The 461,373-nt window shown below is 33.6% G+C and carries 411 protein-coding genes, 37 pseudogenes and 2 other annotated features (2 of these 450 running past the window's edge); of the genes and pseudogenes, 119 read left to right on the top strand and 329 right to left on the bottom strand.

Going from position 1 to position 461,373, the window contains the following annotated elements; genetic code table 11:
* From glpO to VSF34_RS02670, 5 genes are all read right to left on the bottom strand, one after another.
* Nucleotides 1-1,552 carry the 5' portion of a type 1 glycerol-3-phosphate oxidase gene (glpO, locus tag VSF34_RS02690; protein WP_326717557.1) on the bottom strand. 275 nt of this gene lie to the left of the window's left edge, so the window shows 1,552 of its 1,827 coding nt (coding positions 1-1,552); its start codon is at nucleotides 1,550-1,552; its stop codon lies off the left edge, out of view.
* Between the two features lie 19 nt (nucleotides 1,553-1,571).
* Nucleotides 1,572-3,077 carry a glycerol kinase GlpK gene (gene glpK / locus VSF34_RS02685; RefSeq protein ID WP_326717556.1) on the bottom strand — a complete coding sequence of 502 codons (1,506 nt, stop codon included), beginning with the start codon at nucleotides 3,075-3,077 and terminating at the stop codon, nucleotides 1,572-1,574.
* 160 nt (nucleotides 3,078-3,237) lie between these two features.
* Nucleotides 3,238-4,686, bottom strand: coding sequence for an AcpB/EbpR/MafR family transcriptional regulator (locus VSF34_RS02680; RefSeq protein ID WP_326717555.1), 1,449 nt, complete (start codon nucleotides 4,684-4,686; stop codon nucleotides 3,238-3,240).
* Entirely contained in the window at nucleotides 4,676-5,986 is a 1,311-nt protein-coding gene (locus VSF34_RS02675) for an NAD(P)/FAD-dependent oxidoreductase (protein WP_326717554.1), read from the bottom strand. Before VSF34_RS02675 ends, VSF34_RS02680 begins: the two co-directional genes overlap by 11 nt.
* Before the next feature lie 89 nt (nucleotides 5,987-6,075).
* Nucleotides 6,076-6,921, bottom strand: coding sequence for an AEC family transporter (locus VSF34_RS02670; RefSeq protein ID WP_326717553.1), 846 nt, complete (start codon nucleotides 6,919-6,921; stop codon nucleotides 6,076-6,078).
* 339 nt (nucleotides 6,922-7,260) lie between these two features.
* Here VSF34_RS02670 and VSF34_RS02665 point away from each other — a divergent pair, with 339 nt between their 5' ends.
* Nucleotides 7,261-7,854: a YncE family protein gene (locus tag VSF34_RS02665; RefSeq protein WP_326717552.1), complete on the top strand. Its 594-nt coding sequence runs from the start codon at nucleotides 7,261-7,263 to the stop codon at nucleotides 7,852-7,854.
* 98 nt (nucleotides 7,855-7,952) lie between these two features.
* Nucleotides 7,953-8,354, top strand: a complete 402-nt coding sequence (locus VSF34_RS02660; RefSeq protein WP_326717551.1) for a hypothetical protein — start codon at nucleotides 7,953-7,955, stop codon at nucleotides 8,352-8,354.
* Between the two features lie 59 nt (nucleotides 8,355-8,413).
* Here VSF34_RS02660 and floT read toward each other — a convergent pair whose 3' ends face one another.
* From floT to VSF34_RS02640, 4 genes are all read right to left on the bottom strand, one after another.
* Complete coding sequence (gene floT, locus VSF34_RS02655) at nucleotides 8,414-9,853, bottom strand: flotillin lipid rafts scaffold protein FloT (RefSeq protein ID WP_326717550.1); 1,440 nt, start codon at nucleotides 9,851-9,853, stop codon at nucleotides 8,414-8,416.
* A 12-nt stretch (nucleotides 9,854-9,865) separates the two neighbouring features.
* The gene (locus tag VSF34_RS02650; protein ID WP_326717549.1) at nucleotides 9,866-10,387 is read right to left on the bottom strand and encodes an NfeD family membrane protein; all 522 of its coding nucleotides are present in this window, start codon (nucleotides 10,385-10,387) and stop codon (nucleotides 9,866-9,868) included.
* A gap of 158 nt (nucleotides 10,388-10,545) precedes the next feature.
* A complete protein-coding gene (locus VSF34_RS02645) occupies nucleotides 10,546-13,290 on the bottom strand; it encodes an FtsX-like permease family protein (protein WP_326717548.1) in 2,745 nt (914 codons plus the stop codon).
* Between the two features lie 11 nt (nucleotides 13,291-13,301).
* Complete coding sequence (locus VSF34_RS02640; protein WP_326717547.1) at nucleotides 13,302-14,003, bottom strand: ABC transporter ATP-binding protein; 702 nt, start codon at nucleotides 14,001-14,003, stop codon at nucleotides 13,302-13,304.
* 158 nt (nucleotides 14,004-14,161) lie between these two features.
* Here VSF34_RS02640 and VSF34_RS02635 point away from each other — a divergent pair, with 158 nt between their 5' ends.
* Both VSF34_RS02635 and VSF34_RS02630 read left to right on the top strand, forming a co-directional pair.
* Nucleotides 14,162-14,827, top strand: coding sequence for a DNA/RNA non-specific endonuclease (locus VSF34_RS02635; protein ID WP_326717546.1), 666 nt, complete (start codon nucleotides 14,162-14,164; stop codon nucleotides 14,825-14,827).
* Nucleotides 14,828-14,839: 12 nt separating this feature from the next.
* Nucleotides 14,840-15,220: a hypothetical protein gene (locus VSF34_RS02630; protein WP_326717545.1), complete on the top strand. Its 381-nt coding sequence runs from the start codon at nucleotides 14,840-14,842 to the stop codon at nucleotides 15,218-15,220.
* A gap of 47 nt (nucleotides 15,221-15,267) precedes the next feature.
* Here VSF34_RS02630 and VSF34_RS02625 read toward each other — a convergent pair whose 3' ends face one another.
* Both VSF34_RS02625 and nagA (VSF34_RS02620) read right to left on the bottom strand, forming a co-directional pair.
* Entirely contained in the window at nucleotides 15,268-16,359 is a 1,092-nt protein-coding gene (locus VSF34_RS02625; protein WP_326717544.1) for a M24 family metallopeptidase, read from the bottom strand.
* A 69-nt stretch (nucleotides 16,360-16,428) separates the two neighbouring features.
* Complete coding sequence (nagA, locus tag VSF34_RS02620) at nucleotides 16,429-17,580, bottom strand: N-acetylglucosamine-6-phosphate deacetylase (RefSeq protein ID WP_326717543.1); 1,152 nt, start codon at nucleotides 17,578-17,580, stop codon at nucleotides 16,429-16,431.
* A 231-nt stretch (nucleotides 17,581-17,811) separates the two neighbouring features.
* Here nagA (VSF34_RS02620) and VSF34_RS02615 point away from each other — a divergent pair, with 231 nt between their 5' ends.
* Nucleotides 17,812-17,988 carry a DUF2187 domain-containing protein gene (locus VSF34_RS02615; RefSeq protein WP_326717542.1) on the top strand — a complete coding sequence of 59 codons (177 nt, stop codon included), beginning with the start codon at nucleotides 17,812-17,814 and terminating at the stop codon, nucleotides 17,986-17,988.
* Nucleotides 17,989-18,004: 16 nt separating this feature from the next.
* On the opposite strand, the gene VSF34_RS02610 is transcribed toward VSF34_RS02615, so the two are convergent.
* Entirely contained in the window at nucleotides 18,005-19,222 is a 1,218-nt protein-coding gene (locus tag VSF34_RS02610) for a pyridoxal phosphate-dependent aminotransferase (RefSeq protein WP_326717541.1), read from the bottom strand.
* Nucleotides 19,223-19,337: 115 nt separating this feature from the next.
* Nucleotides 19,338-20,105, bottom strand: a complete 768-nt coding sequence (locus VSF34_RS02605; RefSeq protein ID WP_326717540.1) for an acyl-[acyl-carrier-protein] thioesterase — start codon at nucleotides 20,103-20,105, stop codon at nucleotides 19,338-19,340.
* 149 nt (nucleotides 20,106-20,254) lie between these two features.
* On the opposite strand from VSF34_RS02605, the gene zwf reads away from it, so the two are divergent.
* Both zwf and VSF34_RS02595 read left to right on the top strand, forming a co-directional pair.
* Nucleotides 20,255-21,772, top strand: a complete 1,518-nt coding sequence (gene zwf, locus VSF34_RS02600) for a glucose-6-phosphate dehydrogenase (protein ID WP_326718003.1) — start codon at nucleotides 20,255-20,257, stop codon at nucleotides 21,770-21,772.
* A 168-nt stretch (nucleotides 21,773-21,940) separates the two neighbouring features.
* Nucleotides 21,941-22,960: an aliphatic amidase gene (locus VSF34_RS02595; protein WP_326717539.1), complete on the top strand. Its 1,020-nt coding sequence runs from the start codon at nucleotides 21,941-21,943 to the stop codon at nucleotides 22,958-22,960.
* Between the two features lie 187 nt (nucleotides 22,961-23,147).
* On the opposite strand, the gene VSF34_RS02590 is transcribed toward VSF34_RS02595, so the two are convergent.
* The gene (locus VSF34_RS02590; RefSeq protein WP_326717538.1) at nucleotides 23,148-24,206 is read right to left on the bottom strand and encodes an IS30 family transposase; all 1,059 of its coding nucleotides are present in this window, start codon (nucleotides 24,204-24,206) and stop codon (nucleotides 23,148-23,150) included.
* A 318-nt stretch (nucleotides 24,207-24,524) separates the two neighbouring features.
* Here VSF34_RS02590 and VSF34_RS02585 point away from each other — a divergent pair.
* Nucleotides 24,525-25,654: pseudogene (locus VSF34_RS02585) on the top strand (IS3 family transposase).
* Between the two features lie 241 nt (nucleotides 25,655-25,895).
* On the opposite strand, the gene VSF34_RS02580 reads toward VSF34_RS02585, so the two are convergent.
* The 27 genes and pseudogenes from VSF34_RS02580 to VSF34_RS02450 form a co-directional block, all read right to left on the bottom strand.
* Nucleotides 25,896-26,510 (bottom strand): ABC transporter ATP-binding protein, encoded by a 615-nt coding sequence (locus tag VSF34_RS02580; RefSeq protein WP_326717537.1) that lies wholly within the window; start codon nucleotides 26,508-26,510, stop codon nucleotides 25,896-25,898.
* A gap of 23 nt (nucleotides 26,511-26,533) precedes the next feature.
* The gene (locus tag VSF34_RS02575; RefSeq protein ID WP_326717536.1) at nucleotides 26,534-27,319 is read right to left on the bottom strand and encodes an ATP-binding cassette domain-containing protein; all 786 of its coding nucleotides are present in this window, start codon (nucleotides 27,317-27,319) and stop codon (nucleotides 26,534-26,536) included.
* 22 nt (nucleotides 27,320-27,341) lie between these two features.
* Nucleotides 27,342-28,220, bottom strand: coding sequence for an ABC transporter permease (locus tag VSF34_RS02570; protein ID WP_326717535.1), 879 nt, complete (start codon nucleotides 28,218-28,220; stop codon nucleotides 27,342-27,344).
* A 3-nt stretch (nucleotides 28,221-28,223) separates the two neighbouring features.
* Nucleotides 28,224-29,192, bottom strand: coding sequence for an ABC transporter permease (locus VSF34_RS02565; RefSeq protein WP_326717534.1), 969 nt, complete (start codon nucleotides 29,190-29,192; stop codon nucleotides 28,224-28,226).
* Nucleotides 29,185-30,795, bottom strand: a complete 1,611-nt coding sequence (locus VSF34_RS02560) for an ABC transporter substrate-binding protein (RefSeq protein WP_326717533.1) — start codon at nucleotides 30,793-30,795, stop codon at nucleotides 29,185-29,187. The genes VSF34_RS02565 and VSF34_RS02560 overlap by 8 nt, the downstream gene beginning before the upstream one ends.
* Before the next feature lie 96 nt (nucleotides 30,796-30,891).
* The gene (locus tag VSF34_RS02555; protein WP_326717532.1) at nucleotides 30,892-32,109 is read right to left on the bottom strand and encodes an ammonium transporter; all 1,218 of its coding nucleotides are present in this window, start codon (nucleotides 32,107-32,109) and stop codon (nucleotides 30,892-30,894) included.
* Between the two features lie 16 nt (nucleotides 32,110-32,125).
* On the bottom strand, nucleotides 32,126-32,965 hold the full coding sequence (locus VSF34_RS02550) for an urease accessory protein UreD (protein ID WP_326717531.1): 840 nt from the start codon (nucleotides 32,963-32,965) through the stop codon (nucleotides 32,126-32,128).
* Nucleotides 32,958-33,578 (bottom strand): urease accessory protein UreG, encoded by a 621-nt coding sequence (ureG, locus tag VSF34_RS02545; RefSeq protein WP_326717530.1) that lies wholly within the window; start codon nucleotides 33,576-33,578, stop codon nucleotides 32,958-32,960. Before ureG ends, VSF34_RS02550 begins: the two co-directional genes overlap by 8 nt.
* Before the next feature lie 20 nt (nucleotides 33,579-33,598).
* Nucleotides 33,599-34,285, bottom strand: a complete 687-nt coding sequence (locus tag VSF34_RS02540; protein ID WP_326717529.1) for an urease accessory protein UreF — start codon at nucleotides 34,283-34,285, stop codon at nucleotides 33,599-33,601.
* Complete coding sequence (locus tag VSF34_RS02535) at nucleotides 34,275-34,739, bottom strand: urease accessory protein UreE (RefSeq protein ID WP_326717528.1); 465 nt, start codon at nucleotides 34,737-34,739, stop codon at nucleotides 34,275-34,277. The genes VSF34_RS02540 and VSF34_RS02535 overlap by 11 nt, the downstream gene beginning before the upstream one ends.
* A gap of 23 nt (nucleotides 34,740-34,762) precedes the next feature.
* A complete protein-coding gene (gene ureC / locus VSF34_RS02530) occupies nucleotides 34,763-36,484 on the bottom strand; it encodes an urease subunit alpha (RefSeq protein WP_326717527.1) in 1,722 nt (573 codons plus the stop codon).
* A gap of 43 nt (nucleotides 36,485-36,527) precedes the next feature.
* Nucleotides 36,528-36,872 carry an urease subunit beta gene (gene ureB / locus VSF34_RS02525; RefSeq protein ID WP_326717526.1) on the bottom strand — a complete coding sequence of 115 codons (345 nt, stop codon included), beginning with the start codon at nucleotides 36,870-36,872 and terminating at the stop codon, nucleotides 36,528-36,530.
* Between the two features lie 24 nt (nucleotides 36,873-36,896).
* Nucleotides 36,897-37,199, bottom strand: coding sequence for an urease subunit gamma (locus VSF34_RS02520; protein WP_326717525.1), 303 nt, complete (start codon nucleotides 37,197-37,199; stop codon nucleotides 36,897-36,899).
* A 27-nt stretch (nucleotides 37,200-37,226) separates the two neighbouring features.
* On the bottom strand, nucleotides 37,227-37,745 hold the full coding sequence (locus VSF34_RS02515; RefSeq protein ID WP_326717524.1) for an AmiS/UreI family transporter: 519 nt from the start codon (nucleotides 37,743-37,745) through the stop codon (nucleotides 37,227-37,229).
* Between the two features lie 227 nt (nucleotides 37,746-37,972).
* A pseudogene (locus tag VSF34_RS02510) lies at nucleotides 37,973-38,931 on the bottom strand (IS30 family transposase).
* Between the two features lie 318 nt (nucleotides 38,932-39,249).
* Nucleotides 39,250-39,555, bottom strand: a complete 306-nt coding sequence (locus VSF34_RS02505) for a hypothetical protein (RefSeq protein WP_326717523.1) — start codon at nucleotides 39,553-39,555, stop codon at nucleotides 39,250-39,252.
* 84 nt (nucleotides 39,556-39,639) lie between these two features.
* A complete protein-coding gene (locus VSF34_RS02500; protein WP_326717522.1) occupies nucleotides 39,640-40,347 on the bottom strand; it encodes an MgtC/SapB family protein in 708 nt (235 codons plus the stop codon).
* A gap of 19 nt (nucleotides 40,348-40,366) precedes the next feature.
* A complete protein-coding gene (crcB, locus tag VSF34_RS02495) occupies nucleotides 40,367-40,720 on the bottom strand; it encodes a fluoride efflux transporter CrcB (RefSeq protein WP_326717521.1) in 354 nt (117 codons plus the stop codon).
* A 2-nt stretch (nucleotides 40,721-40,722) separates the two neighbouring features.
* Nucleotides 40,723-41,106 (bottom strand): fluoride efflux transporter CrcB, encoded by a 384-nt coding sequence (gene crcB, locus VSF34_RS02490; RefSeq protein WP_326717520.1) that lies wholly within the window; start codon nucleotides 41,104-41,106, stop codon nucleotides 40,723-40,725.
* Between the two features lie 271 nt (nucleotides 41,107-41,377).
* On the bottom strand, nucleotides 41,378-42,436 hold the full coding sequence (locus VSF34_RS02485) for an IS30 family transposase (protein WP_326717519.1): 1,059 nt from the start codon (nucleotides 42,434-42,436) through the stop codon (nucleotides 41,378-41,380).
* 356 nt (nucleotides 42,437-42,792) lie between these two features.
* Nucleotides 42,793-44,105 (bottom strand): annotated as a pseudogene (locus tag VSF34_RS02480) (IS3 family transposase).
* A 114-nt stretch (nucleotides 44,106-44,219) separates the two neighbouring features.
* Nucleotides 44,220-45,692 (bottom strand): DEAD/DEAH box helicase, encoded by a 1,473-nt coding sequence (locus VSF34_RS02475; RefSeq protein WP_326717518.1) that lies wholly within the window; start codon nucleotides 45,690-45,692, stop codon nucleotides 44,220-44,222.
* Between the two features lie 111 nt (nucleotides 45,693-45,803).
* Nucleotides 45,804-45,944, bottom strand: coding sequence for a hypothetical protein (locus VSF34_RS02470; protein WP_326717517.1), 141 nt, complete (start codon nucleotides 45,942-45,944; stop codon nucleotides 45,804-45,806).
* A gap of 55 nt (nucleotides 45,945-45,999) precedes the next feature.
* Entirely contained in the window at nucleotides 46,000-46,320 is a 321-nt protein-coding gene (locus VSF34_RS02465; RefSeq protein WP_326717516.1) for a GNAT family N-acetyltransferase, read from the bottom strand.
* Nucleotides 46,321-46,795: 475 nt separating this feature from the next.
* Nucleotides 46,796-46,999, bottom strand: coding sequence for a DUF2975 domain-containing protein (locus VSF34_RS02460; RefSeq protein ID WP_326717515.1), 204 nt, complete (start codon nucleotides 46,997-46,999; stop codon nucleotides 46,796-46,798).
* A gap of 37 nt (nucleotides 47,000-47,036) precedes the next feature.
* Nucleotides 47,037-47,168: a hypothetical protein gene (locus VSF34_RS02455; RefSeq protein WP_326717514.1), complete on the bottom strand. Its 132-nt coding sequence runs from the start codon at nucleotides 47,166-47,168 to the stop codon at nucleotides 47,037-47,039.
* 149 nt (nucleotides 47,169-47,317) lie between these two features.
* Nucleotides 47,318-47,443, bottom strand: a complete 126-nt coding sequence (locus VSF34_RS02450) for a DUF3955 domain-containing protein (protein WP_326718002.1) — start codon at nucleotides 47,441-47,443, stop codon at nucleotides 47,318-47,320.
* Between the two features lie 170 nt (nucleotides 47,444-47,613).
* Here VSF34_RS02450 and VSF34_RS02445 point away from each other — a divergent pair, with 170 nt between their 5' ends.
* Nucleotides 47,614-48,783 carry an IS256 family transposase gene (locus VSF34_RS02445; RefSeq protein ID WP_326716337.1) on the top strand — a complete coding sequence of 390 codons (1,170 nt, stop codon included), beginning with the start codon at nucleotides 47,614-47,616 and terminating at the stop codon, nucleotides 48,781-48,783.
* A gap of 157 nt (nucleotides 48,784-48,940) precedes the next feature.
* On the opposite strand, the gene VSF34_RS02440 is transcribed toward VSF34_RS02445, so the two are convergent.
* Nucleotides 48,941-49,900: an IS30 family transposase gene (locus tag VSF34_RS02440; RefSeq protein ID WP_326717513.1), complete on the bottom strand. Its 960-nt coding sequence runs from the start codon at nucleotides 49,898-49,900 to the stop codon at nucleotides 48,941-48,943.
* 237 nt (nucleotides 49,901-50,137) lie between these two features.
* Nucleotides 50,138-50,710 (bottom strand): TVP38/TMEM64 family protein, encoded by a 573-nt coding sequence (locus VSF34_RS02435; protein WP_326717512.1) that lies wholly within the window; start codon nucleotides 50,708-50,710, stop codon nucleotides 50,138-50,140.
* A 190-nt stretch (nucleotides 50,711-50,900) separates the two neighbouring features.
* On the opposite strand from VSF34_RS02435, the pseudogene VSF34_RS02425 reads away from it, so the two are divergent.
* Nucleotides 50,901-51,945, top strand: a pseudogene (locus tag VSF34_RS02425) (IS30 family transposase).
* Between the two features lie 270 nt (nucleotides 51,946-52,215).
* Nucleotides 52,216-52,455: pseudogene (locus VSF34_RS02420) on the top strand (IS3 family transposase); the annotation flags it as partial.
* 31 nt (nucleotides 52,456-52,486) lie between these two features.
* Here VSF34_RS02420 and VSF34_RS02415 read toward each other — a convergent pair.
* The 10 genes and pseudogenes from VSF34_RS02415 to VSF34_RS02370 form a co-directional block, all read right to left on the bottom strand.
* Nucleotides 52,487-52,864: a RidA family protein gene (locus VSF34_RS02415; RefSeq protein WP_326717509.1), complete on the bottom strand. Its 378-nt coding sequence runs from the start codon at nucleotides 52,862-52,864 to the stop codon at nucleotides 52,487-52,489.
* A gap of 93 nt (nucleotides 52,865-52,957) precedes the next feature.
* Nucleotides 52,958-54,142, bottom strand: coding sequence for a MalY/PatB family protein (locus VSF34_RS02410; protein ID WP_326717508.1), 1,185 nt, complete (start codon nucleotides 54,140-54,142; stop codon nucleotides 52,958-52,960).
* Nucleotides 54,139-55,725 (bottom strand): maltose/glucose-specific PTS transporter subunit IIBC, encoded by a 1,587-nt coding sequence (gene malX, locus VSF34_RS02405; RefSeq protein WP_326717507.1) that lies wholly within the window; start codon nucleotides 55,723-55,725, stop codon nucleotides 54,139-54,141. The genes VSF34_RS02410 and malX overlap by 4 nt, the downstream gene beginning before the upstream one ends.
* 102 nt (nucleotides 55,726-55,827) lie before the next feature.
* Nucleotides 55,828-56,595: a MurR/RpiR family transcriptional regulator gene (locus VSF34_RS02400; RefSeq protein WP_326717506.1), complete on the bottom strand. Its 768-nt coding sequence runs from the start codon at nucleotides 56,593-56,595 to the stop codon at nucleotides 55,828-55,830.
* Nucleotides 56,596-56,697: 102 nt separating this feature from the next.
* Nucleotides 56,698-57,408, bottom strand: a pseudogene (locus VSF34_RS02395) (ABC transporter ATP-binding protein); the annotation flags it as partial.
* A gap of 438 nt (nucleotides 57,409-57,846) precedes the next feature.
* The gene (locus VSF34_RS02390) at nucleotides 57,847-58,557 is read right to left on the bottom strand and encodes a DsbA family oxidoreductase (protein ID WP_326717505.1); all 711 of its coding nucleotides are present in this window, start codon (nucleotides 58,555-58,557) and stop codon (nucleotides 57,847-57,849) included.
* A gap of 296 nt (nucleotides 58,558-58,853) precedes the next feature.
* A complete protein-coding gene (locus VSF34_RS02385) occupies nucleotides 58,854-59,426 on the bottom strand; it encodes a hypothetical protein (protein ID WP_326717504.1) in 573 nt (190 codons plus the stop codon).
* Between the two features lie 9 nt (nucleotides 59,427-59,435).
* A complete protein-coding gene (locus VSF34_RS02380) occupies nucleotides 59,436-60,431 on the bottom strand; it encodes an RluA family pseudouridine synthase (RefSeq protein ID WP_326717503.1) in 996 nt (331 codons plus the stop codon).
* A gap of 314 nt (nucleotides 60,432-60,745) precedes the next feature.
* Nucleotides 60,746-61,309 (bottom strand): helix-turn-helix domain-containing protein, encoded by a 564-nt coding sequence (locus tag VSF34_RS02375; RefSeq protein WP_326717502.1) that lies wholly within the window; start codon nucleotides 61,307-61,309, stop codon nucleotides 60,746-60,748.
* 103 nt (nucleotides 61,310-61,412) lie between these two features.
* Nucleotides 61,413-62,099 (bottom strand): metal-dependent hydrolase, encoded by a 687-nt coding sequence (locus VSF34_RS02370; protein ID WP_326717501.1) that lies wholly within the window; start codon nucleotides 62,097-62,099, stop codon nucleotides 61,413-61,415.
* A gap of 136 nt (nucleotides 62,100-62,235) precedes the next feature.
* On the opposite strand from VSF34_RS02370, the gene VSF34_RS09940 reads away from it, so the two are divergent.
* On the top strand, nucleotides 62,236-62,676 hold the full coding sequence (locus VSF34_RS09940; RefSeq protein ID WP_370659267.1) for an integrase core domain-containing protein: 441 nt from the start codon (nucleotides 62,236-62,238) through the stop codon (nucleotides 62,674-62,676).
* Between the two features lie 198 nt (nucleotides 62,677-62,874).
* On the opposite strand, the gene VSF34_RS02355 is transcribed toward VSF34_RS09940, so the two are convergent.
* From VSF34_RS02355 to VSF34_RS02345, 3 genes are all read right to left on the bottom strand, one after another.
* Nucleotides 62,875-64,152: an ISL3 family transposase gene (locus VSF34_RS02355; protein ID WP_326716709.1), complete on the bottom strand. Its 1,278-nt coding sequence runs from the start codon at nucleotides 64,150-64,152 to the stop codon at nucleotides 62,875-62,877.
* 384 nt (nucleotides 64,153-64,536) lie between these two features.
* Nucleotides 64,537-64,830, bottom strand: a complete 294-nt coding sequence (locus tag VSF34_RS02350; protein ID WP_326717500.1) for a bacteriocin immunity family protein — start codon at nucleotides 64,828-64,830, stop codon at nucleotides 64,537-64,539.
* 95 nt (nucleotides 64,831-64,925) lie between these two features.
* Complete coding sequence (locus tag VSF34_RS02345; RefSeq protein ID WP_326717499.1) at nucleotides 64,926-66,107, bottom strand: class I SAM-dependent methyltransferase; 1,182 nt, start codon at nucleotides 66,105-66,107, stop codon at nucleotides 64,926-64,928.
* A 259-nt stretch (nucleotides 66,108-66,366) separates the two neighbouring features.
* On the opposite strand from VSF34_RS02345, the gene VSF34_RS02340 reads away from it, so the two are divergent.
* The gene (locus VSF34_RS02340; RefSeq protein ID WP_326717498.1) at nucleotides 66,367-66,957 is read left to right on the top strand and encodes a hypothetical protein; all 591 of its coding nucleotides are present in this window, start codon (nucleotides 66,367-66,369) and stop codon (nucleotides 66,955-66,957) included.
* A gap of 159 nt (nucleotides 66,958-67,116) precedes the next feature.
* Here the strand turns inward: VSF34_RS02340 and truA (VSF34_RS02335) are convergent, their stop codons facing one another.
* Complete coding sequence (gene truA, locus VSF34_RS02335) at nucleotides 67,117-67,857, bottom strand: tRNA pseudouridine(38-40) synthase TruA (protein WP_326718001.1); 741 nt, start codon at nucleotides 67,855-67,857, stop codon at nucleotides 67,117-67,119.
* Nucleotides 67,858-67,948: 91 nt separating this feature from the next.
* On the opposite strand from truA (VSF34_RS02335), the gene VSF34_RS02330 reads away from it, so the two are divergent.
* A complete protein-coding gene (locus VSF34_RS02330; protein WP_326717497.1) occupies nucleotides 67,949-69,343 on the top strand; it encodes an aldehyde dehydrogenase in 1,395 nt (464 codons plus the stop codon).
* 92 nt (nucleotides 69,344-69,435) lie between these two features.
* Here the strand turns inward: VSF34_RS02330 and nhaC are convergent, their stop codons facing one another.
* The 5 genes from nhaC to rpmG form a co-directional block, all read right to left on the bottom strand.
* Nucleotides 69,436-70,842 carry a Na+/H+ antiporter NhaC gene (nhaC, locus tag VSF34_RS02325; RefSeq protein ID WP_326717496.1) on the bottom strand — a complete coding sequence of 469 codons (1,407 nt, stop codon included), beginning with the start codon at nucleotides 70,840-70,842 and terminating at the stop codon, nucleotides 69,436-69,438.
* Nucleotides 70,843-71,185: 343 nt separating this feature from the next.
* A complete protein-coding gene (locus tag VSF34_RS02320) occupies nucleotides 71,186-71,638 on the bottom strand; it encodes an alpha/beta hydrolase (protein ID WP_326717495.1) in 453 nt (150 codons plus the stop codon).
* A 53-nt stretch (nucleotides 71,639-71,691) separates the two neighbouring features.
* On the bottom strand, nucleotides 71,692-72,234 hold the full coding sequence (gene nusG, locus VSF34_RS02315; protein WP_326717494.1) for a transcription termination/antitermination protein NusG: 543 nt from the start codon (nucleotides 72,232-72,234) through the stop codon (nucleotides 71,692-71,694).
* Nucleotides 72,235-72,339: 105 nt separating this feature from the next.
* Entirely contained in the window at nucleotides 72,340-72,516 is a 177-nt protein-coding gene (gene secE / locus VSF34_RS02310) for a preprotein translocase subunit SecE (RefSeq protein ID WP_326717493.1), read from the bottom strand.
* A gap of 18 nt (nucleotides 72,517-72,534) precedes the next feature.
* Entirely contained in the window at nucleotides 72,535-72,687 is a 153-nt protein-coding gene (gene rpmG, locus VSF34_RS02305) for a 50S ribosomal protein L33 (protein WP_326717492.1), read from the bottom strand.
* A gap of 164 nt (nucleotides 72,688-72,851) precedes the next feature.
* Between rpmG and cbpA the strand changes: the two genes are divergently transcribed.
* Entirely contained in the window at nucleotides 72,852-73,499 is a 648-nt protein-coding gene (cbpA, locus tag VSF34_RS02300) for a cyclic di-AMP binding protein CbpA (RefSeq protein WP_326717491.1), read from the top strand.
* A 93-nt stretch (nucleotides 73,500-73,592) separates the two neighbouring features.
* Here the strand turns inward: cbpA and VSF34_RS02295 are convergent, their stop codons facing one another.
* A complete protein-coding gene (locus tag VSF34_RS02295; protein WP_326717490.1) occupies nucleotides 73,593-74,111 on the bottom strand; it encodes a QueT transporter family protein in 519 nt (172 codons plus the stop codon).
* Between the two features lie 157 nt (nucleotides 74,112-74,268).
* Here VSF34_RS02295 and VSF34_RS02290 point away from each other — a divergent pair, with 157 nt between their 5' ends.
* The 3 genes from VSF34_RS02290 to VSF34_RS02280 all read left to right on the top strand — a co-directional run bounded on the left by VSF34_RS02290 (nucleotide 74,269) and on the right by VSF34_RS02280 (nucleotide 77,307).
* Entirely contained in the window at nucleotides 74,269-74,736 is a 468-nt protein-coding gene (locus tag VSF34_RS02290) for a GNAT family N-acetyltransferase (protein WP_326717489.1), read from the top strand.
* Nucleotides 74,737-74,816: 80 nt separating this feature from the next.
* Nucleotides 74,817-75,764: a diacylglycerol/lipid kinase family protein gene (locus tag VSF34_RS02285; RefSeq protein WP_326717488.1), complete on the top strand. Its 948-nt coding sequence runs from the start codon at nucleotides 74,817-74,819 to the stop codon at nucleotides 75,762-75,764.
* Between the two features lie 223 nt (nucleotides 75,765-75,987).
* Complete coding sequence (locus VSF34_RS02280) at nucleotides 75,988-77,307, top strand: ISL3 family transposase (RefSeq protein ID WP_311873860.1); 1,320 nt, start codon at nucleotides 75,988-75,990, stop codon at nucleotides 77,305-77,307.
* A 53-nt stretch (nucleotides 77,308-77,360) separates the two neighbouring features.
* On the opposite strand, the gene recD2 is transcribed toward VSF34_RS02280, so the two are convergent.
* The 3 genes from recD2 to VSF34_RS02265 all read right to left on the bottom strand — a co-directional run bounded on the left by recD2 (nucleotide 77,361) and on the right by VSF34_RS02265 (nucleotide 81,607).
* Nucleotides 77,361-79,889, bottom strand: a complete 2,529-nt coding sequence (gene recD2 / locus VSF34_RS02275) for an SF1B family DNA helicase RecD2 (RefSeq protein ID WP_326718000.1) — start codon at nucleotides 79,887-79,889, stop codon at nucleotides 77,361-77,363.
* Nucleotides 79,890-80,038: 149 nt separating this feature from the next.
* Nucleotides 80,039-80,545, bottom strand: coding sequence for a tRNA (uridine(34)/cytosine(34)/5-carboxymethylaminomethyluridine(34)-2'-O)-methyltransferase TrmL (gene trmL / locus VSF34_RS02270; RefSeq protein WP_326717487.1), 507 nt, complete (start codon nucleotides 80,543-80,545; stop codon nucleotides 80,039-80,041).
* A 198-nt stretch (nucleotides 80,546-80,743) separates the two neighbouring features.
* Nucleotides 80,744-81,607 (bottom strand): methyltransferase domain-containing protein, encoded by an 864-nt coding sequence (locus VSF34_RS02265; protein WP_326717486.1) that lies wholly within the window; start codon nucleotides 81,605-81,607, stop codon nucleotides 80,744-80,746.
* Nucleotides 81,608-81,722: 115 nt separating this feature from the next.
* Here VSF34_RS02265 and VSF34_RS02260 point away from each other — a divergent pair, with 115 nt between their 5' ends.
* A complete protein-coding gene (locus VSF34_RS02260) occupies nucleotides 81,723-82,367 on the top strand; it encodes a copper homeostasis protein CutC (protein WP_326717485.1) in 645 nt (214 codons plus the stop codon).
* An 84-nt stretch (nucleotides 82,368-82,451) separates the two neighbouring features.
* Here VSF34_RS02260 and VSF34_RS02255 read toward each other — a convergent pair whose 3' ends face one another.
* Genes VSF34_RS02255 through yjbM form a run of 4 tightly spaced genes read right to left on the bottom strand, consistent with a single transcriptional unit; the run spans nucleotide 82,452 to nucleotide 85,764 of the window.
* The gene (locus tag VSF34_RS02255; protein WP_326717484.1) at nucleotides 82,452-83,354 is read right to left on the bottom strand and encodes a magnesium transporter CorA family protein; all 903 of its coding nucleotides are present in this window, start codon (nucleotides 83,352-83,354) and stop codon (nucleotides 82,452-82,454) included.
* A gap of 33 nt (nucleotides 83,355-83,387) precedes the next feature.
* On the bottom strand, nucleotides 83,388-84,275 hold the full coding sequence (locus VSF34_RS02250) for an RluA family pseudouridine synthase (protein ID WP_326717483.1): 888 nt from the start codon (nucleotides 84,273-84,275) through the stop codon (nucleotides 83,388-83,390).
* A gap of 27 nt (nucleotides 84,276-84,302) precedes the next feature.
* The gene (locus VSF34_RS02245) at nucleotides 84,303-85,091 is read right to left on the bottom strand and encodes an NAD kinase (protein ID WP_326717482.1); all 789 of its coding nucleotides are present in this window, start codon (nucleotides 85,089-85,091) and stop codon (nucleotides 84,303-84,305) included.
* Nucleotides 85,081-85,764: a GTP diphosphokinase gene (gene yjbM / locus VSF34_RS02240; RefSeq protein ID WP_326717481.1), complete on the bottom strand. Its 684-nt coding sequence runs from the start codon at nucleotides 85,762-85,764 to the stop codon at nucleotides 85,081-85,083. The genes VSF34_RS02245 and yjbM overlap by 11 nt, the downstream gene beginning before the upstream one ends.
* A gap of 132 nt (nucleotides 85,765-85,896) precedes the next feature.
* Here yjbM and VSF34_RS02235 point away from each other — a divergent pair, with 132 nt between their 5' ends.
* Both VSF34_RS02235 and VSF34_RS02230 read left to right on the top strand, forming a co-directional pair.
* Nucleotides 85,897-86,496 (top strand): CYTH domain-containing protein, encoded by a 600-nt coding sequence (locus VSF34_RS02235; RefSeq protein ID WP_326717480.1) that lies wholly within the window; start codon nucleotides 85,897-85,899, stop codon nucleotides 86,494-86,496.
* Between the two features lie 89 nt (nucleotides 86,497-86,585).
* Nucleotides 86,586-87,197 carry a DsbA family protein gene (locus VSF34_RS02230; protein ID WP_326717479.1) on the top strand — a complete coding sequence of 204 codons (612 nt, stop codon included), beginning with the start codon at nucleotides 86,586-86,588 and terminating at the stop codon, nucleotides 87,195-87,197.
* Nucleotides 87,198-87,252: 55 nt separating this feature from the next.
* Here VSF34_RS02230 and pepF read toward each other — a convergent pair whose 3' ends face one another.
* Both pepF and VSF34_RS02220 read right to left on the bottom strand, forming a co-directional pair.
* The gene (gene pepF, locus VSF34_RS02225; protein ID WP_326717478.1) at nucleotides 87,253-89,064 is read right to left on the bottom strand and encodes an oligoendopeptidase F; all 1,812 of its coding nucleotides are present in this window, start codon (nucleotides 89,062-89,064) and stop codon (nucleotides 87,253-87,255) included.
* A gap of 25 nt (nucleotides 89,065-89,089) precedes the next feature.
* Nucleotides 89,090-90,238 carry a competence protein CoiA gene (locus VSF34_RS02220; RefSeq protein WP_326717477.1) on the bottom strand — a complete coding sequence of 383 codons (1,149 nt, stop codon included), beginning with the start codon at nucleotides 90,236-90,238 and terminating at the stop codon, nucleotides 89,090-89,092.
* A 110-nt stretch (nucleotides 90,239-90,348) separates the two neighbouring features.
* On the opposite strand from VSF34_RS02220, the gene queG reads away from it, so the two are divergent.
* Entirely contained in the window at nucleotides 90,349-91,494 is a 1,146-nt protein-coding gene (queG, locus tag VSF34_RS02215; RefSeq protein ID WP_326717476.1) for a tRNA epoxyqueuosine(34) reductase QueG, read from the top strand.
* 187 nt (nucleotides 91,495-91,681) lie between these two features.
* Complete coding sequence (yjeM, locus tag VSF34_RS02210) at nucleotides 91,682-93,193, top strand: glutamate/gamma-aminobutyrate family transporter YjeM (protein WP_326717475.1); 1,512 nt, start codon at nucleotides 91,682-91,684, stop codon at nucleotides 93,191-93,193.
* Between the two features lie 149 nt (nucleotides 93,194-93,342).
* Here the strand turns inward: yjeM and VSF34_RS02205 are convergent, their stop codons facing one another.
* The 5 genes from VSF34_RS02205 to VSF34_RS02185 all read right to left on the bottom strand — a co-directional run bounded on the left by VSF34_RS02205 (nucleotide 93,343) and on the right by VSF34_RS02185 (nucleotide 101,274).
* On the bottom strand, nucleotides 93,343-94,620 hold the full coding sequence (locus VSF34_RS02205) for an ISL3 family transposase (protein WP_326716709.1): 1,278 nt from the start codon (nucleotides 94,618-94,620) through the stop codon (nucleotides 93,343-93,345).
* Between the two features lie 155 nt (nucleotides 94,621-94,775).
* Nucleotides 94,776-96,716 (bottom strand): ABC-F family ATP-binding cassette domain-containing protein, encoded by a 1,941-nt coding sequence (locus tag VSF34_RS02200; protein ID WP_326717474.1) that lies wholly within the window; start codon nucleotides 96,714-96,716, stop codon nucleotides 94,776-94,778.
* Between the two features lie 129 nt (nucleotides 96,717-96,845).
* On the bottom strand, nucleotides 96,846-97,694 hold the full coding sequence (gene licT / locus VSF34_RS02195) for a BglG family transcription antiterminator LicT (RefSeq protein WP_326717473.1): 849 nt from the start codon (nucleotides 97,692-97,694) through the stop codon (nucleotides 96,846-96,848).
* Between the two features lie 78 nt (nucleotides 97,695-97,772).
* A complete protein-coding gene (locus VSF34_RS02190; RefSeq protein WP_326717472.1) occupies nucleotides 97,773-99,662 on the bottom strand; it encodes a beta-glucoside-specific PTS transporter subunit IIABC in 1,890 nt (629 codons plus the stop codon).
* A gap of 295 nt (nucleotides 99,663-99,957) precedes the next feature.
* Nucleotides 99,958-101,274, bottom strand: a complete 1,317-nt coding sequence (locus tag VSF34_RS02185; RefSeq protein WP_326717471.1) for an APC family permease — start codon at nucleotides 101,272-101,274, stop codon at nucleotides 99,958-99,960.
* A 140-nt stretch (nucleotides 101,275-101,414) separates the two neighbouring features.
* Here VSF34_RS02185 and VSF34_RS02180 point away from each other — a divergent pair.
* The 3 genes and pseudogenes from VSF34_RS02180 (at nucleotide 101,415) to VSF34_RS02170 (ending at nucleotide 105,001) form a co-directional block, all read left to right on the top strand.
* Nucleotides 101,415-102,286: pseudogene (locus tag VSF34_RS02180) on the top strand (IS256 family transposase).
* Nucleotides 102,287-102,797: 511 nt separating this feature from the next.
* Nucleotides 102,798-103,514: a YebC/PmpR family DNA-binding transcriptional regulator gene (locus VSF34_RS02175; protein ID WP_326717470.1), complete on the top strand. Its 717-nt coding sequence runs from the start codon at nucleotides 102,798-102,800 to the stop codon at nucleotides 103,512-103,514.
* Between the two features lie 209 nt (nucleotides 103,515-103,723).
* The gene (locus VSF34_RS02170) at nucleotides 103,724-105,001 is read left to right on the top strand and encodes an ISL3 family transposase (protein WP_326716709.1); all 1,278 of its coding nucleotides are present in this window, start codon (nucleotides 103,724-103,726) and stop codon (nucleotides 104,999-105,001) included.
* Nucleotides 105,002-105,116: 115 nt separating this feature from the next.
* Here VSF34_RS02170 and VSF34_RS02165 read toward each other — a convergent pair whose 3' ends face one another.
* The 7 genes from VSF34_RS02165 to VSF34_RS02135 form a co-directional block, all read right to left on the bottom strand.
* Nucleotides 105,117-105,809, bottom strand: coding sequence for an N-acetylmannosamine-6-phosphate 2-epimerase (locus VSF34_RS02165; protein ID WP_326717469.1), 693 nt, complete (start codon nucleotides 105,807-105,809; stop codon nucleotides 105,117-105,119).
* Nucleotides 105,810-105,878: 69 nt separating this feature from the next.
* Nucleotides 105,879-106,838, bottom strand: coding sequence for an IS30 family transposase (locus tag VSF34_RS02160; RefSeq protein WP_326717468.1), 960 nt, complete (start codon nucleotides 106,836-106,838; stop codon nucleotides 105,879-105,881).
* A gap of 275 nt (nucleotides 106,839-107,113) precedes the next feature.
* Nucleotides 107,114-108,355: an IS256 family transposase gene (locus VSF34_RS02155; protein WP_326717467.1), complete on the bottom strand. Its 1,242-nt coding sequence runs from the start codon at nucleotides 108,353-108,355 to the stop codon at nucleotides 107,114-107,116.
* A gap of 211 nt (nucleotides 108,356-108,566) precedes the next feature.
* Complete coding sequence (locus tag VSF34_RS02150) at nucleotides 108,567-109,712, bottom strand: mannitol-1-phosphate 5-dehydrogenase (protein WP_326717466.1); 1,146 nt, start codon at nucleotides 109,710-109,712, stop codon at nucleotides 108,567-108,569.
* Nucleotides 109,713-109,714: 2 nt separating this feature from the next.
* Complete coding sequence (locus VSF34_RS02145) at nucleotides 109,715-110,152, bottom strand: PTS mannitol transporter subunit IIA (protein WP_326717465.1); 438 nt, start codon at nucleotides 110,150-110,152, stop codon at nucleotides 109,715-109,717.
* A gap of 14 nt (nucleotides 110,153-110,166) precedes the next feature.
* Nucleotides 110,167-112,224, bottom strand: a complete 2,058-nt coding sequence (locus tag VSF34_RS02140) for a BglG family transcription antiterminator (RefSeq protein ID WP_326717464.1) — start codon at nucleotides 112,222-112,224, stop codon at nucleotides 110,167-110,169.
* Between the two features lie 54 nt (nucleotides 112,225-112,278).
* Nucleotides 112,279-114,045, bottom strand: coding sequence for a PTS mannitol transporter subunit IIBC (locus VSF34_RS02135; protein WP_326717463.1), 1,767 nt, complete (start codon nucleotides 114,043-114,045; stop codon nucleotides 112,279-112,281).
* A 247-nt stretch (nucleotides 114,046-114,292) separates the two neighbouring features.
* Between VSF34_RS02135 and glmS the strand changes: the two are divergent.
* The 4 genes and pseudogenes from glmS to pcp all read left to right on the top strand — a co-directional run bounded on the left by glmS (nucleotide 114,293) and on the right by pcp (nucleotide 119,015).
* Nucleotides 114,293-116,088 (top strand): annotated as a pseudogene (glmS, locus tag VSF34_RS02130) (glutamine--fructose-6-phosphate transaminase (isomerizing)).
* Between the two features lie 623 nt (nucleotides 116,089-116,711).
* Nucleotides 116,712-117,407, top strand: coding sequence for a 5-oxoproline transporter, DUF969 family subunit (locus tag VSF34_RS02125; RefSeq protein ID WP_326717999.1), 696 nt, complete (start codon nucleotides 116,712-116,714; stop codon nucleotides 117,405-117,407).
* Nucleotide 117,408: 1 nt separating this feature from the next.
* Nucleotides 117,409-118,353 (top strand): DUF979 domain-containing protein, encoded by a 945-nt coding sequence (locus tag VSF34_RS02120; RefSeq protein ID WP_326717462.1) that lies wholly within the window; start codon nucleotides 117,409-117,411, stop codon nucleotides 118,351-118,353.
* Between the two features lie 17 nt (nucleotides 118,354-118,370).
* Nucleotides 118,371-119,015, top strand: coding sequence for a pyroglutamyl-peptidase I (pcp, locus tag VSF34_RS02115; RefSeq protein ID WP_326717998.1), 645 nt, complete (start codon nucleotides 118,371-118,373; stop codon nucleotides 119,013-119,015).
* 60 nt (nucleotides 119,016-119,075) lie between these two features.
* On the opposite strand, the gene msrA is transcribed toward pcp, so the two are convergent.
* The 10 genes from msrA to rlmH form a co-directional block, all read right to left on the bottom strand.
* Complete coding sequence (gene msrA, locus VSF34_RS02110; RefSeq protein ID WP_326717461.1) at nucleotides 119,076-119,603, bottom strand: peptide-methionine (S)-S-oxide reductase MsrA; 528 nt, start codon at nucleotides 119,601-119,603, stop codon at nucleotides 119,076-119,078.
* 191 nt (nucleotides 119,604-119,794) lie between these two features.
* Nucleotides 119,795-120,871 (bottom strand): RNA-guided endonuclease InsQ/TnpB family protein, encoded by a 1,077-nt coding sequence (locus tag VSF34_RS02105; RefSeq protein WP_326717460.1) that lies wholly within the window; start codon nucleotides 120,869-120,871, stop codon nucleotides 119,795-119,797.
* A 5-nt stretch (nucleotides 120,872-120,876) separates the two neighbouring features.
* Nucleotides 120,877-121,272, bottom strand: coding sequence for an IS200/IS605 family transposase (gene tnpA / locus VSF34_RS02100; protein WP_326717459.1), 396 nt, complete (start codon nucleotides 121,270-121,272; stop codon nucleotides 120,877-120,879).
* Nucleotides 121,273-121,750: 478 nt separating this feature from the next.
* A complete protein-coding gene (locus VSF34_RS02095) occupies nucleotides 121,751-123,742 on the bottom strand; it encodes a DUF262 domain-containing protein (protein WP_326717458.1) in 1,992 nt (663 codons plus the stop codon).
* A 63-nt stretch (nucleotides 123,743-123,805) separates the two neighbouring features.
* A complete protein-coding gene (locus VSF34_RS02090) occupies nucleotides 123,806-124,831 on the bottom strand; it encodes an Eco57I restriction-modification methylase domain-containing protein (protein ID WP_326717457.1) in 1,026 nt (341 codons plus the stop codon).
* The gene (locus tag VSF34_RS02085; RefSeq protein WP_326717456.1) at nucleotides 124,828-128,100 is read right to left on the bottom strand and encodes a DEAD/DEAH box helicase family protein; all 3,273 of its coding nucleotides are present in this window, start codon (nucleotides 128,098-128,100) and stop codon (nucleotides 124,828-124,830) included. The genes VSF34_RS02090 and VSF34_RS02085 overlap by 4 nt, the downstream gene beginning before the upstream one ends.
* 2 nt (nucleotides 128,101-128,102) lie before the next feature.
* Nucleotides 128,103-129,017: a restriction endonuclease gene (locus VSF34_RS02080; RefSeq protein ID WP_326717455.1), complete on the bottom strand. Its 915-nt coding sequence runs from the start codon at nucleotides 129,015-129,017 to the stop codon at nucleotides 128,103-128,105.
* Nucleotides 129,018-129,593: 576 nt separating this feature from the next.
* Nucleotides 129,594-129,755 (bottom strand): hypothetical protein, encoded by a 162-nt coding sequence (locus VSF34_RS02075; protein ID WP_326717454.1) that lies wholly within the window; start codon nucleotides 129,753-129,755, stop codon nucleotides 129,594-129,596.
* Nucleotides 129,748-130,422, bottom strand: coding sequence for a zeta toxin family protein (locus VSF34_RS02070; protein ID WP_326717453.1), 675 nt, complete (start codon nucleotides 130,420-130,422; stop codon nucleotides 129,748-129,750). Before VSF34_RS02070 ends, VSF34_RS02075 begins: the two co-directional genes overlap by 8 nt.
* A gap of 294 nt (nucleotides 130,423-130,716) precedes the next feature.
* Nucleotides 130,717-131,196, bottom strand: coding sequence for a 23S rRNA (pseudouridine(1915)-N(3))-methyltransferase RlmH (gene rlmH / locus VSF34_RS02065; RefSeq protein ID WP_326717452.1), 480 nt, complete (start codon nucleotides 131,194-131,196; stop codon nucleotides 130,717-130,719).
* Between the two features lie 331 nt (nucleotides 131,197-131,527).
* Between rlmH and VSF34_RS02060 the strand changes: the two genes are divergently transcribed.
* The gene (locus VSF34_RS02060; RefSeq protein ID WP_326717451.1) at nucleotides 131,528-132,892 is read left to right on the top strand and encodes a S1C family serine protease; all 1,365 of its coding nucleotides are present in this window, start codon (nucleotides 131,528-131,530) and stop codon (nucleotides 132,890-132,892) included.
* A gap of 63 nt (nucleotides 132,893-132,955) precedes the next feature.
* On the opposite strand, the gene VSF34_RS02055 is transcribed toward VSF34_RS02060, so the two are convergent.
* From VSF34_RS02055 to VSF34_RS02020, 8 genes are all read right to left on the bottom strand, one after another.
* Nucleotides 132,956-133,756, bottom strand: a complete 801-nt coding sequence (locus tag VSF34_RS02055; RefSeq protein ID WP_326717450.1) for an MBL fold metallo-hydrolase — start codon at nucleotides 133,754-133,756, stop codon at nucleotides 132,956-132,958.
* A gap of 29 nt (nucleotides 133,757-133,785) precedes the next feature.
* Entirely contained in the window at nucleotides 133,786-134,616 is an 831-nt protein-coding gene (locus VSF34_RS02050; protein WP_326717449.1) for a two-component system regulatory protein YycI, read from the bottom strand.
* Nucleotides 134,616-135,905, bottom strand: a complete 1,290-nt coding sequence (locus VSF34_RS02045; RefSeq protein WP_326717448.1) for a YycH family regulatory protein — start codon at nucleotides 135,903-135,905, stop codon at nucleotides 134,616-134,618. The genes VSF34_RS02050 and VSF34_RS02045 overlap by 1 nt, the downstream gene beginning before the upstream one ends.
* Complete coding sequence (gene walK / locus VSF34_RS02040; protein WP_326717447.1) at nucleotides 135,902-137,728, bottom strand: cell wall metabolism sensor histidine kinase WalK; 1,827 nt, start codon at nucleotides 137,726-137,728, stop codon at nucleotides 135,902-135,904. Before walK ends, VSF34_RS02045 begins: the two co-directional genes overlap by 4 nt.
* 10 nt (nucleotides 137,729-137,738) lie before the next feature.
* Nucleotides 137,739-138,443, bottom strand: coding sequence for a response regulator YycF (gene yycF, locus VSF34_RS02035; RefSeq protein ID WP_326717446.1), 705 nt, complete (start codon nucleotides 138,441-138,443; stop codon nucleotides 137,739-137,741).
* Nucleotides 138,444-138,961: 518 nt separating this feature from the next.
* Nucleotides 138,962-139,267, bottom strand: coding sequence for a hypothetical protein (locus VSF34_RS02030; RefSeq protein ID WP_326717445.1), 306 nt, complete (start codon nucleotides 139,265-139,267; stop codon nucleotides 138,962-138,964).
* 95 nt (nucleotides 139,268-139,362) lie between these two features.
* Nucleotides 139,363-139,590 carry a hypothetical protein gene (locus VSF34_RS02025; RefSeq protein WP_326717444.1) on the bottom strand — a complete coding sequence of 76 codons (228 nt, stop codon included), beginning with the start codon at nucleotides 139,588-139,590 and terminating at the stop codon, nucleotides 139,363-139,365.
* Nucleotides 139,580-139,936, bottom strand: coding sequence for a hypothetical protein (locus tag VSF34_RS02020; RefSeq protein ID WP_326717443.1), 357 nt, complete (start codon nucleotides 139,934-139,936; stop codon nucleotides 139,580-139,582). The genes VSF34_RS02025 and VSF34_RS02020 overlap by 11 nt, the downstream gene beginning before the upstream one ends.
* Before the next feature lie 488 nt (nucleotides 139,937-140,424).
* On the opposite strand from VSF34_RS02020, the gene nrdH reads away from it, so the two are divergent.
* Genes nrdH through nrdF form a run of 4 tightly spaced genes read left to right on the top strand, consistent with a single transcriptional unit; the run spans nucleotide 140,425 to nucleotide 144,162 of the window.
* Nucleotides 140,425-140,658 (top strand): glutaredoxin-like protein NrdH, encoded by a 234-nt coding sequence (nrdH, locus tag VSF34_RS02015; RefSeq protein WP_326717442.1) that lies wholly within the window; start codon nucleotides 140,425-140,427, stop codon nucleotides 140,656-140,658.
* Between the two features lie 2 nt (nucleotides 140,659-140,660).
* Nucleotides 140,661-141,041 (top strand): class Ib ribonucleoside-diphosphate reductase assembly flavoprotein NrdI, encoded by a 381-nt coding sequence (gene nrdI / locus VSF34_RS02010; RefSeq protein WP_326717441.1) that lies wholly within the window; start codon nucleotides 140,661-140,663, stop codon nucleotides 141,039-141,041.
* Entirely contained in the window at nucleotides 141,019-143,181 is a 2,163-nt protein-coding gene (gene nrdE / locus VSF34_RS02005; protein ID WP_326717440.1) for a class 1b ribonucleoside-diphosphate reductase subunit alpha, read from the top strand. Before nrdI ends, nrdE begins: the two co-directional genes overlap by 23 nt.
* A 15-nt stretch (nucleotides 143,182-143,196) precedes the next feature.
* On the top strand, nucleotides 143,197-144,162 hold the full coding sequence (gene nrdF / locus VSF34_RS02000; protein ID WP_326717997.1) for a class 1b ribonucleoside-diphosphate reductase subunit beta: 966 nt from the start codon (nucleotides 143,197-143,199) through the stop codon (nucleotides 144,160-144,162).
* 9 nt (nucleotides 144,163-144,171) lie between these two features.
* On the opposite strand, the gene VSF34_RS01995 is transcribed toward nrdF, so the two are convergent.
* The 3 genes from VSF34_RS01995 to spxA form a co-directional block, all read right to left on the bottom strand.
* A complete protein-coding gene (locus VSF34_RS01995) occupies nucleotides 144,172-144,690 on the bottom strand; it encodes a GtrA family protein (protein ID WP_326717439.1) in 519 nt (172 codons plus the stop codon).
* Nucleotides 144,691-144,744: 54 nt separating this feature from the next.
* Nucleotides 144,745-145,443, bottom strand: coding sequence for an adaptor protein MecA (locus VSF34_RS01990; protein WP_326717438.1), 699 nt, complete (start codon nucleotides 145,441-145,443; stop codon nucleotides 144,745-144,747).
* A gap of 114 nt (nucleotides 145,444-145,557) precedes the next feature.
* Nucleotides 145,558-145,956: a transcriptional regulator SpxA gene (spxA, locus tag VSF34_RS01985; RefSeq protein WP_326717437.1), complete on the bottom strand. Its 399-nt coding sequence runs from the start codon at nucleotides 145,954-145,956 to the stop codon at nucleotides 145,558-145,560.
* Between the two features lie 325 nt (nucleotides 145,957-146,281).
* Between spxA and trpS the strand changes: the two genes are divergently transcribed.
* Together trpS and VSF34_RS01975 are read left to right on the top strand one after the other, a co-directional pair.
* On the top strand, nucleotides 146,282-147,298 hold the full coding sequence (gene trpS / locus VSF34_RS01980) for a tryptophan--tRNA ligase (protein WP_326717436.1): 1,017 nt from the start codon (nucleotides 146,282-146,284) through the stop codon (nucleotides 147,296-147,298).
* Nucleotides 147,299-147,363: 65 nt separating this feature from the next.
* Nucleotides 147,364-147,930 (top strand): ATP-dependent Clp protease proteolytic subunit, encoded by a 567-nt coding sequence (locus VSF34_RS01975; RefSeq protein ID WP_326717435.1) that lies wholly within the window; start codon nucleotides 147,364-147,366, stop codon nucleotides 147,928-147,930.
* Between the two features lie 48 nt (nucleotides 147,931-147,978).
* Here VSF34_RS01975 and VSF34_RS01970 read toward each other — a convergent pair whose 3' ends face one another.
* The 16 genes from VSF34_RS01970 to nrdD all read right to left on the bottom strand — a co-directional run bounded on the left by VSF34_RS01970 (nucleotide 147,979) and on the right by nrdD (nucleotide 162,516).
* On the bottom strand, nucleotides 147,979-148,188 hold the full coding sequence (locus tag VSF34_RS01970) for a hypothetical protein (RefSeq protein WP_326717434.1): 210 nt from the start codon (nucleotides 148,186-148,188) through the stop codon (nucleotides 147,979-147,981).
* A gap of 27 nt (nucleotides 148,189-148,215) precedes the next feature.
* Nucleotides 148,216-148,563: a DUF6176 family protein gene (locus VSF34_RS01965; RefSeq protein ID WP_326717433.1), complete on the bottom strand. Its 348-nt coding sequence runs from the start codon at nucleotides 148,561-148,563 to the stop codon at nucleotides 148,216-148,218.
* Nucleotides 148,564-148,631: 68 nt separating this feature from the next.
* Entirely contained in the window at nucleotides 148,632-149,639 is a 1,008-nt protein-coding gene (lplA, locus tag VSF34_RS01960) for a lipoate--protein ligase (protein WP_326717432.1), read from the bottom strand.
* Nucleotides 149,640-149,817: 178 nt separating this feature from the next.
* Complete coding sequence (locus VSF34_RS01955; RefSeq protein WP_326717431.1) at nucleotides 149,818-150,903, bottom strand: M42 family metallopeptidase; 1,086 nt, start codon at nucleotides 150,901-150,903, stop codon at nucleotides 149,818-149,820.
* A gap of 353 nt (nucleotides 150,904-151,256) precedes the next feature.
* Nucleotides 151,257-152,195 carry a hexose kinase gene (locus VSF34_RS01950; RefSeq protein WP_326717430.1) on the bottom strand — a complete coding sequence of 313 codons (939 nt, stop codon included), beginning with the start codon at nucleotides 152,193-152,195 and terminating at the stop codon, nucleotides 151,257-151,259.
* Between the two features lie 11 nt (nucleotides 152,196-152,206).
* Entirely contained in the window at nucleotides 152,207-153,190 is a 984-nt protein-coding gene (gene lacD / locus VSF34_RS01945; protein ID WP_326717996.1) for a tagatose-bisphosphate aldolase, read from the bottom strand.
* A 19-nt stretch (nucleotides 153,191-153,209) separates the two neighbouring features.
* On the bottom strand, nucleotides 153,210-154,358 hold the full coding sequence (nagA, locus tag VSF34_RS01940) for an N-acetylglucosamine-6-phosphate deacetylase (protein ID WP_326717429.1): 1,149 nt from the start codon (nucleotides 154,356-154,358) through the stop codon (nucleotides 153,210-153,212).
* A 17-nt stretch (nucleotides 154,359-154,375) separates the two neighbouring features.
* Nucleotides 154,376-155,533 (bottom strand): SIS domain-containing protein, encoded by a 1,158-nt coding sequence (locus tag VSF34_RS01935; protein WP_326717428.1) that lies wholly within the window; start codon nucleotides 155,531-155,533, stop codon nucleotides 154,376-154,378.
* Nucleotides 155,534-155,543: 10 nt separating this feature from the next.
* The gene (locus VSF34_RS01930; RefSeq protein ID WP_326717427.1) at nucleotides 155,544-156,272 is read right to left on the bottom strand and encodes a GntR family transcriptional regulator; all 729 of its coding nucleotides are present in this window, start codon (nucleotides 156,270-156,272) and stop codon (nucleotides 155,544-155,546) included.
* Nucleotides 156,273-156,359: 87 nt separating this feature from the next.
* Nucleotides 156,360-157,388 carry a PTS system mannose/fructose/sorbose family transporter subunit IID gene (locus tag VSF34_RS01925; protein WP_326717426.1) on the bottom strand — a complete coding sequence of 343 codons (1,029 nt, stop codon included), beginning with the start codon at nucleotides 157,386-157,388 and terminating at the stop codon, nucleotides 156,360-156,362.
* Nucleotides 157,378-158,181, bottom strand: coding sequence for a PTS mannose/fructose/sorbose/N-acetylgalactosamine transporter subunit IIC (locus VSF34_RS01920; RefSeq protein WP_326717425.1), 804 nt, complete (start codon nucleotides 158,179-158,181; stop codon nucleotides 157,378-157,380). The genes VSF34_RS01925 and VSF34_RS01920 overlap by 11 nt, the downstream gene beginning before the upstream one ends.
* 14 nt (nucleotides 158,182-158,195) lie before the next feature.
* Nucleotides 158,196-158,672, bottom strand: a complete 477-nt coding sequence (gene agaV, locus VSF34_RS01915) for a PTS N-acetylgalactosamine transporter subunit IIB (RefSeq protein ID WP_326717424.1) — start codon at nucleotides 158,670-158,672, stop codon at nucleotides 158,196-158,198.
* A gap of 19 nt (nucleotides 158,673-158,691) precedes the next feature.
* Nucleotides 158,692-158,967 (bottom strand): preprotein translocase subunit YajC, encoded by a 276-nt coding sequence (gene yajC / locus VSF34_RS01910; RefSeq protein WP_326717423.1) that lies wholly within the window; start codon nucleotides 158,965-158,967, stop codon nucleotides 158,692-158,694.
* A gap of 1 nt (nucleotide 158,968) precedes the next feature.
* Nucleotides 158,969-159,400, bottom strand: coding sequence for a PTS sugar transporter subunit IIA (locus tag VSF34_RS01905; RefSeq protein WP_326717422.1), 432 nt, complete (start codon nucleotides 159,398-159,400; stop codon nucleotides 158,969-158,971).
* Nucleotides 159,401-159,664: 264 nt separating this feature from the next.
* Nucleotides 159,665-160,243, bottom strand: a complete 579-nt coding sequence (gene nrdG, locus VSF34_RS01900; RefSeq protein WP_326717421.1) for an anaerobic ribonucleoside-triphosphate reductase activating protein — start codon at nucleotides 160,241-160,243, stop codon at nucleotides 159,665-159,667.
* An 80-nt stretch (nucleotides 160,244-160,323) separates the two neighbouring features.
* Nucleotides 160,324-162,516: an anaerobic ribonucleoside-triphosphate reductase gene (gene nrdD / locus VSF34_RS01895; RefSeq protein WP_326717420.1), complete on the bottom strand. Its 2,193-nt coding sequence runs from the start codon at nucleotides 162,514-162,516 to the stop codon at nucleotides 160,324-160,326.
* Nucleotides 162,517-163,123: 607 nt separating this feature from the next.
* On the opposite strand from nrdD, the pseudogene VSF34_RS01890 reads away from it, so the two are divergent.
* Nucleotides 163,124-164,292: pseudogene (locus VSF34_RS01890) on the top strand (IS256 family transposase).
* A 292-nt stretch (nucleotides 164,293-164,584) separates the two neighbouring features.
* Here VSF34_RS01890 and rplT read toward each other — a convergent pair.
* The 3 genes from rplT to infC form a co-directional block, all read right to left on the bottom strand.
* Nucleotides 164,585-164,944 (bottom strand): 50S ribosomal protein L20, encoded by a 360-nt coding sequence (gene rplT, locus VSF34_RS01885; RefSeq protein WP_326717419.1) that lies wholly within the window; start codon nucleotides 164,942-164,944, stop codon nucleotides 164,585-164,587.
* 70 nt (nucleotides 164,945-165,014) lie between these two features.
* Complete coding sequence (rpmI, locus tag VSF34_RS01880) at nucleotides 165,015-165,215, bottom strand: 50S ribosomal protein L35 (protein ID WP_326717418.1); 201 nt, start codon at nucleotides 165,213-165,215, stop codon at nucleotides 165,015-165,017.
* Between the two features lie 25 nt (nucleotides 165,216-165,240).
* On the bottom strand, nucleotides 165,241-165,762 hold the full coding sequence (infC, locus tag VSF34_RS01875) for a translation initiation factor IF-3 (RefSeq protein ID WP_326717417.1): 522 nt from the start codon (nucleotides 165,760-165,762) through the stop codon (nucleotides 165,241-165,243).
* Nucleotides 165,763-165,787: 25 nt separating this feature from the next.
* Nucleotides 165,788-165,925: a sequence feature (ribosomal protein L20 leader region), on the bottom strand.
* A gap of 158 nt (nucleotides 165,926-166,083) precedes the next feature.
* Here infC and VSF34_RS01870 point away from each other — a divergent pair.
* A pseudogene (locus tag VSF34_RS01870) lies at nucleotides 166,084-167,469 on the top strand (ISNCY family transposase).
* Between the two features lie 195 nt (nucleotides 167,470-167,664).
* On the opposite strand, the gene VSF34_RS01865 reads toward VSF34_RS01870, so the two are convergent.
* From VSF34_RS01865 to dhaK, 7 genes are all read right to left on the bottom strand, one after another.
* Nucleotides 167,665-169,431 carry an ABC transporter ATP-binding protein gene (locus VSF34_RS01865; RefSeq protein WP_326717416.1) on the bottom strand — a complete coding sequence of 589 codons (1,767 nt, stop codon included), beginning with the start codon at nucleotides 169,429-169,431 and terminating at the stop codon, nucleotides 167,665-167,667.
* Entirely contained in the window at nucleotides 169,432-170,040 is a 609-nt protein-coding gene (locus tag VSF34_RS01860; protein ID WP_326717415.1) for a MarR family winged helix-turn-helix transcriptional regulator, read from the bottom strand.
* Nucleotides 170,041-170,200: 160 nt separating this feature from the next.
* Nucleotides 170,201-170,401 carry a cold-shock protein gene (locus VSF34_RS01855; RefSeq protein WP_326717414.1) on the bottom strand — a complete coding sequence of 67 codons (201 nt, stop codon included), beginning with the start codon at nucleotides 170,399-170,401 and terminating at the stop codon, nucleotides 170,201-170,203.
* 183 nt (nucleotides 170,402-170,584) lie between these two features.
* Nucleotides 170,585-171,577: a dihydroxyacetone kinase subunit DhaK gene (locus tag VSF34_RS01850; protein ID WP_326717413.1), complete on the bottom strand. Its 993-nt coding sequence runs from the start codon at nucleotides 171,575-171,577 to the stop codon at nucleotides 170,585-170,587.
* 170 nt (nucleotides 171,578-171,747) lie between these two features.
* Nucleotides 171,748-172,116, bottom strand: coding sequence for a dihydroxyacetone kinase phosphoryl donor subunit DhaM (gene dhaM / locus VSF34_RS01845; RefSeq protein WP_326717412.1), 369 nt, complete (start codon nucleotides 172,114-172,116; stop codon nucleotides 171,748-171,750).
* Nucleotides 172,113-172,694, bottom strand: a complete 582-nt coding sequence (dhaL, locus tag VSF34_RS01840; protein ID WP_326717411.1) for a dihydroxyacetone kinase subunit DhaL — start codon at nucleotides 172,692-172,694, stop codon at nucleotides 172,113-172,115. The genes dhaM and dhaL overlap by 4 nt, the downstream gene beginning before the upstream one ends.
* A 13-nt stretch (nucleotides 172,695-172,707) precedes the next feature.
* Nucleotides 172,708-173,694: a dihydroxyacetone kinase subunit DhaK gene (gene dhaK / locus VSF34_RS01835; protein ID WP_326717410.1), complete on the bottom strand. Its 987-nt coding sequence runs from the start codon at nucleotides 173,692-173,694 to the stop codon at nucleotides 172,708-172,710.
* 161 nt (nucleotides 173,695-173,855) lie between these two features.
* Here dhaK and dhaS point away from each other — a divergent pair, with 161 nt between their 5' ends.
* Nucleotides 173,856-174,401 (top strand): dihydroxyacetone kinase transcriptional activator DhaS, encoded by a 546-nt coding sequence (gene dhaS, locus VSF34_RS01830; protein WP_326717409.1) that lies wholly within the window; start codon nucleotides 173,856-173,858, stop codon nucleotides 174,399-174,401.
* A 21-nt stretch (nucleotides 174,402-174,422) separates the two neighbouring features.
* Here dhaS and VSF34_RS01825 read toward each other — a convergent pair whose 3' ends face one another.
* From VSF34_RS01825 to VSF34_RS01795, 7 genes and pseudogenes are all read right to left on the bottom strand, one after another.
* The gene (locus VSF34_RS01825; RefSeq protein WP_326717408.1) at nucleotides 174,423-177,125 is read right to left on the bottom strand and encodes a YhgE/Pip domain-containing protein; all 2,703 of its coding nucleotides are present in this window, start codon (nucleotides 177,123-177,125) and stop codon (nucleotides 174,423-174,425) included.
* An 8-nt stretch (nucleotides 177,126-177,133) separates the two neighbouring features.
* A complete protein-coding gene (locus tag VSF34_RS01820) occupies nucleotides 177,134-177,664 on the bottom strand; it encodes an RrF2 family transcriptional regulator (RefSeq protein ID WP_326717407.1) in 531 nt (176 codons plus the stop codon).
* Nucleotides 177,665-177,755: 91 nt separating this feature from the next.
* A complete protein-coding gene (gene pnp / locus VSF34_RS01815; RefSeq protein WP_326717406.1) occupies nucleotides 177,756-179,909 on the bottom strand; it encodes a polyribonucleotide nucleotidyltransferase in 2,154 nt (717 codons plus the stop codon).
* Between the two features lie 174 nt (nucleotides 179,910-180,083).
* A complete protein-coding gene (rpsO, locus tag VSF34_RS01810; RefSeq protein ID WP_326717405.1) occupies nucleotides 180,084-180,353 on the bottom strand; it encodes a 30S ribosomal protein S15 in 270 nt (89 codons plus the stop codon).
* Between the two features lie 172 nt (nucleotides 180,354-180,525).
* Nucleotides 180,526-181,209 (bottom strand): annotated as a pseudogene (locus tag VSF34_RS01805) (NADP(+)-dependent, decarboxylating phosphogluconate dehydrogenase); the annotation flags it as partial.
* 47 nt (nucleotides 181,210-181,256) lie between these two features.
* Nucleotides 181,257-182,426 carry an IS256 family transposase gene (locus tag VSF34_RS01800; RefSeq protein WP_326716914.1) on the bottom strand — a complete coding sequence of 390 codons (1,170 nt, stop codon included), beginning with the start codon at nucleotides 182,424-182,426 and terminating at the stop codon, nucleotides 181,257-181,259.
* Nucleotides 182,427-182,524: 98 nt separating this feature from the next.
* Nucleotides 182,525-183,240 (bottom strand): annotated as a pseudogene (locus tag VSF34_RS01795) (NAD(P)-binding domain-containing protein); the annotation flags it as partial.
* Nucleotides 183,241-183,491: 251 nt separating this feature from the next.
* Between VSF34_RS01795 and def (VSF34_RS01790) the strand changes: the two are divergent.
* Nucleotides 183,492-184,055: a peptide deformylase gene (gene def / locus VSF34_RS01790; RefSeq protein WP_326717404.1), complete on the top strand. Its 564-nt coding sequence runs from the start codon at nucleotides 183,492-183,494 to the stop codon at nucleotides 184,053-184,055.
* Nucleotides 184,056-184,111: 56 nt separating this feature from the next.
* Here the strand turns inward: def (VSF34_RS01790) and VSF34_RS01785 are convergent, their stop codons facing one another.
* Together VSF34_RS01785 and VSF34_RS01780 are read right to left on the bottom strand one after the other, a co-directional pair.
* A complete protein-coding gene (locus VSF34_RS01785) occupies nucleotides 184,112-184,903 on the bottom strand; it encodes a formate/nitrite transporter family protein (RefSeq protein WP_326717403.1) in 792 nt (263 codons plus the stop codon).
* 138 nt (nucleotides 184,904-185,041) lie between these two features.
* On the bottom strand, nucleotides 185,042-185,173 hold the full coding sequence (locus VSF34_RS01780; RefSeq protein ID WP_326717402.1) for a hypothetical protein: 132 nt from the start codon (nucleotides 185,171-185,173) through the stop codon (nucleotides 185,042-185,044).
* A gap of 175 nt (nucleotides 185,174-185,348) precedes the next feature.
* On the opposite strand from VSF34_RS01780, the gene VSF34_RS01775 reads away from it, so the two are divergent.
* Together VSF34_RS01775 and VSF34_RS01770 are read left to right on the top strand one after the other, a co-directional pair.
* On the top strand, nucleotides 185,349-185,513 hold the full coding sequence (locus VSF34_RS01775) for a hypothetical protein (RefSeq protein WP_326717401.1): 165 nt from the start codon (nucleotides 185,349-185,351) through the stop codon (nucleotides 185,511-185,513).
* A 178-nt stretch (nucleotides 185,514-185,691) separates the two neighbouring features.
* Nucleotides 185,692-186,207, top strand: coding sequence for a GNAT family N-acetyltransferase (locus VSF34_RS01770; RefSeq protein WP_326717400.1), 516 nt, complete (start codon nucleotides 185,692-185,694; stop codon nucleotides 186,205-186,207).
* Between the two features lie 48 nt (nucleotides 186,208-186,255).
* Here VSF34_RS01770 and VSF34_RS01765 read toward each other — a convergent pair.
* Nucleotides 186,256-187,728 (bottom strand): annotated as a pseudogene (locus VSF34_RS01765) (ABC transporter ATP-binding protein); the annotation flags it as partial.
* A 129-nt stretch (nucleotides 187,729-187,857) separates the two neighbouring features.
* Between VSF34_RS01765 and VSF34_RS01760 the strand changes: the two are divergent.
* Nucleotides 187,858-189,135 carry an ISL3 family transposase gene (locus VSF34_RS01760; protein ID WP_326716709.1) on the top strand — a complete coding sequence of 426 codons (1,278 nt, stop codon included), beginning with the start codon at nucleotides 187,858-187,860 and terminating at the stop codon, nucleotides 189,133-189,135.
* 47 nt (nucleotides 189,136-189,182) lie between these two features.
* Here the strand turns inward: VSF34_RS01760 and VSF34_RS01755 are convergent, their stop codons facing one another.
* The gene (locus VSF34_RS01755) at nucleotides 189,183-189,536 is read right to left on the bottom strand and encodes a 6TM ABC transporter family protein (RefSeq protein ID WP_326717399.1); all 354 of its coding nucleotides are present in this window, start codon (nucleotides 189,534-189,536) and stop codon (nucleotides 189,183-189,185) included.
* A 16-nt stretch (nucleotides 189,537-189,552) separates the two neighbouring features.
* Nucleotides 189,553-191,280 (bottom strand): ABC transporter ATP-binding protein, encoded by a 1,728-nt coding sequence (locus tag VSF34_RS01750; RefSeq protein ID WP_326717398.1) that lies wholly within the window; start codon nucleotides 191,278-191,280, stop codon nucleotides 189,553-189,555.
* A gap of 116 nt (nucleotides 191,281-191,396) precedes the next feature.
* Between VSF34_RS01750 and VSF34_RS01745 the strand changes: the two genes are divergently transcribed.
* Nucleotides 191,397-192,227, top strand: a complete 831-nt coding sequence (locus VSF34_RS01745; RefSeq protein ID WP_326717397.1) for a helix-turn-helix transcriptional regulator — start codon at nucleotides 191,397-191,399, stop codon at nucleotides 192,225-192,227.
* 33 nt (nucleotides 192,228-192,260) lie between these two features.
* On the opposite strand, the gene VSF34_RS01740 is transcribed toward VSF34_RS01745, so the two are convergent.
* The 14 genes and pseudogenes from VSF34_RS01740 to VSF34_RS01670 all read right to left on the bottom strand — a co-directional run bounded on the left by VSF34_RS01740 (nucleotide 192,261) and on the right by VSF34_RS01670 (nucleotide 211,470).
* Nucleotides 192,261-193,214: a DHH family phosphoesterase gene (locus tag VSF34_RS01740; protein ID WP_326717396.1), complete on the bottom strand. Its 954-nt coding sequence runs from the start codon at nucleotides 193,212-193,214 to the stop codon at nucleotides 192,261-192,263.
* A gap of 12 nt (nucleotides 193,215-193,226) precedes the next feature.
* Nucleotides 193,227-194,549, bottom strand: coding sequence for a DRTGG domain-containing protein (locus VSF34_RS01735; RefSeq protein ID WP_441351072.1), 1,323 nt, complete (start codon nucleotides 194,547-194,549; stop codon nucleotides 193,227-193,229).
* Between the two features lie 126 nt (nucleotides 194,550-194,675).
* Nucleotides 194,676-196,100 carry an MFS transporter gene (locus tag VSF34_RS01730; protein ID WP_326717395.1) on the bottom strand — a complete coding sequence of 475 codons (1,425 nt, stop codon included), beginning with the start codon at nucleotides 196,098-196,100 and terminating at the stop codon, nucleotides 194,676-194,678.
* Nucleotides 196,101-196,176: 76 nt separating this feature from the next.
* Complete coding sequence (locus VSF34_RS01725; protein WP_326717394.1) at nucleotides 196,177-197,850, bottom strand: ribonuclease J; 1,674 nt, start codon at nucleotides 197,848-197,850, stop codon at nucleotides 196,177-196,179.
* Nucleotides 197,851-198,077: 227 nt separating this feature from the next.
* A complete protein-coding gene (locus VSF34_RS01720) occupies nucleotides 198,078-198,569 on the bottom strand; it encodes an ECF transporter S component (RefSeq protein WP_326717393.1) in 492 nt (163 codons plus the stop codon).
* A 137-nt stretch (nucleotides 198,570-198,706) separates the two neighbouring features.
* Nucleotides 198,707-199,745 (bottom strand): annotated as a pseudogene (locus VSF34_RS09935) (IS30 family transposase).
* A gap of 153 nt (nucleotides 199,746-199,898) precedes the next feature.
* Nucleotides 199,899-200,576: pseudogene (locus tag VSF34_RS01705) on the bottom strand (ABC transporter ATP-binding protein); the annotation flags it as partial.
* Between the two features lie 75 nt (nucleotides 200,577-200,651).
* Nucleotides 200,652-201,781: pseudogene (locus tag VSF34_RS01700) on the bottom strand (IS3 family transposase).
* Nucleotides 201,782-201,857: 76 nt separating this feature from the next.
* Nucleotides 201,858-202,892 (bottom strand): annotated as a pseudogene (locus VSF34_RS01695) (ABC transporter ATP-binding protein); the annotation flags it as partial.
* Between the two features lie 114 nt (nucleotides 202,893-203,006).
* Entirely contained in the window at nucleotides 203,007-206,243 is a 3,237-nt protein-coding gene (locus tag VSF34_RS01690) for an SNF2 helicase associated domain-containing protein (protein WP_326717390.1), read from the bottom strand.
* 11 nt (nucleotides 206,244-206,254) lie between these two features.
* Nucleotides 206,255-209,404 carry an AAA family ATPase gene (locus VSF34_RS01685; RefSeq protein WP_326717389.1) on the bottom strand — a complete coding sequence of 1,050 codons (3,150 nt, stop codon included), beginning with the start codon at nucleotides 209,402-209,404 and terminating at the stop codon, nucleotides 206,255-206,257.
* A 10-nt stretch (nucleotides 209,405-209,414) separates the two neighbouring features.
* The gene (locus VSF34_RS01680) at nucleotides 209,415-210,551 is read right to left on the bottom strand and encodes an exonuclease SbcCD subunit D (protein ID WP_326717388.1); all 1,137 of its coding nucleotides are present in this window, start codon (nucleotides 210,549-210,551) and stop codon (nucleotides 209,415-209,417) included.
* 177 nt (nucleotides 210,552-210,728) lie between these two features.
* Nucleotides 210,729-211,349 carry a lysophospholipid acyltransferase family protein gene (locus tag VSF34_RS01675; protein ID WP_326717387.1) on the bottom strand — a complete coding sequence of 207 codons (621 nt, stop codon included), beginning with the start codon at nucleotides 211,347-211,349 and terminating at the stop codon, nucleotides 210,729-210,731.
* Nucleotides 211,318-211,470 carry a hypothetical protein gene (locus VSF34_RS01670; protein ID WP_326717386.1) on the bottom strand — a complete coding sequence of 51 codons (153 nt, stop codon included), beginning with the start codon at nucleotides 211,468-211,470 and terminating at the stop codon, nucleotides 211,318-211,320. The genes VSF34_RS01675 and VSF34_RS01670 overlap by 32 nt, the downstream gene beginning before the upstream one ends.
* On the opposite strand from VSF34_RS01670, the gene VSF34_RS01665 reads away from it, so the two are divergent.
* On the top strand, nucleotides 211,462-212,208 hold the full coding sequence (locus VSF34_RS01665; RefSeq protein WP_326717385.1) for a tRNA1(Val) (adenine(37)-N6)-methyltransferase: 747 nt from the start codon (nucleotides 211,462-211,464) through the stop codon (nucleotides 212,206-212,208). The genes VSF34_RS01670 and VSF34_RS01665 overlap by 9 nt on opposite strands.
* Complete coding sequence (locus VSF34_RS01660) at nucleotides 212,195-212,473, top strand: GIY-YIG nuclease family protein (protein WP_326717384.1); 279 nt, start codon at nucleotides 212,195-212,197, stop codon at nucleotides 212,471-212,473. Before VSF34_RS01665 ends, VSF34_RS01660 begins: the two co-directional genes overlap by 14 nt.
* Before the next feature lie 18 nt (nucleotides 212,474-212,491).
* On the opposite strand, the gene VSF34_RS01655 is transcribed toward VSF34_RS01660, so the two are convergent.
* The gene (locus VSF34_RS01655) at nucleotides 212,492-213,376 is read right to left on the bottom strand and encodes a YitT family protein (protein WP_326717383.1); all 885 of its coding nucleotides are present in this window, start codon (nucleotides 213,374-213,376) and stop codon (nucleotides 212,492-212,494) included.
* A gap of 31 nt (nucleotides 213,377-213,407) precedes the next feature.
* Nucleotides 213,408-215,177, bottom strand: a complete 1,770-nt coding sequence (aspS, locus tag VSF34_RS01650) for an aspartate--tRNA ligase (protein ID WP_326717382.1) — start codon at nucleotides 215,175-215,177, stop codon at nucleotides 213,408-213,410.
* A gap of 412 nt (nucleotides 215,178-215,589) precedes the next feature.
* Here aspS and VSF34_RS01645 point away from each other — a divergent pair, with 412 nt between their 5' ends.
* Nucleotides 215,590-216,975, top strand: coding sequence for an ISNCY family transposase (locus tag VSF34_RS01645; RefSeq protein ID WP_326716316.1), 1,386 nt, complete (start codon nucleotides 215,590-215,592; stop codon nucleotides 216,973-216,975).
* A 284-nt stretch (nucleotides 216,976-217,259) separates the two neighbouring features.
* Nucleotides 217,260-218,486, top strand: coding sequence for an N-acetylmuramoyl-L-alanine amidase (locus VSF34_RS01640; protein WP_326717381.1), 1,227 nt, complete (start codon nucleotides 217,260-217,262; stop codon nucleotides 218,484-218,486).
* A 40-nt stretch (nucleotides 218,487-218,526) separates the two neighbouring features.
* Here VSF34_RS01640 and VSF34_RS01635 read toward each other — a convergent pair whose 3' ends face one another.
* From VSF34_RS01635 to zapA, 7 genes are all read right to left on the bottom strand, one after another.
* Nucleotides 218,527-219,735, bottom strand: a complete 1,209-nt coding sequence (locus VSF34_RS01635; RefSeq protein ID WP_326717380.1) for an NAD(P)/FAD-dependent oxidoreductase — start codon at nucleotides 219,733-219,735, stop codon at nucleotides 218,527-218,529.
* 89 nt (nucleotides 219,736-219,824) lie between these two features.
* On the bottom strand, nucleotides 219,825-220,121 hold the full coding sequence (locus tag VSF34_RS01630; RefSeq protein ID WP_326717379.1) for a hypothetical protein: 297 nt from the start codon (nucleotides 220,119-220,121) through the stop codon (nucleotides 219,825-219,827).
* A 73-nt stretch (nucleotides 220,122-220,194) separates the two neighbouring features.
* Complete coding sequence (gene uvrC / locus VSF34_RS01625) at nucleotides 220,195-221,970, bottom strand: excinuclease ABC subunit UvrC (RefSeq protein WP_326717378.1); 1,776 nt, start codon at nucleotides 221,968-221,970, stop codon at nucleotides 220,195-220,197.
* 97 nt (nucleotides 221,971-222,067) lie between these two features.
* Nucleotides 222,068-222,379 carry a thioredoxin gene (gene trxA / locus VSF34_RS01620; RefSeq protein ID WP_326717994.1) on the bottom strand — a complete coding sequence of 104 codons (312 nt, stop codon included), beginning with the start codon at nucleotides 222,377-222,379 and terminating at the stop codon, nucleotides 222,068-222,070.
* Between the two features lie 93 nt (nucleotides 222,380-222,472).
* Nucleotides 222,473-224,845 (bottom strand): endonuclease MutS2, encoded by a 2,373-nt coding sequence (locus tag VSF34_RS01615; RefSeq protein ID WP_326717377.1) that lies wholly within the window; start codon nucleotides 224,843-224,845, stop codon nucleotides 222,473-222,475.
* 55 nt (nucleotides 224,846-224,900) lie between these two features.
* A complete protein-coding gene (locus tag VSF34_RS01610; protein WP_326717376.1) occupies nucleotides 224,901-225,449 on the bottom strand; it encodes a CvpA family protein in 549 nt (182 codons plus the stop codon).
* Nucleotides 225,450-225,464: 15 nt separating this feature from the next.
* The gene (gene zapA, locus VSF34_RS01605; protein ID WP_326717375.1) at nucleotides 225,465-225,941 is read right to left on the bottom strand and encodes a cell division protein ZapA; all 477 of its coding nucleotides are present in this window, start codon (nucleotides 225,939-225,941) and stop codon (nucleotides 225,465-225,467) included.
* Nucleotides 225,942-226,090: 149 nt separating this feature from the next.
* Between zapA and rnhC the strand changes: the two genes are divergently transcribed.
* Complete coding sequence (gene rnhC / locus VSF34_RS01600) at nucleotides 226,091-227,011, top strand: ribonuclease HIII (RefSeq protein ID WP_326717374.1); 921 nt, start codon at nucleotides 226,091-226,093, stop codon at nucleotides 227,009-227,011.
* 103 nt (nucleotides 227,012-227,114) lie between these two features.
* Here the strand turns inward: rnhC and VSF34_RS01595 are convergent, their stop codons facing one another.
* The 15 genes and pseudogenes from VSF34_RS01595 to pepA form a co-directional block, all read right to left on the bottom strand.
* The gene (locus VSF34_RS01595; RefSeq protein ID WP_326717993.1) at nucleotides 227,115-228,011 is read right to left on the bottom strand and encodes a D-ribose ABC transporter substrate-binding protein; all 897 of its coding nucleotides are present in this window, start codon (nucleotides 228,009-228,011) and stop codon (nucleotides 227,115-227,117) included.
* A 50-nt stretch (nucleotides 228,012-228,061) separates the two neighbouring features.
* Nucleotides 228,062-229,012, bottom strand: a complete 951-nt coding sequence (locus VSF34_RS01590; RefSeq protein ID WP_326717373.1) for an ABC transporter permease — start codon at nucleotides 229,010-229,012, stop codon at nucleotides 228,062-228,064.
* Nucleotides 229,012-230,160, bottom strand: a pseudogene (locus VSF34_RS01585) (sugar ABC transporter ATP-binding protein); the annotation flags it as partial. The pseudogene VSF34_RS01585 and the gene VSF34_RS01590, both read right to left, overlap by 1 nt.
* A gap of 7 nt (nucleotides 230,161-230,167) precedes the next feature.
* Nucleotides 230,168-231,127 carry an IS30 family transposase gene (locus VSF34_RS01580; protein ID WP_326716323.1) on the bottom strand — a complete coding sequence of 320 codons (960 nt, stop codon included), beginning with the start codon at nucleotides 231,125-231,127 and terminating at the stop codon, nucleotides 230,168-230,170.
* Between the two features lie 107 nt (nucleotides 231,128-231,234).
* A pseudogene (locus VSF34_RS01575) lies at nucleotides 231,235-231,570 on the bottom strand (ATP-binding cassette domain-containing protein); the annotation flags it as partial.
* A 20-nt stretch (nucleotides 231,571-231,590) separates the two neighbouring features.
* The gene (gene rbsD / locus VSF34_RS01570; RefSeq protein ID WP_326717372.1) at nucleotides 231,591-231,983 is read right to left on the bottom strand and encodes a D-ribose pyranase; all 393 of its coding nucleotides are present in this window, start codon (nucleotides 231,981-231,983) and stop codon (nucleotides 231,591-231,593) included.
* Nucleotides 231,984-231,986: 3 nt separating this feature from the next.
* The gene (gene rbsK, locus VSF34_RS01565; RefSeq protein ID WP_326717371.1) at nucleotides 231,987-232,856 is read right to left on the bottom strand and encodes a ribokinase; all 870 of its coding nucleotides are present in this window, start codon (nucleotides 232,854-232,856) and stop codon (nucleotides 231,987-231,989) included.
* Between the two features lie 108 nt (nucleotides 232,857-232,964).
* Nucleotides 232,965-233,924 (bottom strand): LacI family DNA-binding transcriptional regulator, encoded by a 960-nt coding sequence (locus tag VSF34_RS01560; protein ID WP_326717370.1) that lies wholly within the window; start codon nucleotides 233,922-233,924, stop codon nucleotides 232,965-232,967.
* 78 nt (nucleotides 233,925-234,002) lie between these two features.
* Nucleotides 234,003-234,311: a DUF1292 domain-containing protein gene (locus VSF34_RS01555; protein ID WP_326717369.1), complete on the bottom strand. Its 309-nt coding sequence runs from the start codon at nucleotides 234,309-234,311 to the stop codon at nucleotides 234,003-234,005.
* Nucleotides 234,312-234,381: 70 nt separating this feature from the next.
* The gene (gene ruvX / locus VSF34_RS01550; RefSeq protein WP_326717368.1) at nucleotides 234,382-234,801 is read right to left on the bottom strand and encodes a Holliday junction resolvase RuvX; all 420 of its coding nucleotides are present in this window, start codon (nucleotides 234,799-234,801) and stop codon (nucleotides 234,382-234,384) included.
* Complete coding sequence (locus tag VSF34_RS01545; protein ID WP_326717367.1) at nucleotides 234,798-235,067, bottom strand: IreB family regulatory phosphoprotein; 270 nt, start codon at nucleotides 235,065-235,067, stop codon at nucleotides 234,798-234,800. Before VSF34_RS01545 ends, ruvX begins: the two co-directional genes overlap by 4 nt.
* A gap of 93 nt (nucleotides 235,068-235,160) precedes the next feature.
* Nucleotides 235,161-235,781 carry a YtpR family tRNA-binding protein gene (gene ytpR, locus VSF34_RS01540; protein WP_326717366.1) on the bottom strand — a complete coding sequence of 207 codons (621 nt, stop codon included), beginning with the start codon at nucleotides 235,779-235,781 and terminating at the stop codon, nucleotides 235,161-235,163.
* A 24-nt stretch (nucleotides 235,782-235,805) separates the two neighbouring features.
* Nucleotides 235,806-236,261 carry a universal stress protein gene (locus VSF34_RS01535; RefSeq protein ID WP_326717365.1) on the bottom strand — a complete coding sequence of 152 codons (456 nt, stop codon included), beginning with the start codon at nucleotides 236,259-236,261 and terminating at the stop codon, nucleotides 235,806-235,808.
* 15 nt (nucleotides 236,262-236,276) lie between these two features.
* Nucleotides 236,277-236,588 (bottom strand): thioredoxin family protein, encoded by a 312-nt coding sequence (locus VSF34_RS01530; RefSeq protein WP_326717364.1) that lies wholly within the window; start codon nucleotides 236,586-236,588, stop codon nucleotides 236,277-236,279.
* 8 nt (nucleotides 236,589-236,596) lie between these two features.
* Entirely contained in the window at nucleotides 236,597-237,673 is a 1,077-nt protein-coding gene (gene pepA, locus VSF34_RS01525) for a glutamyl aminopeptidase (protein ID WP_326717363.1), read from the bottom strand.
* Nucleotides 237,674-237,854: 181 nt separating this feature from the next.
* Here pepA and VSF34_RS01520 point away from each other — a divergent pair, with 181 nt between their 5' ends.
* Both VSF34_RS01520 and VSF34_RS01515 read left to right on the top strand, forming a co-directional pair.
* Nucleotides 237,855-238,211, top strand: coding sequence for a PepSY domain-containing protein (locus VSF34_RS01520; RefSeq protein WP_326717362.1), 357 nt, complete (start codon nucleotides 237,855-237,857; stop codon nucleotides 238,209-238,211).
* Between the two features lie 98 nt (nucleotides 238,212-238,309).
* Entirely contained in the window at nucleotides 238,310-238,855 is a 546-nt protein-coding gene (locus VSF34_RS01515) for an LOG family protein (protein WP_326717361.1), read from the top strand.
* Nucleotides 238,856-238,912: 57 nt separating this feature from the next.
* Here VSF34_RS01515 and VSF34_RS01510 read toward each other — a convergent pair whose 3' ends face one another.
* From VSF34_RS01510 to VSF34_RS01490, 5 genes are all read right to left on the bottom strand, one after another.
* A complete protein-coding gene (locus VSF34_RS01510; RefSeq protein ID WP_326717360.1) occupies nucleotides 238,913-239,839 on the bottom strand; it encodes a serine hydrolase in 927 nt (308 codons plus the stop codon).
* A 35-nt stretch (nucleotides 239,840-239,874) separates the two neighbouring features.
* Nucleotides 239,875-240,519, bottom strand: coding sequence for a tRNA (guanosine(46)-N7)-methyltransferase TrmB (gene trmB, locus VSF34_RS01505; protein ID WP_326717359.1), 645 nt, complete (start codon nucleotides 240,517-240,519; stop codon nucleotides 239,875-239,877).
* A gap of 48 nt (nucleotides 240,520-240,567) precedes the next feature.
* Nucleotides 240,568-241,350 carry a phosphotransferase family protein gene (locus VSF34_RS01500; RefSeq protein WP_326717358.1) on the bottom strand — a complete coding sequence of 261 codons (783 nt, stop codon included), beginning with the start codon at nucleotides 241,348-241,350 and terminating at the stop codon, nucleotides 240,568-240,570.
* Between the two features lie 114 nt (nucleotides 241,351-241,464).
* Nucleotides 241,465-242,685 carry an ABC transporter permease gene (locus VSF34_RS01495; RefSeq protein ID WP_326717357.1) on the bottom strand — a complete coding sequence of 407 codons (1,221 nt, stop codon included), beginning with the start codon at nucleotides 242,683-242,685 and terminating at the stop codon, nucleotides 241,465-241,467.
* Nucleotides 242,682-243,422: an ABC transporter ATP-binding protein gene (locus tag VSF34_RS01490; protein ID WP_326717356.1), complete on the bottom strand. Its 741-nt coding sequence runs from the start codon at nucleotides 243,420-243,422 to the stop codon at nucleotides 242,682-242,684. Before VSF34_RS01490 ends, VSF34_RS01495 begins: the two co-directional genes overlap by 4 nt.
* A 149-nt stretch (nucleotides 243,423-243,571) precedes the next feature.
* Here VSF34_RS01490 and VSF34_RS01485 point away from each other — a divergent pair, with 149 nt between their 5' ends.
* The 5 genes from VSF34_RS01485 (at nucleotide 243,572) to VSF34_RS01465 (ending at nucleotide 248,312) form a co-directional block, all read left to right on the top strand.
* On the top strand, nucleotides 243,572-243,997 hold the full coding sequence (locus VSF34_RS01485; RefSeq protein WP_326717355.1) for an HIT family protein: 426 nt from the start codon (nucleotides 243,572-243,574) through the stop codon (nucleotides 243,995-243,997).
* On the top strand, nucleotides 243,997-244,365 hold the full coding sequence (locus VSF34_RS01480) for a YtxH domain-containing protein (RefSeq protein WP_326717354.1): 369 nt from the start codon (nucleotides 243,997-243,999) through the stop codon (nucleotides 244,363-244,365). Before VSF34_RS01485 ends, VSF34_RS01480 begins: the two co-directional genes overlap by 1 nt.
* A gap of 145 nt (nucleotides 244,366-244,510) precedes the next feature.
* Nucleotides 244,511-245,563 (top strand): peptidylprolyl isomerase, encoded by a 1,053-nt coding sequence (locus VSF34_RS01475; RefSeq protein WP_326717353.1) that lies wholly within the window; start codon nucleotides 244,511-244,513, stop codon nucleotides 245,561-245,563.
* 189 nt (nucleotides 245,564-245,752) lie between these two features.
* Complete coding sequence (locus VSF34_RS01470) at nucleotides 245,753-247,072, top strand: ISL3 family transposase (RefSeq protein ID WP_326717352.1); 1,320 nt, start codon at nucleotides 245,753-245,755, stop codon at nucleotides 247,070-247,072.
* 181 nt (nucleotides 247,073-247,253) lie between these two features.
* A complete protein-coding gene (locus VSF34_RS01465; RefSeq protein WP_326716671.1) occupies nucleotides 247,254-248,312 on the top strand; it encodes an IS30 family transposase in 1,059 nt (352 codons plus the stop codon).
* Here VSF34_RS01465 and VSF34_RS01460 read toward each other — a convergent pair.
* The 3 genes from VSF34_RS01460 to VSF34_RS01450 all read right to left on the bottom strand — a co-directional run bounded on the left by VSF34_RS01460 (nucleotide 248,282) and on the right by VSF34_RS01450 (nucleotide 249,834).
* A complete protein-coding gene (locus tag VSF34_RS01460) occupies nucleotides 248,282-248,836 on the bottom strand; it encodes a low molecular weight protein-tyrosine-phosphatase (RefSeq protein ID WP_326717351.1) in 555 nt (184 codons plus the stop codon). The two genes, VSF34_RS01465 and VSF34_RS01460, sit on opposite strands and share 31 nt — an antisense overlap.
* A gap of 58 nt (nucleotides 248,837-248,894) precedes the next feature.
* Nucleotides 248,895-249,152 carry a Veg family protein gene (locus VSF34_RS01455; protein ID WP_326717350.1) on the bottom strand — a complete coding sequence of 86 codons (258 nt, stop codon included), beginning with the start codon at nucleotides 249,150-249,152 and terminating at the stop codon, nucleotides 248,895-248,897.
* A gap of 139 nt (nucleotides 249,153-249,291) precedes the next feature.
* The gene (locus tag VSF34_RS01450; RefSeq protein ID WP_326717349.1) at nucleotides 249,292-249,834 is read right to left on the bottom strand and encodes a sigma factor; all 543 of its coding nucleotides are present in this window, start codon (nucleotides 249,832-249,834) and stop codon (nucleotides 249,292-249,294) included.
* 208 nt (nucleotides 249,835-250,042) lie between these two features.
* On the opposite strand from VSF34_RS01450, the pseudogene VSF34_RS01445 reads away from it, so the two are divergent.
* Nucleotides 250,043-251,001 (top strand): annotated as a pseudogene (locus VSF34_RS01445) (IS30 family transposase).
* A gap of 40 nt (nucleotides 251,002-251,041) precedes the next feature.
* Here the strand turns inward: VSF34_RS01445 and VSF34_RS01440 are convergent.
* From VSF34_RS01440 to VSF34_RS01395, 10 genes and pseudogenes are all read right to left on the bottom strand, one after another.
* Nucleotides 251,042-251,566, bottom strand: a complete 525-nt coding sequence (locus VSF34_RS01440) for an NYN domain-containing protein (protein ID WP_326717348.1) — start codon at nucleotides 251,564-251,566, stop codon at nucleotides 251,042-251,044.
* 18 nt (nucleotides 251,567-251,584) lie between these two features.
* Nucleotides 251,585-252,433, bottom strand: a complete 849-nt coding sequence (gene rlmB, locus VSF34_RS01435; protein WP_326717347.1) for a 23S rRNA (guanosine(2251)-2'-O)-methyltransferase RlmB — start codon at nucleotides 252,431-252,433, stop codon at nucleotides 251,585-251,587.
* Nucleotides 252,426-252,833 carry a Mini-ribonuclease 3 gene (locus VSF34_RS01430; RefSeq protein WP_326717346.1) on the bottom strand — a complete coding sequence of 136 codons (408 nt, stop codon included), beginning with the start codon at nucleotides 252,831-252,833 and terminating at the stop codon, nucleotides 252,426-252,428. Before VSF34_RS01430 ends, rlmB begins: the two co-directional genes overlap by 8 nt.
* A complete protein-coding gene (cysS, locus tag VSF34_RS01425) occupies nucleotides 252,830-254,248 on the bottom strand; it encodes a cysteine--tRNA ligase (protein WP_326717345.1) in 1,419 nt (472 codons plus the stop codon). The genes VSF34_RS01430 and cysS overlap by 4 nt, the downstream gene beginning before the upstream one ends.
* A gap of 53 nt (nucleotides 254,249-254,301) precedes the next feature.
* Nucleotides 254,302-254,510 (bottom strand) — a binding site (T-box leader).
* The gene (gltX, locus tag VSF34_RS01420) at nucleotides 254,495-255,970 is read right to left on the bottom strand and encodes a glutamate--tRNA ligase (RefSeq protein WP_326717344.1); all 1,476 of its coding nucleotides are present in this window, start codon (nucleotides 255,968-255,970) and stop codon (nucleotides 254,495-254,497) included. (Overlaps the previous feature by 16 nt.)
* Before the next feature lie 109 nt (nucleotides 255,971-256,079).
* The gene (locus tag VSF34_RS01415) at nucleotides 256,080-257,168 is read right to left on the bottom strand and encodes a PIN/TRAM domain-containing protein (RefSeq protein WP_326717343.1); all 1,089 of its coding nucleotides are present in this window, start codon (nucleotides 257,166-257,168) and stop codon (nucleotides 256,080-256,082) included.
* A 17-nt stretch (nucleotides 257,169-257,185) separates the two neighbouring features.
* Nucleotides 257,186-258,553 carry a DNA repair protein RadA gene (gene radA, locus VSF34_RS01410; protein ID WP_326717342.1) on the bottom strand — a complete coding sequence of 456 codons (1,368 nt, stop codon included), beginning with the start codon at nucleotides 258,551-258,553 and terminating at the stop codon, nucleotides 257,186-257,188.
* An 87-nt stretch (nucleotides 258,554-258,640) separates the two neighbouring features.
* Complete coding sequence (locus tag VSF34_RS01405; protein ID WP_326717341.1) at nucleotides 258,641-259,168, bottom strand: dCTP deaminase/dUTPase family protein; 528 nt, start codon at nucleotides 259,166-259,168, stop codon at nucleotides 258,641-258,643.
* Nucleotides 259,169-259,267: 99 nt separating this feature from the next.
* Nucleotides 259,268-259,420 (bottom strand): hypothetical protein, encoded by a 153-nt coding sequence (locus tag VSF34_RS01400; protein WP_326717340.1) that lies wholly within the window; start codon nucleotides 259,418-259,420, stop codon nucleotides 259,268-259,270.
* Between the two features lie 43 nt (nucleotides 259,421-259,463).
* A pseudogene (locus tag VSF34_RS01395) lies at nucleotides 259,464-259,649 on the bottom strand (KUP/HAK/KT family potassium transporter); the annotation flags it as partial.
* A 330-nt stretch (nucleotides 259,650-259,979) separates the two neighbouring features.
* Between VSF34_RS01395 and proB the strand changes: the two are divergent.
* Genes proB through VSF34_RS01380 form a run of 3 tightly spaced genes read left to right on the top strand, consistent with a single transcriptional unit; the run spans nucleotide 259,980 to nucleotide 264,609 of the window.
* Nucleotides 259,980-260,747, top strand: coding sequence for a glutamate 5-kinase (gene proB, locus VSF34_RS01390; RefSeq protein ID WP_326717992.1), 768 nt, complete (start codon nucleotides 259,980-259,982; stop codon nucleotides 260,745-260,747).
* The gene (locus VSF34_RS01385) at nucleotides 260,744-261,991 is read left to right on the top strand and encodes a glutamate-5-semialdehyde dehydrogenase (protein WP_326717339.1); all 1,248 of its coding nucleotides are present in this window, start codon (nucleotides 260,744-260,746) and stop codon (nucleotides 261,989-261,991) included. The genes proB and VSF34_RS01385 overlap by 4 nt, the downstream gene beginning before the upstream one ends.
* Complete coding sequence (locus tag VSF34_RS01380) at nucleotides 261,988-264,609, top strand: YfhO family protein (protein WP_326717338.1); 2,622 nt, start codon at nucleotides 261,988-261,990, stop codon at nucleotides 264,607-264,609. Before VSF34_RS01385 ends, VSF34_RS01380 begins: the two co-directional genes overlap by 4 nt.
* Before the next feature lie 22 nt (nucleotides 264,610-264,631).
* Here VSF34_RS01380 and VSF34_RS01375 read toward each other — a convergent pair whose 3' ends face one another.
* Both VSF34_RS01375 and VSF34_RS01370 read right to left on the bottom strand, forming a co-directional pair.
* On the bottom strand, nucleotides 264,632-265,093 hold the full coding sequence (locus VSF34_RS01375; RefSeq protein ID WP_326717337.1) for a Dps family protein: 462 nt from the start codon (nucleotides 265,091-265,093) through the stop codon (nucleotides 264,632-264,634).
* Nucleotides 265,094-265,168: 75 nt separating this feature from the next.
* Nucleotides 265,169-265,882: a hypothetical protein gene (locus VSF34_RS01370; RefSeq protein ID WP_326717336.1), complete on the bottom strand. Its 714-nt coding sequence runs from the start codon at nucleotides 265,880-265,882 to the stop codon at nucleotides 265,169-265,171.
* Between the two features lie 109 nt (nucleotides 265,883-265,991).
* Between VSF34_RS01370 and VSF34_RS01365 the strand changes: the two genes are divergently transcribed.
* Nucleotides 265,992-266,438 (top strand): hypothetical protein, encoded by a 447-nt coding sequence (locus VSF34_RS01365; protein WP_326717335.1) that lies wholly within the window; start codon nucleotides 265,992-265,994, stop codon nucleotides 266,436-266,438.
* Nucleotides 266,439-266,489: 51 nt separating this feature from the next.
* Here VSF34_RS01365 and VSF34_RS01360 read toward each other — a convergent pair whose 3' ends face one another.
* A complete protein-coding gene (locus VSF34_RS01360) occupies nucleotides 266,490-267,650 on the bottom strand; it encodes an NAD(P)-dependent malic enzyme (protein WP_326717334.1) in 1,161 nt (386 codons plus the stop codon).
* A 23-nt stretch (nucleotides 267,651-267,673) separates the two neighbouring features.
* Nucleotides 267,674-268,990 carry a 2-hydroxycarboxylate transporter family protein gene (locus VSF34_RS01355; protein ID WP_326717991.1) on the bottom strand — a complete coding sequence of 439 codons (1,317 nt, stop codon included), beginning with the start codon at nucleotides 268,988-268,990 and terminating at the stop codon, nucleotides 267,674-267,676.
* Nucleotides 268,991-269,146: 156 nt separating this feature from the next.
* Between VSF34_RS01355 and VSF34_RS01350 the strand changes: the two genes are divergently transcribed.
* On the top strand, nucleotides 269,147-270,673 hold the full coding sequence (locus VSF34_RS01350; RefSeq protein WP_326717333.1) for a Spo0B domain-containing protein: 1,527 nt from the start codon (nucleotides 269,147-269,149) through the stop codon (nucleotides 270,671-270,673).
* A gap of 4 nt (nucleotides 270,674-270,677) precedes the next feature.
* The gene (locus VSF34_RS01345) at nucleotides 270,678-271,349 is read left to right on the top strand and encodes a response regulator (protein WP_326717332.1); all 672 of its coding nucleotides are present in this window, start codon (nucleotides 270,678-270,680) and stop codon (nucleotides 271,347-271,349) included.
* Nucleotides 271,350-271,445: 96 nt separating this feature from the next.
* Here the strand turns inward: VSF34_RS01345 and rpoC are convergent, their stop codons facing one another.
* Both rpoC and rpoB read right to left on the bottom strand, forming a co-directional pair.
* Nucleotides 271,446-275,096, bottom strand: coding sequence for a DNA-directed RNA polymerase subunit beta' (gene rpoC / locus VSF34_RS01340; protein WP_326717331.1), 3,651 nt, complete (start codon nucleotides 275,094-275,096; stop codon nucleotides 271,446-271,448).
* Between the two features lie 54 nt (nucleotides 275,097-275,150).
* A complete protein-coding gene (gene rpoB / locus VSF34_RS01335) occupies nucleotides 275,151-278,726 on the bottom strand; it encodes a DNA-directed RNA polymerase subunit beta (protein WP_326717330.1) in 3,576 nt (1,191 codons plus the stop codon).
* A gap of 375 nt (nucleotides 278,727-279,101) precedes the next feature.
* Between rpoB and VSF34_RS01330 the strand changes: the two genes are divergently transcribed.
* Nucleotides 279,102-280,487 (top strand): ISNCY family transposase, encoded by a 1,386-nt coding sequence (locus VSF34_RS01330; RefSeq protein ID WP_326716316.1) that lies wholly within the window; start codon nucleotides 279,102-279,104, stop codon nucleotides 280,485-280,487.
* A gap of 532 nt (nucleotides 280,488-281,019) precedes the next feature.
* Nucleotides 281,020-281,163 (top strand): hypothetical protein, encoded by a 144-nt coding sequence (locus VSF34_RS01325; RefSeq protein ID WP_326717329.1) that lies wholly within the window; start codon nucleotides 281,020-281,022, stop codon nucleotides 281,161-281,163.
* 56 nt (nucleotides 281,164-281,219) lie between these two features.
* Here VSF34_RS01325 and VSF34_RS01320 read toward each other — a convergent pair whose 3' ends face one another.
* Both VSF34_RS01320 and VSF34_RS01315 read right to left on the bottom strand, forming a co-directional pair.
* Nucleotides 281,220-281,828 carry a class I SAM-dependent methyltransferase gene (locus VSF34_RS01320; RefSeq protein ID WP_326717328.1) on the bottom strand — a complete coding sequence of 203 codons (609 nt, stop codon included), beginning with the start codon at nucleotides 281,826-281,828 and terminating at the stop codon, nucleotides 281,220-281,222.
* Between the two features lie 2 nt (nucleotides 281,829-281,830).
* Nucleotides 281,831-282,394: an SGNH/GDSL hydrolase family protein gene (locus tag VSF34_RS01315; protein WP_326717327.1), complete on the bottom strand. Its 564-nt coding sequence runs from the start codon at nucleotides 282,392-282,394 to the stop codon at nucleotides 281,831-281,833.
* Nucleotides 282,395-282,487: 93 nt separating this feature from the next.
* On the opposite strand from VSF34_RS01315, the gene VSF34_RS01310 reads away from it, so the two are divergent.
* The 3 genes from VSF34_RS01310 to guaA all read left to right on the top strand — a co-directional run bounded on the left by VSF34_RS01310 (nucleotide 282,488) and on the right by guaA (nucleotide 285,551).
* On the top strand, nucleotides 282,488-283,021 hold the full coding sequence (locus VSF34_RS01310; protein ID WP_326717326.1) for an acyl-CoA thioesterase: 534 nt from the start codon (nucleotides 282,488-282,490) through the stop codon (nucleotides 283,019-283,021).
* Between the two features lie 14 nt (nucleotides 283,022-283,035).
* Complete coding sequence (gene coaA, locus VSF34_RS01305) at nucleotides 283,036-283,959, top strand: type I pantothenate kinase (RefSeq protein ID WP_326717325.1); 924 nt, start codon at nucleotides 283,036-283,038, stop codon at nucleotides 283,957-283,959.
* A gap of 62 nt (nucleotides 283,960-284,021) precedes the next feature.
* A complete protein-coding gene (gene guaA, locus VSF34_RS01300; protein ID WP_370659275.1) occupies nucleotides 284,022-285,551 on the top strand; it encodes a glutamine-hydrolyzing GMP synthase in 1,530 nt (509 codons plus the stop codon).
* Between the two features lie 423 nt (nucleotides 285,552-285,974).
* Here the strand turns inward: guaA and VSF34_RS01295 are convergent, their stop codons facing one another.
* Nucleotides 285,975-287,144, bottom strand: coding sequence for an IS256 family transposase (locus VSF34_RS01295; protein ID WP_326716335.1), 1,170 nt, complete (start codon nucleotides 287,142-287,144; stop codon nucleotides 285,975-285,977).
* 125 nt (nucleotides 287,145-287,269) lie between these two features.
* Here VSF34_RS01295 and VSF34_RS01290 point away from each other — a divergent pair, with 125 nt between their 5' ends.
* Nucleotides 287,270-287,965: a tyrosine-type recombinase/integrase gene (locus tag VSF34_RS01290; RefSeq protein WP_326717323.1), complete on the top strand. Its 696-nt coding sequence runs from the start codon at nucleotides 287,270-287,272 to the stop codon at nucleotides 287,963-287,965.
* Between the two features lie 180 nt (nucleotides 287,966-288,145).
* Here VSF34_RS01290 and VSF34_RS01285 read toward each other — a convergent pair whose 3' ends face one another.
* Nucleotides 288,146-289,387: an IS256 family transposase gene (locus tag VSF34_RS01285; protein WP_227258472.1), complete on the bottom strand. Its 1,242-nt coding sequence runs from the start codon at nucleotides 289,385-289,387 to the stop codon at nucleotides 288,146-288,148.
* Nucleotides 289,388-289,559: 172 nt separating this feature from the next.
* Complete coding sequence (locus VSF34_RS01280) at nucleotides 289,560-291,566, bottom strand: DNA methyltransferase (RefSeq protein WP_326717322.1); 2,007 nt, start codon at nucleotides 291,564-291,566, stop codon at nucleotides 289,560-289,562.
* Between the two features lie 501 nt (nucleotides 291,567-292,067).
* On the opposite strand from VSF34_RS01280, the gene VSF34_RS01275 reads away from it, so the two are divergent.
* From VSF34_RS01275 to VSF34_RS01260, 4 genes are all read left to right on the top strand, one after another.
* On the top strand, nucleotides 292,068-292,412 hold the full coding sequence (locus VSF34_RS01275) for a helix-turn-helix transcriptional regulator (RefSeq protein ID WP_326717321.1): 345 nt from the start codon (nucleotides 292,068-292,070) through the stop codon (nucleotides 292,410-292,412).
* Between the two features lie 380 nt (nucleotides 292,413-292,792).
* The gene (locus VSF34_RS01270; RefSeq protein WP_326717320.1) at nucleotides 292,793-293,368 is read left to right on the top strand and encodes a hypothetical protein; all 576 of its coding nucleotides are present in this window, start codon (nucleotides 292,793-292,795) and stop codon (nucleotides 293,366-293,368) included.
* A gap of 156 nt (nucleotides 293,369-293,524) precedes the next feature.
* Complete coding sequence (locus VSF34_RS01265) at nucleotides 293,525-294,223, top strand: class D sortase (protein WP_326717319.1); 699 nt, start codon at nucleotides 293,525-293,527, stop codon at nucleotides 294,221-294,223.
* Between the two features lie 11 nt (nucleotides 294,224-294,234).
* Nucleotides 294,235-295,131 carry a hypothetical protein gene (locus tag VSF34_RS01260; protein ID WP_326717318.1) on the top strand — a complete coding sequence of 299 codons (897 nt, stop codon included), beginning with the start codon at nucleotides 294,235-294,237 and terminating at the stop codon, nucleotides 295,129-295,131.
* An 84-nt stretch (nucleotides 295,132-295,215) separates the two neighbouring features.
* Here VSF34_RS01260 and VSF34_RS01255 read toward each other — a convergent pair.
* The 5 genes and pseudogenes from VSF34_RS01255 to VSF34_RS01235 all read right to left on the bottom strand — a co-directional run.
* Nucleotides 295,216-295,341, bottom strand: a pseudogene (locus VSF34_RS01255) (helix-turn-helix domain-containing protein); the annotation flags it as partial.
* Nucleotides 295,342-295,476: 135 nt separating this feature from the next.
* On the bottom strand, nucleotides 295,477-296,427 hold the full coding sequence (locus VSF34_RS01250) for a siderophore ABC transporter substrate-binding protein (RefSeq protein ID WP_326717316.1): 951 nt from the start codon (nucleotides 296,425-296,427) through the stop codon (nucleotides 295,477-295,479).
* Between the two features lie 16 nt (nucleotides 296,428-296,443).
* The gene (locus VSF34_RS01245) at nucleotides 296,444-297,202 is read right to left on the bottom strand and encodes an iron ABC transporter ATP-binding protein (RefSeq protein WP_326717315.1); all 759 of its coding nucleotides are present in this window, start codon (nucleotides 297,200-297,202) and stop codon (nucleotides 296,444-296,446) included.
* Nucleotides 297,203-298,156: an iron chelate uptake ABC transporter family permease subunit gene (locus tag VSF34_RS01240; protein WP_370659266.1), complete on the bottom strand. Its 954-nt coding sequence runs from the start codon at nucleotides 298,154-298,156 to the stop codon at nucleotides 297,203-297,205.
* Complete coding sequence (locus VSF34_RS01235) at nucleotides 298,153-299,100, bottom strand: ABC transporter permease (protein ID WP_326717314.1); 948 nt, start codon at nucleotides 299,098-299,100, stop codon at nucleotides 298,153-298,155. Before VSF34_RS01235 ends, VSF34_RS01240 begins: the two co-directional genes overlap by 4 nt.
* Before the next feature lie 145 nt (nucleotides 299,101-299,245).
* Between VSF34_RS01235 and VSF34_RS01230 the strand changes: the two genes are divergently transcribed.
* On the top strand, nucleotides 299,246-299,722 hold the full coding sequence (locus VSF34_RS01230; RefSeq protein ID WP_326717313.1) for a DUF1694 domain-containing protein: 477 nt from the start codon (nucleotides 299,246-299,248) through the stop codon (nucleotides 299,720-299,722).
* 37 nt (nucleotides 299,723-299,759) lie between these two features.
* Here VSF34_RS01230 and VSF34_RS01225 read toward each other — a convergent pair whose 3' ends face one another.
* The 4 genes from VSF34_RS01225 to VSF34_RS01210 form a co-directional block, all read right to left on the bottom strand.
* Nucleotides 299,760-300,611, bottom strand: a complete 852-nt coding sequence (locus tag VSF34_RS01225; protein WP_326717312.1) for a Cof-type HAD-IIB family hydrolase — start codon at nucleotides 300,609-300,611, stop codon at nucleotides 299,760-299,762.
* A gap of 149 nt (nucleotides 300,612-300,760) precedes the next feature.
* On the bottom strand, nucleotides 300,761-302,230 hold the full coding sequence (locus VSF34_RS01220; protein ID WP_326717311.1) for a glycoside hydrolase family 1 protein: 1,470 nt from the start codon (nucleotides 302,228-302,230) through the stop codon (nucleotides 300,761-300,763).
* 46 nt (nucleotides 302,231-302,276) lie between these two features.
* Nucleotides 302,277-304,163 carry a beta-glucoside-specific PTS transporter subunit IIABC gene (locus tag VSF34_RS01215; protein ID WP_326717310.1) on the bottom strand — a complete coding sequence of 629 codons (1,887 nt, stop codon included), beginning with the start codon at nucleotides 304,161-304,163 and terminating at the stop codon, nucleotides 302,277-302,279.
* 121 nt (nucleotides 304,164-304,284) lie between these two features.
* Nucleotides 304,285-305,118, bottom strand: a complete 834-nt coding sequence (locus VSF34_RS01210; RefSeq protein ID WP_326717309.1) for a PRD domain-containing protein — start codon at nucleotides 305,116-305,118, stop codon at nucleotides 304,285-304,287.
* 287 nt (nucleotides 305,119-305,405) lie between these two features.
* On the opposite strand from VSF34_RS01210, the gene VSF34_RS01205 reads away from it, so the two are divergent.
* Nucleotides 305,406-305,969: a cadmium resistance transporter gene (locus VSF34_RS01205; protein WP_326717308.1), complete on the top strand. Its 564-nt coding sequence runs from the start codon at nucleotides 305,406-305,408 to the stop codon at nucleotides 305,967-305,969.
* A gap of 42 nt (nucleotides 305,970-306,011) precedes the next feature.
* Here VSF34_RS01205 and gshAB read toward each other — a convergent pair whose 3' ends face one another.
* The 22 genes from gshAB to VSF34_RS01095 form a co-directional block, all read right to left on the bottom strand.
* Nucleotides 306,012-308,297 (bottom strand): bifunctional glutamate--cysteine ligase GshA/glutathione synthetase GshB, encoded by a 2,286-nt coding sequence (gene gshAB, locus VSF34_RS01200; RefSeq protein WP_326717307.1) that lies wholly within the window; start codon nucleotides 308,295-308,297, stop codon nucleotides 306,012-306,014.
* Between the two features lie 130 nt (nucleotides 308,298-308,427).
* Complete coding sequence (locus tag VSF34_RS01195; RefSeq protein ID WP_326717306.1) at nucleotides 308,428-310,368, bottom strand: PTS fructose transporter subunit IIABC; 1,941 nt, start codon at nucleotides 310,366-310,368, stop codon at nucleotides 308,428-308,430.
* 10 nt (nucleotides 310,369-310,378) lie between these two features.
* Nucleotides 310,379-311,299, bottom strand: coding sequence for a 1-phosphofructokinase (gene pfkB / locus VSF34_RS01190; protein ID WP_326717305.1), 921 nt, complete (start codon nucleotides 311,297-311,299; stop codon nucleotides 310,379-310,381).
* Nucleotides 311,296-312,048 (bottom strand): DeoR/GlpR family DNA-binding transcription regulator, encoded by a 753-nt coding sequence (locus VSF34_RS01185; protein WP_326717304.1) that lies wholly within the window; start codon nucleotides 312,046-312,048, stop codon nucleotides 311,296-311,298. The genes pfkB and VSF34_RS01185 overlap by 4 nt, the downstream gene beginning before the upstream one ends.
* A 226-nt stretch (nucleotides 312,049-312,274) precedes the next feature.
* Nucleotides 312,275-312,748 carry an IS200/IS605 family transposase gene (gene tnpA, locus VSF34_RS01180; RefSeq protein ID WP_326717303.1) on the bottom strand — a complete coding sequence of 158 codons (474 nt, stop codon included), beginning with the start codon at nucleotides 312,746-312,748 and terminating at the stop codon, nucleotides 312,275-312,277.
* Nucleotides 312,749-312,919: 171 nt separating this feature from the next.
* Nucleotides 312,920-314,062 carry a signal recognition particle-docking protein FtsY gene (gene ftsY / locus VSF34_RS01175; RefSeq protein WP_441351075.1) on the bottom strand — a complete coding sequence of 381 codons (1,143 nt, stop codon included), beginning with the start codon at nucleotides 314,060-314,062 and terminating at the stop codon, nucleotides 312,920-312,922.
* Nucleotides 314,063-314,586: 524 nt separating this feature from the next.
* A complete protein-coding gene (locus VSF34_RS01170; RefSeq protein ID WP_326717301.1) occupies nucleotides 314,587-315,408 on the bottom strand; it encodes a Cof-type HAD-IIB family hydrolase in 822 nt (273 codons plus the stop codon).
* Nucleotides 315,409-315,422: 14 nt separating this feature from the next.
* Entirely contained in the window at nucleotides 315,423-318,995 is a 3,573-nt protein-coding gene (gene smc / locus VSF34_RS01165) for a chromosome segregation protein SMC (protein WP_326717300.1), read from the bottom strand.
* Nucleotides 318,996-319,013: 18 nt separating this feature from the next.
* Complete coding sequence (rnc, locus tag VSF34_RS01160) at nucleotides 319,014-319,712, bottom strand: ribonuclease III (RefSeq protein ID WP_326717299.1); 699 nt, start codon at nucleotides 319,710-319,712, stop codon at nucleotides 319,014-319,016.
* Between the two features lie 152 nt (nucleotides 319,713-319,864).
* A complete protein-coding gene (locus tag VSF34_RS01155) occupies nucleotides 319,865-320,038 on the bottom strand; it encodes a hypothetical protein (RefSeq protein ID WP_326717298.1) in 174 nt (57 codons plus the stop codon).
* An 83-nt stretch (nucleotides 320,039-320,121) separates the two neighbouring features.
* Entirely contained in the window at nucleotides 320,122-320,946 is an 825-nt protein-coding gene (locus VSF34_RS01150; protein ID WP_326717297.1) for a WxLIP family cell surface protein, read from the bottom strand.
* A gap of 36 nt (nucleotides 320,947-320,982) precedes the next feature.
* Complete coding sequence (locus VSF34_RS01145; protein WP_326717296.1) at nucleotides 320,983-321,417, bottom strand: WxL domain-containing protein; 435 nt, start codon at nucleotides 321,415-321,417, stop codon at nucleotides 320,983-320,985.
* A gap of 200 nt (nucleotides 321,418-321,617) precedes the next feature.
* Nucleotides 321,618-323,411, bottom strand: a complete 1,794-nt coding sequence (locus VSF34_RS01140; RefSeq protein WP_326717295.1) for an oligopeptide ABC transporter substrate-binding protein — start codon at nucleotides 323,409-323,411, stop codon at nucleotides 321,618-321,620.
* Nucleotides 323,412-323,432: 21 nt separating this feature from the next.
* Entirely contained in the window at nucleotides 323,433-324,332 is a 900-nt protein-coding gene (locus VSF34_RS01135; protein WP_370659265.1) for an ABC transporter permease, read from the bottom strand.
* A gap of 30 nt (nucleotides 324,333-324,362) precedes the next feature.
* Entirely contained in the window at nucleotides 324,363-325,325 is a 963-nt protein-coding gene (gene opp4B / locus VSF34_RS01130; RefSeq protein WP_326717293.1) for an oligopeptide ABC transporter permease, read from the bottom strand.
* Nucleotides 325,326-325,327: 2 nt separating this feature from the next.
* On the bottom strand, nucleotides 325,328-326,275 hold the full coding sequence (locus VSF34_RS01125; protein WP_370659264.1) for an ATP-binding cassette domain-containing protein: 948 nt from the start codon (nucleotides 326,273-326,275) through the stop codon (nucleotides 325,328-325,330).
* A complete protein-coding gene (locus VSF34_RS01120) occupies nucleotides 326,275-327,279 on the bottom strand; it encodes an ABC transporter ATP-binding protein (RefSeq protein ID WP_326717292.1) in 1,005 nt (334 codons plus the stop codon). Before VSF34_RS01120 ends, VSF34_RS01125 begins: the two co-directional genes overlap by 1 nt.
* Before the next feature lie 448 nt (nucleotides 327,280-327,727).
* A complete protein-coding gene (locus tag VSF34_RS01115; RefSeq protein WP_326717291.1) occupies nucleotides 327,728-327,967 on the bottom strand; it encodes an acyl carrier protein in 240 nt (79 codons plus the stop codon).
* A 68-nt stretch (nucleotides 327,968-328,035) separates the two neighbouring features.
* Entirely contained in the window at nucleotides 328,036-329,043 is a 1,008-nt protein-coding gene (gene plsX, locus VSF34_RS01110) for a phosphate acyltransferase PlsX (protein ID WP_326717290.1), read from the bottom strand.
* A gap of 54 nt (nucleotides 329,044-329,097) precedes the next feature.
* Entirely contained in the window at nucleotides 329,098-331,137 is a 2,040-nt protein-coding gene (gene recG / locus VSF34_RS01105; RefSeq protein ID WP_370659263.1) for an ATP-dependent DNA helicase RecG, read from the bottom strand.
* 77 nt (nucleotides 331,138-331,214) lie between these two features.
* Nucleotides 331,215-332,906, bottom strand: a complete 1,692-nt coding sequence (locus VSF34_RS01100; protein ID WP_326717289.1) for a DAK2 domain-containing protein — start codon at nucleotides 332,904-332,906, stop codon at nucleotides 331,215-331,217.
* 20 nt (nucleotides 332,907-332,926) lie between these two features.
* Nucleotides 332,927-333,289, bottom strand: a complete 363-nt coding sequence (locus tag VSF34_RS01095) for an Asp23/Gls24 family envelope stress response protein (protein WP_326717288.1) — start codon at nucleotides 333,287-333,289, stop codon at nucleotides 332,927-332,929.
* A 217-nt stretch (nucleotides 333,290-333,506) separates the two neighbouring features.
* Between VSF34_RS01095 and rpmB the strand changes: the two genes are divergently transcribed.
* Entirely contained in the window at nucleotides 333,507-333,695 is a 189-nt protein-coding gene (gene rpmB / locus VSF34_RS01090; RefSeq protein WP_326717287.1) for a 50S ribosomal protein L28, read from the top strand.
* A gap of 188 nt (nucleotides 333,696-333,883) precedes the next feature.
* On the opposite strand, the pseudogene VSF34_RS01085 reads toward rpmB, so the two are convergent.
* From VSF34_RS01085 to VSF34_RS01000, 18 genes and pseudogenes are all read right to left on the bottom strand, one after another.
* Nucleotides 333,884-334,357 (bottom strand): annotated as a pseudogene (locus VSF34_RS01085) (transposase); the annotation flags it as partial.
* Between the two features lie 216 nt (nucleotides 334,358-334,573).
* On the bottom strand, nucleotides 334,574-335,005 hold the full coding sequence (locus VSF34_RS01080) for a hypothetical protein (protein WP_326717286.1): 432 nt from the start codon (nucleotides 335,003-335,005) through the stop codon (nucleotides 334,574-334,576).
* Nucleotides 335,006-335,140: 135 nt separating this feature from the next.
* Nucleotides 335,141-335,416, bottom strand: a complete 276-nt coding sequence (locus tag VSF34_RS01075; RefSeq protein ID WP_326717285.1) for a hypothetical protein — start codon at nucleotides 335,414-335,416, stop codon at nucleotides 335,141-335,143.
* A complete protein-coding gene (locus tag VSF34_RS01070) occupies nucleotides 335,394-336,086 on the bottom strand; it encodes a response regulator transcription factor (protein WP_326717284.1) in 693 nt (230 codons plus the stop codon). Before VSF34_RS01070 ends, VSF34_RS01075 begins: the two co-directional genes overlap by 23 nt.
* 285 nt (nucleotides 336,087-336,371) lie before the next feature.
* Nucleotides 336,372-337,034 (bottom strand): thiamine diphosphokinase, encoded by a 663-nt coding sequence (locus VSF34_RS01065; RefSeq protein ID WP_326717283.1) that lies wholly within the window; start codon nucleotides 337,032-337,034, stop codon nucleotides 336,372-336,374.
* A complete protein-coding gene (gene rpe / locus VSF34_RS01060; RefSeq protein ID WP_326717282.1) occupies nucleotides 337,031-337,687 on the bottom strand; it encodes a ribulose-phosphate 3-epimerase in 657 nt (218 codons plus the stop codon). The genes VSF34_RS01065 and rpe overlap by 4 nt, the downstream gene beginning before the upstream one ends.
* A 14-nt stretch (nucleotides 337,688-337,701) precedes the next feature.
* On the bottom strand, nucleotides 337,702-338,586 hold the full coding sequence (rsgA, locus tag VSF34_RS01055) for a ribosome small subunit-dependent GTPase A (RefSeq protein WP_326717281.1): 885 nt from the start codon (nucleotides 338,584-338,586) through the stop codon (nucleotides 337,702-337,704).
* A 402-nt stretch (nucleotides 338,587-338,988) separates the two neighbouring features.
* Nucleotides 338,989-340,602, bottom strand: a pseudogene (gene pknB / locus VSF34_RS01050) (Stk1 family PASTA domain-containing Ser/Thr kinase); the annotation flags it as partial.
* The gene (locus VSF34_RS01045) at nucleotides 340,599-341,351 is read right to left on the bottom strand and encodes a Stp1/IreP family PP2C-type Ser/Thr phosphatase (RefSeq protein WP_326717279.1); all 753 of its coding nucleotides are present in this window, start codon (nucleotides 341,349-341,351) and stop codon (nucleotides 340,599-340,601) included. The pseudogene pknB and the gene VSF34_RS01045, both read right to left, overlap by 4 nt.
* 16 nt (nucleotides 341,352-341,367) lie before the next feature.
* Nucleotides 341,368-342,738: a 16S rRNA (cytosine(967)-C(5))-methyltransferase RsmB gene (gene rsmB / locus VSF34_RS01040; RefSeq protein ID WP_326717278.1), complete on the bottom strand. Its 1,371-nt coding sequence runs from the start codon at nucleotides 342,736-342,738 to the stop codon at nucleotides 341,368-341,370.
* A complete protein-coding gene (gene fmt, locus VSF34_RS01035; RefSeq protein WP_326717277.1) occupies nucleotides 342,731-343,675 on the bottom strand; it encodes a methionyl-tRNA formyltransferase in 945 nt (314 codons plus the stop codon). The genes rsmB and fmt overlap by 8 nt, the downstream gene beginning before the upstream one ends.
* The gene (def, locus tag VSF34_RS01030; protein ID WP_326717276.1) at nucleotides 343,668-344,159 is read right to left on the bottom strand and encodes a peptide deformylase; all 492 of its coding nucleotides are present in this window, start codon (nucleotides 344,157-344,159) and stop codon (nucleotides 343,668-343,670) included. Before def (VSF34_RS01030) ends, fmt begins: the two co-directional genes overlap by 8 nt.
* Before the next feature lie 18 nt (nucleotides 344,160-344,177).
* The gene (priA, locus tag VSF34_RS01025; RefSeq protein ID WP_326717275.1) at nucleotides 344,178-346,601 is read right to left on the bottom strand and encodes a primosomal protein N'; all 2,424 of its coding nucleotides are present in this window, start codon (nucleotides 346,599-346,601) and stop codon (nucleotides 344,178-344,180) included.
* Between the two features lie 167 nt (nucleotides 346,602-346,768).
* The gene (gene rpoZ, locus VSF34_RS01020) at nucleotides 346,769-347,077 is read right to left on the bottom strand and encodes a DNA-directed RNA polymerase subunit omega (protein ID WP_326717274.1); all 309 of its coding nucleotides are present in this window, start codon (nucleotides 347,075-347,077) and stop codon (nucleotides 346,769-346,771) included.
* 2 nt (nucleotides 347,078-347,079) lie between these two features.
* A complete protein-coding gene (gene gmk / locus VSF34_RS01015) occupies nucleotides 347,080-347,694 on the bottom strand; it encodes a guanylate kinase (protein WP_326717273.1) in 615 nt (204 codons plus the stop codon).
* A 103-nt stretch (nucleotides 347,695-347,797) separates the two neighbouring features.
* Nucleotides 347,798-348,682 (bottom strand): YicC/YloC family endoribonuclease, encoded by an 885-nt coding sequence (locus tag VSF34_RS01010; protein ID WP_326717272.1) that lies wholly within the window; start codon nucleotides 348,680-348,682, stop codon nucleotides 347,798-347,800.
* A 2-nt stretch (nucleotides 348,683-348,684) separates the two neighbouring features.
* Entirely contained in the window at nucleotides 348,685-348,903 is a 219-nt protein-coding gene (locus VSF34_RS01005; protein WP_326717271.1) for a YdbC family protein, read from the bottom strand.
* Complete coding sequence (locus tag VSF34_RS01000; RefSeq protein ID WP_326717270.1) at nucleotides 348,900-350,570, bottom strand: patatin-like phospholipase family protein; 1,671 nt, start codon at nucleotides 350,568-350,570, stop codon at nucleotides 348,900-348,902. The genes VSF34_RS01005 and VSF34_RS01000 overlap by 4 nt, the downstream gene beginning before the upstream one ends.
* Nucleotides 350,571-350,708: 138 nt before the next feature.
* Here VSF34_RS01000 and VSF34_RS00995 point away from each other — a divergent pair, with 138 nt between their 5' ends.
* Entirely contained in the window at nucleotides 350,709-351,089 is a 381-nt protein-coding gene (locus VSF34_RS00995) for a hypothetical protein (RefSeq protein ID WP_326717269.1), read from the top strand.
* 88 nt (nucleotides 351,090-351,177) lie between these two features.
* Here VSF34_RS00995 and acpS read toward each other — a convergent pair whose 3' ends face one another.
* The 5 genes from acpS to VSF34_RS00970 form a co-directional block, all read right to left on the bottom strand.
* Nucleotides 351,178-351,534 carry a holo-ACP synthase gene (gene acpS, locus VSF34_RS00990; protein ID WP_326717268.1) on the bottom strand — a complete coding sequence of 119 codons (357 nt, stop codon included), beginning with the start codon at nucleotides 351,532-351,534 and terminating at the stop codon, nucleotides 351,178-351,180.
* A 218-nt stretch (nucleotides 351,535-351,752) separates the two neighbouring features.
* Nucleotides 351,753-353,303 carry a degradosome RNA helicase CshA gene (gene cshA, locus VSF34_RS00985; protein WP_326717267.1) on the bottom strand — a complete coding sequence of 517 codons (1,551 nt, stop codon included), beginning with the start codon at nucleotides 353,301-353,303 and terminating at the stop codon, nucleotides 351,753-351,755.
* Nucleotides 353,304-353,425: 122 nt separating this feature from the next.
* The gene (locus tag VSF34_RS00980) at nucleotides 353,426-354,799 is read right to left on the bottom strand and encodes a UDP-N-acetylmuramoyl-tripeptide--D-alanyl-D-alanine ligase (protein ID WP_326717266.1); all 1,374 of its coding nucleotides are present in this window, start codon (nucleotides 354,797-354,799) and stop codon (nucleotides 353,426-353,428) included.
* A 114-nt stretch (nucleotides 354,800-354,913) separates the two neighbouring features.
* Nucleotides 354,914-355,954 carry a D-alanine--D-alanine ligase gene (locus tag VSF34_RS00975; protein ID WP_326717265.1) on the bottom strand — a complete coding sequence of 347 codons (1,041 nt, stop codon included), beginning with the start codon at nucleotides 355,952-355,954 and terminating at the stop codon, nucleotides 354,914-354,916.
* A gap of 95 nt (nucleotides 355,955-356,049) precedes the next feature.
* Nucleotides 356,050-356,823, bottom strand: coding sequence for a hypothetical protein (locus tag VSF34_RS00970; RefSeq protein WP_326717264.1), 774 nt, complete (start codon nucleotides 356,821-356,823; stop codon nucleotides 356,050-356,052).
* A 204-nt stretch (nucleotides 356,824-357,027) separates the two neighbouring features.
* Between VSF34_RS00970 and VSF34_RS00965 the strand changes: the two genes are divergently transcribed.
* Nucleotides 357,028-357,843 (top strand): class A sortase, encoded by an 816-nt coding sequence (locus VSF34_RS00965; protein ID WP_326717263.1) that lies wholly within the window; start codon nucleotides 357,028-357,030, stop codon nucleotides 357,841-357,843.
* An 85-nt stretch (nucleotides 357,844-357,928) separates the two neighbouring features.
* Here the strand turns inward: VSF34_RS00965 and VSF34_RS00960 are convergent, their stop codons facing one another.
* From VSF34_RS00960 to VSF34_RS00940, 5 genes are all read right to left on the bottom strand, one after another.
* Nucleotides 357,929-358,879, bottom strand: coding sequence for a 3'-5' exoribonuclease YhaM family protein (locus VSF34_RS00960; RefSeq protein WP_326717262.1), 951 nt, complete (start codon nucleotides 358,877-358,879; stop codon nucleotides 357,929-357,931).
* Nucleotides 358,876-361,647 (bottom strand): ATP-binding protein, encoded by a 2,772-nt coding sequence (locus VSF34_RS00955; protein WP_326717261.1) that lies wholly within the window; start codon nucleotides 361,645-361,647, stop codon nucleotides 358,876-358,878. Before VSF34_RS00955 ends, VSF34_RS00960 begins: the two co-directional genes overlap by 4 nt.
* Nucleotides 361,644-362,861 carry a metallophosphoesterase family protein gene (locus VSF34_RS00950; protein ID WP_326717260.1) on the bottom strand — a complete coding sequence of 406 codons (1,218 nt, stop codon included), beginning with the start codon at nucleotides 362,859-362,861 and terminating at the stop codon, nucleotides 361,644-361,646. Before VSF34_RS00950 ends, VSF34_RS00955 begins: the two co-directional genes overlap by 4 nt.
* 112 nt (nucleotides 362,862-362,973) lie before the next feature.
* Nucleotides 362,974-363,321, bottom strand: a complete 348-nt coding sequence (locus VSF34_RS00945; RefSeq protein WP_326717259.1) for a YlbF/YmcA family competence regulator — start codon at nucleotides 363,319-363,321, stop codon at nucleotides 362,974-362,976.
* A 71-nt stretch (nucleotides 363,322-363,392) separates the two neighbouring features.
* Entirely contained in the window at nucleotides 363,393-365,555 is a 2,163-nt protein-coding gene (locus VSF34_RS00940; RefSeq protein ID WP_326717258.1) for a PBP1A family penicillin-binding protein, read from the bottom strand.
* A 176-nt stretch (nucleotides 365,556-365,731) separates the two neighbouring features.
* Here VSF34_RS00940 and VSF34_RS00935 point away from each other — a divergent pair, with 176 nt between their 5' ends.
* The 4 genes and pseudogenes from VSF34_RS00935 to VSF34_RS00920 form a co-directional block, all read left to right on the top strand.
* Nucleotides 365,732-366,601: an RluA family pseudouridine synthase gene (locus tag VSF34_RS00935; RefSeq protein WP_326717257.1), complete on the top strand. Its 870-nt coding sequence runs from the start codon at nucleotides 365,732-365,734 to the stop codon at nucleotides 366,599-366,601.
* 233 nt (nucleotides 366,602-366,834) lie between these two features.
* Nucleotides 366,835-366,987, top strand: a complete 153-nt coding sequence (locus VSF34_RS00930; RefSeq protein WP_326717256.1) for a helix-turn-helix domain-containing protein — start codon at nucleotides 366,835-366,837, stop codon at nucleotides 366,985-366,987.
* 34 nt (nucleotides 366,988-367,021) lie between these two features.
* Nucleotides 367,022-367,156, top strand: a pseudogene (locus VSF34_RS00925) (IS30 family transposase); the annotation flags it as partial.
* Nucleotides 367,157-367,392: 236 nt separating this feature from the next.
* Nucleotides 367,393-367,710 (top strand): annotated as a pseudogene (locus tag VSF34_RS00920) (IS30 family transposase); the annotation flags it as partial.
* Nucleotides 367,711-367,777: 67 nt separating this feature from the next.
* Here VSF34_RS00920 and argS read toward each other — a convergent pair.
* The 7 genes from argS to VSF34_RS00885 form a co-directional block, all read right to left on the bottom strand.
* Nucleotides 367,778-369,472, bottom strand: coding sequence for an arginine--tRNA ligase (argS, locus tag VSF34_RS00915; protein ID WP_326717255.1), 1,695 nt, complete (start codon nucleotides 369,470-369,472; stop codon nucleotides 367,778-367,780).
* 265 nt (nucleotides 369,473-369,737) lie between these two features.
* A complete protein-coding gene (locus VSF34_RS00910; RefSeq protein ID WP_326717254.1) occupies nucleotides 369,738-371,195 on the bottom strand; it encodes a YfcC family protein in 1,458 nt (485 codons plus the stop codon).
* Nucleotides 371,196-371,249: 54 nt separating this feature from the next.
* Nucleotides 371,250-371,948, bottom strand: a complete 699-nt coding sequence (locus tag VSF34_RS00905; protein WP_326717253.1) for a Crp/Fnr family transcriptional regulator — start codon at nucleotides 371,946-371,948, stop codon at nucleotides 371,250-371,252.
* A 26-nt stretch (nucleotides 371,949-371,974) separates the two neighbouring features.
* Complete coding sequence (gene arcC, locus VSF34_RS00900) at nucleotides 371,975-372,910, bottom strand: carbamate kinase (protein ID WP_326717252.1); 936 nt, start codon at nucleotides 372,908-372,910, stop codon at nucleotides 371,975-371,977.
* Between the two features lie 76 nt (nucleotides 372,911-372,986).
* Nucleotides 372,987-374,009: an ornithine carbamoyltransferase gene (gene argF / locus VSF34_RS00895; protein ID WP_326717251.1), complete on the bottom strand. Its 1,023-nt coding sequence runs from the start codon at nucleotides 374,007-374,009 to the stop codon at nucleotides 372,987-372,989.
* A 25-nt stretch (nucleotides 374,010-374,034) separates the two neighbouring features.
* Nucleotides 374,035-375,261: an arginine deiminase gene (gene arcA / locus VSF34_RS00890; RefSeq protein WP_326717250.1), complete on the bottom strand. Its 1,227-nt coding sequence runs from the start codon at nucleotides 375,259-375,261 to the stop codon at nucleotides 374,035-374,037.
* Nucleotides 375,262-375,476: 215 nt separating this feature from the next.
* Complete coding sequence (locus VSF34_RS00885; RefSeq protein ID WP_326717249.1) at nucleotides 375,477-375,959, bottom strand: arginine repressor; 483 nt, start codon at nucleotides 375,957-375,959, stop codon at nucleotides 375,477-375,479.
* A gap of 203 nt (nucleotides 375,960-376,162) precedes the next feature.
* On the opposite strand from VSF34_RS00885, the gene VSF34_RS00880 reads away from it, so the two are divergent.
* Both VSF34_RS00880 and VSF34_RS00875 read left to right on the top strand, forming a co-directional pair.
* Nucleotides 376,163-377,332 carry an IS256 family transposase gene (locus VSF34_RS00880; protein WP_326716335.1) on the top strand — a complete coding sequence of 390 codons (1,170 nt, stop codon included), beginning with the start codon at nucleotides 376,163-376,165 and terminating at the stop codon, nucleotides 377,330-377,332.
* Between the two features lie 241 nt (nucleotides 377,333-377,573).
* Nucleotides 377,574-378,703, top strand: a pseudogene (locus VSF34_RS00875) (IS3 family transposase).
* Nucleotides 378,704-378,849: 146 nt separating this feature from the next.
* Here VSF34_RS00875 and VSF34_RS00870 read toward each other — a convergent pair.
* From VSF34_RS00870 to VSF34_RS00850, 5 genes are all read right to left on the bottom strand, one after another.
* Nucleotides 378,850-379,302, bottom strand: coding sequence for a MarR family winged helix-turn-helix transcriptional regulator (locus VSF34_RS00870; protein ID WP_326717248.1), 453 nt, complete (start codon nucleotides 379,300-379,302; stop codon nucleotides 378,850-378,852).
* A 7-nt stretch (nucleotides 379,303-379,309) separates the two neighbouring features.
* On the bottom strand, nucleotides 379,310-379,783 hold the full coding sequence (locus VSF34_RS00865; RefSeq protein WP_326717247.1) for a YbaK/EbsC family protein: 474 nt from the start codon (nucleotides 379,781-379,783) through the stop codon (nucleotides 379,310-379,312).
* A 378-nt stretch (nucleotides 379,784-380,161) separates the two neighbouring features.
* Nucleotides 380,162-381,607 carry a proline--tRNA ligase gene (gene proS, locus VSF34_RS00860; protein ID WP_326717246.1) on the bottom strand — a complete coding sequence of 482 codons (1,446 nt, stop codon included), beginning with the start codon at nucleotides 381,605-381,607 and terminating at the stop codon, nucleotides 380,162-380,164.
* Between the two features lie 297 nt (nucleotides 381,608-381,904).
* Complete coding sequence (locus VSF34_RS00855; RefSeq protein WP_326717245.1) at nucleotides 381,905-383,413, bottom strand: phosphohexomutase domain-containing protein; 1,509 nt, start codon at nucleotides 383,411-383,413, stop codon at nucleotides 381,905-381,907.
* A 13-nt stretch (nucleotides 383,414-383,426) separates the two neighbouring features.
* Complete coding sequence (locus VSF34_RS00850) at nucleotides 383,427-383,888, bottom strand: arginine repressor (protein WP_326717244.1); 462 nt, start codon at nucleotides 383,886-383,888, stop codon at nucleotides 383,427-383,429.
* Between the two features lie 175 nt (nucleotides 383,889-384,063).
* On the opposite strand from VSF34_RS00850, the gene VSF34_RS00845 reads away from it, so the two are divergent.
* Nucleotides 384,064-384,264 (top strand): thiamine pyrophosphate-binding protein, encoded by a 201-nt coding sequence (locus VSF34_RS00845; protein ID WP_326717243.1) that lies wholly within the window; start codon nucleotides 384,064-384,066, stop codon nucleotides 384,262-384,264.
* Entirely contained in the window at nucleotides 384,261-385,211 is a 951-nt protein-coding gene (locus VSF34_RS00840; protein WP_326717242.1) for a thiamine pyrophosphate-dependent enzyme, read from the top strand. Before VSF34_RS00845 ends, VSF34_RS00840 begins: the two co-directional genes overlap by 4 nt.
* Before the next feature lie 424 nt (nucleotides 385,212-385,635).
* Here VSF34_RS00840 and VSF34_RS00835 read toward each other — a convergent pair whose 3' ends face one another.
* The 13 genes and pseudogenes from VSF34_RS00835 to VSF34_RS00775 form a co-directional block, all read right to left on the bottom strand.
* A complete protein-coding gene (locus VSF34_RS00835) occupies nucleotides 385,636-386,247 on the bottom strand; it encodes a sugar O-acetyltransferase (RefSeq protein ID WP_326717241.1) in 612 nt (203 codons plus the stop codon).
* 19 nt (nucleotides 386,248-386,266) lie between these two features.
* Nucleotides 386,267-386,683 (bottom strand): PepSY domain-containing protein, encoded by a 417-nt coding sequence (locus tag VSF34_RS00830; RefSeq protein WP_326717240.1) that lies wholly within the window; start codon nucleotides 386,681-386,683, stop codon nucleotides 386,267-386,269.
* Entirely contained in the window at nucleotides 386,670-386,864 is a 195-nt protein-coding gene (locus tag VSF34_RS00825) for a hypothetical protein (protein ID WP_326717239.1), read from the bottom strand. Before VSF34_RS00825 ends, VSF34_RS00830 begins: the two co-directional genes overlap by 14 nt.
* Before the next feature lie 80 nt (nucleotides 386,865-386,944).
* Nucleotides 386,945-387,961: an adenosine deaminase gene (gene add, locus VSF34_RS00820; RefSeq protein ID WP_326717238.1), complete on the bottom strand. Its 1,017-nt coding sequence runs from the start codon at nucleotides 387,959-387,961 to the stop codon at nucleotides 386,945-386,947.
* Nucleotides 387,962-388,195: 234 nt separating this feature from the next.
* On the bottom strand, nucleotides 388,196-388,366 hold the full coding sequence (locus VSF34_RS00815) for a hypothetical protein (RefSeq protein WP_326717237.1): 171 nt from the start codon (nucleotides 388,364-388,366) through the stop codon (nucleotides 388,196-388,198).
* A 188-nt stretch (nucleotides 388,367-388,554) separates the two neighbouring features.
* Complete coding sequence (locus VSF34_RS00810) at nucleotides 388,555-388,992, bottom strand: DUF4430 domain-containing protein (protein ID WP_326717236.1); 438 nt, start codon at nucleotides 388,990-388,992, stop codon at nucleotides 388,555-388,557.
* Between the two features lie 23 nt (nucleotides 388,993-389,015).
* Nucleotides 389,016-389,441, bottom strand: a complete 426-nt coding sequence (locus VSF34_RS00805; protein ID WP_326717235.1) for a DUF4809 family protein — start codon at nucleotides 389,439-389,441, stop codon at nucleotides 389,016-389,018.
* Nucleotides 389,442-389,511: 70 nt separating this feature from the next.
* Nucleotides 389,512-390,036: an HdeD family acid-resistance protein gene (locus tag VSF34_RS00800; protein WP_326717234.1), complete on the bottom strand. Its 525-nt coding sequence runs from the start codon at nucleotides 390,034-390,036 to the stop codon at nucleotides 389,512-389,514.
* A 24-nt stretch (nucleotides 390,037-390,060) separates the two neighbouring features.
* Nucleotides 390,061-390,686 (bottom strand): annotated as a pseudogene (locus VSF34_RS00795) (MgtC/SapB family protein).
* Nucleotides 390,687-390,809: 123 nt separating this feature from the next.
* Nucleotides 390,810-391,601, bottom strand: a complete 792-nt coding sequence (locus tag VSF34_RS00790) for a DUF4396 domain-containing protein (RefSeq protein WP_326717233.1) — start codon at nucleotides 391,599-391,601, stop codon at nucleotides 390,810-390,812.
* A 109-nt stretch (nucleotides 391,602-391,710) separates the two neighbouring features.
* Nucleotides 391,711-392,718, bottom strand: coding sequence for a helix-turn-helix transcriptional regulator (locus VSF34_RS00785; protein WP_326717232.1), 1,008 nt, complete (start codon nucleotides 392,716-392,718; stop codon nucleotides 391,711-391,713).
* 569 nt (nucleotides 392,719-393,287) lie between these two features.
* Nucleotides 393,288-393,824, bottom strand: a complete 537-nt coding sequence (locus VSF34_RS00780; protein WP_326717231.1) for a hypothetical protein — start codon at nucleotides 393,822-393,824, stop codon at nucleotides 393,288-393,290.
* An 87-nt stretch (nucleotides 393,825-393,911) separates the two neighbouring features.
* Nucleotides 393,912-394,823, bottom strand: a complete 912-nt coding sequence (locus VSF34_RS00775) for a DUF7916 family protein (RefSeq protein ID WP_326717988.1) — start codon at nucleotides 394,821-394,823, stop codon at nucleotides 393,912-393,914.
* Nucleotides 394,824-395,145: 322 nt separating this feature from the next.
* Here VSF34_RS00775 and VSF34_RS00770 point away from each other — a divergent pair, with 322 nt between their 5' ends.
* The 3 genes from VSF34_RS00770 to VSF34_RS00760 are packed head-to-tail and all read left to right on the top strand — an operon-like array spanning nucleotide 395,146 to nucleotide 397,013.
* Nucleotides 395,146-395,298, top strand: coding sequence for a hypothetical protein (locus VSF34_RS00770; protein WP_326717230.1), 153 nt, complete (start codon nucleotides 395,146-395,148; stop codon nucleotides 395,296-395,298).
* Nucleotides 395,295-396,461, top strand: coding sequence for a C69 family dipeptidase (locus tag VSF34_RS00765; RefSeq protein ID WP_326717987.1), 1,167 nt, complete (start codon nucleotides 395,295-395,297; stop codon nucleotides 396,459-396,461). The genes VSF34_RS00770 and VSF34_RS00765 overlap by 4 nt, the downstream gene beginning before the upstream one ends.
* A gap of 27 nt (nucleotides 396,462-396,488) precedes the next feature.
* The gene (locus tag VSF34_RS00760; protein WP_326717229.1) at nucleotides 396,489-397,013 is read left to right on the top strand and encodes an HdeD family acid-resistance protein; all 525 of its coding nucleotides are present in this window, start codon (nucleotides 396,489-396,491) and stop codon (nucleotides 397,011-397,013) included.
* Nucleotides 397,014-397,061: 48 nt separating this feature from the next.
* Here VSF34_RS00760 and VSF34_RS00755 read toward each other — a convergent pair whose 3' ends face one another.
* Genes VSF34_RS00755 through VSF34_RS00735 form a run of 5 tightly spaced genes read right to left on the bottom strand, consistent with a single transcriptional unit; the run spans nucleotide 397,062 to nucleotide 403,117 of the window.
* Nucleotides 397,062-398,825 (bottom strand): glycoside hydrolase family 13 protein, encoded by a 1,764-nt coding sequence (locus tag VSF34_RS00755; RefSeq protein ID WP_326717228.1) that lies wholly within the window; start codon nucleotides 398,823-398,825, stop codon nucleotides 397,062-397,064.
* Nucleotides 398,826-398,829: 4 nt separating this feature from the next.
* The gene (locus VSF34_RS00750; RefSeq protein ID WP_326717227.1) at nucleotides 398,830-399,675 is read right to left on the bottom strand and encodes a hypothetical protein; all 846 of its coding nucleotides are present in this window, start codon (nucleotides 399,673-399,675) and stop codon (nucleotides 398,830-398,832) included.
* Between the two features lie 9 nt (nucleotides 399,676-399,684).
* Entirely contained in the window at nucleotides 399,685-400,533 is an 849-nt protein-coding gene (locus VSF34_RS00745; RefSeq protein WP_326717226.1) for a sugar ABC transporter permease, read from the bottom strand.
* A 1-nt stretch (nucleotide 400,534) separates the two neighbouring features.
* Complete coding sequence (locus VSF34_RS00740; protein ID WP_326717225.1) at nucleotides 400,535-401,836, bottom strand: carbohydrate ABC transporter permease; 1,302 nt, start codon at nucleotides 401,834-401,836, stop codon at nucleotides 400,535-400,537.
* Nucleotides 401,837-401,893: 57 nt separating this feature from the next.
* Nucleotides 401,894-403,117: an extracellular solute-binding protein gene (locus tag VSF34_RS00735; RefSeq protein ID WP_326717986.1), complete on the bottom strand. Its 1,224-nt coding sequence runs from the start codon at nucleotides 403,115-403,117 to the stop codon at nucleotides 401,894-401,896.
* A gap of 430 nt (nucleotides 403,118-403,547) precedes the next feature.
* Here VSF34_RS00735 and VSF34_RS00730 point away from each other — a divergent pair, with 430 nt between their 5' ends.
* Genes VSF34_RS00730 through VSF34_RS00715 form a run of 4 tightly spaced genes read left to right on the top strand, consistent with a single transcriptional unit; the run spans nucleotide 403,548 to nucleotide 408,402 of the window.
* Nucleotides 403,548-403,952 carry a (deoxy)nucleoside triphosphate pyrophosphohydrolase gene (locus tag VSF34_RS00730; protein ID WP_370659262.1) on the top strand — a complete coding sequence of 135 codons (405 nt, stop codon included), beginning with the start codon at nucleotides 403,548-403,550 and terminating at the stop codon, nucleotides 403,950-403,952.
* 2 nt (nucleotides 403,953-403,954) lie between these two features.
* On the top strand, nucleotides 403,955-406,786 hold the full coding sequence (locus tag VSF34_RS00725; protein WP_326717224.1) for a DEAD/DEAH box helicase: 2,832 nt from the start codon (nucleotides 403,955-403,957) through the stop codon (nucleotides 406,784-406,786).
* 46 nt (nucleotides 406,787-406,832) lie between these two features.
* Nucleotides 406,833-407,102, top strand: a complete 270-nt coding sequence (locus VSF34_RS00720) for a hypothetical protein (protein WP_326717223.1) — start codon at nucleotides 406,833-406,835, stop codon at nucleotides 407,100-407,102.
* A 58-nt stretch (nucleotides 407,103-407,160) separates the two neighbouring features.
* Nucleotides 407,161-408,402, top strand: a complete 1,242-nt coding sequence (locus tag VSF34_RS00715; RefSeq protein ID WP_227258472.1) for an IS256 family transposase — start codon at nucleotides 407,161-407,163, stop codon at nucleotides 408,400-408,402.
* A 292-nt stretch (nucleotides 408,403-408,694) separates the two neighbouring features.
* On the opposite strand, the gene VSF34_RS00710 is transcribed toward VSF34_RS00715, so the two are convergent.
* Nucleotides 408,695-409,159: a hypothetical protein gene (locus VSF34_RS00710; protein WP_326717222.1), complete on the bottom strand. Its 465-nt coding sequence runs from the start codon at nucleotides 409,157-409,159 to the stop codon at nucleotides 408,695-408,697.
* A 203-nt stretch (nucleotides 409,160-409,362) separates the two neighbouring features.
* Between VSF34_RS00710 and VSF34_RS00705 the strand changes: the two genes are divergently transcribed.
* The 3 genes from VSF34_RS00705 (at nucleotide 409,363) to VSF34_RS00695 (ending at nucleotide 411,423) form a co-directional block, all read left to right on the top strand.
* On the top strand, nucleotides 409,363-410,532 hold the full coding sequence (locus tag VSF34_RS00705) for an IS256 family transposase (protein ID WP_326717221.1): 1,170 nt from the start codon (nucleotides 409,363-409,365) through the stop codon (nucleotides 410,530-410,532).
* 9 nt (nucleotides 410,533-410,541) lie between these two features.
* Nucleotides 410,542-411,066, top strand: a complete 525-nt coding sequence (locus VSF34_RS00700) for a GNAT family N-acetyltransferase (protein WP_326717220.1) — start codon at nucleotides 410,542-410,544, stop codon at nucleotides 411,064-411,066.
* Between the two features lie 270 nt (nucleotides 411,067-411,336).
* A complete protein-coding gene (locus tag VSF34_RS00695) occupies nucleotides 411,337-411,423 on the top strand; it encodes a type I toxin-antitoxin system Fst family toxin (RefSeq protein WP_311873828.1) in 87 nt (28 codons plus the stop codon).
* Nucleotides 411,424-411,681: 258 nt separating this feature from the next.
* On the opposite strand, the gene VSF34_RS00690 is transcribed toward VSF34_RS00695, so the two are convergent.
* From VSF34_RS00690 to VSF34_RS00680, 3 genes are all read right to left on the bottom strand, one after another.
* Nucleotides 411,682-412,809: a relaxase/mobilization nuclease domain-containing protein gene (locus VSF34_RS00690; protein ID WP_326717219.1), complete on the bottom strand. Its 1,128-nt coding sequence runs from the start codon at nucleotides 412,807-412,809 to the stop codon at nucleotides 411,682-411,684.
* Nucleotides 412,810-413,717: 908 nt separating this feature from the next.
* Nucleotides 413,718-413,909: a hypothetical protein gene (locus tag VSF34_RS00685; RefSeq protein WP_326717218.1), complete on the bottom strand. Its 192-nt coding sequence runs from the start codon at nucleotides 413,907-413,909 to the stop codon at nucleotides 413,718-413,720.
* A gap of 76 nt (nucleotides 413,910-413,985) precedes the next feature.
* The gene (locus tag VSF34_RS00680) at nucleotides 413,986-414,603 is read right to left on the bottom strand and encodes a helix-turn-helix domain-containing protein (RefSeq protein WP_326717217.1); all 618 of its coding nucleotides are present in this window, start codon (nucleotides 414,601-414,603) and stop codon (nucleotides 413,986-413,988) included.
* A gap of 181 nt (nucleotides 414,604-414,784) precedes the next feature.
* On the opposite strand from VSF34_RS00680, the pseudogene VSF34_RS00675 reads away from it, so the two are divergent.
* Nucleotides 414,785-415,173: pseudogene (locus VSF34_RS00675) on the top strand (GNAT family N-acetyltransferase); the annotation flags it as partial.
* A 56-nt stretch (nucleotides 415,174-415,229) separates the two neighbouring features.
* On the opposite strand, the pseudogene VSF34_RS00670 reads toward VSF34_RS00675, so the two are convergent.
* Nucleotides 415,230-415,565, bottom strand: a pseudogene (locus VSF34_RS00670) (HAD-IC family P-type ATPase); the annotation flags it as partial.
* Between the two features lie 3 nt (nucleotides 415,566-415,568).
* Between VSF34_RS00670 and VSF34_RS00665 the strand changes: the two are divergent.
* Nucleotides 415,569-415,685, top strand: a pseudogene (locus VSF34_RS00665) (VOC family protein); the annotation flags it as partial.
* 100 nt (nucleotides 415,686-415,785) lie between these two features.
* Here VSF34_RS00665 and VSF34_RS00660 read toward each other — a convergent pair.
* The 5 genes from VSF34_RS00660 to VSF34_RS00640 are packed head-to-tail and all read right to left on the bottom strand — an operon-like array spanning nucleotide 415,786 to nucleotide 420,495.
* On the bottom strand, nucleotides 415,786-416,253 hold the full coding sequence (locus tag VSF34_RS00660; RefSeq protein WP_326717215.1) for a PTS sugar transporter subunit IIA: 468 nt from the start codon (nucleotides 416,251-416,253) through the stop codon (nucleotides 415,786-415,788).
* On the bottom strand, nucleotides 416,253-416,705 hold the full coding sequence (locus tag VSF34_RS00655) for a hypothetical protein (protein ID WP_326717214.1): 453 nt from the start codon (nucleotides 416,703-416,705) through the stop codon (nucleotides 416,253-416,255). Before VSF34_RS00655 ends, VSF34_RS00660 begins: the two co-directional genes overlap by 1 nt.
* Nucleotides 416,706-416,707: 2 nt before the next feature.
* Nucleotides 416,708-417,472: a MurR/RpiR family transcriptional regulator gene (locus VSF34_RS00650; protein ID WP_326717213.1), complete on the bottom strand. Its 765-nt coding sequence runs from the start codon at nucleotides 417,470-417,472 to the stop codon at nucleotides 416,708-416,710.
* 56 nt (nucleotides 417,473-417,528) lie between these two features.
* Nucleotides 417,529-418,866, bottom strand: a complete 1,338-nt coding sequence (locus VSF34_RS00645) for a 6-phospho-alpha-glucosidase (RefSeq protein ID WP_326717984.1) — start codon at nucleotides 418,864-418,866, stop codon at nucleotides 417,529-417,531.
* Nucleotides 418,867-418,899: 33 nt separating this feature from the next.
* Nucleotides 418,900-420,495 carry an alpha-glucoside-specific PTS transporter subunit IIBC gene (locus tag VSF34_RS00640; RefSeq protein ID WP_326717212.1) on the bottom strand — a complete coding sequence of 532 codons (1,596 nt, stop codon included), beginning with the start codon at nucleotides 420,493-420,495 and terminating at the stop codon, nucleotides 418,900-418,902.
* 242 nt (nucleotides 420,496-420,737) lie between these two features.
* Here VSF34_RS00640 and VSF34_RS00635 point away from each other — a divergent pair, with 242 nt between their 5' ends.
* A complete protein-coding gene (locus VSF34_RS00635) occupies nucleotides 420,738-421,514 on the top strand; it encodes a sulfite exporter TauE/SafE family protein (protein WP_326717211.1) in 777 nt (258 codons plus the stop codon).
* Nucleotides 421,515-421,650: 136 nt separating this feature from the next.
* Here VSF34_RS00635 and VSF34_RS00630 read toward each other — a convergent pair whose 3' ends face one another.
* Entirely contained in the window at nucleotides 421,651-421,995 is a 345-nt protein-coding gene (locus VSF34_RS00630; RefSeq protein WP_326717983.1) for a helix-turn-helix domain-containing protein, read from the bottom strand.
* 122 nt (nucleotides 421,996-422,117) lie between these two features.
* Here VSF34_RS00630 and VSF34_RS09930 point away from each other — a divergent pair.
* From VSF34_RS09930 to VSF34_RS00620, 3 genes and pseudogenes are all read left to right on the top strand, one after another.
* Nucleotides 422,118-422,399 (top strand): annotated as a pseudogene (locus VSF34_RS09930) (transposase); the annotation flags it as partial.
* Between the two features lie 44 nt (nucleotides 422,400-422,443).
* On the top strand, nucleotides 422,444-422,758 hold the full coding sequence (locus VSF34_RS09925; RefSeq protein WP_370659259.1) for an IS3 family transposase: 315 nt from the start codon (nucleotides 422,444-422,446) through the stop codon (nucleotides 422,756-422,758).
* 82 nt (nucleotides 422,759-422,840) lie between these two features.
* Nucleotides 422,841-423,970: pseudogene (locus VSF34_RS00620) on the top strand (IS3 family transposase).
* 233 nt (nucleotides 423,971-424,203) lie between these two features.
* Here the strand turns inward: VSF34_RS00620 and VSF34_RS00615 are convergent.
* Genes VSF34_RS00615 through VSF34_RS00600 form a run of 4 tightly spaced genes read right to left on the bottom strand, consistent with a single transcriptional unit; the run spans nucleotide 424,204 to nucleotide 430,913 of the window.
* Nucleotides 424,204-424,692 (bottom strand): hypothetical protein, encoded by a 489-nt coding sequence (locus VSF34_RS00615; protein ID WP_326717210.1) that lies wholly within the window; start codon nucleotides 424,690-424,692, stop codon nucleotides 424,204-424,206.
* The gene (locus VSF34_RS00610) at nucleotides 424,686-425,495 is read right to left on the bottom strand and encodes a DUF6270 domain-containing protein (RefSeq protein WP_326717209.1); all 810 of its coding nucleotides are present in this window, start codon (nucleotides 425,493-425,495) and stop codon (nucleotides 424,686-424,688) included. Before VSF34_RS00610 ends, VSF34_RS00615 begins: the two co-directional genes overlap by 7 nt.
* Before the next feature lie 14 nt (nucleotides 425,496-425,509).
* On the bottom strand, nucleotides 425,510-427,387 hold the full coding sequence (locus tag VSF34_RS00605) for a GW domain-containing glycosaminoglycan-binding protein (RefSeq protein ID WP_326717208.1): 1,878 nt from the start codon (nucleotides 427,385-427,387) through the stop codon (nucleotides 425,510-425,512).
* 1 nt (nucleotide 427,388) lies between these two features.
* Nucleotides 427,389-430,913 carry a bifunctional glycosyltransferase/CDP-glycerol:glycerophosphate glycerophosphotransferase gene (locus VSF34_RS00600; RefSeq protein ID WP_326717207.1) on the bottom strand — a complete coding sequence of 1,175 codons (3,525 nt, stop codon included), beginning with the start codon at nucleotides 430,911-430,913 and terminating at the stop codon, nucleotides 427,389-427,391.
* Nucleotides 430,914-431,202: 289 nt separating this feature from the next.
* Between VSF34_RS00600 and VSF34_RS00595 the strand changes: the two genes are divergently transcribed.
* Nucleotides 431,203-431,799: a nitroreductase family protein gene (locus VSF34_RS00595; RefSeq protein WP_326717206.1), complete on the top strand. Its 597-nt coding sequence runs from the start codon at nucleotides 431,203-431,205 to the stop codon at nucleotides 431,797-431,799.
* Between the two features lie 46 nt (nucleotides 431,800-431,845).
* Here the strand turns inward: VSF34_RS00595 and VSF34_RS00590 are convergent, their stop codons facing one another.
* Together VSF34_RS00590 and VSF34_RS00585 are read right to left on the bottom strand one after the other, a co-directional pair.
* The gene (locus VSF34_RS00590; RefSeq protein WP_326717205.1) at nucleotides 431,846-433,270 is read right to left on the bottom strand and encodes a glycoside hydrolase family 1 protein; all 1,425 of its coding nucleotides are present in this window, start codon (nucleotides 433,268-433,270) and stop codon (nucleotides 431,846-431,848) included.
* A 40-nt stretch (nucleotides 433,271-433,310) separates the two neighbouring features.
* The gene (locus tag VSF34_RS00585; protein WP_326717204.1) at nucleotides 433,311-434,048 is read right to left on the bottom strand and encodes a glucosamine-6-phosphate deaminase; all 738 of its coding nucleotides are present in this window, start codon (nucleotides 434,046-434,048) and stop codon (nucleotides 433,311-433,313) included.
* A 299-nt stretch (nucleotides 434,049-434,347) separates the two neighbouring features.
* Here VSF34_RS00585 and VSF34_RS00580 point away from each other — a divergent pair, with 299 nt between their 5' ends.
* Genes VSF34_RS00580 through VSF34_RS00555 form a run of 6 tightly spaced genes read left to right on the top strand, consistent with a single transcriptional unit; the run spans nucleotide 434,348 to nucleotide 439,107 of the window.
* On the top strand, nucleotides 434,348-435,625 hold the full coding sequence (locus VSF34_RS00580) for an ABC transporter substrate-binding protein (protein WP_326717203.1): 1,278 nt from the start codon (nucleotides 434,348-434,350) through the stop codon (nucleotides 435,623-435,625).
* A complete protein-coding gene (locus VSF34_RS00575; RefSeq protein ID WP_326717202.1) occupies nucleotides 435,618-436,499 on the top strand; it encodes a carbohydrate ABC transporter permease in 882 nt (293 codons plus the stop codon). Before VSF34_RS00580 ends, VSF34_RS00575 begins: the two co-directional genes overlap by 8 nt.
* Entirely contained in the window at nucleotides 436,496-437,323 is an 828-nt protein-coding gene (locus VSF34_RS00570) for a carbohydrate ABC transporter permease (RefSeq protein ID WP_326717201.1), read from the top strand. The genes VSF34_RS00575 and VSF34_RS00570 overlap by 4 nt, the downstream gene beginning before the upstream one ends.
* Nucleotides 437,323-437,772 (top strand): hypothetical protein, encoded by a 450-nt coding sequence (locus tag VSF34_RS00565; RefSeq protein WP_326717200.1) that lies wholly within the window; start codon nucleotides 437,323-437,325, stop codon nucleotides 437,770-437,772. The genes VSF34_RS00570 and VSF34_RS00565 overlap by 1 nt, the downstream gene beginning before the upstream one ends.
* 8 nt (nucleotides 437,773-437,780) lie before the next feature.
* The gene (locus VSF34_RS00560; protein WP_326717199.1) at nucleotides 437,781-438,266 is read left to right on the top strand and encodes a UbiA prenyltransferase family protein; all 486 of its coding nucleotides are present in this window, start codon (nucleotides 437,781-437,783) and stop codon (nucleotides 438,264-438,266) included.
* Between the two features lie 4 nt (nucleotides 438,267-438,270).
* Entirely contained in the window at nucleotides 438,271-439,107 is an 837-nt protein-coding gene (locus VSF34_RS00555; protein WP_326717198.1) for an ABC transporter substrate-binding protein, read from the top strand.
* Between the two features lie 50 nt (nucleotides 439,108-439,157).
* Here the strand turns inward: VSF34_RS00555 and VSF34_RS00550 are convergent, their stop codons facing one another.
* From VSF34_RS00550 to VSF34_RS00540, 3 genes are read right to left on the bottom strand one after another with little or no spacing between them, the layout of a single operon-like run.
* The gene (locus VSF34_RS00550; RefSeq protein ID WP_326717197.1) at nucleotides 439,158-440,975 is read right to left on the bottom strand and encodes a putative glycosyltransferase family protein; all 1,818 of its coding nucleotides are present in this window, start codon (nucleotides 440,973-440,975) and stop codon (nucleotides 439,158-439,160) included.
* Nucleotides 440,965-441,927, bottom strand: coding sequence for a glycosyltransferase family 2 protein (locus VSF34_RS00545; RefSeq protein WP_326717196.1), 963 nt, complete (start codon nucleotides 441,925-441,927; stop codon nucleotides 440,965-440,967). The genes VSF34_RS00550 and VSF34_RS00545 overlap by 11 nt, the downstream gene beginning before the upstream one ends.
* Before the next feature lie 58 nt (nucleotides 441,928-441,985).
* The gene (locus tag VSF34_RS00540; protein ID WP_326717195.1) at nucleotides 441,986-442,276 is read right to left on the bottom strand and encodes a nucleotide pyrophosphohydrolase; all 291 of its coding nucleotides are present in this window, start codon (nucleotides 442,274-442,276) and stop codon (nucleotides 441,986-441,988) included.
* Between the two features lie 412 nt (nucleotides 442,277-442,688).
* On the opposite strand from VSF34_RS00540, the gene VSF34_RS00535 reads away from it, so the two are divergent.
* The gene (locus tag VSF34_RS00535; RefSeq protein WP_326716709.1) at nucleotides 442,689-443,966 is read left to right on the top strand and encodes an ISL3 family transposase; all 1,278 of its coding nucleotides are present in this window, start codon (nucleotides 442,689-442,691) and stop codon (nucleotides 443,964-443,966) included.
* A gap of 642 nt (nucleotides 443,967-444,608) precedes the next feature.
* Here VSF34_RS00535 and VSF34_RS00530 read toward each other — a convergent pair.
* The 3 genes and pseudogenes from VSF34_RS00530 to VSF34_RS00520 form a co-directional block, all read right to left on the bottom strand.
* Nucleotides 444,609-445,565, bottom strand: coding sequence for a tRNA dihydrouridine synthase (locus VSF34_RS00530; RefSeq protein ID WP_326717982.1), 957 nt, complete (start codon nucleotides 445,563-445,565; stop codon nucleotides 444,609-444,611).
* A 251-nt stretch (nucleotides 445,566-445,816) separates the two neighbouring features.
* Nucleotides 445,817-446,169 (bottom strand): annotated as a pseudogene (locus tag VSF34_RS00525) (transposase); the annotation flags it as partial.
* A gap of 9 nt (nucleotides 446,170-446,178) precedes the next feature.
* On the bottom strand, nucleotides 446,179-447,348 hold the full coding sequence (locus VSF34_RS00520) for an IS256 family transposase (protein WP_326716335.1): 1,170 nt from the start codon (nucleotides 447,346-447,348) through the stop codon (nucleotides 446,179-446,181).
* Between the two features lie 474 nt (nucleotides 447,349-447,822).
* On the opposite strand from VSF34_RS00520, the gene VSF34_RS00515 reads away from it, so the two are divergent.
* From VSF34_RS00515 to VSF34_RS00500, 4 genes are all read left to right on the top strand, one after another.
* Nucleotides 447,823-448,668, top strand: a complete 846-nt coding sequence (locus VSF34_RS00515; RefSeq protein WP_326717194.1) for a PRD domain-containing protein — start codon at nucleotides 447,823-447,825, stop codon at nucleotides 448,666-448,668.
* Between the two features lies 1 nt (nucleotide 448,669).
* The gene (locus VSF34_RS00510; protein ID WP_326717193.1) at nucleotides 448,670-450,529 is read left to right on the top strand and encodes a beta-glucoside-specific PTS transporter subunit IIABC; all 1,860 of its coding nucleotides are present in this window, start codon (nucleotides 448,670-448,672) and stop codon (nucleotides 450,527-450,529) included.
* A gap of 13 nt (nucleotides 450,530-450,542) precedes the next feature.
* Entirely contained in the window at nucleotides 450,543-451,961 is a 1,419-nt protein-coding gene (locus tag VSF34_RS00505) for a glycoside hydrolase family 1 protein (RefSeq protein ID WP_370659258.1), read from the top strand.
* 138 nt (nucleotides 451,962-452,099) lie between these two features.
* Nucleotides 452,100-453,158, top strand: coding sequence for an IS30 family transposase (locus tag VSF34_RS00500; RefSeq protein ID WP_326717191.1), 1,059 nt, complete (start codon nucleotides 452,100-452,102; stop codon nucleotides 453,156-453,158).
* A 165-nt stretch (nucleotides 453,159-453,323) separates the two neighbouring features.
* Here VSF34_RS00500 and VSF34_RS00495 read toward each other — a convergent pair whose 3' ends face one another.
* Nucleotides 453,324-454,283: an IS30 family transposase gene (locus VSF34_RS00495; protein ID WP_326717190.1), complete on the bottom strand. Its 960-nt coding sequence runs from the start codon at nucleotides 454,281-454,283 to the stop codon at nucleotides 453,324-453,326.
* Between the two features lie 133 nt (nucleotides 454,284-454,416).
* Here VSF34_RS00495 and VSF34_RS09960 point away from each other — a divergent pair.
* The 3 pseudogenes from VSF34_RS09960 to VSF34_RS09920 all read left to right on the top strand — a co-directional run.
* Nucleotides 454,417-454,602: pseudogene (locus tag VSF34_RS09960) on the top strand (transposase); the annotation flags it as partial.
* Nucleotides 454,588-454,908: pseudogene (locus tag VSF34_RS00490) on the top strand (transposase); the annotation flags it as partial. The pseudogenes VSF34_RS09960 and VSF34_RS00490, both read left to right, overlap by 15 nt.
* Before the next feature lie 396 nt (nucleotides 454,909-455,304).
* A pseudogene (locus tag VSF34_RS09920) lies at nucleotides 455,305-455,499 on the top strand (transposase); the annotation flags it as partial.
* Between the two features lie 76 nt (nucleotides 455,500-455,575).
* Here VSF34_RS09920 and VSF34_RS00480 read toward each other — a convergent pair.
* Nucleotides 455,576-456,634 (bottom strand): IS30 family transposase, encoded by a 1,059-nt coding sequence (locus tag VSF34_RS00480; RefSeq protein ID WP_326717189.1) that lies wholly within the window; start codon nucleotides 456,632-456,634, stop codon nucleotides 455,576-455,578.
* A 369-nt stretch (nucleotides 456,635-457,003) separates the two neighbouring features.
* On the opposite strand from VSF34_RS00480, the gene VSF34_RS00475 reads away from it, so the two are divergent.
* Nucleotides 457,004-458,323 (top strand): ISL3 family transposase, encoded by a 1,320-nt coding sequence (locus tag VSF34_RS00475; RefSeq protein ID WP_326717188.1) that lies wholly within the window; start codon nucleotides 457,004-457,006, stop codon nucleotides 458,321-458,323.
* A gap of 247 nt (nucleotides 458,324-458,570) precedes the next feature.
* Here VSF34_RS00475 and rpsI read toward each other — a convergent pair whose 3' ends face one another.
* The 5 genes from rpsI to VSF34_RS00450 all read right to left on the bottom strand — a co-directional run.
* On the bottom strand, nucleotides 458,571-458,963 hold the full coding sequence (gene rpsI, locus VSF34_RS00470; RefSeq protein WP_326717187.1) for a 30S ribosomal protein S9: 393 nt from the start codon (nucleotides 458,961-458,963) through the stop codon (nucleotides 458,571-458,573).
* Between the two features lie 13 nt (nucleotides 458,964-458,976).
* Nucleotides 458,977-459,420, bottom strand: a complete 444-nt coding sequence (gene rplM, locus VSF34_RS00465; RefSeq protein WP_326717186.1) for a 50S ribosomal protein L13 — start codon at nucleotides 459,418-459,420, stop codon at nucleotides 458,977-458,979.
* A 130-nt stretch (nucleotides 459,421-459,550) separates the two neighbouring features.
* The gene (truA, locus tag VSF34_RS00460; protein ID WP_326717185.1) at nucleotides 459,551-460,312 is read right to left on the bottom strand and encodes a tRNA pseudouridine(38-40) synthase TruA; all 762 of its coding nucleotides are present in this window, start codon (nucleotides 460,310-460,312) and stop codon (nucleotides 459,551-459,553) included.
* Between the two features lie 83 nt (nucleotides 460,313-460,395).
* On the bottom strand, nucleotides 460,396-461,193 hold the full coding sequence (locus tag VSF34_RS00455; protein ID WP_326717184.1) for an energy-coupling factor transporter transmembrane component T family protein: 798 nt from the start codon (nucleotides 461,191-461,193) through the stop codon (nucleotides 460,396-460,398).
* On the bottom strand, nucleotides 461,183-461,373 hold the end of the coding sequence (locus VSF34_RS00450) for an energy-coupling factor ABC transporter ATP-binding protein (RefSeq protein ID WP_326717183.1). 688 nt of this gene lie beyond the right edge of the window; only the last 191 of its 879 coding nucleotides appear in the window; the start codon falls outside the window, past its right edge; the stop codon is at nucleotides 461,183-461,185. The genes VSF34_RS00455 and VSF34_RS00450 overlap by 11 nt, the downstream gene beginning before the upstream one ends.

Below are 461,373 nucleotides of genomic sequence, written 5' to 3'. Positions count from 1 at the left end.
CATATGATAAAACATCTTTTGTGTTTGAACCATATAAATGAGCTAGATATGTTGCTTCTTTTTCTGATAAACCTTTACTTACTCCAAGTTCAATATAATCTTTCATAGCACCTTCGACATTTGTTGCATCAAAGTGACCACCTGAAACTGGGTAATTAATTGAATCAATTAAAACAAAGTCATCTCCGTACTCCTTAGACAAAATACTATTAATCATATTAAGAGCACCTTCGGCCATTAAACGGTAATCAGTAATTTTACCACCAGCTAATGTAATTAACCCATCATCAGCTCTTGTTAAGCTACTTCCACGTGAGACACTAGATGGCGATTTAGTACCATCCCCTGCTTGGGTTTTAACACTATGAATTGATTTTTCTAAGCCTTCACGTGTTAGTGTTCCTATTTCATATTCATCTACTGATTGAATGACTTTCTCTAAACTCTCATCTGTGATATTCCCACTAGCTGCCCCGTTATAATCAGAACCACCATTACCTGAAATTAGTGGTCTTAAACCTGCCCAACTTGCTTCAATATCATCAATAGTTAAGTTTCTTTCAGGGAATTTATTATTGACAACTTTCAATAAGTAACTCACATCTTCACTTGTTACTGTTGGGTGGCTGAAATCTCCCTCGTAATCTGTATCTGTCGTTCCAAAATAAGTTTTGTCTTCTCTAGGTACCACAAAAACCATACGCCCATCATTTAAACCTGTATCAAAATAAGTCGGTTGAGATACATTTAATTTTTCACGATCAACAACTAAGTGAACACCTTTTGTAGGACGCATTTGGTCAATAACTTCTTTGTCTTTTGTCATATGACGAACAGTATCAGACCAAGGACCTGTTGTATTAATCACAACTTTGGCATGAATAACATATTCTTCACTTGTTATCATATCTTTAACCTTCACACCATTAATTTGATCTGAATCATCATAAACAAAACCAATCACTTTTGTACGAGATAACATATGCCCACCATCAGCTTGAGCTTGCTTAATATTTTCAATGACAAGCCTTGAATCATTATTTCTAAAATCTAGATAGATTCCCCCACCAAGCAAACCATCGGCATTTAAATGAGGACTTATCTCTAACACTTCTTCTTTTGTTAACACTCTATTTTCATAGTCTGTTCCTTTAACGTTTGCTAATTGATCATATAAATCCATCGCAATTTTTAAAGAAAACATTGAAAATGTAGAATTCGGATCATCATAAATTGGTAAAAGCATTGGGTCAGGTTTTGGGATATGTGGTGCTACTTTTTGGACATTAGCCCTCTCCCTTACTGTATCGGCTACTACTTCTACATCAAAAGATTTTAAATAACGAATACCACCATGAACAAGCTTTGTGGAACGTGAACTTGTTCCTTCAGAGAAATCTTGCATTTCAACAAGAGCAGTACTCATACCAGAAGCAGCAGCCTGCACTGCCACTCCTGCACCAGTAATACCTCCGCCAATAATCAAAACATCCACTGTATGATCTTTTAAAAATTTAATTGACTCTTCCCGTGTTTTTAGTGAAAAACTCATGTTTATCAATTCCTTTTTTTTATTTCTTACGTGTAAACGCTTGTGTTGCACTAACAGCTGCTTTCCATCCACTGTATAGCTCTTCTCTTTCATCTTCTTTCATAGTTGGAACAAATACTTTTCCATCTTGAACAAATTCTGTTAACTCCTCAACATCTTTCCAAAATCCAACAGCAAGACCTGCTAAGTAAGCTGCTCCTAGAGCTGTTGTTTCAAGGTTTGGTGCACGTTGAACATCGATATCAGAAATATCTGCTTGAAACTGTAGTAGAGTATCATTATGTGCGGCACCACCATCAACTTTAATGATAGGAATATTTATACCAGCATCTTTTTGCATAGTGTCAATAACATCTTTTGATTGATAAGCAATAGATTGTAATGTTGCTTTAACAAAATCTTCTCTTGTCGTGCCACGTGTTAGACCAAAAATAGCCCCTCTAGCATCTGAATCCCAGTACGGTGCACCAAGACCTGTGAAGGCAGGTACAACATAGACATTATTGTCTCCTGTCGATTCATTAGCCATTTGTTCTGACTCACCTGAGCTCTCAATCATTTTAAGTCCATCTCTTAACCACTGGATAGCAGAACCTGCCACAAAAATACTACCTTCCAAAGCATAATATACTTTGCCGTTAATACCATAACCTATCGTTGTTAGTAATTTATTTTCAGAAAACTGTGGTGTCTCACCTGTATTTAATACAATAAATGCACCTGTTCCATAAGTATTTTTAATTGAACCTACTTCAAAAGCAAGTTGTCCAAATAATGCTGCTTGTTGATCTCCTGCCATACCTGAAATAGGGACTTCACTACCATAGAAATGGTAACTTTGTGTGTAACCATAAACTTCTGAATTGCTTTTTACTTCTGGAAGTAGAGAATTTGGAATATTCAATAAGTCTAATATTTCTTGATCCCACTTTAATTCTGTGATGTTATACATCATTGTTCTTGAAGCATTTGAATAATCCGTCACATGAACTTCACCATCTGTTAACTTCCACAACAACCAAGTATCTATGGTTCCAAAGGCTAATTCTCCACGTTCTGCACGCTCTTGAGCACCTTCTACATGGTCTAAAATCCAACGAACTTTCGTTGCTGAGAAATAAGCATCAATTACTAAACCAGTTTTTTTATGGAACATCTCTTCATAGCCTTCTTCTTTCAACTTATCGGCTAGTGGAGCTGATTGTCTAGATTGCCATACAATAGCATTGTAAATTGGTTTTCCTGTTTTACGGTCCCAAATAACAGTTGTTTCACGCTGGTTTGTAATACCAATTCCCTTAACTTGTGATGGTTCAATACCTGATTCGATAAATGCTCCTGCAATTACTGATTGAACTGAGTTCCAAATCTCATTAGCGTTATGCTCAACCCAACCTGGTTCTGGAAAGATTTGTGTGAATTCTTTTTGTGAACTAGCAATGCTATTTCCTGCCTTATCAAAAATAATAGCTCTTGAACTTGTTGTTCCTTGATCAATGGACATAATGTACTCTTTTGTTGTCATAAAATTTCCTCCTAAGGTTTAAATAATAGCGTTTTCTTTCTATGGATTTATCATACACTAAAAAAGAGTTGTCAAACTGTCGTTTTTTGTGTTTTTTTTTTGTTTTTCCGACCGTTTACTTACTAAAGCTAATGATATCAACAATAAAGTAATATTATATTTATTTTACTAATGATATTTCTCTGATGACTTCAATAATATTATTTAAGTCATAAGTAGTTCCTAATTCTGTAATGACATAAACTCTACATTTGTACTTTAAATATTCTCGGTTACTAATAACCAAATCATAGTCTTTTTCAGGATAATATAATTGACAATTAACACCATTTAGTTTGTCAACAAAAGCTTTAATCCTTTGATAAGTCCCTTCTTTAAAAACATCCTCAAGATGTAGATCAATGCCAACTTTAATGTCCATATTTATTTCACCATCTATTATAGCCAAGATATTTAAATAGGTTAGCTTCGTTAAATCAGCTAGACTGTCTTTTTTATCATAAGGTAGTCTGTTAACCACTTCGTTAAATAAGCGCTCTACTTCAGGCTTTAATACACGAGCTGACCATGTTTTTTCACTCTCCCAAATAAATGGTAAGGATAAAATATCTATATTACCTTTGAAAAAGTATAACCGTGAATGAATTCTTGATAAATAATAATAAACTTGACTTTCAAGATCATGAGATAAAACTAGAGGTCTGTAGTCTAGGATAATGGTCTCTAAAATAAAAGTATCCACTATAGCTGTTGGGGTAAACCTAGATCTTAAGATATCATATTGGTAAAAATCACTAGGAGATAAAATATCAAAACTTACTAGAAAAGCAAAATGAATCATGCTCTCCTCTTCATTAATATCAATAGCATAATAGCCTAACACGCGGATTACCATACTGCTAATCAGCTTAAAATAAGGATCTCTTTCATAAGCTTTAAACTGTTTTCTAAACTGTTTAAACTGCTGATTAGGCACATTGATTCTCTTCTTAGCTATACTTAGCCATAATTCAATATGTTCTATACTAAGAGGTGATAAGGTAATGGATAAACCACTTTCAATGAGGCGAATAAAATCCATCCTATTTCTAGAAATCATATCTTTTGGGAGTATATTTAAAGAAGAAAAAAAACAATAATAAAAATAGCGAATCTGGCTTTCTTCTCCTACTAATTTTCCTTGCCATATCTCAATTTCAAATTCTTTTAATAGATGATTAAGCTCTTTGATTTTTCTAAAAACTGTTGATTCACTCATACCTAGTTCTTGTGTCAGTAAAACAACTGTATACTCTGTATGCTCATACAGATACATTAAAATTTGATATTTGATAGCTTGCTTATAAATTTTTTCCTCAATACAGCGAATTGAACACTCTGGCGCTAAAGTAAACATTACTATTTGCCCATCATAAAAAATAGTTATTTGATGTTGAAAAGTAGATAACGTGTCATTTAAGTCTTCAATGTAACCTTCAAGAGAGGCCTTACTGACGTTTAATTCTTTGGTTAACACTTGAATTCTTTCACTACCACCAACTTGTAGAACATATTTGATTAATTCAATTTGCTTGGCTTCTTTTTTTTCTAATAGATCCTCATATCTCATAGTCATCAGATACCCTTTTCTTATTGATATATAAATCTGGTTTTAAGTATGTGAACTCTGGATGGTATATTTTTTCTTGCCACTCAATATTTGATAGCACCATTTTTTGGTTAATCATTAATGCGTATTGATTAATTTTATCTGCAACAGGTTGAGATGATAAAAGCTGAACGCCTAGTAAAACAAAAGAATTAGCATCATATAGTATTTTTTTTCTGATAACATCTTTACTTGTAAAAGAGACATTCATCTCATATGTATAACTTGCCACATCACCTGGATAAACAAACGATTCTGCTTCAAGCAACCCACAACTACCAAGATAACTTCCAAATAAATGAGTTCCTACTGTTTGGCAAACAGGTTGAAGTGGTTTTATAGCTTTTTTTAAATTTTTAGCACAAGTTATTCCTGTTTGAACCGCTGTATTAATAAGTGGCACGTAGGTAGGCATAGGTAATACGCTAGATGGGACTTGAATTAAATCCCCAATGGCAAAAACATCTGGTTGTGATGTTCTTAAATATTTATCCACATAAATAGTTTGTTCTGTTGTGAGTTGCAATTGCTTTTTAAAAATAGCTAAATTAGGCCGTACACTAGTGGCTAATATCACAGGAACACCTTGGCCTTTATGCTTTTTAAGATTCGAAGCTATCACTTCTTGTTCACTAAGCGTGTTTATTGTTTCTTCAAAATATATCTTTAATGATGGCTCCTCTTTTAGCTCGTTAATAAATGGCTGTAGAAAATCTTTATCAAAATATTTGTACAAAGGATAATTCATCGTCTCAATAACCTCAACTACCTTACCTGCTTGAATTAAAGCATCACTCAGCTCTAGCCCTGCCTGACCTGCCCCAATCACAATGACATCTTTAGACTGCTGAATCTTATTTAACGTAACAGCACTAGTCTCCTTGTCTTTAAAAGTTAACCCTTCTTTATCAGACATGTCTAAATTTTTAGGTACCTGACTTGATCCAGTAGCAAGTACTAGCTTGTCAAATGTTACTTCACCATGATTTGTGATAAGCAAATGGTTAGCTAATTGAAACTCTGTGACACAAGTATCTAAGCATAAAGTAATTCCTATTTGTTCTAATTCCTTTTGATTTATAAAATAAGCATCTTCTAAAGAAGGAATAGCCCCCTTTAATACTAAACTCAAACCACTAGGAATATAGCCAATATCAGGTTGTTTATCAATTAATACAATCTCATCATTTGGAAAATTCTTCCTAGCTTCTACAGCACAAGATACCCCTGAAAAGGAAGCCCCTACAATGACTATTTTCATATATTCTCCTCCAATCAATTTACCTACATCTTACTATAAACAAAATAAAAAGAACAAAGCATTTACCTTTTGCTTTGTTCTTTTTGTATTTATATTAAACTCATAATAACTGGTAAAGTAAACATACTCGTCACTGTTGTTAGAGCAATGTATTGTGAAACTTTTGTTCCTTTTTGAGCGTATTCCTCAGCCAAAATAGCATTTAATGACCCTACTGGCATAGAGGCTAGTAAGACTAATACACCTAAAACAATCGGATTCACTACAAATAGTTTTAAGATTGGTACAAAAATTAAAGGAATAATAATAGCTCTAACAAATAAAAATTGTAAGTTATCTTTGTCCATTATTAACTCTTTAAACTTAACTTGAGCAAACAAACTACCATTAATAATCATAGATAAGGATGCTGTCATAATAGTTAGAGATGAATTAAAAGCCACAATAGGTACAGGTAATTCAATTTCAAACATAAATAAAGCAAACCCAACAATTGCTGCTAATATAGCAGGTGTCGTTAAAATTGTTCTAATACGCATTTCACGACTTTTTGAAAGTAACATAATACCAATTGTAAATAAAAACAAACTAGTCATCGTATTACATACAACTAATACAACAAGACCAACTTCTCCGTAAAGTTTACCAACAATTGGAATACCAATAAATAGAATATTAGAAAATGTTAAACAGACAATCCACAGCCGCTTAATCATATCTTTCTTTTTAAAAATCGTTGCTAGTAAGTAGCCAATTAATAAAGTAGCTACAATCATAATGACTGAATAAATAGCTGTTTGTTTCATCATATCAAGTAATTCAGGTGTCTTAGCTATCTGAAAACTATTAATAATAGCACCAGGTAGAGCAACTGTAATTAAAAAATAACCAATATAGACATTGGCTCCAGGTGAATACTTCCCTTTTTTTGTCAATAATACGCCCACCAACATGAAAAAAATCAAAACCAACGTTTCATTAAATACAATAATTCCCAATTCATAATCCCCCATTCATTGGGCATCAGTCATAAACGTGATGTCCTTACTCATTTTATAGCTGATAGTTTTGACTGTCAATCAAGGTTTTAATACTACCTCTAATGTAAGCCTTTTACCAAGAGTCTATATTATGTGACTAAAGCGAAGTATTTTATCATTAATAAAACATTAATAAATCTTTTTATTTTCACAAGCAAACTGGTGAAAAATTTGTTATGATAGGGGGAGAATAGAGATTAAGGTTTACGGAAAATAGAAAGGTTTTAACAAGAAATGAAGAAAATATATTTATTAAGTTTATTAGCACTTGTAACAATATTAGTAGGATGTGGTCACACCTCTTCTAACTATACACATTCAAAAGACACAGATAAGGGGCCAAATACTAGTCAAATTGAAGACAATATCACCTCAGTCAAACTCTCCTATCCTGATTTTTTTAATTTTACTCAGTTAGATGATGATAAAGATATATCAAAGTACACTTATCCAGTACCTGGGTTGATTCAAACTAAAACAATAGGAATGAAACATAATAAAACAGGATTAAGCCATGAAATGGATCCTCAAGGTGTTACCATTGCCGAAGATTACTTATTAATTAGTGCCTATAGTCACGGTCATGAGTATCACTCTGTTATTTATGTATTAGATAAGCACACTCATGAATACATTAAAACAGTCGTCTTAGACGGAGATCCTCATGTCGGTGGTATTACTTATGATACTAAGGCTAAAAATATTTGGATTTGTTCAGAAACACCTGTAGGCTCTGCTCAAATTTCTTCGATTCCTTTAGCTGAACTAGAAGCATATCATTTTAATAAACAAAAAAACCGATTGTCTATGATCAACAAATTAATTTAAAAGGAATAAAAAAAGCATCCTATATTACTTTCCACAATGATTCTATTTATGTCGGTTATTTTTCCGATAATCATGAAGCCACTTTAGAGACATACAATATGACTGAAAATGGAAAATTTATTAAAGAGATGAAAGAAAGAAAAATACTCACACAACATGAGGATACTGCCACACCTGATAGTAAAAAAATTGTAGCTCACGGTATTCAAGGTATCACTTTCTACAAGGATTACATCTTGTTATCACAATCTTATGGTGATCATCCTTCTAAAATCTTTGTTTATGATAATAAAAAAGATCATAACCTTAAACAAAAAGAAGCTCTAAAATCTATTGAAGCTCCTCCTTATATGGAACAAATCACAGCAGTAGATGATCAGCTTTATGTTATCTTTGAATCAGGTACAACCAGGTTCCGGGATGAGTTAAATATTGATCCAATTAACTATGTGATTTTAATGGACCTTAAGAAGATAACAAGTGGTTTAACTGATAACTAAAAAAAAGCGGTAAAATCTCTAATTTCAAGAGATTTTACCGCTTTTTAATTATCTTAACTTCACTCTGTCTTATCTATATTATTCTTTGTTATAAAACCTTCTAAGAGCTCTTTTACATCTATTCCTGTTGTTTCTTTCAATGTTTCCTGGGAAGAAGCTAACAGGTTAGTGGCATAATTTGTGACACGATTAGCACCGCTACCTTCCCCACCTTGTCCAGTATCTACAACAGTGATTTTCTCAATATTACCTAGAGGCTGAGCTGCTTCTTTCACTAAATCAGGCAACATCTCGATGACCATACTCATAACAGCTGCATCGCCGTATTGTTTAAAGGCTTCTGCCAATTTTTCTTTGGCCTGGGCTTCTGCAGTACCTTTGGCTGTAATGGCTTCGGCTTGAGCTTGTCCTTCAAGACGAACTTGGGCAGCGTTAGCCTCTGCCATGGCTTCAATTCTAAATTTCTCAGCTTCGGCTTCAGCCACTTCTGAAGCCTTATCAGCAAGAGCTTCTTGTTCTTTAGCATAACGGTCTGCATCAGCTTTTTTCTTCACTTCTGAATCATACTGACGCTCACGACGTTGAATTTCTTTTTCTTCTAATTCAATTTGTTTTTGACGCTCAATGACTTTTACTTCCATCTCTTGTTCGATAACGTGTTGTTGTGCTTTAGCAGTTTCAAGATTGTAAGCTTGATCGGCCTTAGCCTTAGCAATATCTTGTTCTTGTTTATATGTTGCCAGTTTCAATTCTTTTTCTTTTGTTGCTTCAGCAATCTCTGTTTGACGACGTAATTCTGCTTCTTGAGACTCTTTTTCTGCTTGGGCTTTTTTAATACGTGTTTCTTTACTTGCTTCAGCCTCTGCAATCTCAGCATCACGTTTTACTTGGGCAATACGTGGCTTACCTAATGAATCAAGATAGCCATTTTTATCTCTAACTTCTTTAATCGTAAATGACACAATAGTTAATCCCATTTTTGCTAAATCCACACTTGCTACCTCTTGAACACTTTGGGAAAACTTATCTCTATTTTGATAAATTTCCTCTACAGTCATTGAACCTAAAATTGAACGCAAATGACCTTCTAGAACTTCACGAGCTTCATTTTCAAGCTCTTCACGCGTTTTACCTAAAAACTGTTCTGCTGCTGTTGCGATTTCTTCAACAGATGAACCTATTTTAATAATAGAAGTACCATCTGCCATAACAGGGACACCTTGTTCGGTATAAACATCTGGTGTTGACACATCTAATTTACTAGATAATAAACTTAAGCGATTACTTCTTTGAAAAACAGGCAGTACAAATGCTCCACCACCTCTAACTATTTTAAGTTTATTTCCTTGATCATCAGCATGGACATTTTTTGTCCCTAAATAACTCCCGCTAATAATTAGAGCCTCATCTGGCTTAGCTGTTTGGTATTTGGAAACAAACACAATTAACAGCATTAATAGAATAAATACAACAATCCCAATCGGTACAAATATTGACATAAAAAACGCCCCCTAATTAAAATTTTCTTTATACGGTACGACATAACATATTCTGTTTTTAATTTCGATAATTAATACTTTAGAACCAGCAATGACCTCTTTTTCCTGTTCTGTATAAAAGGCTGCTGGACGACTGATTGTCCCAGTGACACTACTTATCACTATTTCCCCCATTCCTTCTATTGGTATTGGTGTGACAACAGTGGCAAACTGACCTTCATAGGTCTTTTCTGAAACCGAGATCGAGGCCTCTGAATTTTTCAGTGGGACAAGTATATAAAAATTTAAGAGAAACACAATGATAGATGACAAAATAATAGAAACTAAAACAACCCAGCCTGAACTGATAGTTGTTAATTTTTCTCCTAAGTAACCAAATAACGAGAAAAATGCTAACCATGGTACGATTAATATGGGATCAACAGGCCCATCAAAATCAAAAATATCACCAAATAAAAATAACAAGACTGATACAAATGCACAAACTATCAGAGTATAAAAATATATTTGTTCAATTGAGTGACCTAATAACACTCCAAACACCTCCTCCTCTTTAATTAGATTATACCAATAATGCACTTAAAATAACAAACTAATTTAGGTGATTAAAAAATCGATTTGCTTAAAGTAACTTGTTTTTAACTAAAAATATAAAAAAACTGACAATAACATCGCCAGTTTTTATCACTAGTTTATTCTGTTGATTTTAAAGCCTCAATCATATCCACATGCTTTAATTTCCTATGCATGAAAAACATAACAATACTAGAAAATAGAATCGTCAGCAGTGTTGAGTAAACATAACTAGATAAATGAATGGTAATCGGGAACATCACCATATCTACTTCAGCTGTTTTAAGAACAAACCTATGAAGTAACATACCCAGCCCGTAACCAAGTATAATACCCATGGCCGTTAAAATATTATTTTCACGGTACACATACATCGTAACCTCTCTATCATAAAACCCTAACACTTTAATTGTTGATAGCTCCCTAATACGCTCTGAAATATTAATATTTGTCAAATTATACAAGACAATAAATGCTAATAAGGCTGCTGAGACAATTAATACCCAAACGACAATATTCAAACTCCCCATAGTGTCATCCATCGCTTTTCCTATTTGACTTGTAAATGATACATTTGCTGCGTAATCACTAGCCATTAATTCACTAGCTAGTTGGTTTTCCTCATCCTCTGTCAAAACATCACCAAATTGAAGTAATTCCACATTATATTCAGGTTTTTCTTTAAATACTTTTTCATAGTATGAAGGTGTCATATAAACAAAATGCATAGCATAATTTTCAATAATATGACTCACTTTAACAACTACCTCTTGATTGTCACCATTACGAATAGCTAACTCATCTCCTTCTTTAAGATCAAAAAAGTTAGCTAATTTCTCATTGATAATAGCACCATCATCTGCTAATTCAAACGTCTCTCCTGATTTTCGGTCATTAAATAAAATAAATTCATTTATACGTTTTATCTCTTTTGGAACATCTACAGTCACATCACGACTAGTAAAACCATCTCTTACTACTGTCATAGTTGTTTGTGACAAGTCGATACTATTAACAATACGCTCATCATTTTCTTTTGTATCAGCATATTCTTTCTTATCTTCATCTGTTGCCTTATTATTAAATACCACAGTAGCATCATAATGCCAAATTTTATCGAACTGCAAACCTACAATGTCACCAATCGAATCTTTCAAGCCAAATCCTGTGACAATCATAGCCATACAACCAGCAATCCCTAAGACGGTCATTAACATGCGTTGTTTATATCTAAATAAGTTTCTAGCAGTCACCTTTTGATTGAAATTAAACTTAGACCAAAGCCATTTCCATCTCTCAAGTAAAATTCGTTTGCCTGGTTTTGGTGCTTTTGGTCTCATTAAAACAGATGGTGTGCTAAGTAAATCTACTCGTAATACCATAAGTGAGGCAAGTAACGTACATAAAAGTGCTACAATAATAGATTGAATCGTATAACTTGGGTAATAAGTGATGATAACTGAAGGCAAGTTATACAAACTACCATAAGCATCAAAAATAACAGTTGGGAACACATAATACCCAATAACTAAACCTAAAATACTTCCAATTATACTAGCTAATGTCGAGTAGACAATGTATTTTTGTGATATTTCTTTATTGGTATAACCTAATGCTTTTAGTGTTCCAATCTCTCCTCGTTTTTCATCTACCATTCTCGTCATAGTAGTTAACGAAATCAAGGCAGCGATTAAGAAAAAGAATACTGGAAATACTGTCGCAATTGAAGAGATACGATCAGCATTATCTTGGAATTCTGAATAAGCTGGGTTATCATCTCTTGAAAAATATAAAAATTCCGCCATTTCTAAATCATCTAATTCCTTTTGACTCTCACTTAGTTCTTTTTTGGCATCTACTAACTTCGTTTCTTCTTTTTTTATTTTATCTTTTTCAGAATTTATTGCATCTTGACCTTCAGAAAGAGCTGACTTTTGCTCATCAGATATAGGCATTCCTAATGATTCAGCTTGTTTTAACTGCTCTTGACTTTGAACTAATTCATCTTCCTTGTCTTTAATGAGTGCCCTAGCATCTCTTAATTCTTTTTCACCAGCCGTCACATCTTTTGTACCATCATCAATTTTTTCTTGAGCTTCTTTTCTAATAACGTCATACTTTTTAGCTGACTGGTTTTTCAACACATCTTTTAATTTTTTTTCATCTTTTTCATAATGGGTTGAATACGCCTTACTATAACTCTTTAAATTTGCTGTATCTTTATAGCGAATGTACGCTTCTGTATAAATATCCATTGTAAAATCTTTTTCTGGAATATAGGCAAAAAAATCTACTGAGCCTTTTCCAACAGACGTGTTTCCACGACTAACTTGATCGATAAACATCGGGCTATTCACAAAACCAACAATTTCAAATGATGCTGGTTTAATATTTTCTGACTCACTCTCATCAACATGAAGCTGATCGCCAATTTGATAAGTATCTAAATCCATTACACGACTATCTAAGACGACCTCACCACTTTTCTCAGGTAAGCGTCCTTCAATTACTTTAAGTTGATTTACTTGGCTATCTGAGTTAAAGGACATTAGACGAATCACTTCATTGGTTTTAGAGTCATCCATATCTAAACTATAAGCTGGATTAACTGTTAAAATCGACTTATCTTGCTTCATTAAGTCAATATCTTCCTCTTCAAGCCCGTAAGTTGAAACAACTTTTGTATCCATTAAATGATAGTCAGAATAATAAGTATCTGCAGTATTGAGCATGTCAGGACCAGTAGCCTTAATACCTGCGTAAAAACAAACACCTAATAAAATAATTAAAAGAATCGAGAAAAATCGGGCTTTAGATTGCTTGATTTCTCTAATGGTTGACTTCCATAGTGCTTTTTTCTTCATCTCATCCCTCCTTACCACTCCAACTCATCAGCTGAAATTGGAGATTCATTTAGTGTCACGCTTCTCACTTTGGCATCATTGATACGAATAACTCTATCTGCCATTTTAGCAATTTCTGAATTATGTGTGATAACAATTACTGTCGTTCCATGCGTGCGACATGTTTCTTCTAATATTTTTAGAATATGTTTTCCTGTTTCAAAATCAAGTGCACCTGTTGGCTCATCACAAAGTAGTAACTTTGGATTTTTAGCTAAAGCTCTTGCAATAGCCACTCGCTGCTGCTCCCCACCTGATAATTGTGCTGGAAAATTTTGAGTTCTATGAGTTAGTTGAACCATCTCTAACACATCATCTATATTAAGAGCTTTAGGAGAGACTTGAGAAGCTAATTCTACATTTTCTTTAGCCGTTAGGTTAGGTACTAGATTATAAAACTGAAAAACAAACCCCACTTCTAAACGTCTATAGGTTGTTAATTCTTTTGTATTAAACTTTGCAATATCTACTTCATCAACACAAACACTTCCCTCATCACAGCTATCCATTCCACCTAATATATTAAGGACTGTTGATTTACCGGCTCCACTAGGACCTAAAATCACAGCGAACTCCCCTTCTTCAATGGAAAAATCGATTCCATTATTAGCAACAATAACATTGTCACCCATTACATAACGTTTATAAACATCTTTTAGCTCGACATAACTCATTGCTTCCACCTCAACTTTATTTTTCTTACTTCATTATAACAAAGATTTGGGAACAAAGATTTGGGATTTTTTTCAATTAAGCTAATTATAAACGAACTATTGTTCTATCTTTATTTCTAACGTATAATATGCCTATACACTAAACAAAGGAGTTATTTATGGTAAAGAAAAAAAAATCACCCAAAAAAGGAGAAAAATCCTATTTACTGATTCTCTTAATTGCGTTTTTAGTATTTGCCTTTTTAGAAATTGATTTCCCAGACGAACTATTACATGACATCATTCCAAAACAGGAAGAAACTACAAAGCAGGAAGCTTCTAAAAAAGGAGACAATCCAGGTCCTATTGAGCACGGACCGGCCACATTTACTGATTATGAACTAAAAAATAGTACTAAAGGCTGGATTGAATACGGATTAAGAGATAAACAGGGGCGTCCGACTGAGGCAAATGCATTAATAAAACCTGATATGATAAATACAGGAACATCAGCTAACCAAGCCATTCGTCCTCCAGGGTTTATTTCAGGTAAAGCACCTAATAATCATTCAAGGGGGCATTTAATTGGTAAGCAACTTGGTGGTACAGGTGATGAGATGGAAAACTTAGTCACTCTTTATCAAAATCCCGTTAACACACCTTTTATGACAAAATATGAAAATATGGTACGAAAAGCTGCTGACAATGGTGAGACGATTCGCTACCGTGTGACACCTGTTTACAAAGAGGATGAACCTATGCCGATTGCTGTTGATATGGAAGCAAAAGGACTAGATAAAAATTCAACGATTGATTTTTACGTGACTATTGAAAATAAAAAATAAGGAGAATATAAAATGTCAACTTACTTTAAAGAAATAGCTAATGATTTGTTAGATAACACCCCAGAACATTTTTTAACAATAATCAAACGACTAAATATTATTGATAAAGAAGAGTTTTTTATCTTTCAAACACCAACTCTAGAAGATAATTTTTATCAATCTTTAATTTATTTAGCAGATGATGATATTTGGACAAAAGAAGAATTGGCTGACTTTGTCTTAGTTGCTCAAACGATTGATAATGACTATATTCTTGCTAACCAGACACAAACTTTAATTATTCCCTACTCCTTTTATAAAAGAGATAGTGAATATTATGAGTTACCAATTGGTGAGTTCTTTAAAGAATATGAAAACCATCAAATCCAATCCACTATTCTTCCTTCTAAGTAAAAAGCAGTTCATTGGAACTTTAATATCCGATGAACTACTTTTTTATTTTATGACACAATCAGTAATTCTTTTGGATAACTATTTAATACATCACAACCATCTTTTGTTACGACTACCAAATCTTCAATTCTAACACCTACTTCACCTGGTAAATAAATACCTGGCTCAATTGAGAAAATCATACCTGGTTCTACAGTATCATGATTAGAAGCTGATACATCTCCTGCTTCATGAACTTCTGTACCAATAAAGTGTCCAGTTCGGTGTGTAAAGTACTCTCCGTAGCCTTTTTCAGTGATATAATCTCTTGCCGCCCCGTCAATATCACTTAATTTAGCGCCTGGTTTAACTGCTTTAATCGCACGTTTATTCGCTTCAAGAACTGTTTCATAAACTTCACGACTTTTATCAGAAACTTCCTTATAAAAAACAGTACGAGTCATATCAGAACAATACCCATTTTTCAAGCCACCAATGTCTAAAATAACACTATCCCCTGGCTTAATCGTAGAGTCATCTGTTTCATGATGAGGGTCTGCCCCATTAGCACCATACGCTACAATTGGTTCAAAAGAAAAACCATCATTATCTAATTGGTGATAGATTAATTCTAAACGTTTAGTCATATCAATTTCAGTTAACTCTTCTGGTAGTAAATCTATCAACTCACCAATGGCTTGGTCGTTATCTTTTGACACATCTTTCATTTTTTCAATTTCATCTAAAGATTTAACTGCTCTGACCTTATCGATGACAAGAGAACTTAATGTGTACTGAGTGTAAGGAACATCTAAATGATTCATCACACCCAATAGAAAATGAGCTGCCCAATTTTTTTCAACAGCAATTGGTTTTGTTTTATCCAATAGTTCTGCTAAAATTTCAATTCCCATACCATTATCTGTATCATCTACTAACACAATCGGCATACCCAATTCTTTTTCTGAAATTGGAAATAAGCGATTCACAACAGCTGTGTGATCTTCGTTACTTCGAATAATTAAAGCAACTAGTCTTTCACCTGGATGAATTGTTTGTCCTGTTAAATAAGCAATAGATGCTGTATCTGACACAATTAACTGAGGTAGTCCTTGTTTTTGCATCTCCTTTAAAACTCGATTCATACGTTCTTGATACACATTTACCGACTCCTTTGAATTTAAGATATGAAAAAACGGCAGAAATCAGCCTGCCGTTACTTGTTATATCTATTGTACTTCAAAACGGCACTCACCGTCTAGAAATGTTGCTTCTAAATCTAAATCTTTATTGAATATGACAAAATCAGCTGCTCTGCCTGGTCTAATGCTACCACATACGTCATCAATTTGGCAGCTAACTGCTGGTACATATGATGCCATCATCAAAGCTTCAGCCGGTGTAGCTAAGCCCCAGTCCACAACATTTTTAACTGCTTCTTTTAATTTTAAAATACTACCAGCTAGATTACCCTCTTCAAGTCTTGCAGTACCATCTGCCACTGTTACTGGAAATTCTCCAAGCATGTAGTGACCATCTGGCATACCGCCAGCCATCATACAATCAGTAATAAGTGCAATGTGATCTTTTCCAGTAGCATCCATTAAAATATTGGCCGCATCTGGATGAACATGGTGACCATCACAAATCAATTCTGCAAAAACATGTTCTAAATTCATCACAGCACCTACCATACCAGGTTCACGGTGATTCAAGCCACGCATACCATTAAAAGCATGAACAAAGACACTAGCACCAGCCTCAACAGCACCTCTTGCCTCATCAAGTGTGGCATCACTATGTCCAAGTGCAACAACCACTCCATTTTTTGTTATCTCTTCAACAAATTCACTCACACCTTCACGCTCAGGCGCTAAGGCAATTTTTTTAATTAAGCCACCTGATGCTTCTTGCCACTCATTAAAAACCTCAATACTAGGATCAGAAAAATAACTTGGATTTTGTGCTCCCTTATATTTTTCAGTAAAAAATGGGCCTTCAAAATAAATACCTTGAATTTTTGCTCCATTAACATCTTGATACATCTCACCAATTGTAGTAGCAACGTCTTTTAATCTTTCTTTACTAGATGTTAGTGTTGTTGGTAAAAACGATGTTACACCACAAGATAGTAAAGCTTCTGACATCACTTTAATACCATCAGCATCATTATCCATAACGTCATGGTTTTTATAACCATGAATGTGTGTGTCTACTAAGCCAGGTGCGATCCATTTTCCTGAATAATCTAAAATTTTAGCCTCTTTTTCTGGTTTTTCATTTGAAAATTCTCCGAAAATACCATCAGTGATTTCTAAATATCCAGGTCCTACCTCGCCACTTGTTAAAAAAAATTTATCAGCATAAACGAACGTTGTCATGTTCAACACTTCTTTCTTTTAAAAATTATATGTTTAACCTATCACTATTTTTTTTAATAGTCAATAATTGGTCTAGATATTTAAAACTAGTTTTTTAAACTTTTATAGATAATATGAATAAAACATGTACTTTTAAAGTGTTTTTATTCCACTTTTTAGAATTTTAATGCTATAATACAAGGGCATTTATATTATTTGGTTATTGTAAAACGACTTAGGAGTGAATCATCTATGGAGACTAATAGCAATGTATTATTCGATTGGCAAGGTAATCAGTATCAAGGCATTATTTCGAAAGAGTATGATAATTCTGTTTTGATTGAAGTCAGCAACCCTGATGTTGAACTAAAAGACAAATATTTAGGCCGTATTATTATTAGTAAAAAAGATATAAAAAAACAAAAATAACTAGCGAATTTACTAGTTATTTTTGTTTGTATGTAGATAAAAATGATTCTAAACTATTAGCTGTATATTTTAAACTTTCTATTTCTGGTAAATAAACGATTCTAAAATGATCAGGTGTTGTCATATTGAAACCTCTACCATGAACCAGTAAAATTTTATGCTCATGTAAAAAGTCTAACACAAACTGCTCATCATCATGAATATTGAATTTAGCTGTATCAATTTTAGGAAAGATGTAAAAGGCAGCTTTTGGTTTTTTCACTTCAAGTCCTGGAATGGCGTTTAATGCATTAGTGATATATTCACGTTGCTCATAAATACGGCCTCCAGGTAAGAGTAGCTCATCTACACTTTGGTAACCACCTAGTGCTGTTTGAATGATTTGTTGCGATAAGACATTTGAACATAACCTCATAGAAGCTAACATGTTTATTCCCTCAATGTAGCCTTTAGCATGACGTTTATCCCCACTTAAAATCATCCAGCCACATCTAAAACCAGCTACTCTATGTGATTTTGATAAACCGTTAAAAGTCACCACTAATAAATCTGGTGCAAGAGGGGCAATTGATATATGTTCCTCCCCGTCCATGACTAATCTATCATAAATTTCATCAGAATAAATAATCAAACCATGCTCACGAGCAATCTCAACTATTTCTTCAAGTAACTCTCTAGAATATAAAGCTCCTGTTGGGTTATTTGGGTTAATTAAAACAATTCCTTTTGTCCGAGAAGTAATTTTACTTTTAATATCATCAATATCAGGATACCAATTAGCAGACTCATCACAAACATAATGAACAGCATGTCCCCCAGATAATGTCACAGCAGCTGTCCATAAAGGATAATCAGGCATCGGAATTAAAACCTCATCCCCATTATCAATTAAGGCTTGCATACTCATCATAATTAACTCACTAACACCATTACCTGTATAAATATCATCAATACTAACATTTGGAAATCCTTTTAACTGACAATATTGTTGAATAGCTTTTCTAGCTGAAAAGATTCCCTTAGAATCACAATATCCTTCTGAATCACGGACGTTAGTAATTAAATCATGGACAACTTCATTAGGTGCCTTAAAACCAAAAGCAGCAGGATTACCTGTATTTAATTTTAATATATTCATGCCCTTCTTTGACATTCGGTCAGCTTCTTCTAATACTGGACCTCTCACATCATAACTAACGTAATCTAGCTTTGATGATTTTTTAAATTCTCTCATACTGGTTCCTCCTACTAAAATTGTCTATATTTAAATTAAAATACACGTTTCTTAATGAAAAAACAAGTATAAAAAGGAATTTTTCATTCTTAATGATTAAATAACTATTTAAACATTACCGCTCTACCCATTCAATTTTTCCTTCAGCACACAACTCACTACCATGATCCACATGATAAAAAGTATTATCTTGATTTGTATCTACAAACACCATCACCTGTTCGTCATAACGAATTTCTTTATTATATTTGATCAATAAACGCTTTGGTCGATATTTAATTAAAAAATCAAATGAGTGACTATCAATCATCCAAGCACTATACACTGTATTATTCACATGGTAATTATTATCAATGTCCCAAAAACTAACATGGAACGCTTGTTTAGTAGCATCTTGTGTTCTTTCAGGAATCTTTTCACCATGTCTAATCTTTTTAATTTTCTCTGATTCAAATGGTGCCATAATCTCTAAAGGTGCCGCATTCACTGTCCGTTCTTTAATATTCATTAAAGCAAATGTAGATTCCATCACAGCTAGTTCTTCACCTGAAGCACTATGAATCCAATACTTTCTATAACTAAAAAATTTATTATAGCTTTCTGCCTCACTTGTGACACTCACCTCTTCTTCAGCAAGCGGTAGTCTGTTAATAATTAAATCATGTTCGGTAATTATCCAACTTAAACCAAACGAAGCAATAAATTCATTAGTTAAACCTAATGAGTCACACTGTGATCCAGAAGCTTTGATCATCATTTCTATTAATCTTGGGACCTTCAATTGACCTAATACATCACAGTCATAATAAGGTATAAGATGTTTTTCTGTAAATTTTTTTCCCATATTAAATCGGTACCTTTCCATATTTTTTACATTATCCATCATAATACGAATGAGACTGTTTTTAAAGTCAGAGGTTGTTTTTTAGTCAATATTTTAATTGATTGCTTTGTCCTAGCTTTCCAAGTAAAATAACAATGATAGAGCATAACTATGTCTCTTTAATTCTTTAGAAAGTAGGTCTAATCATGATACAAGAAAACAAAGCTCTCTTTATAATCTTTGGCGGAACAGGTGACTTAGCAAAAAGAAAACTCTACCCTTCTTTATTTAGATTATTTAGAAAAGGAGCCATCCAAAAGCACTTTGCTGTTATTGGGACAGCAAGACGTGAATGGTCTGATGATTACTTTAGAGAAATCATCACCCAGTCAATCTCTAGCCTAAATCCTACTCCAAAAGAAATTGAATTATTCACCCAACATTTTTACTATCAAACTCATAACGTGGATAACACTGAGGAATATGACACATTAGAAAAACTTGCCAACAAGCTTGATTACAAATACCAACTTGATGGTAACCGTATCTTTTACTTAGCAATGGCACCAAACTTTTTTGGGACAATTGCTAAACACATTAAATCACAACACATTTTATCAGATCATGGTTTTAACCGTCTCATTATCGAAAAGCCTTTTGGGACAGATTATGAGTCAGCTAAAAAACTAAATAATGATATCTCTGCTGCTTTTGATGAAGATCAAATTTTTAGAATTGATCACTACTTAGGAAAAGAGATGATTCAAAATATTTCTGCCGTGCGCTTTGGTAATAATATTTTTGAGTCACTTTGGAATCATCATTATATTGATAATGTTCAGGTTACCTTAGCTGAGAGTCTTGGTGTTGAAGAGCGCGGGGGCTATTATGATAAAAGTGGTGCACTAAAAGATATGGTACAAAATCATATTTTACAAGTTGTTGCCTTACTTGCTATGGAGCCACCAACAACTTTTACTGATCAAGCCATTCGTAAAGAAAAAATTAATGCCTTGCAATCAGTCCGTATTTACCAAGAAAATGAAGTCGCCCAAACCTTTGTCAGAGGACAGTACTCTCAAGGTGAGATCAATCATCGTGAATTAAAAGGTTATCTAGCAGAAGAAGGGGTTAATCCAGATTCGACAACAGAAACTTTTGTAGCAGGAAAATTAATGATTGATAACTTCAGATGGTCAGGTGTTCCCTTCTACATTCGCACTGGAAAGCGCATGACTGAGAAAGGGACAAGAATTAATGTTGTCTTTAAATCTACACCGATTAATATTTTTAGAAACAAAGAAGAAGATATTAAGGCAGTGCCAGACATGCCTAAAAATATTTTAACAATCTATATCCAGCCTACTGAAGGATTTTCTCTAACCCTAAATGGTAAAGAAATTGGTGAAGGATTTAATATTGAACCAGTTAGGCTTGATTATCGCCATTCTGCAGATATTATTGATAATTCTCCTGAAGCTTATGAAAAGCTAATTTTAGATTGCTTAAAAGGAGATGCTACTAACTTTACTCACTGGGATGAAGTTGCAACATCTTGGCAAATAGTTGATGGTATTCGTGACTATTGGGATAATGAAAACCCTAAATTACCTACCTATCCAGCTGGAAGTATGGGACCTATTGAATCTTTTGAATTAATTGAAAAAGACAACCGTCACTGGATATGGCAACCAGATGAGTGGTACAAAGAAAGAGGATTGTTATAATTAAATTTTTATAGAAAAATTAAATAAATACCAATATATAACGTTTTAAAATAAAAAATCATATATAAAAAATATTTTGTTTATAAAACGAAAAAAAACACAATTAAACCACTTATTATCATAGTATAATGAATCTATTAATTAATAAACATCTAGGAGGAATTTTTTATGAGACATGGAGATATTTCTAGTAGTCCAGATACTGTGGGTGTTTCTGTAGTAAGTTATCCTATAAAAACACATCATTCAAAAGAAGCTATCATTGAAAATTGTCACAATATTGCAGATGTCGTAAAAGGTACGAAACAGGGGATTCCAGGATTAAATTTAATCATATTCCCAGAATATAGTACACAAGGTGTTCTATATGATCATGACGAAATGATGAACCTTTCTACTACAGTTCCAGGCCCTGAAACAGAAATTTTTTCTCAGGCTTGTATTGATAATGATGTTTGGGGAGTATTTTCTTTAACGGGAGAAAAAAATGAAGATCCAGCAAAGAATCCTTATAACACATTAATTTTAATCAATAACAAAGGTGAAATCGTTCAAAAATACAGAAAAATTATGCCTTGGACACCAATCGAAGCATGGTACCCAGGTGAACGTACATACGTCTCTGAGGGACCAAAAGGATTAAAAATAAGTTTAATAATTTGTGATGATGGAAATTATCCTGAAATTTATCGTGATTGTGCAATGAAAGGTGCAGAATTAATTATTCGCTGTCAAGGATATATGAGTCCACCAAAAGAAGAAGAGATTCAATTAGTACGCTCTATGGCTTGGTGCAATAATTCATATATAGCTGTTGCAAACGGCTCGGGATATGACGGGGTATATTCTTTCTTTGCTAACAGTTCAATCATTGGATTTGATGGCCACTTAATGGGACAAACTGGCGCACAAGAGATGGGAATGCAGTATGCTCAATTATCTGTTAGTGCTATTCGTGATGCTAGAAAATATGATCAATCAGAAAACCACTTATATAAACTATTACATAGAGGGTATACTGGTACTATAGAATCAGGGGACAATCGTGTAGGTGTACCAGATTGTCCATTTGACTTCTATAAAACATGGGTAAACAACCCAGAAGTTGCTCAAGAAAAATCTGAGGAAATAACTAGAAAATATCCTGGCGTGGCATCTGCTCCAATCAAAGGTATTCCATTTGATTAATCTTATGGCTTGTATTGCTTTCTTTTTTAATTATTTTGTCCTATATAAAAAAGGTTTGGGTATTACCAACCAAACCATTTGAAGAGTAGAGAAGTCTACTCTTTTTTAATTCTCTAAATTGCAACATTAAGTTAGCCACTCTGGTAAAAATATCTAAATATCAGTGTTATTTTATTGAACCCCTTACTTACCAACATGTTTTGATCTTTAGATTTTGAATTTCTTCTAAAAATAATGTTGCTGGTTGTCTATAGTCTAAAATTTTACGCGGCAAAAGATTAACTTTTTCAGTAGCCAGTTGTATGAACTGCTTTGAGTAGTGACAGATAGGCGTTCCTTTCGGAACAAATTGCCGTAATAAACCATTATGTCTTTCGTTTGTTCCTCGTTCCCAAGATGAATAAGGGTGAGCAAAGTAGATATCAGTCATTTGTTGCAGAGTATCATCAAGTGAGCTAAATTCACTGCCATTATCAGCAGTAATCGATTGAAATATGCTACTAAATCGGGCTCTTCCAAACTCATATTTTAACTGTTTAATAGCGTAACTAACAGACTCTTCAGTATGATCATCTAGAACAACAGTAATCATGTAGCGAGTTTTTCTTTCAACAAGTGTAAGTAGAGCATTATCATCTTTAGATTTTGAACCAATGACACTGTCTATTTCCCAATGACCAAACTCTTGTCTAGAATCAATTTTGCTAGGTCGTTCATCAATTGATTTTCCAAGAGCTTTTTTATGCTGACGACTTCTTTTCTTTTTAGGTGATAGTCTAACTTTCATCTTGAGATGATGATTTCTGACTGGTAAAAAACCTTTATCAATATAGTTATAAAGTGTCTTAGTAGAAACAATAGGTTTATCCCAAGTGTCTAAGGACTTAATAAAACCAACAATTGCATCTGGTGACCAATTAAAGTCTATCATTTGTTTACAAGCATAATTAATAAAATCAACAGCACTAACTAGCTTAGATTTCGAACCACAGCGTTTCCTGTTTTCTATGTATTTAGCTTGCCCCGTATCAGCAAAATAGAGTTGTTTAGGTTTCTTATTTTCTTTGATTTGCGTGGTCGTTCCTCGTTTAAGCTCATTACTTATTGTTTGATGGTGTCGGCCTAATCGTCTACCAATTTCTCTATTAGAGTCTCCCATATTATGCCAAACTTCAATAAGCTGCCTTTCCTTTAAGGAAAGATGTTTATAACTAGATGTCTTTGTGTTATTCTTAATTTTCACCATGATAAAAATTCCTTTCGTTGTTGGGTAGTTACTTCAATGATACACGAATTTTTACCATGGTGTTTTTTTATTATTTTAGAGTGGCTAACTTGATTTTACAACTAAGCAAAACCATTTGAATAAGAATAATTTAAAGCATTGGTAACAACCTTGCCTGAAGGTTTGGAATGTTTTGAATTTGGCTTTAAATTCCTTAGGAAGCTCATTAGAGATAGAATGGGTTAATTCTAAAAATAAGTCTGTGAATAGGTTACACTTAGTTGAACAATAAAGATAAGGTGTCTATACTTAATAAAAAACAAAGTAGGAGCTTATTTCATGACAACTAACAGAAAACCAAGACGGACCTTCAAAGAATCATTTAAGAAACAAATGGTGGAACTGCATAAATCAGGAAAACCTAGAAAAGATATTTTAAGAGAATATGACCTGACACCATCAACCTTTGATAAATGGGTAAAACAATATAATCAGTCAGGATCATTCAAAGAGAAAGATAATTTGACACCAGAAGAAAAAGAGTTGCGTGAATGACGAAAACTAAATAAAGAACTGATGATGGAGAATGATATTTTAAAGCAAGCGGCGCTGATATTCGGACGAAAGTAGAAGTTGTTAGGGAAAACAAAAAGAAGTATAGTGTATCAGCGATGTGTCGAAAATTAGAAATTTCTCGTGGGGCTTATTATTATGAAGTCAAAAGAAAAAAATCAGAAGCTATTGTTGAAAAAGCAGTCATTGAGTCATTTACAGATAGCCGTAACTCCTACGGAGCAAGAAGAATTAAAGATGATTTAAACGATCAAGGATTAATTGTTTCAAGAAGAAGGATACGACGAATCATGAATAAGTTTAATTTCATTTCAAGCTACACAACACTGAAATTTAAACCTCAAGCAACGACTAAAAATGAACAGAAAATCGATAATGTTTTATCACGTCAATTTGATAAAATGCAACCTATGGAAGCTTTAGTGACAGATTTAACCTATGTTAAAGTAGGCAAAAAGTGGCATTATGTCTGCTTTATTCTCGATTTGTTCAACCTAGAAATAGTTGGGCATTCTAGTGGTCCTAACAAATCTGTGGACCTTGTGCTACAGGCAATCGGAACGATTGAACAGCCATTAGATGATGTTGAAATTTTTCATACAGACCGAGGAAAAGAATTTGATAACCAAAGTATTGATGAATTATTGGATGTGTTTCAGATAAAACGGTCTTTATCACGTCCTGGCTGCCCCTATGACAACGCTGTGGCAGAAGCAACCTATCGAGCTTTTAAAATTGAGTTTATTTACCAACAATCTTTTGACTCATTGTTTGAACTACAATATGAGTTAATGGATTATGTCAATTGGTGGAACAAGTTTAGAAAACATGGCAAGCTTGGCTATCAATCCCCGATTAATTACCGTTTAGATTGGGAGTTGAAACAGGTTATTTAGCAGAACATAGAATAACTATCTAAATAAAATAAAGACCTTATAATTTTTGTACAGAAAAGTGTTGCCAATTCACAGCTTTCTCCTGTGTGTCGTATTACCTATTATTTCTTATTAAGTCAAACAAATATCCCCCAAAAGTTAGAATCCTCGGTCTAACTTTTGGGGGATATCATGAGGGGTATTTTTTATTGATATGTAACTTTTTCCATTGATTTCCTATATAACATATTAGCTTTTACTCTTACTTATTCATTAATTCTTCTAAATCTATAACTCGAGTACATAATTTATCAATCAGGTATTGATTATGAGATATAATAATCAAACCTTTTTCCTTAGTAATATCATCTAATAAAAACTTCCATATTTTCGCCTGTGTTAGGGCATCTAACATAGTGCTAATTTCATCAGCTATAATAAACTTGGAATCTACTGTCAAAGCTCTTGCTACCATAAATCTCTGTAATTCTCCTCCTGAGAGTTCTGCCGGGTAGCGATCAAACCATTCCTCTTTTAACTCTAACTTTTTTTTATGTGAACTTGAAATTTTTTTGTCCATCTCATCTTCTAATTTACTCAATTTCCATTTAGGGTTGATTGCTTTTTCAGGATGTTGATAAATCAGTTGTACAGGATAGGGTGTTATCTCATCAATGGGACGACCATTATATAAAATTTCCCCTTTTACTTGTTTTTCAAATCCAGCTATAATCTGGGCTAGGGTTGATTTCCCAAAACCACTTGGGCCAACAATACCTAAGCGCTCTCCAGAAGTAACCTCAAAAGATACATCATTCAAAATATCTTGTCCTTCATTATAATAAAAAGATAGATTTTTAATTTTTAAAATATTCAATATATACCCTTCTCCTTTAAAAATTAGCTTATATCATGAAAACTATGTTGAGGTAATGAATGCCATAATTGTTTAGAAAAATGACTCCAGCTATCTTGTGGCCCTTCTTTAAAGGCTTGACTAGACATTAAATCTACAATTTGACCATCAGAAAAAACTGCTATCCTATCAGAAAAATCAACTGCTAAATCTATATCATGAGTGATTAAAATAATCGTCTTTGCTTCCTTTTTAGCTAGTTCTGCTAAAATTGATAATGATTCGATTGCTTGACTAACTTGCATTCCTGGAGTTGGTTCATCTGCGATAATAACATCAGCATCTGAAAGGATAGCTGTTAAAAATAAGACTCTTCTAGCCATGCCACCAGATAATTCATTTGGATACATATTTTTTACTGATTTATCTAGGCCTAGTCGATCCATATTATGATCTAATTCTTCCATTTTATCTTTATTCGTCAGTAAAAGTTGTTTGCCAATTTTTACTATTGGGTCTAAATAATTGATGGATTGAGGTATTAAAGCTATTTTTTTTCCTCTGATTTCTTTCATTTTTTTTTCATTGATAAGTTCATTTTTAAAATATATTTCTCCTTCAACTTTGGAGTTACCTGGTAAAATCCCAAGTATAGCATGCGCTAGTAAGCTTTTCCCTGAACCACTTGCACCAACAATTGATAATATCTCTCCTTTGTTTACTGTTAATGATAACTTGTTTATAGTCCCTATATTTTCTTGATCTAACAATGTATGATACCTATCAAAACTAATTGATAAATCATTTACTTTAATAACTTCTTCTATCATTTTGATACCTCCAACATTATATTTATGTCTCAAAAATGTTATTTAAATAACTTACCAATCGGTCTGTTAATAGGACTGTGATAACCAAAAATATACCAGGAAAAATAACTGCCCACCATACTCCAGAAGAGAGGTATTTCAAGCTATCTCCCAACATAACTCCTATTGAAGGCTTCTCTGGTGGTATACCTAGCCCCAAAAAAGATAACGCAGATTCGTGCATGATAGCATGGGGGAACATTAAAATTAAGCCTACTAAAAAGACAGGTAAAATGTGAGGTGTGATATGGTGAATCATAATCCACCATGTTGATTTTCCCAATCGTTTGGATACCTTGATATAATGCTGACCTTTTAATTTCTTTACCTCACCTCTTATTAGTCTAGCCAAACTAATCCAATGAGTTAGGATAAGTCCTATAACGACACCCTCAATACCTGCACCAACAGACACAGAAATTAAAATTAAGAGTAGCAATTGAGGTATACCTAGCATTAGATCGATAACCCAACTTAACATTTTATCTATTCTTTCTGAACCAAGAGCTGAAATAATTCCAAAGAAAACTGCAAGCAAAGAACTTACTAAAGAGGCTAATACTCCAATTGTCATTGAAAGATTAAATCCTTTTAATGTTCTATAAAAAACGTCTCTACCCATCCAATCAGTTCCAAAAAAGTGGATGAAACTAGGGGGTAAATTTTTATTAGAAAAATCAGGTTGCAAGAGATCATCACTAATAAAAAAACCAGCTGAATAAAAAGAGAGCAATAATAATATAATTAGAGTAGATTTATATATAGCTTTCTTTTTTAAATCCATATTTTTTATATTATTCAAATTAATTTTTTGAAAAAAATATAGCCTTTTTTCAAATTTTTCTTCTTTTTTTATTTCCATTTTTCACTCAATTCCCTTTTTACTGCTACTTTTGACACGAGGATCTAACTTTTGACTCAAAATATCTGCTAATAAATTTCCTAAAAAAACAAAAAGAATACTAAAAACAGTTATTCCCAATATTAGTGGTGCATCTGACTTAATGGAAGCAGTCGTAATAGTTGAGCCTAATCCTGGATAAGAAAAAACTGTTTCTACTAAAACAGAACCTCCAAATAATTCAGCAAAAGACATGAATTGTAAAATAAAAGCTGCTCCTAACGTACTTTTAACTCCATGAAACTTAAAAATCTCCCAACCTGTTAGTCCTCTAGCTTTTGAAAATAGGACATAATCACTGTTTAATATACCAATAAGATTTTCTCTAGTATGTAAGGCTATCGATGGAAAAGAAAAAATAATTAGAGTGATGGTTGGTAAAAAAAGATGGTGTAGTACTTGTAAAAAGGTGACATTATCACTTGTTGAACCAATAGGACTACTAAAACCAATAGGAAACCATGCTAGTTTAACTGAAAATATGATCAATAATAATAAAGCTACCCAGTAGGAAGGGATTGAACTTAAAATTAAACAGATGTTTTTTAATAGTTTATCAAGCATGCTATTACGCTTCATTGCCATTAAGCAACCCGTAATATATCCAATAATGCCAGATATCATCCAGGAGATAAACATGAGTAAAAAGGTATTACCAGCTCTTTCCATAATGACATTAATGACTGGTTGTCTATATACAATAGACGTTCCAAAATTCCCACGAATAGCCTGATGTAGCCAATTTAGGTATTGTTTTATGGGAGGTTCATTTAATCCCCACCTCTCGGCAATATTCAACCTTTGTTCTGCTGAAATACTCCCTTGGCCAATAACATATTGTTGAACAGGATCTATTGGTGAGAGATAAATTAGCATAAATGAAATAAATGTTGCTACTAAAATTAAAGAGAATAACCTCATCAATTTAGTCACTAGAGTCAGTCCATTTCCATTCTTTTAAATTTTGAATAACAGGGTATGATGCTCCGTGAATATGTGACGGTTGCTCCCCAATATCTAGTTTCTCATTTACATAATATAAGTGATCAATATTTAACAACCAAATCCAAGGTACTTCCCCTAACATCGATGTTCCTGTTTTTCCATCCCATTGTGCTTTTTTAAAATTTTCATACATTTCATCTTGTGTTGGTGCTGCTAGTGCTGCTTCTAAATACTGATCAACAACAGGATTATCATATCCCTCTACATTATAGAAATCTGTTTTAAGTTTATTATCACTGTGAAATAAAGAATAGCTTGTATAAGGGTTTGAACTTCCCCATCCCATCATGACTGCATTTGAAAACATTTTCGGAGTAATATCATCCCAGTTCGACCCTATTATATTAACCTTGATTCCTAACTCCTTAGCTTGGGTAACAACATCATTAGATATAGCCTCTCTAATAGAATCACCAGCTACATAATACATATCAAATTCAGCTTTCTTTCCATCTTTTTCTAAAATTCCATCTTTACCTTCTATCCAACCATCATCTTTTAGAATCTTTTTAGCCTTAGGTTTGTCAGTTTGAATAATCCCCTCTTTGTTATTCCATGCTGTTCCATCATTTTCAGAAAAAGCTGGGCTTGCATAACCTTCTACCGTATTTTCCGCCATTTCTTTACGATCAATACCATAAGCAAGTGCTTTTCGTATTGAAAGTTCTGATGTTACGTCATTTCCAATAGGATATCCGTCTTCTGTTTCACCACTATTAGCTGGTGACAATGGCATTGTAATCCCTCTATTATCTTGGGTTTTTAAAACCTTCAATTTCATACCTGTTACTTCTTTTGAGACATTAAATGGTGTGACCACAGCAACATCTACTTTACCAGCTTTGGCAGCAGTATATGCAGAGTCTTCATCCATAAATACAAATACAGCTTGTTTAATATCTGGTAAATCTCTGTAATAGTCCTCGTTACGTTCCAATATAATTTGTTCACCTTTTTTCCATTCAACAAATTTATATGGACCTGAACCAATCGGCTTTTCTCCGTAATGTTCGTCATAAGCATGTTCTGGTACAATCCCCAAAGTAGCTACTGCATTTAAAAAAGTTCTCTGAGGTTTTTTTAACTTAATCATCACTTTTTTATTTGATTCAATTGAAACATCTTTAACATTCGTCAAGTCAACTAAAGAATCACTTTGCATCGCTTGATCAAATGTAAATTTGACATCATCAACTGTAACAGGCTTTCCATCTGTAAATGTTGCATCGTCTCTAATAGTAAAATTCCATGTATACCCATCATCTATATTCTCATATGATGTTGCTAAATCATTTACAATATTAAATTTCGAATCAAACTCAACTAATGTACTTTGTATTAAGGGGTTTGTCCCTGTTCCCCACCCGTATATAGGATTTAATCCCTCTGCTGGTTCACTTCCTTGTTGTAGCGCTACGACAACTGAATCCGAGTTTTCACTTTTAGATACTTCTTTCTCAGAAGTTGATTCACCACAACCTACCAAAACAAAGACTAATAAACTTAATAACATTGTTTTTTTATTTCTCATTATTATAACTCTCCTCTAAATATCAACATTATTACCATTATTAAACGATAATCATTATTATTTGATAAACAAAAAATTAAGTAGTTAAAATACTCCTTAATTTTTTATAAATTCTTGCTCTTGAAGTAATGTTTTATCTAATCCTTCTAATTGTTGTTCAGGGCTCAATTCTACCGTCATAACTTTAGTTAAGATTTTTAATAATAAATAAGTAATCATAAAAGCATATGCTGCAACAAGAACAACACCAGCAATTTGAATCCATAATTGATGTGGACTAGCTGTAACCTTATTAACACTTTCATCTGCTAAAAATCCTATTAAAATAGTTCCAGTAAAACCACCTACCCCATGAACTCCCCAAACATCAAGGGCATCATCTAAATCTAGCTTTCTAGCAAACTCAACGCCTAAATTGCAAATTATTCCAGCAACAATACCAACAATAATGGCAGAAGCTGGCTTGATATATCCAGATGCTGGTGTTATTGTTGCTAAACCTGCCACAGATCCAGTTAAAACATCTGTAAATAAGATTTTACCGCGTCTTAATTTGGCATAAATCATCCAAACTACCATAGCAGTTGATAATCCAATTAGTGTATTAACAAATGAAGTAGCTGCAACCATATTGGCTGCTAGTGATCCACCTGAGTTAAACCCGAACCAACCAAACCAAAGTATGCCTGTTCCGATAGCTGTTGCCATCAAATTATTAGGTTGAGTATTGGCTCCTTTTTTCATGATACGTTTACCTAAAACCAATAAAGAAGCTAATACACCAAAACCAGCTGTCGTATGTATGACTGTCCCCCCAGCAAAATCAACAAATCCCCATTTTGCTAAAAAGCCATTTCCCCATATCCAGTGACAAACTGGAACATAAATTAATAAAGTCCAAAATATTAAGAATACTATATAACCTTTCATATTCATTCTTCCAACAAATGCTCCTGTCATTAAAGGGACAGTGATTACACAAAACATTAATTGAAAAGCAAAAAACATAATGAAAGGAATAGTAGAACCATACATAGCATGAGGTTCAACTCCAACATTACCTAATGCAAAAAAATCCGTAATACTACCTATAACACCACCATGATCACGTCCAAAAGCTAAACCAAAACCACCAAATATCCAGACCATAGTTACAATACCCATTGATATAAATGATTGCATCATTAGTGAAATAACACTTCTACTTCTAGCTAAACCTCCATAAAAAAATGCTAATCCTGGTGTCATAAACAAGACCATAGCGGTCGTTAATATCATAAATGCCGTATCACCCATATTGATTCCATCTGGCATAAATACTCCTCCCTCATTAATAAATATTTTTCCGTAAAGATAGATGAGATGAATTAAGCAACCTTTGACGTGAAAAGTTTGCAATCAGCATAATCATTTTTTGGACCATCTGATCACTATCTCCTAAAACACGAACTGATAAACCAGGGACTTCTAATAAAGATGCCCCCCATTCAATACCATCTTCTTTTAATTGATTGACATTTTTTCTTAGATCCTCTAAAAATACCTTATCAACATCTGGTGATATGATAAGCATTGAACCATAATTTGAAAAACCTTCAAAATATCCAATACTTGTCAAATCTGCTTCTACTGGATTTAATAAAATAAAGTCTGAACAAACTAATATATTATCCATATATACATTGGTTTTTATTTTCACTTGTTTATATTGGAATTTTTTTTGGTCAGGAGACCAACCACTAGTTATCCCATCACTATAAATCAAAACAGAACTCTCATCTAAATTTATATCAACTATTTGATGATATATTGAATCTTTATAGGGTATAACAGCATCCGAAATATATTCTAGAACACCATTTTTTTCAATATTAATATTTGTTTCTTGTTTTGTTGTCAGATTATTGTCACATTTATAAACATATGTTGGTGCTTGACTACTAACAATTCCTCGAGCATCTCTTCCTACCTTTATCTCTAAAAGATATTTCTCTCCTTCAACAAGCCCTCCTCCCATGCCAATTAGAAAATGACATGGGAGACGCTCGTGGTCTAAATCAATTAAGGAAGATACCTTAGAATTCCCAGAATTATATACTTTATCAGAGACTAAACACCCTTCTCGGTTCATAAACTCAATATGAGCAATACCTTGAAACTCTTTATCCATCTTTTAAATCCTCAAATAAACATTCTTTCTTAATCCAATCCTCTACTTCCTTAACACCCTCATCTGTTTTCAAATTAGTAAAAATAAAAGAATTTTCATCTCTAAATTTCTCAGTATCAATTCTCATAACATCTAAATCAGCTCCGACATAAGGCGCAAGATCTATCTTATTAATAATAAATAGATCACTTTTAATCATACCTTGACCAGCTTTTCGAGGAATCTTTTCTCCTTGTGCCACATCAATGATATAGATAGAAAAGTCAACTAAATCTGGACTAAACGTGGCTGCTAAATTATCACCACCACTTTCTAAAAAAATAATATCTAAATCATCAAATTCTTTTTTTAAATTTTCAATGGCTGAAAAATTCATTGAAGCATCTTCTCGAATAGCAGTATGAGGACACCCTCCTGTTTCCACTCCAATAATTCGATCTTCGTCTAGTACAGAATTTTGAGCCATAAATTTAGCATCTTCCAGTGTATAAATATCATTTGTAATAACACCAAATTCATACTCATCTGCCATAGCACGTGTTACACGCTCAATCAGTAATGTTTTCCCTGATCCAACAGGGCCTCCAACGCCAATAATAATAGGTTTTTTCATATGTAACTTCCTCTTCTTTCTTACGACATAAATAATCTAAATACTTGCGTCTCATGTTGTACTTGTGATAATTCAATCCCCGGTGAGTTTGCACCCAAAGTGCTATCATCTAAACTACTAATAATTTCTGCTATATTGTTTAAAGTATCAAATGAGCGCTTCACAATTAATTGACCATCAATTTGTCCAAGCGGTACTGCTCGAACTGCATTTTGTACCATTGTTGAAACTAAACTATATCCGTAAAAAACTATCATCTCATCAACAGAAAGGTCTTTTTCACGCATTGCGATGGCATAAACAATCGCTGGATTACCAAATACTTCTCCTGAATTAATTTTTTCTTGATATATTCTAAGTAGACTATCATCTTCTAATGCTAAAAGTAGTTCAATCATTCTAAAGCTTACTAACTTAGCAGCTTCTCTTGTTTCCTTAGATGTTGTAGATACTGTTATTAATCGGTCATATTTCCAAATGTCATCTTGCTGATTTTTTTTTAGAGCCTCAAATACAAGTTTGCATAATAGGCCTTCTCCATAAGTGTATTGTGTCTTTAAAAATGCATTCAACCATGCCTCGAAAGTTGGGGAATTATCAATTCGATTATCTCTTAGATAGCTTTCCATCCCGTAAGAATGATTAAATGTTCCTATAGGAAAAGTTGAATCACAAATTTGAAACACATCTAGATATTTAGTGTGCATGGGCAAAATTTGCATGTCTAAGAGCACGCTTTAAAGATCTTTTTTCAACAGCAAAATCAATCTTTAAATTTTTTAATATATCTACTATTACAGAATCATATTGAAGAATAATTTCCCCATCTTCCACTTCAATTGGTTTATGACTATTTCCTAAAAGATGAGCAATGATACCCATATCATTAATATCTTTTGGCACAATCACAATGACATCTTCTGGTATTGTCTCAAGAACTACTAATTTATCATTATCTTGATAAATGACCATTCCAGATTCTAACTCTTCATCAGAATTTGAAAAATCAATACCATATGTCGTTCCTTTTTCTGATTTGATTCTTAATATTTTTTTTGTTAAATGATCACTATTAATTTTTACAACATCAAGTATAGTGTCTTCTGACAAATCAAAATCTTTAATATATCCAGCTGATTGCTTTATAATCATCTTCTTCATCTCACCTTCATTCTAAATATTTTTTAATATAAGTAATAACGTTGAGCTAGTGCTACTTCTTTAGCTGGATCACATGTAATTAATTTCCCATCTATTGTTACATTATAAGTTTGAGGATCTACCTCAATTGTTTTTGGACTATAATCATTCAGTTTTAAATCTTTTTTAGTTAAATTACGTATATTTTTTACCGGTAGTACAATTTTTTCTAACCCTAACTTTTCTTTAATATCATTATCATAAGCATGTGTAGATACAAAAGTAATAGATGTCTCTTTATTAGCTTTACCAATAGCTCCAAACAAATCTCTCATTAATCTTGGTTGTGGAGTTGGTAAACTTGAACCCGCATCTCCCATAACCCCATAAGTAATCATGCCACTTTTTAAAACAATATTAGGTTTTGACCCAAAAAAGGCTGGGTCCCAAATAACTAAATCTGCATATTTTCCAACTTCAACAGAACCAACATAATCGTTAATTCCTTGAGTAATTGCTGGATTGATTGTATATTTTGCTACATATCGTTTAATACGATTATTGTCATTGTATTGTGAATCACCTTCTAGTGGACCTCTTTGTTGTTTCATCTTATTAGCCAATTGCCATGATCTCATAACAACTTCACCAGTACGCCCCATTGCCATAGCATCAGATGTCATAATACTTAAAGCACCTAAGTCATGTAAAACATCCTCAGCTGCAATTGTTTGACTTCTTACACGAGATTCTGCAAAAGCAACATCTTCAGGTACTTTAGGGTTTAGATTATGACAAACCATAACCATATCAAATAACTCTGAGATTTCATTAATAGTATATGGATTTGTTGGGTTCGTAGATGATGGTAAGACATTATCATGACCTGCTACCACCATAATATCAGGAGCATGACCTCCTCCAGCTCCTTCAGTATGGAATGTATGAATTGTTCTTCCTCCAAAAGCTGCGATAGTATGCTCAACAAATCCACCTTCATTCAATGAGTCTGTATGGACAGCTACTTGAACATCATAAGCATCAGCAACAGCTAATGAGCGGTCGATTCCTGAGCGAGTAGCACCCCAGTCTTCATGAACTTTAATTCCTGCTGCTCCAGCTTCTACTTGTTCTGATATAATTCTTGGATTTTCTCCAATTCCCTTAGCAAGAATCCCAACATTAACAGGCCAGTTTTCCACAGAACGTAACATATTTTCTATATACCATTTTCCTGGGGAAGCCGTTGCTGAATTAGTTCCATCAGCTGGTCCAGTCCCTCCACCAAATAATGTTGTAATACCATTATCTAGCGCAGCTTGTGCTAATTTTGGAGAAATCATATGGACATGGGTATCTAGACCACCAGCTGTCACAATTCTTCCCTCAGCTGAAACTGCTTCTGTACTTGCTCCTACTACAAAATCTATGTTATCCATATTATCAGGGTTCCCACCCTTTCCAATACCAATGATTTTGCCATCTCTGACACCAATATCTGCTTTAATAATACCTGTATAATCAATAATTACAGCATTAGTAATTATCAAATCTGCAACTAAGAGATTAGCTTCTCTAGTTTCTGTAGCACTAACTCCCATACCATCACGTAAAACCTTTCCACCACCAAAAACACTCTCTTGTCCTCTTACTGTGTAATCTTTCTCGATTGCAGCAAATAAGTCTGTATCACCTAATCTCACACTATCCCCCACTGTAGGACCATACATTTGTGAATAATCTTTTCTATTCATTTCAAAAGTCATTTTCATCTCTCCTTATTCAATTATATTTTCTCATCATGCTTCTTTATACTTGTGCCTCTTTAATTTGTTTTTGATCTGTATCTAAAAAGTTATCCACTGCATTATTAAATCCAAAAATGCGTCTTCTTCCACCATAATCTATAAGAGGAACTTCTTTTTCTTCGCCTGGTTCAAATCTCACAGATGTACCTGAAGGAATATCTAACTTTTTACCATATGCTGCATCTCTTGCAAATTGTAAACCTGTTTGATTGGCTTCATAAAAATGATATTGCGAACCCACTTGAATGGCTCTATCACCTATATTCTTCACTTTAATAGTAATAGACTCATATCCCTCATTACATACTATTTTATCTTCACCTAATTTATATTCTCCTGGTATCATTTTAATTCCTCACTTTCTCTATTTTTATTGAATTGGATCATGAACGGTTACTAACTTTGTACCATCTGGAAAAGTTGCCTCGACTTGAATCATGCTAATCATCTCAGGAACACCCTCCATAACATCATCACGAGTTAATATATTACGACTACTCTCCATTAAAGAAGAAACTGTTTTTCCCTCTCTAGCTCCTTCAATAACAGCATCAGTTATTAGAGCAACTGATTCTGGATGATTTAACTTAATATTTTTATCTTTTCTTTTTTGTGCCACCATAGCAGCAACTGTTATCAGCATTTTTTCTTGTTCACGCATCGTTAATCTCATAGTAATCTCTCCTTATTTTTCTATCTTTTACTTAGGCCACATATTTATTAGCATCAAAAAGCCAGGTATCCAAGCTGTAAAAATACCTTCAATAACACCTATCCACCCAACGACTGCTCCTAATTCCTGTTTTAAAACATTTTCGATAAAACCTGTTAGCCATAACACACCCCAACATAACCAAATAATGCCATAGAAAGTATTCCCACCATACCCATAGAAGCATAATATAGCAGCAGGTACAGCGTTGATAGCTACAAAAAGACTATACCAACCATATAACCTTTGATCTAAATTAAAAATAGTATTTATAGCAACATATAGATAAGTAAAAGCAAATAATAGCCCTGTACCACTTGCAAAGAAAAACTCTGTAGACTGATTTGATACTATGCCATAACCAATGGCTATAAGGTTTAAAACCAAACTAAGACCGCCAGTAAATAGATTCATCACAACAATCGATTTATCATTTATTTTATATAGCCTTGCTATCCCATTACTAATCAATACCATTCCTACATATAATAAAATAATACCTAACATTTATCTCACCTCCCCTCCATTCAATAAACATAAAAGAAACAATGACCATTAATACTTATCTAAAACCATGATATCATAAACAAAAAAATCTAAACACTTTAAATAACAGAAAAAAGCGAAAAATAACTAAACGAATTTTCAATAAACTAACGATTATTTCAAAAAATATAAATTTAAATACATTTTTATATATTATATTTTATTTTTTGTTCTATATATTTCATTTGTCAAATTAAGCTAGACAAAATGTCATTGTCTACATAGCTCAAAAATACTTCTAATGGTGTTTTATAGTTTAATGATTTTCTAGGAATATTATTTCTTTTGGATGCAACAGATTGAATGAAAGATTCATCAACTTCGTTGAAATCCATTTTCTTAGGCAATCCATCCTTACGCAATAGCCCATTAGAATTTTCATTTAAACCTCGTTGTGAAGGTGTACCAGGGTCAGCAAAGTAGATATCAATATCATTTAAGTTACTGATAGATTTCCAGTTAGAAAATTCTTTGCCACAATCAAATGTGATAGATTTAAACAAGTGATTAGGGCATTTGTTTAACCATTCATTTAAACTATTCTCAATATCTATAGCGTGTCTCCCTGTTGGCTTTAAGGTAATAATAACTTTTGATAACCTTTCAACTAATGTAATAACAGCACTTTTATGATTTTTCCCAACAATAGTGTCACCTTCTAGGTGACCAAATTCACTTTGAAACTCGTTACGCTCAGCGTCTCTCTGATGAATGGTTCGTTTAAATGCTTGTTTACCTCGTTTTTCTTTATGCCCATTAGGTTTTCTTTTACCTTTCATTGGTAAAGTTGTGGAATCAAAAGATTCACGCGAGAACAATCTATAAAGTGTCCGAACAGAACAAGAAATAGAAATCTCAGCACGACCGATAATCACGTCAGGAGTCCATCCTTGAGCCACTTTGTTTTGAATATATTTTGTTTCATTATCAGGTAAAGAAATAGGACGCCTTCCACATTTCTTTTTATTTTTTTGTATCTTTGATAGTAATCTAGAATAGATAATCCCTCATTTAAAGCGTTGTAAACATTATAAATAGCTTGTCTTGATCTTTTTAAAGTATCAGCAACATGTTTAACTTTTTTAGCTTGGTGATAATAAGATTCTATTAAAACAAGCTCGTCTGTAGTAAGATGTATATAGGTCATTTGTGATCACTCTCCTTGTTTTCTTTCGTCGGAAATACAATTTGGACAATTTGAGTGTATCACAAATGATTTTTTTATTTGTCTAGCTTAATTTTACAATCGGCGATAGCTATAATAAAAAACAAATATGAACTAAATAAAAAACAACAATATTACTCTCTAAATTTAATTTTTTTATTTAAGAAGCATATTCAAATCATTAACTTAATCATTTATTTCATTTCTTAAATACGATGATGTTTAAATATATCCATACTTCAGAACACAAAAAAACCGGGAATGATTTGTGTCATTCCCGGTTTTTTTGTGTTTATTTAATTACGCAAAATAATCTTTCATAAATGATGCTGTTTCTGCATCTAGTCCTAATTCCATGTAGTTTAAATCCATCGGTTCAACAGATTTTGGATCGTACCCATCATACTTGTCAATGTCTGCTAAAATATGTTTAATTTCGTGTGTTGCTCTTTTTTGAGCATACCAAGCTTTGATAGTATGATCTTTATCATTTTCATCTAATTGACCTAATTCATCAACATACTTGTCTAATTTATCAACGGTTTTTGCAATATTTTCTAAAATCTTATCTTGTTTTTTTTGTTTTTCTTCAATATTCTCTGTCATAAAAAAACCTCCAGTATTATTATATACCCAGTATAGCATAGTAACCGCTTCCTAGGTAGTTTTACACCTTTTACTCATATTTTTTTACAAAGTAATCAAATCAACTGAGACAATATCAGGATTCGTTGATAACTCTTCTAAAATAGATTCTGTATCTAAACCTTTGGGTATATCTATAGTATAGAGATAAGTATAAATACTTCCGTCAGGTGAAGAGTCCATATTAAAGTTCGTACTTTTTACCGTGATATTCATTTTCTCAAATAATTGATTTACTGCTTTTTTCGTTTCTTCTCTTTGATTAAATGTCACCTTGACTTGTTTAAGTGTTCTAATTCTAATAATCTTTAATAAAAATACCAATACAATATAGACAAAAATTGTACCAAAAATAGCTATTCGGTAAAATCCGTAACCAATGGCAATACCTATTCCTGCTACTGCCCAAATAGATGCTGCCGTACTAAGTCCTGTCACACTTCTTTTAGTTACAATAATGGTTCCTGCTCCTAAAAAGCCAATCCCACTAACAATTTGAGCAACAAGACGGGTTGGATCCATTCTAAGAACCACTCCACCATAACTATGAATGTCTTTTAACCAACCTGCATAAAAAGTAGCTTGAATTTGAATCATAGTTAAAATACAAGCACCTAAGCACACAATGATATGTGTTCTAATCCCTGATGGATGATCGTGAAATTCCCTATCATACCCAATGACTCCTGCTAAAATAACTGATAAAACTAATCTGATTAAAATATCAGACGTTGTCAAACCTAACTGTGGCATATTACTCTCTCCTTCTGACTTAAATAATGATCATTCCGAAATAAACACCTATCACTCCTAGTATAACTGAAAGACAAACATATAAAACACTTAATTTTATCTGATTATTAAGATATAATTTAACGGATTCAACACTGAAAGTAGAAAATGTTGTGTAAGCACCTAAGAAGCCTGTCCCCATCAATAACCAAACCCACTCACTAATCAGCATCTCTTGGTTCATCTGCCATAATAAGCCTAAACAAAACGCACCAGTTATATTAATAAGCAAAGTTGATAGTGGTAAACTTTTTTTATTTAATCGTATCAGCTTTTCTCCTAAAAATACTCTAAGTACAGCGCCACATATACCACCAATTCCAACTAATAACATCTTTATTTAGCACCTACCTTATTTTGATAAGTAGCTAACTTTAAACCTAAGTAAGCACATATCAACCCACCTATGATATTACTTAATAGAAAAACTACAGCCATCAATATGTCTTGTTGTTTCAAAAGTTGAACGAAATCCAAGGAAAAAGTGGAGAAAGTTGTAAAACCTCCTAAAAAACCTCCAGTTATACCTAATCTTACTTTACTACTTAGCTTAGTTGTGTATCTAAACCCCTCAACTAAATAGCCTAGTAAAAAACTTCCTAGTAGATTAATTATGACAATAGCTATAGGAAACCCACTTTGTAGAACAAATAGCTCTCCAAATAAATAGCGACCAACTGCTCCTAAAAATCCACCAATTCCAACATATATATATTTCATCACACAGTCCCCTAAAAAATTTAACCTTTGAATAACTTCCAAAGATTTGATTTACATTATAACAAAAAATACTATAAAATGGTCAATCAATCCATTTTATAGTATTTTGTATATTTATTTTGATAACTTTTTATCCCACAGAGTAGAAAGAATGCCACCAATCGGAAAAAAATCCAAGCAATGGCCCATAAATGAATCTAAATTGCAACATTAAGTTAGCCACTCTGGTAAAAATATCTAAATATCAGTGTTATTTTATTGAACCCCTTACTTACCAACATGTTTTGATCTTTAGATTTTGAATTTCTTCTAAAAATAATGTTGCTGGTTGTCTATAGTCTAAAATTTTACGCGGCAAAAGATTAACTTTTTCAGTAGCCAGTTGTATGAACTGCTTTGAGTAGTGACAGATAGGCGTTCCTTTCGGAACAAATTGCCGTAATAAACCATTATGTCTTTCGTTTGTTCCTCGTTCCCAAGATGAATAAGGGTGAGCAAAGTAGATATCAGTCATTTGTTGCAGAGTATCATCAAGTGAGCTAAACTCACTGCCATTATCAGCAGTAATCGATTGAAATATGCTACTAAATCGGACTCTTCCAAACTCATATTTTAACTGTTTAATAGCGTAACTAACAGACTTTTCAGTATGATCATCTAGAACAACAGTAATCATGTAGCGAGTTTTTCTTTCAACAAGTGTAAGTAGAGCATTATCATCTTTAGATTTTGAACCAATGACACTGTCTATTTCCCAATGACCAAACTCTTGTCTAGAATCAATTTTGCTAGGTCGTTCATCAATTGATTTTCCAAGAGCTTTTTTATGCTGACGACTTCTTTTCTTTTTAGGTGATAGTCTAACTTTCATCTTGAGATGATGATTTCTGACTGGTAAAAAACCTTTATCAATATAGTTATAAAGTGTCTTAGTAAAAACAATAGGTTTATCCCAAGTCCCTAAAGACTTGATAAAGCCAACAATTGCATCTGGTGACCAATTAAAGTCTATCATTTGTTTACAAGCATAATTAATAAAATCAACAGCACTAACTAGCTTAGATTTCGAACCACAGCGTTTCCTGTTTTCTATGTATTTAGCTTGCCCCGTATCAGCAAAATAGAGTTGTTTAGGTTTCTTATTTTCTTTGATTTGCGTGGTCGTTCCTCGTTTAAGCTCATTACTTATTGTTTGATGGTGTCGGCCTAATCGTCTACCAATTTCTCTATTAGAGTCTCCCATATTATGCCAAACTTCAATAAGCTGCCTTTCCTTTAAGGAAAGATGTTTATAACTAGATTTCTTTGTGTTATTCTTAATTTTCACCATGGTAAAAATTCCTTTCGTTGTTGGGTGGTTACTTCAATGATACACGAATTTTTACCATGGTGTTTTTTTATTATTTTAGGGTGACTAACTTGATTCTACAACTAAGCTATTTTAAAAATTTAAAAATCAGTCAATAAATCATATACCCCTACTTTTAAAAAGCACTCTCTTCACTTGCTTAGTTAAGCTACTTATTAAATGATGTCATAGACACTTATTTGATACACTAAATGAGATGGGTGAATCCAGATATAGAAAAAAGGAAGCTGACTATAAAATGTACCCTATGTCAAGGACATAATAAAAAAGAGTTCGTCTGTCATCAAGATGATTTCCTAAAGAGGAAGTCATCTTTTTTATGTGCATAACGATTCATAGTAGCTCTGCGGCGTCATTCTGTTTAGTGTCCACTGACCACGGTAATGATTGTAGTAATCCATGTAGTCGTCTACTTCTGTGACAACATCATCATAAGTCACACAGGCGTCAAGATTTAGTTCATCTTTCATATGACCATAAAAGGATTCTTGCGGTGCATTGTCCCAGCAGTTGCCCCTACGGGACATTGATTGAATTAAACCTAGTTCTTTCACTCGCGATTGAAATCCATTGGATGTATAGTGACATCCTTGATCAGAATGAATGAGAGCAGTTGACTCTTCTCTGTTCGTTAGATACGGAGTCAAATCTTCTAATGTTTCTAAAACAAAATCAAGTTTTAAGTTTGGTGAAACACGATAAGCTACAATTTCTTTTGTACAACTATCTTTAATTGTTGAAAGATAAGCATGCTTATTTTGATAATGTAGATAGGTGATATCTGTCAAAAATATCTTTCTAGGTTTTGGTGGATTGAATTGGCGATTAAGATGGTTTGGATGATGGTTACTAGTGCCGAGTGTTTTTGCCATTCGTCGATAAGGATTTGCTTTTCTGATAGGACAAACAAGATTAAATTTTTTCATTAAACGTCTAATCTTTTTTAGGTTCATGACTGTATTAAAGTATTTTTCTAATGTCATCTTGATTAAACGAGCACCTTTATTTCGGTTCTTGAATCGGTATGCTTCTAGAATCAAGGTATAGTCTGAGTAATCTTGGTGATTTTTAATAGAGGCCTCTAAGCATGTTTGGAGGTAATGATAGTAACCCGAACGAGACACTCCTGCTAGCTGGCACAGGTGCTTCACCTGTGTTACTTTCTGATGTTTCTCTCTGAGTCTTCTTATGACTTCGAATTTTTCGTGGACCGTGAGTTTGCTTTCCAAATCGCCTCTCTCTCTGCTTGTTCTAGCTTTTTTAAAAAATCATTTTCAGCTTTTAGATAAGCCACTTCTGCTTTTAAGCGTTTTAATTCTTCTTTTTCAGTTAACTCTTTGTGTCTTGGGCGACCACTATTGCCAAGTCGTAAATCTTCTAGATTTTCTCCTTGTTTTGCTTTTTCGCGCCACCTGTGGCTGGCAGTATTAATTCTACGCTGTTTCAACACAGTAATATCAAATCCAGCATCACTAAAAATTTGATGGGGTAACTGCCCTTCAGAGTGTTTGAGCACAAATAATTCTTTAAATTCTTTTGTGTAAGTTATCGAAGAACTGCTCACTCGTTTGACATATGGATTTTGTTTTAACTCTTCAATTTCTTCAGTGGTAAATTTATTAATACCCATTTTAGTCACGTCCTTTTTATTTATCATATAAAAATACCCCATAGAAGGCACGCTTTTTTTTCGTGTCCAATCTATAGGGTACATTTTACTAAGGCCAACTTCCTTTTTTTATATTTAACTTCTCAAATCTTGCTCATATTTTGTTTCATTAGAGCGGTTCACTTTTCTTAAACGACCTTTAACCGGCATTGTTTGTAGAGCTTTTAATACTTTTTGACCTTTACCATTTAAAATTTCCACAAAAGTCGAAATATCTAGTAACTCGATTACACCAATATCTTCTGCTGTCATGCCATCAATATTGCAAAGAGCTCCTACAATGTCACCTGCACGCATTTTTTGTTTTTTACCAGCATTAATATGAATTTTCATAATATCTTCATTAAAAGCTAGCCCTTTTTCTTTTCGCAGAGTGGGTTTAGTATCAAGTGACATGTTAAATGCTTCTCGGTAATTTTCAACTTGTTTTTTTGTTGGTAAGCTGATCTCTTCGATTTGACCATCTTGAGCCTCATAGATCTCTTCAAAATTTTCTCTATCATGACTATTTACAAGAGACAATGCTTTTCCGCTATTTTCAAAACGAGCTGTTCTACCGATTCTATGAACATATGTTTCAGGTTTTTCTGGAATGTCATAGTTAACAACAAGTTGAATGTCTGCCACATCAATACCACGAGCAGCAACATCTGTTGCAACTAAAAAGTTAAAATAGCCGCGCTTAAAGTCTTGAATAACACGAGTTCTATCACGCTGCTCCATACCACCATGAAGCATTTCACAGTGTATCCCTAGAAGTTTCATTTGTTTAGTCACTTCTTCTACCATGACTTTTGTATTACAAAATACAATACTACTCTTTGGTCTTTCAACAATTAAAATCCCTTTAAAATGATCCAATTTACGATCATCATCGACCATAGCAAATTCTTGTAAAATACGTTTTTTACTTTTTTCAGTTGGTGCAATTTCAATAGATATTGGATTGTGCATGTATTTTTTTGATAAATGCTTCACAGCTTCAGGCATTGTAGCAGAAAAAAGAGCTGTCACATGATTTTTAGGTAAATAATTTAAAATGCGCTCAATTTGCTCAATAAAGCCCATCTCAAACATCTCATCAGCTTCATCAATGATCACATATTTGATTTTACTTAAATCAATCGTTTTTCTCTCAATATGATCAAACAAACGACCTGGTGTTGCAACGACCACATGTGTCCGTTGTTTTAATTGTTTTTCTTGCATTTGAAATGAACTTTTACCAAAAACACTAACTACCTTGATACGTTTGTAGCGACCGATATTAAAAATCTCATCTCTAATTTGGGTTGCTAGCTCTCTTGTTGGTGTTAAAATAAGAGCTTGAGGTGCACGCTCCTCCCATTCAACTAAATCACAAATTGGAATACCAAAAGAAGCCGTTTTTCCACTTCCTGTTTGAGATTTTACTAAGACATCTTTGCCTTCAAGCATTAATGGTACCACTTGTTTTTGAACTTCTGTTGGCATGGTGTAACCTAATACATCTAGGGCACCGATAATCTGCTTATCAATACCAAAAACATTAAATTTATTTTGATTCATATTTAATCATCCTCTATAAAATAAACATTTACTGTTTATTTTCTTTATTTTAGCCTCACTAGTGTAACATGGTTTCTTAATTAACACAGTAAAAATAGGTTAAATCTTCCACTAAGCATGATTTAATAAAGGTATTTTAATGTTTTTCACATCAAATATGTCGCCTAAAACAAATAAAACATCCTCATCATTTACTTCTTTTTTTACTACTATTTCTGGATAAAGTCTGGTATTAATTGGAAAATGAAACACGACTTCACTTACTTCCTTTAAGGGTAAACTATTTACTAAATCAAGGAGATGAACATCATATATCCCTAACACATCGTAAATATGTAACATGATTGTCACTAAAATTAACTAATTGCCACTGATCTAGCTGACCTTTGTTATCTGATACATTTAGTAGATAACTATCTTCCATGACTCTACTAAAACCAAATTTAGGATAAAATTCTAAGACTGTCTCATTAGCAAATAAAAAAATCATATCTACTTTCCCTTGATAATCTTTCAATATCTCCTCGATTAACCTTCTAGATAACCCTTGATCTCTGTAAGTCTCTTTTGTCATAACTGTCCCTAATTGAAGGACTTGATGTTTTTTCTTATTTATGACAAAAGTCATTTTAGTTATAGAAGCGTTAGCTATAACATGTTCTTTATCTACAAAAACATAAGGTATATATGTTTCATCTCAGTAACCATAAGTCATCCAGTCAGAAAAATCTATCTCAAAGGTTTCTATAGCTAATTCATTAAAACTTACTACTAATTCTTTGTTTCCTCTAATATCTTTATTTAATACATAACTCATTTCTGTATCCTCCAAAATAATTGTTTTAAAAAATAAAAAAGCACCATAAGAGATATCTCTTATAGCGCTAAAGAGAGCCAGTCATATTAGTTGACTAACTCTTTTATATGTTAAGCGTTTGTGTGATGTGATACCCTATTATTGTTAAAATCCGTCACTAAATAAATGAGTGATTCTCGCTGTTTCGAATTTTTATTTAATTAGTTGGTTAACTAACTAGCAATAATAAGCTTCATCATGAACACAAACCCTCCTTTTATTTTTAAGTAGACTTAGTATAGCATACCTATATGTCTTTCTCATCTTTTAAGCGATTAGCTAGTTTAAATATGTAGGCTAAAAGAGCTGATAAAACAGCCACTGCATAAATCCCGCTTTCAATTAATCCTGCATAAGCTATCTTAGATAGACGCTTGATATTTTCTTTAGAAAAAACTGTCTCACTTGCTAAATGATTACTTAACTGCCATAAGACAGTCAAAATATACATATAAGGAATAGCTGTTACCCCATAATAACACCTGAATCTATGTACTAAAATAACCTAATTCCATATAATAACTAATCTTAGGTCCTAGAATAATTAAAAACAAGACACCTAAAAGTCCCATTGCTAAAATAATACCTCGAAATAAACCTTTGATTTTTTGAATTGCCATATGCCTTCTTCTTTAGTTAGTCCCTTCATTATATCATAGAGTTAATTTTTCCATAAATAAAGGAGTAGACTAATATACTTAGCCTACTCCCTACTTTTATAACTAAGCTTTTCTTGTTCCCTTAAGTTATTCATATAATTCAAATAACCTTATAAGTTAATTGCTTCTACTAAAATACCAACAAAAATTAAGGCAAAACCAATTGGTAATAAAAAAAACATAGGTTCAACTAAAATCCCTTGATTATCTACAACAGGTGGATAAAATCGTTTCATCACTAAACAAATACACCCTAAGATAATAAAAATGATAGATGTTACGGTTAGTTTTGCTTTTTTGATAGCGTAAAATATTTTGTGTAAATAGAAATTTAGGGTAGAAAAAAAGAAAGTCCATTCTGTAAAATTAAAGTTACCACACAAAAATTTTATAGGAGGACTTTCTCATGAATAATTTTACTACAGAAATTATGGAAACACTAATCAATAAAGGTGATTTGGATGATTTGTTTCGCCATCATCTAGAGCTAGCTATTAATTCATTATTAAAAGCTGAACTGACAGCATTTCTTGACTATGAAAAATATGATAGATCTGGATTTAATTCAGGTAATTCCCGAAATGGGAATTACTCACGTTCATTTAAAACGGAGTATGGAGAACTAAATTTAGTAATCCCTAGAGATAGGAATGGTGAGTTTTCTCAACAAACATTACCTGCTTATAAAAGAACCAATGACTCTTTAGAAACGACTATTATTCAGCTATTTCAAAAAGGAATAACGATGTCTGAAATCTCTGATTTAATTGAAAAGATGTATGGTCATTATTACACGCCACAAACTATTTCAAACATAAGTAAAATTGTATCTGAAGATGTTTTAGCTTTTAAAGAAAGAACTTTAGAGGCTAAATACTCAGTTATTTTTATGGATGCTACTCATATTCCAGTAAAAAGGAAAACCGTAGCAAAAGAAGCTATTTACATAGTAATTGGTATCCGGTTAGATGGAACCAAAGAAGTTCTAGGATTTACTATTGCTCCAACTGAATCTGCCTACATTTGGAAAGAGATACTTCAAGACCTAAAAGACCGTGGTTTAGAAGAGGTTTTATTAGTTGTAACTGATGGTTTAAACGGTATTCACGATAGCATCCATAGTGTCTATCCAAATGCTCAATTTCAACAATGTTGTGTCCATATCTCTAGAAATATTGCTCATAAGGTTCGTGTTAGTGATCGACAAGAAGTCTGTAATGATTTCAAATTGGTTTATCAAGCAGCTTCAAAAGAAGAAGCTATGAATCAAATAAGTTTTATGATAGATAAATGGAAAAAGCAGTATCCACGAGTAGTTAAATTACTCTTGAATCCTGCTATATTAACTTTCTATAACTTCCCACCATCAATCAGAAGAACTATCTACTCAACTAACTTGATTGAGGGATTTAATAAACAGTTAAAAAAATATACAAAGAGAAAAGAACAATTTCCTAATGAAGAATCTCTGGAGAGATTCCTTGTTTCTCAGTTCAATGAATATAACCAAAAATTTTTAGGCAGAGTACATAAAGGATTTAAGGAAATACAAGATACACTAGAATCAATGTTTTAACTTAAAAAAATGGAATGGATTTTCCATTTACACATAATTCTTGACGCAACCGCTTTTTTTTCTGATTCATATAACTTCCTCCTAACTATTTATTTATCTAAATATAGCTACATATATTGTTTGTCAATCTATTTTTATCGTAAAACAATTTCATTTGTCAAATTAAGCTAGACAAAATGTCATTGTCTACATATCTCAAAAATACTTCTAATGGTGTTTTATAGTTTAATGATTTTCTAGGAATATTATTTCTTTTGGATGCAACAGATTGAATGAAAGATTCATCAACTTCGTTGAAATCCATTTTCTTAGGCAATCCATCCTTACGCAATAGCCCATTAGAATTTTCATTTAAACCTCGTTGTGAAGGTGTACCAGGGTCAGCAAAGTAGATATCAATATCATTTAAGTTACTGATAGATTTCCAGTTAGAAAATTCTTTGCCACAATCAAATGTGATAGATTTAAACAAGTGATTAGGGCATTTTTTTAACCATTCATTTAAGCTATTCTCAATATCTATAGCGTGTCTCCCTGTTGGCTTTAAGGTAATAATAACTTTTGATAACCTTTCAACTAATGTAATAACAGCACTTTTATGATTTTTCCCAACAATAGTGTCACCTTCTAGGTGACCAAATTCACTTTGAAACTCGTTATGCTCAGCGTCTCTCTGATGAATGGTTCGTTTAAATGCTTGTTTACCTCGTTTTTCTTTATGCCCATTAGGTTTTCTTTTACCTTTCATTGGTAAAGTTGTGGAATCAAAAGATTCACGCGAGAACAATCTATAAAGTGTCCGAACAGAACAAGAAATAGAAATCTCAGCACGACCGATAATCACGTCAGGAGTCCATCCTTGAGCCACTTTGTTTTGAATATATTTTGTTTCATTATCAGGTAAAGAAATAGGACGCCTTCCACATTTCTTTTTATTTTTTTTGTATCTTTGATAGTAATCTAGAATAGATAATCCCTCATTTAAAGCGTTGTAAACATTATAAATAGTTTGTCTTGATCTTTTTAAAGTATCAGCAACATGTTTAACTTTTTTAGCTTGGTGATAATAAGATTCTATTAAAACAAGCTCGTCTGTAGTAAGATGTATATAGGTCATTTGTGATCACTCTCCTTGTTTTCTTTCGTCGGAAATACAATTTGAGTGTATCACAAATGATTTTTTTATTTGTCTAGCTTAATTTTACAATCGACGCAATAAAAAAGTATCGAAAAACAATCAAAAATAATTAAAAGCTATAGTTATTAAAGGAAGTAGGTATCAAAACAACTTCTTAAACAAAAAAATCATGCCACCTACTTATTTTAACTAGTAAGTCACATGATTTTTATAATATTATAGAACTTTAAAAATATGAATCATAATAAAACAATGAACACCTACTGAAATTGGTTTAAGTAAGGCTATCGTTGTTAAATACTTCTTAAATGAAATATCTGTAAATCCAGCAGCTAAACATACCAAATCATCAGGCCCAAAAGGCATTAAAAAAATAATAATAATATATTTCTGAATATGTTTATTTCCCTTTTGAACAATCAAATTTAACTCTTTTAAGCTGTTTTCAGATAAAATAACTTTAGCAAAACGCATGCCATATTTTCTAACTAGGAAAAATAGAATAACTTCACCTATGACTAAACCAATACAGACATAAAGCAATCCCAATACATTTCCATACATCAAAATTCCAGCAACATCACTTAAACCACCAGGAACAATGGGAACAATCGGCTGAATAATTTGTAGTAAAATAAAGACTAAAACACCATATGCTCCAAACTGGTCAATGAATTTCTGTAAAGCATGTGGATTTTGGAACAAATGAAGTTTAAAAGCATAATAAAAGAAAATAACTGCTAAGATGGCCCCAATCACTGTTGCCACTTTGATTAATTTTTTTGCCACGATAAATCTCCTAAAGTAATTTATTTTAGTTAAGTATAACTGAATTTTTGAATAATTCATATGACAACTAAATATTTTAATTAGCTTAGTTGTAAAATCAAGTTAGCCACTCTAAAATAATAAAAAAACACCATGGTAAAAATTCGTGTATCATTGAAGTAACTACCCAACAACGAAAGGAATTTTTATCATGGTGAAAATTAAGAATAACACAAAGACATCTAGTTATAAACATCTTTCCTTAAAGGAAAGGCAGCTTATTGAAGTTTGGCATAATATGGGAGACTCTAATAGAGAAATTGGTAGACCATCAAACAATAAGTAATGAGCTTAAACGAGGAACGACCACGCAAATCAAAGAAAATAAGAAACCTAAACAACTCTATTTTGCTGATACGGGGCAAGCTAAATACATAGAAAACAGGAAACGCTGTGGTTCGAAATCTAAGCTAGTTAGTGCTGTTGATTTTATTAATTATGCTTGTAAACAAATGATAGACTTTAATTGGTCACCAGATGCAATTGTTGGCTTTATCAAGTCTTTAGGGACTTGGGATAAACCTATTGTTTCTACTAAGACACTTTATAACTATATTGATAAAGGTTTTTTACCAGTCAGAAATCATCATCTCAAAATGAAAGTTAGACTATCACCTAAAAAGAAAAGAAGTCGTCAGCATAAAAAAGCTCTTGGAAAATCAATTGATGAACGACCTAGCAAAATTGATTCTAGACAAGAGTTTGGTCATTGGGAAATAGACAGTGTCATTGGTTCAAAATCTAAAGATGATAATGCTCTACTTACACTTGTTGAAAGAAAAACTCGCTACATGATTACTGTTGTTCTAGATGATCATACTGAAGAGTCTGTTAGTTACGCTATTAAACAGTTAAAATATGAGTTTGGAAGAGCCCGATTTAGTAGCATATTTCAATCGATTACTGCTGATAATGGCAGTGAATTTAGCTCACTTGATGATACTCTGCAACAAATGACTGATATCTACTTTGCTCACCCTTATTCATCTTGGGAACGAGGAACAAACGAAAGACATAATGGTTTATTACGGCAATTTGTTCCGAAAGGAACGCCTATCTGTCACTACTCAAAGCAGTTCATACAACTGGCTACTGAAAAAGTTAATCTTTTGCCGCGTAAAATTTTAGACTATAGACAACCAGCAACATTATTTTTAGAAGAAATTCAAAATCTAAAGATCAAAACATGTTGGTAAGTAAGGGGTTCAATAAAATAACACTGATATTTAGATATTTTTACCAGAGTGGCTAACTTAATGTTGCAATTTAGAAATATTTTAATTAAATAACCCTCTTTGATTCCATCTCTAGCTATTCATGATAAACTAACTATCATTCCCTTAAGGAGGAGACAAGACATATGAAAACACCAAATATTGACATCACACAATTATCACCTGGGTTCATCCAAGATATTTATGATGACGAAGATTATTCCCTATTTAATCTCATCATTGAAGGTGGCTCTTGTGTTACAGGCAATCGGAACGATTGAACAGCCATTAGATGATGTTGAATTTTTTCATACAGACCGAGGAAGAGAATTTGATAACCAAAGTATTGATGAATTATTGGATGTGTTTCAGATAAAACGGTCTTTATCACGTCCTGGTTGCCCCTATGACAACGCTGTGGCAGAAGCAACCTATCGAGCTTTTAAAATTGAGTTTATTTACCAACAATCTTTTGACTCATTGTTTGAACTACAATATGAGTTATCAGTAAAAAAATAATAGATTACTTGCCTGAAGCAATAATTTCAATTTCTACTAATCCATTAGCTGGTAAATTAGCTACTTCAAAAGCACTTCTTGATGGGTGGTTTTCTGTAAAATAGTCACCATAAACTTGATTCATTGCTTCAAAGTTGTTAATATCTGATAAAAGTACTGTTGTTTTTACAACATCATCTTTAGTCAAACCACACTCTGTTAGTAAGATATCAATGTTTTCTAATGAATTTTTTGTTTGTTCTTCAATGGTTTTACCCATCTCTTTTGTTTGGGCATTAATACCTAGCTGACCAGAAAAATAATAAAGTTTTCCTTCTGTAGCAACAGCATGTGAGTACGGTCCAAGCGCACTTAACTTGCTTGAGTTAATTGTTTGTTTCATTTGATAAGCCTCTTTCCTATTTATAGTTCTCAGTCAATTATACCTGTCTTTATGTCATTGGACAAATGACTTCTTCTTCATTACATCATGTCGTTACTCTAGATTCTTTAGAGCCCTATACATCCGGTTTAACCCATCTATTAATTTTTCTCTAGAGCAACCTATATTCAGACGTAAAAACTCTTTTCCATTACCACCGTAGATAGCACCATTCATAATGGCTACCTTGCCTTCTTTAATCAATTTATCTTGGATAATTGACATGTCTATGCCAAGCTCACTCACATCTAGCCACATTAAATAAGTCGCTTGAGAATGAACCACTTTGATATCAGGTAATTTTTTTTGTAAAAAATCACATGCAAATTCATAATTATCATCAATATAATCATTTAATTGATCGACCCAATCTGATCCGTTATTATAAGCTGCCATGGTTGCTTCCATTCCCATAATTGATACAGATGATAACCCATGTTTTTCTTTTAGAATAGTTAAGTAATCCTCTCTTAATTCTTGATTAGGTATTAACATAAATGAAAAAATCAACCCAGGAAAATTAAATGTTTTAGTACCAGAAGTCGCAATCGCAACATGTTGATAATCAAAATTTGTAATAGGTATATGTTGATTATCATATCTAGTGATGTCCATATGTATCTCATCAGATATGATAAAAACTTCATGCTTCTGACATAATAAAACAATTCTTTCTAGTTCCTCTTTACTCCAAACACGACCTGTTGGATTATGTGGTGAACATAACAGAAGCACTTTATTATGTGCCGCTGCAAGTTTGTTTTCTAAATCTTTAAAATCAATCGTATAAGCCTCATTTTGATAAATCAAAGAATTTTCTATCAGTTTTCTGCCAGATGCTTGAATAATTTTAAAAAAAGCATCATAAGCTGGTGTTTGAATAATCACACCGTCATTTTTATTAGTTAATAACTCAATCAATTGAGAAATACCGTACATAACACTAGGTGTGTAAACAATGTCTTCAGCATTGATGTACGTCTGAAACCGGGTATTATACCAAGAGGTAATACTTGATTTTAGATCTGTATGATTCCAGCGTGTGTAGCCAAAAACGCCATGATTCATTCTTTCTTTTAAAGCCTCCATAACTTCTACTGGAACCTCAAAATCTGTATCAGAAATCGTAAAAGGCAATAAATCACTCTCACCAAACCGGTCTTTTACATAATCCCACTGAGTACAATAGGTCCCCAGCCGGTCAACCTGTTTATCAAAATTTATTTTTTTGGGACTCATAATAATTCATCCAATCCATTTCTTACTGTTGTCACTTTTGTTCCAATAATAACCTGAACACTTTGATTATCTAAATGAACGACACCCAATGCACCTAATTTTTTCAGCTCATCATCATTCACTAAGTTTCCATCATTAACCACTAGACGCAAACGTGTAATACAATTATCTAAATCAATAATATTACTTGCTCCACCAAGTGCTGCTAAAATAGCCTCCATGTCATATTGACTATCTCCTGATTTGTGCTTTGTTTTGTCTCCTGTTAAGCTAACATGATGCCCATCTTTATACTCACTTTGCGGGTCAACTTTAATCCTACCTGGTGTTTCAAGGTTTTTCTTCGTAATAACAAATTTGAAAACATAGTAGTAAATAACAAACCAAATAGCACCAACAATTAAAACATACCACCATTTTGTATAGTTACCTTGCATCACACCAAAGATAATAAAATCAAGTATCCCACCATCTGTATTTCCAATAGTCACACCTAGTAAAGCCATGACCATAAAACCTAATCCTGTCATAAATACATGGAAAATAAATAAAATAGGGCTGATGAAAATGAATAAAAACTCGATTGGTTCAGTAATTCCTGTTACAAATGTCGCAATAACGCCCGATATCAAAAGACCTTTTATTTTAACTCTATTTTCTGGTCGAGCAGTTTGGTACATAGCTAAAGCTGCTGCTGGTAAACCAAACATAAATGTTGGCATCTTTCCTTGAGATAAAAAGGCAGTCGCACTTGGGCTAATTGGGACATTATTTTGTAGCTCAGCATAGTAAATATTAAGAGCACCAAACACTTCTTTCCCATCAACAATGGCTGTCCCACCAGCTTCAGTAAATCTGATCATCGACACTAATATGTGGTGCAACCCAAATGGAAGTAATAACCTCTCTCCTGCGCCAAATAAGAATGGACCAAAAATACCAGCTTTTTGAATACTTAAACCGATTCCTGTAATAATAAAAGCAAATATCGGCCAAATAACAGGAATTAATAAACCAACGATAGATAAGACAACTGATGTGACAATAGGCACAAATCTAGCACCTGAGAAAAAGGCAAAACTGTCTGGTAATTGCGTTTTATAAAATCTATTATGTAATTTATACACAACTAAACCTGAGATAATCCCACCTAAAACTCCCATCTCAATCGTTTGAATACCAAAGACAAACCCTTGACCTGCCTCTCTGACAAAGTCTAGATCTGCTAGTTGATTTGTTTGGACTAAATAAAAATTAATTGATAAGTTCATAATCGTGTAGCCAACAAATCCAGAGAAAGCTGCTATACCTTTTTCATTTCTAACTAAGCCAAGTGGAATAGCCATGGCAAATAATACAGGTAAATAACTGAATGCAAATCCTCCTATAGCAGACATAAACTGAAAGGTAACTTGCAGCCACTCATGATTTAAAAATGGAAAGGTTTCGATTGTTGAGGGACTAGAAAAAGCACTACCTATCCCTAAAAATAACCCCATAAATGCTAGTAGAGAAACTGGTAACATAAAGGTTTTCCCTAAACCTTGTAAAAACTCCCAAACGGATGATTTCTTTTTATTCATCTCTTACTACCTCCTTAATAAATATAGGAGTATCATATCAGAAGTTTTAAAAAAAGTAAGCGTTTTTCTATTTTATGTATATGTATTCACTCTTTTGTATGCCTATTCACCTACACTATCAATCAATTGAATAACTAGTACATCCATCAAAGAAGCTAGCCCAATACGAGAGCTTAAATCTGCTTGATTTGAGTATATTGGCACTGTTTTAGCGATAATAGACAGGTCAGAAAATGATTCTAATGGTGATCTCGTATTAGCAATAAATGAGACAACCCGTACTCCTTTTTCCTTCAAAATCCTGGCATAGTCTAAAAGTCTCACTGTCTCACCGCTCTGACTTATAAAGATAGCTAAATCAGTTATTAACATTTGTTGAGATGTCACTAAAAGGTCATCCCAATCAGGTTTAGCTGAACTCAGATGTCCTATATGTAATAATTTTTTTGACAACTCTAGTCCTAACGAAAAACTACCACCTATAGCAAAAATTTCAATATTACTAGCTTCGTTAATCAACTCAGCAACCTGATCTAGTTTCATATAATTATCTTCTACCAGGCTATCTTCAATACTTTTTATTAATTCTGATTTTAAAAGATTTTCTTTGGATTCCTGAGTATAATACTGTCTAAATGACCCTTCCAAGTACCGACTGAATTGATATTTTAATTCTTGGTATCCATTGAATCCAAGCTTTTGAGCTGTTCGTGTAATGGTTGCTGTTGAGACAAATAATTTATCTGATAACTCATTTACTTTGAGATCAACAATCAACTCAGGGTACTCCATCATAAAATCTAAAACTTGTGTTTCTAAATTACTCAGTGTATGTCTTTTTTTACTAAGTGAAGCTAACAATACATCCATATATTTTATTACTCCAATCTTGTAAGAGTCTTTTTTTACTTATTATAAACTATAGCTGACATAATATACATACACTGAATTATTTATTTATATCGTCATTGATTAAACAAGTATCACATTATCTTCCATCATGCTCATTCCACTATTTTTCTGAAATAAATCTAGTAAATCATTCACTGTTAGTCCCTGTTTTTCTTCTCCCTTAATATCAACAACAATTTGTTCATTATTTAACATAATCAACCGATTCCCATATTTAATAGCGTCATTCATGTTATGAGTAATCATAAAACTTATTAATTTTTTCTCAGTTATCATTTTGTCAGTCAACTCAAGTACAAGTTGACTTGTTTTAGGATCAAGAGCAGCTGTATGTTCATCTAATAAAAGTAATTTAGGAGAGACAATTGTCGCCATAAGTAAGGTTAGAGCTTGACGCTGACCACCTAATAGTAGCCCGACTTCCATTTTTAGCCTGTCTTCTAACCCTAAATCAAGTAACGTCAATTGCTCCTTAAACATCATTCTATCTTGCTCATTAACACCTTTTTTTAAACCACGCTTTTTTCCTCTGCTATAGGCAATACTCAAATTCTGCTCAATAGATAACCGAGTAGCACTTCCCATACCTGGATCCTGAAATACTCTACTAATATACTTTGCACGCTGACTTGTTTTTTCATCCGTCACATCTACACCATCAATGAAGATTTGGCCAGAGTCAATTGGAAAACTACCAGCAATACTATTTAGTAATGTCGATTTTCCTGCACCATTTCCACCAATAACGGTGACAAAATCTCCTTCTTCAATAAGTTAAATATACGCCAATTGCCATAATTGCCCAAATAACACCTTGGGACGTGCTTGATAATAATATATCCATGATTTTCACCTATTTTTCTTTATTTTAGTCATTCATTTTGATACTTTTTAGAAACAAAAAAGCGTCAACTTAGATTCTCTCATCTAAGTTGACGCTTTAAGAAAATAATAATACCTATCTCCAAAAAATAAAAAGCCACTTAGATTAAATAAATAATCTATGTGGCAAACGTTACGGTCTGTATCCATGTTAATCATGTCTACAAACACTATCTAAAGAAGCTAAAGAAAAAGTTATTCAGTTGTGTTGGTTTATATAAATTGCTCTTTATCATAGCAACCCCTCACAATCTAAAATTTGATTAAATTCGTTGTATGATTAATCTTATTAAAAGTCAATAATTTTTTAATGAAAAACTAATCTAACTATTTTTTAGGAATCTCACAGCCTGTATCATCACACATCATACCTGGTATTTCCTCAACTTTAATATGTTGTTGTTCCGCATAAAAATCAGTTAGAGCTTTTTTAAATAACTCTATAGGCTGAGCACCTTTAACGGCATATTTGTCATTAAAAACAAAATAAGGGACACTTGTAATACCATGTTGGCTAGCTTCATTCTCATCAGCACGAACTTCTTGTAGGTACTCTGACTGATTATTTAATACTCTCATCATATCTTCTTGATTTAACCCTACAGCTAATCCTAAATCCATTAATACATCATGATCACTAATCAAAGCCCCGTCTTCAAAATAAGCTCTATAAAGCAAGTTAACCATTTTATCTTCTAATCCTTTTGACTTAGCTAACTTAGTTAGACGGTGAGCATCTAAACTATTAGTTGGTTTCATGTTCTCAAAATCAAAGTTTAAACCAACTTCTTTAGCAGCTTGAACAATATTTTTATTATTAGCTTTAGCTTGTTCAACTGATACGCCGTATTTTTTAGCAATCGCCTCATCAATTGATACACCAGCATACATTGGTGCATTAGGGTCTAGCTCAAAACTTTTAAAATTTAGCTCAACTTCCTCTAAAAATGGTAATTCCTCAATGGCTAATTCTAATTTTCTTTTACCTATAAAACAAAATGGACATAAAAAATCTGACCAAACCTCTATCTTCATCATACATCAACTTCCTTCCTTAGTGTTAGTAACTTCATCATAACGATAAATTCTAAAAAAAGATATTAACTTGCTTTTAAAAAAGAGAACATCCAAAAGAAATAAAGTAAAGTCGATTAAAAAATGCACCTTGAAAATTAGATTTTTGGATCTAACTTTCAGGGTGCACTACAAAATTATCTTCTTCTAACGACTCTATTTTATCTGATTTTTAAATACCAACATGATTTCATACAAAGTACTAGTCAGAATAGTATTTAAATTAAGTGACTATCATTCTATCCTGTAAAATATAGTCATTAATTATTTTTTTCTTCTATTTCTTCAACTTTACCATCTAACATATCAATAAATACACTAGTGTTTTGATCTATATTATGATCAAATTCGCAATATTCCCTCAGACCTTGCTTTTCATGAATTTTTTTCAATGTTCTTGGCACCCCAAACAAGGTCATCAAACTATCTAAATACATTTTTTTTCCAACAGGAATAGTCTCAATTTTTTGTTTAATCTCTTTTTTAGTTGCAGGCTGTTCGTAAGGTTCAGTAAACGTCAGCATGGCTTGGCTTGGAACATCATCTTTATAATGAACTTCCAAAACTGCCATATCACGCTCATCATTGCCTATTAGCCATTTAGCATAACTACTACCGATATACTTATTAACAATTAAGGGCTCCCCTAATTCTTCAGTCAAAAATTCAATCGTATTACTTTCTTTTTGTTGATTTAAACTAATATCCTGATAAACTTTCAAAGAAAATTCTTCCATGCTCTCATTATCTGTCACAACCTCTTTTGGTTTTTCACACCCTACTAAAAATAAAACTGCTAGAAAAGTTAACACTATATATTTTATTCTTCCCATAGGCAGCCCTCACTTATTTTTTTGTTTTGTTGTATTTATAAAACTACGGGGAACAGTTGTTTTAAAGGTTAATTTTTCCTTAGTTGTTGGATGGGTGAAAGTAATTGTTGTTGCATGTAATCCTAGTCGTTTTAAAGGATTTGTTTTGGCACTATATTTTTTATCACCAACAATCGGATGACCGATATCTTCCATATGCACTCGTATTTGATTTTTACGCCCTGTATCAAGCCTAACTTCTAACATACTATACTGACCATTTGAACGTCTTTTTTTATAGTGAGTAATCGCTATTTTCCCGCCATTATCTGTTTCATTAGAATAAACTTTAAAGGATTTTGTTTCTTTCAACCATGATTTAATTGTCCCATGATCTTTTTTCAAGTCCCCTTCAACGACAGCCGTGTAAACACGCTCATCTACTAATTCTTTCCAATTATCTTGTAAAGCACGTTTCGTTTTTTCATTTTTTGCAAAAATCATCACACCTGATGTGTCTCTATCTAATCTATGAACGACGTAAATCCTATTTTTAGGATTCTCTTCTTTCACATAATGCATTAATTGTCTATGAGCAGTTGGCTCTATACCATTATCAGTGGCAACAGATAAAATACCAGCATCTTTATTAATAACAATTAAATCATCATCTTCAAATAAAATTTCAATGCCCATTAAGCCATCTTCTTGAATGGCTGCTTGATTACTTTGGATACTCACTACTTGATTAGGCGTTAACATATAATTATGTTTCGTTTCAACAACCCCATCTACCATAACTTGACCTCTTGATAAAATCGCTTTAATAGCATTTCGTCCTTTGCCTTTAATATTTTCTAATAAAAAAGGTAATAAGGTAGTACTTTCTAACACACTATATTTCTCTGCTTTTTGTAATTTATGTTCAAGCTGACTTGACGATTTTTGTACTGACTTATTTGAGTGTTTCTTGTGACTTTTTTTATTTCTTTCCTTACTCATTTGTATCCCAACTTTTCTTGTCATTTTAGTTTCCTCTTAACTTTACCATATTTTTAAGTAAAAACTAATGAATAACAAATGATTTTTCATAATTCATCACAAAAAAAGAAGATGACTCAAAAGCCAACCTCTACTTTGTCTACTTAAATAATTATTCATAGTCAGAATATAAAAAGTCGTATTTACTAAATTAATCTTAGTTAACAAATTCTTTAGACCCTGCTTTTAATCCTACAAAAATAATACCTACCAACAACAAACTATTTAACTTTTGTTTCATCTAAACATCCTTTCAAAGAAAAAAACATACAATATAATATCCATAATTGAACATTATATTATATGTTTTTATATTTAATAACAATATTCATCAAAACATCTTCTGATGAGCTATTAATGTAAGTGTGAGGAAGACCTGAATCAAAGTGAATCGTTTCATATTCCCCAACTTCATATTGCCTTGATCCTACTTCTAAAGTAACATGACCCTTCATAACAGTCAAAATTTCCATCGTCTCCTTAGATTGTTCAGCCTCTCGGTTAATGGATTCTTTTTTTAAACAAACACGGTAAACTTCCATATTATCATCTTGAAAAACTGGCTGTACTTGCCAACCTGTATCCAGATTACTTATCGGTCTTGTCATTGATTGACCAGATGCTTCTGATATATTATTTGAAAAACCAATCAATTTTGTTAATGTGACATCTAGTGCTTTTGATAATTTCCATAAAACATGAATGGTTGGGTTAGAACGACCATTTTCTATGTTACTAATTGTGATGGCACTAACATCTGATAATTCTGCTAATTGACCCATCGTTAAACGACGTGTTTTTCTAATTGTACGTAATGACTTCCCAATATCATCTACCAATTCTTTATTTTCTTTTTCTATCATTTGTATCCTCTTTCCTTCTGTATTTACTAAACTACATAACGGATATAAAAAAAAAACATGTTGGAGAGTGTCACATGATTTTTTCCTATAGCTATATTCTACATTACCACAGCTCCAATTCCTCACCTATTTCCATCACTTCACCAATGCCTTCTGTGACAAGTTCTACAAAAATTTGTGGATTTTGTCTCGTTTTTGGAAATGTATTAAATAGAATTGGAATAACAGCTTTAGCACGAATTAATTCATTAGCGTGAGCTGCCTCAAGTGGACCCATAATATGCCCATCACCAATTGGTAAAAAGGCAACATCAATATTAAACTCATCACCAATTAATTTCATCTCACTGAACTCAGACGTATCTCCTGCATGGTAAATCGTTTTACCTTCACATTCAACGATGTAACCTGATGGCGCTCCAATACAACCTGTACTAGTATCTAATTCATAACCAGAACGATGTTTAGCTGGAACCATCTTCACTCGACCAAAGGGGAAAACACATGAACTACCTTCTACCATAACTTGTGTGTTTTTAACGCCATGTTGTTTTACTAAACAGACTATCTCAGAATTAGAAATAACAGTAGCATCATTTTTTTTAGCAATCTCAATCATGTCGCTTAAACGATTGCCATAAGCATGCGTTATCAAAATATAATCAACAGTAACATCATCAATAATTAAATCTGTCAATTGATCATCAGTAATAAATGGGTCAAACAACAGACGAACATTCTGTCTAGTCTCTACGGATACACTTGAATGTCCATGATATGATATCCTCATCATAAACCCCCTGTATTTGTTTACTGTGGAATATATTTTACACTCTTTATAAACACTTGTCCATAGCTTGAGGCTCTTATAATAAGATTACGGACAAAGTGTTCGATGATATAATCTATTAAAGGAGCTTCTTATTATGACAACTAAAAGATATTCAGAAGAATTTAAACAATCAATGATTTCACTTAAACACAGTGGCCGTTCAGCCACCTCTTTATCAAAGGAATATCACGTTAGTGTCTCTACAATTTGTAAATGGATTCAACAAGATAATCCTAGTAATACTAACGTGTTAGCAGCGAGTGTTATTGACCCATCTAAAATAAAACAATTGGAAACCAAAATTATTCATAGTGATATGAGAAGTCAGTATACAAGCGAATTATTTGAAGAAACTCTCAATCAATTAAACTTAAAACATTCCTATTCTCGTAAAGGAGGTCCTGGTGATAACGCAAGAATAGAAAGTTTCCATTCAATTTTAAAACGTGAATACATTAATTTTCAATGTTTTCAATCCCTTGAAGAAGCGATTCTAGGAATTGATACTTATATTCGTTGGTATAATAAAGATTGAATCTCTTTAGTAGCTTAGTTTTTCAATTTATTATTGAAAGGCTTATTTGATTTTGCCCAAAAAACAGAATGATTCTTCATTTATCTAAATGAGGAATACTAACATCAATTTTAAGGCTCTTCGTCAAATCGTGTTGATATTTAAAAATTGATAAAATAAGGGCATTAGAAGAAGGGGGATTTTTCCTCCTTCTTCTTTTTAATTAAATTGAAATGATTGACCTTGAATAAGGAAAATCCGTCGCTTAAAAGTTAAGAAATTTCGGTAACCATAGGCTGTTCGTTTGATAGCTTTGATTCGGTTGTTAATTCCTTCTAAAAAACCATTTGAATAAGAATAATTTAAAGCATTGGTAACACCTTGCCTGAAGGTTTGGAATGTTTTGAATTTGGCTTTAAATTCCTTAGGAAGCTCATTAGAGATAGAATGAGTTAATTCTAAAAATAAGTCTGAATCCTTTGTTTCATAAGCATATTTTAACTCTTGTATATAATCATATGCGATTTTTATAGTTGAGTTATAGGAAAGAAGTTCTTCAATGACACCAACTTGTGTCATACTTTTATTGAAAAGAGGATAATTACTATATGTAGTGGCACTTAATTGACTAGAGTCTTTTAAAAATAGTTTCCAATATTTTTTTATTCTCCGGTATTGTTTTGCTTCTTCATTATCATAACGTTTTAATTGATTCATTTCTTTTATTCTTAGTTGATTAAAAGAACGATTGATATGCTGAATGATATGGAATCTATCTGTCACAATCTCTGCATGTGGAAATACAGTTTTAAGAAGGCCACCGTAGTTGGCATTCATATCCATGACGAGAAACTTCACTTTTAACCGCTCTTTTCTGGAGTATTTCAGGAAGTACTTAATAAGAGAGAAGAGACGTCTATCTGGTAAAATATCAATAATCTTTTTACTTTCAGCATCAGCACAAATAAAGCTCATACCAGATTGACATGACTTAGTTGATTTAAATTCATCGACACATAGTACTTTTGGTAGATGTTGAAAGTTGGTTAGACAGTGGTTGGTAAAGTCGTATAAAACACGTTGTACCGTGTTATCAGAAACATGATGGAATCTAGCGATCTCTTTTCTTGAACGATCTTCTTTCAAATCTAAGGCGATTTGATACTTTAATGTTTTCGATATATGACAATAGTCATCGACTAACGCAGTATCAGCACTGAATGTTGTATGACATTCTTTACATAGATATCGTTCTCTTTTAAGTTCTAAATAAGTTGTGACCCTATTAAACTCTGGTAGTTGTGTTTTAGTAGTATAAGTACCATTTTTAACACACGTATTCTGATGACAAGAGGGGCATATTCTGTCTGGAGACGTTAGTCTTCCCCTTATTATATTTGAGCGTCTACCTCTAATAGTAGCCTCAGTTAACCAATCTTTTTCAAAAATAATAGATTTGTCTGTTAAATTAAGTAATTTTCTAGTATGATTATCCATGGGAACATCCTCCTAATAATTTGGTTTTTGTCGACTTTATTTTATCATGTTTGGATGTTCCTTTTTGTATTTAAAAACAAAAAATCGTATTAATGGAAACTATCCATCAACACGATTTATTATAGACCCAATTTTAAATCGATTTGATTGTCAGGAATAATCGCTTGCACACCAAATTGGTCATCTCGCGTTTCTTTTGTTTAGTCTTTTTTTGCTAGTACATTGGTTGTTAGTGTTAAACACATACTAAGTATTACCCCAAGACTCCACAATAATCTTTGTCTTCTCACACCCATCACCTCTTCATATAATAAATTCTTAATATACATGAAATTAAAAAAAATAGATAAATGAACACCTCGCTCATTTATCTATTTTTTTGTATTAATATCCAAATCTTAAATTATTAATTGATAATAATTGCTTTAATTGGTCTGATACTTCATCTGATAAGGACAGTTGATAATCATCTAGACATGATGATATATCCATCGCCATACGACTGAGTATTGTAGGTGTTGCCTCTTTTGAAGTCGATAAGGTTGTATGATACTGCTGTAGAACACGCTTTAGGGGTGCTAGTTGCTTTGTGTTTAGTTCAGGTAAAATCAAACTAATTTGATTTAGAGCCTCTTGCTTTAAATCCCCACTTGATTGATACCATTTTCTTCCAGCCATAGTGTACGCCCTCCTTTAGTCTCATTTTTCACTATTATACTTTAAATCTAAAAAAAGAGTCAATGACACAGCTAATGTCAGTGGCTCTTTTTGAATTAAATCATATATTCACGAGTTAATGGTAAGTCGTTATTAGTACCCTTTGTCATTAAATATTGCATTAAATCAATATGACCTGAAGCAAATGAACCGGCTGATGCTTGTAAGTACAAGTCCCACATGCGAATAAATCGCTCGTCTTTTGTTTGGCGTATGACTGGCAACTGTTCATGGAAATTTTTTGTCCAGTGTTCTAATGTTTTTTGATAATGACGTCGTAAACTTTCTAAATCTACTAATTGTAAATTATTTTCAGTAATTGAGGTGACCATCTCAGGAAGCCCTGGCATATAACCTCCTGGGAAGATGTATTTTTCAAAGAATGAGTTAGTCCCGCCTTTTTTCTGACCTGTAATACCTTGAATTAAGGCCTCACCTTTTGGTACTAAAAGACGTTCAATAGTTTTAAAATAAATAGATAAATTTTCTTTTCCAACGTGTTCTACCATACCAACACTTGAAATTTTATCAAAAGCCTCACTAGGAAGATCACGATAATCCATTAAATGAACTGTCACTTTATCTTCTAGACCTTCTGCTTTAATTTTTTCTGATATATAGTCAAATTGCTCTTCACTTAGAGTAATACCTGTAGACGTTGCACCGTATTCTTTAGCAGCAGTAAAAATAAGCGTTCCCCAACCACAACCAATATCAAGGAATGTTTCACCGTTCTTCAAGTTTAGTTTATTTAAAATATGGTGAACCTTATCAATCTGAGCTTGCTCTAGGCTTGTATCTTCTGTTTTAAAATAAGCACCTGAGTAGGTCATAGATGGATCTAACCATAATTTGTAAAAGTCATTACCAATATCATAGTGAGCTTCAATATATTTTTTTGATTCTTTTTTAGAATGAGTTAATTTTTTAGGTAGGAAATTACCAAATTTGTGGTTTTTCATAAAGTATTGACTATGTTCAAAGGCTGTACAAATGACTCGCTCAAGTTCAAGCTCATCACCGCCTTCTAAATCAATTTTTTTATCCATATAAGCCTCACCTAAAATGATAGATGGATCAGACAAAACTTCTTTCACTGGTAATTCTTTATTAAACACTAGGGTGAAGTCTGGGGTGTTTTTCCCATAATTTTCTGTTGTTCCATCCCAGTATTTCACTGTAAACGACATACCAAACGCATTTTTAAAAACTGTTTTATAAAATTGTTTCGTTAACATAAATAACTCTCCCTGTTTATTTTTTGTGTGTTTTTAACCAATAACCATTGATTAACCTCTATAATAACCAGTTTACCCTCTTTTTATTCCAATACCAATTAAAAAGAATCATATAAAACGAATATATATTCAGTTTTTTTGAGAGATATGTCACATTAAGATTGTTATAAAATAAACATCATACTAACAACGGAGCACGTCTTTTCTGTATTAAATGGATCCAAGATGATATAATGAATAAAAAATAGGGGGAGATATTATGAAAAAATCGAAACTGCTTATGCTAACAAGTGCTGCGCTTCTTTTAACAACTCTTGCAGGCTGTTCTTCAACAAAAGATAAAGATGGTGCCAAAGACACAAGTGCTTCATCTAGTGTGGTAGCAAATACTGAAGATAGTAAAGAAGAAACAAAAGGGGATGCTAAAGGAGATACTTTTGATCAAACGACTCAAATGGCATCAACAAGTGTTGCTAATATTCAGTTTAAAGACAACTTTTCTGTGCCAGAAAAAGATGCAGATGGTCATGCTATGGGATTTGTTCTTGAAGTGACCAACTTAACAGGTGAGCCTGTCAAAGCTTATGATTTAATCGAGCAGTCTGTGACTTTCTTACAAGAAGACGGGGATACTCATAAACAATTGACGCCTGCTAAATTGACAGATGATAGTAAATTTAATAAAGATATCAAAAAAGAGGAAGATATGATGATTGATAAAGATAATACAGAGAGCATCATGTATATTGTCAATGTTGATGATAGCGAAGGATCTGTGATGATTTCACTTGGTGAAAATAACACAACAGACAAACCTGTTATCTCATTTGCCATTCCAAGTGCTGAATAAAATTAAAAAATGAATCTTTATGGCTACATGCCTTTTAAGATTCATTTTTATTTACCCTATTAAATTAATAATACTAAATATGATATACGACAAATTTAAAAATTTGTCGTATATCATATTCTTCGGATTAAAGGGTTAATGATTATTTATCTAAGTAGTTTAAGAATAATAAACCTCATCTAAAAATAATCCTTGTGCAGGAATCGTCTCTCCAGCATCTTGACGGACTTTTTGCTCAAATATCTCATCAATCGACTCTACAGGACGCTTGCCTGAACCAATCTCAAGAAGCGTTCCCATGATAATACGTACCATGTTATAAAGAAACCCATCTCCTGTAATAGACACTTCTAATAAATCACCTTTTTGATTAATCTTGATCTCCTCAATCGTACGAACAGTGGATTTCTTTGTCTTTTTAAGAGAAGAAAACCCTAGAAAATCATGTTTACCTACTAATTTCTCACAGGCTTGATTCATTTTATCTAAATCAAGTCTTGTCGGATAATGATAACTATATCCTCGCGCAAATGCTGAAGGAATTTTATTTGTCCAGACTTGGTAAGTATACGTTTTACCAGTGGCATTGTATCTTGCATGAAACCTATCGCTAACATCTTTCACTTCTTTAATGACAATATCTTGTGGCAGGTAGCGATTTAAAAACTCAATCATCTCACCTGTGCTTAATTCACTTTCCGTTTTAAAATTTGCCACTTGGCCTTTTGCATGAGCTCCTGAATCTGTCCGACCTGAGCCAATGATCTCAATTTTTTCACCTGTCATTTGATGGATGATATTTTCTATTTTCCCTTGAATGGTTTTATCGCTATCGCCTAGACGTTGCCAACCTAAATAACGCTTACCATCATACTCGATGGTTAATTTTATATTTCGCATGTTTTTCTCCTTAATATCTGTCTTACTGTCACTGTATGGTATCATAGAAATGCCCCTAAGAAAATCAAAAAAAGTAAAGTGAGGGATTTTGATGACGACATTAACCAAACAAGACATACAAACTTTATTAACTAGCCAACATAACTTTTTCAATACGAATCAAACTAAAAGCTATGATTTTCGTATGACTCAACTTGATTTACTAAAACAAGGGATTATACGTTTTGAGCCACAACTCCTCACAGCACTTGAGCAAGACTTAGGCAAAAGTGCTACTGAAGCCTTTGTAACAGAAATCGGAATTGTATTAAGTAGTATCAGTCATGTGATGAAGAACTTGCACAAATGGATGACACCTGAAGTCGTCAAAACAGAATTGTTTATGCAACCAGGAAAAAGTATCATTTACAAAGAACCACTAGGATCAGTTTTAATTATCGGACCATTTAATTATCCTATTCAAACGACACTAGAGCCTTTAATTGGTGCAATTGCTGCTGGAAATTGTGCAGTAATTAAGCCCTCAGAACTCACACCAAACGTCTCACAAGTCCTAAAAGAGATGTTAGCAAGTTTATTCCCTGATTTTTATATCAGTGTCATTTTAGGTGAAGTGAGAGAAACAACTTTATTGTTAGATGAAGCTTTTGATTTTATCTTTTTTACAGGTAGTCCAACTGTTGGCAAAATTGTCATGACAGCTGCTTCTAAGCACTTAACGCCAGTCTGTTTAGAGCTTGGTGGGAAAAGTCCAGTGATTGTGGATAAAACAGCAAATATCCCACTAACAGCCCAGAGAATTGTCTGGGGCAAATTTTTAAATACGGGTCAAACGTGTGTCGCTCCTGATTACTGCTTAGTTGATTCCAAGGTTAAAGATGAGTTAATCGCTGAAATGATTCATGTTATAGAAAACTTTTACGGTAAACATGCAGTAAATAGTCCTGATTATGGTCACATTGTGAATAGCAAACAATTTGATAGGCTAAACACATTATTGAATGATAATGAAGATAAGATTATTTTTGGTGGCAAAGTAGATAGAGATAAGCTTTTTATAGCCCCTACTATGATGGATCACGTGTCACTAGATGATACGGTTATGTCTGAAGAGATCTTTGGCCCAATTTTACCGATTATAGAAATAAATAACCTAGATGACGCCATTGATATCATTAAAGATGGTGAAAAACCACTAGCGCTTTATTTATTTACTAAAAGTAAAGAAAATGAAACCAGAGTGATACATGAGGTATCCTTTGGCTCTGGCGCTATTAACGCAACCGTCTTACAAGTCAGTAGTCGATTTTTACCATTTGGCGGAGTAGGTCAATCTGGTATGGGTCATTATCACGGGAAATACTCGTTTGATTTATTTTCTCACTCAAAAAGCATCTTAAAAAAATACCCATTTAAAGATTTAACATGTATTGTTAATCCACCGTTTAAAAACAAACTAAAGCTATTTAAACGTTACTTTAAATAAAATAATTTCACCAAAAAAGTCCCAATAGAAACCCCCTTCAAATTAGGTTTTGACGGGGGTTCTACTCTTTATATTCATTTAATACTAAAAAACTAGTTATGACTTACACTAGTTTCTCTCACCATAATCTCTGGTTCAACATGTTTCACACCAATCCCTGTGACAGCACTCACAATAGAGAAAACTGGAGACAATAAACTAAAGAAAACAAATGGTAGGTATTCTATAGTAGGAACTCCAAATGTCCCTGCAACAAAACTTCCTGCAATGCCCCATGGTATTAAGTAGTTAATCACTGTTCCACCGTCTTCAAGTGTACGACTTAAGACAACAGGAGCAAGACCTACTCGTTTAAATTCATTTTTAAACGCATCACCTGGTAAAATCACAGATAATAACTGTTCCCCTACAAAAATATTAATCCCAATACTTGAGAAAAGACTGACGATAATTAACTGTGCTGATGATGTTAATTTTCTTGCTACTGCATCAATAACTGTTGATACTAATCCTGCTTTCATGAGTAAACCACCAAGCGATAAGGTTAAAATAATAAGTAATACGGTAAACGTCATACTATTAATCCCGCCACGAGTCAGTAATAAATCCACTTGTTCATGCCCTGTGTGAGAGACAAAACCATTTTCAATGACTGAGGCCATCTCTACTGGATTAAACCCACCTTGTTGAATAATAATCATCACAACAGCAACAACTACGTTTAATAAGATAGTCACAATAGCAGGTACTTTTTTCCAAGCACAAACTAACATCAACACAATAGGAACCAGTGCCCATACTGAAATATTAAAATTAGCTTCTAACACATTAATCACTTCTTGTACGTCACCAAGTTGCGTCGCCTGGGTATTTGTTCCTAGAACTGCAAACAAGATAAGAGATACAACAAAGGCTGGAATGGTTGACCACATCATGTTTTTAATATGATCGAAAAGGTCAGCACCTACAACGGCTGAGGCTAAGTTAGTAGACTCTGATAGAGGTGACATCTTATCACCAAAAATCGAACCAGAAGCAATAGCACCAACGACTAGAGCTGGATTTAACCCTAATGTTGCTCCGATACCAAAAAAGGCGATTCCAACTGTTGACATCACAGTAAAGGCACTCCCTACTGCACTACCAACCACCGCACAAACAATAAAAACAGAAGGGACAAACCATTTCACACTAAGAAGTTTAAAGCCAACAACCATCAGTGTCGGAATAATACCAGCTTGAATCCAAACTGCAATCAAAGCTCCTACTAGTAAAAAAATAAATATCGGAATAATCCCAGGTTTTAACCCTCTGACAATCCCCTCATTAATCCGCTCCAGAGGCATACGCTTTATCGCCATGTACCCCATCGTAATCGCTATAGCAAACAACACCACCACATTAGGTGAAATCTTTAGGGCAATCACTCCAACTGAAATACTTAATAAAATAATAATCAACACAATACTTGCTTCTAACAAACTAATTTTCTTTTTCATTTATTTTTCCTCATTTCTTATAGTTAAATCTGGCTCACTATAAGAAACAATATCGTATCATCCCACCACAACTCATAACAATCTCTCCTTTTTATATAAAAAAAAGAAACTCCCCCTTAAATCATAAGGGCGAATTTCTTCACGGTACCACCTTAATTAAATACAATACGTATCTATCTCTAAAGTTATTTAAATGTTTTGAAAATTTAGTGTAATTCAGCAAATAAGCTGGACCGATTTGCAGCAACCACCGGATTTCTAAACGCAATACTTATTACCTACTGTCTAAATTCGTTTATCTTGTGACTCATCATAACCACTTGTTTTTTAAAAGTCAACTCTTTTATTTCGAGTATAAAAATTCACTAACTTTTTTATCTACTTCTGTGTTTTCATGTAAAGCACTATGTCCTGCACCTTGACCTTCTACAACCATGTATTGTGTTTCATTTCCGTTATTTTTTAGCATATGATGTACAGATAGCGCACTGCTTAAAGGGACAGTCCCATCACTTTGGTCATCCTCACTTAGAGCACCACCAATTAATAAGACTTCCGTTTCTTTTGACATATTAGGAATTTCAGCTTGGTACAAAATAAATCGTTCACTTTCTTCTGTTGGGCCATTTTTTAATAACTCATCCAAATTTTGGTCATCAAATGTATCTATGAAATCATTGAAAGGTGATCCTATAGCAACAAATTTTTTAATGACAGGTCGATCTGAGTTGATTGGTGTTTGAGTCAGTAACCTCAACCCACTAACACCACCCATAGAATGACCTACTATATTCACTTCTGATACACCGTTGTATATAAAAAAAGACGAGATTTCTCCCGCCTTCGCTATTATAGTTTGTCAACTTGATCAAAATCAAGCTCAGTACTTGTTTCACGACCAAACATATCGATATTTACTTTTAGTTTTTGTTTCTCTAAGTCGATTTCTGTAATCTCACCAGTTAAACCAGAGAAAGCTCCTTCTGTAATAGTTACTGTTTCACCCATTTCAACATCAAGCTCAACTAAACGTTTACTCATACCTAATTCACCTAAAATGTGTGTGACTTCCTCATCAAGTAACGGGGCAGGCTTACTACCAGCACCGTGAGAGCCTACAAATCCAGTAACGCCTGGTGTGTTACGTACCACGTACCATGAGTCATCTGTCATCGTCATCTCAACTAACACATAACCTGGAAATGTTTTTTTAGATGATACTTTTTCTTTTCCATTTTTTACTTCACGCTCTTCTTGTTCTGGCACAACTACTCTAAAAATAAAGTCTTCCATCCCCATGCTTTGAGCACGTGATTCGATATTTGTTTTTACTTTGTTTTCATAACCTGAATATGTATGTAAAACATACCAGTGTCTTTCAAATGATTCCATGGAATTTGACCATCCTTTTCATGATAAAATAAAAAAACTTCAGTCATCCGAAGTTTTTCCTGTTTTGCTTAGTATAACATCTTAGCTGATATCTTTCTAGTTATTCTAGAAACCTTTTAGAGCAATTGTTGAAATTTTTAGTAAGACATAATCTACAATGGCAAAGAAAATAGCATAAAGAATCGTTGTTTGAATAACAGTAATCACGTCTTTAACTAATTTTTTACGTGTTGGCCATGTCACTAATTTCATTTCTTGTGCGACACTTTTAAAAAATTTCATTTCACATTTCCTCCTGAACTACTTTGTTTCGTGATGTTTAGTATGTTTTTTGCAATATTTGCAAAACTTATTTACTTCTAGTCGCTCTGTACGATTACTATCATTAACTGCTTTTGAGTAATTTCTAGATCCACAAACAGAACAAGCTAGGGCTGATTTTTTTTGTGCCAAGAGTATAAACCTCCCACTCTATTAATAACCTCTTGAGTATACCTGTTAGCTAAGCTTCTGTCAATTAAGTAACCAAAAAAATAAGACTTAGATTGTGCTTTTATTTCTACTAAATATTATGGTATTATGAGAGTATCATCAAAGAATGAAGGGAGTTTATTTATATGCTAATCGAATCAGTTTGTATTCCAAAAAGACAACTAACAACAGTCAGCGAATCTTGTACGTTAGAGGATGCTCTTAATATTTTAGAAGAGTCAGGTTTTCGTTGTGTCCCTGTTTTAGATGAAACAGGAAAATTTTTCAGAGGTAACATTTATAAAATGCATATTTATCGTCACAAAGCTAATGGTGGTGACATGACTTTACCTGTGACTCACTTAATTAAAAATGCTACAAAATTTATCCATTTAAACTCATCTTTCTTTAAGGTTTTCTTCACAATCAAAGAATTACCTTATATTGCAGTTTTGGATAGCAACAATCAATTTTTCGGAATACTAACTCATAGTAGCTTGTTAAACATTCTATCTCAATCATGGAATGTCAACGAAGGACGCTTCGCATTAACAATTGCTTCTACTGGTAAAAAAGGTGATTTAGCTCTAATGACTAAGATCATCTCAAAACACTCTGAAATTGTTAGCTGTATCACACTGGATGTAGGTCGTGATGAGTACATTAGACGTACCATCATTACTTTACCTGCTAAAACAGATAAAGAAACCTGTGATGAAATTGTGGCTTCTCTGAACAAAAAAGATTTCCACGTTGCTGCAGTTGAGGATTTACAACAAGAATTTAAAAAATAACGTGAAAAGAAAAAAGGCTGACCTGTTAAGGTTAGCCTTTTTATGTTGATGGTACATAACGATTTAAAAATCACCTTTTAAAAATCACCTTGGTTAAAATCTATTAAAATGAACTGATTTATTAATGTAATACATTACTGGTGCTGATATAGCCATCATGATGAATTCACTTAAAAATAGCGTGCCATATGTCACCCAGAAAAAGTGTGACCCAACTGCAAAACCTGATAACATACAGATCATAATCGCAATTAGAACCATACTAATTGAGAAGACAAGGGTATTAATCGCTAAACGTATTTTCGCACTTTTAACATATTTTGCTGACCATGCTGTAATGCTTAAAGCAATCAGTGTTTGGCCTCCTCCAAATAGGACATCCATTAGTCCTCCTTGTGAGAAAAATAAGTTAAACATCACGACACCAGCCAACACGCCCCATAATAATTTTTTATTAAAGACGACTAAATGATTTAAACTCTCTGAGATTCTAAGTTGAATAGCTCCTTGAGAGAGTGGTGCTATCACTAAAGTTAAAACCACATAAAGAGCGGCAATCATGGCATTAACAATTAGTGTTGATGTTTTTGATGCTGTTTTTTGATTTTCCATGTATTTTTTTCTCCCTTCCTAGTTTTGATGTCGCAGGATGGTACGAACGAACTGCGGTTATGAACATAACGATATCATACTACTCTCTTAAAGATACTTTGTCAAAATTTTTTGGTATAATCAGAGATAGATAACTGTTTTTTTAGGAGGCTTAATCATGACGTTTCAAATAAAACCTGTCACAATTTGTGACACTACCCACTTAGATTTATTGCTTGAGGCAGACCCTAATATCCAGTTAATTGAAAGTTATTTAGAACATGGTTATCTGTTTGAAGCTATTTTAAATGATAAAATAGTAGGTATCATCTCACTTAGTCTAACAAATAAAACAACCCTTGAAGTGAATAACATCTCTGTTCACTCAACTTATCAAAATCAAGGGATTGGATTAAATTTACTAGCTTTTGCCGATGAATTCGCTAGAGAACATCATTGCAAGTGGCTAGATATCTTTACTGGATCAACTAGTATTGGGCAACTCTATTTGTACCAAAAACATGGTTTTAGAATCGTTTATGTGGATTCTGATTATTTTATTCGTCATTATTCTGAAAACATTTATGAAAATGGGATTCATTTACAAGATAGAATAGCTTTAAGAAAAGAACTATCTAACATTTAAGATTATGTATGATAGAAAAATCACGACTTTTTAGCTTTTTTTTGATATATTACTTGTATTGTTATTAAAGGAGTCACTACATGAAAAACATAACCTTACACCTTCTTGTAAATAGACAAGCCGGTGCTGGTAAGGGTGCTGATTATTATAAAGAGGTGACTCGTCACCTAAACAAAGAACACATTACTTACCAAACTTATTTTACTGAATATGCAGGACATGAGAAAGAAATTATTGCAAGTTTGCTTCCATTTACTTTAAAAGAATGGGATTCTTCTATTAAAAATTTCCCCTTGTTAGTTGTCATAGGTGGAGATGGCACTCTGCATGAAGTCGTCAACGCATTAGTTGATTATCCAAATATCCCTGTTGGTTACTTACCTGGAGGCTCTGGCAATGACTTTGCTCGTGGTATTGGTATGTCTAGGAAGATTAAGCACTCACTTAAGCAGTTATTACATGCCACACAACCTTCTCCTATTAATTTGATGAAGGCAACTGAGGTTCATACAAAACAGTCTAGACTTATTTTAAATAATGTAGGTCTTGGCTTAGATGCTAAAATTGTGGCAACAGCTAATCAATCAAAAGCAAAACATATTTTAAATAATTTAAAATTAGGATCTCTAGCTTACATAAGTGCTGCTTTTTCATCTGTTGTAAAACAACCTTCTTATCCATTGACCATTTCTACGGAAACTAGTGGGAAAACTTTTGAAGATGCCTATCTTTGTACCACAACAAACCATCCTTATTTTGGTGGAGGCGTGGCGATTGACCCAACAGCCTCACCTTTTACAGAAGATATTCATTTGATTGTAGTGGAAAAGATTCCACCTATGCAACTGCTTTGGTTGGTCATGCAATTATTTGCTAAGAATCATCTAAATTCAAAACATGTTCATCGTTTTATCGGCCCAAACCTATCTGTTCACTGCCAGACCCCCCAAGAAGGACAAGCAGATGGTGAAGTTTTAGGCCAACATGATTTTAACTTACAATTTGAAACAACCTCAAGACTCTTCTGACCATAACATGGTGAAGAAAAAGGCGATTTGCTCTTAGCAACTGGTCATTATAGACAAAAAAAACATGAAGCCGCTTATCAGCTTCATGTTTTTTTGGTTGTATAATTTTTGATGTGGATGAAGAAATTCATTCGCATCTATTTTTTTTCAAAATAATAGAAACATACGAACTTTCCCGTTAAAATTAAAGTGACCAAACCAAATTTTAGAAAGGAAGATTCGTATGTCCCATAACCATTGTATTCGACTATCGCTAGATTTAAAAGATAAAAATATTTATTTCGATTCTATTTTTTGTGAGGAACAGCTTATTAAAGGGATAAGATCCAAGATTTATAAAGGTATTCTTACTTACACTCCTTCGGCTTGTCCTTGTTGTGGCATTAAAAATGAACAATTTTCTATTGTGAAAAATGGGTTTATTTCTTCTCGAATAAAGTGGTTAAGTGTGGCTCACTACCCAACCTATCTTTTATTAAAGAAACAGAGATTCCTTTGTCGTCATTGTGACTCCTCTTTTCTAGCTGAATCTTCAGAAATTGAGAAACATTGTTTTATCGCTAAAAGAGTGAAGCAATCAATTCTTATTGAGTTAAGTGATGCTATCTCGTTTAAAGATTTAGCTAAAAGACATTTTGTTTCATCAACAACGATTAATAGAATTTTAGTATCTGGTGGTAAAGACTTATCTAATCAATTTTTATATTTACCTCAAAACCTTTGTTTTGATGAATTTACTTCGGTTAAAAACAATAGTGGCAAGTACAGTTTTATTTACTCTGATTCCTCTACACACCAAATTATCGATATTCTCATTGATAATAAAAAGCTAACACTAGAGAAACACTTTCTTAAGTACTCTCTAAAGGTTCGTCGCCAAGTAAAAACAATTGTCGTTGATATGAATGCAGCCTATTTTAAATTAGCCAAAAGGCTATTTCCTAATGCTGAGGTGATTATTGATCGCTTTCACTTAGTTCAACTTATCAGTCGCTCTTTAAACATAACTAGAATTAAGACGATGAATCGTTATCGCACATCGAATGTAACTGACATGAAAAATTATCGAAAACTAAAAAAATATTGGAAACTCTTTTTAAAAGATTCTAATGAATTGAATTATACAGATTATCGTTATCAGCGTTTATTTAAGAGTATTTTACCTGAAACAGATGTCATGGATTATTTACTTAGCTTAAACAAAGAGTTATCAGAAACTTATAAACTTTATCAAGAACTATTATACTGTAGTAAAAACAATGATTTTGACACTTTTTCTGATCTATTATTATTAGCTAACGAAGATATCTCTATTCCAATGAAAACCTCGATTCGAACACTAAAGAAGCATTTACCAAGAATTGAAAACACCTTTAAATACGCTTATTCAAATGGTTGTTTAGAAGGTTCCATAAACAAAATTAAATTAATCAAACGAATAGCTTACGGCTATAGAAATTTTCAGAACTATAAATACAGAATTTTACTTAGTTTTAAAGACAAACAAAAAAGCAGCAAAAACCATTCGGTTTCTGCTGCCTAAATTCACTTAATTTTACTCATCCACATCATTTGACGAAGAGCCGTTTTTTTATCTTATTTACACTGAAAATCATATGGTGATATATGAGCCATACCGATCATCGGGTCTATTTTTTGTGAAAAGACTAAGTCATTTGTTAGTCTACTATTGTTTAAAACAACAGGTTCTTCTTCCTCTTCTACAAATAAACTAATCATTTCTGTTTGATTATTAACTGTCATATCTGCTTTTTTATTAGGTAGTTGAGCTATGCTTTCTTCTACTTTAGAAACTAGTGCTTCCTTAGTTTCTTCTTGTTTTTCAAGAAGATAGCTGGTTTCGGCTTTTTCTTGGGCAACTAGATCCTCTTCATTTTGAACTAATCGCTCTGTTAGTGTGGTTTGCCGCTCAATTGATTCACTTTCTATCGCTCTTTTAAACGCATCTACTTCTCCAATTAAAATTAAAAAATCACGGCTTCGCGTCACTGCGGTATAAAGAAGTTTACGCTGTAGCATACGACTATATTGGTTAACAAGTGGCAAGACCACCATTTGAAATTCACTACCTTGAGATTTGTGAATTGAACAAGCATAGGCAAGCGTAAATTTATTCCACTCATTTCGCTTATAAATGACTTCGGTCTCATCAAATAATAGTGTCATCTCATCTACCTTATCATCAGTATCCTTACCATAAGTAATACCTACAACCTCACCCATATCCCCGTTAAATACATTTAACTCTGGGCTATTGACTAAATGAAGAATTTTGTCCCCTATTCGGTAAATTTTATCTAAAAATTTAACTTCTTTTCTTGAACCATCTTCATTATCATTAAGAATACGTTGCATCAACACATTTAACTGATCTATGCCAGCTTGACCTCTATACATTGGCGCTAAGACTTGCATTTCTTGATTTGAAAACCCCTTACCCTTAGCACGTGTTACTACTTGATTTACAACAGACTCAATTTGGCCCACTCGACACTGAATAAAGGAGCGATCTTGTTTATTCTCAGTCAAATCTGATGGGACTTCACCATTCTTTATGTGATGGGCAAGTGAGATTATTGAAGAGCCATCATCTTGACGATAAATATCTTTTAATTCTCTTTTAGGAATATCTGATACCAATAATAAATCAGTCAACACTTGTCCTGGTCCAACAGAGGGTAGTTGATCTTTATCCCCTACAAAAATAACTTGCATGTTATTAGGGACAGATTTTAGTAAGGTATTAGCAAGCCACGTATCCACCATAGACAACTCATCTACAATAAGTAAACCACCCTCTAATTCTCTAGCTTCCTCAGGTGTTTCTGTTTCTCTACCAGTTAAACCAAGCAACCGGTGAATGGTACTGGCAGGAAGATCCGTCATATCATTCATTCTCTTAGCAGCCCTACCTGTTGGAGCTGCTAGTAGAATTGGGAAGATCTCTTGGGTGTAATCTTCTAAGTTTAAAGACAAATTATTTAGTTCAGCATATATGGAAACAAGACCATTGATAACCGTGGTTTTCCCTGTTCCAGGCCCCCCTGTTAAAATAAAAAATGGTGACTTGATAGCTTCTTTCAACGCTTCTTTTTGACTATCTCCATAACTAATACCAGCCTGACTTTCAACCAAACTAATCGCTTCATCAATATCTTTTTCTTTATACGGCATATTTTTTTTCTTACTTAGTAGGCGCTTAATTGAAGAAGCTAAACCTATTTCAGAAAAATATAATGACTTCTCAAATAAACGTGTGCCTTCTTGAATGATCGCACCTTCTTCAGCCAAGTGAATAACCTCCTCAGCTGCTTTTTTAGGATCAATTTCAACTGGGCGACTATTTTCTAAAGTTTCAAGAGCTTTTACTAAAAGTTGCCTAGCCTCCATGTATGTATCACCTGTGCTTAAACAACTTTGAAATAACTCATGTAAAAGGGCTGCTCTTATTCTTGAAGGCGCATCTGCTTGAATACCAATTTGTTCAGCTAATATATCAGCCTTTTTAAACCCAACACCTTCAATGTCCTCAACTAATCGGTAAGGATCTTCTTCAATAATACTTAAAGTTTCCCCTTTATACTTATTATAAATAGCAAAAGCCAACTGATTACCAAATCCGTAACGATTTAAACCAATGACGATTTGTTCCATGCCATAATTTTGACGAAGGGATTCGATTAAGGTTTGACGTTTTTTTTCATTTAATCCAGGGACTTTCTCTAACACGTCTGGTTGATCTAATATTTCATCAATAGCATGTTCTCCAAGTACTCCAACAATATTTTCTGCTGTTTTTTTCCCAATGCCTGGAAACTTATCACTAGACAAATAATAAACCAATCCATCAACTGAGGTTGGTTTAGCTTGTTCGTAACGCTCAACCTTAAATTGATCTCCGTATCTTGGATGGTTCACAAGTGAGCCGTAAAATTGATACGGCTCACCTTCTTGAATTTGTCCAAAAGTACCTGTGACAACAATTTCATCCCCATCATAATTTGTCGTTGTATCCGTTACTTTAACTAGCATCACCTTGTAAAAGTTAGAGGAATTTTCAAAAAAGATGGCTTTTATCGTCCCTGTTAATGATTGCTCTTTCATCTCTTCCATACTTACCTCATCACTTCCCATCATTTATTTTATAAAAATTCTGTGTTATTCCACTCTTCAAGAGTAAATTTCCCATTATCATAATTTAAAATAGTCATACTATTATTATCTAAAATACTTCCTGTTCCTCGTACCTCAGATTAATGACTTAATTTATCATTGTCATAAATATGAACAGCTTCTAAATTTGGAAATGATTGTTGTCGCAAGGCTTCATAAACAACTAAAGCGGCTGTATTTGATAAATTTAGGGATCTAACGTGCTCGTCATTCATTGGAATACGAATACACTGCTCCTCATGGGCACGCATTAGCTCCTCTGGCAACCCAGTTGTTTCTTTTCCAAACATAAAGTAGTGGTCTTGGTTATCATTATAATTAACATCACTATAAGTATGTCGTGCAAACTTTGTCACAAAATGCAAAGGAGCATCCCCGATTGCAGTCATAAACTCCTCAACATTTTTATAATACCTAATGTCCACATCATGCCAGTAATCAAGGCCAGCACGTTTTAGCTGTTTATCATCAGTTGAAAATCCAAGAGGCTCAATTAAATGTAGTGGTGAATTAGTTGCCGCACAAGTTCGTGCAATATTACCAGTATTAGCTGGAATTTGTGGTTCAAATAATACAATATGATTCATGTGACTCTCTTCCTTCTCGTTTTCATTTTTGGACGTAAAAAAAACGTATCGCCTCGGTGTCTATTCACTGCGAGTCGCTACGTTGGTAGTGTCACTTCACCAACTTTTATCAGAACAGGAATCTGATAAAAATCGTTGAAAATGACTTGAAATCATTGTAGCACTTAACTATTTAAAAAACAACCTTAATTTCAGATTCTATTTCTTTTTACCAACTAAAATAAGAACATCTATCGTTAATCCCTCAAAATAGCTATCCTTAGCCTGTGCTAGCGCCTCTTTTGATGCTCCCCAGTGAATTGGTGACATTTTAAGAATACTCTCATAATCCTCTTGTAAAACAGGAAATTGATACGTAACACGCGTTTCTTTAATTAGTTCTAACTCTTTCACAAACTTGTCATAAACTTTGTTATTACTATAGGTTTGTTTGTCTTCTTTTTCAGCATAGAAAGCCTGGCGTAACTCTTTTAAATAATTCTCTTCAGGAATAACTTTTATAATCAAACCATCATCTGCTAGTACTCGCTTCATTTCTTCGTAATGACTAGGTGAAAAGATATTTAAAAGGGCAGAAACTGCGTGATCAGCAAAAGGCATATTGGTCACATCTGCAATAAACCAAAAAGCTTCTTTCGAAAAATCACTACTTAGTAACACACCATCTTTTGATAAATCAAACCCCATTTTTTGTGATGAAACGTGATACTCTCTATCTAAAAGCTCCACAAAACTTCCTTCACCTGATCCCATATCAACTAATAAATCTGTTTCTCTTAAGTGTGATAACTCTTTAGTTATTGACTCTAAAACAGGTGCATACAGCCCTTTTTGAATCATTTTCCTGCGATGGGTAAGCATATCTGTATCGTAATCACTAGTCATGTGATGATCTGGAAAGTGAATAATTCCTTTTTTTGACAAATTAAATGTGTGATGATTCGTACAAACCAAAGAGCCTGTTTCTTCTAAGGAAAAACCAGCTCCACATTTTGGACAAGCCATTTTATCTATGTTTGTTGCTAGGTGTTCCTTAGCATATTCTTTCTTCTTCTTTAACATGTTGTCTTCGCTCCTAGTGAAAAATTAATGATATCATAACATAAATTCTCTACACAAGTTATCCTTTATGCTATACTATTCCTAGATATTTATTAAGAAAATGGAGGAGTTTTTTGTGCTAATCAAAGAATTTTGTGCTGAAAATTTTACAAATATTCCTAAAGCAATCGCTTCTGGAGCTAATCGTATTGAATTATGTGACAACTTGGCTGTAGGCGGAACCACTGTGAGTAAAGGTGTCATGATGGAAACAGCCGCTTATTGTAGTGAAAAAGGCGTCCCTGTTATGGCTATTATTAGACCTCGAGGTGGTAATTTCGTCTACACAGATACGGAAATCAAAATCATGGAACAAGATATTTATGAAGCAAAATCACAAGGTATTGATGGTATTGTTGTTGGATGCTTAAACGAGAGTAATCAAATTGATGAAGAAGCTATGAAAATCTTATTAGATGCAGCTGATGGGATGCAAGTGACATTTCATATGGCTTTTGATGCTATGAACAAAGATGAACAATTTGCAGCGATTGACTGGTTAGCAAGTCACGGTGTGGACCGTATTCTAACTCACGGAGGACCTTCAAATATAGAGATTGAAAAACACTTAGAATACATCAATGATCTCATTTCCTATGCCAATAACCGCCTTATTATTTTACCCGGTGGGGGCATCACCTTTGAAAATGCTGATACAGTCGCATCATTTTTAAACGCTAAAGAAATACACGGCACAAAAATTGTAGATTTCCCATTCTAACCAAAGTATAAAAAAAGACGTCTTGCTCTTAGCAACTATTAAAAAAATGTATCCCAACAACTATCAAAGTCGTTGGGGCACATTTTATTTTCGCCTCTTGTTAAACATCACAATAAGCCAAATCATTAAAATAATGGATAGTACTACAACATAAACCCATTCGTACTTAGAAGCATTAACAGGTAAATCTATATTCATCCCGTAAAAGCCTGTAATGATGGTTGGAATAGCTAGAGCTAGTGACCAAAGTGTTAAAAATTGCATCGTATCATTTAAATTGTTATTCATCAGACTATCAAAAATTTGCGAAATTCTATCTACAATTCCTGACTCAATTTCTGTCATATGAGCTATCTGATTCGCTTCAATCATAGCATCTTCTAACCTTTCATTTGTCTCATCATCAAAACTTTTAGCCTGCTTAGACTGCTCAATCTGATTTAATACGTCTAAATTATTAGCTGTTGCACTTAATAAAAATGTCAATGTTTGTTGTAAATAAGACAATCTAACTAAATCCTTATTTCGTACTTTTTGCGTTAATAAATCATCTAATTGATGACGTTCTCTAGAAATAACTCTTAAAACTGGCAAATATGAATCCACTAATTCATTAACTGCTTCTAATAAAAAAATCATAGGTGTCTCTGCTTGGTTTCCAAGAGCAATCTTTTTCACTTTTTCGTAGTTTACCTTTGACTCCCCTTCATTGAAGTAAAATATTTGATTACCCCGGGTTAATAAACTGACTGGTCTAGAAACATAACGATTATCTTGATCTAGCTTGGTTGGAACATGAATGATGACTAAATCAATACCATTTTCCTCATCTGTAATGTAGTTACTTCGCTCATAAATATCTGTCACATAATCAATTGTCTCTGCTGGTAATTTGTAATCTGTTAATAAACTGATTTTTTCTTCATCAGTTAAACGATTTGTTTCTACCCAAGTTAAATGATTATTAATTTTGTGTTCTACTAACATTTACTTCTCCTTTTTTATGTTTCATTCTGACTATTAACTCAATAACTCTTGCATATCTTCTGGTAGTGGTGCTGTTAATACAATCTGCTCCCCAGTGAAGGGATGTAAAAATTCTAATCGTTTACAATGTAGGGCTTGTCTATTTATGCCCTTATCTATGTTCCCACCGTAAAGTTCATCTCCAATCAAAGGACACCCAATCCCTTGAAAATGAACTCTAATTTGATGAGTTCGCCCAGTATGTAGTTGAACATCAACTTGAGCTGTCTCATCTGTTTTTTCGATTAATTTATAATCAGTAATAGCATGCTGACCGCCTTCTTCTACAACTGTTCGTTTAATAATGGATGACTCATCTCGGCCAATTCTAAGATCAATGGTCTCTTCTTCTTTAAGTCTTGATAAATCACCACCAACAATAGCTGAATAATATTTCTTCATCTCACCTGATTGTAATTGCTTATCCATCATAGCATGAGAAAAACCGTGTTTAGCAAACATCATCAACCCTGTAGTGTCACGGTCAAGCCTTGTCACTACATGAATGATTCGGTTATCATAATCTTGCTGATTATAGTAGTGTTTCACATAATTTGCCATAGTTCCTGTCTTGTGATACTGCGAAGGAATTGAAGCCACTTCTGTTGGTTTATTGACTACTAAGAGATGTTCATCTTCATAGATAATATCCAAAGTCGACTCATAAGGTAACATCGTTTCATGCTCCCCCTCATCAGGGATAATAATTGTCACACTATCTCCCTCCTTCACTTCAAAAGTCGAATTTCTAACTTGTTTATTAACTAGAAGTGTTCCACCTTGATATTTGATTTTGGCCAGCAAACGTCTTGATACACCTTGCTTATTTAAAAATTTTTTTAATGTGGTATTTTCCACGTCCACAATCCAGGTAAATCTCATTTATTTTCACTGCTTTCTTCTAAGTTCTCAAATAAAGGCATCTCTCACTCGCTTCCAAAAATGGGTGTGCCTGTATGAAGCAAATTGGATACGTTTATCTGACAAGCAAAAACGTAACTGCTTTATATTTGGATTTTCTACTAAATAATTATCAATGGTTAATCGGTATTCTTCTTGCTCTTTCATATCAAAGGTAATCCACTCATCTGCTGCAATAATCATTGGTGAACCTAATGAACGGTATACACGGTTATTGATTGAAGCTATCTCATTTAATTGAATGGCATTCACTCTAGGATGAAGAACAGCACCACCTAAACTTTTACTATAGGCAGTTGAGCCAGTTGGAGTTGAAACAGATAACCCGTCTCCTCTGTAACACTCAAATAGCTCTGTTTTAATATAAACATTAGCAACCATCGTATGGTGAATGTTTTTTATACTAGCTTCATTTAAAGCAAGACGCAACTCACTATCACTACCATCAGAGTAGACAACTTCGATATCAAGTAAAGGGTAACTCACACTTTTTTGAGTTTCTTCTTTTAGACTTCTCACTAACTCATCAATATCATAATCACGCCAGTCCGTATAAAAACCTAAATGCCCAGTGTGGACCCCGATAAATCTCACTGTAGCTAGTTGATCTTGATAAGCATGAAAAGCACTAAGTAGTGTCCCATCACCGCCGATTGTAATCACTACATCTGGTGTCTTTTCATCGATAATAAACTGTTGTTCTTTTAATTTGTATTTTAATTCTTTTGCTACCTTTTGAGACTGCTTTTTTTCATTTGAAAAAATACTAATCTTCATGTGTTTCACCTACTTCAGATTCATTCATTTTTTCATCTTCCACTAAATGATGTGGGACACGGTATGAAAATAAATGCTGAGCTTCTTGAATTTCATCACGAATTTTGGACATTTCCTCATCAAGTAGTGAAGCAGCTTCTGCTGTTAATGCTAATCTGGTATTGATTTCTTCAGGAAATTCCCCGTCATATTTATAATTTAGCGAATGCTCAATCGTTGCCCAAAAGTTCATTGCAAGAGTTCTAATCTGGATTTCCATTAAAATGTTTTTTTCTCCAGTAATTAATTGCACGGGGTATTCAATTACCACATGATAAGACCGGTAACCGCTAGCCTTACTATTAGCAATATAATCTCGCTCTTGAATGATTTTAAAGTCTGTGCGTTGTCTAAGTAGATGAATCACTTCATAAATATCCTCAACAAACTGACACATAATTCTAAGCCCTGCAATATCTTGCATATCGTTTTCTAATCTATCTAGAGAAATACCACGGAGTTTTGCTTTTGTTAAAATACTATCTTTAGGTTTCACACGTCCCGTCACAAATTCAATTGGCGTATGTAGATTATTTTCTTGATATTGAGTTCTAATGCTTCTTAACTTTACTTTAAGTTCTGATACAGCTTGTTCATATGGTGCTAAAAATAACTTCCAATTTCTATCTTCCAATTTCCTCGCCACCTTTAATGTCAGCATACATGCTACATTTTACCATAATTTACTTAAAATGGTTAGTTTACAAAGAGGCTCATATTTGTTTTTTCCCCTAATATTCATTACACTGGATGGGAGGTGATTAATATGAGTCAAGAAGTTGAAATCGAATTCAAAAACATGTTGACAGAAAAAGAGTATCAACAGTTAAACAATAGTTTGTTTGCATCAAGTAAATCATTTACTCAAACGAATTATTACTTTGACACGCCAAGTGAAGCTTTGAAACAGGCAGGTATGGGACTTAGGTTAAGAAAATTAAAGGATAAAAATGAATGTACTTTAAAAGTGCCAACAGATAATCCACATTCTTATCTTGAGTTGACAGATAATCTAACTGATGAGCAAATGAAAGATTCATTAGAGAATTTATCTATACCAAGTGCTAGTGAGGCGGCAAAATATTTACGATCAAAAGATATTGATCCAACAGCTTTAGATTTTATTGGCGACATCACAACTATTAGAAAGGAAGTTAACTTACAAGATACACAACTGCTTGTTTTAGATGAGAGCCAGTTTCAAGATGGCATTGTTGATTACGAGTTAGAAATGGAAGTGTCTGATATCTCTAATAGTGAAGAATTATTCAACTCCTTATTACGTGAACATGGTATTACACACCGTCCTTCCAAGAAAAAAGTCGCTAGAATGATTGCATATAAACAAGATATATCACAAGGGTAAAAGGCCTTTCCCTTTTGTTTTTCAGTCTTTTTTGTTAAATTATAGTTAGGAATACGTATATAGGTTTGGTCAATAGGGGGTGTCGTAAGTTGATTGAAATTTATTTATTTGTTAACCCGTTAGATGAGCATTGTCTACAGTCTGAGCAACGCTTTTTAGATATCGTCAAGGAAGAAAAACAAAAAAACAGAAAAATCTGTTTGTGGTTCGTTCCTATTTTAAATCCATCAATTATCCAGCACTATTTAGTTGATCATGATTTGCCGGTGAATGACCTTTCTTTCAGAAATCAATTAGTCGAAACTTTCTATTCTGCCTGTTTAGATATTAAAGCTGCACAATTACAAGGAAAAAAAGTTGGACGAAAATTTTTATTTCACCTACAAGAAATGGTTGGACGTCAAAAAAGGCATTATTCTAAAGAATTAGTCGAAGAGATATTGGAAGAGATTCGTGCAGATAAGTCTCTTTTTAATAGTGACAGACAATCACATCTTGTTAATGAATTCTTCCAGCAAGACCAGAAAATCGCAAATGAGATGGGTGTTAACCGTTTTACTAAAGCTGTTATTTTTAATTATGGATTGGATCAAGATTTTGGTGTCTTAATAGATGGTCTAGCCTCTATCGATGATATCAAGTCTTTGATACAACCAAATTACTCACTGCAACACATCTCACATGCGGAGCTATTTAAGTAAACAAATAAGAGGTTGACCAAAATACGGTCAACCTCTTATTTGTATTTAAAAGCGTTTAAAATTTCGCAATCAAGGATTCTAATTCATTTAACCTATCTTCAAAGACTGTCATCGTTTCTTCAATGTAATCAGGTTTTGTCATATCAACACCAGCTTTTTTCATCACATCAATCGGATAATCACTACTTCCGGCTTTTAAGAAATTAATGTAGCGCTCTAGAGCTCCCTCTTCTTTTTTGATGATTTTATCAGCTAAAGCTGTGGCTGCTGAAAATCCAGTAGCATATTGATACACGTAATAGTTATAGTAGAAATGAGGAATACGACTCCACTCATAAGCAATCTCTGGGTCACGCTCCACTGCTTCCCCGTAATATTTCGCATTTAAATCAGCGTAATATTCACTTAGGTAATCACTTGTTAAAGGTGTTCCTTTAGCATCTTCAACATGAATAAAATGCTCAAATTCAGCAAATTGAGATTGTCTAAAGACAGTTCCTTTTACCCCGTCTAAATAGTGATTTAATACAAAGGCACGCACTTTAGGGTCTTTTTCTGTTTGAAGTAGATGCTCTGTTAACAAGTTTTCATTCGTTGTTGAGGCAATTTCTGCTAAGAAAATAGAATAGTCACCATAAACAAAAGGTTGTGTGCTTCTAGTGTAGTGGCTATGCACACTATGTCCCATTTCATGAACTAAGGTATATAAATGATTTAAGCTATCATGCCAGTTTAGTAAGATATACGGCTTTGTATCATAGCTTCCTGATGAGTATGCCCCACTTCTCTTACCTTTGTTTTCTACCACATCAATCCATCTATTACCATAAGCTTCTTTAACAATAGATAAATAATCTTCACCAAGTGGTGTTAGCCCTTCTAGTGATTTGTCTTTTGCTTCTTCATACGTATAACGAATAGGCGCATCCCCTAAAATCGGTGTATACATGTCATACATATGTAAGTCACTTACATTTAATAACTTTTTACGTAACTCAACATAACGGTGTAATAGTGGTAGGTTTTCATGAACCACATCTAACAATGTATCATAAACTGATTCAGGAATATGATTAGCACTTAAAGCTGCTTCACGGGCTGATGAGTAGTTTCTAATATTTGCGTTAAAGTTATGTTTTTTCACATGAGTTGACAAAGTACTTGCAAAGGTATTTCTGAATTGTTCATAAACAGAATATAAAGCTTCAAAGGCTTCTTTTCTCACTTCACGATTTGTACTTTCTAGTAATTGTCCGTATAGTCCTGATGATAATTGAACTTTGTCTCCCGCGTCATCTGTCACAACTGGGAAAACTAAATCTGCATTGTTTAAAACGGAGAATGTCTCACCAGAAGCTGACAAAATTTCACTAGCTCCAGCCAGTAATGCCTCTTCTTTTTCAGACAAAGTATGTTCCCTATTATCTGTAATTTGATGGATAAAATGTTTATAGATTTCTAAACCTTTTTCTTCTTCAAAATAGGCTTTAATAGTGTCATTTGACAAAGTTAAGACTTCTGGATCAAACCATGATATAGCTTCACTAGATTTTGCCGCTAAAGCACTTGCTCTAGCATATAATGCTTGATATGTTGTATTTCCTGTGTCTTGATCATTTTTTAAATGTGAGTACACATATAATTTTTCAGTTTGACGGTAAATAGATAAAATATACTCTATCGCCTCTAAAAATTCTTTTGATCCTCTATTTAATGTTCCCTGATAACTAGCTGCGTGAGTTAACTCATCACTTAGTTGATTAAAAGCCTCATCAAAGGCCTCATCAGATGGGAAAATCAAGGTTAAATCCCACGTTGTTGCCTCATTTAATTCTGAACGATTTGGTAATTGTTTTGTTTCACTCATGGTATAATAACTCCCTTCTCATTGTTTACTTATCAATCATATCATATTTTAATGGAAGTGATAAGGATTCCACTTTCATTTTCAAAGATTTTTCTATCATTTTTTGATCACTACTCTTTTTAACTTGCCAAATATAGGTGGAAGATTCTTTCCTAATAAAACCTATATGCTGCAAATAAACTAGATAAAGAGACAAACAATAATCAATTACTTGAAAATCTGGTAAACAAATAAATGAAAAAGGGTAGTCATCTACTAATGTTTCAAGGCATAAGTTGAATAACTCTTTATACGAAAGGGCTCCTGCTTTTTTTAAGGACTGGCTAATAACAAACCGTAAAACATATTCCCATTCTTCAATGAAAGGGTGGGTTAATCTAGGAAAATAGATATGAACCGGCAAACTTAATAAATTTGCTTGGTGATGATAAAAAAACTCTTGGATTTTTAACACACGTGCTTGTCTTAAATACAACTGTTTTTGCCACTTTAACTGTTGCTTAACTAACTCACTAATTGATACCTCACAACTAATTTGATAACTTATAAGCGGTATCTCCCTTTTTAGTATGCAAAAACAACTGTGTTCATTTAAAGAATATGATATAAATTGTTGTTTTACTTTATTATTAACCTTTGTCATGTAGCGCCTAATGCCTAACTGATTTTGTTTAACATCTAATTCCATGTGATAGTAACTGTCTACATCATTAAAATACAATAAATGCTTTTTCAACTCTGTCATAGTTCTAGTGCATCTTAGCGTACCTCCTAGTACCCAAAACACCTCATACCCAGATAACTGATATGCCCTAGTCCGCTCACGTAAACGCTCAATACTTAAAGGGCTACACTGAAATTCAATGACGAGATAATTTTCTACCAGTATATCTGCCCTTTGGTTAATCTTTGGAATATAAGCTTCTAACTCATAATGTAGACCAAACCTTTCACAGTTTTTTGCTAATAAGTATTTACCACTAAGATGTTCAGCTGATTCTGATTCGCTATAACTATCACAGGTTGTGATAGTTTTATGAGCAAAATGTGGTATTTTAATTTTCCCTTTTTTTAAAATAACTTCTTGATGACAAGTAGGACAAGTATAGGATTTACCCTTCATAGCCTGATCACTTGATATTTTCTTGCCATTTTTTTCTAAAGCAATTAACATATGGATCACCTCTTTAATGAAATATTCGTAAAAGAGGCTAAAAAGAGTTGAAAAAATAACTTAATTCAGGAATACTATACAGTGAGAAAAATAAAAGGATAGGTAAAGAGATGAATACGGCAGAATTAAAACGATATATTATTGAGCAAAGCCAGATGATAGGTATTGATAAGATAGGCTTCACCTCTGCTGCACCTTTTGATCATTTGAAAACAAGTCTAGTAGAACAAAAAAATAATGGACACACCACGGGTTTTGAGCATCCAGATATTGATGAGAGATTATATCCTGAGCTAATTTTTGATAAACCTCAATCCATTATTTCTATTGCACTAGCTTACCCATCACGAATGACTAACAGGCTTAAATCAGTACGGGGAGAAAAAAGAGGAAAATTCGCAAGAGCTTCTTGGGGTGTGGATTATCACGATATTTTAAAAGATAAAATGGCCCAACTCATCCAATCTATCCAAAGTGTTACTCCAGATATTGAGTTGACTTTTAAACCTCTTGTTGATACTGGTGAGCTGATTGATGTTGCTGTAGCACAACGGGCTGGCCTTGGTTTTATTGGAAAAAATGGTTTGTTAATCACAAAAGAGTTTGGTTCTTATGTTTATCTAGGGGAGATTATCACAAATATTCCATTTGAAGAAGATACACCCATGACCTCTTTATGCGGTGAGTGTACAAAGTGCATTGATCAGTGTCCCACGTCTGCTCTTTTAGGAGACGGGCGAATGAATGCTAAAAGATGTCTATCTTACCAAACTCAAACTAAAGGCTACATGCCTGAAGAGTTTCGTCCTAAAATTAGAAGTGTTATTTATGGCTGTGATATTTGCCAGGAAGTTTGTCCTTATAATAGAGGAATTGATGTGCATCGTCATCCTGAAATGGAGCCTGATCCAAATATCGTAACACCTCTACTTAAGCCGCTATTAACCATTTCAAACAAAGAATTTAAACACCAATTTGGCATATTAGCAGGCTCATGGCGTGGAAAAAAACCGATTCAAAGAAATGCTATCATTGCCTTAGCTAATGTAAAAGATAAAAGTAGTTTACCTAACCTCTTGCAGTGTATCGAAGAAGATCCTAGGCCTATGATTAGAGGAATAGCAGCTTGGGCTGTTAGTGTCATCGATCCAAACAATCAGTATATACTAAATTTTCTAATAGAGCATAAAAATAAAGAAACAGATGAAGAAACTCTCAATGCCTTTAGACAAGCGATTAAAACAATGGAAACATAATCATAACAATGATAAATTACTCATTTAATGTTAATTTGATTTGTTTCGTATGGCAATCACATGAGTTCTACTATAGAAGTAGTTAAGATATCTGACATTATTATCATTTCTTTTCCCTATTCAATCTATTGATTTGATAGGATATAGGTATGTCTACCTAGACAACTATTATTAGAGGAGCGTTTTTATGTCAAATCAAGCTAAAAAGATGAGCCTGATTGGGTTAATCTTAATGATTTTTACTTCGGTTTTTGGTTTTGGTAATGCACCTGTTGCCTTTTACAGAATGGGATATGGCGCCATTATTTGGTACATTTTAGCAGCACTTTTTTTCTTTATTCCTTATGCACTTATGATGGCCGAATACGGTTCAGCCTTTAAAACTGCAAAAGGTGGTATGTTTACTTGGATGGAGAAATCTGTTGGAGCAAAATATGCCTTTATCGGAACTTTTATGTGGTATACCTCATACATCATCTGGATGGTGAGTGTGGCACCTAAAATTTTTATTACTCTATCAACAACTGTATCTGGATCAGATCACACTGGTATGTGGTCACTTTTTGGAATGAATTCTACTGAAACTGTTGGATTATTAGCTATTATTTTTATTCTTATTGTGACATTCTTCTCATCTAAAGGTTTAGATAAGATTACAAAAATCACATCTGCCGGTGGTATTGCTGTCATGTCATTAAATGTGATTTTAATTGTTATCAGTTTAATTATTTTAGTTTTCAATGGCGGTGAGTTAGCTCAACCAATTGAGGGAGCAAAAAGTTTCATTGTCTCTCCCAATGCTGGATACACAACACCTCTTGCTACCATTTCATTTTTAGTGTTTGCTATTTTTGCTTATGGCGGGTTAGAAGCTGTTGGTGGTTTAGTCGATAAAACTGAAAATGCTGAGAAAAACTTTCCCAAAGGGATTATTTTATCAGCTTTAGTTATCTCGATTGGTTATGCTCTAACTATTTTCTTATGGGGAGTATCGACTAACTGGGATGCTATTTTAGGCGGAGAAAATGTTAACTTAGGTAACATCACTTATGTCCTGATGAACAACTTAGGATATAAATTTGGTACTGCTATTCATTTATCTGAAGCAACTGCTATTACAATTGGTAATTGTTTTGCTAGATTTACCGGTTTAACTATGTTTCTAGCTTACCTTGGAGCATTCTTTACTTTAAGTTATTCACCACTTAAAACAATTATCGAGGGAACACCAAAAGGATTATGGCCTGAAAAAATGGTTAAAACAAATGATAAAGGTATGCCAGAATTTTCAATGTGGGTTCAAGGATCTATCGTTGTATTAATTCTTTTACTTGTATCATTTGGTGGTAAAGAATCTCAATCATTCTATAATATTTTAACATTGATGACTAATGTATCTATGACAATTCCTTATATCTTCCTAGCAGGAGCATTTCCTGCCTTCAAGAAAAAAGATAGCATTGATCACTCATTTAGTATTTATAAAACAAAAACACAATATATGGTATCAACAATTATCGTTGTGGCTGTTATTGGCTTTGCTAATATCTTTACAATCATTGAGCCTTTATTTAGAGAAGGTGGGCCACAGTGGGGAGATACATTATGGCAAATTGCCGGACCTGTATTATTCTCAATCATTGCTCTAATCTTATTTAAACGCTATGAAAATAAAGTAAAAAACGGTAAAATCCATTAAAAACAAAGTAGATAAAAAACCGAAACTGACCTATCCGGGCTAGTCTCGGTTTTTTCTATTTGTTTGGCTCTTCGTCAAATCGTGTTGATATTTAAAAATTGATAAAATAAGGGCATTAGAAGAAGGGGGATTTTTCCTCCTTCTTCTTTTTAATTAAATTGAAATGATTGACCTTGAATAAGGAAAATCCGTCGCTTAAAAGTTAAGAAATTTCGGTAACCATAGGCTGTTCGTTTGATAGCTTTGATTCGGTTGTTAATTCCTTCTAAAAAACCATTTGAATAAGAATAATTTAAAGCATTGGTAACACCTTGCCTGAAGGTTTGGAATGTTTTGAATTTGGCTTTAAATTCCTTAGGAAGCTCATTAGAGATAGAATGAGTTAATTCTAAAAATAAGTCTGAATCCTTTGTTTCATAAGCATATTTTAACTCTTGTATATAATCATATGCGATTTTTATAGTTGAGTTATAGGAAAGAAGTTCTTCAATGACACCAACTTGTGTCATACTTTTATTGAAAAGAGGATAATTACTATATGTAGTGGCACTTAATTGACTAGAGTCTTTTAAAAATAGTTTCCAATATTTTTTTATTCTCCGGTATTGTTTTGCTTCTTCATTATCATAACGTTTTAATTGATTCATTTCTTTTATTCTTAGTTGATTAAAAGAACGATTGATATGCTGAATGATATGGAATCTATCTGTCACAATCTCTGCATGTGGAAATACAGTTTTAAGAAGGCCACCGTAGTTGGCATTCATATCCATGACGAGAAACTTCACTTTTAACCGCTCTTTTCTGGAGTATTTCAGGAAGTACTTAATAAGAGAGAAGAGACGTCTATCTGGTAAAATATCAATAATCTTTTTACTTTCAGCATCAGCACAAATAAAGCTCATACCAGATTGACATGACTTAGTTGATTTAAATTCATCGACACATAGTACTTTTGGTAGATGTTGAAAGTTGGTTAGACAGTGGTTGGTAAAGTCGTATAAAACACGTTGTACCGTGTTATCAGAAACATGATGGAATCTAGCGATCTCTTTTCTTGAACGATCTTCTTTCAAATCTAAGGCGATTTGATACTTTAATGTTTTCGATATATGACAATAGTCATCGACTAACGCAGTATCAGCACTGAATGTTGTATGACATTCTTTACATAGATATCGTTCTCTTTTAAGTTCTAAATAAGTTGTGACCCTATTAAACTCTGGTAGTTGTGTTTTAGTAGTATAAGTACCATTTTTAACACACGTATTCTGATGACAAGAGGGGCATATTCTGTCTGGAGACGTTAGTCTTCCCCTTATTATATTTGAGCGTCTACCTCTAATAGTAGCCTCAGTTAACCAATCTTTTTCAAAAATAATAGATTTGTCTGTTAAATTAAGTAATTTTCTAGTATGATTATCCATGGGAACATCCTCCTAATAATTTGGTTTTTGTCGACTTTATTTTATCATGTTTGGATGTTCCTTTTTGTATTTAAAAACAAAAAATCGTATTAATGGAAACTATCCATCAACACGATTTATTATAGACCCATTTGTTTTAACGATAAATTAATACCCTACTCTAATTCTTCAAGTTGTAGGGAAGCTTCTTCCCACTCCTCTAATACTTGTTCTTGTTTGTTATATAGACCTTGTAAAGTTTTGTCCAGTTCTTGCAGTAACACATGATCCTCTAAACTCTCAGGCTCACCCATCTTAGCTTGTACAGTATCAATCTCTGCTTCAACCTCATGTAAGAGTGCTTCTAGAGCTTCAACTTGTCTGTCTAATTTTCGTTTTTCTTTTTGTTTTTCTTTGGATGCCTCATAGCTTAATTTTGTTTCTGTCTCAACCACAACCACATCACTTGTCTCTGGATTTAGTAGGGCTTGACGTTCTTCTTCTTCAGCTTTTTTCTCCAAATAATAGTCATAATTACCGTGATAGAAGGTACTACCCTCATTAGATAATTCTAAAACTCCTGTAGCAATTCGGTTAATAAAATACCTATCGTGTGAAACAAATAATAGTGTCCCGTCATACTCGATTAAAGCATTTTCTAATACTTCTTTACTATCAATATCCAAATGGTTAGTAGGCTCATCTAATATCAGTAGATTATCATGTTTCATAGCTAGTTTGGCTAACGCCACACGGGCGCGCTCCCCACCACTTAGTAAATTAATTGTCTTTTTCACATCTTCTCCGGAAAATAGAAAACTACCTAGTAAAGTTCTAATATCTTTTTCAGGTACAGTCCTATGCTCACTCCAAATTTCTTCTAAAACAGTCTGATTTCCAGTCAAATGACTTTGTTCCTGATCATAATAACCAATGTTAACTTGGTGACCAAGCTGACACTCTCCTTTTAAGAAAGGAATATCTCCTGTAATACTTTTAAGTAAAGTAGATTTCCCCACACCATTTGGTCCTACTAAAGCAATAGCTTCTTGTTTTTTCATATCTAAATTAATAGGATAAGATAATACGTCGTTTCCGTAACCGACACCTACAGACTCTAAAAGTAATACGTCACGTCCAGAAGGTTGCTCTTGTCTAAAGAGAAAGTGAGCTGACTTTTCATCTCCCATTGGCCTATCAAGTTTATCCATTTTCTCTAATTGCTTACGTCTACTTTGAGCCCGTTTAGTCGTGGAGGCTCTGACAATATTTCTCGCAACAAAGTCTTCTAATTTAGAAATTTCTACTTGTTGCTTTTCATACTCCTTCCACTCAAGCTCTAGTCTTTCAGCTTTTCGATCAAGAAAGTTACTATAATTCCCTTTATAATGAATGACTTTTTGACGACTCACATCATAAACTTCTTGTATGATTTTATCTAGGAAATAACGGTCATGAGAAACCATTAAAATAGCACCACGGTACTGCTGTAAATACTGCTCTAACCAATCTAGTGTTTCAATATCTAAGTGGTTAGTTGGCTCATCTAGTATAAGTAAATTAGGCTTTTCAAGTAAGAGTCTAGCCAGAGCTAAACGTGTTTTTTGACCACCAGATAAATTCTGAATAGGTGTGTCATACCAAGCCTCATCAAAACGAAATCCATGTAAAACAGACTTAATCTCAGACTCATAACCATAGCCGTTTAAATCATTAAACTGTTGCTGCAATGCGTCATAATTTTTAAGTACTTGTTCGTATTCTTTAGGATTTGCTTGAATAGAAGGATCTGAGATGTCATGCTCAAGTCGTCTCAATTCTTTTTCCATATCACGAATATGATCAAAAACACCTAACATCTCTTCCCAAATAGTCTTATCTGAGTCAATACCAGTATGCTGATCCAGGTAACCAATTGTTAAGTTTTTTACTTTAGTTACCTGTCCTTTATCTGCTTCTTCAATACCTGCTAATATCTTAAGTAAGGTAGACTTGCCAGCACCGTTTCTTCCAACAAGAGCAATCCGGCTATTATCTTGTACTTCTAATTGTATGTTTTCAAATAATACTTCTTCACCAAAGAGTCTAGCAACTTGGTTTGCTTGTAATAAAATCATAATATCCTCCGCTTTTTCACTATTAAGGTAAGTGTATCATAAGTCAGTCTGTCTGACTTATAATTTAATCAAATATAAGTTCAAAAAAAGAGATGGCACCAGGCATCATCTCTTTTTTGTTAAAACTCTTTATTTTCTTTTTTTATGTTGCTCAATGACCCTGTGGATATGAATAACGAGATAGATCACTTCAGCATCTTGAACGGTAATAGATTTTGATGTTTCTAAGTATTCTCTAATCCTCAAGCTACAGTTAAAGGCAGCTGGGTACTTACCTTGGATTAGTGCATATAAAAACTCATCTGGCTCTTCCTGGATCTCATCTTTTAAGATACGCTGAGCAAAATACTGAATATGCGTCATCATTCGCTGATAACTTAGGGAGTCTTCATCAAAAACAATACCAAAATACCGGCTAATAATCCTTAAAATATCTCGCATGATTTCAGTACTTTCAATCGTTAACGTCATATTCTCCGTATTAGCTATATGATTAGCCAAATGAAGCGCAATAAACCCTGCTTCATCATCCTGAAAATCAATATTTAAGCGGTCTCTAACCATCTGACACCCAGTCACCCCAATAGCGTATTCTTGACTATAAAATTTCTTAATTTCAACAATTAAAGGGTTAGGTATTGAAATCCCTTCCTTCATTCGCTCAGTAGCATAAAACAGGTGATCTGTTAGGCTCAGATAAGCTTTTTCTGAATACTCGTGACCTATTCTTTCTTCTGCAAGTAAGATAATTTCTTTTGCTATTTCGATAATATCTGGCCCAGCTTGAGTAATTAATTTTTCTATTTCTAGTGTTTCTTTAGTCGAATCACTGACAAAAACCTTATCTATTAATTCTTCTAAAAGTAAGTCACCAATCTGTTTTTGAAAAGCAATGCCCCTACCCATAACAATCACTTCTTCAGAGTACTCATTTTCAGAAATAACAACATTATTATTTAGAATTTTCTTGATTTTCACGTGTTATTATCCCTTTCTTTAGTATTTCTTCTTGTTATGATTAGTTTAACATCTTCTCTTCGTTCTATAAAGTGATGATTATTTAACTAATACAAGGATATCTTCACCACTCACAACATCTGTCTGCTCTAAATCTAATACATCTAAGTAATCTGCTGAATTAGTCACGACAATAGGTGTGATAATCGATTTACCTGCTTTTTCTAAAGTATCAATATCAAAAGCAACAAGTAAGTCACCTTGTTTAACCTTATCACCTTGCTTAACTTTCACATCAAACCCCTTACCTTCCAGTTCAACTGTGTCCATTCCAATATGAATCAGTACTTCAGCACCCGTATCTGTTGTTAAACCAATAGCATGGCCTGTAGGAAATACTGATGTAACTTCTGCGTCTGAGGGAGCATAAACTTCTCCAACACTTGGTTCAATGGCTAACCCTTTTCCTAACGCTTCTGAGGCAAATACTTCATCTTTGACTTGACTTAATGGTAAAACTTTACCTGTTAAAGGAGATACTAATACATCACGTTTTTCTGATTTTTGGTTTGTTGTTGTCATTTCTTCAGTTGACACTTCCGCGTTTTCTTCAGCTGAGGCTTCTAAATCAAATCCTAACACTAACGTTAAAACAAATGAGATAACGATAGCCACAACTGAACCAATAATTCCCATGATTACATTAGATTCCACACCTTCAATTGTACTAATGAAACCTGGGATAGATAGCACACTAATTAACCCACCAGAAAACATTTTAACACCAGCACCTGCAATGATTGCACCACCTACAGCACCACCAATACAAGCTGAAATAAATGGTTTTTTAAGAGGTAACGTTACCCCGTATACTGTTGGTTCTGTGATACCAAAAACTGCAGTTAGCGTTCCAGATACTGCCAATGCTTTTCTTTTTTTACTCTTCGTTCTTAATGCCACAGCTAAGGCTGCTCCTGCTTGAGCAAGAACTGCTGCAAGTAGCATAGGAGTCATTGTATCAAAATTATTCATTGTTAAATTATTTAAAGCAATAGGAATGAATCCCCAGTGCATACCAAACATCACAAAAACTTGCCATAAACCACCCATAACAGCACCAGCAATGATCGGACTAAAGTTAAAGATAGCATCATATAAATTACCTAAACCTACACCGATAATCGTTCCTAAAGGTCCAATAACAATAAAAGTTAGAGGTACCATAACCAAGATAGTTAACATTGGAACTAAAATAATCTTCAAGAAATCAGGAACAATTTTTTTAGCCCCTTTTTCAATATACTTTTGCAACCAAACAAATAAAATAATTGGAATAACAGTTTGCATATAACCTGTTGGTCCGATAATGACTGGAATACCTAAAAAGTTAATTGCCACTTGTTCTGCCGCCATTTGAGTAATACTTGGGTATAAAAGTGCCCCAACAACTGCTACAGAGATAAACGGATCTGATTTAAATTTCTTAGCAGCTGTATAAGCGATTGCAAATGGTAAAAATTGCATAAAACCATCAGAAGCTGCAAATAAAATTTGGTAAACACCAGACTGCTCACTTACCCAACCAAATAAAACAAATAAAGTTAATAATCCTTTTAAAACCCCAGTTCCAGCTAATGCACCTAAGAAGGGAGTGAATACACCTGAAATGATATCAACAAATTGATTAAAAATGTTACCTTTTGGTGTATCTTCCTCACTAGATGAAGCCCCACTCAACCCTGATACTTCCAATAAGTCTTGATAAACATCTTTCACATGGCTACCAATAACAACCTGATACTGTCCACCACTTTGGACTACTGTAATAACACCTGAATGATTTTTGATTTTTTCAGTCTGAGCTTTTGACTCATCTTTTAATTTAAACCTTAACCTCGTGGCACAATGAACCACACTAATAACATTTTCCTTGCCCCCAACTAAAGTTAAAACATCTGTGGCTAATTCCTTATTACTTTGCTTTGACATATGTCTTCCTCCTAAGTATTTTTATGACAACAAAAAAACCTAAATTGAAAAAAATAGACATACAAAGTGCACCCTAAAAAGTGGGTAGTCCTCGTACATATGACTTTCTTTCAATTTAGGTTTTGCCTGCCTAACAGTCACAATCCTATAATCTACTTAAATACTAACATGCTTCTTTTTAATTGTAAACCTTTTCAGTTATAAAAAGATTATTTATTTTTTTAATAATTCTTATTTTCAAATAAAAAATAGAGGAGAATGAGCGTATCACCTCCTCTATTTTTTCTATTAAGCTTTATTTGGTCGCCCCTGTAACTTGTTGTTTAGATTTTGTTACAGCTGCTGGTTCATCTTTTTTTCTAATACTTGTAAAGTACATAATCAGTCCTCTACCAAAAACGACAAGAGCCACAATTAATACTTTTACTGTAAAGTTTGTTAATAAGTACATAGAAATAATTAATGCGATAATTGGGATTGTATACCCACCTTTTAGCTTAAATCCTTGGTTAGGAAACTGTCCATTGTGTTTAAATTTGATTACCGCTAAAATCGATGGTACGTACTGAATAAATGAGGCAAGTACGATACAAGCTACTAAGAAAATATAGCCAAACGACACTAAAATCACACTAATAACTGTTGTAAATAATATAGCTACCCAAGGAGCACCATGACTGTTTTCTTTGGTAAACATACTTGGTAATAAGTTATGCTCTTTAGCTAAAGACTTAGCTAAAACAGGTGTACTAAATGAAATAGCAAAGGCTACTCCAAAAATAGAAACCAGCATCCCAATAATAATTAACACATAGGCCCAGTGACCTACTGTCGAGTCAAGCGCATTAGCAATTGGAATATCATACTTCACAATACTACTACCTAAAATTCCAATAACAATCGCTTGGACTAGCACATAAAGCACCATAACAGTCATCATAACTGTAATCAAAGTCTTAGGAATATTCTTTTGTGGATTATCCATTTGCGCTGCAGCTACTGGAATAAATGAAAAGCCTGTGAACATGTAAAATACGACACTAAAAGCTTTACCAAAGTGCCCGGAAAAACTACTAAATCCAGTCACACTTGAAGGTACTAAAGGCTTAAAGTTAGCAAATTTAATAAAAAATACACCTAGAACAATAAAAAATACAATAGTTCCTATTTTAAAAACAGAGGATACATTATCAATCTTCTTAACAATAGTTGTACCAAATAAATTAATCACTGCTAATATCAATATCATGCCTACTGGGAAAGCATATTTCATAATTGGTCCACCCATTGCTGGAAATAAGTTTTTAAGAACTCGTAATAACGCCACTGACTCGGCAGCTAGAGTTAAGCATCCTAAAAACCATGAAAATAAGCCAATTTGAAAGCCTGTAAACTTACCAAAAGCATTATAAGAATATAACCATGCTGCTCCTGACCCTGAAAAACGACTAGATAAATCTGCGTAACACAGGGCGATCATACTAACAGTTAATGCTGCAACAAACAGTACTAAAATACTTGTTACACCAATATCTTTATAAATATCTTGCGGTAGTAAGAAAGCTCCTGATCCAATAATAGCGTTAATACCTAAAAAAACAGATAGATGCAAAGGACATCTTTTTTGGTGATGATGCTGCTGGTGGATAGCGTAAAATATTTTGTGTAAATAGAAATTTAGGGTAGAAAAAAAGAAAGTCCATTCTGTAAAATTAAAGTTACCACACAGAAATTTTAGAGGAGGACTTTCTCATGAATAATTTTACTACAGAAATTATGGAAACACTAATCAATAAAGGTGATTTGGATGATTTGTTTCGCCATCATCTAGAGCTAGCTATTAATTCATTATTAAAAGCTGAACTAACAGCATTTCTTGACTATGAAAAATATGATAGATCTGGATTTAAGAAAGAACTTTAGAGGCTAAATACTCAGTTGTTTTTATGGATGCTACTCATATTCCAGTAAAAAGGAAAACCGTAGCAAAAGAAGCTATTTACATAGTAATTTGTATCCGGTTAGATGGAACCAAAGAAGTTCTAGGATTTACTACTGCTCCAACTGAATCTGCCTACATTTGGAAAGAGATACTTCAAGACCGTGGTTTAGAAGAGGTTTTATTAGTTGTAACTGATGGTTTAAGCGGTATTCACGATAGTATCCATAGTGTCTATCCAAATGCTCAATTTCAACAATGTTGTGTTCATGTCTCTAGAAATATTGCTCATAAAGTTCGTGTTAAGAATAGAAAAGAAATCTGTGATGATTTTAAAACTGTCTATCAAGCTCTTTCAAAAGAGGAAGCAATTGAACAAGTAACTTTTATGACAGAAAAATGGAAAAAGCAGTATCCACGAGTTGTGAAGTTACTCATGAATCCTGCTATATTAACTTTCTATAACTTCTCGCCATCAATCAGAAGAACTATCTACTCAACTAACTTGATTGAAGGATTCAATAAACAGTTAAAAAAATATACAAAGAGAAAAGAACAATTTCCTAATGAAGAATCGCTGGAGAGATTCCTTGTTTCTCAGTTCAATGAATATAACCAAAAGTTTTTAGGTAGAGTGCATAAAGGATTTAAGGAAATTCAAGATACATTAGAATCAATGTTTTAACTTAAAATAATGGAATGGATTTTCCATTTACACATAATTCTTGACACAACCAGAGGTGTATCTAAATCAGCATTTTTCTCATTAATATTATAATCATTGGAAGCTAAAATATTATATATCTTTATTAGATACAGCTTTTAATAAGGTTCCTGGGGGATATGAAGTCATGGTTATCCCTCCTATTTTTTGAGTTTTAGTTTGGTTAATATTATTGAATGGTTCAGTCTTTTGATAACAACCTGAAAGTAAACTAGTGGAAAAAGTAGCAAATAAACATAGTTTTTAAAAACGTGTCACGTTTTCTCCTCCTTTTATCTATGATTAGTTTAGTATTTTTAAAATAAATAGTAAACTGCTATGCTTAAGAATAAGATTAAGAGCTCATGACATGTTGATTTTTATTAATTATTCATAAAAAAGCCTTTAATATTTAGCTATTTACAAGTATAATGAAACAGGAAATTTCATCAGAACAATTTGATAAACAAAAGAAAGAGAAGTGACAAATAAAATGGGACGTAAATGGGCTAATATTGTAGCTAAAAAAACAGCTAAAGATGCAAATAATAGCAAAATATATGCAAAATTTGGAATTGAAATCTATGCAGCAGCAAAATCAGGTGACCCTGATCCAGAAACGAACCAAAAATTACGCTTTGTTATTGATCGTGCTAAAACATATAATGTACCAAAACATATTATTGATCGTGCGATTGAAAAGGCAAAAGGCTCAGGAGATGAGACTTATTCAGAACTACGCTATGAAGGCTTTGGACCAAATGGCTCAATGGTGATTGTTGATACATTAACGAATAACGTTAACCGTACAGCAGCAGATGTGAGAGCTGCCTTTGGTAAAAATGGTGGTAATATGGGTGTATCAGGTGCTGTAGCATATATGTTTGATAATACAGCAATTTTTGGTTTTGAAAGTGAAGATGCTGAGGACATATTTGAGTATTTAATGGAAGAAGATATTGATGTACGTGATGTTTTTGATGAAGATGATCAAGTCATCGTTTACGGAGAAGTTGTAGATTTTCATGCTATTCAAGAAGCTTTAAAAGCAAAAGGTATTGAAGAATTTTCAATTGCTGAGATTCAAATGTTACCTCAAACAGAAGTGACTTTGTCAGATGAGGACGTGGCACAATTTGAAAAAATGATTGATGCCTTAGATGAGTTGGAAGATGTTCAAAGTATCTATCATAATGTTGAGTTAGATTAATTAAGTACAGGTTTAGGATATCATGTATATCTTAAGCCTGTTTTTTTATTCCACTGAGTGGCATGATGAATAGAAAAAAGGGGTCTATAATAAATCGTGTTGATGGATAGTTTCCATTAATACGATTTTTTGTTTTTAAATACAAAAAGGAACATCCAAACATGATAAAATAAAGTCGACAAAAACCAAATTATTAGGAGGATGTTCCCATGGATAATCATACTAGAAAATTACTTAATTTAACAGACAAATCTATTATTTTTGAAAAAGATTGGTTAACTGAGGCTACTATTAGAGGTAGACGCTCAAATATAATAAGGGGAAGACTAACGTCTCCAGACAGAATATGCCCCTCTTGTCATCAGAATACGTGTGTTAAAAATGGTACTTATACTACTAAAACACAACTACCAGAGTTTAATAGGGTCACAACTTATTTAGAACTTAAAAGAGAACGATATCTATGTAAAGAATGTCATACAACATTCAGTGCTGATACTGCGTTAGTCGATGACTATTGTCATATATCGAAAACATTAAAGTATCAAATCGCCTTAGATTTGAAAGAAGATCGTTCAAGAAAAGAGATCGCTAGATTCCATCATGTTTCTGATAACACGGTACAACGTGTTTTATACGACTTTACCAACCACTGTCTAACCAACTTTCAACATCTACCAAAAGTACTATGTGTCGATGAATTTAAATCAACTAAGTCATGTCAATCTGGTATGAGCTTTATTTGTGCTGATGCTGAAAGTAAAAAGATTATTGATATTTTACCAGATAGACGTCTCTTCTCTCTTATTAAGTACTTCCTGAAATACTCCAGAAAAGAGCGGTTAAAAGTGAAGTTTCTCGTCATGGATATGAATGCCAACTACGGTGGCCTTCTTAAAACTGTATTTCCACATGCAGAGATTGTGACAGATAGATTCCATATCATTCAGCATATCAATCGTTCTTTTAATCAACTAAGAATAAAAGAAATGAATCAATTAAAACGTTATGATAATGAAGAAGCAAAACAATACCGGAGAATAAAAAAATATTGGAAACTATTTTTAAAAGACTCTAGTCAATTAAGTGCCACTACATATAGTAATTATCCTCTTTTCAATAAAAGTATGACACAAGTTGGTGTCATTGAAGAACTTCTTTCCTATAACTCAACTATAAAAATCGCATATGATTATATACAAGAGTTAAAATATGCTTATGAAACAAAGGATTCAGACTTATTTTTAGAATTAACTCATTCTATCTCTAATGAGCTTCCTAAGGAATTTAAAGCCAAATTCAAAACATTCCAAACCTTCAGGCAAGGTGTTACCAATGCTTTAAATTATTCTTATTCAAATGGTTTTTTAGAAGGAATTAACAACCGAATCAAAGCTATCAAACGAACAGCCTATGGTTACCGAAATTTCTTAACTTTTAAGCGACGGATTTTCCTTATTCAAGGTCAATCATTTCAATTTAATTAAAAAGAAGAAGGAGGAAAAATCCCCCTTCTTCTAATGCCCTTATTTTATCAATTTTTAAATATCAACACGATTTGACGAAGAGCCGAAAAAAGACCAAACATCACCTAAGTAATGTTTAGTCTTTTAGAGCCTCAACAAATCGTGTTGCAATTTCTTTTGGTCTTGTAATGGCACCACCAACTACAATACTAATAACACCTAAGTCCATGATTTGTTTTGCTATTTCGGGGCTATGGATTCCTCCTTCTGCAATAACAGGTAAATGAGCTTCAACTAATTGTTGGATTAATTCAAGATTAGGAACCGGAGAATTAATGGTTTCTTCTGTGTATCCACAAAGAGTCGTTGCGACTATATCGACTCCAGCTTCATATGCTGTTACAGCTTCACTAAAAGTTGCAATATCTGCCATGAGTAGTTGTTTTGGATACTTATCTTTAATTTTTTTGATAAATTCAGGTACAGACAACCCATCATGACGAGCTCTACTTGTACAATCCAGCGCCACAACTTCGACACCAACTTCACACAATTCGTCCACCTCAGTCATAGTTGCTGTAATAAAAGGTAGCTCAGGAGGGTAATCACGCTTAATAATACCTATAATTGGTAAATCAATGACTTCTTTAATTTCTTTGATATCTCGGACAGAATTTGCCCTAATACCTACAGCTCCAGCTTCAAAGGCACTTAGTGCTAGTAGTGGCATGATGCCACCATTTTTTGTATAAAGTGGTTCACCAGGTAGTGCTTGACAGGAAACAATGAGTCCTTTGTTAACAGTTTTAAAAAAAGTGTTTTTTTCCATAATATCCATCCTTTGGAATTAAATGATACTACTATCTTAACACAAACTACTTTTAGAAATTTTCATTTGTCAAATTAAGCTAGACAAAATGTCATTGTCTACATAGCTCAAAAATACTTCTAATGGTGTTTTATAGTTTAATGATTTTCTAGGAATATTATTTCTTTTGGATGCAACAGATTGAATGAAAGATTCATCAACTTCGTTGAAATCCATTTTCTTAGGCAATCCATCCTTACGCAATAGCCCATTAGAATTTTCATTTAAACCTCGTTGTGAAGGTGTACCAGGGTCAGCAAAGTAGATATCAATATCATTTAAGTTACTGATAGATTTCCAGTTAGAAAATTCTTTGCCACAATCAAATGTGATAGATTTAAACAAGTGATTAGGGCATTTTTTTAACCATTCATTTAAGCTATTCTCAATATCTATAGCGTGTCTCCCTGTTGGCTTTAAGGTAATAATAACTTTTGATAACCTTTCAACTAATGTAATAACAGCACTTTTATGATTTTTCCCAACAATAGTGTCACCTTCTAGGTGACCAAATTCATTTTGAAACTCGTTATGCTCAGCGTCTCTCTGATGAATGGTTCGTTTAAATGCTTGTTTACCTCGTTTTTCTTTATGCCCATTAGGTTTTCTTTTACCTTTCATTGGTAAAGTTGTGGAATCAAAAGATTCACGCGAGAACAATCTATAAAGTGTCCGAACAGAACAAGAAATAGAAATCTCAGCACGACCGATAATCACGTCAGGAGTCCATCCTTGAGCCACTTTGTTTTGAATATATTTTGTTTCATTATCAGGTAAAGAAATAGGACGCCTTCCACATTTCTTTTTATTTTTTTTGTATCTTTGATAGTAATCTAGAATAGATAATCCCTCATTTAAAGCGTTGTAAACATTATAAATAGTTTGTCTTGATCTTTTTAAAGTATCAGCAACATGTTTAACTTTTTTAGCTTGGTGATAATAAGATTCTATTAAAACAAGCTCGTCTGTAGTAAGATGTATATAGGTCATTTGTGATCACTCTCCTTGTTTTCTTTCGTCGGGAATACAATTTGGACAATTTGAGTGTATCACAAATGATTTTTTTATTTGTCTAGCTTAATTTGGGTTTGTCAAGTTAAGTGTGTAAATTCCTTAAAAATAAAAATAGAAACTCAATTTGACAATGAGTCGTCCTGTGATAATCTCTAGGAATAAGAGGGTATTTTTAATAAACCTCTTGTCCCGATAAAAAATCGCAGGACGAGAGACTCGTTGTCAAATTTTATATGTCTCACTTATTTTGATTAGTAACGATTATATTTTTCGACACGTTTTGAAAAAGAGTCGTTGACCGTTAATTGGTTAAGCACCATAGCCCAATTATGAACATGCCCACCTTCCCATTTACTTTGAAGTTCTTTCACTCGAAGATATAATAGCTTAAGAAGGGCATTCTCATTAGGGAAAGCTCCTTTTTTAGTTACCTTGCGGAAACTAGAGTGAACACTTTCTACAGCATTTGTCGTGTACATTATTTTTCGAATAGCTGAGCCGTAATCAAATAATTGTTCGATATGGTGGAAATTTCTTTTCCAAACATCAATAGCTCCAGGATAGACTGCCCACTTTGTTTGAAAGGTATCAAAAGCTGTTTGAGCCGCTTTTAAAGAGGAGGCACTGTAAAAAGACTTCATATCCTTACAAACCTCTTTATAACTTTTACTTGGCACATAACGAAGGGCATTTCTAACTAAATGGACCAGACAACGTTGAACGACAACACCTGGGAAAATAGCTTTGGCTCCATTTTCAAGCCCTGATACACCATCCATTGAAATAAACAAAATATCTTCAACGCCACGCTCTTTAATCTCATCAAAAATCTGCATCCATCTATTTTTCGATTCTGTTTGATTTAGCCAAAGACCTAGAATTTCTTTATTTCCTTTTAAATCATAACCAAGAATTGTATACACCGCACATTCTTTCACTTCATAATTTTCTCTTAGAGTGACATACATACAATCGACAAACAAGAAGGCATAGCATTTGGCCAGAGGTCTGATTTGCCATTCCTCAAGTTCTGGTAATATTTGATCTGTGATATCCGACACCATATCATGAGAAATAGTAAAACCATAAATATCTTCAATTGTCGAGGCAATATCTCGTTGACTCATGCCTTTGGCATACATAGAAAGAACTTTTCCTTCAATACTTGAAACGTCTCTGCTTCTTTTAGGAATAATTTCTGGCTCAAAAGAAGCGTCTCTATCTCTAGGAACCTGAATGTCTAATTCACCAAAACTTGTTTTTAATTTTTTATTTCCATATCCATTCCGTCTGTTTTGAGTTTCTTTTTCTTGTCTTGACTGATTCTCATAACCTAAATGATTATCTAATTCTCCACGAAGCATTGCTTCAAACATCGGTCCAAAAACATCTTTTAGGGCTTCTTGCATGTCTTCAACCGATTCTGGTTGATAGGCATCAATAATTGATTGAGCTAACTTCGCTGATTTTTGATCTTTTTTCTTTTTTGTCATGACTTACCACTCCTTTAATCTATTGTAAAAAAAGAAAAACCGCGAAGCAACCCACTACCTAGGATGGTAGGTTACTTACACGGTTTATATTACACTCTCCAAATTTGAGAAAATTCTCAAATTCATCATCTTCAATATTTGCCTCATCAGTCCGATTTGACAAAGAGCCGATAAATGCAACATATCAAGATAGTATGATTTTCTTATTTATTTAATTTTTTTCATAAGTTACTTTAATTTGATTAATTAAATGTTCATCCTCTAGCCCAGTAACTCTTCTTATAACATCTTCAATTGTGTTATTTTTAATCATCTCTTGTAATTCAACACTTTGCTCATCGTCCTTGTCCTGATAATGCAGTACTTTAGAGACAGTATCAATTAAATAGTTATAAGCTAAACCTCTTTCTTTTAATTCTCTAGTGGGACATATAAAACGTTCATTATAGCCTAGTTTTCTAATTGGTGTTCTTGCCACTCGACTAATATCATCAGAAATATAGGGGTTTTCAAATCGTTTTATAATTTTTTCAATATATCGTTTGTGGTCATCTTTATCAAATCCCCACTTATCTACCAATAAATTTCCTGTTTCTGATAATACATGTTTCAGTTGCTCCAATACATCCATATCAGATATCGCCTCTAAAATTGTTTTATATCCCTTACTTGCCCCGGTATAAGCTACAGTTGCATGCCCAGTATTAACAGAAAATAATTTTCGCTCGATATAAGGTTCTAAATCCGAAACATATTCTACATCATCTAATTCAATCTTTTCATTTTTTAAAGTAGATTCATCAACTACCCATTCACAAAATGGTTCAACTGATACAAATAAAGGATCATCATGATGTTGTATTGGAACAATACGATCTACTGCGGCATTTGGAAATCCTATCATTTCATTAACATATTCTAAATCATCATCACCCAGATATTCTGATACTTTATCATATAAAAATTGACTTCCCCCAATCATATTTTCACATGCAATAACATCTAAACTATTTGTATTATTATTCACTCGGCGTTGTTTAATACCTTTAGCAATCAGTTCTGCTATATAAGGGAGTATATTTGGTCCTATAGCTGTTGTTACTATATCTGCTGCAGCAATATTATCAATCACATCCTGAGGGTGTGTAGAACTATTGATTCCATAAACATTCTCTATTTTTATTTTTTCTTGATTTTCATCAGCAATTTCAATTAGATATTCTTTTCTATTATTTAATTCATCTATAATGGTGTCATTAATATCAACAAACCCTATTTCAAATCCATTTTTAGATAGAATTTCACCAATGAATCCTCGACCAATATTACCTGCTCCAAAATGAACTGCTTTTAACATAATTACTCTACCTCCTCTAGATACTTAATAATTTCTTCACTTGATTTTGCATCTGCTAATTTTATAACATTCTCAATATTTGAACAGAAAATAGCAATTTTTTGTAAAATATCTAAGTGCTCATCTCCCACACCAGCGATGCCAAAGATAATCATAGCTACATCTTCCGTATCATCTTCTCCAAATTGAACACCTTGAGGAACTTGTAGAATAGAAATACCACTTTTTTTTACATATTTTTTAGATTCATCTGTCCCATGTGGAATGGCAATAAAGTTTCCCATGTAAACAGAAACCATTTCATTTCGCTCAATCATAGATTCTATGTATTCACTTTCTACACAACCATTTTCAACTAATAATCTACCACTGGCTCTTATTGCATCTTCTTTATTATCAAACTGCTGATTTAGTAGTATCATTTCTTTTTTTAATTCCATATCTACTCACCTCTTCAATTTTCTTTTATCTCTTTTACAAACAATGAACTTAATAATTCATATATCATCTTTTCGTTTCCGAATTTGTATATTTCAAGGTTTAAATCATTTTCTATAACAGAACTACTAATTTTACCTAATAACTTTTCTTCTGATTTTTTCATGGGATCAGGTGCTAGAAGTAACAATACTCTATTCATCTGAATGTTTTTTCTATTCATTCCTTCAATTTCAAAAGAAGTACTTAAATCATAAATGCCAAAAAGTGGTTTTTTTATATATTTATTAGCACTATGAAACAACGCAATATTACTATTTGGTATCCCTATTGGCGCGACCTTATATCGTTCAATAACATAATTTAATACCTCATCAACATTAACTAGAAAAGTATTATCTATTGTTAATAGAATATTCTTTATCGTATCTTCTATGGTAATTGAATCTGGAATTCTCCTTAAAACAAAAGATTGCAACAAATTATTCGCAACATAAACTTCTTCATATATTTCTTCAAACGTCATTGCTTCTTTATTAAATATTACTGGTGTTGCAATAGTTGTATCACTTGTCTCAATATTTCCAATAATTGTTTTTATTTCTTGTATCTCTTCATCTAATAAAAGAGGGGATATTACTTTGTAATCTAACGTAAAACCAGGCAAGAAAATAGTCGATAATATTAAATCATATGTTTTATATTCAATATTAGCCATTTCTGATATCTTAGAAATATAGATATTCTCAAATTCAGGTAAGTATTTTTTAATACGACTTTCTAAAATTTTTGATGTGCCTACACCACTAGAACAGATGACCAAAACAGATAGCGATGAACGATTTGGATTCCGTTCATAAGATGTTGCGAAATGAATAATAACATACCCTAGTTCATCATTTGAAAAAATATGTTCTGGAAAAACTACCATTAGTTTTTTTTCAATAACTACTGTTAGCTTTTGATACTTGTCACGAATTTTTTTTAATAAAGGTCTATCAGAATCTTGCATACTTGAAAAAATACGTTTCAATGCAGAAGTCATGTGTGCTAATAAATCATTAAATAATTTCTCATCTGTTTGAAAATTAATAGTCGTTTCATTAGATACTAATCTAATTAATTCTTTGACCTTATAAAATAGCTCTACATCAAAATTATCAATAAATATTGTCTGGTTTTTTTTATAGTTGATCCCTTCAAATTGACTAGCTAAAAATCTAACTTCCTGTGGAGGAATAGAAATTTTCCAAAGTTTTGCTACCTTCATAAGGATCTGACTCGAGATTTGCATGGTATCTGGTTTTACATGCCTCTCCTTAAATTCATTGTCAATAAATTGTTGAGTCTCAATCCTTTGAAGAGAGATACATAAAACGATAAGTAGATACTGGAGTTGGTTATCTGTTATCTTCTCACTATATGCATCATCAATCGAAAACAATAAATGTTTTGCTAAAAATAAATAGTCGTTATCAATCAATCCAAAAAAGAAATTGCCACTTATCCTAGAATGTTCTTCAGATTTATTATTTAGAAAGTTAAAAAAATCATATTCGTTAATTCCATTAAACAACAAATTTCCAAGCAGTTGTCTTCGGCCTTTTTCTAAACCTGATATCTTAACACCTATTCCTTTATTTCGTTGTAACTCTAAATAAAAGTCAGATAAACTTTTTTCAATCGATTTTAAATCCTTTTTAATCGTTGTAGAACTAACTTGAAAATCTAAGGCTAAACTATCTACTTTACACTCTTTATCCATCAGCAATAAAGTTGCTGCAATGGCACTTTGTCTATCTACATTATCTTCAAATACTTCTAACTTTTCATTCATCAAGTAAGCAGATAATTTTTCGATATTAATTTCCTCGCCAATCAATTGATAACCTTCACCCCTAGGCTTTTCAACCTGTATATCAAGAAACTTTAAGGACTTCTCCATACTAGAAATTTCTCGATACACTGTTCTTTTACTTATATTAAATAGGTCTTGAAATTTTTGTATTGTGACACCTTCTGGATAATCAATCATAACTTTCAAGAAATTTTGCTCTCTTGGTGAAAAATACATTTTCTCTCCTCCTTATATAAAACAAGTAAAAAAGAATATCATGTCTTTTATTATCTATTTTTTTAATTCTTGTATTATATAGTCATATTTTTCTGTTGTTACAAAGTTATCTACCAATAAAATATTCCCTTTATACGTTTCAACTAATTTTTTGTTATCTTCATTTACAATCAATAAACCTTCATCCTTATTTACTGCAACTGTAATAGGTAACACATCCACTAAGCATGATAAACCTTCATCTTTAATTAATTTCTTTAACATGGTTGCTCCCATATTCGCAGATCCTTCATTATCTTCATACGCAAATACTATACTTTTCTCATCACCAATACTACTTATTTTTGTTTGTTGATTGTCCAAAATAACATTAGACTTTGAATCATTTTCATTATCTTTCCCCAACAAAGTATCAACAATTTCATCATACCTAGGAGAATCCATAAAATTAGATACTGTGATAAAAGTTGCATTTGGTGCTTTGTTTCTTGCTCTTTCATATAATTCTTCTTGTGTTACAACTAAAGTGTCATGACTATCTACTAGATTATTAATGGCAGAATTTGTAACTGGTAATGATAAACCAGCCTTTTTAACTTTATTTCTTAAAACTGATGCTCCCATTGCACTTGAGCCCATACCGGCATCACAAGCAAATATAATATTCGTAATAGAATCATCAATATTTGAGATATTTCCTTTAGTTTTTGTTACTATTTGTCCTTTACTTTGAGCTTTTTCAGCTTTCATAGCTTTTTGACTTTCAGAAAATGTATTCTCATCACTACTTTTATCAGCTTTCAATATTATTGCAGCAATCAAGAAGGATACAACTGCCCCAACTACAATTCCTAAAATGTTTGCTAAGTATGTTCCTTTTGGTGTCATAGCTAAAATAGCAAATATAGAACCTGGAGAAGCTGCTGCCTGTAAACCTGCTCCTAACAATTGGAATGTAAATGTTCCTGAAACTCCACCAGCAATAACTGCTAATAACAATGCAGGTTTCATCATGACATAAGGGAAATAAATCTCATGGATTCCCCCTAAAAATTGAATAATTATTGCTCCAGGAGCTGATGATTTAGCCGATCCTTTACCAAAAAACGTAAATGCTAGAAGCACACCTAAACCAGGACCTGGATTAGCTTCTAGTAAAAATAGAATTGATTTCCCAGTAGAAGCTACCTGTTCTGCTCCTAGAGGTGTTAATATCCCATGATTTATAGCATTATTTAAAAATAATATTTTTGCAGGTTCAATTAAGATATTAGCTAATGGTAATAAATGCATTGAAATAATGGTCTCTACTCCTTGGGCCATCATATGTGTTAAGCCTGTTACAATTGGACCGATTCCAAAAAAACCTACTATTGCCAATGCAAAGCCAATTAACCCAGATGAGAAATTATTTACTAACATTTCAAATCCTGTTTTTATTTTAGATTGGAAGCTTTCATCAAATTTTTTGATACACCAGCCACCTAATGGTCCCATAATCATAGCTCCGATAAACATTGGTACATCTGAACCAACAATAACCCCCATGGTAGCAATTGCTCCAACGACTGCTCCACGTTGACCATGAACCATATTACCTCCTGTATACCCTATTAACAATGGTAATAAGTATGTTAACATCGGCGATACTAATGTTGCTAGCTGTTCATTTGGCAGCCATCCAGTATCTATAAAGAGTGCTGTAATAACTCCCCAGGCAATAAATGCTCCAATATTTGGCATTACCATTCCAGATAAATGACTACCAAAACGCTGAACCTTTACCTTTAGATTTTTCTTTTCACCCATCTCATTATTCATTTTTCTACCTCCTATTTTTTATAACCTATCTTCAAATCAATCATAACGTTTACATAAAAGGCTTTCAATAAATAGTAGAGGTAACTTTGGCACAAACTAATGTGCCAAAGTTAATAGCCATTTTTATACAGCTATACCAATTATTAATTTTAATTGACTTATAACTTTAAATGTTATAAAATCACTATTGTTAATAAAATCACAATTACTTTTATGTATAGACCAATTAAAGGAAAGCAGGGGTATTATGTGTGGAATTATTGGAGTAGTGGGAAATAATAATACAAAAAATATTTTAATTAAAAGTTTAGAGAAACTAGAATATAGAGGCTACGATTCTGCCGGAATCTTCATTACCGATGATGCTGATACTTTTCTAGTTAAATGTCCTGGTAGTGTAGAAGAACTAAAATCATTAGCTAAAAATATTCCTAATGGTAAAACTGGTATTGGGCAACACACGGAGAACCCAATAGAGAAAATGCTCATCCTCATCAATCTAAAAGTAAACTTTTTTGTCTCGTACATAATGGTGTAATTGAAAATTATATGGATTTAAAAGAGGAGTACTTATCAGATATTGAGTTAAGTGGTGAAACAGATAGTGAAATTTTAGTTGAGTTGATTGATCTATTTAGTAAAAATCATAAAAATACTTTAGAAACGTTAAATGAAACTTTAAAATTGGTTAAAGGATCCTATGCCATTGCTTTAATAAATGAAGCCGAACCTGATACGCTCTATCTTGCTAAAAATAAAAGTCCTCTTTTAATAGGTATCGGAAATAATTGCCATTATGTTGGTAGTGATGCTATGGCAATGATTCATGAAACAAATAAGTTTATTGAAATAATGGATGGAGAACGTATTATTGTTACTCCTAATTGTTTAAATATTTATGACCAAAATCTAGAGAAACAGTATAGACAACCTTATATAACTGAGTTAGATGCATCTGAAACAGAAAAAGGACTTTATCCTTTTTATATGTTAAAAGAGATAGATGAACAACCTGGTGTTATTCGCTCTCTCATTAAAGATTATACTGACAAAGATGGAAAAATAATTATCGATTCAAACATTATTCAAACAATCGAAGAGAGTGACCGTGTTTATATCGTAGGGTGTGGTACGAGTTGGCATGCTGGGCTCGCTGGAAAGTCAATTATTGAAAAACTAACTAATATTCCAGTCGAAGTTCATCTAGCAAGTGAGATGGGATATGACATGCCCGTCCTTTCTAAAAAACCTTTTTTTATTTTTCTAACCCAAAGTGGAGAAACAGCTGATAGTAGACAGGTTTTAGTTAAAGTCAATCAATTAAATCATCCCTCACTAACAATTACTAATGTGAAAGGATCGACCCTTTCTAGAGAAGCAAATTATACATTACTATTAAATGCTGGACCTGAGATTGCAGTTGCCTCTACTAAAGCATATACATCACAAATAGCAGTTATGGCATATCTTGCAAAAGGAGTAGGTGAATCAAAAGAAGTAGCCAAAGCAAAACAATTCGATATTATTCATGAGATGGGAATAGTTGCAGCTGCTATGGATTCCTTAATAAGTGAAAAAGAAATTATTTCTAATTTGAGTAAAGACTATCTCACAGAAACACCAAATGCTTTCTTTATTGGTAGAGAAATCGACTATGCCGTTTCTCTAGAGGGAGCTTTAAAATTAAAAGAAGTATCTTATATACAAGCTGAAGGCTTTGCTGCTGGAGAATTGAAGCATGGAACCATTGCTCTAATTGAGGAAGGAACACCTGTTATCGCCTTAATAACCAATGATACCACTGCTGCACATACAAGAGGAAATGCTAAAGAGGTCGAAAGTAGAGGAGCTAATGTCATTACCATCGTGTCAGATGAGTTAGGTAGAGAATCTGATAGTCTTATTTTACCAAATGTTAACGCTCTTCTCTCCCCACTTATCAGTGTTGTTCCTCTGCAACTCTTAGCATATTATGCTAGTTTACAAAAAGGGTTAGATGTTGATAAACCTAGAAATTTAGCTAAAAGTGTCACAGTTGAATAATTTTTAAACATCATTTTTACAAATTTATTTAGGCTCTTTATCTTATCAATGTGATTTGAGAAAGAGCCTAAATCATATGTTTCAAGCGATAGCTTAGAACAATAAAAATCCCCCCTCTCTTCTAACACTCTGATTTCTTGATTTGGTAAATTCACTCAAAATTTCTTTAATAACTGACAATAACGAAGTAACTAGATTTTTAATACTATGATATTCACCACTTATAGCGATAGCTTTTATATCCCACTGTATCTATCTTACTTCTTAAGCTACCTACGATACTAAACAATACTTAACCTAATTCTACTCCTTTGTAAGCTCTCTTCTTTAATGACTAATTGGCTATCTAATTATAATATAACGATTAACTTTTATATGAGAAAGAAATAAATACCATTACTATTTCACCAAAAAGTTAGTTTAATTCACTAATAAGTCATGATATTAGATACTTATAATTCAATTTTTGATGTCATTTTTCCGTCATTTTAAAAAATATAAAAATCTCATATGCTCTTTTAAAACCCAAAAAAACTATCAATAGACAAATGAAAAAATAATGATAAAATATTTATATGTGTTATTTTTTACATTATATTTTAGAAAGAATGAGGTTTAGTATTATGGATTCAAATGTACTTAGTCTAATTGGTCTATTAATCGTTATTGTCGGTTTTGCTCTTAAATTAGACTCCATTTTAATCGTTGTTGTGGCTATGATTGCAACAGCATTAGCTAGTGGCATGGGTTTTACGGCAATGTTAGATATATTAGGTTCTAGTTTTGTCGCTAACAGAGGGATGGCGATTTTCATTATCATCATGTTAGTGACTGGAACACTAGAGCGAAATGGTTTAAAAGAATCATCTGTTCGTATGATTCAAAAAGTCAAAAAAGTGAATGCTAGTGGGATTGTTTCTATTTATGGTGTCTTTAGAACGGTTTTTGCAGCATTTAACGTGAGTTTTGGTGGGGTAGCTGGGTTTGTTAGTCCGATTGTTTATCCAATGATGGACGGGACAACCGAATCACAAGGTTTTGAAAAAAACGATACTTATTCAGAAGAATTAAAAGGGATGGCTGCTGCCATGGAAAACATCACATGGTTCTTTGGTCAAAACTTATTTATCGGAGGGGCCGGCGCTTTACTGGTTCAATCTACTTTAGCTAGTTTAGGGTATGACGTGACTCTTGTCAGACTGATGATCGTTGAAATTCCAATTGCCTTGATTGCTCTTGTGGCAGCTTGTGTATACTTCCACTTTAAAAATAAACGACTAATCAAGCAATATTTCCAACAAGAAAAGGAAGTGAAATAACATGAATTTTTTTCTAAATAATGATATTTTACTAGGAGATAAACTTTTAGAAATAATCTATATGGTCATGGGGCTTGTTGCCATTGGAACAGGGATTTATAACTTTGCAGATAAAAGCAATAAAAATTCTCTAGGATCAGGAGTTTTTTGGACAACGATGGGGCTTGTCATTGGGTTTGGTAGATGGATTCCAAGTATGATAACTGGCATCATCATTTTAGTCATGACCTTACCTGCCATATTAGGTCGCGTGACAAAAGGAAAGAGTCATACTGCAACCAAAGAATACATGAAAAAAGCAGCAGATAATATTGGACTAAAAATATTTATCCCAGCACTTTCGATTGGTGGTGTGGCGATTATCGTGGCGCTCACAACGAAACTAGGTGCTTTAGTTGGGGTAGGGATTGGTGTTGTCTTATCCATTATTATCTTAATGATTTTATCCAAAGACAACAAGCCAAAAGTGTTCTTTTATGATGCTGTGGATATGCTTGGAACCATTGGACCTTTATCTATGTTACCTATGTTACTAGCCTCTCTAGGTGCCGTGTTTACTGCAGCCGGTGTCGGTGAGGTGATTTCAAGTGGTGTGAGCCGTGTTATACCTGCTGGAAACTTGACACTTGGAATCATCATTTATGCCATTGGTATGGTCTTGTTTACCATGATTATGGGTAACGCTTTTGCAGCCATTACAGTAATGACAGTTGGAATTGGTGGACCTTTTGTTTTAGCTTACGGAGCAGATCCAGCCTTGGTGGGAATGGTTGCTCTAACTTGCGGATTTTCTGGGACATTAATGACACCAATGGCAGCTAACTTTAACGTGGTTCCTGTGGCTATTTTAGATATGAAAGATAAATACGGTGTCATTAAAAACCAAATGGTCATCGCCTTATTTATGTTAGTTGTTCAAGTTATTTACATGATTATATTTAGTTAAAAAGGAGAGTATTAATGATGAAAGTATTAATAACAGGATTTGATCCATTCGGCGGGGAATCAGTTAACCCAGCTTATGAAGCAGTAAAATTATTACCTGATACTATTGCAGGAGCCCAGATTATTAAAATCGAAGTGCCTACTGTCTTTGGAGAAAGTAGTATCAAAGTGCAAGAAGCCATCGCAACACACAATCCAAATATCGTGATTTGCGTGGGACAAGCTGGAGGTCGCCCGTCAATCTCAGTTGAAGCTGTAGCTATTAATTTAATTGAAGCAAGAATTCCAGATAATAAAGGCAACCAACCACTAGGTACACCCGTCCAAGAAGATGGTCCTGCTGCTTACTTTAGCACATTACCAATTAAAGCTATGGTAAAACAGGTTCATGACAACAACTTACCAGCTTTTATTTCTTACTCAGCTGGCACTTTTGTTTGTAATGAAATCATGTATAACTTACTGTATCACTTGGCACACAAACACCCAGACATTAAAGGTGGATTCATCCACGTGCCATTTGAAACTGGACAAGTTATCAAACAATCTGCCACTACAGCATCTATGTCACTAGACACAATAGCTAAATCTTTAGAACACGCTATTGAAGCTGCTGTCACAACAGAAGATGATATTACATTAAACGTTGGGACCACTCATTAAAAAATAAAAGCTATCTGGAATTTGCTCCAGATAGCTTTTTATTTACATTTATCATTCAATCTAATCCCAATTTTCTTCAATAAAACCAGCTCGGCCTGACCCTTGATGATACGAGGTATAATGTGAGTTATTCTTTTTATAAAAGTCTTGGTGATACTCCTCAGCCGGATAAAAGACTTCAGCTGCTTCAATCGTCGTCACCACTGGATCTTGAAATCTACCACTTTCATTAAGTAATCGTTTTGATTCCTCAGCTATTTCTTTTTGCTCCTCATTTGAGTAGAAAATCACTGGACGATATGAGTCTCCCCTATCTGCAAATTGACCAAAAGCATCCGTTGGGTCTGTTTGTTGCCAGTAAATATCTACTAAATCTTTGTAAGATAAAATACTTGGGTCATAGACAATCTCCACGGCTTCCGTGTGACCAGTCATCCCAGTTTTGACTTGTTCATAAGTTGGATTTTCAACGTGACCTCCCGTGTAACCTGATGTGACAGAAACAACACCAGGATGCTCATCAAAAGGCTTCACCATACACCAAAAACACCCACCTGCAAATATCGCTTTTTCATTCGTTGTTGCCATCCTATCATCTCTCCTTTGATTATTAGTTAGATGAATTTTGACACTCCCACGACTAAAGTCGCAAGCCTAATCACGTGGTGATTGAGGTGGGATTCTCTAGTGTTATAACGTACGCAGTCCATTTCTGTTTTGTACTAACCTAAAGCTAAGGGTATGCCAATACCCCGTCCTAAATCAGAGTCTATAACTATTTAGGCTACTTGACTATTACCATCAAGTACAGGTGCATAAATGATATTTTTAGCACCGACAATATCACGGTGGCCAGTATATTGACAATTAGAACAATCATATTTACGGTCTTTTGCATGATTAATGTGTCCACAATTTGGACAACGTTGACTTGTATAGGCTGGATTAACATATTCCACTTTAATACCAACTAACTTAGCTTTATATTCAATATAAGAAGCTAACCGATAGAATGACCAATTACTTAATGAGCGGTTGTTTTTACGACTTTTTCTTGTCTGTTTACGGATATTAGCGAGTTTTTCTAATCGAATGATTCCAACATTTTTTTGAATAGCGAAATCAATAATATCTCGGCTAATTTTATGGTCTTGGTCTGCCATCCATCGTTGCTCTTTGTTATTTGATTTTTTTAAAGCGTTTATTTTTTTAGCCTTACCTAATTCTTTTCTTCTAGCGTTGTATTGACGTCTTACATATTTATTCATTCTACCATTGCCGATAAACTTTACTTCATTATCATTAGTACAGCATACAGCTGGTATTTTAATACCTAAGTCAACACCCATTGTTTTAACTGACGTATTAATTGGTTCTGGTATTTCAACAGCAATTTGGGCAATGTATTTATTACCTTTTTTAGTGATTCGAAGAGTTCCAACCTTACTAGCTCTATTCAATAATAAACGCTCATAATCAGAAATGATGGCTGATATTTCAATCTTTTCAGATTTTCCATTTACGATAAAAGGCATTTTGATACCATGTTCGCAGATGGTGAAATTTTGGTTATTCCATATGATAACTGGTTTCCTTAAAATAGGAACTTTTTTAAAGTTGTCCTTCTTTACTTTTTTAAAGACTGATTTAGCATCACGAATAGCTTGATTTTTAACAGAGCTATTTAATGGTGCTTTAATATCTTTAGATGATTTTTTAGTTGTTTCTTTGGACTTTACCATTTCGGAAACAAGCGAGTTTACAGTCTTTATGTACGTTAAAGAAGAAAGAGTGATTAACTCCTCTTCTAATTCATTTGGGTTTAATTTTATTTTGACGGTCATAGCTTGACTCATGTTAATCACCCCTTTCTTTGATTTTCAACGTATCGCTTAATTGTTTGACTAGATACATTCCCAGCTGTTGATACGAAATAACTACGTGTCCATAAACTAGGCATTGCCTTTAGTTCTGAAAATTCATCACGTAGTTGCCTTGATGTCCCTCCTTTAATTTTCGCCATTATATCAGCAGGGCTATAAGTAGGTAGTGCATTTATGAAAAGATGACAGTGGTCTTTATCAGTCTCTAACGCCACTATATTGAAATCATATTTTTCAGCAATCTGACCTACCAATTCTTTAAATCTAACATCTAAATGTTGATTTAAAAATATTTTACGTCTGTATCTGGGGCAAAACACAAAATGATAGTTGATTAAACTCACAGTTGTTTTAGTTCTTCTGTATTCTTCCATAAGCTAATATTAGCACGGAAATGTATGTTAATCAACAGGACATACATTAATTGTTAAAAAAAAGATAGAGAGGATTTGGTTCTTCGAGTCCTCTAAAAGAGAACCCACATCACCACCTCACTATCATCCCACGATTAAAACCATGGGCTTTCCCGTTCGGAAAATTCTGTAAAGTAATTCAGTAACTCGTTCCCCTTTTATTGCGAATCATACTTCTGTTTAATCTCTGACATCCACTTTGGAAGTTCTTTTTTTCAAAATCATATTATGACGTAATTTGTTACCTGCATCTTGATTCTTAGCTTTGTTAAACTCAACACTTCTAATCAGTTCTTCAATGTAAGGAGCCTCCGCATGATTCGATAGCGAATAGTTAGACAACGAGCGTTCTAGTATGTTATCGTCTATTCCCCACTCATCTGCAAATGCTTCTACGACTTTACGTTCTCTACTTTGTCGCCAGTTGGTATTAGTTCATCTAAATCACATAACTCACGTCATCATAAACTTCATACTCTTTTGCGATAATCTTTACAATAGACAGCATGCTTTCGGCACTAAAATTAGTCTCTACTGTCAAACCATTTGATAATTTCCCTGGACTTTTAGGATCTGATGAATTAAATAAGCGATTTAAGGATTGTTTCCTTTTTAGAACCTCAAAAGTCTGACTGTCCTTCTCCCAAGCAAAATCTAGGAAAATCATCAATACTTTTTTCCAACTATCCACTTTAAACTCTCGATTTAAAATAGATAGCGCTCTCGGTTTACTGCCTGTTATGTTGACTTCCTCATCTAAGTAGTGCTCTCCAGATAAAGAAACAATCTCTTTTGATTCACTTGTATGGGGTAAAACCCATATAGATGTTGCTAATGCACTTAATTTTTTAGCACGAGAAATGATAGATTGTTCATCCCATGTCGCATAATCTTGATATAGGTCTCGAGTCATTGAAATATTAGAGTCTTTATACGTCATTTTCTTCTCAGCAAACGTTTTGTTTGAAAGTTCTGAATTATATCCTGTTAAAGTCAAGTTACCTAGTGTATGTAAGTATTTCATTTGAATCATTTGAGCATTTTTTAACTCTACTTTCCATTCATTGCTTAATTCTTGAGGTAAAATATGTTCAATTTGGATAGAGTCATACTCGACATTTTCTTTGTTGTTTAGAGATTCTATACCCATTAAAGTTAATTTAGCTATGTTATTGCGGCGATTATACAAATCAGTACGTGACAGAGCTTCTATAAATTCATCATCTCTTGGAAACACCTGATTTCCAGATTTACTTAGAAGTTCATGAATTAAGCGTTCTGATTCATTTTGCTGTGAAACGTCTCGTGATAAAGCTGCAAAAACTTTGTTTAGTACATTCGTTTTTTTATCAGTAACAGACCGTCTAAACAAATAAGACTCAATGGTTTCAAAGATTAATTGTGTCTCATCCCAACTATAAAGACCATCATCTGTATATTTTAAAACTTTCATTAAATAAGGATAGACAACTGTCGCTTTCATCGCATTAATATGTTTTAAATGCGCATTAACGTTACCATTTGGAATTTGTTCTTCATTCAACCATTGATAGTATAACGAGTATAGAGTTAACTCTTGTATGGCTGTCTCAGAATCTAATTGATTCTCCTCAAAAAAACGCTTATATTCTTGGTACACTCGCCCCTCTGTGACAACATTTGATGTATTAAAGGTCAAAAAGAAGCGAATAAAAGTAGAAATTTGGTTGGTTGGAATTCTTGACTCAATCTTAACCCAATAATCATGATACAATCTTGTCTGAGCTTCGTAATCCATACCCATCAATAAAAAATTACGAATCAAATCCGATGAGGTCAATGATAGCCCTGTTGAATTGATACTTTCAAAAATAACTTGTGGATTTTCGCCTTTATCATTACCATTTAATTCGATATAGACAATTTGAACTTTGCTTAACGCATCAAAGAATTGCTGAGCAGTGTACTCTGACTCTGTAATATGTTTTTTGAAGAACTCATAATTTTCATACAGCTTAGACCCTTGACCTACTTGATCTTCCATAATTGCTTTAAACGCAATCCGATCTTTTTCAATTGACTTTAGCTTTAGGTGATCATTTTCTGAGTGTCTCAAGTTTTTTAAATAGTCTTCTATCACTTCATCTCTTAGCAACTGATCATCCGTCACAGATGCTATTGCTCTTAAAAAGAGCATAAAACTAGTAATACGTTGCTGACCATCAATGATATTATAATAATGACTCAACTGTGGACCCGTATCATTTACATATACAATAGTCCCTAAAAAATGAGTAATCATAAAATCACTCTCTATGATTTTTTCAATATCTTTGATTAATTGTTTGCATTGTTGTGTCGACCACTCATAGTTACGTTGATAGACAGGAATGTTAAAAATTGTATTCTTCTGTTCTAAAAATTTAAAAAAATGTACCGTATCAGCTTTCATTTTATTCTCCTCCAACCCTATACTTAAATAAACGCATCTCTCCAACCCATAACCTTTACTGATTTAATCCATAGATTTTACTTTTGATTCAATAAATTCAATCTCGTCTGGTTCTAACCCATATTTTTTGTACAACTGTTGGTCAATATCAGGAATAGACTGAGACCAATCTATGTCAGAATTATCTGTGAAGTCTTGCATTGGAACTTTAGCCCATTTGTCTTTTGGATTGTCTTGTGTTATTTTCAAAACACCAAGCATAGTTCTAGCAAATTTAGATTTTATATATTTTAAAACTTTATTTGCTTCACTATAACTATCAAAAGCACCTATTGAAATAAAAGTTTGTGTAAAACCAATCAGTGGTTCTCCAATCAGTGGTGTACTCAAAACCTCTCCGATTGCTCCTGATCCATTGGCTTTTGGTAAAATAACTTTGTATTTATCAAATCCTATTGGTTCATTTATATAATCTTTTCTTACCCAATGACATACACGCTCATTTTTATAGCGTCCTAAAATTTGAATATAATCAAATTCGTCGTTTGGTTTTGATTGGAAAAATATAATATTATCAAGTGTACCCAAAACACCTGTCCCCACATCGTTAGGATGACTTTTAGATAAGATATTTCGAACCTCAGGGTAATCATGATGCATCTTGTTAGTAAATTTATAAACTCCCTGTCCAGATATAATTGCATCAATTGTTTGATCGGATTTCATCTCAACTTTTTTAACAATAGAGTTAAGATTTTCAAAACTAGTAAATGTTCCAATTTCTCCAAAATCTTTTTGGTCATTTCTATAAATTACCGTAATACCACCCTTAATGTCAGTATTAGCAAATACTTCACTGGATTTTTGATTGTAATATACTACTTTTAAGTGAGGATCATTTAACATTTTTTTATTCCAATTTTTATCTGTACTACCTGCATTAAAAAGAAATCTAGCTGGTGAAATCAAACAATACTGATTAGATATTTCTTTAGATAAATCGTAAAAATAGTTATAGATTGCCTCATCACGAGTATCTTGTCTCGATTCCTGATAAGGGGGATTTCCCACTACTACATCAAATTTCATTCGTCATTACCTCCAAATAGTTGATCGCATTTTTCTTCTAGTGTCATACTTGTCTCACCTTTCGCATACGGTGTTGTATCTAATAAAACAATGTGTGAGTCATCAATATCTTTAATCTGTTCATTAAAACCAAAAATAAAGTTACGCGCAATATTATAAATGATTTCTGTGGGTGCAAACCCATAAATCTGATTCTCTAAAATATGTTTTAGTCGCTCATCTGAGTCGGGAATCTTCTCTTCTAACCCTACATACAATCGCTTTACAATTTCAGTTAAATACAACCCTGATTTTACATACAAATCCGCAAATGTTTTATCTGGATTTTCAAATAAACCAGGTGTTTCTTTCTCTAGTTGGTCCACCATCATTTTAACGACTTTTTTTGGTGTAAAGATTTGATTGGTTTTTTGTGGTGGAATGTAATCAAAGATATCTTCCGTTTGAGTCTCATCAAAATAATTTGCTAACTGTTTCTTTTTATTTAAAAATTCTTGTATGGATTCATTGAAAACAACTGGATCAAAAAAATGATACTGATCGCGTAATAACCGAAATTGTTCCAATGTAATCCCTGTGACTTCCTTAAACACATGGTCTTCAATCGTTTCATCAAAATTATCAAGCGTTGTTTCTGGAGTACCGTATGCCATTAAAAATGAAGGGATGGTTCTTGTAAAACCTCTTAGACGCGCACGAACATCATCTTCCACATCATTCTTTTTATTTGTTTCAGCTTGTTTGACAACCTCTTTAACAGATTTTTCAACCACTTCTTGTGTCTTTTCTTCAATCGTTTCTTTTAGTTGATGCTGAAACTGTTTTTCATTCTGTAATTTTTTTGTTTCATATTCAGATGTGTATTCAGCAAGAAGGCTAGCATCATCAGAAGCCTCTTTTAACTGCTCTTGGTACTCGCTAGCTAGTTCTTTAGATTTAATGGCTTCTTGTTGATAAATCATTTCTACAGCACGCTCAATCTCTTGCACATTTTTTTGCACCACTCTTGCGCCTGCTTTTTGGGTTAAACCTTGCTCTTTAGCCACTGCTGTCAAAGGAGTTTGAATCAGATTTGTAATCTCTTTAACTACAGTCTTAGAAATTTTAGGGTCTGGCACTTGTCCAGCTTTATCTGAAATTTTTTGGATGCTCTCTTCATACACTTTATTTCCAAAGATGACTTCAGTTTTCTCTTGAACATCAGATACGTTAATTTTAACCTCACCGACATCATCTAATTCTATTTCTTTGGTATCAATAGGCTCACTAGTTTGACGTGGTGTCACTTTGCCAGTATCGACTGGATTTAACTGTTCCAGTATCTCACGTGCACCAGTTGAAGCAAAAATACCTGATATATTTTGAAATAGTAAATTGGACATAAAGCCTCTTTTTACAACTTCTTGAGCTTTAATGGTCTTAGGTATTGTCAAGACTTGGTTCACATCTAGCTCTACCATTTTACCTTCACTATCTTCTGCGATAACTGGGAAAAAATTCAGTAATGTCCGGATGTTTTCAGAACGCATATCGGATGTACCGGCACCCTGTGCTGTACGTTTAGATAGACTATTGGCAAACTCATCATAAATAGTCAAAGTACGTTCTGGTGCAAAGTCGAATACATAAGCATTTTCTTTTTGTTTAAATGCGCCATTTAATTCATATTCCCAAGGGTTTTGTGCTCTAAAAGCAGCTTGCATATACAAACTTGGCGACTGAATATTAGATAGCATTAATACCGCTGTCCACTCAGGAATTGTTACCCCTGTTGTTAACTGTCCTACAGAAAGTGTTATTGTTTTTTCGTTATCTTTGATTGCTTTTTTAACACGTTCTAGCGCTTTCTCACTAATAACAGTATGATCATCGGATTTACCATCACCTGCTGCCAACACAATCGTATAGTTTTCAAAAACTGCATGCTTCTTTAGTAATTTTTCAAGTGCTTTGGCACTCGCTACACGATCTAACAACCAAAACGTATGCTTTAATTCATTTCTCAATTCAGATGTAGAAAACGGATATTTTTCATTTCGTGTCAATGAATCCAACCATTTTAAAACATCTGCCTCATGTACAAACTTACCTGAATCATTGGTTTCAAAAAATTCATTCAGATCAAACGCATAATCTGTGTCTTTACCATCAATGTTCGCACCTTTTTTAACCTCATCTACAATCATAGGACCCATTTGGTATGAGAACATATTTAATTTAGGCAATTTTTCATAAGGATTGTTCAATTCTGATGTTTCATCCCAATCTTGTTTTGCTTGCTGTTCATCAGCATATGTCCAATTATAGATTTGAGCTTCTGAAAACTTTCCAGATGCGACTTCTTTAAACGGCGTTCCTGATAAATGTAGAGTAAATCCTCTTTTTATTTCATTGAATGCTACGTCTGTTTTAAGTGTATCCACACCTTCATGACTTTCATCAATAACCAAAACATCCCATGATAAATCTTTGACCCACTTTAATTTTTCATGACTGCCCCCAAATGAGATAGAACCTTTTAAATCTTGCAACGATATAAAGGCGATTTGTTTAGCATCAGCATCATTTTCTACTTCTTCAATAAATTGTTCACGACTTAAAACAGGTCGGTTTTTTAAAGTATCTGAAGTTGACACAAAACGATATGATGTCTGTCCGGCAATAAATGTTTCAAAGTCATCAAACCATGAATGTGCAATAGCTGGACGATTGGTAACAATCAATACATTGGTTGCATCCATTTTACGGATAAAATCATACGTTGTTAAAGTTTTACCAAACCTTGGTTTAGCATTCCATAAAAATTCACCTTCTGGATGATTGGATGCATAATTCAATGTCTGCGTAACTGCTTGTTCTTGCTCCGCTCTTAATTGGTAGCTTCTTTTTTCTTTTGCTTGGTCTATTTTCCCAGATTTGAAATCTAAAAAATCAGATTTCGATTTCTCTGGTGTGCCGTTGTAAAAGAACCATTCACTACCTTTATCAGCATGTCGCTCAACTTGTTTGTATTTTGTTAAGTACGAATGAACAGCATAATCCTTAAAGTATTCCCCATTTTCATATTGCGCTGGCTCATGCCATAATACTTTATAAGATAAATTCATTGCTGCTGTTTTAACTTGTTGCTTAATTCGATCATGAACGTTTTCTTTTTCAGTGTAACCAATTTTGACCCAGCCTTTTTTTTCAGGTATTTCTGGTAACACATAGGCATATATTTGCGGATGAATGGTTTTAGTTGTTTTAATTTTTGTTGTAATATCCATAATTATTTGATCCCCTTATCAAAAAATTCCATTTTATTGGTCTCCCAATTCATAATTTTTACACGTTTACCTGGTTTTATAATCCACTCCTCTTCCAATGGTTCATCATCAAATAAAGAGAGCTGTGCTTTGATATTTTTTTCTCGTGTTTCACTCAGTGGTATAATATATTTTAATCCATCCATTTGAAACACATTATAGCTAATGGTTTCAGCAATTTGATGAATATTTTCCTTGGATGGAAATACGCTGAACTTGTCTTCGTAATAATCAATATAGGTTTCTAACAAATTTTCTCTAGCTAATAAAAGAGAGTCGCCACTCCACTCAAATCCGTAACTTGATTGATAAGCCAAAATAGCATATTTATGCCATTCGTCTTCACAAGCTATATTTTGACTAATTCTCTTTAGTTTTCGATCTACAAATCCCACACGTTTTTCTAAAGATATCGTTGCTCCTGTTTCCATGTCATACCTTGTAACCATATAAGGTGCCTCACCACATGTTATCTCTAGCCATTTTCGCTTTATATAGGTTTCAAAATCATCTTCCTGGTAACTTTTATCGACTTCATCGTTTTGTTTTTTTACAATCCAAGTAGGAGTAAAAACCTCAGCTTTTGTCTTAGTTCTATCTTTTTTGACATGTTCCGCTTTTAAAGCTCGAGGAACAATAATTTTACCCATGATACCTTTAACAAGATCAGGATGGATTGGAGAGGTTTCTGCATAGTCAGGGAGACCATACTGAATATAATGGTCCGTGGCCCATATAATATTTTTAGTTTTAGCTGCTGTTGATTTTGTTCTATCTATTAAAAGTATTTTTAATATTTCTGGCATTTTTTCGCGTATTGAGATAGGTTGCTCTGTATCGTTTTCATTTTTAGATGTAATATTTTTTTCGTTTAGCATCTTCTAATCATCCTCAAAATTTTTTCAGTCGTTACATTTGATTATTATCTTCTATTATAACTGATTGATAGCGTTTAGATAACTGTTTTACAATATTTTTGACAATAAAGAGACAATATATATAGATGATTGCAGACTATATTTAGGTCTATCTGTATTTCGTTGGTTGCGTCAAGAATTATGTGTAAATGGAATGGATTTTCCATTTACACATAATTCTTGACGCAACCCATAATTCTTGACGCAACCTATTTTCTTTAAAACAATTGCTTTTTTATAATTAAGGACATATCACTAAATTTATATTTTGTATACAATTTGTATAATTTTATAATCGGCGTTATCAAATTAAGCTCTGGATCGATAGCGTAAAATATCTAGTTGAATTTCAATCCTATTGCTATTTTTTACAATTAAAACTCCTCCTACATAACAATCCTATCAGTGATAAAAAATCACTAATGAGACATTATGACGCCTGAACCTAATGCTTCAATTATACTTCTGACTCAACTAAACTATTGTATAAAAAAAGAAACAAACACCAGTTTTACCCCATGTTGTTTCTCTTTTAATTTATTCTTCCAACCCTACTAATTTCCTTTGCTTACGATTAGATTCATCTGCTACATGTTTAAAGACAGTTTTAGCTTCTTTTATCGTTCCATTTTCAAGTAATTGAATAATGCTCTGATTATATTTATCGACAATTTGTTTCACTTCTTCTTTTTCACTCATGAATGTGCTCCTCCAATTCTTCTCTTGTGTATTTTAATGGTAGAAATAGTTCAATATTGTCTGCTGAAAAATGAGTCTCGGATATATTATTTTGATAATCCTTCACAATGATATTTAACATGATTTCAGGATACCGTTCCTTTACTTTTTCTATATTTTCTCTTGACTTAAAAAATGCATTGATAAAAGTTTCTTTTGGTACTAATCTACCTTCAACTTGTTCTCTCTTTTTCGTGAAGTTCCATGCTATTTCTGGTTGCTGATACACATAAAAAATTGAAATAGAATACTTACTCTTTAATGCTCGTTTTATATTTTTATCAGCACTGAGAACCGCAAATGTCGCATCCAAGATAAATGAGTAACCTTTTTCCAATACATATCGTAAAGTTTGTTCAACTAACCACGACGATCCTTTTTGAAATAGACTTGAATTTTTGCCATTATATTCTGGAAATTGAGTTCTAAAGTAATCGGCATCAATAACGACGTAATTCTTATAATTTTCTGTCAAACTTGATACAACTTCTGTTTTACCAGCACCTGGACTACCCGCCATAAAAATAGCTTCTTTATTTATTACTGGTTCTTTATCTTGTACAAGATTCAGTATAAATTTATCTTTATTTATTTTTGCAAATTCCAAATGTTTATCTACTTGCTCCAAAATTAAGTATCTCCTCCATGTTAAGTTCTTAGTTAACATTATACATGATTTTTCAACAATCATAAAAGGTCACACTCTTTTATGTAAGTTATTCACCCCTATACTAAATTGACAATGCGATGATATCCTTAAACACAATCAAAACCTCCAGTGTGAACTGGAGGTTTTGATTCATAATTCATAGTATAACTGAAACAATAAATTTTTCAACCCTAAAACACTATATACAGTGTATAACCAGTCTTTAACAAGCTAATTTAACACTATATATAGATAACCAACAAAAAAACCGCATCATTTATGATACGGTTCTCCGTTATTTATCCTAAAGGCTCTATAAATCTGCTCCACTAAAACTAACTTCATCAACTGGTGTGGATAAGTCAGCTTACCAAAGGACATCTCTTGATTACTTCTTTTTAATACCTTATCTGATAAACCCAGTGAGCCTCCAATCACAAAAGTAAATTGGCTTTTTCCTCTAGTTGTTAGAGTGTCTATCTCTTTAGCAAAGTCTTCTGAAGAAAATTGTTTACCATTAATAGCTAAGGCAAACACATAATCTTGATCACTGATTTTACTTAAGATACGCTCTCCTTCTTTGTCTTTGACTTGGATCATCTCAGCTTCACTTAAAGCTTCAGGAGCTTTCTCGTCAGGTACTTCAATTAATTGTAGTTGGCAATATCTACCTAGGCGTTTACTATATTCTTCAATTCCTTGTTTTAAATATTTTTCTTTTAACTTACCCACAGTTATGATTTTTATTTTCATATTTTTCTCCCTAAACCCCTTGATTTATCCACATTTATTAGTTTTCAACACTCATCCACAATGTTATTCACAGTGAAAAGGCTAAGTTATCCAAGATTATGGAAGTTATACACATTTTTGTGGATAACTCATGGGGATAACTTTTTTCTATACTCTATTTTCTCATGAATTGTCTAAAAATTCATTATTTTTCTTGCGAAAATTCTTTTTTCCCAATCCTTTTTCATCTATTTTTCAAAATTAAGTGTTATGATAGATAACATAAATAGAACTGATGCAATTGAGACTGCATTTTAATAGAAGGGGGAAAGGTGAGAAATCACCGTACAATATGAAAACTAATCCAACAAATAGAAAAGATGTCACACCAAAAAACACTAAAAATAAAACAAACAAAACAAAAAATAATTCTTTTGGTAAACGTTTTGGAGTATCTGTTCTTGGGGGTGTCCTAGGTGGTGTTTTAGTACTAGGTGGGTATGGTCTTGTTATTAGCGATTCTACTTCTCCTATAACTAATTCTCCTAAAGTAGAAAACGTAAAACCTGTTGAAGAGGGAAAAACAAAGGTTAGTAATGTCAATGTCAATGTTGAAAATGACACTACTAAGGCTGTTGAAAAAGTTCAAGGTGCCGTTGTTTCTGTAACAACTTTACAAAAGACACAAGCCCAACTCTCAGAACTTGAGCGAATTTTTGGCCCAGCTGATGGTAGTACAGAGCAAGATGGCGAGCTACAAGAAGCCGGTGAAGGTAGTGGGGTTATCTATAGAAAAGATAATGGTAAAGCTTATATTGCTACAAATAATCACGTTGTCGCAGGAGCTGATGCTGTGCAAATTATGTTAAATGATGGCAATACAGCTGAAGCGAAAATTATCGGTACTGACGTCTATAGTGATTTAGCTGTCTTAGAAATTCCAGATGAAGGCGTGACGACTGTTGCTGAATTTGGTAACTCAAATAATATTAAAGTAGGAGAGCCTGTTTTAGCTATCGGCTCACCTCTTGGTTCAGTGTTTGCTAATTCGGTATCAAAAGGAATTATTTCAGCAAAAGACAGAATGATTACTAATCAAACGGATGATGGCCAGTTAATTAATATTAAAGCCATTCAAACAGATGCTGCGATTAACCCAGGTAATTCAGGTGGGGCTTTAGTTAACACTGAAGGTCAAGTCATTGGTATCAACTCAAGTAAAATTGCTCAAGCTACAACTGGTGTTAGTGCTGAAGGAATGGGATTTGCTATTCCAAGTAATGAAGTTGTTAATATCATTAACCAACTAGAACAAGGAAAAAGTGTTGTTCGTCCAATGTTAGGTATACGCATGGTTAATTTAAATGTTATCAGCCCTGAAGATCAACAAAATGTCCTAAAATTAAATGGTGTGGATATCAATGGCGGCGTGGTTGTGGCTTCTGTTGAAAAAGGCTCTCCTGCTGAAAAAGCTGGTTTAAAACAATATGATGTGATCACTAAACTTGATGGTGAAGAAATCAATGACACTTCCGAATTACAATCTATTTTATATTCTAAAAAAATCGGTGATAATTTAGAAGTGACTTACTTTAGAAACGGAAAACAAGAAAAAACAACGGTTAAACTCGATCAAGATTCAAGTAAATTAATGGAAAACCAGCAAAAAGAAGAACAACAACCTCAAATAAAAGACAATAGTAATCCTTTTAACTAAATAATATAAAAATCCAGAGTAGTAATTGATACAAACATCAATTACTACTCTGGATTATTTTATTTAAATTGCAAATAAGTCACAAGCTTTTTCAGGATCAGTATCCATAATTTTCACTTGACGTGTGGTATCAATGTCGTGTTGATTTAATATCCCTGTCATTGTGATATGAGCTAACTCTTTCATATTGTTTTCCTTACTTAAATGCCCTAGATAGACCCGCTTAGTTTTATCACCGATAATTTCAGTGGCTACAAGAGCACCATCTTCATTTGATAAATGGCCCATATCACCTAGTATTCTTTGTTTTGTATTCCACGGGTAACTTCCCATTCGTAACATGTTAGGATCATGGTTACTTTCTAAAAGATAAGCATCTGCATTTTTTATGATACCTTTCACTTGATCACTACAATAGCCAGTGTCAGTCAAAATAACAAAGGATTTGTTGTCTTTATGAAATTGATAGAACTGAGGACAAGCGGCATCATGAGACACACCAAAACTTTCAATATCCATATCACCAAGCGTTAATATGCTACCTAAATTAAATATATTTTTTTGCTCAACAGCTACATCCCCAATAATTTTATCCATCCCTCGCCAAGTCGGCTCATTAGCAAAGATATCTAATTTATATTTCCTAGCTAAGACACCTACGCCACTTACATGATCACGATGCTCATGAGTGACCAAAATCGCATCCAAGTCTTCTGGTCTACGATCTATCTCAGCCAAAAGGTTTGTTATTTTCTTACCACTAAGCCCAGCATCTACTAATATTTTTTTCTCTTTTGTTTCAATAAACAATGAGTTTCCTGTACTACCACTAGCTAAGACGCTCACATTAAATGTTTCTTCCACTACTACGCATCCTCCTTCACTACTACCTGCTAATGCGTAACTTCTGAGACACCTGAGGAGATAACAGCACTTGTAAAAGCATTAACTCTTTCTGTTTGTCTCATCTCTTTACTTGTTTCTAATGTCACAAACCATGCTGGAATGTACACATTTTTTCCACGTACTGTAAATATTCTTGTATATCCTAAATCAATCCCTTTAATCGTTGTTCCTGGTTGCAAGCGGTTATTGGTATATAAACTAATAATTGCCTCTCTCTCAGAAATCAATGTTTGCTTCTCAAGTAAGGGATCAATATTACCAATCATGCGTTGTTCGTAACCAATAACAACTCCTGATTCAAAATCCTCAGATACCACTTCAATATCTAACCTAGAAGTCTCATCATTAAAAGGAATACCTTCCCAAAACTGATTATAAATATAGTGCTTCATAGCTTTTGTCTCAGTAGCATTTAAAATATACTCACTACCTTGAATCACCATTTTAGGATTATTAATAAAAGTCGTCACTTTTTCTAAATCATCAGCATTTGTCAAATAAACCTGACTTTGATTCATTAAGGTACTTTTTAATTGGTTATTGTTTACGTGCCACTCTTGATTTGTTAAAGTTTTCGTTGCTAAATCAACTAGGTCAACTTCCTCAGCAGAAATATAGTACCCTTCCTCTTTTTTTGAAGATAAGGGCTCTGATATTTTAATGGATTCTGAGTGAAGTCGCTCTTCTAAATTTTCTGTAATACTACCTCTTGAAATAGAGTCCTGATCTTGTTTTCCTTCAAAATAAATATAAAACAAAAACATATTTAGCAACAAGAAGACAACTAGGAAGATACCCTCAACTCGCCTAAAATCCATTATTGCCCTCCCCCTTTTGTAGCTACTTCAACTACTTCTGGTTGTGTGTACCATTCATTATTATATTCAATATACCACGCAGGAACCAAATCTACAGCTTGTTTGGTTTCTTTATTAGTCTGCCACTTATAACCTATTTGAATATCTTGAATACTATCTAGGTCAACTCCCTGATCTCTAAGCTGTTCAACTAACTTAGCTGTTGGTATTAACGTCACGTTTTCTTCAGATGGAATTGGAATTTGTAAGGTTTCTTGATTCGCTCTGACATAAATATTTTTATTTTGCACCGTTGCCTCTAAGCTTCCTTGCATATTCTCTCCAAAAACAGGAAATCCCTCGATATAATTTCGGTAAGTGACTTCTGTTTCTTTACTAGAAAAATAACGCATATTTCCTAAAGCTGTTCCCATATCCTCAACATACTGAAACGTATCAAAATAAAGCTTATTTCTCGCATAATCATGATTTTCTTGTAATTTACCAAAATAAGTCACTTCACCTGTTTTATTTTCAATCGTTAAGGATTCACCTTCACCATTAGATAAATTTAGATTTTCTCCCTCATTGGAATACAAATCACTTGATTGATTGAAAAAACCTTTAGAAAACGTTGTGAAAGACTGTGTCGCTACAATGTAGCTATAAATTTTAAGCTCTACTTCTTCAGTAAAATAATAAATATTTATCAAGCTATCTTCTGGTATGTTCACTTTAAAATAACCATTTTTCTTAGATTGTAATAAGCGTTCTAGACTTTTAAAATCACCTTTAACTGGAACTTCAATCGCTTCAGTTTTAGCATGATTAACAAAATAAAGTGTCTCATCTAATAATGACACAGTCACTCGACTAAATACCATATTTTTATGTTCTTCTGGTAACTCAAGATCTAAATGATGTAACTCAGTAAAAAGAGCAACTGGAATCTCACTAGGGAAAACTAGACTAAAAATTTGTTCTTTTTCTAATAAAGCTGCTGCCTCAGTACGAGTCAACTCTTTAATATCCCCAAACTCAAAGTTAACCACTCGCTCTTGCAGACTACTAATAACAGATTCCTTATTGGTATAAAAGAAATCCTCTCCTTTATTTTCATGATAAAATAATTTAGTAGGAACAAAGACATCTGTCATGGGTTTTTTTTGAACAACTTCACTTACTTTGTTACTTCGATCCTGAAATCCTCGGTTAGCAGGTTTTGTCCAGATTTTCCAAGATAAAAACAGACTAAGTAAAATCAAGACAATTAATATTACTTTCACAATTCGATTACCTAATTTTATCATTCCCACAACTCCTCCTCATAAGGCTCATAAGGAAGTGAAATAAAGAATGTTGACCCTTTACCTTCTTCACTTTCTACCCAAATATTACCACCATGGGCCTTAATAGCTTCTTTTGAAATAGCTAAACCTAAACCTGATCCTCCCATTTCTCTAGATCTGGCTTTATCCACACGATAAAAACGGTCAAATACTTTTCCTAATTGCTGTTTAGGAATCCCCAACCCCTCATCCGAGATGCTAAGAACCACATTTTTATGTGTTTCAAGTAAGCGACACGTAATATTACCTCCAGCTGGTGAATATTTCATAGCATTATTTAAAATATTATCTAGCACTTGAATCATTCTATCAGTATCAATGTCTACCCATATAGCCCGTTTTGTAAATTCACGTTTGATTTTATGTTGTTTGTCACTATCTTTAAGTAACATATCAAAACGGTCTAACACATAATTAAATAACTCATTTAAATTCACTAGTTCTGTGTTTAATGTAATTTTATTGGCATCCATTCGTGAGAGTTGAAGTAAATCATTAATCATACGAATCATCCGGTTAGTTTCTTCCTGAGTTACTCTTAAGAACATTGGTGCCACATCAGGGTCTTGCCATGCCCCGTCAATGAGTGCTTCAATGTAACTTCTCATACTTGTTAATGGTGTGCGTAATTCATGGGAAACATTAGATACAAATTGCCTACGCTCTTCTTCATCTTTTTCTTTTTCTGTCACATCATGAAGCACACACACAAGCCCACTAATAAACCCAGACTCCCGGCGGATCATAGAAAACTCAGCACGGATCAACATAGCTTCACCAAACTGTTCACTAAAATCAAGTAGTAACTCATTCTGCTCTTCTAAAAGCATTCTAAATGTATAATTTTCATCTAAGCGTAAGACCTCTAAAATAGAGCGATTCATCACATCTTGAGTAGATGTACGTAAGACGTTTGTTGCCATATCATTAATTAAAATAATATTACCCAGTCTATCTGTTCCAATGACTCCATCTGTCATATGGGTTAAGACACTATCTAACCGTCTTCTTTCTGCCTCCATTGTTTCTTGAGCTTCTTCAATTCTAAAAGATACTTCATTAAACGTTTCACCAAGTTGACCTAGCTCATCTTTCCCATAGACCTCAACATGACCAGAGTAATCACCATTAGCAACACGCTCAGCTTGTTGCTTCATCTCACCAATTGGTTTAGTAATAGTTCTTGCTACAAGAAGAGCAATAATGACACTAAATACTAAGGCAATCATAGAGGCATAGAAAAAGATCAAGGTAATGTCACTAACTTGTTGATACTTGCTTTCAATATCACTTTTTACATATAAAAAACCAATAACAGCATCACCAGTAGGGGAGTATATTTGCTCAATATTAACAAATACCCGCTTACCTGTCTGCTGATCTTTTCGCTCTTCTTTTTTTTGACTAAAGGCATTAAATAATTCATAGTCATTTTTCTTTCCAATATCTCCTTGTAAATTAGGGTCACTTGTTGCAATCACAATTCCCTTATCATCTACAAGTCTTGCTTCTAAGACATCACTTTTTGAAAACTCTGATAGTATTTGTTTAGTATTTTGCTCCTTTGGCTCATCATTTCGCTGACTCATCTCTGAACCTAAATTCGTCGCTAAAGTTTCTACTTGTGTTGTCATATTTGATTCAAACGTGTGAATAGTAGAAGCCTCTAATTCCCTAATAAAAATCGCTCCAATAATCTCCACTGAAATCATTAAAAGAAGCACAAAAACTAAAGCAATCTTGAAGTGAACAGAGAAGAAAAACCTAATTCTTTTTTCTTTCATCTATTGTCCTCTAATCTTGATCTGAGTTTCTTAAATAATAACCAACACCACGTCTAGTGATTAACCAGTTTGGGTGACTTGGATTATCTTCAATCTTCTCTCTTAAACGTCTCACAGTGACATCTACCGTTCTGACATCACCAAAATAATCATATCCCCAAACAGTTTGTAGTAAATGCTCTCTAGTCATCACTTGTCCTATATGTTTTGCTAAATAATATAATAATTCAAATTCACGATGTGTTAATTCAATGGTTTCACCCTTTTTAGATACCACATAAGCATCCGGATGAATTGTTAATGAACCAATCGTTAAATCCCCTGTTTCTTCCTCTTCTTCCTTGGAAACCCTATTATCATGACGACGTAAATTTGCTTTCACACGAGCCACTAATTCACGATTTGAAAATGGTTTGGTCACATAGTCATCTGCTCCTAGTTCTAAACCTAAGACCTTATCAATTTCTGAATCTTTAGCTGTTACCATAATAATCGGTGTATCATGATTTTTTCGTACCTCACGACAAACCTCTAAACCATCTTTTTTAGGAAGCATTAGATCCAGTAAAATTAAATCTGGTTCCACCTCTTCTACCTTCTCAATTGCCTCTTCACCATCAAAGGCTGTAAACACTTCATATCCTTCTTTTGTTAAATTAAATTTGACAATATCTGAAATTGGCTTTTCATCATCCACCACTAATATCTTTTTCATTTCAAAACCCCCTTAATCTTTGTGTCAAAAACACACTCACTTCATTATACATCATTTTTATGACTTAAAAAATCAAACAGCTATTATTCTAAAATGATTACGCTTAAAAAAAATAAAATAACAACTAATTCCCCAAAAATTGCATATCTATACGAAAAAAATGAAATACTGTTTTACCAGTCTCTATGTATCTTTTTTTGCTATTAGTCTATGAAATTAGATTTTTTTGATTGTTAGATTAATAATTTTGCATTAAACTAGGTGCATAAATTAATTTATTTAATTTATTCGGCTAATTTTTGAGTTGTGACTAGGTTTCCCCTTCCCTTACAAAGCCTAGTCATAACCAACCTTAAGGAATAACAATAAGATTGATAGATTAATAAAATATATCTATTAAGCTTTTTTTACGCTTTTTTATTCCAAATAACACATTTAATGTACCCCTCATAAATTCAAACATTAAAATAAGAGGATGCCCATTATTGTGGTCATCCTCTTTTGTTTACTCACACTCATTATTGTTTACCTGCAATTGCCGATGCGATTTTTGACTTAACTGCTGCACCAAAATGTTCTTCATGTTTGTTGTCATCTAAACGCTCTAAGACATCAATTAATACACGAATTTCATCATCTGCTAAATCATCTGCTAAATCTAAAAGACCTGGGTTATCATTTAATTTGTCACGAACTAACAATTTGAATTTTAACTTATTAATTGACTCTGTCGTTTTCTCGACACCTTTTTTAGTTATCTTAATCACTGCAACTGTACCTAAAATAGCTGCCGTTCCTAATGCATATTTCATTGTTTTTTTCATCATAAATACCCCCTTTCATAACCTCATTGTACCATTAAATCATTTTTTTTTAAAATCATATATCTTAATCAACTAGCCATTTAAAATCTGTGACCTCATGAAGAGATAATAATAGAGCTAGGTTGCGTTATCCTAAAATGACATTGACTAATATATTCAAACTCCTCTACAAAATGAAATAATTTCTCCGTATCTGGTAATAGACTTAAATCCAAACTCATCTCTTCACCTAGACTTAACAAATTACTAACAAAAGTATCTTCTTGTTGGTTTAATACTTCTCTCACTAATTCACCAGTCAACTGATTTATACTATGTGACAAATACAACCCTTGAGTATAGTTTTTCTGATAAATATAAATAATCAAAAAAATGTATCATAATAGGGGGAACTTGATTAAAATAATCTATACTGGTTATTACCTCATACGGAAATCTATTTAATATAACGTCTTTGAGGTTAGTGGAATCCCACTCAACTATTGTTTGAAAATGGTAATCAAACATATATTCGCTAAACAAAATAATAGTTGGTCGTGCATTGGTTTTTTCCTTTTCAGATAATCGTTTAAACCATAATGTCTCTTCAAAATCATCAATATGCCCTACAACGTTTAAATAGTTTTCTTCAAATATCTTTTGATCTGTATCCATTACTTTTCCTTTCATAATAACCTTCTTTCTTTTGTTCATTTTACGGATTATTAAAAAACTTAAGTTACATTAAAGAACGAGTGTTTTTTTAACCTTAAAAAAATATGGGTTAAGCATACAATGTTTTATTAAAAAAATATATCATTTATATTCTATTTAATGAAATTTTTAATTTTTCAAGTTAATTTTATGACTTTACCTATTTACTTTTGTTAAACACATGCCTATACTATATCTTGTGTGTTAACTTACGTAAGTCCATCTAGCTGACTAACTTCAGTCTGAAGTTTGATAAAAATAATATGGGCATCAGTTTGATTTTTAGCTTGCTCACAAAAAATATACTCTTAACTAGTATAAAAAAAAAGAATCACTTCTCTAACATACTATCAATAGTACTTACAGCCAAACAAGGACACAATATCTTGTGTTTTTCGTTTGACTTTTTTTATTTTCAAGCTATACTAATAGATATCAAGAAAACAATTTAAGGGGGTTGTCACATGACACCAATCACGTTATATACAAAAAATAATTGCCCACAATGCGTTATGACTAAAAAGTTTTTAACCGAAAAAAATGTTTCTTTTACAGAAATCAACCTAGATACTGACCCACAATATATAGATACATTAAAAGAACAAGGATTTCAAAGTGTTCCTGTTATTACTACTCAAGATGCACAAGTTACAATTGTAGGATTTAGACCTGATAAACTTCGTGCTTTGGCGGTCTAATTATGAAACTAGTCTATTTTTCTTTAACAGGACAAACCAGACGTTTTATTAACAAATTAGATTTAGCTACTTATGAAATTGATACAACCAACCCTTTTTATGAAATGGATGAAGACTACTTATTAATCGTTCCTACTTATGACCAAGAAGTCACAGAAGTAGTGAACGATTTTATTGAGTTCAAAGATAATGCCAATTACTTGAAAGGAGTCGCCGGTGGTGGTAATCTCAACTTCGGTGACCTTTTTATTTTTACAGCCAAAGATATCTCAAGGGACTATGACGTACCCCTTGTCTTTTCATTTGAATTTAGTGGAACAGACGAAGACGTTAAAAATTTTAAGAAAGTAGTGAATGATTTTGAGTCTAAAAGAATTGACTGATGTCACTTATTTTGAGTTAAATAATGAAATCAACCGCCCAGTGGATGATCAAATCCCATTGTTTAAAGATAAAGAAGCCCTAGATGCTTTTTTCAAAGAAAACGTAATTCCTTTTACGAAAACTTTTCCTTCTATAGAAGAAAAACTAGCTTATTTAGTTGAACATGATTATATGGAAGAAGAGTTTTTAAATCTGTACTCCCTAGCATTTATCGAGTCTTTATATAACTACTTAGATGAACAAGACTTTACATTTAAATCATTTATGGCTGCTTATAAATTTTATTCACAATATGCCTTAAAAACAAATGATGGTAATCAATATTTAGAAAGTTACGAAGACCGTGTAGCATTTAACGCGCTATATTTTGCTAATGGTGATGAAAAATTAGCTATGCAATTAGCTAACGAAATGATTCACCAACGTTATCAGCCTGCTACACCCTCCTTTTTAAACGCAGGAAGAAAACGCCGTGGTGAATTAGTATCTTGTTTCTTAGTTCAAGTAACTGATGATATGAATAGTATCGGTAGATCCATTAATAGCGCTCTCCAGTTATCACGAATTGGTGGCGGAGTTGGGATCAATTTATCTAACCTACGTGAAGCAGGAGCTCCAATTAAAGGGTTTGAAGGTGCAGCTAGTGGTGTGGTCCCTGTTATGAAGTTATTTGAAGATAGCTTTAGCTACAGTAATCAACTAGGCCAACGCCAAGGAGCTGGTGTGGTTTACTTAAATGTTTTCCATCCTGATATCGAAATGTTCTTATCAACGAAAAAAGAAAATGCTGATGAAAAAATTCGTGTTAAAACTTTATCACTTGGCTTGACTATTCCAGACAAGTTCTATGAATTAGCTCGCAAAAATGAAGACATGTACTTATTTAGCCCATATAGCGTTGAAAAAGAATACGGCGTGCCGTTTTCATACATTGATATTAGTGAGGAATATGACAATTTAGTCGCTAACCCTAATATCCGTAAACAAAAAATTAATGCTCGCTACTTAGAAAATGAAATCAGTAAACTACAACAAGAGTCAGGTTATCCGTATATTATTAATATCGACACAGCAAACCGTGCTAACCCTGTTGATGGGAAAATTGTTATGAGTAACTTGTGTTCTGAGATTTTACAAATTCAAAAACCATCAGTTATTAATGATCGTCAAGAGTATGAAGTTCTTGGGACAGACATTTCTTGTAACCTTGGTTCAACAAATATTGTAAACTTAATGGATGGACCTGATTTTGGAAAATCAGTACGTACTATGACTCGTGCACTAACGTTTATTACAGATGCTTCTGATATTGAAGTCGTGCCATCTATTCAAAATGGAAACCGTCTAAATCACACAATCGGCTTAGGTGCTATGGGACTGCATACTTATTTTGCTAAGAATCAAATGGCGTATGGTTCGAAAGAATCTATTGAATTTACGGATATTTACTTTATGTTACTTAACTACTGGACTTTAGTTGAGAGCAATAACATCGCAAAAGAACGCGGTGAAACTTTCGATAATTTTGAAAAATCTGATTATGCTAATGGTTCTTACTTTGATACGTATATTAATGACGTAATTGAGCCAAAATCTGACAAAGTAAAATCATTATTTGAAGGGATTTTTATTCCAACAGATAAAGATTGGAAAGATTTACAAGCTTCTGTTAAAGAACATGGCTTATATCATCAAAACCGTTTAGCAGTCGCTCCAAATGGTTCAATTTCTTATATTAATGATACAAGTGCTAGTATTCATCCTATTACTCGCTTGATTGAAGAGCGTCAAGAGAAAAAAATTGGGAAAATTTATTATCCAGCACCATATCTTTCAAATGAGACGATGCCTTATTACACATCTGCTTATGATATGGATATGCGAAAAGTCATTGATGTTTACGCAACAGCTCAAAAACATATCGATCAAGGTATGAGTTTAACTTTATTTATGCGCTCTGACATTCCTGAGGGCTTATATGAGTGGAAAACTGATACAAATAAACAAACGACTCGTGATTTAAATATTTTGCGCCACTATGCCTTCCATCAAGGAATCAAATCTATTTATTATATCAGAACATTTACTGATGATGATGAAGAGATTGGCAGTAATCAATGTGAGAGTTGTGTTATTTAAGGAGGACCTACAGTGATACAAGAAAATAGTTATTATCAAGCGATTAATTGGAACGAAGTTGAAGATATTATTGATAAATCTACTTGGGAAAAATTAACAGAACAATTTTGGTTAGATACGCGTATCCCTTTGTCTAATGACTTAGATGACTGGCGTGGTTTTTCAGATGATCAAAAAGAGAATATTGGTTTAGTATTTGGTGGCTTAACGCTTCTTGATACTATCCAGTCAGAAAATGGGATTGAAGCACTTAGAAAAGATATTAGAACACCTCACGAAGAGGCTGTTCTAAACAATATTCAATTTATGGAAAGTGTTCATGCTAAAAGTTATTCATCGATTTTTAGTACATTAAACACCAAAGCTGAAATTGAAGAGATTTTTGAATGGACAAATACAAATCCTTATTTACAAAAAAAAGCTAAAATTATTAATGAAATTTATCTAAATGGTTCTGCATTACAAAAGAAAGTGGCTAGTGTCTATGCCGAGACTTTCCTTTTCTATTCAGGATTCTATGCTCCCCTTTACTATTTGGGTAACAACAAACTAGCAAACGTTGCTGAAATCATCAAACTGATTATTCGCGATGAGTCAGTTCATGGTACTTATATTGGTTATAAATTCCAATTGGGATACAATGAGCTTCCTGAGGCTGAACAAGAAGAAATAAAAGCTTGGATGTATGATTTGTTATTTGAATTATATGAAAACGAGGAATTATATACTGATCTTTTATATGATAAATTAGGGTGGACTGAGGAAGTGAAAACTTTCTTACGCTATAATGCCAATAAAGCCTTAATGAACTTAGGTATGGATCCCCTATTTCCTGATACGGCAAATGATGTTAATCCAATTGTGATGAACGGATTATCAACAGGAACAAGTAACCATGACTTCTTCTCTCAAGTAGGTAATGGTTACCTACTTGGATCAGTTGAAGCTATGAAGGAAGACGATTATTTAATCGGAATGTAAAGAAAAAAACTATGAAGCACTTAATGTGGCCTCATAGTTTTTTTTAACGTTAAATACTATTCTCTTAGATACAACATAATTAATAATAGTTGCTAATACTTGAGAAATTACCGTAAAGATAAATTCATTTAGTAAATAAGCATTACCGATATAAGAAATCATGACTCCTGTAAAGATTGAGTGATTAGCATAATTAATCTTTTGAAGATGCATCGCTTGAATCATCGTTCTATGATATTTTTCAACAAAAAAATAGGCAATACCTAAATCAAGTAAAATAACGGCTAGTCTAGCAGCTAAAAATTCGCCAAACTGTTGTAAAGATTTTACAAATCCTAAATCTTTATTTTTAAACACGATAAATTTATTAGTAAAAAATGAAAAAAGAATAGCTACTGCTTGAGCAATCATCACAGAAACTAAGACACTACTCGTCCAATTTTTCGATGTAAATCGTGCAAAAAAGTAAAGAAAGGTGGCTGTCGTTCCAAAAACACTATACAGTATAAATTCATTATATTTTTTCATTCATTCACCTCTTTAATCTTCACTCTAAAAAAGAATGTGCAAGCACATTCTTTTTTATGGTTTAAAGTAGAAAGATAATAGATTTAGTGCATTATCCTCTATAATTGACTGGCCATACTCTTCTAAAATATCTTTAGTAACTGGAGTTTTCATCAAAAACTCATACAATTTTGAGATGTCATTTTTAACTTGTGATTTTGATATATCCTCTAAATAAAATGTAACAACTAAAAAATAGGCTGACTGGTACTGATAAAGATTAGTCGTAGCATGAGACATATTTATAACATTTGATAACTCGATTAAATCTTCAAAATCATTAGCTCTAAAAACCATATCTTTTGATACAGACTCATCTGCATATATGTCATTCTCATCTAACACTTCAACTGAGATATCTTGATCTTCTTCTTGAGAGACAATATGATTTTTTAGAAAATCAGTAAATTCATCAACTTGGTTTTCCATATATGAATTCATATCAGTTGGTGGATTAATGATGTTACTTTTACTAATAAACAACTCTAGCCCATCATAATTGGGTAGCACCTGGAACGTTATAGAGTCATTTTCTTGAAATTGATTATCAATATCTACCTCTTCTAAAATACTATAAAAGAAATTTTCAATTTCTTTTTGATTTCCCAATAAATCTAATACCCTAATACCACGTTCTTCTAAATCCTCATTAGCAATTGATACACGAATGGTATTTTCATTTATTCTCTCCATTTCCATTTCGCTACACCCCATTTCTCCATTATATTCTACCTTCATTGTAGCCTAAATTAGTAAAAAGTAAAGAAAATCAACTCAATATAACAAAAATCGACATACTAAAGTTAAGTATGCCGAGAAAATTTTATTTTAGATTCCAGCCATTAATTGAGCTTGTTTTAACTCAATTGCGCGTACTTCTCTTGGTAAGAAACGACGAATCTCATCTTCGTTGAATCCAACTTGAAGTCTTTTATCATCAATCATAATTGGTCGTCTTAGAAGACCTGGATTTTCTTGGACTAGATCTAATAATTCAGGAAGTGATAACTCATCTAAATCAATATCTAATTTTTGGAAAACCTTAGAACGAGTTGAGATAATCTCTTCTGTTCCATCTTCAGTCATTCTTAAAATTTCTTTTAGCTCATCTTGTGTTAACGGTTCAGAAAAAATGTTTCTTTCAACAAATTCTATTTGATTATCCTGTAACCAAGCACGAGCTTTTCGACAAGAAGTACAACTAGGTGAAGTGTATAATTTTAGCATCTATGTCACTCCTTTTCACAAGTTATATTAAAGGTCTTCGAACTTTTTGGAAAACCTTTACTATGTATTAAGTATACTATAAAATAATTGGAAATTCTAGGCCATTTTGTCTAGAAATGGCGTTTTAATCTGTTTTCTTTATACGTTTCAAACCTTTAAAAAATATTTTCTTCACAATATTCACAAAAAAATCATATTTGTACATTCGTTATTTTATTCATCTCTTTAGAATAATTGATTAAAATATGAGACTTTATTCGCCTTTTCACTCTTACTTCTTGTATAATGGATTTATTATTAAAAAGTGTGGGGGATATGTTATTATATGAAAACAATTTTTTCAGGAATTCAACCAAGTGGTATTCCAACAATTGGCAATTATATTGGAGCGATGAAGCAATTTGTACAACTACAAGAAGAATATGAGTGTTTCTTTTGTATTGTTGATGAGCACGCTATTACAGTACCACAAGATAGAATTAAACTTAGACAACAAATACTCCAACTAGCTTCTCTTTACTTAGCAGTTGGTATTGACCCAGACAAAGCGACTATTTTTATTCAATCAGAAGTCGCAGCTCATGCTGAAGCAGCTTGGATTGTTCAATGTAATACCTCTCTTGGTGAACTAGAGCGCATGACTCAATTTAAAGATAAGTCTCAAAAAACAGGAGCAGCTTCTGTAAGTGCTGGACTACTTACTTACCCACCATTAATGGTTGCAGATATTATTTTATATAATACAAACTTAGTACCTGTTGGGGATGACCAAAAACAACATTTAGAGCTTACACGTGATTTTGTAGAACGCTTCAACTCTCGTTATGCAGCTAAAAATCAGGAACTACTTGTATTACCAGAAGTTAAAATCCCTGAAAAAAATGCCGGTGGACGCATTATGAGCTTACAAGATCCAACTAAAAAAATGAGCAAATCTGATACAAATACTAAAGGATTTATCTCAATGCTTGATGAACCTAATATTATCCGTAAAAAAATCCGTTCAGCTGTCACAGATTCAAGCGGAAAAATCGAGTATGATGTAGAGAATAAACCTGGTGTTTCTAATCTTTTGGTCATCTATTCATCATTAACTGATTTAACTATTGATGAGATCGTGGCTAAATACAAAGACTCAGGTTATGCAGAATTTAAAAATGATTTAGCTGAAGTTGTTGTAGCAACACTTGAGCCGATTCAAGAACGTTACAAAGAGTTACTAACTTCTGAGGAACTACAATCAATTCTGGACCTAGGTGCTATGGAGGCAGCAAAAGTCGCTGATAAAACGCTTAGAAAAATGAAAAATGCTGTGGGACTTGGACGTAAACCAAGACGTTAAAGTCTTAGTAGCTTGTTAAGTATGTTACAATTATTTAGATGAAAAGATTATAGGAGGTCATATATATGGCTGAAAAACAAATGGATATTAACACATTATTAACACAAAAAATGATTGAAAATCGTACTATTTTAATTTATGGAGGCATCGACCAAGATTTAGCTAAAGAAGTGAGTGGACAATTACTACTACTGGCATCTTTAAGTGATGATCCCATTACCATCTTTATCAATAGTCAAGGTGGGCATGTTGAAGCAGGAGATACCATTCATGATATGATTAAGTTTGTTAAACCTGATGTTAAGGTTGTAGGAACTGGCTGGGTAGCAAGTGCTGGGATTACGATTTTCTTAGGTGCTAAAAAAGAGAACCGTTACTCACTACCAAATACACGCTACATGATTCATCAACCGGCTGGTGGTATACAAGGACAAAGTACTGAGATTCAAATCGAGGCTCGTGAAATTGTCAAAATGCGCGAACGTATTAATCTTTTGATCGCTGAAGCAACAGGGCAAACTTACGAAAAAGTGGCAGAAGACACTGATCGTAATCACTGGATGACACTAGATGAAGCCAAAGAATACGGTATTGTCACACACGTAGCTAAACACTCTGATGATATCAAATAATAGTTAATAAAAAGACGGTGTAGGGAAACAACCTACATCGCCTTTTTATTAACTATTTTTATGTCCTATATCTTCAATTGTTGCTTCCATTTTATCATTTGCCATAATATTGCCTGCCATACCACCGCTGGATGCCCCACCACCAAATGTTGTATTGACTAGTTTCCCCCATCCTGTATTAGGTTCTCTACCTTCTTTTCGAAGTTTATCATTCTTTTTACGAATTTCTTCTGCTTTGAGTAATTCTTTATCTGACATCTTTTTTGCTCCTTTCTTTTTTATTACTTACGTCATATGCTGTTTAATAGACTCTGGTATCATCACCACTTTTGTTTCTAAATCTACCGGTCTAAATTCTTTATCAATACACTCATCCCAGTATTGTAAATGTCGTTTGTCTATCCAAGAATTAGAATCCTCTATTTCTTGTCCATTTTCTCCTTGGACTGAATACCAATATAGATATTCCTCATCATTAAGTACTTCTCTAAAAATAGTCTCAACATACATCTTTCCTTTCTCCAAGGTCAATAACGTTTCTGTCATGTTTTTATTTAAAAATGCTAACCATTCGTCAACTTTACTAAACTTACCTTCTTTAACCTTAAATCGTGTCAATTCTACATGAATCATTCCCATCCCCTTTTCTATAGCAAAAAACCTCTCATCTCTTTGTAGATAAAAGGCCTTCCTTTGTGATTTTAATATAATAAATCTACTAAATCTTCTGCTTCAATATTTCCAAAATATTTCTTCACATCAATATGTCTCACAACCGCAGCAATCGCATCACGATCATACTTCACGCCTGTTAAGGTTTCCTCTACGTCTTTAATATCACCTAAGCCAAAGAAGTCACCGTAAATACGAATATCTCTGATTTCACCGTGAGTCACATTCATTTTAGCTTCGATAGAACCAATTGAAAAACGCTTACGACGAACAATATCAAATTCAGGTGACCGACCGTAATTCCAGTCCCAATTACGATACAGATCATCAGAAATATCATTAATCTCCTTCCAGTCCTCATCTGTTAATTTATAAACATTAATATCATCAATATTATCTGTTTCAAATATTTTAAGTAATATTTCTTGTCTAAAGTCTTTCGTTGACATATGTTGATGATCATCAGCTAAGTAAGGTTTGATATTTGTTACACGTGAGCGAATAGACTTGATTCCTTTTGATTCAATCTTGTCTTTTCTTACCTTAAGAGCATTCACTACTTCATTCACATCACTATCAAACATGAGTGTTCCATGAGCGAACATCCGGCCATTTGTCGCATACATAGCATTTCCTGAGAATTTTTTATCATCAATCACTAAGTCATTACGCCCCTTAAGCTCAGCCCCTTCAATTCCCATATCATGCAGGGCATCTACAATTGGTTGAGTGACTTTTTTAAAGTTTCTAAATGAATCACCATCATCAGGCGTAATGAAACTAAAATTTAAATTCCCTTCATCGTGGTACACAGCCCCACCACCACTTAAACGGCGAACAACGTGAATACCTTTTTCTTCAACATAGTCCTTATTAATTTCTTCAATGGTATTTTGGTTACGACCAATGATGATAGAAGGCTCATTAATATAAAATAGTAGAATTGGCTCTTCTAATGGCATTTTTTGAACTAGGTATGTTTCAATCGCTAAATTAATACGTGGGTCTGTGATTCCCTCATTGGATACAAAAATCATATCTGACACTCTCCTTAAAATATAAATATGTATAAACTCATGTTACAAGTTAGCGCTTAAATACACAACTAAAGTTACCTAATTTCTATTTTTTTATGAAATATCAAGATGTGTTGTCTTTTTAGCATACAATTTTGTATAAATAAAAGACTAACCATATTGGCTAGTCTTTACTTGATTAATAGCTCGTTAATTCTTGAACTTTTTTATCATCTAATCGTTTAACAACTTCTGTCACAAGCTTCACAGTATTCAAATAATCATCTTCATGAATAATTGATGTGTGAGAATGTAAGTAACGTGTTGGTACTGTAATCGCAAGTGAAGGGACGCCATCACGTGATACGTGTTGCATACCAGCATCTGTTCCACCACCAGTAATGACAGTATATTGGAAAGGAATCTCCATCTCCTCAGCAACTTCAACTACAAAATCACGTAACTTGCGGTGTGGAATCATTGAAGCATCAAAGATTAAAATTTGTGGTCCTTCACCTAAAACTGAATCAGCTTCTTTAGGTGTCATACCTGGAGTATCTCCTGCTGTTCCTGTATCAAGAGCAAAAGCAATATCTGGATTGATCATATGAGTACTTGTACGAGCTCCACGTAAACCTACTTCTTCTTGCACATTACTTCCAGCAAATAAAATATTAGGGTGACCTTCAGTCGCTAAGTTTTCTAAAACTTTAAGGGATACAGCTGTTCCGATACGGTTATCCCAGGCTTTAGCTAGCAAGTATTTTGAGCCATTCATGCGTTTAAAATCGATGAATGGTGTTACCATATCTCCTGGTTTCACTCCCCAATCACTAGCTTCTTCTTTACTTGTTGCACCAATATCAATGAACATATCTTTAATATCATAAGGCGCTTTACGAGCTTCTTGAGATAATACGTGAGGTGGTTTAGAACCAATAACACCGTGAATCTCTTTTCCAGTACTTGTTGTAATCGTTACTTGTTGAGCGAGCATGACTTGACCCCACCAACCACCAAGGGTTTGAAACTCCACAAAACCTTTATCAGTGACTTTTGTCACCATAAAGCCAACTTCATCCATGTGTCCTGCAATTAACACACGTGGGCCTTCTTTATCACCAATATGACGAGCATTAATACCACCTAAACCATCAATTAAATATTTATCAGCGTATGGGTCAGCATATTTTTTAAATACATCTCTAACTTGGTCTTCATTTCCTGGAACACCATTGGCATCTGTTAATTCTTTTAAAAATAATTCATCTTTTTCTTCTAACAATACATTCACCTCATTTAATTATTTCTTTTATATTATAACATCATTTCTAAAAAATGAAAAATACATTAAAAAGTTAAAGAAAACACCATTTTTTTATCATTTTATTTATTAAATTTTCAGATATCACTATTAGTTACTAGCATAAAGATGATATGATACTACTATAGCTGGACTAAGTTTGATAAACATTGAAGGAGAGGTTATTTATGAAAAATATTATAGAATTTATCACCATTGTCATACTTATCATCATTGCTTTATTTATACTCATTGTTTTAATGCCAAAGCTACTACATTGGTTAAGTATTTAAAAAACACACCTCTTTAATGACTTCAAGAGGTGTGTTTTTGTTTTAAGCAATTTTATCTACATTAATTTTTGAAAATAATTCATCAAAATGAGCTGGATTAACAAATCCTGTCTGCTCTTGCATGGCGTTTAAAATACCTAGAGTCATTCCTGTTTTGATCACATCTTCAATTGACTTATCTTGTAACAAACCAATGGCAAGTCCTGCTACAGTAGAATCCCCGCTACCTACAGGATTAATGGCTTTTACTTTTGGAATAGACACAACAAATAACTCATCATGATATTTCACCAAAGCCCCATCTGCTCCCTTTGATACTACAATTAAAGGAATACCTTCAAACAAAGAATCCTCCAATAATTCTACTACTGGAATATGTTCCATATCCTCAGCAGATACATTTAATAATTGTGCAATCTCAGTTTCATTAGGTTTGATGGCGTAAGGCTTACTCTTACCTAGTAAGGCTTGTTTTAAACTCTCACCTGAACTATCTAAAATAACTTTAGTCTCACCAGCAGTCAATTTTAATAAATCAGCATAAAACGTATTTGATACACCTTGTGGTAAACTTCCAGACATGGTGACTACTTCTGATTTTTTGATTAAATCACTATATAATGTTAAAAAATCTGCTTGCTCAACTTCTGAAACACTAGGACCTGATTCTAGAATTTCTGTTTGTTTTCCTTCATCATGTAATATGGCAATACAATTTCTTGTAGATCCTCTAATATGAGAAAATTTATGAGAAATCCCCTGCTTATCTAACTCTTCTTGAATAAATATACCTAGTGGACCACCGATTAGACCTGTAGCTATGACAGGCTGATCCATTTGTTGAATCACCCTTGTCACATTTAGTCCTTTTCCACCAGCCGTTTTTTGATAATCATTACAACGATTCACATCATCCGTGTGTAAAGTATTTAAACGGTAAAATATATCAACGGATGGATTCATAGTTATCGTTAAAATCATGAGCTATCTCCTTACTTGACTTTTGTTTCCCAAGAAGTTGCTGTGTCATTAATAACTTCATTTAGTTCTTCAATATTTTGGCGTCCTTGAGTACGTAACCATTCTACAGCAGCATCTGGACCATCTTTTACATATACAGCAACACCGTCTTTCCAAGTAGCACGACCGCATAAAACACCATTAAATGTTGAATCAGCTTCTTTAGCAAAGCGTAGTGTTTCTTGGAATAATTCAGCACTCACTCCTGCACTTAGGAAAATAAATGGCAAATCAGTGATATCACTTTGATCTTTAAAGTGAGCTAGAGCTTCCTCACGTGTATAAACCACGTCAGTATCATTTTCAGCAAATCCCTCCACATAATTCATGTTAACAGGTACTTCTACTTTTAATACATCTACATGATAACGATCTTTTGAAAATTCTTTCATCATCTCATTAACTTTACGTGGCTTTAATTTTGCAAATTCCTTACTACTATTATCATCATTTTTAGCATCATATGATAATAATTCTAGGTAAAACGGAATATCTTCTGCCACACATTCTGATCCAATACGCTCAACAAAAGCATGTTTACGTTCATTGATTTCTTTATCTTCATCTACATCATAGTATAGTAAGAATTTAACTGCATCAGCATTTTCTTCACGAATTCTAAGAACTGACAAATCCGTAATAAGATCTGGGAATCGTCCCACTTCTGTTGTATCATATCCTGTTTGCTCATAAGCAAGCAGTAATCCTGCATCAGCATCACGTACTTTCGAAGCCTGTAAGCCGTATTCTGGATCTAGTAAAATAGATGAAGAATACGGTGTTAATTCTTTTGAAACTAACTCTTTAAACTCAATAATTGCTTTAGTTTCATCTCCTGTAAATCCTTCTTTAGCAAGCATTTTTTTCAGTGCCCCGCGCTGATCAATAGCTAGCGCTGCAATAAACCCATCTTTTGTCGATAATTGTTTCATAGAACGTCTTTTTTTCTCTGTCATAGTCATTTGTCATAACTCCTTATTTTTTATAAACACTTTTGCCATCAATATATGTTTCTAATAATTTAATTTCAGGTGTTATTACTAAAAAATCAGCTGCTTTGCCTTGTCTAATACTTCCACATTTATCAAATATACCGACACTTTTTGCAGGAATCTCTGACCCCATTTTAATAGCTTCAGTAAGTGTAGTAATATCCCAATCCACTACATTTTTCACACCATCTATCAAATGTAGAACACTTCCTGCTAACGAGCCATTTGATTCAAGTCGTGCTGCCCCGTTTTCTACTTTTACCGGAAATTCACCTAAAAAATAGTGCCCATCTACCATACCGCCTGCACGCATACAATCTGTGATAAGAGCTATATTTTTAGTTGTTTTGGTATTAATTAAAATATCAGCAGCGACAGGATGTACATGATGCCCATCACAAATTAATTCACTGACTGTATTTTTGTTGTACATGGCACAACCAACCATACCAGGATCACGGTGATTTAAGCCACTCATCCCATTAAATGTGTGAACAAAAATAGTCGCTCCGGCATCTACTACAGATTGGGCCTGATCATAAGTAGCATCACTATGTGCTAAAGCCACAGCTACACCTTTTGAGACAAGATCTTGAGTAAATTCATTAGCTTGTTCACGCTCAGGAGCTATTGCTATTTTCTTGATTAGTCCATTAGCACTTGCTTGCCATTCATTAAATTCATTTAGAGATGGGTCTTTGAAATAACTTGGATTTTGGGCTCCTTTATGTTTTTCTGTAAAATAAGGACCTTCAAAAAATATGCCTTGGATTTTAGCCCCCTTAATAGTGGTAAGACATTGACTAATAGTCTTGGCAACATCATTAAGCTCATCAAATGAAGCTGTTAATGTCGTTGGTAAAAAGCTTGTCACACCACAGCTGAGTATTCCTTTTGATATTTCATTGATACTTTCAACAGAATTATCCATAACATCAAAATTATTAAACCCATGAATATGAGTATCTACTAATCCTGGAATAATATAATTATCACCATAATCGACTACTTGAGCATCAGGGCTAACTTCTTTAACAACTTTTCCAAAAAAACCATCCGTTATCTCTAAATAAGCATCTGTTACCTCACGGTTTTCTAAAAATATTTTTTTAGCTTTAATATAGTAGGTCATACACATACACCTCTTTTTTATAATTTATGTATTGTCACACCTTGAACTACTCTGTTCACTGTACCTGTTGGGGATGGTGTATCTGGTTTATTCCCTACTTTAACAGCTGTTAACAAACTAACTACTTGTGCTATCATCACATATGGAAGTGCCAAATAAGCATCGCTTAGTATGTAATCTTCATCTAGCAGTAAACTATCTCCTGTATAGCTTGTTTTGTTCTGAGCAATACCAACTACCGATTGAGCGATATCATTTCCTTTTATCTCTTCTAAAATATCAACATCATATTTAGACGTATATAAATCATTGCTAATAAATGTAAATACTAATGTCTGTTCATCAACAAATGATTTAGGCCCATGTCTGAAACCTAGAGATGTATCGTATGAAGTCGAGACTTTTCCAGCAGTCAGCTCAAGTAACTTTAATTGTGCTTCTCTAGTCAGTGCACCCAAACTAGCAGAACCTAAATAAACAACTCGGTTAAAATCTCCATTCAATATTAAATCAATGTTTTCTTCTAAATCACTCACTTGATTTCCCATACTAACCATAGCATCAACTATTTCTTTATGATCTTTATGCTTCTCATCAAAAATAAATAAAGATGTTAATGTCATACAGGTAAAACTACCCGTCATTGCAAACCCTTGGTCATTCGATAATTCTGGCATTAAAATAAGATACGAATGTGGATCGTCTTTAGTATTTTGAGCTAATTTACCTTCTGGGGCACAACTAATAATCAAGTGTCTGATTTCCCTAACAACTTCATTTGCTAACTCAATAGCAGCAACACTTTCTGGACTATTACCACTTCTAGCAAATGACACTAAAACTGTAGGAATATCTTCTTTTAAATAATTATATGGTGCAGAGACAATATCAGTTGTGGGAATAGCTTCAAATATATATTTATCAGTATCTCCATAACGAATTAAATGTGGTCTAACAACATCTCCAGCATAAGCTGATGTTCCAGCACCTGTAAAAATCACTCTAACTTTCTTACCAGTTTCTTCACTAAAATCATGTAAGAATTTATTAACTTTGTGCTCATTTTCCTTATAAATATCTAAAACTTCTTCCCATAACTTCGGCTGTTGTAAAATCTCTCTGGTTGTAATATCTGCATTGTTTTTTTCTAATTTATCTTGTGACCAACGTAGCATAATAATCCTCCTACTTATTACTCCTATTGTGAAGTACCTTATATTTAAATTGATCTGCTTTAGCAACACTTAAGGTATACTCAATAATTTCATTATTTTGATTGTATGTTTTTCTTGTTAAATTTAACACTGCTGAATTTTTTGGAACATCTATCAATTTCGAATCTTTTTGAGTAACTAAACTAGCATAAAACTCTTCCTCAGCATATTTTATATGTTGTTCGTAGTCATCCGGAAAAATATCATACATCGGTTTTTGTTCCAAACGTTCAGCAGTTAATGTTGGAAATTTTTTATATGGTAAATACGATCTTTCAACCATCATCGGTTCATCATCTGCAAGTCTTAGACGCTTCACTTTATAGATTTTTTCTCCGAAATGTATCCCTAAATGCTCGCTAAAATATCTATTACTTTCTAAAATTTCAAATTCTAAAATTTTAGATTCAGGTGTTTTCCCTATAGAACGCATCTGTTCTGTAAAGCTATAAGAACCTGATAAATTTGTAATACTGGTTGATATATTAGATACAAATGTTCCTTTACCAGGTTTTTTATAAATATATCCCAAGTTCTCTAATTCTTGTAAAGCTTGTCTAACTGTTGTTCGGCTAACATCATGAATTTCTGATAATTCTCGTTCTGATGGTAACAAATCATGAGGCGACATCTCTTGCTCTATTTGTTCTCTAATTTTATCTACCAATTGACCATATAAAGACTGTTTTTTATTTTCCATTAATTAAGTTCTCCTCAATATATTTACTAGATATTCAATAACATTGATTATATCACTTAATTTTATTGGGCAAAAATCTGTTAATCCTTACATCGGCCAAATAGAAGGCCAAATACCTAGTCCTGAACCTAATAAGCCTAGAATCAAGACTAATCCGATACATTTAAGTGGTGTCCAACCACGTTTTGCTAATAAAAAGTATAGTAATAATGAAATAGCTAGTGGTATTAACTGCGGTAGTATACCATCTAGTATTTCTTGAATATTAATTGATACATCTTTTTCTTCGTTTTGTGCAAAAACAACCTCATATTCACCATTTTCTAATGGTGTAATACTAGTTCCCTCTTGAAATGCTTCTGTTAAATTTCCACTCTCATCTGTCTCGTACAATTGGGATTCATAATTTTTTAACGCTTCTTCAGAAGGAACGACCGTTGTCACATGTCTAACTTCATTAGTCGTTCCATTAGGAATGTTTACTTCTATTTTTGTAGCACCATAAACAGAGATTAAAGAGCCAACAATAAAAATACCTAAAATACTAGCAGCTCTGGTAAACTCCTTAGCATTTGCAGTTAAAATTCCAATTGCATTAGTTCCCACTTTATAAGACCAATGCATTAGGAAAAATCTTAAAGCAAACTGAGCCCCATTAAAAATTAAAAGGAAAATAAAAGGTGCTGCGATATTACCACTTATAGCCATGTTAGCTGTAATACCTGCTGTAATTGGCACAAGAGTAAACCAGAATAGAGCATCTCCAATTCCCCCAAGTGGCCCCATAGCAGCCACACGAACAGCCCTAATTGTTGGTATATCTGCTTTGTTTTGTTCCATCGATAAAACAATCCCCATAACAAAGTTAACTAAGAAGGGATGTGTATTAAAAAACTCTAAGTTGTGACTCATTGAAGCTGATAAATCATCATCGTTGGTATGTATTTTTTTCAAACCAGGTAAGATTGAATATAACCACCCACCAGCTTGCATACGTTCATAGTTAAAAGATGCTTGTAAGAATAAAGAACGCCAAACCATTTTATTAAGTGTCTTTTTATCCAACTGCGCTGCTGGCTGAGTATCTTTGTAATTATCTGGAATATTATATGCCATCTTCTTCTCCTCCATCATAACTATTTGCACTTTGTGTTTTAAATTTTGTTTGGATTTGGAAATCCCAGAATGCAATAGCAAATCCAATGAACGCTAGGATAATAAGTGCCGGTCCACCCAAGCTTGGTACAGCCATAATGATTGTCGCTAAGGCAAAACCTGCAAATAAGAATCCCCATAGATCCTTAGATAACATAACTTTCATAAGTATTGCAAAACCAACATAACGCATCATACCTCCAGCAGCACTTAATCCTCCCATAAACCATTCAGGAATCATGTTTACCACTGTGTCTCCAAATGTTGCTCCACCAATAAAGAATAAAGTAACAATAACACCAAAGAATAAACCAACAGCCCCCATAGATAAATAGTTAATTCTATCAATACCTTTCGTATCAGCTTTTTCAGCATATTTATCTGCAACTGACATAACAGGTGACATTAACGAGAAGATCAACGTTACTGCATATTGCCCTAATAAAGAAAATGGTATTGCTGTTGCTACGGCAGCAGTCGAATCAAGTTTTAGTGTAATTGACAAGATACTTGCCATAATCCCTCCAATAACAGCATTAGGCGGTTGTGCTCCACCTACTGGCATATTACCAATTGTCATTAATTGATAAGTCCCTCCAACAATCAGACCTGTTTGAACATCTCCCAAAATTAATCCAATAACTGGACCAGTTACAATCGGTTGATACAATGATTCCAAAAAATTGAATTGATCAATGGCAACAATAAATGTAAAAATAAATATTAATAAAATCTGCATAAATGAGTAATCCATTATAAACTTCCTTTCTATTTATATAGTTTAGAAATATCTTCTACAGCTGTTGATGGAACTCGTTGAATCTCTAATTTAACACCCTCCTCTTCTAACTTACGAAATGCTTGTATATCTGCTTCATCAACTGCTACAGTTGTTGCAACTTGGCGTTTACCTTCTGCCATATGCATATTTCCAATATTAACTTTTTTAATATCTACCCCACCTTCAACTAGCTTCAAAGCATCTTCAGGTGTTTCGACTATAATAAAAATTTTTTGTCTATCAGCAGCCTTACCAATAACATCAATTGTTTTTTGAATTGAAAAATATCTTGTAGCGACCCCTGTTGGAGCTGCCATATCCATCAAACCTTGCCTAACCTTATCATTTGCCACTTTGTCATTTGCTACTAAGATTAAATTCGCCCCAATAGTGCCGCACCACTGAGTTGCTACTTGTCCGTGAATTAATCGATTATCTATTCTTGTTAATAGAATATTTGCCATTTGTAATTCCTCCAATTTATTATTTAATTATTTTTGTAATGCTATACCTTGATACCTCTATGATTGCACCTGATTTAACTTTTAAATCAATGGTATCTTCATTTATTTTGTCAACGCTACCATAAATACCATTTAAGACAATGACTTTATTACCAATTTTTAGGTTTTCATGAATCTCACGATAATGATTTTTCTGTTGCTTCATGTTTCTCATGTTTACTAAATACACAACTAAAATGATTAGTACGATAATAATGATCACTGCTATTGATGAATATAAAATATTTTGCCACATATCAGATACCATCTTCCTCTTCAACAATAATTTCCTTTGGTATGTCACCTAGCACTGTTCCTAATTTAGATGTTTCTATTAATTTAGTTAATACTTCTTTAGGTTCATCATCTGCCCAACGCTGTACAACGAACTCTAAAAGAATTGGTAAATTTGTCCCAGCAATCACAAAAATATTAGGCTTATCTGAGCTTAATAACATTGATGTGTTAAATGGTGTACCACCTAATAAATCAGTAAATACAATTAGCGTTTCCTCACCTTTAGTCAGTTCATCCATGTGATCTATTATCTTATTTTGATAATTTTCTAATGAATCGTCTTCTAAGAATGGAATGGCTTTCATTTTTTCTTGACTACCAGCAATCATCTCTAAAGCATTTAACATACCTATTGAAAATGTACCATGACCTGTAATTATGGCATTAAACATTTTTTCATCTCCTTAATTGTATTGTTACTACCAACTGGTAGTAACCACTTAAATAAAGTGTAAACCCTTTCTATAATATTGTCAACTTTTTTATAAAAATAAAAAAACATATCAACCAAATTCATTGATATGTTTTACTATTATTAGATTTAAAAATCCTTTTCATGCGTATTGAAGTCCCAATTAATATCTTCTATTTAAATAATAGAATTAAGCCTTTCAATGCTAAATTCTATTTTAATCATGTCCCATAAAATACCTTGCTCACCTCTCATACGCTTCCTGATCAATACATTTTTCCCAAATCACAGCACTGCCTTTTCTTAGAGATTTTTTCACATCAATTAAACGCTGATTACTGCTTCCTCTAAACTGCAGGGATAAATCACGCTTTTCAAGTTCAAATCTCCCGTCTACTAACACATCAACTAAAGAAAGCAACTCCAATTTATCCTCTGACTCTTGTAACAATTCCTCAAAAGTATAACCTGTCCACGACCAAATATCTTTAGTATCCCCTAACTCTTCTTTAACACGCTTTACTAATGATAGACAAACACCTGTATTTAAAAAAGGTTCTCCGCCAAGTAAGGTCAACCCTTGGACGTAATCTTGACTCAAATCTTCGATAATCTGATCTTCTAATTCTTTAGTATAAGGCGAGCCGTATTTAAAATTTTGAATGGCTTTATTAAAACAACCCTTGCAAGCAAACAAACAACCACTCACATAAATACTGCATCTGACTCCTTCACCATCAACAAACATAAAAGGTTTATAATCAGCAATATAGCTTTGGCTATACTGACTTGCCAGCCACTCTTTAGGCTTGGGATTTTTCATCTTTCTAATCCTCCTAAAAATAAGAGGGTTGACAACGCGTCACCCCACTTAATTTTGCGAATATTTAATTTATAAGCAAATCACTTCATATGTTTCACACGAGCTGAGATTTCTTTATGGCGACCTTGAACCATTGGACGAGCTTGTGGGTTACCCAAATAACCACATGTTCTTTTCACCACATCACAAGTTTTTGGATCTCTATTGTGACAATTTGGACATTCAAAACCACGTTCAGTCGGATTAAAATCTCCTTCAAACCCACACTCATAACAACGATCAATTGGGGTGTTGGTTCCAAGATAACCTACTTTGTCATAAGAATAATCCCAAACAGCTTCTAGAGCCTTCCTATTTTGTTGCAAAACAGGATATTCACAGTAATGAATAAAACCTCCTGAACAAAACTCTGGGTAATCTTTTTCAAAAGATAACTTCTCAAATGGTGTTGGATTTTTTCTCACATCATAATGAAAACTATTTGTATAATAGTCTTTATCAGTAATATTTTCGACTACACCAAATTTTTCCGTATCAATTCGGCAGAATCGATCTGTTAGACTCTCACTAGGTGTCGAATATACGCTAAAGTGATAATCATACTCATCACTCCAAGAGTCTGTTTGACGTTTTAAATATTTTAAGATATTAATAGTAAACTCTTTCGCTTCTGGGTTGTCTTCCCAGTCTCCTCCGTAAAAGGCTGAGGCCACTTCATAAAGTCCAATGTAACCAAGAGATACTGTTGCTCGTCTATGCTTAAACAGTTCATCGACCGATTGATTTTTTTTCAGTCTTTCACCAAATGCTCCGTACATATAAAGAATCGGTGCATTTTCTGGGATGGCTTCTTTACAGCGATTCACTCTAAACAACAACGCATCTTCAGCAATCTCTAAACGTTCATCTAAAATTGACCAAAATTTCTCCATATCACCACTTGCTTCAAGAGCTATTCTAGGTAAATTAAGTGTCACAACACCTAAGTTCATACGTCCAGCATTTACTTCTTCCCCTTGATCATTTTTCCAACCTTGTAAGAAAGACCTGCACCCCATCGGTACTTTAAAACTACCAGTCAGCTCAACTAGTTTGTCATAGTTTAAAATATCAGGGTACATTCTTTTAGTGGCACACTCTAAGGCTAATTCTTTAATATCATAATTAGGATCACTATCTTTAAGATTGACACCATCTTTAATAGTAAAGATTAATTTTGGGAAAATCGCTGTACGATGTTCTCCCCCCAGCCCTTTAATTCTATTTAGAAAAATCGCACGCTGAATTTCTCGCTCGAACCAATTTGTTCCAAGGCCAAATCCTAATGATGTAAAGGGAGTTTGCCCATTTGATGTGAATAGTGTATTAATCTCATATTCCAGACTTTGCATCGCATCATAAATATCTTTTTGTGTTTTTTCTTTGGCATAAGCATCATGCTTACTCGTATCTTCAATCCACTCTTTAGCATCACTTAGATGCTTGTCATAATTCTTCTTAGCAAATGGCGCTAAAAATTCATCAATTCTATCTGCTGAACATCCTCCGTATTGACTTGAAGCCACATTAGCAATAATTTGAGAAATTTGAGCTGTAGCCGTTTGAATCGATTTAGGTGATTCCACTTCAGCATTTCCAATTTTAAAGCCATTATTTAGCATGCCTTTAAAATCAATTAAGCAGCAATTTGTCATAGGTGAATACGGATGATAGTCTAAATCATGATAATGAATATCCCCTTTTTGATGAGCATTAGATACATGAGCTGGTAATAGTTTTAACCCAACTGATTTACCGACTATCCCGGCTGTTAGATCACGTTGTGTGTTAAATACATTACTATCTTTATTGGCATTTTCATTGACTAGTCTAGAGTCTTTATTAAGAAGCTTATCAATCGTCACGTTGATGTCAGTGGACTGACTTCTAGCAAAATCACGATTTGTTCGGTAGTTAATATACTCCTTGGCTAAATCATATTCTCTATTTTCTAGTAAAGTATGTTCCACAATATTTTGAATTTCATAAATTTTAATGTCTGTTTTAAATCTACTTTTTATCTCATTCACAATTTTAGTAACTAGCATCTCTATTTTTTGTAATGACAATGGGCTTATTTCACCATTAATTTTTGACTCTGCTTTTAGTAGCGCTGAAGTAATTTTCCCCTCTTCAAAACTAACTGTACGTCCATCGCGTTTAATCACCTGAATGGTTTCTGTTAGTTTTTCGTTACTTTTTTCACGTGTATTTAGTCGGTTTATTTCTATCATGCTCACCTAACTCCTTCTTTATTCTCAATACCTATCATATAGTATCCCCTCCTTTTTTTCAACTAGATAAATCTATATATAGTATTATATTTATATAAAAAAACCATTGACAACTATATATAGTTTCTTCTTGTAAATATTTAAAACACAAAAAAAAAGCTTACTCCCCTATCTAGTAAGCTTTTTTATATTATTTTGTGAAATTTTCATCTAATTAAAATCATTTATTTTTTGTACGGTTTCGTCTTTTTGATGCTAATGATTTTTTACCTTTTTTACTTTTTTTAGATTTATTTTGTTTAGCTGATTTTTCATGTAATTTCCGGTTTTTTCTTATGAGGTAAAAAGCAAGCAAGATAAAGGCTAATAGTATCGCAATTAAAGCCACAGTCATCCACGGGAAAGGGGCCGGTTTTTCATCAAGAGCAGCAGTATCATTTAATTCTTTGGCCTAATCTTTTTCAATGGTAAATTTTTTCTTTTCTTCCCACTTATTCTCAGATAGCATAAAATATTTTGTGTAAATAAAAATTTAGGGTAGAAAAAAAGAAAGTCCATTCTGTAAAATTAAAGTTACCACACAGAAATTTTACAGGAAGACTTTCTCATGAATAATTTTACTACAGAAATTATGGAAACACTAATCAATAAAGGTGATTTGGATGATTTGTTTCGCCATCATCTAGAGCTAGCTATTAATTCATTATTAAAAGCTGAACTGACAGCATTTCTTGACTATGAAAAATATGATAGATCTGGAGTTAATTCAGGTAATTCCCGAAATGGGAATGATTCACGTTCATTTAAAACGGAGTATGGAGAACTAAATTTAGTAATCCCTAGAGATAGGAATGGTGAGTTTTCTCAACAAACATTACCTGCTTATAAAAGAACCAATGACTCTTTAGAAACGACTATTATTCAGCTATTTCAAAAAGGAATAACGATGTCTGAAATCTCTGATTTAATTGAAAAGATGTATGGTCATTATTACACGCCACAAACTATTTCAAACATAAGTAAAATTGTATCTGAAGATGTTTTAGCTTTTAAAGAAAGAACTTTAGAGGCTAAATACTCAGTTATTTTTATGGATGCTACTCATATTCCAGTAAAAAGGAAAACCGTAGCAAAAGAAGCTATTTACATAGTAATTGGTATCCGGTTAGATGGAACCAAAGAAGTTCTAGGATTTACTACTACTCCAACTGAATCTGCCTACATTTGGAAAGAGATACTTCAAGACCTAAAAGACCGTGGTTTAGAAGAGGTTTTATTAGTTGTAACTGATGGTTTAAGCAGTATTCACGGATAGCATCCATAGTGTCTATCCAAATGCTCAATTTCAACAATGTTGTGTTCATGTCTCTAGAAATATTGCTCATAAAGTTCGTGTTAAGGATAGAAAAGAAATCTGTGATGATTTTAAAACTGTCTATCAAGCTCTTTCAAAAGAGGAAGCAATTGAACAAGTAACTTTTATGACAGAAAAATGGAAAAAGCAGTATCCACGAGTTGTGAAGTTACTCATGAATCCTGCTATATTAACTTTCTATAACTTCCCGCCATCAATCAGAAGAACTATCTACTCAACTAACTTGATTGAGGGATTCAATAAACAGTTAAAAAATATAAAAAGAGAAAAGAACAATTTCCTAATGAAGAATCTCTGGAGAGATTCCTTGTTTCTCAATTCAATGAATATAACCAAAAGTTTTTAGGTAGAGTCATAAAGGATTTAAGGAAATTCAAGATACATTAGAATCAATGTTTTAACTTAAAATAATGGAATGGATTTTCCATTTACACATAATTCTTGACGCAACCTTTCAAACTACATACATATTTAATTACGTATATATACACTAAAACAAACATAATAGTGAAAAATTAATATAATGAGTGAAAATATAGTTATAAACATAAATGATAGCCAAAAATAATCGTTATACGATGTATAACAAGCACTATATAGGATAAATCAAGCAGAATATATTTTACCTAGTTTAAGTAAATATCATAAAACAATAAAAAACCTCACCATCACTGGTAAGGTTTTTTCATTTCATTATTTAGCTAATTCTGCTTTAGCTGTTTCTGCTAAGCTTGCAAAAGCAGCTGGGTCAGAAATAGCGATGTCAGCTAACATTTTACGATTCATATCAATGTTTGCTAATTTTAATCCATGCATGAATTTAGAGTAGCTTAAACCGTTAATACGAGCTGCTGCGTTAATACGAGCAATCCATAATTTACGGAAGTTACGTTTTGTTTGACGACGATCTCTAAATGCATAAGTATGAGATTTCATCACTTGTTCTTTCGCTGTTCTATATAATCTATGTTTTGAGCCGTAATAGCCTTTAGCTAACTTAAGTACCTTTTTACGACGCTTACGTGATACTTTTCCACCTTTTACACGTGCCATGATAATTCCTCCTTGAGTTGTTCACTTTATAATTCTTTGAAGTTTTTAGTTATTATCAGCAACTAAAAAATTATTTCATACGAGTCAATTGTTGACGGATACGTTTGTAGTCTCCTGCTGAAACCATTGCTGGACGACGTAATTGACGACGTTGTTTTTTAGTTTTCCCGTGGAAACGGTGACTTGTAAACGCATGATGTCTCTTTAATTTTCCGCTACCAGTACGTTTAACACGTTTAGCTAGTCCGCGGTGAGTTTTCATTTTTGGCATGATATTTTCCTCCTCAAATCCTATACTACTTATCTGTTTTTGGTGCTAACATGATAAACATGCTACGACCATCCATTTTCGCTTTCTGTTCCACGTTAGAAATATCTTTCGTTTCTTCAGCTAAGCGTTCCAAGACTTTCTGACCAATTTCTTTATGAGTAATCGCACGACCTTTAAAACGGATTGAAGCTTTCACTTTATCGCCCTTTTCAAGGAATTTACGCGCATTACGCAATTTGGTATTAAAATCATTGATATCAATCGTTGGACTTAGTCGTACTTCTTTAACATTAATGACTTTTTGTTTTTTACGGGCTTCGCGTTCCTTTTTCTGTTGCTCAAAACGGAATTTTCCATAATCCATTACTTTTGCAACTGGGGGCTTAGCTGTTGGAGCCACTACTACTAAATCTAAATTTGCTTTGGCAGCAATATCTAGGGCTTCAGCTTTAGTTTTGACACCTAACTGCTCTCCGTCTGCTGCAATTAAACGTAGTTCTCTTGCACGAATGCCGTCGTTCACCATAATATCTTTTGCTATGGTCATTCACCTCCGAATTTTTTAGAGAAAAACACAGAAAAAAACGAGTTCTTTATTTGAATAAAGACCCCGCACCAACATAATTTTTGATAAAACTATCAAAATTCATCTATCTAGCCCAGTAATATCATATTACTCAGGCGAGAAGCGGGTGCTTCTGCTTCAATTTCTCAACTCCATTAGTATACGAAAGATATGATTGAAAGTCAACATATTTTTCATTATTTATTTCAAAGTATCATTCGAAAGTGATAATGTCCTAAGTAGGTCGAAAGACAAAATGTCCCAAAATGATAAAATAACTTTATGAAAAGGATAAATCTAACAATGAATGAAACCAAAAAGTATCAAGTTATTAAAGCTGTCGCTGAAAATAAAAAACAAAAAAAGAGAGCTAGTGTTGAACTTAATTTATCTATACGACAAATTAACCGTTTAGTGAAATCATACAGGGAAAATGGTAAATCAGCATTTGTCCATAAAAATCGAGGGAGAAAAAATAAGCACTCTGTGCCTGAAAAAGTAAAACAACAAATAATCACTAGTTATCAATCGTTTAGTATTAAACCAAATATTAGGCATTTTACTGAAATACTGAAAAACGACCATCATATCTGTTATACAGATACTACAATTAGAAGCATCCTGTACAAAGCAAAAATACTTTCACCAAAGGCTCAAAAAAAGACAAAAAGAAGACTCAAACAATTAATAAAGCAAGAAGGTCAATAAACCAAACAATCAGAGAACCTATTGGTTCCAAGAGCTGAAGACTACCTAGAACTCCCTGAAAAGACCCATCCTAGTCGACCTAGAAAAAAATACAAAGGAGAATTAATTCAATTAGATGCTAGTTCATATAATTGGTTTGGAAATCAAATAACTCATCTTCATTTAGCTATTGACGACGCATCAGGTAATATTGTTGGCGCTTATTTTGACCAACAGGAAACGCTCAATGGTTATTACCATGTTCTTCATCAAATTCTGACAAAACAAGGGATTCCTGCCACTTTTCTAACAGATAAACGAACCGTCTTTGAGTACAACAGAAAATCAACAAAAGCTGTAGAAGAAGATACGTTCACGCAGTTTGGGTTTGCTTGTCATCAATTAGGTATTGACATAAAAACATCCTCTATTCCTCAAGCGAAAGGTCGTGTAGAACGTTTAAATGGGACAGTGCAATCAAGATTGCCTGTTGATCTTGAGATAGCAAATATACATTCTATAGAGGAGGCTAATCAATTTCTATCTGTATGGATTCGAAAGTTTAATCGACAATTTGGTCACAAAACTGCAGAAAGTGTTTATGAAACTTCTCCTACAACAGCTGAAATTAATTTATTACTAGCTACTGTCTCTCATCGTATAGTCGATAATGGCCATCATATTAAGTATCAAAATAAATTTTATCTTCCAATGGAAGGTAGTAGCGACAAATATTTTACAAGAAAAACAAAAGCATTAATTATAAAAGCTTTTAACGGGGAGATTTATGTTAATATAGCAGAAAAAATTTATCCTACTAGACGATTAAAAACCCACGAGACCTATTCAAAAGAGTTTGATGGGGTTTCTTCAGATATAAAAAAAGAAAGACGCAAGTACATTCCACCACAGTCACATCCGTGGAAACTTGAGTCTTTCAAAAGGTATCTTCAAAGTATTGACCGTACTATCGAAGAATATGAGGCTGAAAAAACAGCCTGAAACAAAAAGTACCTTATTTTACCAATAATGGTCACATTAGTGCAAGTTTTACGCAGTAAAGATTGCGCTAATGTGAGCCCTCATTTTGGGACATTTTTATGTTCGATTGACACATATTTTTCATTATTTATTTCAAAGATAAAAAAACAGGAGATCAAAAGTCTTATTACAAGAGTAGACTTTAGCTCCTGAGATTTAATCTTGATTAAGTTTAAACTGCTCACTAACATACCTTGCGTACGTCTTATGCTCAGCTACTAAATTTTCGTGATTTCCACTACCTGTAATAGTACCTTTTTCAATAAAGTAAATCACATCACTATCTACAATCGTTGATAATCTATGTGCAATCACAAGCGTCGTTCTATTCTCCATTAAATTAGCAAGGGCTTTTTGAACCATCATCTCTGATTCGCTATCAAGACTTGCTGTTGCTTCATCTAACATCAATAACTTTGGATCTCTTAAAAAGGCTCTAGCAATCGCTAATCGTTGACGTTGACCTCCAGAAATTTTCACACCACGTTCACCAACTTCAGTATCTAACTGATTAGGCATCTCTTTTACAAAAACTTTAGCATAAGCCAGTTCCAACACTTGCCATAGTTTCTCATCTGAAAATTCACCTTCTAAACCAAAAATTAAATTATCACGAATAGTCCCTGACATAATAGAGCTATCTTGAGCAACATAGCCGATTTGACTACGGTAATCAAGTAAATTAATGTCTTTAATATTGGTGTTTCCAATCATAATCTCACCACTATCTGGCTCATAAAATCTTTCTATTAAACCAAAGAGAGTTGATTTTCCACCACCACTAGGACCAGCAAAAGCAATTACTTGATTGGGTTTTGCCTCAATAGAAATATTTTTTAGAATAGAATCACTGTCTTCATAAGAAAAATTAACATGATTCATTTTTAGTGTATCACCACTCAAATCGACATTAATACCAGATGTATAATCCTCAGATTCTTCATCTAAAATCCCTTGCACTCTTTCTGTAGAGCCAGATGCTTTAGCTAATTCACTAAATAATGTCGCAATGCTTGGTAAGGCTCCAATTAAATTAAACAAATACATTAAAAAACTTAGTAAAGTACCAATTTCCATTTCTCCCTTAGAAATACGATACATTCCATATGCAAGTAAACCAAAAATCATACTCATCATAATCATCATCATCATTGGTTGCATAATCGCATCAAAAATGGCTTCTTTTTTCCCAACACTAAATAAAGTATTGATTTCTTTTTGAGCTTTTTTTTCTGTTTGTTTTTCAGCATTTGATGTTTTAACTAATCTAATTTCACTAAAAGTCTCACTGGCAACACCATTAAATCCAGCTAAAGAATCTTGTCTTAAACGTCCTACTTTTGAACCAAATTTAAAAATAGGAATCATAATAATCACAACAATTGGTACAACTACCAACATAGCAACACTCATTCTCCAGTCCATACGAAACATCATATAAACTGATCCTATCACTAAAATTAAACTAGATAGAGTCTGAGGAAAAACAGTGGCTAATAAGTGTTTCACTTGTGCAGTATCATTAACTAAGCGACTTGAAGTCTCTCCTGCTTTTACTGTATCATAATAACTAACTTTTAAAGTAAGCAATTTATTCCATAGCATATTTCTTAATTTTTTAATCACATCTTCACCAAAGACACCTAAGATTGTACCTCCAATAGCTGATACTATTGCTGATAAAACAAATAAGATAACTACCTTAATCAATAAAGATTGATTAATCCCAGTTGCAAAGCCATCAACAAGAGTTGCAGCAAGTTTTGGTACATATACTTGTATACCTGATGACACCATAAGTAGTAGCATTCCTATGACTAATAGTAAATATTTAGGTTTTGTTTTTTGGATTAATTGTAAAAAAGCTTTTAGAGAAAAAGATTTCTCACTGCCCTCCACTCTGTAACCTCCACGTTCTTCCATTTACTTGCCCCTTTTCCATCCACCAAATCCTTTAGGACCTCTATTATCACGATCCATATGATGATGTTTTCTCATATCAAAATCTACCCCGTCCATCATTTGCCCTCTTGCTCTACCAAAACGAGAAGACATTTGTTCAAAATGTTGCCATCTCTCATCATTAGAGAAAAAATCACTCATTTCTTTGGTCAACTTCTCATTTGATAAATTATCTATTAACATACTTAAATAACAATCTAATTTTTCTAAATCTTCCTCACTAAATCCTTTAAATAATTCATCATATAAGCTGTCAGAAAAATCTTTTTTATCTTCTAACACTTGACTACCTTTTTCTGTTATTTCAACAAGCGTGACTCTAGCATCTTCTTTTGACTTCACTCGTTTAGCAGTTCCTGCTTCCTCTAATTTTTTTATAATCTGTGTGACACTAGAAGGCTTCACGTCTAAAAATTCTGAAATCATCCCTGCGGTTACTTGTTCTTTATTAGCTAAAAATTTCAAGGTTTTAAATGTATTATCTTGTTTACTTTCCATCTGATGAGTAAACATTAAAAACGGTTGACGTGATAGCAGTGCTAATTGATTTAAAATATGTGTTTCGTACATGTTTATTTCCTCTTTTCTATTTATTTAGTTTATTTCTCTTCTAACAAAACAAATAATACCACTTTATAGTTAGTTAGTTAGCACTTAAACTAACTATTTAAAAACAAAATAAAAAAACACTACTAAGAAAATTCCTAGTAGTGTTTGACTTTAGTTAGAATTAAGCTTTTTCGATGTTAACTGCTTGAAGTCCACGTTGTCCTTCTTCAATTTCAAAAGTAACTTCTTGACCTTCTTCTAAAGTTTTGAATCCGTCACCTTGGATTGCTGAGAAATGTGCGAACACATCTTCACCGTCTTCTTGAGTGATGAAACCGAAACCTTTTTCTGCGTTAAACCATTTTACTGTTCCTTGAGCCATTTGTATTTCCTCCTTATTAGTGCGTAACTTCGTACGCTTTATAGTGCAATAGATGTTGACGCTTAATAGGAGAAATCTACATAGAACTTTAATTTTCCTAAAACGTATCAAATATACTACAATAGATACTATATCATAAAATAATAAGAACTGCAAATAAATATGACATATTTTCTCATATAATTAACGCCATGCAAAAGCATCGGTATCAGCTTGTAAATAATCCAGCCAATATTCTTCCTTTAAACTTAATAAACTAAGGGATACCCCCTTCATGTCTGTTGACGTCATAAATTCACCACAAAGCTGAAAAGCCGATTCTTTTTGTTGGAGTTTAAGCAACCTATCCACATCATTAGCAAAAATATATTGCTCCATCAATGTACTTGATCCTGTACCATTGACTAATACAGCAAACCTATCATCATCTTGGTACTGATTCAACAATTTATTAATCAATTCATTTGCTAAGTGCTCAGATGAATAAAACACCTCTTCACGATACCCTTGTTCTCCGTGAATACCAATACCAAAAGAGACTACATGCTGATTCATATTAAATAAAGGTTCATTAGTTTCCATATCTGTACCACTGGAAAAAGCGACACCTAATGTATTTAATGATGAAACAACTTCCTTACCTAGTTTAACTAATTCTTCAAGATTTCTTCCTTCTTTAGCGGCTTGACCTAATATCTTATGAACAAAGACACTACCTGCTACACCACGTCGTCTTGGGGAGTACTCCCCTCTATCACTTACAACTGAACAATCATCATCTACAATTACATGATCAACTTTATAACCAAGTAATTTAGCTTGTTTTTGAGCTTCTAAAAAATTTGTTCTATCTGCCTCAAAATTTTTAATAATTAATAACGTACCACACCCTTGATCTGCTAATTGAATAGCTTCTAAAATTTCTTTAGCACTTGGTGGTGTAAAAACTGGACCACTAATTGTCCCATCTAACATACCATTACCTATATACCCAAAATGAGCAGGTTCATGACCACTACCACCACCACTAATTAAAGCGACTTTATTTTTCACCAATTTTTTTTTAAGAACTATTCCTGTTTTAGGTATCCTTGTTAAACGATCTTTATATATATAAGTCACACCATTTAAAACTTGTGACACTATGTCTTTTTGTTTATTGATCATACGTGTCATACTATACTCTCCTCTAATTCTTAGTAAAATAACCTATTAACTACTTAACCCTAGCTAGATTACCTTTAGACTAAAAATAAGGGCTGTTTGTATTATCAGCCCTTATGATAGATAGGAGTTAAACGTTTTCTCCTATAAAAAAAAACAATTTTCGATTCACTTTAATTTTATTATTTTACTACTAAGGGTGCTAGTTGTTCTTCAATCGCTTCCTTATCAGCACCTGCTTGAATAAGAGCTGCAGCTGTATAGGCACTCTCAACTAACGCTGTGTCATATAGATAAACCTCTTTATCTGACATCTCCATTACCATCTCTAAATTCATCTTTGCACTACCTAAATCATAAAAAGCTAATATAACATCTGCTTCATTCTCAGCGAATGCTCCCATTATCTTCTCAAAACTCGTCCCTACACCGTTGTCTTCTAGACCACCAGCCACTGTAACCGGCACATCTTTAGCCACCTCATCAATCAAACGCTGCACACCCACAACAATTTCTGATACGTGAGATACCATCACAATACCTAGACTCATGACACAACACCTGCCTCAATCATTGTTTCAAATAAGTAAGCACTAGAGACTGCTCCTGGGTCAAGGTGACCAATAGAGCGATCTCCTAAATAAGAAGCTCGTCCTTTTGTCGCTTTTATATTTTTTGTCGCTTCTGCAATCGTTTCAATTTTTTCAATCGATAAATCTCCAGCTTTTAAAGCATCAATAACAGGACCCCATATGTCTAGCATAGTTTTCTCACCAACGCTACTTTTTCCACGCTTTTCAATCTCAGCCATACCGCCTTCTAAGATAACAACTATATCATCTGAATTTTTGGCAACTTTTGCCATACCAAGAAAAGCTGAACCATACAAAGGACCAGATGCTCCGCCCACTTTACTAATCAAAGTCATCGCAGCTAATTTAAAAATATCTGCTGGCGTCTCTGGATTTTTAGCTAGAAGAGCTGCCATCATCTCTGTTGTACCTCGGGCCATATTAGCACCATGATCCCCGTCCCCAATAGCACTATCTAAATCACTTAGGTACACCTTATTTTCTACCACTTTATCAGTAAATAATTGTAACCACTTCATCACATTTTCAGTATTCATATCTGTTCTCCTTCTACCAAGCTATTGTATTCACACTTGCTTTTAATGCTTCCTCATACTCTTTATTTAAACGTATCATTGTTAGTGACAGACCTGCCATATCAATCGCTGTCATAATATCCCCAACTTTTTTGAAATCAATGACTAATCCTTCTGATTCAAGGATTTCTTTTACATCATTTGTAAAGATAAATTGCTCCATTAAAGGTGTGGCACCTAAACCGTTAACCATTATGCCAAAATGCTCACCTTTTTCCCACTTAAATTCTTTTTTAAGACGACCCACAATTTCTTTAGCTAACTCTTTAGATGGTTGTAATTTTTCTTTGCGGTAGCCTGGTTCTCCGTGAATCCCAACTCCAAATTCAATTTCATCTTCTTCTAAGACAAAACCAGGGTGACCTACAGCAGGTGTTGTAGCGCCTGTTAAAGCAACCCCTAAAGTTTTAATATTTGGTACTAAAGCATCAGCTAAAGCTTTGATCTCTTCAAGTGATTGACCTTTTTCTGCTGCATGACCTAAAATTTTATGTACCAGGATTGTACCAGCTACACCTCGTCGTCCTGCAGTATAGGTACTATCTTCTACAGCAATATCATCATCAACAATAACCATCTCAACTGGAATATCTTCCATTTCTGCTAAATCTTTTGCCATTTCAAAATTCATCACATCACCTGAGTAATTTTTAATGACTAAAAATACACCTTTACCTGAATCTGCTGCTTTAATTCCCTCAAGAACTTGATCTGGTGTTGGAGAGGTAAATACTTCACCACACACTGCAGCACTCAACATACCTCGCCCAACAAAACCTGCGTGGGATGGCTCATGACCACTTCCCCCACCACTTACAAGCCCAACTTTTCCATCTTCTTTGTCTACTTTAACTACTACATCAGTCTCTGGAACACGCTCCACAATATCAGCATAAGCAAAACTTAATCCATCTAACATGTCATTTAGTACATCTTCTGGTTGATTGATTACTTTTTTCATTTTGTTCCCTCCAATTTTTGTCTATTTATATTATATAATGAAAATACTTCCATTATAATGGACACTTCCTCTAATGTGTCCGCTTACAAAAATGGTGTATCTGTTGTCTTTTCTTCTCTTCCTTGATATTCTAAATAAAAGAGATAACTAAGGAGGTTATTATGGTAACAACAGGCTCATTAATCACTAAAAAAATCATCGCCTACTCCTTAAAAGACCTATTAAAAGATACCCCTTATGACAAAATTTCAATTAAACATATTATGGATCATGCCGATTATAGAAGACAAACCTTTTATGACCATTTCACTGACAAACAAGATTTACTAACTTGGATATACCAACAAGAACTACAAGAAGTAGTGGAACATTTTATAAATTATGAATCATGGGAGCAGATTTTCCACCGCCTGCTAGCTCATTTTGAAAAACAAGCTAACTTTTACCAAAAAACAATGAACAATGATAACGTCTTTAGTACTGTAGTAACCAAACAACTCAATCACTTTATTTTATACATCATTCAAGACCAAACGCACCCACATCAGGCTCAGGTTAAAGAAGATGCACTTTTCTTTGCTTATGGTATCACTCACATGACAAAAGACTGGTTATCTACACCTAAGCACGCCAACTCAGAAACATTAGCCACCTTATTTATCAGACAATTAAACCAATTAAAAAAAAGACAAGAAGGTATCTCTTAACTTACCTTCTTGTCTTTTGTATTAGTGAAGGATACGTCCTTCTTTTAAATTCTCATCTACTTTTTTAAATAATCTCTCAGCACGTGGATATAAGACATAGCCTACGATGAAAAATCCGATAGTCACACACACTAAAATCACAATTTCTTTCCAAGCAGTTGGCCAGTAAACCCCGCCCACAGACTCTCTAAGCAAATCAACGGCATGAGTAAATGGAATATAAGGATTAACCCATCTAAAGAATGGCCCTGACATCTCAATTGGGAAATTACCACCCCCAGCTGAAATGGAAAGCACAAGAATAATAATCGCTATCCCTTTACCTAGATTATCAAATAAAGCGACTAAAACATAAACCATTACCATGAAGGTTTGACCTATTAATAGAGCAAACAATACATTTAAAACCGGATTTTTTGTGTACGTTCCTAGTAAAAATTGATTCCCTAAAACCACAATTAGCGTTTGGAAGAATCCTACAACTAAAAAAGTACCCATTCTAGCTAGAAACTGTTGACGTTTAGAATATTTACCTTTTTGATCTTCTTCAAAATAAAATTTCGTAGACGCAATACTTGAGAATAATACAGCTCCTACCCATAAACAAAGCGCAGTATAAAATGGTGTGCTTGCTGAACCATAATTTGGTACAGGGTAGACATCAATTTGTTTTAGCTTAATCGGGCTAGAGATAAAGTCACTCTCAGCATTCACATCACGTTTTAAAAACTTGATCACATCCTCCAAGTCAACTGTCTCTTCACCCTTACGAATAGCATCTGAGGCTTTATGAATCCCATCTTTAATATTTGGCCAATCTTCCTTAATCATGGTTTCAGCAGCATCTAGCGCTTCATCTAACAATGGCATTTTATCATTGACTTTCCCCATGGTTTCTTTAATATCATCTTCAATTCCTGGTAAGTCTGATTTGATAAAATCAGTAGCTCGACCCATCTTATCTTGTACTTTAGGAAAATCATTTCTAAAGAAGCTAGCTCCATCATTAATTCCACCAATAATCAAATCCATATTACTATTTAACAATGTATTTGCTGCATGAACTTCCTCTTGAATAGCAGGCATTTCTTGTTGGTATTCTTTTAAAAATTGGATTGCTTCATTAATCGTTACTGTTGTATTTTTCAGTAATTGATCTAATGTACTCATCGTGCCATCAGCGATAATTGTTCCTGTGATATTTTTAGCAGAATTTAGCATGTCCTGAATATCACTAATCGTGTGACTCACAGAATTTTCAATTTCTTGCGGGTCAACATTCATCACAATCTCACCTAACTCACGACTCACCTCTTCAAGACGGGCTTGTAATTGACCTGGGGCTGCTGCGTAAGCTGGCCAGTTAGCTAATATGTCCTCTACTTGAGATTTCACTTGTAAGACTTGAGTTTTCATATACTCTAGACTCTGGATTGGCCCAGACATATCAGGTCCATTAGGTAAGTTAGCTATATCAGTTAGTGTTTGAATTAGCGTATCAATCATCTGTACTTGAGAAGCAAGTTGCGCATCTAATTTGACTAATTGATCTTGAACGTGAGCTGCTTGTTCTTCTGTATTTATCGAAGCAATATCAGCAGCAAGTCTAGCTGATGCTTTCGAGAGTGTATCTAATACTTTTAGACCTTCAATTAAACCTGCTGTAATTTGAGGTAAGGCATCTGAAACATCACTAATTTGTTGTTGTAACTCTGGGATCATATGATCTGTTGTATTGATTAGCTGAGTCACATCAGGTAACACTTCCTGTGCTGTTTGAATAACTTCAAGACCTTGAGTCGCCTCTGTGACTGCATCATCCATCATCTTAACAATTCTACCCATGTCTTGATCTGCTTTATTTAACTGAGCCCCTGCATTTTTAATATTTGGAATATTACCTTGTACGTCATAAACCACTTGACCATATTGTGCAATTTCTGGTAATCTCCCATTTAAATCAACCACTTTATCTGTCATTTTATTTAGTTCAGGGAAGTAATCAACAAACTCATTAGCCAAGTTTAGCTTATCTTTGTATTCAGGCATTTTTTTCTTTAGCTCTAAAACATCTTTTGTATAATCATCAATCACATCTAAATTATCATCAACCAATAGTAATTTACTTGTTACTTTTCTAATCGATGGCAGATTAGCATCTAAATTAAAACCTACTTCATTAAAGACTTCTAAAAGAGTCTTACTTGCAGTTTCAACAAACTCTGTCGTTATAGTCTCTTGCAGAGTACTAGCCCCTTTATCAGAAATTTTTGGTGCAATGGCATTGATTTTCTGATTGACTTGATAATCGATTTCAGGATACTTAATTTTACCATCCACAAAACTTAATAAATTATCAGAAAAATTAGAGGGAATATATATCCCGGCATAATAGTCCCCACTTTTAACCTTTTTATCTAATTCTTCTTTAGAAGTCACAAATTGCCAACCTAATGTGTCATTATTTTTTAAATTATCAACTAAATCATGACCAATGTTGATTTCTTTACCTTGCAGTTTCACTGTCTTATCGTCTGAATAGACCCCTATTTTGATATCTCCCGTATTTGAATAAGGATCCCACAATGCGGCAATATTAAACCAAGCATATAAAGATGGTATAACCATCAAAGCTAAAATAAGCAAAAAAGTCAGCTTATTTTTATAAATTCTTTTCCAGTCTAGGGCAAATAGCTCTAGAACTTTTTTTATACGTTTTTTCATCCTTAGCGTCACTCACCTTCTAAATAGTCATTCCAATTTCTTTTTGGAATCTCACCATATACTTGAAAGACATTAATCAAAACATCCTTAATACAAACACTTTCTAATTCTTCTGACCAATAATCATCAGCTCGATGAAAATAATCAGCTATTAGTTTATCACCATTTTGTGCAATCTCTGTAAAGTCACTAAACGCTCTCTCTAACACTCCAGAATGAGGAAAAGAATGAAAAGGTCCTTCGATTGCTTCTACAATATCTAACAATGTAATCTGAGATAAATCTTTTTTAATATAAAACCCACCACTTTTGCCAGATACACCTTCAATCACTTCTGCTACGACTAATTTTCTAAGTAATTTACTCATATAAGAAGACGAAACAGATAGTTTTTGATAAATGGCAACAGAAGACAAAGGAATAGCTTCTTCTTGAGTAGATAACATTGCCATGACAGCCAAAGCTTGTTCTGTTGCATTTGTCAATTTCACATTAGTCACCTCTTTAACTTTCAAAAAGTCATTATAGACTTTTTTCATCCATAATACAACCATTTTTTCATATCTTACAAGTAATTTACAAACCAATAAGAAAGACCAACCTTCATGATAAAGGCTGGTCTAAAACATATTATTTAGTTTCTTCTGTTTCTTTTTTATCTTCTACTGCTTTTTCTTCTTTTGGTTTTTCAATTAATGCTTTACGTGATGCATTAACACGACCTTGACGATCGATTTCAGTGATTTTAACATCAATTTCATCACCTAAGCTGACTACATCTTCCACTTTATTCACACGGTCATGTGAAATTTGAGAAATATGTACTAAGGCATCTTTACCTTTAAATAGGTTAACAAAAGCACCAAATTTTTCAATACGAACAACTTTAGCAGTGTAAACTTGGCCTACTTCAGCTTCTCTAACTAAGTCACTGATGATCTCAATCGCACGATCAATTTTTTCTTTATCAGAATGGGCAATACTAACATTACCTTCTTGATCAATATCAATTTTAACATCAGTTTCTTCGATAATCTTGTTGATAGTCTCCCCACCCTTACCAATCACGTCTTTGATTTTCTCAGGTTTAATTTGAATCATTTCAATTTTCGGAGCGTATTTACTTAATTCTGCTCTAGGCTCAGAAATAGTTGACGTTAATTCATCTAATAATTCCATACGAGCTTTTTTAGCTTGTGTTAGAGCTTCTGTTAAAATCGCTTCAGTAATACCTTCGATTTTAATGTCCATTTGAAGAGCTGTGATACCATCTTTTGTACCAGCTACTTTAAAGTCCATATCACCTAGGTGGTCTTCCATACCTTGGATATCTGTTAAGATAGTATAATCTTCCTCGTCCATCACAAGACCCATAGCAATCCCTGCAACAGGTGATTTAATCGGAACACCAGCATCCATTAAGGCTAAGATACCTGCACAAATACTTGCTTGAGAAGAAGATCCATTTGATTCTAACACCTCAGATACCACACGAATTGTGTACGGGAATTCTGATTCATCAGGAATGACTTGAGCCATAGCACGCTCACCTAAAGCACCGTGACCAATTTCACGACGTCCTGGCCCTCTTGTAGGTCCTGTTGAGCCTACAGAGTATTGTGGGAAGTTATAGTGGTGAATAAACCTCTTACTATCTTCCACGCCAAGACCATCAATAATTTGATGCTCCCCAAGTGGTGCTAGAGTACAAACTGATAATGCTTGTGTTTGTCCACGAGTAAATAATCCAGAACCGTGAACGCGAGGCAAGATCGCTACTTCTGAGGCAAGTGGTCTAATTTCATCGATTTGTCGACCATCTGGGCGAACTTTAGCAACTGTGATTAGACGACGTACTTCATTTTTTTCCATGTCTTCTAAAATTTGACGTACTTCTTTCATCATTTTAGCTGCGTCGTCACTATTAATTGATTTTTTTTCATATAAAGTTGTGATTTCTTCTTTTAAAGCTGAAATATTATCCTCACGAGCTAATTTTTCTTCTGTTTGAATCGCTTCAATCATACGGGCTTTGTAAGCATCGTTGATTTCTTTTTCTAAATCAGCATCAACTTTTAATAGCTCAACTTCCATTTTCTCTTTACCAATTTCCTTGGCAATCATTTCTTGGAATTCAACTAAACGTTTGATTTCAGCATGACCAAATAAAAGAGCTCCTAACATATCTTCTTCTGATACTTCTTTAGCACCACTTTCTACCATGTTAATCGCATCTTTTGTACCAGCAACTGTTAGTTCAATATCTGTTAATTCTGCTTGTTCAACAGTTGGGTTAATGATGTACTCACCATGAATGCGTCCTACTTCAACACCTGCAATAGGTCCGTTAAAAGGAACATCTGATACACATAAAGCAAGAGAAGAACCAAGCATTGCTGCCATATCTGGTGGACAGTCTTGATCCACACTCATCACTGTATTAGTAATTTGAACTTCATTACGGAATCCTTCAGCGAACATTGGACGTAGTGGACGGTCAATTAACCGGGCTGTTAGTGTCGCTTTCTCACTTGGACGACCTTCACGCTTGATAAATCCACCTGGTACTTTACCAACGGCATACATTTTTTCCTCATAATTGACTGTTAATGGGAAAAAGTCTACATCTTTGGCTTGTTTTGAAGCCACAGCTGCTGATAAAACAACAGTATCTCCGTATCTTACTAAAACAGCACCATTAGCTTGTTTTGCTAGTTGACCAATCTCAACTGATAGTGGGCGTCCGCCCCAAGTTGTCTCGAATACATGTTTTTCACTTTGCATGATTTGTTTCTCCTTTAATATAACCGAGGTAGCTCTACTACTAAACAAATATCAATTTTCTACATGAAAAAACTCATATTTGCATAGTAGACAACAGGGTTACTCCCGGTTTTTTTTAAAAGAAAAGTGAGATCCCTCGACCTCACTTATCCTCTTATTTTCAAAATAAACAGATTAACGACGTAATCCTAGACGTTGAATTAATTCACGGTAGCTTTGAACATCTGTCTTACGTAAGTAAGCTAATAAATTACGACGGTGTCCAATTTTTTTCATTAATCCACGGTATGAATGGTGGTCTTTTTTATGCATTTGAGCATGCTCATTAAGTGCATTAATCTCAGCTGTTAATACTGCGATTTGTACTTCTGAAGAACCTGTATCCCCTTCATGACGTGCGTATTCTTTGATGATTTCGTTTTTACGTTCTTTTGTAATTGCCATGTGTTTCACCTCTTCTTTTTATTTGCCTAAATCTTAGTAAACCGTTGGTGATTCGGTAAACCCAGAAATAGGTCGTATGACTTTGTCACACATGTTGTACTTTACATGATTTCAAGTGTAAAAGCAAGAATTAAAATGAGATTTTAATAGATAACTGACTATTTTTCACACTTTAGTTCTTGCTGTTATACCAGTCATAATGAAACATACCTTCTCTGTCTTTTCTCTGATAAGTATGTGCCCCGAAGTAATCTCTTTGAGCCTGAATAATATTTGCTGGTAAATCTTCACTTCGATATGAATCGTAATAAGCAATCGCTGAAGAAAACGTTGGTATAGCCACACCTGAATTTACTCCTAGACAGACAACTTCTCTAACTGACTCTTGATAATTCGAAGTAATTGTCAAAAAATACTCATCTAACATTAAATTTTTCAGAGATGATTTTTTGTTAAAAGCCTCCGTAATTTTTTGTAAAAACTGAGCCCTAATAATACAGCCACCACGGAAAATCTTAGCAATATTACCATAGTTTAACTCCCAACCATACTCTTCACTAGCCATTTTCATTTGAGCAAAACCTTGAGCATAACTCATGATTTTACTAAAATATAAAGCTTGTCTGATGGATTCTATTATTTGTGTTTTATCTCCCTCAAACACTTCAAATTTAGGTTCAGGAATTAAACGACTTGCAAGCTTGCGCTCATCTTTTAATGTAGAGATAAATCTAGCAAAGACTGCTTCTGTTACAAGAGGTAGTGGTGTGCCTAAATCAAGAGCATTTTGACTCGTCCACTTTCCAGTCCCTTTGTTTCCTGCGACATCTAAAATCACATCAACTATAGGTTGGTTGCGTCAAGAATTATGTGTAAATGGAAAATCCATTCCATTATTTTAAGTTAAAACATTGATTCTAATGTATCTTGAATTTCCTTAAATCCTTTATGCACTCTACCTAAAAACTTTTGGTTATATTCATTGAACTGAGAAACAAGGAATCTCTCCAGAGATTCTTCATTAGGAAATTGTTCTTTTCTCTTTGTATATTTTTTTAACTGTTTATTGAATCCCTCAATCAAGTTAGTTGAGTAGATAGTTCTTCTGATTGATGGCGGGAAGTTATAGAAAGTTAATATAGCAGGATTCATGAGTAACTTCACAACTCGTGGATACTGCTTTTTCCATTTTTCTGTCATAAAAGTTACTTGTTCAATTGCTTCCTCTTTTGAAAGAGCTTGATAGACAGTTTTAAAATCATCACAGATTTCTTTTCTATCCTTAACACGAACTTTATGAGCAATATTTCTAGAGACATGAACACAACATTGTTGAAATTGAGCATTTGGATAGACACTATGGATGCTATCGTGAATACCGTTTAAACCATCAGTTACAACTAATAAAACCTCTTCTAAACCACGGTCTTTTAGGTCTTGAAGTATCTCTTTCCAAATGTAGGCAGATTCAGTTGGAGCAATAGTAAATCCTAGAACTTCTTTGGTTCCATCTAACCGGATACCAATTACTATGTAAATAGCTTCTTTTGCTACGGTTTTCCTTTTTACTGGAATATGAGTAGCATCCATAAAAATAACTGAGTATTTAGCCTCTAAAGTTCTTTCTTTAAAAGCTAAAACATCTTCAGATACAATTTTACTTATGTTTGAAATAGTTTGTGGCGTGTAATAATGACCATACATCTTTTCAATTAAATCAGAGATTTCAGACATCGTTATTCCTTTTTGAAATAGCTGAATAATAGTCGTTTCTAAAGAGTCATTGGTTCTTTTATAAGCAGGTAATGTTTGTTGAGAAAACTCACCATTCCTATCTCTAGGGATTACTAAATTTAGTTCTCCATACTCCGTTTTAAATGAACGTGAATAATTCCCATTTCGGGAATTACCTGAATTAAATCCAGATCTATCATATTTTTCATAGTCAAGAAATGCTGTCAGTTCAGCTTTTAATAATGAATTAATAGCTAGCTCTAGATGATGGCGAAACAAATCATCCAAATCACCTTTATTGATTAGTGTTTCCATAATTTCTGTAGTAAAATTATTCATGAGAAAGTCCTCCTATAAAATTTTTGTGTGGTAACTTTAATTTTACAGAATGGACTTTCTTTTTTTCTACCCTAAATTTCTATTTACACAAAATATTTTACGCTATCTATAGGTTTGTCAGTTTCTAAATCATCTTTTCTTGTTAATATATCAGAAGTTATCTCCATTAAATAACTATTTAACTCGCCCTTGTTCCACTCTCTAAAAATATCAGCGACTTCCTTCACTGAAAGATGTAGTACTTTAGTCAACCAGTCATATGCTTCAGCAATCAACTGCATGTCCCCGTACTCGATTCCATTGTGTACCATCTTGACATAATGACCAGCACCGTCTTCTCCAACATACGTCACACAAGGTGTATCATCACTTGCTTTTGCTGCAATGCTTTCAAAGATTGGTTGAATCAACTCATAAGCTTCTTTTTGTCCTCCAGGCATAAGAGAAGGCCCGTTTAACGCACCTTCTTCACCACCTGACACACCAGTTCCAATAAAATGAATACCTTTTTCAGCTAATCTATCACTTCTAGTTAGTGTATCTTGAAAATATGTGTTACCTCCATCAATTAATATATCCCTTGGCTCCAAATAAGGCGTCAAGCAATCAATCACCTTATCTGTTACTTCTCCAGCTGTGACCATCATCATAATACACCTTTTAGCTTTTTTTGTGATTGATGAACTATAAATTTTTCTGTTTCCTCATTAAAATGGCTATAAACAGAAACACGGTATCCCTTATTTTCCATATTCAAGGCTAGGTTTCTCCCCATAACACCTAAACCTACCATTCCAACGTCTTGCTTTAACATCCCAAAATTCCCCCTAATTTATCAATGCCCTTGACACATAGCCTAGGCTTACAGTGATTTATCATAGCATAAGTTATTTGATAAAAACATGCTAAAATCCAATATTAATAATGTTTTTTTTACCTTTATTATTTTTTTGACTATTTAATTTAATAATCATTTAGTGACAATCTCTATGTATTTATCTTATGTATCTTTTATGCTAAAATAGTTGGAATAAAGAAACAGTTTCGAAAGGATGACCACATATAATGATTAAAATGGAAGATATTATTCGTGAAGGACACCCTACTTTACGACTTGTTGCTGAGGAAGTTCCCTTTCCACTAAGTGAAGAGGACTTAGCCTTAGGTGAGAAAATGCAAGAGTTTTTAAAAAACAGCCAAGATCCTGAAATGGCTGAAAAATACGGATTACGCGGTGGAGTTGGGATTGCCGCTCCTCAGTTAGACGCCTCAAAACGTATGATTGCCATTGAGGTCCCTAGTTTAGATGAAGATAGTGATGTGCCACATATTAGTACCGTCATGTATAACCCAAAAATTATTTCTCACTCCGTACAGCAAGCTTGTATCGAAGAAGGGGAAGGCTGTTTATCTGTTGATCGCCATGTACCTGGTTACGTGATTAGACATGCTCGTATAACCATTACTTACCAAGATAAAAACGGTGAGACACAAAAAATGCGCTTAAAAGGTTATGATGCTATTGTGATTCAGCATGAGATCGATCATTTAAACGGGATTATGTTTTATGATCATATTAATAAAGAAAACCCTCTGTACGCACCAGATGGTTTACAATTATTAAGCTGAAAATAAGTAAAAAACGAGGGAGACTAGCGTCTCCCTCGTTTTTTATAACTTCATTATTAATCTAAATACTCAAGTGATTCATCGTTATTTAACCAAGCATAAGTTAAACCAACAACTAATCCCCCACCTACAAAGTTCCCTAAGAAGGCCAAGATGATATTTTGTGTTAAAGCACCCATTGTCATTCCTGCAATAGCACCACCTGTTGAAAAGTAAGCTAGTGGGAAGTAAACAAAATTGGCGATAACATGCTCAAAACCTAAAAAAGTAAAAATGAAAATCACCAAAATCACACCAACAATTTTACCGATATCTTCTTTGATTCGCATCGACATTAACACAGCTAAGTTAACAATGATATTAGCAAACATCGCTTCAATAAAAGTTTGTACAGCACCTTTTTCAAATTTCCCTTCAACAATGTGAGTTAAAAAATTATCAGGCCCTAGATTACTAAACGCTCCTGTTAATGTTAATAGGTAAGCTACCAAAATAGCCCCAATGATATTAAACAACACACAAACCATTAAAATCTTAAAAGCACGAGAAGCTGATAATTTCTTACGATAAGTTGCCACTGTCATATACATCATGTTTGACGTACCAAGTTCTGCATTTAAAAATATAATTAAAACAAGTCCTAAACCAAATGCAAAAGCATACATCAACTTTCCTGGAGCTCCGTCAAATTTCAAACCTAAAGTAATCGCAATCGCTGATCCTAGTGCTAAATACAAAGTAGCTAAAATGGAACGTACTGCATACCTCTTAAAATCTTTTTGAATCAATTCATTTTTTTTCTCAATTGAGGCATCAATTTTTGCCATCAATTCTGAGTGTTGTGCCATAACACATCTTCATCCTCTCTTACTTATCCTTATTCATTAATGAACTCGTCCGTTTCACACTATGTTACTATATCTGAAAATATTCTTGAAAGCTACAATAATTTTCAATTATTCTAAAAAAATGAAATTTATTCACTGTCAATCGAACAGAAAAATGTCCCAAAATGAGGGCTCACATTTAGATAAATTAAGTTCAATACTAGCTCTCTTTTTTTGTTTTTTATTTTCAGCGACAGCTTTAATAACTTGATACTTTTTGGTTTCATTCATTGTTAGATTTATCCTTTTCATAAAGTTATTTTATCATTTTGGGACATTTTGTCTTTCGACCTACTTAGGACATTATCACTTTCGAATGATAGAAACAGCTACTCCTTAAAAATTTTCCTTTTCTTTATAGGTAGAATACGCTATTCTATTGGTATATGAAAAAGAGGTGTTATCTTTGGAAATAACATATCAATCTAGTAAAGATTTACTTGATCAAGACTTACGTTCTTTGTATCTCTCAGTAGGTTGGACATCATACACGGATGACTTTGATGATTTATCTAGATTGATAACACAAAGTGAACTTGTTATTAGTGCCTGGGACGGGGATTGGTACTAAACTACTTCTTCATGTCTTAAAAAAAATCTACCCATATTAGGCAATGTCTATTAATCACTGATGGACAAAAAGATAACCAACCAATCATTGTTTGGTATAAAAAACAACATATGACAGAGTTTAAGGATTTAGATCTTGTGGGACTCTATCACAATAAAAAGGAGATTACCGACTCGCTATGAAACAATTTAACCATGAAAACTTTCCATCAATTCATATTCAATTATTAGATGGAGCAAATACTGAGCAGATAGAGGCATTTAAACAATTACTAATCAACACGAATGACTATTTTACTGCTTATACAGATCACACACCTTCAACAGCAGAAGCTAAGAAATTTTTCACTTCTCTACCTACTAATACCTCTGCTTCTCAAAAATACATGTATGGTATTTTTGATGACAAGAAATTAATAGGGTTTATTGATTGGATTGAAGACACACCTGAAAAAGGAACTGGTATCATTGGTGAATTTGTCTTGGAAAAAGAATACCGTGGAACAGATCTAGCTAATCAACTCTATAAAGCTTTAGAAAAAACAGTTAGTGATACAGGTACAGATACTATTGAGTTATTATGTCCAGTACCAAATACTGTAGCCAGATACTTCTTTGAAAAAGAAGATTTTATGACTAAAGAGGTCACTAAAACAGATACTTATGAACAAATTTTGTTTGTAAAACATATTTAACAATAAAAAACTCAGCCAAAATCGGCTGAGTTTTTTATTGTTATGAGACTAAGACATAGAATCAAATTGCGCCTTATGTAACATAGCATAATGACCATCTTGTCTAAGCAAGTCTTCATGAGTTCCTACTTCTTTAATCTGACCTCTATCAATCACAAAAATGGAAGAACAATGCTTTATAGTCGACAAACGGTGTGCAATAATAAATGATGTCCTATTGCGTAATAATTGATTAATACCTGCTTGAAGTAATTCTTCAGTTTGTGTATCGATATTTGACGTGGCTTCATCTAATATTAGGATTTTTGGATCAGCTAATAACACTCTAGCAAATGAAATTAATTGACGCTGTCCAGATGATAATGTACTCCCACGCTCTTCGACTACTGTATCATAGCCCTTTGGTAACTTTTCAATGAAGTCATGAGCTCTAACAATTTTACTAGCTTCAATAATTTCCTCACGAGTAGCATCTAATTTCCCATAACCAATATTTTCTAAAATAGTACCTGAAAAAATAAACGGATCTTGTAACATCACGCCGACTTGGCTTCTTAAAGAATTAATCGTGACATCACGAATGTCATAACCATCAATGTTAACAGCCCCACTACTAACATCATAAAATCGGTTAATAAGATTCACAATTGTAGTTTTACCTGATCCTGTAGGCCCAACTAAGGCAATACTCTCACCAGGTGACACATGAAAAGTCACATCATCTAAAATATTAGGACCATCTTTTTCATAACGAAAATAAACATGATCAAAATCTACCTCACCTTTGACTGGTGGTAAAACAATAGCACCCTTTTTATCTTGAATATCTGGTACTTCATCTAATGTTTCAAAAATACGCTCTAGATAAGCTGTCGCTGTGACTAATTGATTATAAAAGTTACCAATATTAATAACTGGGTTCCAAAAATTAGAAATATAAGCCATAAAAGCAACTAAAGTCCCAACACTTACTTCAATTCCGATTTGTTTGATCCCCGCATAATATAGTAGACAGGTAGTTAAAATTGAAATTAACTCCACTGCTGGCCATAATAATCTCACAATATAAACAGCCTTCATCCATGACTTTTTATATTGGCCAGATAAATCTTCTAATACCTCTTGCTTTTGATATTCCTGAGTGAAAGATTGCGTCACCTTTACTCCAGCAATACTTTCATGAGTGTAGGCTGTTAGGTTTGATTGCTTATTACTTAATTCCTGATAAGCTTTTTTTTGTAGCTTTTGAATGCCCCATGTCACTAATCCTAGCACCGGTAAGAGAATTAAACTATACAGTGCTAGCTTTGCATTAATTAAAAACATCACACATAAAGTAATGAGCATATTAACGATATCAAAGAAAAAATTGTTTAAACTATTACTTAATAAATCACTTAAGCTATTAATATAATTCACTACTCGAATTAAAATCTTACCATGAGGTCTACTATCATAATAAGAAAAAGATAATGTTTGTAAATGTGAAAAAATATCTAAACGCATATCTTTTAAAATATCGGGTCTATAATAAATCGTGTTGATGGATAGTTTCCATTAATACGATTTTTTGTTTTTAAATACAAAAAGGAACATCCAAACATGATAAAATAAAGTCGACAAAAACCAAATTATTAGGAGGATGTTCCCATGGATAATCATACTAGAAAATTACTTAATTTAACAGACAAATCTATTATTTTTGAAAAAGATTGGTTAACTGAGGCTACTATTAGAGGTAGACGCTCAAATATAATAAGGGGAAGACTAACGTCTCCAGACAGAATATGCCCCTCTTGTCATCAGAATACGTGTGTTAAAAATGGTACTTATACTACTAAAACACAACTACCAGAGTTTAATAGGGTCACAACTTATTTAGAACTTAAAAGAGAACGATATCTATGTAAAGAATGTCATACAACATTCAGTGCTGATACTGCGTTAGTCGATGACTATTGTCATATATCGAAAACATTAAAGTATCAAATCGCCTTAGATTTGAAAGAAGATCGTTCAAGAAAAGAGATCGCTAGATTCCATCATGTTTCTGATAACACGGTACAACGTGTTTTATACGACTTTACCAACCACTGTCTAACCAACTTTCAACATCTACCAAAAGTACTATGTGTCGATGAATTTAAATCAACTAAGTCATGTCAATCTGGTATGAGCTTTATTTGTGCTGATGCTGAAAGTAAAAAGATTATTGATATTTTACCAGATAGACGTCTCTTCTCTCTTATTAAGTACTTCCTGAAATACTCCAGAAAAGAGCGGTTAAAAGTGAAGTTTCTCGTCATGGATATGAATGCCAACTACGGTGGCCTTCTTAAAACTGTATTTCCACATGCAGAGATTGTGACAGATAGATTCCATATCATTCAGCATATCAATCGTTCTTTTAATCAACTAAGAATAAAAGAAATGAATCAATTAAAACGTTATGATAATGAAGAAGCAAAACAATACCGGAGAATAAAAAAATATTGGAAACTATTTTTAAAAGACTCTAGTCAATTAAGTGCCACTACATATAGTAATTATCCTCTTTTCAATAAAAGTATGACACAAGTTGGTGTCATTGAAGAACTTCTTTCCTATAACTCAACTATAAAAATCGCATATGATTATATACAAGAGTTAAAATATGCTTATGAAACAAAGGATTCAGACTTATTTTTAGAATTAACTCATTCTATCTCTAATGAGCTTCCTAAGGAATTTAAAGCCAAATTCAAAACATTCCAAACCTTCAGGCAAGGTGTTACCAATGCTTTAAATTATTCTTATTCAAATGGTTTTTTAGAAGGAATTAACAACCGAATCAAAGCTATCAAACGAACAGCCTATGGTTACCGAAATTTCTTAACTTTTAAGCGACGGATTTTCCTTATTCAAGGTCAATCATTTCAATTTAATTAAAAAGAAGAAGGAGGAAAAATCCCCCTTCTTCTAATGCCCTTATTTTATCAATTTTTAAATATCAACACGATTTGACGAAGAGCCAAAATATCTTGACCAATTTTTGTCATATGCAGCGTTCTATACCTTAAACTCCAAGCAATAAACACCAGTGATATTGTATAAATAACCCCTGAGATGATCAGTTTATTAACATTAGCATCTGGAATAAACTGATCAATAGATAACTTCATCAAATACGGTCCAAGCATGGCAACAATATTTGTGATTACTATTAAACTTAAAATAGCCAACAGCCCTTTTTTATGAGGAGAAATGTAGACACCTAAGCGCTTAAAATGTCCCATATTAAAAGATTGAAGTAATTCTTCATCTGTTTGGTATGTATTTTTTTTAGCCATAATATCCCTCCTCTTTCTACTGGTGACCTACTTGTTTTTGGTACGTTTCATAGTATTGACCTTCTTTTGCTATTAATTCCTCATGAGTACCACGTTCAATAATTTTCCCATCATCTAATACTAAAATTAAGTCAGCGTCTTTGACTGAGCTAATTCTATGGGCAATAGTGAAGGTCGTGCTATCTTTGATAATATCTTTTAGTCCAGTTTGGATTTTATGTTCTGTTTCCATATCCACAGCTGACGTTGTGTCATCTAAAATCAAAATAGAAGGCTGCATCACTAAAGATCTAGCTAAAGAAATCCGCTGTTTTTGTCCACCAGAAAGCCCAACTCCACGCTCGCCAACTAATGTGTTATAACCATCTGGCATGCGTTCAATGAATTGATGAGCATCTGCAACTTGTGCTACTTGTTTCACATAATCTTGTTTGTAGTCACCTAAACCAAAACCAATATTTTCAATAATCGTATTTGAAAATAAGAATGGTTCTTGCATAACTATAGAGATATTTTCTCTTAATTGCCTCACTGACCAATCTTGAATTGGTTTACCACCCAAATAAATAACACCTTCTGTGGCATCATAAAATCTAGCAAGTAGGCTAACTAGTGTACTCTTCCCTGAACCTGTCTGACCTAATATCCCTACAACAGCTCCTTGCTTAACAGAAAATGAGATATCCTCTAAAATTAAGTTATCAGGATTATCTGGAAAGGCAAAACTAACATGATCAAACGTCACATCACCTTTAATTTTTTCGTGTGTATCTATTGCTGTTGATTCAATGTCTACTTTTTCATCTAATAGTTGGCGAATTTTAACACAACTTGCAAAAAATCGCTGAGTATCACTAACAATCCAACCACTATTACGTAATGGATTATTTAACATCCATAAATAATTACTAAAAGTTACTAAAGAGCCAATTGTCATGTTTCCTTGAATTGTAAAAATACCACCAAAAACTAAAGTTAATACAGATAAAAATCCAGATAAAAATTCTAAACCTGGTAAATATTTAGCAGAGACATCAACCGATTCCAAATTTTTATTCATATAAGCTTCATTGACATCATTAAACTTTTCTATTTCAAAATCCTCTCTAGCAAAAGCTTTAACAACCCTGTTACCACCAATATTCTCTTCTACTGTCGAATTTAATTTAGCAAAAGACTCTCTAATATCAAAAAATAAAGGATAGCTTTCCTTGGATAATTTTTTAGTTAATATATAAATAAATGGTGTCACAGCTAACATCATCAGTGTCAACCACACATCAATTTGAAACATCACAATAACAGCTAAAATAAACCACAAAACATTTTCTAAAAAACTAGGTGCTACCCATGACACAAAATGGCGAATAATATCCATATCCCCTGTCATTCTTGCTAATAAGTCTCCTACACGGTTATGGTTAAAGTAGTTAAAATCTAACTCGTGAATTTTTTGATATAAGTCATTTCTTAGATCATATAAAACGTTTTGGCCTACCTTTTCAAAAACATTTTGATAAATATAGCGCGTAATGATTCTAGCGATAGTTACAGCTATCATGATAAATAAATACCGCATTAGATGCTGGGTTGCGTCACCTTGAATCATTCGGTTAACCAATATACCAATAATAATAGGATTAATAATCTGTAAGGCTGAACTTAGAATTAAAAATATAAGAGCGATAACTTCTTTAAGCCAGTAAGGTTTCACATATTGGGCAATCCATTTTATTTGATTCATCTCTACTCCTCCTCTTTAAATTTATGACTATCTTACCACTCAAATAGAATAAAAACATGGCATATCCTATCCAATTCATGTAGTATATTAGACAAGATACCAAGGGAGTTGACTATATGTTAGATATTGGAACCACTAACTTTCAGCCTAATGTTTTATACGTGATTGACGGCTTTTTACAAGAAAATACTCACACAAAATATCACTATCATAAATTTTTAGAAATTAGCATTATTTTACAAGGTTCTACAACTTATAGCTTAGATAATACTCTCCATCACCTTGACACAGGAGACGTTATCTTTATTAATCCAGATATGATGCACAATGAAATACAAAATACAGATCACAGTCATCACTTACATATAGGCATTGACCATTTACAATTTACTGGCTACACCCCAAATACCTTCCCCTTAACTGATCCTATTATTCATTTAAGTGAGCACCCGGAATTCCAAAAAATTATCTTTGATATTTTAAAGGAAAAAGAAGAACAACAACCCTATCAAGAGCTAGCGTTCCAACAATTAGTCATGAAGTTATGGGTTTATTTATTACGTCAAATCACTCAACATAAATTATCTATCACCCCAGTGAGACCTATGATTTCTTCTAAAAAAGACATGGCAACATCCATTAAGTATTATTTAGAAACTCACCATTCAGAGGAAATCAGCTTAGATAGTCTCTCAAATTCTATGTACGTCAGCCCAACTTATATTTCAAAACTGTTTAAAGAAGAAACTGGGGAGAGTCCGATTAATTATCTGATTAGCGTTAGAATGAAAAGGGCTAAAGAATTATTAAGCCAACAACAATTAACGATCAAAGAAGTTTCTGAGGCTGTTGGTTATCAAGATGCTTACCATTTTAGTAAATTATTCAAAAAATACACAGGGATCTCACCTAGAGAATATAGTAAACAAAAAGAACTGAAATCATAATTTGATTTCAGTTCTTTTTGTTTACTATATGTTTTAAAAAATAGCTGCTTCTGTAGCAACTGTTATTAATTCTTGAAAAATAACCTCTATCTCTTCTTTATCTACTGCTTTAGCTCCACTTGCAAGAGGGTGCCCACCACCATGGTGACGCTTAGCAATCCCATTAATCACTGGGCCTTTAGAGCGTAAGCGAACTCGGTAACCTCCTAAAGGTTGCTCCACAAAAATACCCCAACTAATAATACCGTGAATTCTACCAGGAAGAGGAACTAGGGCATGTGTGTCACTGTCTTCAATATCATACTCCTGCATCAACTCGTTTGATAAAATAATCATCGCTGCACCACTATCATCAATAATTAAATTATCATAAACATAACCTGTTAAACGGGCAATTTTCTCATCTACCTCATCCATAAAACGACTTAACTTAGCAGCGTCAAAATCATATCGTCTTAATTTACTAGCTACTTCTAGAGTATGTGCTGTTGTGGCAGGATATAAAAACCTACCTGTATCTCCTACAATTCCCGCATAAAGTAGCCTGGCTGCTTCACTTGGCATCACTAACTCCTCTGAATTAGCTTCGTAAAGATCATAAATCATCTCACTAGTACTACTAGCTGATGGTTCAACCCATGAAATATCCCCGTACGGCTCATCGTCTGGATGATGATCTATTTTAATTAGTTTTTCTCCTAAAGAATATTGTTCCCCGCTAATTCTAGGAGCGTTGGCTGTATCTGTTACAATCACTAGCGCACCTTGATACATCTCATTTGTCACATTATCCATAGTATTAAGGTAACTTAAATCCCCAACCTCACCACCAACAGTATACACTTTTTTATCAGGATAAGTCCTGCGTATAATGTCAGCCAGTCCTCCTTGAGAGCCTAGTGCATCTGGATCTGGACTTTGATGTCTATGAATCATAATCGTTTGGTACTCTTTAATCACATCTATTATTTCTTGTTTAATTGGCATTATTTTTCCCCCCTATACTGGATCCATTAATTGAGTCACTACTATCGCTTTTGATGCCATCATATTATCTTTGGTAACACACACATCCAGTTTTGCTGAACGTCTTCCTACTTCAATAATTTGAGCATCTATCTCAATTTCACTATCCATTTGAATTAATTGAAAATAATACAAACTAATTTGCTCAATCACTGAATGATAATTATGTTTAGCTAAAATAGTTTGTCTAACAACATGAGAAATAATTTGGTTTAACACACCAAAAGATAGTGTCCCTAAATTATTAACCATTTGAGGTGATACTATAAAAGTAAACACAGGTTCTTCTTGTCCACTACGTTCTTTTTTTACAATCTGATTAGCAATTTGATCTGTTAATTTATGCGGCATTTGTGGTTGTTCCTGAGAGGATTGCATAGACTTCATCACATCTCGCCTTGAGATAATACCAATTAAATTTAAACTATCTTCAACCACTGGAACAATCTCTAAACCATCCCAAATCATCTGATGTCCAACACTTGCCACACTCATATGTGATTTGGCATAACGAGGTTCTTTGGTCATGACTGTTTCAATCGATTGTGAGTCTTGTTTTTTAGCAACATCTTTAGTAGTGACCATCCCTACTAAACGATGTGCTTTATTGACCACTGGAAATCTTGTGAAGTGAGTATTTTCAACCAACTGATGATAATCTGAAATAGTGTTTTTAGTAGTTAAATAATAAGTTCTAGATAAAGGTATTTGTAAATCTTCTACTAAAGTCATATCTTTTTTTATCATTTGATCACTAATCGCACGGTTAATCATCGTGGCAACTGTAAACGTGTCATAAGCTGTTCTTAAAATTGGTAACGCCAACTCATCAGCTAGTCCTTTAACACTATCTGACACATCAAATCCACCTGTCAATAACACTGCTGCTCCTTGCATCAAAGCAAGACGTTGGACCCCTTCTCTATCTCCTACAATCATTAAAGCACCGGGCGTAATATAGCGCTCCATACTTTTTTCTGTCATAGCCCCAATCACAAAACGATCTAAAATTTTATCCAAGCCTGTATGACCGGCTAAAACGTCCCCATCTATAATTTTAACTAGCTCATTAAAAGATAACCGCTCCAATTGATCTGTAGCTTTTTTTTCAATCCGAATCGTGCCGACACGTTCAATCGTTGAAACTAATCCGATTGCTTCTGCTTCCTTAATCGCTCTATATGCTGTCCCTTCGCTGACATCTAAGTTCTTTGCAATACCTCGAACAGAAATCTTTTCTCCTACTGGTAATAGTTCAATATGTTCAAGTATTTGCTCATGTTTTGTCATACTCATCTGCATCACCTAAATACTTTCTCTTTTATCTAATATTTAGTCTATCATCTATATGTTATTCTAGCATTCCATCGTATAAAAAACACCTTTAATTACTCCTTAGATTAACTGTGTCGTGATGGGTTATTAGCTATTAGTCCCTTTTTTAGATTTTTTTAATCTAAAAATAGTCAACAGCGTTGCAAATAAACAAATACAGACAGCCATTATATAAGTAACATGCATCCCATAAATGAAAACATCTGGTCTATCTGCTACATAACCTGTCACTTTTTCACTCATTTTATAACTCATAGATTGATATAAAACTGTTGTGGATAAAGTCACCCCTACTATCATACCAAAGTTTCTAGCTAAAGCATTCATACTCCCTGCCACACCTAAATCTTTTTTCTCAACACTCGACATAATAATTGTATTATTTGGCGCTCCAAACATAGCATTTCCAATACCTACTAAGACCATAATCATTCCAAATAGCCATAGAGTAGTTTGTTGGTTTAGTAATAAATAACTCATTTGAGCAATAGTAATAGTAATCAACCCTAAGAGAGTTACAATGTGTGGCCCTTTTTTATCTGTAAAGTAGCCACTAATAGGAGCTCCTATCACCATAATGACAGGATATATCATCATTAAAAGACCAGTCATACTTGGGTTTAATCCCCTTACTTCTTGTAAATAAAAAGGTGTCACGACATTTGAAAAGAAGTTAGTAACAAAAATAAGCATAGCTGTTATTAAACTAATAGTGAACAGTTGATTATGGAATAACTCAAATTGTACTAAAGGTACCTCTTGACGTTTTTCATAATAATAGAAACTTATAATCGACACAACAGATAATACTAACATCAACCAGACAACTATTGAATTAAAACCAATCTCTTGTCCAATGAAAATCCCACCAAAAAACAAACAGATAAACAAACCAAACAACAAGAAGCCTCCCACATCAATTTTTTGATGAGTTTTAATTTCTGACTTAGGTAATAGATACCATCCAAATAAAATCGTCACAATTCCCACTGGTACATTTATCCAAAAAATATAGGACCAACTAAAATGAGCTAAAATAATTCCACCTAAACCAGGTCCTGCAATGGCTCCTAAAGACACAAAAGATCCCATTAAACCTAAGGCTCTACCTCTTTCTTCAAAAGGAAAAATTTCTGTAATAATACCATTATTAGTTGCCATAGTCATACTAGCACCAATCGCTTGAATAACTCTAGCGACTAAAAGAAGTGGTAAACTACCAGGTATTCCACATAAAAATGATCCAAAAACAAATACTAACGTTCCAATTTTAAAGATTTTTATTTTACCAATACTATCTCCAACTTTACCAAAAAATAGTAAAAATACACAAATTTCCATCAAATAAACAGATACAACCCACTCTGCCTGATTCATATTCACACCTAAATCATCAGAGATAATTGGTAAGGCAATATTCACAATACTACCATCTAAGGTAGACATAAAGGTGAATAACCCTACAGCAACTAATATCCACCAACGATGTTTATGACCTACTACTTTTCCCATGACTTACACTCCCTCCTATCAACTATTCATTAACACAACAAATAACCGTTAAGTATGGACTTAACGGTTATTTGTACTATTTCCTCTTTTGACTTGATTCCATAATAACTGGCAAGATTACCGGTCTACGTTTTGTTTGATCATATAAATAACGACTTAATTGATCTCTTATTTCTTGTTTTAAAACGCCCCAATCAAAATCTTGCTTTTCTAAATTAAGTAGGACAACTTCCTCCACAATCACAGCACTTTCATTCATCAAATTATTACTTGATTTCATATAAACAAAACCACGTGAGGTGATTCTAGCTGGAGAGATAATTTTTTTCTCACGTCGATTAATCGTAATTGCCACAATAAAAATCCCATCTTCTGAAAGAATTTTACGATCTCTTAACACAATATTTCCAACATCTCCCACACCTAAACCATCAATTAAAACATTTTCAACTTCAGTTGTTCCTGTCATTCTCAAACGACCATTTTCAAACTCTAAAATATCGCCTCTATCAGTAATAAAGATATTTTTATAATCAATTCCCACTTCATTAGCAAGTTCTGCATGTTTTGCTAAAACATAATACTCTCCTTGAACAGGAATAAAGTATTTTGGTTTCATTAAGTTAAGCATTAGTTTCAAATCATTTTGATTGGCATGCCCTGAGACATGTAGACGATCTGTGATGGTTTGAACGACACCACCAGCACGGTATACCATATCTTCAGTTTTAGCCAATGTTGTTTCTATGGCACTAGTTTTACTTGTTGTAATATACACGAGATCACCTTCTTCAATTCGAATAAAACGGTGACGTTTACTAGCCATTTTTTGTAAGGTATGAAGTGGCTCACCCATGCGTCCTGTCTCTAGTATAATTAAATCTTGTTTATTTTTTGATTTCATTTGTTTTTCAGTAATAATTAACTCATCACTTGGTAAGGTTAATTTCCCTAATTTAATCGCTGTATCAACAATTTTTTCTACGTCTTTACCTGTTAGCACAACAACACGATCACACTTATAAGCCGCATCAAAAATTTGTTGGATTCGTTGTAGATTACTAGCTACACCAGCCACAATGATTCTACCATCCCAATCTCTAAACGTATCATAGATATCATCGAAAACTTTATTTTCTGAAGCAGCTAGAGCACTACTCTCAGCATTGGTTGAATCACTTAAAAGAGCTAACACACCTTGTTTTCCAATTTCTGCTAGTCTGGCAAAGTCTGTGTGATACATTGGACTAGCACTTTGGTCAAAAGTAAAGTCTCCAGTATAAACAATATTACCCTCATCAGAACTGACGACAATTCCCATTGAATCAGGAACAGTATGCGTTGTTCTAAAAAAGCTTACTTCTGCTTTAGAAAACTCAATAATTGTTTTTTCATTAATAATATGAAAATCATTAAAATCACGAGTTTTAGGATAATCTTTGACATAAATTTTAGCTAATTCAATGGTCAACTCTGATCCAAATACTGGCACTGGTATTTCTTCTAAAAAGTAAGGTAGTGCACCAATTGCATCAGCATGTCCATGTGTTAAAAAAACACCAGCAATCTTATCTTTTCGCTCGATTAAATATGAAAAATCAGGAATAACCATGTCAATACCAAGTTGTTCATCTTCTGGATATTTCAGTCCACAGTCTAAAACAAAGATCTCTTCTTCAACTTCTGTTACATAAATACTTTTTCCATTTTCTCTAACCCCACCTAATGGGACAATTTTCACTTCACTCACTTATTTTCCACCTCATCATATCATTTAAAAAATGATTTCTTTCTTTTTAATTTACTCCATTATGTTTCACTAACTAGGTTATTGCATAAAAAAATAATGATAACTTATTCTATTTAATTTACCTCATTACTTTTTATCTGGTGCAAACAACCAGCAATAGATTTTCCACGGATTATGTTAAATCTATTCTATCATAAAAAGAAAGAAATATCTGAGATTAAATGTTTTTATGGTTTAACTAGCGAGCGTTTTTCTAAAATACCTACGACCATCAATGATGCAAAAGTTCCAAATATAACTTGAATAATATTTCCAGGAATAGATGCTAAACTTGCTCCGTATCCGTAGAGTAAGGCTCCAGCAAAAAAGTACCCAACTACCATAATAAGTGATGCTAGACTTAACCAAAACAAGCGAACTTTGTAAGATTTACCTACTGTCCATTTCCCTGCAATATAACCTTGTGCACCGTGGATTAATACTGAAAATATAATCCACTGAGGATAACCTAGTAACATATCGAGCATACCACCACTAATGGCACCAACTAAAAGACCTGCTACCCCACCATAAAGCATTGCAGCTGTGTAAATACCCACTTCTAGAAAGTTTACATACCCTTTTGTCATTGGAACAGGGATTGTAAAAAACATTGCCAAAACAACTGTTAAAGCTGTTAGCATAGATAACACTGTTAATTTCTCTCTAACTATTTTCATGTCAGCCTCCTTTGATTTTTATCTTTTCATAAATTGTTGTTCTCAGTATAAAGGAATCGCTATCTAAATTGCAACATTAAGTTAGCCACTCTGGTAAAAATATCTAAATATCAGTGTTATTTTATTGAACCCCTTACTTACCAACATGTTTTGATCTTTAGATTTTGAATGTCTTCTAAAAATAATGTTGCTGGTTGTCTATAGTCTAAAATTTTACGCGGCAAAAGATTAACTTTTTCAGTAGCCAGTTGTATGAACTGCTTTGAGTAGTGACAGATAGGCGTTCCTTTCGGAACAAATTGCCGTAATAAACCATTATGTCTTTCGTTTGTTCCTCGTTCCCAAGATGAATAAGGGTGAGCAAAGTAGATATCAGTCATTTGTTGCAGAGTATCATCAAGTGAGCTAAATTCACTGCCATTATCAGCAGTAATCGATTGAAATATGCTACTAAATCGGGCTCTTCCAAACTCATATTTTAACTGTTTAATAGCGTAACTAACAGACTCTTCAGTATGATCATCTAGAACAACAGTAATCATGTAGCGAGTTTTTCTTTCAACAAGTGTAAGTAGAGCATTATCATCTTTAGATTTTGAACCAATGACCAAACTCTTGTCTAGAATCAATTTTGCTAGGTCGTTCATCAATTGATTTTCCAAGAGCTTTTTTATGCTGACGACTTCTTTTCTTTTTAGGTGATAGTCTAACTTTCATCTTGAGATGATGATTTCTGACTGGTAAAAAACCTTTATCAATATAGTTATAAAGTGTCTTAGTAGAAACAATAGGTTTATCCCAAGTCCCTAAAGACTTGATAAAGCCAACAATTGCATCTGGTGACCAATTAAAGTCTATCATTTGTTTACAAGCATAATTAATAAAATCAACAGCACTAACTAGCTTAGATTTCGAACCACAGCGTTTCCTGTTTTCTATGTATTTAGCTTGCCCCGTATCAGCAAAATAGAGTTGTTTAGGTTTCTTATTTTCTTTGATTTGCGTGGTCGTTCCTCGTTTAAGCTCATTACTTATTGTTTGATGGTGTCGGTCTAATCGTCTACCAATTTCTCTATTAGAGTCTCCCATATTATGCCAAACTTCAATAAGCTGCCTTTCCTTTAAGGAAAGATGTTTATAACTAGATGTCTTTGTGTTATTCTTAATTTTCACCATGATAAAAATTCCTTTCGTTGTTGGGTAGTTACTTCAATGATACACGAATTTTTACCATGGTGTTTTTTTATTATTTTAGAGTGGCTAACTTGATTTTACAACTAAGCAAAGGAATCGCTAACAGATGAAAATAGAAACTTTATTTTTTCAATCTCATCTAAACTGAGCATCGTATAACTGCTTATAAGCTCCGTTTAATGCCATCAGCTCATCATGACTTCCTATTTCAACAATTCCTGTTGTATCTACTACTACAATTCTTGTAGCATCTTTAATTGTAGCAAGTCTATGAGCAATAATTAAAGTTGTTCTCCCTTTTGATAAAGAGGCTAGTGAGTCTTGAATCACTGTTTCTGTTTCTGTATCAAGAGCACTTGTTGCCTCATCTAATATTAAAATCGGCGGGTTTTTTAAAAACATTCTAGCAATGGCAACACGTTGTTTTTGTCCACCAGATAATTTAATTCCTCGCTCACCAATGAGCGTATCAAGCCCTTCTGGTAATTCTTCAATAACTTGTTCCAAATGAGCTAACTTAATAGCCTCAGCTACCTCATGATCACTAGCACTTAACTTACCATATAAAATATTATCCTTAATTGTTCCAGGAAATAAAAAAACATCTTGCTGAACTAAGCCAATTTGCTCTCTTAAGGATGTTAAACTTAAATCTTGAATATTATACCCATCGATTAAGATCTCACCTGAGTTGATGTCATAAAACCTTGGCAACAAGTGACATAATGTCGTTTTACCAGCACCACTTGGCCCAACAAAAGCCACTGTTTCCCCTTTTTTAATAGTTAATGACAACTCATTAAAAACTTGTGTCCCTGAATTGGCAACACTTTTCTGTACAAAAATTATAAGGTCTTTATTTTATTTAGATAGTTATTCTATGTTCTGCTAAATAACCTGTTTCAACTCCCAATCTAAACGGTAATTAATCGGGGATTGATAGCCAAGCTTGCCATGTTTTCTAAACTTGTTCCACCAATTGACATAATCCATTAACTCATATTGTAGTTCAAACAATGAGTCAAAAGATTGTTGGTAAATAAACTCAATTTTAAAAGCTCGATAGGTTGCTTCTGCCACAGCGTTGTCATAGGGGCAGCCAGGACGTGATAAAGACCGTTTTATCTGAAACACATCCAATAATTCATCAATACTTTGGTTATCAAATTCTTTTCCTCGGTCTGTATGAAAAATTTCAACATCATCTAATGGCTGTTCAATCGTTCCGATTGCCTGTAGCACAAGGTCCACAGATTTGTTAGGACCACTAGAATGCCCAACTATTTCTCGATTGAACAAATCGAGAATAAAGCAGACATAATGCCACTTTTTGCCTACTTTAACATAGGTTAAATCTGTCACTAAAGCTTCCATAGGTTGCATTTTATCAAATTGACGTGATAAAACATTATCGATTTTCTGTTCATTTTTAGTCGTTGCTTGAGGTTTAAATTTCAGTGTTGTGTAGCTTGAAATGAAATTAAACTTATTCATGATTCGTCGTATCCTTCTTCTTGAAACAATTAATCCTTGATCGTTTAAATCATCTTTAATTCTTCTTGCTCCGTAGGAGTTACGGCTATCTGTAAATGACTCAATGACTGCTTTTTCAACAATAGCTTCTGATTTTTTTCTTTTGACTTCATAATAATAAGCCCCACGAGAAATTTCTAATTTTCGACACATCGCTGATACACTATACTTCTTTTTGTTTTCCCTAACAACTTCTACTTTCGTCCGAATATCAGCGCCGCTTGCTTTAAAATATCATTCTCCATCATCAGTTCTTTATTTAGTTTTCGTCATTCACGCAACTCTTTTTCTTCTGGTGTCAAATTATCTTTCTCTTTGAATGATCCTGACTGATTATATTGTTTTACCCATTTATCAAAGGTTGATGGTGTCAGGTCATATTCTCTTAAAATATCTTTTCTAGGTTTTCCTGATTTATGCAGTTCCACCATTTGTTTCTTAAATGATTCTTTGAAGGTCCGTCTTGGTTTTCTGTTAGTTGTCATGAAATAAGCTCCTACTTTGTTTTTTATTAAGTATAGACACCTTATCTTTATTGTTCAACTAAGTGTAACCTATTCACCCATCACTATAACTAAAAGAAACTTGATCATAAATAATATCTCCAGACAACACACCAACATCAATAGCTTCTGATTTATTTTGAATACTGGGAACCTTGTCAATTTCTTCAATAAATCGTTTAAAACCAGCAAAACCTTTCGGATAGCTCTCAATCATGACATTAATCTTTTCAATCGGTCTAGCAAAAACATTGGATAATAAAATAAAACTTACAAAATTCCCATTAGTAATTTCTCCTCGAATAGTATAGTAAGCCCCAAACAATAAGGCAAATAAACTAATCAAACGAATTATTAAATAATTATATGAAGAGCTTAAGGCCATAGTTTTATAAAAAGCTAGTTTTGAGTTACGATACTGCTGATTTAGCTGACTAAATTTAGTTTTTTCAAACGCTTCATTAGCAAAAGCTTGGGTCACACGAATACCGCTCACACTAGCTTCAATGCCCGCACTAAATTCCCCTAGATTTTCATAAATTGTTGTATTAACTTGGGTCATTTTAGAATTAAAGAAAGCTAATGCAATGGTAATGAAAGGTACCATTAAAGCTGTAATAAAGGCTAGTTGAGGATGGATATGATACATTAAGAAAAATGAACCTACTAAAGTCATAATCGTAATAAAGACATCTTCTGGTCCGTGGTGAGCTAGTTCTGATATTTCAAATAAATCAGTCGTTAAACGAGTCATTAATTTCCCAGTTTTTTGATTATCATAATATTCATAAGGTTGTTCCTGCAAATGAGCAAACAACTCATCTCTCATATCTGTTTCAATATTCACTCCTAGCTTGTGACCGAAATATACCACTACATATTGAAGGGCCGTATTAATGATATAAAAACCAAAAAGGGCAGCACAAACCACAATAATTAGTTTTAAATTTTTAGATGGCATAATGTTATCAATCACATTATTTACGATTACTGGAAATGCTAACTCAAGAAGTGCTGCAATGACAGCACAAGAAAAATCTAAAATAAAAAGCTTCTTGTAAGGCCTGTAATACATGAAAAAACGTTTAAACATACTTTCTCCTCCAAAATAAATAAATAAAAGATAAGGAGTCTGATAGCAGTACTCTAGTCCAAGAAATCACCACAAAGATGACTTAGACTAGTCACTTTTTATCACTCCATATCTTTATTCTTGTGCCTCACCAAATTCTAAAATATGTTGAATGTCTTCCATACTCATAGATGACAATTCTTTCGTATCTTCTGAATGAAGGACTTGTTGAAAGAGTTTTTTCTTCTCTAATTGAAGTTGATTCATCTTCTCTTCAATAGTACCCTCAGCCATCAAACGCCACACTTCAACTTTTTTGGTTTGACCAATTCTGTGCGCTCTTCCAGTAGCCTGTTCTTCAACAGCTGGATTCCACCATAAATCATATAAAATAACAGTATCTGCTCCTGTTAGATTAAGCCCAGTCCCACCGGCTTTTAAAGATATTAAAAAGACATCTTTTTCTCCTCGGTTAAATCTGTCTACTAAATACTGGCGCTCTTTCACTGGAGTACTTCCTCTTAAATAAAATGAACTGATACCACGTTTATCAAGCTCTTTTTCAATAATTGATAGCATACCTGTAAATTGAGAAAATAATAACATTCTCCTGCCATTACTTCTAGCCTGTTCAATTAATTCTAGTGCTTGGTCCAATTTACCAGAACCACCTTCATAGTCCTCCATAAACAAGGTTGGATCACAACAAATTTGTCTAAGCCTTGTCAGTCCTGCTAAAATAGACAAACGTTGCTTGTTAAAGTCACCTGAGGACATACTAGATAATGTTTCTTGCATTTGTTTTAAATGAGCCACGTATAAGATTTTTTGTTCTTCAGTTAATTGACTGTAAAGATCTGTTTCAATCTTGTCTGGCAAGTCATCTAATACATCTTTTTTCACTCGTCTTAACACAAATGGTTGAATCATTGTCGCAATAACTGACGTTTCCAGTTGCTTAAATTTTCTAAGAGACGGAAAAAATCCTGGCATTAAAAATTTAAAAATCGCCCATAATTCTTCTAAACGGTTTTCAATTGGTGTACCACTTAATGCAAATTTTCGATTAGATGTCAAACTAACAATAGCTTGAAAAGTTTTTGTAGAAGCATTCTTTATCATTTGAGCCTCATCTAAAATAATACTATGATAACTTTGCTTTTTAAATAATGATACATCTTGCCTTAATGTTGCATAAGAGACAATAACAACATCAGCACGTGAGGTCTTGCTAATTTGTTCAACCCTCTCTTTTTTTGCTCCCACTACAACATCAACTAACAAATCAGGTGCAAAGCGTTTAAACTCTAGTTTCCAGTTGTAAATTAAACTAGCTGGAGCAATAATTAAACTCGGTTGATTTAGATGTCCTGCTACTTTTTCTGATAACAAATAAGTAATGGTTTGAACTGTTTTACCTAACCCCATATCATCAGCTAGAATACCGCCGAATTGGTATTTACTTAAAGTTTTAAACCAGTTAAAGCCTACAACTTGATAATCACGCAAACTTGTTTTTAAACCTTTTGGCAAATGAGTTGTGTCATGGTTTGGCTGAGTCAACTCCTCCACCATACTTTCAAAACTTGTAGACGTTTCAACTGATGATAACTTGGCCAAAGTATCATTTAATAATAAACCACGGTAGGTTGGGACTTCTATGTGATGATGTTTAAACTGAATATCTTCTCTTAACTGCCTTAACACATCACTAGTCTCTTTATAAGCTTCATCATCTAGTAACAAAACTTGTCCATCATTCAATTGGTGATATGGCTCATTTTTTATCAGGCTAAGTAACACATCATTGACCTCAGACTCGTCAACAGATGAAATATCAAATTCAATATCAAACCATGATCCGTTTTCTGTAATATTAGCTCTTGGTTGATGCGTTTCTGGGTTCAAGTATAACCTTTCAATCTCTGGTGATAAATGGACCGTAGCATATGTTTCAAACGTCGGGATTTCTGTTGTAAAAAAACGATACCGCTCGTAATGATCAGGAAATACCTTATTATAATCTACACCATAAGTCCCATAACCAAAATGTCTCAATAATAAAATCAAACGCTCCTCTTGGACTTTATCACGGAGCACAGCTCCTTCTTCGCCGTAAGTTGATTCTGTTGTGGGGTCATTTGAAAATATATATTTTCCGTAATGAAATTCTGCTCTAACTTTCAATAAAGTATGATGTCTTTCGAAAAACAAATGGGCCTTCAACGACTCCCTAATCACCTCATGATCAAGGGATTCTGGTAAATCAAAATCACTTAGTATGGCAAGTTGTGGTAAGACATATGAAAACAAAGAACTAACTTCTTGTTCAGTGTAGTGAATAACCGGCTCACTTAAGCGTTTCAACATCTGTCTCAGCACTTGATAAATAGGAGCTTGTTCATTAGATAACTCATAAATTCCAACTTTTCCAATAGCCCATTGGTAGTGTTCTAAATAAACAGGAAAAGGATCATTTATTCTTAGATCATAATCTTTTAATCCAACAGGTCTTAATTCGACTGATAAAGGTAACTTTCCTTGATGAATTGTCATATCTCTAATATCTAACCCCTCACCTACTAACCTTAAATCTGTATAACTAGACTCCTTAATAAAAAATCGTACCTGTTCATTATTTAATACTAAGTATCGTTTATTAACATTAGTCTTAGTGGCTATCAGCGTTTGGCCTACAATATCTTGTTCTTCTTTTATAGCAATCATTTTCTCAATAAGTTTTTGCTGTTGCTTACTAAAAGCAATTGGGGAAATATGCCATAATTGAGTATTTAAACGAATATCTCGCTCTTCCATATAAGCTTCTAAAAATTCATCTAGTTGCTTTATAATATAAGATTTCCCAGGCATACTCTTACGCCCAAGACGAATATATAATCCAATCACAGATTGCTCTAAGTGAAACTCTGATGTTCTTACAATATCTAAACCAAGGAAAATGTCTAAATTATCTGATTCTTTGATAATTCGCTTTAATTCAGCATCCTGTAACCTTTCAAAACCCTTCGTAAAAACCATAGCCGGAGAAACTGTCTTAACGTCTTGCTTACTCTTTAACTCTTGATTTTCAGTAGAGACAGTCTTAGGGATAAAACGTGACACCCCTTCTTCTCTCATAAAAAGTTCGACTGCTACAGTATGCTTACAATAACCATATTGTTGCCAGTAAAGACACTGACAAACATCATCTTCCTTAGCTGTTCCATCTAACTCAACATAATACATATCTGAATCCATTACTTCACCATACCAAATTCGTCTCTCATCATCTCTGGTAAAAGATAACACCTTGTATTCTTTAGCTAAACTCCTACCTTCTTCAATAACTCTCTCAGGTATTGACCACTTCATTTTATCACTCCTTAGGTAAACTCCATTTGTGGTGTTACATGGCTCTTACCTTCTGTAGAAACTGTAATTTTTAATTGTTGAGGAATTCTTTCTTTTAACTCACTAACATGAGAAATAATACCTATTAATCGACCAGTGTCTTCCATTGATTCCAAAGCTCTAATAGCAACCTCTAAAGATTCTTCATCTAGAGAACCAAAACCTTCATCAATAAACATCGCATCTATTTTTACTCCTCCAGATTCTGCTTGAATAACTTCTGCTAAAGCTAAGGCTAATGTCAGAGAAGCTATAAAACTCTCCCCTCCTGATAAAGTATTAACGCCACGTAAAAGACCAACATTATCATCAAAAATATTGATTTCAAGCCCGGTTTTTTTCTTAGAGGATTGTTGTTCCTTTTTTAATTCAAACTGATAGCGACCATTAGTTAATCTACTAAATTGTTCATTAGCCACTTTTAAGATACTTTGAAGATAATGTTGTAATACATATCGCTCTATACTTAACTTGTTGTCCCCATCTCCATTTAAAACATTAGATAAAGTCGTTAATTCATCAAGAGTCTCAATATCCTCTTCTATACCTTTTTGTATCTTGTTAACTTGCTTCATAATTTGATCATTTTTTTCCATTTGATATTGTCTTTTCTGTTTCTCCTCTTTTAACTTATCTAATTTGTGCTTAGCTTGAGAAGTAGCTTGTCGTATTTCTTCAATATCTGGTTTTTCTTTATTCTCTAATTCTATATCTAATTTTTCTTTGTTTTGTATAATGGCATAGGCTTCTTTTTCAAATTTTTGAACAAGTGAGGTGTCTTTTGTCTCATCATACTCTTGTCTTATCCACTGTTCTAATTCATCTAGTGTACTATCTAATTTGATTAACTGCTCTTCTTTTGACCGAGCTAACTCTTTTAACTCTTCAGATACTTCTAATAAGCGCTTTTGTTTATTTTCTAAATCTGCTTCTAATTTAACAATATCTTTATCTACCTGAATTGAGTACTCTTGATGTGTGCTAATCAGCTTGTCATAATCACTAACATCACGCTCTAATTGTTTTTTATATGCCAGTTTATCATCGATCTCACTCCACTTACTAGCAAGCTGAGATTTTATTTGATTTAACTCTGCCATAAAACCTACTTCTTTTTCTTTAAGTGTTTGAATGCTAGTTGATAATTTAGTTGTCTGATCCTCAAGTATTAATGCCTCTGATTGCTTTTGAGGTAGACTTTCTGATAGTTTTTGTAAGTCTAATTGTTGCTTATCAAGTTCTTTTTTTACTTGTTTATATTTATCAATTTCTATTTGGCTATACTCTTGCCACAATGCTTGAGTAAGTAAATTTTGGTTGCTGAGTTGTAAAATAATTGTTTGAATAGATTTTTCTAACTCTTCTTTTTTTATAACTACATTTTCAAACTCATGTTGTAATAAACTTGTTTTTGTTTGTTCTTTCCCTATTTCTAAATTTAATTCTTCTCGTTTTAAATCTATTTGCTCAATTCGCTTGTCTAAATCAACTAATTCTTGCTCAGATAAATCATCATAGTGAGCTGGCGATGGGTGATCTTTAGCACCACAAACTGGACACATCTCACCATCAATTAGTGACAAACTTAATTTTGCGATTTGCCCTCTCGCCCATTTATCTTTAGTTAAGGTATGCTCCTCTTCAAGTAGTGAGATATCTTTTAATACTTGTTGTATATGAAGTTTACTTTCTTTTAATCCATTAGTTAGCTCTTCTTGTTTAGCTTTGAGTGCCTCATATGTAACGATATCCATTTGTAACTCTTTTAATACACGAAGTTTCTCTTCTACAGCATATGCTTCTTTTAAAATGTCAGGTTGAGTTTTGAGTAATGTTTCACTTTTTTCTATATTATCTAGCAGTTCTTTTTTCTGATGGGATATTGTATTTAGTGATGACTCATTCACCTTTATTGTCTCATTGACTTTTGTTATCTCTTCAGACAACATCATTTGTTGATCTACTAAAGGTAAAATAAGCTCAATTTGTGAGATTTCCTCTCTTTTCTTACTCATCTCATTTGCTTGCTGATACAGTGTTTCCAATGTAGCATTAATTTCCTTGGCTGCCTTTTCTTTAAATTTGTATGATGATTGTAACTCTTCTTGTTCATCCAATAAATCACGGTGAAGTACTTGAATTTTTTGCTCTTCTTTTGCTACAGCAATAAGTGGTTGTCTTAATTTAAAGTCGGCTATCTTTTTTTTCAACAAGTCGATTTGAGGTCGTTGTTTCTCTAGTAATTGGTATCTATCTCTAATATGATCATACTCAGTGAACTGTTTTTCTAATTGTAGCGCTAGTCGAAGTTTTTCTTCAACCTCTTCTACTTGCTTCATCTGATTTTCTAGCTGTGTATTCATTGTCTGCTCATATGCTAAACAGGTTGATTTTTGCTCACTATACTTAGCAAGTAGTGCATCAAGAGGCATCTCTTGTGTCACGTCACTTTGAAATCCTTCTTCCCAAATTAATTGTGTCAGTAGAGTATTCAATGTATGATACTCTTTTTTTAAGGCTGTCTCCTGCTTCTTTTTTTTCTCTTTTACTTGAGTACTTAATTCTTGATAGAAACCTGTTCTAAAAATTTGACGTAATATTTTCTCTTTGCTATCACTGTCTGATTGTAAAAACTGTTGGAAAGCACCTTGAGGTAACATCACAATTTGAGAAAATTGACTAGCAGATAGTTGAAGCAAATCATAAATTTTTTGACCAACCTCTGATACTTTCTTGTATTGCGCTTCTTCTTTACCACTAGAATCAAACACAGTTAAAATAGCAGTCGCTGCTTTTTTAACCTCACCTTTCCCTCGTTGATTTTTCTTCATCTGTTCTGGTTCACGTTCTACTTTGTAAAGTTTACCACCTTGCTCAAATGTGAATATGACTTTTGTATCTTCCCCTAAACGAGCAAAATTAGAACGCATTTCTTTGGCATCTCGATTACCACCAGAAGTTTGACCATATAAAGCATAACTCATTCCATCAAATAAAGTTGTTTTCCCTGACCCAGTTTTCCCTGAGATTAGAAAAAGAGAGTGAGCATAAAAACTGGAGAAATCGATTTTCTCATAAGCATATGGTCCAAAATTTTCTAAAGTTAACGTTAATGGCTTCATCTGTCGTTCCTCACTTTTCTTTATTTATCTCAATAATAATCTCTTCTAATAAAGAGAGCTGCTTAGATGTTAGTGTTGTTTCTGTCACTTCTTCATAATAATTAGTAACTAAATCTTTTGGACTTAATTTCTTTTTTGCCTCTTCCCATGCCTCATGTGAGTTACTAACTTCTTTAAAGTACTTCTCTCGCTCTAAGCTGATCATATTAGGGTAAATATTTCTAAGTTCTGATAAAGCTTGACTAATACTTAATTTGTCTTTTAATACTATATGGTAGTAATGGTTTAAATCTAAATGTTTATAAAATTCATAATCCATCAACTGGGCAAACTCACCAGATAATACTTTCACATCTCGCATAGGTTCAAGAGGAATAAAGTGACTGTTGACCTTTTCGCCTGATATATCAACTAAACGACAACCTTTAGTATGATGTTTTTCAGATAGCGAATATTTTAATAACGAGCCACTATATTTCACCTTATCATGATGTTTAATGGCATCTTGATAATGTAGGTGTCCCAGAGCAACATAATCAAATGCATCAAATAGCCCAAGTGGTACACTTGATAATCCCCCCACCTCTAAAGGTGTTTCAGAATCTGTTTTACTAGAACCAGCTGCAAAAAAATGTCCCACGAGTACATGATGTTTTTCTGCATCAAATTGCAGCTCCATCTCACTAACAACTCGTTCCACCACTTGGGGGATAGTCTTTAAATTTTCATCATTAAAATACAAACGTCCTTGAACAGGTTCAACATATGGTAGTAAAAAAAATTGAGTATCTTTAATAACAACAGGAGTTAGTGCTTGTTTTAGTGTCGTATATAAATAAAAATCTTTTTCTTTTAACCAAGGTGTAGCAGTAGCTAATCTTGTCGGACTATCATGATTACCAGAGATAGCTAATACAGGAAAATGATGGACTAAATTCATCTCAATCATCATCTCATTTAATAACTCAACTGCTTCTACACTTGGAACTGAACGATCATATAAATCTCCAGCAACAACAATCGCATCCACTTCTTCTTCAATCGCCACATCTAGCATTTTAAAAAAAATATCTCGTTGCTCCTCTAATAAAGAAAAACCATTTAATTTTCTACCAATGTGCCAATCTGCTGTGTGTAAAAATTTCATCAGAACCCTCCTAAAAAATGCTCTTCTTTCTATTATATCAAATTTAGGCTCAGATAGTTAAACCAAAGCCTGTTCTTTTAAATCAGAGTGGATTTTTGTCTATAAAAAAAGAAGCAGATTTCTCTACTTCAAAAAGATTAATCTTCAGGTTTCACTTAACCATTTGTTTTCACCTGATTATTTTTTTTCACGTTGATATACAAAGTCTGGATTGATTTGATTGTCCAATTTTTTAAAGGCTTCTTGCATGCGTCTTTCAACCTCTTCAACACCTGTTTTATCCATTTTTTTTATATCTGAAATATCAATCGGCTCACCATAAGCAATTGTCACCCGACGTTTAGTCCATAACCCCCAAAATGATAAAGGACCTTGATACACAGCTGGCACAATTTGAACTTTAGCCATCTTAGCAATAAGTGCAGCTCCACCTTTTAACTCGTCTGAGTAACGACTCCCACTTGGAAACATCATGACACTTAAATCAGTATTTTTTAATGTTTTCACAGGTGTTTTAATCGCACTTGGTCCCGGATTATCTCGGTCAACTGGAAAGACATTAGCTTTTTCTAAAATATATCTTAACACTGGGTTTTTAAATAATTCTTTTTTAGCCATAAAAGCAAATCGCTTTGGCCAAGCCCCCATAGCAAAATACATTGGCTCAAACCAAGTTCTATGAGGACCTACTAAAACATAGTTCTCATCTTTTAGTAAGTTCTCTTTGCCCACGTAACGGGAATTAGTATTAATTAAAAAATTTAAACTACGTACAATATACAATAGTAATCGGTACATGTCTCTCATCCTCTTCTTTAAATTCTCTATTAGTATGCCTAATTCTCTCTAAAGATGCAAGCTTTTCTGATATAATAAATGAACAACTTACTTTAAGAGAGGATTTTTTATCATGACCCATTTATTAAACCCTGGGGAGAGAATTGATCAGTTAATGTCAGAAGATATTCAAATTATTCAAAGTTCAGATGTGTTTTCTTTTTCTCTAGATGCTGTCTTATTAGCACAGTTTGCTCACATCCCTAAAAAAGGAACTATTGTTGATTTTTGTGCAGGAAACGGGGCAGTTAGCCTTTTTATGAGGCCAAAAACTAAAGCAGAGATTATTGGAGTAGAAATCCAAGAAAAACTCTTTTCTATGGCAAATCGAAGTATCTTACTTAATCACTTTGAAGACAATACTCGCATGATTCACCATGACATTAATCAAATCAGAGAGGTGATTCCTAATGATTCTGTTGACTTTATCACTTGTAATCCACCTTACTTTAAAGAAGCTCCAGATAGTAAAAAAAATCCTAACCCACATTTAGCTATTGCAAGACACGAGATTCATTTAAAATTAGATGATGTTTTTAAGGAAGCTTCAGTTCTTTTAAAAATGAATGGAAAAATAGCGATGGTACATAGACCCGATAGATTAATGGATATTTTAGATAGTATGAAAAGACACCGAATTGCTCCTAAGAAAATTCAGTTTATTTACCCTAAACATAACAAGGAAGCCAATACCATTTTAATTGAAGGCATTAAAGATGGTAAATTAGATGGTTTACGTGTTTTACCTCCTTTGTATGTTTACGGAGAGAACAACGAGTATCTTCCAGAAATTAGGGCGATGTTATATGGCAATAAATAATAACAAACAACATTTCTTCTACGTTCTAAAATGTGCTGATAATACGCTTTATGCAGGGTACACTACTGATTTAGATAGGCGCTTAGCTGAGCATAATAAGGGCATTGGTGCCAAATATACTCGTATCAAAAAACGCCGTCCTCTTGAGATGATTTATTCAGAAAGTTTCCAAACAAAGAGTGAGGCTATGAAGAAAGAATATGCATTTAAACAACTCACGAGAATAAAAAAGGACATCTATATACAAAAAAAAGGAATCCTTTAAGATTCCTTTTTTTGTCTGTTAATCAATGGTCTCATAAAAATTCCCCATAATCGTCACATTTTCAGAAATACTAACAAAAGCTTTTGGATCAGCTTTTTCCATTACTGCTTGTAAAATAGGAATTTGATCCCTTGTTAAAACAGTTAATAATACCTTTTGCTCATTATGATTAAAAGCTCCCTCAGCATCATTTAAAATCGTGATACCACGACGAATTCTTCCATGAAGTTGTTCTACCACATCTTCCATATGTGTTGTGATAATCATAACTTGCATTTTTTTCTGTTTAGTAAAGACCATATCTACCACTTTACCATTTACAAAAATAGAGAAAGCACTATAAAACGCATATGGCCAACCAAATAAATAACCTGACGTCATGATAATACATGCATTAAAAAAGATATTTAAAGATCCAATATTACGTCCTGTCATTTTACGAATTGTCATACTCACAATATCGAGTCCTCCTGATGACAAACCGCTTCTAAGAGCCAGTCCGACACCTAACCCACAAATTGCCCCACCAAAAATCGCACAAATAATAGGATCTTCAGATAAAACAGTTACAGGAATTAGTTGGACAAACAAGGACGTCATAAAGACTGAAATCATTGTAAAAATGGTAAACCTCTTACTTAGTTTAAACCAAGCTAGAATAAACAAGGGGATATTTAAACAATACAATACAACCCCCATAGGTAGGCCGATACCTGACATTTTCTCAGTTAACGTGACAATAATTTGTCCCAAACCTGTAATTCCACTGGCATAAATATGACCAGGCTGCCAAAATAAATTTAGGGCAATTGCTTGTAATATCCCATTTACAAAGGCCATCGATATTTTTTCCATATAGCCATTATCAACCATATAATCTTTATATGTTTTTATTTTTTCCATCATTTATTCTCCTCAATCCATGATAGATTGATTATTTTTCCTCCTTTGTGACACGCAAAGATAATTCTTCTAATTGGTCAGCTGAGGGAGTACTTGGAGCTGATGTCATTAAGTCAGCTGCACGGCTATTTTTAGGAAAGGCAATGACGTCACGGATATTATCTTTCTTAGCAAGTAACATCACTAAACGGTCTAATCCTAAAGCAATTCCCCCATGTGGTGGGAAACCATATTCTAGTGCGTCTAATAAGAAGCCAAACTGTGAAGCTGCTGATTCTTTAGTAAAACCTAATGCTTCAAACATTTTTTCTTGAAGGTCACGTTGATAAATTCTAAGTGATCCTCCACCTAATTCATAACCATTTAAGACAACATCATATGCTTGTGCATATGCTTTTTCTGGTGCAGTTGATAATAACTCAATATCACTTTCTTTTGGCATAGTAAATGGATGATGAGCTGCAGCATATCTGCCTGCTTCTTCGTCATACTCTAAAAGTGGCCAATCCACAATCCATAAGAAATTAAATTTATCTGTATCAATTAAATCTAACTCTTTACCTAAACGATTACGTAGCGCACCAAGAGATGATGCTACAACTGAGCTTGTATCTGCTGCAAATAATAACAAATCACCCACTTCAGCTTGTGTCGCTTCTTTAATGGCATCAGTAGATTCTGTTAAAAACTTAGCAATTGGACCCTTAAGTCCATCTTCTTCTACTTTAACCCAGGCAAGTCCCTTAGCACCAAACTGAGCTAACCATTCACCTAATTTATCTAAATCTTTACGAGAATAATTACCAGCTGCTCCTTTAGCATTAAGAGCCTTTACTTGACCGCCAGTTGAAAGTGCATTTTGAAATACTTTAAATTCAACATCCCTAACAGCATCTTTTAAATCAATTAACTCCATACCAAAGCGTGTGTCTGGCTTATCACTTCCGTATCTATCCATAGCATCGTCATAAGTCATACGTGGGAATGGTAACGTGATTTCTTGTTTCATCACATCTTTCATTACTTTAGCTAACATATTTTCTGTATAAGTTTGGATCTCCTCAGCACTTAAAAAACTTGTTTCAATATCGACTTGGGTAAACTCTGGCTGACGATCTCCACGTAAATCTTCATCTCTAAAACAACGAACAATTTGATAATAACGATCCACACCAGCACCCATTAACAACTGTTTCGTTGTTTGCGGTGATTGTGGTAGAGCATAAAAATGTCCAGGATGAACGCGCGATGGTACTAGATAATCACGAGCGCCTTCTGGGGTTGATTTATTTAAGTAAGGTGTCTCTACATCCATAAAACCATGATCATTTAAATAATTACGAATAACATTACTCACATCATGACGTAATTTTAACGTATTCATCATTGACGGGCGACGAATATCCATATAACGATACGTCATACGTACATCATCACTAATTGTTTGATCATCTTCTATCACAAAAGGAGGTGTTTTTGCTTCATTATATACAACTATATCCTCGGCTATAATTTCAATTGTCCCTGTTTTCATCTTAGGGTTAACTGCAGAATCACCACGCTTAACAACCTTACCTTTAACACCAATCACATACTCACTTCGACATGAATCAGCAATTTCTAAAGCTTCATTTGAGACTTCAGGATTAAAAACAACTTGAACAATGCCTTCTCTATCTCTTAAATCGATAAAAATCAGACCACCTAAATCACGACGTTTTTGAATCCAGCCCTTAACAACGACCTCTTCACCTAATTCTTTTTCTGATATTAAACCACAATAATTTGTTCTTTTATCCATTAATAAAACTCTCCTTAGTCTTTTTCAATAAAAAAAGCCCTTGCGTAAATAACAACAAGGGCGAATAATCACTTACACGCGGTACCACCTAATTTTAGAAAAAATAATCCCTTATTTTTTCTCTCTTACGATATAACCTTCGTAAACGGAATGGGGTTAACCATCTATCTCCAGAGTGTCTGCTTTTTTTCTAGGTACTCTCACCACATATACCCTCTCTGACTAAACATGAAAATAAGCATCTCTTTCATTGATATTATTAACTAAAATACTAAAGATATTGTTAAAAGTCAAGTGATTACCAAGGTAACTCTCTACTAATATCATTCGAAAGTGATAATGTCCTAAGTAGGTCGAAAGACAAAATGTCCCAAAATGATAAAATAACTTTATGAAAAGGATAAATCTAACAATGAATGAAACCAAAAAGTATCAAGTTATTAAAGCTGTCGCTGAAAATAAAAAACAAAAAAAGAGAGCTAGTGTTGAACTTAATTTATCTATACGACAAATTAACCGTTTAGTGAAATCATACAGGGAAAATGGTAAATCAGCATTTGTCCATAAAAATCGAGGGAGAAAAAATAAGCACTCTGTGCCTGAAAAAGTAAAACAACAAATAATCACTAGTTATCAATCGTTTAGTATTAAACCAAATATTAGGCATTTTACTGAAATACTGAAAAACGACCATCATATCTGTTATACAGATACTACAATTAGAAGCATCCTGTACAAAGCAAAAATACTTTCACCAAAGGCTCAAAAAAAGACAAAAAGAAGACTCAAACAATTAATAAAGCAAGAAGGTCAACAAACCAAACAATCAGAGAACCTATTGGTTCCAAGAGCTGAAGACTACCTAGAACTCCCTGAAAAGACCCATCCTAGTCGACCTAGAAAAAAATACAAAGGAGAATTAATTCAATTAGATGCTAGTTCATATAATTGGTTTGGAAATCAAATAACTCATCTTCATTTAGCTATTGACGACGCATCAGGTAATATTGTTGGCGCTTATTTTGACCAACAGGAAACGCTCAATGGTTATTACCATGTTCTTCATCAAATTCTGACAAAACAAGGGATTCCTGCCACTTTTCTAACAGATAAACGAACCGTCTTTGAGTACAACAGAAAATCAACAAAAGCTGTAGAAGAAGATACGTTCACGCAGTTTGGGTTTGCTTGTCATCAATTAGGTATTGACATAAAAACATCCTCTATTCCTCAAGCGAAAGGTCGTGTAGAACGTTTAAATGGGACAGTGCAATCAAGATTGCCTGTTGATCTTGAGATAGCAAATATACATTCTATAGAGGAGGCTAATCAATTTCTATCTGTATGGATTCGAAAGTTTAATCGACAATTTGGTCACAAAACTGCAGAAAGTGTTTATGAAACTTCTCCTACAACAGCTGAAATTAATTTATTACTAGCTACTGTCTCTCATCGTATAGTCGATAATGGCCATCATATTAAGTATCAAAATAAATTTTATCTTCCAATGGAAGGTAGTAGCGACAAATATTTTACAAGAAAAACAAAAGCATTAATTATAAAAGCTTTTAACGGGGAGATTTATGTTAATATAGCAGAAAAAATTTATCCTACTAGACGATTAAAAACCCACGAGACCTATTCAAAAGAGTTTGATGGGGTTTCTTCAGATATAAAAAAAGAAAGACGCAAGTACATTCCACCACAGTCACATCCGTGGAAACTTGAGTCTTTCAAAAGGTATCTTCAAAGTATTGACCGTACTATCGAAGAATATGAGGCTGAAAAAACAGCCTGAAACAAAAAGTACCTTATTTTACCAATAATGGTCACATTAGTGCAAGTTTTACGCAGTAAAGATTGCGCTAATGTGAGCCCTCATTTTGGGACATTTTTATGTTCGATTGACAGTGATTACCAAGGTAACTCTCTACTAAATACAGACTTTTTTTGTTATAATGACAGGAACAAATAAGTTGTGAGGTTATTAAAGTGAAACGTGTGAAAACAAATAAAAATTTACTTAAATTATTTTTAATAAATATCGCGATTATTCTTCTGGTCTTTTTAGGATTTTTTCTAATGAGAGGAGGGCAACAGATTGTCTATGTCGACACTATTGCGGCAAATCTTAGAGCACAACCCAGTCCTTTTTCACCAGTTATTACTCAAACTCATCAAGAAGACAAAGTCACTATTATTGATGAAAAAGATCACTGGTATAAAATACAAACAGCTGATAAAGTTGAAGGTTGGGTTGCCCAGTGGTTGCTATTTGACGGAACATCAGGCCCTTATACTAACTTGCCTGCTATTATTTCAAATAGAAAAGTTGAACTAAAACAAACTAATGATGCTAAGAGCAAGACTTTAAGAAAACTAAAAAGGAAACAAAAAGTAACCGTTACTTTAGAATTAAATGGTTGGGTCAGAATTTATACTGGTGAGGAGTATGGTTGGGTTAAGAGTGAAGATGTTAGTATTAGAAAAGGTAAGAGACCTAGTATTAAAAAGCAAGACCACTTATATGTCGCTGTTAGTGAGGCTAATCTTTTAAAAACAAAAGAGCCTACAAGTGACACCTTAACTAGCTTACCTTATGCCACTAAACTAAATGTCATCTCCGAGCAAGATAACGGTTGGGTTGAAGTTTCCACTAATGATGGGTTTGTTGGATTTTTAGCTCCTTTTGAAGTCACAACTAGAGAACTTTCTAAGGATGAGAAAAGGCCGGCTATACCTATGTCAGAATTTTCTGTTATGTTAGATCCTGGTCATGGTGGTAATGATACAGGAGCACAAACAAATGATGGGACTGTCGTTGAAAAAGATTTAACTCTTGCTACAGCCAAAGTTGTTAAAAAAGAATTAGAAAGCCACGGCTTTAATGTGCTAATGACTAGAGAGAAAGATGAGATTGTTCCTCTACTGAACATTGCCAAAAAAAGTTCTGAAAGCCAAGCTGATACTTTTATCAGTATGCATTATGATTCAACAGGTGAGCCAAATGAGGGGTCTGGAACGACTACATTTTATAATCAAAGTAACAGCAAAGAATTAGCTCAAGATATCAATGACAGTCTTGCTAGCATCTTGCCACTAAGTAACCGAGGTTTTGCTAAGCAAGATTACCTAGTCTTAAAAGAAAATAAAAAACCAAGTGTCTTACTAGAACTAGGTTACATTAATAATGATACAGATGCTTCTTATGCTCAAAGCGAGAAATATCATCAAAAAGTAGCTGATGCTATCTATGATGGGTTAATGTATTATATTCATGAGAAAAGTCCAAAATATGCTGATAACTAAAAAACAGGGGTTCCAAAGCGGAATCCCTGTTTTTTTACCATTAATGGTAGTAATCAAAACGACCTTTTTTAAGTAACACTTTAGTATTACCTACATCTAATAATGATTTATTAATGATACTTTTCTTAATAGCTGAACCCATATAACCTTTTACTTGATGTTTACCAAAGACTTGACCAATACCACAATTATTACCAATTGAGGCAACTGTTCCTTGGGATTCAAAAGTAAATGGTTCAGTTGGTTGATTATTTAATAATCTAGCTAAGTTATCTGCCACAGATCCACCTTGTTTTAAAGCGATTTGTGCAGTTGTTGGGTAAGGACGACCTGACGCTTCATCCATCACGGCACTAACATCTCCAATCATAAAGATGTTTGGATAACCTTCAACACGTAAATCTTTTTCAACCACAACACGCCCACGACGCTCATCAAACCCTGAGTCACCAATAACATGACTACCTCTAACGCCTGTTGTCCAAATAATAGTGTGAGCATCAGCTTCTTTTAACTCACCTTTTTCTTCATAAACAACAGTATTTGGTTTGATTTCTTTGATTGGTGTACCTACTTTAAATTCTACACCACGTTTTTTCAAGACATCAATACCAAATTGACCTAATTTTTCTGGGAACATCGGTAGTAATGTTGGCATTGCTTCAATACATGTAATCTTAACTTTATCAGCTGGGAAATTCATTGTTTTAGCTAGTTTAGGAATACGGTTAGTAATTTCTCCTAAATACTCAATACTTGTAAATCCAGCACCACAAACAACAATAGATAAGTCTAATTCATCTTTAGATTTTTGATAATTAGCTAAAGTTTTATCTAAATGCGCTCTAGCTGCCTCTGCTGTTTTAATGTTGACTAGAGGTAGTGAATTTTCATTAACACCTGGAATACCAAATGTTTCTGATTCAAACCCTAAAGCAACTACTAAATAGTCATAAAAAATACTGCCTTTATCTTTTAAATCAACAGTTTGTTTATCAGTATTAATTTTAACAACTGTGTCTTTAATAAAAGTTGCTTTTTTTGTATCTAGTACATCAACAACATTAAATGAAATTTTGCTAGCTGGTTCAGTACCTGCTGCTACTTCGTGTAACTGTGTTGATTCATAATGATAATCATTTTTATTTACGATGGTAATCTCTGCATCAACATGTTTTTTACATAACTCTTTTGCAGTTTTTAATCCTGCATAACCTGCACCCAAAATCACTATCTTCGGTCTGCTCATTTTATACTCCGCCTCCAACTTGTTTCTCAAGGCTACTATAGGTCTTTTTCACAAATTTGTCAATTTCTCGGGCCGTTTTTTTTGTGTATCTAATTGTCTTTTAATGTCTGATTATAATACCAAATACCAAAGATAGTCACTAAACTGACAAAAGCACCATAAATCAATAAATGATTTGTGAATTCTTTCCTACTTAACCCAAAAGCATTTAACTCTGTCAATAATATACCTAACCCTAGTATAAATGCACTCATCGTCAATTGACTCGTATTAGCCAGGACTTTGTATCCATATTCTGTTCTCTTCACTCGCTTCACTTGACGATAATAAACAAACATACTTACAAAAATAATCACCATCGTCACGATATTAATTGCTAATCTCACTGAATTTCTCCTTTATCACTCTTTCCAAAATCTGGTACCGATTGTATCATTTTTTAAGCTTTTTGACCATGAATTAATTATGATTAAAATGTTTAAAAACATTCTCAGCCACATCTTTTGGAAGTCCTACTTCTTGTAACTCACCAATTGATGCCTGTTCAATATTCTTTAGAGACTTAAATTCTTTTAATAATAATTTTTTCCGTTTAGGTCCAAGTCCTGTAATACCATCAAGTTTTGATGCAAAACTCGTTTTACTTCTAGTCGCTCTGTGAAAAGTAATAGCAAAACGATGGACTTCATCTTGTATACGCTGTAATAAAAAGAATTCAGGTGAATTACGTTTTAACAAAATCACATCTAGTTGAGGTCCAAATAACAACTCACTTGTTTTATGTTGATCGTTTTTAGCAAGACCAGCAATGGGAATATCAATTCCTAGTTGGTTATCCAATACCTCCTTAGCCGCATGAACTTGACCTTTCCCTCCGTCAATTAAAATCAAATCAGGCATAGGAAGATTATCTTTAATCACTCTTGAGTACCTTCTATAGATAACTTCTTTCATAGAAGCATAATCGTCAGGGCCTTCAACGGTTTTGATTTTAAATTTTCGGTAATCTTTTTTCGAAGGCTTTCCATCCACATAAACAACCATAGCAGAAACAGGATCTACTCCCATAATATTAGAGTTATCAAACGCCTCAATTCTATAAGGCGTTGGTATTCGCATCGCTTGGCCCAACTTATCAACAGCGCCAATGGTTCTGTCTTCTTTTTTCTCAATCAAACTAAACTGATCTCTTAAGTATATTTTGGCATTTTTATTAGCCAGCTCAACTAAGTCTTTTTTCTCACCACGCTTTGGTTGTAAGATTTTGGTTGGAATAATCGCCTCAACTAATTTTTTATCTACATTTTGAGGTAGTAAAACTTCCTTAGGGATAAAATGGTGATTTTCTTGATAAAATTGTCCAATAAAAGATAAGAAGTCATCTTCAGGGTCAGCATAAAAAGGAAAATCAAATACATTTCGCTCAATTAATTTGCCTTGTCTGACAAAAAAGACTTGAACGACCATCCAGCCTTTATCAGCATAAAAACCAAAAACATCTCGGTCGATAAAATCAGCGTTCGTCATTTTTTGCTTTGTCATCACCGATTGAATGGACTGGATTTGGTCACGGTATTCTGCTGCTTTTTCAAATTCCATGTCTTCTGAAGCTTGTATCATTTTTTTCTCAATATCTTTTTGAATGTCAGTATAGCCACCATTTAAAAAAGATTTAATCTCCTCTACCATTCCTTTGTACTGCTCTTCAACCTCTTTATTGATACAAGGACCTAAGCATTGACCCATATGATAATACAAGCACACTTCATTAGGTAGATTTTTACATTTTCTCAAAGGATAAATTCTATCTAACAATCGTTTAGTTTCATTTGCTGCCCTAACATCAGGGTAAGGTCCAAAATAAATAGCATTATCTTTTAAGACTTTTCTAGTAATTAGTAGTCTAGGGGCTTTTTCATTTGTAATTTTAATAAAGGGATAACTTTTATCATCTTTTAGCATAATATTGTATTTCGGTTTATTTTCTTGAATTAAATTGATCTCAAGTAATAAAGCCTCTATGTCTGATTCTGTGATGATGGTTTCAAAGTCTTCGATTTCACTAACTAGTCTTTGAGTCTTTCCGTCATGACTTCCTGTAAAATATGATCTCACTCTATTTTTTAAAATCTTTGCTTTTCCCACATAGATAATAGTTCCTTGCTTATCACGCATTAAGTAGCATCCAGGTTGATCAGGTAACAATGCCAATTTATGTTTAATGGTTTCATTCATCTTTTTCACCTCTTTTAAATTCTACTCTAGTATACCCTCACTCATAAAAAAAATCATTCAGTGAACCCTTAAGGCTCACTGAATGATCAAATTATTCTTATAGATATTTATTGAAAAGTAATTCTAATTGAGGTTTTTGTTGTACTCCAACTAATTGTTCAACTACTTGCCCATCTTTTTTAAGTAGAAGAGTTGGAATACTCATAATACCATGAGCTTGACTCGTTGCAGGATTATCATCAACGTTAACTTTAACAATTTTCACTTTATCTTGATACTCTGTTGCTAAACCATCTAAAATAGGTCCTTGCATACGACATGGTCCACACCAAGGTGCCCAAAAATCTACTAAAACTAAACCTTCACTTGTTTTCTCTTCAAAATTTTGATCTGTAATATTTTCTACCATTTCTTTGTCATCTCCTAAATCATTCATTTATTTATTTATTTATAAATAAAGTGTACCATATGGGGTAATTATAGACTAGAAATCTGCTCACGATTAAAAACTAACAATCGTTGCTCCGTCTCCGCCTTGATTTGCGGGGGCATACTCATATTTTTTAACTCGGCTATTTCTCTTTAAATAATCTTGTACACCTTTTTTAAGTGCACCAGTCCCTCTTCCGTGGACAATAGTTACTTGTGGGTAACCAGCTAGAAGCGCAGAATCAATATATTGATCTACTTCTGCAATAGCTTCTTCAAAGCGCTTGCCTCTTAAATCTAGCTGCGTATTGACAGAACGCCTACTTCCGCCACTATCACCTCTGACGTGTGCAACTCTGACTTTTTCTTCTTTTTCAGGTACGACTTTAGTTAATCCTGATTCTGCAATGTTCATCTTTAAAACGCCAACTTGAACCATCCACTCTTTATTACTAATTTTCTCAATTAAACTACCTCGTTGACCAAATGCTTCTACCATGACATCATCACCTGGTTTAAAATCTTTTTTAGCTTTGGCTTTCTTCAAGACTTTATTTTCAGATAAATGATTCTCATCATGTTTTAAATCAGCAAGTTGGGATTTAGCAGCAATTAATTCATGTTCTTTAACCGATCCACTATCCCCTGTTTTAAGTTGCAACTGACGAATATCTTTGATCATTTTATCTGATTCAACTTGAGCCTTAGAAATGATTTCATTGGCTTCTTTTTTAGCTTTGTTCATCTCTTTTTCACGTTCACTAAAAAACAATTCATAAGCTTCTTTTAAATCAAGATATAAATTTTCCGCCTCGTCAACAAAATGTCTGACTTCTAAATATTCTGTCTCTGTCATCTTACGCTGATTCTCTAAGTCACTAATCATCTCATTTAAATCTTGACTCTCACCATCAATAATTTGTTTTGATTGTTCTATAATATCAGGTGATAATCCTAGACGCTTTGAAATATCAAAGGCATTACTACGTCCTGGAATACCAATTAATAAGCGGTAAGTTGGACTTAGTGTATCCACATCAAACTCCATACTAGCATTAATTGTCTTAGCTCTATTATATCCATAGATTTTCAGCTCAGGATAATGAGTGGTTGCCATAACGTAAGCACCTATTGCACCAACTCTATCCAAAATAGAAATCGCTAAAGCTGCACCTTCTTGTGGGTCAGTCCCAGCTCCAAGTTCATCAAATAAAACCAAACTATTTTCATCTAGTTCATCTAAAATAGAGACAATGTTTGTCATATGAGATGAGAAGGTTGATAAATTTTGCTCAATAGACTGCTCATCCCCAATATCAGCATAAATATTAGAGAATACGCCAATCACACTCTCCTCATCAGCTGGAATGGCAAGTCCTGCTTGACCCATTAATTGAAGTAAACCTAATGTTTTTAGCGTAATTGTTTTACCCCCAGTATTAGGACCAGTAATCACAACGGCTTGATACTCATCACCTATTGTAATATCATTTGGTACTACTTTATCTGGATCAATCAAAGGATGTCTTGCTTGTTTTAAGAATACTTTCTTCTCAGAACTTAATTTTGGAACCACCGCTTTGATTTCTTTTCCGTAACGTGCTTTTCCGTTAATAAAATCTAATTTCCCTAAGACAAAAGCATTTTGTAAAATATCATGACGAAAAGGGGCAATTTCATTAGACAATTCAGCTAAAATCCTCTCAATTTCCTTACGTTCAGCAATTTGATGTTGTCTTAAACGATTATTTAGATCTACTACTTGCCTTGGCTCCACAAACACTGTCTGACCAGAGGCGCTTTGGTCATGTACTACGCCACCAAACTGACTACGATATTCACTTTTAACTGGGATAACGTAGCGATCATTACGCATAGTAACAATCGTATCGCTTAAATACTTCGCCTTACTACCACGAATAATACCATCAAGTTGCTCTCTAACTGACTGCTCACTTTTTTTAATACTTTGTCTAATTTGTTTTAGTTCACTCGATGCGTCATCAGTGACACAACCATCCTCATCAACTGAACGTTTAATGACTCTTGCAATATCTGGTAAGGCAATCATTTTATCGGACCATTCGTATAAACGATGTAATTCAATCTCTAACTCTTTTAAATCATCAAAAAATGACTGAATTTCAAGAACAGATTGTAAAACTCGTCCTACTTGAGCTAATTCCAATCCATTTAACATTGCTCCAATTTCTATTCGTTTCATGTGGGGTTTTATATTTTCTAATACGGGCATAGGTATACCACCACGTAATCTTAAAACTGTCATACCATCTTCAGTTTCTAATAATGCTTCTTCAATCTCTTGGTATTTATTTGTCGGAGTTAATGTTGTTAAGTGCTCTGTACCTAATTTTGTCACCATATACTTAGAAAGGTGTTGCTTTATTTTTTCAAATTCTAATACATCTAAAATCCTTTTTTTCATTATGTCACATCCTCATTTTGACTTCTAAAATGAAAGAGAACCACGCACGGCTCTCTTACTTAATAATATCTGTAATCCACCATCTATGTAAATCACTTGATAAAAATGGCGTCTTCTCTACCATAAAACTAGCTAAACTACTTGATTTAAAAGCTGATTGAATAAAATCTAGTGGTATCATACTCAACATGGTAAGCACCAAAACCAACCCAATATATGTGACAAACGTATTGACTAAAGCCCCTGCTAGAGAGTTACCTTTTTTAAGAAGAAAGGTAAATGTTAACCTATAGCATAACATGCCCACAAATTTTGTTAATAAATATCCCACAAATAAAACTAAAATAAAACCAAAAGATGCATAAAAAGCTTTATCTAAGTCAAAGACTAAAGCATTATCCATAATCGTAAAATGAGTTTTTGGGGTTGGTGCTGGGTAAGGAACAAACAACTCAATTTTCTTCCCCACACTTTTATAAAAATGTTTTGCAGCCATAAAACTTAGTGTATACCCTAAAAAATAGACAATCTGTAAGGCTAAACCACGTCTATAACCTGCATAAAAAGCTGTTCCTAAAATGATGATACTTATAATTGTTAACATAAATTCAAACCTTACTTAATTATTATTTGTGAAGACTTGTTCTTTTTTTTGACTATTATTCTTTTTTATTTTCTCTTTAACTTGTTCGTTTAGCACTTTTTGAACTTCAATTTGATTTAGTGCTTCTTCTTCTGTTAATTCACGATTTTCACTTATGATTTTTTTTCTAGCTTCTTTTTCACGCTCAGCAATACGTTCAAGACGCTCTTCAAGTTCGAACATTTTTTCTAATTCTTTTTCCAAATAATCTCTTTCCTCTTTCAAGCTAACAATAATCTCTTGTTGTTTCACCTGATTGGAAATCGTATTAATAGCTAGCAAGACTGCAACTTGTTCTGTTGTCAAAGTTGGACCTTGTTGTTTGATCATCTCAATCTGTTCATTCGCTAAATCACTTACCATATCCATATGAAAATGACTTTCTTTACCAATAATAGTATAGGTCTTACCAGCTATATTAGCTTTGTAGCGTTTTTTCTCTTCTTGAGTCATAATGTGACCTCCCTCTTCCTTTGACTAATACAATTAATAACAATTATAGCGAATTTCTAGAGGATTGACAATTTTCATTTCTCTACATATCCATTAAGTAAAATCATGCTATACTAAATCAATACTATTTAACATAAAGGATGAAGCTCATGCAAGAAACAATAACCAAAGTCTGTAGTGTGTCTACCATAAAAAAAATGAAAGAAACTTATCAATCACAACTTGTTAAGACACCGCCCTATGCTGTGTTTCAAGCTAAAAAAAGTGGCGTGACAATCACAGCTTATGAATCAGGAAAAGTTGTTTTTCAAGGTGTAGATGCTCGTGATGAGACTAATAAATGGAGCGGAGAAATTAAGGAGAAAAAAGAGAGTGCAACAACAAAAAACTCTCCATTACCTAAAGATTTTGATACTTGGTCAGTAGTTGGTAGTGATGAAGTAGGCAATGGTAGTTATTTAGGACCTGTTGTTGTATGTGCTACTTATGTTGAACACAAACATATGGCCCTCTTAAAAGAGTTAGGTGTTAAAGACTCTAAAATGCTAACAGATAAGGATATTAGGAGAATTGCTAAAGAAATTATTCATGTTATCCCCTACAAACGTTTAACTGTTACACCAGAAAAATACAATGACATACAACCTAGATATAATGTTAACCGAATGAAAGTAGCCCTGCACAATCAAGCTATCTACCTATTACTAAAAGAAATCGCACCAATCAAACCAGAAGGTATTTTAATTGATCAATTCACACCTGAAGCTAATTATCGTAAATACTTGAAACAAGAACAACACCCTGTCACCTCTCCTCTTTATTTTACAACAAAAGGAGAACAATACCATTTGTCAGTAGCTGCTGCTTCCATTATTTGCCGAGCTGAATTTTTAGAAGAATTAGATAAGGCAAGTAGTGAATTAGGCTTTACTGTTCCTTCTGGAGCAGGAGCAGCTTCTGATATGGCTGCGGCTAAAATTTTAAAACAAGGTGGCCTATCTTTACTAAATAAATATGCGAAACTTCATTTTGCTAATACCAAAAAAGCCCAAGCTATTTTTAACCGGTAGTCTTATTATTTTAAAGGAGATAAAAAGCCTTAAAAATCCCATTCACATTAATTGCATGGGACTTTTAAGGCTTTTGACTTATTTTATATCTAGATTAAACTATTTACTTGTACTCCACAAGTTCTAGTGGTGAATCAATTTTAGGAGAAATATCTTTTCCTTCAAAATAATCATAAGCTGCTTGAAGTGACAATTTACCCATTTCAACTGGTTGCTGAGCAATAGTAGCAGCTATTTTCCCTTCGGAAACAGCTTTAATACCATCATCATTGCCATCAAATCCGACAACGATGACATCTTTTTTTCCAACAGATTTTAATGCCTCAGCAGCACCTAATGCCATCTCATCATTTTGGGCAAAGACTGCCTGTATATCTGAATTGGACTGTAACATATTCTCCATAACCGTTAAACCTTTAGCTCGGTCAAAATCAGCCGTTTGACTTTGGATGATATCTAAATCATTTTTGGCAATATTCTCAAAACCTTCTCCCCGCTCTCTTGTTGCTGAAGCACCAGGAGTTCCTTCTAGTTGGGCAACTTTAGCACCTTTACCTACTTTTTCAACAATAAAATTAGCAGCCATTTCTCCACCTTTAACATTATCAGAAGTGACAAACGTTAAAACTTCGCCACCATCTGAGCTTCTATCAATAGTAATCACAGGAATATTGGCAGCATTAGCAGATTCAACAGCATTTTGAATAGCTGAGGAGTCCACTGGGTTAACTAAGATGACATCCACTTTTTGCTGAATCAAATCATCCATGTCATTACTTTGTTTAGAGGCATCATTTTGTGCGTCAGAAATAATTGTCTTAGTATCATTCTCACTAGCTAAAGTTGTAATACCTTCTTTGACAGACACAAAGAATGGATTATTAAGAGTGGAAATACTCACACCAACCTTTAAATCAGATGCTTGTTTTTCTTCCTTGACAGTTTCTTGTCCACCATCATTATCACCCAATGATACTGCATTACACCCTGCCAAGAACATTGTTAAGCCTGCCGTTAATAGTAATAATTTCTTTTTCACTTTTTTTCCTCCTAATCTTTATTTTGTTTTCTATCTAATAAAACAGCGATAATGATAACAATTCCTTTTACAATTTGCTGATAGAAACTAGATACACCTAGTAAATTTAGTCCATTATTTATAGTTCCTATAATTAAAGCACCAACTAATGTACCAAATAGTCCACCTTTACCACCAGATAGACTTGTACCACCTAAAACTACAGCTGCAATAGCATCCATTTCGTAAGCTTGACCAGATGTTGGTTGTGCTGAATTTAATCGTGATGTTAAAATAATACCTGATATTGAAGCCATCAAACCTGAAATCGTATAAATAATAATTTGGACTCTATCTGTTTTGACACCAGCAATTTTAGCAGCTTTAATATTACCTCCAACAGCATAAGTTTTCTTACCAAAAGCTGTTTTATGTAATAAGATATATAAGATGATAAAAAATAATAGCATAATCACAATTGGAAATGGGATTCCAAATAGATAACCTTTACCAATAAATTGGAATAAAAAACTATCCCCTATACCAGTTATTGGGTTGCCGTCTGTGTAAACTAAAGTTGCTCCTCTATAAATTGTCATCGTGGCTAATGTGGCAATAAACGGAGCCATTTTTCCCTTTGTAATCAATAAACCATTTAATAATCCTAAAAATGAACCTAAAATCATTCCAATTAACATGGCAATAGCTGGTGATATACCATTAGTTATGAGTCCTGCTGTTAAGGCTCCTGATAAAGCTAAAATAGAACCAACTGATAAATCAATACCTCCTGTTAAAATGACAAAACTCATTCCAAAGGCAATTAAAGCATTAATCGAAATTTGTCTTAATAAATTTAATAGATTATTTGGAGCAATAAAATTGGGGTTTAAAATTGTAACAACGATGACTAAAACGATTAAGGCCAGTAAAGGCCCTAGGGAGCCAAGACTAACTTTTCTTTTCTTTATATTCTCCATCATTAATTTCCTCCTGTTGCTAAGTTCATGATTTTTTCTTGTGTGGCCTCTTCTTTTATCAACTCACCAGCAATTTGACCTTCTCTAACGACTACTATCCGGTCACTAATACTAATAACTTCTGGTAAATCACTTGATATGACGATAATAGCCACTCCTCTTGCCGCTAATTCATTCATCAATAAATAAATTTCTCGCTTTGCACCAACATCAACACCTCTAGTTGGTTCATCTAAAATTAAAACTTGCGGGCCAATACCAACCCACTTAGCTAGTACAACTTTTTGTTGGTTTCCACCAGACAAACTACTTGCAGTATCATTCATGCTTTCTGCTTTAACAGTTAGACGCTTAAGAAGTAATTCTACGAAGTCATTGGATGTTTTTTGGTCAATGACTCCTTTTTTTACAAAATTATCAACAGAAGGAAGCAATACATTATCTTTTAGACTAAAATCTAAAATCAACCCTTCTTCTTTTCTATCTTCTGTTAAGAAGCCTATTCCGTGCTTTATAGCATCAAAGGGCTCTTTTATACTGACTACTTTTCCTTCTATGAGTATTTCGCCTGAGTCATGTGAATCAATCCCAAAAATAGCTCGCATTATTTCTGTTCTGCCGGCTCCCATTAACCCTGAAAAACCTAATATTTCACCTTCATTTACAGAAAACGATACATCATGAAATAAATTTTTTGATGACAAATTTTTAACCTCAAATTTTACTTCCCCTATAGGATTTGTCTTTTCAGGATAAAAATCTCCAATATCACGTCCTACCATATCACGAACAATTTGATCCATTTCTACATCTTTAATTCGATAAGTACTGATTGAGTGCCCATCTCTCATAATTGTGATTCGGTCACATAACTCAAAAATTTCTTCCATTCTATGCGAGATGTAAACAATGGCTACTCCTTTTTCCTTTAATTTCCTGATAATCTTGAACAAGTTATTTATTTCTGATTCTGATAGTGCTGCTGTTGGTTCATCCATAATCAACACTTGTCCATTTAACATTAGTGACTTTGCAATCTCTAGCATTTGTTGTTCACCAACGGAAAGATTGGATACTTGCTCATTAATATCCAAAGAAATCTGTAACTCTTGAAAAATAGCATCAGCACCTTGTGCCATTTTTTTATTGTTTCATTTGTCAAATTAAGCTAGACAAAATGTCATTGTCTACATAGCTCAAAAATACTTCTAATGGTGTTTTATAGTTTAATGATTTTCTAGGAATATTATTTCTTTTGGATGCAACAGATTGAATGAAAGATTCATCAACTTCGTTGAAATCCATTTTCTTAGGCAATCCATCCTTACGCAATAGTCCATTAGAATTTTCATTTAAACCTCGTTGTGAAGGTGTACCAGGGTCAGCAAAGTAGATATCAATATCATTTAAGTTACTGATAGATTTCCAGTTAGAAAATTCTTTGCCACAATCAAATGTGATAGATTTAAACAAGTGATTAGGGCATTTTTTTAACCATTCATTTAAGCTATTCTCAATATCTATAGCGTGTCTCCCTGTTGGCTTTAAGGTAATAATAACTTTTGATAACCTTTCAACTAATGTAATAACAGCACTTTTATGATTTTTCCCAACAATAGTGTCACCTTCTAGGTGACCAAATTCACTTTGAAACTCGTTATGCTCAGCGTCTCTCTGATGAATGGTTCGTTTAAATGCTTGTTTACCTCGTTTTTCTTTATGCCCATTAGGTTTTCTTTTACCTTTCATTGGTAAAGTTGTGGAATCAAAAGATTCACGCGAGAACAATCTATAAAGTGTCCGAACAGAACAAGAAATAGAAATCTCAGCACGACCGATAATCACGTCAGGAGTCCATCCTTGAGCCACTTTGTTTTGAATATATTTTGTTTCATTATCAGGTAAAGAAATAGGACGCCTTCCACATTTCTTTTTATTTTTTTTGTATCTTTGATAGTAATCTAGAATAGATAATCCCTCATTTAAAGCGTTGTAAACATTATAAATAGTTTGTCTTGATCTTTTTAAAGTATCAGCAACATGTTTAACTTTTTTAGCTTGGTGATAATAAGATTCTATTAAAACAAGCTCGTCTGTAGTAAGATGTATATAGGTCATTTGTGATCACTCTCCTTGTTTTCTTTCGTCGGAAATACAATTTGGACAATTTGAGTGTATCACAAATGATTTTTTTATTTGTCTAGCTTAATTTTACAATCGGCGTTGTCTAATAAACCAAAAGACGTTTTAATTTCTCGGTTCAAGTACATATTTTCTAAGACAGTCATATTTGAAAAAGTATTCATCTCTTGATGGATAAAAGTTAACCCAAATTCTTCTGCCTCTTTTGGATTATGAAAGTATTTTTCTTGACCGTCAATTAAGATACTCCCAGAATCTTTTTTATGCAATCCTGTTAAGATATTCATTAATGTAGATTTACCTGCACCATTCTCACCCATCAAGGCATGAATTTCACCTGCATGTAGTTCAAAATCAACACTCTCTAAGACATGATTTGTTCCAAAACTTTTATTAATCTCAGTCATTTGAACGTCCATAATATAACCTCCCTCCTATTTTAAAAACAAACAGCTGATTGTAATATGATATTGGCATAAGGGCTAGCTTCCCCTGTTCGAATAATTGCTTTAACATGATGACTTTTTTCTTTAAATTTTCTATGTGACACAAAAGAAGTCGGTACCTTTATCAAGTCTTTTATTTTTTGATATAGCTCATAATTGTACTCTAATATTTCGTCTGCTAAAACTAGCTCTTCAATAACAACCTCTGATAATATAACTTCTAAAACTGATATAAAATCAGGTGTTCCCAGCACCAAGGAAATATCAATCTCTTTAACACCATTTGGAATAGGTAAACCACAATCAGCTATAATAATTTGATCTGTATGTCTTAAATCATCAACTACTTTAGATATCTCTGAATTAAGTAGGCCATGTTTTTTCATATGTTATTCAATCTCCTCGATAAAAGGAATACCACGTTGTGCTCCTTTTTTTTGAATTGATAGTGCTGATGATTTATTACCTAATTTTAAACACTCTAAAAGAGATAACTCCTCAGCAATACCTTTAGCTAAATACCCGTTAAATGTATCTCCAGCTCCTGTTGTATCAACTACATTTGTGACATGTTCTGCTTTAACAATGACATTTTCTAAGCCGTTGTGGTATATAACACCTCTATCCCCTAAAGTAACAATCAGCTTATTAGGGTATTTCTCTAGCATGTCATCTAAAGTATCATCAGGAAATAAAATAGCAAATTCTCCTTCATTAGGAGTTAAAAAGTCGACTTTTTCAATATATTCAGCTCCTATATCAGCTACAGGTGCTGGATTATAAAGTACCTTAATACTCTGTTCATGACAAAAATCGATCACATATTTCACTGTTTCTATGGGGATTTCATTTTGTAAAACAATCACATCCATAGCTTTTAACTTTTCCTGATAGAATTGAATCATATCTATTTTTGTATAAGCATTACTTCCAGGTACGACAATAATACGATTGTCGCCATCTTTGATTTGAATGTGAGCAGAGCCACTTTCAACACCTTCAACTTTTTTCATCATCGAAATATCCACGTTGTTTTCTTTTAGATTATTAAGTAACAAATCTGCTTGGTAATCTGAACCTACTGAACCCAACATAAATACTTCGGCTCCAGCACGACTTGCTGCAATAGCTTGATTAGCACCTTTACCTCCAAAATATGTATTAAAGCTATCACCTAAAACCGTCTCTCCTTGTTTTGGAATCTGCTTTGTTGTAACAACAAAATCAGTTGACAAACTTCCAATAACACCTATTTTCATTATCTTCATCTCCTATTATGAGTAACCGGTTACCTATTTACTTAAAAAATGTAACCGGTTACCTTTGTTTGTATAGTAACATCTAAAATAGATGTTGTAAACCTTTTTTTATCTCAAACTTTCGCCATTTTGAAGTTCAACAGGTAAAATATATTCTTTGATCTCAGCTGTAGAACCACTTAATGCTTCTATCATCACTTCAGCTGTTTTTTTACCTAATTCATAAGCAGGTTGCTTAATAGTTGTTAGTTTAGGGTATGTCATCTCTGTGAAAGGGATGCCGTCATAACCAATAATCTGTAAGTCTTTTGGTATAGATAAACCTAACTGCTGTGCTTTTTGCATCATTTTTAAAGCCAAATAATCATTTGATGCAACAAGTGTATCAACATGTTTATACTTCTCAAAAAAAACAGAACTAATGGTGTCAATATCTGAAACATTAAAAGATAACGACTCATAAATTTCATAAGAACTTGTTTCTTTATCAATCACATCTAATAAGCCATTTAATCTATTTTTAGCACTTTCAAATGACAAGTCTCCGGTAATAATTAAAATATTGTTGAATGTTGTCGTAAGTAATTTTTCACCTATTAACCGACCACCTAGGTAATCATCTGGTAAAACAGTATTAATATGACTATCATAAACACGGTCAACCCCTACAACAATCATATTTTCCAATGGCTCAATGGGTAGAGCTGTGATAATACCACTAACATTATTTTGGGCAAATGTTGTCATATATTGATTTAATTGTTTTGTTGAATCAGCCGTATTTGCTAGTAACATCATATAACCATTTTTAATTAAAGTTTCTTCTATACCTTTAGCTATCAAAGGAAAATAGGGGTTAGTAATGTCTGGAAGTAACACACCTATTAATTTTGATTTTTTTTGAGATAAGGATCTAGCTATCTCATTTGGAACATAATTTAGTTCTTTTATAGCTATTGCTATTTTTTCACCTGTCTGCACTCTAACATAGCCTCTATTATTAATATACCTTGAGACACTTGCTACAGAGACACCAGCATGTTGTGCAACGTCTTTTATAGTCACCATTAACCTTCACCTCTTGACTTATTTAATCTATCTATAAACAAAAAGTGAGGCTGACTTTTAGGTCAGCCTCTATATCTTTTACTCTTCTTCTTCTGCTTCGTCTTCAAATGCGTTGAAAACTTCTTCAATCATGTCCCACTCTGCATCTGTTTCGATTTCTTGTAATTTGCCTTCTGCTTCATCTTCTGCTTGTTCATAAGCATAAGCTAATAATTCAACTTCTTCGCCTTCTGGAGTACTTGCATCATATAATAATACATAGTCTTTCCCAAATTGCTCTTGTCCATCAATTGTTAAGTGAATACGGAATAAAACCTCGTTACCTTCTTCATCAATTAATGTGATTAAATCATCTGCATCTTGGCTGTGATCATGGATATCTGTCATAGTGATTTCCTCTTTTCTATTGTATTCTACTTACCTCATCCATTATACAAAAAAAAAGACAAAAAGGCTATTAAACCTTCTTGTCTAAATAATTTTGCAAAATAATAACAGCTGCAAGTTTGTCAATCACCTTTTTACGTTTTGCACGTGATGTATTGGCTTGCTCGATTAGCATTCTTTCTGCTGCTGCTGTTGATAAACGCTCATCTTGATACTCAACAGGTAAATGAAATGTCTCAATTAATAAATCTCCATAATAAATGGCAGCCTCTGCTCTTGGGCCGATAGTATTATTCATATTCTTAGGTAAGCCAACAACAAATTTTTCTACCTGATACTCTTTGACAATCTCACCTAAGCGCTCAATACCAAACTCTTCTTCATCTTCATTGATTTTGATGATTTCAATACCTTGAGCCGTCCATCCCATTAAATCACTTACAGCTACTCCCACTGTTCTAGAGCCAACGTCTAATCCCATTATTCTCATGATAAGTTAATGCCACTATCCACTAAATAGCTTTTTACTAACTCTTCCATGATTTCATCACGTTCATGACGACGAATCAAGTTTCTTGCATCTTGATAACGTGGAATATAAGCTGGATCGCCAGATAATAGGTAACCAACAATTTGGTTAATTGGGTTGTATCCTTTTTCTTTTAATGCTGAATAAACGATAGCTAATGTTTCGCTAACTTCTTTTTTATTATTGTCGCCAAAATCAAATTGGACTGTCTCATCTGTAAAACTCATTGGATTACCCCCTTAAAATTATCATTCATACTTCATTCTACATCAATAGGTATCAAACAACAAACATAAGGTGTTCTTTAATACCTATTAACCTTACTTTTCAGGTAAAACAAATTTAGATCCTACCACATAAGAATCATCTAATTCTAAAATACCTTTTTCTTTTGGTGCATCTTTAAGACCTAATTCTTTAGCAGAACAGACCATACCATCACTCTTAACTCCTCGTAATTCTCCAGGCCAAATAATTAAACCATCTGGCATCATCGCTCCAACTTTTGCAACAACAACCTTCAAGCCAGCTTTCATATTAGAAGCACCACAAACGATTTGAACATGTTGAGCATTGTCAATTTCAATATCATTAACAGTTAAATGGTCAGAATCCTCATGATCTACACTTGTATGAACGTAACCTACAACAAATTTAGGGTCATTATCTACAACAAATTCTGTTGCAAATCCTGCCTCTTTCACAACTAAGTTTAACTCTGTGATTTGTGAAGGAGATAATTCAATTTGTCCATTACCTTTTAAATTTGTAATGTGATGTGATGCTTCAAAAATATTCCAACCGACAATTTGGTCGTTCTCAGCTATCATAATACACGATACATTTTTTTGTCTAATATACTTTACTTCTTTATCAAAACTATTAGCTGTAACAATAATCAACGTATCCCCTACAGCCTCTAAATTATAACTTACTATCATTTTTTAATCTCCCATCATCACTTACTAATCTGGTCTAACAACCAAGACATCACATGAAGCTGTGCGGATAATATAATCACTCACACTTCCCATCACAAATCTTTCAACAGCATTTAACCCTGATTGACCTACCATGATTAAATCTGTTTTGTATTTTTCTGGTAAATCTGTTGCCATCATGACTTTAGGTGAGCCAAATTCCAACACTGTTTCCACATTGTCATAATCTAGGCTCTTAGCTATTTCGACGTACTCTTTTAGTAATGATTTTGCTTCATTTGTTTCATCTTGAATTAAATCTGGCGTATAAGTTGAAAATGACATCGTGCCTCCATATAAATGATGTTCCATAATATGAGCTACCACTACTTTGGCATGATTACGTTTGGCAACAGCAATTGCTTTTTCAAAAGCTTGTCTTGCTTGGTCGCTTCCATCTGTTCCCACTAATATTGAATGATACTCTTGTGTTGCTGTCATAAAAAACTCCTCCTTTTATAATTCTGAAATAAACGTCATAATTTCTTCTTTGGTTTTTCTATTCTTACTGACAAAACGACCAACTTCATGTCCGTCTTCAATAGCGATAAAACTTGGTATTCCAAATACATCCCATTGTTGACAAACGGCAATAAAGTCATCACGGTCTACTTGTACAAAAGTGTATTCTGGAAAAGCTGCTTCAATTTCTGGCATAGCATGTTTGATATAAACATAATCCCCGCACCAATCAGCTGTGAAAAATAAAATCGTTTTACCTGATTCAATCGGTACTGCTAATTCTTCTAAACTTTTAGGTACTAGCATCATTTAGCCTACGTTCCGTAGATAATCTCATCTACCGTTTGTCTGTCTAATTTAAGTAATAGTTTTAGAACCATCTCTTTAGCTGCTTCATAATCTTTAATACTAAACATTGTTTGGTGAGTATGGATGTATCTTCCTGGTACTCCAATCACAGCACTTGGCACTCCGTCATTTGCCATATGAGCAGCTCCAGCATCTGTTCCACCTTTTGATACAAACGATTGATACGGAATATTATTTTCTTCTGCTGTTTTAATGATAAATTCACGCATGCGACCAAGCATGATCATACCTGGATCAAAAATACGTAATAAGAAACCATCATCTAATCGTCCATTGGCATCTTTTTTACCATCCATATCACCAGCTGGGGAGCAATCTACAGCAAAGAATAAATCAGGTCTAAATTTAGTAGTAGATACTTTAGCTCCACGTAAACCAACTTCTTCTTGAACGTTTGCACCTGCAATCAACGTATTATTCAATTCAGTATTGGCAAGCTCTTCTAATACGTCTAAGACTAACGTACAGCCATACCTGTTATCCCATGCTTTACTTATCACGCGCTTGCCGTTTGCTGTCATAATCGTTTCTGCCTCAGGAACAACCGTATCTCCTGGTCTCACACCAAAACTTTCAGCTTCTTCTTTTGATACAAAACCTGCATCAAATAAAATATCAGCAACATCAACTGCTTTTTGACCACTTGTACCACGCAATAAATGTGGCGGAACTGAAGATGAGATAACTGGGTAATCACCTTTTTTAGTTTGTAAGGTGAAACGTTGTGCTGATACCACATACGGGTTCCATCCACCTAATGGGACTACTCTAAATAAGCCGTTATCTTGAATTTGGCTGACCATAAAACCAACTTCATCCATGTGAGATGCTAGCATAATTCTTGGTGCATTTTCTGCTTGGCTTTTTTTAATCCCAAATACCCCACCTAAACCATCATACTCAATTTTGTCCACAAAAGGAGTCATCTCTTTTGTCATCACTTGGCGCATATTCTCCTCTGCCCCACTAACACTTTGAATTTCTGTCAAATATTTGATACGTTGAAATAATTTATCATCCATGTTTACCTACTAAATTAACTTTAGTAGTTCACCTCACTTTCTTCTCACACTAATTATAACACAAATTAAGTAGCGCAATAAACTAGCATACCTACTCTTGTAACGGTTTTTTCTTTATATTTGATATAATTATGCTACAATGATAACAGTATCATTACTAACTTACCAAGGAGGTTTACTCATGTTGTTTAAAAAAGAACATGTAGAAGAAAACTATCATAGTCACCTATCAACAGGTTTGAGCATTGGCATTGTTACAGGATTAATCGTTGGTGTTGCAGCTACTCATTGGTACAAAAAAAATCGTGTCTTATCAGCAGATGATATTTTAGAACAAGTAAAATCAGAATTTTTAGAAGATGGTACAATTGAAGGATCTTGGATCCATTTTAAAAAAGAACCATTCCAAAAATTTGCTGTTAAGACTCATGTTTATACTGGTGGTATTTCAAGAATTGAACATAATGAATTAGCGCAATATGAATTTATTGCAGATGCTCATACAGGTTCAATAATCGATATTTACCGTATCGATTAAACAAAACATTCGTCATATAAAAAAGCATCTATCACGAAAATTGATTATTATTTTAGTGAAGGGTGTTTTTTATTTTAATTTAGAAAAGAGGCATATCTATGAAGAAAATTGCCGTATACTGTGGTACTAATAGTGGTTTTGATCCAGTTTATGAAACTGAAACTATTCACCTTGGAAAGTGGTTAGTGAATAATCAATACGAATTAGTCTACGGGGGTGGTGTGACAGGACTCATGGGGGTTATCTCTGATACTGTCAATAAATATGACGGGCATAGTATAGGTATTATGCCTACCTTTCTAGTTGGAAAAGAAGGAGCTAATAAAAATGTTGATGAATTTTTTATTGTAAATGACATGCATGAGCGAAAAAAACGTATCATTGACTTATCTGATGCCTTTATTGCCTTACCTGGAGGAGCAGGAACAATTGAAGAAATATCTGAAGCCATCTCTTGGGGAAGAATTGGGCTTCATAAAAAACCTTGCGTCTTCTACAACATCAATGGGTATTATGATTTATTACAACAACAGTTTGATCATATGGTAAAAACAGGATTTTTATCTAAAGAAGATAGAGATGCTGTCTTATTTTCTAACTCCTTAGAAGATATTAATACATTTTTAACTCACTTCAATTCATAACAAATAAAAGTAGTAAGCTTACGTTTGGCTAAACATAAGCTTACTACTTTTTCATTTCTAATTTAATATGTCATAAACTTTTTTAGATAGGATAGAAGTATCTTCATAACTTCCAGCATCTTCAGTCATCACTGATATAATATAAGGGTTTTTAGCATAGACTATAGCAATATCATGAGTAAACTCCTCAGCATCACCAATTTTATGAGCAACTTTGACATCTTTTGGAATGTATTCTGCAATACGCTCATTATCATAATCTGTTTTAGATAAATAAGTTACTAGTTTACCATCCTGCTCATAGATTGCCTTCATTAATAGAGCATTTTCTTTTGGTGTCACTTCAAAAGGAATATGCCAAGGTCTTCCTATAATCCTTGCAATTTCTTTTTGCATATCAGAACCAAATTTATCTCCGCCGTAATAGCCTAAAAAGTTAGCTCCTTGATTGTCAGAATGCTTTGCCGTCCACTCCATGATTTGATCTAGAGAAAATTCTGTCCCAAGCTCCTCATCTTGTAAAACACCAGCACCAGCACGCATATAAGAGTAATCTTCTACTTCATTAATATCATCAACATAAGGAAATTTTTTATTCGGATCAATCTTCTTCTCATCAAACATTTTTTGCGTATAGTAAAGTGCCGGTAATTTACCAGTACTTGCTGCAAAAAATAATCGATTGCCATTCATAGAGGCACTAGATTCATCCACTAAACTCTCCACATAAATCCCGTAACCCTCTTCATTATACTCCTCATCAAGAAGTTGTTGAACTTTAGCCATTTTGGCCTTTTCAGTTGTCCCTTGCTTTGCTTTAGGTTCTTCTCTTGATTTTAATGACGAAGAATCATCCACTTGCTTTTTAGTCACACCTTCCACCCTTGTAGATTCATAGGTTTCTTCTTGACTATTATTAGTTGCACAGCCACTTAATAATACCAGACTACTCAATAAGAAAGCTGCTAATTGCCTAAACTTCACAATACCTCTCCTCATCTTGTTTCTTCACTTACTCATTAATTAGAGTTAAATTGTGCTTCTAATCTATAAATCGGCTGACCTTTAGCAGAAAATTTTTCTTCATATTCTGTCATAATGTTCTCCTCGTAAGAACTGTGATGTAGATCAAGCCAAACTTGAGTTAAAGTCATACCATATTTTGATAAACTACTTAATGAATATTCGAACAAACCTAAATTATCTGTTTTAAAATGTAGCTGAGCTCCTGGCTTACTAATATCTTCATACGTTTTTAAGAAGGTTTTAAATGTTAAGCGACGTTTTTCATGCTTTGTTTTTGGCCACGGATCAGAAAAATTTAGGTAGACTTGATCAACTTCTCCTGATGCAAAATATTCAGTCAAATCTGCCCCATTAACTAATAATAACTGTAAATTAGGTAATCTTTCTTCTAATTGCTTCTCTAAAATAGAAATAATCGCATTTGTTTGTAACTCAATACCAATATAATTAATATCAGGATGAGCTTTAGCCATGTTAACAATAAATTGTCCCTTACCACTACCTACTTCAATATGAATAGGTTGTTCTTTAGAAAATCTCGTTTGCCACTTTCCTTTATACTCACTACCATCTTTCAAGATATATTCTGGATGATTATTAATCGTCTCCATTGCACCTGGTTTGTTTCTTAATCTCATTGTTATACTCCTTCTACAAAATAACTCCTTGGCAAGAATACCAAAGAGTTACGAATAATTATATAATTTTTTTAGCATTGATAAGTAAGTATTCATTTGCTCTTTTTCATATCTTTCATAACTACGTTTAATTTGAAGCAATAAATTAATCCCACTATACCAATAAATTCTATCTATTAACTCATCATCTACTTCTTCACCATAACACTCTAGCCAATCAGCCCAAGCTTCTTTTTCCACATATTGTCCTAATACAGTTCCTAAATCAAAGGCAGGATCAGATAGAACAGAAAAATCCCAATCAACTAAATATAACTCTCCTGTTCGCGATAACATCCAGTTATTATGAATGGCATCACCATGACAAGCCACATAGCTGTGTTCATCATAAAACGGTAGGTTATCTTCAAGAAATTGAAACACCTTTGTAAGATAAGTATTTTGTTGTAATTCACTAGGTAAATTTGTGGCGTAATCTTGTAATAAATCAAAAGCTGATTTTTCCACACCATTCATTCTCTTTAACATGGATTTTAACGATTTTGATTGATGTAAGTAACGTAGCATGTGATTGATATCTTCATTACTAGCTATCTCTGACTCTTGTAGTTGACGACCATCTAACCACTCTTGGGCAGCCAAGACATCACCATGACTAGTCCGTTTTGTCCAAAGTAATTTAGGAGTTAAGCCTTCTCTGGATAATGCTGCCAAGAAAGGGGTAGAATTTCGTTTGATAAATATTTTTTTGCTAGCTTTTACGCCTTTATAAGCTTTACCTGTATCTCCTTTTATTGGTTGGAGGACCCAATCATTTTCCAAATTAAACATGTTTACTTCTCTCCATCCATCTTACTTTAACAAAAACAGTCTGTTTTTGTACTTAACTCATCAGAATTCGAAAATCCAGTATAACACATTCTACCATGAGTGTTGTGTCTAATTTTATTTTTTTTCAATTTTTTTTAAACGATTTGGCAAATAAATGTAAGTCATAAAAAGTGTCATCACAACATAAGCTATCACTATTTCAGCTGCAGCCTTTTTATCAGGGAACACTATTAAGGTTGCGATACTAAATAAGGTAACAGCACTAACTAAAACCCACCTAATAAGACTATTTACTGCCTGTCTTTTTTGAGAGGTATCGACAGGGTATAGTTGTGTCATCAGCATATAATCAAAAGCGTGATACATAGGTAACATTTGAAAACCAATCAAGTAGATAAACAACACTCCGACAATAATCATTAACCAAAATGACTGACTAAACCAAATTAATATTAAGCCAACTAAGGTTAATCTAATAATTAGACCACTATACTCTGAACTTCTTACTAAAACACGAGAATACAAATATAGATATGTATTGGCAGTTTCTTTTTTTATCCTATTTAACACACCATCCATATAGCGACGACGTTTCACTTGGGTCGCAATTCCTGGTACATCAGTAAATAAATTAAAGAAAGAATAAATCCTCTTTAGACGCTGTTGTTCGGAAATAATACTTTTATCCCAGTCTAGTTGACTATTTTGAACATTTTTTTTCGCCACTAAGACAAGAACAACACCAAAAATAACTGCACTTATTAGACTTAAATAAGGTGATACGTACAGCCCTAGCGAAAAACTTAAAATAGCACCAACAAACCAAATAAAATCTTGCCAATAGACTACTTTTTTAGTATCCAAATATAGCGATTCTAACTGAATCCACAAATGACTATATTTTAACGTCACAGCACTCAGTAAAAACCAGATATAACTTGAAAACTCAATTTGGGTGGTAGCTACAAGTAATGGAAAACTAACGCCAATAATAATAGCCTCACTTACAATGGGTATAATTAAAGAGTGCTGTAACCCTTTTTTTAAATAAGGTAGCATCTCTGGCTCTTTTGGAAGTAAAAATACCCCATCAGCCTCCTGAATTAATGTGCTTAATTTGCCAATTGAAATAGCCAGTAACCAAATAACTAAAACAAGTATTCTCATATAAGAAACAGATGTGTCTAGTGTTTTCAAATACGAAGAATAATAATACCCCATACCACCTAGTGCTATCATACAGACTAAAACAAAATGATCATTCATCACATACTTTAAAAAACGCATCATCTTCTTCTGATGGTTTCCTAAGCGTTTGGTAAAAAAAGCTGTCATTTATGTGCCTCCTCTTCTTTTGTTAAGGATATATAAATATCATCCAAAGAAGAATCTGGTAAGTTAAACTCCTGCCTTAAATCAGCCATCGTTCCATCTGCTTTAACCTCACCGTTATGTAATACGACAAAGCTATCACAATATTTTTCAGCAGTAGCTAAAATATGTGTAGACATTAAAATAGCAGCACCTTGTTTTTTCATCTCTGTCATTAATTCTAGTAAGGCGTTGATTGCTAGGGGATCTAACCCTAAAAATGGCTCATCAATAATATATAAACTAGGTTTCGTCAAAAAAGCACACAATACCATGACTTTTTGCTTCATCCCTTTAGAAAAATTCGTTGGAAACCAGTCTAATTTATTGTCTAGACGAAATAGTTTTAATAAATAATCTGCTCGCTCCATGACCTCTTCTTTTGGAATATCATAAGCCATAGCTGTAACTTCAATATGTTCACGTAAGGTTAATTCATCATATAAAATGGGAGTTTCTGGGATATAGCCAATCTTTTTACGATAACTATCTGGAGCACTCTTAATTGTTTCTCCGTCTATTGTAATGCTGCCTTTTGTGGCATTTAAAAGGCCGATAATATGTTTTATCGTCGTACTTTTACCTGCACCATTTAAACCAATCAAGCCTACTATCTCACCTGATTTCACATCAAAACTGACTGATTTTAGTACAGGAATATGACCGTAGCCACCTGTTAGTTGATTCACTTCTAAACTCATGTTTTTTCCTCCAATACATAGTAGATAAATTATAACATATCTTCTTAAGCTCCTTAAGGTATTATCACTACTTGTACTTAAACTTTATATTGTTTTCAGATAGTGGTACACTGAATTTAGAAAACAAACCCTTTAGGAGGCATTCTGTAATGGAAAATTGTATTTTTTGTAAAATAATCAATAAAGAAATTCCAAGTTATTCAGTCTATGAAGATGAGGATATATATGCTTTTTTAGATATCACTCAAACAACCAAAGGACACACTTTAGTTATTCCTAAAAAACATATCACCGATATTTTTGATTATGATGATGAATTAGCAGCTGTTGTCTTTTCCAAGGTACCAAAAATTGCTCGTAGTATGGAAAAAGCTTTTCCAGATATGCAAGGTCTTAATATGGTCAATAATAACAAAGAAATGGCTTATCAAAGTGTTTTTCATTCACACATCCATTTAATTCCACGATACACTAAAAAAGATGATTTTGCCCTAACGTTTAAAGATAACGGAAAAAAATATACATCAGAGATGATGACTAAAATCGCGAAGTCTATTCAAGAGGAGATAGAATGATGGGAAAATCAACATTCTCAAAAAGAAAATTCTTCAAAGGTGTTCTAGTTGGTAGTCTACTGGGCGTGACTTCTGCTATATCACTTGCACCCAGATCAGGTAAGGAAACACGAGATATGGTAACTAAAGAAATCAGTGATGATATTGATTTAGTCATGCATATAAAGCAGAAAGCACAAAATATCTCAGAGCAAACAGCTTTATTAAAAGAGATGAAAGAGACAACTATACCTGAGTTTTCCCGTGAAACTAAAAAAAGTCTAGCACGTTTTGAGTTCAAATCAAAACCAAGAATGACAGCTATTCAGGAGCAGGTTACTAAAATCGACAATGAATTAAAGCAGGCTAAAAAAGATATTGGTATTTAAAATTCACAATTAAATCATATTATTTCGCAAAAAAATCAGTATTTAACACGTTTTTGTCATTTAGTTTCAATAAAAAATATGATATAGTGTAGCTCGTGGGTGTTTTAAACCAAGAAAATAAACGGAATTAAAGGAGATAGATAATATGAAACATAAAAAACTTAAATTAACAGCTCTAGCCTTGTTTAGTGTTGTAACATTAGCAGGTTGTGGGGATAGTGAGTTAGTATCAATGAAAGGTGGAAAAATTACAGAAGATCAATTTTTCCAAGAATTAAAAGAAAATCCTCAATCATCAGAAATTTTATCAAGCATGATTATTAAACAAATTACAACTAAAAACTATAGTAAAGATGTTGACGAAAAAGAAGTCGACAAACAATATAAAGATTATGAAGATCAATATGGTGGTAAAAAAGCCTTTGAAGAAGTTCTAAAACAAAATGGTATGGATGCTAAACAATTTAAAGATTCTTTAAAAGAAGGTCTAGCTTTCCAAGCTATGCTAAAAGCTCATACTAAAATTAGTGATGAGGACATCAAAGAAACTTGGGCAACATTCCATCCTAAAGTAGAAACACAAATTATGGTCTTCCCAACTAAGGAAGATGCTGATAAAGCTCTTAAAAAAGTAAATGATGGTGAAGATTTTGGTAAAGTTGCTAAAGAAGACTCAACAGATGAAGCTACTAAAGCTGATAATGGTAAAGTAATCTTCGACTCAACTATGCAAACTGAACCAATTAATGTGTTAGTTCCTCAAGATGTAAAAGAAGCTGCTTACAAACTAGAAGATGGTAAAGTATCTGATGTGATTGCTTCTCAAAACATGCAAACTGGTATGGAATCATTTTATATCGTCAAAATGGTTAAAAACCAACAAAAAGGCAATGATTACAAACCTTTCGAAAAAGAATTGAAAAAAATTGCTGAAGAAAACAAAGCACAAGACCCTATGTTCCAACAAGAAGTATTAGGTAAAGAATTAGAAGATGCTAATGTAAAAATCAAAGATGACCAATATAAAGATATTCTAGCACCATACTTACCACAAAAAGAAGAAAAAACTGATGACAGCAAAAAAGATGATGCTAAAGACGACAAAAAAGATGACGCTAAAAAAGACGATTCTAAAAAAGATGATGACAAAAAAGATGACAAAACTGACGACTCTAAAAAAAATGACGCTAAAAAATAGTCTGCTTTAATCATAGTAGAAAAAGCCAACCTTGAATACACGAAGGTTGGCTTCTTTTTTGGGTTGTATAATTTTTGATGTGGATGAAGAAATTCATTCGCATCTATTTTTTTACAAAATAATAGAAACATACGAACTTTCCCGTTAAAATTAAAGTGACCAAACCAAATTTTAGAAAGGAAGATTCGTATGTCTCATAACCATTGTATTCGACTATCGCTAGATTTAAAAGATAAAAATATTTATTTCGATTCTATTTTTTGTGAGGAACAGCTTATTAAAGGGATAAGATCCAAGATTTATAAAGGTATTCTTACTTACACTCCTTCGGCTTGTCCTTGTTGTGGCATTAAAAATGAACAATTTTCTATTGTGAAAAATGGGTTTATTTCTTCTCGAATAAAGTGGTCAAGTGTGGCTCACTACCCAACCTATCTTTTATTAAAGAAACAGAGATTCCTTTGTCGTCATTGTGACTCCTCTTTTCTAGCTGAATCTTCAGAAATTGAGAAACATTGTTTTATCGCTAAAAGAGTGAAGCAATCAATTCTTATTGAGTTAAGTGATGCTATCTCGTTTAAAGATTTAGCTAAAAGACATTTTGTTTCATCAACAACGATTAATAGAATTTTAGTATCTGGTGGTAAAGACTTATCTAATCAATTTTTATATTTACCTCAAAACCTTTGTTTTGATGAATTTACTTCGGTTAAAAACAATAGTGGCAAGTACAGTTTTATTTACTCTGATTCCTCTACACACCAAATTATCGATATTCTCATTGATAATAAAAAGCTAACACTAGAGAAACACTTTCTTAAGTACTCTCTAAAGGTTCGTCGCCAAGTAAAAACAATTGTCGTTGATATGAATGCAGCCTATTTTAAATTAGCCAAAAGGCTATTTCCTAATGCTGAGGTGATTATTGATCGCTTTCACTTAGTTCAACTTATCAGTCGTTCTTTAAACATAACTAGAATTAAGACGATGAATCGTTATCGCACATCGAATGTAACTGACATGAAAAATTATCGAAAACTAAAAAAATATTGGAAACTCTTTTTAAAAGATTCTAATGAATTGAATTATACAGATTATCGTTATCAGCGTTTATTTAAGAGTATTTTACCTGAAACAGATGTCATGGATTATTTACTTAGCTTAAACAAAGAGTTATCAGAAACTTATAAACTTTATCAAGAACTATTATACTGTAGTAAAAACAATGATTTTGACACTTTTTCTGATCTATTATTATTAGCTAACGAAGATATCTCTATTCCAATGAAAACCTCGATTCGAACACTAAAGAAGCATTTACCAAGAATTGAAAACACCTTTAAATACGCTTATTCAAATGGTTGTTTAGAAGGTTCCATAAACAAAATTAAATTAATCAAACGAATAGCTTACGGCTATAGAAATTTTCAGAACTATAAATACAGAATTTTACTTAGTTTTAAAGACAAACAAAAAAGCAGCAAAAACCATTCGGTTTCTGCTGCCTAAATTCACTTAATTTTACTCATCCACATCATTTGACGAAGAGCCCTTTTTTGTTTATTTTTTTAAATAATCTAACCGCTTAGTTGTAAAATCAAGTTAGCCACTCTAAAATAATAAAAAAACACCATGGTAAAAATTCGTGTATCATTAAAGTAACTACCCAACAACGAAAGGAATTTTTATCATGGTGAAAATTAAGAATAACACAAAGACATCTAGTTATAAACATCTTTCCTTAAAGGAAAGGCAGCTTATTGAAGTTTGGCATAATATGGGAGACTCTAATAGAGAAATTGGTAGACGATTAGGCCGACACCATCAAACAATAAGTAATGAGCTTAAACGAGGAACGACCACGCAAATCAAAGAAAATAAGAAACCTAAACAACTCTATTTTGCTGATACGGGGCAAGCTAAATACATAGAAAACAGGAAACGCTGTGGTTCGAAATCTAAGCTAGTTAGTGCTGTTGATTTTATTAATTATGCTTGTAAACAAATGATAGACTTTAATTGGTCACCAGATGCAATTGTTGGCTTTATCAAGTCTTTAGGGACTTGGGATAAACCTATTGTTTCTACTAAGACACTTTATAACTATATTGATAAAGGTTTTTTACCAGTCAGAAATCATCATCTCAAGATGAAAGTTAGACTATCACCTAAAAAGAAAAGAAGTCGTCAGCATAAAAAAGCTCTTGGAAAGTCAATTGATGAACGACCTAGCAAAATTGATTCTAGACAAGAGTTTGGTCATTGGGAAATAGACAGTGTCATTGGTTCAAAATCTAAAGATGATAATGCTCTACTTACACTTGTTGAAAGAAAAACTCGCTACATGATTACTGTTGTTCTAGATGATCATACTGAAGAGTCTGTTAGTTACGCTATTAAACAGTTAAAATATGAGTTTGGAAGAGCCCGATTTAGTAGCATATTTCAATCGATTACTGCTGATAATGGCAGTGAATTTAGCTCACTTGATGATACTCTGCAACAAATGACTGATATCTACTTTGCTCACCCTTATTCATCTTGGGAACGAGGAACAAACGAAAGACATAATGGTTTATTACGGCAATTTGTTCCGAAAGGAACGCCTATCTGTCACTACTCAAAGCAGTTCATACAACTGGCTACTGAAAAAGTTAATCTTTTGCCGCGTAAAATTTTAGACTATAGACAACCAGCAACATTATTTTTAGAAGAAATTCAAAATCTAAAGATCAAAACATGTTGGTAAGTAAGGGGTTCAATAAAATAACACTGATATTTAGATATTTTTATCAGAGTGGCTAACTTAATGTTGCAATTTAGAAAATAATCTAACCAGGCTTGACTTCCTTTATCTACCAAGCTAAATGTTTCGTCAAAATCTCCAGTGTAGTACGGATCTGGAACTTCTTGATAATCAAGTCCCACTACTTCAGATAAAAAAGGGTAAATTTTATCGTGATATGATTTATCTGGTGCTAATTGCTTTAAATCCTCTACATTTTGTTGATCCATTCCGATAATATAATCATAGTCTTCAAAATCTTTATCTTGGATTTGTTCTGATATAATCCCATCATAATCTATGCCTTTAGCATCTAATTTTCGTCTCGTTCCTCTATGCGGCATATCTCCTTCATTCCAATTACTAGTTGCTCTTGATGATAGTTGAATCACATCATCTAATCCTTCTTTACTCACTTTTTCTCTAAAAACTGCTTCTGCCATAGGAGAGCGGCAAATATTTCCTAAACAGACAAATAGTACCTTCATATTAAAACCTCCATTTTTTTTGTAAAATAAAAAGCCTTAGTTTCCTAGGCTCTTCCATTTATTCCACTGGTTCTTCTGTGTGATCATGAAACTTTACTTCTACTGAATGAGTTAATATATCAGCATAACTATATGATACTCTCTCAAATGAATTTTCATCCTGATCTAGATTTACAATAAATACAGATGGATATATCTCTGATAAGACTCCATGTCGTTCAGTTTGTCGTTTTCGGCCAGTTTGAACAACTAACTTAATACGGCTCCCAACTTTATTTTCTAACTCTTCTTTAATTGTCGCGATACTTATAGACATCCCCATCACCTCTTCTCGGACATTGTAACATAATCAATATAAATTTTCAAATTTTACCATATTATTTTTGTTTTTTCAACTATTTTATGTTATTTTAATTGATAATTTAATAAAAAAGGAGAGATAAGCTTTCATTTTTTTAGAGTAAATGTTTTTTTAATTTACGTTTTGCTCGGCTTAAGGCTCGTAATTCCTGCTCCGATAAAATCATATCCGAATCAGACGATAATATTTTTAAAAAAGATTGCCTCTCAAACTCTGATAAATCGGCACTAAATGTTTCAATGCTTTCTCGAATAAAAATATATTCCACATTTCCTACCGTCGTGATATCAAGACGTGTCATCTCTTCTGACTTGATATAATCATCAAAAGAGATCACCACATCGGGACTTTTTCTTTTTTTAGCTTCTTGTTTTCTAATCAAACTATAGGTATGACGAGTAAAATTGCCTTTAAAATAATTTCCAAAAGTCACACCACGAGTTGCATCAAAGGTCTCTACAGATTGCAAACATGATATTCTACCTTCTTGTAACCAATCATCTAAATCATAATCTTTTAAATATGTACGATGGCGAATTTTCAAAACAATTGGTTTATACATCTCAAAAATGTCACATAAAGAATCTTGACAGCCATTTTTAGCTTTATTAATTAAACTTTCTAGTGCTTTATCCATCATTACCTCCGATAGTAAGCGCTATCTCTCCTCTTGTTATCACTATAACATTTTTTGTGCCTATATTGAACGTTTTTTTCATTAGAATAGGAACTTTTTTATTCGCCGATTGTAAAATTAAGCTAGACAAATAAAAAAATCATTTGTGATACACTCAAATTGTCCAAATTTTATTTCCGACGAAAGAAAACAAGGAGAGTGATCACAAATGACCTATGTACATCTTACTACAGACGAGCTTGTTTTAATAGAATCTTATTATCACCAAGCTAAAAAAGTTAAACATGTTGCTGATACTTTAAAAAGATCAAGACAAACTATTTATAATGTTTACAACGCTTTAAATGAGGGATTATCTATTCTAGATTACTATCAAAGATACAAAAAAATAAAAAGAAATGTGGAAGGCGTCCTATTTCTTTACCTGATAATGAAACAAAATATATTCAAAACAAAGTGGCTCAAGGATGGACTCCTGACGTGATTATCGGTCGTGCTGAGATTTCTATTTCTTGTTCTGTTCGGACACTTTATAGATTGTTCTCGCGTGAATCTTTTGATTCCACAACTTTACCAATGAAAGGTAAAAGAAAACCTAATGGGCATAAAGAAAAACGAGGTAAACAAGCATTTAAACGAACCATTCATCAGAGAGACGCTGAGCATAACGAGTTTCAAAGTGAATTTGGTCACCTAGAAGGTGACACTATTGTTGGGAAAAATCATAAAAGTGCTGTTATTACATTAGTTGAAAGGTTATCAAAAGTTATTATTACCTTAAAGCCAACAGGGAGACACGCTATAGATATTGAGAATAGCTTAAATGAATGGTTAAAAAAATGCCCTAATCACTTGTTTAAATCTATCACATTTGATTGTGGCAAAGAATTTTCTAACTGGAAATCTATCAGTAACTTAAATGATATTGATATCTACTTTGCTGACCCTGGTACACCTTCACAACGAGGTTTAAATGAAAATTCTAATGGGCTATTGCGTAAGGATGGATTGCCTAAGAAAATGGATTTCAACGAAGTTGATGAATCTTTCATTCAATCTGTTGCATCCAAAAGAAATAATATTCCTAGAAAATCATTAAACTATAAAACACCATTAGAAGTATTTTTGAGCTATGTAGACAATGACATTTTGTCTAGCTTAATTTGACAAATGAAAATTATAAAAGAAAAAACTAAACAACAACCTGCTAGTCGTCGTTTAGCTCCATTAATAAATTTTGTAATTGTGTCATTTGATCTGATGTCCAAGGACTATTACGCCTCAAATTTTGATAACGATAATCTTCTGTATCAGACTTAATCATGCGTTTTGTTTCTTTAATCTCATTAAATAATTCTCTAGCAGAAACTCTCAAAGCTCCTTTTGAGAAAATGATCCACTGCTCTGCCATATCACTTGTAGCTACACGAACATGGGTTAAGGCATTGATTCTTTGACTGGCTTCTCGTTCAATATAAGTATCTGCTGTCTCATCTTCCTTAGTAAAAATAACTGTCATACCATATTCATCGAAAGTAGTTTGGATACCAGGGACCAGCTGGGCATCAAAAACAACAATAATCTCGATTCCTTTATACTTTGCATAATTTGAAAGGATAAATAACAATCTATCTCTTGCCTCTTTTAAGCGATCTGTTTTTTTTAATCGGTTTAATTCTGGCCAGGCACCAATCATATTATAACCATCTACAAATAAGACTTGATGCTTCAAAAACATCGCCTCCTTTTTCTAAGAACGTTTACGGTAAACTTCATACATGAGAAGTCCAGCTGCTACACCAGCATTTAAGCTTTGAACGTGTCCTTCAATGGGAATGGTAATCATCTCATCAACTTCTTTTTTAAGAGCTTGTCCCATCCCTTTTCCTTCATTACCAATAATTAAAGCAATATCACCAGATACATTCCACTCACGATAATCCGTACCTGTCATGTCTGTTCCAAATACCCAAATATTATGTTCTTTTAATTCTTTCACTGTTTGAGAAAGATTGGTCACACGAGCAATAGGAATATGCTCCACAGCCCCAGTTGACGTTTTTACAACGACAGGTGTCACACCAACGGCACGATGTTTTGGAATAATGACACCATCTACATTAACTGCATCAGCCGTACGAAGCATTGATCCTAAATTATGTGGATCCATAATACTATCTAATATTAAAAAGAAACGATTTTCTTTTTCTTTTGTTTTTTCTAATAATTCAGATAAAGATAAATACTCATAAGGTGTTGTTTTCATAACTATCCCTTGATGATTTGCTCCGTCTACCATCTCATCTAATTTGGTTTTTGGTACCCATTTAATTGAGACGGATTTTTCCTGAGCTAGTTGTTTTAACTCTTCAATTCTACTTCCTTTAATATCTTCTTGTAAAAATAATTTGTTACCACGGTTTTCTTTTAATGCCTCAGTAGTAGCATGTTTGCCAATCACCGTGTCCTCTAGTGTCGCCTCTTCACTCTCTTCAACCAACATATCGCGTTGAGCTTGTTTTCCTCGGTGGTTGTCTCGTGACTTTTTGTGATGATTTTTTTTACTAAAATCTGGTTTTTCTCTTCTTTGTCTACTCATTTGTCTTCTCTCCTATTTCTTTAATACACCAAGTGATTAACTCTTCCATCCTCATCTTTTGACCAGTCAAATGTAAATAACCCATTAATGCTTCAAATCCAGTTGACGAGCGATATACAAATACTGAGGTGTTTTTAGCACTCGTATGACTTTTAGCATTACGCCCACGTTTGTATACTTTTAACTCCTCTTCTGAGAGCATATCAGTCTCCATCATCTTTTCGATTAAATAATGTTGTCCTTTGGCTGATACATAGTTTGTTGCCATGCGGTGTAGTTGATTAGGACGAGTATGCCCTGATCTCACTAAGTAATCACGGATATAGGTTTCATAAATAGCATCACCCACATATGCTAATGTCAATCCACTTAATAAATTATAATCTTTTTCTTTTGTCATGACTTTCTACTCCATCTTGTTCCTTGAGGGGTATCTTTCAATATAATTCCCTGCTCTTTTAACATGTCACGAATCTCATCACTTCTAGCAAAATCTTTATTGACTCTTGCCTCAACACGCTCTTTAATTAAGTTATCAATTTCTTCATCCAATAGATCATTATCTTTTTTTAGATCAATACCAAAAATAAGTAATAATTCTTCCAATGTTTCTTGGAAAATAGATAGCACTACTTTTGATAGCTCTTTTCTTTCAAGATATAAATTCAATTCTTTAACTAAACTATAAACAGCTGTGATTCCATTAGCTGCATTAAAATCATCATCCATCTCTTGAATAAACATGTCTCTTAATTTATAGATTTGATCCATCATATGAGTATCATCTTCTAAGTATTCACTTGCTAAGTCTATTCTAAATTTACTAGCCTCATAACTATTTTTTATTCTAGTCAAATTAGCTGTTGCTTCTTGAAGAATCACTTCATTAAAGGGCATTGGTCTTCTATAATGAGTTGTTGATAGAGCAAAACGGACAACCTCAGGAGAAACAGTTTTCATAAGCTCATGGGCTGTGACAAAATTACCTAAAGACTTACTCATCTTCTCACCTGACTCACCAACTGTTAAGTAAGCATTATGCATCCAGTAATTAGCAAACGTCTTACCTGTTTTGGCTTCACTTTGAGCGATTTCATTTTCATGATGAGGAAACTCTAAATCTTGTCCTCCAGCATGAATATCAATCGTTGCTCCTAAATGCTTTGTAGCCATAACTGAACACTCAATATGCCAACCAGGACGTCCCTCTCCCCAAGGTGACTTCCATGATACTTCTCCTTCTTTAGCTTGCTTCCATAAAGCAAAGTCAATTGGATCAATTTTTTTAGCTTGTTCATCACCTGTACGTTGACTAGCTCCTACCTCTAATTCATCAATAGTTTTATTACTTAACTGTCCATAGTTACCAAATTCGCGGGTTTTAAAATAAACACCCCCCTCGGATTCATAAGCATAGCCTTTTTCAATCAACTCTTCAACAAAAGCAATAATGTCATCAATATGATCAATCACACGAGGGTGTAAGTTTGCAGGTTGAATATTTAATTTTTCCGTATCTTCCTTAAATGCCTCAATATATTTATCTGCCAAAGCTTTTGTTGTTAGTCCTTCTTCTTTAGCTGTGCGAATAATTTTATCATCTACATCAGTAAAATTCGATACATACGTTACACTATAACCACGGTACTCAAAGTAACGACGGATTGTATCAAAAGCCACTGTACTTCTAGCATTACCTATATGAATATAATTATAAACAGTCGGGCCACATAAATACATGCTCACTTCATTTGGTTTTAATGGTTTAAATTCTTCTTTTTTACGAGTTAAGGTATTATAAATGACAATACTCATCTTTTTTCTCTCCTTTGGTTAACGTATAAAAAAACGCCTATTAGTCAACTAAACTAAAAGACGTTCTCACGTGGTTCCACTTTTTTTTATAGACAAAAAATCGTGCCTAACTTTTAATAGTTAACGCCTATTACACGTACCTGGCTAATTAGTCACCAAGTCTACTCAAAGAGGCACTTCATAGAACTTTGACACTTGTTCACACCAACCACAAGCTCTCTTAAGACAATAGCCCTACTACTTTTCTTATCCTTGTATTTCTTTCATTGCTTGATCAATATGATCAAAGACTTTTTCTTTTCCAAGTAATAGAATTGTTTCAGCTAATTCTGGACCATGCATTTGACCACTCACAGCTACACGAATTGGCATAAATAATTGTTTTCCTTTGACACCTGTTTCTTTTTGAACAGCTTTAATAGCTTTTTTAATACTAGGTACGTCAAAAGCTTCTATCTCAGTTAAAGCTACTTTAAAAGCTTCAAGAACAGTTGGAACTTGCTCTTCTTTTAATACACTAACAGCAGCATCATCAAAAGCTAATACTTCACTAAAGAATAAACCTGATAAATCAACAATCTCACTTGCAAAACTCATTTGTGGTTGGTATAAGCTCACCAACTCTTCAACCCATGCTAATTTTTCTGGTGTTGGATTTTCTTCCACTAAGCCATCTTTGATTAAAAATGGTAGACACATCTCTGCCATCACTTTTGAATCAAGTTGTTTCATATATTGATTACTAATCCATTCAAGTTTTTTATTATCAAAAGCTGCTGGGGATTTACCTAAACGATCAGCATCAAACATCTTAATAAATTCCTCTTGACTGAAAATTTCATCTTCCCCAACTGGTGACCAACCAAGTAAGCTGATGAAGTTAAACATGGCTTCTGGTTGATAACCTAAATCACGGTATTGTTCGATAAATTGTAAAATCGTTTCATCACGTTTACTTAACTTTTTACCAGTTTCACTGTTAATAATTAACGTCATATGACCAAACGTTGGCGGTGTCCAACCAAATGCTTCATACACCATTAATTGCTTAGGTGTGTTAGCAATATGATCATCCCCACGTAGTACATGAGTGATTTTCATTAAATAATCATCCACTGCTACAGCAAAGTTATATGTCGGCATACCATCACGTTTTAAAATAACAAAATCCCCACCAACACTGTCTGCTTCAAAGGTGATATTACCTTTAACCATATCATTAAACGTATACTCACTACCTTTAGGAACTCTAAAGCGGACAACTGGCTTAATCCCTTGAGCTTCTTTAGTAGCTTGTTGTTCTGGTGTTAAATGAGCACATTTCCCGTTATAACGTGGAATTTGATTGTGACTTCTTTGAATTTCACGATCAACTTCTAATTCTTCTTCAGTACAGTAACACTTATATGCTAAATTACTTGCTAATAATTGATCGATTAAGGGTAAGTATAAATCTTGTCTTTCAGATTGACGGTAAGGGCCGTACTCTCCTGGATTTTCAGGGGATTCATCCCAGTCAATATTTAACCAAGCTAAATTATCTAATTGGCTTTTTTCTCCACCTTCAATATTACGTTTTTGATCGGTATCTTCGATTCTTATTACGAAATCTCCGTTATTGTGACGAGCGAATAGATAGTTAAATAATGCTGTTCTTGCATTTCCTATATGTAGATGTCCTGTTGGACTTGGTGCATAACGCACTCTTACTTTGTTTGCCATGTTATCGACCTTCCTTGTTGACGTATTTTATTTAAAAAACGTTATTACAACCAGTTTACAATCATTTTCATCATTAGTAAAGGTTCTTCCTTTAGACTTTCTTAATAAATTAAGAATCACCTTTAATCGTTGTTTGAGAATGACTTGGCTTAGCAAAAATCATGCGACCTGCTGCTGTTTGTAAGGCACTTGTCACGACGACTTTAATCTTTTCATTCATGAAATGTTTCCCATCTTCTACCACAACCATCGTACCATCATCTAAGTAAGCAACACCTTGCTGGCGTTCTGTTCCGTCTTTCATCACCATCACTTCCATTGTTTCTCCTGGTATGACAACAGGCTTAATCGCATTAGCTAAAGCATTAATATTAAATACTGGCACGTTTTGAAACTCACTCACTTTATTTAGGTTATAGTCATTTGTCACAACCACACCATCCAACAACTTAGCTAACTTAATTAATTTGCTATCCACTTCTTGAATATCCTCAAAATCACCTTCATACATTTCAACTGAAATATCAGGTTCTTTTTGAAGAGCATTTAAAATATCTAAACCACGGCGACCCCTCACACGTTTTAAGCTGTCACCAGAATCAGCAATATATTGTAGCTCATACAAAACAAAATTAGGAATTAATAACGTCCCTTCAATAAATCCTGTTTTAGCAACATCATAAATACGCCCATCAATAATCACACTTGTATCTAATATTTTATACTTGTTGTAGTTTTCATCTAATTTTTTATCAATAATATCTTCTGTACCTTTTTTAGGCTTAGCAGCAAATAACTTCTTAAAGTCATCTCCCTTCATCGTCCCCACTCTATAACCTAAAAATCCCATCACTAACATAATTAAAGCTGGAACTAAAATATTTAAAGAGTAAAACGGAATCGATATTAAAGCACCTAATAACAGGCCAATGATTGTACTTACACTCACAAATAACAAATCAAATAGACTTTGTTCTGTAATAAACTTCTCAATTTTTTTAATTAATTTAGATAGATAGCTATACGTCAAACTTGCAATAATAATAAAAATAATGGCTCCAATAATTCCGTTTGTCATTTCGTTATCTAACCATTCTTGTACAGGCGAATAAAGGGTCTCCCAAAAAACAGGTAAATAGTTCACGCCTAAACTAAACCCAATGATTGCCATAATGACAATGTATATTTTTTTCTGCATTCATTCTCCTCCTTCTTTTATGAAAATACTTTGTGTAGAGTTTCTGATACTGTTTCAACCCCAATCACTTCAATTCCTTGTGGTTTATCCCAACCAGGTAAATTATTTTTTGGTACATAGGCACGCTTAAATCCTAATTTTTGTGCTTCTAACACACGTTGATCAATCCGGTTGACTCGTCTAACTTCACCAGTTAATCCAATTTCACCAATAAAGCAATCTGATGGTAGCGTTCCTTGATCTTTATAACTTGAGGCAATGCTGACGGCAATGGCTAAATCAATCGCTGGTTCATCTAATTTAACACCTCCAGCAGCTTTAAGGTAAGCATCTTGATTTTGAAGCATAAGTCCAGCTCTTTTTTCTAAAACAGCCATAATAAGTGATACCCTATTATAGTCAAGACCCGTTGCAGTACGCTTAGCATTACCAAATACACTTGGTGTTACAAGGGACTGGACTTCAGCTAAAATCGGCCTTGTCCCCTCCATAGAACACACAATAGCAGAACCTGTTGCCCCGTCAATCCGCTCTTCTAAAAAAGCTTCGGATGGATTTAATACTTCTACCAGTCCGATTTGTCTCATTTCAAAAATCCCAATTTCATTGGTAGAGCCAAACCTATTTTTGACGGCTCGTAATATACGAAACGTATGATGCCTGTCACCTTCAAAATAAAGAACAGTATCCACCATATGCTCAAGCATCCGAGGGCCAGCTAAAGACCCCTCTTTTGTGACGTGTCCCACAATAAAAATCGCAATATGGTTCGTCTTAGCAATTTGCATCAATTCAGCCGTTGTAGCTCTGACTTGACTTACACTACCAGCTGCGCTATCTACATCTGGATGAATCATTGTTTGAATCGAATCAATGATAACAAATTCTGGTTGTAGTTGGTCAATGGTTTGCTTAATGGCACCGATATCTGTTTCTGGGTACACATAAAAATCATTACTACCATCTTGCAGACGCTCTGCTCGCATTTTTATTTGTTCAGAGCTTTCCTCACCAGAAACATATAACACATTACCATCTAAGAGGCTAAGTTGCTGAGATACTTGTAAAAGTAGTGTTGATTTACCAATACCTGGGTCACCACCAATTAAGACCATAGAACCTGGTACTACTCCACCACCTAGCACACGGTTTAATTCCTCTAGATTTGTTTTCACACGAGGCTCTTTTTGACTTGTGACCTCTTTTAATTTTTGAACTTTGCTGCCCTCACCAGATAAATTGACACGAGAATGTCTTGTTGGTTTATCTTGAATAATCTCCTCAACTAAAGTGTTCCACTCTCCGCAATTAGGACACCTTCCAAGATACTTAGGAGATTTATACCCACATTGTTGACAGACATATTCATTTTTCTTTTTAGCCATATAATCTCCCTTTCAACCAGTTTTAAAACAAGCTTACCTACTTCTATTTTAACTGAAAATCAAAAAATAATCTTGTGTTTTACTTCCTTATTTTCCTGAAGATCCAAATCCTCCCATGCGGCTTGCCCCAGATTCATCATGATCAGCTTTTAAAAATGGTAAAAAGATACCTTGTCCAATACGCTCACCTTTTTTAATTGTCATATCTTTTAGACCAAAATTCAAAAATTGGAACATAATGTGCCCTTCGTTAGCTTCATTATTATAGTAATCACTATCAATAACCCCAATACTATTAGCTAAAGACAAGTAATGTTTTAAAGGGTTACTTGATCGGTTAGCTAGTTGTAAGTATTCTTCCTCACCCATATAAGCCTTCACTCCTGTTGCAACAAGGGTTGGTTTTACTTGCTTCAACATATCCTCATCCATAAAAATAGCTTCACCTTTTAAAGCCGCTTTTAGGGCTACTGCTACCCCTTTTTTCCAAATGCTTGGAATAACAATCGTTTCTGCTGACTCAAAATCATAACCAGCTGCATTTTTTGTTGCTCTTTTTGGTAAATTAATATCTGAAAAGCTCGTTACCTTCTCAAATCCACGTTGTCTTGTCATAACTAAACCTCACTTTTTATTTTTTATACTCATTTATCCTAACTGAAAATAACACAAATAAAAAGAGTAAGACCAAAATCTTACTCTTTATTTCACACATTAGTCTTCTTCGTCAAAATCATGAACTATAATTTGTTCTAAAATATCACGTTGTCTTCTTGGTTGAATAACTAAAGGCACGTACTCGACTAAAACATCACTATATTCTAAACCAAACCATTTGCCTGGGTCCACTGCCCATTTTTTATCCAAAGTTTAGCATTCATGACAAAAGCATCAAATGGGTTTAAACCTGATCATCAGCTTTTAGAGCAATCATGACATATTTTACTGTCGTAAGCAGTGTCAACGTCCAAAAAACTAAGGAAACAGCATCTAATATAAATGCCTCTGATACTTAATCTAATCCACCGTTACCTTCAATAATAGCTTTCATAACATATAACGGACTCGTTCCTATATCTCCATAAACAACTCCCATTGCTACCAATGTTCCACCTAAGGTAAATTTGTCAATGTGATGACTATTTTTTTCTTGTTCCACTAACCTCTAAAATATAATACCAAGGCGAATTATATACCTACTTTCTTTAAAGTCAATCGTTTAAATTTAATAAAAGCTGTTCGTTAATTATTCACTTTTTTTATACAAATATTATACTTATAATCGGTAGCTTAGACTTGTTAAATACGGTATCATGATAAGCATGGATAATAGAAATGATTAAAAGAATAGGAGATTATATTCTTGGAACGAGCACTTTTTTTAAATACAAAACGCATTGTGATTAAAATAGGCACTAGCTCCTTAATGCTAGAGCATGGGGATATTAACTTATTGGCGATTGCTCAACTAGCCTTCACCTTATCTACCCTAAAACAAATGAACTACGAACCAATTCTTGTGTCTTCTGGCGCTGTTGGTGTTGGTATGAAAATACTTAATTTAAATACTAGGCCTGATACTATTGCAAAACAGCAAGCTGTTGCTGCTATTGGTCAGTCTGAACTCATTAAGATATATAATCAGCGCTTTAATTCTTACCACCAGCTATCAGCACAAGTTCTGTTAACACGAGATGTCATTGATTTTCCTGAAAGTAGGGAAAATGTCATTAATACTTTAGATGAACTAATCCAAATGGGGATTATTCCCATTGTAAATGAAAATGATAGCGTCTCTGTGGATGAGCTGGATCATCAAACAAAATTTGGAGATAATGATCAACTATCAGCTATTGTTGCAACACTAGCACAGGCTGATTGCTTAATTATGTTATCTGATATTGATGGGTTTTATTCAGATAACCCTCACACAAACCCAGATGCGACACTTTTTTCTCATATTCCAACTATTTCAAAAGAACTAGAATCATCTGCTGGCGGTGCTGGTAGTGAATTTGGAACAGGTGGTATGGCAAGTAAGTTAAAAGCTGCTAAGCGCATGCTGGATGTTGATTCACATATGGTCCTGGCAAGCGGTAAAAACCCTAGTATCATTTTTGACATTTTAAAAGGACAAGACATAGGTACTTTGTTTTCTAAAACAGATCTAAACATAAAGGAGTCAGACAAATGAGCGACTTAAATCAAATGGGACAAGAAGCTAAACAAGCCTCTTTTTTCTTAAATAAAGCCACAACAAAACAAAAAAATGAAGCCTTAGAGGCCATCTCTTTAGGGTTGAAACAAGATACACCTCAAATATTAGAAGCCAATAAACAAGATATTTTAAAGGCTAAAGACAACAAAATTTTTGATACAATGATTGATCGTTTAAAATTAACAAAAGAGCGCCTTGATGTCATGCAAGAAGATATTAAGACGATTATCTCTTTAGAAGATCCTATTGGTAAAGTAGATAACATGTGGAAGCAAGAGGACAATTTGCTTATAGGAAAACAACAAGTCCCACTTGGAGTGATTGGCATGATTTATGAATCCAGACCAAACGTCACAACAGACGCTACAACTTTGGCTCTAAAATCAGGTAATGCGATTATCTTGCGCGGTGGTAAGGAAGCTATCTTTTCGAATATAGCATTAGTAAAAAGTATGCAAGCTTCCCTGGAACGTGTTGGATTTCCAAAATATGCTGTGCAATTAATCGAAGATACATCTAGAGCGATTGCAGCTGAATTTATGCAGTTAACAGATTATTTAGATGTTCTAATTCCTAGAGGTGGAGCTAATTTAATTAAAACAGTAGTACAAACAGCCACTGTTCCTGTCATTGAAACTGGAGTAGGCAATTGTCATATCTATGTAGATAAACAAGCTCAACTAGATATGGCCATATCGATTCTCTTAAACGGGAAAACCCAACGTCCTTCAGTGTGCAATGCTACTGAAACTTTACTCGTCCATCAAGATATTGCAAAAGACTTTTTAACAACGGCCGAACCCATCTTAACAGATAAAAGGGTTGCTCTTAGGGCAGATAAAGAAAGTCAACAATATTTAACAGCCGCTACATTAGCAACCGAAGCTGATTTTAAAACAGAATATAATGATTTGATTCTAGCTGTGAAGATTGTCAAAAACTTAGATGAAGCTATCTCACATATTAATTATTACGGTACCAAGCATTCTGAAGTTATTGTGACAGATAGCTATCAACACTCTCAAAAATTTATGCAAGAAGTGGATGCTGCTGTCGTCTATGTCAACGCCTCTTCTAGATTTACTGATGGTAGCAAATTTGGATTTGGTGGAGAAATTGGCATTAGCACTCAAAAAATTCATGCTAGAGGGCCTATGGGGTTAAATGAGTTGACAACCTCAAAATATGTAGTATTTGGTGAAGGGCAGGTTAGATCATGATGGATAAAGTAAAAAAATCCTTTCAAACTAATGGAAAATATGGACTAATTGCTTTTTTTATTCCTGTTCTTATTATGATTGGTGTCTACATCAGTCTAGGAATTTATCCTGGCAGCTCTAGAAGTGTTTTAGCTAGTGATGCTTTTTCCCAGTTCTCAAATTTTCATGCTAGCTTTAATAATATGATGCATGGTGAGCAAAGTGCCTTTTATACATGGAATGCTTCTCTTGGTTTAAATTATTGGTCACTAATTTCTTATTATCTAGGTGGTATTTTCACACCTATCGTTTTTCTATTTAAAAATCAAAATATGCCTGATGCTCTTTATGTGCTGACGTTACTAAAAATTGGTGCTGCTAGTTTAGCCTTTTGGTTTTACAGTAAAGAGACGTACAGACTATCAAAATGGTCACATATTACCTTAAGCGTGACATATTCCTTGATGTCGTTTGCCACAGCTCAATCAGAGTTAATCATGTGGCTAGATACTTTTATGTATTTACCATTAATCATATTAGGTATTAATCAAATTATGGATAAAGGAAAATCAGCTTTATTATTCGTCGCTTATTTACTTTTATTTATAACGAATTTTTACTTCGGCTTTATGGTAGGAGTATTCTCTGTTTTATATTATTTTGCCAGATTACTAACCAATAAAAAGCAATATATTAAATCGATTATTCCTTATTTTATAACAGCTTTTCTCGCAGGTATTGCTTCTATGGTGATGATTTTACCGGCTGTCCTTGATTTAAGTACTAACGGGGAAAAATTAACAGAGATGACTAAAATTAAAACAGCAGCTACTGGGTTTTGGGATATCATAATGAAAAATATGATCGGTGTATTCGACACGACAAAGTATGATTCCATTCCATTTATTTACGTTGGTTTACTGCCTTTGCTGTTTTGTATTTTTTACTTTGTTACCAATCAAGTAACATTAAAAAACAAATTGGCCTATGGTGGGTTGTTTATCATTTTAATCCTTAGTTTTTATTTAGAGCCACTAAATTTATTTTGGCATGGATTTCATGCTCCCAATATGTTTTTATTCCGCTTTAGTTTTCTATTTTCCTTTTTAGTTGTCATGTTAGCAGGATATGGATGGGAACAATTTTCAAAAGACAATAGAGGACAAATGGTGACCATTGTAATTGTTTTAGCAGTTCTATTTTCCGTTGCTTTCTTTGCTTCAGGAAAAGAGGCTTATGATTATGTCACTTTACAACAATACGTTGTGACTATTTTATTTTTAGGTTTGTATCTCATCAGCATTGTTTTCTATCAACTAAAAAAACTACCTAAAAAAAGCTTAGCACTGCTGCTACTACTTATTGTGACCGGGGAGGCTTATATCAATACCTCTTTTATGCTTTATGGTATTTTAGATGATTGGAATTATGCTTCTAGAAGTGTCTTTTCTGATCCCTACCCTGATTATAAAGGACTTGTTGATGAGGCAAATGCTAGCAACAAACAAAGTTTTAAACGCCTAGAATCCCTTGCCCCTATTTCTGCTAATGATAGCTTTAATTACGGGTATAGTGGTATCAGTATGTTTTCTTCCATTAGAAACCGCCATTCTTCCTCTTTATTAAATGATTTAGGTTTTAGATCAAGAGGAACTAACTTAAATATTCGCTATCAAAATAACACTTTAATGATGGATAGCTTAATGGGAATAAAACATAATATTAGTGATCAAGGAATTGATAAGTACGGCTTTAATAGAGTTAGCCAAAAAGGAAAATATCAATTGTTTGATAACAAAAACACCTTACCTCTTGGTGTACTAACTGATGCTGATATTTATAATGTTAATATTCCAAAAGGAAATAATTTAAAATCTCAACAAAATTTAGTCAATCATCTATCTAACTTAAATGAGCTCTACTATACTTCTTTAACACCAAGAATCATTAAGTCAACTAATGCTGATATCTCATATAAAGCAGGTGACTATATGACAATTAAAGAAAAAGAAGGTGAAATTGCTAAAGACATTACCTTTGAAGTAGACGTACCAGCAGGCAAGCAGGCCTATTTGAGTATTTACCCAGAAAATTTTGGGGCACTAAAAAGCTCAACAGCAACTGTCTCTACTGATGGCATGTCTTACAAATCTCAAATTGGTATTACCGGTCAGTATTACAACTTAGGCTACTTTAAGGATGATGCTACTGTAACGTTTACTGTATCTTTCTACGGAACAGAAGAAGTTACTATTACTGATCCTCCTGTAATTTTACTAGACATTCCAAAATATCAAGCTGCCATGAATGCTATTAGCGAACGTGCTGTTGATTTTAAAGTAAGTAACAGACAAGCAACAGCCCATATTGAAACGCCTGAAGAACAAGTCGTCTTTACCTCTATTCCATTTGATAAAGGATGGCAAGTTAAGGTTGATAATAAAAAAGTACCAACTAAAGCTTTTAAAGATGGTTTTTTAACTTTTACCGTCCCAAGCGGCGTACATGATGTGAGCATGAAATTTACTCCACCTGGTCTTATAATTGGCTTTATCTGCTTCATTTTAGCCATAGGAACTTACATCATTTATTACTATTTCATTTCTAAAAATGGACAAAAAAAAATGCTTAAGAGATAATCCCTCTAAGCATTTTTTTATTTTATAAACCAGGTTCTTTACCTAACTCAGCAGATAACATCCAGATTGTTTTTTCAAAGTCAGCCTTCATTGATGTAAAAATATCTTGAGACACAATATCATCTTCTTCTTCAGTAATATCAATACCTTGACGAAATAGATCGGCTAAGTAACGATATCCTTCTAATAAGTTTTCAATACGCTCAACCATTGATTTATCAAATGTTCCAGGCTCATCTTTAATTTTTGTATTCGTTTTAAACTCTTCTAGAGTTGAATAAGGGCTACCACCGATTGTGATTAGTCTTTCTGCTACCACATCAACACGCTCATTGATATCATCCATGTACTCGTCCATTTTCGGATGATAAACTAAAAAGCCTTCGCCTCTCATATACCAGTGTGTTTGGTGAATAACAATTGAAAATTGACTAAGATCTGCCACCGCTTGGTTTAAAATACGTTTTGTTTGTTCATTTTTCATAATTGTATCATTCTCCTTTATTTGTTAATACAATCAGTATAACACCTTTATAGTAATTAGGCCAATGATTGCACTTTACTTAAGTCTTTTTTTAGCTTCTTCAACTGCTTGATTAACTGCATCATTTACTTTAAGTTCATAACTGTCTGAACTACTTGTACCTGACATAAAAGCCAGTAACAACCTATCAACATCCTCATCTTGATTATCACTAACCAACCACTGTTTTTTCTGTCTTTCAAAATTAATCGTCACATCAACAATATCAGGACTCTCTTCTGTGTCTTCTAATGCTTCAAAATAGGATAGAAAAACTAATTGTCCAGCTTCTTGGCTGTTAGGTTCAAATTCTTCTCCTGTTTTCAACATGTTTGTCATCATTCTTCCAACAAATTCTGGATAATCAAAACCTTGAATATGATAAGTTACTTTAATTTTATCTTTACCTTCTGCTGAGCTTTCAACCTCATATTGTGCCGTTTTTCGAACTCGTTCCATTAGCCCTTGTGAAATTTTTTCTCGCTCGTCATCTGTTAAATTATCAGCAACTGCATCAAATACTGTCGAAAAGCTCTCCTGCATAGAAACTGTCATTACTTGCATTTGTTTATCTAATACATCACCATCAACAAAAGATTCCTTAAACTCTTTAGATCGTTTGTCATAAACCAAGCGATCAACAAATAACTTACCAACTTCATCATCTGGTAAGCCTTTTTCCCCGCAGCCTGTTAAACCAATACTTAGTAGACTGATTAATAAAATATAAAACCAATTTTTCTTAAACATATTTTTCACCCTCATTGAATATCATCATCGTTATATCAGTTTATCACACAATGTAAACAAATAAAAAATAATTCCCCATTAAACGTATCTTTTAAATGAGGTGATAATAATGATAATCATTAACCAATTCCGTAATTTATCTTTACCTTTTTTTCAACTATTGATGCTCATGACAAGTTCATTACTAGCTATTCATGACGCTAAAACCTTCAAAGTCTCTCCTCTAGTTTTTAATATTGCTACTCCTCTTATTTTGTTATGCTATGCTTTAGAAATCGGTATAAGCCACTTTCATTTCTTATTTTTTTTAGTATTGTTCTTCATTAGCAACCTTATCATATGGTTATTTCCAGCATACATTGGTGGTGGGGACTTAAAATTGTTACTAAGTTGGTCTTTAGTTTTAAGTCCTATTCAATTTATCTGGTTATTATTCTATGCTTCTAGTAGTGCTTTATTATGGATTCTACTTTGGAAGATGATAACTAGAAAAACACATCATAAAATCCCCTTCGTACCTTTTTTAACAATAGGATTATTTCTAATCTTTTTATAAATAAAAAAGATAGGTCGACTTAATAAGCCAACCTACTTTTCATTTTTATCATTATTTAACTGAATTTCTTACTGAATCTGCTACAACTAAAGCCACGCCTTCTTGGAATGGATCTGGAATAATATTAGTAGTTGTTAGTTCACTATCAGGAATCAAACTTGCAATTCCTTTAGCTGCTGCAATTTGCATCTCAATTGTAATAGACGTTGCACGAGCATCCAGTGCCCCTCTAAAAATTCCAGGGAAAGCTAGAACATTATTAATTTGGTTAGGAAAATCACTACGACCTGTTCCAACAATGTAAGCACCTGCTTCAAGAGCTTCATCTGGGAAAATTTCTGGTGTCGGATTTGCCATAGCAAAAATAACTGGTTTAGCTGCCATTGTTTTAATCCATTCAGGTTTTAAGACACCTGGAGCTGATACGCCAACAAAAATGTCAGCACCAACCAAAGCATCTTCAAGAGTTCCTGATAGACCCCTTAGATTTGTTAACTCAGCAATTTCAGCATGATGAGCTGGTAAATTTTTTGCATCTTTTTTATTTAAAATACCGACACGGTCCACAACAGTCACATCTTTAGCCCCTGCTGCTAAGAACTTACGGGTCACAGAAAGCCCAGCAGAACCTCCACCATTTACAACAATTTTTACATCTTTTATATCTTTACCAATTAGTTTTAAGCTATTAAATGCTGCAGCTAACACCACAATAGCTGTTCCATGTTGATCATCATGAAACACTGGAATATCACACTCTTCAATTAAGCGTTGTTCTATCTCAAAACATCTCGGAGCACTGATATCCTCTAAATTAATTCCACCAAATGTTGGAGCAATCGCTTTAACGATTGAAATGATTTCTTCAGTATCTTGTGTATCTAAAACAATAGGAATTGAGTCAACATCAGCAAAACGCTTGAACAATGCAGCTTTCCCTTCCATAACTGGCATAGAGGCTTCTGCACCAATGTTACCTAAACCAAGAACTGCTGAACCATCACTAACAACTGCTACGGTATTTTTCTTTGTTGTTAATTCATAGGCCTTATCTTTATCTTCTGCAATTTCAGTACACACAGCTGCTACTCCTGGTGTGTAGGCAATACTTAAATCATGTCGATTGTTAATTGGAACTTTTGGTGTTACCTCAAGTTTACCACCATGTTTTTTTGCTTGTTCAATTGCTAATTCTCTTACATCTTGACTCATTTTACTTCCTCCTAAGTTTTTAATTAAAAGATCATTCTCAATATAGCTGTCATAGAAATAACTGTAATCGCACCACCTAAACGTGTTGCAACTTGGGCAAATGGCATTAAGTTCATACGGTTTGTTGTACTTAAAATCGCAACGTCCCCTGTTCCACCCATACCACTTTGACAAGCAGAAATAATAGCTGCTTCAATTGGATACATATTCATAAAGCGTGATACGAAAAATCCTGTAGCAATAACTGTAAATACGGTACTAATCACGACTAAGAAATATTGCCATGTTAACACGCCAATCACATCTTTTAGTGGAATATATAACATACCAAGTCCCGCCATTAATGGGAATGTAAAGTTACCAGAAATAAATTTGTATAACTGTTTTGAACCTTTTTCTGTTTCTTTAGGAACCACGTTAATATATTTTAAAAATGCAGCAACCACAATCATTAATACTGGCCCAGGAAACCCTGTGAAGTATTGTAGTAGTGACCCTGTGATAAATAACGTACAAGCTGTTAAAACACCAGCACCCATTAATTTTACATCAATTGGTGAATTATCTTCTTTCATTGCATCAGACATATCTACTCCGTCTTTTGCTTTGATTAATTGACCGCTACCAGATAAATCTGGGCGTTTTTCTCCCCAACGAGATAAAATAGCTGAACACATAATCGCAAAAAAGTTACCAATAATTGTTGCAGGGATAAGTTGTGCTACTAATTGTTCACTACCGAGTCCCGTTATGGCACTATAACCCAAGGACAGCGGCAAGATACCCTCACCAATACCTCCAGCTAAAACAGGTGTCACAATGAAGAATAAGGTTTGTTGCCATTCTAAACCTAGTAATACACCAACAAGAGTCCCCACACCCATAGCACAAATCATTCCGATTAGCATTGGAATAATCATACGCATTAATCCTTGAACAAGAATGATGCGGTTCATTCCCAGTATACTACCACAAACTAAACAAGCAATATAAAAGTATAAAAAGTTTGCTTGCTTCATTAAGATATCTGTTGACGCTAAGACATTATCATTTAATAAATTAAAAAATACCATAATTGACGGAACAAGTAATGATAAAATCGCAGGACCACCAAAATTCTTAAATCCAGGAATATTTGCACCAATTGTACCTAGTAACCAACCTAATGTTAAAATAACAGCAAATCCACCAAGCATGTTAACTGGTAATTGTTGGAATAAAGCTGTTGCCAGAATAACAAGGGATAAGGTAAGATACACTGGTAGAGGTACTGGACCAACATAAAATTTCTTTGCTTTTTCCTTAAATGTTACACCTGATTGTTGCGCCGTATTTTTCATCGACTGAGTTTGTTTCATTTATTTACGCTCCTCTTTCCTTAATGATTTCATTATAAAGATAGCGTTTTCCAAAATGAACTTTATTTAACTAACTTAAATAAATCAATTAATTTAATTAAATTTATTTTTTCACAATATATCACTGGAGAGACACTTATGAATAAAAAAATAGGCTTATGGCTTGTGATTACTGTTATTTTCACCCTCACTTTAATAGTGACAAATACCGCGTTATATACCTTTTTACTTAAAGAAAATTCAGCAACTATTGAGGTAAATGAAACAAAAAGACTTTTTGCTGAAGGAAAGCAACTCGCTCGTGAACCAATTGTAATTGAGGCCCTGAAAAAAGGCGACGCAAGTCCTGAGTTGAGTCAATACACTGATGATTTTCAAGAAAACTATGGTATTGATTTCGCTGTCGTCATGACGATGGAAGGTATTAGACTCACCCACCCTAACAAAGAAAAAATCGGGGAACATTTTGAAGGTGGCGATGAACTACCTGCCTTAAAAGGAGAAGCCGTCTCCTCAATCAACAGAGGAACACTTGGGACATCTCTTAGAATACTTGAGCCTGTATATAATAAAAAACAACAACAAATTGGTGTTGTTGCTTTAGGTATAAAATTATCAACTTTAGATACCATTGTTAATGAATCACAAAGAGGTTTTAAGATTTCCTTATTATCTAGTATTCTCTTAGCAGGTGTTATCTCGGTTTTCATCGCATACTTGCTAAAGAAACAATTACACAATTTGAAACCATGGGAAATTTCTTCATTACTTGAAGAACGTAATGCCATGTTGAATGAGTCAAAAGATATCGTGATTGTTTTAGATAAAAAGAACCGAATTACATTAGTTAATATTGCTACTAAGGAATTTGCTAAACAAAATGGTATTAATACTGAATACTTACTAAAACAGCATTTAGATTACCTACTAACCCATCTAGATCAGATAGATTTAGCCGTCGGCCATGAACAAATCTATCAACAAGCAGGCCAAGATTATTTATTTTCAATCTCTCCAATCATTGTCAGACAAAAACGTATTGGGTCTATTATTTTTCTAAGAAACGCTACAGAATCAAAATTTGTCACAGATCAACTAGCAAACACAACAGCTTATGCCAGTGCCTTGCAAACTCAGTCACATGAATTTATGAATAAACTTCACGTGATTTATGGATTGACTGATTTAAAAGCCTATGATGAGTTGACTATTTATTTATCTGAGCTACTCATTCCAGAACAGGAATTTTCCAACAGATTAGCTATCCTTTGTCATAACCCATTATTTGCTAGTTTTCTGATTGGTGAAAGAGAGCGCTTTTCAGAATGTAAAGCCCAATTAACCATTGAACTGCTCTCGGAGATTCCAAATCTAGAACAGGATCAAGATACGATTCACTTAATTAATGTGATTCGCTACATTCACCATACTTTATTAAAACTAGAATTACCTGAATTTATTTTCCTAAATTTTGAACAACAAACTGACAGGTTATTTACAACTTATGAGTGCCTTGAAGAACAACAAATTTTCCAAAGTCTAATCATAGCTTTAGAAGAGCCATATTTTCATCATTTAATTGAAATTGTTGATGGAGAATTCAACTTGATCAAAGAAGACAATAGAATTCACTTAACACTAATGACATATTACAAGGGAGAGTAAACACATGAATGTTTTAATTTTAGAAGATGACCCCATGGTAGAATTTATTCACCGTAGCTACTTAGAGAAAATGGCTATTTTTGATAATATTTACTCCACTAATACTGTTTCAAATGCTATTGATTACTTACAAAAGCAGACAGTTGATTTATTACTTTTAGATATTCACCTAAAAAATGAAAACGGGCTAGATTGTTTAATGATGATTAGACAACAAAAGCTACCAATTGATGTGATTTTAATTACAGCAGCTGATGAATTACAGACTGTTCAAGAAGGTCTTAGACTAGGTGTTATTGACTATTTATTAAAACCCTTTACTCATGAGCGGTTTGAAAAGAGTATTCAATTGTTTTTAGAAAAACATGCTCTACTCTCAGAAGAAAAGACTACTCAAGATACTATTGACCATCTGACAAATCAAACAACGAAACACCAAGTAAAAGATTTAGTATTAGATAAAGGGCTATCACAGCAAACAATGGACCATATCTTGTCTATCATTAAATCAAATCCTAAGTCCTTTACCATCCAAGAACTAGCAGATAAGTGCCAATTATCTCATGTTTCGATTCGTAAATATGTCACTTTTTTAGAAGAACATCACCTCGTCACATCAAAAACAGTTTATACAAAAGTAGGTAGGCCATTTAAAGAATATTATTTCAATCAATAAAAATTAAAACACCTCCGTTTTTTACTTACAGTAAAAAACGGAGGTGTTTTTGATAACTCTTATACATTAAATCAAAATAGATTTAAGCTAAGGTGTTTATTCTTTTATTGTAATGGCATCAGCTGCAGCCATTTGTGCTTCAATATCACTGATACTATACACATTTTCACTAGCAACTCCCACTTCTTTTGGTTCCATGTTACGGTATTTAGCCATACCAGTACCAGCTGGAATGATTTTACCAATGATAACATTTTCTTTAAGTCCAAGTAAGTGGTCTTTTTTACCTCTAATTGCAGCATCAGTTAACACACGTGTTGTTTCCTGGAATGATGCAGCAGATAAGAAACTATTTGTTTCAAGAGAGGCTTTTGTAATACCTAAGAGAACAGGACGACTTGTTGCTGGAATACCACCAGAAATTAATGTGTTGTAGTTTCGATCTTTAAACTCACTAATATCAACTAATGTACCTGGCAAGATATCTGAATCACCTGGATCCATGATTCTTACTTTACGTAGCATTTGACGAACCATTACTTCAATATGTTTATCGCCAATTTCTACCCCTTGCATACGGTATACTTTTTGTACTTCTTTTAATAAATAATTCTCAACAGCTAACACATCTTTTACTGCTAATAATTGTTTAGGATCAATTGACCCTTCAGTTAGTGGTGTTCCACGATCAATCATCTCACCTTCAGCTACTTTAAGACGTGATGTATAAGGCACTGAATACTCTCTTGTATCTGTTTCACCTTTAACAATCACAACTTTTGTACGATCAGCTTGGTCTTCTGTAATATCAATGACCTCACCAGCTACTTCTGAGATAACAGCAACCCCTTTAGGATTACGTGCTTCAAAAATCTCTTGGATACGAGGTAAACCTTGAGTAATATCATCTCCGGCAACCCCACCCGTATGGAACGTACGCATTGTTAACTGAGTACCAGGCTCACCAATTGATTGGGCAGCAATTGTTCCTACTGCTTCACCAACTTCAACTTCTGAACCAGTAGCTAAGTTACGTCCGTAACAGTGTTTACATACACCGTGTTTTGTATTACATGTGAAGACTGAGCGAATTGTAATTTCCTCAATATCAGCATCAATAATTTGACGAGCGATATCTTCAGTAATAATTTCGTTAGCTCCAACAATTTCTTCTTTAGTTATAGGATTAATAACTGATTTACGAGTATAGCGACCTAGCATACGTTCTTCAAGAGTTTCAATGATTTCATTGCCCTCTTTCATCGCACGAATATTAAGACCACGATCAGTTCCACAATCTGTTTCACGAATAATAACATCTTGGGCTACATCTACTAGACGACGAGTTAAGTACCCTGAATCGGCAGTTTTTAGAGCCGTATCTGTCATACCTTTACGAGCCCCATGAGTTGAGATAAACATTTCTAAGACCGTTAAACCTTCACGGAAGTTCGATACAATCGGTAACTCCATGATTCGACCATTTGGAGCAGCCATCAGTCCACGCATACCAGCTAACTGGGTAAAGTTGGAGATGTTACCACGGGCACCAGAATCACTCATCATGAAAATCGGGTTACGTGAATCTAAACTTTCCATCAGTTTTTCTTGGATAGCATCTTTTGTAGCGTTCCAAATCCCAATAACGCGTTCATATCTCTCATCATCTGTGATTAAACCACGACGGAATTGTTTCGTAACAGTGTCTACTTGTTTATGAGCGGCATCAATCATAGCAGGTTTTTCATGTAAGACTACGATATCAGCAATCCCTACTGTCATACCAGCATAAGTAGAGTGTTTGTAACCTAAATCTTTCATTCTATCTAACATTTTAGATGTTTCAGTAATTTTGAAACGTTTGAAGACTTCAGCAATAATATTACCTAAGTTTTTCTTCTTGAACGGTCCAACTTCTGGTTGCTCTTTAATGAAGGCAGGAATATCAGTACCTGCTTCAACAAAGTACTTATCAGGCGTTTGAACAGTTAAGTTATAATCAGTTGGTTCGTTTAAGTATGGGAATTCTGGTGGCATAATCTCATTAAAGATTGCTTTACCAACAGTCGTTGTTAAAATACGCTCACGTTGCCATTCTGTGAATGGTTTTTCTGGCATTGATGTTGTTTGCAGACCAATACGTGTGTGTAAGTGAACATAACCATTTCTCCATGCTAAAACAACTTCATCTAAATCACGGAAGACCATACCTTCACCAATTTGGCCAGGCTCTTCCATTGTTAAATAGTAGTTACCTAAAACCATATCTTGAGACGGTGTTACAACTGGTTTACCATCTTTAGGATTTAAAATATTTTGTGCAGCAAGCATTAATAGGCGTGCTTCAGCTTGGGCTTCTTCATTTAATGGCACGTGAACAGCCATTTGATCCCCATCAAAATCGGCATTATAAGCCTCACATACTAATGGGTGAAGACGAATCGCACGACCTTCAACTAAAACAGGTTCAAATGCTTGGATACCAAGTCTATGTAATGTAGGTGCTCTATTAAGTAAAACTGGATGTTCTTTAATAACATCTTCTAATACGTCCCAAACAGCATCTTCTTGACGCTCAATTTGGCGTTTAGCATTTTTAATGTTACTTGCGATTTCGCGCTTAACTAATTCATGCATCACAAAAGGCTTGAATAATTCAATTGCCATTTCTCTTGGTAAACCACATTGGTACATTTTTAAGAATGGACCAACAACGATTACTGAACGACCTGAGTAATCCACACGTTTACCAAGTAAGTTTTGACGGAAACGACCTTGTTTCCCTTTTAACATATGTGATAAAGATTTAAGTGGACGGTTACCTGGTCCAGTAACTGGACGACCACGACGACCATTATCAATTAAAGCATCCACTGCTTCTTGTAACATACGTTTCTCATTTTGAACGATAATACCAGGTGCGTTTAAGTCTAATAAACGTTTTAAACGATTATTACGGTTAATCACACGACGATATAAGTCATTCAAATCACTTGTTGCAAAACGTCCACCCTCTAGTTGAACCATTGGGCGTAAGTCTGGAGGAATAATTGGTACAACGTCCATAACCATCCAGTCTGGATCATTTCCAGATGTTCTAAAGGCTTCTAAAATGTCTAAACGACGAATAGCACGTGTACGTTTTTGACCTGAAGCTGTTTTTAATTCTTCTTTTAAAGAGGCAACTTCACCTTCTAAATCAACAGATTCTAATAAGCGTTTAATCGCTTCTGCACCCATACCAGCTTGAAATGCATTGCCATATTGTTGACGTTTTTCACGGTACTCACGCTCTGTTAATAATTGTTTTAATTCTAGTGATGTATCTCCTGGATCAGTCACAACGTAAGAAGCAAAATAAATAACTTCCTCAAGTGCTCTTGGGCTCATGTCTAGTACAAGACCCATACGACTAGGGATACCTTTAAAATACCAAATATGAGTTACTGGAGCGGCTAGTTCAATATGTCCCATACGTTCACGACGAACCTTCGAACGAGTTACCTCAACACCACAGCGGTCACAAACAATTCCCTTATAACGAATACGTTTATATTTTCCACAAGCACATTCCCAATCCTTAGTAGGACCGAAAATACGCTCACAGAAAAGACCATCACGTTCGGGTTTTAAAGTACGGTAGTTTATTGTCTCTGGTTTTTTTACTTCACCATATGACCAGCTTCTTATCTTTTCAGAGGAAGCCAAGCCAATTTGCATACTATCAAATTTATTTACATCGATCAAAAGATGTCCCTCCGTTTCATTGTCTTTACAGAATAACTACGGGTCTTTCCTTGATTATTCTTGATTTTCTTCTGCTGCTTTTAATAATTTTTCAGCTTCTTCTTTTTCAGCTTGCTCTTTAGCAAATTTCGCTAGAGCATCAACGGTGATTAAATCATCATCTTCATCATCCATGTCACGTAATTCAATTTCATGTTCTTGTGCATCAAGTACTCGCATATCTAAACCAAGAGCTTGTAATTCTTTAACAAGTACTCTAAATGATTCTGGTACACCTGGTTTTTGAATTGGTTCACCTTTAACGATTGATTCATATGTTTTCACACGACCAACCACATCATCTGATTTGTACGTTAAGATTTCTTGTAATGTATAAGCAGCACCATAAGCTTCAAGTGCCCATACTTCCATCTCACCAAAACGTTGTCCACCAAATTGTGCTTTACCTCCAAGAGGTTGTTGTGTTACAAGTGAGTATGGTCCAATTGATCTTGCGTGTAGTTTATCATCAACCATGTGAGCAAGTTTCAACATGTACATCACACCAACTGAAATACGGTTATCAAAAGCTTCACCAGTACGTCCGTCATAAAGAACAGTCTTAGCATCACGAGCCATACCCGCCTCTGCTACTGTACTCCATACATCTTCTTCATCAGCCCCATCAAATACAGGTGTTGCAACATGAATACCTAACGCACGAGCTGCCATACCTAAATGTAGCTCAAGTACTTGTCCGATATTCATACGAGAAGGTACCCCTAATGGGTTTAACATGATATCAACAGGTGTACCATCAGGCATATAAGGCATATCTTCTTCTGGCATAATACGAGAAACTACCCCTTTATTACCATGACGTCCAGCCATTTTATCCCCTTCGTTAATTTTACGTTTTTGAACGATATAAACACGGACTAACATATTAACACCAGGTGATAACTCATCTCCACCTTCACGGGTAAAGATTTTAACATCATGAACAATACCGCCACCACCATGTGGTACACGTAGAGATGTATCACGAACTTCACGAGCTTTCTCGCCGAATATAGCATGTAATAGACGCTCTTCAGCTGATAATTCTGTGACCCCTTTTGGCGTTACCTTACCAACTAAAAGATCACCATCTTTAACTTCAGCCCCAATACGAATAATACCCATCTCATCTAAGTTTTTAAGTGCATCATCACCAACGTTTGGTAATTCACGTGTAATCTCTTCAGGTCCTAATTTTGTATCACGTGCTTCTGATTCATATTCTTCAATGTGAATAGATGTATAGACATCATCTTTAACTAGACGACGATTCATAATAATCGCATCTTCATAGTTATAACCTTCCCACGTCATAAACGCGACCAACACGTTTTGACCTAAAGCCATTTCTCCTTCTTCCATCGAAGAGCCATCAGCTAACGTATCTCCTGCTTCAACCATTTCATCCATACGAACGATTGGTCGTTGGTTGTAACTTGTTCCAGCATTTGAGCGGTGGAATTTAATGACTGTGTATTTATCTAAAGCACCATCATTACGGCGAACACGAATTTCGCGTGCATCAACGTATTCAACAACACCATCATGTTTACATAACAAAGCGGCACCAGAGTCATGAGCAGCTTTATATTCCATACCAGTTCCCACAAGTGGTGAACGAGGTTGGATTAAAGGTACAGCCTGACGCTGCATGTTGGCACCCATTAAGGCACGGTTAGAATCATCGTTTTCTAAGAAAGGAATACATGACGTGGCAACCGCAACTACCTGTTTAGGTGATACATCCATGTAGTCAACTTTATCAACAGAAACTTCCAAGTTTTCACTTTGGATACGAGCCATAACAACATCTTCAGCAAATTTACCATCATCTTCTAATGGCGAGTTCGCTTGTGCTACCATGTAATGATCCTCTTCATCAGCTGTTAAATAATCAATATGCTCTGTTACACGGTGTGTTTGACGATCAACACGACGATATGGTGTTTCAATAAAACCATATTTGTTTACTTTAGCGTAACTAGATAAACTATTGATTAACCCAATATTTGGTCCCTCAGGTGTTTCAATCGGACACATACGACCATAATGCGAATAATGAACATCACGTACTTCATAGCCAGCACGGTCACGAGTTAAACCACCAGGCCCTAAGGCAGATAGACGACGTTTGTGAGTTAATTCCCCTAATGGGTTAGTTTGATCCATGAACTGTGATAACTGAGAAGAACCAAAGAATTCTTTCATTGATGCTACCACTGGACGGATATTGATTAATTGTTGTGGTGTTAGTGTTTCAGTGTCTTGAATTGACATTCTCTCACGAACCACACGCTCCATACGAGATAAACCAATACGGAATTGATTTTGTAATAATTCACCAACTGAACGGATACGACGGTTTCCTAAATGATCGATATCATCTACTGAGCCAATTCCTTCCATTAAGTTATAGAAATAACTAATTGAAGCAATAATATCAGCAGGGCGAACTGTTCGTACGTTTGATTCTGGTAAGCCATTACCAATAACATTGACCACACGCTCAGGATCTTTTGGTGAGAATACTTTAACCACTTGAACCATCATCGGCTCAGTAACTACACCATCTTCACTTGGGTAATATGTCACACTGTTTAAACCATTGTCTAAATATTTTTCTAATTCATCCATAACAGCATGAGTCACAACAGTTCCTTTTTCAACTAGGATTTCTCCAGTTTCAGGATCTACTAATGTCTCAGCTAATGTATGATTTAGTAAACGTGTTTTTAAGTTTAATTTTTTGTTGATTTTGTAACGACCAACAGCTGCTAAGTCATAGCGTTTTGGATCAAAGAAACGAGAGTTAAGCAAGTTTCTTGAACTTTCTGCTGTTTTTGGCTCACCTGGACGTAATCTTTCATAAACGTCTTTTAAGGCTTCTTCTGTACGAGAATCACTTGAATTTTTATGAATATCTTTTTCAAGAGTTAATTGTAAACTTTCACTCTCACCAAAAATCTCTGTAATCGTTGAATCAGAACCAAAACCTAAGGCTCTAACTAACACTGTTAATGGGATTTTTCTAGTACGGTCAATACGTGCATAAGATAAGTTCTTTGCATCTGTTTCAAGTTCTAACCAGGCACCACGGTTAGGAATAACTGTTGCGCCAAATCCTTCATGACCATTACGTTCTTGTTTTTCGTTAAAATAAACTCCTGGTGATCTTACTAACTGAGATACCACAACACGCTCAGCACCATTAATAATAAAGGTACCCATTTCTGTCATTAACGGGAAATCACCAAAGAACACTTCTTGTGATTTGATTTCTCCAGTTACTTGGTTATCTAATCTTAAAGTTACGTGAATAGGAGCTGAGTAGTTAGCATCGTGTGCTCTTGCTTCCTCAACTGTGTATTTTGGTTCTTTCATTTCATAATCTACAAACTCTAATGATAATTTTTCACTAAAATCAGTAATTGGCATGATGTCCTCAAACATCTCACGCAATCCTTCATCTAAAAACCATTTGTATGAGTCAGTTTGAATTTCGATTAAGTTTGGTAATTCTAAGACTTCGCTAATTCTTGAATAGCTACGTCTTTCTCGGTGCTTGCCGTATTTCACTACGTGTCCAACCAAATTAGTCACCCCTCTGAGTTTTTTTCAAAAACCCCTTCATGTTACAAATATTACATTTTCTTTACAAAAACAAGTCGGACCTGTTTTTAAGAAAAAAAAAACCAAAAATAGAGCCTGAACATATCATTATATGGTCTTTCTATTTTTGTTTTCCCTATAAAATCAAGGCTGATGGACAATATTTCATCGCCTTTCTCATTTTGAACATAAAGGTTTCTGCAACTAATCATTTTACCTTATCACAATATATTTGTCAATGAAAATACACGTTGGAATTAAACTTTTATCATTCGAAAGTGATAATGTCCTAAGTAGGTCGAAAGACAAAATGTCCCAAAATGATAAAATAACTTTATGAAAAGGATAAATCTAACAATGAATGAAACCAAAAAGTATCAAGTTATTAAAGCTGTCGCTGAAAATAAAAAACAAAAAAAGAGAGCTAGTGTTGAACTTAATTTATCTATACGACAAATTAACCGTTTAGTGAAATCATACAGGGAAAATGGTAAATCAGCATTTGTCCATAAAAATCGAGGGAGAAAAAATAAGCACTCTGTGCCTGAAAAAGTAAAACAACAAATAATCACTAGTTATCAATCGTTTAGTATTAAACCAAATATTAGGCATTTTACTGAAATACTGAAAAACGACCATCATATCTGTTATACAGATACTACAATTAGAAGCATCCTGTACAAAGCAAAAATACTTTCACCAAAGGCTCAAAAAAAGACAAAAAGAAGACTCAAACAATTAATAAAGCAAGAAGGTCAACAAACCAAACAATCAGAGAACCTATTGGTTCCAAGAGCTGAAGACTACCTAGAACTCCCTGAAAAGACCCATCCTAGTCGACCTAGAAAAAAATACAAAGGAGAATTAATTCAATTAGATGCTAGTTCATATAATTGGTTTGGAAATCAAATAACTCATCTTCATTTAGCTATTGACGACGCATCAGGTAATATTGTTGGCGCTTATTTTGACCAACAGGAAACGCTCAATGGTTATTACCATGTTCTTCATCAAATTCTGACAAAACAAGGGATTCCTGCCACTTTTCTAACAGATAAACGAACCGTCTTTGAGTACAACAGAAAATCAACAAAAGCTGTAGAAGAAGATACGTTCACGCAGTTTGGGTTTGCTTGTCATCAATTAGGTATTGACATAAAAACATCCTCTATTCCTCAAGCGAAAGGTCGTGTAGAACGTTTAAATGGGACAGTGCAATCAAGATTGCCTGTTGATCTTGAGATAGCAAATATACATTCTATAGAGGAGGCTAATCAATTTCTATCTGTATGGATTCGAAAGTTTAATCGACAATTTGGTCACAAAACTGCAGAAAGTGTTTATGAAACTTCTCCTACAACAGCTGAAATTAATTTATTACTAGCTACTGTCTCTCATCGTATAGTCGATAATGGCCATCATATTAAGTATCAAAATAAATTTTATCTTCCAATGGAAGGTAGTAGCGACAAATATTTTACAAGAAAAACAAAAGCATTAATTATAAAAGCTTTTAACGGGGAGATTTATGTTAATATAGCAGAAAAAATTTATCCTACTAGACGATTAAAAACCCACGAGACCTATTCAAAAGAGTTTGATGGGGTTTCTTCAGATATAAAAAAAGAAAGACGCAAGTACATTCCACCACAGTCACATCCGTGGAAACTTGAGTCTTTCAAAAGGTATCTTCAAAGTATTGACCGTACTATCGAAGAATATGAGGCTGAAAAAACAGCCTGAAACAAAAAGTACCTTATTTTACCAATAATGGTCACATTAGTGCAAGTTTTACGCAGTAAAGATTGCGCTAATGTGAGCCCTCATTTTGGGACATTTTTATGTTCGATTGACATGAAAATACACGTTGGAATTAAACTTTTCTTTTCATTTATAAATTTAATAAATAATTAACCCCTGTTTTTTTACGGAAGATATTATACTGATGTAAACGAAGAGGATTTAAAATGATGAAAAAAACTTAAATACAAAACTAATAGTTGTTATTTTCTTAATCATTGCTATCCCACTACTATTCATTCTTAACGTAAACAAGTCTCATGTAAATACTTATTTAAGTCACTCTGATATATTTTCAAAAGAAGAAATTCTCTCGGCAAGTAAAGTCACCACAAAAGCTTTTCACTCTGAATTAAAGAGCCAAACCCTTTTACCAATCTCCTACGATGATAACTACCAAAAGCAATTTCTAAAAAGTGTATACTCTAATCCGGATAGTTTCCCTAATTCCTATGCTAACTCACAACCAGATAATTTGATTGTTTTACCTCTATCATTTAAAACTGGGTATTCTATGAGTGATGGGTTTGAAAAAGAGATGGTAATGGATCATTGGAAGGCTATTCTGACTAGAAAAAATAATGTGTCACCTTGGGAGATGGTAGAATTTGGAGAATAAAAAAGGATGACTCTCAGAAGGTATAGCTTGTACCACGAGAATCATTCTTTCATTTTTTATTCATCTAACTTTTGGCTACGATATATATAGTAGCCTTTTTTATTTATAACAGTTTCTACATTGCCAAAAACGTCTTCCATTTTCTTTTTAGCACTGGGAGCACCTTGTTTCTTTTGAATCACAATCGTTAAAGTGCCGTCCTTTTTTAAATAATTTATGGATTCTTCAATAATCTCATGTACCACTTTTTTACCTGCTCTAATAGGTGGGTTGCTAATAATAGCTGCAAAATCAGTTTTTTCTACACTATTATAAATATCTGACACATAGATGGTAGTATTAACTACTTGATTGTTACTAGCATTTTCTTTAGCTAATGAAACTGATCTTTCGTTCACATCAATCATATGAACGTCTCGGCCTGTACTATCAGCTAAACTCATCCCCATAGGCCCGTATCCACAGCCAACATCTAAAATAGCACCTTCTGGAATATCCTCATCACTAAAGGCTTCAATTAAAACACGTGACCCAAAGTCTACTGTCTCTCTTGAGAAAACATTACTGTCTGTTATAAAGGTATACGTTTTACCTAGTAATGGAAAGGTCCATTTTTTTCTATCATGATCTGTATCTGGTTTATTTGTAAAATAATGTGCACTCATTCTTATGATCTTCCTTTTAATTGTTCTACGATAACACGTGCTAATAAATCATATCCTGTTGTGGAGAAGTGAAGACCATCTGCCTGCAAATAATCCACTGGTCTTTCTGCATCAGTCATCACTGATAACATGTCAATATATGGTAACTCATAATAAGCAGCCACTCGCCTTGCTGCTTGATTGTACTGATTTAAACGCAAAAGAGGCCTCTCTTGTTGGTACAAGACTTGGTTGGCAAATGGTGGACCCAGTAAAATCACACGATCACTACCAATGACTTCAACTAAATTCATTAAGTTCGTTTCATACTGCGCTAAGCTAATTCCTGATAAAGCCGCCACATCATTCGCACCAAAAAAGACTGTTACCATGTCAGGCTCATATCCCACAACATGATCCATCACACGTTTCATAGCACCACTTGTTGTGTCCCCTGGTATTCCTGCATTAATAATCTCTGCCTCATATGGTAATAAATGTCTGATTTTATCATTTAAAATCACATTAATCTCACCATGTTTATAGCCAGCTGTAATACTATCACCAAACAAAATAATTTTTTTCATCTTTCTACCCCATTTCCTAGCGAAGTTATTTTTGTATGTTATAATCAGTTAAACTTTAGTTATATCATAACATACAAAAAAGGAGTTTTAATCATGTTTGTACCATTACCAAGTGAAAAAAAATGTTCTGAGTCACACACTGTTCAGACTCATCGTATTTTCCCAAATGATTTAAATTCATTTGGAGCTTTATACGGTGGGAAATTGATGTCTCTCATTGACGATACTGCCTCTATTGCTGTTTCTCGTCATTGTAGAAGGCCGTGTATGACTGCCTCAACAGATACTCTAGATTTTTTACATCCTATTTATGAAAACGATTCAGTGACTGTTCAAGCTTACGTTTCAGGAGCTGGACGTAAGTCTATGGAAGTTTTCATTAAAGTGATCGGAGAAGTCTTAAAAACAGGGGAACGTTACTTAGCTGCAACAAGTTTTATGACGTTTGTCGTTGTAGATAGTGAGGATAATTTTGTTGGTGTTCCTGCTGTTATCCCTGAATCGGTTGAAGAAAAACTGATTCATGAAGGCTATCAAAAAAGACGGGACAATCGTTTAAAAGAGCTAGCTTCAAACAAAAAATTAGGTGAGCATATCTCTTTGACCTTACCTTATATGGATAATTAGAAGAGGATACCCACATGGATGAAAAAACAAATTTCTATCACCTATCTAGGGAAGAATGGCAAAGCTTTTATCGTAATGGTATCCCTCCTTTGACTGATGAAGAACTACAACATATAAAAAGTTTTAATGACACGATTTCCTTACAAGATGTGCAGGACATCTATATTCCTTTGACTCATTTAATTAATATATATATGAAGGAATATGAGTCACTTAACTTGAGTAAGGGTTTATTTATGCAAAAATTTTTAACACCGACACCCTTTATTATTGGTGTTGCTGGAAGCGTGGCTGTTGGAAAAAGTACGACTGCAAGGCTACTACAAATGATGCTATCAAGAATTTTCAAACGACAAACAGTTCAGCTTATCACGACAGATGGTTTTTTATATTCAACAGATGAATTAATTGAACGTGATATTTTAAATAAAAAAGGATTTCCTGAAAGTTATGACATGGAAAAATTGTTAACTTTCTTAAATTCTGTTAAAAATGGAGAAGATGATTTAAAAATCCCTGTCTACTCTCATGAGATTTACGATATTATCCCCGGAGAATTTGAAACAATCTCTCAACCTGATATTTTAATTGTTGAAGGGATTAACGTCTTACAATCTCCAGCCAATCAAAGAATTTATATTAGTGACTTCTTTGATTTCTCTGTTTTTGTCGATGCTGATGCCGATTTAATCGAAACTTGGTATTTAAAGCGCTTTGAAGATTTATTAGCTCTTGCAAAAGATGACAAAACTAATTATTATTATGAATATGCAAATGGCCCTAGGGAAGAGGCTTTAGCTATGGCAAAAAATGTTTGGAAGAATGTTAACCTTAAAAACTTAAATGAATTTATTCTTCCAACAAGAAGCCGGGCTGATGTTATTCTTCATAAAGCTCAGGGGCATGTCATTGATGATATTTTCCTTAGAAAATATTAACACAACTACTATAAAGAAAGATAAGGTGAGAATAAGTGACGAACACATCTGAATTTAAAGATATGGAAAAAATCATTGTTTTAGACTTTGGTAGTCAGTACAACCAATTAATCACACGACGTATTCGTGAGTTGGGCGTTTTTTCTGAATTACTAAGCCATAAAATTACCGCAGAAGAAATCAAGAAAATCGCACCTAAAGGGATCATCTTCTCAGGTGGACCAAATAGTGTTTACGATGAGGATAGCTTCCAAATCGATCCTGAGATTTTTAACTTGGGGATTCCGATTTTAGGTATTTGTTATGGTATGCAGTTAATGACTCACAACTTAGGTGGTGTCGTCTCTAGTGCTGACACACGTGAATACGGCAAAGCCATGCTTTCTATCACAGATACAGAAACTGAGTTATTTAAAGGATTACCAACTGAACAACAAGTTTGGATGAGTCATGGAGATCTAGTCACTGAAGTTCCTACTGGTTTTGAGGTTGTAGCAACAAGTGAAAACTGTCCAATTTCAGCGATGGAAAATAGAGAAACAAATATGTATGCTGTCCAGTTCCATCCAGAGGTTCGTCATTCTGAAAATGGAACAGATATGTTACGTGAGTTTGTCTTTGGTATTTGTCATTGTACAGGTGACTGGTCAATGGGTAACTTTATCGAAATTGAAATCGAAAAAATCCGCCAACAAGTTGGTGATAAAAAAGTCTTGCTAGCTCTTTCTGGTGGTGTGGACTCAAGTGTTGTTGGAGTTCTCTTACAAAAAGCAATTGGTGATCAACTAACTTGTGTGTTTGTGGATCACGGTCTACTACGTAAAGGCGAAGCTGATCAAGTCATGGAAAGTTTAGGAGGAAAATTCGGTCTAAACATTATCAAAGTCGATGCTAAAGAACGTTTCCTAGAAAAACTAAAAGGTGTGTCTGATCCTGAAGAGAAACGTAAAATCATTGGTAATGAATTTATCTATCTATTTGATGATGAAGCAGCTAAATTAGATGGTATTGAATTTTTAGCTCAAGGAACACTTTATACAGATGTGATTGAAAGTGGAACTGATACAGCTGAAGTCATTAAATCTCACCATAATGTAGGTGGATTACCAGAGGATATGGCATTTAAACTAATCGAACCATTAGATACTTTATTCAAAGATGAAGTGCGTGCTCTTGGTACTGAGCTTGGTATGCCTGACTCAATCGTTTGGCGCCAACCATTCCCAGGACCTGGTCTTGGTATTCGTGTTCTTGGTGAAATCACAGAAGAAAAATTAGAAATCGTGCGTGACAGTGATGCGATTTTACGTGAGGAGATTGCTAAAGCTGGTCTTGACCGTGACATTTGGCAATACTTCACTGTCTTACCTGGTATTCGCTCTGTTGGGGTAATGGGAGACGGTCGTACGTATGACTACACGATTGGTATTCGTGCGATCACATCCATTGATGGTATGACGGCAGATTTTGCTCGTATTGATTGGGACTTATTACAAAAAATCTCAGTTCGTATCGTGAATGAAGTGGCTCACGTGAACCGTATTGTGTATGATATTACGAGTAAACCACCAGCTACGGTGGAGTGGGAATAAAACTAATTGGTATAGCTCACAAAAACATGCAAACCAAAAATTATAGATAATTGGTATACTTAAGAAAGTGAAACTAGCAACTATTCTAAACTAAAACTACCTGTTATTATTCGGCTCTTTTCGATTGTTTATTTTAACGATTGAAAGGAGCTTTTTTATGTTACTGACAGATTTACAAAGTGAATATTTATTAACCTTAGAAATTTTAGGAAGAGCAGAAGGAACAATCTACAACCACAAATATGCTACCAGACTATTTATTTAATTTATGGAAAATAGCTATCAAATTTCTCAACTTGAATTGGTAAAACCTATACATTTAAAACAATTAATTTTATATTGGAAAAATGAAAAAGAATGGGCTCACAGAACGGTTGCGTCAAGAATTATGTGTAAATGGAAAATCCATTCCATTTTTTTAAGTTAAAACATTGATTCTAATGTATCTTGTATTTCCTTAAATCCTTTATGTACTCTGCCTAAAAATTTTTGGTTATATTCATTGAACTGAGAAACAAGGAATCTCTCCAGAGATTCTTCATTAGGAAATTGTTCTTTTCTCTTTGTATATTTTTTTAACTGTTTATTAAATCCCTCAATCAAGTTAGTTGAGTAGATAGTTCTTCTGATTGATGGTGGGAAGTTATAGAAAGTTAATATAGCAGGATTCAAGAGTAATTTAACTACTCGTGGATACTGCTTTTTCCATTTATCTATCATAAAACTTATTTGATTCATAGCTTCTTCTTTTGAAGCTGCTTGATAAACCAATTTGAAATCATTACAGACTTCTTGTCGATCACTAACACGAACCTTATGAGCAATATTTCTAGAGATATGGACACAACATTGTTGAAATTGAGCATTTGGATAGACACTATGGATACTATCGTGAATACCACTTAAACCATCAGTTACAACTAATAAAACCTCTTCTAAACCACGATCTTTTAAATCTTGAAGTATCTCTTTCCAAACATAAGCAGATTCGGTTGGAGCAATAGTAAATCCTAGAACCTCTTTGGTTCCATCCAATCGAATGCCTATCACAATATAAACGGCTTCTTTTGATACGGTTTGTCTCTTTAAAGGAATATGAGTAGCATCCATAAAAATGACTGAGTATTTAGCTTCTAAAGTTCTTTCTTTAAAAGCCAAAACATCTTCAGATACGATTTTACTCATGTTTGAAATAGTTTGTGGTGTGTAATAATGACCATACATTTTTTCAATTAGATCAGAGATTTCAGACATAGTGATCCCTTTTTTAAATAGCTGAATAATAGTAGTTTCTAAGGAATCATTGGTTCTTTTATAGGCTGGTAATGTTTGTTGGGAAAATTCTCCATTTCTATCTCTAGGAATCACCAAATTTAATTCTCCATATTCTGTTTTAAATGAACGTGAGTAATTCCCATTGCGGGAATTACCTGAATTAAATCCAGCTCTATCATACTTTTCGTAGTCAAGAAACGCTGTTAATTCAGCCTGTAATAATGAGTTGATAGCGAGTTCTAAATGACGACGAAATAAATCATCTAAATCACCTTTATTAATTAGTGTTTCCATTATTTCTGTAGTAAAATGAGTCATGAGAAAGTCCTCCTATAAAATTTCTGTGTCGTAACTTTAATTTTACAGAATGGACTTTCTCTTTTTCTACCCTAAATTTCTATTTACACAAAATATTTTACCCTATCCACAGAACTGTCAATAAAATGTTTGGATTGATTAAAGTAATGTTTAATTACGCTGTTGAAGAAGAATATATTTCAGAACAGGATAATCCTGTTAGAAAAATAAAGAAATTAAAAGAAGTAAAAACAATTATTATCTCTTTTAATGATGAGGAAGTGAAGAAGATTCTTGACTCTTGTAATGGAAATACCTATAGCAATATTAGAGATAAACTAATCCTTATGATGCTTTTTGATTTGGGTATAAGAGTGTCAGAATTAACTAATTTAAGACCAAAAAATGTTAAAGAATCTCATATTCTGATTAAAGGAAAAGGAGATAAAGAAAGATTTCTTTACGTTAGCCCTATATTAAAGAGACAAATAATGAAGTTTAACAATGCGAAGAAACAAAGATTTTCTCACAAAAAAGAATACGAGTTAGAAGAATATTTCTTTTTAAATCAATGTGGAAAACAATTAAGTCGAAGTAGGATAAACAAAATCTTAAACGAGCATGCCAAAATAGCCAATGTTAGAGAAGAAATTCGAGTTTCTCCTCATACTTGCCGTCATTATTTTGCACACGCTCAATTAAGAAATGGTATTGATGTTTATAGTTTGAGCCGTTTAATGGGACACTATGATACTAGTATTACGTCTGATGATTTAAGAGGTTTACAAGATAATTCCGTTTTAGAAAAAGGTATTCAATCTAGTCCATTATCAAACTTGTAGGGTTTGTCAAGTTAAGTGTGTAAATTCCTTAAAAATAAAAATAGAAACTCAATTTGACAATGAGTCGTCCTGTGATAATCTCTAGGAATAAGAGGGTATTTTTAATAAACCTCTTGTCCCGATAAAAAATCGCAGGACGAGAGACTCGTTGTCAAATTTTATATGTCTCACTTATTTTGATTAGTAACGATTATATTTTTCGACACGTTTTGAAAAAGAGTCGTTGACCGTTAATTGGTTAAGCACCATAGCCCAATTATGAACATGCCCACCTTCCCATTTACTTTGAAGTTCTTTCACTCGAAGATATAATAGCTTAAGAAGGGCATTCTCATTAGGGAAAGCTCCTTTTTTAGTTACCTTGCGGAAACTAGAGTGAACACTTTCTACAGCATTTGTCGTGTACATTATTTTTCGAATAGCTGAGCCGTAATCAAATAATTGTTCGACATGGTGGAAATTTCTTTTCCAAACATCAATAGCTCCAGGATAGACTGCCCACTTTGTTTGAAAGGTATCAAAAGCTGTTTGAGCCGCTTTTAAGGAGGAGGCACTGTAAAAAGACTTCATATCCTTACAAACCTCTTTATAACTTTTACTTGGCACATAACGAAGGGCATTTCTAACTAAATGGACCAGACAACGTTGAACGACAACACCTGGGAAAATAGCTTTGGCTCCATTTTCAAGCCCTGATACACCATCCATTGAAATAAACAAAATATCTTCAACGCCACGCTCTTTAATCTCATCAAAAATCTGCATCCATCTATTTTTCGATTCTGTTTGATTTAGCCAAAGACCTAGAATTTCTTTATTTCCTTTTAAATCATAACCAAGAATTGTATACACCGCACATTCTTTCACTTCATAATTTTCTCTTAGAGTGACATACATACAATCGACAAACAAGAAGGCATAGCATTTGGCCAGAGGTCTGATTTGCCATTCCTCAAGTTCTGGTAATATTTGATCTGTGATATCCGACACCATATCATGAGAAATAGTAAAACCATAAATATCTTCAATTGTCGAGGCAATATCTCGTTGACTCATGCCTTTGGCATACATAGAAAGAACTTTTCCTTCAATACTTGAAACGTCTCTGCTTCTTTTAGGAATAATTTCTGGCTCAAAAGAAGCGTCTCTATCTCTAGGAACCTGAATGTCTAATTCACCAAAACTTGTTTTTAATTTTTTATTTCCATATCCATTCCGTCTGTTTTGAGTTTCTTTTTCTTGTCTTGACTGATTCTCATAACCTAAATGATTATCTAATTCTCCACGAAGCATTGCTTCAAACATCGGTCCAAAAACATCTTTTAGGGCTTCTTGCATGTCTTCAACCGATTCTGGTTGATAGGCATCAATAATTGATTGAGCTAACTTCGCTGATTTTTGATCTTTTTTCTTTTTTGTCATGACTTACCACTCCTTTAATCTATTGTAAAAAAAGAAAAACCGCGAAGCAACCCACTACCTAGGATGGTAGGTTACTTACACGGTTTATATTACACTCTCTCACCTGTAGCAAGTACTTTATTGTTCTTATCTTGTTTACCAAATAACCATTCAAATAGTTTTAACTGTGTCATTAGTTATCACCTTCCTCATAAAAACTACGATTAAAGGCTTTATCTTGTTCTGAAACATGATACATAGAGTCATCTATTTCAGAATAGTTCACATATAATTGATTAATATCCATCACATCAATAAGTAGCTCTCTTTGCTTATCTATGGATAACTCCTCAAAAGACAAAGTTTCTTTGGTATCTTCATCAATAGTGATAGGTTCATTGGTTAGTTTTTCTAACTCTACTAAGTAGTTTAAATCAGCATACTTCTTAATCGTTTCAAGAATATCTAATAGTTCTGTAGAGGTCTTAGCTTCTTTTATTTGGTTAATATAAGCATTGTTTAAATCCATTAATTCTGTGTAGATGAAGCTTCCTCCACCTTGCCAACTAACACCTTTAGAAATCCCTCCTTGTTCTCCTTCCATAACCTTTTGAAGACGAGAAACAGATACCGTATTGATATAGTCCATCTGTTCTATTCCGATAAATTGACGGTTCATTTTCATAGCAACTGCTTGAGTTGTCGCAGAACCCATGAAGAAATCTAGAACTATTTCTCCTCGCTTAGTAAACATGCTTATCAATCTTTTTAGTAACCTTTCTGGTTTTTTAGCTGTTGGAAAATTAACTCCACCTTCTTCAGAAAACCCACCTGAAGTACTTATGTCTGTCCATAAATCTCCGGTATGCTCCTTTAAGTTATCAACCGCAAATATAATTTCTAATCTAGTATCTTTACCAAAATCCTTATCTGTTCTAAATAAAACTATATTCCCCTTCTTTGATTTTATACCTTCCACATCTTGAAAGTATTTTTTGTTTTTTTGAGATAACAATTTATCTATCCCAGTATTTTGCTTATCAGCAACAATCCTCCAAGCATTGTTATACAACCAGTTTGAATCAGTTTTACTCTTAGGAAACTCTTTACTTAAAGTACTTAATTTTACTTTAGCTAATATCTTATTGATTGATATAATATCAGAGTTCAGAATAGCTTCTTTTACTTCTAAAAAATCATCATACTCAAAGTTCATTAATATTTTAGAGTATTCATTATCCCACTTATCTTTAGGTTTATATGGTGGCTCTATAATTTCTACTTTTCCTTTTGCGTAAATTGCTATGGAGTCTTTCAACTTTGGAATAGTTGAATTTACATGTGCCATTTTAGGACCAGATGGAGTACTCATTTTTACTGCTATATCAGCTACCTTAGCTCCAAATCCAAAAATTTCATCTAGTAATATACTTACGTATGCACTCTCATGATAATCTGTTTGAACTGCAATTATACCATTTTCACTTAATAACTCTCTAGCTACCTCCAACCTATTCTTCATAAATGTTAACCATGTAGAATGATTAAATCTATCATTATACTTAAAGGAATCCCCGCCAGTATTATAGGGTGGGTCAATGTAGATACACTTTACTTTCCCTGCGTATCTTTCTTTTAAAGAATGAAGTGCCAATAGATTATTCCCTTTGATGATTAGATTATCTGTATCACTTATCTCTGATACCTCTTCTTCATTATCTTTTGTGTACTTCTTAGTATTAGTCAAAACTTTAGGTGATAACAAAGTATCTACTTCATCACGTGCAATTACTTTGTTGTAATAAACTTCTTTTTTGCCTACCTCTTCTTTAGTCATCCCACCCTCTAAAATACAATCTTTAAAGGGAAAATCAAGAACTACATCTGAATTATAATCTAGGTATTTTCCACCAGCTGTTAATCCTATTTTATTTGAATATTTAGTATAGCTATCCTCCCAGAAATCCTTATAAGTTAACATTTGAATAAATTCTTCTATCTTGAAGATACTTGTATCATTAATAGATATTTCAAAGTCTTCTTTTATTTTTTCATTAGATAATAAAGCTGTTATTAATTCAGGGTCATAATTTCTTAAATCTTCTGATACCCTATTTTTTAATAATTTCTCGTTATCCCAATATTCGATGAATTCTGATAATACTTTTCTGATTTCTTTTAATAAAGTTGTTTCTATCAAAATAATTCCTCCAAAAAATTTATTCCCGTTCTCATATATGATTATATACTATATCAAAAAAGCCAAAGAGACTTAACTCTCTTTATATTTTCTATCTCTTAAAATTATTGTTACAGTATCTTCTTTCTATCTATTAACCTAGATCCACTTATTACATTTTCCTAGTACATATACATAGGAATAAATAGAAGAATTAACGGATCTATTAGCTACTTTTCTTCAATGTTCAATGCTAAAAATAAAGAATAGATAAATACCTTATCAGATTTAAATATTCTCATATCTCTACCTCCCACTATGTTCTTATTTATATTGTATCATAGTTAAATCATAAAGATTTTGTTCTCTTTTTTTGTCAAAAAGATTATAATAAAAACATTGTTAAATCAGTATTGATAACAATGTACACACAAGTATACATACTAAAGATGCCCTATATACACATCAATAGACAGACAAACTAACTAACTTTTTTATAGTGATGACAAGGAGGTAACAAACATGAATTTTAGCAAACAATTAAAATTATACCGGGAACGTGAGTCACTCTCCCAAGAACAACTAGCAGAAAAAATCTATGTCACAAAGCAGACCATCTCAAAATGGGAGAATGAGAAAACATATCCAGATATTCATAATCTAATCGCTCTTAGTACATTGTTTGATATCACCTTGGATGAATTAATCAAGGGGGATTTAGTAAAAATGAAACATAGTGTGGATGTTGATAAAATGAATAAATGGGCTTGGGTGATGCTTATTTTTATGGCTCTAACTATCATCTCTATTTTCCCAGCCTTTGAATTATGGGGTTGGTATGGCTTTGGTGTCTCTTTTATCTTTTGAGTCATTTCTATGATAGCAGGCATAAAGATTGATAGGATGAAAAAGGATAAAAATATTAAAACTTATGCAGAGATTATTGCTTTTACTGAAGGTGAAGACTTAGACATAGCTAGAGCCAAACGAAATAAAAAGAAAGACTTTTGAGATAAAGTTAAAATCATTGGTATGTTTTGTTTAGCAGCTCTTATTTTAGCCTTATTGTGTGCCACAATCTGGTTGTTCGTTTCCAATTAAACTAACCATTATTTATAAAATAATATGAAAAACCTATATTTAACCTATTTAATTAGTTTTGACATTAAAATTCTGCCTTTTTTTCTACCTAAATAAAATAAAACATGATACAATCAACTTATACTAAAGAAAAGGAGTGTGAATTAATGAAAAAATTAGTAAGTATGATTATCGCATTTGTTGGTGTGTTGTTCTTATTACCGATTGCCTCTAACGCTGCTGGAGCTATTTCAGCAAACGAACAAGAGATTTTAGATGCCTTAAATCAAGGTGTCACAATTGATAATGGACAAACATTCTACTTTTCAGCAACAGACATTCAACAAGCTGAAAACGAACTAAAAGCTAATGACTATGACAAGAAAACAACTGACACAGTCGTAGCTAACATCAATGCAGCAAGACAATTAGTTATCGATAATTCAAAAGGGCTTTCTGCAACGAGCCTAAATGACTTATTAAAACAATTGCCAAAACACGTTCAAGATCAAATCAGAGATTACATTTTAGCTTCTGCTAAAGCTCTTGGTTTATCAATTGACCAAAATGGTATTATTGTTGATAACAGTGGTAAAAAAGTCTTTGTTCCAACAACAAGTAACAACCCAGTTGTTAAAACAACAGGAGTTGCTAGTTCAACTGGAATTATGACTGTCATCGCTCTAGTAGCTATCACAGCTGTGTTAGGTACTGCGGTAACACGTAAAGGCCAATTATCATAAACAACTTAAAATTATGGGTTCTTCATAACCCATAATTTTTTTTGCCTTTTTTACCAGAATTGAAGATTGTTCCAGCTAGATTATGCTATGATATATTAAAATAAGTGAGTAATAATGACATAAAAATATTACTCATAGGTTTAAGGAGTTTAAATGATGAAAGGTAGTAAAAAACAGTGGGCATTTCTTTATATGCCTTTAATCTTTGTCGCATGTGTCTTTATGCTATTATTCTTACTAATCAAACCGTATAAAGATACTATCTCTTTATATGCTAATGCCATTACTATTGCAACACCAGCTGATACCAGTAAGTTACCAAAATCAATCTTTGATGAAGAGCTGGCTGAGCAAATGAAAAAAGAGCGTGAAGAAACTAAAGGAAAACAAACAAAAATCCCTTCAAGTGAAGTAGAATATCCAAACCTTGGGATTGAGTACGGTTCAGTATCACTAGATAAACAAAATGTTCAAACAAGATTAATTTACGGCGATTCCAATGAAGACCTTAGAGTTGGTGTCGGTCATTTTAATGGTAGTGTTTTTCCAGGAGAAGGTGGCACTACACTAATCGGTGGCCATAATACAGCTGATTTAGCTAGCTTAGAACAAGCGGAAATTGGAGATACTGTTACGATTCGAACAAACTATGGTACTTATACATATAAAATCAATGATAAGCAAGTCAAAAAATATGATGATAGAACAGCGATTGCTTCTCTTTATGAAAAGTCTGATGACAATCATTTAATTCTCTACACATGTTACCCTATTGACATGATCGGTTTAACAGATGACCGTTTGTTTGTTTATGCTGATTTGATTTCTGGGGATATGATTGACCCATCAATTTAGGAGGAAAGTTTTTGAAGAACAATTTAGAAAAAGCCTATTATTTTATGTTAACTCTCTTATCTATTTTAGTGTTTGTCATTTTTATTTTTGCTCTTGTGTCTAAACAAACGTATTTATCTGAAAAATTTTGGATTAAAGCTAGTGACGACACACATCTCTACCAGGCAATAACAAATGACACAAACACAACAATCCAAGACTTAGGACGAGGTAGTGGTATTCAAGAGGATGGACTAAAAGATGTCTTTACACAAAGTGAAGTCAAACAAGATGTGATTAGCTTTATGACTCAATCTTTTACTGGACAACCATTTGACATCGATGAAACAAAAATAAAAAAACAAATTTTAAACCATGTGGAAACTTATGCAACAGACAATAATCAGCCTATTACAGATAAAAATAGAGACTCTATTACAAGTTTTGTGAACACAGCCTTTTCTCAATATGATCGACTTATTAAAAATCCTATTTTTTCTATTTCAGGAAGCCGTATTCGCTTAATAGCCCCACTAATGACTAAATTAATAATAGGTCTTGGAATAATTTGGGTTGTGTTATCTGTCTTATTATTTATACCTTTAAGAAAATTTCCACATATTTTCAAGCGTTGGGCTTCTTATCAATTTATTAGTAGTGGCTTAATATTAGGTGTGATTAGTAGTTATGGGTTAATCAAAAATCCTGCTGCACATTTATCTTTAACAAAACCATACCTCTTAGAAACGTTTAGCTATATTTATTCAAGACCACTGATTTATATCTTAATCATTAGCGCCTTGATTTTCTTAATTGGTATCGTCTTAGCTGTCGTTTCAAATACACAACGTAAACAACTTATTAGAAAGAAAAATAAAGCTTTAGAAGACCACCACTTTAAAGAAGCATCGACAAGTTTTATCAAATAAAAAAATCGCCTCTAAACTAAGGTTATAAACCGTTAGTTTTAGGCGATTTATTATAGACCCATTATTTATCGTTTGATGGTGTCAGCCTAATCGTCTACCAATTTCTCTATTAGAATCTCCCATATTATGCCAAACTTCAATAAGCTGCCTTTCCTTAAATGAAAGATGTTTATAATTAGATGTCTTTGTGTTATTCTTAATTTTCACCATGATAAAAATTCCTTTCGTTGTTGGGTAGTTACTTCAATGATACACGAATTTTTACCATGGTGTTTTTTTATTATTTTAGGGTGGCTAACTTGATTCTACAACTAAGCGACTAATAATTAATCCTTTTTGTCAATTTTATTTATATGCTTCTTCCACATTCTCCATCATAAGACGAGTTGATTCAATTCCGCCACCTGCCAAATACCACACATCAGGTGTTAGGCTAATGACTTTTCCATCTTTACCTGCTGTTGTTTCTTTTACTAAGGTATTATCTGCCACATTATTTTTCCCATCATCTCCACCAATTGCCTTTGTACGATCTACTACAAATAAGATATCAGGATTCACCTCTAAGACATATTCATATGATACTTCTTGACCATGAGTACTAGCTTCAATTTCTTGGTCAGCTGGAATCACACCAAATCCTTCATAAATAATACCAAAACGAGAGTCTGGACCATAGACAGATAATGAACCTTCATTCACTAAACTCATTAAACCTGTTTTACCGCTTTTTTCTGTCATTTTTCTAAGATTATCACGCTTAACTGTTAGTTCCCGAACCTTCTCTTTAGCTTCATCTTCTTTATCATAAATAGTCCCAATTGTTTCAATATTAGCCATAGTTGATTGCCATGCCTCTTTGTTATCAACATCTAGATAAAGAGTTGGAGCAATTTTTTCTAATTCTTGCTTCATATCTTCTTGTCGACCTGAGATGATAATAAGTTCTGGTTGCATAGCATTGATTTTCTCTAAATCAGGCTCCTTCATTCCCCCAGCATTTTCCACACCTTTATAGCTATCTAAATAAGTCGGTAACGTCTTTAAAGGTGCGCCAATCACTGTGTCTTCTTTTCCTAATTCACGTATCGTGTCAAGAGCTCCCATGTCAAACACAACTACTTTTTTAGGATCTTGATTTATTTCTAATTTTTCACCATTACTATCTGTCACTGTAACCTTTTCTATTTTTTCTGAAGCCACACTTTCTTTTGTAGTATCTTCTTTTTTATCCGAAGTACAGCCACTTAAAACTAAACCAAATATCACTGTTAAACCTAAAACATATTTTTTCATCATTTAGCTTCCTTTTCTATTCATTAAAATATAAACAAAACCTTTTTCCTTCTAGTTCACAGACGCGTATATTCATATCATATAATTCATCTAATACATCTTTTGTAATAACTTCATCAGTTGGACCTGATTTAAAAATTTTCCCATATTTCATTGCTACAATTTCATCAGCATAGCTCGCTGCAAAATTAATATCATGAATGACTATCACCACTGTTTTACCAGCTTCATCTACAAGGTTACGTATGATTTTCATTAGCTGTACGGCATGGTTCATATCTAAATTGTTAAGTGGCTCATCTAGAAATATATAATCTGTATCTTGAGCTAAGACCATAGCAATATATGCCCTTTGCAATTGCCCCCCAGAAAGAGAATCTATATTTTCTTCTGCTAAATCCGTTAACCCTAAATAATGTAGAGACTCACTAATTTTTTCTTCATCGACTTTAGTCAAACGACCTCGGCTATGAGGGAATCTACCAAAAGCAACTAAATCTCGAACAGTTAAACGTAGTTGAACGGCATTAGCCTGTTTTAAAATAGATAATTTTTTAGCTAATTCGTGTTGGTTCCACGCCTTAACTTCTTGACCTTCAAGGTAAATACCACCCTTATCTTTATCGAGTAGGCGACTCATCAGACTTAACAGCGTGCTTTTCCCCGCCCCATTTGGTCCAATAAAAGCGGTTAGTTTATTTGGAATTAAGTCATAATCAACAGTATCTACAACCATTTTCTTTCCATATTGTTTCACAACCTGATTAATCTGCATTTAAGTCACCTTTCCTCGTTCCTTGAGTAGCTTCCAAATAAAATACACACCACCACCAAATTCAATGACGACGCTTAACGTTGTGCTCATATGAAACACATGCTCAATTAAAAACTGACCGAAAACTAATAAAAAAACACTAATTAAAGTACTTCCAATAAATAGCCATTGATGCTTGTAAGTCCCAAGCCATTGATAAGTAACATTAGCCACAATAAAACCTAAAAATGTTACAGGGCCAATTAGCGCTGTTGATAAAGCAACTGATAAACTAACTAAATATAATATATATTTTTGAAATCTTGCGACATTTATTCCTAAACTAGTTGCTTGTTCTGTTCCCAAATGAAAAACATCTAATACATGAGCTGCTCTAAAAAAAAGAATAATCACAACTAATACAATAGGTATAACAACAAATAAAAGAGAAACATCTACATTTGAAAAACTAGCAAATAACTTTCCTTGTAATTTATCATATTCATTAGGATCCATTAACACTTGTAAAAAAGTACTGATGCTACTAAAAGCGGTCCCAAGAACCATCCCTATCATCAAAAGTAAAAATAAATCTTTTTTCTCTCTTCTTAAAATAAAGCCAAACAACAAAACACTAAACGTTACCATTAACAAAACATTAAGTAAAAAAACTAAAGGTGTCTTAGTCAAACTTTGTCCTAAAAAAAAGAACAACAGCGTTTGCATCAAGACATATAGTGAGTCAAATCCTAAAATCCCAGGTGTTAAAAATTGATTTCTTGTAATCGTTTGAAAACTAATGGTAGAAAAGCTAGTTAAGGCACCAACAATTATAAAAGCTAGTACTTTTTTACCTCTTAAGGGCAAAGCAAACTCCCAATTGCCGTACGTGTGATAAGTCATAAATGCCATAATACTAATAAGCATCACAACTGTGAGCAATAAAATTTTAAACCCAACCGATTGTTTTCTCACTTAGCATCCCCCCTAACAAGTAGATAAATAAAGATTATACTACCTAGTATTCCAACAATTAAGCTCACTGGAATTTCGTAAGGTGGGTAAATCATGCGTGATAATATATCACACAAGACCAAGAAAACACTACCAGATAAAGCAGTCAAAACTAGAGTATGCTTCATATGATCTCCGTACATCATGGAAACAATATTTGGAATAATTACCCCTACAAAAGGTAACCCACCAATCGTGACTAAAATGGTACTACTTGATATGGCAATTAACAAAAGCCCAAATAAATGAATTTGTTTGTATTTTAACCCAATACTTGTAGCCATCTCCTCTCCCATACCAACAATTGTAAATTTATAAGCATATAAATAACAAACAATTAGTAAAGGAACACTGATATAAATCATCTCATAACTTCCTTTTGTAATTGTCGAGAAACTACCTTGAAGCCAAGAAGTCATGTTTTGCACTAATTGATATTGATAGGCAAAAAAAGTTACAATCGATCCGATAACACTTCCAAACATCACCCCAACTAGAGGAACCATTAATTGATTTTTTCCAGGTAATAATCTAATTAACCTAATAAATAAAACGGTTCCTAAAAAGGCAAATAAAAAAGCAATGAGGGACTTCATTAAAATAGATGAATCTGAAAAAAACAACATAGCTACTAGCATGCCAAGTCTAGCACTATCCATTGTTCCAGCAGTCGTAGGAGATACAAATCTGTTTTGTGTGAGATGTTGCATAATCAGACCTGATACACTCACTGTCGCTCCTGCGATAATCAAACTAATTGTTCTGGGAACTCTAGTTGACCATAAAACAAGTTGTTCTTGATGGGTCAAATCAAATAAATGAGTGATAGGAATACTTTTTACACCTATAAAAAGAGATAAAATAGCTAATAATATTAAACTTATAGGTAATATAGATCGGCGCATATTTTCTCTCCTATTTCTAATTGATAATGATTTTCATTACCAATCAATTTTAACTAAATGAACTAGGAAAATCAACAGTTTTTTAAAATATCTTATTATAAGGATATGTTATACTAGACATATAGAAACAAGAGGGGGTAGAAGTATGGGAAAAGATATTCAAGATTATCTTGATAAAGGGATAAACGGTGCTCCCCAACTAAGACCTGATGAGAAAAGAAAATTTCTAGGTACTTATAGGGAGAGAGTTGTCTTTGTTTTAACTTATGCTGAACTAACTAAAGATCAGTATAAAGCTTTCTGTTTAGAGCAAATTGAGCATCATCCAAACGGAACTATCTTAATTAATGCTAATGTCAATATGACAATACAATCACAAATCATGAAGCTCTCACAAGAGCAACAAGTAACTTTTAGATTAGTGGATACCAATGATTTAACACCTAAACCAGAAAGTATCGCCTTGGTTTATACACTAGATCATGCTATTGATAAGGAAGATATTTATTTAACAATACCTATAAAAAAAACCTCACCAGAATTAGAAAAATCAGTTGTGAATCCTGTGTCAGAAGTACCAAAAGCAGAAAGTTTTTTCAAAAAATTATTTAAAAGAAAATAGGATATGTGGAAAAGAATCACCACATACCCTATTTTTTTTATCTTTCATTTTTCCAATTTTGTTGTTCAAAACTTATGGCAATACCATGTTCATCAGCATCTTTTGTCACTTCATGAGCAATACTTTTTAATTTATCAGTCGCATTGTCCATAGCAATGCCATAACCTACTGCTTCAAACATGGAAATATCATTGTCCCCATCACCAAAAGCAATGGCCTTGTTTTTTGGCATATCTAAGTATTCTAGCACATAACTAACTGCTTTTTTCTTATCAATGCCACGAACAGCAATCTCGCCACTTTCTGGTCCAAATAATGGGACTGTGGAGTGATACATATGAAATTGTTCACCAAATGTATCTGCAATATCACTAAAAGGTAAGGTGTTATTAATAAATGAAATCTTATTCACATTACCATAATCTATATGTTGACCTTTATGACTTTCTAACACATCGTAAAACCATTGATTTTTGTCATCTAATTCTTTAAAAGACTCACCAGTTTTATCTGCAATGGCTTTAATTTCTTCTTTTATTTTACGTATACAATTCTCACTACCAAATAATCCATCATTGGACTCTAAGTAATAACCAATATCATGTTGTTTAAAGAATGCTACGATGTTTTCTACAGAATCTTTTGGCATAGTCAGGTGCTTAATCACTTTATCTTCTACAACAACATACCCACCACCAGCACCGATTACACCATCAAAACCCACACTTAAAATATCATCCAAAATTTCTGGTTTAGATCTACCTGTACAGATGTAAGCTAGGTTTCCTTCATCTCTAAATTTCTTAATACTCTCTCGGCTTGTATCAAGTACTTCACCACTACTGTCACACAAAGTACCATCTACATCAAAGAATGCAATATATGTCATAAGTAATCTCCTTTTTATTAAAACAACAGGCTACCATTGGGCTAGCCTGTTGTTTATGAGTATATCTAGGCATATGCCTACTGTGCAACTTTCCAACTTGTTTCATCTCCAGTTACTCAGAGCACAGCGCTTCAACATTCACCCTTATTTTATAAGTTCTCGCCGTTTGATACGATAACTTCTTTGTACCAGTTAAATGAATCTTTACGGTAGCGAGTTAGGCTTCCTTCACCTTTGTCATCTTGATCCACGTAGATAAAGCCGTAGCGTTTACTCATTTGACTTGTTCCACAGCTAATTAAATCAATACAGCCCCATGTTGTATATCCCATTAAATCAACACCATCTCTGATGGCTTCTTTCATTTGTTCCACGTGTTTACGGATGTAATCAATTCGATAATCATCATGAATACGTCCGTCTTCTGTGATCTCATCTTTGGCACCTAGTCCGTTTTCACACACAAACAATGGTAATTCATAACGGTCATATAATTTCATTAATGAAATACGTAAACCGATTGGGTCAATTGGCCAGTCCCATTGTGACAATTCTAAATGTTCATTTTTAATTGGGCTATCAAATGATCCAGCAAGTTCTGCAGCATCTTCACGGGCTTCTGCTACGTGTGACATATAGTAGCTAATAGCTACATAATCTACTTTACCTTCTTCTAAAATCTTAGCATCTCCTGCTTCCATCACCACATGAATATCATTATCAGCAAAGTATCTCGTCATATAACTTGGGTAAGCTCCACGAGCTTGTACATCTGGGTAGAACATATTTAATTGGTTTGATTTTAGAGCTTGTAGTTGGTCTTCTGGTTTTGTTGTGTTAGCATAAGCTTCAATTTGGTTAATCATACAACCAATTTGAGCATCTGGCATGATTTCTTTAGCAGCTTTTACAGCTAAAGCACTTGCTAAAAACTGATGATGACTTGCTTGATATGTTGCTTGTAATCTGTCTTCTGGTAAAATCAAGTCTTCTAATACCCCAGCACCAGTGTATAAACTATTTAAGTTCATGTTCATTTCATTAAATGTAATCCAGTATTTTACTTTTGATTTATAGCGGTTGAATAATACTTTAGCATAATTTTCAAATAGTGGAATTAATTCACGACTAATCCAACCATTATACTTTTCAGTTAATGTAATTGGCATCTCATAATGAGACATGGTTACTAGTGGTTCGATACCGTATTTCGCACACTCATCAAACACTTTATCATAAAATGCTAACCCTTCTTCATTTGGCTCAGTCTCTAAACCTGTTGGGAAAATACGTGCCCAAGAGATTGAGAGTCTAAATGTTTTAAATCCCATCTCTGCAAATAAAGCAATATCTTCTTTGTAACGGTGATAAAAATCAATTCCCCAACGTTTTGGGAATAGATATTTTTCTGGGTTTTCTTTATATTCTGCTAATTCTTTTGATGTAACGTTGAATGTAAAGTTATCTACTTTACCAGTTGCATATGGATCTTTATATGCTGCATAGTCTGATGTTGACATCCCTTTTCCGCCTTCATCATAAGCTCCTTCGATTTGGTTAGCAGCTGTTGCCCCGCCCCATAAAAATCCTTGTGGAAATCCATTTTGTAATTCTTTCATTAATAATTCCTCCTAGTTTTTAGTTAAATTTTTATATGTTTAAATATTAATTAACAACAATAATAACTTCTTCTTTGCCAGCTGTGACTTCTACTTGATCTTTTACAGCAGGCATGACGTCTAAGAAATTTGGTGTGTTCGTCACAACAACGGGTGTAAATAAACTAAGGTTAGCAGCATCAATTTTACTGCGGTCAAAACTTAATAATTTTTGGCCACACTCAACCACATCACCATCCTTAACATGATAATCAAACCCGTCCCCATTTAAGGACACTGTGTCTATCCCGATATGAACTAACAGCTCTACTCCAGCATCTGATACAAGCCCTATAGCATGTTTACTAGGTGTCACCATCGTTACTGTCCCGTTAAACGGTGCATATACCGCGTCCCCACTTGGTATAACACCGATTCCTTTACCTACAATTCCTGAGGCAAACGTTTCGTCTGGACAAGTAGATAAATCAACTACTTTTCCTGTGATTGGTGCTAAGATTTCTTGAGGCTTGTTATCTGGATTTGGTTTTTCTTCTGTTAACACGTCTGACTCTTTTAAATCTGTTGCCTTATCTTCCCCTAAATCAAACGGCATAATAAGTGTCACGACTAATCCCACCACAAAACTTGATAACACACCGATGATAGCCCACATAAAGTTGTTTGAACCATCTTGAATATAAGTTGGTAAAGCTAAAATACCAGGTACTGCGAAACTAAATGTCTTCACAACAAACGTCCCATAAATGGCACCCCCTACAGCACCACCAATCATACTGGCATAAAATGGACGTTTTAACTTCATGGTCACCCCGTAAATAGCCGGTTCTGTGATACCAAATAAAGCTGGAATAAAAGCTGATAAAGCAATTTGTTTCATCGCTTTATCCTTTGTTTTTATTAAAACACCTAACGTTGCACCAGCTTGCGCTAGGTTGGCAACTAAGTTAAGTGGTAATAACATAATGTCATAACCAAATTTTTCTAAACTAGCAAATGCTCCTGGGAAAAAGGCATAATGCATTCCTGTTACAACAATTAGCGGCATTAATCCACCCATTAAAGCTCCTGCTAGTGGACCTGCTACTGTAAATAAAGTTGTAAAGAACATCTCTAAGTAAGTACCAATAAACGTACCAAGTGGTGCAATAAAGGCAAGTACAATCGGTGCGGTCACGACTAATGTAATAAGTGGTACAAAGATGATAGTCAATGAGTTCGGTACGATTTTTTTAGCATACTTTTCAACGTAACTCATAATCCAAACACCTAAAATAATAGGTAAGACAGTGGAAGCATAGCTATTTAAAGGAATATTAATAAACCCTAAAAATGCAATACTACTCATTTCACCACCGGCAGCAAGTTCCATTAACTGCGGATACATCAACACCCCGGCTAAAGCACCAGCAAGAGATGGGTTCGTTTTAAATTTATTCGCTGCTGCAAAAGCAATTAGAAATGGTAAGAAATAAAACGTCGCATCAGCAATCGCATTTAAAACAATATATGTTTGACTTTCTGCATTTAATAAATTAGCCCAAACTAGAATGGCCATGATTCCTTTAAGCAACCCACTACCTGTAATAGCAGCTAATATCGGAGTAAATATCCCCGAGATAATATCAAATAATTTATCTAAAATATTTTCAGATGACTTATGCGGCTCACCTTCACTAGAATCCCCGCCACCTGTGATTTTGTCCACTTCTTCAAAGACATTACCAACTTCACTCCCAATAATGACTTGGAACTGACCACTTTGAAACTGGGCCCCCATGACACCATCTAATTGCTTAATGGCTTCAATCTTGATTTTTTTACTATCTTTCACATTAAATCTAAGCCTTGTAATACAGTGCCAATTTTGGGTGATATTTTCCTTACCTCCCATATCCTCTACAATTTGTTGGGCTAATTTTTTTTGGTCCATCTTTCTAATCCTCCTATTTTTTGATTTTTCCCAAATAAAAAACCTAAGTAGAAAACAGCAGACAAATTGCCTGTTCTGTCATCTACTTAGGTTAATGCCATCCTTGATGTAACACGCCTAATTAAATGTGTTGAGTGTCTTTAACCACTCTTTCTATATGTATCATTAAATAAATCATTTTGTCATCACTAATATTAAACCCATAATCCCGACTTAACATCTCACGAATCACTAGACCGCAAGCATAACTTTTTGGGTACTGTTCTTGGATAATACCGTATAATTTCTCGTTTGGTACCTGATTTTGCTCTGTCCCGTGTAATTGCCGGTTCATGAAATAGCGAATATGGGTGACAAATCTTGAATAGTTTAAACTCTCTTTGTTAAGAGAGACACCAAATAAAGTCTGAATCGTCTTCACCATACTTTTGGTAATATTAGTAATCAGTAGCGTATCATCCATAGACTCCATGCCATCTTGTGCATTTACAAAATGAAGGGCAATAAATGACGCTTCAAGCTCTGGTAATAACACGCCTAAGCCTGATTGAATAATTTCTAAAGCTTGTTTACCAACTGCGTATTCTCTGGCGTATAGAAACGGGATTTCCCACTGAAGATTACTCTCCTTTATCTCCATACCCTCACGCTCTCTTTTAATCGCAAACTGAATGTGATCGGTTAAAGCTAAGATAATACTAGCATTGATTTTTTTGTTTAGTAAGTTTTCTCCGTATGCCACGATCTTTTCTGTTACATCTAACACTTCTGGATCAATATTTTCAATAATAGCTAACATATTTTGATTCTCATTGCTTAAAAACGTTTTTGTAACTAAAGTTTCATCAATTGGATCTCCTTTTTTCTTTTTAAATCCAATCCCTGTACCAAAAAGAACAAATTCTTCATCTTTTTCGTTAACAGCTAAGACTAAATTATTATTTAGTGATTTCACAGTAGATAAGATAACATTCACTCCCTTTACAAAAACAAAAAACACCAAATTAAAGTAGACGCTGCTACAATAAACTTGGTGGTGCCTGATCGTATCAGTGACACTCCTATCGTGTTCTATATCTACACTATACTATTAAAAGAAAACGTTGTCAACTTATTTGCAATAAAAATATAACAGTTTTTTATTCTTTTATTTAAAGGTTATTTTAAAAAAGTCTTGTTGCTATTGAGTCCTTCTTATCGTACTCTTAATTTAACATAACACATAAGAAAGTAGGATGTCACTTGTCTTTATTACCTGTTATCATCACGGCTTTTGTTAGTACTAATATTGATGACTTATTTTTACTCACACTATTCTTTACCCAAGCTAAATCTAAAAAAGATTATCAAACTATTATTATTAGTCAACTTTTAGGTATTTATACTATTTTAATAACAAGTATCATCTTAGGAAATCTGCTCACCTCGACAGACGTCTTACCTATTCACTTATTGGGAGCTATCCCTTTTACAATCGGTATGATCGGTTTTGTTAAATTTATCAAGCATAAAAATATACCCACAACTGATGTAACTCAAACTAAGTTGGCAATCCCTACTCTAACTTTGATTACCCTATCTAACGGATCAAATAACTTAAGTGTCTATCTTCCGCTATTTAGCCAATATTCTTATTTAGAAACACTACTTGTCATCATCACTTTTGGTGTCATGGTTCTACTATGGTGTTTGGCTGGATCATGGCTGTCAAAAAATAATCTGTTAGAAAAAACTTTAGAACGGGTGAGTGATTGGTTAGTTCCTATTGTATATATCTGCTTAGGACTGATTATATTTTTCAACTAAAAAAGTGGGCTGATTGTCACGTCAACCTACTTTATTTTTTACTTATTTAAATACTTCTGGATAAAGCATATGCAAGACATCCATCGTCAAACGTCTACTCTCTCCAGCATAAGGGTAGATATGCATATGCATCGCCGGATTAAAGTTCCCCTCAATAATACCGTAAGTGGTACTATCTTTCACTCCTTTAACCTCTTTATCTGGAATGATCAAATCAATCCCACACACAACAGCACCTAGAGCATCAACGGCTTCCTCTGCAATTTTTTTATAGCTCTCAGGCATGTCATCTGTCACATCTAGTGAGTCCCCGCCTGTACTAACGTTAGAATTTTCACGCAAGTACACACGCTTGCCTTCACTGGGAATACTATCTACTGTTAAGCCTTGCTCTTTTAACATCAGTTTTTCAATGTCTGATAACTTGATAATCTCAAGAGGCGATCTGTGATGGGTCCCTCTTAAAACATCTGTGTTTTTCTCAGCAACAAGTTCAGCAATAGTATGTTCACCGTCACCGACTACATTAGCTGGTGTGCGTAGCATCACACCACGAGTTTTACCATCTAACACAAAGAAGCGGTACTCCGTTCCTGGTAAAAACTCCTCAACTAAAATATGATCATCTTCTTTAAAGGCAATCTCAACAGCAACCTTATAATCTTCATAAGTGGCTCCGTCTTTAAAAATCGAAATTCCTAGCCCGTAATTCGTCGTTTTAGGCTTAATCACAATAGCCTTATCTTGGAAAACACCAAATGAAGATAGCGCCTCTTCTATTGTACTAAATTCTTTACCTAGTGGCACTCTAAACCCTGCTTCGTGTAATACTTTTTTCGTCACCGTTTTGTTTTCCATCAATAGCGGTACAATATAAGAATCATGACTGGTCATATTAGCATTTTTCACGTATTCCACATGATTATTGAAGGTTAGCTTTAAGAATTGATCATTTTCATCTAACACTTCAACATGGATGCCTTTTTGAATAGCATCAAACATTAAAATTTGAGTGGATAACTCCATACCACGATAACCTGCTAATTGATAAGGTTTTTCAAAGGCGATATCATGGTATTTTTTAGCATAATACTGACCAAACTCTGTATTTGTCCAATTCTTTTCAGTCATTTCAGTCACCATACGCCCCGCCAAGGTTTCTGAAGGATTCTCAAGAGCAGTTAGGGTACTGTTTAAGACATCTGTATAGTCAGCTGTCTCATGTAACAACTCATTAACTTTACCCATCTCTTCAAGTAACCAAGCACCCTCCTCATAAAATTCAGTTTTTGATAACGGATTTTCAAGAGCTACTGTGTTGTTGTATAACTCACCTATTTCAATTAATTTATCAGCATCTGTGCTTTCTTCTTCTAGATATAATAACGTCATTAAGAATAAGTGGATAAAATCAAGCGTATCACTTGAAATTCCGACTTTTTCAAAAGGATCTAGATCAATATTTCGAAGCTCGATATATTGTACCCCTTTATCAACTAAACCTTGTACGTCACGGCAACCTCCACCACGTAGTCTCACTGAAGCATAGAATTCTTTAGCTTCAATCAGTTCACCGTCATTTACTAGCTTCATTAAATCAGTGGTGTACTCTTCAAGGGTGTGATAAGACACTTTAATGTCAGGACGATTAGTGTAACCGTACTGACTATTTCTGATACTTCTAACTGGTTGATGTAAACTTTCTGTTGTGAAATAGTTTTCATCAGCATAAGGACTTGCACCAAAAAGATAAGTGAGTAACCAGCGATAACGCAAGTATTGTCTGGATATTTTCATGTAAAGAGCCGTTCTAAATTCTTTGATTGATACATATTCATCTTGCTCGTTAAATAAAAGCGTGATTAATTCATCAGAAAATTCAAAATTATAATGAATCCCACTGACCATTTGTTTTCTCTTACCATAAACTTTGGCTAAGTAACGGCGATAATTAATATCCCCCTGATCTTCTAATTTTGCAATCACAATATTCGTATCATCAATTGGCAAATCTGGTGGCATACTAAGTGCCCATAACTCTTCATTATGCTCCATAGAACGTAAGACAACTTCATGAAGTGCTGATAATTGTCTTAATGTTCCTCTATTTGTATCAAACACTTGAGTAATCAGTTCAATTTGAGTTTCACTAAAATCTGTTTGGATATATGGATGGAAGCTACGACTTCCTAATTTTTTTGGATGTGGTGTATCAGCTAACTCACCTTTTGATGTCACACGTTGGCTTTCTTTTTCTAAGCCAATGCGAAATTCATTTAATAGCATCGCAGTTTTTTTTGATTTTAATTGCTCTTGTAAGTTTTTCATCAGATTCTTCCCTTACTTTCTTGTATTTATTCACACAATTATATCATTCATTAAAGGTCTTCCAAAATATTATGTTTATAAAAAACAAGCTAATAAAGGATTTCTCCCTCATTAGCTTGTTAGACATTCTTTATGCCACTTTTCTTCTTTTTAGTAGTGCGCCTAACATAAGGGCACTGACAAATGAACCAATAATAATAAATAATAGATATAATAATGGTTGACTCACAAGCATGATCACAAAAATCCCACCATGTGGCGCCATAAGTTTAATCCCAAAGCTTCCCACTAAGCCACCAGTTAAAGCAGAACCGACTACAAAACTTGGTATCATACGCAGTGGATCACTGGCTGCAAAAGGAATAGCTCCTTCGGTAATAAATGAGAACCCCATAATTAAGTTTGTAATCCCTGCTTCTTGTTCTTTTTGAGTAAACTGATTTTTAAACATCAGCGTTGCTATAAAAATTGCAAGAGGCGGTACCATACCACCAGCCATCACAGAAGCCATCACTACACTACCACCTGTTGCGACAGTTGCAGCTAACGTTCCTGTACCAAATACATAAGCTGCCTTATTAATTGGACCACCTAAGTCAATCGCCATCATTCCAGCAAGTAAAGCACCTAATAAGGCAGCATTACTACCTGACATATTTTCTAGGAAATTATTTAAACCTGTATTGATTGCTGACATGGGAATATTAACAAACAACATTAAAAATCCGGTAATTAGTAAACCAAACACTGGATAGAATAAAATTGTTTTAATTCCGTCTAGTGATTTCGGTAAGTTTTTAAAGATTTTTTTCAAGAAGACAATCACGTAACCTGCTAAGAAACCACCAACTAAAGCACCTAAGAAACCTGATGTTGTGGCATCTTCTAAATGCCCAAAGGCTAAACCACTACTTGCCATGGCTCCTGCTGTAAAACCTACAATAAGTCCTGGGCGATCTGCAATACTTGAAGCGATAAATCCAGCTAAAACAGGTAACATAAATTCAAAAGCTGTTCCACCAATGGCTTTAAAATAAGCCGCTGCTGGATGATATGATCCAAGATTTGCTAACTCATTACTTGGCACACCTAGCATCTGATCAATTAAGAAAGCTAGAGCAATCGCAATCCCGCCACCAATAACAAAAGGTAACATGTGACTAACACCATTCATCAGATGTTTATAAATTTGTGAACCGATACTACCTTTACTGGTTTCATCTTGATTTTCGGCTTGCTTGTCACCACTTGTTGCATGATAAATTGAAGCTTCACCATTTGTAGCAAGAGTTAATAATTCTTCTGTTTTTTTAATCCCGTCACTGACTGGACGATTGACTAAATGTTTCCCATCAAAACGAGCCATCTCGACATTTTTATCAGCTGCTACAATAACACCTGTAGCTTTTTTGATGTCCTCTGATGTTAATTTGTGCTTCACGCCATCTGAGCCATTTGTTTCCACTTTAATAGCAATATCCATCTCTTTGGCTTTATTTTTTAAAGCATCTTCTGCCATATACGTGTGTGCAATTCCCGTTGGACAAGCAGTTACTGCAACCACAAAAGGCGCATCTTCTTCAATGACTTCAACTACCATTTCTTGCTCTTCGTTTTCTTTTTGAGCCTGGTTAAACAGTCTAGTGACATCCTCTTTTGTTTTAGCTACTTTCAATTCACTAATTAAGTCTTGATTTAATAATAATTTCGATAAACTAGCTAGTGCTTGTAAGTGAGTATCATTAGCCCCTTCTGGAGCAGCGATCATAAAGAATAAATAGGTTGGCTCACCGTCTAAGGAATCATAGTCAACACCTTTGTCACTTTTGGCAAATAAGACAGTTGGTTTTTCTACAGCTTTATTTTTTGCATGAGGCATCGCTATCCCGTCACCAAGTCCTGTTGTCATCTGGTCTTCACGAGCTAGTATTCCTGCTTCAAATATAGCTACATCATTGATACGTTTTGTGGCATATAATTTTTGAACCATCTCTGTAATAGCACTTGTTTTATCAGTGGCTTTTAAGTCTAAAATCATGCACTCTTCTACTAATAAGTCTGTTATTTTCATGATAATCCCCCTAGTTTTCTTCTATAACTTTAATGACAACTTGATCTAATAATCTTTCAATATCTACTAAAATTGCTAAATCTTGGTTAAAGGCTGTGGCACTTCCTGAGGCGATACCATATCTTAAAGCTAATAAGGTATTTTTACCTTGAGATAACTGACTAATAAATCCTGCTACAACAGAATCCCCTGAACCGACAGAATTAATTAATGTACCTTTTAGCCCATCAACTTGGTAGGTACCTACTTCATTGATTAAAATAGCCCCATCTTTACCCATAGTGATTAAAACATTTTTAGCGCCCATTGCTAACAGTTTTTTCCCATGAACTACTAAATCATCGAAGCTAGTAAACGTTGTATCAAAAAGCTCAGCTAACTCGTGCTCATTAGGTTTTACTAACATGGGTTGGTATTTTAAAATATCAAATAAACTCTTATCACTAATATCTACAACAAAGGGAATATGCTTATCATCAGCTATCTGAGCTAACTTTGTATAAATATCTTTGTCTATACCAGTCGGTAAACTGCCTGAGAGGACTAACCAATCACTTTGAGTTAACTCCTCAATTTTTTGAATTAAAGCTAATGTATCTTCTTTTGTAATCACAGGACCTAACCCATTAATTTCTGTTTCTGCTTCAGATTTTAGTTTAATATTAATACGTGTGTCCCCATCTACTGTAATAAAATCTTGACACAAACCTAAATGCTCTAACTCACTTGCAATAAATTGACCAGTGAAACCCCCAATAAATCCTAAGTTCTTAGAAGACACACCTAATTCATGTAACACTCGTGAAACATTAATCCCCTTCCCACCAGGAAAACTTAGTTCTTTGTTTGTTTTATTTAACTGTCCTTCTTTAAAATCCGGTACCTCTATCACATAATCAATGGCCGGATTTAGTGTTACTGTGTAAATCATAAGTCACTCTCCCTTACTATTGTTAAGTTCTCATAGGTTTCTTTTTGCTCTATATTTAATTTATTTGTCACTAGTGTTCCTGTTTCAATACGTGCAATTTGGGCAAAGTTTAATTTATCAAATTTTGTTGCATCGGCTAAAAAATAAACATGCTGTGTTTGACTGATAGCTGCTTTTTTCATACTCGCTTCTGATGAATCAGCTGTGGTATACCCATGAACTGGGTGAATGCCATTCACTCCCATAAAGACTCTATCAAAAAAATACCCCTCTAACTGATAAACTCCTTCTTGACTGACAGATGCTGTCGTTTTACCTCTAATCTGTCCTCCTATAATCGTTGTAGTTATACCTAACTCCGTCCCAAGTAGTGCATGCTTCACAGAATTTGTAATCAGATGAATGTTTTTCCCCTTTAGATACGGTAACATTTCAAGTGTCGTCGTTCCTGCATCTAAATAAATATACTCCCCTTCTTGAACGAATTCAGATGCAAATTGGGCAATCTCTCGTTTTTCATGAGTGTTTTTGACTGATTTTTCTGCCATAGTCAATTCCGGTTCTAATTTGACGATTTGTTTAGCACCACCATGAATTCTAACTAATAACCCAGCCTCTTCCATCTCTTGTAAGTCACGTCTGATTGTCGATTCTGAGACATCAAGTTCCTTGATTAAATCTCTTACTTTAACGACTTTTTTAACCTGTAATTGTTTTAAAATCTCTGCTTGTCTTTCTTCTGTTAACATATCTATCACTCCATATCCATATTACACAACCAAAAACACTCTTTTTCAATCATATACGGTCAAAAATATAGCGATTTCATGAAAAGATACAATCAAAACCTCCAGTGTGAACTGGAGGTTTGTTCTTCGGCTGGAAGCCTCTTTTTCCGGCCTAAGCCTAAAAGGCTTACTGAATGGTTCCCCTCGTGCACCACATTTACTCGCTAATCCTAAAAGGATTACTTATTCAATTCTTTTTGTTTTTTTCTCCTGTAAATGGATCATACTCTTCAAATAACGTAAGTTGATCTGCTACATAATCTTCTTGAATTTGATTTCTTATGTATTCTTCAATTTGTTTTTTATTTCTACCAACTGTGTCTACATAATAACCTCGACACCAAAATTTTCTGTTCCCATAACGATATTTCAATTCTGCATGCCTATCAAAAATCATTAAACTACTTTTACCTTTTAAATACTCTATAAAACTAGAAACACTTAGTTTAAGTGGTATACTTACTAATATATGGATATGATCTTTACAAGCATTCGCTTCAATAATTTCAACACCTTTTCTTTCACATAGATCTCGTAATATTTCTCCTATGCTTTTTTTGTACTTTCCATAAATTATTTGGCGTCTATATTTAGGAGCAAAAACTATGTGATACTTACATTTCCATGTTGTGTGTGATAAACTTTGATTGTCCTTTTTCATAAGGAACCTCCTTGTGATTTGATAGTTTGTGGTCGGGAAACCAAATCTATCTTATCATCTTAGGAGGCTTTTTTAATACCACGCTAGAAGCTCTTGAGAACCACCTGCATAGCAGGTGGTTTTCAGTACATATAAAAAAACAGACAGAAATCAAATTTCTGTCTGTTTTATCTATTCGTAATTTTCCATTAATTCCTTAAACAACCCATAAACAAATTGATTTGGATCAAAATCAGCTAAGTCTGTGATTTTCTCACCTAAGCCAACTAGCTTAACAGGAAGGTGTAGTTCATTTCGAATAGCTAACACAATCCCACCTTTAGCAGTCCCGTCTAGTTTTGTTAAGACAATCCCTGTCACGTCAGTTGTGTTTTTAAACTCTTTCGCCTGAACTAAAGCATTTTGTCCTGTTGTTGCATCCACAACAAGTAGTACTTCGTGAGGTGCTGATGGATACTCACGCTCGATAACACGTTTCATTTTTTCTAATTCTTTCATCAAGTTAACTTTGTTTTGCAAGCGTCCTGCTGTATCCACAAGTAACACGTCATAATTTTCTTTTTTTGTTTTATCAACAGCATCAAAGACGACAGCAGCTGGATCACTTCCAGCTTTATGATGAACCACATCAACTCCAGCTCGCTCGCCCCACACAACCAATTGATCAATAGCACCAGCTCTAAACGTATCTGCAGCTGCTAATAAGACTTTTTTACCTTGTTGTTTGTATCTCAGAGCTAATTTCCCAATACTTGTCGTTTTTCCAACACCATTAACCCCAACAAATAACATAATAGTTGGACCATCTGGTTGAATATTTAAGTGATTAACCTCATTAACCCCTTCGGATTCATATATTTCAACCAGCTTTTCAACAATCGTTTCTTGCACGTCACGCTGTTTTTTCACATTTTTCAGTTTTACTTCTTCTTGTAACTCGTCAGAAATACGCATAGCTATATCAAAACCAACATCAGCTGAGATAAGCGACTCTTCTAGCTCTTCAAAAAACTCATCATCAACCATTCTAAAGTTTGAGAAGAGGTTATTCATGAATTGTCCAAAGGTTTTTCTAGACTTTTCTAACCCTTTATCATATTTTTCAATGGTTTCCTCAGGTGAGTCTTGAACGACCTCTTTGACTTCTTCAATAGCATCATCATCAACTTCTGGTGTTTCTTCAATTTCTTTAGCTTCTTCATCAATAAACTCTGTGACACTTTTTTCCGTACTAACTTCAACTGTTTTAGCTTCTGTAACTAACTTCTTTTCAGCCACAACCCCTACTTTAGTAGCTACCTTTTTATCTTGCATAGACTCTTTAGACTCATTTAAATCATCTAGAGGATCTACTTCTTCAGTATTAATAGCATTTATAACATCTTGAGCAACACTTACATCATTTGCCTCTGCTTTAATTTCTGTTTCTTCTTTTGCTTCTTTAGGTGTTACACTCACCTGTTCATCAGTAGGTATTACGTCTATTTTTGGCATGATAGGCGTGTCTTTAGTTACGTCTTTATCAACTTCTATTACTTCTTTGATATCTTCTGGTTCAGTGTCACTTAGTTTTAAATCCTCTTGACTATTGCCATCTTCATCTTCTAGACTCTCTTCTTCTGTAGCAAAAGGATCTATAACATCCTCAACAAAATTTTCGACTTTTTCTGTTTTATCTTCTTGTTTAGGCTTAATTTCTTCTTGTCCTGTCAGATTATCTGCTACCTCTTCACTACTTTTAGCATCTTGTAATTCTTTGTCTTCTACTTGCTCTTTTTTAGGTTCTTCTTTCTTTTCACCCATGACAGCCCGTTTAATTTTATCAAAAAATCCCATCTTTACCCCTCCTCTTTAGTTAGTACTAGTTGTTCAACGGCGTATGCTACACCATCTTCTTGATTACTTTTTGTAATAAATTGAGCCATTTGTTTTAATAGAGGATTACCATTTTCCATAACCACACCAACACCGGCATACTCAATCATGGAAGCATCATTGCCCTCATCACCAATGGCCATCACTTCTTCTTGCTTAATGCCCAAGTACTCAGCCAACTCATGAATGCCACGAGCTTTACTAGCTTCTTTATGAATCACTTCTAACAAATCATCTCTTGATTTCATTAAATTAAAGGTTCTTAGCATGATTTCTGGCATCACAGCGATTTTTTCATCTAAATAGTCCTGATCAGCTGCTACTACCATTTTATTAAACATCCTATTTGGATCTAATTCTTCGATTGTGGTATTTTCGACTTTAAGTAAGGGATTCATCCCTTCATAAATCGATTCTCTCCCCTTTGGAGCAGGCAAGTGAATCACCGTATCTCCTGAAATAATATCAAGAGGTAGCCCCAGTTTTGTTACTTCCTCATAAGCAAATAACACTTCCTCAAAGGATAGAGAGTGAGCTAGTAGCGTTTCTCCTGTATCATTTTTTTGAACAGAACTGCCATTAAAAGTGATACTATAATCTCCCGCATCTTCAAGCTCTAGTCTTTCTAAAAAACCTTTAATCGCAAAAAGCGGACGACCAGTACAGATAACAACTTTCACACCCTGTTCTTTAGCTTGTTGTAGTACTTTCTTATTACGATTTGAAATCGTTTTGTCATCTCTTAGTAGTGTCCCATCTAAATCAATGGCTATTAATTTAATCATGATGTTTCCCCTTCCTAGTTAACCGATGTACTCTCTGATTCTAATTCTTCTAAATGAACTGATACAATTTTTGACACACCTGACTCTTGCATCGTAATACCATATAACATATCAGCAGCTTCCATCGTTCCTTTTCTGTGAGTAATCACAATAAACTGCGTATCATCTTCAAACTGACGTAAATACTGACCAAACCTTGTGACGTTAGCTTCATCAAGAGCTGCTTCAACCTCATCTAAAATACAAAATGGTACTGGCCTTGCTTGAATAATAGCAAATAATAATGCTATAGCAGTTAAGGCTCTTTCTCCTCCTGAAAGTAAACTTAGCTGTTGTAATTTTTTCCCTGGAGGTTGGGCCACAATGTCAATTCCTGTATGAAGTAAATCCAACTCATCTGTTAAAATCAAATCAGCATGACCTCCTCCAAACATTTTAGGAAATACTTCTTTAAACTCTTCTCTAATATCACAAAACACATCATAAAACTGCTTAATAACTAACTCATCCATCTCTTCCATGGTACTCACCAGCTCACTTTTAGCCTGGTTTAAGTCTGTTTGTTGTTCGACTAGGAAGTCATATCGTTCTTTGACTTCTTGGTACTGGGCTGTGGCAGTCACATTAATTGGACCTAATTGAGTGATTTTAGTTTTTAACATACCAATCTCTTGCCCCGCTACTTCAGCATCCTCAACAGTAGTAGCTATTTCTTTACCCGCTTCATAAGTTAGATGGTATTCTTCTTGTAAATAAGCTAGTTTATTATCTAATATACTATCTAACCTACTCTGCTTAATTTCAAATTTTGTCTGTTGATTTGTAAGTTCTGCAATGTCTTTAGCTAAGCTTTCCATCACACTTTCTTCCACACGAATTTCTTCAGATAAGGTTTCTCTGTTTTCTCGTTTTCCAAAAATGTCTGCTTCAATGGCTTCTCGTTTTTTTACCCACTCACTCATCGTCCTCATCAATTCTTCTTTTAATGAGTCAAACTGATCACTTTCTTTAGCTTCAGTAGTTGCTTGGGTACTAAATTCAATTTCTTTTTGGTTAAGCAGATTTAGCTGTTTGGTTTTATCCTCTAAACTAACTAGATTTTGACGAACCTTCTCTTTAGTGACTGCCAGTTCTGACTCCAACTGAGACAACTCACTTCTTGCTGATTCTAGTATCACTCTGTTTTGTGTTTCAAGTAAATCTGCTTGTCCCATTTTCTCATCTAACTGCTGACGTTTTTTCTCTAATATCTTTTGCTCTTGTTCATACTGAGCTTTTTCTTTAGTATAGCGCTCTAGAAAATGATGGAGTTCTTTTTGCTCATACTCTTTAATTCTTTGTTCTTTTTGTTTTTGAGTTAAATCTTGATTCATCATTTGCAGATTACTAGCTAGTTCTTGCTCTGCTAATCTAGCAGCAGATACGTCTTCTCTTAGCTGCTCAAGCTCTACTTCTAATTGTGTTAAAGTCAACGTAAGTGCTGCTACGTCTTTTTGTTTTTGCTCATATAAGGTTGACATTTGACTTAGCTGTTTCTCAATATCTTGTAGCTCTTTAGATTGAGAAAACCAGTGCATAGATTGGCCTTTTTTACTTGCCCCACCAGTCATAGAACCACCAGGATTCATAACGTCTCCATCTAAGGACACGACACGATACTGAAAATTAATTTTTTTAGCTAGCTGATTAGCAGAATCTAAACTATCAGTGACAAGTGTCACCCCTAGTAAGTTTTTAATAATAGGCTCTACTTTAGGCTCACAAGTCACTAAATCACTTGCTACTCCTAAAAATCCAGGTACATGCTGGGACACATCTAGAATATCTTGTCTCACCTGTCTAGCTTTAATCGTTGTTAAAGGTAGAAATGTTGCTCTTCCTAGACGATGTTGTTTAAGGTATGAAATTGCCTCCCTTGCACTTTTGTCATTTGAGACAATAATATGCTGAACAGAAGCACCTAATGCCGTTTCAATAGCTGTTTGATACTTCCCTGGTATCTTAATTAACTCTGCTACAACACCAATAATGCCAGGTAATTGATCTTTTGCTTGTAGTATTCCTTTAACCCCTTGATAAAATCCTGCATAACTTTCTTGCAAATCTTTTAAGCTCTTTTGTTTAGCTTGACCTTGTTGTAATATACGCATAGCTTCCATTAATTGGTTATTTAATTGAGTCTCTTTTTGTTTATATTCTTTAAAGAGAATCTTTTTTGCTTGAAATTGCTCGACAAGACTCACAACATTAGCCTGTTTTTCTTGATAAGTTGTCTCTAAGTCAGTATATGAGGCTTCTAGATTAGCTATTTCCTGAGCGACATCATCATAATCGCTCACTTCACTTGTTTTTTGATGAGTTTCTTGATGATACTGCTTTTCTAAATGCTTTAGATCGTTATTAACTTGAGTTTGTTGTTGCATCACATCAACATAGTCACGGCGCATATCTTCAAGTTGTTCTTTAGTAGACTTACTATATTGCGTGACTTTAGCAGACACATCTTTAATCTTTTTTTGACTAGCTGATTCAATAGACTTCAACTCTACTTTTAAATCTTCTAATGTCTTAATTTCTTTGATTAAAATTTGTCTATCTGTGGCTAATTCTTTGAACATCTCTTTTCTTGAGGCAGCTGTTTGAGACTTAAATCGTTGTTTTTCTTCTAAAATTTTTATATCAGCTTCACATTTTTCATATTGCGTCACAACTTCTAACAGCTGTTGTTGGCTGTGGTCTAAGCTTTTCTCAAGAACATCTCTATCATGTTTAAGCACAGCTAAATTCTTTTCACAATGACTCATATTAACTCTTTTATTTTCTAATTCAGCTAATACAAAGTTCATCTCATCTTTTGATTTTTCCCACTGCTCTTTGATTTTTTTTATGTTTGTAATAGTCATACTCACATCAAGAGTTGTTAGCCTCTCTTTTAACTCTGAGTACTTAAACGCCACATCACTTTGCTCTTTTAAAGGCGTCAGTTGTACGTCTAATTCATAAATAATATCTTGAATACGACTCAAATTCTCACTAGTTTCCCCTAGACGTCTCTGAGCTTCTTTTTTGCGATTTTTATACTTTAAAACTCCTGCAGCTTCTTCAAAAATAGCTCGTCTATCTTCTGGCTTACTGTTAAAGATAGCTTCGACTTTACCTTGGGAGATAATCGAAAATGAATCTCGTCCCAAACCAGAATCCATAAACAAGCTCACAATATCTTTTAAGCGGCACCGTTGTTTATTAATAAAAAAGTCACTATCGCCACTTCTAGTCAAACGTCTTGTGATACTGACTTCTGTGTAATCAATTGGTAAAAATTTGTCCTCGTTATCAAGAACTAGTGTCACTTCTGCTAAATTTAGAGGAGAACGTGAAGAAGAGCCAGCAAAAATCACGTCTGGCATCTTTCCCCCACGTAAATTCTTTGCTGACTGCTCCCCTAACACCCATCTGATTGCTTCTGTTACATTACTTTTTCCACTTCCATTAGGCCCTACAACAGCAGTTAAACCTTGATTAAATTCAATCACTGTTCGATCAGCAAAAGACTTAAAGCCTGCTATTTCCAATCGTTTTAAATACACTAAATTTCTGGCTCCCTTCTAAGCATCTGCTGACAAAATATTATTAAGAGCTATCTGAGCTGCACTTTGCTCGGCAATTTTTTTAGATTTACCAGACCCTTCACCTAAAACAGTCCCACCACCACTAACTTCCACATGGAAAATGCGTGCGTGAGCTGGCCCTTCTTCTTTAATCAAATGATACTCAATTAAAATATCACCATTTTTTTGAAGAACCTCTTGCAAGGCAGTTTTATGATCCATCTCATGTGAAAAAGCACCTGTTTCGATTTTTGGAATGATCACTTGATTAATAAATTCTTTGGTTTTTTCTACCCCTTGATCTAGATAAAGGGCTCCTAAAAAAGCTTCAAATAAGTCACATAAAAGTGATGAACGGTCACGTCCATTTGAATTTTCCTCTCCCTTACCTAAACGAATATATTTATCAAATTGACAATCTTTGGCAAACATCGCTAAACTATCTTCACGAACAATTGTCGCTCTTAACTTCGTTAGCTTTCCCTCAGATAAGTCAGCAAAATGGCTGTATAGATATTTTGAAATAATTAATTCCAAAACAGCATCTCCTAAAAATTCCAAACGTTCATTATCTGTTAAAGCTAATTGTCGATGCTCATTCACATAGGATGAATGGGTGAAAGCTTGCTCCAATAAACTAATATCTTTGAATATAATTTGATACTTCTCTTTTAATAACCCTGTTAACTCGTTCATGTTGCACCATTCTTCCTTTCAATAACAAGATATCCTCATTATACGTTGTTTTCAGGAGAATTAAAATAAAAACTCATTTTCTTACTAGTTATTTACATAAAGGTTAAAATCTACCCAAGAAAAACAAAATGAGGCTGACTAAAAAGTCACCCTCATTTTTTATTCTTTTTATAACGATTCTTTCGTTTATCACGTTGACTTTGTTTTTTCTTAGTAGGTGCTTTTTTATACTTAATGATCAATACCACTACAACAATAATCAAAATAAGCAAAGCAAAAAACAACACTAACATAAATTTAGCCCAGTCAAATTCTGGTTCAATCAAATCAACAGCTTCCTCATTAAACTTCTTAGCTTCATAATCAGAGATTGTAAATTTTTTTCAAAATCAAAACGTTCACCAGAAGTCTATACCATGGTCTTTAATATATACTTTCCAGGTTTATAAGTGTCATTGTTTAAAGAAATCCCGTAATCAAAAGAAGAGTTAGGTGCAATATCAGCATGCTCAATCTTATCGTAATATAACGCCTCTTCCACATCTTTTTCTGAATAAATAAAAGATTCAATTTCTACATCAGGTAAAATACGTGGTTCTGGATTTTCAAATGTCACAAGCACTGTGTTACGATAATTACGCTGTCCGGCCCTGACATTTAATAGATCAATTTTCACTGGCACCTTGTCATCATTTTCAGACAAACGCACCCCTATCACAAAGGCGAAATTATTTTCAATCAATAGACTACCAGTATCTAAATCCATGTCTTCTGTGGGTTTTTGCTGAAACTCTAAGCCACCTAAAATGATATCATTAAAAGGTTCACTTGGCACATCAACTGGAATATCGATTACTCTCTTTTCTCTAGCCTTTAGAGGAATCTCTGGTTTAACTTGTGCCATATCACTAAAAGAATGCTTTAAAGTATGATTTATCTCTGGGTCATGCTGACTATAATCAGCTGTTATATTGTCATTGGTCACAACGGTATTAGCATTAGCTAAAATAATCATATCCTTATCAGAATGATTTTCTAACTCAACTTGTAAAATTTCCTTGTTTCCAGGTTTTACACGTAAATCAAAGTAACTTTTAATATCATGACGCTGACTATTAGATGTAATCGGTGAAACAGGAAAATTAAGTTTTTCTGCCACAACACTCATGCCTAAACTAAAGAAACTAATAATAAGTATCACAATATAGGCAAGCTTTCGTATAAAATATTTCATATTGACTCTCCTAATTTAAATCTGACATAACTATTACTAATTTAGTACTTTACTAGTCAAAGTCCAAGTTATATTAGATTTGTACACAGCATTAGCTTTTGGCTGAGCACTAATAGGAACAACCAATTGAACACCTTTATCTTGTTGATAAGTCAAACTATCATCTTCAGCTCCCCACGCTAGTGTCCAAGTTCCCGCACCAGCATTTGGTGCAGCCTTAAAAATCGGAATACCATCATTAACTGAGAGTAAGTCAATAGGTTGTGTGCTAGGTACTGTCGGCGCTGGAATGCTTGTCGTTTTATCAGATAAATTCACAATATACGAATCACTTAATAGCAGTTGTGTCCCACGTAATTCTGCCGTCCCGTTAACTTCTTTAAAAGGTGAATCTGCTGCTTTTACTTCCCAACCTTCAGCAGGATCTCCTGGTTCAATTGGTTTTGGCGGCCCTGTTGGATCTGTTGGCACAATAACTTCTGGTTCATCTGGCTTAGCTGTACTATCATCTACTATAAAGTTAACTTCACCAGTTGTTTCTGCTATAGAATGTGGCTCTACTACAAAAAAATAAATATTAATACTTAATCATCTACTCTTTAACAATCATCAATTGCAAAAAAAGAGACTGACATCACGTCAGCCTCTTCTAAGTCTAAATATCTATTTAATTATTTATCATCCTCAACGACACCAACATGGCTCCATGGATTTGATTCCACATCATATGCCCAGTCAAAGTCTACAACTCTGTCACTTACAGGTAATACTGCATCTCTAAATAGAGTTGGGATTACAAATGTTTCATCAGCTACATATGCTTGCCATTCTTTGAATTTCTCAGTACGGTACTCATTATCGAATGATTTTTCTGAATCAATTTCATCTAACAATCTAGTGTTTTCATCACTTACAAAACGAGTGAAGTTAAATGCCGCATCTTTACCGTATAGACCTGATTGAGAGGGATCAGCACTTAATCCCCAAGCTGCTTGGTACACATCGATGTCTGGAGAATCACTTTTTAGTTTATCGTAGAATGAGTTAAATTCGATTAAACGACCTGTTGCAAGTTTTACATCTAAACCGATTTCTTTCCAGCTATCCACATAGTACTCAGCTAATGGTTGTTCAGTTTCCCCACCCGCCATAGAAGCAAAGTTGATTTCTAGTGGTTTACCGTCTGGTGTACTACGGAACTCGTCACCATCTTTTTTCTTGTAACCAGCATCATCTAATAATTTATTTGCTTTGTCTTTATCTTGTTTAGAATATCCAACTAATTCTTTATCACTGAACTCTGAGAAGATTGGTGGAATAATCGCATTAGCCGGTTGACGTAATCCGTTGTAGAATTTGTTTGCTACAGCATCATTATCTAAAGCAAATCCCATCGCTTGACGTAATGATTTGTCAGCCATTTTAGCATTTGGATCGTATTCTGCTTCACCTTTTTCTTCGTTCCAAGTACCTAGTTTGAATCCAATGTAAGTATAAGCTAAGTCTTGACGACCTAAGATTTCATAACCTTCAACGTCTTTATAGTTAGGGTAGTTATCAGTTGGCATACTGAATACCATGTCATATTTTTTCGCTTTTAATGCTTCAACAATTGAGTTACTTGGAGCAATACGCATGACGATTTTATCTAATTTTGGTTTTTCTCCGTAGTAATATTCGTTAGGAGTAAATTCTACAGATTCCCCTTGATTAATTTTTTCCATTTTGTATGGTCCTAATGTTACAGGGTTTTTACGAACAGGATCACTAGATTCCATCCCTTTAACAGGCATATCTTTAAAGATATGAGAAGGCATTGCAGCTGTCCAAACAGTTTCACTTGTTTGTTTCATACCTGGGTTCATTTCTTTGTATGTGATCTCTACAGTTTTGTCATCAAGCTTTTTAATTCCTGAAATGCTATCAGATTTCCCTTCATGATACTCATCCATACCTACAATGTTAGTGAAATCTGATCCATAACGGATACCCGCATAATCTTTGTTACCAATGATTAAGTATGGTTGGATAATATCTTCAGCTTTTAAAGGCTCGCCATCTGACCAGACAGCATCTTTAACGATTTTAATTTTGATTGTCTTTTTATCAACATCAATTTCTTTTTTAGCAATACCATGATCTGTTGTTTCAAAGTTAGAATCACTACGGAATAATCCTTCGTGAGATGGTTGCATAAATTCATTATCATATGCATCTTCATAGAATGTTTCAGAGAACATACCTTTAAATTGTGAATCCGATACAACGGCAACTTCCATTGTTCCACCGTCTTTAATTTTTCCTTCGTGAGATGTTTTTACAGGAAATTTAGAAACGTCTTCTGTTTGTGTCGCGTTGTTTATATCGCCACCTTTTCCTGCTTCTTTACCACCACCACAAGCTGCTAGTGTCATTGTTGCTGCTGCTCCTAAAATAACTGCACTAAATAGTTTTTTGTTCTTCATTTTTTATTCCCCCTAGTATTTTTAACCTAATCTTTGTCTTGCATCTGCTGATCGCTTAAAGGCTTGTCCTACATAGTTGATACATAACATCATGACTAAAATCAAGATAGAAGCCGGCGCCCATACCCAAGTCATATCTGATAATACAACACCATTAGAAGCATAACCAATCAACGTCCCTAAACTTGGTGTAGCTGGTGGTAATCCAAACCCTAAATATGATAGAGTTGTTTCAATACCGATATTAGCTGCAAAATTTATAGTTAAGTTGGTAATAATCAAAGAACTTAAGTTTGGCATTAACTCACCAAACATTATTTTGAAATCACTTGTCCCTAACGTTTTTGAAGCACTAATATAATCACGACGAACCTCTGATAATGTTTTCCCTCTAAATAGACGAGCTTTTGCTACCCAATAGAATAAACTCATAATGGTTACAAATGATACAACATTATAGTTTGGTACAATCGTTACAAACACAATGATAATCATAATGACAGGTAAAATCATAATAAAATCAACGATTCTCATGATAATTCCGTCAACAATTCCTCCGTAATAACCAGCTACAATCCCTAATCCTACCCCAATAATCGAAGTAATAATCGTAATTGCAAAACCAATGACAACAGAGTTACGAGCTCCGATAATTAATTGACCAAAAACATCTCGGCCCCCCTCATCTGCTCCTAAAATCCAACCATTTCCTGGCGGATTGTATTTATCTAAAATACTTACCTTCATCACTGCACTTTGATCTAACACCATTGATCCTATAAAGATGAATAGAAAAATGATAACTAATAGCGCTAATGAAAATATTGCTATTTTATCTTTTTTAAATTCACGAACAATCATTTTAAATCCTGTCAGTGGCGCACTAACAGGTACTGTTTCTTGCTTTTTATCTTTACTCATAACCATTCTCCTTTCTTAACAAGTAGTATCTTACTGGATACGAATTCTTGGATCGACAATACTCATCACAATATCTGAAATCAAGTTCCCGATAATCGTCACAACACCTAATATTAAAACAAGGGCTGTAATCACTGAGTAGTCACGACCATTAATTGCATCAATAAATAATTTCCCGATACCTGGATAAGCAAAGGTTTGTTCAATAACAACAGAACCACTAATTAAGGCTGTAATTTCATAACTTAATTGTGCTGCAATTGGTAATGAGGCATTTCTAAAAATATGACGAGTAAACACTTTATTTGTTGGAACACCTTTAGCTCTAGCTGTACGAACAAAGTCTAATTGTTTAGCATCAATCACTTCATTACGTAAATACTGAATCGTCACAGCTGTTGCAAGTAACGCTTGAGTAATCGCTGGTAAAATCATATGATACAAGCGACTCATTGTATAAGCCATTGTACCTTTTGAAAGACCACTAGCAACTGAACCTGTTGTTGGGAACCACTCTAATCTGTACCCAAAAACAAATAACATTAATAAGGCAAAGATAAAAATCGGAACGGCAAAACTAATAAAGTTATAACCAACAACTGCTTTATCAAACCAAGAGTTTTGGTAACGACCTGCAAACAATCCTAAAGGTAGCGCAATTGCATAAGTAATAATAACTGTTAATAAGGATAACCAAATTGTATTACCGACACGAGAGCCGATGATTTCACTTACTGGTAATTTATATAGGAAACTTTGTCCAAAATCTCCATGTAGTGCATTTTTCATCCAGTCAAAATATTGAACGTACCACGGATTATTAAGCCCTGCTGCTTCACGCATCTTATCAATCGTCGCTGGGTCCATGTTAGGATTAATTAAACCTGTAAATGGATCCCCTGGCATTGCTTTTGCTAGCAAGAATATAAATAGACTCAACACAAGAATTTGTGGAATCATAAGTAGCACACGTCTTAATATCGTTTTCCACATAACTATTGTCCCCCTTTGATCGGTTCTTTAATAGCCACTTTATGGGTTGGACTGATAGATTGTAAATCATAGACACGACCATTTTCATCATAATATTGACTATATAAGTCATGGAATTCTTTGTCGACTAAACGACGCTCTTCTTTATGCTTTTCACGATTAGCCACATCAATTTTTGGAATAGCTGATAGTAATCGTTTTGTATAAATGTGTTGTGGGTTATTATAAATATCATCTCTTGTTCCAATTTCAACAAATCTACCACGGTTCATAATAGCGATGTTGTCACACATGTGTTTTACCACACCTAAATCATGAGAGATAAATAAGTAACTCAGATTGTACTCTTCTTGAATACGTTTCATGAAGTTAAGTACTTGAGCCTGAACTGATAAATCAAGAGCTGATACAGGCTCATCAGCAATAATCAATTTAGGATTAGTCGCTACAGCACGTGCTACACCTAAACGCTGACGCTGACCTCCAGAGAACTCATGTGGATACTTATAAAGAGCATCTGTTGGCATACCAACAATATCTAGTAATCCTTGGACTTTTTTCTTTTCCTCTTGATCACTTAAACGCTCAAAGTTTCTAATTGGTTCTGCAATAATGTCTAACACTCGTTTTTTCGGATTCAAACTTGACATTGAATCTTGGAAAATCATCTGAACATCTTTATTATAAGCAATTTGTTTTCTTTCACGTTTTTTCGTCACGTTTGTTCCTTCAAAAAGGATCTCGCCACCTGTAGCTTTTTCTAAGCCAACAATGGTTTTACCAATCGTTGATTTACCTGAGCCTGACTCGCCAACTAAACCATACGTTGTTCCTTCTTCAATTTCTAATGTAACCCCATCTACTGCGTAAACATAATCAACAACTTTATTGAAGAATCCGCCACGTATTGGGTAATACACTTTTAAGCCTTTAATTTCAATAATTCCCATTATGCTTCATCCTCTTCTTTAAAGTGAAAATGCTTATAACATGTACAACGAACAAGATGACCTGGTTCTATTTCATGTAATGTTGGGTTTTCCTCGTGATCAGACTCTGGTATCCAAGGTATACGCGGTGCAAAACGGCACCCGTTTCTTGACATGTTAACTAATGAAGGAACTGTCCCTTCAATAACATGTAACTCAGAATCATAAGCATCTTCCTGTGGTATAGAATTCAGTAATGAACGAGTATAAGGATGTTGTGGGTTAGAAAATAGCACATCCACTGGTGCTTCTTCTACAATTTGACCACCATACATAACAGCTACTCGGTCTGCCATTTCTGCAACAACACCTAAATCATGGGTGATTAAGATAATGCCTGCCTCAGTCTCTTTTTGTAAGTCACTCAATAAATCTAAAATTTGTGCTTGAATGGTGACATCTAAGGCTGTCGTTGGCTCATCTGCGATAATGATTGGTGGTTTACATGAAATAGCAATGGCAATAATAACACGCTGCCTCATCCCACCTGATAGTTCATGTGGGTATTGGTCCGCAACTCGCTCAGGGTTATTGATTCCTACTTGATTAAGTAACTCGATAGCTCTAGTTGTTCGCTGTTTTTCATTTAAATCTGTATGGTAATAGAGAGATTCTGCTATTTGATCACCAATGCGCATCAATGGATTTAAAGCTGACAATGGATCTTGGAAAATCATCCCAATATCATTTCCTCTTATCTTGTTATAAAGCGTCTCGGATAATCCTACAAGATTTAAATCATTGTAAATAATATCCCCTGTAATTTTAGTATTCTTTGGATCTTGTAAGCCCATGATTGTCATAGCAAGTGTACTTTTACCACAACCAGACTCCCCAACAATTGCTAAAATTTCATTTTTATCTAATGTCAGTGATACATCGTCAAGCGCATCATAGTAACGATCTTTTATTCGAAATCCTGTGTGCAAGTTTCTCACGTCTAATAATTTATTGTCAACAAACAATAGAATTCTCCTTCCCTTAATTAGTCTCGTACTGAATCTAATTTAGTAGTATTCTTCTTTTTAATGTTTTCTTATATTTAATAAAAAAATTATTAAGATATCTTATGATTATATTAGAAAACAACATATTAAGCAATAGGTTTCTTAGTAAGTTTATAAGCCAAATATTAAAATTGTATGGCATGTATCTCATTATATACTAAACTTAGCTATAATAAAAGACTCTTTTAAAAAAGAATTCGTTTGCATTTTAGAAAAAAGCGATAAAAATACGAAGTTATTGCCTTTTTTTCATTAAAAAGTGTATTTTATTAGTTTGTCATGTATCATTTCTAAAAAAAGAAGATTATTAAATATTTCTCATTTAAATTTCGTTTTATCTCATTTAAGCAATAAAAAAATAAAAAAAAGACTAGAAGGCTAATTTCAACCTTCTAGTCTCATGATTTTATTGATTAGCTACAATATAGTCTACCGCTGCACCAATCGTCTCTAATTTTTCTGCATCCTCATCAGAAATCTCTGCATCAAAAACATCTTCTAATTCAAGAACAAACTCCATAATACTAATAGAATCAGCATCTAAATCTGTTTTAATATTCATTGTCTCTGTCACTGTATCTTCATTAACATCAAAATGCTCAGATACAATCACTTGAATTTTCTTAAAAGCTTCCTCACGTGTCATATTCATAACCTCCTATACATTTCATCTTTATCCATTTTACTGTCTAATGGATTATTTGTCTAATGTTCCTACTTCGACTTTTCTTCTTCAAAATAATGAATTAAGTTACCTACAACATCTTTTTCAAGCATCGTATGGATTTGTTTAATCGTATATCTCACCGCATCAGGCCCTGTTGACCCATGAGTTTTAACAACTGGAGCCTTTACACCAAACAATACTGCTCCACCATGACTTGAGTAATCAAGCTTATCTTTAAGCCCGCGCAAGCTATCTTTTAATAACACAGCTCCCATTTTACCCTTTAGCCCACTATTTAAAATAGAGGATTTCAAGTTAGACATAATAGCCATAGCTGTCCCTTCAATCGTTTTTAACACAGCATTTCCAGTAAACCCATCAGTTACCACTACATCAGCAACACCATCAAATAAGTCACGCGCTTCTACATTACCCACAAAGTTAAGACTTGCCTCATGACTTAGCAATTCATAAGCAGCTTTTGTTAGTTCACTACCCTTTGTTGCTTCTGTTCCGTTATTTAATAGACCTACCCTTGGATTTTGAATACCACGGACATGTTTGGCATAATATGATGCTAAAATACCATAAGTCAATAGATGCTCTGGCTTGTTGTCAGCATTAGCTCCCATATCGATAAAATCAAACCCAGCGCCCGTTTCCCCAGTAAATACTGGCATCGTCGTCATTAATCCAGGTCTTTCTACTTGTTTAATTCGGCCAATCACAAATAAACCAGCTGCAAGCAAGGCCCCTGTATTTCCTGCTGAAAACAGGGCATCTGCTTCACCATTTTTTACAGCCTGTGCTGCTAAAACCATAGAGGCTTGTTTTTTACGACGAATCGCTTTAACTGGTTCATCATCACTTTCAATTTTTTCATCAGTATGAATAATTGTGATGTTTTTCTCATCAGTCACAAATTCTTTAATAGCATCTTCTTTTCCATATAATAAAAATTCAATATCAGGAAAATCTTGTTTTGCTAACATCACACCTTCAACAATTGCTTTTGGTGCAAAATCGCCACCCATAGCATCTACTGCAATTTTCATATTATTCCCTCTCTTTTTCTAATATTCAGATAAAAACAGTTTACCACAAAGCGATTAATCTAGGTAAATCAAATCACCTTGATGCTTTGCCATACTTTTAGCTAATTCTTTATTTTCTACTTTTTCCACCCACTGATTATCTTGCCAAAGTAAAATCGCTTCTTCTCGTGCTGTTTCTAGCATTATAAAATCAGCTACCATATCTCCTACTTTGAAATCAGGTAATCCCGATTGTTTAGCACCAAAAAAGTCTCCTGGTCCTCGCATTTCTAGATCCTTCTCACTTAAAACAAAACCATCAGTTGACTCTGTCATAATCTTCATTCGCTCTTTTCCCTGCTCACTTTTAGGGTTTGCAACTAACACACAATACGAAGCCTTAGAATCTCGGCCAACCCGTCCTCTTAACTGGTGAAGTTGCGCTAAGCCAAAGCGGTCTGCATCAATAATCATCATCATCGTAGCATTAGGTACATTCACTCCAACCTCAATAACGGTCGTAGAGACTAGGACTTGTGTTTGATTATCTTTAAAATTTGCCATAATCTCTTCTTTTTCTTGAGATTTCATCTTGCCATGTAGTAAACCCACTTGGTATCTAGACTTAAAAAAAGTTGACAAGTGTTCATAGATCTCTGTCGCGTTTTTAACATCTAATATTTCAGATTCTTCTATTAAAGGACAAATCACATAAGCTTGTTGACCAGATTTGAGAAGTCTCTCCATAGATTCTAGTACGCTATCCATTTGCTTAGGTAAAACCCACCTAGTCTCAATGGGTTTTCTACCGGCTGGTAACTCATCAATGACTGATACATCCATCTCCCCGTAAGCGGTAATCGCTAATGTTCTTGGAATAGGTGTTGCTGTCATAAATAACACATCAGGTTGATCACCTTTTTCTCTTAAAATACGCCGTTGATTCACACCAAAACGATGTTGCTCATCAGTAATCACTAACCCCAAACGATTAAAGATGACCTCATCTTGGATAAGAGAATGTGTTCCTACCATAATATCTATCTCCCCTTGAGACAAACGCTCTAGTATATCCCGTCTAGCTTTTGCTTTTGTTGAACTTGTTAATAAAGCAACGTCAACACCACTTCCTTTAAACAGTTCTGTTAAACTCTCCATATGCTGTTCTGCAAGGATCTCTGTTGGTACCATTAAAGCACCTTGAAACCCAGCTGTTACCACTGCATACAAAGCAAGGGCTGCTACCATAGTCTTACCGCTCCCAACGTCTCCTTGAAGCAGACGATGCATGTGGTAAGGACTTTTCATATCAGCGCAAATTTCATTCACTACTCGTTTTTGGGCACAAGTCAACTCAAAAGGCAATGTTTTAATAAATTCTTTTAGTTGATTGATATCATACTGAATAGCATGGCCAAATTCCTTGGCAGTCTCTTGACGTTTGAGTTGGATCATATTCATTTGGAATAAGAAAAATTCTTCAAAAGCCAACCTTCTTCTTGCTAACTTATTCTCCTCAATACTCTCAGGAAAATGCATCGCTTTTACTGCTTGATCTTTAGGCATCAACCGGTATTTTTCCAGTAAGTATTGTGGTAAATTTTCTTCAACTTCATCTCCAGATAAATCAATAGCCTGTTTAATAAGAGCAACAAGTGTTTGCTGTTTGATTTGTTTATTCACACTATAAATTGGAGCAAACTCCTCATCACCATCTTTGGTTGCCATTACTTTTAATCCAGTTAAAGATTTTCTTTTAGCATCCCACTTTCCAAAAATCGCTACTTCCTCTGAGGTATGAATCTTACTCTTTAAAAAAGGTTGATTGAAAAAAGTAACTGTTACTACCGCTTGGTCTACCATCATACGAAAAATTAGACGACTCTTTTTAAATCCGTAAAAATTAACCACAGGATCAGATAAAGCAATACCTTTTAACACTACTTTTTCCTGATCGCTAATTTCTTCCAAACTTTTCTCCTGGATATCTTCATAACGAAAAGGAAAATACATTAATAAATCGTTTATCGTTTCTATACCAAGTGTTTTTAATACTTCCATGCGCTTTTCCCCAACACCGCTTAGTATGCTGATAGAATCTGTTAAACTCATCATATCACCTCTTTCTTCTCATTAATCTTTAGAAAAAAAGAGGCAAAACCAAAAACGGTCAGCCTCTCAATTTTAATGTTTTATTCTGCTGCAAAAAGATAAGGATAAACTGGTTGATCACCTTGATGGATCTCAACTTCTAAATCGCCATCGATTTCAAGAATGGCTGCTTCAAGTAAAGAAGCTTCTTCTTGCGTTCCTTCTTCTCCAATTAAAATCGTCACAATTTCTGTATCTTCTGTGATCATTTGTTTAAGAGTTGCCTCACTAGCATCAAAACGACTTGGTGTTGAGACAACAATCTTACCTTCAACCATACCTAAGTTGTCATCTGTTTTAATTTCCACACCATTAATGCTTGTATCACGAACAGCAGTTGTAACTTGACCACTTGTGACACCATTTAACATCTCTAACATGTTTGTTTGGTTCTCTTCTAGCGTTGCTTGATCGTTAAATCCAAGTAGAGCTGTCATTCCTTGAGATACAGTTTTAGATGGAATCACGATTGCAGGAACCTCACTTACTTCTGCTGCTTGATCTGCTGCCATAAAGATATTTTTATTGTTAGGTAAGATGATAACCTTCTCAGCATTGACTGCATCAATCGCTGTTAAGATATCTTCTGTACTTGGGTTCATTGTTTGCCCACCACTAATCATGTAGTTAACACCCATACTCTTGAATAATTCCTGTAAGCCATTACCTGCTGCTACTGAAATAATTCCGTAAGGCGTACGTTCTTTTTTAGCAACTGGAGCTGTTGTTTGCTCATCAAGTAATGTTTCATGTTGAACACGCATGTTATCTACTTTGATTTTGATTAACGAACCAAATTTTTGACCGTAATTCATCACTTCACCAGGTTGTTCTGTATGAACGTGAACTTTTATAATCTCATCATCAGCTACAACAAGTAGTGAATCACCAATTTCATTTAGGTAGTTTCTAAACTCATCATAATCAAACTCACTATCAACTGTCGGACCGTCTCCAATACGTACCATAATTTCAGTACAATAACCAAACGTTATGTCTTCAGTTGCCATATGCCCCTGAACACCTCTGTGATGCTCTGCATTAACCATATCTTCCATTTGAGCAGGAGATGGTTGATACACGTCACTTTCTACAACTTTTCCAGATAAAGATTCTAAAAACCCTTCATAGATGTAAACAAGTCCTTGGCCACCACTATCTACAACACCAACTTCTTTTAAAACAGGTAACATATCTGGTGTTTTTTCTAATGCTTTTTTAGCACCAACTAAGGCTGCTTCTAATACTTCTAAACAATCATCTGATTCTTTAGCTTTTTTCTCAGCACCAATTGCTGCACCACGTGATACAGTTAAAATAGTACCTTCAACAGGTTTCATGACTGCTTTATAAGCTGTTTCCATACCATTTTTAAAGGCATCAGCCAAATCCTGAGCTGTTAAGACATCTTTTGATTCTACTTTTTTAGAAAAACCTCTAAAAATTTGAGATAAGATGACACCAGAGTTCCCTCTAGCTCCCATTAACAATCCTTTTGACAAGATTTTAGTTAACTCTCCTACATGTTCTGTTGTCGCTTCTCTGACTGCTTTAGCACCACTTGTCATTGATAAATCCATATTTGTTCCCGTATCCCCATCAGGTACTGGGAAAACATTTAAAGAATTGACGTACTCAGCATTTTGATTTAAACGATTGGCACCAACTTGTACCATTGATTGAAACTGCCCACCGTTGATTGCTTTTACTTCCACTAAAATGTTCCTCCTCATTCATTTCACACACACTTATTTTACTCAGGTAATACACGAACACCTTGGATAAAAATATTCACCGAATTGGCAACGACGCCAAGCATTGTTTCAAGATTATATTTTACTTTCTCTTGTGCATTACGGCTGACTTCTGAAATTTTTGTTCCATAACTTACCATAATATACACATCAATGGCTACACCGTTTTCCTCTTGACGAACAACGACACCACGTGAGTAGTTTTCTTTACCTAAAATATCGTTTAGATTATCTTTGATTTGATTTTTACTTGCCATGCCTACAATTCCGTAAATGTCTATGGCAGCACCACCTACTACTGTTGCAATCACATCATTTGAAATTTCAATGGTTCCAGCTTGTGTTTTAATTTTAACAGCCATTATTACTACCTCCTTAAAGTCAGTACTTCCCATTATCATTCCTTAGTCTATCATATCCATAGACTTTATAAAAGAAAAAACGTTGAATTAGCCCCTATCTATCAACTTCTCCTAAGTTTTTCATATTTTTTATTGCAATTAGCGTGAGTTTATGATAAATTATTCAAGTATGATTATTAGAATCAGAGACACTTATCTAAGCGAAGGAGGGACTATCATGGCAAAAGAATGTTATATAACTGGTCGTAAAGCAAGAAGTGGTAACAACCGCTCTCACGCAATGAACGCTTCTAAACGTACTTGGGGTGCTAACTTACAAAAAGTTCGTATCTTAGTAGACGGTAAACCAAAAAAAGTTTGGGTTTCTACTCGTGCTTTAAAATCAGGTAAAGTTGAGCGTGTTTAATCTTACCTATTAAACTTCTAAGGTATCGGATACATTCCTATACCTTTTTTTATTTTTTATTTAAAAAAAGCGTTTTCAAACTAATCTGAATTGGCAACACTTTTCTGTACAAAAATTATAAGGTCTTTATTTTATTTAGATAGTTATTCTATGTTCTGCTAAATAGCCTGTTTCAACTCCCAATCTAAACGGTAATTAATCAGGGATTGATAGCCAAGCTTGCCATGTTTTCTAAACTTGTTCCACCAATTGACATAATCTATTAACTCATATTGTAGTTCAAACAATGAGTCAAAAGATTGTTGGTAAATAAACTCAATTTTAAAAGCTCGATAGGTTGCTTCTGCCACAGCGTTGTCATAGGGGCAACCAGGACGTGATAAAGACCGTTTTATCTGAAACACATCCAATAATTCATCAATACTTTGGTTATCAAATTTTTTTCCTCGGTCTGTATGAAAAATTTCAACATCATCTAATGGCTGTTCAATCGTTCCGATTGCCTGTAACACAAGGTCCACAGATTTGTTAGGACCACTAGAATGCCCAACTATTTCTAGGTTGAACAAATTGAGAATAAAACAGACATCATGCCACTTTTTGCCTACTTTAACATAGGTTAAATCTGTCACTAAAGCTTCCATAGGTTGCATTTTATCAAAGGTTGATGGTGTCAGGTCATATTCTCTTAAAATATCTTTTCTAGGTTTTCCTGATTTATGCAGTTCCACCATTTGTTTCTTAAATGATTCTTTGAAGGTCCGTCTTGGTTTTCTGTTAGTTGTCATGAAATAAGCTCCTACTTTGTTTTTTATTAAGTATAGACACCTTATCTTTATTGTTCAACTAAGTGTAACCTATTCAGTGACTCCACCACTTCATAATATAGCTACACTAATTAACTTGATTGTGTTAGCACGCTTTTCTTGTTTTGCAATAAATGCTGACATCAATTGTGCTTGTGAACCTTTTTTAGCAATAGTTGTTGCTGTAAGTGGCACATATGACTCACTAAAAAAACTATGATACTGCGGGCTAATATGAGAGAACCTGTCCATGTTTAAGTAAACATCATCATCAATTTGATTTAGCTGACCCACACCCAACTCTTCTAAAACTTTACCTACCTTTTCCTGAGAGGTTTCCTTATTAATGCTAGACACATTACTATAAAAGTAACCTTGATTACTTTTTAACACATAATAATAATTATCTGCCAGATAAGTAGCTTCTTGATAACTTTTATCTAAATCTGATTTTTTGGCACTCACTAAAAAAACTTGGCACTCTTGATTAATTTTATCTATCACGACCTTGTCACTCTGAAAATTATCAATAATAGCTTGTTGTTTGTCTTTTAATTCTTAGTCTAGTTTTTCAGTTTGTTTCTTATCACCTTTCACCACTTCTTGTTTAGCTTCATAGGTGGCTTTTACATTTCCAAGTTACTCTTCTAAGTTCCCGTAAAAATAACGGTAACTCTCTATCTGTTCACTAGTTGGTTTAACGACTTCTTTTTCGTCAGTTGATTTAATTAGTTCTTTTGTCAGTAGCATACTTAGATCTAAAGTCATGTTTGATTCATTCATTAGTGATTTTGACCTTAATTCGTACTGGTTATTCTCACTTCTAAAATAAAGCAAACCACCTAGCAAAATACAAACCACACTTACAACAAATATCAGCCTATTTCTCCAGTTATTTTTCCACTTTATAACCAACGCCCCACACCACCTTTAAATATTCTGGATTTTTCGGATCCACTTCAATTTTTTCTCTGATTTTCCTAATGTGAACAGACACCGTGTTTTCCACATTAAAACCTGTTTCATGCCAGATTGACTCGTAAATATGTTGCACGAAGAATACTTGTCCTGTATGAGACATGAGTAACTCTAAAATATTGAACTCTGTTTTAGTTAAATAGACTTCCCTATTATCAACTACCACTATTTTATCAGTTCGATTTAAAGACAAGCCTCTAACACTTAATACATCAGCATCTCTTGCCTCATACTCACCAAGATTCATATACCGGCGTAGTAGTGACTTCACCCTGGCTGTCAGCTCTAGTGGTCTAAAAGGCTTAGTTAGATAATCATCTGCTCCAACTTGTAAACCTTGAATGGTATCAACTTCCTCACTTTTAGCACTAAACATGAGTATGAGGACATTTTTTTCCTGTCTGATTTTATAAGTTACCATAATCCCGTCCATATTTGGCATCATAATATCCATCACCACTAAGTGAATCGTATGTTCTTCTAATAATTCAAGAGCTTCAACCCCGTCACTTGCTTCTAACACAAGATAATTATCTTGTTCTAAATATATTTTCATAGCTTCTCTTATGGCTGTGTCATCATCTACGACTAATATGGTTCCCTTCAAGTCTGACTCACCTCTTTCTTAACTTGATATAAGCATACACCTGATTCTTTAACAAAAACGAGGTGAATTCTTAATTTTCTCTTAATATCTTAATCACTATTTTCAGATACGACAAATCAATTCATTTGCGTCACTTTTTATCAGACACTTTAACTGCTAAATAACACCTCAGATTCATTGCTTTCATTTTTGTCACCAATTTTTACATTTGTCGTATCTCTATCATCTGATTATAAAAAAATACAGCATCTAATGCGTGAGGTTACACGTTAGATGCTGTATGTTCTATTCAAATGTTTCATCCATTGACTGAATCACACCCATAATACCTGAATGAAAAGAAAAATTTGCTTTTTCAGTTAAAAATTCATTACTAGCATAACTCATAGGGTGATACAGTGTCACATCATTTAAGGGGTATTTAACCTCTCTTAAATAAAGACCTGTCACTGGTGTAAAACAAACAAAGGCTAAATAATCAAATAATGGATCTTTTAAAATCTCATAATCCCCAGGATGAAAGTAAGATACTTTATTCCATTTGTCCCACAAGTGAATCAAGGGGATCATCTTCGAAAACCTAGGTTGCAAGGGAAACCATAGATTACACAAAAAATGATCTATTCTACCACCTGTCCCGCCGATAATAATAACAGGTAAACCTGGATAGTGTTCCATAGCCATCAACACGCCAAGCTCTGTATCTGTATCATCTTTTTCTGGGACTGACGTTTTAATAATAGAAATTTCTTTTGTCATATTTTGAAACTCATCAGTCGTTAAAGAATCAAAATCACCTACTGCAATATCCACATTGAAGCCTGCCTCTAAAGCAAACCTGACTCCCCTATCTACCCCAATAATAGCTGTTTGATTCATATCCAGCTCCGATAAGTCAGGCCATCTACTTGGCACACCTCCTGAGACGATAACCACTTGCTGGATCATTTTTTGCCACCTTCTTTTAGTTTAGCAATTTGTCCTGCCACATCACTTACTCCGTACACATAAGATCCAGCAACTAACACATCAGCCCCCGCATTAACACAAGCAACTGCTGTCTTATCATCCACACCACCATCTACTTCAATTTCATAGTGATAATCATATTTTTCTCGTAAAACAGCTAGTTCTGACACTTTGTCTAAACACTCTGGTAAAAAGGCCTGACCACCAAAACCTGGGTTAACTGTCATAATTAATACTAAATCAACCATAGAAAGAACTGGTTCAATCATTGCAACCGGTGTCCCAGGATTGATTACCACGCCTGCCTTAGCCCCGCCTTGTTTAATTTGTTGAATCACTCGGTGTAAGTGTGTCGTACTTTCAGCATGAACGGTAATAATATCTGAGCCTGCTTTAATAAAATCATCAACAAAACGCTCAGGATCTACAATCATTAAATGAACATCAAAAACTAAATCAGTTGTTGGACGAATAGCTGATACTACATTAGCTCCAAATGTGATATTAGGAACAAATTGACCATCCATGACATCAATATGAACATAATCGGCGCCACCTGCTTCAATTCGCTCAACATCTCTTCCTAAATTTGCAAAATCTGCGCTTAAAATTGACGGTGCTATTTTTACCATTTGTTTTCCCTCACTTATTTCTTTTTATTGTACATCGGTTTTCTATTTTTAATTTCTTCATGAAACTGAAGATAATCATCATAGCGTGATTGTAATATCTCACCTTGCTCTACTCGATGCTTCACTTCACATTTTGGCTCTTTTATATGGTGACACTCTCTAAATTTGCAATACTCTGAAGCCTCCATAAATTCAGGGAAATTTTTAGGTAACTCATCTAAAGTCATCTCTAAAAAATCAATTGAAGAAAATCCTGGAGTATCTGCTACTAAACCGCCATAAAGTTCAATTAATTCCACATGTCTTGTTGTATGTTTACCACGACCTAAAGCTTCAGATATTTCACCTACTTTTAAAGCAAGTTCTGGTGATAACTCATTTAATAAAGTTGATTTACCAGCCCCAGATTGTCCCATAAAAACAGTTAACTCATCTTTAAAAAACGGAATTAATTCTTTAGTAGAACCTTGACTAGCAAGTATGACTGGATAACCAATTTTTTCATATACTCTTTGAATTTCCTCCATAGCACTCACTTCATCAGAAGAAGCTAAATCCATTTTTGTAATATAAATAATTGGCTCAATATGCTTTTCCTCAAGAGTGACTAAAAATCGGTCGAGTAAATTTGTTGAAAACTTGGGCTCAACACAACTAGTGACAATCACTCCTTGATCAATATTAGCAACAGTTGGTCGAACAAGTTCATTTTCTCTAGGGTATACATCTAAAATATAACCATCCGTTTCATTTGTACTTTCAAACTCCACCCAATCTCCAACTAAAGGTGTGATGTTTCTATTTCTAAAATTCCCTCTAGCTCTTGTTTGATACGTGATACCTTCATATTCAATATAATAAAAACCACTTAATGCTTTTCTAATTTGTCCCTTAGGCATAACTTTCCTCCTAATCCAATACAATTTATAACTCATTGTACCATAATTAAGAAAAAAAAAAGAAGAGAACCATATTGGTCCCCTTCTCTAACTACTAATTAAGTTAATCAATCATAGTAAACATTAACTTTTAGTGTCACCATCTTCTTTTGCTGGTTCTTTGCCATCTTCTTTGCTAGGCTCTTTATTTGGCTCTTTCCCGTCTTCTTTTCCAGGATCTTTGTCACCGTCTTCTTTTGGCTTTTCTTCTTTTGATTCTTCTGGCTCAGAACTAATACTACTACTTGGTTCTGGCTCTTTACTTGGCTGTGGTTCAGGTTCTTTGACTGGTTCTGCTCCAATCGAGAAGACCACTTGAACAGTATCACCCTTCTTCATCGGAGTACCACCATTTGGCGACGTATAAATGACTTGTCCATAAGGCACAGAACTACTATATTCACGAGATTCCGTCATATAAAGACCTTCTTCATCAATATAGCGCATCACCTGTTCTCTAGTAAATCCAGCTAAATATTCTAAAGAAAAACCTTCAGGACCTTTACTCACAGTTAAAGTAATCGTCTCATCTCCAGGTACAATATCCGTATCTGGTTTTATACTTTGAGCCATTACTTCATCAACATCTACTTTATCAGAAAATTCTTCTTTAACTTTTATTTTATCTTTTTTAAAGCCAAAACTCTCTAATTGTCGCTTCGCATCATCTACTGTACTACCTTCCACATCAATCATTGCCTCAGTCGTCTTCCCTTTACTAATATAAAGAGTAATCGTTGATGATTCTTTGATTTTAGTGCCTATCGGTGGTTGTGTTTTAACAACATTGCCTTTTTCAATCTTATCATCAGCAATTTCTTCTACCTTAGGATCAACTTTAATTTTCACTTTTTCAAGTTCACTAATCGCCTGTGATTCTGACATATTAGATACATCTGGTATTTCAACTTCTGATTGACCGTTTCCTAAGAAAAACAGCCCGACACCTACTAGCACTAGTACAACAATAATAGATAAAAAGATCCAAAGACCTTTCTTCTTCTTCTTAGGTGGCTCATTATAATCATCTTCATCATCCATTATAACAGCATTATTGCGAGGTTTAGAAGGTTTGCTTTGCACATCTATTGGTGTCATAGCTATTGTTTCTTCTAACATGGAAACAGGCTCGTAAGGTAACTCATTAGCTCTTGTTACACTAAGTGATGTTCTTAAGTCTTCTGCCATTTCATTAACTGACATATAACGATCTGCCGTTTCTTTAGCTGTCGCTTTTAATACCACATTTTCCAATGATTGTGGAATTTGTGGGTTAAATTGTCTGACAGATGGCATATCTTTTTGAAAATGTTTTAGAGCAATCGATACAGCTGACTCCCCTTCAAAAGGTACTGTACCTGTGAGTAGCTCATATAAAATAATACCTAAAGCATAAATATCAGATTGTCTTGTTGCCATACTTCCTCTTGCCTGCTCTGGAGATAAGTAGTGCACTGATCCTAATAACGTATTTGTTTGTGTTAATGATGTTTCAGATAAAGCAATTGCAATCCCAAAGTCTGTGATTTTAACGGTACCATACTCATCTACTAAAATATTTTGTGGTTTTAAATCACGGTGGATAATACCATGCTGATGAGCTGTTTCTATAGCAGATAAAATTTGTTCCATCATATTGACAACAGTGGGTAGTGGAATCAGGGATGAGTTACAAATATATTGTTTCAAATCTGTCCCTTTAACGTATTCCATGACAATAAATTGCATGCCATTTTCTTCACCAACATCATACACACTGACAATATTAGGATGAACCATCTCTGTAGCAGCTAAAGCTTCTCTTTGAAATCTACGAATAGCAGCTGTATCATTTTGGAAATCAAAACGTAGAACTTTAATCGCAACTTCTCTATTTAAGATTAAATCTTGCGCTAAATAGACATTTGCCATACCACCACTACCAATGTTTCCAATCACTTCATAGCGTTCTCCTATTTTTGTTCCAATACTTATCATGTTTTGTCCTCCCAAAGCTCATCATTAAACTCAATTAAAAGGGCCGTGATGTTATCCATCCCACCTGCTTCATTTGCTTTCTCAATTAATTGATTAACCCTATCATTTAGAGGCGTTGGTTTTAAAATAATTCGCTTGATTTCTTCATCTGACAACATATTTGTTAAGCCATCAGAACATAGCAGCATATAATCACCTGATGCAAATGTCAACCATGAGATATCAACTTCAATATCTCCAGGTACTCCAATTGAGCGCAATAAAATATTACGTTTTGGATGAACATTTGCCATTTCTTGCGTGATTTCACCAGATTTGACTAACTCATTGACTAAAGAGTGGTCTTCTGTTAATTGTTTAATCTCGCCATCACAGATTAAATAAGCACGACTATCACCTACATGAGCCAACAAAATCTCTGAATCGATAATAACTGTTGCCACAATTGTCGTCCCCATACCAAACATATCAGGATCTTTACTTCCTTTATCAAAAATTCGGAAGTTCTCCTCTTTAATATGTTCTACTAGCCAATCTGTGATTTCTGATTTTTGTGTCAACATCGTCTCTTCCCAAACACTACCTAGTCCAGTGACGGCAAGATAACTCGCAGTATCCCCTGCTTGGTGACCACCCATACCATCAGCAACGATGGCTAAAATAATCCCTTTTTTATTAAAATAAACACCTACAGTATCTTGATTGTTTTTTCTTTTGCGTCCTACACTTGTCTGGAATTCAATTTGCATGCTTCCACTCCTTTGTTTACGATTTTCGCCTTAAACAACTAATAAAGAACCCATCAGTATGATAGTGATGCGGGTACAGTTGCAGCTGTTTATCTTGATAACTCTTCTCCAAAGTTCCGGCACCGACGACATCAATTAATTCAAAATTAGAATGTCTCTTTAAAAATTCTTCAATAACTTCTTGGTTTTCTTCTTTAGTTACGGTACACGTACTATAGGTCATTATACCCCATTGGTTTAGTTTTGGTACAACACTTTCTAAAATTTCTAATTGAATTCGTTGTAGATTATTAAAGTCCTCAGGAGTTTTTGTATATTTTATATCTGGTTTACGTCTTAGAAGGCCTAATCCAGAACAAGGAGCATCCACTAGTATTCGGTCAAAACTCTCATCAGCAAACACATCACCAACTTTTCTAGCATCCAGTAATTCACACTCGACTACCCCATCAACATGAAGCCTTTTAGCATTGTCTTCCACTAATTTAATTTTATGCTCATGGATATCTAAAGCAATGACTTTTCCACCTTGACTTTCATCTAAAAAGCTAGCGATATGAGTCGTTTTACCTCCTGGCGCGGCACAAGCATCAAGCACTTTATGGCTTGCTTCAAGTTGCATGGCAGGTGCTACTAGCATAGAACTTTCATCTTGAATGGTTATTAATCCTTCCTTAAATAGACGTGTGTTTCCTAAAAAACCTTTTTCAATGACTAATCCATAAGGTGATACGTCACTTAGTGAAACTTCTAATCCTTGCTCAATCAACTCATCACGAGCTTCTTCTCTTGATATATGACGAGTATCCACTCTAACACTGACATGACTTGGTACTAAAAGTGACTCACCAAGTTTTCTTGCTTCATCTATTCCTAAGTCATCTACCAATCGTTGAGTCAACCATAAAGGTAAACTCACCTCAACAGATAAACGTTTCACAGGATCTTGAATCAATTCAGTAGAAGGCTCTCCTTCACGCTGAATACTACGTAAAACACCATTAACAAAGCGACCAATTCCTGGGTTACTTTTAGCTTTAGCAATGTTTACCGCTTCATTGATAATGGCATGCTCAGGAATTTTATCCAAATAAAACATTTGGTATAAAGATAGTAATAATAATTGTTTTACCCAATTATCTAATTTTTTAGGATTTTTAATAAAAGGCTTTAAGTAATACTCCAAGGTTAATTTATGACCTACTGTTCCGTACACTATCTCAGTCATCAGTCTGGCATCTTTATCTGACAAATGATGACGTTTAATAGCATCATTTACTAAAATATTAGAATAGGCTTGTTTTTCCGAAATACTAACAAGGAGCTCTAATGCTGTAAAACGTACTGATTCTTTAATGTGTTTTGCTATTTTTTTCTGTTTAGCCAAGACGGTTGCCTACTTTCACATTTTGTCCAACACTATTTACAAACTCAACAATACTTAACTGACCCTTACCAGCTGGTTGAATACGATTGATACTTAATACAGTCCCTGCTCCACAAGAGATCCATAATGACTGTTTATCCTTTTTAATAATCACACCAGGTGCTTCTGAAGTCACTTCATCACGGACCACAGACACATCCCATAATTTCCAGCGCGTATCATGATAAATTGTATAGGCTACAGGCCAAGGACGCATACCACGGACTTGCCAGTCAATTTCTTCTGCAGTTTTATTAAAATCAATTTTTTCCTCTTCACGAGTTATATTTGGCGAGTAAGTCACACGAGACTCATCTTGTTTGAGCGGTGTGATCTCTCCCTTAATTAAGCGTGGTAGTGTTTCAAGTAACAAATCACGACCTAACATGCTTAATTTATCAAACATACTTCCCACATCATCTGTTGGTAAAATCGGAATAGCTCCTTGAGATAAAATATCTCCAGCATCCATTTTTTTAACCATTTCCATAATGGTCACTCCAGTTTCATTATCACCTTTCATAATCGAATAATGAACAGGTGCGCCCCCCCGGTATTTAGGAAGAAGTGACGCATGGACATTAACTGCACCAAATTTTGGAGACTGAATTAATTTTTCCGGTAAAAACTGACCAAAGGCGGCAGTGATAATCACATCTGCTTCTAGTGCAATAATGGCGTCTAGTTCCATTGACCCACCAATTTTTTCTGGTTGGTACACAGGTAATCCGTGAGTTACAGCTGCTTCTTTAACAGGTGGTGCTGTTAATATTTTTTTTCTTCCTACTGGGCGATCTGGTTGTGTGACAACTGCTAATACGTCATAACCTGCCTCTACTAAACCATCTAAAATCGGTACTGAAAATGCTGGTGTTCCCATAAATACTACTTTAGTCATATTCTTTATCCTCCATATATGCTTCTAACTCTTCTGGCGTTAAGCGATCAATTATTTTATCAGTAAATAAACCACCATTTAAATGCTCTATCTCATGTTGAATAGCTCGAGCCAAGTAACCTGATGCCTCATCAAAAGTTGATACACCTTCACGATTCACATACCAAAATTTAATGGTTTCAGCTCTTTCTACTGTCCCGTAAACATCTGGAAAGCTTAAGCAACCTTCCACATTAATCTCTTTACCAAATTCTTCTAAAATCACTGGATTAATCATCTCAATCAAACCAGACTCATCATCTAATTCAACAATGGCAATTTTTACAGATTCTCCCAGTTGATTAGCAGCTAAACCAATGCCATCTTCTTCAAGCATAATATCATACATATCATCTAATAATTCAATTGTGTCTTGTCTAATATGTGTCACAGCTTGTGTAGGTGTTGTTAATACATCATTTGGGTAGGTCACTACTTTTCTCATATTTAATCTCTTTTCTTTTTATATAAAGTGTTGTGGTTCCGTGTCAATACTTACACGTAACCCTTTTCTAATATCTACTTGACTATCTTGTAATATTTTTTGTAAGGCTTCTTCAAGTCTAGGCTCAAAACGGTATTTTAGTACTGTTTGATAATAATAACGTTTATTCACCCTAGCTACACTTTTAGGGGTTGGTCCTAAAATAATCGCTTTATTAGATAAGTAATCTTTTAGTAAAACGACAATTTCATACATTTTTTTAGCAGCTACCACTTCTTCTTCATGACTTACTACTAATTGAACAGTGAAATAATAAGGCGGATAATTCCCTCGGTGCCTTAGCTGCATTTCATGTTGATAAAACTTATCATAATCTTGTGAAGTAGCTAGAACAATAGCATAATTTTTAGGATTAAAGGTTTGAATCACAACTTCTCCTTGCTTATCCCCCCGACCAGCTCGCCCGCTCACCTGGGTTAATAGCTGAAAAGTTCGCTCACTAGCTCTAAAGTCTGGTAAATTAAGAGCTGTATCAGCATTTAATACACCAACTAAAGTGACATTTGGAAAATCAAGGCCTTTGGCAATCATTTGAGTACCAAGTAAAATATCAGCATCATGTGTCCCAAATTTTTCTAAAAGTCGTTCATGACTTCCTTTTTTACGTGTCGTATCCACATCCATACGTAAAATTCTAGCTTGAGGTAACAAATCTTGTAGTTCTTCTTCGACTTTTTGGGTTCCCGTACCATAATAACGAATTTTTCGGCTATCACAAACAGGACATTTATTTGGAATGGCTTCTTCATGACCACAATAATGACATTTCATCGTTTTAGTATCCATATGAAGCGTCAAAGAAATATCACAATTAGGACAAGGCAAGACGTACCCACAATCTCGGCACATAATAAAAGAAGAATAACCACGTCTATTAAGAAGTAACACAATTTGCTCTTTTTTTTCAAGACGATTTTCAATACCTGACATTAAGGTTCTTGAAAAACTGCCACCTGTACCTTCCATCATTTCTTGACGCATATCAACGACTTCAACAGTAGGTAAAATAGCATTTTCACTAGCTCTTTTAGTTAATTTAAGAAGCTTGTAAACATCCTTTTGAGCTCTGGCTCTTGATTCTAAGGACGGCGTGGCACTTCCAAGTAGTACGGGACATTTATGATAATCCCCACGCCAAATAGCTAAATCTCTAGCATGATACCTAGGAGATTCATCTTGTTTATAGCTTGTCTCGTGCTCTTCATCAATAATAATTAAGCCAATATTTTCTAAAGGAGCAAAAACTGCTGATCTGGCTCCAACTACAACTTGTGCTTCTTTACGCTCAATTTTTCGCCACTCATCATATTTCTCACCTTGAGATAACCCACTATGAAGTACCGCGACCTTATCTCCAAATCGGCGCTTAAAACGCTCAACAGTTTGTGGGGTTAAAGAAATTTCTGGCACTAACATAATTGCCGTCTCACCTTTTTCAACTGCTTTGGCAATAGCTTGCAAGTAAACTTCTGTTTTACCACTACCTGTGATTCCTTCTAATAAAAAGACATCAGAAACACGTTCATCCATGGATGCACTCACCTTGTCTAAAGCTGATTGCTGCTCATCATTTAATATCAAAGCCTGATCTGGTTTAAAAGATTTATGCTTATAAGGGTCACGGTAAACTTCTTCTTCTCTTTGAATCAGCCAGCCTAAATCAACTGCTTCTCTTATGACTTGGCGGGATAAATCATGGATGTCTACTAATTCCTTAATGGTAAATTCTCCCACAGTATGCTCTATAAAAAAGTCAACTAAACGATGTTTTTGGTGAGCATTTTTACGCAAATTTTGTTTTATCTCTATAAATTCAGATGGGCTTTTATTGGAAGACACGACAGACATTGTTTTGATTTTATTTTTAGTCGTTACCTCATACTGAATGTCGATTTGTCCATTTTGGCGCAACTTATGTAATTCAGCTAAATAAGGGCTATTTTTGATCTCTTCCCAATCTCTTCTAGCTAAACCTAAGAAAACTTCTTCGTCTATTATCTCAGGAATTGCTTCTTTTACAACGAGGTATTTGTTATAAGTTGAGCGCATAACACTAGGCAACATCGTTTGTAGACACGTGATTTTAAAAGAATAAGTCGTCTTAGCCATGTCTTGTGCTAATAATAACAGTTCATCATTTAAAACAGGAGCTAAATCTAGTACATCAATTAAGGGCTTCAGCTGATTATCATCAACACCATCTTGATGCTCCTCAATTGCCACGACAAAACCTTGAATATGCCTATTACCATTACCAAAAGGAACCTCAACACGTATCCCCACATCAACAAGAGATGCCAAATGATCTGGAATCAGATAACTAAAGGGTTGATCAGTTTGCATAGTTGGAACATCTACAATTACATGCGCTATTCTTTTCACACCATCTCACCCTTTCTTCTTGTCTATTGTACTAAAAATAGTGTCATATTTCATTAGAAAAAACTAACCAAGTATCTTTTACTATTTTACTCATGATAAAGAAAAGGTATCACCCACAAAAACGTGAAAACAATTTTCGTGGGTGATACCTTTTTTAAGCTTTTATCTTACAGTTTGTTTTCCATTTGAATGCGAGCTTCTAATTCTTGATGCTCACGTCTTTTAAGAGCTCTTTTTTCTTCTTCTTGACGACGGATTAATTCTCTTTTCAATTCTGGATTTGGGTCAACAACCACATCTCCATCAGCAATTTCCTCTAAAGCACGTCCAACATTTTTCACAGATACAAACTTGTCTGGTTCAATAACTGGTTGTGCTCCCTCATCTAACTCATGAGCTCGTTTACTAGATAAAATAACTAAAGAATACTTTGAATCGATTTGTTCTAACAATGTATCAATTGATGGGTATAACATATCTACATCTCCTCTAACATATTTTCATAGCGATCAATCACGTGATCAACACGGTAATGCTCGCTTTCAATAATTTTTTTAATACGATCAACTGCTAAATCAACTTGATCGTTTACAACAGCATAATCATAATGACGCATCATTTCTATTTCAGCTTTAGCAACGGTCATTCTCTCATTTATCACAGATAAATCATCTGTCCCACGATTAATAATACGTGATTTTAACTCACTAAAATCAGGAGGGGTTAAGAAGATAAACACACCATCTGGAACTTTCTCTTTGACCTTCATCGCACCTTGGACTTCAATTTCTAAAAAAACATCTTTACCACTATTACGTGTTTCTTCCACATAATCTAAAGGTGTTCCGTAGTAATTACCAACGTACTCTGCATATTCAAGCATCCGGCCCTCTTCAATTAATTTTTCAAACTCTTCTCTTGTCCTAAAGAAATAATCCACTCCGTCTACTTCACCAACGCGCTTGTCTCTTGTTGTCATGGAAATAGAATACTCAAACTGGTTGTCTTCTTGATCAAACAATGCTTTTCTAACTGTCCCTTTACCTACACCTGATGGACCTGATAATACAATTAATAACCCTTGCTCTGACATAGTGCCGTCCTTTCCCTTATAGTTTTTAGTTTTATTTACTATAATGCACTCTAGGACTACTTTTTGCAAGTCTATCTGAGAAAAAAGTCTCCTTCAAATGAGATTATTCAATATTTTGAACTTGTTCACGCATTTGTTCTATACAAAGTTTTAAAGAAACAACCATCTCTTTAATAGTCATCACACTAGATTTTGAGCCAATGGTATTCACTTCTCGGTTCATCTCTTGAATAATAAAGTCCATTTCTTTACCTAACGGACCTACCTTATTTAATAACTCCCTCATATTAAGGACGTGAACATTTAAACGGTCTAACTCCTCTGTGATATCTCCTCTTTCAACTAAAAGAGCTACCTCAGTTAAAATTCTTTGCTCATCAATTTGACGGCCGTCAAATAACTCTAACATTTTTTTAGATAAACGAGTGGTATATTGGTCTTGAAACTCTTTAGTACAATCAATAATATCACTTGTTTTATCTTGAATTATGTCTAATTGATTTAAAAAAATAACACCTAGTGCTTGCCCTTCTTTTTTACGACTCTTCTCTAAAAGCTCTGTGCATTCCTTGAATGCTTCCATTGTCACATGCCATAATACATCTTCATCTATTTTGGAATCAATTGCTTCAACTAATCCAGGGTGCATCACACCACCTGTTAAAAATGAGCTCACAGAAAGTGATAAATGAGGATGATCCTCCTTTAACCCTTCTAATTCACAGGCTAAACTCTCTAAAGCTTGTTGGTTAATCGTTAAGGATTTTCCTTTAGTATGCTCTTTGTTGATATTAATGACACACTCAATTCGCCCTCTAGTGCAAGATGCTTTTAATAAACGCTTCATCTCTATTTCTAAAGCATTTAGCTCTTTTGGCATTTTAAACTGACCATCAAAAAAACGATGATTCACTGATTTCATTTCAATAGTTATTTGAATATCTAACATACTTTTTTCTACACGAGCATACCCTGTCATACTATTCATAACTACATCTCACTTAACGCTTTTTTTAATTGTTGGAATTCTTCATTGCTTAAGGTAATTCCTTTACCCATTTTTTCATGATCTGGTGCCCAGTCTCTCAAATCAAATTTAGGAGGACGACCATTCCAACTTACTAAGTTTAACTCCTTACGCCACCCCTTAGGATTTTCTGATAAGACGACAATCTCTTCTACTATTTCATATGAAAATTCTTGACTCATTGTTTTTTCTCCTTTAAAAATATAATAAACATTGCTTGAAGCATCGTTTTCCATGTCACGTCAAAAACATGTGCCAAGTTATCTGCATGGCTCTCACATAAATGATACGCCATTTCAAGTAATTTCATTTCTGATAAAGGTGTTACCTGCTTCATATAACCAGATAACATCTCACCTACTGAAAGTAACATCGACTCATCTGGTGTGACATGTGTTTTGTCAAACAAAGTGATCACTTCTTTTGATAGCTCATCAAAAGTAAATAACCGGGTGGGATCAACATCTAATAATTTAGCCGTTTCCTCAAGCAAATATACCCCCAATGTTTCGGGTGCAATTTGTTTTTGTTCCAACCACTTCCATGTGACTTTTCTCCCAACACTTTTAAGGTTAGGATCCGTCTGAATAAAGTGTAAAAACTCTTTAGATAATGCTAAGCTATTTTTCTTAAAATGCTCATTACTAAAGGTATACCATGTTCCTTGAAGCTTATAAAAAGCTTTCATAGTATCAAAATAACCTTGCTTGATATTCCAAGCAGATCTGTCTTTATCAAATAACAATACAGGCCCAAGTCCCCATCTCGTTTCAATGTCAGTTTCTACAACCGTTTTAGGTACTCGTGTAGGCTTTAAAAACCCTGGGCCTTTAACGTTAATTACAATTAGTTCACTCACGTTTTGCTTTAAGGCAACATCTCTAGGAATATTATTTCGGTAACCACCATCTACATAATAATGCCCATCTATCTCACAAGCTGACATAGCTGGGTAAAAAGAGGAAGATGCTAATAACCATCTATTTAACATATTGGCTGGTGTCTCTTTTAACGATACGACTATTTCTTCCATTTTAGGGGCTTGAGTTGTGATAAAGAAAAAATCTTTATCTGTTTGTTCTAATTTTTCTGGATCAATCAACTTAGTAATCATATCAAGTAAAGGAGTCGTGTCTACCCCATTTTCTTTTAACGCTGACAACGTCAAAGATTTCACACCAGAAATTAAATGCTCTCTGTTTGTTTCTTCTTCATCAGTTGGGATAGCTAAAATTTTACTAGTATCAATATCTTCCCACATGATTTTAGCATTTTCAATATCACCCTGAACAAAGAAGGCCCCATTTAAAGCACCAACAGACGTTCCTGTGACGACTCGATAATCAATCCCAATCTCCCTCAAAGCTTCCCAAGCGCCAATTTGATAAGCACCTTTAGCACCTCCACCACCAAGGACAATGCCTGTATGGTACTCTAAAGAGTAGCTGTAACCTTCACCCTGTGATGTTTTTTCTTTTTTAAAGCCCAAATCAAAAAGCGGCTTAGCTGAAAAAATGGGATCCTTAATAATAGGAATAAAAATATGATCTAATCTTCTTGATTTCCCCGCATGAAGCAACATCTCAAAGAAATCTTGCCAGTGAAATTTAGGTGACACCACTAATACATTTTTAATTACTAGAGTTTGATTAATTATATCTGTATCACATACACATAACAAATTATGGCCGTGATACCAACCAAACAACAGTTGCTCATCACGTAATCCGAGCACATTTTGACTCATCTGTTTTAGAGCCTCTTGATTTGATTTAAAAAAAGGAAACCATTCTTTTGGGTGATGTCCTTTTAATTCTTGCATATGTGATGGATACCATTCTTTTAACATCTACAACGCCTTCCTTCTATTTCAATAAGTGAGGTAACTATCATATTAAAGTTATCATATTAAATGATTATTCATTTGACTATGGGAGTAGGTATTCGTATAATGAGAATTAAATAAAACGAAAAGAGAGAGTTTAGGATGGGAGTAAAACAAGATATGTCAAAACAACCAAAAGACACTGGTGTCAAAAAACTAACGCGCTTTATCTCACAATCTTCTCAACGTTTATTCTCTTCATTTCTAGACGAGGAAACAGGACAAGAAAAGCACTTGAGTAAAATACATAAAAGTATTAATCAAGCTATTTCTAACAAAAGCTTAGTTGTCCTTCAATATCAAGATCCAAAACAAGAGCATTATGAAACGCATGTTGGTAAACTATACCAACATGCAATTAACCCAAATGCTTTGGTTATTAAATTACAAAAGAATAATGAAGTCCGTATGATTTCAGCTAAATATATTAAAAAAATATCTTTGATACAAGCTCACGCACCCCGCCAAGTATCTATTAGCTAAACATCACTATATAGATTGGCATATAAAAATGAGGTCGACTTTCTAAGTCAGCCTCTTTTTTGTATAAAGAAACACCTGTTAGATAACATTATTTTTCTAAAATAATTTGTGCCATGGCTAAGTCTTTTGTATGAGTAATAGACACATGAACCTGACCTGAAAATATATGCTGATTTACAATAGCAATAGGCTTTCCATATTCATCATTTATTATCTCAATATCTTGAAATCCCACCTTACCGATTCCTGTACCATAAGCCTTTGAAAAAGCTTCTTTACAAGCAAATCTCCCACCTAAAAATTCGATTTGGCGTCTTTTAGATAACTTATTAAATATTTCCAATTCTTTATTAGTTAACACTCGTTTTATAAACGATTGTTTCTCAGAAATAATGACTTCAATTCTATCTAGTTCTACAACATCAATACCAATTCCACTAATCATGACAAACCTCCATCTTCCTATCTATTATATCGATTAGTATAAAAAAAAGCTAATACTAAGGTATTGACTAAAGATAAATACATCAAGCTAATCTTTGTCTAACTATGTCTTTTGACAAACTACTAATTTTTTAACAAATTCTAGTAATATAGTGATTTATCCAAAAGATTTTTAATTAAAAAAGAGACTAACTTTTAAGGTCAGTCTCTCTTCATTAATTATTTTGAATCGTTACGGATAACAAATCCACGGTCGTTATCTTTTCTCTTACTTGGCTTAGCGTTGTTGCCACCGCTATTTTTGTTAGAATCATTGTAGCGTTTTTTCTTACTACCATCATCTTTTTTACGCCAGTTATTGTCACGACCACTTCCACCACGGTTTCCACCGCGACCTTTGTTTCCACCACCACGGTTTCCACCACGGCCTTTGTTTCCACCACGACGATTTGGCAATGGACGTTCTGGAGTAATTTTCACTGGAACTTCAGCGGCATCATCTTTAGCAATTTGCTTAATTAATAATGCTGCGATATCTTCTGGGCTGTAGTCTTCTAACAAACTAACAGCAGCATCTTGATATTTATCTAAGCCATTAGCTTGTAGTAACTCTTTGATTTGCTCAAAAGCCACACCAATTTGACCTTGGATAGATTCTTTTTTAGAAGGTGGACGTAAAGCAGTCATACGTTTTTTAGTCAATTCCTCAATAACGTGTAAGTAACCCATCTCATTAGGTGTTACAAACGTTACTGACATTCCTTCTTTACCAGCACGACCTGTACGACCGATACGGTGAACATAGCTCTCTGGATCTTGTGGGATATCGTAGTTATAAACATGACTCACACCTGAAATATCTAGTCCACGTGCAGCGACATCTGTTGCTACTAAAATATCTAATTCGCCACTTTTGAATGCTTTTAGAATACTCATACGTTTATGCTGAGGTAAATCACCATGGATTCCCTCTGCTTTATAGCCACGCATCTCAAGACCACGAGCTAATTCATCAACACGACGTTTTGTACGACCAAAAACAATCGTTAAATCTGGATTTTGAACGTCGAATAAACGTGTCATGATATCAAATTTTTCAAATTCTTTACAACGAACATAGTACTGATCGATTAAGTTAGCTGTCATTTCTTTAGCTTTAATCTTAACGTGTTCTGGGTTTTCCATAAACTTAACCCCAATACGTTTAATACTATCTGGCATTGTAGCTGAGAATAGTAATGTTTGGCGTGCAGATGGTACTTTAGAGATGATTGTTTCAATATCCTCTAAGAATCCCATGTTTAACATTTCATCCGCTTCATCTAAAACTAGAGTTTCAACTGTATCTAATTTTAATGTACGACGGTTAATATGATCAAGTAAACGACCTGGCGTACCAACAACGATTTGTGGCTTGTTCTTAAGCGCACGTATTTGACGATTAATGTCAGCTCCACCATATACAGCTTGGACCTTAATTTTTTTCTCTTTTCCTAAACGGAATAATTCTTCTTGTGTTTGAATAGCTAATTCACGGGTTGGTGCAATAACTAACCCTTGTAAAACAGGATTATTTGGGTCAATCTTATTTAACATTGGTAGACCAAAAGCGGCTGTTTTCCCTGTCCCTGTCTGTGCTTGTCCAATAACGTCTCTTCCCTCTAATGCAAATGGGATAGTCGCACTTTGAACAGGTGTTGCTTCTTCAAAGCCAATGTTTTCAACGGCTTTTAATAATGTTTCTTCTAAATTTAATTCACTAAATTTCAAATGATGTCCTCCTAGTATTTTTTTATGTTCTCGACTGCTTCTTTTATATTATGAAAAAAAATTGAAAATAGGCATTCGTATTATACTATCACATTATGTTGTATGACACAATAAAACAAATTTTATTGATGACTTCTTAATAAAAACTCAACAACTTCACTTAAACCCATGCCATTACTAGCTTTTAAAAATACAGTATCTTTTGGATTTAAATTTTCTGATAGCTTATTCATCAAATTATTTTTATCTTCTTTTGGAAAATAATGTAATGTATTTACTGAAAATGTCGATTGAAGTTTCTCGGCTAAGAATTCCATCTGAGGGCCGTATAGATAAACTTCATCAATAGCTTCAGGTGACAAGTGTTCACTCATCCCCTCATGCATTTTTCGTGACAACTCTCCAAGCTCTAACATATCTCCTAAAACAACGATCTTTTTCCCTTCAACTGAAATATCAGAAAACGTGTCTAGAACAAGACCCATCGCAGTCGGATTAGCATTATATACATCACTTAAAATGTCAATCCCACTAGCTGTTTGTAGCCATTGTGTTCTATTTTTAGTTAGATCAAACGTTGCCAAGCTTTTTCTCATGTTTTGAATGTCCACGTGGAAAAATCGTCCCACTAACAAAGCAATCAGAGCATTACTTACATTATACTTCCCTAACACAGGAATCGCAAATATTTCGTCAGGATAACGATTGACACTAAAACGAGTTTCTGATTTTTCCTCTGACAAAATCGTAGCTGAAAGTGTTGCTTCACTATCTATGCCAAAACTTTCAACTGTTTGATTTACATCCATAATCATCTCTTTTAACAATGGCTCATTATTTGGAATAATCAGTGTCCCTTCTGGTTTTAGACCGTCTATAATTTCCATTTTAGCCTCAGCTATGCCTTTTCTAGAACCTAAATGCTCTAGGTGTGACTCACCAATTAATGTAATAGCTGCAACGTCTGGTGTGGCGATTTTAGATAGCACGGTGATTTCATCTTTATGATCCATTCCCATCTCTAAAACTAACATTTCAGTGTTTTCTGGCATGGATAAGATGGTGTAAGGCAAGCCAATATCATTATTAAAATTACCTTGTGTTTTGTATGTAGCATAAGTTGTACTCAGTACCGCAGCTGTCATGTCCTTAGTCGTTGTCTTCCCATTACTACCAGTAATACCAACAACTTTAGGGCCAATCTTCCTTAAGTAAAAAACAGCTAAATGTTGCATGGCTCTTAAAGTATCATCTACTTTAATATAAGGTATTTGACTTGATAAATCATGCTCAGATAAGACCAGGCTTGCCCCTTTTTCCATCGCTTGTTCAATAAAATCATGTCCATCACGATTACCTTTTAAGGGAATAAATAGACTACCTGTCGTTACTTTTCTTGTATCAAATTCAACGGAAGTCACTTGAATTGTTTCATTTATGCCATTAACAAGCACACCTTCTACAGCTAATAAAATTTCTTTTTCTGTTAAATTCATTATTTTCCTCACTTTCAACATATCAAAAAGAGGCTGACGTTTTAGATCAGCCTCTTCACTCACTAAGATCAGTTACTCAGTGCAACGTAGTTTTTCAACCACCCAATTTTTATGTCAGACTTGAATTTGTTGTCTTTTCTCAAAACGTAATAAAGCTAATTGAATCAATTCTTCTAAGAGGTCACTATAATTTAGACCCATTTCCTTCCACAATAGTGGGTACATACTAAACGGAGTAAATCCTGGCATAGAGTTCACTTCATTTAAAAAGATTTCATTATTAGCTGTTAAGAAAAAGTCACAACGACTTAGTCCACTACCATCAATCGTTTGATAAGCTTTTTTGGCATATTCTTGCATACGCTCTTGCATCTCATCAAGGATACTTGCTGGAATTTGTAAGGTGACTTGATTATCAATATATTTAGATTCATAATCATAAAAATCAACATCCTTAACAATCTCACCTGCTAAAGTCGTTCGAACCTCACTATTACCTAGAATTGCTACTTCTAATTCTCTAGCTTCAATCCCTTGCTCTACTACCACACGCTGATCGTATAATAAAGCTTCTTCAATAGCTGAAATTAATTCTTCTTCGTTTGTTGCCCGACTCACACCAACACTTGACCCCATATTAGCTGGCTTAACAAACATTGGAAAAATCAGTGTCCCAACACATTCAGCAATAACCTCTTCTCTGGCATCAACATAATCATTTTTAGTGACAGCCACGTAAGGTAGTTGTGGAATACCTGCTTGTTGAAATAGCTGCTTAGCAATGATTTTATCCATGGCACACGCACTGGCTAAAACACCACACCCAACATAAGGCATATTTAACACTTCAAACAAGCCTTGAACCGTACCATCTTCACCATTTGGACCATGTAAAACTGGAAAGATAACTGTGTTTTTTTCTTTTAAATCACTTGGTAATATTGGCTGAGCATTATTTAGTGATAAATGTAATTCTTCTTTTACTAAAGGTGCTTCTTTATATGTTTTTCCTTTAAACCAACTACCGTCTTTAGTCACATAAACAAGTTGAACTTCATAATAATTATAGTAAATGGATTGTAAAATTGAAAAAGCAGATAAAATGGAAACATCATGTTCTGCACTTTTTCCACCATAGATTAACGAAATTTTCATCGGTTTCCTCCTAAAGTTAACTAGAAATCCATTATACTAAAATTTTAAGCAAATTTCTATGACATATTAAAAGCGTTAATGGTTTTATCACATCATTAACGCAAATATAGTTCTTCAAATGTCTCTAAATTCAGCTGCCACTCACCTGATTTGTTAGCATAAGTAAGTGTACCAATGTAATCATCTTTAGATAATCTGAGGCTATCAATCTTCCTTAGATTATCTTCAACAATATGAATAGGTACAGTATACCCTCCATCACTAACACCAGTTCTTGCAAAATCAAATACTACACCCTCTTGCATCACACTCTTTAAATTAGCCACAGTTTCAGAAGGCAGTGGTGTAATCATCTTAATTTTTTTCGAAAAAAATAACCGATTACTATTCATTTGATATAACACTTTTTCACTAATTTTTTGTGCTAATGCTTGATAAAACTCGTCGATATGTCGGTAATATATTTTCGTTGTGTTTTGCAACATCCCTAAATAAGCATAATTATTTTGTAATTTATAAAAAAATGGCGAACGCAATTGTGTTTTCATGTGAGATAAGTAAAGGATTTCAGCAATTTCATTTGCTGTTAATCGTTTTAAGACTTCATAATCTTCAAAGTCTAACCACTTTACTTCCCTAGTTAGAGGAGTAGGGATATTAGATAAATATTGCGCTACATCCTCTTTACCGCGAATGACACGAAAACCTGTATGTGTCTCATATTCCCCTGCATACGAATCAGGGTTTAACAGCAATATATTTTTAGGGCGATCAACTGTGTAGCGATAAAAATCTTCATGTGTAAACCCTTTCGTTAGTACAGAATTACTAATACCATCCAAATGGACATATAAATTTTGCCGCAACACACTCACCTTACTTTCTTTTCCATAGTCTCTATAATACAACTATATCATTTTTTTCGTAAAACAAAATACTAAAATGACTTAAGTTAAATTAAGTTTATATTACAACTATAGGCTTTTTCTATTTTTTCAGAAATAATTATGTAATACTACAATAAGTTCACATTCTTTATTTATTTTTTTTATATGTTATTATTAATCATAATCATGCATCCATTAAAGGGGGAATATCCTATTTCACGTAAACCGAATAAATCCAAAAAGCGTGTTGTCAAACGTCGGGTAGAGACAAATAAACAAAGACCTAAAAAAACAGCAGGACAAAAGTTTAAAGCTTTTTTGTTCAATTTATTAATGGTCTTATTATTGCTCGTTGGCTTTGCGCTGATTTTTAGTAATCAGATTAAAAATCAAATCGTCAAAAGCAATACAAATCATTATCAAATTAGTACAGTTACTCGTCAAGATGTCATTGAAAATGAAAAAAAAGAAGCTACCTTTGATTTTGACCAAGTTGAATCTCTTGACTTCAATACAGTCGCCAATGCTCGTGGGGCTGATATTGGAAACGTGATAGGGGGGATTGCTATACCAAGTGTTGAGCTGAACCTTCCTATATTACGTGGTGTGTCAAATTATGCTATCTCAGTAGGAGCTGGCACGATGAAACCAGATCAAGTTATGGGAGAAGGTAATTATGCACTTGCTAGTCATTATATGTACGACCCTACACTCTTGTTTGCACCGCTTGTAAGAGTAGAGCTAGGGGCTTCTATCTATTTGACAGATATGGAATATATTTATGAATACAAAGTCACTTCTAAAGAATACGTTGAACCAACACGTGTTGATGTGATTGATGACGTCAAAGATAAATCTCTTGTAACACTAGTTACCTGTGATACGTCTGGTGAGAACCGTTTGATTCTTCAAGGAGAACTTGTGAAAAAAGTCAATGGTAAAACAGCCGATAAAGCAATGGTTGATGCTTTTGAAATGGATCAAAATAATTATTACTATTAAAGCATAAAAAAGATGTTGAGCCTTAAGGCTCAACATCTTTTTTAGATTAACTCTTTAATTAAAAGCAAAACATCTTCTTAACTATCTATTTAGTTTCAATATTTGGTAAATAAAAATTACGGTTATCTAAGCCAAAAATACGTTCTGTATATTCCCCTGGGTTGACTTGTTTTAAAGCACCTAACATCATCTGCATAGAAGCATCTAAATTATCTAAATGATGAAGTATTTCTGCTTCCATAATTTTAGGTCTAACAGGTGAGCCGTATTCTAATAAACCGTGATGAGCTAACACCATATGTTTTAAAACTAGAATCTCCTCATCAGTTTCTGATAAATTAAGTTCTAAACAAGCTCTAGTGATTTCCTCATCAATAATCACAATATGACCTAACAAGTTACCAGCTAATGTATATTCTGTTGATACTGGACCTGACAACTCGTGTACCTTACCTAAATCATGTAAAATAATACCGGCATAAAGTAGAGATTGATTTAAATCAGAGTACTGTTCACTCACCGATTTGGCTAGACGAAGCATTGTTAGCGTATGAAAAGCTAATCCTCCAGCAAAAGCATGGTGATTACGCTTAGCTGCTGGAAATTCAAAAAATTCTTGTTGATATTTTCCAACTAAGTGACGAACAATTCTATGCCACTTAGCTTCTGTAATATCTAATAAAAAATCATTAAACTCTTGCTTCATCTCATCTACATCAACGGGTGCTTTTTCCATATAAAGGCCAGGATCTGTTGGCTCACCTTCTTTAGCCACACGTAAATGTAAAATTTTTATTTGAGGCATATTTTGATACAACTCGCGCTTTCCATTTAAAAAGACAACTTTACCAGTTGTAAAATTAGCAATTTCCTCTTCAGAAGCCCCCCAGTATTTACCATCAATAGTGCCTGATGTATCTTGAAAAGTAAAAGCAATAAATTTTTTACCATTTCTAGCAACACGCACATCTGCTGACTTTAATAACACATACATCTCAAAGGTTTCATCCACAACTAATTCACGTAATTGTTTCATCTAACTTGAACCTCCTCACCAAGGATTAGTACTTGTTTGCCCTGATGCTCATAAAATTCTTTCATTAACATATCAGATGTCATACAAAGAACTTGTGTTTTCTCACTTAGAACGTCTAGTACTTTAAATAAAGTTTCTTTTCGTTCCTCATCAAAATGTAGCCAACCATCATCAATAATAATTGGCGCTTTATAATCGTCATGATGTAGATGAATAAACCCTAATCTAAAGGCCACATATAGCTGATCTTTAGCCCCTGTTGACAACTGAATAGTGTTCCATAAACGATTGCTTTGATCTTTTACTAAAAGTTGACCATCACGAACAAGAACTTGAACATACTTATCTTCTGTTAGTAGTTTAAAGTAATTGCTAACTGTACTAAGTAAAGTAGGCAGTTGTTGATCTGATAGAAATTGAAATACCTCTCGAGTAAGCTCTTCTGCTAAACGAACAGTTATCCATTGTTCAGACATTTCTTTGATGAGTGCTAATTGATTCTCTCGCTGTTGTCTCAATTCATCTAAAGAACCATTTTTAGCCATTTGTTTTAACTCATAATCTAGTTTTTGTAACTCCATTTGGTAATTCATCATCTTGTCAGAGCAAGCTTCTTGTTGCGCTTTTAACCTCATTAATTCTTGATTAATCGTCATCAGTTGATATGTTTTATTTAAATCAAAATAACTTTCTAGTTGACTTTCCAATTCTTGAATACGCTGATGGTTATCAGTATATCTTGTTTGTTGTACTAACCACTGATTAGCTTCTTCAATCGGTGTGTTTTTAGGATAGTCAATCAATTGATTGATCAGTGTTAATGTCTCATCTTTTTGGTGCCTAATAGATTGTAATTCATATTGTAGCTCTGTTGCTTCACGCCCATCAAGCTTGGCTACTGCTTCTTTTTGAGCGCTGACAAATTGTTTAACTTCCTGATAACTTTCTCTAACTGATTTATTTTCTAAAGGAATCCAGTCTTTGGCAAACGATAACATCTCTTGGTAAGAGTCCAAGACTCTATCTATTTCAGATAGGCTAACCATCATTTTTTGTTCGTTTTCTTGAATGTCTCGCAATTGACTAAATACTGGTAATTTAGTTAGCCACATAGATACCGTTTCTTCCATTGAAAAACCATATGCAATTGCCCACTGTTCTTTTTGTTTCTGAATGAGTTTATTTTTCTCATTGAAGATAGCTTGGCCTTCTTCATAGGCTTGCCACTCATTTGCTACAGCATCTGACTCTCCTAATTGTTGTACATAGATTTCCTTTGTTGCTTCAGGTGTGATGTTGTGTGTAACTGATTTTTTTCCTTTACTTGCTGTTACAAAACCAAACACGCCTAACCCAATTAGAACAACCGTTAAAACATAAAATATACCTTGACCTAAGACAATACCTAAGAGTAACATCAAAACAGAAATCGCAATAGATAACCCTGAGAACATACGTACTACAAAGGGATCAATTTGTTTGTTATTCTCTTTTTGAGATTCATCTGGTTGATCACTATCTAATAACGCCAGTTGGTTTTCTGATTTAGTTAACTCATCGTCTAATTTACTTTGTTTAATAGATAATCTACTTTTTTCATTAGCTAATAGGACTCTATCACGAGTTAATTCGTCTTCTTGTTCAGCTAATTCCTTCATACCAGTTTCTTCTTGTTCTGTGATTGAGACATCTAACAAAGCATTTGATAAATGATATTTTTCAAATAACTCTTCTTTATTTTCTCTATAGACAGACAACTGATCTTCTAATACATCACGACGTTCACTCGTTGCTTCTACTGTGACTTGGTCTTCTAATATATGATCAAACACATCTTGATTATCAATATAAAATTGAATACCTGGTGTTAAGTCAACTCCAGCATCTCCCTGCTTTTCAAGTAACTCTGTCTCTTTTTTCATTAAAAAACGGTACTCTTGAAGGGCATCTTTCACACTTCTAGTAGTTACTTCACTTGCCTGTGTGCTCTCATTAACATCCCTTTTAAGACCTGTTAGCTCTACATACAAAGGAAAATGTTTTTGCTGATCTAAAAATGTTTTCTCTAATGAAGATAGGTACTCACTTTCTTCCCGCTCTTCCTTAAGCATTCGACTTAAATCCATAAAACGAGTTTGTTTATTGCGATAAGTAAACTCTTGTTCCTCTACTACTTTAATACTTTGCTCTAAACGATTAAACTCTTTTAGTTTTTGATTTAAGACGGGAATACGTCCTGATGCTTTAAACAGGCGTTGACGCTCTTTAATGAAATCTTCTGACATTTTCGTTAAACGATCACTTCCTGTTAAACCAACAGCTAAAAGCACACGTTGCAGACGAACTTCGTTTAATTCTGTTAAATCAAGCATCTGTTCTTCTTGAAAACTAAATACTTGATCAAAAACTTCCTGAGTTAGAGGTGAGATAATCTTTTTAAGCAAGGCTTCTTCCCCTGTTGAACCATCCTCTAACCGAACTAGAGCTTGACCTTTATTCTTCTCCTTAAAACGCTCCACATAAACTTGACCATATGTCTGATGTTCAATAATTAAATGACCACCATATGTTGCTCCTTCAACTGGAGTAAAATCTCGAATAATTTCGCGTTTTCTAGGAAAGCCAAATAAGATGGTACGAATAAACTGATACAAGGTAGATTTACCTGATTCATTCCCACCAAAAACTAATTGATTTCCCTCTGAAAAATGAAAAACTTGGTTATTAAATTTTCCAAATCCATTTATATATAAACGTGTTATTTTCATTGGCTTGCCTCATTTTTAAAAATCATTTTATCTTTTACTAGTTGAGTACTCTCTTGTACCATTAACTTAACATCTTCTTCATCAAACTGAATATTAGCTGCAATCACTGGTTGTTGTAAGATATCTTTAGCTAATTTATAAAATTCATCTTTTTTAGCAAATGGTGCTGATAAATCATCAATCAGACTAGCATCAAATCCCATAATTAATTTGTCAGTTTCCACTGATTCAATCACTAAATCCATTAACCAAATATTTCCTGCTGTTTGCTGGAGTAATTTGGTTTGTAAATAGTGAAGAATCTCTTCTTTTTCAGCAATCAATTCACTCATCAGCTGACCTGTTACAGGTTTCACGACAACTGTCACAAAATTAATCGGACACGCCCAGTCTTTTTGAGCCATTCCTGCAATTAATTTCGAAAGATAAAGATGACGCTCTAAATCTTCTTTTAACGTCATTTCAATTGTTTCAAATCCTACAATACTTACAGGAATAAAACGATAATCTACTTGATTTGACTCTACTTCAACTAAGACAATACCTTGCCCGTTTTTTTCTTTTTTAGTATGCCCTTGAGGAATTCCTGGATAGATAGCTAAAGGATGTGTACTAATTTTTTCACTTTTATGAATATGACCTAGTGCCCAATAATCATATCTTGGGTTTAATTCAGATACTAAAAAGGGAGCATATTGCCCAGTACTTCCTATTTCACCATGATATAGTCCAATGTGGTATGTTGTATCTAAATCTCGTTCAGGATAATCTAAGGCTTTATCTTGAGTGATCCATTGGTGTTCATAAGAAAAACCGCTAATAGCCACTGCCTCATTATTTTTCAAAGTAATCACTTTAGTTGTCACTTCTTCTTTAGTAAAGAGTGTCACATTTTCTGGCCACTCAAACCAGTAACGATTTTCTGTATAATAATCATGATTTCCAAATGACATAATCACTTGAATCCCATATTCTTCTAGGCGCTTAAACTCGTTCATTATAAACTCTTGTGTATAGATGGACGAGCGAGCTTGGTGGAACGTATCTCCAACAACCAATAGGAAATCCACTGATTCCTCAATACATTGATTGACTATTTTTTTTAATACAGCATGGTTTACTTGTTGCAACTCTTGTTGAAACCCCGCATCATCAGTTGTTACATTCGCAAATGGTTGATCGATATGTAAATCTGCAGTATGAATAAATTTCATAATTCTCACTCCCTATCTTTATAATACCCATTTCAGAACAAAATTTCTACATTATCTGTATAAAATGATAGGTGGCTAAGCTTTAAATAGCTTAACCACCTACAATTAGTCATTATTTTAATGAGTATAATTCTTGAACTGGTGTCATGATAATACGATTTAAGTCGTTAACAATCATGCTAAATGCTTGTTCTTTTTGCATTAAGTCTTGGATTAGGGCTTCTGCTTGAATTTTTTCAGCCATAGCTTGTGCTCTCATCACGTCTTCTTCAGCAAATTCTTCACCTTGCATTTGTTTTTGTTGTAAAGTAACTTGTAATTCTTGAAACTCTTGAAACAAAGCAAATGTTTCTGTTTCTGCTTGTACTGCTTTAAAAGCAGATTTTAAAGCTAAAAATTCATCTAATTCACGGATTTCACGTTCAATTTGGTTTGCGCTATCATAAATATTATTTGACATGGTTATGCTCCTTTAAATTTTAAATTTAATTCCCTACTATTGTAACACAAGACAAATGAAAAACCTATCACTTACCTTGTGACTTTATGCCAAAAACCTTTCATAGCATCCATCGTTTTATCGGCACCTTTTTTAATCCCATCTCCTACAGTACTAGCACCATCTTTAATTTTATCTCCCACATCACTAGCTTTATCTCCCACATCACTTAAGGGGTTTTTCCAGTTTTGAGAAGGTGTTTCCTCTTCTTCCTCATATTCACCAGTTTGTGTCACGTCATTGACAGAAAAAGGTGTATTAGGGGAAGCTGCTAGTATACTTTGCATCTCTTCTCTAAACACATTAGAAATATAGCTACTATCATTGCCAGGCAAGAAATGATCAGGACCACTTTTATCAAAACCAATCCAAGTCGAAACGACTACATCAGGCGTATAACCAATCATCCACTGATCTTTTGACATCCCATCTGTATTGATATTTTCTGTTGTCCCAGTTTTACCTGCAATTTGATACCCGTAAGGTTGTGCATTTGCTCCAGTACCTGAACTATAGACACCTTGTAGCATGCTAGTCATCTCTTCTGCTACTTCAGGAGTAGTCACACGCTTACCTTTTGGTTTTTGATTTTCATAGATAATTACACCATTAGGGTCCTCTATTTTTGTAATAAAATGCGTATCCTGTCTAACACCTTCATTAGCAAACACTGTATAGGCACTAGCCATATCAATTGGTCTAGCTCCTTTAGTCAAACCACCTAAAGCCAGACCGTGGTAACGATCTTTTTCATCAAGTTTCACACCAAATTGCTCTACTTTTTTAAACCCTCTATCAATTCCAATTTCATTTAAAAGCCAAACTGCTGGTGCATTTAAACTATAGATTAATGAGTCTGTCATACTAGATTCCCCACTAAAGGTTCTAGAATAGTTTTGAACATCATAATAATCTAATTTTTCATCTTTTAACATGTCATCTGGTTTGTAGCCTGCTTCAAGAGCTGGTGTATAAACAGCTAGTGGTTTCATCGTAGAACCTGGTGATAGATATGAATCAGTCGCTCTATTCCACCCACGGTAAGTATATTCTCCACGCCCTCCGACAATCCCCATCACACCACCTGTTTTAGGGTTAACTGCAACAGAAGCCCCCTCAACAATTTCACCATCAGACGCATCAGGTGGGAACAAACTAGAATCAGAAAAAGCGTGATCCATGCCTTGTTGGTATAACTGATCAAGTGACGTATAAATCTTGTATCCACCATTAGAAATATCTGCATCTGTATACCCTGTTTTTTTCACAGCCTCAGCAATCACTGCATCAAAATAATACGGATAACGATACGTATCCTCATCAGGCGTATAGGCATCATAAAGTTCAATAGGACCACTCATTAGATTTTGAGCTGTGTCATTATCTAATTTATTATTATCAACCATTACTGATAACACAGTATTCCTTCTATTAACAGCATTGTCCATATAATCTATCGGATTATAAATACTAGGACCCTTTAGTGCCCCGACTAACACAGCAGCCTCATCTGTAGTTAACTCACTGGCATTTTTTCCAAAATATTTTTTAGACGCATCTTGTATACCCCAAACCCCACTACCGTAGTAAGATTTATTCAAATACATTTCGATGATTTCATCTTTTGAATACTCTTTTTCAATCTCAATTGCTAAAAATAATTCTCTAGCTTTTCTAGTCAAAGTTTGATCTTGAGTTAAAAAAGCATTTTTCGCTAACTGTTGGGTTATAGTACTACCACCACCACCACTGTTATTACGCCTCACAACTTTTCTGACAGCTGCCCTCATGATTCCTTTAACATCATAACCTCTATGCTCATAAAAACGCCTATCTTCAGTGGATACTAGAGCATCAACAACTGCTGGAGAAATATTTTCTAGTGATACAAAAGTCCCACCACCATTTTTATTTAATTGCCCTGCCTCATCTCCGTCTTTATCATAAATAGTCGTCGATTGCTCAAGCCCTACCTTTAATCCTGATACATTAGTACTTTTAGCTAAATAAAATAAATACATGCTCATGACTAAAACAAGTGTTAATACTGCTAACACCAAAATTTTTGTTACATGATATTTTTTCCATATATGCTTTTGATGTTTTCTAAAAGTTTGCCAGTGTGGTTTAAACCACACCCAAAAACGCTGTAACCAGGATTTTATCATTGCAAAGAATTTTTTAACATACTCCATGATAATCCCTCTTCCTCTACTCTTTTTTTATTCTTAGTGTAGCATAATATATAAAAAAATAGATACGTCTGAAGACTTATCTTATAAAAACTACAAGGCATATCATAACATGAAGTTATGATGGTTATATGTTACAATTTTTAAAAATCAGTTAAATTCATTAAAGGAGCCTCAGTATGGAGTTTAATATTACCTTACCTATTAATACTAAAGAGATAACTATGAAAGAATTATTAGAAAAAGAATGGTTAGTACCTAGAAAAGTGAGACATTTTTTAAGAACTAGAAAAAATGTCTTAATAAACGGGGATGTGGCTATGTTCCATCAAACTGTAAATCCAGGAGATACAATCACGATAATTGTCGAAGACTCAGACTACACAATACCTGATATTATCTTAGGAAATAAAAAAGATGTGGATGTTTTATGGGAAGATGAACATATCATTATTGTTAATAAACCTGCAGGTAAAAAAACTCATCCCAACCAACCAAACGAAACTGATACACTATTAAATGATGTCGCTGATTACTTACAAGATAATCATCAATCACCTTACATCGTCCATCGCCTAGATAAAGAAACAAGCGGTGCTATTTTATTTGCTAAAAACCCTGTTGTTCTACCTATTTTAGGGAGGATGTTAGAACAAAAGGATATCACTCGTTTGTACGAAGCCAAAGTCCAAGGTAATCTAAATCAAACAACATCATTTACGATTAATCAGCCCATTGGAAGGCATAGACATGACAGACGTAAGCGAGTTATTGATAAACATAAAGGCGACAAAGCTATTACTCACGTCTGTGTAATAAAACAAAACCCTGATACTACTTTAATAGAGTGCCAATTAGATACAGGCCGTACGCACCAAATCAGAGTACATTTGGAAAGTATCGGACACCCTATTGTTGGAGATCCTTTGTATCACCCTAACCCTAAAGGAAGTTCCCGCTTACAACTTCATGCAAAAGAACTTAGTTTGATTCACCCCTTTACGAAACAGAAAATCGTTGTTAAAGCTAAAGCTGCTTTGAGGAAATAACAAAATAAGTATGTCTAGAAGCTATTTTGTAGTGAACTCTAAAAGTTAGATTTTTTGGTCTAATTTTTTTGAGAGCAGTATATTTTAACCTTCAGACATGCTTTGTTTTATTATTTTGATGTTGTTGCTTAGTTGTAAAATCAAGTTAGCCACCCTAAAATAATAAAAAAACACCATGGTAAAAATTCGTGTATCATTGAAGTAACTACCCAACAACGAAAGGAATTTTTATCATGGTGAAAATTAAGAATAACACAAAGACATCTAGTTATAAACATCTTTCCTTAAAGGAAAGGCAGCTTATTGAAGTTTGGCATAATATGGGAGACTCTAATAGAGAAATTGGTAGACGATTAGGCCGACACTATCAAACAGTTAAAATCTAAGGTTGGCAGATCTAAATTTGGTAGCATATTCCAATCGATTACTGCTGATAATGGTAGTGAATTCAGCTCGCTTCATGATACTCTACAACAAATAACTGATATCTACTTTGCCCACCCTTATTCATCTTGGGAACGAGGAACAAACGAAAGACATAACGGTTTATTAAGGAACTCCTATCTGTCACTACTCAAAGCAGTTCATTCAACTGGCTACTGAAAAAGTTAATCTTTTGCCGCGTAAAATTTTAAACTATAGACAACCAGCAACATTGTTTTTAGAAGAAATTCAAAATCTAAAGATCAAAACATGTTGGTAAGTAAGGGTTTCAATAAAATAACACTGATATTTAGATACTTTTACCAGAGTGGCTAACTTAATGTTGCAATTTAGAGTTAAAAAAATGCCCTAATCACTTGTTTAAATCTATCACATTTGATTGTGGCAAAGAATTTTCTAACTGGAAATCTATCAGTAACTTAAATGATATCTACTTTGCTGACCCTGGTACACCTTCACAACGAGGTTTAAATGAAAATTCTAATGGGCTATTGCGTAAGGATGGATTGCCTAAGAAAATGGATTTCAACGAAGTTGATGAATCTTTCATTCAATCTGTTGCATCCAAAAGAAATAATATTCCTAGAAAATCATTAAACTATAAAACACCATTAGAAATATTTTTGAGCTATGTAGACAATGACATTTTGTCTAGCTTAATTTGACAAATGAAAAATATAAAAAAAGCTAGAAATTTTGCATTTCTAGCCCCTACTTTGATTGAATTATCAATTACATCATATCTGGTGATTCAATACCTAATAGACGTAACCCTTCTTTAATAACTACTGAAACTGAATAGACTAATGCTAGTCTTGCTTCTTTTTGAGAATCATCATCTAAAATTTTAACTTTTGAATAATATTTGTTGAATTTTTGAGATAAATCGATTAAATACTTAGCTAAAACTGACGGCTCATACTTGTTGTATGCTTCAACTACTTTTTCAGGAAAATTATTTAATGCTTTAATAACTTCCCAAGAATCAACATCATTTAAACTTAAATGATTCACATCCTCCGGCATTGACCATCCAGCTTTTTTCAACATACTAATACATCTAGAACGTGTGTACTGGATATAAGGACCTGTTTCTCCTTCAAATTGGATAACTTCATCAATATTAAAATCAAATGTATTCATGCGGTCATTTTTTAAGTCATGGAAAACAACTGCCCCAACACCTACTTGACGAGCTACTTCATCTTTATTTTCTAATTCTGGATTTTTCTCTTCAATATTACCTTTTGTTTCCTTAATAGCTTGTTGTAAAACTTCTTCTAATAAAATAACATTTCCTTTACGTGTTGATAATTTTTTACCTCCAGAAGTAATCAAGCCAAACGGAATATGTTTAATATCTTCAGACCAATCATAACCCATCTCTTTTAAAACAGCTTTTAATTGTTTAAAGTGGTCTGATTGCTCATTTCCTACAACATATAAAGACTCTGCAAAATCATAATTATTAATACGGTACTCAGCAGCAGCTAAGTCACGTGTAATATAAAGGGTTGCACCATCAGATTTTTTAATTAGAGCAGGATTTAAATCATAAGCACTCAAATCAACAATATCTGCTCCTTTATCTGAGATAAGTAATGATTGGTTTTCCAATTCTTCAATAATTGGATCCATTTTATCATTATAAAATGACTCGCCGTTTGTACTATCAAATGTAATATTTAAAATGTCATATACTTGTTGGAATTCTTTTAATGATTCTTCTTTAAACCATTCCCATAAAGCCACTGCTTCTGGATCAGCATCTTCTAATTTTTTAAACCATAGGCGACCTTGAACTTCTAATTCTGGATCTTCTTCAGCTTCTTCATGGAATTGAACGTATAATTTTAATAATTCTTCAATAGGATTATCTTTGACAGCTTCTTCTGATCCCCATTTTTTATATGCCACAATTAACTTACCAAATTGAGTTCCCCAATCACCAATATGATTGATACGAATAGTATTAAATCCAACTTTATCTAAAATCATAGATAATGAATTTCCAATAACTGTTGAACGTAAGTGCCCCATCGACATAGGCTTTGCAATGTTAGGTGATGACATATCAATTGGAACATTTCTATTTTCGCCAATTTCAGCATCACCGTAATGCTCTTCTTGTGTTAAAACTGTTTCTAAAACTGTCTCACTAACTAACTCTTTTCTCAAGAAGAAGTTAATGTATCCACCAACAGCTGTGATTTCTTCATAGTTGGTTGTTGGAATATTATTAATTAAATCTTCAGCAATTTGATTAGGGGCTTTTCTAAAAATTTTAGCTAAAGAAAATACTGGAAAAGCATAGTCTCCGTGTTTTGAATCTTTAGGTACCTCAATAAATTGATAGATTTCTTGCTCAGACAAATGTTCACCAATAACGCTATGTAAGTCTTGTGCAATTTGATTTTTGTAGTTCATATCCATTCCTCCTAAAATTATTATAAAAAAAATCCATCTCTTATAAACATTAAATCGTTTATAAGAGACGAATTGACTATCCGCGGTACCACTCTTGTTGTTGTTTTCCAACCACTTTATGCATTATTAAATTGTATAAACATATAGCGGCGCTTCCCTTAAGGCATTGTTTTGGCTCTCACCTACCCAAAATCGCTGAATCAATAGATATCCTTATAGGTACTTAAACTATATCTTATATTCTAACAAATTATTTAAAATATATCTAGCTAAACATTAGCATTCCTACAATTAAAATAATAAGAATAGCCGCTGCCATTATCAGTAATGGTTTCATGATAAATTTTGTCCAAGTTGTATAATCTACTTTTGAAATCTCTAAACCACCCATCACAACCCCTGATGTTGGCGTTATTAAATTAATCAGACCACAACCTGAAGCAAAGATAATAACCATAACATCTGGGCTTAGACCAATTTCTTGGGCTAGAGCTCCCATTACAGGAATAGACACATAGGCTAAACCTGATGTAGATGGTATTAAGAATGATAGCAGTAAATATAAGATAAATGCACCAATAACAAATAGTACTGGCGATAAATCTCTTAAAACTTCTGCAGCTCTATCTAATACAAATAAATCAAGATGAGTTTGAGACATTAAAACAGATGCCCCTCTAGCAACTACGATGATTAAAACAACTGATAACATGTCCGCACAACCTTGAATAAAAACATTCACGGTTTCTTTTTCAGAAAACTTGCCAACAACAGCAATAATTAACCCCATTATAAAGAACCACATGGCTAAATCGCCAAAATACCAATCTCCAAAACTTTCACCTGTTAGAAATGATGTCCAACCACTAAAGATTGTAATACCAAATTCATTCCAAGGAATAAGAGATAAAATCATAACTAAAAATGTAATAGCAAATAGTGTTAAGATAATTTTATGTTTTTTAGTAAATTCAAGATTTCGATCTTGTCCTTCAGTGAAATACTCTTCCATATCTTCTTGTTCTTGTAATGATAAGATAGTGGAACCTTTATCTTTTTGTACTTTTTTAGCATATTTCACAACAATATAAATAGAAAAGGCTGTAATAACTAACCAAATAACAGCACCAAGACCCATGATAACGCCTACATTTGGGGTGATACCAATACCACGAAGCGCATCCATTGCAGCCCCTGTTGAAAATGGATTAATTGTCGAACCAATTACCCCAGCACCAGAACCTAATAGGACTGTCCCAACTGTTACCACCGTATCAAAACCTGCTGCAACCATAGTTACTGTTAGTAAACTATAAAAAGGAATAGTTTCTTCTGACATGCCATAAGTTGAGCCACCAAGAGAGAATAACAACATTAAGATAATAATAATCCAAACTTCTCGCCCGTTGAATTTCTTAACAATATTTTGAATCCCTGCTTCTAAAGCACCAGTTTTTGTTACAATATTTAAAAATCCACCTAATATTAGAATAAACACACAAATTTCAATAGCATTTTGAAAACCATGAAATGGTGCCATAACAATATCAGCTAGCGTTGCACCAACAACATGATCTACCATATCATCAGTACCTGGTATAGCTTGTGGGGTAAACCCTTGGCCATTTAAAAATTGTGTAATAATACCCAACACAATGATAATAATAAATAATATACTAAACGAGGAGAGCTCTTTTCTTTTTTTCTTTTTTTTATCAGTCATATTTTTTTATGATAAATAAATTTATCATACTACTCCTTCCTTTTTCCTAATTCATTACTGAGTTAGGAAATTATTAAAGTACTTAATATCAATAAAGGTCAGTTCCTTATGCTTATACTTTATCTTTTTAGAAGCAATTAATTTTTTCAAAACTAAGCTTGTTGTTTCTCGGGTAATCCCACTTGCTTTAGCTATATCATTAACAGATATTGGACAAGGTACAGTGACGATCTTATTGGGATATTGTTTCTCACCTAAATTTTTATAGATAATAGATAAAATAGTTAAAATACGATAATCTGCATTATTTACCATTCCTTTTTGAATCTTAAAAATCTGTTCTTTTAAAAATTCTGATTGTTGCGTTAGGCAAACACATAATTGCTGATTATTATATTTTAAAATTTCTTCATAAATGGAAATGGGTATCTTTATGACTTCAATTTCTGTATGAGCAACAGCGGAAAAATAATATGTTGAATCAGTAAACAAACCAACCAGTGGAAACATACATTTCTCTTTAATAAAATGAAGATAATTAAACGATGCTGACTCATCTAGTCTCTCTAGCCTAACTATTCCTGACATGAGAATGTAAGCATAATCCCGGCTATCGCCAAAATCGAACAATACTTGTCCCTTTTTATGTTTTTTATACCTTGCAATATCTCTTATTCGTTGTAAATCTTGATCTGAAAAAAAACAAAAATTCTCTAGGTGTTTACCAATTTCTTTTGTTATCACCATATCCATTGTCCAAGCACTCCTGTTAAATAGTTTTAAAAAATAATTGTTGTCCCAATTTCAGGATCAACACCAATCTCTCCTAGACACTCTAAAGATGTAATAATCGCTTCTTTTCCCGGATTATTCTTAGCAAATTGAATACATGCTTCAATTTTTGGTAACATGCTTCCTGGAGCAAAATGACCTTCAGCAGCATATTTTTCAATATCTGAAACAGATACTCGGGTTAATTTTTCTTCATTTTCTTTACCAAAATTAATGTACACATTATCAACACCAGTCAAAACGATAAATTTATCAGCATCTACTAAATCAGCTAATTTTTCAGAGGCAAAATCTTTATCAATCACTGCCTCTACACCTACTAAATCCTCACCGACAACTGGAATACCTCCACCACCACAAGATATAGTAATCACATCATCATCAACTAATGTATTAATAATGTTTGCCTCATGGATGCCTATTGGTTTTGGACTTGGAACTACTTTTCTCCATCCACGACCAGAATCCTCTTTAAACTTAGCACCTGTCATTTGCTCTTCAGTTTTTGCTTCTTCTTCTGTTAAAAAAGGACCAATTGGTTTTGTTGGATTTTTAAATGCTGAATCTTCTTTATCTACCACAACTTGTGTTAAAACAGTAGCGACTTCATTATCTAGTCCATTTGCTCTTAACTCGTTTGATAAGGCATTTGCTAACCAATACCCGATGCTTCCTTGTGTCATAGCTACACAAGTATCAAGAGGCATGGCAGGATTTTTTTTTGAATTAGCAGCTTGTTGTTGTAATAATAAATTCCCTACTTGAGGTCCATTTCCATGAGAAATGATTAGCTTATTACCACCCTTAACTAAATTCACTAAATATTTTGACGTATCTACTAAAGCTTTTTGTTGTGCTTTGGCACTGGCATCGTCTGATAAAATGGCATTTCCACCCAATGCAACGACTATTTTTTCTGACATATTAAAACCTCTTTCATCATTTATCTTGAAAAAAACAGCATGATTTTCACTAATATCATACTGTTTTTCAACCTTATTATTTTACATATGGGATAAATAAATTACCCAAAGTAGCAGCCATGATAGCTTTAATTGAGTGCATTCTATTTTCAGCTTCTTCAAATTGACGTCCATATTTACTTCTAAATGCTTCATCTGTGATTTCCATCTCAGTGATGCCAAAATCTTTCTCAACCATTTTTCCATACTCAGTTTCAGTATCATGGAATGCAGGTAAGCAGTGTAAGACGATTAATTCATCATCTTTAGTACCTGTTTTTTTAATCATATCCATATTAATTTGATATGGTTTTAATAAATTAACACGTTCTTCAAATTTATCTTCTTCACCCATTGATACCCAAACGTCAGTATAAAGAACATTTGCCCCTTTAACACCTTTTTCAACGTCAGCCGTAATCAGTAATTTACTTCCTGATTCTTTAGCAAATTTATTAGCATAATCAACAACTTCTTGAGTTGGGAATAATTCTTCAGGAGCACAGATACAAACATTGACACCTAAAATAGCCCCAGTGACGAGTAAGCTATTTGCCATATTATTACGTCCATCTCCAACATAAACCAGATTAATTCCTTCTAAGTACCCAAAGTTTTCTTTAATAGTCATAAAATCAGCGATCATTTGTGTTGGATGCCATTCATCTGTTAGGCCATTCCATACTGGAACACCAGAGTATTTTGCTAAACCTTCTACAACTTCTTGGCTAAACCCACGGAATTCAATGCCATCAAACATGCTTCCTAACACTTTTGCAGTATCTTCAACAGATTCTTTTTTACCTAATTGAATATCGTTTTTACCTAGATATTCAGGACTTGCCCCCAGATCATTTGCTGCAACAGTAAACGCTGCACGTGTACGAGTTGAATTTTTTTCGAATAAAAGGGCAATGTTTTTCCCCTCCAAATAGCGGTGTGCAATACCTCGTTTTTTCAAATCTTTCAAATGAATACTAAAATCGATTAAATATTCGATTTCACCTCTTGTAAAATCTTTTTCTGCTAATAAACTACGACCTTGAAATACTGAAGTCATTATCTTCACTCCTAAATTTATTTTTTTAAATATCTTCTCTGATTAATGGCATACTCATACAACGAGGACCACCACGACCACGTACTAATTCACTACCTGGAACGTAGTTTAATGTCACACCTGCTTCTTCCAATAATTTGTTTGTAATTGGATTACGGTCATATACCACAACTTCACCAGGTGCGATAGTTAAGGTATTTGAACCATCATTCCATTGTTCTCTTGCAGCTGCAGTAATGTTTCCACCACCACAACGAATTAAGTGAACTTCATCAAGGTTTAAATATTTACATAAAATATTTTCTAGAGTATCTTCTTCACGAACAATATTTAATTTCCCACCTTCTCCTTTAGAAATTGAGTAAACAACTAAGTCTCCTTCAATCTCTGGGTGAATTGAGAATTTATCATAATCAACCATTGTAAATACAGTATCTAAATGCATAAATTTACGATATTCACCAATATCAAAGGCTAGGATGTGTTTAAATCCCATATTTTGATCAAAGATACGTTGTGCTAATTTTTCAATTGATGCGGCATCTGTACGTTGTGAAATACCTAAAGCTAACACATCCTTAGATAAAACTAATTCATCTCCACCTTCGATACGCGTTGTGTCTTCACGGTCATAAACACGTGGGACATCTTTTCCTGCAAAACGTGGATGATAATCAAATATATATTGTCCGTAAATAGTTTCACGGTTACGTGTATCAGCAAACATTTTATTTAATGACACACCCGTTCCAATTGTTGCAAATGGATCACGTGTGAAGTATAAGTTCGGCATTGGATCAATTACAAAGGGATAAGATGATTCAACCATGTCAGTCAAACTATTCATTTCAAATTCTGGTAATTCAACTTTTTGCATACCAGCCATTGTTTTATCAATTAACTCTCTATTAGTAGGTAGACTTAACAAGACTTCTTTGGCTTTTTCTTTTGCTGTTGCACTTTTAATATTGGCCTCTTCTAAGTACTGATCAACAAATTGCATTTTAATATCATCATTAATAAGTGCTTCTGCAGCTAAATCTTCAAGATATAATACTTCAATGTCTTTGTTTCGTAAAACATCAGTAAAAGCATCATGTTCTACCTGTGCTTGTTCTAAATAAGGAATATCATCAAATAATAACCGCTCTAAATAATCTGGCATTAAATTTTCTAACTCACTACCTGGACGATGGACTAAAACTGTTTTTAATTTACCAATTTCGGAATATACATTAATTGGATGACTCATTTGTCATAACCTCCTAGATTAATTTTGTGCACACACAGAGATTAACAGAAAAATGTAACCCCTTTAACGAATATCCCGCAAAAAAAATGTCGATTATCCATCATTATTTAACTCAATGAATATTCAAACCAACAAACAACCTAAATGATAACGTTTTCAACTATTATTATGTATATTTATCAAAAAAAAATTAATTATATAACATAACTTTATTTTTAATAAATAAATTGTTTGAAGTACTCATTAACAGCTTTAGCATCTTCTCTATTTTTTGATAGAATCAATATGGTATCATCTCCAGCAACACATCCTGCAATCTCGACAAAAGTTGTTCTTATGCTATCAATTAAAACACCTACAAGTTGACCATTACCTGGTAAAACAACTAAAATATTCATAAATTCAATATTAAGTAAGGACACACCGCTATCTGCAATGGCAGTAATTAAACGTTCTTCATCTGTTCTCTTCTTCAATCCAACAACTGAATCATTTAATATATGATAATAAGTGTCTCCCTTACTATCATTACTTTTAACTATATTCAATTCCCTAATGTCACGTGAAATAGTAGCTTGTGCCACATCTATGTTCTCTTTAAGTAATAAAACTTGTAACTCTTCTTGCCTGGAAATATTGTTTTCAATAATCAGTTTTTTAATCAAATTATGCCTCTTAGCTTTACTACTTCTAACCATATAAGCACCTCTTTGTGATTTTTTTATCATATTTATTGTACAAAAAATTACTGTTATAAATCAAGTTAAATAAAAATATGTTTAATTCGACAAAAAGATAGGGTAAAATATTTTGTGTAAATAGAAATTTAGGGTAGAAAAAGAGAAAGTCCATTCTGTAAAATTAAAGTTACGACACAGAAATTTTATAGGAGGACTTTCTCATGACTCATTTTACTACAGAAATAATGGAAACACTAATTAATAAAGGTGATTTAGATGATTTATTTCGTCGTCATTTAGAACTCGCTATCAACTCATTATTACAGGCTGAATTAACAGCGTTTCTTGACTACGAAAAGTATGATAGAGCTGGATTTAATTCAGGTAATTCCCGCAATGGGAATTACTCACGTTCATTTAAAACAGAATATGGAGAATTAAATTTGGTGATTCCTAGAGATAGAAATGGAGAATTTTCCCAACAAACATTACCAGCCTATAAAAGAACCAATGATTCCTTAGAAACTACTATTATTCAGCTATTTAAAAAAGGGATCACTATGTCTGAAATCTCTGATCTAATTGAAAAAATGTATGGTCATTATTACACACCACAAACTATTTCAAACATGAGTAAAATCGTATCTGAAGATGTTTTGGCTTTTAAAGAAAGAACTTTAGAAGCTAAATACTCAGTCATTTTTATGGATGCTACTCATATTCCTTTAAAGAGACAAACCGTATCAAAAGAAGCCGTTTATATTGTGATAGGCATTCGATTGGATGGAACCAAAGAGGTTCTAGGATTTACTATTGCTCCAACCGAATCTGCTTATGTTTGGAAAGAGATACTTCAAGATTTAAAAGATCGTGGTTTAGAAGAGGTTTTATTAGTTGTAACTGATGGTTTAAGTGGTATTCACGATAGTATCCATAGTGTCTATCCAAATGCTCAATTTCAACAATGTTGTGTCCATATCTCTAGAAATATTGCTCATAAGGTTCGTGTTAGTGATCGACAAGAAGTCTGTAATGATTTCAAATTGGTTTATCAAGCAGCTTCAAAAGAAGAAGCTATGAATCAAATAAGTTTTATGATAGATAAATGGAAAAAGCAGTATCCACGAGTAGTTAAATTACTCTTGAATCCTGCTATATTAACTTTCTATAACTTCCCACCATCAATCAGAAGAACTATCTACTCAACTAACTTGATTGAGGGATTTAATAAACAGTTAAAAAAATATACAAAGAGAAAAGAACAATTTCCTAATGAAGAATCTCTGGAGAGATTCCTTGTTTCTCAGTTCAATGAATATAACCAAAAATTTTTAGGCAGAGTACATAAAGGATTTAAGGAAATACAAGATACATTAGAATCAATGTTTTAACTTAAAAAAATGGAATGGATTTTCCATTTACACATAATTCTTGACGCAACCAAAACCAATACTACAAACAACTTCTTCCTCAAAACTCTTGGCCTTTATACTATCATATTGACTGTATGAATATTCAATCTAATCGCTTTCACTTTAGGTGACATTATTCTATACTGAATAGGTTACACTTAGTTGAACAATAAAGATAAGGTGTCTATACTTAATAAAAAACAAAGTAGGAGCTTATTTCATGACAACTAACAGAAAACCAAGACGGACCTTCAAAGAATCATTTAAGAAACAAATGATGGAACTGCATAAATCAGGAAAACCTAGAAAAGATATTTTAAGAGAATATGACCTGACACCATCAACCTTTGATAAATGGGTAAAACAATATAATCAGTCAGGATCATTCAAAGAGAAAGATAATTTGACACCAGAAGAAAAAGAGTTGCGTGAATGACGAAAACTAAATAAAGAACTGATGATGGAGAATGATATTTTAAAGCAAGCGGCGCTGATATTCGGACGAAAGTAGAAGTTGTTAGGGAAAACAAAAAGAAGTATAGTGTATCAGCGATGTGTCGAAAATTAGAAATTTCTCGTGGGACTTATTATTATGAAGTCAAAAGAAAAAAATCAGAAGCTATTGTTGAAAAAGCAGTCATTGAGTCATTTACAGATAGCCGTAACTCCTACGGAGCAAGAAGAATTAAAGATGATTTAAACGATCAAGGATTAATTGTTTCAAGAAGAAGGATACGACGAATCATGAATAAGTTTAATTTCATTTCAAGCTACACAACACTGAAATTTAAACCTCAAGCAACGACTAAAAATGAACAGAAAATCGATAATGTTTTATCACGTCAATTTGATAAAATGCAACCTATGGAAGCTTTAGTGACAGATTTAACCTATGTTCAAGTAGGCAAAAAGTGGCATTATGTCTGCTTTATTCTCGATTTGTTCAACCTAGAAATAGTTGGGCATTCTAGTGGTCCTAACAAATCTGTGGACCTTGTGCTACAGGCAATCGGAACGATTGAACAGCCATTAGATGATGTTGAAATTTTTCATACAGACCGAGGAAAAGAATTTGATAACCAAAGTATTGATGAATTATTGGATGTGTTTCAGATAAAACGGTCTTTATCACGTCCTGGCTGCCCCTATGACAACGCTGTGGCAGAAGCAACCTATCGAGCTTTTAAAATTGAGTTTATTTACCAACAATCTTTTGACTCATTGTTTGAACTACAATATGAGTTAATGGATTATGTCAATTGGTGGAACAAGTTTAGAAAACATGGCAAGCTTGGCTATCAATCCCCGATTAATTACCGTTTAGATTGGGAGTTGAAACAGGTTATTTAGCAGAACATAGAATAACTGTCTAAATAAAATAAAGACCTTATAATTTTTGTACAGAAAAGTGTTGCCAATTCAACATTACCTTTATTCAAATAGTAATACTTGGTAATAAAGTCGTAATGACAACTAGATAATCTAATTTAAATAATTCAATATTTCCGTCTTTCTCCACTTCTAACTAGTAACCATTCGCTTTCTGCTTGGGTACCAACTCTTTTTAATAAGGATAGTAAAGTTGCCTTCTCTTCAGCAGTAAAACCTTGTAATAACATTCTCTCTGAATATTCTTCTTCTTTTTTTAAGTAATGATACAGTTCTTTTGCACTCTCTGTTAAAAACAAACGTTTTATTTTTTTATTTTTAGCATCCTGTGTCTTAAAAATTAACTCTCTTTTTTCTAGTTTTCGAATAGATTTAGATACTGTCGTTCTGTCTAAGCAAAGCATTTCAGCTAAATCATCATTAATAATACCAGGGTTCTCATAAATTCTTGTAATATACAGATACTGTTCTTTATCTAGGCTTACTTCTTTAAACTCGTTATTACTTATATATGATAAAGAGCGTGCTATCTTGCCAACTTCTCTTAAAATATCTAACATAGTTAAACTAATCCTCTAATGGTAAAAAGTAAGGTTCAAGATCTAAAACATCTATAATATTATTTAAATCAGATACCTTTACAACCATCGTCTGATCAGGCCTACCCGGTGCAAAAACCAATTTTTCTTCCCCCAATAATCTCTCATCTACAATAATAGGTACATTAACATCGTAACCAAACGGAGAAACTGCACCTGGTCTTTGACCTGTTTGTTTCTCCATCTGTTCAGAAGAAACAACTGATAGCTTTTGTCCAACTAAGTTACTTAATCTTTTAAAATCACTTTTTTTTGTTGTATAAGTTAAGAAGATATAATTATTAGCCTTTTTATCTTTTAAATATAAACTTTTAGTTTCAGTACCTGAAAATTTTTCTTCCTGTTTGACAATAAGAGCATCTTCGTTAGTATAAATAGCTCGGTGATTATATAATTCAAAATCAATACCTGACTCTTTAAATTTCTGTTCTAGATTAATCATATTAACACTTCCTATTTCATTTAATATTATTACCCTATCTTTTTTTGTTGAAAATTCAACAAAAATGTAATTAAATTTTTAAGACTATTACATAATTATTATTCATAGAAATGAAGTATAAGAATCATAATAAAATAGGGTGAGGTAATGACACAAGTGAATTTCTATACCTAACTATGAATAATTATTCGACTAGATAAACTAACAACTAACCTTTAGTTACCTTCTGTGTCAAACCTGATACTTCATTACATAACATTTTTAGTGTTTCACATGAAACCATTTAACTTTCATTCTAGCTAAATAAGTCACTATGTACTATTCAAGTAAGTAAAACCTTTTGATACGACTTAAGAGTAGTATCAAAAGGTTTTATTTCTAATAAGCTTTAGCCCAGTGCATCATGTACTTAGCATCGTCACCGTTCCAAAAATCTTTAATACCAGTTAAATCATCATGTTGATGCTCAAAACTCCAACAGCGTGTTGTCGCACCTGTTAATTCTTTAACTTCTTCTTCTACTCTAGGGTCTCCTGACCAAGGCGCAACGACAAAGCCACCTTCTTCGATTCTTTCTAAAAACTCTTCTTTAGTTGTAGCAATACGTGTTTTATCAATTTGTCTTACGCGTGCTTTTTCTAGCATGTCTGCTTGAATAGTATTTAGTAATTCATTAACAACAGTTGGTAGCTCATCATTTAATGGAACAGTTATTTTTTCTAAAGTATCACGGCGAACTAATACAACATGTCCTGCTTCAATATCTTTTGGTCCCATTTCAATTCGAACTGGGTAACCTTTCATCTCTGCTTCACTAAATTTCCAGCCAGGTTGTTTATCACTATCATCTACTTTAATTGTGACTGTTTCCTTTAGCATATCACGTAGCTCATAAGCTTTATCTAAGACACCTTCTTTATGCTGGGCGATTGGAATAATCAAGACTTGTGTTGGTGCAATGCGTGGTGGTAAGACTAAACCACGGTCATCACTGTGGACCATAATCATACCACCAATAGCACGAGTAGTAATTCCCCAAGATGTGGTGTAAACAAACTGTTCCTTACCCTCTTTATCTGCATAAGTAATATCGAATGCTTTTCCAAAATGATCTCCTAAATGATGAGATGTGTTAATTTGTAGTGCTTTTCCGTCATACATCAATGTTTCATTAGTATATGTTTTTTCTGCCCCAGCAAATTTTTCACTCTCAGATTTAACACCTGTGACAACAGGAATAGCTAATATGTTTTCACACACATCAGCATACATATCTAAGATCATTAACGCTTCATCTTCAGCCTCTTCGTGAGTCATGTGACAAGTGTGTCCTTCTTGCCAGAAAAATTCAGTCGTTCTTAAAAATGGACGGGTATTTTTTTCCCAACGCATCACGTTTGCCCATTGATTATATTTTACTGGTAAATCACGGTGTGAATGGATAATTTTTTTGAAATGCTCACAAAACATAACCTCTGATGTTGGGCGAATGGCTAAACGCTCACTTAACTCACTCTCACCGCCCATCGTAACCCATGCAACCTCGGGAGCAAAACCTTCCACATGTTCTGCTTCTTTTAATAATAAATGCTCAGGCACAAGTAAGGGCATCATCACATTCTCATGACCTGTTTCTTTCAGCCTCGTATCAACAATCGTTTTAATTCCTTCCCAAAGTGCGGTTCCTGTTGGGCGAACAACCATCGATCCTTTCACACTTGAGTAATCACATAATTCTGCTTTTAAGCAAACATCTGTGTACCACTGAGTAAAATCTTCATCACGACTTGTAATTTGTTTAACGAATCCTTGTTTTTTTGCCATTGTTATTCCCCCACATATTTTATTGCATAAAAAAAGACCCTACTTGACAAGGACCAATAACTGGCGGTACCACCTTGTTTTAAAGTAGGGCTTACTTTACGACTTTGTTTAGCTGATAAAGGTCTCTCACCTATTTATTATCTGGTAGGTTCAAAAGTTTCTTAATAAAATCGTTTCAGCATAGTCGATTTCTCTCTGTAAAAAGACTCACTCTTTACTAGTCCAGTCAGGTTTTTATATACGCAAATCAATTTATCATCTATCACTAAGCTTGTCAACTACACCAAGTATGGGTGATTAACTCAAGATATTATCTAAAGTTGTTGTATCTAAATAATCAAAACGTTCAAAGAAAGGTTGTAGTGTTTCAAACACCAAGTGGTTTTTTCCTACCTCATCGTTTTCGACTTGCAAAACAAGTAGTGGTTCATGTAAACTCATACGAAGTAAAAACCAACCTGAGCCATAATTATCCGTTACGTTCACCCTAATCCCCTCATCATTATCAGGATCAATTTCAAAATTAGGATGAGTAGCTACCATATCATATAAGCTTGCGATCACAGCCTCACCGTTATGTCTGTAGTCTTCTCCTAATACCTTAAACCTTACTTCTTGTGCTTCTTTTGGTTGTTTTAATGTCGCAATCAAGTCACCTAATTCCTTGTTTTCTTGACGTAACTGGGGTAATAGCATTAAAATTTTAGCAATGACATAAGCACCATCATCCAAAAAGTAGTTTTCTCTAAAAGCTGCGTGACCACTTGTTTCAATAGCTAGTGGTGTATTAATACCTTCTTTATTTAATTCAATTGCTTTATTAATCACATTACGGTAGCCACACAAATAACGAACTTGTTTACCACCAAGACTTTCAATAAATTCCTTTAAATGACTTGATGTTGGTGAGTTGGTTACAATCACAGAACCTGGATCACTTTTAAGAACAATACTTGCTAGTACGGCTATTAAATTATTACGATTAATAACTTGTCCTGATTTATCAACAACTGCTGCTCTATCCACATCCGTATCAAAAATCACACCTAAATCAGCTTGATTTGCTAATACAGCTTCTTGGATACTCTTCATAGCTTCTTTATTGTCAGGATTTGGAATATGATTTGGAAAACGACCATCCGGTTCTAAGAATTGGCTACCAGAAGTATTAGCACCTAATACTTCTAATACTTTTACTGCAAAAAAACCTCCAGCACCGTTCCCTGCATCTAGCACAATATGAAAATCTGCTAAGGGTTTTTCTAGACCTGTTTCTCTTATAATCTTTTCCACTAAATCAGCAGCGTATAGCGAAATTACGTCACACTCTTGTCTTGTTCCAAACATATTATCTATTTCAACTATTTGAGGAGCATAAGATAAGATAGCCTCAATATCTGCATGTTCTGCTCCACCTTCTTTAGTAAATAACTTAATACCATTATAATAAAAAGGTAGGTGGCTAGCTGTAATCATAATCCCACAGTCTGCATCAATCTCTGAGAATTGCGTGGCCATAAACATGGCTGGGGTAGTAGAAAGATTAGTGTCTATTACTAATACTCTCTCACTTAAAAAAGCTTCTGCCAGTCCTTCTTTAATCTCAGGCCCTGATAATCGACTATCTTGACCTATCGCAATTTTTAAAGGAGTTGTTGTCATATTTTTATCTCGTTTTAACCACTCCACTATACCTAAAGCAATTCTTTTGGCTTCAACAGATGTCAAGTTGGCCGCAAACCCCTCAGCTGAGATAGCAACCCCTCTAATATCTGAACCATTTTGTAGATTTTTTAATTCTGTCATGATTAAATCCTCCTTAATGTTTGATATAACTTCTTAACTTATCATAAACATTATTAGCTTCTTTGTTTGTTTTAGCAAATAATACAATAGTATCTACTCCTGCTAAAGTTCCAATAATTTCTGGAAAGTCTAAAAGATCTAACTCAGCAGCAATGACATTTGATGTACCCAAAGTGGTCTTAACAACTATTACAAATTGAACTATTGTTATATCTATCACTAAATCCATAAATAATTCTTCCAACAATGATTTTGTCATTGGCTCTGTGCCTTTTTTGGGCTCACATACATAACGAATATTACCTAAGTCATCATATACTTTTACTATACCAAGCTCTTGAATGTCTCTAGATACTGTGGCTTGAGTTACATCTATACCTCTACTATGTAATAATACCAATAAGTCTGCTTGTTTTGAAATAATATTATTTTCAATTAAATTCTTTAGTAAAAGGTGTCGTTCTGATTTTTTCATACATACACTCCTTCAACTTTATCTCTTCAATTATACCAAATATTTTTAAATATAGTGATTATCTACAAAAAAAAGGCATTTTAAGAAGCTAAAGTACGACTTGATATCTAGTTAATTGCAGTTAATCCTTTCCAGATATATAATAGCACTACTACTATTACTTAGGAAGTAAGACATGAAGACGGTTAGAGAAGTAACATTTGATTTATTAAGAGATTTAAATATTAAGACTATTTTCGGGAATCCAGGTTCAACGGAAGAAACTTTTTTAGAAAATTTTTCAAGTGATTTTACTTATATCCAAACCCTTCAAGAAGCCTCAGCTGTAGCAGCAGGTTTAAGTAATGCCATGAGTAATACTTTACCGCTCAAATGAATCAAACTCGTGAAATGCTTTTAATGGAGCCATGGCTAACAAATGTTAAGCCAGAAGAATTACCAAAACCATTTGTTAAGTGGAGTTATGAACCAAAACGTGCTGAAGATGTTCCAGGTGCTTTTATGCGTGCCTTTGCAATGGCTCTACAAGAACCCTCTGGACCTGTTTTTTTATCTATTCCTTTAGATGATTGGAGTAAACCATTTAATGGTGATACATTAAAACGTTCTATTGATTCAAAATTTGGAGCAGATCCAGACCTTGCAGCTAAGGCACCTGTAGGCGATACTTTATTGAGTAATGCAACTTATGCCATTAAGCAGCTACTTCCTTTAGTAACAACACACAAAAAAGACCTAACTCTTAAAAAAACAACTCACAACATGGCTTCACATCCTATAAGTCAAGTAAGTGAGACAACTGCTAATATGCTAAATGCGTTAGACGTCTTCAAAGTCATTCGTGACACAGTACCTAAACACACTATTTTAGTTGAAGAAACACCATCTAATCTAGCAGATTTGCATTCTGTTTGGCCTATCACTGCTCATGATGAATTCTACACATTTGCTAGTGGTTCTCTAGGATGGGGAACACCAGCTGCTGTTGGTATTGCTCTAGGCGAGAAAACCAATGGTGGTAATCGACCTGTTGTGGCCATTGTGGGTGATGGCTCTTTTCAATATGCTATTCAAGGAATTTGGACAGCTAACCAACATGATTTACCGATTATTTATGTGATCCCAGTCAATAAGGAATATGGTATTTTAAAATCTTTCTCAAAAGCACAGCAAACACCTAATGTTCCTGGTTTAGATATCCCAGACCTTGATATTACTTCTTTAGGTAAAGGTTATGGTTACCAAAGCGTTGAAGCAACAACCTTAAACGACGTTAAAGAAGCAGTTAAGTTGGCCCTTGATTCTAAAAAACAACAGTCATAGCTGTACCGATTAACCCTAGTATTCCACCATTGATTTAAAATAAAAAGGAAGTCATAGAACTAGTTTGTCGTTTAATACACAGACTAAGTATCTAGGCTTCCTCTTTATTTATGTCTATCTTATATATATATTATTTTGAGCCAATACTCAAAAACAACGATATCTGATGTCCTTATTTTATCATTAGATAACCATAGTAATATTTCGTATATATCTATTAAAGCCAAATAAATGAAAAAAATAACAAAAAAAACCATTAGCCCTGAGCTAATGGAAAACCAATTCAAAATTGGTTTATTATAGGAGAGATTGGTTACTGTATGTAAAAAAATATAGTCTACGTATCCTTTTTACATCTTTATTATACCATAATCAACTAAAATATCAATATGAAAGCCTGAAATAATAAGCTTTCAAGCTATGATCATAAGCTATCTTGATAAAGCTGACGTTCTTTCTCCCAGTACGCCTTATCTTCACTAGTAATCGGACGAATCACACGACACGGATTACCTGCTGCAATGGTATTTTCTGGAATATCTTTAGTGACGACAGCACCTGAGCCTATAACACAATTATCACCTATAGTCACACCAGGATTAATAATAGCACCGCCACCAATCCACACTTTATCTCCAATGACAACTGGCTTTCCAAATTCAAGTCCTGATATCCTCACATCAGCATCAAGAGGGTGACTTGCAGTAAAAATGCTTACTCGAGGGCCAAACATAACCTCATCCCCTATTGTAATCGGGCAAACATCTAACATAATACAATCAAAATTAGCATAAAAATAATTTCCAACAGAAATATTAGAGCCATAGTCACACTTTAAATTAGGCTCTACGTATAGATACTCCCCTGTTTTTCCAAATAATTCTTTTAATATTCTCGTTCTATCTTCTAAGTCTATCTCACTGCTTTGATTAAATTGTCTCATTAATTGACGGCAACGAGCAAAATCTTGTTTCAAATCCGGGTCATTTGCCATATATAACTCCCCTTGGAGCATACGTTGTTTTTGACTTTTCACGTTTTTATCCCCTTACTATTTAGTCCTTTTCAACACTGATAACATCACCTGATTGTGCATCAATTTTAATATCTTCTTCTTTCACATGGCCTTCTTTGACGCTTACTTCCCAGTAAGTCGTATTTAACTCACGATCAAGAGACCATTCTGTTGCCTCACCAAAACCCGCTTGTTTAACTGCAATCTCACTCGCTTTATCTATACTGATAATGTGTTCCAAATCAAGTTTTTCTTCTTGACGTTTCGTTCCATTTTGCTCATCACGATCAAGCTTTTCTGTTTTCTCATCGGATAATTCTTTTATTTCACCGTTAATAGTGACTTCATATTCTGAATCATCATCAATCCCATCGATGTGATAAAAGTATTTGCCAAAAGAAAGCTCTAAAGTTAAATCAGTAATATCTGTATCAGGATATGCTTTAGTATATATCAATGGCCTCATCGACAGATATAATATCTTTTAAGCTGACATCCTCACCTTTTATACTGCTTGTAGAAGTGATTTGGCTAGTCTCACTAGATGTTTGTTTCATTTTATTATCTTCTGTTTGCCCACACCCTGCCATCATACTTAATAAAATAACAGACGATATCAACAGTGTTGCTTTTTTCATAAAATAAAACTCCTTATTTAATTCATTATAATTAGATAGTAACAGTATACATTTTTTCACAAATATCTATTATTCCTTTCTTAGCATTCAAACCTCTCCATTTGTTCAACTAAATCAGCTCGGTACTCTTCATCAATAAAGGCATAGTTAGCTCCATTTTGATTAAGTTGACGTAGTTGTTTCACTGTTAACCCACAGTGATTTACTAATTGATAGTATTCATTTGTCAGTGTTGTATTTGAAACGGTTCTGTTATCTGTGTTAATACAAAACGTCAAACCTTTTTCTAACCAAGCATGTAAAGGGTATTCTGATATATTTTTAATCATTCTAGTATCTACATTACTCGTAGGACATCCTTCAATACAGACATCTTTTTCAGATAGCCACTCTTGACTTTCCTCATCTCCAAGCAAGGCGATACCATGCCCTATGCGAGTAGCTCCTAGCGTAACTGAATCTTTAATATTTTGTACACAACCGCACTCTCCTGCATGAAGTGTTAGAGAAATATCAGTTTGATCTGTTGTTACCTGGATCACTTCAGCAACATTTGACACAGAATTATCTTTTTCAGCTCCTGCTAAATCAATTCCCACAACCTTTGTTTCAACTGTATTTAATGATTCAAAGAAAATGTCTTTCAAGTATTCTTGTTCCTGATCTCGCATACCACTGATTAAGATATTTCCCTTAACGGGGTATTTCTCTTCAGCTTGAGCAATTCCTTTAGCCACTGCTTGAATCGTCTCTGGTACACTAAGACCTTTTTCTAGAGAAAGGCTCGGAGCAAACCTAATCTCGATATAAACAATCCCATCTAAAAAAGCTTGTTCCATAACATCAAAAGCTGCCATTTCTAAACCAATACTTGTTTGCAGATAAGGAAGGACGTAAATAAAACCTGCTAAATAATCTTCTAAGTGTTGACAGTCTTTAGGAGCTTGCATATTTTGTTTGACGATTTCTAAATCATCAGCGATAGACATATTTTGAGCTTTAGCTATTTTTTGAAGTGTCTCAGGTCTAATAGAGCCATCTAAGTGACAGTGTAATTCTACTTTTGGAAAAGAGCGAATGTTTTCAAAGGTTAACATGGAATTCCTCCTGATTTTATTTTTGTCACATTATACAGGATAATATTTGAAATTGATAATAAAGACAAACAACATTTCTCAAATTATTATTCCAATAGAAATAAAAAGACAAATAACGAACTATTTATAATTAAATATAAAAATAATTCGTGAAAACTTTCTATGTGATAATGATTCAGTAGACAAAAAAAGAGATCAACTTTTCAGTCAACCTCTTACTATTTCCTCTTAGAATCAAAAATCAAAATCATCATCTGAATCTTGATAAATTGGACTGGCGATAAAGTTTTTGGATATTAGTATCTGAGAATCTGCCTCACTTGCTGGAATGTAACCTTTTTCTAGTAGACCATTAATATAGATTCGGTTGTAAATAAACATAAAAACTATATTAGATAAATCCACGGTTAGGATATTGACAAAGAAAATAATTAATGCCCATTTAATATCTCCTCTAAATAGAGCCGGGAAGAACCCGAAAAAAAATACTGTCCATGAAAAACCAACTTTCACTTATTTAACCTGACCTGTTCGTGGTTGAACTAAATTAACATGCATCCTTTAATCCTCCCTAATCTACTAAATAAAGTGATTTACTCTCCTAGTTTCCAATTGATAATATCTCCTGGTTGTACTTTATATTCTGAAGCTCCAACCTCTACAAACTCACCATTCACATCATACATCCAATATTTATTTTCTTTTGTATCTTGCTCATGTCCATCAATCCCAACAATCATGCCTTTTTCTTCGTTAATATCAAAGTTCTTTTCCATAACGTCTAATAACAATTCATCTTTGTCAACATCAATCGTTTTATTTTCAAATTCTTTGCCATCTTCTGCTAAAGTCACTTCAATCGTTTGTTCTTTTTTATCATCTGAAATAGCTGAATCTTTTTTCTTAGAATCAGTTGAGATAACAGTTTCTGTACTAGCACTAACATCTTTATCAGTCTGTTTATCATCTTTGTTGCTACCACACCCTGTTAAAGCAACTAATAATACTGCTAATCCTATAAATTTTTTCATGTATTACCATCCTCTTTCATTTTTTATTTAGAAGGAATATCAATTTTAAATGTGACAGTTGGTATATTAAAATACGTCACAAACAGGTCATTTACAACATTAAACAATGCTTCTGGCGAATCATAAATATTTTTTACAACAGTTTTTTTAGCTCCAGATCTAATATCTAACCCCATGTAGGTCTCAATAATGGACACCTTCACATCCTTATTTTGATACACATCAATATCAGCATCTACATCATATTCCTGAGTATGAGTAAAACCATATGTTGGTAATATACTCATAAGTAGAGATAAGACATCTAACTCACCTAGGGATTTCTTTTGATGATTCACCTCAATATCATAGGTCTGAGTTGCTGTTGTTGGACAAACATTGCAACCACCTTCTACAATTTCTGTTGAACAATAAATCATAATGTCATCCACTAATATCGTCTCCTTCATATCTAAGTAGCTTCATTTTATCATATTTTACTCCAACCGACTGTTTAAAGGCATGAGTAGTCAATATTTTTTATGAATACCACATGCTTCCACATTCGCTTATTCCATTAATTAGTAAATATGTACTAATTAAATAAATAAAGCTAGTAACAGATAACATTGGGTTAAATACCAGCATAGCACCAATTAGTACACCTACAATACTTACTATCATAACTAGCCAGTAATACAAGGTACTGCTACTCTTTAATTCCTCAGCTAATAACAATCCAACTATAGAATCCACAATAAACCAAATAGCAAAAACAACTGGTAAAGCTAGGAATTTATCCACTAGACTAAACAATAAAATAATACCTACTAATACGTCAAATACTCCTATACCTAAAGATACTTTAGCTAATACACCATTGTAGCCTCTTAGTTTATTTCTAAAAAACAATTCAAAAATTCCTTTTAAAATAGCTGCAGCACCAAATAATAACATCACATTTTTTAAATCAGACCAAGGATTAAAAAAACTTAACACAGCAACAATGATATAAATAATACCAAGCATGGTACTTAACCGTTTAATACTTTTTCTTTGAATCATACACAAACCTCCCTCATCTTCTTATTAGTCATTCACTGATACAAGTCTAATTTCTCTAACATTAGGATACATTGAAAGATCTTCAATAACTTCAGCGTACGTTAACTCTTTTGGTAAATCAATGGTATAAATATTTTTATAAAATTTTTCGTCTCCGTTCGGTGGACATATTGAATTTCCAAGTTATTAACCTTAGAGATTGTTACAATACGTTTAACTAAAGATAGGGAAAACATAATGGCTAGAAAACTAAATAAGGTCACAACATAAAACCCCATGCCAATACCAATCCCAATTGCTGCTACTGACCATAGTGAAGCTGCTGTTGTTAAGCCTGTAACTCGTTGTTTTGTGATAATAATCGTTCCAGCACCTAAAAACCCAATACCACTAATCACTTGAGCAATCAGCCTTGACTGATCAAATTTTACAACATTAGCCAAATTCGGATCATTTTTTACCATTTCTAACGCATCAAGAGATAACTCTTGTTGAATCAAAGCTATGATAGTTGCCCCTAGACACACCAAAATATGGGTTTTCATTCCAGCAGGACGATTTTTCTGCTCACGCTCATACCCTATAGTACCACCCATAACAATAGCGAGTAATAAGCGTGTTAAAATTTGAATGATGGATAAATTTGTCATAAGCTAACTCCTTTCCATATTTTTACATATCGTCTTATCTATTATCATAACATTTTTTTATTTATATCAATAAAAAAATACATAGATAAGAAATATCATCATCTCCTGTCTATATATTTTTCATTACATTCTTTCTTTAATACCTGTTTTAATTAAAAACCAGTTCATTGGATAAGCTGTACAAAAACCTGCTAGCATAGCAACTTGCATCATAAGCCAAAAAACAGGTGTGTTTGCTTCAATACGTCCACCAAACCAAAGTGGAAATAGCCATAATTGACAAATACTTACAATAGCATACATTCCAATTTGCCATGATGTTAGAGACAATGTATCAGCTTTGATAGCTGCAATGATTCCCTCTTTTTTCCCTAAATGTTTCATAGGTACAATGGCAAAATATTGAAAACTAACCCCAATAATATAAGCTAAAATAAAGGCCAGTACAAAACCTGCAAAAAGATTATCTTTAAAAAGCCAAGGGTAACCACCTACTACGTATAAACCAGGCATAAAAAACAATAACCACTCAATAATTAAATCAGCCAAAGTACACCCGGCACCACAGTGACATGTTCCAATAAAAACAGAAACCGGCATAGATGATTCTTTCATGTCTGACATTTCCATTTGATTCTTATTTGTGGAAGATGATGCCATCCCCATTTTCATATCTCGACCTTTTTCCATCTTTTGAGCTGCTATAGCTTTTGGCTTACCCCATTTTTTATAAGCTTTTACCCAAACAATAGAACCAAATAAAGTCGTTAAGGGCCACACTTCATTCATCACCTTCATAGGCTGAGGATGTTTTAGAACGTCTCTTAAAACATATATAAATGATACAAATGACAGCAACAAGCTAAGCCATGCTACAACGGTTAGCCAACTTGGTATTAAAACAGTATTTCCCATAATTATCCTCTTTTCAACCATATATTATACCGACCTATATTATAGTACTGTTTTTTTGGAAGAATCACATAAATATGAACCAAAGAGTGCAAGAAAATAATCAATTTGTTCATTTATTGCTCTGTTTTTTTCGTTTGAAAGCTTCAACATATTGCTTAGGAGTATCCTGATAAACTTTTTGAAAAGCTTGAATAAAAGAACTACTCTGAGAAAACCCAACAGTACTTGCTACTTCTTGAACATTTTTATCAGTTGACACTAGTAAATTGCGTCCAATAACTACTCGGTAACCATTTAACATCTCTTTAAAGCTTAAAGAAAAAGATTCTCTTAACAAACGTTCAATTTGTTTTTTATTTATATGTAGTTTATTTGAAATATCAGTTAAAGTAAGTGGCATACGGTAATTCTTTTGGAGATAAATATAGATCTCCCAAGCATCTGTCCTACCTGTATTATCTGTATACTCCTCTAAACTTTGTCTATATTCTTTTGGTAGTACACCATACTCTTTTTTAAAAACATCATAGAATAGACCATCTGAGCTGAAACCACAAATCTTTCTGATTTCAACAATAGATAATTCATCAAACTGCATAAGAGCAACTGCATTTCTTAGACGAATACGATTCATATTATTTTTAAATGTCGTACCTGTCAACTCTTGTAAAATTTGTTGTACCTCACCTGATGATAAATCAAATTGTTTTGCTACCATATCAATTCCTAATGGCATAGAGTGATGATCATTCATATATTGTAGTACTTTCCACTTTAACGTTTTTTCAGTTGGTAACTTATTTGTATTCGTTCGCTGTTTTTGATAAATATAATTTAAAAAAGAAGTTAAACTTATAGATAAATAACTTTTTTGCTCAGTTTCTGATTGTAACTCTTTGTAAATAGAATCTGTCACAGTTGTCACATATTTAAATTGATTTTGAGTTAAATTAACAATAGGATTCAGTTTTTCATGACTTTTCAGTTCTTGATAATACATCTTACGATTTGTACTAATTAATAATAATAAACCTAGGGAAAAACGAATTCTATAAAACTTAATTGGCCCATTAGGAGCAGAAAAAGAATACACATGATAAGATAAAAGTAAAATCAACTGCTGATCTCTAATATCGAAATCGATGCCATTAATCGATAAAATCCCCTCTCCCTCTAATAAAATATAAAACTAAACCTCATCTTTTTGTACAGGATTCGTATCTTGTTAGACAGTAAATGGTTCAACGACCATTTCATGAGGGCTGAAATGACTACTTAAATAATCACCACTAACATAAGGTTTATGATCGATTAGACTCACCTCTCTCCTAAATTTTCACAAATAATTTCTATTCTGAAAGTTTTGTCGTTTTTTTAATACTTATTATTTACCCTTGCCTTTATAATAAACATATAAGAGCGAATAATTAGTTTGATTAGTATAAATTTTCTTATTTTTTACTAAAAAATAACTAATTAATGTTTAAAAAAAGCAAAGGGGATGATTCGGCACATAAGCAACAAATAAAATAATTGGTGTTTAATTCCAATTCAAAACATACATGTAAAGATTTTCCCAATTCTCTTTCGACGATGATGAATGATATTAAATGCTAGTCATTTTCAAAAATGTCTACCTAACTTAGCCGTGTTAGATAGACATTTATTTTTATGCGCGAAAACTTGTTATTTACCTTCAAATACTAATTTTTCTGGTAATGGATAATCGGCTTTGTTTAGTCCTTCATAAACAATTGCTTCATTGAAATCATCTATACTTAAATCAATTTTTCGTGATAAGTCAAAAACTAAGTGAAGAACATCATGGAAATACATAGAGTTACCTTGTTCAAAATATTCTTTAAACTCTTTAGATGTGTTACTAAAACCTGTTTGTGCTTCATAAGCATTAGCTTGTTCCACGTAATCTCTAAAATATGCTTGTGTATAGACTGCGAATCGATTATAAATCTCAATAGCTAAACATAGATCTTTGTACCATAAGTCAAAACTTTTTTTAGCAATACCACCTTTCACTTCTATTAAATTAAAGTGGTCATCTCTTAAGTATTGGGTAATTAGCATATCAATATTCAAGCTAATACCCGTGTAGGAAACATCCTCAAATTGAAACGCTTTTAATTCTTCTAATTCAGCTAATAAACTCTCAGAGGTAAATTGGCGATTCTCCATACTTTTATAAACTTTTTTTTGCTCAAACATTACGATTCCTCCATCATGACTTTTCTTTTTGTATCTCTATTATAAACTATTTTAACTGATAATGCTTTGCTTAACATCAGACTTTTATTATCTATTCACTGATCTAGCCATTCTAGAAACCGTATGCCTTGACCCACGAATAGCATCTGACAACACTTGAATATTACGAATACCCACAAGTCCCATGTTAGCATCACCAATATGTTGAATGTCTACCCCCAACATTTTATTGTGTAAACCAATTTGACGAATGGTTTCTTCATCTGAGCTTTCTTGACTCGTCCCAATAGCACTAATGACTAAGACCCCATGTTTGTGAGCATAATCAATGACTTCTATAATATGCTCATCTCTTACTCCTGGTACTGTCCCTACTGCTGGCACTAAAATCATATCAGCCCCAGCCTTAATAAATGCTTTAATAGCCTCTATAGAAACTACAGGCTCATCAACACCTGCACTATGCATTTTCCCAGCAATCACCAAACCACTAAAATGCTCTTTTGCTAAAGAAACAGCTTTAATAATAGCCTCATTAGTTACCCCAACACCTGGATTTCCGGTTAATAGTACAAAATCAAAACCTAATTCACTAGCTTTCTTAAATGTTTCTACGCTAGCACAACGCCCCTTTGGAATATCAATTCGACCTTCAGTCATGTTGGCCGCTTTATCTACTGGCTCTAAATTCAAACCAATTGGCATATGAACTAATTTTTGTAAATCTTCTAAAGTATGCTCGCTTACTACATTACTTCCGTACCCATACAGTCCTGATATTTGAGGTTGAAACATATCAAAACCATTTAATAAAATCATATCAGCTCCAAAAGCTCTGGCTAACTCGGTAGCTGTGATATCTCCTACAATCGGTTCATGAAGCACCACATTCTCACTTAAAATAACACGACCATCGCTTGCCTTAATGCTTTGCTTAAGCTCACTTGCTGTCATTTGGCTAATCTCACTTGGATTAGCACTGATTAGACGTTTTACCATACTTTTGACACATCCTTTTCCTTCAATTAGTACCTCACTATCAATAGTAAACGATTTCAAAAAACTTAACAATCTTTATTTATTAGTAAAATCCAATCCTTTTTAAGCTATCTATTACCAAAAATAAGACTTTTTTTCTAGTAAACTCCCTCTCATCTTAATATAATGTGCTTTTTTTTGCCTAAGGTTGCGACATAAAAGAGTAATTTAAGGAACTCTTAATTTTATAGAATTAAGATAGAAGTAATTCTTTAATTTAGTTAATAGCACATTCAGTAGATGTTAGTTACCTTGACATAACTTAATGATAAGGAGGAATGAGATGGAGACAACAATATTAGTTGGTAAACAAGCAACCATTGACGAATCAACTGTTGTTGCAAAATTAATAGATAGAAAAAAGCCGATAACCCAGTTACCTTACGTGCCTTTTCTGAGAGTGGTCATCAAACAAAGACACTCACTTCAAAGATAACTGGTATAACAGTTCCTCTACCAAAACGAGCTTTACGCTATCAAACTGTTTCAACTCATGTAGATGATGACCAACACAAGTTTGATGATGGTGGTATAAATGAAAATAACGTTACTATGATTGTTATTCCAAACCTAAGAGGTAGCAATAAAGCATTGGCCTTTGATCCTTTTGTAGACCATGGTCTAAGTAATGATATGCTACTACATAGTGTCATTCCTTACGTCCATTCGGCAAAAGAAGGAGTGGAATACCTTGGTAATTTGATTCACCTTTATGGTTCTAACGGTCGAAGTGCCGTTGCTTTTAGTGACAATCAAGATGTTTGGTATATGGAGATTCTCACTGGCCATCACTGGATCGCGCAACGTATTCCTGATAATTCATGTGCCATTATTACAAATCAATTATCTCAGGAACACATTGATTTTAGTGATTCGCTAAACGTTTTGACTTCTGATAATATTGAGCGTTTTGTTATCCGCCATCACTTAAACACCAATCCAACCACTTGGAATGTACGTGATATTTTTGGTAACAAACAACAAGAAGCTCACCGAGGAGCCCAGTTGACCTATGCGTTTCTAATGTCTGATGAGTCTTTAGTCCATTCTGACTATCTACCATTTTTATTTCAAACGACATCAAGACTAAGGTTGATTGACGTTATTTGTTCATTGCGTCCACACTATATGTTTTACTCTTCTTTATTTAAAGAAGAGGATACTCCTGACACTATCACTGCAATTAGTCAGGATGTCGCATCGTATATTTTCAATATTCGCTCTCAATTAAATGAAGGTGTCTCAAGTATCTTTTGGACTAATATTGGCTTTAGTCCACTTGATCCATATATTCCACAATATACAAATGTTACTAAAATTCCTAAATATCGTTTTCCAGACTCCATTCAAGAGAGCCTATCCAAGTTAAAAGAGATTATACTAAAATTGCCATTAGCACAGCGGCAAAAATTGATTAATGAATTCCTTGATGCTAATAGGCAATATGTTCAACAATTTATCTATTCAACTGATACTGCTATTTCATTACTAAATTCTGAAGAATTAATTAACTTCTTAGAGAAACAAAACAAACTGATACTTAACCATATCATTCAAAAATCGATTGAAAATGTTTATAGTATCACTCAACAATATTAACTATAAAAAATTAGAGGAGAGATTTTTATGTCAACAGAAAAAACAGGATTTGACTGGTGGTCATTCTTACTAGGAATTTTATTTATTATCGTATCACTAATTGCTTTTCAAGATCCATCATCAACATTAGAAAGTTTAGTCATTGTATTTGGTATTATCGCAGTTGTTAAAGGAATTTTTGAATTATTCTTTAGACGCCGTTTAAGACAATATACTGGTTGGGCAACAACAATGCCTATTGTCATGGGTATTTTTGATATCATCATTGGATTACTATTATTATTCAACGTTGGTGCTGGTATGGTTGCTATTTCAGTTATCTTTGCTTTATGGTTCTTAATTGATTCAATCGTTGGATTATTTACAGCTAGCTCAGTAAAAGCTGCTGGTGAAGGATACTACTGGTTTACAATCATTGTTTGTATCTTAGGAGTTATTGTTGGGATTATGTTATTACTTAGCCCTGCAACAGCTGGTTTAACACTAAGCTTCTTAGTAGGTTTTTACTTTATGTTATTTGGTATCACAGAAATCACTTATGCTTTTCGTTAATTAAATCAAAAACGAGGATGACTACAAAAGTCAACCTCGTTTTTTTATTTAATTATAAGTTACCACAAACCCCTTTGGTTCAATAACTAATTTATCCATAGAAACTTCTGCTTGTTGACTTAAGACTACTTTACCATCAGCTTTTGCTTCAAATAAATGACTACCTGCATTAAAGTAACCTGTGATAATCCCCTTATCTGACTTGCGACTAAAGACAACAACACGTTCTTCATTATCTAACACATCAAAAATTAATTGACCATCAGATAGTACTTCTTGATACTCATGTCTTAAATGAATTAAGTCCTTCATAAATTCAAAGAAAACTCTATCTTGTTGTTCTTCATCCCAAATCATACATTTACGACAGTCTGGATCATTACCACCTGTCATACCAACTTCTGTTCCGTAATAGATACAAGGTGAGCCTTGTTGTAAAAAAGTAAAGGCTAATGTCATCTTAGCAATATCTTTATCTCCATCACTAAGTGTTAATAATCTAGCTGTATCATGAGAATCTAAACAGTTAAACATAACTTGATTGGTTTGCTCGCGGTATAGCATTAACTGCTCATACAATCCACTAGCTAGCTTTGTAGCAGATATATTTTTTTGTACAAAGAAATTTAAAATCGTTTCTGTATAAGCATAGTTCATCACTGCATGGAACTCATCACCTTCAAGCCAGCGCTGAGAAGAATGCCAAATCTCACCTAAAATATAAAAATCTGGTTTTAGAGCTGTTGTGGCCTCATAAAATTTCTTCCAAAAACGGTGGTCTACCTCATTTGCTACATCTAATCTCCAAGCATCAATATCAAATTCTTCAATCCAATAAGTAGCAATATCAAGTAAATAAGCTGCCACTTCAGGGTTAGTTGTGTTTAATTTTGGCATCATAGGAGTGAATGCAAAAGTATCATAATGAATCAATTCAGACCCCTCCGTATTCCCTCCTATACCAAACTCAACGGGATAGTCATGAATATAGAACCAGTCTTTATATTTTGATTTTTCGCCGTGTTCAACTACGTCTTGGAATTCTTTTGAAGCATAACCAATATGATTAAATACCGCATCAAGCATGACACGAATGCCACGTTTATGAGCTTCTTGAACTAATATTTTGAAAGTCTCTTTGTCACCAAAATCTGGATCTATGTCATAATAATCAATCGTGTCATATTTGTGATTGGACATCGCTTTAAATACTGGACAAAAATAAAGCCCATTAATCCCTAAATCCTTTAAATAATCTAGATGATCAATTACCCCTTGTAAATCCCCTCCAAAGAAATCCTCACGAGATGGGTCTTTACTACCCCAAGGTAGAGTACCTTTTGGATCATTACTTGTATCCCCATTAGCAAATCGCTCTGGAAATATTTGATACCAGACAGTTTCTTTTACCCATTTAGGCTCTTTAAACATATCTGCTTCTTGAAAATAAGGCATTCTAAAATAATTACCTGCAGTACTAATCACGTCTTGATGATAGTCAAACAAACCACGATCTCCGTAAAAAACATCATCACCATCTACTCCAAGAACATGAAAAGCATATTGTAAACGTTGGTGTTTAGCAGTAACTGAGATAAACCAATAATCATAATCATCTGTTGAAGCAATTTTTAACATGGGTGTTTCTTCTTGATACCATTTATCTTGATCAATTAAATAAGGATCACCCTTTAGTATGTATACCTCTTTAACATCATCTTTTTTGGTTCTAAGTCTAATGTGCATCTCTGTTCTTGATTTTAAGTAAGCATATTCACTTTCAGGACGATGTAGTAGTGCTGCTCTTTCCATATTATTAACGACCCTCTTTCATATTTAATGTGTGTGTTACTTGTTGATTTGAAACATATTGATCATTTAATTTTGTTTTTAAGAAAATTAATAGATAAGCTAGAATTAGACCAAAACTTTGAATAGCTACCATTGTCATCACATTAAAGCTAAAAAAACTAAAAATAACTGCGACTAGCGTTCCAAGAAATAAAGCATTTAATGTTAAATTTACTGATTCTTTGTAAGTTTCAATAGACGATATATGACTTTTTTTGGTCATCCATAAAAATAAACTAGCTATAAAAACTAACATGATTAAATTTAGGAATAACACAAAACCATTAAGTAAGATCCCCATTACTCGACGGTAACCAGCCGTTTGTTCTTGCCATGCTTGATTTAAGAATTTATCTAGCTGTCCCGTATTTTTATACTGATTTAAATTCCACCCAGAAGTGTAATGTAAGGTAACATTTTGACCGTCATTTCCAAAAACCTGCATAGTTTTATTTTGAAAAACAAGAGCATTGTGATAACGTCCTTTTGGCACTTGAGTCGTACTCACATAGACATGTTCACTTTTTTGACCAGAAGTCACGTCTTTAGATAGACTATCTTGGATATTTAATTCATGAATAGCTAACATATCTGCTTGATTCAATGCTTCTAAAGAACCAGGAAGAGCATCTTCAAGATTGACTTGTAGCGAAATACCCCCTTTTAAAACAACAGGATTCATCATTAAAAAGAATAAAAAGATAAACACAACAAACATTTGCCAAATAGATAAGTTTTTTCTACCAGTAAACATCTTTGTAGGTGTCAGAGTATTTGCAAAATAGTTCATGGGAAATGTTAATGGTTTCATAAGTTTCTCCTATCCTTTTGTTCCTCCAGCAATTAGACCAGAGACAAAGTTTTTTTGTAAGAAGAAGAACAAGATTGAAATTGGAAGAGCAATTAAAATAGCACCTGCTGCAAACAATGTCACTTGTTGATCTTGAGCGTTACTGACAAACCCCTGTAGTCCAACGGCAACTGTAATTTTTTCTGGCGTACGTAGTAAGAATCTAGCTAACATGTAATCACCAAATGGTCCCATAAAGGCCCACAAAGCTTGAACAGCAATCATTGGTTTTACAAGTGGTAAAATTATCTGCCAGAAAATTCTAAAATGACCAGCACCATCTAATTTGGCTGATTCATCTAAATCAATTGGGACAGTATCAAAATACCCCTTCATAAGCCAAGTATTCATTGGAATTCCCCCTCCGATATAAATCAGAGTTAAAAACCACGGTTTATCTAAAGCATTAAGTAATAAAGCCATCACATAAAAGGCTGTTAGAGCAGCCATCGTTGGTACCATTTGAATAATTAGAAAGAATTTTAAACTAAATTTTCTTCCAATAAATCGGTAACGACTATAGGTGTAACCTGCTAAGGTAATCACAGCAACTTGAACCACCATAGTTGAAATAGCAATAACTAAAGTATTAAAATACCATTTGCCATATAAAGTTTCCTCAAATAGACGACTAAAGTTTCGCAACGTATATTTCCCACCAAAATCTAAAGTAAAAGCACTCACATTCCCTGCTTTAAAAGCAGTACTTACTGTAATTAAAATTGGATAAACCACAATAACAGATAAAATAATCAAAAATAGATAGGTAAAGACTTTAGGCCAAAAATCTTGGCGTTTTACTGTTTTTTTAAGAGTCATATTAGTTATCCTCCATATTAAAGGAATTTGTTTTCTTAAAGATAATTAAGGAAATACCGATAACAATGAATGAAATAATCAAAGTCACAGCGGCTGCCACTGAGTATTGTGGTGCATTTCCTGTTGTTAATTTATAGATCCATGAAATTAAAATATCAGTTGACCCTGCACCACCACCAACACTGCCTGGTCCACCATTATTAAATAGGTAAATCATTGAGAAGTTATTAAAGTTACCAGTATATTGTGTGACAAAAATTGGTGCTGCCACAAATAAAATCATCGGCATTGTAATCGTTTTAAACCTTTGAAAAGCATTAGCTCCATCAATTTTAGCTGCTTCATATAATTCATTGGGAATTGATTGTAATATCCCACTTACCATGACATAAATATACGGAAAACCTAACCATCCTTGGATCATAATAATCGCAGTTTTTGTCCAAAATGGATCGGTTTTCCAAGGTTTCGGAGCGATGTCAACAAGGGGAATGTTATTTAAAAAGGGAATAACTTGTGTGTTTATCGCTCCGATACTATCATTAAAAATATTAGAAAAACTCATAATCGTGATAAAGGCAGGCACTGCCCAAGGTAATAAGAAAATAACTCCAAATAGACGTTTTCCTTTAATGAAACTTTGATTTGCTACAACAGCTGTCAATACCCCTAAACAAATCTGAAGAGTTGAAGCAAGCACTGTCCAAATCACGGTCCAACTAAATACAGCTCCAAAAGTAGCACGGTAGCTACTTAAAAAGAAAATACTATAAAAGTTTTTAAACCCAACCCAGTCAATCAATGATGCTGGCGGAATATGTTTAAAATCATAATTAGTAAATGCCATAAATAAAGTCACTAACACTGGAAAAATAATCGATACCGTCATAACAAGATATGCTGGTAATGTTAGTAAATATGGAAACCCCTCATCACTCATAGCATGTAGAGTTTCTTTAGCTGTCGTATTAATTTTTTCTCCTAAAACAAGACGTTTAGCAATGACTTTAGCATCACGAATGTTAATGACATAAAATAAAATAAAAATAGCTGTTATAATAATTTGAAGTGTTCCTTCAATCATTAAGAATAATGAGTGATCATCCATTGAGTTATGTCCTAATGTAATAAACCCTTCAAAAGCACCAAATCCCATAGTAATCATCTCAATTACAAAGGCGATAAAGATAAGTAAGAAGATAACTCCTTTAAATATTTGTTTGTTATAAATTTGTCCCAATCCTGGAATAATAGATAGTAGCATTGCTTTTTTAACTCTTCCAGGTTGCTCTTTTTGATCCATACTAATCCTCCTTATTTAAGAAAGAAAACGACAAAGTTTCCTTTGCCGCTAACTCACTTATTCACCGTATTTTTGTTGAATATTTTCTTTAATAATTTTCACGGCTGCATCTGCCGCTTCTTGAGGTGTTTGTTTACCAGAACCTGCATCAAACATTAAGTTTTCACCACCAGCCCATACTTCAGCCATTTCTGGAATGTTAGGCATTGGTTTTGCACTTTCATATTGTTCAATAACAGCTTTTGTTAATTCATCATCTGATTTAGCAGCAGCTTCTCTTGATTTATTATTAGCTGGAATTTCTTTTGTATCATCATAAAGAGTTGTTTGATTTTTCTCATTTGTGACGTAATCTAAGAATTTTTGAGACATATCTTTATTTGTAGAATAGTTACTTACAACCCAAGCTTTACCTCCGCCAAAGGCTTCATAGGGATTACCATTATCTAATGTTGGAATTTTACTCACACCGTAATTTACATCAGCATCAGTGTAGCCTTTAGCAGCCCAAGGTCCATCAATAATGGCAGCTGTTTTACCTTCTGTAAACTGATTTGTGACAAAATCACCAGCACTCTTAATATCTAACATACCTTTTGGCCAAACATTTTGGAACCAATCTGTTGCATATTGAATCCCCTCAACAGCACCCTTGCTATTTAAGCCGATATCTTCTGGATTAGTACCATCATCACCAAAGATGTAACCACCGTAACCAGAAATCAAACCGTAAGCAAAGTAGAAATCAGTCCATTTAGCTAAGAACCCAACATTTTTACCACTTTCATCTTTAAAATTGTATTTTTCATCTTTTGATAAGGCTTCTACCTCTTTAAATGTTTTTGGTGCTTCTGTGATTAAGTCTTTGTTATAGAACATGACTAGCGTTTCTACAACAGCAGGTGCTCCGTAAAACTCGCCATCAACTGTCACTTGTTTTTTATCATTTTCATTATAAAATGAGTCATCTGATAATTTAACTTGTGCTAAATGACCTTGTTGACCAAGTGGCCCTAATCTATCATAAGCTGACATCATCACATCAGGGGCTTTACCAGCAGGTCCATCTAATGTCAAAGCCTCTAGCTGTTCAAACATATCTTTTTCAATCACTTTGATTGTGATATCATTTTCTTTTTCAAAATCACCTTTGATTCCTTCAATATACTTCACATAGCCTTTATCAACTGAAACGGATAATTCTTTACTTGCCTCTGCATCTTTTGTACCACCATCTTTATCTTTAGATGAAGATGACCCACAAGCCACTAAAGCTAACATAGATGCACCTAGCAACAAACCAGTACCAAATTTTTTCCACTTATTCTTCACTTAAATAACCCCCTATGTTTTTCATACTTTCATCATAGGTCTTTTAACAATGTTACGCAACCGTTTTTTTAATGTTACCGGTATCAGATTAAACCGCTTTCAAATTATATCAATTTAAGTTAATTAGACCTAATTACAAAGGCTATAATAGCAAGTTTCTTAATTATTGGTATAGACAAAACATGTAAAGACGGTTGATATTATTTAAATCATGATATGTGTTTATATACTATAATAAATGATATCCATTGTAGTATGCAACCGATTTCTTTGCTTGCTGTAATAGATCATAGTAAGTTATCTCTGACAGATCTACTCTTATTCAATTAATGCTGGTAGAATAACTATATGACAACATAGAATACTTGGAGGGAGTATATTGAAAAAAATCGATGTAGTTGGTGCCATTATTTTTCGAGATGAAAAAATATTATGTGCACAAAGAGCAATGGATAAATCCTTAGGTGGTTACTGGGAATTTCCTGGTGGTAAAGTCGAAAGACATGAAACACCCCATGAAGCCTTAAAAAGAGAGTTAATTGAAGAATTACATATTGAGCCTACCATTCAAATAGAACCTTTTGAAATAACAACTTATCTATATGATTTTGGAGAAGTTACCCTTACAACCTTTATTTGCCACTTAATATCAGGTGAACCAATATTAACTGAACACGAGGATATAAATTGGGTAAGTACTAAAAAAGAGATAAGCAAACTAAACTGGGCCCCGGCTGACATACCTGCTGTTAAAAAACTAATTAAATTATATATAAGGAGATAATCATGGAATTATTAGAGCGTTCATTAAAACATGCTTTTATTGATCAAACAATACCAGGCTCTACTTATGACACCACACTAATTATTAATCAACCTGATAAACAACAATTTCTACTCAACACGCTACAAGCTGAAGTTGAACAATGTTCTCATTTCTTTTTTTCAGTTGCTTTTATCACACAAAGCGGGTTAAACAGTATCAAGGCCCAACTATCTGATCTAGCTAAAAAAGGTGTCACAGGTCGGTTAGTCACCTCAACTTATTTAAATTTTAATGATCCTCTAATGTTTGAGTCCCTTTTGAATATTCCAAACTTAGAAGTCAGACTTTCTAAAAAGCCAGGTTTTCATGCAAAGGGTTATCTATTTGAAAAAGAAGCATTTCATACTTTGATTATTGGTAGCTCAAATTTAACGATGAGTGCTTTAAAAGAAAATTATGAATGGAACTTGCGTCTGACTTCTTTTGAGAGTGGTGAGTTGATTCATCAAGTCAGACAAGCCATGACAGAGGAGTGGCGTGAATCTACTCCTTTAACTAAAGAGTGGATAGATACATATAAAGAAACCCATCTACCTGTTTCTTTTACTCCTAGTATCCTTAATGAAGAAAAATTAGATTATATTGCCCCAAATATGATGCAAAAAAAAGCTCTAACAAACCTCAAAACAATTAGAGAAGAAGGAAAAAAGCGCGCTCTTGTCATCTCAGCCACAGGTACTGGTAAAACCTACCTCGCTGCTTTTGATGTCTTACAAGCTAAACCGCGTCGTATGCTTTTCATTGTTCATAGAGAACAAATATTAAACACAGCCAAAGAATCTTTTAAGAAAATAATCGGTGGAGCTGATTCTGACTTTGGTATTCTCTCTGGTACAAAAAAAGAGATTAATGCTAAATATTTATTTGCAACCATACAAACGATCTCTAAAGAACAAATAAAACAAGATTTTGCTCCAGATTATTTTGACTATATCTTAATTGATGAAGTACACAGAGCCGGAGCTACGTCTTATACTAAGGTGATTGATTATTTCTCCCCTAACTTTTTACTAGGAATGACAGCAACACCTGAACGAACAGATGGGTTTAATATTTTTGAATTATTTGACTACAACACAGCTTATGAAATTAGATTAAAAGATGCCTTAGAAGAAAACTTACTTTGTCCTTTTCACTACTTTGGTGTGACTGATTTTGAATACCAAGGAGAGGTCATCTCTGAGACAACTGAACTCTACCACCTAACTGATACAGAACGTGTTAAATTTCTCATTGATAAAATCACTTATTACGGTCATTCCGGATCACAAGTTAAAGGGTTAGTTTTTTGTAGTCAAGTGAGGGAAGCAAAAGAACTGGCTCACCTATTTACTAAACAAGGGCTCCCTTCTGCTTATTTAAGTGGAGAGGATTCTATGAAAACTAGGGAAGACACGATTCAACAATTAGAAAAAGGATCTATTAAATATATTTTTACTGTAGATATTTTTAATGAGGGAATTGATATCCCTATGATTAATCAAGTCATTATGTTAAGAAACACCCAATCTAACATTATTTTTATCCAACAATTAGGTCGTGGTCTTAGAAAATACCCTAACAAAGAATTTGTCACTGTCATTGATTTCATTGGAAACTATAAAAATAATTACATGATTCCTATGGCTTTGTCTGGAGATGACTCACTTAACAAAAACAATCTACGTAAAGATACCTTTGATACAAATTATATTTCTGGCCTATCAGCAATTAATTTTGAAAGTATTGCTAAAGAACGAATTTTTGAATCTATTGACGCAGCTAAATTAGATTCTATGGCTATGCTAAAACAACTTTACTTCTCCTTAAAAAATCGTTTAAATCGTACTCCTACTTTATTTGATTATTTTGAACAAAATTGGGTAGACCCTGTCATGATGGCTTCAAAAAGTAAAAACTATTACGATTTTTTAGTTAAAATTAAAGAAGAAACTGACACCTTATCAGAAAATGATACTTCATTTCTAAATTTTGTCACAGCTGAGTTATTACCTAGCATTAGACCACATGATTTAATTATCTTAAACGAATTGTTGCATATTAAAAAACACATATCAAAACAAGATATAGTTGACTATCTAAAAGAATATAACTTAAATACAAACTCAGAAACTATTGACTCTGTTATCCGGACATTATCAACTCAGTTTTATGTAGGTAGTCAAAAAAAATCTTATGAACAAGCTGCTTTCATTAATGAAGAGGGACAATTAACACCTCATTTTTTATTAGCTAGAGAAAATCCTGTTTTTGTTAGGTATTTACGTGATTTAATCAAAACTGGACTTGCCTTATCATTTACTCATTACACAAAACAACCTCTTACCTTATATCAAAAATACCGTAGACGTGATGTATTACGAGTTTTAAATTGGAAAAAGCAAATGGTTGATCAAAATATTGGTGGCTATACTCGTAATGACGATCATTTTGTCATATTTGTAACGTTAGAAAAAGGGGAAGATTTTAAAGGTTCCTTAGTGGCTTATGAAGATGCCTTGCTTGATCCACAAACTATCCTTTGGTTCTCAAAAGCACCAAGAAATTTAAATAGCCCTGAGGTTACCTTTTTAAGAGAGCGTGGTCAAGATATCCCGGTTCATTTTTTTATAAAAAAACATGATGATCATGGGACAGATTTTTATTATCTTGGTCAGGTCAAACCAGATATTGCTTCATTTACACAAGAAGAAATCACGATTAGCTCTGATAAGAAAAAATCTCTTGTCAAAATGATACTTAAACTAGACACACCTATTCAGTACTCCTTATTTGATTTTCTAAATCACTAAAGCTAACATCCTAAGTATAGCTTCATAGGTTGATTAGGAGGATAATATGGAAACAAAAGAAAATATCGAAGAGTTAATCAGAAACCTAGGTGAAATTCCAAATTCTAATTATTTTATAGCTGAAAAAAGCTGGCGACCTACCTTGCAATTAAGAGGAAGTGGGGCTTATCTTTGGGAGTATTTTAGTAGGAAATCTTATTTGTTGATTTTTACGAAAGACCAGTTGATATTATATGACTTGGTTAAACAATCCTTAGATGGAATTACATATATCCGAGAGTGTAATATAAACCGTGTAAGTAACCTACCATCCTAGGTAGTGGGTTGCTTCGCGGTTTTTCTTTTTTTACAATAGATTAAAGGAGTGGTAAGTCATGACAAAAAAGAAAAAAGATCAAAAATCAGCGAAGTTAGCTCAATCAATTATTGATGCCTATCAACCAGAATCGGTTGAAGACATGCAAGAAGCCCTAAAAGATGTTTTTGGACCGATGTTTGAAGCAATGCTTCGTGGAGAATTAGATAATCATTTAGGTTATGAGAATCAGTCAAGACAAGAAAAAGAAACTCAAAACAGACGGAATGGATATGGAAATAAAAAATTAAAAACAAGTTTTGGTGAATTAGACATTCAGGTTCCTAGAGATAGAGACGCTTCTTTTGAGCCAGAAATTATTCCTAAAAGAAGCAGAGACGTTTCAAGTATTGAAGGAAAAGTTCTTTCTATGTATGCCAAAGGCATGAGTCAACGAGATATTGCCTCGACAATTGAAGATATTTATGGTTTTACTATTTCTCATGATATGGTGTCGGATATCACAGATCAAATATTACCAGAACTTGAGGAATGGCAAATCAGACCTCTGGCCAAATGCTATGCCTTCTTGTTTGTCGATTGTATGTATGTCACTCTAAGAGAAAATTATGAAGTGAAAGAATGTGCGGTGTATACAATTCTTGGTTATGATTTAAAAGGAAATAAAGAAATTCTAGGTCTTTGGCTAAATCAAACAGAATCGAAAAATAGATGGATGCAGATTTTTGATGAGATTAAAGAGCGTGGCGTTGAAGATATTTTGTTTATTTCAATGGATGGTGTATCAGGGCTTGAAAATGGAGCCAAAGCTATTTTCCCAGGTGTTGTCGTTCAACGTTGTCTGGTCCATTTAGTTAGAAATGCCCTTCGTTATGTGCCAAGTAAAAGTTATAAAGAGGTTTGTAAGGATATGAAGTCTTTTTACAGTGCCTCCTCTTTAAAAGCGGCTCAAACAGCTTTTGATACCTTTCAAACAAAGTGGGCAGTCTATCCTGGAGCTATTGATGTTTGGAAAAGAAATTTCCACCATGTCGAACAATTATTTGATTACGGCTCAGCTATTCGAAAAATAATGTACACGACAAATGCTGTAGAAAGTGTTCACTCTAGTTTCCGCAAGGTAACTAAAAAAGGAGCTTTCCCTAATGAGAATGCCCTTCTTAAGCTATTATATCTTCGAGTGAAAGAACTTCAAAGTAAATGGGAAGGTGGGCATGTTCATAATTGGGCTATGGTGCTTAACCAATTAACGGTCAACGACTCTTTTTCAAAACGTGTCGAAAAATATAATCGTTACTAATCAAAATAAGTGAGACATATAAAATTTGACAACGAGTCTCTCGTCCTGCGATTTTTTATCGGGACAAGAGGTTTATTAAAAATACCCTCTTATTCCTAGAGATTATCACAGGACGACTCATTGTCAAATTGAGTTTCTATTTTTATTTTTAAAGAATTTACACACTTAACTTGACAAACCCAGTCAAAAGCCCTCAGAACTGTTCTGAGGGCTTTAAATATTTTCTAAGGTGATTTATCTGTCTTTTTCCCTTAAATACGTTAGAGTTTACATATTTGACGTTATGACAAGTTTACTTGATTCCTTTCTTACTTAATTCATCCATTAGTTGTTTTTCAAATAGATTAGCAAGTTCTGAATTATCAGAACTATGGTACACTTCCCAATTACCTAATAACTCTATGGTATCTATTTCTATTTCCCCAGGAATTAAAAATGATTTATTTAAGCTTTCTTTTAGTGAGTTTATTGTAGTGTTCATCAAGTCTAAAGAATTATCTATCCTACTGGGATTATCATAAATTGCGCCATGTTTTTTACAAAATAAAGCTTTAAATTCATTGAATTTACGACGAGTATTTCTTGAAAATTGAATGTCACCATTAATATTTTCTGAAAAATAAGGACTATTTACATAAAATCTAATTTGAAACTTTGGAATATCGTTATTTGCTCTAAATGATAAATCATAATCATAAACATCAAGTTCTGAATTGTTGTATATATTAAATTGCTCAACAATAATTTTGATAGTCATATCAGGAAGTCTCCTTAATTATATTATTTTTTTGAAGTATAACATTAAATAATATAATAAGTCAGTAGTTAACATAAAGTGGCATTATACCAAGTTGATAGCGTAAAATATTTTGTGTAAATAGAAATTTAGGGTAGAAAAAAAGAAAGTCCATTCTGTAAAATTAAAGTTACCACACAAAAATTTTATAGGAGGACTTTCTCATGAATAATTTTACTACAGAAATTATGGAAACACTAATCAATAAAGGTGATTTGGATGATTTGTTTCGCCATCATCTAGAGCTAGCTATTAATTCATTATTAAAAGCTGAACTGACAGCATTTCTTGACTATGAAAAATATGATAGATCTGGATTTAATTCAGGTAATTCCCGAAATGGGAATTATTCACGTTCATTTAAAACGGAGTATGGAGAACTAAATTTAGTAATCCCTAGAGATAGGAATGGTGAGTTTTCTCAACAAACATTACCTGCTTATAAAAGAACCAATGACTCTTTAGAAACGACTATTATTCAGCTATTTCAAAAAGGAATAACGATGTCTGAAATCTCTGATTTAATTGAAAAGATGTATGGTCATTATTACACGCCACAAACTATTTCAAACATAAGTAAAATTGTATCTGAAGATGTTTTAGCTTTTAAAGAAAGAACTTTAGAGGCTAAATACTCAGTTATTTTTATGGATGCTACTCATATTCCAGTAAAAAGGAAAACCGTAGCAAAAGAAGCTATTTACATAGTAATTGGTATCCGGTTAGATGGAACCAAAGAAGTTCTAGGATTTACTATTGCTCCAACTGAATCTGCCTACATTTGGAAAGAGATACTTCAAGACCTAAAAGACCGTGGTTTAGAAGAGGTTTTATTAGTTGTAACTGATGGTTTAAGCAGTATTCACGATAGCATCCATAGTGTCTATCCAAATGCTCAATTTCAACAATGTTGTGTTCATGTCTCTAGAAATATTGCTCATAAAGTTCGTGTTAAGGATAGAAAAGAAATCTGTGATGATTTTAAAACTGTCTATCAAGCTCTTTCAAAAGAGGAAGCAATTGAACAAGTAACTTTTATGACAGAAAAATGGAAAAAGCAGTATCCACGAGTTGTGAAGTTACTCATGAATCCTGCTATATTAACTTTCTATAACTTCCCGCCATCAATCAGAAGAACTATCTACTCAACTAACTTGATTGAGGGATTCAATAAACAGTTAAAAAAATATACAAAGAGAAAAGAACAATTTCCTAATGAAGAATCTCTGGAGAGATTCCTTGTTTCTCAGTTCAATGAATATAACCAAAAGTTTTTAGGTAGAGTGCATAAAGGATTTAAGGAAATTCAAGATACATTAGAATCAATGTTTTAACTTAAAATAATGGAATGGATTTTCCATTTACACATAATTCTTGACGCAACCAGAAAAGCAGAAGAAAAAGATATTGATAAGATTCATGAATGGTGGACTAATGGGAGTATAATGTCATCTGTCGGTTTTCCTAAGGGATTGGAAATAAACAAAAATGAAATTTACCAAGCTGTAAAAAAATATCAAGATACTGATAATTCTGAATTTTTGATTATTTTAAGTGAATCAGGAATAGAAATAGGAGAATTTGCATATTCTAAAATATCCAATGATACATACACTTTTGATATCAAAATAGGAGAATGTAGCTATCAAGGAAAAGGATATGGAAGAAAATCTCTTTTAGAAGGATTAAAAATAATTGAAACTCAAAACAATGTAAAAAGAATCGAAATAGGAGTAGCTCCTGAAAATTTTAAGGCATTGAATTTGTATAAATCAGTTGGATTTAAAACTATAAAAATAATAAATGATAATTGGAGAGATCAACTAGGTAAAATTCGTTCTACTGAAATACTTGAATTGGTTATTTAACGCATAGGTAGACATAATCTCTATTTAACCGTTACAGTCATACCAACGGTTTCAGACGATGAGATTGTGAAAACGCACTTGTCTACCCAAAATCAAAAAGCAGAACCTTGTTAAATCAAGGTTCTGCTTTTTTTTAGTTAGTGAAATTTATTTAGTTTCATTCGCTCTTACTGTTATTTTAATTCATTTAAAGTTATCAGTAACTTTAAATGAATTGTCTTTTTTATGATATACTAATCAACGGCAACTGCCCCTAAAGGGGGTGTCTAGATGTTAGAAAATTTAATCTCGTTGGTTATCGCACCACTTTTAGTGGGACTAATATTAATTTTAGTTGATCATTGGCTAGATGATTAGAAGATAATCAAGCAGTTGTCACTAGTTCCAACGCTGATTCGCAACAGCGAAAAGAAAAGCCACCCTACTCGCAATAGGGTGGCTTTTTGGTGTCTAAATGCTAGACATAATCTCGTTTCGCACTATTATTGTAACATAATTAGCTAATTTTGTAAGCTAATTATGTTAACGACTCATACCTCTTGAACGTTGCTTTGTTTGTGGCTGATGAGTTGAGCGTATTTCTTTATCAAGTTGTTTAACTCGATTCATGCTGAATCATTCTTCTAACTGCTTGTTTCTTAATTTTTCTCTTTTTTGAATACTAAAACGTCTTTCTTTTAGATTAGCAATATTTTTAATTAATCGCTCTTTTTCAATCGTTAATTCACGAGATTCTGTAATCAGTTTATCGTAGACAGGTTTATTTTTATTAACTTTATTTGTTAATTTCTCAATCTCGCTTATATTCTGTGCTTTTTCTTTAAATTGAATGAACTTGAAACGTTTTTGAGAGAGTGTGTGTAAATGGACTTCCCATTTTCGATAGAGTTTTATAGACGGTTGAAGTTCTTCTATCTTCTTTTTAAGAGTAGAGACTTGTCTCTCTTTAGCTTTAATTTCTTGATCAATAGGTTCTAGATCAAACTCTTTTAAAGCTTGGTCTGCTAAGGATTTATTGTATCTTAAACTAGAGTGAATCTCATCGATATTATAATTGTCTCCTAATTTAGCTCCTCTTGAAATTCGTTTTTTTCCGTTGGAATCAACAAAGGCATAACTAACACCCTTTCCTCTGAAACGAATATCTAAATTGTAATCAGTGGCTCTTTTTTTTAAACTTTCTAAGTCAACAGAATGTGGGTCATTTAAAACTAAAGTGATTCGTTCTCTAAGTTCATCTTTCCAAATAAAGTGACCTTTTTCTTTAGCCTTAATCTCTGAAATAGGCTTCGTATCAGCTTGTTCATAATAAATGACAGATAAATCATGTTTCTCGCAAATTTGATCGCTCAGTTCTCGTACTCGTTTGACATCAAATGATTGTTGGTACTTTAAACCAGTTTCAAAATCAACAGCATTTAAAACTAAGTGATTATGAATATGTTTTGTATCGTTGTGCATATAAATAGCTACTTGATAGTGTTTATCTTCAGAAATGGCTTGAGCAAATTCTATTCCTATGTCATTTGCTTGCTGTGGTGTAACTTCTCCAGGGGCGAATGACTGAATAAATAAATGAGCTTGAACACCGTCTGTTTTATCATAAACATGACGAACATGCTCCATTTGACCAATCGCATATTTGGGGTCTACATTGAGTCCATTCATGACAACAGCCTTGTTTTTAGCGTAATTAATGGCATTTGCACACGTTTTGGATGAACTTACCTTAACAGTCGCCATATATGATCTAACTCCTCCATATATCCCTTTTGATAAAATGATTGATTTTTCAGTTGAAAAACTAACACCTTTTCCCGAATATTGCTTAAGCTTTAAATATAATAAGATGTATTATTTCTACATTGAAAGTGACCAAACCTGTCTAGAAAGAATCTTTAATACTGAACAAGATTTTTCAATTTTCATTACCTACTAAATCATCACTTTTTAAATCTGTTTTAACTATTAACCTCCCGTAAAAATAATCAGTAAGTATGATTATTTTTACGGGAGGTTATTTTTTATTTTATAAAATTTTAAAGCAGCTAAAACTCATTTCTAGTATCCCTCTCAATATGAATTGGTAAATTAAACAAGCATAAAATATATCATTATTTAATTCAGAGGTTCTATCATTTCATTCTCATGTATAATCTGATTACTAAAAAATACTACTAGTATGATCGTCAAACAATAGTACAAATTATTTCTGTTCATTAAAAAAAATCCCTTTTTTAAAAAATAAAATTGCGCTTACCAGCAATAAGCCTATAATCTTAATAAAATTATTCTTATCTTCTGATGTTTTTAGTAATACTTTTTCTTGCGATTTAGTATTTTCTGTAACACTATTACTATCTTTAGATGTTTTTTGTACTCCTTTTCCCTGTGATTCATCTTCTTTTATAACATTTGATTGCCTCCTTTTTTATAATTTTACTATACCACGGAACGAAAACGCTAACAAAATAAGGCTAATTTATTGATTTAAATTAGCCTTATATGTATTAATCATTGATTTTATCAACATCTACAACAACCTTTAAAAAAATTGATGTTTTTTATCTCAAGTCACGTCTTTATCCAATATAATAGAAAATAAAGGGAATGGTATTTTAACTACAACTACTTATTTCAAAGTACAACCCCTACTCCCTTCCCTTCTTCTTGTCTTTCACCTTAACCTCGTCAGGTAAGATAATACTAAAGTTCTCTTTTTTTAAACCATCAATGAGAGCTTGAGTATAGTTTTCTTCTAAAATAATTTCTTGATGTAACTCTTTTGTCACTTCAGGGTCTGGCGTTGGAACGTTAGTAATAACCGGATTATCATTCGACATCTTAACTCACCTCCAAACAGACTAATATCTTACTCTTAGTATACGCTATTTCTATTTAAGAAACTAATTGAAACGCTTACGGATTCACTTTATATGTCTTAAACATGTCACCATAGCCATTTACAAAATGAATATCTGTCATCTCCGGGTACGAGAAAGGACTTATCTCGACACTTTCATTATTTTTAAAACTTAAATCAATCTTAGTACCTATTCTAAGCTCTACGATATTTGGATTATCTACTTTTTCATTCGTTGCATAGGAAGTAATGCTTTTATAAAATGGTAATTCCGTTGTTACCAGTAATTTATGATCTTTTGTCACACCAATCGATTCAATTTGATCTGACTTTGAAATAAATTGATTATTAGGACTCTGGAAGCTAATGAATAGAATCATTAATATTAAACATATGATACCTATCATCAGCCATTTGATTTTTTTAGTCTGTTTTTTTCTAATCTGAGTGTCCTCTGTAATTTTTTCTAAAACTTGGTTATCCTCTCGTAATAACTCATCTAAAGAAATACCGAATAAATCACTGATAGATACTAACATCTCTAAATCAGGATAATTCCTCCCAACTTCCCAACTAGATACAGCTGACCTTGAAACATTTAATTCTTTGGCTAATTGCTCTTGTGTCAGTTTTTTCTCATTACGGTATTTTTTAACAGTTTCAGCAATATTCATGATATAACTCCTCCTCCTCACTTTTATTATGACAATATATTTAAAAAAAGAAAAGACAGTACCAATATCATGACGATTTTTTTCTGACACATTTAGTATCATCCTGATATATCAAGGTTTTACCAACAAACAAATTGCCACAGAATATGAATATGATACTAAAAACTGGAAATCTTACTAAATGAGATCTTATTTTTTGAAAACGGCACGGATAGGATTTTCTAACTGGAATAAACATGATTTAGACTTAGCTGATAAACTCTGGGGAGACTCTGATGTTACTCAATTTATTTCAAAAAATGGTCACTACACAACACAAGCTATTGAATCTAGACTCAAGCGTGAGATAAAAAACCAGATGCTTTACAACGTTCAATATTTCCCCATCTTTTGTTTAGAAACACAATACTTGATTGGCTGTTGTGGTTTAGTCCCAGTTTCCAATCAAAAAAATACTTATGAATTAGGCTTTCATTTGCGAAAAAATTACTGGGAAAAGGACTTTTTTATGAAGCAAGTCAACCCATCATTGACTATAGTTTCACTAAGATCAATGTTGATACATTGAAGGCTGGACATCACCCTCTAAATGCCAACTCCAAATCATTATTATTAAAACTTGGCTTTCAATATGAAGAAGATCTCAAACTATTCATTGTCACAATCAAAGTAGCTCCCATATCAGCTACAATGGCTATCCAAAGTGTTAGCCAACCTGGAATAATCAGTAAAAGAGCAAGTAATTTAATCACTAGAGAGAATGTGATGTTTTGTTTAATAATTCTAAGTGTTTTACGACTTAACTTAATTAAAAATGGTAATTTCTCTAAATCATCACCCATCAACGCAATATCAGCTGTTTCTAGGGCTACATCAGTTCCAGCTGCCCCCATAGTAATCCCTACATCTGCTGTAGCTAAAGACGGGGCATCATTGATTCCGTCTCCAATCATGGCAACTTTTACTCTTTTAAAGAACCATGGGATGCCTTTTGGAATCAACGTTATGCTATGATCAAAGATATTGATGGAAATATCTTGAGTTTATTTGCTGATATACCCGTTAAAGATAACAGCATGTAATTAAGGTATTAAAAATTACAAATTTATAGCGATCTCTAAAAGTTAGATTTTGGGTCTAAATTTTAGAGGTCGCTATTTATATGTATAAATGATAAATTAACTATTTTAAAAAATGAATTAAACCGTCTCCGTGTCTTGATGGCCCAACTTTAATAGTAAATGTGTCACTCATCTCTGGAAACAATACCATTACCGTATCTTCCTTACCTTTTGATTTTATAAAATCTCGGTCATATGTAGCAAGTATCGTGTCTTGGTTGACTTTCTGGTTTTCAGTAACTTTGATCTGAAAACCCTCACCACCTAAATCGACTGTATCAATTCCAATATGAACCAAAACACTACAGTCCTTACCTTCAATCGTAATGGCATGTTTTGTTGGAAAAATATTCGTTACTACCCCAGTAATTGGTGAAAAAATAGTATCAGAATTTGGGATAACTGCAAATCCTGGCCCCATCATACCTTCTGAAAATACAGGGTCACTTACCTGATTAAGCTCAATAACTTCTCCATCAATTGGGCTTGTGACTTCTTCCTTTTTTTTCTTCTTAAATAAAGATAACATCATGATCTTCCTTTCGTTCTAAATGTAATAAAGATGATCAATAAACTAATCAAGCTAATGAAAATACACGAGCTCACGACCAGTATTTTTTCACCTAATGTTTGCTTTTCTTCTAAATATGGGAGTTGTCTTTCATAGAAAAAGACAATACCTGCACCAATGATATTGCCAGTAAGTATTTGTTGTGCCATCACAAACCATAAAAAATGACCTAACAAACCATTTTTACTACTCGAAATAGATTTCACATACAAGAACACAGCTAACTGAATGATAAGTAATGAACTAATTAAAACAGCGACATTTAATAATGGTGTGCTACGTAATAGATCACTTAAAGAAATATTATATTTGAATGTTGTCATGACAATATATAAATAAAAAGATAGAGGTACAATGACCCAGTAGGCTATTAATAGATTATTTAGGGTCTTCTTAGATAAACGAAACATGCTCATTCCTCCAGTAGTTTATAAGTTGTGTAAGAGCGAAATAAGAAATCTACTAAACAATGTAGGCTAATTAAAGACAAGGAATCATCTTTATCTATCCCAACTGAAAAAGGTGTGCAATAATAATTTAAATGATAGCTACTATTTCTAGCAAAATAATTATTTCCAGGTAAAGTGAAAGTAATGGTTTCAATCCCTCTAAATTTCAATGTCGTTAAATTCTCTTTAATCGCTGGTGTTTCACCACTAACTGAGGCGATAATGACACAATCTTCCCTGGTAATCATTGGCATGGCCATATCTAATTCTGTTTTATTTGGTAAAATTAAGACCCTCTTGCCTAAAGATAACATCATTTTAAAAAATTCCTCTAAAGGCTTTTTTTGCGAAAATCCTGTCGAGTAGCAATAAATCGTTTTACTATGATATAACAGCTCGTTAATAGGTAAAAAATCAACTGTTTTTAAAAAATTTAGTGTTTGAATAATATCTGAGAGTTGTTTGTCATAAATTTCACCATCATCAGGTTTAATATTAGTTTTTTCTGATTCTTGTCTCAAGTAATATTTAAATTCTGAAAAACCTGAGAAACCTAACTTTTTTGATAACCTTAAAACAGAAGACTTTGAAACATGTAATTTATCAGATAAACATGCGATACTGATATTTTGGACTTCCTTAGGATTTTCCATAATATATTGGATAATATCTTGCTCTAAATCACTCAAAGCATCTGCATGTTGATGGACTAATTGCTGTAAATTCATAAAATAACCTCCCCTTTATTTTCATTATACCCCAATCATAAAAGGGAGGTAGCACATTATTTTAATTCTGGCCAATATTCTTTATTGACTTCATATAAGTCGTCTAATAATTCTTTAGCTACACGTGCATTAGGTACAATTTTAGATAACGTTAATGCTTGCCATAATTTTTGATATGAGCCTTCTGCCCAAGCTTCTACAACTAACTTTTCAACAGCAACTTGTTGTTCCATCAGACCTTTTTGGAATGTTGGAATCTTACCTTGTGTCAATGGTTCTGGCCCATTAGCTCCAACAATACATGGTACCTCCACCATAGCTGTCTCATCAAAATTCACAATAGCTCCTTCATTGGGTACAATCAATAACATTCTTTCATGTGTATTATAAGCAATCGCGCGAGCTAGATCGACAATATAGCTAGCATGTTCATCAATCTCAAGCGTCGTATCTTTTGTACTACCTAATTTGGTAATTTGATTACACTCACCAAAAACATGTTTCTCTCTTCCTGCCATAACTTCATTAGCACGAGTATAGTCTGGATTTGAATGGCTCACTTCATCTTGAGGGAATAAATAATATTTTAAATAAGTATTTGGTAGCGTATCTGGATCGACTGCGTAGACTTCACGAGCCTTAGCAAACGTATGTGCCCAACTCTCATCCACATGTTGTGCGCCTTCTAAACTTTCTTTCATTGCATAACCATATTTTGATACATGTTCTTTAATTTGAGGCATTAGATCATTACCCGCTAAATCACGAATATCTGTCCACCAACCAAAATGATTTAACCCGTAATAACGAATGACCATCTCTTTACGTGATTTCAAGCCAATTGCTTTAGCCATTAACTCTTCAATACCCACTGGCATATCACAAATATTAATAATTTTAGATTCTGGTCTTAATTTTCTAGTTGCTTCTGCTACAATTGCTGCAGGATTTGAATAATTTAACATCCATGCATCTGGAGAATACTCTTCCATATAGTCTAGAATTTCAAGAACACCACCAATTGAGCGCATACCATAAGCAATCCCACCAGGACCACATGTTTCCTGACCTACCACACCATATTTTAATGGAATTTTCTCATCCATTTCACGCATCGCATATAACCCAACACGAATATGTGCCATCACAAAGTCTACATCAGTAAAAGCTGTTTTAGGATCAGTGGTTGATACAAAATTAATATCTGGCGCTTTTTCTTTAATTAAAATCTCACAAGCATCTGCAATTTGTTTTTGTCTTTCTGGGTTATTATCATAAAATTTAATTTGACGAATAGGAAATCTATCTAAATTATCTAACAACATTAATACAATCCCTGGAGTAAACGTACTTCCGCCACCTGCAACTACGATTGAAAATTTCTTCATTTTAATTCTCTCCTCTTAATTTATTATATATTTATTTTATTAACCTAATAATTTTTCAAACTGCTCTCTTACTTGAGGAACAGATAAACCAACAATAACTTGAAGGGCTTTTCCATTACGAACAACCCCGTGGGCACCACCTTCTCTAAACAAAGCATCATTGCCGACTAAACTATCATCGTGAACAGTCACTCTTAACCTAGTCGCACAATTAGTCACTTTTTCAATATTATCAGCCCCACCTAAAGCTTCTAGATAAATAGCAGCCTTATCTAAATACTGATTTGTCTCACCGCTGACTGCAGATGTAGTATTTCCTTTTTGATTAGCTTGTTTTTCTTTGTAATCTTTTTTAGTGAATAATTGAACGCCTTCTTTTTCTAATTCTCTACCTGGTGTTGGTAAGTCCATCTTGATTATCAAAAATCTAAAGATAAAGAAATAAATAGCCGAGAACAATAATCCTATAATTAATTGTGTAAATATCTCTACTTTATGATTAGCAAATAATGGAATCCAGTTTTTAGCTAGTAAATCTAAGAAACCACCACCCATATCACCAACAACACCAAAGGCATACATCGTTGCAGCCATTAACGCTGACAAGAGTGCATGTATCACAAATAACAATGGTGAAATAAATAAGAATGTAAATTCTAATGGTTCAGTAATCCCAGCTAAAAAGGCTGTTAGTGTAACTGGTACTAGAATAGATAATACTTTTTGCTTATTTTCTTTTAAAGATGTTGCGTAAAATGCTGCAGCAATACCTAATGAACCAAACATTTTACCATTTCCATGAAGAGCAAACCCACCTTCAGGGAACAATTCTTTAAGCGGTGTTGTCATAGAAGCATACTCGTTTAAATGACCTATCCATGCTTTTGTGATTCCCTCTGGTACAACAGCTGGACCATAAACAAATGGCGAATAAACAAAGTGATGCAAGCCTGTTGGAATAAGTATCCGCTCTAAGAAAGTGTAAATAAATACTCCGATGACACCAGCATTGGCTAAGAAAACTTGTGTGGAGTTAATCCCCATTTGAAGTTTCGGCCAAAAGAATGCTGTGATAAATGCAATGGGTAACATCACGAAAAATCCGATAATCACAACTAAAGATGATCCTTGGAAAATTCCTAGAAAATCTGGTAATTTCGTGTCGAAGAACCGATTATGGATATAGACGACCAAACCAGAAATAACAATTGCACCAATAATTCCTGTATCAAGTGTCTTAATACCTGCAATCATTTTCAAACCACTAACTCCGCCTACCTCTTGAGTGAAATCCACTCCAAAAAATGAACCAAAATATTCCAACATACCACTGACGAAGTATTGGAAAGTTAGATAAATGACGAAAGCCTCCATGACTGCTCTTGCATTCGCTTTTTTAGCAAGACCAATTGGTAAACCAATCACAAATAATAATTCCATTTGGTTAAAAACTGTCCAGGCTCCATTCTCAATAATGGACCAACTATTAAACCAAACTGTTCCATCGTTAGCGATACTTCCAACTAGCAATGGATTTTTACAAATAATAGCCAGTGATACCATCAAACCTGAAAATGAGAATAAAAGAACAGGTGTAAACATTGCACCACCAAACCGTTGAACTTTTTCCATCATATTTATGTGCAACCCCTTTCATTTGTTGATATACAAAATATATATCTAAAACGCTTTCTATTCAATATGTGACACGCCTTTAGAAATTAATATCATTTACTAGATACTTAGTGTCAAAGGCTGGGAAAAATTCCATCATTTCTAAAGAAGTGGGGTTAGCTTGATTAACTTATAATAAACCTTGCTTATTTTTACTATTTAACATAATATGGAGGTAAACAATTTAGAAAAAAGGTGACAAGATGGGATTTATTTACGCTATTATCATTATTATCGCAAATAGTATTGGAGCTATTTCTGGTATGGGAGGCGGGGTAATTATCAAACCTCTTTTTGATTTAATTAATTTTCACCCTCTCTATGCTATTTCTTTTTATTCAAGTGTCGCTGTTTTGACCATGTCTGTTATATCCACATATAAGCAAGTTAAAAATGGGATCAACATTAATTGGTCTAACGCATTACTTCTATCATTAGGATCAGTTTTAGGAGGGATCACAGGCAATATTGCTTTTGACTTTTTACTTCATCTCTTTCAAAGTGATAAAGAAGTACAACTTATACAGATCATTTTAACTGTGATTACTCTTTTATTTTCCTATTTTTATAGTGTCTCTCACTGGAAAAATTATTCTTTATCAAATCCCTTAGTACTTATTTTGATTGGATGGTTTCTTGGCTTTTTAGCTAGTCTTCTAGGTATTGGTGGTGGGCCAATTAATGTGGCTATTTTGATGATGCTATTTAGTTTTCCTATCAAAGATGCGACTGTTTACTCAATTATTATTATATTCTTTTCTCAATTAGCTAAGATTTTAACGATTATTTTAGGTGGGTCTTTGGTAGGATACGATTTGACTATGCTCTACTACATTATTCCTTCAGCTATCATTGGTGGTTTTTTAGGAGCGAGTTTAAGCGGGAGATTACCAGATTCTATAGTGAGACATATTTATCAAGGCGTTATTATTTTTGTATTAGTTGTTAATTTGTATAATGGTTGGCAGTTGATTTTTTAAATTAAAAACCTATAAAATCTATCGAAGTGTAGTGAACGCTAAAAGTTAGACCTTTTCGGAGTAGAGAAATCTACTCCTTTTTTATGTTCTTACATTGCCATTTTTAGCCGAAAATTAATGGTCGCAAGAAGATCGGTTAATTTGAATTTTCTTCGGAGGCTAAAGATGATGGACGAGATAGTTTCATTCGTTGTTTTTCTTCCTGCTTTCTTAGCTTCCTCAATTCTTTTAAATAAGCATTCTCTATTTCTAGCGTAAGTAACTGTGATTCTAATTCTTTAATTTTAGCTTTATCTGATTTGGTTAAATCATTCGTTTTATCTTTAGACATTTTTGGTGGACGACCTTTCATTCTAGAAAGCCCATCGATCCCTTTTTCTTTAAATTGCCTTAACCAATTCGCGATAAGAGAAAAGTTGTTCATATTTAAGGCATTAGCGGTTTCTTGATAGGTTTTCTTACTTGATAGATATAACTCTATCGCATTTAATTTAAATTGAATAGAGTAAGTTTTATCTTTTTTAACAGTGGGTAAGTTACCCTTGACTAGACAGAAAAATTAAGGTGTGATAATTATAAGAAAACACACTGGAAGAATTTTTCATGTCAAAACGAATAAGACGTACTTTTACCAAAGAATTTAAGCAACAAATGGTTGATCTTTATCGAGCTGGAAAGCCACGTATAGATATTATTAGAGAATACGAGTTAACACCTTCAGCATTTGATAAGTGGATTCGTCAATCAACGCAATCTGATTCTTTTAGCGAAAAAGATAATTTGGCTGATGAACAAAGAGAGCTAAAAGAAATGCGAAAAAAATTAAAAACGTTAGAAATGGAAAATGATATTTTAAAGCAAGCAGCGCTGATATTTGGACGAAAAGACAAGTAATTACTGACAATAAACATAAATATTCCATATCAGCGATGTGTCATTGTTTAGGCATTTCAAGAGCAACTTACTACTATAAAAATAAAGAAAAATTAGTGGATCCCGCTATTGAATTATCAGTGGTAGAAGCTTTTTATGATAACCGTCAAAGTTATGGAACAAGACGATTAAAAAAATCACTTCAAGACAAAAATATTCAACTTTCTAGGAAAAAGATTAAACAAATTATGACTAAATTTAATTTGCATTCTACGTATACATTAGCTTATTTTAAGGTTTATTCAGGTTTATTCAGGTTCATCCAATCAATCATTGACTCCAAACAAATTAAATCGACTATTTACAGCTAGTCGACCTGAATAGGTTACACTTAGTTGAACAATAAAGATAAGGTGTTTATACTTAATAAAAAACAAAGTAGGAGCTTATTTCATGACAACTAACAGAAAACCAAGACGGACCTTCAAAGAATCATTTAAGAAACAAATGGTGGAACTGTATAAATCAGGAAAACCTAGAAAAGATATTTTAAGAGAATATGACCTGACACCATCAACCTTTGATAAATGGGTAAAACAATATAACCAGTCAGGATCATTCAAAGAGAAAGATAATTTGACACCAGAAGAAAAAGAGTTGCGTGAATGACGAAAACTAAATAAAGAACTGATGATGGAGAATGATATTTTAAAGCAAGCGGCGCTGATATTCGGACGAAAGTAGAAGTTGTTAGGGAAAACAAAAAGAAGTATAGTGTATCAGCGATGTGTCGAAAATTAGAAATTTCTCGTGGGGCTTATTATTATGAAGTCAAAAGAAAAAAATCAGAAGCTATTGTTGAAAAAGCAGTCATTGAGTCATTTACAGATAGCCGTAACTCCTATGGAGCAAGAAGAATTAAAGATGATTTAAACGATCAAGGATTAATTGTTTCAAGAAGAAGGATACGACGAATCATGAATAAGTTTAATTTCATTTCAAGCTACACAACACTGAAATTTAAGCCTCAAGCAACGAGTAAAAATGAACAGAAAATCGATAATGTTTTATCACGTCAATTTGATAAAATGCAACCTATGGAAGCTTTAGTGACAGATTTAACCTATGTTAAAGTAGGCAAAAAGTGGCATTATGTCTGCTTTATTCTCGATTTGTTCAACCTAGAAATAGTTGGGCATTCTAGTGGTCCTAACAAATCTGTGGATCTTGTGTTACAGGCAATCGGAACGATTAAACAGCCATTAGATGATGTTGAAATTTTTCATACAGACCGAGGAAAAGAATTTGATAACCAAAGTATTGATGAATTATTGGATGTGTTTCAGATAAAATGATCTTTATCACGTCCTGGTTGTTCCTATGACAACGCTGTGGCAGAAGCAACCTATCGAGCTTTTAAAATTGAGTTTATTTACCAACAATCTTTTGACTCATTGTTTGAACTACAATATGAGTTAATGGATTATGTCAATTGGTGGAACAAGTTTAGAAAACATGGCAAGCTTGGCTATCAATCCCCGATTAATTACCGTTTAGATTGGGAGTTGAAACAGGCTATTTAGCAGAACATAGAATAACTATCTAAATAAAATAAAGACCTTATAATTTTTGTACAGAAAAGTGTTGCCAATTCAGAGTAACTAACATCATCTCTAAGATACTCTTGGACAACCTTAACCTTAAAGTTATAATCATATTTTGTCATAAAAATACACCCCTAAAGTTAGATTTTTTGGTCTAACTTTAGGGGTGCACTACATAAAGTCTCTTTTTTAAGTATAAAATATTCTTGTCATCACTTCTCTTTTTCAAAAACCACATTGTAATTTTTCGAGATACTATTTATTAATTTGTTTTCCTCATCATTACTTTCATATTGAGAAATTGTTAAAACATGTTGTCCTGGTGTAACTGCAAAAACCATATTAGATAGAGGAATACTAATATTTTTAGCATCATTTTTCCTTCGCTCTATCAAAATATCATCAACATAAATGAATAAATCGTCTTCTAAAAAACCTGATAATTTAACATCGATGACTACATGTTCTACATCTTCATTTTTAATGATGACTTCAGGGTTATCTGGAGTAACTTTAAACTCGAAATTAGCAGATCCGATACTAGTACTGATATTATCTTTTGTAGTTTCTGGTAAAAAATAATCATTTTTAGAGACAGAGTCCTCTAAATAACTTTCTTCCTTTTTACCGCTAATTTTACATGCACTTAATAAAGTAAAGCAAACTAATATCATTAATACATTTCCCAAAGGCTTTAGCATTCACATTTACTCCTATCAGCAATGATTAATAATTTTTGATATGTATCATTATAAAATTCCTGATTATAATGTACATAGAATAGCCCCCACTTATGAAAAGGGTCACCATAATAAGTATTCATATCAAAATCAATTGAATCTAAATTATATTTTTCAATCGCATATGTATCAAATAAATTCCAAATAATATTAAAACGATCAATATGAAATGCTTTCCACTTATCATCCGTAACATCTGAGATAGTAACCATCTTATCCTTCTTGCTATCTAGATACCGATTAACGAACTTTGCCTTATTAATAATAATTTTAGTCTTCGGACAGTATTCATTAATAAACACCATAAATAGATCAAAATAGTTTTTCCATAACTCAATAAATTCAAGCGAATTATTGTATACTGAATACTCTTTACCTATTTCTAACTCACGATAACAACCTAATTTCTTGTACTGCCATAACTTATTTGTAATATAGCTGCCACTTTTTTCTTCAACTGTTCCGTAAAAAGCATCTGTATAAAAATCTATCAACAAAAACTCTGGTGGATTATACTTCAATTCTTCTAAGTAATTTTTATTTAAGTCTCGTTGAAAATTGTGTTTATAAAACGTCGTTATATCACCTGAAATATCTGATAGATTTTTTGACAAGGGAGGGGACATTAAAGATATTATACTCATATGCTGTTGGTCACTTAATACTTCAAATTGTGCATCGTAATTACTAACAAAATGGCTGTTGAATAAATCTCTAGAAACACAACTACCCAAAATAGATATACTATATTTAGACACTGTCATCACCTTCTCTCTAACTATCTCACGACTACCATTTTACGACCTTTAATAGCCATATAATCATTGACACGTTTCTCGCTAAACCATCTCCTATGATTTGATCCAGTTAGCGCTGGATCTTGCACTAAATAATATCCATCTTTATATCCAGTAAAAATCATAACGTGTGTTGTTAGTGAGTTAGATGTATCACTTAAACCTACTCTTCCCCAAAATAAAACGGGATTTCCCATTTGTAGCTCTTTTTTTACATAGCTCATTGATTGTCCTGTAATATTTTGTGAATTTCCTCCTAGAGATTTCATAAAATTGTTTAGTCCTACTGGAGAAATAACTGCCTTAAACTCACTATAATTCCAAGGACTACCAATCTGACCTAAATCAGGATTACTTGAATGTAAAGGTAGATTATTATAAAACCATGTTAAGTTCCGATTCATTGCAACATTTTTAGAATGTAATACTGTATAGGCAGCACAAGCAGCACAACCACTAGGTGCATAGCCAGCCGTGTTAATCTGGTTAGCTTGAATCAAAGGAACAATGACCTCGTTACCTAAACCACTTAATCCATCCTTATTTATCCATCCAATTGATTTTCCAAATGATGTAATCTCATAGTAAATACCATAATTTGTTTTTGCCTCAGCTACAATTTGTACATTCTTCCCATAATACGTAGAAGAATTTCCTTTTTGTTTGGATCCATATACATATGGACTATTCCACAATGTCCAATTTTTCTTGCTTACTTTTTTCATAGGAACTAAAACTGACTTTTTATATTCAATTTTATCTAATAATGTTGTCCCTTTATCAGATACCCAACCAACGAATTGGTAACTTCCATTTTTCTTTGCCCACATTTTATAATAAGTACCTGAATTAGTCACTGACTTTCTCGTAAATAAAAGTGTCTGATTTTTATAATTACTTGTATTTGCTACAGATTTGGTTCCTGGTTTATATGGACGTTCCCAGATATCCCAATTACTTTTAAGAATCTCTCCATAGGTATTTGGTATTAAAACACCCGACATTTGATTAATTTCTGGAATAGAGTTTGATAACCCGGTTTCATTCAACCACCCAATGTATTGATATCTCCCATCACGATAAACCCATATTTTTACATATGTACCTGATGTCGTCTTAGCTCTTCTAGTAAACAAAACTTTCTCATTTAAATACTCTGATGTGTTCTTAACTTTTTTAACACCTGACTTATAAGGTTCACTCCAAATATCCCAATTATTTTTGGTTATATATTTATATGTGTTTTCTACCAATATACCTTCTTTTGTGTATAGTGGGTCTACAGAATCTATGGCACCTTTATTAATCCAACCTATCTCTTTATTATCTACCTTGATAAGTACATAGACTGTATTGTTAGAGCTTGCTTCTCTAGTTACTGTCACTATTTGTTCAAAATATTTTGTAGATTTATCAACTGACTTAGCACCTGACACATATGGTTTGTTCCAAATATCCCAATTTTTCTTGTATATTCTCTGTTCGTAAGGTGTCACTTTAACTCCGGCATTATTATCTAAATCAGAAGTTATTTTTGCTTCTATATCTGATTCTTTTAGTTGAGTACTTGATAACTCCTCATTTACAACTGTACTGTCACTTAAGTTTTCTGAGTCAGTTGTATCTATAGATGCCTCATTCTCTTTTGTTGTCTCCTCTACCATAACCTCACTAGATTCTGTCTGTTCCAACTCTGGAATAATAAAATCTGAACTAGAGGTTGAGTCCGATAATACTTCTTCAGTTGAATGATTATGTTTTATAACCGTGTCTTCTTCCTGAGCAATTACTGTTAGTGGCATTATATTTGATAATAATATTATTCCTAAAAGAAACTGGTTCATTATATTTTTCTTCATCTTATCTTCCTTTATCATTTTTATTTTCATTAAATATTATTTTAAATATTTCTTTAGATGCCTCTCCTGTTTCAAATTCATTATATTTTTCTCTAAAATCTAATAATTTAGAAGCATATTGTTTTTGGTAAGTATCCAGATCTTTTAATGAGTCAATTAATTCATCTGTTTCTTTGCAAAGTCTTCCTGGCGCTTCCATTTCAAAATTTAAATACATCCCTCTCAATACATCCCGGTAATACTCTAAATCATAGGTGAAAAATATCATAGGACGATTTAAATTAGCATAATCAAACATGATCGAAGAATAATCTGTCATCAAGATATCTGTTATCAATAATAACTCTTGGACATCTGGGTAGTTACAGACATTATAAACAAAGCCATCATTAACTAAATCTAAAGATTTAGCAACAAAATAATGTAATCTGACTAGCAATACGTACTCATCTGATAACTCTTCCTTCATACGTTCTATATCCAGTTTAAAATTAAAGCCACTCTTGTTTCGATATGTTGGTGCATATAAAATAATTTTTTTATCTTTAGGGATACTAAGTGCTTCTCTTACTTGTTTAGCTAACCTTTCATGTTCTTTTTCGTCCACTAATACATCATTTCTAGGGAAACCATACTCAATAACTTCCTTGTCAAATTCGAATACACGTCTAGCAATATCCGTCATGAATTGACTTGGTGAGACTAGATAATCCCAACGACTATGACGTTTTCTAAAGCCTTCTAACTGCTGGGGTGTTTTCACTTCATTTTCTACATCAAGTCCCATAGTTTTTAGAAATGTTCCGTGTAGTGTTTGTACCTCTATACTATGTTCACGTTTCTCATACTGATTAGGCCAATTGACATTATTTATAAAATATTTACTACGTGCTAAATAATAATAGTAACGCCAACTATTTCTTCGAACTTTAATAGCTTTACCTTTAATATCATCATAAGGATTGTTTAAGCTCCATACACTGGTATACTCTGGATAATTTTCTTCGAGATATTCATACATAGCTTTAGGATTACAACTATATGATTTTCCCCAATAAGCTTCAAACATCACCATTTTTTTCTTTTGAGGCAGTTTTCTAAAGAATGGATATAAGTAATCCATTAAAAATTTCTTTCTTCTAGGTCCCTTTTCAAAATATTCCTTTTTTAAACCTGATGCCAACTGAACCTCATGTCGATGATTTTCAGATAGCGTAAAGTTATTTTTTAAAATGTGCCAATGTTTTTTTGCTCCGAATTGTTCACTGACTATCCTTCTCTTGGTAGTATAACCATCTATTATAGAAGCTTGTAAGAATTGCCATGATGAATTACCAAACCTATACAAGTCAGCTGCTTTTATAGAGACTACATAACTTAGTATTACTCCCGATTCAAGTACATTAATATTATGGGGTTTAAGCAGCATTGCTAAGCCAGCACTATTCCTAGATCCTATAATACTAAAACTCAGCTCGCTAGTTGAAGTGATTCCATCTAATTCTTGATAAACATCAAATTGAACCTTTGTAACATATTTTTGCTCAGATACTATCTTAAAGTCCAATAATTTAGCTTGAATATTATCAACCATATAAATCTGTAATAACTTATTTCGTGTTTTATTTACACAAACCTCATTTAGACCATGTTTAAAAAAAGTCAGCTGAAATTCATCAGTTACTTCCACTTTATAATGCTCAATGTCATCTGAAATAAACTGTAAATAAAAGTTCTCTTTGAACTCTAACTCAGCTATATCAGATAAATTAAAAACCAGAGTGAAACGATTTCCTAAAATTGTACTTTCTTCAGTTGGTTCCACAATATAATCAAATGAATAGTTTATCAAATTCATAGTTCTAGCTGTTTGACTAATTAATTCTCCCTCAATAGTTATCTGGTCATTACGAACTACAACAGTTTCTACAAAAGCACCAATTTTAGTCGTTGTCAGCTTTAATTGCCACTGTTTATTATATTCAACGCTGTATACAATATTATCTATGACTTTATCTTTTGGTCGAACTTTTAACCCTTTAGTTGGATTAGATAAATAAAAATCACCACTAAACCCTTTATTAGACAGTGTCACTTTAACAAGACAATCTTCTTTTACTACTTGTTGAATAAGTGGATTTGATATATCTATATCAATCATGTAACCAGAGTAATCATAATTATACAAACGCTTCACTAAATATTTTTGTTTACCACCACCATAAATTTGAGTATGTGATTTGTCTTTAAATATATTAATTGGAACAGTTACTACCTTGTCCCCTTCTAGCGTTTCTAATTGAGCTGACATTTTAACGGTGCTATCAGTATCTAAGTACCTTAAAAAGGCTAATCCAGTAATAGTTATTGTTGTATCATTCCAACAAACACTCTTTATCTTAGTAATAGGGGTTACATCAGATGTCACATCAAAGTATGACTCATCTAGAAATTCTTCATATAGGGTATTGGATATATTCTTCATAACCTTACTTTCTACGATATCATTTCTAAGCAAATGATACTCAGCCATATTTGCATTAAAACGTATCAGATCTTCCCTACGATTTTCAACAACTAAAAGATATCTAATCCGAACAGCATTTGCCAACTTCGTATAAAACACATCCGTTTGCATATTGGCTATATAATGACTTAATTCTTTGGAAAATAATTCAAAATACTCATCGTCAGCATCATTTAACTGATCTAAAAATAATTTTAAATCTATTTCAAGCTCTTTAAGCTCTTTCTTTTCAATAAATGATTGATCAACAATCTGTTGGGAAATCATAATTTCATTAAATTTTTTCATTGCTGTAAATCGATCCAACATGTTATTTTTATCAACTCTAGATTGTGTAATAGACTTATTGCTATCATTTCGTAATTGCCACTTGTAAACGTAATCCATAATTATATTCGTAGTTGATGATTTAAAGTGAGCTTCCATATTAAACGGAATATCCTCATATAAAATACCTTCTGGAAACGTAATTTTATTTTCCTTTAAGAATGATGCTTTAAATAACTTATTCCAAGAAGTCGTGTCAAATAGTAGACTAGGGCATCCAACAATATTGGTACCTATTTTTTCATCAGAAAATATTTTTTTGTGTAAACCACTTAAAAAGAATTTTCTTGTTGAATCAAATCTCGATACATTACCTACAACAATATCAGCATCATTTAATTGTGCAGAGTTCAATAATTTTTGATATGATTTTGGATATAATATATCATCACCATCTATAAAAGCTATATAATCACCTGTAGCATCTAGCATCGCAACATTTCTTGCTTGTCCTGGTCCTATCTGATCATATTCAAATAATTTTATGAAGTCATATTCTTTTTGATAATCCCGAATAATATCTTTAGTCATATCTGTGGAACCATCATCAACTATAATAATTTCTAACTCAATGTTCTTATCTATTTGACTAATAACTGAGTCTAGTGCATCAGATATATATTCCTCAACATTATAAACAGGCATAATAGATGTTATTTTTATTTTATTCAACTTTATTCTCCTAATAACTATTTTCAATACAATCATAATAATTTTAACATATTATACGACTATACATACAGAAGTAATTATACTTTAAATGGCTTTTAAAAAGCAACCTCATCATAGATTTTATATGCTCTACTCTACTATGTCTAGGGGAAATAAATTTATCAATATGATAGTAAGTGATCTAGATAATATATCATTTCACTTCTTTTTCGTAAGCACAATGTTTTACTTACTAAAAATTAGCTGGTATACTCCTGTTTATAAACTTAAAAGAAAAGGAATGACATATATGACAACATTTATTAACTCATTAAAAAATCGTCGCTCAATTTACCATTTAGGGAAAGAAACACCATTAAATGAAGAACAAATTGAAGATATTGTAAAGGAAGTCGTCAAAGAATCTCCAACGGCATTTAACTCACAAACCCAACGTGTGATTTTCCTATTTAATGATGCTCATCATAAACTGTGGGACATCACTGAATCAGCATTAAAACCCCTGACTCCGACAGAAGTATTTCCAAGTACACAAGAAAAATTAAAGGGATTTGCTGATGGAAAAGGAACTCTATTATTCTTTGAAGACACAGATATTGTTAAAGGATTACAAGAACAATTTCCACTGTATGCAGATAACTTCCCAGTTTGGTCTGAACAAGCTAGCGGCCTTACTCAAACAAATGTATGGACAGCCTTGTCTGATGAAAATATAGGAGCTAATTTACAACATTACAATCCAATTATTGATGAAGCTGTCGCCAAAGAGTGGTCTATTCCATCATCTTGGAAATTAAAAGCACAACTTGTGATTGGTTCTATTAAGTCTCCTGCTCTTGAAAAGGAATATATGGATTCCACTAATCGATTTAAAACATTCAAATAGGCATAAAAAATCGTATGAATAGTGATCTATTCATACGATTTTTTATTTAATCACCTAAATCCTCACCATTTGTAGCGATAACTTCTTTATACCAATCAAATGATTTTTTCTTGTAGCGATCTAGCGTTCCAGCTCCATCATCATCTAAATCAACATAAATAAAACCGTAACGTTTACTCATTTCCCCAGTTGATGCACTAACTAAATCAATACAGCCCCAAGGTGTGTAAGCTATTAAATCAACGCCGTCAATATCAACTGCTTTTTTCATCTCTTCAATATGACGTCTTAGGTAGTCAATACGGTAGTCATCATTAATCACAAACTTATCTGTTGGTGTATCAGTAGCACCTAATCCATTTTCCGAGATGTACAGTGGTACCCCGTAACGCTCATAAAGATCAGATAAAGCCAAACGCAAGCCAATCGGATCAATTTCCCAGCCCCACTCACTTGATTCTAGAAACGGATTTTTAGCTCCCATTAAAAAATTACCTGTTACTTTTTCAGCATCATCACTTGCAATCACAGAAGACATATAGTAACTAAATGATAAGTAGTCCACAGTGTGTTTTTTAATCACTTCTAAATCATCATCATGAATATCTAACTCAATACCTTTACGCTCAAAGTATTTTTTAGCATAACTTGGGTATTCACCACGAACTTGGATATCATTACAGAAATAGTTAAACATACGATTAGCTTCAACTTTTTTCTCAACTGTTACAGGGTTACTATCCATGGCATACATCGTCGCATAAATACTCATACAACCCATCTTAATATCTGGGTTAATCTCTTTAGCAATTTTTGTAGCTAGTGAACTTGCGACAAATTGATTATGCAAAGCTTGGAAATTCTCTTCCTCTGTTGCTTGGCGCATGGCTGTTGAAAAAAATGAACCCATTAAACCGGTGTTAATTTCATTAAACGTCATCCAGTAAGTCACTTTTTTACCATAACGTTCTAAAATAGCACTGGCATAAGTCTCAAAGAAACCAATTAATTCACGATTTTTCCAACCACCATACTCTTTCACTAAATGCAGTGGTGTTTCATAATGGGAAATCGTAATCGTTGGCTCAATACCATGTTTTAATAACTCATCAATCACCTGATCATAGTGAGCTAAACCAGCCTCATTAGGTGTCTTATCATCCCCATTTGGAAAAATTCTTGCCCAAGAAATAGACATTCTAAATGTTTTAAATCCCATTTCAGCAAACATGGCAATGTCTTCTTTATAACGGTGATAGAAATCAATCCCTTTATGATTTGGATAAATGTATTTCTCATGGTCAATTTCTAAAGGAAACTCTGCTTCTTCTGAGAATAATAATTGCATCCTCTGTTTGCCACCTGGTGAAATATCAGCAATCGTTAGTCCTTTCCCATCAATATCATAAGCTCCTTCAAATTGGTTAGCAGCCGTTGCTCCGCCCCATAAAAACCCTTTTTTAAACCCCATCGTTTGTTTCCTCCCGTAAAATCTTTATCATTTTCACTTATTATCTAGCTGATTCTAATCTATCTTCAGGTACTAAAGAAGCCGCTTCTTCATCCATAATAATCACTAAGTTAGGATGAAGTGTTAAAATACTAGCTGGTAGATCTGAACTTATATTTTCAGTTAATAATTTTTTCATAATCTCTGCTTTGTGTTTCCCATTGGCAATCAACACCAATTGCTTAGCTCGCATCACACTTTGAGGGCCCATTGTCACATACTCATCAGGTGCCTCATCAATTGAGCCTAACATATTAGCAAGTAAGCTCTTCATTTCTGGTGTACAAGGTACTAGAGTCGTTAGATCATTCATCTGTGTTGTACCAGGCATATTGCCACAAAAATGGCCATCCTCCCCTATCCCCATTAAAATTAAATCAAGTCCTCCAGCATCTTGTATGTCTTGATCAAAGTTTGTCACATCATCTACAGTCAGAGGATGGATGTTAGACTCACTTATATTAGCTGGCTCAAAATATTGTGCCTTCAAAGCACTTAGTGTTATACCATCACGTTGTGTTTTTTTATAAGGAATTTCATCAAAATTATAATAATGAACATGATTTAAATAAGCTTTGTCTCTAATCTCAGGAACTAGTTGCTCATAAGTAGATTTTGGTGTCGCACCTGCTGTAATAGCTAAATTTACTCTATTTTGGTTACCAAACATTGTACCTAATAAATGTTGTGCTGTAACATTACCCAACTCTTGATAATCTTTTGTGACAATAATTCTCATAGCATTCTCCCCTATCTATAAATCGTTTATAAAAAGAGTCTATATTGTGGGAACATTCCCATGTCAATCGATATGATTTCTTTATTGTTCGCTCACAAATATCACTTTGTTCATTTATTATCTTATTTTATAAAAAAGATAAAAGAATAAAAAAGTTGACATGACAACTTTTACACCATAAATAAATGTTTATATTAGGTTAGTTTGAGAAAAAAAACACAAAAACTATATAATTCATTTTTATTTTTAGTTATAATGAAAAAGATGAGCGTTATCATTAATAGAAAGAAGGTTTAGACATGTCTTTAAAGAAAACATTAAGTGTCATACTGATGACTACTTTTTTATTAGGTGCTTGTGGTAAGAGTGACACATCTAAAGAAGAAAAAACGACAGAAAACATCGCTGGGGAGATTACTGTGTTAACTAACCGAACAGATGGAGATGCTATTTTTAAAACCATTGAAGATAAATTTATTGAAGAAAATCCAGACGTGACAGCTGTTCATTTTGAAAATATTGCCGATTATGATTCGACTGTGACTACTAGGTTAAATAGTGGTGATTATGGTGATGTTTTATTTATTCCCTTTTCAATGGCAGGAAATCGTGCTGAGTATCCTAATTACTTCGAATCCCTTGGTACTATTCCTGAGCTTCAAGATAAGTATTTAGATGTTAGAGAAGCAGATTTTGATGATCAAGTCTACGGACTACCTGTGGCTCTTAATTCTCTTGGTTTTATTTACAATGAAAAAGTCTTAAGAGATGCTGGCATTACTGATATCCCAAAAACAACAGCTGAATTTGTTAATAACCTTAAAACCATTAAAGAAAAAACAGATGCAACTCCCTTTTATACAAACTATCAAGCTGTAGCTGTTTGGGCAGGTGCTCTGACTTCTTTTGGCGGAGAACAATATAAAACAAAAACCCTTGAGGCAGGTGATGCTTTTGCTAAGGGACAACCCATTCGTGAGGTAATGGATTTATTTTATACCATGTCATCAAATGGTTTAATCGAACCTGATCCAGTAACAATGGATTCACAAAAAGCTTTCCAAGATTTAGCCGATGGAAAAGTCGCTATGCTCATGAACGGCTCACAAGAAGTTGCTGGTATTCAAAAATTAACAAAAGATCCAATTGCTATTATGAATTTCCCAGTAGAAACAGATGGCAGAAGAAGCCTACCTCTAGGAGCTCCTGCTGTTATTGGTATTAACAAACACTCTAAAAATAAAGAGACTGCTAAAGCCTTTGTAGAATTTTTTGACTCAAGCGCTAGTGGATACGCTAAAGATTTAAACGGGATGCCAAACAAGATTAGTGATTTATCTCCTGAACAAAAAGAAGTAGTAGATAATAGTCATGTCATTTTAACTGTGGCAACCGAAACACCAGAAGTCAACGATGCCTATGCTAAAATCGCCGATGAAGTGGGCGTATCTCGTTTAACTGACGTCTTACAAAAAACCATTAACATTGGATTATATCCTGATAAAAATGAATCTTACGATGATTACATTGCACAACTTTCAAAAAAATGGCAAGAAGCAGAACAACATAATGACTAATATATCACTAGGAAACAAGGAGAAACGGGTGACTCTGTTTCTCTTTCTTTTTATACCACTTACTTTTTTAACTATTTTTGGCTTATTACCGATCATTCATCTAATTTATTTAAGTTTTACTTCATGGAATGGAATTGGTTGGGACTATAACTATGTTGGTTTTAAAAATTATTACACAATTTTAAGTGATCCCATTTATCTGCAAAGCTTACGTGTGAATTTTTATTATTTAGTAGCAGGTCTACTTCAAATGGTAATAGCTTACTATTTCGCTGTCATTCTCTCAGAAAAAACAATTGGAATGTCCTTTTTTAAAACGCTTTTTATTATCCCCACTTTGATTAGTAGTGTGGCTGTCGCTATGATGTTTCGTTTATTTTTAAGTCCAGATGGTCCTTTTGATAGTTTTCTAACAATAATTCAACTCGGAAGGTTTAAGCGTTTTTGGTTAGGAGATCCTGATCAAGTTAACATCACTCTTAGTAGCATCTCTTTATGGCGACATTTAGGTATAAGCTTTTTACTATACTACGGAGCTATCCAGTCTATTCCGAAACAATACTATGAATACTGCCAACTTGAAGGGGCTTCTTTATGGCAAAAGACAAGAGACGTTACTATTCCCTTAACACAAAAAATTATTCATTTAAATACCCTCTTACTCATTATCGGGGTTGTCTCAGTTTTTGATATTCCCTTCATTATGACGAATGGCTCTAATGGAACAAGTACAATTGTCGTAAAAGCCACAAAACTAGCCTTTGATCAAAAAAAATATGGTATTGCATCAAGCTTGTCTGTACTAGTAACTCTACTTATTTTATTACTAAGTGCTTTTCAGCAAATCATTAGAAAAAAAGGAGTAAGCAAATGATTAAAAAAATTGGAATAGTCACAAAATACCTTAGTTTACTCCTATGGGCCTTTATTATTCTCTTTCCTATTAGTATTTTATTATTTGGCTCATTTATGACCCATGAAGAGTTCCATAATAAACAAGGTATCCACTGGCCAGATAGCTTTCTTTATCTAACTAATTATAGTAAGGCTATTCACGAAGGACACCTTTTAAGGAGCTTTTTAGTAACATTTTTTATTATTTTCTTAAGTGTTTTAGGTAGTGTCTTTATTGGCTCTATGATAGCTTATGTTTGTCATCGATTTCATTTCAAAGGAAAAAAAATGATTTTATTTTTCTATTTCTTGGTCTCTTCCACACCCATGGTAATAACACAAGTAGGGACATTTAAAATCATGACCACTCTTCATTTATACAACACTATATGGGCTCCTGTTGTATTATATATTGGGGCAGATGTCACTATGGTTTATTTATATTTACAAAATATGGAGCAACTACCTATAGAGCTTGATCAAGCAGCAATGATGGACGGGGCTTCTTTTTGGACGATTTACACTAAAGTTATTTTCCCTTTGTTAAGGCCAGCTACTGTGACTGTTATCCTACTTAAAATGCTAAGTATCTACAATGATTTTTATATTCCTTATTTATATATGCCTAGTAGTGAGTTACCCACTGTTTCCACTGCTATTTTCCGCTTTGTAGGTCCTTATCAAACCAATTGGGAAATCATATCTGCTTGTATCGTACTAAGCATCATACCTATGTTAATTATTTACTTATGTTTACAAAGCTATATGGCCAACCATCAATTAGAAGGAAGTGTTAAATTATAATGATGACTTCATTCATACGCTGGGGACTTGGCTTTCCTAAAAGAGCTTACACCGTTATGGAGCTTAGAACAGGATTTGCTACAGGTTTACCCATTTTAAGCAGTAGCCTTTTTGCAGCTTATTTAACGAGTCATATTAACTGGTGGTTTATAATCATCTTTTTCATCTCTGGGTTTTCATTTAATATTGTAGCTAATGTTGCTAATGAAATACGTGCTTACTTAAAACAAGAAGAAAACAATGATACCTTTACTCATCACCTTGGCAGCGAAGGTTTAGTGCGAGGGGATGCCACTTTTCTAGATGCTTGTCTTGTTCTTTTAGCTTGGATAGGACTTGGAGGCTTATCTGGCTTACTACTAGTTTATCTAACAAAAAGTTTATTACTACTTTTATTCGGAGTTGTAGGATTAATTGGGGCTATCACCTATTCACATGGCCATATCTAACTTTACCTGTGGGAGAAATTATTTCTGGGTTATTGGTTGGTTTTTTAAGTTCCTTGATTGCTTTTTATTTGCAAGCTAGCCATCTACCTCTACCAGCTTTTCTTTATGCTCTTATTTGCATGTTAATGACAGTCTTTTTAATGTCTACTAATAACACTGGTGATTATGATAAAGATAAGGGAATTAGAGTTACTTTGCCACACATCATCGGCTTTAGGAACTCTATTTTACTCGTCATCCCAGAATTTATACTACTACTACTAAGTTGGCTTTTTTTAAGCTTAACTGTCCTCACTTGGTGGCAGTCACTCATAGGGTTTGGCTTATTTTATTATGATGGGTATATCAGGTGGCTTAAAGAATATATCACTATCCAAAATGTCTATCCAGAAATGGGGCGAGAATTTGGTCCACGACCTTTACTTCTTATTCGCTCATTTCATACAGTTATGAGTTTGTGTTTTTTAATCAGTATCTACTTATTGAAAGGATGATTTAATGAATACCATTCGTTTGCAACAAAATAGAATGAATCCCCTAGTTTTACCAGTGATATTAGCTAAGGAATTAGGTATATTTGATAATTACCAAGTTAGTGTTGATTTAACATTATCTGATGATTTTGTTTTTAATGGTAAAAAAGCTTTTCTAGAAAATCAAGTAGATGCCATTATGGGAGATACTACTTTTTATTTCTATTATCAAGATGAAGGTAAAGAGGCGATGATTACCTCTACCTTAACTCGTACTATCCAACTCGTTGGAGTAACTAACTGGCAAGATTTACCCGAATTAACAGTAGGCATTAACCGAACTGGTTTATTCAGATTTTTTGTAGATACTTATTTAAATACACTGTTGCCACCTACTAGCTACCACTTTATTAATAACACGTACGAGAGAATGGCTGCTTTAGAAAATGGTGATATTCAAGCCTTAGTTGCTATTGAACCTTTTATTACCCAAGTGTTATCTCAAGAAAATACAGAAATAATTTGGCACTCTAATGAGATTGATGCCTGTTTTGTCATGTGGTGCTTTGATAAGCGGTTTATTGAAAGGTTCCCTCAAACGGTTAAAAATTTCCACTTGGCTCTTGAGGATGCTGCTCATTATTTTAACTCAAAAACAAATCAAGAAAAAATTTCTTTAATTGCACAACATTGTAAGCTAGATCATAAAAAAGCTAAAACTTATGAAAGTTTTGTTTTCGAACCGCAACAAAATTATTCAGTACATGACTTTAACCTGTGTCAAAACTGGATGTTAAATACTTTAGAAATCACAAAAAAGACAACTAGTGACGAAGGTATTTTTAAGACTTTTTCACATTAAAAAAAGAGATCCAAAAACATTATTCTATAACGTTTTTGGATCTCTTTTTATTACGATGACTGTTTATGATATTTTCGTTTACGTTTGTAAGTCCGAGATCGATGAAGTTTTTTATCCCTAATAATTCGCCTTATATCAAAGATCACGTAAACCAATACAAATAGATATCCTATTATCTTTATTACTAAGACAATGGTCATATTTATCCATGGTTTATAACCAATAATCACTTCATTCTCACCAGGGATACTAGAAATAACTAAACTACCAATCTCTGAAGTATGATAGTCTTGCCTAGTTACCTTTTCCCCGTTCAACTCTACTGTACTATGCCCATAAATAATGACAGGAACTTGCCGACTCACATCTCCCTTAGAGGTATTCCAAGTAACTTTCAAGCGCCCATCTGGTAGTACCTCATGGTTATATCCAGCCTGATTATGAAAGATTTCATTTAGATACGTTGAATAAGGTGAAAAATGCTTATATACATACGCGCTATCATATTCATCATGAATAGGCAAATAATCTGGTGTCCCTTTAGCAATCAAATCAAAGGCCTGAGTTAAATCAGAGCTTCTTAGTTTTTGACGTATCACATCTGGATTATGTTCAAGCATATTCTCCTTATTATTCCCCATAGACACAGGATCGTCATACCATTTTTTGGCATTTTTATGAGAGACTGTATTAGCACCTGATATAACTAATATCCCTAAAGTCAGGATAACTGTCAGAAATATTTTTTCTTTTTGATGAGACGATGTGCGGTAAAAATGATTAACTGTCAACATCAAACTGGCTAATAACAGAATATATGAAATAGCTGCAAATCGAAAAGCAAATTGAAAAATTGTTAGAGCCGAAATATGTTTTACTAATATATCCCAAGGCATAAGAGATGAAGATATAAATAAAAATACTGAACCTATAGAAACCATTAGTTTTTCGACTAAGGAGTACTGTTTCCAATTCAATACTGTATAAACAATTTGGAATACAAACATACATCCAAATAGTAAACCTAAATTAGTGTTATTATAATTATCCGTAATTGATAACGTCATTGTATTATCTAAAAATACTTTAGGAATAAAGGGTTGTAATATACTGTTAGATAAAAACACATCTGCATAAGCAACTAACGTATTTAAAGATAATACAACAAATAGTAAAATAGATAGTATTAAATCAATTATAAACTGCTTTTTCTGATGAGTCTGAATAAAACCAATTAAGAAAAAAGGTATGATAGCCAATACAGCTAACACAGCACTTAACATATGTGTATTCATTATAATACTCATTATTAACCCTAAGTAAACTGGATTAATAGGCTTATTTTTATTCTGAATCACTCTAATAGCTGGAATAAATATCCAAGGTAGCATCGCTGATCCCCAACCAGAAAAACCAAGTGCTCTAATATAATACATGACAGGTGATGCAGACATGTACATAGCTGCACCAACTAGAGAGAAAATAGTCATAATATTTAATTTTCTCATTAACACATACATACCACTTCCTGCTATAACTAAGCAACTAAAAGAGGAAATAAGTTGCATTTTTAACCATGATTTAGTCATCCAAAGCAATACACCATGAAAAAATGCCATATCATAACCATAGAGAGCATTAATGATACGACCACTACTATTAAACCCATAAATCGATTGATAATAATTAAATTTTCCAGTCTCTAATTGCTGATAAATATCGTAAAACCGATTGTAGTGAAAAGTAATATCTGATCCTACTGGTACAAATTTTGTATATATTTGAGGTAATAAAATAACTAGGGCAATCACCATAATCATCAATCCTGGTAGCAATTGGCGTAATTTTGGCGGCACTTTAAAGTCCATCTTCATCACCTCTTGGGTTGATTTTCTCTTCCTTTAACACGTAGATAGGTCGTTTTTTCGTCTCTAAAAAGGTTTTCCCCAAGTATTGACCCACAATACCTAGACTCAACAATTGCAACCCACCTAGTGCTAAAATGATACAAACTAATGAAGGCCATCCTTGTGTAGGGTCTCCCAATATCAAAGCCCTAACAATAATAAATATTAAGGCAATAATAGCTACAACAAAAGAAAATAAGCCAACAATAGCAGACAACATTAAAGGAAATTCTGAAAATGAAATAATACCATCAATAGAATATTTAAATAAACTCCAAAATGACCAAGAAGTTTCCCCTTCAGTTCTTTCAACATTTTCAAACTCTAAATAATAAGTATCAAACCCTACCCAACTAAAAATACCTTTTGAAAAACGATTCACTTCTTTTAATTCCAAAATAGCATTGACCATTTGTCTAGTCATCAAGCGGTAGTCCCTAGCACCATCTACAATTTCGATATTTGAAATCTTGTTAATAATTTGATAAAACTTACGGGCAAAAAAGGACCTGATTTTAGGCTCACCCTCTCGTGTCACACGCCTTGTCCCTATGCAGTCATAATCATCTTCTTTAATGATATGATACATCTTAGGTAGTAGCTCTGGTGGGTCTTGTAAATCCACATCCATTACAGTCACATAATCCCCTCTAGCATGTTCTAAACCTGCATAAAGGGCAGATTCTTTCCCAAAGTTTCTTGAAAAAGATAAATAGTTATATGAATCTGATGCAGTCGATATCTCCCTTAGAACTGAGAGAGTTTTATCTTTTGATCCATCATTAACAAACCAGTACTCTATATCTAATTGTGGTAACTCTGCCTCTATTTCCTTCATCTTTTCAATAAAAGGCATAATAGTCTCTTCTTCGTTATAACAAGGAACCACCACGGATAATAATTCTTTTGACATGTTTTTCTCCTTTAATAAATTACTCACCTTTTAACTCTAATCATCATAACAAACCCACTTATTTATCTAAAGGATATTTTTCAGCATTTTTTATTAATTTTTTCGCAATTATTTCATTAATGTCAAATCCTAAATTATCTGCCATCATATAAGCATAGATTAATACGTCTGCTAATTCTTCTTCAAGTCGCTCAGTTTGTAGCCTAGCTTCTTCATTATCTTTCCATTGAAACAACTCTAATAATTCATTAGCTTCTAAAGAAATAGAAATAGCTAAGTCTTTTTCTTTATGGAATTGTCTCCAGTTACGTTCATCTCTAAATTGATTAATAGCATCCATTGATTTCATTATAACTCTCCTCCTAATACTACTCAACTCACCTATTGTATCAATCTCTTATGTTTTTATCCATGAAAATATCTTTACCTTTTCAATTATAACAACAAAAAAGCTCCTAGCTTTCACTAGGAGCAAAAAGGAGTTGTTCTATTTACTTTGGAGGAGTAAATAAATTAAAAAGTTTGTTTGGGTTGTTTGTTGGTATACATATATCATAGCTTCAATTTATGAATAAACGATGAACTAATTAGTTAAAAATCTTGAAGAGTGTTTAAGAAACTTATAATATAAAGGGTCTATAATAAATCGTGTTGATGGATAGTTTCCATTAATACGATTTTTTGTTTTTAAATACAAAAAGGAACATCCAAACATGATAAAATAAAGTCGACAAAAACCAAATTATTAGGAGGATGTTCCCATGGATAATCATACTAGAAAATTACTTAATTTAACAGACAAATCTATTATTTTTGAAAAAGATTGGTTAACTGAGGCTACTATTAGAGGTAGACGCTCAAATATAATAAGGGGAAGACTAACGTCTCCAGACAGAATATGCCCCTCTTGTCATCAGAATACGTGTGTTAAAAATGGTACTTATACTACTAAAACACAACTACCAGAGTTTAATAGGGTCACAACTTATTTAGAACTTAAAAGAGAACGATATCTATGTAAAGAATGTCATACAACATTCAGTGCTGATACTGCGTTAGTCGATGACTATTGTCATATATCGAAAACATTAAAGTATCAAATCGCCTTAGATTTGAAAGAAGATCGTTCAAGAAAAGAGATCGCTAGATTCCATCATGTTTCTGATAACACGGTACAACGTGTTTTATACGACTTTACCAACCACTGTCTAACCAACTTTCAACATCTACCAAAAGTACTATGTGTCGATGAATTTAAATCAACTAAGTCATGTCAATCTGGTATGAGCTTTATTTGTGCTGATGCTGAAAGTAAAAAGATTATTGATATTTTACCAGATAGACGTCTCTTCTCTCTTATTAAGTACTTCCTGAAATACTCCAGAAAAGAGCGGTTAAAAGTGAAGTTTCTCGTCATGGATATGAATGCCAACTACGGTGGCCTTCTTAAAACTGTATTTCCACATGCAGAGATTGTGACAGATAGATTCCATATCATTCAGCATATCAATCGTTCTTTTAATCAACTAAGAATAAAAGAAATGAATCAATTAAAACGTTATGATAATGAAGAAGCAAAACAATACCGGAGAATAAAAAAATATTGGAAACTATTTTTAAAAGACTCTAGTCAATTAAGTGCCACTACATATAGTAATTATCCTCTTTTCAATAAAAGTATGACACAAGTTGGTGTCATTGAAGAACTTCTTTCCTATAACTCAACTATAAAAATCGCATATGATTATATACAAGAGTTAAAATATGCTTATGAAACAAAGGATTCAGACTTATTTTTAGAATTAACTCATTCTATCTCTAATGAGCTTCCTAAGGAATTTAAAGCCAAATTCAAAACATTCCAAACCTTCAGGCAAGGTGTTACCAATGCTTTAAATTATTCTTATTCAAATGGTTTTTTAGAAGGAATTAACAACCGAATCAAAGCTATCAAACGAACAGCCTATGGTTACCGAAATTTCTTAACTTTTAAGCGACGGATTTTCCTTATTCAAGGTCAATCATTTCAATTTAATTAAAAAGAAGAAGGAGGAAAAATCCCCCTTCTTCTAATGCCCTTATTTTATCAATTTTTAAATATCAACACGATTTGACGAAGAGCCAATATAAATAGATTCATTAACATAACAACTCATATAATAAGTAATAAAAAAACCTCTAGCAAAAGCTAGAGGTAAAAAGGAGTTGTTTATTTACTTTGGAGGAGTAAATAAATTAAAAAAGTTTGTTTGGGTTGTTTTGTTGGTATACATATATCATAGCCTTAAGTTGTGAATATTTTATGGTGTAAAATCAGACATTTAATGAATAAATATTAAGAATATCTTAATACACTGATGAATGTCAAAAAATCTTAATAAAATTCATCTCTATTTATAAAGCAAAAAAACAACTGACGGTTTGGCCAATTGTTTTTTTAGAGATTGATTTTTATTTATCTTTAAAAGAGGTAAATAAAAGAAACAAAAAAAGATTTTTAGGTTTGTCTTCTTGTGTAACTATATATTACCCCCTACTTGCGAATAAAATGTGTCCTATTTAAAATTTAAATGTGAACAAGTCTAAAAAATTGAAACAATAATCAAAAAAATAATGAGTGGTCATTAATTTATAATTATTGGACTAATCTAACTAACAAAGCTTTTTACACTCTTTTTCTACTATTTAAAAAAATCATCTAAAATTATCCGTACTTCGTCAGTAGATTTGGTATTCATCAACTTCACTCTTAAATCACTTGCTCCAGGAAATCCCTTAACATAAATTTTAAAAAAGCGATGCAAACCAACAATTGATCTTGGGACCTCTTTTGAATAATGATCTTGAAGATCTAATTGTAATCGTAATAAGTCTAATAATTCTTTAGAGGAATGCTCCCTAGGCTCTTTTTCAAAGGCATAAGGATTTTTAAAGACACCTCGGCCAATCATCACGCCATCAACTCCGTACTCTTTAACTAACTCTACCCCCATTTGACGATCCATAATGTCACCATTAATCGTAATGAAAGTATTTGGTGCAACACGGTCACGAATAGCTAATATTTGAGGAATCAGCTCAAAATGAGAGTCTGCTTTACTCATCTCTTCACGCGTTCTTAAGTGGATTGATAAATTAGCAATATCTTGTTCTAATATATGTGTTATCCACTCTTCCATTTCATCAACCTTATAAAAACCAATGCGTGTTTTGACACTAACAGGAAGACCTCCTGCCTTTGCTGCTTGAATTAACTCAGCTGCTACATCTGGTCTTAAAATCAAACCACTTCCCTTACCTCTTGTCGCCACATTAGGAACAGGACAGCCCATGTTAATATCAATTCCTTTAAATCCCATTTCTTTTAAATCCATACTCATCTGAGAAAAATACTCAGGATTATTTCCCCAAATATGGGCCACTACAGGCTGTTCATCTTCTGTAAAAACTAAGCGACCTCTCACACTATCACGACCTTCTGGGTGACAGTAACTATCTGAATTAGTAAATTCTGTAAAAAAAACATCAGGTGCTCCTGCTTCTTTTATCACATGTCTAAAGACGACATCTGTCACATCTTCCATTGGGGCTAACACAAAAAAAGGTTTTGGTAATTCTTGCCAAAAATTATCTGTCATCACGGTATTCTCCATTCTTAAGGTTTCATACTGTTCTAAAATTCTCATAACAGTATACGTATATTTTCATGATAAGTAAAGTCAGGAAAACAGATAAAAAAGAGACTCACAGTAAATCTAAAGTCAGTCTCTTCGGCTCTTGTGTCAAGATTACGGACAAAAATAGTCGAATAAAATAATTAAATCAAGTTAATCTTCTTTTAACTCGATTTAAAATTGATGTTAGTATTCCTCATTTAGATAAATGAAGAATCATTATAGGTTGTTCTAGGAATATTGAGTACCATTAAAATACGAATAATGCGGTGTCCAGCACTTAAATTAAGAGAGACTACCTTTAAAACAGTCTCTCTCCCTAGTTTTATTAACTTTTTGCCAAAAGCACCGCCGCTCGCTTTCAAATATCATTTTCTTCCTTTAACCGCTTATTTTCTTTTATTAATTCTCGTTCTTTTATAGATAATATGTTAGTATTACTAGGATCATCTTGTTGAATCTATTTACAAATTGTAGAGACACTAACGTTATATTCCTTTGATGAAGAGGTGGCTGAACGGCCACTGGTTGCGTCAAGAATTATGTGTAAATGGAAAATCCATTCCATTTTTTTAAGTTAAAACATTGATTCTAATGTATCTTGTATTTCCTTAAATCCTTTATGTACTCTGCCTAAAAATTTTTGGTTATATTCATTGAACTGAGAAACAAGGAATCTCTCCAGAGATTCTTCATTAGGAAATTGTTCTTTTCTCTTTGTATATTTTTTTAACTGTTTATTAAATCCCTCAATCAAGTTAGTTGAGTAGATAGTTCTTCTGATTGATGGTGGGAAGTTATAGAAAGTTAATATAGCAGGATTCAAGAGTAATTTAACTACTCGTGGATACTGCTTTTTCCATTTATCTATCATAAAACTTATTTGATTCATAGCTTCTTCTTTTGAAGCTGCTTGATAAACCAATTTGAAATCATTACAGACTTCTTGTCGATCACTAACACGAACCTTATGAGCAATATTTCTAGAGATATGGACACAACATTGTTGAAATTGAGCATTTGGATAGACACTATGGATACTATCGTGAATACCACTTAAACCATCAGTTACAACTAATAAAACCTCTTCTAAACCACGATCTTTTAAATCTTGAAGTATCTCTTTCCAAACATAAGCAGATTCGGTTGGAGCAATAGTAAATCCTAGAACCTCTTTGGTTCCATCCAATCGAATGCCTATCACAATATAAACGGCTTCTTTTGATACGGTTTGTCTCTTTAAAGGAATATGAGTAGCATCCATAAAAATGACTGAGTATTTAGCTTCTAAAGTTCTTTCTTTAAAAGCTAAAACATCTTCAGATACGATTTTACTCATGTTTGAAATAGTTTGTGGTGTGTAATAATGACCATACATTTTTTCAATTAGATCAGAGATTTCAGACATAGTGATCCCTTTTTTAAACAGCTGAATAATAGTAGTTTCTAAGGAATCATTGGTTCTTTTATAGGCTGGTAATGTTTGTTGGGAAAATTCTCCATTTCTATCTCTAGGAATCACCAAATTTAATTCTCCATATTCTGTTTTAAATGAACGTGAGTAATTCCCATTGCGGGAATTACCTGAATTAAATCCAGCTCTATCATACTTTTCGTAGTCAAGAAACGCTGTTAATTCAGCCTGTAATAATGAGTTGATAGCGAGTTCTAAATGACGACGAAATAAATCATCTAAATCACCTTTATTAATTAGTGTTTCCATTATTTCTGTAGTAAAATGAGTCATGAGAAAGTCCTCCTATAAAATTTCTGTGTCGTAACTTTAATTTTACAGAATGGACTTTCTCTTTTTCTACCCTAAATTTCTATTTACACAAAATATTTTACGCTATCCGGCCACTGTGTTTAAGTGAAATCATTGATTGTTTAAATTCTTCTGAATATCTTTTAGTTGTCATAATAAAAAGCTCCTTTAATAGATTATATCATCGAACACTTTGTCCGTAATCTTATTATAAGAGCCTATAATTGTGCTAATTCTTGATGAAGCTAATTTTAATAGAAAGCGTTGACAATATTAATGAAAAAAGATATTATACTATTTAGATAATAATAAAAAAGAAGAAGAACTAGTCTATTGCGCCGTAGTAATAGACTTGGGTATGTTACTGATAAATCAGGCAGAACTCAGAAAAGTGATTAGGATGAAATAAACCTATTTGCTTTTTTGAGTTCTTTTTTTAGGAAGGAGAAAAAATAAATGAAAATAGTTCAGATAATTAACAATAATGTTGCATTAGTAAAAAAGGGTGGACATGAAGTTTTTATTGTTTCAAAGGGAATAGGATTTCGAAAGAAGAAAAATCAACTAATTAAGGAATCCGAAATTGATAAAATGTATATTCTTGATTCTTATGAGATGTTAGAGCATTTTAGCTATCTGTTATCTAAATCAGATCCTAACGACATTATTTTAATCAATAAAATGATTGAAGAAGCGGAAAAAAATTTAAATGTGAAGATTAGTGATTATATGACATTAACGTTACTTGACCACCTTGAATTTTTGCTTGAAAGAGCTGAAAAAAATCAATTTATTTCTAGTCCATTAGTATGGGATGTTAAAAGATTTTATCCTTTACATTTTGATGTAGGTTTTAATTGTTTGAAGATGATTGAGGAAGAAAAGAAAATCATGATACCTGATGATGAAGCCGTGTCAATTGCCTTACACTTTGTTAATTTAGTTAATAATAAGGATGAAAAATCTACTCGATTATTAGAAATGCAAACATTAAGTGATATTATCTCAATTATTGAAAAGCATTTTCATATTACTATTAACGAGAGTTCGACAAATTTTATGAGGTTTTCAACTCATTTACAGTATTTTATTAGAAGGATAGTAAAAAAAGAAATACAAGGATCTGATGATAGTACGTTACCTTTGTATCAACAAATTAGTCAAATTTATCCAGAAGCTTTTAAAGTCGTCCAAAAAATAAAAATATATGTACAGAAAGAATTTGATGTTGATATTTCTTTAAATGAAGAAACATATCTGATGATGCATATTAATCGATTAACAGAAAGGATGAAATCTTAAAATGAGATACGAAGCATTAAATAAAGAAATAATTAACTTAATAGGTGGAAAAGATAACATACAAGGTGTTGCCCACTGTGTGACGAGGTTGAGATTATCGCTAAAAGACAAAACGAAGGCCGATGTTGAGGCGATAAAAAATCTAGATGGTGTTATTGATGTGGTCTCTAACGATGTGGCTTTTCAAATTATTATAGGAACTCATGTGACAGATGTTTATACTGAGTTTATGGAAATGATTGGTTTGGGAGAAGATAACGAGACAGTATCAGACGAAAAGTTAACTCTAAAGAAAATTCCAATGGCTATACTATCTGTAATATCTGAGTCAATGACTTCTATAGTAGAAGTCTTAATAGCTGCCGGGATGATTGCTGGTTTTTTAAGTATTCTCTCATTAACAGGTCTATTATCAGCTGAGAGTCCAACTTATCAAATTATGGAAACTTTGAAGACATCAGTTTTTACATTTTTACCAGTCTTTTTGGCAGCATCATCGGCTAGAAGATTAAAAGTAAATCCTTATGTGGCTATGGTGCTGGCAACAGCTGCTATGTCAAATAATATTAATGGAGCAGAAGGGTTGAGTATTTTTGGATACAGTTTACCAACTATCGAATATGCTAATACCTTCATTCCTATTCTGCTAGGAGTTTGGTTATTAAGTGTTGTCACAAAATATTTAGAAAAATTTATTCCGAAATCTGTTCAAATGTTTTTTGTTCCAGCGTTATCGTTGATGATAGTTTTCCCAATTATGTTAATAGCTTTTGGTCCGATTGGCATGTGGATTGGAAGTGGACTAAATTGGTTATTTGATGTACTTGCTCAAAATGTAGGTTATTGGATTGTTGTTTCTCTTTATGCGGCAACACAACCATTTTTAATTGTTCTTGGAGCAGCGAATTTTACTTTCCCAATTATTGTTAATTTCTTTACAGAACTTGGTTTTGATCCAATCTTTACACCAGCAGCCACTATTTCAGATATTGCTGTTTGTGGCGCTATTATCGGTTACTTACTGAAAACAAAAAATAAAAAAGAAAAAGATACATTTGCATCAATTGGTTTCTCAGCTTTAATGGGAGTTACAGAGCCAGCTGTATTTGGTGTATTCCTTAAATACAGAAAACCATTTATTGCAGTTATTGTAGGTGGCGGTATAGGTGGGTTAATCGCTGGTCTTGCTGGAGTAAAAGGAATGACAATGGCATGGGGATTAGCAGGATTACCAGCTTTTTTAGCAGGTGGAACAGCTAACTTTGTTTGGATGATTATTGCTTGTATTGTTTCATTCATTTTAGCAGCAGCTGTTGCATATGGTTTAGGTATTCCTTCTGAAGGACAGGGAGAAGAGAAAGATGAATCAAAAGATGATAGGTTAGTTAATAGTACTTTTACCTCAAATCAAGTTTTTTTATCTAAAGTCTCTTCAGGAAAAATAGTGGAATTATCAACTGTTTCAGATAAAGCTTTTGCAAGTGAAGCTTTAGGAAAAGGATATGCACTTATTCCAGATATTGATAATCAAGATATTTTGTCACCTACAACTGGAGAAGTGACTGTTGTTTTTCCAACGAAACATGCTTATGGTATTAAAACGAAAGAAGGAGTTGAAGTTTTAGTTCATATTGGGATTGATACAGTTAATCTTGAGGGAGAAGGTTTTGAATCTCATGTGGAAGTTGGGGATCAGATAAGTGTAGGGGATAAGTTAGCTACTGTGGATTATCAATTATTAGACAGTAAAGGATTTGATTCTACCATTATGGTTATTGTGACTAATACAGCTGATTTTTTAGATATTGTGTTTCTTGAAGATCAGTTAAATGATGATATTGCTTTAACGATATTTATTTAAGGAGATGAAAATAATGGAAAAAAATTTTTTATGGGGTGGTAGCCTTGCAGCCCACCAATGTGAAGGTGGTTTTTTAGAGGGAGGAAAAGGTATCTCCAATATGGATTTGGTAACAAAGGGGAGCAAAAATACTGATAGAGAAATTCACAATGAATTAAGAGAGGGTTACTACTACCCGTCTCATAAGGGAATTGATTTTTATAATCGGTATAAAGAAGATATTCAGCTATTTGCAGAAATGGGTTTCACGGCATTAAGAATTTCCATAGACTGGTCTCGAATTTTTCCAAATGGAGATGATGAGAAAGCAAATGAAGAAGGATTAGCTTTTTATGAATCAGTTGTAGATACTTTAAATGAATACAACATAGAACCAATCCTCACTTTATTTCATTTTGAACTTCCAGCAAGGTTAATTAGTAAATATCAAGGTTGGTCTAATCGAAAAGTTGTCTATTTATTTGAAAAGTTTGCTGAAGTCATGTTTAAAAGACTAGATGGAAAAGTGACTTATTGGTCTACCTTTAATGAAATAAATCATTTAGACCCTAATTCAGTATCTTCACAATTTTTTACGTATTATTTATCAGGTCTTAATTATGAAGAACTTGATAATCCAAAAGAAGCGGTAGCAAGAATAGCTTATAATACCGCTTTGGCAAGTACTAGAATAGTCCAATTAGGACATAAGATTAATCCTAAAAACCAAGTGGGATGTGTGTTTGGGATTAATCCTCAATTTCCAGAAACGTGTAAACCAGAAACAATGTTAGCGAATTTATTAGAGAACGAGAAAGAACTTTATCAAATGGATGCCATGTGTCGCGGAGCATTTCCAGTATACAAATTGAAGGAATTTGAAAATGATGGTATTCAACTTGAGATAGAGGAATCTGATAAGGCTGACTTTAGAAATGGAACATTAGATTTTATGGGGTTAAATTATTATATGTCAAGTGTGACTCCAAATGAAGAATCCGAGAATGAAGCTTTGTTTGGTGGAATTCAAAATAAATATCTTGAGTTATCAGAGTGGGGGTGGGCAATTGATCCAGTTGGTTTTAGGTATACGATGAATTGGTTGTATCGACGCTATCAACTACCTATGATTATTACTGAGAATGGTTTTGGAGCAGAGGATACGTTATTGCCAGGAAATATCATAGAAGATGATTATAGAATTTCATATTTAGAATCTCATATCAAAGAAATGATGAAGGCAATAGAGGAAGATTATGTTGATTGTTTTGGTTATTTATCTTGGGCTCCGATTGATCTTGTTAGTGCTTCAACTGGTGAAATGTCAAAACGATATGGATTTATTTTTGTAGATTTAGATGATAATGGAAATGGTAGTGGTAAACGTATCAAAAAAAAATCATTTGAATGGTATAAAAAAGTAATTCTTACAAATGGAGAGTCTTTAAAGTAGAAATATAATTTTTTAGTTACTTATTATACTTGCTTAGTTGTAAAATCAAGTTAGCCACTCTAAAATAATAAAAAAACACCATGGTAAAAATTCGTGTATCATTGAAGTAACTACTCAACAACGAAAGGAATTTTTATCATGGCGCAAACTAAGAATAACACAAAGAAATCTAGTTATAAACATCTTTCCTTTAAGGAAAGACAGCTTATTGAAGTTTGGCATAATATGGGGGACTCTAATAGAGAAATTGGTAAACGATTAGGCCGACACCATCAAACAATAAGTAATGAGCTCAAACGAGGAACAACAACGCAAATCAAAGAAAATAAGAAAGCTAAACAACTCTATTTTGCTGATACGGGGCAAGCTAAATATATAGAAAACAGGAAACGCTGTGGTTCGAAATCTAAGCTAGTTAGTGCTGTTGATTTTATTAATTATGCCTGTAAACAAATCATAGACTTTAATTGGTCACCAGATGCAATTGTTGGTTTTATCAAGTCCTTAGGCACTTGGGATAAACCTCTTGTTTCTACTAAAACACTTTACAATTATATTGATAAAGGATTTCTACCAGTCAGAAATCATCACCTCAAGATGAAAGTTAGACTATCACCTAAAAAGAAAAGAAGTCATCAGCATAAAAAAGCTCTTGGAAAATCAATTGATGAACGACCTAGCAAAATTGATTCTAGACAAGAGTTTGGTCATTGGGAAATAGACAGTGTCATTGGTTCAAAATCTAAAGATGATAATGCTCTACTTACACTTGTTGAAAGAAAAACTCGCTACATGATTACTGTTGTTCTAGATGATCATACTGAAGAGTCTGTTAGTTACGCTATTAAACAGTTAAAATATGAGTTTGGAAAAGCCCGATTTAGTAGCATATTCCAATCGATTACTGCTGATAATGGCAGTGAATTTAGCTCACTTGATGATACTCTGCAACAAATGACTGATATCTACTTTGCCCACCCTTATTCATCTTGGGAACGAGGAACAAACGAAAGACATAACGGTTTATTAAGGCAATTTGTTCCGAAAGGAACGCCTATCTGTAACTATTCAAAGCAGTTCATTCAACTGGCTACTGAAAAAGTTAATCTTTTGCCGCGTAAAATTTTAAACTATAGACAACCAGCAACATTGTTTTTAGAAGAAATTCAAAATCTCAAGATCAAAACATGTTGGTAAGTAAGGGTTTCAATAAAATAACACTGATATTTAGATATTTTTACCAGAGTGGCTAACTTAATGTTGCAATTTAGATACTTATTATACTTTTAAAAATTCGATATTTTACTTAAAAAAGATAGCGTAAAATCTTTTGTGTAAATAGAAATTTAGGTTTTTCATTTGTCAAATTAAGCTAGACAAAATATCGTTGTCTACATAACTCAAAAATACTTCCAATGGTGTTTTATAGTTTAATGATTTTCTAGGAATATTATTTCTTTTAGATGCGATAGATTGGATAAAAGATTCCTCAACTTTGTTGAAATCCATTTGTTTAGGCAAGCCATCTTTACGTAATAAACCATTAGAGTTTTCATTTAAGCCTCGTTGTGAAGGTGTTCCTGGGTCGGCAAAATAAATATCAATATCATTTAGATTGCTGATTGATTTCCAATTAGAAAATTCTTTACCACAATCGAATGTGATTGATTTAAATAGATGGCATGGAAACTCTTTAAACCAATTATTTAAACTATTTTCGATATCTATTGCTCGTCTGCCTATTGGTTTTAACGTAATAATCACTTTCGATAGTCTTTCAACGAGTGTGATAACAGCACTTTTATGGTCTTTCCCAACAATTGTGTCACCTTCAAGGTGACCAAATTCATTATTAAAGAGTTGATAGTCCTTATTACGTTGATCGATGGTTCTTTTAAAGGCTTGTTTGCCTCTTTTTTCTTTATAACCATTCGCTTTCCTTTTACCTTTCATAGGCAATGTGGTCAAATCAAACAGTCCTTGCTTAAATAATCTATAAATAGTACTGATAGAACATGAAATAGGAAACTCTGCACGACCAATAATGACATCTGGAGTCCATCCTTGAACAACCTTCTTTTGAATGTATTCTGTTTCATCATCAGATAAAGAAATAGGACGTCTTCCACAATTTTTTTTATTATTTTTGTATCTTTTATAGAAATCTAGTGCAGATAGCCCCTCATCAAAAGCTTTGTAAACATTATAGATAGTCTGTTTTGCTCGTTTCAATTGTTTCGCAACGTATGTACCTTTTTTATTTTGATGGTAATAAGATTCTATCAAAACTAGCTCGTCTGTAGTAAGATGTGTATAGGTCATTTGTGATCACTCTCCTTGTTTTCTTTGGTTGGAAATACAATTTGAGTGTATCACAAATGATTTTTTTAGTTGTCTAGCTTAATTTTACAATCGGCGGTTAGAAAAAAGAAAATCCTATTTTACTACAGAAATTATGGAAACACTAATTAATAAAGGTGAGTTAGATGATTTGTTTCGTCATCATCTAGAGATCGCTATCAACTCATTATTACAGGCTGAATTAACAGCGTTTCTTGACTATGAAAAGTATGATGGTGTCGGCTTTAATTCAGGTAATTCCCGTAATGGGAATAACTCACGTTCTTTTAAAACTATCTATCAAGCTTCTTCAAAAGAGGAAGCAAATGAACAAGTAGCTTTTATGATAGAAAAATGGAAAAAGTAATATCTAAGAGTCGTTAAATTAATCATGAATCCTGCTATACTAACTTTCTATAACTTCCCACCATCAATCAGAAGAACTATTTACTCAACTAAGTTGATTGAGGGATTTAATAAGCAGTTAAAAAAATATACAAAAAGAAAAGAGCAGTTTCCTAACGAAGAATCTTCAGATAGATTCCTTGTTTCTCAATTCCATCAATATAATCAAAACATTTTAGGTAGGATACATAAAGAATTTTAAGAAATTCAAGATACTTTAGAATCAATTCTCTAATTTAATAATGGAATGGATTTTCCATTTACACATAATTCTTGACGCAACCTTAAAAAATGACATATATATTATAAGCATGAGTCCAATGACATAAATTTCATTGAACTCATGCTTATATGTTTCCTAGATATTTTTTAGCTTACCTGACTCACTAGTACCTAGTAGCTTGTTCTCAATAGGGGTGTAGACTTGATAATTTATTACTCCTTCTTTTTTTACTAATACATGTGTCCATTAAATAAGGTTTTCTGCACACTTTATTTATGGATAAATTTGTTAGTAAAACATTTTAATAAATGGCTCTTATAATAAGATTACGGACAAAGTGTTCGATGATATAATCTATTAAAGGAACTTTTTATTATGACAACTAAAAGATATTCAGAAGAATTTAAACAATCAATGATATTACTTAAACACAGTGGCCGTTCAGCCACCTCTTTATCAAAGGAATATAACGTTAGTGTCTCTACAATTTGTAAATGGATTCAACAAGATGATCCCAGTAATACTAACGTATTATCTATAAAAGAACGAGAATTAATAAAAGAAAACAAGCTCTAAATTGCAACATTAAGTTAGCCACTCTGGTAAAAATATCTAAATATCAGTGTTATTTTATTGAAACCCTTACTTACCAACATGTTTTGATCTTGAGATTTTGAATTTCTTCTAAAAATAATGTTGCTGGTTGTCTATAGTCTAAAATTTTACGCGGCAAAAGATTAACTTTTTCAGTAGCCAGTTGTATGAACTGCTTTGAGTAGTGACAGATAGGCGTTCCTTTCGGAACAAATTGCCGTAATAAACCATTATGTCTTTCGTTTGTTCCTCGTTCCCAAGATGAATAAGGGTGAGCAAAGTAGATATCAGTCATTTGTTGCAGAGTATCATCAAGTGAGCTAAACTCACTGCCATTATCAGCAGTAATCGATTGAAATATGCTACTAAATCGGGCTCTTCCAAACTCATATTTTAACTGTTTAATAGCGTAACTAACAGACTCTTCAGTATGATCATCTAGAACAACAGTAATCATGTAGCGAGTTTTTCTTTCAACAAGTGTAAGTAGAGCATTATCATCTTTAGATTTTGAACCAATGACACTGTCTATTTCCCAATGACCAAACTCTTGTCTAGAATCAATTTTGCTAGGTCGTTCATCAATTGATTTTCCAAGAGCTTTTTTATGCTGATGACTTCTTTTCTTTTTAGGTGATAGTCTAACTTTCATCTTGAGGTGATGATTTCTGACTGGTAGAAATCCTTTATCAATATAATTGTAAAGTGTTTTAGTAGAAACAAGAGGTTTATCCCAAGTGCCTAAGGACTTGATAAAACCAACAATTGCATCTGGTGACCAATTAAAGTCTATGATTTGTTTACAGGCATAATTAATAAAATCAACAGCACTAACTAGCTTAGATTTCGAACCACAGCGTTTCCTGTTTTCTATATATTTAGCTTGCCCCGTATCAGCAAAATAGAGTTGTTTAGCTTTCTTATTTTCTTTGATTTGCGTTGTTGTTCCTCGTTTGAGCTCATTACTTATTGTTTGATGGTGTCGGCCTAATCGTTTACCAATTTCTCTATTAGAGTCCCCCATATTATGCCAAACTTCAATAAGCTGTCTTTCCTTAAAGGAAAGATGTTTATAACTAGATTTCTTTGTGTTATTCTTAGTTTGCGCCATGATAAAAATTCCTTTCGTTGTTGAGTAGTTACTTCAATGATACACGAATTTTTACCATGGTGTTTTTTTGGCTCTTTGTCAAATCGGACTGATGAGACAAATATTGAAGATGATGGATTTGAGAATTTTCTCAAATTCATCATCTTTTTTAGTTATTCAATTGTGACAAGGCCGTTTATCATAAAAATTCTTATCCTCATATTACTAAAAGATTTGAAGCCATAAGATACTCTTTTTTAATGGTTGTATAATTTTTGATGTGGATGAAGAAATTCATTCGCATCTATTTTTTTACAAAATAATAGAAACATACGAACTTTCCCGTTAAAATTAAAGTGACCAAACCAAAATTTAGAAAGGAAGATTCGTATGTCTCATAACCATTGTATTCGACTATCGCTAGATTTAAAAGATAAAAATATTTATTTCGATTCTATTTTTTGTGAGGAACAGCTTATTAAAGGGATAAGATCCAAGATTTATAAAGGTATTCTTACTTACACTCCTTCGGCTTGTCCTTGTTGTGGCATTAAAAATGAACAATTTTCTATTGTGAAAAATGGGTTTATTTCTTCTCGAATAAAGTGGTTAAGTGTGGCTCACTACCCAACCTATCTTTTATTAAAGAAACAGAGATTCCTTTGTCGTCATTGTGACTCCTCTTTTCTAGCTGAATCTTCAGAAATTGAGAAACATTGTTTTATCGCTAAAAGAGTGAAGCAATCAATTCTTATTGAGTTAAGTGATGCTATCTCGTTTAAAGATTTAGCTAAAAGACATTTTGTTTCATCAACAACGATTAATAGAATTTTAGTATCTGGTGGTAAAGACTTATCTAATCAATTTTTATATTTACCTCAAAACCTTTGTTTTGATGAATTTACTTCGGTTAAAAACAATAGTGGCAAGTACAGTTTTATTTACTCTGATTCCTCTACACACCAAATTATCGATATTCTCATTGATAATAAAAAGCTAACACTAGAGAAACACTTTCTTAAGTACTCTCTAAAGGTTCGTCGCCAAGTAAAAACAATTGTCGTTGATATGAATGCAGCCTATTTTAAATTAGCCAAAAGGCTATTTCCTAATGCTGAGGTGATTATTGATCGCTTTCACTTAGTTCAACTTATCAGTCGTTCTTTAAACATAACTAGAATTAAGACGATGAATCGTTATCGCACATCGAATGTAACTGACATGAAAAATTATCGAAAACTAAAAAAATATTGGAAACTCTTTTTAAAAGATTCTAATGAATTGAATTATACAGATTATCGTTATCAGCGTTTATTTAAGAGTATTTTACCTGAAACAGATGTCATGGATTATTTACTTAACTTAAACAAAGAGTTATCAGAAACTTATAAACTTTATCAAGAACTATTATACTGTAGTAAAAACAATGATTTTGACACTTTTTCTGATCTATTATTATTAGCTAACGAAGATATCTCTATTCCAATGAAAACCTCGATTCGAACACTAAAGAAGCATTTACCAAGAATTGAAAACACCTTTAAATACGCTTATTCAAATGGTTGTTTAGAAGGTTCCATAAACAAAATTAAATTAATCAAACGAATAGCTTACGGCTATAGAAATTTTCAGAACTATAAATACAGAATTTTACTTAGTTTTAAAGACAAACAAAAAAGCAGCAAAAACCATTCGGTTTCTGCTGCCTAAATTCACTTAATTTTACTCATCCACATCATTTGACGAAGAGCCATTAAAAAGAAGAAGGAGGAAAAATCCCCCTTCTTCTAATGCCCTTATTTTATCAATTTTTAAATATCAACACGATTTGACGAAGAGCCGAAAAAAAGCACCAGCAAGATGCTGATGCTTTAAATCTATTAAACGATTTATCATGACAATTAACACCAAACGACACCAGAAATATGGTTGAATCGTTGATATAACAATGTTTTGATTAACGTTTTGAGAATTGACTAGCTTTACGAGCTTTTTTAAGACCTGGTTTTTTACGTTCTACCATACGAGCATCACGAGTTAACAATCCTGCACGTTTAAGAGCTGGACGGAAGTCTGGATCTACTTTTAATAGAGCACGAGCAATACCATGACGAGTTGCGCCAGATTGTCCTGCGTATCCACCACCATCAACGTTTACGAAAACGTCATAAGCACCTAAAGTTTCTGTTAAAACTAGAGGTTGCTTGATTACTTCACGTAAATCAGCATGTGGAATATATTCTTCGATATCTTTATGATTCATAACAATGTTACCTGTACCTGGTACTAAACGTACACGTGCTACAGATGTTTTACGACGGCCTGTGCCTGCATATTGAACTTTAGCCAATGTGTTTCCCTCCTTAAATTAGGTTAGTGATATCTAATACTTCTGGTTTTTGAGCTTGTTGTTTGTGTTCGCTACCTTCATAAACGAATAATTTAGACCATTGTTTACGTCCTAAAGTATTCTTTGGTAACATACCTTTAATTGAGTTTTCAACTAAACGGCCTGAGTTTTTCTCACGTAATTCACCAGCAGTTTGAGATCTTAAACCACCTGGGTATTGACTATGACGGTAGTAAATTTTATCAGTTGCTTTTTTACCAGTTAATTTTACTTTGTCAGTGTTAATTACAATTACATAATCTCCAGTATCCACGTTAGGTGTGAATATTGGTTTATTTTTTCCACGTAAGATAGATGCTACTACAGTTGATAGACGTCCTAAAGGAATATCTGTCGCATCAACCACATACCATTTACGATCTATTTCGCCATTTTTGGCCATATATGTTGTACGCATGGGTGTTTTCCTCCAATTTTCTTCTGTTGTTTGTCATAACACAATAAGTTTCCGGGGCTCATCGTGGGGCAAACAATACCACTGACTATAATATCCTTATTTCTTTAATATGTCAACAACTATTCTTTTATTATTTGCTTTTTTTATCCCCGTCATAATGCACTTCTATCAAGCATAACCCTTCTGGATGAGCAGTAGGGCCTGTCATTTTTTTATCCTGATGCACTAGGGCACGTTGTATGGCATCTTCTGGCAGTTGTCCATTACCTATCTTAAGGAGTGTTCCAACAAGCATACGCACCATTTTATAGAGAAATCCATTGCCTTTAAAAATAAACAATAAGTCAGTATCACTTGTTTGTTCAATCAATACCTCATAGACATGTCTTGTTTTATCCTCCACCGCACTTCCTGTCGCACAAAAGACGCTAAAATCATGCTCTCCTTCAATAAACTTCGATGCCCGTCTCATTTTATCAATGTCTAAATCATAGCGATAGTGAGCTGAATACAGGCGTTTGAATGGATCTCTTGATTTCCCCATATCTACATGATAATGATATTCTTTCCCTGTAGCTAAATATCTCGCATGAAAATCATCAGGAACTATCTCCGTAGATTTAATTTGAATATCAGCTGGCGTTTGCGTATCAAGAGCAAACCGTACTTTCTCAGCGTCTCTTTGTCCTAGCAAATCAAAATGAATCACTTGACCTTGTGCATGTACCCCAGAATCAGTTCTACCAGATGGATGAATGACAACAGGGTGACCACTATTTAACCTCGTTAACGTTTTTTCAATCACCTCTTGAATAGTCACTGCATTAGGCTGAATTTGAAATCCTGCATAATTTGTCCCATCATAACTAATTATCGCTTTATAGCGTGCCACATTTACCTCTTCCCTTCCAAAGAAAAAACGAGGAAAGTATTTGCCTCGTCTTAATATATCATTATTTTAAAATCAAATGTTCCTTAATACCTAACTAGTAACAAGATAGCTGTTAAAATGACAAATGCCACAACTGTCCACGTATCTTGCTTTTCCCAGCGTAAAACGCGGTATTTCGTTCGTCCCTCGCCACCACGGTAACCACGTGCCTCCATCGCATTAGCTAATTCTTCAGCACGGTTAAAACTACTCACAAATAATGGTATTAAAAGTGGCACAATAGCCTTCATTTTATCCATCACATTACCTTCACCAAAATCAACCCCACGTGCTCGTTGGGCATTCATGATTTTTTCTGTTTCATCCATCAAAGTTGGAACAAAACGCAAAGCAATCGATAGCATTAGAGAAATCTCATGAGCTGGAAACTTAATCACTTCCAGTGGTCTAAGTAAGTACTCAATCGCATCAGATAGCGAAAGTGGTGGCGTTGTTAGAGTAAGAAGTGTTGACATAAAGATGATCAACACAAAACGAGTGAAAATAAACACCCCATTCAGTAAACCAAACTGGCTAATGGTAAAAATACCCCAATGAAAATACACCGTGCCACCTTGAGTAAATAAGACTTGTAGAATCACTGTAAATAAAATCAACCAAATTAAAGGCTTAACCCCGTTAATAAAAAAGCTAAGTTTAATTTTAGATAAGTAAATACAAAATAACGTAAACAAAAACATCACAGCAAATGACGCGATATTATTACACAAAAAGATTATCGCAATAAAATAAAAACTCGCTACTAATTTTGTTCTAGGATCTAACCTATGGATAATCGAGTCACCAGGAATATACCTTCCCAGTATTAACTTATTCATCATGACTAGTCACCTGCCCATCTCCTAACATTGGGACAAGTTCTTGAGCTAACTCTTCAGCTGTTAAGGGTAGCTTGTTAAATACTACACCTTTCTCCATCAAATCAAAAGCAAACTCTGTTGCAGTAGGCACACCTAGTTGTTTTTCTCTTAGCCAAGTGATGTCATTAAAAATCTCACGTG

This window comes from Vagococcus jeotgali, assembly GCF_035918315.1.
Lineage (GTDB): Bacteria > Bacillota > Bacilli > Lactobacillales > Vagococcaceae > Vagococcus > Vagococcus jeotgali.
The sequence above is the reverse complement of the archived record's forward strand: the minus strand, read 5'-3'. Positions and strand labels throughout refer to the sequence as shown.

Excerpts from the sequence above, each read along its gene's own strand:
- VSF34_RS00800 (WP_326717234.1), bottom strand. The coding sequence starts at position 390,036 with ATGATTCAAAGAAAAAGTATTAAACGGTTAAGTACCATGCTTGGTATT.
- VSF34_RS02590 (WP_326717538.1), bottom strand. The coding sequence starts at position 24,206 with ATGGTGAAAATTAAGAATAACACAAAGACATCTAGTTATAAACATCTT.
- VSF34_RS00945 (WP_326717259.1), bottom strand. The coding sequence starts at position 363,321 with ATGTCAAATAATATTTATGATAGCGCAAACCAAATTGAACGTGAAATC.
- VSF34_RS00505 (WP_370659258.1), top strand. The coding sequence starts at position 450,543 with ATGGAAAAAAATTTTTTATGGGGTGGTAGCCTTGCAGCCCACCAATGT.
- VSF34_RS01925 (WP_326717426.1), bottom strand. The coding sequence starts at position 157,388 with ATGGCATATAATATTCCAGATAATTACAAAGATACTCAGCCAGCAGCG.
- VSF34_RS01310 (WP_326717326.1), top strand. The coding sequence starts at position 282,488 with ATGTTTGTACCATTACCAAGTGAAAAAAAATGTTCTGAGTCACACACT.
- VSF34_RS00905 (WP_326717253.1), bottom strand. The coding sequence starts at position 371,948 with ATGGATATGGTGATAACAAAAGAAATTGGTAAACACCTAGAGAATTTT.
- recG (WP_370659263.1), bottom strand. The coding sequence starts at position 331,137 with ATGATGAGTTTAACAGATTCTATCAGCATACTAAGCGGTGTTGGGGAA.
- VSF34_RS01970 (WP_326717434.1), bottom strand. The coding sequence starts at position 148,188 with ATGTCAGATAAAGAATTACTCAAAGCAGAAGAAATTCGTAAAAAGAAT.
- argS (WP_326717255.1), bottom strand. The coding sequence starts at position 369,472 with ATGAACTACAAAAATCAAATTGCACAAGACTTACATAGCGTTATTGGT.
- VSF34_RS01045 (WP_326717279.1), bottom strand. The coding sequence starts at position 341,351 with ATGCAAATTGAATTCCAGACAAGTGTAGGACGCAAAAGAAAAAACAAT.
- VSF34_RS02080 (WP_326717455.1), bottom strand. The coding sequence starts at position 129,017 with ATGCTAAACGAAAAAAATATTACATCTAAAAATGAAAACGATACAGAG.
- VSF34_RS01195 (WP_326717306.1), bottom strand. The coding sequence starts at position 310,368 with ATGAAAATAACAGACTTATTAGTAGAAGAGTGCATGATTTTAGACTTA.
- VSF34_RS00750 (WP_326717227.1), bottom strand. The coding sequence starts at position 399,675 with ATGAAACCATTAACATTTCCCATGAACTATTTTGCAAATACTCTGACA.
- VSF34_RS00735 (WP_326717986.1), bottom strand. The coding sequence starts at position 403,117 with ATGTTAGCTTTAGTGGCTTGTGGGTCATCTTCATCTAAAGATAAAGAT.
- VSF34_RS01920 (WP_326717425.1), bottom strand. The coding sequence starts at position 158,181 with ATGGATTACTCATTTATGCAGATTTTATTAATATTTATTTTTACATTT.
- VSF34_RS00720 (WP_326717223.1), top strand. The coding sequence starts at position 406,833 with ATGGAAACAAAAGAAAATATCGAAGAGTTAATCAGAAACCTAGGTGAA.
- nusG (WP_326717494.1), bottom strand. The coding sequence starts at position 72,234 with ATGGAATCATTTGAAAGACACTGGTATGTTTTACATACATATTCAGGT.
- rbsK (WP_326717371.1), bottom strand. The coding sequence starts at position 232,856 with ATGAAAATAGGTGTTATTGGAAGTTTGTCAACTGATTTTGTTGTTACA.
- VSF34_RS01500 (WP_326717358.1), bottom strand. The coding sequence starts at position 241,350 with ATGTTTAATTTGGAAAATGATTGGGTCCTCCAACCAATAAAAGGAGAT.
- VSF34_RS01140 (WP_326717295.1), bottom strand. The coding sequence starts at position 323,411 with ATGAAGAACAAAAAACTATTTAGTGCAGTTATTTTAGGAGCAGCAGCA.
- VSF34_RS02125 (WP_326717999.1), top strand. The coding sequence starts at position 116,712 with ATGGATTCAAATGTACTTAGTCTAATTGGTCTATTAATCGTTATTGTC.
- VSF34_RS00570 (WP_326717201.1), top strand. The coding sequence starts at position 436,496 with ATGATTAAAAAAATTGGAATAGTCACAAAATACCTTAGTTTACTCCTA.
- rnhC (WP_326717374.1), top strand. The coding sequence starts at position 226,091 with ATGCAAGAAACAATAACCAAAGTCTGTAGTGTGTCTACCATAAAAAAA.
- VSF34_RS02375 (WP_326717502.1), bottom strand. The coding sequence starts at position 61,309 with ATGATAGAAAAAGAAAATAAAGAATTGGTAGATGATATTGGGAAGTCA.
- pepA (WP_326717363.1), bottom strand. The coding sequence starts at position 237,673 with ATGGATGATAAATTATTTCAACGTATCAAATATTTGACAGAAATTCAA.
- VSF34_RS01675 (WP_326717387.1), bottom strand. The coding sequence starts at position 211,349 with ATGTACCGATTACTATTGTATATTGTACGTAGTTTAAATTTTTTAATT.
- VSF34_RS00695 (WP_311873828.1), top strand. The coding sequence starts at position 411,337 with ATGTTAGAAAATTTAATCTCGTTGGTTATCGCACCACTTTTAGTGGGA.
- VSF34_RS00700 (WP_326717220.1), top strand. The coding sequence starts at position 410,542 with ATGGAATGGATTTTCCATTTACACATAATTCTTGACGCAACCAGAAAA.
- add (WP_326717238.1), bottom strand. The coding sequence starts at position 387,961 with ATGTTAACCTTTGAAAACATTCGCTCTTTTCCAAAAGTAGAATTACAC.
- VSF34_RS01780 (WP_326717402.1), bottom strand. The coding sequence starts at position 185,173 with ATGAATGAAACCAAAAAGTATCAAGTTATTAAAGCTGTCGCTGAAAAT.
- VSF34_RS02560 (WP_326717533.1), bottom strand. The coding sequence starts at position 30,795 with ATGAGAAATAAAAAAACAATGTTATTAAGTTTATTAGTCTTTGTTTTG.
- VSF34_RS00595 (WP_326717206.1), top strand. The coding sequence starts at position 431,203 with ATGACAACATTTATTAACTCATTAAAAAATCGTCGCTCAATTTACCAT.
- cbpA (WP_326717491.1), top strand. The coding sequence starts at position 72,852 with ATGCTAATCGAATCAGTTTGTATTCCAAAAAGACAACTAACAACAGTC.
- nrdH (WP_326717442.1), top strand. The coding sequence starts at position 140,425 with ATGACACCAATCACGTTATATACAAAAAATAATTGCCCACAATGCGTT.
- VSF34_RS01750 (WP_326717398.1), bottom strand. The coding sequence starts at position 191,280 with ATGAATCAAATAAAATGGATTGCCCAATATGTGAAACCTTACTGGCTT.
- VSF34_RS02400 (WP_326717506.1), bottom strand. The coding sequence starts at position 56,595 with ATGGATGTATTGTTAGCTTCACTTAGTAAAAAAAGACATACACTGAGT.
- VSF34_RS01995 (WP_326717439.1), bottom strand. The coding sequence starts at position 144,690 with ATGAAAAAATATAATGAATTTATACTGTATAGTGTTTTTGGAACGACA.
- rpoZ (WP_326717274.1), bottom strand. The coding sequence starts at position 347,077 with ATGTTATACCCATCAATTGATACATTGTTAGAACAAATCGATTCAAAG.
- VSF34_RS02410 (WP_326717508.1), bottom strand. The coding sequence starts at position 54,142 with ATGAGTCCCAAAAAAATAAATTTTGATAAACAGGTTGACCGGCTGGGG.
- VSF34_RS00640 (WP_326717212.1), bottom strand. The coding sequence starts at position 420,495 with ATGATGGAAAAAGTTCAACGGTTTGGTGGTGCAATGTTTACACCTGTT.
- yycF (WP_326717446.1), bottom strand. The coding sequence starts at position 138,443 with ATGAAAAAGATATTAGTGGTGGATGATGAAAAGCCAATTTCAGATATT.
- VSF34_RS01295 (WP_326716335.1), bottom strand. The coding sequence starts at position 287,144 with ATGACTCATTTTACTACAGAAATAATGGAAACACTAATTAATAAAGGT.
- trxA (WP_326717994.1), bottom strand. The coding sequence starts at position 222,379 with ATGGTAGAAAATATTACAGATCAAAATTTTGAAGAGAAAACAAGTGAA.
- VSF34_RS00745 (WP_326717226.1), bottom strand. The coding sequence starts at position 400,533 with ATGACTCTTAAAAAAACAGTAAAACGCCAAGATTTTTGGCCTAAAGTC.
- VSF34_RS02245 (WP_326717482.1), bottom strand. The coding sequence starts at position 85,091 with ATGAAGATTAGTATTTTTTCAAATGAAAAAAAGCAGTCTCAAAAGGTA.
- VSF34_RS00550 (WP_326717197.1), bottom strand. The coding sequence starts at position 440,975 with ATGGACTTTAAAGTGCCGCCAAAATTACGCCAATTGCTACCAGGATTG.
- VSF34_RS00515 (WP_326717194.1), top strand. The coding sequence starts at position 447,823 with ATGAAAATAGTTCAGATAATTAACAATAATGTTGCATTAGTAAAAAAG.
- VSF34_RS00615 (WP_326717210.1), bottom strand. The coding sequence starts at position 424,692 with ATGCTAAAGCCTTTGGGAAATGTATTAATGATATTAGTTTGCTTTACT.
- VSF34_RS00770 (WP_326717230.1), top strand. The coding sequence starts at position 395,146 with ATGGAGACAACAATATTAGTTGGTAAACAAGCAACCATTGACGAATCA.
- rpsO (WP_326717405.1), bottom strand. The coding sequence starts at position 180,353 with ATGGCAATTACAAAAGAACGTAAAAACGAAATCATCAAAGAATACGCA.
- VSF34_RS00660 (WP_326717215.1), bottom strand. The coding sequence starts at position 416,253 with ATGTTATCTTTATTTAAGAAGAAAAAAAAGGAAGAAGTCACAAGCCCA.
- infC (WP_326717417.1), bottom strand. The coding sequence starts at position 165,762 with ATGACCATAGCAAAAGATATTATGGTGAACGACGGCATTCGTGCAAGA.
- VSF34_RS00520 (WP_326716335.1), bottom strand. The coding sequence starts at position 447,348 with ATGACTCATTTTACTACAGAAATAATGGAAACACTAATTAATAAAGGT.
- arcA (WP_326717250.1), bottom strand. The coding sequence starts at position 375,261 with ATGAGTCATCCAATTAATGTATATTCCGAAATTGGTAAATTAAAAACA.
- VSF34_RS00960 (WP_326717262.1), bottom strand. The coding sequence starts at position 358,879 with ATGAAACAATTACGTGAATTAGTTGTGGATGAAACCTTTGAGATGTAT.
- crcB (WP_326717521.1), bottom strand. The coding sequence starts at position 40,720 with ATGTTATTAGTTGGAATTGGTGGTATATGTGGCGCTGTACTTAGAGTA.
- VSF34_RS00575 (WP_326717202.1), top strand. The coding sequence starts at position 435,618 with ATGACTAATATATCACTAGGAAACAAGGAGAAACGGGTGACTCTGTTT.
- crcB (WP_326717520.1), bottom strand. The coding sequence starts at position 41,106 with ATGAAATATATATATGTTGGAATTGGTGGATTTTTAGGAGCAGTTGGT.
- VSF34_RS02220 (WP_326717477.1), bottom strand. The coding sequence starts at position 90,238 with ATGTTAATTGCTTTAGAAAAAAATGGCAAGAAAATATCAAGTGATCAG.
- ftsY (WP_441351075.1), bottom strand. The coding sequence starts at position 314,062 with ATGCAAGATAAAAAGGTAGCTACTAAAGTAGGGGTTGTGGCTGAAAAG.
- VSF34_RS02075 (WP_326717454.1), bottom strand. The coding sequence starts at position 129,755 with ATGAGTGAAAAAGAAGAAGTGAAACAAATTGTCGATAAATATAATCAG.
- radA (WP_326717342.1), bottom strand. The coding sequence starts at position 258,553 with ATGGCTAAAAAGAAAAATGAATATGTCTGTCAACAATGTGGGTATAAA.
- VSF34_RS01755 (WP_326717399.1), bottom strand. The coding sequence starts at position 189,536 with ATGGCTAAAAAAAATACATACCAAACAGATGAAGAATTACTTCAATCT.
- VSF34_RS01430 (WP_326717346.1), bottom strand. The coding sequence starts at position 252,833 with ATGACAAAAGAAAAAGATTATAATTTATTAAGTGGATTGACATTAGCA.
- VSF34_RS00810 (WP_326717236.1), bottom strand. The coding sequence starts at position 388,992 with ATGAAAAAATTTATAGGATTAGCAGTATTATTAGTTGCTTTAACAGGG.
- pcp (WP_326717998.1), top strand. The coding sequence starts at position 118,371 with ATGAAAGTATTAATAACAGGATTTGATCCATTCGGCGGGGAATCAGTT.
- VSF34_RS01225 (WP_326717312.1), bottom strand. The coding sequence starts at position 300,611 with ATGACATATATTGCATTCTTTGATGTAGATGGTACTTTGTGTGACAGT.
- VSF34_RS01975 (WP_326717435.1), top strand. The coding sequence starts at position 147,364 with ATGGCTGAAAAACAAATGGATATTAACACATTATTAACACAAAAAATG.
- VSF34_RS00540 (WP_326717195.1), bottom strand. The coding sequence starts at position 442,276 with ATGAAATCAATGGATGCTATTAATCAATTTAGAGATGAACGTAACTGG.
- VSF34_RS01665 (WP_326717385.1), top strand. The coding sequence starts at position 211,462 with ATGACCCATTTATTAAACCCTGGGGAGAGAATTGATCAGTTAATGTCA.
- spxA (WP_326717437.1), bottom strand. The coding sequence starts at position 145,956 with ATGCTAAAATTATACACTTCACCTAGTTGTACTTCTTGTCGAAAAGCT.
- tnpA (WP_326717459.1), bottom strand. The coding sequence starts at position 121,272 with ATGGAAGAATACAGAAGAACTAAAACAACTGTGAGTTTAATCAACTAT.
- VSF34_RS00850 (WP_326717244.1), bottom strand. The coding sequence starts at position 383,888 with ATGAAAAAATCAGAACGACACCTTTTACTAAAGAATTTAATTGAAAAT.
- VSF34_RS02385 (WP_326717504.1), bottom strand. The coding sequence starts at position 59,426 with ATGGGAAGAATAAAATATATAGTGTTAACTTTTCTAGCAGTTTTATTT.
- VSF34_RS02570 (WP_326717535.1), bottom strand. The coding sequence starts at position 28,220 with ATGGAAATAAAAAAAGAAGAAAAATTTGAAAAAAGGCTATATTTTTTT.
- pnp (WP_326717406.1), bottom strand. The coding sequence starts at position 179,909 with ATGCAAAGTGAAAAACATGTATTCGAGACAACTTGGGGCGGACGCCCA.
- VSF34_RS01670 (WP_326717386.1), bottom strand. The coding sequence starts at position 211,470 with ATGGGTCATGATAAAAAATCCTCTCTTAAAGTAAGTTGTTCATTTATT.
- VSF34_RS00585 (WP_326717204.1), bottom strand. The coding sequence starts at position 434,048 with ATGAGAATTATTGTCACAAAAGATTATCAAGAGTTGGGTAATGTTACA.
- VSF34_RS02660 (WP_326717551.1), top strand. The coding sequence starts at position 7,953 with ATGACTGAAAATGGAAAATTTATTAAAGAGATGAAAGAAAGAAAAATA.
- secE (WP_326717493.1), bottom strand. The coding sequence starts at position 72,516 with ATGAAATTTTTTAAAAGTGTCGCACAAGAAATGAAATTAGTGACATGG.
- VSF34_RS00840 (WP_326717242.1), top strand. The coding sequence starts at position 384,261 with ATGAATCAAACTCGTGAAATGCTTTTAATGGAGCCATGGCTAACAAAT.
- VSF34_RS00565 (WP_326717200.1), top strand. The coding sequence starts at position 437,323 with ATGATGACTTCATTCATACGCTGGGGACTTGGCTTTCCTAAAAGAGCT.
- VSF34_RS00995 (WP_326717269.1), top strand. The coding sequence starts at position 350,709 with ATGGGAGTAAAACAAGATATGTCAAAACAACCAAAAGACACTGGTGTC.
- VSF34_RS01905 (WP_326717422.1), bottom strand. The coding sequence starts at position 159,400 with ATGTTTAATGCCATAATTACAGGTCATGGTACATTTTCAATAGGTATG.
- VSF34_RS00715 (WP_227258472.1), top strand. The coding sequence starts at position 407,161 with ATGACAAAAAAGAAAAAAGATCAAAAATCAGCGAAGTTAGCTCAATCA.
- VSF34_RS00955 (WP_326717261.1), bottom strand. The coding sequence starts at position 361,647 with ATGAAAATAACACGTTTATATATAAATGGATTTGGAAAATTTAATAAC.
- proB (WP_326717992.1), top strand. The coding sequence starts at position 259,980 with ATGCTAGAGCATGGGGATATTAACTTATTGGCGATTGCTCAACTAGCC.
- zapA (WP_326717375.1), bottom strand. The coding sequence starts at position 225,941 with ATGACTCAAGAAGAGAAAAAACGCTACAAAGCTAATATAGCTGGTAAG.
- VSF34_RS01185 (WP_326717304.1), bottom strand. The coding sequence starts at position 312,048 with ATGTTAACAGAAGAAAGACAAGCAGAGATTTTAAAACAATTACAGGTT.
- VSF34_RS01785 (WP_326717403.1), bottom strand. The coding sequence starts at position 184,903 with ATGGCACAACACTCAGAATTGATGGCAAAAATTGATGCCTCAATTGAG.
- VSF34_RS01330 (WP_326716316.1), top strand. The coding sequence starts at position 279,102 with ATGAATGAAACCAAAAAGTATCAAGTTATTAAAGCTGTCGCTGAAAAT.
- VSF34_RS02520 (WP_326717525.1), bottom strand. The coding sequence starts at position 37,199 with ATGAGATTAACGATGCGTGAACAAGAAAAAATGCTGATAACAGTTGCT.
- coaA (WP_326717325.1), top strand. The coding sequence starts at position 283,036 with ATGGATGAAAAAACAAATTTCTATCACCTATCTAGGGAAGAATGGCAA.
- nagA (WP_326717429.1), bottom strand. The coding sequence starts at position 154,358 with ATGACCTACTATATTAAAGCTAAAAAAATATTTTTAGAAAACCGTGAG.
- gshAB (WP_326717307.1), bottom strand. The coding sequence starts at position 308,297 with ATGAAAAACTTACAAGAGCAATTAAAATCAAAAAAAACTGCGATGCTA.
- dhaL (WP_326717411.1), bottom strand. The coding sequence starts at position 172,694 with ATGAATACTGAAAATGTGATGAAGTGGTTACAATTATTTACTGATAAA.
- rlmB (WP_326717347.1), bottom strand. The coding sequence starts at position 252,433 with ATGAGTAGACAAAGAAGAGAAAAACCAGATTTTAGTAAAAAAAATCAT.
- VSF34_RS01530 (WP_326717364.1), bottom strand. The coding sequence starts at position 236,588 with ATGCTAGTACCTAAAAGTTTAGAAGAATTAGCAGTACCGATTGAATCA.
- arcC (WP_326717252.1), bottom strand. The coding sequence starts at position 372,910 with ATGTCAGAAAAAATAGTCGTTGCATTGGGTGGAAATGCCATTTTATCA.
- rpmB (WP_326717287.1), top strand. The coding sequence starts at position 333,507 with ATGGCAAAAGAATGTTATATAACTGGTCGTAAAGCAAGAAGTGGTAAC.
- nrdD (WP_326717420.1), bottom strand. The coding sequence starts at position 162,516 with ATGATAGAAATAAACCGACTAAATACACGTGAAAAAAGTAACGAAAAA.
- VSF34_RS02155 (WP_326717467.1), bottom strand. The coding sequence starts at position 108,355 with ATGACAAAAAAGAAAAAAGATCAAAAATCAGCGAAGTTAGCTCAATCA.
- VSF34_RS02675 (WP_326717554.1), bottom strand. The coding sequence starts at position 5,986 with ATGAAAATAGTCATTGTAGGGGCTTCCTTTTCAGGGGTATCTTGTGCT.
- VSF34_RS01720 (WP_326717393.1), bottom strand. The coding sequence starts at position 198,569 with ATGAAAATAGTTAGAGAGAAATTAACAGTGTTATCTATGCTAACAGCT.
- VSF34_RS01930 (WP_326717427.1), bottom strand. The coding sequence starts at position 156,272 with ATGGAAAATAAAAAACAGTCTTTATATGGTCAATTGGTAGATAAAATT.
- yajC (WP_326717423.1), bottom strand. The coding sequence starts at position 158,967 with ATGTGGCAAAATATTTTATATTCATCAATAGCAGTGATCATTATTATC.
- VSF34_RS01850 (WP_326717413.1), bottom strand. The coding sequence starts at position 171,577 with ATGACACGTATGATCAATAAACAAAAAGACATAGTGTCACAAGTTTTA.
- VSF34_RS02355 (WP_326716709.1), bottom strand. The coding sequence starts at position 64,152 with ATGGATAATCATACTAGAAAATTACTTAATTTAACAGACAAATCTATT.
- VSF34_RS00965 (WP_326717263.1), top strand. The coding sequence starts at position 357,028 with ATGCATCCATTAAAGGGGGAATATCCTATTTCACGTAAACCGAATAAA.
- VSF34_RS01170 (WP_326717301.1), bottom strand. The coding sequence starts at position 315,408 with ATGATTAAATTAATAGCCATTGATTTAGATGGGACACTACTAAGAGAT.
- VSF34_RS01385 (WP_326717339.1), top strand. The coding sequence starts at position 260,744 with ATGAGCGACTTAAATCAAATGGGACAAGAAGCTAAACAAGCCTCTTTT.
- VSF34_RS01115 (WP_326717291.1), bottom strand. The coding sequence starts at position 327,967 with ATGACACGTGAGGAAGCTTTTAAGAAAATTCAAGTGATTGTATCTGAG.
- rbsD (WP_326717372.1), bottom strand. The coding sequence starts at position 231,983 with ATGAAAAAACATGGCCTACTTAATTCAGAGATATCTAAAGTAGTTGAT.
- VSF34_RS01485 (WP_326717355.1), top strand. The coding sequence starts at position 243,572 with ATGGAAAATTGTATTTTTTGTAAAATAATCAATAAAGAAATTCCAAGT.
- VSF34_RS01535 (WP_326717365.1), bottom strand. The coding sequence starts at position 236,261 with ATGACAGCAACACAAGAGTATCATTCAATATTAGTGGGAACAGATGGA.
- VSF34_RS01645 (WP_326716316.1), top strand. The coding sequence starts at position 215,590 with ATGAATGAAACCAAAAAGTATCAAGTTATTAAAGCTGTCGCTGAAAAT.
- VSF34_RS00975 (WP_326717265.1), bottom strand. The coding sequence starts at position 355,954 with ATGAAAATTTCGTTAATCTATGGTGGAAAAAGTGCAGAACATGATGTT.
- VSF34_RS01860 (WP_326717415.1), bottom strand. The coding sequence starts at position 170,040 with ATGTACGAAACACATATTTTAAATCAATTAGCACTGCTATCACGTCAA.
- VSF34_RS02455 (WP_326717514.1), bottom strand. The coding sequence starts at position 47,168 with ATGGCAATTCAAAAAATCAAAGGTTTATTTCGAGGTATTATTTTAGCA.
- VSF34_RS01405 (WP_326717341.1), bottom strand. The coding sequence starts at position 259,168 with ATGACAAGACAACGTGGATTTGAGAAGGTAACGAGCTTTTCAGATATT.
- VSF34_RS01495 (WP_326717357.1), bottom strand. The coding sequence starts at position 242,685 with ATGACAGCTTTTTTTACCAAACGCTTAGGAAACCATCAGAAGAAGATG.
- VSF34_RS01690 (WP_326717390.1), bottom strand. The coding sequence starts at position 206,243 with ATGAAGTGGTCAATACCTGAGAGAGTTATTGAAGAAGGTAGGAGTTTA.
- tnpA (WP_326717303.1), bottom strand. The coding sequence starts at position 312,748 with ATGAAAAAGGACAATCAAAGTTTATCACACACAACATGGAAATGTAAG.
- VSF34_RS02250 (WP_326717483.1), bottom strand. The coding sequence starts at position 84,275 with ATGAGATTTACCTGGATTGTGGACGTGGAAAATACCACATTAAAAAAA.
- rpe (WP_326717282.1), bottom strand. The coding sequence starts at position 337,687 with ATGGTAAAAATAGCACCGTCAATTTTAAGCGCAGATTTTGCAAATTTA.
- VSF34_RS01580 (WP_326716323.1), bottom strand. The coding sequence starts at position 231,127 with ATGACCTATATACATCTTACTACAGACGAGCTTGTTTTAATAGAATCT.
- VSF34_RS00680 (WP_326717217.1), bottom strand. The coding sequence starts at position 414,603 with ATGAATATTGCTGAAACTGTTAAAAAATACCGTAATGAGAAAAAACTG.
- VSF34_RS01320 (WP_326717328.1), bottom strand. The coding sequence starts at position 281,828 with ATGAGTGCACATTATTTTACAAATAAACCAGATACAGATCATGATAGA.
- def (WP_326717276.1), bottom strand. The coding sequence starts at position 344,159 with ATGAGAAAAGTAGTGACCTACCCAAATGATGTATTAACAACACCTACA.
- VSF34_RS02615 (WP_326717542.1), top strand. The coding sequence starts at position 17,812 with ATGGAGACTAATAGCAATGTATTATTCGATTGGCAAGGTAATCAGTAT.
- VSF34_RS01855 (WP_326717414.1), bottom strand. The coding sequence starts at position 170,401 with ATGGCTCAAGGAACAGTAAAATGGTTTAACGCAGAAAAAGGTTTCGGT.
- VSF34_RS01660 (WP_326717384.1), top strand. The coding sequence starts at position 212,195 with ATGGCAATAAATAATAACAAACAACATTTCTTCTACGTTCTAAAATGT.
- VSF34_RS00580 (WP_326717203.1), top strand. The coding sequence starts at position 434,348 with ATGTCTTTAAAGAAAACATTAAGTGTCATACTGATGACTACTTTTTTA.
- VSF34_RS02465 (WP_326717516.1), bottom strand. The coding sequence starts at position 46,320 with ATGACTTTTGTCATAAATAAGAAAAAACATCAAGTCCTTCAATTAGGG.
- VSF34_RS00880 (WP_326716335.1), top strand. The coding sequence starts at position 376,163 with ATGACTCATTTTACTACAGAAATAATGGAAACACTAATTAATAAAGGT.
- VSF34_RS02390 (WP_326717505.1), bottom strand. The coding sequence starts at position 58,557 with ATGATGAAGATAGAGGTTTGGTCAGATTTTTTATGTCCATTTTGTTTT.
- VSF34_RS02285 (WP_326717488.1), top strand. The coding sequence starts at position 74,817 with ATGAAAAACATAACCTTACACCTTCTTGTAAATAGACAAGCCGGTGCT.
- rsgA (WP_326717281.1), bottom strand. The coding sequence starts at position 338,586 with ATGCCTAAGGGACAAATTAGAAAAGCATTAAGTGGTTTTTATTATATT.
- VSF34_RS02280 (WP_311873860.1), top strand. The coding sequence starts at position 75,988 with ATGTCCCATAACCATTGTATTCGACTATCGCTAGATTTAAAAGATAAA.
- nrdI (WP_326717441.1), top strand. The coding sequence starts at position 140,661 with ATGAAACTAGTCTATTTTTCTTTAACAGGACAAACCAGACGTTTTATT.
- VSF34_RS01610 (WP_326717376.1), bottom strand. The coding sequence starts at position 225,449 with ATGTTAACAATTATAAGTATCATCATTTTAGGAACAGCTTTTTATGCA.
- VSF34_RS01455 (WP_326717350.1), bottom strand. The coding sequence starts at position 249,152 with ATGTCTATAAGTATCGCGACAATTAAAGAAGAGTTAGAAAATAAAGTT.
- VSF34_RS00555 (WP_326717198.1), top strand. The coding sequence starts at position 438,271 with ATGAATACCATTCGTTTGCAACAAAATAGAATGAATCCCCTAGTTTTA.
- VSF34_RS01490 (WP_326717356.1), bottom strand. The coding sequence starts at position 243,422 with ATGAGTTTAGAAGTGAATCAACTAACAGGTGGCTACGGTCATATTCCT.
- VSF34_RS00805 (WP_326717235.1), bottom strand. The coding sequence starts at position 389,441 with ATGAAGGAGACGATATTAGTGGATGACATTATGATTTATTGTTCAACA.
- VSF34_RS01275 (WP_326717321.1), top strand. The coding sequence starts at position 292,068 with ATGAATTTTAGCAAACAATTAAAATTATACCGGGAACGTGAGTCACTC.
- yjeM (WP_326717475.1), top strand. The coding sequence starts at position 91,682 with ATGTCAAATCAAGCTAAAAAGATGAGCCTGATTGGGTTAATCTTAATG.
- VSF34_RS01000 (WP_326717270.1), bottom strand. The coding sequence starts at position 350,570 with ATGTTAAAAGAATGGTATCCATCACATATGCAAGAATTAAAAGGACAT.
- VSF34_RS02340 (WP_326717498.1), top strand. The coding sequence starts at position 66,367 with ATGAAAAAATCGAAACTGCTTATGCTAACAAGTGCTGCGCTTCTTTTA.
- VSF34_RS01825 (WP_326717408.1), bottom strand. The coding sequence starts at position 177,125 with ATGAAAAAACGTATAAAAAAAGTTCTAGAGCTATTTGCCCTAGACTGG.
- VSF34_RS02140 (WP_326717464.1), bottom strand. The coding sequence starts at position 112,224 with ATGTATTTTTCACCAAGAGAGCAAAATTTCTTGAAAGTTATGATTGAT.
- pepF (WP_326717478.1), bottom strand. The coding sequence starts at position 89,064 with ATGAGTGAAACAAAACAATTACCAAATCGTTCAGAATTAAATGAGGCA.
- VSF34_RS00605 (WP_326717208.1), bottom strand. The coding sequence starts at position 427,387 with ATGAAGAAAAATATAATGAACCAGTTTCTTTTAGGAATAATATTATTA.
- rlmH (WP_326717452.1), bottom strand. The coding sequence starts at position 131,196 with ATGAAAATAAAAATCATAACTGTGGGTAAGTTAAAAGAAAAATATTTA.
- VSF34_RS00740 (WP_326717225.1), bottom strand. The coding sequence starts at position 401,836 with ATGGATCAAAAAGAGCAACCTGGAAGAGTTAAAAAAGCAATGCTACTA.
- VSF34_RS01475 (WP_326717353.1), top strand. The coding sequence starts at position 244,511 with ATGAAACATAAAAAACTTAAATTAACAGCTCTAGCCTTGTTTAGTGTT.
- lplA (WP_326717432.1), bottom strand. The coding sequence starts at position 149,639 with ATGATTTTTGTATCCAATGAGGGAATCACAGACCCACGTATTAATTTA.
- VSF34_RS02370 (WP_326717501.1), bottom strand. The coding sequence starts at position 62,099 with ATGAGGATATCATATCATGGACATTCAAGTGTATCCGTAGAGACTAGA.
- VSF34_RS02555 (WP_326717532.1), bottom strand. The coding sequence starts at position 32,109 with ATGCCAGATGGAATCAATATGGGTGATACGGCATTTATGATATTAACG.
- VSF34_RS00710 (WP_326717222.1), bottom strand. The coding sequence starts at position 409,159 with ATGACTATCAAAATTATTGTTGAGCAATTTAATATATACAACAATTCA.
- VSF34_RS01250 (WP_326717316.1), bottom strand. The coding sequence starts at position 296,427 with ATGAAAAAATATGTTTTAGGTTTAACAGTGATATTTGGTTTAGTTTTA.
- VSF34_RS02635 (WP_326717546.1), top strand. The coding sequence starts at position 14,162 with ATGGTAAAGAAAAAAAAATCACCCAAAAAAGGAGAAAAATCCTATTTA.
- VSF34_RS00610 (WP_326717209.1), bottom strand. The coding sequence starts at position 425,495 with ATGACAGTGTCTAAATATAGTATATCTATTTTGGGTAGTTGTGTTTCT.
- walK (WP_326717447.1), bottom strand. The coding sequence starts at position 137,728 with ATGAAAGAAAAAAGAATTAGGTTTTTCTTCTCTGTTCACTTCAAGATT.
- VSF34_RS00865 (WP_326717247.1), bottom strand. The coding sequence starts at position 379,783 with ATGATTAATCTAGAACAGAAATTTAAAGAGTCAGGTATTGATTTTGAA.
- VSF34_RS00545 (WP_326717196.1), bottom strand. The coding sequence starts at position 441,927 with ATGTCAAAAGAATTATTATCCGTGGTGGTTCCTTGTTATAACGAAGAA.
- VSF34_RS01270 (WP_326717320.1), top strand. The coding sequence starts at position 292,793 with ATGAAAAAATTAGTAAGTATGATTATCGCATTTGTTGGTGTGTTGTTC.
- VSF34_RS00655 (WP_326717214.1), bottom strand. The coding sequence starts at position 416,705 with ATGTTTCGTTTATCTAAGAAGACCCTAAATAATCTATTAATAGCCTAC.
- VSF34_RS02095 (WP_326717458.1), bottom strand. The coding sequence starts at position 123,742 with ATGAAAGCTGATACGGTACATTTTTTTAAATTTTTAGAACAGAAGAAT.
- VSF34_RS00530 (WP_326717982.1), bottom strand. The coding sequence starts at position 445,565 with ATGACAGATAATTTTTGGCAAGAATTACCAAAACCTTTTTTTGTGTTA.
- VSF34_RS00930 (WP_326717256.1), top strand. The coding sequence starts at position 366,835 with ATGGTGAAAATTAAGAATAACACAAAGACATCTAGTTATAAACATCTT.
- VSF34_RS00870 (WP_326717248.1), bottom strand. The coding sequence starts at position 379,302 with ATGTTAGATATTTTAAGAGAAGTTGGCAAGATAGCACGCTCTTTATCA.
- VSF34_RS01520 (WP_326717362.1), top strand. The coding sequence starts at position 237,855 with ATGTTGTTTAAAAAAGAACATGTAGAAGAAAACTATCATAGTCACCTA.
- uvrC (WP_326717378.1), bottom strand. The coding sequence starts at position 221,970 with ATGAATGAAACCATTAAACATAAATTGGCATTGTTACCTGATCAACCT.
- VSF34_RS09940 (WP_370659267.1), top strand. The coding sequence starts at position 62,236 with ATGACAACTAAAAGATATTCAGAAGAATTTAAACAATCAATGATTTCA.
- malX (WP_326717507.1), bottom strand. The coding sequence starts at position 55,725 with ATGAATAAAAAGAAATCATCCGTTTGGGAGTTTTTACAAGGTTTAGGG.
- VSF34_RS02150 (WP_326717466.1), bottom strand. The coding sequence starts at position 109,712 with ATGTTAAAAGCAGTTCATTTTGGAGCAGGTAATATTGGTCGAGGATTC.
- VSF34_RS02595 (WP_326717539.1), top strand. The coding sequence starts at position 21,941 with ATGAGACATGGAGATATTTCTAGTAGTCCAGATACTGTGGGTGTTTCT.
- VSF34_RS01245 (WP_326717315.1), bottom strand. The coding sequence starts at position 297,202 with ATGCAGATTAATCAGGTTGTGAAACAATATGGAAAGAAAATGGTTGTA.
- VSF34_RS02045 (WP_326717448.1), bottom strand. The coding sequence starts at position 135,905 with ATGATAAAATTAGGTAATCGAATTGTGAAAGTAATATTAATTGTCTTG.
- VSF34_RS01515 (WP_326717361.1), top strand. The coding sequence starts at position 238,310 with ATGAAGAAAATTGCCGTATACTGTGGTACTAATAGTGGTTTTGATCCA.
- VSF34_RS01215 (WP_326717310.1), bottom strand. The coding sequence starts at position 304,163 with ATGGACCAAAAAAAATTAGCCCAACAAATTGTAGAGGATATGGGAGGT.
- VSF34_RS02505 (WP_326717523.1), bottom strand. The coding sequence starts at position 39,555 with ATGACAGAGAATATTGAAGAAAAACAAAAAAAACAAGATAAGATTTTA.
- VSF34_RS02160 (WP_326717468.1), bottom strand. The coding sequence starts at position 106,838 with ATGACCTATATACATCTTACTACAGACGAGCTTGTTTTAATAGAATCT.
- trmL (WP_326717487.1), bottom strand. The coding sequence starts at position 80,545 with ATGAATCATATTGTATTATTTGAACCACAAATTCCAGCTAATACTGGT.
- VSF34_RS01865 (WP_326717416.1), bottom strand. The coding sequence starts at position 169,431 with ATGGAAGAACGTGGAGGTTACAGAGTGGAGGGCAGTGAGAAATCTTTT.
- VSF34_RS02680 (WP_326717555.1), bottom strand. The coding sequence starts at position 4,686 with ATGAGATATGAGGATCTATTAGAAAAAAAAGAAGCCAAGCAAATTGAA.
- VSF34_RS00590 (WP_326717205.1), bottom strand. The coding sequence starts at position 433,270 with ATGGGGTTTAAAAAAGGGTTTTTATGGGGCGGAGCAACGGCTGCTAAC.
- VSF34_RS02630 (WP_326717545.1), top strand. The coding sequence starts at position 14,840 with ATGTCAACTTACTTTAAAGAAATAGCTAATGATTTGTTAGATAACACC.
- VSF34_RS00635 (WP_326717211.1), top strand. The coding sequence starts at position 420,738 with ATGGGATTTATTTACGCTATTATCATTATTATCGCAAATAGTATTGGA.
- VSF34_RS00780 (WP_326717231.1), bottom strand. The coding sequence starts at position 393,824 with ATGTTTGAGCAAAAAAAAGTTTATAAAAGTATGGAGAATCGCCAATTT.
- opp4B (WP_326717293.1), bottom strand. The coding sequence starts at position 325,325 with ATGTGGAAAACGATATTAAGACGTGTGCTACTTATGATTCCACAAATT.
- pfkB (WP_326717305.1), bottom strand. The coding sequence starts at position 311,299 with ATGATTTACACAGTAACACTAAATCCGGCCATTGATTATGTGATAGAG.
- ureB (WP_326717526.1), bottom strand. The coding sequence starts at position 36,872 with ATGATACCAGGAGAATATAAATTAGGTGAAGATAAAATAGTATGTAAT.
- VSF34_RS01990 (WP_326717438.1), bottom strand. The coding sequence starts at position 145,443 with ATGGGGTGTAGCGAAATGGAAATGGAGAGAATAAATGAAAATACCATT.
- VSF34_RS01315 (WP_326717327.1), bottom strand. The coding sequence starts at position 282,394 with ATGAAAAAAATTATTTTGTTTGGTGATAGTATTACAGCTGGCTATAAA.
- VSF34_RS01730 (WP_326717395.1), bottom strand. The coding sequence starts at position 196,100 with ATGGGAAAAGTAGTAGGTCATAAACATCGTTGGTGGATATTAGTTGCT.
- VSF34_RS00760 (WP_326717229.1), top strand. The coding sequence starts at position 396,489 with ATGTCAACAGAAAAAACAGGATTTGACTGGTGGTCATTCTTACTAGGA.
- VSF34_RS01545 (WP_326717367.1), bottom strand. The coding sequence starts at position 235,067 with ATGAGTTTTACAGATGAGACAGTCCAATTTGATTTTGGCGACAATAAT.
- VSF34_RS02175 (WP_326717470.1), top strand. The coding sequence starts at position 102,798 with ATGGGACGTAAATGGGCTAATATTGTAGCTAAAAAAACAGCTAAAGAT.
- VSF34_RS00845 (WP_326717243.1), top strand. The coding sequence starts at position 384,064 with ATGAAGACGGTTAGAGAAGTAACATTTGATTTATTAAGAGATTTAAAT.
- gmk (WP_326717273.1), bottom strand. The coding sequence starts at position 347,694 with ATGTCAGAGCAAGGGTTATTAATTGTATTATCAGGTCCATCAGGTGTA.
- proS (WP_326717246.1), bottom strand. The coding sequence starts at position 381,607 with ATGGCAAAAAAACAAGGATTCGTTAAACAAATTACAAGTCGTGATGAA.
- VSF34_RS00910 (WP_326717254.1), bottom strand. The coding sequence starts at position 371,195 with ATGACTGATAAAAAAAAGAAAAAAAGAAAAGAGCTCTCCTCGTTTAGT.
- rpmI (WP_326717418.1), bottom strand. The coding sequence starts at position 165,215 with ATGCCAAAAATGAAAACTCACCGCGGACTAGCTAAACGTGTTAAACGT.
- ureG (WP_326717530.1), bottom strand. The coding sequence starts at position 33,578 with ATGAAAAAACCTATTATTATTGGCGTTGGAGGCCCTGTTGGATCAGGG.
- truA (WP_326718001.1), bottom strand. The coding sequence starts at position 67,857 with ATGCGAAATATAAAATTAACCATCGAGTATGATGGTAAGCGTTATTTA.
- VSF34_RS02090 (WP_326717457.1), bottom strand. The coding sequence starts at position 124,831 with ATGAAATTTGATGTAGTAGTGGGAAATCCCCCTTATCAGGAATCGAGA.
- VSF34_RS00705 (WP_326717221.1), top strand. The coding sequence starts at position 409,363 with ATGAATAATTTTACTACAGAAATTATGGAAACACTAATCAATAAAGGT.
- VSF34_RS01770 (WP_326717400.1), top strand. The coding sequence starts at position 185,692 with ATGAAACAATTTAACCATGAAAACTTTCCATCAATTCATATTCAATTA.
- floT (WP_326717550.1), bottom strand. The coding sequence starts at position 9,853 with ATGTCAATATTTGTACCGATTGGGATTGTTGTATTTATTCTATTAATG.
- VSF34_RS01095 (WP_326717288.1), bottom strand. The coding sequence starts at position 333,289 with ATGGCTGTTAAAATTAAAACACAAGCTGGAACCATTGAAATTTCAAAT.
- queG (WP_326717476.1), top strand. The coding sequence starts at position 90,349 with ATGAATACGGCAGAATTAAAACGATATATTATTGAGCAAAGCCAGATG.
- agaV (WP_326717424.1), bottom strand. The coding sequence starts at position 158,672 with ATGGCAAATATTCTATTAACAAGAATAGATAATCGATTAATTCACGGA.
- VSF34_RS00755 (WP_326717228.1), bottom strand. The coding sequence starts at position 398,825 with ATGGAAAGAGCAGCACTACTACATCGTCCTGAAAGTGAATATGCTTAC.
- VSF34_RS01235 (WP_326717314.1), bottom strand. The coding sequence starts at position 299,100 with ATGCGCCGATCTATATTACCTATAAGTTTAATATTATTAGCTATTTTA.
- acpS (WP_326717268.1), bottom strand. The coding sequence starts at position 351,534 with ATGATTAGTGGAATTGGTATTGATGTTGTAGAACTAGATAGAATTGAA.
- VSF34_RS01365 (WP_326717335.1), top strand. The coding sequence starts at position 265,992 with ATGATAATCATTAACCAATTCCGTAATTTATCTTTACCTTTTTTTCAA.
- fmt (WP_326717277.1), bottom strand. The coding sequence starts at position 343,675 with ATGACTAAAGTAGTATTTATGGGAACACCAGCATTTTCAGTACCGATT.
- VSF34_RS01375 (WP_326717337.1), bottom strand. The coding sequence starts at position 265,093 with ATGAAAAATGAACAAACAAAACGTATTTTAAACCAAGCGGTGGCAGAT.
- VSF34_RS01355 (WP_326717991.1), bottom strand. The coding sequence starts at position 268,990 with ATGAAAAATACGGCGCAACAATCAGGTGTAACATTTAAGGAAAAAGCA.
- VSF34_RS01005 (WP_326717271.1), bottom strand. The coding sequence starts at position 348,903 with ATGAGTCAAGAATTTTCATATGAAATAGTAGAAGAGATTGTCGTCTTA.
- VSF34_RS02135 (WP_326717463.1), bottom strand. The coding sequence starts at position 114,045 with ATGAATAATGAGATGGGTGAAAAGAAAAATCTAAAGGTAAAGGTTCAG.
- VSF34_RS01100 (WP_326717289.1), bottom strand. The coding sequence starts at position 332,906 with ATGAGGAGGAACATTTTAGTGGAAGTAAAAGCAATCAACGGTGGGCAG.
- VSF34_RS02170 (WP_326716709.1), top strand. The coding sequence starts at position 103,724 with ATGGATAATCATACTAGAAAATTACTTAATTTAACAGACAAATCTATT.
- VSF34_RS02330 (WP_326717497.1), top strand. The coding sequence starts at position 67,949 with ATGACGACATTAACCAAACAAGACATACAAACTTTATTAACTAGCCAA.
- VSF34_RS01345 (WP_326717332.1), top strand. The coding sequence starts at position 270,678 with ATGAATGTTTTAATTTTAGAAGATGACCCCATGGTAGAATTTATTCAC.
- VSF34_RS00950 (WP_326717260.1), bottom strand. The coding sequence starts at position 362,861 with ATGAAATTTATTCATACTGCAGATTTACATATCGATCAACCATTTGCG.
- VSF34_RS02445 (WP_326716337.1), top strand. The coding sequence starts at position 47,614 with ATGAATAATTTTACTACAGAAATTATGGAAACACTAATCAATAAAGGT.
- VSF34_RS01950 (WP_326717430.1), bottom strand. The coding sequence starts at position 152,195 with ATGATTTTAACGATAACTATGAATCCATCCGTTGATATATTTTACCGT.
- plsX (WP_326717290.1), bottom strand. The coding sequence starts at position 329,043 with ATGAAAATTGCAGTAGATGCTATGGGTGGCGATTTTGCACCAAAAGCA.
- VSF34_RS00885 (WP_326717249.1), bottom strand. The coding sequence starts at position 375,959 with ATGGTTAGAAGTAGTAAAGCTAAGAGGCATAATTTGATTAAAAAACTG.
- VSF34_RS01290 (WP_326717323.1), top strand. The coding sequence starts at position 287,270 with ATGTTTGGATTGATTAAAGTAATGTTTAATTACGCTGTTGAAGAAGAA.
- VSF34_RS01935 (WP_326717428.1), bottom strand. The coding sequence starts at position 155,533 with ATGCTACGTTGGTCACAAGATAAATTAGAAAAAAACAATGCAGATATT.
- VSF34_RS02200 (WP_326717474.1), bottom strand. The coding sequence starts at position 96,716 with ATGATTTTATTACAAGCAAACCAAGTTGCTAGACTCTTTGGTGAAGAA.
- VSF34_RS00510 (WP_326717193.1), top strand. The coding sequence starts at position 448,670 with ATGAGATACGAAGCATTAAATAAAGAAATAATTAACTTAATAGGTGGA.
- VSF34_RS01480 (WP_326717354.1), top strand. The coding sequence starts at position 243,997 with ATGGGAAAATCAACATTCTCAAAAAGAAAATTCTTCAAAGGTGTTCTA.
- VSF34_RS00500 (WP_326717191.1), top strand. The coding sequence starts at position 452,100 with ATGGCGCAAACTAAGAATAACACAAAGAAATCTAGTTATAAACATCTT.
- VSF34_RS02190 (WP_326717472.1), bottom strand. The coding sequence starts at position 99,662 with ATGTCAAAGCAAAGTAATAAGGAATTAGCCACAGATGTTTTAACTTTA.
- VSF34_RS02235 (WP_326717480.1), top strand. The coding sequence starts at position 85,897 with ATGAGTCAAGAAGTTGAAATCGAATTCAAAAACATGTTGACAGAAAAA.
- VSF34_RS02550 (WP_326717531.1), bottom strand. The coding sequence starts at position 32,965 with ATGGATAAAGAGTTTCAAGGTATTGCTCATATTGAGTTTATGAACCGA.
- dhaK (WP_326717410.1), bottom strand. The coding sequence starts at position 173,694 with ATGAAAAAAGTAATCAATCAACCAGAAGATGTACTAAATGACATGTTA.
- VSF34_RS02535 (WP_326717528.1), bottom strand. The coding sequence starts at position 34,739 with ATGAAGAAGATGATTATAAAGCAATCAGCTGGATATATTAAAGATTTT.
- VSF34_RS02050 (WP_326717449.1), bottom strand. The coding sequence starts at position 134,616 with ATGGATTTTAGGCGAGTTGAGGGTATCTTCCTAGTTGTCTTCTTGTTG.
- nhaC (WP_326717496.1), bottom strand. The coding sequence starts at position 70,842 with ATGAAAAAGAAAATTAGTTTGTTAGAAGCAAGTATTGTGTTGATTATT.
- VSF34_RS00455 (WP_326717184.1), bottom strand. The coding sequence starts at position 461,193 with ATGATGAATAAGTTAATACTGGGAAGGTATATTCCTGGTGACTCGATT.
- VSF34_RS00535 (WP_326716709.1), top strand. The coding sequence starts at position 442,689 with ATGGATAATCATACTAGAAAATTACTTAATTTAACAGACAAATCTATT.
- VSF34_RS02540 (WP_326717529.1), bottom strand. The coding sequence starts at position 34,285 with ATGCACACTAAATATCTAGATGTGTTTCAAATTTGTGATTCAACTTTT.
- VSF34_RS01350 (WP_326717333.1), top strand. The coding sequence starts at position 269,147 with ATGAATAAAAAAATAGGCTTATGGCTTGTGATTACTGTTATTTTCACC.
- VSF34_RS00855 (WP_326717245.1), bottom strand. The coding sequence starts at position 383,413 with ATGACAGAATTAAAAAATCTACAAAATGGTTCAGATATTAGAGGGGTT.
- VSF34_RS00690 (WP_326717219.1), bottom strand. The coding sequence starts at position 412,809 with ATGGCGACTGTTAAGGTAAGTTCATCCAAAACGTGTGCAAATGCCATT.
- VSF34_RS01465 (WP_326716671.1), top strand. The coding sequence starts at position 247,254 with ATGGTGAAAATTAAGAATAACACAAAGACATCTAGTTATAAACATCTT.
- VSF34_RS02645 (WP_326717548.1), bottom strand. The coding sequence starts at position 13,290 with ATGAAGAAAAAAGCACTATGGAAGTCAACCATTAGAGAAATCAAGCAA.
- VSF34_RS01135 (WP_370659265.1), bottom strand. The coding sequence starts at position 324,332 with ATGAGTAAAGATAAAAAGCAAGAAACAGTACCTGTTAGTGCGCCACTG.
- VSF34_RS01125 (WP_370659264.1), bottom strand. The coding sequence starts at position 326,275 with ATGGGAATTATTGAAATTAAAGGCTTAAAAGTGTATTACCCAATACGT.
- VSF34_RS02575 (WP_326717536.1), bottom strand. The coding sequence starts at position 27,319 with ATGATAGAAGAAGTTATTAAAGTAAATGATTTATCAATTAGTTTTGAT.
- VSF34_RS01745 (WP_326717397.1), top strand. The coding sequence starts at position 191,397 with ATGTTAGATATTGGAACCACTAACTTTCAGCCTAATGTTTTATACGTG.
- VSF34_RS00940 (WP_326717258.1), bottom strand. The coding sequence starts at position 365,555 with ATGGAGTATGTTAAAAAATTCTTTGCAATGATAAAATCCTGGTTACAG.
- def (WP_326717404.1), top strand. The coding sequence starts at position 183,492 with ATGATTAAAATGGAAGATATTATTCGTGAAGGACACCCTACTTTACGA.
- VSF34_RS01800 (WP_326716914.1), bottom strand. The coding sequence starts at position 182,426 with ATGAATAATTTTACTACAGAAATTATGGAAACACTAATCAATAAAGGT.
- rplT (WP_326717419.1), bottom strand. The coding sequence starts at position 164,944 with ATGGCACGTGTAAAAGGTGGAAAAGTATCACGTAAGCGTCGTAAAAAG.
- aspS (WP_326717382.1), bottom strand. The coding sequence starts at position 215,177 with ATGGATAAAAGAACAAATTATTGTGGTTTAATATCAGAAAAAGAATTA.
- VSF34_RS00790 (WP_326717233.1), bottom strand. The coding sequence starts at position 391,601 with ATGGGAAATACTGTTTTAATACCAAGTTGGCTAACCGTTGTAGCATGG.
- VSF34_RS01735 (WP_441351072.1), bottom strand. The coding sequence starts at position 194,549 with ATGAGTATGACAAAACATGAGCAAATACTTGAACATATTGAACTATTA.
- dhaS (WP_326717409.1), top strand. The coding sequence starts at position 173,856 with ATGGTAACAACAGGCTCATTAATCACTAAAAAAATCATCGCCTACTCC.
- VSF34_RS01285 (WP_227258472.1), bottom strand. The coding sequence starts at position 289,387 with ATGACAAAAAAGAAAAAAGATCAAAAATCAGCGAAGTTAGCTCAATCA.
- VSF34_RS02380 (WP_326717503.1), bottom strand. The coding sequence starts at position 60,431 with ATGACAAGAAAAGTTGGGATACAAATGAGTAAGGAAAGAAATAAAAAA.
- VSF34_RS02205 (WP_326716709.1), bottom strand. The coding sequence starts at position 94,620 with ATGGATAATCATACTAGAAAATTACTTAATTTAACAGACAAATCTATT.
- VSF34_RS02475 (WP_326717518.1), bottom strand. The coding sequence starts at position 45,692 with ATGAATCAAAATAAATTTAATGTTTTTGGTATTGATAAGCAGATTATC.
- VSF34_RS02605 (WP_326717540.1), bottom strand. The coding sequence starts at position 20,105 with ATGGATAATGTAAAAAATATGGAAAGGTACCGATTTAATATGGGAAAA.
- VSF34_RS09925 (WP_370659259.1), top strand. The coding sequence starts at position 422,444 with ATGTGTCATTGTTTAGGCATTTCAAGAGCAACTTACTACTATAAAAAT.
- VSF34_RS01150 (WP_326717297.1), bottom strand. The coding sequence starts at position 320,946 with ATGAAATATTTTATACGAAAGCTTGCCTATATTGTGATACTTATTATT.
- VSF34_RS00650 (WP_326717213.1), bottom strand. The coding sequence starts at position 417,472 with ATGAATTTACAGCAATTAGTCCATCAACATGCAGATGCTTTGAGTGAT.
- recD2 (WP_326718000.1), bottom strand. The coding sequence starts at position 79,889 with ATGAAAGAGCAATCATTAACAGGGACGATAAAAGCCATCTTTTTTGAA.
- VSF34_RS02640 (WP_326717547.1), bottom strand. The coding sequence starts at position 14,003 with ATGAGTTATGTCGAGCTAAAAGATGTTTATAAACGTTATGTAATGGGT.
- argF (WP_326717251.1), bottom strand. The coding sequence starts at position 374,009 with ATGACTTCAGTATTTCAAGGTCGTAGTTTATTAGCAGAAAAAGATTTT.
- ruvX (WP_326717368.1), bottom strand. The coding sequence starts at position 234,801 with ATGAGAATAATGGGATTAGACGTTGGCTCTAGAACAGTGGGAGTAGCT.
- VSF34_RS01655 (WP_326717383.1), bottom strand. The coding sequence starts at position 213,376 with ATGGAAAAAATAAAAACATATAAAGATTATATGGTTGATAATGGCTAT.
- VSF34_RS02120 (WP_326717462.1), top strand. The coding sequence starts at position 117,409 with ATGAATTTTTTTCTAAATAATGATATTTTACTAGGAGATAAACTTTTA.
- VSF34_RS02415 (WP_326717509.1), bottom strand. The coding sequence starts at position 52,864 with ATGAAACAAACAATTAACTCAAGCAAGTTAAGTGCGCTTGGACCGTAC.
- VSF34_RS02440 (WP_326717513.1), bottom strand. The coding sequence starts at position 49,900 with ATGACCTATATACATCTTACTACAGACGAGCTTGTTTTAATAGAATCT.
- VSF34_RS01740 (WP_326717396.1), bottom strand. The coding sequence starts at position 193,214 with ATGCCAATTAAACAAGAAATAATAGATGTGATTAAAGAGTACCAAACG.
- VSF34_RS02610 (WP_326717541.1), bottom strand. The coding sequence starts at position 19,222 with ATGAGAGAATTTAAAAAATCATCAAAGCTAGATTACGTTAGTTATGAT.
- VSF34_RS02265 (WP_326717486.1), bottom strand. The coding sequence starts at position 81,607 with ATGTTAAAGAAGAAGAAAGAATATGCTAAGGAACACCTAGCAACAAAC.
- VSF34_RS00475 (WP_326717188.1), top strand. The coding sequence starts at position 457,004 with ATGTCTCATAACCATTGTATTCGACTATCGCTAGATTTAAAAGATAAA.
- VSF34_RS00725 (WP_326717224.1), top strand. The coding sequence starts at position 403,955 with ATGGAATTATTAGAGCGTTCATTAAAACATGCTTTTATTGATCAAACA.
- ytpR (WP_326717366.1), bottom strand. The coding sequence starts at position 235,781 with ATGATAGTAAGTTATAATTTAGAGGCTGTAGGGGATACGTTGATTATT.
- VSF34_RS01230 (WP_326717313.1), top strand. The coding sequence starts at position 299,246 with ATGGGAAAAGATATTCAAGATTATCTTGATAAAGGGATAAACGGTGCT.
- VSF34_RS00685 (WP_326717218.1), bottom strand. The coding sequence starts at position 413,909 with ATGTCGAATGATAATCCGGTTATTACTAACGTTCCAACGCCAGACCCT.
- ureC (WP_326717527.1), bottom strand. The coding sequence starts at position 36,484 with ATGACTTTTGAAATGAATAGAAAAGATTATTCACAAATGTATGGTCCT.
- VSF34_RS02290 (WP_326717489.1), top strand. The coding sequence starts at position 74,269 with ATGACGTTTCAAATAAAACCTGTCACAATTTGTGACACTACCCACTTA.
- VSF34_RS01370 (WP_326717336.1), bottom strand. The coding sequence starts at position 265,882 with ATGTTTAAGAAAAATTGGTTTTATATTTTATTAATCAGTCTACTAAGT.
- msrA (WP_326717461.1), bottom strand. The coding sequence starts at position 119,603 with ATGGCAACAACGAATGAAAAAGCGATATTTGCAGGTGGGTGTTTTTGG.
- VSF34_RS01265 (WP_326717319.1), top strand. The coding sequence starts at position 293,525 with ATGAAAGGTAGTAAAAAACAGTGGGCATTTCTTTATATGCCTTTAATC.
- VSF34_RS01760 (WP_326716709.1), top strand. The coding sequence starts at position 187,858 with ATGGATAATCATACTAGAAAATTACTTAATTTAACAGACAAATCTATT.
- dhaM (WP_326717412.1), bottom strand. The coding sequence starts at position 172,116 with ATGAGTCTAGGTATTGTGATGGTATCTCACGTATCAGAAATTGTTGTG.
- VSF34_RS01595 (WP_326717993.1), bottom strand. The coding sequence starts at position 228,011 with ATGTTCTTGGCAGGGTGTAATGCAGTATCATTGGGTGATAATGATGGT.
- VSF34_RS01360 (WP_326717334.1), bottom strand. The coding sequence starts at position 267,650 with ATGAGTCAAGATGTAAGAGAATTAGCAATTGAACAAGCAAAAAAACAT.
- cysS (WP_326717345.1), bottom strand. The coding sequence starts at position 254,248 with ATGAGTATTGTCATTTATAATACCTTAACTCGTAAAAAAGAAGAATTT.
- trmB (WP_326717359.1), bottom strand. The coding sequence starts at position 240,519 with ATGAGATTAAGAAACAAACCAGGTGCAATGGAGACGATTAATAATCAT.
- VSF34_RS01615 (WP_326717377.1), bottom strand. The coding sequence starts at position 224,845 with ATGAAAAAAAGGATTTTAGATGTATTAGAATTTGAAAAAATAAAGCAA.
- VSF34_RS01560 (WP_326717370.1), bottom strand. The coding sequence starts at position 233,924 with ATGGTGACTATAAAAGACGTTGCACAACATGCTGGTGTCTCTGTAGCA.
- VSF34_RS01635 (WP_326717380.1), bottom strand. The coding sequence starts at position 219,735 with ATGAGCAGACCGAAGATAGTGATTTTGGGTGCAGGTTATGCAGGATTA.
- VSF34_RS00980 (WP_326717266.1), bottom strand. The coding sequence starts at position 354,799 with ATGAATTTAACAGAAAAAGAAATTTTATTAGCTGTAGAAGGTGTGCTT.
- VSF34_RS02460 (WP_326717515.1), bottom strand. The coding sequence starts at position 46,999 with ATGTATATTTTGACTGTCTTATGGCAGTTAAGTAATCATTTAGCAAGT.
- VSF34_RS01065 (WP_326717283.1), bottom strand. The coding sequence starts at position 337,034 with ATGATCCAGCAAGTGGTTATCGTCTCAGGAGGTGTGCCAAGTAGATGG.
- VSF34_RS01965 (WP_326717433.1), bottom strand. The coding sequence starts at position 148,563 with ATGATTCATGTAGAATTGACACGATTTAAGGTTAAAGAAGGTAAGTTT.
- VSF34_RS02060 (WP_326717451.1), top strand. The coding sequence starts at position 131,528 with ATGAAAACTAATCCAACAAATAGAAAAGATGTCACACCAAAAAACACT.
- VSF34_RS02500 (WP_326717522.1), bottom strand. The coding sequence starts at position 40,347 with ATGCCACAGTTAGGTTTGACAACGTCTGATATTTTAATCAGATTAGTT.
- lacD (WP_326717996.1), bottom strand. The coding sequence starts at position 153,190 with ATGACAGAGAAAAAAAGACGTTCTATGAAACAATTATCGACAAAAGAT.
- VSF34_RS01010 (WP_326717272.1), bottom strand. The coding sequence starts at position 348,682 with ATGAATAGTATGACAGGGTATGCTCGTGTAGAAAAAAGTATGTTAGAT.
- VSF34_RS02020 (WP_326717443.1), bottom strand. The coding sequence starts at position 139,936 with ATGAAAGGAAAAGTAATGGATACAGATCAAAAGATATTTGAAGAAAAC.
- VSF34_RS02165 (WP_326717469.1), bottom strand. The coding sequence starts at position 105,809 with ATGGAAAAAAACACTTTTTTTAAAACTGTTAACAAAGGACTCATTGTT.
- VSF34_RS02145 (WP_326717465.1), bottom strand. The coding sequence starts at position 110,152 with ATGGAATTAAAAAAAGAAATGATACTACTAAATCAGCAGTTTGATAAT.
- VSF34_RS00935 (WP_326717257.1), top strand. The coding sequence starts at position 365,732 with ATGGAGTTTAATATTACCTTACCTATTAATACTAAAGAGATAACTATG.
- VSF34_RS00495 (WP_326717190.1), bottom strand. The coding sequence starts at position 454,283 with ATGACCTATACACATCTTACTACAGACGAGCTAGTTTTGATAGAATCT.
- VSF34_RS01685 (WP_326717389.1), bottom strand. The coding sequence starts at position 209,404 with ATGAAGCCATTAACGTTAACTTTAGAAAATTTTGGACCATATGCTTAT.
- VSF34_RS00825 (WP_326717239.1), bottom strand. The coding sequence starts at position 386,864 with ATGAAAAAAGCAACACTGTTGATATCGTCTGTTATTTTATTAAGTATG.
- VSF34_RS01450 (WP_326717349.1), bottom strand. The coding sequence starts at position 249,834 with ATGGATAAAGCACTAGAAAGTTTAATTAATAAAGCTAAAAATGGCTGT.
- VSF34_RS01640 (WP_326717381.1), top strand. The coding sequence starts at position 217,260 with ATGAGAGGAGGGCAACAGATTGTCTATGTCGACACTATTGCGGCAAAT.
- VSF34_RS02030 (WP_326717445.1), bottom strand. The coding sequence starts at position 139,267 with ATGAAAAAAACAATGAAATATGCATTAGGAACGGCAGCTATTTTAGGT.
- VSF34_RS01460 (WP_326717351.1), bottom strand. The coding sequence starts at position 248,836 with ATGAAGGTACTATTTGTCTGTTTAGGAAATATTTGCCGCTCTCCTATG.
- gltX (WP_326717344.1), bottom strand. The coding sequence starts at position 255,970 with ATGGCAAACAAAGTAAGAGTGCGTTATGCACCAAGTCCAACAGGACAT.
- VSF34_RS01380 (WP_326717338.1), top strand. The coding sequence starts at position 261,988 with ATGATGGATAAAGTAAAAAAATCCTTTCAAACTAATGGAAAATATGGA.
- VSF34_RS02255 (WP_326717484.1), bottom strand. The coding sequence starts at position 83,354 with ATGTTAGTAGAACACAAAATTAATAATCATTTAACTTGGGTAGAAACA.
- rplM (WP_326717186.1), bottom strand. The coding sequence starts at position 459,420 with ATGCGTACAACATATATGGCCAAAAATGGCGAAATAGATCGTAAATGG.
- trpS (WP_326717436.1), top strand. The coding sequence starts at position 146,282 with ATGAAAACAATTTTTTCAGGAATTCAACCAAGTGGTATTCCAACAATT.
- VSF34_RS01220 (WP_326717311.1), bottom strand. The coding sequence starts at position 302,230 with ATGAAAGAATTACAAAATGGATTTCCACAAGGATTTTTATGGGGCGGG.
- VSF34_RS02485 (WP_326717519.1), bottom strand. The coding sequence starts at position 42,436 with ATGGTGAAAATTAAGAATAACACAAAGAAATCTAGTTATAAACATCTT.
- VSF34_RS02450 (WP_326718002.1), bottom strand. The coding sequence starts at position 47,443 with ATGAAACGATTTTATCCACCTGTTGTAGATAATCAAGGGATTTTAGTT.
- VSF34_RS01555 (WP_326717369.1), bottom strand. The coding sequence starts at position 234,311 with ATGACAGATATCCATGATCACAGCCAAGATGCAGATGATTTAATCACA.
- VSF34_RS02345 (WP_326717499.1), bottom strand. The coding sequence starts at position 66,107 with ATGTTAACGAAACAATTTTATAAAACAGTTTTTAAAAATGCGTTTGGT.
- guaA (WP_370659275.1), top strand. The coding sequence starts at position 284,022 with ATGGAAAAAATCATTGTTTTAGACTTTGGTAGTCAGTACAACCAATTA.
- VSF34_RS02085 (WP_326717456.1), bottom strand. The coding sequence starts at position 128,100 with ATGGATATTACAACAAAAATTAAAACAACTAAAACCATTCATCCGCAA.
- VSF34_RS01680 (WP_326717388.1), bottom strand. The coding sequence starts at position 210,551 with ATGAAATTTTTACACACAGCAGATTGGCACATTGGTAGAAAATTAAAT.
- VSF34_RS01820 (WP_326717407.1), bottom strand. The coding sequence starts at position 177,664 with ATGAAAAAAGTCTATAATGACTTTTTGAAAGTTAAAGAGGTGACTAAT.
- nrdG (WP_326717421.1), bottom strand. The coding sequence starts at position 160,243 with ATGAAAAATCCCAAGCCTAAAGAGTGGCTGGCAAGTCAGTATAGCCAA.
- VSF34_RS02105 (WP_326717460.1), bottom strand. The coding sequence starts at position 120,871 with ATGAGTCAAGCTATGACCGTCAAAATAAAATTAAACCCAAATGAATTA.
- rnc (WP_326717299.1), bottom strand. The coding sequence starts at position 319,712 with ATGAACGAGTTAACAGGGTTATTAAAAGAGAAGTATCAAATTATATTC.
- VSF34_RS02665 (WP_326717552.1), top strand. The coding sequence starts at position 7,261 with ATGAAGAAAATATATTTATTAAGTTTATTAGCACTTGTAACAATATTA.
- VSF34_RS02295 (WP_326717490.1), bottom strand. The coding sequence starts at position 74,111 with ATGGAAAATCAAAAAACAGCATCAAAAACATCAACACTAATTGTTAAT.
- VSF34_RS01470 (WP_326717352.1), top strand. The coding sequence starts at position 245,753 with ATGTCTCATAACCATTGTATTCGACTATCGCTAGATTTAAAAGATAAA.
- VSF34_RS01415 (WP_326717343.1), bottom strand. The coding sequence starts at position 257,168 with ATGCAGAAAAAAATATACATTGTCATTATGGCAATCATTGGGTTTAGT.
- glpK (WP_326717556.1), bottom strand. The coding sequence starts at position 3,077 with ATGACAACAAAAGAGTACATTATGTCCATTGATCAAGGAACAACAAGT.
- VSF34_RS00480 (WP_326717189.1), bottom strand. The coding sequence starts at position 456,634 with ATGGCGCAAACTAAGAATAACACAAAGAAATCTAGTTATAAACATCTT.
- VSF34_RS01590 (WP_326717373.1), bottom strand. The coding sequence starts at position 229,012 with ATGATGGAGAATATAAAGAAAAGAAAAGTTAGTCTTGGCTCCCTAGGG.
- VSF34_RS00775 (WP_326717988.1), bottom strand. The coding sequence starts at position 394,823 with ATGGTAAAACGTCTAATCAGTGCTAATCCAAGTGAGATTAGCCAAATG.
- VSF34_RS02515 (WP_326717524.1), bottom strand. The coding sequence starts at position 37,745 with ATGTTAGGTATTATTTTATTATATGTAGGAATGGTATTGATTAGTAAT.
- nagA (WP_326717543.1), bottom strand. The coding sequence starts at position 17,580 with ATGACAACGTTCGTTTATGCTGATAAATTTTTTTTAACAAGTGGCGAG.
- VSF34_RS02350 (WP_326717500.1), bottom strand. The coding sequence starts at position 64,830 with ATGGCTGGAAGAAAATGGTATCAATCAAGTGGGGATTTAAAGCAAGAG.